The organism is Clostridium sp. Marseille-P299, from assembly GCF_900078195.1.
GTDB lineage: Bacteria > Bacillota > Clostridia > Lachnospirales > Lachnospiraceae > Lachnoclostridium.
The window spans coordinates 290857-752229 of the sequence record NZ_FJVE01000006.1 but is presented as its reverse complement, the minus strand read 5'-3'; the positions used below and the strand labels follow the sequence as shown (position 1 = coordinate 752229).

General features: G+C 32.2%; 405 protein-coding genes, 6 tRNA genes, 2 pseudogenes, 3 riboswitches and 5 other annotated features (2 of these 421 cut by a window edge). Of the genes and pseudogenes, 336 read left to right on the top strand and 77 right to left on the bottom strand.

Translation table 11 applies throughout. From position 1 onward, the window contains the following. Positions 1–682, top strand: partial view of an OmpA family protein gene (locus BN4220_RS07330; protein WP_066715207.1) — the 3' portion only. Its footprint begins 89 nt before the window's first position; only the last 682 of its 771 coding nucleotides appear in the window; the start codon falls outside the window, past its left edge; its stop codon occupies positions 680–682. A gap of 328 nt (positions 683–1010) precedes the next feature. On the opposite strand, the gene BN4220_RS07325 is transcribed toward BN4220_RS07330, so the two are convergent. Continuing rightward, entirely contained in the window at positions 1011–1874 is an 864-nt protein-coding gene (locus BN4220_RS07325; protein WP_066715205.1) for a helix-turn-helix domain-containing protein, read from the bottom strand. Between the two features lie 189 nt (positions 1875–2063). On the opposite strand from BN4220_RS07325, the gene BN4220_RS07320 reads away from it, so the two are divergent. From BN4220_RS07320 to gatB, 16 genes are all read left to right on the top strand, one after another. Further along, positions 2064–3959, top strand: a complete 1896-nt coding sequence (locus BN4220_RS07320) for an alpha/beta hydrolase (RefSeq protein WP_066715203.1) — start codon at positions 2064–2066, stop codon at positions 3957–3959. Positions 3960–4089: 130 nt separating this feature from the next. Further along, positions 4090–4262: riboswitch (M-box (ykoK) riboswitch) on the top strand. A 589-nt stretch (positions 4263–4851) separates the two neighbouring features. Continuing rightward, positions 4852–6183, top strand: a complete 1332-nt coding sequence (mgtE, locus tag BN4220_RS07315; RefSeq protein ID WP_066715201.1) for a magnesium transporter — start codon at positions 4852–4854, stop codon at positions 6181–6183. 459 nt (positions 6184–6642) lie between these two features. Beyond that, positions 6643–8337, top strand: coding sequence for an ABC transporter ATP-binding protein (locus BN4220_RS07310; RefSeq protein WP_066715199.1), 1695 nt, complete (start codon positions 6643–6645; stop codon positions 8335–8337). Positions 8338–8574: 237 nt separating this feature from the next. Then, on the top strand, positions 8575–10863 hold the full coding sequence (locus tag BN4220_RS07305) for a leucine-rich repeat domain-containing protein (RefSeq protein WP_066715196.1): 2289 nt from the start codon (positions 8575–8577) through the stop codon (positions 10861–10863). 234 nt (positions 10864–11097) lie between these two features. Further along, positions 11098–11829: a phosphatase gene (locus tag BN4220_RS07300; protein ID WP_066715194.1), complete on the top strand. Its 732-nt coding sequence runs from the start codon at positions 11098–11100 to the stop codon at positions 11827–11829. 291 nt (positions 11830–12120) lie between these two features. Next, positions 12121–13452, top strand: coding sequence for a type I glutamate--ammonia ligase (glnA, locus tag BN4220_RS07295; RefSeq protein ID WP_066715192.1), 1332 nt, complete (start codon positions 12121–12123; stop codon positions 13450–13452). 63 nt (positions 13453–13515) lie between these two features. After that, complete coding sequence (locus BN4220_RS07290) at positions 13516–14058, top strand: ANTAR domain-containing response regulator (protein ID WP_066715190.1); 543 nt, start codon at positions 13516–13518, stop codon at positions 14056–14058. A 271-nt stretch (positions 14059–14329) separates the two neighbouring features. Then, positions 14330–15166: a diaminopimelate epimerase gene (gene dapF / locus BN4220_RS07285; protein WP_066715188.1), complete on the top strand. Its 837-nt coding sequence runs from the start codon at positions 14330–14332 to the stop codon at positions 15164–15166. 170 nt (positions 15167–15336) lie between these two features. Next, positions 15337–16551: an LL-diaminopimelate aminotransferase gene (locus BN4220_RS07280; RefSeq protein WP_066715187.1), complete on the top strand. Its 1215-nt coding sequence runs from the start codon at positions 15337–15339 to the stop codon at positions 16549–16551. A 161-nt stretch (positions 16552–16712) separates the two neighbouring features. Continuing rightward, positions 16713–17729, top strand: coding sequence for a S66 family peptidase (locus BN4220_RS07275; RefSeq protein ID WP_066715185.1), 1017 nt, complete (start codon positions 16713–16715; stop codon positions 17727–17729). 50 nt (positions 17730–17779) lie between these two features. Continuing rightward, positions 17780–20161: an LTA synthase family protein gene (locus BN4220_RS07270; protein WP_066715183.1), complete on the top strand. Its 2382-nt coding sequence runs from the start codon at positions 17780–17782 to the stop codon at positions 20159–20161. Between the two features lie 736 nt (positions 20162–20897). Next, positions 20898–23372 carry a GGDEF domain-containing protein gene (locus tag BN4220_RS07265; RefSeq protein WP_066715181.1) on the top strand — a complete coding sequence of 825 codons (2475 nt, stop codon included), beginning with the start codon at positions 20898–20900 and terminating at the stop codon, positions 23370–23372. A gap of 609 nt (positions 23373–23981) precedes the next feature. Continuing rightward, positions 23982–25319 carry an aspartate--tRNA(Asn) ligase gene (gene aspS / locus BN4220_RS07260; RefSeq protein WP_066715451.1) on the top strand — a complete coding sequence of 446 codons (1338 nt, stop codon included), beginning with the start codon at positions 23982–23984 and terminating at the stop codon, positions 25317–25319. A gap of 93 nt (positions 25320–25412) precedes the next feature. Next, entirely contained in the window at positions 25413–25700 is a 288-nt protein-coding gene (gene gatC / locus BN4220_RS07255) for an Asp-tRNA(Asn)/Glu-tRNA(Gln) amidotransferase subunit GatC (protein WP_066715177.1), read from the top strand. A 92-nt stretch (positions 25701–25792) separates the two neighbouring features. Next, complete coding sequence (gene gatA, locus BN4220_RS07250; RefSeq protein WP_066715175.1) at positions 25793–27253, top strand: Asp-tRNA(Asn)/Glu-tRNA(Gln) amidotransferase subunit GatA; 1461 nt, start codon at positions 25793–25795, stop codon at positions 27251–27253. 66 nt (positions 27254–27319) lie between these two features. Beyond that, positions 27320–28747, top strand: a complete 1428-nt coding sequence (gene gatB, locus BN4220_RS07245) for an Asp-tRNA(Asn)/Glu-tRNA(Gln) amidotransferase subunit GatB (RefSeq protein ID WP_066715173.1) — start codon at positions 27320–27322, stop codon at positions 28745–28747. A gap of 61 nt (positions 28748–28808) precedes the next feature. On the opposite strand, the gene BN4220_RS07240 is transcribed toward gatB, so the two are convergent. Continuing rightward, entirely contained in the window at positions 28809–29807 is a 999-nt protein-coding gene (locus tag BN4220_RS07240) for a DHH family phosphoesterase (RefSeq protein WP_066715172.1), read from the bottom strand. 4 nt (positions 29808–29811) lie between these two features. Further along, positions 29812–31614, bottom strand: coding sequence for an O-antigen ligase family protein (locus tag BN4220_RS07235; RefSeq protein WP_066715170.1), 1803 nt, complete (start codon positions 31612–31614; stop codon positions 29812–29814). A gap of 447 nt (positions 31615–32061) precedes the next feature. Continuing rightward, a riboswitch (ZMP/ZTP riboswitch) is annotated at positions 32062–32209 on the top strand. Between the two features lie 99 nt (positions 32210–32308). On the opposite strand from BN4220_RS07235, the gene purH reads away from it, so the two are divergent. Next, on the top strand, positions 32309–33874 hold the full coding sequence (purH, locus tag BN4220_RS07230; protein ID WP_148401716.1) for a bifunctional phosphoribosylaminoimidazolecarboxamide formyltransferase/IMP cyclohydrolase: 1566 nt from the start codon (positions 32309–32311) through the stop codon (positions 33872–33874). A 55-nt stretch (positions 33875–33929) separates the two neighbouring features. Here purH and BN4220_RS07225 read toward each other — a convergent pair whose 3' ends face one another. From BN4220_RS07225 to BN4220_RS07210, 4 genes are all read right to left on the bottom strand, one after another. Then, positions 33930–35966 carry a hypothetical protein gene (locus tag BN4220_RS07225; protein WP_066715168.1) on the bottom strand — a complete coding sequence of 679 codons (2037 nt, stop codon included), beginning with the start codon at positions 35964–35966 and terminating at the stop codon, positions 33930–33932. Then, positions 35947–36840 (bottom strand): ATP-binding cassette domain-containing protein, encoded by an 894-nt coding sequence (locus BN4220_RS07220; protein ID WP_066715166.1) that lies wholly within the window; start codon positions 36838–36840, stop codon positions 35947–35949. The genes BN4220_RS07225 and BN4220_RS07220 overlap by 20 nt, the downstream gene beginning before the upstream one ends. Continuing rightward, positions 36833–37189, bottom strand: coding sequence for a GntR family transcriptional regulator (locus BN4220_RS07215; protein WP_066715165.1), 357 nt, complete (start codon positions 37187–37189; stop codon positions 36833–36835). Before BN4220_RS07215 ends, BN4220_RS07220 begins: the two co-directional genes overlap by 8 nt. 560 nt (positions 37190–37749) lie before the next feature. Next, positions 37750–37950 (bottom strand): cold-shock protein, encoded by a 201-nt coding sequence (locus BN4220_RS07210; RefSeq protein ID WP_066715163.1) that lies wholly within the window; start codon positions 37948–37950, stop codon positions 37750–37752. 449 nt (positions 37951–38399) lie between these two features. Between BN4220_RS07210 and BN4220_RS07205 the strand changes: the two genes are divergently transcribed. The 14 genes from BN4220_RS07205 (at position 38400) to BN4220_RS07150 (ending at position 54324) form a co-directional block, all read left to right on the top strand. Continuing rightward, complete coding sequence (locus BN4220_RS07205; RefSeq protein ID WP_082812190.1) at positions 38400–41393, top strand: insulinase family protein; 2994 nt, start codon at positions 38400–38402, stop codon at positions 41391–41393. A gap of 154 nt (positions 41394–41547) precedes the next feature. Further along, entirely contained in the window at positions 41548–42462 is a 915-nt protein-coding gene (era, locus tag BN4220_RS07200) for a GTPase Era (protein WP_066715159.1), read from the top strand. 203 nt (positions 42463–42665) lie between these two features. Continuing rightward, positions 42666–42839, top strand: coding sequence for a hypothetical protein (locus BN4220_RS20025; protein WP_156476406.1), 174 nt, complete (start codon positions 42666–42668; stop codon positions 42837–42839). Next, positions 42823–43563 (top strand): DNA repair protein RecO, encoded by a 741-nt coding sequence (gene recO, locus BN4220_RS07195; protein WP_066715158.1) that lies wholly within the window; start codon positions 42823–42825, stop codon positions 43561–43563. The genes BN4220_RS20025 and recO overlap by 17 nt, the downstream gene beginning before the upstream one ends. Before the next feature lie 282 nt (positions 43564–43845). Beyond that, positions 43846–45234, top strand: a complete 1389-nt coding sequence (locus tag BN4220_RS07190) for a glycine--tRNA ligase (RefSeq protein ID WP_066715157.1) — start codon at positions 43846–43848, stop codon at positions 45232–45234. Between the two features lie 220 nt (positions 45235–45454). Continuing rightward, positions 45455–45640 (top strand): AbrB/MazE/SpoVT family DNA-binding domain-containing protein, encoded by a 186-nt coding sequence (locus BN4220_RS07185; RefSeq protein WP_066715155.1) that lies wholly within the window; start codon positions 45455–45457, stop codon positions 45638–45640. Between the two features lie 429 nt (positions 45641–46069). Further along, positions 46070–48691, top strand: coding sequence for a pyruvate, phosphate dikinase (gene ppdK / locus BN4220_RS07180; RefSeq protein WP_066715154.1), 2622 nt, complete (start codon positions 46070–46072; stop codon positions 48689–48691). A 522-nt stretch (positions 48692–49213) separates the two neighbouring features. Continuing rightward, on the top strand, positions 49214–50500 hold the full coding sequence (locus BN4220_RS07175) for an AAA family ATPase (protein WP_066715153.1): 1287 nt from the start codon (positions 49214–49216) through the stop codon (positions 50498–50500). Further along, positions 50493–51086, top strand: coding sequence for a hypothetical protein (locus BN4220_RS07170; protein WP_066715151.1), 594 nt, complete (start codon positions 50493–50495; stop codon positions 51084–51086). Before BN4220_RS07175 ends, BN4220_RS07170 begins: the two co-directional genes overlap by 8 nt. Positions 51087–51249: 163 nt before the next feature. Continuing rightward, complete coding sequence (locus BN4220_RS20020) at positions 51250–51393, top strand: hypothetical protein (RefSeq protein ID WP_156476404.1); 144 nt, start codon at positions 51250–51252, stop codon at positions 51391–51393. 117 nt (positions 51394–51510) lie between these two features. Continuing rightward, entirely contained in the window at positions 51511–52446 is a 936-nt protein-coding gene (locus BN4220_RS07165) for an MBL fold metallo-hydrolase (RefSeq protein WP_066715150.1), read from the top strand. Continuing rightward, positions 52421–52954 carry a hypothetical protein gene (locus tag BN4220_RS07160; protein WP_066715148.1) on the top strand — a complete coding sequence of 178 codons (534 nt, stop codon included), beginning with the start codon at positions 52421–52423 and terminating at the stop codon, positions 52952–52954. The genes BN4220_RS07165 and BN4220_RS07160 overlap by 26 nt, the downstream gene beginning before the upstream one ends. Positions 52955–52964: 10 nt before the next feature. Beyond that, on the top strand, positions 52965–53480 hold the full coding sequence (locus tag BN4220_RS07155; protein ID WP_066715146.1) for a hypothetical protein: 516 nt from the start codon (positions 52965–52967) through the stop codon (positions 53478–53480). 49 nt (positions 53481–53529) lie between these two features. Next, a complete protein-coding gene (locus BN4220_RS07150; protein WP_066715143.1) occupies positions 53530–54324 on the top strand; it encodes a hypothetical protein in 795 nt (264 codons plus the stop codon). Positions 54325–55105: 781 nt separating this feature from the next. On the opposite strand, the gene BN4220_RS07145 is transcribed toward BN4220_RS07150, so the two are convergent. Further along, positions 55106–55876 carry an IS91 family transposase gene (locus tag BN4220_RS07145; RefSeq protein ID WP_066715142.1) on the bottom strand — a complete coding sequence of 257 codons (771 nt, stop codon included), beginning with the start codon at positions 55874–55876 and terminating at the stop codon, positions 55106–55108. 99 nt (positions 55877–55975) lie between these two features. Here BN4220_RS07145 and BN4220_RS20680 point away from each other — a divergent pair, with 99 nt between their 5' ends. After that, complete coding sequence (locus BN4220_RS20680; RefSeq protein ID WP_347477059.1) at positions 55976–56131, top strand: hypothetical protein; 156 nt, start codon at positions 55976–55978, stop codon at positions 56129–56131. Positions 56132–56515: 384 nt separating this feature from the next. On the opposite strand, the gene BN4220_RS07140 is transcribed toward BN4220_RS20680, so the two are convergent. From BN4220_RS07140 to BN4220_RS07110, 7 genes are all read right to left on the bottom strand, one after another. Next, positions 56516–57640, bottom strand: a complete 1125-nt coding sequence (locus tag BN4220_RS07140; protein ID WP_066715140.1) for an IS91 family transposase — start codon at positions 57638–57640, stop codon at positions 56516–56518. A 206-nt stretch (positions 57641–57846) separates the two neighbouring features. After that, the gene (locus tag BN4220_RS07135; protein ID WP_066715138.1) at positions 57847–58533 is read right to left on the bottom strand and encodes a carboxymuconolactone decarboxylase family protein; all 687 of its coding nucleotides are present in this window, start codon (positions 58531–58533) and stop codon (positions 57847–57849) included. 13 nt (positions 58534–58546) lie between these two features. After that, positions 58547–59584 (bottom strand): aldo/keto reductase, encoded by a 1038-nt coding sequence (locus BN4220_RS07130; protein WP_066715133.1) that lies wholly within the window; start codon positions 59582–59584, stop codon positions 58547–58549. An 83-nt stretch (positions 59585–59667) separates the two neighbouring features. Further along, positions 59668–60252 carry a sugar O-acetyltransferase gene (locus BN4220_RS07125; RefSeq protein ID WP_066715448.1) on the bottom strand — a complete coding sequence of 195 codons (585 nt, stop codon included), beginning with the start codon at positions 60250–60252 and terminating at the stop codon, positions 59668–59670. Between the two features lie 2 nt (positions 60253–60254). Next, complete coding sequence (locus BN4220_RS07120; RefSeq protein ID WP_066715128.1) at positions 60255–60728, bottom strand: flavodoxin; 474 nt, start codon at positions 60726–60728, stop codon at positions 60255–60257. After that, positions 60721–61176: a cupin domain-containing protein gene (locus BN4220_RS07115; protein ID WP_066715126.1), complete on the bottom strand. Its 456-nt coding sequence runs from the start codon at positions 61174–61176 to the stop codon at positions 60721–60723. The genes BN4220_RS07120 and BN4220_RS07115 overlap by 8 nt, the downstream gene beginning before the upstream one ends. Positions 61177–61356: 180 nt before the next feature. Next, positions 61357–62247 carry a LysR family transcriptional regulator gene (locus BN4220_RS07110; RefSeq protein WP_066715125.1) on the bottom strand — a complete coding sequence of 297 codons (891 nt, stop codon included), beginning with the start codon at positions 62245–62247 and terminating at the stop codon, positions 61357–61359. Between the two features lie 311 nt (positions 62248–62558). Here BN4220_RS07110 and BN4220_RS07105 point away from each other — a divergent pair, with 311 nt between their 5' ends. Both BN4220_RS07105 and BN4220_RS07100 read left to right on the top strand, forming a co-directional pair. Then, positions 62559–63032, top strand: coding sequence for a hypothetical protein (locus BN4220_RS07105; protein WP_066715123.1), 474 nt, complete (start codon positions 62559–62561; stop codon positions 63030–63032). A 102-nt stretch (positions 63033–63134) separates the two neighbouring features. Further along, positions 63135–63503 (top strand): zinc ribbon domain-containing protein, encoded by a 369-nt coding sequence (locus tag BN4220_RS07100; RefSeq protein WP_066715121.1) that lies wholly within the window; start codon positions 63135–63137, stop codon positions 63501–63503. A gap of 100 nt (positions 63504–63603) precedes the next feature. Here the strand turns inward: BN4220_RS07100 and BN4220_RS07095 are convergent, their stop codons facing one another. Together BN4220_RS07095 and BN4220_RS07090 are read right to left on the bottom strand one after the other, a co-directional pair. Then, positions 63604–63792 carry a ferredoxin gene (locus tag BN4220_RS07095; protein ID WP_066715119.1) on the bottom strand — a complete coding sequence of 63 codons (189 nt, stop codon included), beginning with the start codon at positions 63790–63792 and terminating at the stop codon, positions 63604–63606. Positions 63793–63953: 161 nt separating this feature from the next. Next, entirely contained in the window at positions 63954–64166 is a 213-nt protein-coding gene (locus BN4220_RS07090) for a DUF1858 domain-containing protein (protein ID WP_066715115.1), read from the bottom strand. 157 nt (positions 64167–64323) lie between these two features. On the opposite strand from BN4220_RS07090, the gene BN4220_RS07085 reads away from it, so the two are divergent. Together BN4220_RS07085 and BN4220_RS19760 are read left to right on the top strand one after the other, a co-directional pair. Further along, on the top strand, positions 64324–64929 hold the full coding sequence (locus BN4220_RS07085; protein WP_066715113.1) for a hypothetical protein: 606 nt from the start codon (positions 64324–64326) through the stop codon (positions 64927–64929). 98 nt (positions 64930–65027) lie between these two features. Next, positions 65028–66451, top strand: a protein-coding gene (locus BN4220_RS19760; RefSeq protein ID WP_242867755.1) for an IS3 family transposase whose coding sequence is annotated in 2 segments (ribosomal slippage) — positions 65028–65553 and positions 65553–66451 — 1425 coding nt in all. Because the reading frame shifts where the segments join, the coding sequence is not laid out codon by codon here. Positions 66452–66837: 386 nt separating this feature from the next. Here the strand turns inward: BN4220_RS19760 and BN4220_RS07070 are convergent. Continuing rightward, positions 66838–67263, bottom strand: a complete 426-nt coding sequence (locus BN4220_RS07070) for a metal-dependent transcriptional regulator (protein ID WP_066715107.1) — start codon at positions 67261–67263, stop codon at positions 66838–66840. 232 nt (positions 67264–67495) lie between these two features. On the opposite strand from BN4220_RS07070, the gene BN4220_RS07065 reads away from it, so the two are divergent. From BN4220_RS07065 to BN4220_RS07040, 6 genes are all read left to right on the top strand, one after another. Continuing rightward, the gene (locus BN4220_RS07065) at positions 67496–67744 is read left to right on the top strand and encodes a FeoA family protein (protein ID WP_066715105.1); all 249 of its coding nucleotides are present in this window, start codon (positions 67496–67498) and stop codon (positions 67742–67744) included. A 63-nt stretch (positions 67745–67807) separates the two neighbouring features. Beyond that, positions 67808–70375, top strand: coding sequence for a ferrous iron transporter B (locus BN4220_RS07060; protein WP_082812188.1), 2568 nt, complete (start codon positions 67808–67810; stop codon positions 70373–70375). 509 nt (positions 70376–70884) lie between these two features. Then, the gene (locus BN4220_RS07055) at positions 70885–72228 is read left to right on the top strand and encodes a TrkH family potassium uptake protein (protein ID WP_066715103.1); all 1344 of its coding nucleotides are present in this window, start codon (positions 70885–70887) and stop codon (positions 72226–72228) included. Positions 72229–72285: 57 nt separating this feature from the next. Then, the gene (locus tag BN4220_RS07050; protein WP_066715102.1) at positions 72286–72936 is read left to right on the top strand and encodes a potassium channel family protein; all 651 of its coding nucleotides are present in this window, start codon (positions 72286–72288) and stop codon (positions 72934–72936) included. 452 nt (positions 72937–73388) lie between these two features. Next, entirely contained in the window at positions 73389–75086 is a 1698-nt protein-coding gene (locus BN4220_RS07045) for an FAD-dependent oxidoreductase (RefSeq protein ID WP_066715100.1), read from the top strand. A 269-nt stretch (positions 75087–75355) separates the two neighbouring features. Further along, the gene (locus tag BN4220_RS07040) at positions 75356–75685 is read left to right on the top strand and encodes a rhodanese-like domain-containing protein (protein WP_242867754.1); all 330 of its coding nucleotides are present in this window, start codon (positions 75356–75358) and stop codon (positions 75683–75685) included. Positions 75686–75820: 135 nt separating this feature from the next. Here BN4220_RS07040 and BN4220_RS07035 read toward each other — a convergent pair whose 3' ends face one another. Beyond that, positions 75821–76705: an AraC family transcriptional regulator gene (locus tag BN4220_RS07035; RefSeq protein WP_066715096.1), complete on the bottom strand. Its 885-nt coding sequence runs from the start codon at positions 76703–76705 to the stop codon at positions 75821–75823. Between the two features lie 488 nt (positions 76706–77193). Between BN4220_RS07035 and BN4220_RS07030 the strand changes: the two genes are divergently transcribed. From BN4220_RS07030 to galE, 21 genes are all read left to right on the top strand, one after another. Further along, positions 77194–79491 carry a glycoside hydrolase family 127 protein gene (locus tag BN4220_RS07030; protein ID WP_066715094.1) on the top strand — a complete coding sequence of 766 codons (2298 nt, stop codon included), beginning with the start codon at positions 77194–77196 and terminating at the stop codon, positions 79489–79491. A 118-nt stretch (positions 79492–79609) separates the two neighbouring features. Beyond that, positions 79610–81031, top strand: coding sequence for an MFS transporter (locus tag BN4220_RS07025; protein ID WP_066715092.1), 1422 nt, complete (start codon positions 79610–79612; stop codon positions 81029–81031). 606 nt (positions 81032–81637) lie between these two features. Continuing rightward, positions 81638–82546: an NAD-dependent epimerase/dehydratase family protein gene (locus BN4220_RS07020; RefSeq protein WP_347477068.1), complete on the top strand. Its 909-nt coding sequence runs from the start codon at positions 81638–81640 to the stop codon at positions 82544–82546. Next, the gene (locus tag BN4220_RS07015) at positions 82515–83630 is read left to right on the top strand and encodes a glycosyltransferase family 4 protein (protein WP_066715088.1); all 1116 of its coding nucleotides are present in this window, start codon (positions 82515–82517) and stop codon (positions 83628–83630) included. Before BN4220_RS07020 ends, BN4220_RS07015 begins: the two co-directional genes overlap by 32 nt. Positions 83631–83663: 33 nt before the next feature. After that, entirely contained in the window at positions 83664–85559 is a 1896-nt protein-coding gene (locus BN4220_RS07010) for a polysaccharide biosynthesis protein (RefSeq protein ID WP_066715086.1), read from the top strand. Between the two features lie 14 nt (positions 85560–85573). Then, positions 85574–86641: a glycosyltransferase gene (locus BN4220_RS07005; protein ID WP_066715085.1), complete on the top strand. Its 1068-nt coding sequence runs from the start codon at positions 85574–85576 to the stop codon at positions 86639–86641. Next, a complete protein-coding gene (locus BN4220_RS07000; RefSeq protein ID WP_066715081.1) occupies positions 86638–87645 on the top strand; it encodes a glycosyltransferase family 8 protein in 1008 nt (335 codons plus the stop codon). The genes BN4220_RS07005 and BN4220_RS07000 overlap by 4 nt, the downstream gene beginning before the upstream one ends. Positions 87646–87672: 27 nt before the next feature. Then, entirely contained in the window at positions 87673–88809 is a 1137-nt protein-coding gene (locus BN4220_RS06995) for a glycosyltransferase family 1 protein (RefSeq protein ID WP_066715079.1), read from the top strand. 103 nt (positions 88810–88912) lie between these two features. Beyond that, complete coding sequence (gene rfbA, locus BN4220_RS06990) at positions 88913–89791, top strand: glucose-1-phosphate thymidylyltransferase RfbA (protein WP_066715077.1); 879 nt, start codon at positions 88913–88915, stop codon at positions 89789–89791. A 39-nt stretch (positions 89792–89830) separates the two neighbouring features. Beyond that, on the top strand, positions 89831–90391 hold the full coding sequence (rfbC, locus tag BN4220_RS06985; RefSeq protein WP_066715076.1) for a dTDP-4-dehydrorhamnose 3,5-epimerase: 561 nt from the start codon (positions 89831–89833) through the stop codon (positions 90389–90391). A 1-nt stretch (position 90392) separates the two neighbouring features. After that, a complete protein-coding gene (gene rfbB, locus BN4220_RS06980; RefSeq protein WP_066715074.1) occupies positions 90393–91412 on the top strand; it encodes a dTDP-glucose 4,6-dehydratase in 1020 nt (339 codons plus the stop codon). Between the two features lie 121 nt (positions 91413–91533). Next, on the top strand, positions 91534–92379 hold the full coding sequence (gene rfbD, locus BN4220_RS06975) for a dTDP-4-dehydrorhamnose reductase (RefSeq protein ID WP_066715072.1): 846 nt from the start codon (positions 91534–91536) through the stop codon (positions 92377–92379). Between the two features lie 39 nt (positions 92380–92418). Beyond that, entirely contained in the window at positions 92419–93801 is a 1383-nt protein-coding gene (locus BN4220_RS20450) for an ABC transporter permease (RefSeq protein ID WP_242867752.1), read from the top strand. A gap of 12 nt (positions 93802–93813) precedes the next feature. Continuing rightward, a complete protein-coding gene (locus tag BN4220_RS06965; RefSeq protein WP_066715070.1) occupies positions 93814–95037 on the top strand; it encodes an ABC transporter ATP-binding protein in 1224 nt (407 codons plus the stop codon). A 30-nt stretch (positions 95038–95067) separates the two neighbouring features. Beyond that, positions 95068–100077 (top strand): glycosyltransferase, encoded by a 5010-nt coding sequence (locus tag BN4220_RS06960; RefSeq protein ID WP_066715068.1) that lies wholly within the window; start codon positions 95068–95070, stop codon positions 100075–100077. Positions 100078–100130: 53 nt separating this feature from the next. After that, on the top strand, positions 100131–101255 hold the full coding sequence (locus tag BN4220_RS06955) for an acyltransferase family protein (protein WP_066715067.1): 1125 nt from the start codon (positions 100131–100133) through the stop codon (positions 101253–101255). A 405-nt stretch (positions 101256–101660) separates the two neighbouring features. Next, positions 101661–103373 carry a DUF2142 domain-containing protein gene (locus tag BN4220_RS06950; protein WP_197467903.1) on the top strand — a complete coding sequence of 571 codons (1713 nt, stop codon included), beginning with the start codon at positions 101661–101663 and terminating at the stop codon, positions 103371–103373. Positions 103374–103403: 30 nt separating this feature from the next. Next, positions 103404–104378, top strand: a complete 975-nt coding sequence (locus tag BN4220_RS06945) for a glycosyltransferase family 2 protein (RefSeq protein WP_066715063.1) — start codon at positions 103404–103406, stop codon at positions 104376–104378. Next, positions 104365–104781, top strand: a complete 417-nt coding sequence (locus tag BN4220_RS06940) for a GtrA family protein (protein WP_066715061.1) — start codon at positions 104365–104367, stop codon at positions 104779–104781. Before BN4220_RS06945 ends, BN4220_RS06940 begins: the two co-directional genes overlap by 14 nt. A 91-nt stretch (positions 104782–104872) precedes the next feature. After that, positions 104873–105469 (top strand): sugar transferase, encoded by a 597-nt coding sequence (locus BN4220_RS06935; RefSeq protein ID WP_066715059.1) that lies wholly within the window; start codon positions 104873–104875, stop codon positions 105467–105469. 183 nt (positions 105470–105652) lie between these two features. Further along, the gene (galE, locus tag BN4220_RS06930; RefSeq protein WP_066715057.1) at positions 105653–106663 is read left to right on the top strand and encodes a UDP-glucose 4-epimerase GalE; all 1011 of its coding nucleotides are present in this window, start codon (positions 105653–105655) and stop codon (positions 106661–106663) included. 30 nt (positions 106664–106693) lie between these two features. On the opposite strand, the gene BN4220_RS06925 is transcribed toward galE, so the two are convergent. The 3 genes from BN4220_RS06925 to BN4220_RS06915 all read right to left on the bottom strand — a co-directional run bounded on the left by BN4220_RS06925 (position 106694) and on the right by BN4220_RS06915 (position 110408). Beyond that, positions 106694–107692 (bottom strand): zinc dependent phospholipase C family protein, encoded by a 999-nt coding sequence (locus BN4220_RS06925; protein ID WP_066715055.1) that lies wholly within the window; start codon positions 107690–107692, stop codon positions 106694–106696. Between the two features lie 387 nt (positions 107693–108079). Next, on the bottom strand, positions 108080–109267 hold the full coding sequence (locus BN4220_RS06920; RefSeq protein ID WP_066715053.1) for a MalY/PatB family protein: 1188 nt from the start codon (positions 109265–109267) through the stop codon (positions 108080–108082). Then, a complete protein-coding gene (locus BN4220_RS06915; protein WP_066715051.1) occupies positions 109254–110408 on the bottom strand; it encodes a trans-sulfuration enzyme family protein in 1155 nt (384 codons plus the stop codon). Before BN4220_RS06915 ends, BN4220_RS06920 begins: the two co-directional genes overlap by 14 nt. A gap of 522 nt (positions 110409–110930) precedes the next feature. On the opposite strand from BN4220_RS06915, the gene BN4220_RS06910 reads away from it, so the two are divergent. The 3 genes from BN4220_RS06910 (at position 110931) to BN4220_RS06900 (ending at position 113658) form a co-directional block, all read left to right on the top strand. Continuing rightward, positions 110931–111689: a tRNA threonylcarbamoyladenosine dehydratase gene (locus tag BN4220_RS06910; protein ID WP_066715050.1), complete on the top strand. Its 759-nt coding sequence runs from the start codon at positions 110931–110933 to the stop codon at positions 111687–111689. Positions 111690–111900: 211 nt separating this feature from the next. Then, positions 111901–113019 (top strand): M20/M25/M40 family metallo-hydrolase, encoded by a 1119-nt coding sequence (locus BN4220_RS06905; protein ID WP_066715048.1) that lies wholly within the window; start codon positions 111901–111903, stop codon positions 113017–113019. Positions 113020–113040: 21 nt separating this feature from the next. After that, complete coding sequence (locus BN4220_RS06900) at positions 113041–113658, top strand: peptidase C39 (protein WP_066715046.1); 618 nt, start codon at positions 113041–113043, stop codon at positions 113656–113658. A 94-nt stretch (positions 113659–113752) separates the two neighbouring features. Here BN4220_RS06900 and BN4220_RS06895 read toward each other — a convergent pair whose 3' ends face one another. Next, the gene (locus BN4220_RS06895) at positions 113753–115564 is read right to left on the bottom strand and encodes a heparinase II/III domain-containing protein (protein ID WP_066715044.1); all 1812 of its coding nucleotides are present in this window, start codon (positions 115562–115564) and stop codon (positions 113753–113755) included. A 390-nt stretch (positions 115565–115954) separates the two neighbouring features. Between BN4220_RS06895 and BN4220_RS06890 the strand changes: the two genes are divergently transcribed. Together BN4220_RS06890 and BN4220_RS06885 are read left to right on the top strand one after the other, a co-directional pair. Further along, positions 115955–117121, top strand: coding sequence for a glycoside hydrolase family 88 protein (locus BN4220_RS06890; protein ID WP_066715042.1), 1167 nt, complete (start codon positions 115955–115957; stop codon positions 117119–117121). A gap of 72 nt (positions 117122–117193) precedes the next feature. Further along, a complete protein-coding gene (locus tag BN4220_RS06885) occupies positions 117194–119209 on the top strand; it encodes an alginate lyase family protein (protein WP_066715040.1) in 2016 nt (671 codons plus the stop codon). A gap of 357 nt (positions 119210–119566) precedes the next feature. Here BN4220_RS06885 and BN4220_RS06880 read toward each other — a convergent pair whose 3' ends face one another. Beyond that, complete coding sequence (locus tag BN4220_RS06880; protein ID WP_066715038.1) at positions 119567–121924, bottom strand: ABC transporter ATP-binding protein/permease; 2358 nt, start codon at positions 121922–121924, stop codon at positions 119567–119569. 328 nt (positions 121925–122252) lie between these two features. Between BN4220_RS06880 and BN4220_RS06875 the strand changes: the two genes are divergently transcribed. The 5 genes from BN4220_RS06875 to BN4220_RS06855 all read left to right on the top strand — a co-directional run bounded on the left by BN4220_RS06875 (position 122253) and on the right by BN4220_RS06855 (position 127513). Then, positions 122253–122867, top strand: a complete 615-nt coding sequence (locus BN4220_RS06875) for an HDIG domain-containing metalloprotein (protein WP_066715036.1) — start codon at positions 122253–122255, stop codon at positions 122865–122867. Positions 122868–122945: 78 nt separating this feature from the next. Next, positions 122946–123545, top strand: a complete 600-nt coding sequence (locus BN4220_RS06870) for an amidase domain-containing protein (RefSeq protein WP_066715034.1) — start codon at positions 122946–122948, stop codon at positions 123543–123545. Positions 123546–123958: 413 nt separating this feature from the next. Then, on the top strand, positions 123959–124753 hold the full coding sequence (locus tag BN4220_RS06865; RefSeq protein ID WP_066715032.1) for an FAD binding domain-containing protein: 795 nt from the start codon (positions 123959–123961) through the stop codon (positions 124751–124753). After that, on the top strand, positions 124747–125208 hold the full coding sequence (locus tag BN4220_RS06860; protein ID WP_066715030.1) for a (2Fe-2S)-binding protein: 462 nt from the start codon (positions 124747–124749) through the stop codon (positions 125206–125208). The genes BN4220_RS06865 and BN4220_RS06860 overlap by 7 nt, the downstream gene beginning before the upstream one ends. A 13-nt stretch (positions 125209–125221) precedes the next feature. Continuing rightward, positions 125222–127513, top strand: a complete 2292-nt coding sequence (locus BN4220_RS06855; RefSeq protein WP_066715445.1) for a xanthine dehydrogenase family protein molybdopterin-binding subunit — start codon at positions 125222–125224, stop codon at positions 127511–127513. 288 nt (positions 127514–127801) lie between these two features. Here BN4220_RS06855 and BN4220_RS06850 read toward each other — a convergent pair whose 3' ends face one another. Further along, positions 127802–129085 carry a histidine-type phosphatase gene (locus BN4220_RS06850; protein WP_197467902.1) on the bottom strand — a complete coding sequence of 428 codons (1284 nt, stop codon included), beginning with the start codon at positions 129083–129085 and terminating at the stop codon, positions 127802–127804. A 173-nt stretch (positions 129086–129258) separates the two neighbouring features. Between BN4220_RS06850 and BN4220_RS06845 the strand changes: the two genes are divergently transcribed. Together BN4220_RS06845 and BN4220_RS06840 are read left to right on the top strand one after the other, a co-directional pair. After that, positions 129259–131115, top strand: coding sequence for an ATP-dependent nuclease (locus tag BN4220_RS06845; RefSeq protein WP_066715025.1), 1857 nt, complete (start codon positions 129259–129261; stop codon positions 131113–131115). Between the two features lie 77 nt (positions 131116–131192). After that, a complete protein-coding gene (locus BN4220_RS06840) occupies positions 131193–132113 on the top strand; it encodes a S66 peptidase family protein (RefSeq protein WP_066715020.1) in 921 nt (306 codons plus the stop codon). 194 nt (positions 132114–132307) lie between these two features. Here BN4220_RS06840 and BN4220_RS06835 read toward each other — a convergent pair whose 3' ends face one another. Further along, the gene (locus BN4220_RS06835) at positions 132308–133183 is read right to left on the bottom strand and encodes a MarR family winged helix-turn-helix transcriptional regulator (RefSeq protein WP_066715018.1); all 876 of its coding nucleotides are present in this window, start codon (positions 133181–133183) and stop codon (positions 132308–132310) included. A gap of 325 nt (positions 133184–133508) precedes the next feature. On the opposite strand from BN4220_RS06835, the gene BN4220_RS06830 reads away from it, so the two are divergent. From BN4220_RS06830 to BN4220_RS06815, 4 genes are all read left to right on the top strand, one after another. Continuing rightward, positions 133509–134036, top strand: coding sequence for a GNAT family N-acetyltransferase (locus tag BN4220_RS06830; protein ID WP_066715013.1), 528 nt, complete (start codon positions 133509–133511; stop codon positions 134034–134036). A gap of 427 nt (positions 134037–134463) precedes the next feature. Next, positions 134464–136425 carry a threonine--tRNA ligase gene (gene thrS, locus BN4220_RS06825; protein ID WP_066715012.1) on the top strand — a complete coding sequence of 654 codons (1962 nt, stop codon included), beginning with the start codon at positions 134464–134466 and terminating at the stop codon, positions 136423–136425. Between the two features lie 371 nt (positions 136426–136796). After that, the gene (gene tig, locus BN4220_RS06820) at positions 136797–137813 is read left to right on the top strand and encodes a trigger factor (protein WP_066715011.1); all 1017 of its coding nucleotides are present in this window, start codon (positions 136797–136799) and stop codon (positions 137811–137813) included. Between the two features lie 102 nt (positions 137814–137915). Next, a complete protein-coding gene (locus BN4220_RS06815; RefSeq protein ID WP_066715009.1) occupies positions 137916–138902 on the top strand; it encodes a DUF4349 domain-containing protein in 987 nt (328 codons plus the stop codon). A 105-nt stretch (positions 138903–139007) separates the two neighbouring features. Here the strand turns inward: BN4220_RS06815 and BN4220_RS06810 are convergent, their stop codons facing one another. Continuing rightward, positions 139008–140441 carry an MATE family efflux transporter gene (locus tag BN4220_RS06810; RefSeq protein WP_197467901.1) on the bottom strand — a complete coding sequence of 478 codons (1434 nt, stop codon included), beginning with the start codon at positions 140439–140441 and terminating at the stop codon, positions 139008–139010. 190 nt (positions 140442–140631) lie between these two features. Between BN4220_RS06810 and deoD the strand changes: the two genes are divergently transcribed. The 17 genes from deoD (at position 140632) to BN4220_RS06725 (ending at position 157538) form a co-directional block, all read left to right on the top strand. Next, a complete protein-coding gene (gene deoD / locus BN4220_RS06805; protein ID WP_066715005.1) occupies positions 140632–141345 on the top strand; it encodes a purine-nucleoside phosphorylase in 714 nt (237 codons plus the stop codon). A 75-nt stretch (positions 141346–141420) separates the two neighbouring features. After that, on the top strand, positions 141421–142086 hold the full coding sequence (gene deoC, locus BN4220_RS06800; protein WP_066715003.1) for a deoxyribose-phosphate aldolase: 666 nt from the start codon (positions 141421–141423) through the stop codon (positions 142084–142086). Positions 142087–142250: 164 nt separating this feature from the next. Continuing rightward, positions 142251–142673: a cytidine deaminase gene (locus BN4220_RS06795; protein WP_066715443.1), complete on the top strand. Its 423-nt coding sequence runs from the start codon at positions 142251–142253 to the stop codon at positions 142671–142673. Positions 142674–143237: 564 nt separating this feature from the next. Next, complete coding sequence (locus BN4220_RS06790) at positions 143238–144341, top strand: BMP family lipoprotein (RefSeq protein WP_066715001.1); 1104 nt, start codon at positions 143238–143240, stop codon at positions 144339–144341. Between the two features lie 102 nt (positions 144342–144443). Further along, positions 144444–145958, top strand: a complete 1515-nt coding sequence (locus BN4220_RS06785; protein WP_066715442.1) for an ABC transporter ATP-binding protein — start codon at positions 144444–144446, stop codon at positions 145956–145958. Beyond that, positions 145955–147364, top strand: coding sequence for an ABC transporter permease (locus BN4220_RS06780; RefSeq protein WP_347477058.1), 1410 nt, complete (start codon positions 145955–145957; stop codon positions 147362–147364). The genes BN4220_RS06785 and BN4220_RS06780 overlap by 4 nt, the downstream gene beginning before the upstream one ends. Then, positions 147364–148317 carry an ABC transporter permease gene (locus BN4220_RS06775; RefSeq protein WP_066714999.1) on the top strand — a complete coding sequence of 318 codons (954 nt, stop codon included), beginning with the start codon at positions 147364–147366 and terminating at the stop codon, positions 148315–148317. Before BN4220_RS06780 ends, BN4220_RS06775 begins: the two co-directional genes overlap by 1 nt. A gap of 176 nt (positions 148318–148493) precedes the next feature. Further along, positions 148494–149897 carry a transglutaminase-like domain-containing protein gene (locus BN4220_RS06770; RefSeq protein ID WP_066714995.1) on the top strand — a complete coding sequence of 468 codons (1404 nt, stop codon included), beginning with the start codon at positions 148494–148496 and terminating at the stop codon, positions 149895–149897. A gap of 107 nt (positions 149898–150004) precedes the next feature. Continuing rightward, positions 150005–150234: a binding site (T-box leader), on the top strand. 138 nt (positions 150235–150372) lie between these two features. Continuing rightward, entirely contained in the window at positions 150373–151401 is a 1029-nt protein-coding gene (locus BN4220_RS06765) for an ABC transporter substrate-binding protein (RefSeq protein WP_066714993.1), read from the top strand. Between the two features lie 23 nt (positions 151402–151424). Continuing rightward, on the top strand, positions 151425–152306 hold the full coding sequence (locus BN4220_RS06760) for an ABC transporter permease (RefSeq protein ID WP_066714987.1): 882 nt from the start codon (positions 151425–151427) through the stop codon (positions 152304–152306). After that, positions 152299–153072, top strand: coding sequence for an ABC transporter ATP-binding protein (locus tag BN4220_RS06755; RefSeq protein ID WP_066714985.1), 774 nt, complete (start codon positions 152299–152301; stop codon positions 153070–153072). The genes BN4220_RS06760 and BN4220_RS06755 overlap by 8 nt, the downstream gene beginning before the upstream one ends. Before the next feature lie 151 nt (positions 153073–153223). Then, positions 153224–153613, top strand: a complete 390-nt coding sequence (locus tag BN4220_RS06750) for a bacteriohemerythrin (RefSeq protein ID WP_066714984.1) — start codon at positions 153224–153226, stop codon at positions 153611–153613. Positions 153614–153749: 136 nt separating this feature from the next. Continuing rightward, positions 153750–154181 (top strand): GNAT family N-acetyltransferase, encoded by a 432-nt coding sequence (locus tag BN4220_RS06745; protein ID WP_082812180.1) that lies wholly within the window; start codon positions 153750–153752, stop codon positions 154179–154181. A 63-nt stretch (positions 154182–154244) separates the two neighbouring features. Continuing rightward, positions 154245–154535: a binding site (T-box leader), on the top strand. 157 nt (positions 154536–154692) lie between these two features. After that, positions 154693–155943: a tyrosine--tRNA ligase gene (tyrS, locus tag BN4220_RS06740; RefSeq protein ID WP_066714983.1), complete on the top strand. Its 1251-nt coding sequence runs from the start codon at positions 154693–154695 to the stop codon at positions 155941–155943. Next, positions 155855–157279: a transporter substrate-binding domain-containing protein gene (locus tag BN4220_RS06735; RefSeq protein ID WP_066714982.1), complete on the top strand. Its 1425-nt coding sequence runs from the start codon at positions 155855–155857 to the stop codon at positions 157277–157279. The genes tyrS and BN4220_RS06735 overlap by 89 nt, the downstream gene beginning before the upstream one ends. A gap of 83 nt (positions 157280–157362) precedes the next feature. Beyond that, a tRNA-Val gene (locus BN4220_RS06730) sits at positions 157363–157435 on the top strand. A 29-nt stretch (positions 157436–157464) separates the two neighbouring features. Continuing rightward, positions 157465–157538 (top strand) — tRNA-Met (locus BN4220_RS06725). A gap of 90 nt (positions 157539–157628) precedes the next feature. Here BN4220_RS06725 and BN4220_RS06720 read toward each other — a convergent pair. Continuing rightward, complete coding sequence (locus BN4220_RS06720; RefSeq protein ID WP_066714980.1) at positions 157629–158633, bottom strand: pectinesterase family protein; 1005 nt, start codon at positions 158631–158633, stop codon at positions 157629–157631. A gap of 303 nt (positions 158634–158936) precedes the next feature. Here BN4220_RS06720 and ispF point away from each other — a divergent pair, with 303 nt between their 5' ends. The 7 genes from ispF to BN4220_RS06685 all read left to right on the top strand — a co-directional run bounded on the left by ispF (position 158937) and on the right by BN4220_RS06685 (position 164550). After that, a complete protein-coding gene (ispF, locus tag BN4220_RS06715) occupies positions 158937–159518 on the top strand; it encodes a 2-C-methyl-D-erythritol 2,4-cyclodiphosphate synthase (RefSeq protein WP_066714978.1) in 582 nt (193 codons plus the stop codon). A gap of 201 nt (positions 159519–159719) precedes the next feature. Beyond that, positions 159720–159937, top strand: a binding site (T-box leader). Positions 159938–160079: 142 nt separating this feature from the next. Continuing rightward, the gene (gene epsC, locus BN4220_RS06710; RefSeq protein WP_347477067.1) at positions 160080–160757 is read left to right on the top strand and encodes a serine O-acetyltransferase EpsC; all 678 of its coding nucleotides are present in this window, start codon (positions 160080–160082) and stop codon (positions 160755–160757) included. A 31-nt stretch (positions 160758–160788) separates the two neighbouring features. Continuing rightward, complete coding sequence (gene cysS / locus BN4220_RS06705; protein WP_066714971.1) at positions 160789–162231, top strand: cysteine--tRNA ligase; 1443 nt, start codon at positions 160789–160791, stop codon at positions 162229–162231. Then, entirely contained in the window at positions 162216–162659 is a 444-nt protein-coding gene (locus tag BN4220_RS06700; protein ID WP_066714969.1) for a Mini-ribonuclease 3, read from the top strand. The genes cysS and BN4220_RS06700 overlap by 16 nt, the downstream gene beginning before the upstream one ends. Positions 162660–162803: 144 nt before the next feature. After that, positions 162804–163547: a 23S rRNA (guanosine(2251)-2'-O)-methyltransferase RlmB gene (rlmB, locus tag BN4220_RS06695; protein ID WP_066714967.1), complete on the top strand. Its 744-nt coding sequence runs from the start codon at positions 162804–162806 to the stop codon at positions 163545–163547. Positions 163548–163742: 195 nt separating this feature from the next. Then, a complete protein-coding gene (gene sigH, locus BN4220_RS06690) occupies positions 163743–164375 on the top strand; it encodes an RNA polymerase sporulation sigma factor SigH (RefSeq protein WP_066714966.1) in 633 nt (210 codons plus the stop codon). A 102-nt stretch (positions 164376–164477) separates the two neighbouring features. Continuing rightward, positions 164478–164550, top strand: a tRNA-Thr gene (locus BN4220_RS06685). 116 nt (positions 164551–164666) lie between these two features. On the opposite strand, the gene BN4220_RS06680 is transcribed toward BN4220_RS06685, so the two are convergent. After that, on the bottom strand, positions 164667–165962 hold the full coding sequence (locus BN4220_RS06680) for a tyrosine-type recombinase/integrase (protein ID WP_066714965.1): 1296 nt from the start codon (positions 165960–165962) through the stop codon (positions 164667–164669). A gap of 808 nt (positions 165963–166770) precedes the next feature. Between BN4220_RS06680 and BN4220_RS06675 the strand changes: the two genes are divergently transcribed. The 8 genes from BN4220_RS06675 to BN4220_RS20015 all read left to right on the top strand — a co-directional run bounded on the left by BN4220_RS06675 (position 166771) and on the right by BN4220_RS20015 (position 171134). Continuing rightward, the gene (locus BN4220_RS06675) at positions 166771–167109 is read left to right on the top strand and encodes a hypothetical protein (protein ID WP_066714963.1); all 339 of its coding nucleotides are present in this window, start codon (positions 166771–166773) and stop codon (positions 167107–167109) included. Positions 167110–167252: 143 nt separating this feature from the next. Further along, positions 167253–167492: a hypothetical protein gene (locus BN4220_RS06670; RefSeq protein WP_066714962.1), complete on the top strand. Its 240-nt coding sequence runs from the start codon at positions 167253–167255 to the stop codon at positions 167490–167492. A gap of 130 nt (positions 167493–167622) precedes the next feature. After that, the gene (locus BN4220_RS06665; RefSeq protein ID WP_066714960.1) at positions 167623–168120 is read left to right on the top strand and encodes a hypothetical protein; all 498 of its coding nucleotides are present in this window, start codon (positions 167623–167625) and stop codon (positions 168118–168120) included. A 171-nt stretch (positions 168121–168291) separates the two neighbouring features. Next, positions 168292–168615 (top strand): hypothetical protein, encoded by a 324-nt coding sequence (locus BN4220_RS06660; protein WP_066714958.1) that lies wholly within the window; start codon positions 168292–168294, stop codon positions 168613–168615. A 59-nt stretch (positions 168616–168674) separates the two neighbouring features. Beyond that, positions 168675–169373, top strand: a complete 699-nt coding sequence (locus tag BN4220_RS06655) for a helix-turn-helix domain-containing protein (protein WP_066712009.1) — start codon at positions 168675–168677, stop codon at positions 169371–169373. Further along, positions 169370–170335, top strand: a complete 966-nt coding sequence (locus BN4220_RS06650; protein ID WP_066712010.1) for an IS3 family transposase — start codon at positions 169370–169372, stop codon at positions 170333–170335. Before BN4220_RS06655 ends, BN4220_RS06650 begins: the two co-directional genes overlap by 4 nt. Positions 170336–170369: 34 nt before the next feature. Then, positions 170370–170936 carry a hypothetical protein gene (locus BN4220_RS06645; RefSeq protein WP_148401700.1) on the top strand — a complete coding sequence of 189 codons (567 nt, stop codon included), beginning with the start codon at positions 170370–170372 and terminating at the stop codon, positions 170934–170936. A gap of 21 nt (positions 170937–170957) precedes the next feature. After that, on the top strand, positions 170958–171134 hold the full coding sequence (locus tag BN4220_RS20015; RefSeq protein WP_156476402.1) for a hypothetical protein: 177 nt from the start codon (positions 170958–170960) through the stop codon (positions 171132–171134). Positions 171135–171910: 776 nt separating this feature from the next. Here the strand turns inward: BN4220_RS20015 and BN4220_RS06640 are convergent. Then, the gene (locus BN4220_RS06640) at positions 171911–172294 is read right to left on the bottom strand and encodes a type II toxin-antitoxin system HicB family antitoxin (protein ID WP_066714955.1); all 384 of its coding nucleotides are present in this window, start codon (positions 172292–172294) and stop codon (positions 171911–171913) included. Positions 172295–172708: 414 nt separating this feature from the next. Between BN4220_RS06640 and BN4220_RS06630 the strand changes: the two genes are divergently transcribed. From BN4220_RS06630 to BN4220_RS06610, 5 genes are all read left to right on the top strand, one after another. Next, a complete protein-coding gene (locus BN4220_RS06630) occupies positions 172709–173581 on the top strand; it encodes a sigma-70 family RNA polymerase sigma factor (protein WP_066714953.1) in 873 nt (290 codons plus the stop codon). A gap of 397 nt (positions 173582–173978) precedes the next feature. Beyond that, positions 173979–174674, top strand: a complete 696-nt coding sequence (locus BN4220_RS06625; protein WP_066714951.1) for a hypothetical protein — start codon at positions 173979–173981, stop codon at positions 174672–174674. A gap of 135 nt (positions 174675–174809) precedes the next feature. After that, positions 174810–176138, top strand: coding sequence for an IS1380 family transposase (locus tag BN4220_RS06620; RefSeq protein ID WP_066712939.1), 1329 nt, complete (start codon positions 174810–174812; stop codon positions 176136–176138). Positions 176139–176506: 368 nt separating this feature from the next. Beyond that, complete coding sequence (locus tag BN4220_RS06615) at positions 176507–176818, top strand: hypothetical protein (protein WP_066714949.1); 312 nt, start codon at positions 176507–176509, stop codon at positions 176816–176818. Positions 176819–176866: 48 nt separating this feature from the next. Beyond that, entirely contained in the window at positions 176867–177877 is a 1011-nt protein-coding gene (locus BN4220_RS06610) for a hypothetical protein (RefSeq protein ID WP_148401699.1), read from the top strand. Between the two features lie 1093 nt (positions 177878–178970). Here the strand turns inward: BN4220_RS06610 and BN4220_RS06605 are convergent. Beyond that, the gene (locus tag BN4220_RS06605) at positions 178971–179408 is read right to left on the bottom strand and encodes a Dps family protein (RefSeq protein ID WP_066714945.1); all 438 of its coding nucleotides are present in this window, start codon (positions 179406–179408) and stop codon (positions 178971–178973) included. A gap of 319 nt (positions 179409–179727) precedes the next feature. Here BN4220_RS06605 and BN4220_RS20445 point away from each other — a divergent pair. From BN4220_RS20445 to BN4220_RS06545, 11 genes and pseudogenes are all read left to right on the top strand, one after another. Beyond that, positions 179728–180594 (top strand): annotated as a pseudogene (locus tag BN4220_RS20445) (polysaccharide deacetylase family protein). A gap of 681 nt (positions 180595–181275) precedes the next feature. After that, positions 181276–181911: a GTP pyrophosphokinase gene (locus BN4220_RS06585; protein ID WP_066714938.1), complete on the top strand. Its 636-nt coding sequence runs from the start codon at positions 181276–181278 to the stop codon at positions 181909–181911. Positions 181912–182167: 256 nt separating this feature from the next. Next, positions 182168–182569: a hypothetical protein gene (locus BN4220_RS06580; RefSeq protein WP_066714937.1), complete on the top strand. Its 402-nt coding sequence runs from the start codon at positions 182168–182170 to the stop codon at positions 182567–182569. Positions 182570–183493: 924 nt separating this feature from the next. Then, complete coding sequence (locus BN4220_RS06575; protein WP_066714936.1) at positions 183494–185509, top strand: endonuclease MutS2; 2016 nt, start codon at positions 183494–183496, stop codon at positions 185507–185509. 126 nt (positions 185510–185635) lie between these two features. Continuing rightward, positions 185636–185782 (top strand): hypothetical protein, encoded by a 147-nt coding sequence (locus tag BN4220_RS20245; protein WP_197467899.1) that lies wholly within the window; start codon positions 185636–185638, stop codon positions 185780–185782. Positions 185783–186033: 251 nt separating this feature from the next. Continuing rightward, a complete protein-coding gene (locus BN4220_RS06570) occupies positions 186034–187800 on the top strand; it encodes a M3 family oligoendopeptidase (RefSeq protein WP_066714934.1) in 1767 nt (588 codons plus the stop codon). Between the two features lie 190 nt (positions 187801–187990). Next, positions 187991–189121, top strand: a complete 1131-nt coding sequence (locus tag BN4220_RS06565) for a DUF3810 domain-containing protein (protein ID WP_082812173.1) — start codon at positions 187991–187993, stop codon at positions 189119–189121. A 329-nt stretch (positions 189122–189450) separates the two neighbouring features. After that, entirely contained in the window at positions 189451–190050 is a 600-nt protein-coding gene (locus BN4220_RS06560) for a cell wall hydrolase (RefSeq protein WP_066714930.1), read from the top strand. 173 nt (positions 190051–190223) lie between these two features. Continuing rightward, complete coding sequence (locus BN4220_RS06555) at positions 190224–191927, top strand: glutamine--tRNA ligase/YqeY domain fusion protein (protein WP_197467898.1); 1704 nt, start codon at positions 190224–190226, stop codon at positions 191925–191927. A 14-nt stretch (positions 191928–191941) separates the two neighbouring features. Then, complete coding sequence (locus BN4220_RS06550) at positions 191942–192790, top strand: DUF2225 domain-containing protein (protein WP_066714928.1); 849 nt, start codon at positions 191942–191944, stop codon at positions 192788–192790. A gap of 243 nt (positions 192791–193033) precedes the next feature. Further along, positions 193034–193756 (top strand): DUF6062 family protein, encoded by a 723-nt coding sequence (locus tag BN4220_RS06545; RefSeq protein ID WP_066714926.1) that lies wholly within the window; start codon positions 193034–193036, stop codon positions 193754–193756. A gap of 54 nt (positions 193757–193810) precedes the next feature. On the opposite strand, the gene BN4220_RS06540 is transcribed toward BN4220_RS06545, so the two are convergent. Further along, positions 193811–194719: an ArsR/SmtB family transcription factor gene (locus BN4220_RS06540; protein ID WP_066714919.1), complete on the bottom strand. Its 909-nt coding sequence runs from the start codon at positions 194717–194719 to the stop codon at positions 193811–193813. A 471-nt stretch (positions 194720–195190) separates the two neighbouring features. On the opposite strand from BN4220_RS06540, the gene BN4220_RS06535 reads away from it, so the two are divergent. From BN4220_RS06535 to BN4220_RS06510, 6 genes are all read left to right on the top strand, one after another. Next, positions 195191–195478, top strand: a complete 288-nt coding sequence (locus tag BN4220_RS06535) for a co-chaperone GroES (RefSeq protein ID WP_066714917.1) — start codon at positions 195191–195193, stop codon at positions 195476–195478. 60 nt (positions 195479–195538) lie between these two features. Continuing rightward, complete coding sequence (gene groL / locus BN4220_RS06530) at positions 195539–197161, top strand: chaperonin GroEL (RefSeq protein WP_066714915.1); 1623 nt, start codon at positions 195539–195541, stop codon at positions 197159–197161. Between the two features lie 356 nt (positions 197162–197517). Then, the gene (locus BN4220_RS06525) at positions 197518–198021 is read left to right on the top strand and encodes a DUF6106 family protein (RefSeq protein WP_066714913.1); all 504 of its coding nucleotides are present in this window, start codon (positions 197518–197520) and stop codon (positions 198019–198021) included. A gap of 329 nt (positions 198022–198350) precedes the next feature. Then, on the top strand, positions 198351–199808 hold the full coding sequence (gene guaB / locus BN4220_RS06520; protein WP_066714911.1) for an IMP dehydrogenase: 1458 nt from the start codon (positions 198351–198353) through the stop codon (positions 199806–199808). A gap of 676 nt (positions 199809–200484) precedes the next feature. Next, entirely contained in the window at positions 200485–201171 is a 687-nt protein-coding gene (locus BN4220_RS06515; protein WP_066714909.1) for a peptidoglycan recognition protein family protein, read from the top strand. Between the two features lie 329 nt (positions 201172–201500). Beyond that, positions 201501–203174: an aryl-sulfate sulfotransferase N-terminal domain-containing protein gene (locus tag BN4220_RS06510; protein WP_066714906.1), complete on the top strand. Its 1674-nt coding sequence runs from the start codon at positions 201501–201503 to the stop codon at positions 203172–203174. Here the strand turns inward: BN4220_RS06510 and BN4220_RS06505 are convergent. Both BN4220_RS06505 and BN4220_RS06500 read right to left on the bottom strand, forming a co-directional pair. Continuing rightward, on the bottom strand, positions 203171–203878 hold the full coding sequence (locus tag BN4220_RS06505; RefSeq protein WP_066714904.1) for a TIGR01906 family membrane protein: 708 nt from the start codon (positions 203876–203878) through the stop codon (positions 203171–203173). The two genes, BN4220_RS06510 and BN4220_RS06505, sit on opposite strands and share 4 nt — an antisense overlap. A gap of 104 nt (positions 203879–203982) precedes the next feature. Next, a complete protein-coding gene (locus BN4220_RS06500; RefSeq protein WP_066714903.1) occupies positions 203983–205890 on the bottom strand; it encodes a flagellar hook-length control protein FliK in 1908 nt (635 codons plus the stop codon). 537 nt (positions 205891–206427) lie between these two features. Here BN4220_RS06500 and gltB point away from each other — a divergent pair. Further along, on the top strand, positions 206428–211032 hold the full coding sequence (gene gltB, locus BN4220_RS06495) for a glutamate synthase large subunit (RefSeq protein ID WP_066714902.1): 4605 nt from the start codon (positions 206428–206430) through the stop codon (positions 211030–211032). 116 nt (positions 211033–211148) lie between these two features. After that, a complete protein-coding gene (locus BN4220_RS06490) occupies positions 211149–212633 on the top strand; it encodes a glutamate synthase subunit beta (protein ID WP_066714900.1) in 1485 nt (494 codons plus the stop codon). Between the two features lie 138 nt (positions 212634–212771). On the opposite strand, the gene BN4220_RS06485 is transcribed toward BN4220_RS06490, so the two are convergent. The 3 genes from BN4220_RS06485 to BN4220_RS06475 are packed head-to-tail and all read right to left on the bottom strand — an operon-like array spanning position 212772 to position 214635. Further along, positions 212772–213548 (bottom strand): hypothetical protein, encoded by a 777-nt coding sequence (locus BN4220_RS06485; protein WP_066714898.1) that lies wholly within the window; start codon positions 213546–213548, stop codon positions 212772–212774. Continuing rightward, complete coding sequence (locus tag BN4220_RS06480; protein WP_066714896.1) at positions 213533–214243, bottom strand: ABC transporter ATP-binding protein; 711 nt, start codon at positions 214241–214243, stop codon at positions 213533–213535. The genes BN4220_RS06485 and BN4220_RS06480 overlap by 16 nt, the downstream gene beginning before the upstream one ends. 29 nt (positions 214244–214272) lie before the next feature. After that, the gene (locus tag BN4220_RS06475) at positions 214273–214635 is read right to left on the bottom strand and encodes a GntR family transcriptional regulator (protein ID WP_066714894.1); all 363 of its coding nucleotides are present in this window, start codon (positions 214633–214635) and stop codon (positions 214273–214275) included. Between the two features lie 331 nt (positions 214636–214966). Here BN4220_RS06475 and BN4220_RS06470 point away from each other — a divergent pair, with 331 nt between their 5' ends. Further along, positions 214967–215845: a DegV family protein gene (locus BN4220_RS06470; RefSeq protein ID WP_066714892.1), complete on the top strand. Its 879-nt coding sequence runs from the start codon at positions 214967–214969 to the stop codon at positions 215843–215845. Between the two features lie 194 nt (positions 215846–216039). Beyond that, complete coding sequence (glyA, locus tag BN4220_RS06465; RefSeq protein WP_066714890.1) at positions 216040–217278, top strand: serine hydroxymethyltransferase; 1239 nt, start codon at positions 216040–216042, stop codon at positions 217276–217278. A 103-nt stretch (positions 217279–217381) separates the two neighbouring features. On the opposite strand, the gene BN4220_RS06460 is transcribed toward glyA, so the two are convergent. Beyond that, positions 217382–218017 (bottom strand): lactate utilization protein, encoded by a 636-nt coding sequence (locus BN4220_RS06460; protein WP_066714885.1) that lies wholly within the window; start codon positions 218015–218017, stop codon positions 217382–217384. A 387-nt stretch (positions 218018–218404) separates the two neighbouring features. On the opposite strand from BN4220_RS06460, the gene BN4220_RS06455 reads away from it, so the two are divergent. The 3 genes from BN4220_RS06455 (at position 218405) to BN4220_RS06445 (ending at position 221742) form a co-directional block, all read left to right on the top strand. Beyond that, on the top strand, positions 218405–220519 hold the full coding sequence (locus BN4220_RS06455) for a DNA topoisomerase (protein ID WP_066714877.1): 2115 nt from the start codon (positions 218405–218407) through the stop codon (positions 220517–220519). Positions 220520–220795: 276 nt separating this feature from the next. Further along, entirely contained in the window at positions 220796–221461 is a 666-nt protein-coding gene (locus BN4220_RS06450; protein WP_066714871.1) for an acyltransferase, read from the top strand. A gap of 20 nt (positions 221462–221481) precedes the next feature. Continuing rightward, positions 221482–221742 (top strand): hypothetical protein, encoded by a 261-nt coding sequence (locus tag BN4220_RS06445; RefSeq protein ID WP_066714869.1) that lies wholly within the window; start codon positions 221482–221484, stop codon positions 221740–221742. 154 nt (positions 221743–221896) lie between these two features. Here BN4220_RS06445 and BN4220_RS06440 read toward each other — a convergent pair whose 3' ends face one another. Further along, positions 221897–222829, bottom strand: coding sequence for a hypothetical protein (locus BN4220_RS06440; protein ID WP_066714868.1), 933 nt, complete (start codon positions 222827–222829; stop codon positions 221897–221899). Positions 222830–223145: 316 nt separating this feature from the next. Here BN4220_RS06440 and BN4220_RS06435 point away from each other — a divergent pair, with 316 nt between their 5' ends. Continuing rightward, the gene (locus BN4220_RS06435) at positions 223146–223619 is read left to right on the top strand and encodes a YbaK/EbsC family protein (RefSeq protein WP_066714865.1); all 474 of its coding nucleotides are present in this window, start codon (positions 223146–223148) and stop codon (positions 223617–223619) included. Next, positions 223619–224086, top strand: coding sequence for a hypothetical protein (locus BN4220_RS06430; protein ID WP_066714863.1), 468 nt, complete (start codon positions 223619–223621; stop codon positions 224084–224086). Before BN4220_RS06435 ends, BN4220_RS06430 begins: the two co-directional genes overlap by 1 nt. A 111-nt stretch (positions 224087–224197) precedes the next feature. Here BN4220_RS06430 and BN4220_RS06425 read toward each other — a convergent pair whose 3' ends face one another. From BN4220_RS06425 to BN4220_RS06415, 3 genes are all read right to left on the bottom strand, one after another. After that, a complete protein-coding gene (locus BN4220_RS06425) occupies positions 224198–224494 on the bottom strand; it encodes a hypothetical protein (protein WP_066714862.1) in 297 nt (98 codons plus the stop codon). A 65-nt stretch (positions 224495–224559) separates the two neighbouring features. After that, entirely contained in the window at positions 224560–225057 is a 498-nt protein-coding gene (locus BN4220_RS06420) for a GNAT family N-acetyltransferase (RefSeq protein WP_066714859.1), read from the bottom strand. 105 nt (positions 225058–225162) lie between these two features. Next, positions 225163–225498: a hypothetical protein gene (locus tag BN4220_RS06415; protein ID WP_066714857.1), complete on the bottom strand. Its 336-nt coding sequence runs from the start codon at positions 225496–225498 to the stop codon at positions 225163–225165. 517 nt (positions 225499–226015) lie between these two features. Here BN4220_RS06415 and BN4220_RS06410 point away from each other — a divergent pair. The 14 genes from BN4220_RS06410 (at position 226016) to BN4220_RS06350 (ending at position 234825) form a co-directional block, all read left to right on the top strand. Further along, on the top strand, positions 226016–226411 hold the full coding sequence (locus BN4220_RS06410; RefSeq protein ID WP_242867751.1) for a pyridoxamine 5'-phosphate oxidase family protein: 396 nt from the start codon (positions 226016–226018) through the stop codon (positions 226409–226411). A 530-nt stretch (positions 226412–226941) separates the two neighbouring features. Then, complete coding sequence (locus tag BN4220_RS06400) at positions 226942–227511, top strand: histidine phosphatase family protein (protein WP_066714853.1); 570 nt, start codon at positions 226942–226944, stop codon at positions 227509–227511. A 73-nt stretch (positions 227512–227584) separates the two neighbouring features. Next, on the top strand, positions 227585–227944 hold the full coding sequence (locus BN4220_RS06395; protein ID WP_066714851.1) for a VOC family protein: 360 nt from the start codon (positions 227585–227587) through the stop codon (positions 227942–227944). A gap of 296 nt (positions 227945–228240) precedes the next feature. Next, positions 228241–228831 carry a GNAT family N-acetyltransferase gene (locus BN4220_RS06390; protein ID WP_066714850.1) on the top strand — a complete coding sequence of 197 codons (591 nt, stop codon included), beginning with the start codon at positions 228241–228243 and terminating at the stop codon, positions 228829–228831. Positions 228832–229246: 415 nt separating this feature from the next. After that, positions 229247–230335, top strand: coding sequence for a hypothetical protein (locus BN4220_RS06385; RefSeq protein WP_066714849.1), 1089 nt, complete (start codon positions 229247–229249; stop codon positions 230333–230335). A gap of 127 nt (positions 230336–230462) precedes the next feature. Beyond that, positions 230463–230729: a hypothetical protein gene (locus tag BN4220_RS20005; protein WP_148401698.1), complete on the top strand. Its 267-nt coding sequence runs from the start codon at positions 230463–230465 to the stop codon at positions 230727–230729. Between the two features lie 138 nt (positions 230730–230867). Next, a complete protein-coding gene (locus tag BN4220_RS06380; RefSeq protein WP_347477056.1) occupies positions 230868–231218 on the top strand; it encodes an inorganic pyrophosphatase in 351 nt (116 codons plus the stop codon). A 7-nt stretch (positions 231219–231225) separates the two neighbouring features. Further along, on the top strand, positions 231226–231423 hold the full coding sequence (locus tag BN4220_RS19750; RefSeq protein ID WP_082812167.1) for a GNAT family N-acetyltransferase: 198 nt from the start codon (positions 231226–231228) through the stop codon (positions 231421–231423). Positions 231424–231571: 148 nt separating this feature from the next. Beyond that, positions 231572–231820, top strand: coding sequence for a hypothetical protein (locus BN4220_RS06375; protein ID WP_066714845.1), 249 nt, complete (start codon positions 231572–231574; stop codon positions 231818–231820). 365 nt (positions 231821–232185) lie between these two features. Further along, positions 232186–232704 (top strand): GNAT family N-acetyltransferase, encoded by a 519-nt coding sequence (locus BN4220_RS06370; RefSeq protein ID WP_066714843.1) that lies wholly within the window; start codon positions 232186–232188, stop codon positions 232702–232704. A 21-nt stretch (positions 232705–232725) separates the two neighbouring features. Further along, positions 232726–233292 carry a GNAT family N-acetyltransferase gene (locus tag BN4220_RS06365; protein WP_066714841.1) on the top strand — a complete coding sequence of 189 codons (567 nt, stop codon included), beginning with the start codon at positions 232726–232728 and terminating at the stop codon, positions 233290–233292. 57 nt (positions 233293–233349) lie between these two features. Continuing rightward, positions 233350–233688: a hypothetical protein gene (locus BN4220_RS06360; protein WP_066714840.1), complete on the top strand. Its 339-nt coding sequence runs from the start codon at positions 233350–233352 to the stop codon at positions 233686–233688. A 149-nt stretch (positions 233689–233837) separates the two neighbouring features. Further along, positions 233838–234515 (top strand): hypothetical protein, encoded by a 678-nt coding sequence (locus tag BN4220_RS06355; RefSeq protein WP_066714839.1) that lies wholly within the window; start codon positions 233838–233840, stop codon positions 234513–234515. Beyond that, positions 234475–234825, top strand: a complete 351-nt coding sequence (locus BN4220_RS06350) for a hypothetical protein (protein ID WP_066714837.1) — start codon at positions 234475–234477, stop codon at positions 234823–234825. Before BN4220_RS06355 ends, BN4220_RS06350 begins: the two co-directional genes overlap by 41 nt. 232 nt (positions 234826–235057) lie before the next feature. On the opposite strand, the gene BN4220_RS06345 is transcribed toward BN4220_RS06350, so the two are convergent. Together BN4220_RS06345 and BN4220_RS06340 are read right to left on the bottom strand one after the other, a co-directional pair. Next, the gene (locus BN4220_RS06345; protein WP_066714834.1) at positions 235058–236068 is read right to left on the bottom strand and encodes a GGGtGRT protein; all 1011 of its coding nucleotides are present in this window, start codon (positions 236066–236068) and stop codon (positions 235058–235060) included. A 19-nt stretch (positions 236069–236087) separates the two neighbouring features. Further along, complete coding sequence (locus BN4220_RS06340; RefSeq protein WP_066715439.1) at positions 236088–236780, bottom strand: iron-sulfur cluster assembly scaffold protein; 693 nt, start codon at positions 236778–236780, stop codon at positions 236088–236090. Between the two features lie 431 nt (positions 236781–237211). Here BN4220_RS06340 and BN4220_RS06335 point away from each other — a divergent pair, with 431 nt between their 5' ends. From BN4220_RS06335 to BN4220_RS06320, 4 genes are all read left to right on the top strand, one after another. Then, positions 237212–239059, top strand: a complete 1848-nt coding sequence (locus tag BN4220_RS06335) for a bifunctional homocysteine S-methyltransferase/methylenetetrahydrofolate reductase (RefSeq protein ID WP_066714827.1) — start codon at positions 237212–237214, stop codon at positions 239057–239059. Positions 239060–239219: 160 nt separating this feature from the next. Beyond that, the gene (locus tag BN4220_RS06330) at positions 239220–240308 is read left to right on the top strand and encodes a metallophosphoesterase (protein ID WP_066714826.1); all 1089 of its coding nucleotides are present in this window, start codon (positions 239220–239222) and stop codon (positions 240306–240308) included. A 47-nt stretch (positions 240309–240355) separates the two neighbouring features. Continuing rightward, entirely contained in the window at positions 240356–242950 is a 2595-nt protein-coding gene (locus BN4220_RS06325) for a homocysteine S-methyltransferase family protein (RefSeq protein ID WP_066715438.1), read from the top strand. A 141-nt stretch (positions 242951–243091) separates the two neighbouring features. Further along, on the top strand, positions 243092–244495 hold the full coding sequence (locus tag BN4220_RS06320) for an AI-2E family transporter (RefSeq protein WP_082812161.1): 1404 nt from the start codon (positions 243092–243094) through the stop codon (positions 244493–244495). Between the two features lie 276 nt (positions 244496–244771). Here the strand turns inward: BN4220_RS06320 and BN4220_RS06315 are convergent, their stop codons facing one another. Next, positions 244772–246568, bottom strand: coding sequence for an ABC transporter ATP-binding protein (locus BN4220_RS06315; RefSeq protein WP_066714825.1), 1797 nt, complete (start codon positions 246566–246568; stop codon positions 244772–244774). A 2-nt stretch (positions 246569–246570) separates the two neighbouring features. Continuing rightward, positions 246571–248328 (bottom strand): ABC transporter ATP-binding protein, encoded by a 1758-nt coding sequence (locus tag BN4220_RS06310; RefSeq protein WP_066714820.1) that lies wholly within the window; start codon positions 248326–248328, stop codon positions 246571–246573. 387 nt (positions 248329–248715) lie between these two features. Between BN4220_RS06310 and BN4220_RS06305 the strand changes: the two genes are divergently transcribed. The 21 genes from BN4220_RS06305 (at position 248716) to BN4220_RS06205 (ending at position 268098) form a co-directional block, all read left to right on the top strand. Then, the gene (locus BN4220_RS06305; RefSeq protein ID WP_242867748.1) at positions 248716–249591 is read left to right on the top strand and encodes an AraC family transcriptional regulator; all 876 of its coding nucleotides are present in this window, start codon (positions 248716–248718) and stop codon (positions 249589–249591) included. A 6-nt stretch (positions 249592–249597) separates the two neighbouring features. After that, the gene (locus tag BN4220_RS06300; protein ID WP_066714816.1) at positions 249598–250377 is read left to right on the top strand and encodes a nitroreductase family protein; all 780 of its coding nucleotides are present in this window, start codon (positions 249598–249600) and stop codon (positions 250375–250377) included. A 459-nt stretch (positions 250378–250836) separates the two neighbouring features. Continuing rightward, entirely contained in the window at positions 250837–251895 is a 1059-nt protein-coding gene (locus BN4220_RS06295; RefSeq protein ID WP_066714814.1) for an NAD(P)H-dependent flavin oxidoreductase, read from the top strand. 212 nt (positions 251896–252107) lie between these two features. Continuing rightward, positions 252108–252179: transfer RNA gene (locus BN4220_RS06290), tRNA-Gly, on the top strand. 237 nt (positions 252180–252416) lie between these two features. Next, on the top strand, positions 252417–252752 hold the full coding sequence (locus BN4220_RS06285) for an MATE family efflux transporter (protein WP_066714813.1): 336 nt from the start codon (positions 252417–252419) through the stop codon (positions 252750–252752). Continuing rightward, positions 252655–253062 carry an MATE family efflux transporter gene (locus BN4220_RS06280; protein WP_082812159.1) on the top strand — a complete coding sequence of 136 codons (408 nt, stop codon included), beginning with the start codon at positions 252655–252657 and terminating at the stop codon, positions 253060–253062. Before BN4220_RS06285 ends, BN4220_RS06280 begins: the two co-directional genes overlap by 98 nt. Before the next feature lie 611 nt (positions 253063–253673). Beyond that, entirely contained in the window at positions 253674–253910 is a 237-nt protein-coding gene (locus BN4220_RS06275; RefSeq protein WP_066714811.1) for a hypothetical protein, read from the top strand. Positions 253911–254230: 320 nt separating this feature from the next. Beyond that, positions 254231–254914 (top strand): class I SAM-dependent methyltransferase, encoded by a 684-nt coding sequence (locus BN4220_RS06270; protein WP_066714809.1) that lies wholly within the window; start codon positions 254231–254233, stop codon positions 254912–254914. 152 nt (positions 254915–255066) lie between these two features. Then, positions 255067–255663, top strand: coding sequence for a GNAT family N-acetyltransferase (locus tag BN4220_RS06265; RefSeq protein ID WP_066714808.1), 597 nt, complete (start codon positions 255067–255069; stop codon positions 255661–255663). A 186-nt stretch (positions 255664–255849) separates the two neighbouring features. Beyond that, positions 255850–256461, top strand: a complete 612-nt coding sequence (locus tag BN4220_RS06260) for a class I SAM-dependent methyltransferase (protein ID WP_066714806.1) — start codon at positions 255850–255852, stop codon at positions 256459–256461. 89 nt (positions 256462–256550) lie between these two features. Continuing rightward, entirely contained in the window at positions 256551–257144 is a 594-nt protein-coding gene (locus BN4220_RS06255; RefSeq protein ID WP_066714804.1) for a histidine phosphatase family protein, read from the top strand. 70 nt (positions 257145–257214) lie between these two features. Beyond that, entirely contained in the window at positions 257215–257673 is a 459-nt protein-coding gene (locus BN4220_RS06250; RefSeq protein WP_066714803.1) for a DMP19 family protein, read from the top strand. 313 nt (positions 257674–257986) lie between these two features. Continuing rightward, complete coding sequence (locus tag BN4220_RS06245) at positions 257987–259351, top strand: methyl-accepting chemotaxis protein (protein WP_066714802.1); 1365 nt, start codon at positions 257987–257989, stop codon at positions 259349–259351. A gap of 346 nt (positions 259352–259697) precedes the next feature. Continuing rightward, positions 259698–261296 (top strand): hypothetical protein, encoded by a 1599-nt coding sequence (locus BN4220_RS06240; protein WP_066714801.1) that lies wholly within the window; start codon positions 259698–259700, stop codon positions 261294–261296. Positions 261297–261546: 250 nt separating this feature from the next. After that, on the top strand, positions 261547–262029 hold the full coding sequence (locus BN4220_RS06235; protein WP_066714796.1) for an RNA polymerase sigma factor: 483 nt from the start codon (positions 261547–261549) through the stop codon (positions 262027–262029). Next, the gene (locus BN4220_RS06230) at positions 262029–263177 is read left to right on the top strand and encodes a zf-HC2 domain-containing protein (RefSeq protein WP_066714795.1); all 1149 of its coding nucleotides are present in this window, start codon (positions 262029–262031) and stop codon (positions 263175–263177) included. The genes BN4220_RS06235 and BN4220_RS06230 overlap by 1 nt, the downstream gene beginning before the upstream one ends. A 190-nt stretch (positions 263178–263367) precedes the next feature. Next, positions 263368–264042: a hypothetical protein gene (locus BN4220_RS06225; protein WP_066714793.1), complete on the top strand. Its 675-nt coding sequence runs from the start codon at positions 263368–263370 to the stop codon at positions 264040–264042. Then, complete coding sequence (locus BN4220_RS06220; RefSeq protein WP_066714791.1) at positions 264026–265366, top strand: glycoside hydrolase family 28 protein; 1341 nt, start codon at positions 264026–264028, stop codon at positions 265364–265366. Before BN4220_RS06225 ends, BN4220_RS06220 begins: the two co-directional genes overlap by 17 nt. A gap of 119 nt (positions 265367–265485) precedes the next feature. Next, positions 265486–265803, top strand: a complete 318-nt coding sequence (locus tag BN4220_RS06215) for a glutaredoxin (protein ID WP_066714789.1) — start codon at positions 265486–265488, stop codon at positions 265801–265803. A 260-nt stretch (positions 265804–266063) separates the two neighbouring features. Then, positions 266064–267020, top strand: coding sequence for an NAD(P)H-dependent glycerol-3-phosphate dehydrogenase (locus BN4220_RS06210; RefSeq protein ID WP_066714787.1), 957 nt, complete (start codon positions 266064–266066; stop codon positions 267018–267020). 610 nt (positions 267021–267630) lie between these two features. Further along, positions 267631–268098 (top strand): GNAT family N-acetyltransferase, encoded by a 468-nt coding sequence (locus tag BN4220_RS06205; RefSeq protein WP_066714785.1) that lies wholly within the window; start codon positions 267631–267633, stop codon positions 268096–268098. A 362-nt stretch (positions 268099–268460) separates the two neighbouring features. Here the strand turns inward: BN4220_RS06205 and BN4220_RS06200 are convergent, their stop codons facing one another. Then, positions 268461–269381, bottom strand: coding sequence for a LacI family DNA-binding transcriptional regulator (locus tag BN4220_RS06200; protein ID WP_066714783.1), 921 nt, complete (start codon positions 269379–269381; stop codon positions 268461–268463). A 99-nt stretch (positions 269382–269480) separates the two neighbouring features. Between BN4220_RS06200 and BN4220_RS06195 the strand changes: the two genes are divergently transcribed. From BN4220_RS06195 to BN4220_RS06130, 14 genes are all read left to right on the top strand, one after another. Next, positions 269481–270818: a carbohydrate ABC transporter permease gene (locus tag BN4220_RS06195; protein WP_066714781.1), complete on the top strand. Its 1338-nt coding sequence runs from the start codon at positions 269481–269483 to the stop codon at positions 270816–270818. 116 nt (positions 270819–270934) lie between these two features. Next, positions 270935–271783, top strand: a complete 849-nt coding sequence (locus BN4220_RS06190; protein WP_242867747.1) for a sugar ABC transporter permease — start codon at positions 270935–270937, stop codon at positions 271781–271783. A 114-nt stretch (positions 271784–271897) separates the two neighbouring features. Beyond that, complete coding sequence (locus BN4220_RS06185; protein WP_066714778.1) at positions 271898–273181, top strand: sugar ABC transporter substrate-binding protein; 1284 nt, start codon at positions 271898–271900, stop codon at positions 273179–273181. Positions 273182–273295: 114 nt separating this feature from the next. Beyond that, positions 273296–275050, top strand: a complete 1755-nt coding sequence (locus BN4220_RS06180; RefSeq protein WP_066714777.1) for a glycoside hydrolase family 13 protein — start codon at positions 273296–273298, stop codon at positions 275048–275050. 246 nt (positions 275051–275296) lie between these two features. Beyond that, complete coding sequence (locus BN4220_RS06175) at positions 275297–276232, top strand: class B sortase (protein WP_066714775.1); 936 nt, start codon at positions 275297–275299, stop codon at positions 276230–276232. Between the two features lie 89 nt (positions 276233–276321). Further along, positions 276322–276981: a starch-binding protein gene (locus BN4220_RS06170; protein ID WP_066714771.1), complete on the top strand. Its 660-nt coding sequence runs from the start codon at positions 276322–276324 to the stop codon at positions 276979–276981. A gap of 189 nt (positions 276982–277170) precedes the next feature. After that, positions 277171–277650 carry a flavodoxin family protein gene (locus tag BN4220_RS06165; RefSeq protein ID WP_066714769.1) on the top strand — a complete coding sequence of 160 codons (480 nt, stop codon included), beginning with the start codon at positions 277171–277173 and terminating at the stop codon, positions 277648–277650. A 103-nt stretch (positions 277651–277753) separates the two neighbouring features. Next, positions 277754–278443: an alpha/beta fold hydrolase gene (locus BN4220_RS06160; protein WP_066714767.1), complete on the top strand. Its 690-nt coding sequence runs from the start codon at positions 277754–277756 to the stop codon at positions 278441–278443. A 246-nt stretch (positions 278444–278689) separates the two neighbouring features. Next, positions 278690–279487: a 7alpha-hydroxysteroid dehydrogenase gene (locus tag BN4220_RS06155; RefSeq protein WP_066714765.1), complete on the top strand. Its 798-nt coding sequence runs from the start codon at positions 278690–278692 to the stop codon at positions 279485–279487. A 321-nt stretch (positions 279488–279808) separates the two neighbouring features. Further along, positions 279809–280957 (top strand): M23 family metallopeptidase, encoded by a 1149-nt coding sequence (locus BN4220_RS06150; protein ID WP_197467896.1) that lies wholly within the window; start codon positions 279809–279811, stop codon positions 280955–280957. 290 nt (positions 280958–281247) lie between these two features. Continuing rightward, the gene (locus BN4220_RS06145; protein WP_066714759.1) at positions 281248–281886 is read left to right on the top strand and encodes a hypothetical protein; all 639 of its coding nucleotides are present in this window, start codon (positions 281248–281250) and stop codon (positions 281884–281886) included. A 99-nt stretch (positions 281887–281985) separates the two neighbouring features. Then, the gene (locus BN4220_RS06140; RefSeq protein ID WP_148401697.1) at positions 281986–282831 is read left to right on the top strand and encodes a hypothetical protein; all 846 of its coding nucleotides are present in this window, start codon (positions 281986–281988) and stop codon (positions 282829–282831) included. A 49-nt stretch (positions 282832–282880) separates the two neighbouring features. Next, complete coding sequence (locus BN4220_RS06135; RefSeq protein WP_066714754.1) at positions 282881–283507, top strand: hypothetical protein; 627 nt, start codon at positions 282881–282883, stop codon at positions 283505–283507. Continuing rightward, complete coding sequence (locus tag BN4220_RS06130) at positions 283504–284031, top strand: hypothetical protein (protein WP_066714752.1); 528 nt, start codon at positions 283504–283506, stop codon at positions 284029–284031. Before BN4220_RS06135 ends, BN4220_RS06130 begins: the two co-directional genes overlap by 4 nt. A 24-nt stretch (positions 284032–284055) precedes the next feature. On the opposite strand, the gene BN4220_RS06125 is transcribed toward BN4220_RS06130, so the two are convergent. Next, the gene (locus BN4220_RS06125; protein WP_066713149.1) at positions 284056–285246 is read right to left on the bottom strand and encodes an IS256 family transposase; all 1191 of its coding nucleotides are present in this window, start codon (positions 285244–285246) and stop codon (positions 284056–284058) included. Between the two features lie 151 nt (positions 285247–285397). Here BN4220_RS06125 and BN4220_RS06120 point away from each other — a divergent pair, with 151 nt between their 5' ends. The 13 genes from BN4220_RS06120 (at position 285398) to BN4220_RS06060 (ending at position 297806) form a co-directional block, all read left to right on the top strand. Continuing rightward, positions 285398–285688 (top strand): hypothetical protein, encoded by a 291-nt coding sequence (locus BN4220_RS06120; RefSeq protein ID WP_066714750.1) that lies wholly within the window; start codon positions 285398–285400, stop codon positions 285686–285688. A 21-nt stretch (positions 285689–285709) separates the two neighbouring features. Next, positions 285710–287731: an ATPase, T2SS/T4P/T4SS family gene (locus BN4220_RS06115; protein WP_066714748.1), complete on the top strand. Its 2022-nt coding sequence runs from the start codon at positions 285710–285712 to the stop codon at positions 287729–287731. Positions 287732–287834: 103 nt separating this feature from the next. Next, on the top strand, positions 287835–289850 hold the full coding sequence (locus tag BN4220_RS06110) for a hypothetical protein (RefSeq protein ID WP_066714746.1): 2016 nt from the start codon (positions 287835–287837) through the stop codon (positions 289848–289850). Between the two features lie 35 nt (positions 289851–289885). Further along, positions 289886–290551, top strand: a complete 666-nt coding sequence (locus BN4220_RS06105) for a hypothetical protein (RefSeq protein ID WP_066714744.1) — start codon at positions 289886–289888, stop codon at positions 290549–290551. Between the two features lie 66 nt (positions 290552–290617). Further along, positions 290618–291130 (top strand): hypothetical protein, encoded by a 513-nt coding sequence (locus BN4220_RS06100; RefSeq protein WP_066714742.1) that lies wholly within the window; start codon positions 290618–290620, stop codon positions 291128–291130. 9 nt (positions 291131–291139) lie between these two features. Continuing rightward, positions 291140–291595, top strand: coding sequence for a hypothetical protein (locus tag BN4220_RS06095; RefSeq protein ID WP_066714741.1), 456 nt, complete (start codon positions 291140–291142; stop codon positions 291593–291595). Positions 291596–291607: 12 nt separating this feature from the next. Next, positions 291608–292012: a hypothetical protein gene (locus BN4220_RS06090; protein ID WP_066714740.1), complete on the top strand. Its 405-nt coding sequence runs from the start codon at positions 291608–291610 to the stop codon at positions 292010–292012. Positions 292013–292084: 72 nt separating this feature from the next. Then, positions 292085–292546, top strand: coding sequence for a hypothetical protein (locus BN4220_RS06085; protein ID WP_066714736.1), 462 nt, complete (start codon positions 292085–292087; stop codon positions 292544–292546). Positions 292547–292556: 10 nt separating this feature from the next. After that, positions 292557–293003, top strand: coding sequence for a hypothetical protein (locus BN4220_RS06080; RefSeq protein ID WP_066714734.1), 447 nt, complete (start codon positions 292557–292559; stop codon positions 293001–293003). A 15-nt stretch (positions 293004–293018) separates the two neighbouring features. Beyond that, positions 293019–294371: a hypothetical protein gene (locus BN4220_RS06075; RefSeq protein ID WP_066714732.1), complete on the top strand. Its 1353-nt coding sequence runs from the start codon at positions 293019–293021 to the stop codon at positions 294369–294371. 18 nt (positions 294372–294389) lie between these two features. Next, positions 294390–295385, top strand: coding sequence for a hypothetical protein (locus BN4220_RS06070; protein WP_066714730.1), 996 nt, complete (start codon positions 294390–294392; stop codon positions 295383–295385). 45 nt (positions 295386–295430) lie between these two features. After that, positions 295431–296267, top strand: coding sequence for a hypothetical protein (locus BN4220_RS06065; protein ID WP_066714728.1), 837 nt, complete (start codon positions 295431–295433; stop codon positions 296265–296267). Between the two features lie 1107 nt (positions 296268–297374). Beyond that, positions 297375–297806: a hypothetical protein gene (locus BN4220_RS06060; RefSeq protein WP_066714726.1), complete on the top strand. Its 432-nt coding sequence runs from the start codon at positions 297375–297377 to the stop codon at positions 297804–297806. 73 nt (positions 297807–297879) lie between these two features. Here the strand turns inward: BN4220_RS06060 and BN4220_RS06055 are convergent, their stop codons facing one another. After that, positions 297880–298779 carry an NAD(P)/FAD-dependent oxidoreductase gene (locus BN4220_RS06055; protein ID WP_066714724.1) on the bottom strand — a complete coding sequence of 300 codons (900 nt, stop codon included), beginning with the start codon at positions 298777–298779 and terminating at the stop codon, positions 297880–297882. A gap of 436 nt (positions 298780–299215) precedes the next feature. On the opposite strand from BN4220_RS06055, the gene BN4220_RS06050 reads away from it, so the two are divergent. Then, positions 299216–299911 (top strand): helix-turn-helix domain-containing protein, encoded by a 696-nt coding sequence (locus tag BN4220_RS06050; RefSeq protein WP_066714722.1) that lies wholly within the window; start codon positions 299216–299218, stop codon positions 299909–299911. Between the two features lie 289 nt (positions 299912–300200). Here BN4220_RS06050 and BN4220_RS06045 read toward each other — a convergent pair whose 3' ends face one another. Beyond that, positions 300201–301181 (bottom strand): DUF6709 family protein, encoded by a 981-nt coding sequence (locus tag BN4220_RS06045; protein WP_066714721.1) that lies wholly within the window; start codon positions 301179–301181, stop codon positions 300201–300203. Between the two features lie 565 nt (positions 301182–301746). On the opposite strand from BN4220_RS06045, the gene BN4220_RS06040 reads away from it, so the two are divergent. The 3 genes from BN4220_RS06040 to BN4220_RS06030 all read left to right on the top strand — a co-directional run bounded on the left by BN4220_RS06040 (position 301747) and on the right by BN4220_RS06030 (position 303779). Beyond that, on the top strand, positions 301747–302358 hold the full coding sequence (locus BN4220_RS06040; RefSeq protein ID WP_066714720.1) for a hypothetical protein: 612 nt from the start codon (positions 301747–301749) through the stop codon (positions 302356–302358). A gap of 231 nt (positions 302359–302589) precedes the next feature. Beyond that, positions 302590–302940, top strand: a complete 351-nt coding sequence (locus BN4220_RS06035; protein ID WP_242867746.1) for a DUF3784 domain-containing protein — start codon at positions 302590–302592, stop codon at positions 302938–302940. Between the two features lie 161 nt (positions 302941–303101). Further along, positions 303102–303779, top strand: a complete 678-nt coding sequence (locus BN4220_RS06030; protein ID WP_066714718.1) for a DUF5680 domain-containing protein — start codon at positions 303102–303104, stop codon at positions 303777–303779. A gap of 134 nt (positions 303780–303913) precedes the next feature. On the opposite strand, the gene BN4220_RS06025 is transcribed toward BN4220_RS06030, so the two are convergent. Continuing rightward, positions 303914–304387 (bottom strand): TspO/MBR family protein, encoded by a 474-nt coding sequence (locus tag BN4220_RS06025; protein WP_066714716.1) that lies wholly within the window; start codon positions 304385–304387, stop codon positions 303914–303916. A gap of 240 nt (positions 304388–304627) precedes the next feature. On the opposite strand from BN4220_RS06025, the gene BN4220_RS06020 reads away from it, so the two are divergent. The 4 genes from BN4220_RS06020 to BN4220_RS06005 all read left to right on the top strand — a co-directional run bounded on the left by BN4220_RS06020 (position 304628) and on the right by BN4220_RS06005 (position 306440). Then, positions 304628–305155, top strand: coding sequence for a GNAT family N-acetyltransferase (locus BN4220_RS06020; protein ID WP_066714714.1), 528 nt, complete (start codon positions 304628–304630; stop codon positions 305153–305155). A 345-nt stretch (positions 305156–305500) separates the two neighbouring features. Beyond that, positions 305501–305710, top strand: coding sequence for a helix-turn-helix transcriptional regulator (locus BN4220_RS06015; RefSeq protein WP_066714712.1), 210 nt, complete (start codon positions 305501–305503; stop codon positions 305708–305710). Continuing rightward, positions 305707–306186 (top strand): hypothetical protein, encoded by a 480-nt coding sequence (locus BN4220_RS06010; protein ID WP_066714711.1) that lies wholly within the window; start codon positions 305707–305709, stop codon positions 306184–306186. The genes BN4220_RS06015 and BN4220_RS06010 overlap by 4 nt, the downstream gene beginning before the upstream one ends. A 47-nt stretch (positions 306187–306233) precedes the next feature. Further along, positions 306234–306440, top strand: a complete 207-nt coding sequence (locus tag BN4220_RS06005; protein WP_066714709.1) for a hypothetical protein — start codon at positions 306234–306236, stop codon at positions 306438–306440. A gap of 166 nt (positions 306441–306606) precedes the next feature. On the opposite strand, the gene BN4220_RS06000 is transcribed toward BN4220_RS06005, so the two are convergent. Continuing rightward, positions 306607–306873, bottom strand: coding sequence for a hypothetical protein (locus BN4220_RS06000; protein ID WP_066714707.1), 267 nt, complete (start codon positions 306871–306873; stop codon positions 306607–306609). A gap of 205 nt (positions 306874–307078) precedes the next feature. On the opposite strand from BN4220_RS06000, the gene BN4220_RS05995 reads away from it, so the two are divergent. From BN4220_RS05995 to BN4220_RS05955, 9 genes and pseudogenes are all read left to right on the top strand, one after another. Beyond that, positions 307079–308623: a hypothetical protein gene (locus tag BN4220_RS05995; RefSeq protein ID WP_066714705.1), complete on the top strand. Its 1545-nt coding sequence runs from the start codon at positions 307079–307081 to the stop codon at positions 308621–308623. Positions 308624–308757: 134 nt separating this feature from the next. Next, complete coding sequence (locus BN4220_RS05990; protein ID WP_066714701.1) at positions 308758–309096, top strand: hypothetical protein; 339 nt, start codon at positions 308758–308760, stop codon at positions 309094–309096. Positions 309097–309558: 462 nt separating this feature from the next. After that, positions 309559–311460 carry a threonine--tRNA ligase gene (thrS, locus tag BN4220_RS05985; protein WP_066714700.1) on the top strand — a complete coding sequence of 634 codons (1902 nt, stop codon included), beginning with the start codon at positions 309559–309561 and terminating at the stop codon, positions 311458–311460. A 254-nt stretch (positions 311461–311714) separates the two neighbouring features. Further along, a pseudogene (locus BN4220_RS20675) lies at positions 311715–312017 on the top strand (DUF6506 family protein). Positions 312018–312117: 100 nt separating this feature from the next. After that, on the top strand, positions 312118–312354 hold the full coding sequence (locus BN4220_RS05975) for a hypothetical protein (RefSeq protein WP_066714699.1): 237 nt from the start codon (positions 312118–312120) through the stop codon (positions 312352–312354). A 113-nt stretch (positions 312355–312467) separates the two neighbouring features. Next, positions 312468–313361, top strand: coding sequence for a DUF2935 domain-containing protein (locus tag BN4220_RS05970; protein WP_066714698.1), 894 nt, complete (start codon positions 312468–312470; stop codon positions 313359–313361). A gap of 202 nt (positions 313362–313563) precedes the next feature. Then, positions 313564–313807 (top strand) — a binding site (T-box leader). Positions 313808–313948: 141 nt separating this feature from the next. Then, positions 313949–315937 carry a 2-isopropylmalate synthase gene (locus BN4220_RS05965; RefSeq protein WP_066714695.1) on the top strand — a complete coding sequence of 663 codons (1989 nt, stop codon included), beginning with the start codon at positions 313949–313951 and terminating at the stop codon, positions 315935–315937. Positions 315938–316405: 468 nt separating this feature from the next. Further along, a complete protein-coding gene (gene ltrA / locus BN4220_RS05960; RefSeq protein WP_066713335.1) occupies positions 316406–317818 on the top strand; it encodes a group II intron reverse transcriptase/maturase in 1413 nt (470 codons plus the stop codon). A gap of 185 nt (positions 317819–318003) precedes the next feature. Continuing rightward, positions 318004–318651 (top strand): DUF3298 and DUF4163 domain-containing protein, encoded by a 648-nt coding sequence (locus BN4220_RS05955; RefSeq protein WP_066714693.1) that lies wholly within the window; start codon positions 318004–318006, stop codon positions 318649–318651. Between the two features lie 272 nt (positions 318652–318923). Here the strand turns inward: BN4220_RS05955 and BN4220_RS05950 are convergent, their stop codons facing one another. Beyond that, positions 318924–319535, bottom strand: coding sequence for a DUF6064 family protein (locus BN4220_RS05950; protein WP_066714691.1), 612 nt, complete (start codon positions 319533–319535; stop codon positions 318924–318926). A 230-nt stretch (positions 319536–319765) separates the two neighbouring features. On the opposite strand from BN4220_RS05950, the gene BN4220_RS05945 reads away from it, so the two are divergent. The 6 genes from BN4220_RS05945 to BN4220_RS05920 all read left to right on the top strand — a co-directional run bounded on the left by BN4220_RS05945 (position 319766) and on the right by BN4220_RS05920 (position 326516). Beyond that, positions 319766–320302, top strand: a complete 537-nt coding sequence (locus BN4220_RS05945) for a signal peptidase II (protein ID WP_066714689.1) — start codon at positions 319766–319768, stop codon at positions 320300–320302. Between the two features lie 110 nt (positions 320303–320412). After that, positions 320413–320874 carry a GNAT family N-acetyltransferase gene (locus tag BN4220_RS05940; RefSeq protein ID WP_066714686.1) on the top strand — a complete coding sequence of 154 codons (462 nt, stop codon included), beginning with the start codon at positions 320413–320415 and terminating at the stop codon, positions 320872–320874. A gap of 180 nt (positions 320875–321054) precedes the next feature. Then, positions 321055–321531 (top strand): GyrI-like domain-containing protein, encoded by a 477-nt coding sequence (locus tag BN4220_RS05935; protein ID WP_066714684.1) that lies wholly within the window; start codon positions 321055–321057, stop codon positions 321529–321531. 228 nt (positions 321532–321759) lie between these two features. Further along, entirely contained in the window at positions 321760–322377 is a 618-nt protein-coding gene (locus BN4220_RS05930; RefSeq protein ID WP_066714682.1) for a lactate utilization protein, read from the top strand. Between the two features lie 490 nt (positions 322378–322867). Then, positions 322868–324973: a HelD family protein gene (locus BN4220_RS05925; protein WP_066714680.1), complete on the top strand. Its 2106-nt coding sequence runs from the start codon at positions 322868–322870 to the stop codon at positions 324971–324973. 424 nt (positions 324974–325397) lie between these two features. Then, positions 325398–326516: a 5-methyltetrahydropteroyltriglutamate--homocysteine S-methyltransferase gene (locus tag BN4220_RS05920; protein ID WP_066714678.1), complete on the top strand. Its 1119-nt coding sequence runs from the start codon at positions 325398–325400 to the stop codon at positions 326514–326516. 115 nt (positions 326517–326631) lie between these two features. Here BN4220_RS05920 and BN4220_RS20000 read toward each other — a convergent pair whose 3' ends face one another. Continuing rightward, entirely contained in the window at positions 326632–326787 is a 156-nt protein-coding gene (locus BN4220_RS20000) for a hypothetical protein (protein ID WP_156476400.1), read from the bottom strand. A gap of 390 nt (positions 326788–327177) precedes the next feature. Here BN4220_RS20000 and BN4220_RS05915 point away from each other — a divergent pair, with 390 nt between their 5' ends. The 9 genes from BN4220_RS05915 to BN4220_RS05875 all read left to right on the top strand — a co-directional run bounded on the left by BN4220_RS05915 (position 327178) and on the right by BN4220_RS05875 (position 336016). Beyond that, the gene (locus BN4220_RS05915) at positions 327178–327753 is read left to right on the top strand and encodes a dihydrofolate reductase family protein (RefSeq protein ID WP_066714675.1); all 576 of its coding nucleotides are present in this window, start codon (positions 327178–327180) and stop codon (positions 327751–327753) included. Positions 327754–327882: 129 nt separating this feature from the next. Next, positions 327883–328407 (top strand): GNAT family N-acetyltransferase, encoded by a 525-nt coding sequence (locus BN4220_RS05910; RefSeq protein WP_066714674.1) that lies wholly within the window; start codon positions 327883–327885, stop codon positions 328405–328407. Positions 328408–328573: 166 nt separating this feature from the next. After that, entirely contained in the window at positions 328574–329074 is a 501-nt protein-coding gene (locus tag BN4220_RS05905) for an RNA polymerase sigma factor (RefSeq protein ID WP_066714673.1), read from the top strand. Continuing rightward, positions 329067–330461: a hypothetical protein gene (locus tag BN4220_RS05900; protein WP_066714670.1), complete on the top strand. Its 1395-nt coding sequence runs from the start codon at positions 329067–329069 to the stop codon at positions 330459–330461. Before BN4220_RS05905 ends, BN4220_RS05900 begins: the two co-directional genes overlap by 8 nt. 980 nt (positions 330462–331441) lie before the next feature. After that, positions 331442–332908, top strand: coding sequence for a ribosomal protection-like ABC-F family protein (gene abc-f, locus BN4220_RS05895; RefSeq protein ID WP_066714668.1), 1467 nt, complete (start codon positions 331442–331444; stop codon positions 332906–332908). Positions 332909–332966: 58 nt separating this feature from the next. After that, positions 332967–333080: riboswitch (guanidine-I (ykkC/yxkD leader) on the top strand. 92 nt (positions 333081–333172) lie between these two features. Continuing rightward, complete coding sequence (locus BN4220_RS05890) at positions 333173–333895, top strand: GAP family protein (protein WP_066714666.1); 723 nt, start codon at positions 333173–333175, stop codon at positions 333893–333895. A 123-nt stretch (positions 333896–334018) separates the two neighbouring features. After that, positions 334019–334387 (top strand): GntR family transcriptional regulator, encoded by a 369-nt coding sequence (locus tag BN4220_RS05885; RefSeq protein WP_066714662.1) that lies wholly within the window; start codon positions 334019–334021, stop codon positions 334385–334387. After that, positions 334384–335232 carry an ATP-binding cassette domain-containing protein gene (locus tag BN4220_RS05880; protein ID WP_066714660.1) on the top strand — a complete coding sequence of 283 codons (849 nt, stop codon included), beginning with the start codon at positions 334384–334386 and terminating at the stop codon, positions 335230–335232. Before BN4220_RS05885 ends, BN4220_RS05880 begins: the two co-directional genes overlap by 4 nt. Before the next feature lie 13 nt (positions 335233–335245). Next, entirely contained in the window at positions 335246–336016 is a 771-nt protein-coding gene (locus BN4220_RS05875) for a hypothetical protein (protein WP_066714658.1), read from the top strand. A 344-nt stretch (positions 336017–336360) separates the two neighbouring features. On the opposite strand, the gene BN4220_RS05870 is transcribed toward BN4220_RS05875, so the two are convergent. Genes BN4220_RS05870 through BN4220_RS05860 form a run of 3 tightly spaced genes read right to left on the bottom strand, consistent with a single transcriptional unit; the run spans position 336361 to position 337077 of the window. Next, positions 336361–336561, bottom strand: a complete 201-nt coding sequence (locus tag BN4220_RS05870; RefSeq protein ID WP_066714656.1) for a cold-shock protein — start codon at positions 336559–336561, stop codon at positions 336361–336363. A gap of 57 nt (positions 336562–336618) precedes the next feature. Further along, positions 336619–336819 carry a cold-shock protein gene (locus BN4220_RS05865; RefSeq protein ID WP_066714656.1) on the bottom strand — a complete coding sequence of 67 codons (201 nt, stop codon included), beginning with the start codon at positions 336817–336819 and terminating at the stop codon, positions 336619–336621. 57 nt (positions 336820–336876) lie between these two features. Continuing rightward, complete coding sequence (locus BN4220_RS05860; RefSeq protein ID WP_066714654.1) at positions 336877–337077, bottom strand: cold-shock protein; 201 nt, start codon at positions 337075–337077, stop codon at positions 336877–336879. Positions 337078–337389: 312 nt separating this feature from the next. On the opposite strand from BN4220_RS05860, the gene BN4220_RS05855 reads away from it, so the two are divergent. The 11 genes from BN4220_RS05855 (at position 337390) to BN4220_RS05805 (ending at position 349422) form a co-directional block, all read left to right on the top strand. Next, positions 337390–339747, top strand: coding sequence for a response regulator (locus BN4220_RS05855; protein ID WP_082812151.1), 2358 nt, complete (start codon positions 337390–337392; stop codon positions 339745–339747). Beyond that, entirely contained in the window at positions 339740–340111 is a 372-nt protein-coding gene (locus BN4220_RS05850; RefSeq protein WP_066714650.1) for a response regulator, read from the top strand. Before BN4220_RS05855 ends, BN4220_RS05850 begins: the two co-directional genes overlap by 8 nt. A 2-nt stretch (positions 340112–340113) precedes the next feature. Then, complete coding sequence (locus tag BN4220_RS05845) at positions 340114–341010, top strand: diguanylate cyclase (protein ID WP_066714647.1); 897 nt, start codon at positions 340114–340116, stop codon at positions 341008–341010. 145 nt (positions 341011–341155) lie between these two features. Further along, positions 341156–341779, top strand: coding sequence for a hypothetical protein (locus BN4220_RS05840; protein WP_066714645.1), 624 nt, complete (start codon positions 341156–341158; stop codon positions 341777–341779). A gap of 319 nt (positions 341780–342098) precedes the next feature. Then, positions 342099–342653 carry an Rrf2 family transcriptional regulator gene (locus tag BN4220_RS05835; RefSeq protein WP_066714643.1) on the top strand — a complete coding sequence of 185 codons (555 nt, stop codon included), beginning with the start codon at positions 342099–342101 and terminating at the stop codon, positions 342651–342653. Then, the gene (locus BN4220_RS05830; protein ID WP_066714642.1) at positions 342610–344979 is read left to right on the top strand and encodes a YhgE/Pip domain-containing protein; all 2370 of its coding nucleotides are present in this window, start codon (positions 342610–342612) and stop codon (positions 344977–344979) included. The genes BN4220_RS05835 and BN4220_RS05830 overlap by 44 nt, the downstream gene beginning before the upstream one ends. A 322-nt stretch (positions 344980–345301) precedes the next feature. Continuing rightward, positions 345302–345556, top strand: a complete 255-nt coding sequence (locus BN4220_RS05825) for a hypothetical protein (protein WP_066714641.1) — start codon at positions 345302–345304, stop codon at positions 345554–345556. 33 nt (positions 345557–345589) lie between these two features. After that, the gene (locus BN4220_RS05820; protein WP_242867745.1) at positions 345590–346378 is read left to right on the top strand and encodes an adenylyltransferase; all 789 of its coding nucleotides are present in this window, start codon (positions 345590–345592) and stop codon (positions 346376–346378) included. Positions 346379–346452: 74 nt separating this feature from the next. After that, entirely contained in the window at positions 346453–347913 is a 1461-nt protein-coding gene (locus BN4220_RS05815) for an amidase family protein (RefSeq protein WP_066714639.1), read from the top strand. Between the two features lie 194 nt (positions 347914–348107). Continuing rightward, the gene (locus tag BN4220_RS05810) at positions 348108–348413 is read left to right on the top strand and encodes a hypothetical protein (RefSeq protein WP_066714638.1); all 306 of its coding nucleotides are present in this window, start codon (positions 348108–348110) and stop codon (positions 348411–348413) included. Positions 348414–348561: 148 nt separating this feature from the next. Then, positions 348562–349422 carry an NAD(P)-dependent oxidoreductase gene (locus BN4220_RS05805; protein WP_066714635.1) on the top strand — a complete coding sequence of 287 codons (861 nt, stop codon included), beginning with the start codon at positions 348562–348564 and terminating at the stop codon, positions 349420–349422. 242 nt (positions 349423–349664) lie between these two features. On the opposite strand, the gene BN4220_RS05800 is transcribed toward BN4220_RS05805, so the two are convergent. Further along, positions 349665–351629, bottom strand: coding sequence for a GGDEF domain-containing protein (locus tag BN4220_RS05800; RefSeq protein ID WP_066714634.1), 1965 nt, complete (start codon positions 351627–351629; stop codon positions 349665–349667). A 558-nt stretch (positions 351630–352187) separates the two neighbouring features. Here BN4220_RS05800 and BN4220_RS05795 point away from each other — a divergent pair. The 12 genes from BN4220_RS05795 to BN4220_RS05735 all read left to right on the top strand — a co-directional run bounded on the left by BN4220_RS05795 (position 352188) and on the right by BN4220_RS05735 (position 364948). Then, entirely contained in the window at positions 352188–353201 is a 1014-nt protein-coding gene (locus BN4220_RS05795) for an ABC transporter ATP-binding protein (RefSeq protein WP_066714632.1), read from the top strand. Between the two features lie 161 nt (positions 353202–353362). Then, complete coding sequence (locus BN4220_RS05790; protein WP_242867744.1) at positions 353363–353989, top strand: ABC transporter permease; 627 nt, start codon at positions 353363–353365, stop codon at positions 353987–353989. Beyond that, positions 353973–354767, top strand: a complete 795-nt coding sequence (locus tag BN4220_RS05785; protein ID WP_066714629.1) for an ABC transporter permease — start codon at positions 353973–353975, stop codon at positions 354765–354767. Before BN4220_RS05790 ends, BN4220_RS05785 begins: the two co-directional genes overlap by 17 nt. Positions 354768–354856: 89 nt before the next feature. Beyond that, on the top strand, positions 354857–355561 hold the full coding sequence (locus tag BN4220_RS05780; protein WP_066714627.1) for a DUF434 domain-containing protein: 705 nt from the start codon (positions 354857–354859) through the stop codon (positions 355559–355561). Between the two features lie 268 nt (positions 355562–355829). After that, a complete protein-coding gene (araA, locus tag BN4220_RS05775) occupies positions 355830–357326 on the top strand; it encodes an L-arabinose isomerase (RefSeq protein WP_066714625.1) in 1497 nt (498 codons plus the stop codon). A 166-nt stretch (positions 357327–357492) separates the two neighbouring features. Next, entirely contained in the window at positions 357493–358371 is an 879-nt protein-coding gene (rfbA, locus tag BN4220_RS05765; protein ID WP_066714621.1) for a glucose-1-phosphate thymidylyltransferase RfbA, read from the top strand. A 17-nt stretch (positions 358372–358388) separates the two neighbouring features. Continuing rightward, on the top strand, positions 358389–358949 hold the full coding sequence (gene rfbC / locus BN4220_RS05760; RefSeq protein ID WP_066714619.1) for a dTDP-4-dehydrorhamnose 3,5-epimerase: 561 nt from the start codon (positions 358389–358391) through the stop codon (positions 358947–358949). Positions 358950–359178: 229 nt separating this feature from the next. Continuing rightward, on the top strand, positions 359179–360021 hold the full coding sequence (gene rfbD / locus BN4220_RS05755) for a dTDP-4-dehydrorhamnose reductase (protein WP_066714617.1): 843 nt from the start codon (positions 359179–359181) through the stop codon (positions 360019–360021). A 25-nt stretch (positions 360022–360046) separates the two neighbouring features. After that, complete coding sequence (locus tag BN4220_RS05750) at positions 360047–360319, top strand: MutS-related protein (RefSeq protein WP_082812147.1); 273 nt, start codon at positions 360047–360049, stop codon at positions 360317–360319. A gap of 709 nt (positions 360320–361028) precedes the next feature. After that, on the top strand, positions 361029–362732 hold the full coding sequence (locus BN4220_RS05745) for an ABC transporter ATP-binding protein (RefSeq protein WP_066714613.1): 1704 nt from the start codon (positions 361029–361031) through the stop codon (positions 362730–362732). A 19-nt stretch (positions 362733–362751) separates the two neighbouring features. After that, on the top strand, positions 362752–364497 hold the full coding sequence (locus BN4220_RS05740; protein ID WP_066714611.1) for an ABC transporter ATP-binding protein: 1746 nt from the start codon (positions 362752–362754) through the stop codon (positions 364495–364497). Between the two features lie 379 nt (positions 364498–364876). Further along, positions 364877–364948, top strand: a tRNA-Gly gene (locus BN4220_RS05735). A gap of 452 nt (positions 364949–365400) precedes the next feature. On the opposite strand, the gene BN4220_RS05730 is transcribed toward BN4220_RS05735, so the two are convergent. Continuing rightward, on the bottom strand, positions 365401–365610 hold the full coding sequence (locus tag BN4220_RS05730; protein WP_066714609.1) for a hypothetical protein: 210 nt from the start codon (positions 365608–365610) through the stop codon (positions 365401–365403). 178 nt (positions 365611–365788) lie between these two features. On the opposite strand from BN4220_RS05730, the gene BN4220_RS05725 reads away from it, so the two are divergent. Further along, a complete protein-coding gene (locus BN4220_RS05725) occupies positions 365789–366634 on the top strand; it encodes an AraC family transcriptional regulator (protein ID WP_066714608.1) in 846 nt (281 codons plus the stop codon). Positions 366635–367122: 488 nt separating this feature from the next. Next, positions 367123–367611: a GNAT family N-acetyltransferase gene (locus BN4220_RS05720; RefSeq protein ID WP_066714606.1), complete on the top strand. Its 489-nt coding sequence runs from the start codon at positions 367123–367125 to the stop codon at positions 367609–367611. A gap of 215 nt (positions 367612–367826) precedes the next feature. Here the strand turns inward: BN4220_RS05720 and BN4220_RS19740 are convergent. After that, positions 367827–369178 (bottom strand): IS3 family transposase gene (locus BN4220_RS19740; protein WP_148401711.1). Its coding sequence is split into 2 segments (ribosomal slippage): positions 367827–368722 and positions 368722–369178, totalling 1353 coding nucleotides; the frame shifts between segments, so codons are not numbered across the junction. 705 nt (positions 369179–369883) lie between these two features. Here BN4220_RS19740 and BN4220_RS05705 point away from each other — a divergent pair. The 6 genes from BN4220_RS05705 to BN4220_RS05680 all read left to right on the top strand — a co-directional run bounded on the left by BN4220_RS05705 (position 369884) and on the right by BN4220_RS05680 (position 374518). Further along, complete coding sequence (locus BN4220_RS05705) at positions 369884–370522, top strand: cysteine peptidase family C39 domain-containing protein (protein WP_066714602.1); 639 nt, start codon at positions 369884–369886, stop codon at positions 370520–370522. Between the two features lie 259 nt (positions 370523–370781). Then, complete coding sequence (locus BN4220_RS05700) at positions 370782–371441, top strand: epoxyqueuosine reductase (RefSeq protein WP_066714600.1); 660 nt, start codon at positions 370782–370784, stop codon at positions 371439–371441. A gap of 115 nt (positions 371442–371556) precedes the next feature. Beyond that, positions 371557–372021 (top strand): DUF1648 domain-containing protein, encoded by a 465-nt coding sequence (locus BN4220_RS05695; RefSeq protein ID WP_066714598.1) that lies wholly within the window; start codon positions 371557–371559, stop codon positions 372019–372021. Positions 372022–372642: 621 nt separating this feature from the next. Continuing rightward, a complete protein-coding gene (locus tag BN4220_RS05690) occupies positions 372643–373248 on the top strand; it encodes a GNAT family N-acetyltransferase (RefSeq protein WP_242867743.1) in 606 nt (201 codons plus the stop codon). Between the two features lie 238 nt (positions 373249–373486). Beyond that, positions 373487–373855, top strand: a complete 369-nt coding sequence (locus tag BN4220_RS05685) for a response regulator transcription factor (RefSeq protein ID WP_347477054.1) — start codon at positions 373487–373489, stop codon at positions 373853–373855. A gap of 69 nt (positions 373856–373924) precedes the next feature. Beyond that, entirely contained in the window at positions 373925–374518 is a 594-nt protein-coding gene (locus BN4220_RS05680; protein WP_066714596.1) for a hypothetical protein, read from the top strand. A 411-nt stretch (positions 374519–374929) separates the two neighbouring features. Here the strand turns inward: BN4220_RS05680 and BN4220_RS05675 are convergent, their stop codons facing one another. Together BN4220_RS05675 and BN4220_RS05670 are read right to left on the bottom strand one after the other, a co-directional pair. Then, positions 374930–375559: a hypothetical protein gene (locus BN4220_RS05675; protein ID WP_066714595.1), complete on the bottom strand. Its 630-nt coding sequence runs from the start codon at positions 375557–375559 to the stop codon at positions 374930–374932. Between the two features lie 88 nt (positions 375560–375647). Then, entirely contained in the window at positions 375648–375857 is a 210-nt protein-coding gene (locus tag BN4220_RS05670; RefSeq protein ID WP_066714594.1) for a hypothetical protein, read from the bottom strand. 386 nt (positions 375858–376243) lie between these two features. Between BN4220_RS05670 and BN4220_RS05665 the strand changes: the two genes are divergently transcribed. After that, positions 376244–376822 (top strand): sensor histidine kinase, encoded by a 579-nt coding sequence (locus tag BN4220_RS05665; RefSeq protein ID WP_066714592.1) that lies wholly within the window; start codon positions 376244–376246, stop codon positions 376820–376822. 71 nt (positions 376823–376893) lie between these two features. Here the strand turns inward: BN4220_RS05665 and BN4220_RS05660 are convergent, their stop codons facing one another. Then, on the bottom strand, positions 376894–377268 hold the full coding sequence (locus BN4220_RS05660; RefSeq protein ID WP_066714591.1) for a PH domain-containing protein: 375 nt from the start codon (positions 377266–377268) through the stop codon (positions 376894–376896). 366 nt (positions 377269–377634) lie between these two features. On the opposite strand from BN4220_RS05660, the gene BN4220_RS05655 reads away from it, so the two are divergent. From BN4220_RS05655 to BN4220_RS05620, 10 genes are all read left to right on the top strand, one after another. Further along, positions 377635–378570, top strand: a complete 936-nt coding sequence (locus BN4220_RS05655) for a hypothetical protein (RefSeq protein WP_066714590.1) — start codon at positions 377635–377637, stop codon at positions 378568–378570. Positions 378571–378898: 328 nt separating this feature from the next. Beyond that, on the top strand, positions 378899–379498 hold the full coding sequence (locus tag BN4220_RS05650; RefSeq protein ID WP_066714586.1) for a hypothetical protein: 600 nt from the start codon (positions 378899–378901) through the stop codon (positions 379496–379498). Positions 379499–379799: 301 nt separating this feature from the next. Next, the gene (locus tag BN4220_RS20235; protein WP_197467894.1) at positions 379800–379991 is read left to right on the top strand and encodes a hypothetical protein; all 192 of its coding nucleotides are present in this window, start codon (positions 379800–379802) and stop codon (positions 379989–379991) included. Beyond that, the gene (locus BN4220_RS05645) at positions 379945–381804 is read left to right on the top strand and encodes a P-loop domain-containing protein (RefSeq protein WP_066714585.1); all 1860 of its coding nucleotides are present in this window, start codon (positions 379945–379947) and stop codon (positions 381802–381804) included. The genes BN4220_RS20235 and BN4220_RS05645 overlap by 47 nt, the downstream gene beginning before the upstream one ends. 132 nt (positions 381805–381936) lie before the next feature. Then, complete coding sequence (locus BN4220_RS05640; protein WP_066714584.1) at positions 381937–382968, top strand: GNAT family N-acetyltransferase; 1032 nt, start codon at positions 381937–381939, stop codon at positions 382966–382968. A 124-nt stretch (positions 382969–383092) separates the two neighbouring features. After that, the gene (locus BN4220_RS05635) at positions 383093–383668 is read left to right on the top strand and encodes a GNAT family N-acetyltransferase (RefSeq protein ID WP_066714582.1); all 576 of its coding nucleotides are present in this window, start codon (positions 383093–383095) and stop codon (positions 383666–383668) included. Positions 383669–383752: 84 nt separating this feature from the next. Then, positions 383753–384658 (top strand): hypothetical protein, encoded by a 906-nt coding sequence (locus BN4220_RS05630; protein WP_066714581.1) that lies wholly within the window; start codon positions 383753–383755, stop codon positions 384656–384658. A 60-nt stretch (positions 384659–384718) separates the two neighbouring features. Continuing rightward, on the top strand, positions 384719–384820 hold the full coding sequence (locus tag BN4220_RS20435) for a PF20097 family protein (RefSeq protein WP_242867742.1): 102 nt from the start codon (positions 384719–384721) through the stop codon (positions 384818–384820). 51 nt (positions 384821–384871) lie between these two features. After that, positions 384872–385432 carry a DUF4275 family protein gene (locus tag BN4220_RS05625; protein ID WP_066714580.1) on the top strand — a complete coding sequence of 187 codons (561 nt, stop codon included), beginning with the start codon at positions 384872–384874 and terminating at the stop codon, positions 385430–385432. 286 nt (positions 385433–385718) lie between these two features. Then, a complete protein-coding gene (locus BN4220_RS05620; protein WP_066714578.1) occupies positions 385719–387512 on the top strand; it encodes a heme NO-binding domain-containing protein in 1794 nt (597 codons plus the stop codon). Positions 387513–387716: 204 nt separating this feature from the next. Here BN4220_RS05620 and BN4220_RS05615 read toward each other — a convergent pair whose 3' ends face one another. Further along, positions 387717–388013: a YciI family protein gene (locus tag BN4220_RS05615; RefSeq protein ID WP_066714576.1), complete on the bottom strand. Its 297-nt coding sequence runs from the start codon at positions 388011–388013 to the stop codon at positions 387717–387719. A 412-nt stretch (positions 388014–388425) separates the two neighbouring features. Here BN4220_RS05615 and BN4220_RS05610 point away from each other — a divergent pair, with 412 nt between their 5' ends. The 9 genes from BN4220_RS05610 to BN4220_RS05570 all read left to right on the top strand — a co-directional run bounded on the left by BN4220_RS05610 (position 388426) and on the right by BN4220_RS05570 (position 397600). Further along, the gene (locus BN4220_RS05610) at positions 388426–388959 is read left to right on the top strand and encodes a class I SAM-dependent methyltransferase (RefSeq protein WP_066714574.1); all 534 of its coding nucleotides are present in this window, start codon (positions 388426–388428) and stop codon (positions 388957–388959) included. A 35-nt stretch (positions 388960–388994) separates the two neighbouring features. Next, positions 388995–389570: a hypothetical protein gene (locus BN4220_RS05605; RefSeq protein ID WP_066714572.1), complete on the top strand. Its 576-nt coding sequence runs from the start codon at positions 388995–388997 to the stop codon at positions 389568–389570. Between the two features lie 349 nt (positions 389571–389919). Next, on the top strand, positions 389920–390468 hold the full coding sequence (locus BN4220_RS05600; protein WP_082812142.1) for an RNA polymerase sigma factor: 549 nt from the start codon (positions 389920–389922) through the stop codon (positions 390466–390468). Further along, positions 390461–391222: a hypothetical protein gene (locus tag BN4220_RS05595; RefSeq protein WP_066714568.1), complete on the top strand. Its 762-nt coding sequence runs from the start codon at positions 390461–390463 to the stop codon at positions 391220–391222. Before BN4220_RS05600 ends, BN4220_RS05595 begins: the two co-directional genes overlap by 8 nt. Continuing rightward, entirely contained in the window at positions 391216–392097 is an 882-nt protein-coding gene (locus BN4220_RS05590; protein WP_066714566.1) for an ABC transporter ATP-binding protein, read from the top strand. Before BN4220_RS05595 ends, BN4220_RS05590 begins: the two co-directional genes overlap by 7 nt. Then, a complete protein-coding gene (locus BN4220_RS05585) occupies positions 392078–393352 on the top strand; it encodes a hypothetical protein (RefSeq protein WP_066714564.1) in 1275 nt (424 codons plus the stop codon). The genes BN4220_RS05590 and BN4220_RS05585 overlap by 20 nt, the downstream gene beginning before the upstream one ends. Before the next feature lie 13 nt (positions 393353–393365). Continuing rightward, positions 393366–394511, top strand: a complete 1146-nt coding sequence (locus tag BN4220_RS05580) for a hypothetical protein (RefSeq protein ID WP_066714562.1) — start codon at positions 393366–393368, stop codon at positions 394509–394511. A gap of 631 nt (positions 394512–395142) precedes the next feature. Continuing rightward, positions 395143–396099, top strand: coding sequence for an alpha/beta hydrolase fold domain-containing protein (locus BN4220_RS05575; RefSeq protein ID WP_066714560.1), 957 nt, complete (start codon positions 395143–395145; stop codon positions 396097–396099). A 4-nt stretch (positions 396100–396103) separates the two neighbouring features. After that, positions 396104–397600, top strand: a complete 1497-nt coding sequence (locus BN4220_RS05570) for a methyl-accepting chemotaxis protein (protein WP_066714558.1) — start codon at positions 396104–396106, stop codon at positions 397598–397600. Positions 397601–397762: 162 nt separating this feature from the next. Here BN4220_RS05570 and argS read toward each other — a convergent pair whose 3' ends face one another. Further along, entirely contained in the window at positions 397763–399436 is a 1674-nt protein-coding gene (argS, locus tag BN4220_RS05565; RefSeq protein ID WP_066714556.1) for an arginine--tRNA ligase, read from the bottom strand. A gap of 62 nt (positions 399437–399498) precedes the next feature. Beyond that, positions 399499–399740 (bottom strand) — a binding site (T-box leader). 290 nt (positions 399741–400030) lie between these two features. Here argS and BN4220_RS05560 point away from each other — a divergent pair. From BN4220_RS05560 to BN4220_RS05540, 5 genes are all read left to right on the top strand, one after another. After that, positions 400031–405010, top strand: a complete 4980-nt coding sequence (locus BN4220_RS05560; protein ID WP_066714554.1) for a hypothetical protein — start codon at positions 400031–400033, stop codon at positions 405008–405010. Between the two features lie 440 nt (positions 405011–405450). Further along, the gene (locus tag BN4220_RS05555; RefSeq protein ID WP_066714552.1) at positions 405451–405870 is read left to right on the top strand and encodes a pyridoxamine 5'-phosphate oxidase family protein; all 420 of its coding nucleotides are present in this window, start codon (positions 405451–405453) and stop codon (positions 405868–405870) included. A 54-nt stretch (positions 405871–405924) separates the two neighbouring features. Then, positions 405925–406269 (top strand): hypothetical protein, encoded by a 345-nt coding sequence (locus BN4220_RS05550; protein ID WP_066714550.1) that lies wholly within the window; start codon positions 405925–405927, stop codon positions 406267–406269. Between the two features lie 567 nt (positions 406270–406836). Continuing rightward, complete coding sequence (locus BN4220_RS05545) at positions 406837–408783, top strand: glycoside hydrolase family 3 protein (RefSeq protein WP_242867760.1); 1947 nt, start codon at positions 406837–406839, stop codon at positions 408781–408783. A 25-nt stretch (positions 408784–408808) separates the two neighbouring features. Next, positions 408809–409282, top strand: coding sequence for a putative ABC transporter permease (locus BN4220_RS05540; protein WP_242867741.1), 474 nt, complete (start codon positions 408809–408811; stop codon positions 409280–409282). A gap of 288 nt (positions 409283–409570) precedes the next feature. On the opposite strand, the gene BN4220_RS05535 is transcribed toward BN4220_RS05540, so the two are convergent. Continuing rightward, positions 409571–410476, bottom strand: a complete 906-nt coding sequence (locus BN4220_RS05535) for an RsiV family protein (protein ID WP_066714546.1) — start codon at positions 410474–410476, stop codon at positions 409571–409573. Further along, the gene (locus tag BN4220_RS05530) at positions 410473–410961 is read right to left on the bottom strand and encodes a sigma-70 family RNA polymerase sigma factor (protein ID WP_066714544.1); all 489 of its coding nucleotides are present in this window, start codon (positions 410959–410961) and stop codon (positions 410473–410475) included. Before BN4220_RS05530 ends, BN4220_RS05535 begins: the two co-directional genes overlap by 4 nt. Positions 410962–411401: 440 nt before the next feature. Between BN4220_RS05530 and BN4220_RS05525 the strand changes: the two genes are divergently transcribed. Both BN4220_RS05525 and BN4220_RS05520 read left to right on the top strand, forming a co-directional pair. After that, positions 411402–412352 carry a magnesium transporter CorA family protein gene (locus BN4220_RS05525; RefSeq protein WP_066714542.1) on the top strand — a complete coding sequence of 317 codons (951 nt, stop codon included), beginning with the start codon at positions 411402–411404 and terminating at the stop codon, positions 412350–412352. Between the two features lie 299 nt (positions 412353–412651). Next, positions 412652–413629 (top strand): DUF6709 family protein, encoded by a 978-nt coding sequence (locus tag BN4220_RS05520; protein ID WP_066714540.1) that lies wholly within the window; start codon positions 412652–412654, stop codon positions 413627–413629. A 108-nt stretch (positions 413630–413737) separates the two neighbouring features. On the opposite strand, the gene BN4220_RS05515 is transcribed toward BN4220_RS05520, so the two are convergent. Next, positions 413738–413947: a hypothetical protein gene (locus BN4220_RS05515; RefSeq protein ID WP_066714538.1), complete on the bottom strand. Its 210-nt coding sequence runs from the start codon at positions 413945–413947 to the stop codon at positions 413738–413740. A 265-nt stretch (positions 413948–414212) separates the two neighbouring features. Here BN4220_RS05515 and BN4220_RS05510 point away from each other — a divergent pair, with 265 nt between their 5' ends. The 3 genes from BN4220_RS05510 (at position 414213) to murI (ending at position 416632) form a co-directional block, all read left to right on the top strand. Beyond that, positions 414213–414458: an RDAC family protein gene (locus BN4220_RS05510; protein ID WP_066714537.1), complete on the top strand. Its 246-nt coding sequence runs from the start codon at positions 414213–414215 to the stop codon at positions 414456–414458. A 26-nt stretch (positions 414459–414484) separates the two neighbouring features. Then, complete coding sequence (locus BN4220_RS05505) at positions 414485–415237, top strand: exodeoxyribonuclease III (RefSeq protein ID WP_066714536.1); 753 nt, start codon at positions 414485–414487, stop codon at positions 415235–415237. Between the two features lie 621 nt (positions 415238–415858). Next, complete coding sequence (murI, locus tag BN4220_RS05500; RefSeq protein ID WP_066715433.1) at positions 415859–416632, top strand: glutamate racemase; 774 nt, start codon at positions 415859–415861, stop codon at positions 416630–416632. A gap of 108 nt (positions 416633–416740) precedes the next feature. Here the strand turns inward: murI and BN4220_RS20230 are convergent, their stop codons facing one another. Next, on the bottom strand, positions 416741–416896 hold the full coding sequence (locus BN4220_RS20230) for a hypothetical protein (protein ID WP_197467914.1): 156 nt from the start codon (positions 416894–416896) through the stop codon (positions 416741–416743). A gap of 261 nt (positions 416897–417157) precedes the next feature. On the opposite strand from BN4220_RS20230, the gene BN4220_RS05490 reads away from it, so the two are divergent. After that, a tRNA-Gly gene (locus tag BN4220_RS05490) sits at positions 417158–417229 on the top strand. 107 nt (positions 417230–417336) lie between these two features. Here BN4220_RS05490 and BN4220_RS05485 read toward each other — a convergent pair. After that, a complete protein-coding gene (locus tag BN4220_RS05485; RefSeq protein WP_066714533.1) occupies positions 417337–418554 on the bottom strand; it encodes a tyrosine-type recombinase/integrase in 1218 nt (405 codons plus the stop codon). Between the two features lie 128 nt (positions 418555–418682). Next, positions 418683–419600, bottom strand: coding sequence for a hypothetical protein (locus BN4220_RS05480; RefSeq protein WP_066714531.1), 918 nt, complete (start codon positions 419598–419600; stop codon positions 418683–418685). A 671-nt stretch (positions 419601–420271) separates the two neighbouring features. On the opposite strand from BN4220_RS05480, the gene BN4220_RS05475 reads away from it, so the two are divergent. From BN4220_RS05475 to BN4220_RS05400, 15 genes are all read left to right on the top strand, one after another. Further along, entirely contained in the window at positions 420272–420805 is a 534-nt protein-coding gene (locus BN4220_RS05475; protein ID WP_242867740.1) for a GNAT family N-acetyltransferase, read from the top strand. 67 nt (positions 420806–420872) lie between these two features. Further along, the gene (locus tag BN4220_RS05470; protein ID WP_066714529.1) at positions 420873–421289 is read left to right on the top strand and encodes a VOC family protein; all 417 of its coding nucleotides are present in this window, start codon (positions 420873–420875) and stop codon (positions 421287–421289) included. Between the two features lie 783 nt (positions 421290–422072). Then, entirely contained in the window at positions 422073–422543 is a 471-nt protein-coding gene (locus BN4220_RS05465) for a hypothetical protein (protein WP_066714527.1), read from the top strand. Positions 422544–422834: 291 nt separating this feature from the next. Then, positions 422835–423203: a GrpB family protein gene (locus tag BN4220_RS20620; protein WP_082812136.1), complete on the top strand. Its 369-nt coding sequence runs from the start codon at positions 422835–422837 to the stop codon at positions 423201–423203. 505 nt (positions 423204–423708) lie between these two features. Next, positions 423709–424446, top strand: coding sequence for a CPBP family intramembrane glutamic endopeptidase (locus BN4220_RS05455; protein ID WP_066714523.1), 738 nt, complete (start codon positions 423709–423711; stop codon positions 424444–424446). Between the two features lie 258 nt (positions 424447–424704). After that, positions 424705–425196 (top strand): GNAT family N-acetyltransferase, encoded by a 492-nt coding sequence (locus BN4220_RS05450; RefSeq protein ID WP_066714521.1) that lies wholly within the window; start codon positions 424705–424707, stop codon positions 425194–425196. A 139-nt stretch (positions 425197–425335) separates the two neighbouring features. Next, complete coding sequence (locus BN4220_RS05445) at positions 425336–425668, top strand: hypothetical protein (protein ID WP_242867739.1); 333 nt, start codon at positions 425336–425338, stop codon at positions 425666–425668. Positions 425669–425973: 305 nt separating this feature from the next. Continuing rightward, on the top strand, positions 425974–426474 hold the full coding sequence (locus tag BN4220_RS05440; protein ID WP_066714517.1) for a cupin domain-containing protein: 501 nt from the start codon (positions 425974–425976) through the stop codon (positions 426472–426474). A 206-nt stretch (positions 426475–426680) separates the two neighbouring features. Next, positions 426681–427166 carry a DUF3201 domain-containing protein gene (locus BN4220_RS05435; RefSeq protein ID WP_066714513.1) on the top strand — a complete coding sequence of 162 codons (486 nt, stop codon included), beginning with the start codon at positions 426681–426683 and terminating at the stop codon, positions 427164–427166. A 250-nt stretch (positions 427167–427416) separates the two neighbouring features. Beyond that, the gene (locus tag BN4220_RS05425) at positions 427417–428241 is read left to right on the top strand and encodes a zf-HC2 domain-containing protein (RefSeq protein WP_066714506.1); all 825 of its coding nucleotides are present in this window, start codon (positions 427417–427419) and stop codon (positions 428239–428241) included. Positions 428242–428331: 90 nt separating this feature from the next. After that, positions 428332–429087, top strand: coding sequence for a hypothetical protein (locus tag BN4220_RS05420; RefSeq protein WP_066714504.1), 756 nt, complete (start codon positions 428332–428334; stop codon positions 429085–429087). Between the two features lie 91 nt (positions 429088–429178). Then, positions 429179–429706 carry a hypothetical protein gene (locus BN4220_RS05415; RefSeq protein WP_066714503.1) on the top strand — a complete coding sequence of 176 codons (528 nt, stop codon included), beginning with the start codon at positions 429179–429181 and terminating at the stop codon, positions 429704–429706. Between the two features lie 300 nt (positions 429707–430006). Then, a complete protein-coding gene (locus BN4220_RS05410) occupies positions 430007–431053 on the top strand; it encodes a guanine permease (protein WP_066714502.1) in 1047 nt (348 codons plus the stop codon). Between the two features lie 61 nt (positions 431054–431114). Beyond that, positions 431115–431684, top strand: coding sequence for a phosphoribosyltransferase family protein (locus BN4220_RS05405; protein ID WP_066715431.1), 570 nt, complete (start codon positions 431115–431117; stop codon positions 431682–431684). Between the two features lie 350 nt (positions 431685–432034). Further along, the gene (locus BN4220_RS05400; protein WP_066714500.1) at positions 432035–432289 is read left to right on the top strand and encodes a hypothetical protein; all 255 of its coding nucleotides are present in this window, start codon (positions 432035–432037) and stop codon (positions 432287–432289) included. A 147-nt stretch (positions 432290–432436) separates the two neighbouring features. On the opposite strand, the gene nrdJ is transcribed toward BN4220_RS05400, so the two are convergent. Next, positions 432437–434833: a ribonucleoside-triphosphate reductase, adenosylcobalamin-dependent gene (nrdJ, locus tag BN4220_RS05395; RefSeq protein WP_066714498.1), complete on the bottom strand. Its 2397-nt coding sequence runs from the start codon at positions 434831–434833 to the stop codon at positions 432437–432439. 811 nt (positions 434834–435644) lie between these two features. On the opposite strand from nrdJ, the gene BN4220_RS05390 reads away from it, so the two are divergent. Beyond that, positions 435645–436730, top strand: coding sequence for a linear amide C-N hydrolase (locus tag BN4220_RS05390; RefSeq protein WP_066714496.1), 1086 nt, complete (start codon positions 435645–435647; stop codon positions 436728–436730). Between the two features lie 278 nt (positions 436731–437008). Here the strand turns inward: BN4220_RS05390 and BN4220_RS05385 are convergent, their stop codons facing one another. After that, positions 437009–437533: a GNAT family N-acetyltransferase gene (locus BN4220_RS05385; RefSeq protein WP_148401693.1), complete on the bottom strand. Its 525-nt coding sequence runs from the start codon at positions 437531–437533 to the stop codon at positions 437009–437011. A gap of 188 nt (positions 437534–437721) precedes the next feature. After that, entirely contained in the window at positions 437722–438162 is a 441-nt protein-coding gene (locus BN4220_RS20225; RefSeq protein WP_066714494.1) for a J domain-containing protein, read from the bottom strand. Between the two features lie 269 nt (positions 438163–438431). Here BN4220_RS20225 and BN4220_RS05375 point away from each other — a divergent pair, with 269 nt between their 5' ends. The 4 genes from BN4220_RS05375 (at position 438432) to BN4220_RS05360 (ending at position 440627) form a co-directional block, all read left to right on the top strand. Further along, positions 438432–438803, top strand: a complete 372-nt coding sequence (locus BN4220_RS05375; protein ID WP_066714492.1) for an MmcQ/YjbR family DNA-binding protein — start codon at positions 438432–438434, stop codon at positions 438801–438803. 76 nt (positions 438804–438879) lie between these two features. After that, positions 438880–439227, top strand: coding sequence for a helix-turn-helix domain-containing protein (locus BN4220_RS05370; protein WP_066714490.1), 348 nt, complete (start codon positions 438880–438882; stop codon positions 439225–439227). Between the two features lie 92 nt (positions 439228–439319). Then, complete coding sequence (locus tag BN4220_RS05365) at positions 439320–440195, top strand: methionyl aminopeptidase (protein WP_066714484.1); 876 nt, start codon at positions 439320–439322, stop codon at positions 440193–440195. Positions 440196–440264: 69 nt separating this feature from the next. Next, positions 440265–440627 carry an SdpI family protein gene (locus BN4220_RS05360; RefSeq protein ID WP_066714483.1) on the top strand — a complete coding sequence of 121 codons (363 nt, stop codon included), beginning with the start codon at positions 440265–440267 and terminating at the stop codon, positions 440625–440627. A 344-nt stretch (positions 440628–440971) separates the two neighbouring features. On the opposite strand, the gene BN4220_RS05355 is transcribed toward BN4220_RS05360, so the two are convergent. The 3 genes from BN4220_RS05355 to BN4220_RS05345 form a co-directional block, all read right to left on the bottom strand. Then, on the bottom strand, positions 440972–441682 hold the full coding sequence (locus tag BN4220_RS05355; RefSeq protein ID WP_066714481.1) for a DUF554 domain-containing protein: 711 nt from the start codon (positions 441680–441682) through the stop codon (positions 440972–440974). A gap of 157 nt (positions 441683–441839) precedes the next feature. Continuing rightward, positions 441840–443714, bottom strand: a complete 1875-nt coding sequence (locus BN4220_RS05350) for a DUF4914 family protein (RefSeq protein ID WP_066714479.1) — start codon at positions 443712–443714, stop codon at positions 441840–441842. 552 nt (positions 443715–444266) lie between these two features. Next, positions 444267–444464 carry a hypothetical protein gene (locus BN4220_RS05345; RefSeq protein ID WP_066714474.1) on the bottom strand — a complete coding sequence of 66 codons (198 nt, stop codon included), beginning with the start codon at positions 444462–444464 and terminating at the stop codon, positions 444267–444269. A gap of 391 nt (positions 444465–444855) precedes the next feature. Between BN4220_RS05345 and BN4220_RS05340 the strand changes: the two genes are divergently transcribed. From BN4220_RS05340 to BN4220_RS05280, 13 genes are all read left to right on the top strand, one after another. Continuing rightward, complete coding sequence (locus tag BN4220_RS05340; RefSeq protein WP_066714473.1) at positions 444856–447459, top strand: LPXTG cell wall anchor domain-containing protein; 2604 nt, start codon at positions 444856–444858, stop codon at positions 447457–447459. A 178-nt stretch (positions 447460–447637) separates the two neighbouring features. Next, positions 447638–449566, top strand: a complete 1929-nt coding sequence (locus BN4220_RS05335; RefSeq protein WP_066714472.1) for a glycoside hydrolase family 25 protein — start codon at positions 447638–447640, stop codon at positions 449564–449566. A gap of 284 nt (positions 449567–449850) precedes the next feature. Next, the gene (locus BN4220_RS05330) at positions 449851–450612 is read left to right on the top strand and encodes a serine hydrolase (RefSeq protein ID WP_066714470.1); all 762 of its coding nucleotides are present in this window, start codon (positions 449851–449853) and stop codon (positions 450610–450612) included. A gap of 198 nt (positions 450613–450810) precedes the next feature. Then, complete coding sequence (locus tag BN4220_RS05325) at positions 450811–451890, top strand: dipeptide epimerase (protein WP_066714468.1); 1080 nt, start codon at positions 450811–450813, stop codon at positions 451888–451890. Between the two features lie 188 nt (positions 451891–452078). Continuing rightward, entirely contained in the window at positions 452079–454001 is a 1923-nt protein-coding gene (locus tag BN4220_RS05320) for a peptide ABC transporter substrate-binding protein (RefSeq protein ID WP_066714464.1), read from the top strand. A 271-nt stretch (positions 454002–454272) separates the two neighbouring features. Continuing rightward, on the top strand, positions 454273–455214 hold the full coding sequence (locus BN4220_RS05315) for an ABC transporter permease (RefSeq protein ID WP_066714462.1): 942 nt from the start codon (positions 454273–454275) through the stop codon (positions 455212–455214). After that, entirely contained in the window at positions 455214–456212 is a 999-nt protein-coding gene (locus BN4220_RS05310; protein ID WP_082812134.1) for an ABC transporter permease, read from the top strand. The genes BN4220_RS05315 and BN4220_RS05310 overlap by 1 nt, the downstream gene beginning before the upstream one ends. Before the next feature lie 12 nt (positions 456213–456224). Continuing rightward, positions 456225–457262 carry an ABC transporter ATP-binding protein gene (locus tag BN4220_RS05305; protein WP_066714460.1) on the top strand — a complete coding sequence of 346 codons (1038 nt, stop codon included), beginning with the start codon at positions 456225–456227 and terminating at the stop codon, positions 457260–457262. Further along, positions 457262–458236 (top strand): ATP-binding cassette domain-containing protein, encoded by a 975-nt coding sequence (locus BN4220_RS05300; RefSeq protein ID WP_066714458.1) that lies wholly within the window; start codon positions 457262–457264, stop codon positions 458234–458236. Before BN4220_RS05305 ends, BN4220_RS05300 begins: the two co-directional genes overlap by 1 nt. A gap of 145 nt (positions 458237–458381) precedes the next feature. Next, positions 458382–459281, top strand: coding sequence for a C40 family peptidase (locus BN4220_RS05295; RefSeq protein ID WP_066714456.1), 900 nt, complete (start codon positions 458382–458384; stop codon positions 459279–459281). A 20-nt stretch (positions 459282–459301) separates the two neighbouring features. Beyond that, positions 459302–459829, top strand: coding sequence for a CDP-alcohol phosphatidyltransferase family protein (locus BN4220_RS05290; RefSeq protein ID WP_242867738.1), 528 nt, complete (start codon positions 459302–459304; stop codon positions 459827–459829). A gap of 170 nt (positions 459830–459999) precedes the next feature. Then, complete coding sequence (locus tag BN4220_RS05285) at positions 460000–461088, top strand: dipeptidase (RefSeq protein ID WP_066714454.1); 1089 nt, start codon at positions 460000–460002, stop codon at positions 461086–461088. Positions 461089–461098: 10 nt separating this feature from the next. Further along, positions 461099–461373: the start of a serine hydrolase gene (locus BN4220_RS05280; RefSeq protein ID WP_066714452.1), read on the top strand. The gene runs 571 nt beyond the window's last position; only the first 275 of its 846 coding nucleotides appear in the window; it begins with the start codon at positions 461099–461101; its stop codon lies beyond the right edge, outside the window.

The window sequence follows — 461373 nt, the reverse complement described above, 5'->3', positions numbered from 1 at the left end:
CGTTGTATTATATGCGATGAGTAATGTGAATGAAACAAAATATGATAATTTATCAGAATCCTTAAATAGCGCTATGGGTAGTGAAGGTTCTGGAGCAAATTCTTTGCTAGACAAAGGTACAGGCATATTAGAGGGAGGCACGAATCCTATTACAGATGGCGAAGGTACTCTAAATACTGAAGATGTGGGACCGTATGAGGAAGTTACACTCAATGAGGACTTGAGTGTTGAGGACTTTGAAAAATTAAAAGATCTTTTGTATGATACCATTGATAGTGGTACTTTTAAGGATAGTTTAAGTGTCACAATTGAAGAAAAAGGTGTTGTTATTACATTAGCCAATGATATCTTATTTGATAGTGGTAAATCGGAAATTAGAGAAGATATGATAAAACACCTGGATAGCATAGTTAGTTTTTTGAAAAAGGTTGATAATAAAATTGAAATTGGTGGTTACACCGATAATGTACCAGTACATAACATATTATACAAATCCAACTGGCAGCTTTCAGCGCAAAGAGCTGCAAATGTTGCTCAATACTTAGCTGAGCAATATGGAATAGCGCCAGAGCGTTTGACTGCAATTGGCTATGGTGAAAATAATCCAGTAGATACAAATGATACAGAAGCTGGACGAGCTAAAAATAGACGGATTAGTATAACAATCTTATTTGAAAATTAAGTTGAAAATGGATGTTACATATAATATGAAATGATTGTAGCATAGATAACAGAAAAAAGGATACGAATTTGTATCTATTTCAATTGATTTATGGGATAATTTCCATATTGTCATTAAGACAAGTAAAAAATGATTTCTTGTACTAAAACCTGTCAGATAGTGTAGAACAATTCTGGCAGGTTTCTTATTATATAGGATTTGATGTTAAAGTCCTTATTTGAAATAATATTAGCGATTTACATAAAACAAAAGAAGATCTTAGGCAATGAAATCTTAGCATACTAAGGATGTGTATGATGTAGTTACTGTAAAGCATCCTATTTTCTCTTTATTTCTGATATTGTATGACTTTCTGCTCACTAGCCTTCTGGGTACTTCGATAAAATTCTCCAGGAGTCATATGAAACTCCTTCTTAAATGCACGGAAAAAATGATTATATCCCCCAAAACCTGCTAGATTATACACTTGCTTCACAGGAATGCCTTGTGCAAGATAATTTTTGCAAAGGGAAAGTTTTGTTTTAACAATGTACTCATGTACTGTCTGCCCAGTGCCTTTTTTGAATTCTCTAAGAATGTGTCGTTTGCTGACATTGAACTCCTGTTCCAGACGTGCCAGAGGAATTTCCTCGGTTATATGCTCCCTGATGTAGGAAAGCAGGGAATCCAGCAGAGCAGGTTTTGTATACCGTTCACATTTTTTACCATCTGCCATATGAAATGCGCGAGCAAACAAAATCACAATCAAGGAGATTAGGCCTCCGCGGTAAATCAAATCTCCAAATTCAGGATTCTCTTCCTGCTTCATCAAGTCCCAAAGCAGGTTCTTAGTTATCATCAAAAGGCTATTTTCTGCAGTGATTATGGGACAATCGTATGGTATTGCAGCAAAATAGTCTAGTAGATTTGTACCTTCACGAGAAATTTCACGTAAAATCTCCGTAGAAAGCTTCATAGAAACCAGTTCCAGAGGCAATGAATTGGAGGTTCGCATGAGTAGAAAAGAAGTATGGGGATGGAGCATGATTAACTCATGGATACCGCATCGCCGATAGGTTCCATCACGAATAAAAAAGCAATTGCCTGACTTAATCAGCAGAAAATGATAATACTCATCGGAACATATGCGGATTTTCATAGAATCTTTATATATTTTATTGGACACAAGATATTTGCGTAGTTCTGTTACCATAGTCTCCTCCTTGAAGTGTTTGTTCAAAAAGTATAGTAATACCATTATTATATATAACATATTTATTCATTTCAACCAAGATTATTGAAAATTATGTCAATTTTTGATAGTGCTATGTCGCTATATGTATATGAAATGGACTTTATTCCCAGTATAATAATCTTATAACCAATGAAAAGGAGGGTTTCTATGGAAAAGAAAAGAAGATTTACCCCACAAAAAGCACTGATATTTTCATTGCTTTTTACCCTGATATTCACAGCGTTATCCAGCGGTATTTTACATGACTGGGGAAATATTAGCATCTCTACTGTGGAACTGGAGACGCAAGGGGGAAACAAAATTGTAGCACGGGTTTACAAGCCGGATTCTGCTACAGCCGAAACGCCTGCTCCTACCGTTATATTCACACACGGGCTTACAGTAAATAAGGAAAGCTACGCCCAATACGGTCTTGAGCTTGCACGCCGTGGTTTTGTAGTTATTACACCAGATATGCTGAATCACGGGGATTCTGAAATTACTGGTGCTGAAGTCTATCTAGCACCTACTGAAGTAAACGATGCATATGGAGCTTATGCAGCTGTACGATATGCAAAAACACTTAATTATGTGGATCAAAGTCAAATTGGTGTGGCCGGTCATTCTGCAGGCGGCCAGGCAGCTAATAACAGTGTGAAGATGGACAATGCGGAGGAAACTCCTGCAATTTCAGCAATATATTTGGTATCTTCCGATCCAGTATATACAGATACTGATGGCAATTGGACCAATATCTATGGTGCGCGAGATTTTGGTATTTATTATACTCTTTATGACCATGTCTACTTTAAGGGTGTGGATTCTAATGGACAAACAATGGGTGTGCAAGAGTGGCTTAGCTCTGACAGTGCAAAATCTTTGTTTGCTTTCGGACAGGATCCTAGCGCTTTTGAAGGCGATCAAGTCATCCCTGGCCACACATACTTTGGGGAGGTGGACGGAGAACAAGTATTTCGTCGCGTAAACGCTGCAGCGGAAATCCATCCTAAGCCTCAGGGCGGTTCAAACGCACTCGCTGCTATATGTGATTTCTTCCAGGATGCTTTTGTAGCGCCAAATTACATAGTAGGTCAATCTCAACATTATGCAGCTTTAACTGTGTGCAATATCCTAGGTCTTCTTGGTGTATTGATGTGCTGTGTTTTCAGTGTAGGATGTTTAACTCGTAGCAAATTCTTTGCTGGATTGAGAGAAGGACAAAATGCTGTACTTCGTCCAGCTCCTGATAAAAAGGGGAAGGTTTGGTTTTGGATACTGACTATCTTAAATTGTGTGTTTGCCTTTTTCAGTATCAGTGCTATCTTTAAGCTAGGCTACGGTTACTGCTGTTCCACCGTGTTTGCACAGCAGACCACTAATATTTATGCACTTTGGGCATTGCTAAATGGTTTATTTATGCTAATTACTTCTTTTGCGTCCTATGCTCTATATGCTCGCAAGAATGGTGCAACCATGAGCAACTGGGGACTAAAGATCTCCTTTGTGAATCTGCTCAAGAGTATTTTACTCGCTGTAATTGCCTGTGCAGTTGTGTTTGTGGTAGTAGCGATTGCCAACAATGTATTTTATGTTGACTATCACTATTATTTGTGGGGACTTAAAAACATTCCTCTTGAAAACCTTGGCGTATTCTTTGTTTACTTGCCAATGTACTTAATATTCGGATTGGCAGTATCCATAGCGCTCAACAGCGCATACCATTGTAAGATTGCTAATGAGCCAGAGTGGGTTAATGATTTATTCTTTGCTGTAATGAATACCATTCCTGCACTAGTGATCACCTTTGTAGGTTACTATCTCTACGCGAAAAGTGGCGTAAAGCCTTTTATTTTCGGTTCGACTTACACCTACACTTATACCATTAATGCAATTCCGGTATTCCCTATTGCGGTGATACTGATTCGAAGGTTGTTCAAGAAGTGTAACAATCCTTATGTTCCTGGTATTATTGCAGGTATCCTTTTATGTTGGTTACAGGTATCCTGTTCCTTCACTTTACACGCGAATATGTTTTATGGTTCTGCAGCCGCTTATTTGCCTTAATGGATTAATAAGAGTTTCAACGAAAGAGGGTGTTCTCAAAGTAATAAAATTACTTGAGGGGGGCCCTCTTCTTTGCTACCAAATATTCAAGGTTGACAAATAGGAGAAATAAGTATACAGTAAAAATAACTTAATATGTCCGGTAGGTAAGGTTACCACAGGGATAAGGATTGCTGCCGCAGAGTAGTGGAGACACTATGAGTTGGTTAGCAGGCTATGTCGACAATAAGGCATAATCTAATGCAATTACAAGATGATTTCATCGTGCCCTGCGAAACTAAAGCTTGAACGGTGATAAAATTATTATATTTATATTATTTATTTAGGTATTATAACCACGTCATCGGTTCGGCTATGACGTGGTTTTTTTTATTTTATAAGAATTTGGACTTTAAAAAATAGAAAACGCAGCCTATGCATGAACGTATGCGAAAGAAAAGAGTATGCTACGATTACATATGGTAAAGGATACCTATAAGGATATAAAATGCAAGGATGATAGTGAGGTGATAGGAATTGGATTCTGACGATAGTTGGCGAAGCATGAATAAAATATGTAGGAATGCATATATCTGCTATATTGTGCAAAAAATGATAATACGAGCAATTATGGGCTGTATTATAGGAAAAGGAAGAAATCCTAGGAGCTGGCGCATTGAATCTAATTTCTATCTTTTTATTTGCATGCAGTAAATCGTTGCTTCCTACAATTTGTAACAATTTTTAGTTAACTATTATTAAGAAAATTATTTCAAATAAAGTTAGATGATTTACATTGTTATAAAATGAAAATAGGAGGTAAGTAAAATAATGAAACATTATTTAAATGTTAAAATCAAGTCTTACCCATTTTTCGTTATGTACAATTAAAATGGAGAGGCAGGAATATTAAATGAATAAAGAAATTATTTTAACTTTACTAATTAATAAAGAATTTACTGCTATAAAAAGCATTTTTGAAATTGCAAATCCTGCGGATTTAGCGCTTCTTTTTGAAGAATTCTCAGAAAAAGAACTTGTTTTATTATTTCGATTATTAACTAAAGATAAGGCAGCAGAGACCTTTGCATATATGGATTCAGAATTACAAAGAATCTTAATTGAGGCATTTACTGAAAAAGAATTACGTGATGTTATGGAAGAGTTATATGTAGATGATACGGTAGATATTATTAAGGAAATGCCTGCAAACGTGGTAACACGAATTCTACAAATTAGTGATCCAAAGACAAGGGAGAGCATTAATACAATTCTTGATTATCCCAACGATAGTGCGGGAAGTTTAATGACAACAGAGTATGTTAACCTTAGAAAAGATTTAACCGTTAAGGAAGCCCTTGATCGTATTCGTAAAGTTGGTGTTGATAAGGAAACTATTTATACTTGTTATGTAACAGAACATCGAAAATTAATTGGAATCGTATCTGTAAAGGATATGCTTCTTAGTGATTTAAATCAGACAATCGATGAAATTATGGAAACCAACGTTATTTTTCTTAATACTCATGAAGATAGAGAAACTGTTGTAAAGATGTTTGATAAGTATGATTTCCTTGCTATTCCAGTGGTCGATCAAGAACAATATTTAGTAGGAATTGTTACAATTGATGATGCCATGGATGTTCTACAAGAAGAAACGACTGAGGATATCACTAAAATGGCAGCGGTAGTACCAAGTGAAGAATCCTACTTTAATACTTCCGTTTTAAAGCATGCTAAAAACCGTATTCTTTGGTTGCTGTTATTAATGTTATCAGCAACTTTAACAGGAGCTATTATAACAGAATATGAGAATGCATTTGCAACCATTCCGTTATTGGTTTCCTTTATCCCTATGTTAATGGATACTGGTGGAAATTGTGGAGCGCAAACTTCAACGATGATCATTCGTGGTCTAGCTTTGGATGAAATTCACTTTTCTGATTTCTTTAAAGCTTTGTTTAAAGAATTTCGAATTGCATTAATTGTAAGTGTAATTTTATCAGCAGTGAATGGCTTACGTATCTTGCTAATGTACCATGATCCCTTACTTGCTTTAACAATTTCTTTATCATTAATTGGTACAGTAATTTTGTCAAAATGTATTGGCTGTATGCTACCTATGATAGCTAAAAAATGTAAAGTGGACCCAGCAATTATGGCAGCTCCATTGATTACTACACTTGTTGATACATGTTCGGTGTTAGTGTATTTTAACATTGCTATGAGAATATTTAAATTATAATAAAGTTTGGAAAGATGCCCTGTGAAGTAAACATATTTTGTGTTTATTTTATAGGGTGTTTTTTTGATGATAGAAAATAAAAGCATAAATGCTTTGTCCTAATATTTTAAAGCCGTTCCACTAAGGAGGTACAGCACTGCCACTTCTGCAATCGCATTTCTAACTGGTTGCATTTAAGTTTGTTTTCAAAAATGGTATTTAAGATTTTCAATTAAGGAGTAGATTGATTTTATAAAAAATGTTATAATTTAACACATCATTGATAAGGATGTGAACTCATTTTGAGAATAAAACGAATTAAATACTCAGTACAGTTTATGTAATCTGTTAGCAGATTGTACTGAGGTTAATAAATAGATTTGCTAACAGTCATGACTGTACTGAACTTTTTATTCTATTAGCACAAGCTATATACTTTGAGTTGCTAAATTTTATTTAAAAAAGATAAGGAGTACAGGAATGATTTATTTGAAGGAAATAGTAAAGAAAAATAGAACGTTAGTTTTTTTATATATAATAAGTGGAATTTCAATCGCATTTTTAACGAATATACAAGCAAAATTTTTTCAGGTAGTAATCGATCGTTTTACCAAAGGTTCATTAAAAATTGGCACCATTATAATCTATGCAGTCATTATACTAACTTTATGCATTATTAATTATCTAGATGAATATCCAAGCCGTAAACTTGAGACTGATATTTATCTCGATTTTAAGTTAAAGGCTCTTTCAAAGATGCAAAGAATTGCATATGAAGCTTATCAATTGCTAGGAACAGGAAAACTTGTGCAAAAGATTGAAAATGGTGCAGAGGCTGGGAAAAGTATATTATTTGATTATGCATTTTGCTTGGTTCGTGAATTAATTCCTTCGATTTTATTTAGTATGTTTTTTATTTATGAAATAGACAAAAGGATTATGTTAGTTATACTTTGCGGCTATGTGTTAGTCTTTTTAATTACTAATATTCTCTTAAGGCTATTGTATCAGATCAAAGAGCATATTCTTTTAAATGAAGAAAAGCTGAATCACTTTTTAGTACGTGGATTTATGGAATTGGTGGTATTTCGTTTAAATAATCGTTTTCAATACGAAATTAAGAAAGCAAACAATGCAAAGAATGAGATAGTGAATTCCAAAGTCAAGATGAAGATGATCCACGAAGCTTTTTTTACAAGCTTCGCATTGTTAATAACTTTTATAAAAATTGCAATCCTTGTGTATGGATGGAAGACAAAATCCATTAGTATTGGAGCAATTGTTGCGTTACTTACCTTAGTAGATAATGCATATACTCCAATCGCAATATTTAACGTGTTATTTGTTCAATATAAACTTGATAAAACAGCGTTTCAACGTTATGCAGACTTTTTAAATGCAGAGGAAGATACCAATTTGTTTTCAGGAAAATTCGTCAGTGAGCTAAATGGAGACATTAAGGTAAATCAAGTAGCATTTTCATATGAAAGTAAAATGATTATGCAAAATATGAACTTAACAATAAAGAGTGGAGAACAGATTGCGATTGTTGGAGAGAGTGGTTCAGGTAAATCCACACTGATTAAACTTTTACTTGGATTGTTAAAACCAAAAGAAGGTCAGATTTTTGTGGATCATCTAAATTTATTGGAAATTAATTTAGAAACCTACTATGATAACATTGCTTATATTTCACAAGAAGCACCTGTTTTTGATGGTACATTACGAGAAAATATTATATTTGATCATAAGATAGAAGATTCCATAATAATAGAAGTATTAGAAAAAGTTCATCTTATGAAATTGTATCACTCTCTGCCTGAGGGTTTAGAAACAAGGATAGGGGAGAGAGGAATTTGCTTGTCTGGCGGTGAGCGACAGCGTTTGGCACTGGCAAGGTTGTGGTTTAAGAACCCTTCTATTGTTATTTTAGATGAGGCAACTTCGGCAATGGATAACATAACAGAAGATATTGTAATGAAAAATGTTATGGAATTTTTAGAGGATAAAACAGTGATTGCTATCGCACATCGTATCCATACAATACAGGATTTTAAACGTATCTTAGTATTTAAACACGGAAAAATCATTGGAGATGGTAGTTTAAGTGAGTTACTATCGGAGAATGATTATTTTCGAGAATTGTATGAAGCAAAAATGAATATGATATCTTAATCTTGTAAAATAAAGACCTTTGATTTTAGGTAAGATTGCATATTTTGGGCACATTCGCTCTAAGCTTTTTAGCTTAGGGCGTTTTTTTATTATGAACTTTTATAGTTCTTAATAATAGTTAATATAATTAACTAAATTTTGACATATTTAATTCATACAGTATAAGTGATTTCCATGAATTTACAGAAGTTAAAAATTTGCGAATAAATAAAATTATTATTAAAAAGGAGGATTACTATGAAAAGTAAAACTATTTTCACAAGAATTATACCTTTGTTATTAGTTCTTATAATGGCTCTTCAACAAATTCCAGCGGTAGGTGTAGCAGCAGCCTCTAAGATCGTTCAGGTTGGGACGATGAAATTAGAATTTCAGGGGAAAGATACAGTTGTTTTAAAGCAGGTAGTAGCTAAGAGTAATAATACAGCTATAACAGTATCTTATGATGCAATAAAAAAAGTAGTAGTGGCGGAAGGGGTAAAAATTTTACCAGGTGACATGTTTCATCGATTTCCCAATGTTGAAACTATCTCACTTCCAGCCAGTTTAACCAGTTTTGAATCGGGATATAGTTACGAGGAATGGAACTTAATGTACTATCAGTCATATAATGATGCACCACTTCAAAAGTTGAAAAGCATTACAGTATCAAGCAAGAATAAGGTTTATAAATCTATTGATGGTGTATTATATTCAAAAGATGGAAAAAACATTGTTAACTATCCAGTGGAGAAGTCAACAAAGACATATAAGGTTCCAGATACCATTGAGGACTTATATATTTCAAATAAATATATCAAGGAACTAACGTTAGGAGCAAACGTAAAATATGTAGGACGGATAACTTTACCATCTCTTACTAAAATATCGGTAAATGCAAAGAATAAATACTACACCTCTGTCAACGGAGTGTTATTTACAAAAGATAAGAAGACACTGTCAAATTATCCAGATCAAAAAGGGAAGAATTATACGGTTCCTAATGGGACAATTAAAATTGAAGGTAATGCCTTTGCATCAAGTAATATAACAAAGCTGATATTACCAACTAGTTTACAAGAAATTGGTGTAAGTGCTTTTAGTAATACCAAATTAAAATCACTTATATTGCCTCTCAAAGTAAAAAAGATAGATTATGCCTTTCGTGATTCTTCGATCACACATGTATATGTTGATAAGAGTAATCCAAATTTCTCATCGGAACAAGGAATTGTATATAATAAAAATAAAACAAAAATGCTTTTTTGGCCAGAAGCTAGAGTAGAAGAAAAATTAACGTTTCCGAATACATTAACTGCCCTTGATTTATCCATGATTTCAAATATTTCACACGCAAAGATATTATATATTCCAAATGCATTAGAAAGTATAACTAGGACAGTGGAAAATCAACTAAGTACAGTGATACTTTCGGAAGAAAATAAGAATTTCTTGATAAATAATGGGATCTTGTACTCTAAAGATTTGACAGAAATTAAGTTATATCCAAATCAAAACGAAATAACGGAAATCGTAATTCCAGATACAGTAAAAGAATTGGATTACAATATGTTTCTTACAGATAACAATACGACTTCTATTACATTGCCAAAAGGTCTTGTAACAATTCGTTCATCGGAAGCTTATAGATATGATCCTCTTGGTTTTAGAGATTTAGCAGAAGTATTAATTTCAGAAGAAAATGAAAATTTTACATCAATTGATGGTATTTTATATACGAAAAACATGGCAACATTACAATGGTATCCTCAGAATCATAAAAATACGGTATATACAATACCAAATACTGTGACCAATGCGGAATATAAGCAGCTAATTAATATGAAGAATTTAATAGAGTTAAATATACCAGCAAGCTTTTCAATGAATCAATTATTGGAAGGAATAGTTGAAGAATTTCATAATGTAGTATACGTGCCGGGTGGATTAAGCCCGATGCTAGAGCGAATTAATGTAGATAAAGAAAATGAATATTTAAAATCAGAAGATGGTGTTTTATATAATAAGGACGGATCTATGTTATTGTTATACCCTTCTGCAAAGAAAGATAAGAAGTTTGAGATACCTGAAGGTGTAAGATCTATGAATAGCTACTCTTACAATCCTTATTTAGAAGAACTAGTTTTTCAACATGGCATTACGCTTTTTCAATATGATCCAAACCTGTTTGCAAATAGCTATGATGCGTTTGTGTATTTTACTGGATTAAAGATGTTTAGTATGAAGGAAGAAGGATCTATAATGAAAATAATCGATGGAGGTCTTTATCACTACAATCGATTAATTGCATATCCGATTGCGAGGGAAGAAGAAACGTTTCATATTGCTTCTGACACCATATCAATGTATGCTTTGCGAAATCTTAAGTATGCTAAAAATTTAAAAACTATAAATGCTAGCGGTTCTCAGTATTATAAGGCCAAAGCTGGAAACCTATACACATATTATGGAGAGCTTATTCTGACGGTTGGCTCTGAAAAAGATCAGTTAAGTAGTGTGATTGCGAAGATGATGAAAATAGATTAATATGAAGATGAATTAAGGCTGTGGCATAGACGTAATTAACGTGCTTGCTATAGCCTTAAAAATTTTCACCCTATCTTAGCATGATGAGATGCAAACCGCAAAATTAAATCAATAATGTTATAAACGCTAAAAAAATCATTACATATATTTTATAAAGCTTTTACTTGCAAATTTCATCAAATACTGATAATGTAGGTACGGAGACTAGTTAACGAAGAAAGAAAGGTAAAAGCCATGAGAGATATATTGGATGTTCATACACATACTATAGCGAGTGGACATGCCTATAATACAATATATGAGATGGCAAGAGCAGCTGCAGATAAAGGGCTAGAATTGCTAGGAATAACAGAACATGCCCCTAATATGCCAGGAACTTGTCAGTTATATTATTTTCAGAATTTACATGTCATTCCAAGAGAAATGTATGGAATAAAATTATTATTTGGCAGTGAGCTAAATATTTTAGATTATGAAGGTAATGTAGATTTAGAAGAGAGTGTTTTAAGAAAATTGGATTTATGTATTGCAAGTATTCATCCACCTTGTTTTAAGTGTGGAACGAAAGATGAGAATACAAGGGCCATAATAAACGCGATGAAGAATCCATATGTTAATATTATAGGACATCCAGACGATGGACGTTTTCCACTGGATTATGAACGCATTGTAAAAGCAGCAAAAGAATTTAATGTATTATTAGAACTGAATAATAGTTCCTTATCACCTGGAAGTTTTCGACCGAATACAAAGGAGAATGATCTTGAAATGTTACTACTTTGTAAGAAGTATGATGTTCCAGTGATTATGGGAAGTGACGCACATATAGCTACTGATATAGGAAATCATAAGCTTGTAAGAGAACTGATTGAACAAACAAACTTTCCAAAGCGATTAGTTGTCAATCAATCCGTTGATACATTGCACTATTATTTAAATAAGAAAAAAGAAGCAAGAAGTGCTTAAAAAGGCAGCAAAATGTATATATTGTATAATGTACACCCATTGCTATCTTTGTAAAGAATTACTGTGCTTTAAATTACTTTAATTCTTTAATAGAAAAAAGTTGACAAATGAAAATTTGGCTGATATGATTTTAAATCATAGGCAAAGGTGTCTTTTTAGGATGCCTTTGTCTTTTTTTATAGTAAAAAACAAAAGCTTCGAGATAATTTATGCTCCGAGGCTTTTATTTTTAAATAAATAAAAGAATGAAACTCATGTAATACCCAGTATAATTTTAAGGAGAGATGAAAGATGAGTCACTACACAAAACAAGATATTCTTCGTATGGTAGAAGAGGAAGATGTAGAGTTTATAAGACTTCAATTCACAGACATTTTTGGCACATTAAAAAATGTTGCTGTAACTACAAGTCAACTTAATAAGGTACTTGATAATAAATGCATGTTTGATGGTTCTTCTGTTGAAGGTTTTGCACGGATTGAAGAATCTGATATGTTTTTATATCCCGATTTAGATACATTTGAAATCTTTCCATGGAGACCTCAACAAGGAAAAGTAGCCCGTTTTATTTGTGATGTATACCGTCCGGATGGAACCCCATTTGAAGGTGATCCAAGGTACATACTAAAGAAGGTGATTAAAGAAGCAAAGGATATGGGATATACATTCCATGTTGGTCCTGAATGTGAATTTTTCTTATTTAATATGACAGAGGATGGTAACGTTAGCACATACACAGAAGAAAAGGGCGGATATTTTGATATCGGTCCTGTAGATAATGGAGAAAATGCAAGACGTGAAATGGTACTTATGCTAGAAGAACTGGGATTTGAAGTAGAAGCATCTCATCATGAAGTCGCTCCAGCACAACATGAGATTGATTTTAAATATGCGGATGGTCTTAAAACGGCCGATAATATTATGACTTTTAAAATGGCAGTCCGCACGATTGCAAGAAGACATGGAATGCATGCAACGTTTATGCCAAAGCCAAAGACAGGAATTAATGGCTCTGGAATGCATATTAATATGTCTCTTGAAAAGGATGGCAAGAATATTTTTAGTAATGAAGAAGATTCTCTTGGTTTAAGCCAAGAAGCATATCACTTCATTGCAGGTTTATTAAAGCATATTGATGGAATGGTGGCAATTACAAATCCCCTTGTAAATTCTTATAAAAGATTAGTGCCAGGCTTTGAGGCTCCAGTATACGTTGCTTGGTCGGCTGGAAATCGTAGCCCACTTATTCGAATTCCTGCAACATCAGGGGAAGGAATTCGAGTTGAACTTCGTTGTCCAGATCCTTCAGCAAATCCTTATTTAGCCCTTGCCGTTTGTTTGGCAGCAGGCTTAGATGGAATCAAAAATAAATTAACACCTCCAGATAGCGTGAATAAAAATATTTTCACCATGACCGAAGATGAAAAAAGAGAATTAGGAATCCGCAGATTACCAAGTTCATTAAGTGATGCACTAGATGCATATGAGCAAGATGAGTATATAAAGGGAGTAGTCGGAGAACATATTTCAAAAGCTTATATATCTGCCAAAAGAGATGAATGGAATCAATACTGTGCGCAGGTAACGGATTGGGAAATTGATCACTACTTGAATCGTATTTAGTTAGTATTTCATGAGAATCTAAGATTAAGATGGGACAGCTAAATGCGACGGAGGTGATTAGATGTGTTGAGTATTATCATTGCCTTTCCAAAGATTGAAGATGCGAATAACATAAAGAATCTGTTGCTACGCAATAGCTATGATGTCAATGCAGTCTGTACCACTGGAGCGCAAGCAATTAGTATTGCAAACGAGCTAGATGAAGGTATTGTAATTTCAGGGTACCGTTTGTCAGATATGTTATATCGGGAGATAAATGGATACCTTCCAAAAGGATTTGAGATGCTGTTGATCGCTTCACCAGCAAAATTATCGGAATGCTCGGAAGGCAATATTGTAAGTTTAAGTATGCCAATTAAGGTGCAGGATTTATTAAACACCTTACAACTTATGACATACAATTATATGCGGAGAAAGAAAAAAGAGAAAAATAAGCCAAGGCAGAGAACAGAACAAGAAAAGGAAGTCATTAAGAAAGCTAAGTTGGTACTGATGGAACGTAATAACATGTCGGAAGAAGAAGCACATCGTTATATACAAAAATCAAGTATGGATAGTGGTACTAATTTAATAGAAATGGCAGAGATGATTATAAGTATGTTATAAATGCCTCATATTACAATAGTTAATATCAAGTACAATAAAATGTAAGCTTTCAAACTCTTGTTGAATAACTTCGGTATATATTTATAAGTAAATTAAATATATGTGGAAGTTATTCACTTTGCATGTTTTGCTTATTACATAGCATTACAGGTTAAGTATTCAGGTTGTAATTGCAATTCGTATATACTATGATTATAATAAATTTATGGAAAAAAAGAGAAATAATTTTCTCTTGATATAAAGAGTTTTTGAAGTGAAAGGAGTACCTTACATGAGATTTTCAAAGATGCAAGGTTGTGGCAATGACTATGTTTATGTTAATTGCTTTACAGAAGATATTAAAGACCCAAATGAATTAGCAAAAAAAGTGAGTGATCGCCATTTTGGTATAGGATCTGATGGATTAGTATTAATAAAGCCTTCTACAGAAGGTGATTTTACAATGCATATGTACAATGCAGATGGTTCACAAAGTGAAATGTGCGGCAATGCAATTCGCTGTGTTGGTAAATATGTCTATGACCATAAGATGACAGATAAAACACATTTAAGTATAGAAACCCTTGCAGGAATGAAATATTTAGATTTATCCGTAGAAGGTGATAAGGTTGTTGAAGTTACAGTGGATATGGGAAGTCCAATTTTAGAACCAGAAAATATACCTGTGAATGTTTCTGGTACAAGAGTGATTCAGTATCCAATTAAAGTTGAAGATAAAGAGTATGAAATAACCTGTGTGTCTATGGGGAATCCTCACGCTGTTGTGTTTGTAGAGGATACAAAGAAAGTTGATATTGAAAACATTGGACCAAAGTTTGAACATCATGAATTATTTCCAAAGCGAATTAATACAGAGTTTGTACAAATTATAGATAGAAAACATATTAATATGAGAGTTTGGGAACGTGGCACAGGAGAAACGTTTGCCTGTGGTACAGGGGCTAATGCAAGTGCTTATGCTTGTATCCTTAACGGATTTACTGAAGATGAAGTTACTGTTCACATGCTTGGCGGTGATTTAAAAATTCGCTATGATAGAGAACTTAACCGATTGTTTATGACAGGACCAGCAGTGACGGTTTTTGAAGGTGAATATTATACGAATTAAGCTAGTATAAAGTGAGCACATGATTAAATGATATTTTGTGTTGATTGAATTCATAGATTTATATTCAAATGGTGATTGAAAGAAAATAAAATATGAAAGGGTGCCAATTACGTGTTCTTTCAATCTTTACTATGGCATTATCGTTTGCTAATTAGCGATATGGAACGTATATGTATAAAATTAATGAGAATTATTTGAAACTTCCTGGTAGCTATTTATTTTCTACGATTAGTAAGAAAGTGAAAGAATTTACTGCGGCAAATCCAGAAAAGAAAATTATTCGTCTTGGTATCGGTGATGTAACATTGCCTTTAGCGCCAGCTGTAATTGATGCACTTCATAAAGCAACAGATGAAATGTCTGCAAAAGAAACATTCAAAGGTTATGCACCTGACTTAGGTTATGAATTTTTACGTTCTGCAATTGCTGAAAATGATTATAAGTCAAGAGGTGTGGAGATTGCAATTGACGAGATTTTCATAAGTGACGGGGCTAAAAGTGACTCTGGAAATATTGGTGATATTTTCGATGTAAACAATAAAATAGCAGTATGTGACCCAGTGTATCCAGTATATGTGGATACCAATGTAATGGCAGGAAGAACTGGTAAATATAATGCTAATACAGGAAAATGGAGTAATGTAATTTATATGCCATGTACGATGGAAAATAACTTTGCTCCAGAATTACCAACAGAAGTACCAGATATTATTTATCTTTGTTTTCCAAATAACCCAACGGGTTCAGCCATTACAAAGGATGAGCTTCAAAAATGGGTGGATTATGCAATTAAGCATCAGGCTGTTATTATATATGATGCAGCCTATGAAGCATATATTTCAGAAGAAGATATACCTCACACGATTTATGAATGTGAAGGGGCTAAAAAATGTGCAATTGAACTGCGAAGCTTTTCAAAGAATGCTGGTTTTACAGGCACAAGACTTGGTTTTACAGTAATACCAAAGGAATTAAAGAGTGGAGAGGTTTCTTTAAATAGCTTATGGGCAAGACGTCACGGAACAAAATTTAATGGTGCTCCTTATATTATTCAAGCTGCTGGTGCAGCAGTCTATACTCCAGAAGGTATGAGACAAACAAGAGAGCAAATTAACTATTATATGAATAATGCGAAAGTAATTCGTGAAGGATTAAAAGATGCTGGGTATTTGGTGTCTGGGGGCGTCAATGCTCCGTATATCTGGCTAAAGACTCCAGATAATATGACTTCCTGGCAATTTTTCGATTATTTATTAGAGAAAGCAAATGTTGTGGGTACTCCAGGTTCAGGTTTTGGACCAAGCGGAGAAGGATATTTTAGATTAACAGCGTTTGGTACGTATGAGAGTACATTAGAAGCGATTGAGAGAATTAAAGCTTTATAAATTACGATGATGTAGTAGACTCCATGGTAAATACATTAAATTTCTACACCTTTTGTTTAAATTTAATGCATTTGCTATGGAGTTTTTTTTATTTTCAGGTAAAATATATTTATAAATTATTTGTTAATGTTTTGAAATTTAACTGGAGTATGGAGGATATTATGATTTACCCACAGTTTTTAAAAAAAGGAGATACCATAGGAGTTACAGCATGTTCAGATGGTTGTACAGATGCAACAGATGCTGTTCGTATGGATAATGCGGCAAAGCAGCTAAAAGAATTAGGATATGAGGTTATAGAAACTAAAAATGCAAGAACCAGCGAAAAAGCTAGAAGTTCAGATGCAAAGACAAGAGTGAATCAATTAAAAGAACTTTTAGAAGATAATAGGGTATCAACGATTATAATGGCAAGTGGTGGTGACTATTTACTAGAGACACTTCCACTTATTGATTATGACTGGTTTTTGAAAAATCCGAAATGGTTACAAGGATACTCAGATCCAACAGGATTACTTTATACGGTAACTGTAAATTGTGATATGGCAACGGTTTATGGTTGTAATTTTGGGGATTTTGGAATGGCAGAGTGGCATCCATCTCTTTATGATAATATAAAATTACTTGAAGGTTATGAAGTAAAACAAAATAGTTTTGATCTTTGTGTAAATGGATTTCATAAAAGGGTTACAGGATTAGAAGGTTATGTATTAGAAAATGAAGTTTTGTGGAAGAATTTACATGAAGAAGAGACGATTACCATGGAAGGAAGAATGCTTGGTGGATGTCTTGATGTTTTATTAAGCCTTGTTGGAACAAAATACGATAAAACGAAAGAATTTATCGATAAGTATAAAGAAGACGGGATTATTTGGTACTTAGAGAGTTTTGCGCTGGGCAGTGAAGCTTTATTTATGGGATTATGGAATCTTAGAGAAGCTGGATGGTTTGAACATGTAAAAGGTTTTATTTTTGGGCGTCCTTGCTTTTTTGAATCACATAATGGAAGTACTTATGAGGAAACAGTTGCAGATGTATTGGATGAATTAAAGGTTCCAATCATCCTTGATGCTGATTTCGGACATAAGCCACCAAGAATGGCAATCATAAATGGTGCGAAAGCTAAAATTGAGAGCACAAATGGAAAAGGTAGCATTACACAGATAGCAAAAGAATAGTATTAGTACTGTGCTTTATAAAAAGTTAGATATAGAAAGAGGAAGCTTGCATGAAGGATAATGGGGTGACAAAGAAGGAGCAAGTACAAGTTGATGAAGGTCAACGAATCAATAAAGTGGAGGAACTCCAAGAGGGGTATGATTCAGATGAAAATCTAGAATCAATGAACGGGGAATATGAAGAAATAAGACTGGAATCAACAAAAGACGAAAATCAAGAGATAAGGGTGAAATTAACGAAAGACGAAAATCATGAGATAAGACTTGAGTCAGTGAATGACAAAAAACAAGAAATGAGACTGGAATCAAATCAGGAGACAAAATTTTCAAATAAAATCAAAGGATTTATTAAGAATGAGATAACGATGAAAGAATTATCAAAGGGATTTTATTTAAAAGTACTGTACAAACATTTATTATTCCCAGTGATTTTTTGTTACTTAGAATTTGTATTTCATCTTTTTGTATTTAAATCTTTAGATAAAACAATTCTATTTCCACTATTGTTTGCAATAGTGGCTGGTTGTTTTGTGAATTTTTGGACATCGTGTTTTAGTGAGAAAATAAATAAAGTGATCGGATGGGTAACTTTAACGCTTGGTTGTTTCGCATTTTGTATACAGTTAGTATATAATCATATTTTTAAAACGTTTCTTTCTATTTACTCCGTTGGAGAAAATGGATCCGATGTTATGGAGTTTTGGAAGGAGGCTGTACTAGGTATTCTAGCCGTATCACCTGGTGTGATTTTATTACTTCTACCACTTTTACTATTTGGTATCGTATTAAAAAAAGGTTTTATATTAAAGCAAGAGCCAATGAAGAAGGCATTTCTACCTCTTGGCCTCGCAGTAGTAATGCATGTTGTAGCGATATTGTTTTTATTTATTTATGGTACAGGAGCACACTCACCATATGACTTATACTTTAATAATGGTTTGATGGATTTAAGTACACGAAAGCTTGGTTTATTAACATCAATACGAGAGGATATTGGGAATGTTTTATTCGAAGATAGTAAACTTGTTTTAGATAACGAAGCATATGTTGAAATACAAAGTGTATCTCCTACATTAATCGTAGAGGATGGAGATTCTAAAGATTCTCAGATATTAGAAGAGATAACTCCAAGTGCTTCGTTAGTAACACAAACACCAACTCCAACACCAATTGATGAGTCACCAAATGTTTTAAACATCGACTTTGAACAATTGGCATCGGAAGAAACAGATGAGACTATCAAAACTTTACATACCTATTTTTCAAAGGTCACAGCAACTAAGAAAAATGAGTTTAGTGGTATGTTTGAGGGATATAATTTTATCTTTTTAACAGCAGAGGGTTTTTCTCCTTGGGCTGTTGATAAAGATATTACTCCAACTTTATATCGATTGACTCACGAGGGTTTTGTTTTTAACAATTTCTACACACCAATTTGGTACACGAGTACAAGTGATGGAGAATATGTTGCGTGTACAGGATTAATCCCTTCTGGTACCAATAGTTTTTCTAAATCTAGTGAAAATGCGTTACCATTTTGTCTTGGATGGCAGTTTCAAAACCTAGGTTATAGTGCGAGAGCTTATCACAATCATAGCTACAAGTACTATAATCGTAATTTAACGCACCCTAATATGGGATATGATTATAAGGGTGCTAATGGTGGAGGCCTTGTAGTAAAAGAGACTTGGCCGGAGTCAGATCTTGAAATGATGGAGGTTACAATTCCAGAGTTCATTCATGATGAAAAGTTTCATGTGTATTATATGACGGTTAGTGGCCATATGTATTATACGTTTGCAGGAAATTACATGTCCGCTAAAAATAAAGCTTATGTAGAAGGCTTACCATACTCAAATAATGTAAAGGCATATATAGCGGCCCAAAAAGAACTTGATCTGGCACTAGAATATTTAATAAATGAGCTTGATAAAAATGGTGTACTTGATAAAACAGTGATCGCGATGAGTGCTGACCATTATCCATATGGATTGACAAATGAAGAAATTAGTGAGGTTGCAGGGCATCCAATCGAAGAAAATTTTGAACTTTATAAAAATAATTTTATTTTGTGGAATTCTAAAATGGAAGAGCCGGTGATTGTTGATAAGTATTGTTCTAGTCTTGATATTATGCCAACACTAAACAATTTATTTGGAATACCGTATGATTCTAGATTATTTATGGGGCAAGATATACTTTCAGATGCAACTCCACTGATTATGTTTGGTAATCAGAGTTTTATTACGGATCAAATTATGTATAATTCAAAAAGTGGAGAAGTAATAAAATTAACCGAAGAAGAGTTATCAGAGGATTATGTGAAAAAATATATATCGGTAGTTAGAAATAAATTTAATGTATCTGCTAGTATATTAAAGAATGACTACTTTTCCTATTTACCAATTAGCATGCTGTCAAATAAAGAGTAAGGTAAGTAAAAAGCTTAGTAATTCAATTGGGTTAATATACTATATCAATTTTGTTTATATTAAAAACAATTGACTTTATTACTAAATTATGATATATAAGTTGAAAAGAGAGACGGTTAGTGTCAAGTATTTTGTGTAAATATATGATGAATATATAATAACTATATAGAAGTAAACATATCAAAAAGGTATTTGAGCTTTTTATATACCCGATAAATTGTAAGAAATCACTTTATAAGAATGAATTTACTACATTTATCTTTTGTAGGTGGTGAATCCTTTGTTATAACAAGACAACGTATTTCCTTTTATGCGCTTAATCTAATTAATCGTTGTTTATAGTGAGTACGTAGATAGGTCTTTGTTATTTAGCAAGGATTCACTACTTGTTTATATATTTTATTCCATGTTAAGTAAATTCATTTATGGTAGCTTTATAATAAAACGTTAACAGGTGAAGATTATTTTCCAAAATGCAATTTGAGTTATACTAATTTAGAAGAATAACACTTCGGGCTTCTTTTTATGTCTAAGCAATATTGTGATATTTCTTATTATTCGTTCTATATGGGAGAACCGTATTATGTATAATTACGGGAGAACTATTTTCTTTTTATTTGTACAATATTCTATACTATCGTATCATATTTCCAATAAATTTTAACTTACAGGACATAAATAATGGGTTACTAAATAAATACATTTAGTTTTACTTCAAAGGAGTTAAGAACAAAAAATGCAAAGGAAAATTTTATCTTTTTTAATTTTTCTTATATTTTTATCGTTAACAAATACTATTACAGCCTATGCCGAAAATAAGACAGTAATAAAAGTAGGTTATCCAATACAAGGAAGGTTAACAGAGAAAGATAGTGAAGGGAATTATTTTGGCTATAGTGTTGATTATCTTAATGAAATAAAAAAGTATACAGGTTGGGATTATGAATTTGTTGAAGTAGAAGGGACATTAAATGAACAGTTAACTACCCTTTTAGAGATGCTTAAAAATGGCGATATCGATTTACTAGGAGCTGTAAAATATTACGACTCTTTGGCTGAAATTTATGATTATCCTAGTTATAACTATGGATTGGCCTATACAACACTTGCGGTGAAACAGGAAGATTCAAGATGGCTATCCAATGATTTTCAAAACTGGAATGGAATAAAGGTTGGAATTTATCCTGGCCAAAAAAAAAGAGCACAAGAATTAGAGAAATTTGCAAATATCAATGGTTTTACATATCAAATAGTAGAAATAGATACCTACGATGAATTATTAGAAGAATTATTTAATGGCAACATAGATGCGATATTACAAGTAGATATATCTATAAATAGGAAATTGAAAAGTATAGCGAAATTTTCACCAGAGCCTTATTATTTGGTTACAACTAAGGGAAATCAAGAAGTGATCAATAAATTAAATAGTGCTTTAGCTAAAATAGATTCATCCAACCCGTATCTACAGTCAGTTTTATATGATAAGTATTTTAACATTAATAATCAATTTGCAATATCAGAGGAAAATAAAGAATATATAAAATCCCTTGGCACAATCAATGTAATGTTAATCGATGGTAATGCGCCAATTCAATATTACGATGAGGAACCTAAGGGCATTGCAATTAGTTATTTAGAGAAGTTAAAGCAAGAAACAGGTCTTTCCTATAAGGTAATTGTTGCGAAAGACTATAACGATTGTATAAAGAAAAAAAGCAAATATGATATTGATTTGTTTGTTGGATTACCAACCAATTCTAATCTAATTAGCGAATTTGATTTAACTTTATCGATTCCATACCTAGAGAGTAGAAGTATCTATGTTTCAAATAAAGAATCTAAAATGAAACGAAGTGATGAAGAACATTTTATTTATAATATATCAGATTGCTTGAATAAGATGAATAAGAATGAATGTGAAGCAGCATATTTAGATTCTTATTGCACGAATTTTTATCTCCAAAAGAAGGCAAAGTATAAAAATATTAAACTTGATTATAGCGATTCTAGTTTGTTGCAGTACTCTATGGGAATCGTTGATAAAGACAACAACAGTTATCTATTATCAATAATCAACAGTTTCATTAATTCTATTAGTGCAGAAGAAAATCAAGAAATTATTTATAATAATACAATTATCCACATCAAGTATCCTTTGATTGATTTCATAAAAACGCATTCGATGCATATTATCGTATTTGCATTATTATTGTTTATCGTTGGTATATTAATCTATGTTAGAAATATAAAAATAAAAAATGCTATGTTGGATAAAATTGCAGTGGAACATAAACGTTACATTGAATTGTCCAAATTAACAAATGAATGTTTGTTTGAATACAATTATGCAAAAGATATGTTTAAAATTTATAATAATAAAATAATATTTGATGGAACGAATCTTATTGAAAATTTTATGTCATATACTAGATATGATTTTCTAAAAGATTTGATTCGAAGTAAAAAAGACGATACCCGAGATTTTCTTTTGGAGGAGCATAATGAAAAAAAATGGTGCCGTGTTATACTAAAAGTAATTAAAAATGATAATGGTATAGTAACTTACGCTTTGGGGAAACTGTATGACATCAATGAAGAAATTATAAAGAATAAGGCATTGTTAGAAAAGGCAAAGCGTGACCCATTAACAAATTTATATAACCGTGTTGCAGCGGAGGAGCAGATTGAGCTCCTATTAAAGAAAGATTGTACGAAGGGAATCCTAATTTTACTTGATATAGATAATTTTAAGTCAGTGAATGACTCTTTGGGGCACCCGGTTGGAGATAGTCTTTTAGTTGAGTTTAGTCAATTATTAAATCGATTCTTTTCAAAAGAGGATGTAACATGCAGACTTGGAGGAGATGAATTTTTGATTTTCTTACATTCATCTATGAATGAAGATAGCTTAAGTGAAAAACTAGATAGTTTTATAAATCAATGCAATCACAGTATTTTTCAAAAATATAGTGAAAATGTTTCCATAAGTATTGGTGTAGCTATTGTTACAGACGACGTGTATATGTATGAAGATTTATATAAAAAAGCGGATTATGCGATGTATGTTGCAAAATTTGGTGGCAAGAATGGATTCTTTATTAGTGATGGCACAGAATGTATGAGACAAGAGTGTATTCAATGTAAAACCTATTGTAAAAGAAGAGAATATCTGAAAAAAAGGCTATCAAATAATGGGACAGATTTTTAATTTGTGGAAAATTTTTAAAAATTTACTTGCCAATGTGAATAAAATATGGTAGGATGAATCAACGGCAAGGGTGTTGATATTACAATACCTTTGTCTTTTTTAAAATATTAGATATCGGCTATGAAAGAGACTTAAATACGTGTATGCATTTATAGACAGGAATGGCGTGTCACCGACTGAGAGCATGCCTTTGATGATAAGCGTATTTCGGAACACTCTGGAGCTCATAAGTTGAAACGAGGAATCGAAAGTAAGCTTATGCGTTGCACGCGTTAAGTGACAGACTAGCTATGTTGGTAGTGATTGTCTATGAGAGGGAAAGCATTGGCTTTCCAACGTGGGTGGTACCGCGGGAAAATTAGAATTTCTCGTCCCGGAATGATTGAATTGTGCGCAAGCACAAAGCAAAAGTTCCGGGACTTTTTTTATTGATAGAATTATAAAAAAGCCTCCGGAACGAAAATTTTAAAATTTTAGTTTGAAAGGAGGCTGTCAAGATAGCGCGGTTTTGTAAATTTAAAATGTAAACTTTGGTTGCATAGTAGAGATGCAAAATAAAGCTGTAAAATAAAGCTAATAAGAAGAATCGGCTATCTTGAACGAATGTTTATGGAATTTGTGACTGGTTTAAAAGAAAAAAAGGCATTAGAAATTAGTGACATTTTAAAAGGTGATTACGCCGGTAAAGAGGTTGTAATACGAGGGGCTGTGCATACCATTCGTGATATGAGTGAGTTCTCATTTATAATTGTGAGAAAGTATGAAGGACTTGTACAGTGTGTGTTTTATGAAGGTATGGAAGGATTTGATATCAAATCCTTAAAAGAAGGAGCAACAATTGAGGCAAAAGGTGTCGTAAGCTTAGAAGAGAGAGCACCAAATGGGTTTGAAATCAGGTTACAGGAAGTCAGTATTTTATCGGAACCAGCTCCTGATACAACGATGCCTATTCCAATTTCAAAGTGGAAGTTAAATACTTCTCTTGAAACAAAGCTTTCCCTACGCCCAATATCTCTACGCAACATTAGGGAACGTGCCATTTTTAAAATTCAAGAAGGCATCATTCGAGGGTTTCGTGACTTTTTATTCTCACAGCATTTTACAGAGATTAGGACTCCTAAAATTGTAGCAGGGAATGCTGAGGGTGGAGCGAATGTATTTAAACTTGAATATTTCGGGAAAAAGGCATTTTTAGCCCAGAGTCCTCAGTTTTACAAACAGATGATGGTTGGGGTTTATGATAGAGTATTTGAAGCAGCGCCAGTTTTTCGTGCAGAAAAACACAATACAACAAGACATTTAAATGAATATACAAGTTTAGATTTTGAGATGGGATACATTGATAGTTTTACAGAGATTATGGATATGGAAGCTGCGATGTTAAACTATGTATTTGAACTTTTAGAAAAAGAATATGCCAAAGAATTATCTATTTTAAACGTTACCTTACCAAATGTATCAAAAATTCCAACGGTCCGTTTTGACAAAGCTAAGGAATTGGTGGCGGAAAAATATGATAGGAAAATTAAAAATCCTTACGATTTAGAGCCGGAAGAAGAAGTTTTGATTGGAAAATATTTTAAAGAAGAGTTTGATAGTGATTTCGTATTTGTAACTCATTATCCATCAAAGAAGAGACCATTTTATGCGATGGATGACAAAGAGGATCCTAAGTTTACTTTAAGTTTTGACTTATTATTTAAAGGAATGGAGATTACGACAGGTGGTCAGCGTATTCATTCTTATGAGGAGCAGGTAGCTAAAATGGAGGCTAGAGGAATGGATATTTCTGATTTTACTAACTACCTAATGATTCATAAGCATGGAATGCCGCCTCATGGTGGACTTGGAATTGGATTAGAACGTTTGACAATGAGATTACTAGATGAGACAAATGTGCGTGAAACAACTATGTTTCCTAGGGATGTTTCTCGATTAGAGCCATAGTTAAGCCAAATATGGATAGCTATGAAAAATAATAGGAAAATTGAAGGTATTTGTTAAAACAAATCAAGCTATTATGGCGAAAGGGAGGTCACTATGAAGATTACGGATGAAATAATTACGTATGTAGCAGCTCTTGCAAAATTAGAGTTATCAGAAAGTGAGAAAGAAAAAGCAAAAGAGGATTTAGGTAAAATTCTTGACTATATCGATATAATGAATGAACTTGATACGAACGATATTGAACCAATGTCACATGCATTTCAGATGAAAAATGTATTCCGTGAAGACGTTGTTACGAATGGTGATGATAGAGAGAATATATTAAGAAATGCGAAAAAGCAAAAGGATGGAAGCTTTATGGTTCCTAAAACCGTTGAGTAATAAATAAGCCAAATGATTTAAATTAATAACTAAGTAAGATTATATTAAGTGGCTTATTTGTTTGCAGTAGTTCAGAAAGAGAGGTTGGTATCGTGGATATTACTAAATTAAGTGCCCTTGAATTGGGTATGAAAATAAAAGCAAAAGAAATATCAGTTATGGATGCAGTGGAAGCTCAACTTTTGGCAATTGGGAAAAGAGAAGGAATGTATCACTGCTATGTAACTGTTTTAAAAGAGCAAGCATTAGAACGTGCAAAAGAGGTGCAAAAAGCGATAGATGCTGGAGAGTATAAAGATTCTCCATTGGCGGGAGTTCCAATTGCCATTAAAGATAACATTTGTACCAAGGGAATTAAGACAACTTGTTCGTCCCATATTTTAGAGGATTTTATACCTCCATATGATGCGACGGTGATTAAAAAATTAGAAGCTGCTGGAGCAATCATAATAGGTAAAGTAAATATGGATGAATTTGCGATGGGAAGTACGACAGAAACCTCATATTTTGGAGTAACTAAGAATCCATTTCATACCGAACATGTACCAGGAGGATCGAGTGGTGGTGCAGCAGCGGCAGTTGCAGCGGAGGAAGCATTTCTAGCACTTGGTTCTGATACTGGAGGATCAATTAGACAACCCAGTGCATTTTGCGGGGTGACTGGAATTAAGCCAACGTATGGAACGGTTTCACGATATGGTTTAATTGCGTATGCTTCATCACTTGATCAAATTGGTCCAATTGCTAGAAATGTTTCTGATTGTGCGGTTGCTTTAGATATTATTTCAGGCAGTGATGCCTTGGATTCCACATGCGTACCAAAAGGTAAGTATGAGTATTCAAGTGCTCTTATTGATGATGTTAAAGGAATGAAAATTGGAATTCCAAAAGGATATTTGGGTGAGGGATTAGAAGATGAAGTAAGAGAAAGCATCCTATTGGCAGCTTCTGTTTTAAGGGAAAAGGGTGCAATAGTAGAGGAATTTGAGTTAGATGCGGTAGATTATGCAATTCCCGCCTATTATGTTATTGCATCTGCAGAGGCGAGTTCTAACTTATCTCGATATGATGGTGTGAAATATGGCTATCGTACTGAGAAGTTTGAAAATCTCCAAGAACTCTATAAACATACAAGAAGCGAAGGTTTTGGAAATGAAGTAAAACGCAGAATGATGATTGGCGCCTTTGTATTGAGTTCTGGTTATTACGATGCATATTACAATAAAGCGTTAAAGGTTAAGGCACTAATCAAACAAGGATTTGATAAAGCCTTTGAAAAATATGATGTAATCCTTGGTCCAACGGCTCCAACAACGGCACCTAAGCTTGGTGAAAGCTTATCAGATCCTTTAAAAATGTATCTTGGTGATATTTATACGGTTTCTGTAAACTTGGCGGGGCTTCCTGCAATTAGTTTACCATGTGGAATGGATAAAAAAGGTCTTCCAATCGGACTACAGATGATAGGAAAACCATTTGGTGAAAAGGATATTATCCGTGCTGCATATAGTTATGAAAAAACTAGAGAATATCAAAGACCAAAGTTAGTTTAAAGGAGGGTTGGTTGAAAAAGGAATTTCAACCAGATTGAGCGGCTTAACGGCAATATGGAGGTTAATATGAAATCATATGAAACAGTAATAGGATTGGAAGTTCACGTAGAACTAGCAACGAAAACAAAGATATTCTGTGGATGTACGACACAGTTTGGAAGCGATCCAAATACGCATTGCTGCCCTGTTTGTACAGGAATGCCAGGTACCTTACCTGTTTTAAATAAAAAAGTTGTTGAATATGCAATTGCAGCTGGGCTTGCAACGAATTGCAAAATCACACAAAAATGTAAATTTGATCGTAAAAATTATTTTTACCCAGACCTTCCAAAGGCATATCAGGTTTCACAACTTTACTTACCAATATGTAAAGATGGACATATTGAAATTGAAGTGGATGGAGTGAAAAAGAAAATTGGAATTCATGAAATTCATATGGAAGAAGATGCAGGTAAATTAATTCATGATCCATGGGAAGATGCTACCTTAGTTGATTATAATCGTTGTGGTGTCCCTCTAATTGAAATTGTTAGTGAACCAGATATGCGGTCTGCAGATGAGGTTATTGCTTATCTTGAAAAACTAAAGCTAATCTTACAGTACCTTGGAGTTTCAGACTGTAAAATGCAAGAAGGTTCATTACGTGCAGATATCAACCTTTCTGTAAGAGAAGTTGGTGCAAAAGAATTTGGAACACGTACAGAAATGAAGAATATGAACTCATTTAAGGCAATTGCAAGAGCGATTGAAGGCGAGAGAAAACGCCAAATTGAAGTATTGGAATATGGCAAGAAAGTAATTCAAGAAACAAGACGATGGGATGATAATAAAGATACTAGCTTTGCAATGCGTAGTAAGGAAGATGCGCAAGATTATCGCTATTTCCCAGAGCCAGACCTAGTGCCAATTGAAATCAGTGATGAGTGGTTAAAAGAAATTAAGGATAAAGAACCAGAGCTTAGAGATGCGAAGATGCTTCGCTATGAAAGGGAGTATGATATTCCTGAATATGATGCTAGTATAATTACTGGATCAAAAAGATTAGCAGATATATTTGAAGCTACGGTTGCCATCTGTAATAAACCAAAAGAGGTATCAAACTGGCTTATGGTAGAGACAATGCGTTTATTAAAAGAAGTGGAAATAGATGCAGAAGACTTATCCCTTAGTCCAGAAAAGTTAGCAGAGTTGATTCAGTTAATTGACGAGGGTAAAATAAACCGTACAGTTGCAAAAGAAGTATTTGAGCAAATATTTAAAAATGATGTTAATCCGAAGCAATACGTTATAGAGCATGGACTTGTAATGGTTAATGATGATGGAGTATTGCGTGAAACAATTCTTAAAGTAATGGAAGCAAATCCGCAATCCATAGCAGATTTTAAGGCTGGAAAAGAAAAAGCGCTTGGATTTATTGTTGGTCAGACGATGAAAGAGATGAAGGGGAAAGCGAACCCTGGCAAGATTAACGAAATTATAAAAGAATTATTATAGTTAAAAAACTCTTGAATGAATTCTATACATTTACGTAAGTATTCGTTCAAGAGTTTTTAATTTAAATTTGCATATTCATTTGTTCTGCTTTTATTTGAGCATTAATTAATTCAACCACACGTTGCTCTATAATTTTTGCAATTTCCATAGCTTCATGCTCGGTCGCTATCTGTGGGATAAAACCAGCTGCCATATCTGAATGGCCACCACCTTCACCGTAGCCTTCTAAAGCATGGTTAATAATTTCGGATACATCAATTGTGTCCCAGGTACAGCGAATTGAAAACTTTAAACCACCTGCACGATAAGAATAAAGCAATGTAAACTCGATTTCTGAGAGTGTTAACAAGAAGTCAGAAATACTTCCAATCATCGCTTCTGAACAATCATTTCCAACATTTGATATACCTACGTAGCCATAGATTCTTAAGTTAGAGATTGCATTTTGATAATTTTCTAAATTGTTAACATTCATAGTGCTTGTATCGAATCTACGGAGTTGACTGTGATTCGCTACTTTATATAAGAAGTAAAACATATCAATGTCAATTTCTGATACATTACGTGTCATGAATGTGGTATCGATACGCTGTCCATATACTAAAGCAGTAGCAATATCCACAGGTATTTCTATATTATTTTCTTTATAGTAGCTTGCAATGATGGAGGAGCAAGCACCTGCATTACTTTGAATATCATGATATAAATAGCAATCTGTATTTTGTTTTTTATGATGGTCAATACAAGCAATTACATTACCTTTTAAACCATGCATATTAATATTTCCCTTTTGTCCATCAACAAGTATAATTTCGTCATTCGTATTAAATTGAATATATTCAATTGGAATGAGCTTTATATTTAATAAATTAATCATCATGATAGTATTCTCTTTATCGATAATGCCGTGATAAACAATTGTTGCAACTTTTCCCTTTGATTCTAAAAGATATTGTAAGCCTCTAGCGCTTGCAATTGCATCTTGGTCTGGGAAGTTGTGCATTTGTATATAGACATGATCATTATGAATACATTTCATAAGCTCATCTAATTTTGTCATTTAGTTATTTCCTCTCATCTAAAATTTTCGACTCTAAGTTATTTTGTTTTACAATTTGATTTACAGCGATTCCGACACCAATGACAGCCCAAAATACTGGAGCTACTGTTATACTTGAGTCATTTGAAATTGCACTTATCATATAACTTATAGTCCCTACAAATATAGCTATGCCAATGTAGGTAAGTTTAGAATTAGACTTATCATTAATGTAAAGTTTTATACAACTAATAAAATACATAATATAAAATACTAAAAATGCAATTAAGGAAATAACACCAGTTTGTACAGCAATTTGAAGATATAAGCTGTGTGGTTTTGTCACTAAGTTCTCCCAATACCCGTAATTATGAAATCCTACATAATCATATTGTGGAAACGCAATTGCAAAAGTGTCAGCACCAGATCCAAGAAAAATATAATCTTTTAATAATGGAATAGTTCTAGACCAAATATAGCCACGGTTTGTAGCTAAATTTTCATAGCCATCAAATACTGCTGTTTCTGGAGTTTGAATTTTGCTTAAGTTTCCATATCGATTAAAGTATTCATATTCGCCAGATTCTGTGAAGTTTGTAAAATACCAAGCCCTATTCTCAATATTTAGACAAAATGCGTAAACGTCGTCATATAACGCTGGAGACATTGTTATACCTGCAAAACGCTCATCTGTAAATTGATATGTATAACCATCGTCTGCAATTGTAAAATCAATTGGATTATCATTGCTATCCACTGCACTATACATAATAGTGTTATCTTCAATGATGATAGTTGCTTTTAATACATTTCCTTTATAGGTAACATAAACACCATCTTCTTTTGTTTCAATACTTGTGAGATTTGGTTCTGGTAATTTAGTAGTATTAAAGACGTATTTAATTGCATTGATAAAAGCATTATTATTTATTTTATTAACAACAAAGAAAGATCCAATAATAATAACTACAATTGGTACAATAATCTTCCATTTTTTTAATAATTGTTTACGAAGGAATATTAAAATAAATAAAGCAGCTACAAGTATACTAGCAAATCCAGCCTTGGATTGAGATCCAAATAAGCTAATAACTGAAGTTATTAATACTAGCCCATATAAAACAAATTGATAAAGTTTTTTTGCATTTATTAATATGACAGAAAACATTGGTATTAAAAAGGAGGTATATACGCCAACATAGTTTGGATTATATAAAGATGCGTAGGTACGTCCTTTTTCCATAGTTATTTCATAACTAGATGCATACATATCAAGTCCAAAAGCCTGGAAGGCACCAATCGTACATAGAATCAATGCACCAACAGCTAGCGCATCTACCATTAAGGTAACTTCGTCTTCTGTACGTATAATTAAAAATGCATAATAAACGACTAATGCATATCCAAGTAAAGCAAATACGTTCTCGAATTGCTCAAACATTCCTGTGTAACCAAACTTTGAGTATTTGGAAACAATTGTTGATAATAATGCTAGGAATGCATATGTACCAAGTGGAATAAAGATAGGTTTAAATTTTAATGTCTTTTTGTCCGTAAATGCTCGAAAGCAAATGATTAACAAGATCACTCCACAAATTGTAACGAAGAACCACTGTTTATAATATAGAAAGAAGTCAGTAAATCCATCGGATTTCGGAAACCAATCAAAGATGGATAAACCAGTATTGTAATCATGTGCTTTTACAATGAGTGGCAGGACAGTAACAATTAATAATAAGGGCAGTAATAGAAAGAAACTTTCTGTTTTTGTCCGTGTTTCGGCAACGGTGTTTTTTTTGCGGCTGCCAGTATTGTACTTATTCGACATATTGTTCTCCTTTATTTTTAGGTATATAAAATTTTCTGCTTAATAATAAGAAGTTTCGTGGGTTTCTTATTTTAGGTAGAACAAAAGTGGGTTCTACTGTAAGCTAGTGATAAGAAGCGAAAGAGTGGGCTTCTTATTGTTAAATGGACTCTAAGAAGCGAAAGACATGCTTCTTATCGTTAAGTAGACTCTAAGAAGCGAAGAACACGCTTCTTATCGTTAAGTAGACTCTAAGAAGCGAAGAACACGCTTCTTATCGTTAAACTGTGTAAAACTTCGTTTTACACAGTTTATATTATACACGAATTTACTACAATGACAATAGTTGATGAAGATGCCTTGTTATATAATATCTACTTATTTTATTGATTAAAATATTGTATAATCTATGGGAGGTTATATTGGAATTTCATCTTGAACTTATATTTGAAATATAGTACACTAAATTTAGATTTGTACGACTGGCGGAAAATGAATATAGTTACATAATGGACTCTAGGGATGTTTATATGTAATTTTTATATTCATGTGGGAGAACACCCACAGGGAGTACATGATTATTTTATACGAATAGCCGACCGCCTGGGCAACCACCTTATACTTATTATAGGAAAGGGGTTTCCCAGGTGGTTTTTTTATGCATTTTATTAACTTTCAAACGAGAAATCTCGAGAAATTTTGTAGTAAGAAAGGAATGGGTGTCAAGATGAGAGCTTTAATTAGTGTTTCTGACAAAACTGGAATCGTTGAATTTGCAAGGGAATTAGTTGATTTAGGGATTGAGATTATTTCAACTGGTGGAACTTATAATAAGTTAAGAGAAGCAGGGGTACCTGCCATGGAAGTTTCTGAATTAACTGGTTTTCCAGAATGCTTGGATGGCCGTGTAAAAACCTTACATCCTATGATTCATGCAGGACTATTAGCAATGAGAAGCAATGAAAATCATATGAGACAGTTGTCCGATTTAAATATTGAAACAATAGATATGGTTGTTGTTAATTTATATCCATTTAAGGCAACTATTTTAAAAGATGGAGTTACAAGAGCAGAAGCAGTTGAAAATATAGATATTGGCGGACCTACAATGCTTCGTTCTGCAGCTAAAAATTATCAAGATGTTGCGGTTGTTGTGGACCCTAGAGATTACGAAACAGTACTTAATGAATTAAAAGAAAACAAAGAAGTTACTCTTGACACCAAATTTTACTTAATGCAAAAGGTTTTTATGCATACATCCAATTACGATACAATGATAGCAGATTATTTAAAGAAGGAAAGAAATGATCACGAATTACCTGAAACCTTAACAATGACATTTGAAAAGGTTCAAGATATGAGATATGGTGAAAATCCACATCAAAGTGCAGCATTTTATCGTGAGATTGGCAAGAAAAAGGGTTCTATTACAGATGCAGTTCAGTTAAATGGTAAGGAACTTTCCTTTAATAACATCAATGATACCAATGGAGCTTTGGAGTTGTTAAAAGAATTTACTGAACCTACTGTGGTTGCTTGTAAGCATGGTAATCCTTGTGGAGTTGGTAGCGATGAAGATATCGTAGTAGCATGGGATAAAGCATTTGAAGCAGATAAGGTTTCAATTTATGGTGGAATTGTTGTCGTAAACCGTGAAGTTACTTTAGCGCTTGCAGAGAAGATGAAACCAGTGTTTTTAGAGGTAGTAGTTGCCCCAAGCTATGAAAAAGAAGCTTTAGAATTATTGCAAACAAAGAAGAATGTTCGTGTACTTGAGCTAAAGGATATTGAAGTTCCACAAGATGAGAATGCTTACGACTTAAAGAAGGTGAATGGTGGATTAATTGTACAAACCATTGATAGTAAGCTTTTAAATAAAGAAGAGTTAAAAGTAGTTACTGACCGTGCACCTTCTGAAAAAGAAATGGAAGATATGTACTTTGCATGGAAAGTTGTTAAATTTGTGAAGTCAAACGGTATTGCACTTGCAAAAGATAAGCAAACAGTAGGAATTGGACCTGGACAGGTGAACCGAGTTTGGTCAACAAGACAAAGTATTGAACATGCAGCAGAACTTATCAATGAAGAGGCAACCAAAGGAGCTGTATTAGCTTCCGATGCATTTTTCCCATTTGATGATTGTGTGGAAGCTGCGCATAAAGCTGGCATCACAGCGATTATTCAACCAGGTGGTTCCATTCGTGATGAGGATTCCATTAAGAAATGTAATGAATATGGAATTGCAATGGTATTTACAGGAATGCGTCATTTTAAACATTAAAAAACAGCCATCCTACTATGTTTATGAAATCATAGTGGGGTGGCTGTTATATTTGTTAGTTCATAAATTCAGAATATACTCTGCTTGCAATTTCACTATAGTTTGCAGGTATTACATAACGATAATTATCTATGAACAGATAATAGCAAGGTTCATCAGTTACATATTGATACATTGCATTGTCAAGGAGTGTAGCTACATCGTCTGTAAGCTCTGTAATCTGGCATTGTTGTGTGATAGATTGATAGTCTACCCTACTGGTATAATAATTTGATTTGTATTCAGATTCACTCTCTGGTGCAACTAAAAACACATTTCGAGTGGATATGAGAGATTTATAATCGCTTTCATTTAATGATATATAAAGGTTATTATCCTTTAAAAATTGTATTGTATTGGTGTAACTTGGATGAACACCAATCTTAGTCCCATTTCCAAAGTATAGCTTCATACCAGTAGAAGTATTTGGTTTTAAATAGTCTTCCAAAGAAATTTCTTTTAAATCTTTACGAAGTGCTTCCCAAAGTCCTTTAATCACTGAACTTCTTGTTTCATTCAAATCAAATGATTTGGTAGAGTAAATATCGCTAATATAAACATAGTTTATTTTATAAACCGTTTCAATCATTTGATCAATATATTCATCACTCAATTCGATTGGTGCAAGCATTAATAAATCTTCCAAGGAGGTGTCATAATATCTGGAATAATCCAAACCAAATTTTAAGTCAAATGCCATTGTAGTAAGACTAGTAGTATCAACAATATAATCTGGTGCCGATACAGAATCTACTTCAGAATCTTTGATACCAAGTTCATACATATTAACTTGTATCGTATCATTCGCGGTTGCTTTTTGTTTTACTTCCTCGAATTTCTTTAATTGAGATTCTTGAAATGTAAGCAAACGTTCGATATTCATTGGATCTTTTAGTTCAATCGTACTGTATTGATATTCACCTTGATTTAAAATACCATCATAATTTAGTGTTATTGATTTTATGTTAGAAGCATTGCTTTTACGATACACTAAGCCAAAACCATCGCTTGTTTTAAAAACAAATAAGAACAATATTACTGAGGATAGAATTACAACGTAACGGACGAAAATACGTAACATCTTTTGAATTCCACGGTTTGTAATTACTTCAAATATAAAGAATACGACGGAAAGAATAACAATTAAATTAATATATCCAACACCTTGTCTGTAGAGGAAGGAACCAATAATAAATACAATGGAAGATAGTATCGTATAATAAAATGCTTTCACAACAAAAGGTTTTGTTACTTCCTCAGCAAGTCGTTTCGTCTGAATCTTTAAAGAAAGTAAAAATAACAGTGCTATGACCAAAAGATATGGAATTATCCATGAAATTCGTATACGATTGGACTCAGCAATCAAGTAAACAAGGCCACCAATTGGACTAGTCCGTTCTAATATTTTATAAATTAACTCGTTTTCTGATATGGAGTAAAGACTTCCGATGATGTTTATATTTAGTGTATAAAAAAACAATGGAATAATAAAATTAAAATACACGGAAGCCGTAATTGCTTCAAACAAATTACCAGTACAGGATATAATAAATACCGTTAGCGTATATAAAAATATCATAAGAAGTAAGGCGATGAACATAAATTTAAAAAGACTTTGGTGCTCATAAAAAGACTTAGTTCTATATAGATTAAACATATATCCTATCTTTATATTACGCAATACGAATAAAATGATTTGTGTAAGTATCATTTGTATCAAATAAGGTATTACATATAAGGTAAGCCCAGCAAAATAGTCGCTTAAAAATTGTTGCTTTCTCGTAAGGGGAAGAGCATATACCATATCTACTTTTGATTTTTGGTTCATATATAGAAATTTTTGTAGTGGAATATAAATACCACAAGCAAAGATTAGTGCATAGGCAATAAAGGAAATAAAGATGGTATTGCGATATCCATTTTGTAACATGCTTATCATTAGATAAGGAAATGCCATAAGATTTAAAATCATTAATACAATAAAAAGTTTGACATCCATTGCTTTTTGTTTGAAATTAACTATGGCGTAATTATTAGATTTGCTTGCTATCATAACCTTGTGCCTCCATTTCATAAACAAATATTTCATCAAGTGTCAAAGGAAGAATGGATTCTAACACAAGATTTTTATGACTTAACAATGTTTCAATCTCGGTTGCCTTGTTACGTACCACCATATGAATGGATGTGCCAGTACGTTTAAAATGCAATATGTTTAATTCTTTAAAATCTGTTTCTGTCATTGTCGTTTGTGTTGTAATTTCTACTTTTGACATACCGTTTCTAAGTTCATCCACTTCACGCATACATAACATGTTACCTTTGTGCATTAACATGATTGTGTCACAAATCTCGTTTAATTCAAACAAGTGATGGGAGGAGATGATTACCGTTAAATTTCGGTCTAACATAGCGTCAATCAAAATTCGCTTTACAGTCAAACGCATCGTCTGGTCAATTCCATCAAATGCTTCATCTAAAAAAAGATACTTTGTCATACAGGATAACCCAATCGCTAGAATTGCCTGTCGTTTCATACCTTTAGAAAAATGACTCATCTTTTGATCCATAGGCAGAGCAGTAATTTCAATTAGGCGCTGAAACAATTCTTCTGAAAAATTACTGTAGTATGGTTTATAAATGTTTTTTAGATCAGGGATTGTATAGTTATTAAATTGTACGGTCTCATCATTAATAAAAAAGATGGTCTCTTTTATTGCTACATTATCATAAACACTTTGTCCATCCACAGTAATTTCACCGGAATCTTGTTTATAAATGCCGGATAAAAGACGCAATAATGTTGATTTACCAGCACCGTTGGAACCCACAAGACCTAAGATATGACCATCCTCTAATGTAAAACTCATATTTTCTATGATATTTTTCTTACCAATTTGTTTATATACTTGTTTTAGTTCAATCATAAGATATCTCCTTTATTCTCACTATGAGATCTTCCTTTGAAAATCCCAACTTTAACGATTCAACAACAGCTTTGTCAAAATTATCAAGAGCTTTTTCAGCAACCATTTTTTTATCGATTGGAGCAATAAAATTGCCACGACCAGTTACAGAAAAAATAATGCCATTACGTTCTAATTCCTGATAAGCTTTTTGTACAGTATTAGGATTTACCCCCAACTCTTTTGCAAGAGATCTAACGGAGGGGATTTGGTCTTCTTCCTTTAGTTGTCCTTTCATAACCAATTCAATGATTTTATTGTAAAGTTGTTCATAGATAGGTATTCTTGAATTTAGATTTATTTGAAACAAGGTGTTCCTCCTTTCATTCATCGTTTTATAAGAATGTATTAAGTGTATTAGTTCAGATAGTACAGTTGAATATTATCATGTATATAAAGGATTTGCAACCATTAAATTGAAAAATTAGAAAAATTTTATATGATGTTAGACGAAAATGGTGCTATAATTGACGTTTTAGTTCGATTTTATTATTAATATGGTTGTTTTATAGTGAAATAGAAAAAGTGCTGTCATACTAACAATTGATAAATCGTAGGTATGGCAGCACTTTTTTGCGTATCTTTATACTATTAATTCTTGCATTTGATTTATGTTATATTCCAGGTAATCTGTTAAAAAATTCGTCTTTATTTTCTTTTATATTTTTTGTATCGCTACAGTATCCCTAAGCAATGGAATTTACTTAAACCTCTATTGCTAAGTATGAGGATGGGAAAAAAACGAGTGGAGAAACATTATATAAATAAATTCACATAATTGTTTCTCCACTCATTTGTTGTTATACCCGCCCAACTGTAAGAAGTTTTATCTATATCTCTATATATAAAATTTCCAATTGTTTTTGTCGATTATAACTTAACTACATTAGCAGCCTGAGGACCTTTTTCGCCTTCAACAACTTCAAATTCAACAGCTTCGCCTTCTTCAAGAACTTTGAAACCGTCCATGTTTAAAGCAGAGAAATGTACGAAAACATCGCTACCCTGTTCATCGGAAATAAATCCAAAACCCTTTTTTGCATTAAACCACTTAACTGTACCCTTTTTCATAAAAAGTGCCTCCTGAAAACTGTTAAAAATATGTACTAGTACGAATTATCATGATGATAATCTACGCCTAATTTACCATATTATTCATATATTGTCAATTTAACTTTGTAAGAATTTGCATAAAATATGTAATTTTGTTACTTTTTTACAAAAATTAGCATGAGATAATTTGATTTGTTTTTTTTTATCTCATTTTATTGTTAAAAACAGAAAAAATAAGGCTTGTCTTTACGATTTATGAAGTAAATACGTATGACAAATGTTTCAATATATGGTATAATATGCTCCATAGGCTAATTTTTACAATGCATCTAAAGAATAAAAATTATTAACATATCAAGCCAATAAAACTGGAAATAACGAATATTTCAGGCATAAATATATCGAGTCAGTGAGATAATGGTTTTAGATTACATGAAATTTAAGAATAAGGAAAGGAAAGATAAATAATGGAAATAGAGAAAAATAATAAGATAAATTTTGAACAGCTTTCCGCTTACCAATTAGAATATCAAGAAGATTTAAAAGATACAAATAGTTTAGGCCTTGTTTTTCGACATAAGAAATCAGGAGCAAGGGTATGTGTAATATCCAATGATGATAATAATAAGGTATTTTCAATTGCATTTCGTACTCCACCAAAAGATAGCACGGGTGTAGCACATATTATTGAGCATACAGTACTTTGCGGTTCTAAAAACTTCCCAGCAAAGGATCCGTTTATTGAACTTGCCAAAGGCTCTTTAAATACATTTTTAAATGCTATGACATATTCCGATAAGACAATGTATCCGATTGCAAGCTGTAACGACAAGGATTTTCAGAATTTAATGCATGTTTATATGGATGCAGTGTTCTATCCTAATATTTATAATAGAAGAGAGATCTTTGAACAAGAAGGTTGGCATTATGAACTGGAAAGCAAGGACGATGAATTGACCTATAATGGTATTGTATATAGCGAAATGAAGGGAGCGTTTTCTTCTCCAGAACAACAATTATATAGAGAAATTCAAAGTAGCTTATATCCAGATACAGCATACGGTGTGGAATCTGGTGGAGATCCTGATTATATTCCTGACTTAAGTTATGAAGAATATTTAGATTTCCATAGAAAATACTATCATCCATCCAATAGTTATATTTATCTATATGGTGACGTTGATGTTGTAGAAAAGTTAACATGGTTAGATGAAGCTTATCTTTGTGAATATGATACCTTAAATGTAGATTCTGTGATTCAGAAGCAAGAAGCATTTGGATGCAAGGAAATAGAAAGCTTTTATTCCTTAAGTGATAGTGATAAGGAAGAAAATAACACATATCTAAGCTTTAATGCTGTAATTGGAAGCTCCTTGGACGTAGAGCAATGCATTGCATTTCAGGTGATTGAGTCTGCAATTCTATCTTCCCCAGGTGCACCGCTAAAGCAAGCATTAATTGAGGCTGGAATCGGTAGTGATATTCTTAGTAGTTTTGATAATGAAATATTACAACCAAACTTTTCGATTATTGCAAAAAATTCAAATAAATCACAGAAAGATGAATTTATAAGAATAATCAAGGATACGTTACAAAAGATCGTAAAAGAGGGTATCAATGAAAATTCATTAAAAGCAGCAATTAACGTATTAGAATTCCGTTACCGTGAAGCGGATTTTGGTCAATTTCCAAAAGGCTTACTTTTAGGCATTCAAATTATGGGAAGCTGGCTTTATGATGATACTAAGGCTTTTGCTTATATGCATGGGAATGAAATATTCGAACAATTAAAAAATAAGATTGGTACAGGATATTATGAAGAGCTAATTGATCGCTTTTTACTTCATTCCGATCATGTAACTCATTTTATGCTTTCTCCAAAGAAAGGATTAAATAGAGAAAAAGAAGAAGCCCTTGCTAAAAAATTAGCTTCTTATAAAGAATCATTAAGTGATGAAGAGATTGAAGCATTGGTAGCTTCTACAAAGCATTTACAAGAATATCAGGAAACACCTTCTACAAAAGAAGAGTTGCTTAAAATACCGATGTTAAAGCGTGAAGATATTGCAAAAGAAGCTCCAGCACTCTATAACGAGGAAAAAGAAATTGGTGGAATTCCAGTACTTCATCATGAAGTATTTACAAATGGAATTGCTTATATTAAGTGTTTATTTGATATTAGTGATATTGAGGAAGAATTGTTACCTTATTTAAATTTATTGTCTGCAGTTCTTGGTTATATTGATACTAAGAATTATAGCTTCTTGGAATTATCCAATGAAGTTAATATGCATACAGGAGATATGAGAACAGACTTTACTGCTTTTAATAAGAAGAATGATCCAGAATATTATCGTCCAGTATTTTATTTTAGTGCAAAATTATTGTATGATGAGATGCCAAAAGCATTTGAACTTATACAAGAAATTATTTTTGAATCAAAACTTTTCGATACAAAGAGACTGCTTGAGATTTTAAAGGAAATCAAATCTAGATTACAAATGAAGATGAATTCCAGCGGACACAATGTTGCAGTTGACCGTGCATTATCCTATATTTCACAAAGTGGATATTATAGCGATTTAACAAAGGGTGTTCGTTTCTATCAGTTTGTTGCGGATTTAGTAGAAAACTTTGAAGATAAGAAAGATCAATTTGCAGCGAATTTAAGTAAACTTTTAAAATTAATTTTTAATGAAATGAAGTTAGTTGTAAGTATTACAGCGGAGCAAAAAGGGTATGAGGTACTTGAAAAGGTTCTTCCTAGCTTTGTAGATACCTTAGTTAAGGAAAATGATGCATCAAATGAACTTGCAAATAGCGGAAAGAGAACCGTAAATGATGTATTAAAGCCAGCAAGTTATAATTTCCCTATAGAAAAATTAAACGAAGGATTCACCTATTCTGGTCAAGTACAATATGTTGCAACCTGTGGTAACTTTATTAAGGCAGGTCTTAAGTCAAATGGTTCATTAAAAGTGTTAAAGACTATTTTAGGATATGATTATCTTTGGAATAAGGTACGTGTAAAAGGCGGCGCATATGGCTGTATGTGTAGTTTTTCTGGTTTGGATGGAAGTTCCTACATTGTTTCCTACCGTGATCCTAACTTAAAAGAAACCGTAGATGTTTATAAAAATACTAAGAATTATGTTGAGAATTTTGAAGTAGATGAAAGAGATATGACAAAATATATCATAGGTACAATGAGTTCAGTAGATACGCCTCTAACACCTATGATGAAAGGAAGTCGCTCATTAAATGCATATTTATGTGGTGTTAGCCATGCAGATATTCAAAAGGACCGCGATGAAATTCTTAATACAACTAAAGAAGATATACGTAAAACAGCTATAATTGTAGATTCCGTCATATCCGAGAACAATTTATGTGTCATCGGAAATGAGAAGAAAGTTGCAGATAATAAAGAGATGTTTTATAATGTAAAACCACTGCTATAATTTATGATAAGCTTATTAGAGAAGTTTAGGTTATGAATATGCGGGAATCATTATAAATTGAGATACAATTTTAATTTAAGAATACGGTACTTACATCAAATTTAAGGTATTTGTGTGTTAGTGCCGTGTAAAGAGGAAAGGTTAAGGTAAAAGAATGAACCAACACAAAGGCTATAAATCGGGTTTTGTTACCCTGATTGGACGACCAAATGTGGGAAAATCTACATTAATGAATCAACTAATTGGGCAAAAGATTGCAATTACTTCGAATAAACCACAAACAACTAGAAATCGTATTCAAACGGTTTATACAGGGGAACCTGGTCAAATCATATTTCTTGATACACCAGGAATTCACAAGGCGAAGAATAAGCTTGGTGAATTTATGGTTAGCGTTGCAGAAAGAACTTTAAATGAAGTTGATGTTATTTTATGGCTCGTAGAACCTTCAACATTTATTGGTGCTGGAGAACAACTTATCATTGAGAAGTTAAACCGAGTTAAAACACCAATTATATTAGTTATAAATAAAATTGATACAGTAAAGAAAGAAGAAATTCTTACTTTTATCGATGCATATAAAGAAAAATGTAATTTTGCAGAAATAGTTCCTGTTTCAGCTTTAAAAGGTGAAAATAAAGAGAATTTATTAGAAGTTATATATAAATACTTACCAGAAGGTCCAATGTATTTTGATGAAGATACAATTACGGATCAGCCGGAGAGACAAATTGTTGCTGAATTAGTAAGAGAGAAAGCACTTCGATTATTAAATGATGAAATCCCTCATGGAATTGCAGTATACATTGATCGAATGAAAGATCGTCCAGATGGCAAAATAGTTGATATTGATGCTACAATTGTTTGTGAACGTGATTCCCATAAGGGTATCATCATTGGTAAACAAGGTGCGATGCTAAAAAACATTGGAATGCAAGCAAGAAAAGAAATTGAAAACCTTCTTGATATGAAAGTTAACTTACAATTATGGGTGAAAGTTAAGAAGGATTGGAGAGATAGTGATTTCCTAATCAAGAATTATGGTTACCGAAACGATACTGACTTTTAATGGTTCTTTTTAGATATAATAATCGAAACGAATCAGGAACATTTGTCAAGGGGATTTAAAATAAATTCTTATAGGATTATATTATCAGTTTAAAAATTTATGCTTCGGGAATGCTATTGGTGTAAGTGATAAAGTTACAAAGGAAAACCGTTAGGTTCACAAACGCTAATTCGAAATTTCATTAAATCATTTAGGGGGCATAGATGATGGAAGCGCTAGAATATTGGAATATTTTTGAACAAACAGGTGATATTAGAGACTATTTAAACTATACCGCATGTACAAGCGAAGGTGAACACATGTTAGAGCAGACGAAGAGTCAATGTGCGATAACATGGGAGTGTGAAAGGGAGTCAGAACATGACAAGTTCTATTAGTGTGACTGGCATTGTACTAGCCACCATACCAGTTGGTGACTATGACAAACGGCTCACAATTTTAACAAAGGAACGTGGAAAAATAACAGCATTTGCTAAAGGCGCTAGGAAACCTAATAGCGCCTTATTAGCGTGTAGTCAACCATTTACCTATGGTGAGTTTTCGTTATATGAAGGTAGAAGTTCTTATAATGTCATATCTGTTAACGTACATAATTATTTTGGTGAGCTACGTGAAGATATTTCATATGTTTATTATGGTTTATATTTTTGTGAATTTGCTGATTATATGACAAGAGAGGGCAATGATGAAACCCAGGTAATGAAATTGCTTTACCAGTCTTTAAGAGCATTGTTAAACAAAAATATTGGTGTAAAGCTAGTTCGTTACGTATTTGAATTAAAAATAATTAGTCTTGGTGGAGAAGCACCGCAAGTTTTTGAATGCGTAAAATGTGGGGAAACAAACGAGATTAGGCGTTTTAGCGTAGAGGCTGGTGGAATGATTTGCGATCATTGCAAATATGGTGCCAATGATGCATTTTATATATCCACCTCAACTTTATATACCTTACAATACATAGTATCTTCGACTGTGGAAAAACTCTACACATTTACCGTTTCAGATGAGGTACTAAAAGAATTAAAAAAAATCATGGATGGATATCGAACTACCTATATCGATCATAAAATGAAGTCCTTGGAGTTGCTAGATATTTTGTAATTTTTACTAGAAGTTGTTAAAGGATTTATGGAATGGATTGATTTTTATTAATCACAATGACTCCTTACGCTAATTACAATCACTTTGATTAAGTTTAGGCTTGAAAATTAAAGCATTTAAGGGTACAATATTAAAATTAAAGGTAGCCTATGAAAATAATGGATTTAAAAGGTGCTATCATCCTTTTTAAGTATAAATATAAAACATAAAAAGTGTAAAATGTATTTTTACATGTTGAATGCCGATAAGGTGCTATTATTATGGAAATCTGGAGGAAATATTATGGAAAAGACAATGGAGAAAATTGTTTCATTGGCGAAAGCAAGAGGTTTTGTATATCCTGGCTCTGAGATTTATGGCGGTCTTGCAAATACTTGGGATTATGGAAATCTTGGTGTAGAACTAAAGAACAATGTGAAAAAAGCTTGGTGGTTAAAATTTATTCAACAAAACCCATATAATGTTGGTGTTGATTGTGCCATCCTTATGAACCCTCAAACATGGGTAGCATCAGGTCACCTTGGCAGCTTTTCTGATCCATTGATGGATTGTAAAGAATGTCATGAGAGATTCCGTGCAGATAAAATCATTGAAGATTATGCACATGATAATAACATTACATTAGAAGGATCTGTAGATGCTTGGTCACATGAAGAAATGGCTAAATACATTGAAGATAATAACATCGCGTGTCCATCTTGTGGAAAGCATAATTTTACAGACATTCGTCAATTTAACTTAATGTTTAAGACATTCCAAGGTGTTACTGAAGATGCAAAGAATACGGTTTATTTAAGACCTGAAACTGCACAAGGTATCTTTGTTAACTTTAAGAATGTACAAAGAACTTCAAGAAAGAAAATTCCATTTGGTATTGGTCAGATTGGTAAGTCTTTCCGTAACGAAATTACACCTGGTAATTTTACATTCCGTACAAGAGAATTTGAACAGATGGAATTAGAATTCTTCTGTGAACCAGATACAGATTTAGAATGGTTTGCTTATTGGAAACAATTCTGTATCGATTGGCTAAAGAGCCTTGGTATGAAAGAAGAAGAAATGCGTGTTAGAGATCATGAAAAAGAAGAGTTATCCTTCTATTCTAAAGCGACTACAGATATCGAATTCTTATTCCCATTTGGATGGGGTGAATTATGGGGTATCGCAGATCGTACCGATTATGATTTAACTCAACATCAAAATGTTTCAAAAGAAGATATGAGCTATTATGATGATGAAAAACAATGGAGATATGTTCCTTATGTTATTGAACCATCCTTAGGTGCGGATCGTGTAACACTTGCATACCTTTGCAGCGCTTACGATGAAGAAGAAATTGGAGAAGGAGATGTACGTACAGTACTTCATTTCCACCCAGCGTTAGCTCCTGTTAAAATTGGTGTTCTTCCATTATCTAAAAAATTATCAGAAGGTGCAGAAAAAATTTATACTGAACTTAGTAAATATTATAACTGCGAATTTGATGATAGAGGTAACATTGGTAAACGTTATCGTCGTCAAGATGAAATCGGTACACCTTTCTGTATCACTTATGATTTCGATTCTGAAGTGGATGGAGCAGTTACAGTTCGTGACCGTGACACTATGGAACAAGAAAGAATCAAGATTGAGGATTTAAAGGCTTATTTTGAAAAGAAATTTGAATTCTAATACTAGAATTTAGATAAACTTCAAAAGTAAAAATTGAATATAGTTTGATAAAACTTGGGGCTGTCGTATTAGTGGTTAAAAAATTACTGATGCGATGGCTCCTTTTTCTAGTAACATATGCCGTGTACATGATAACAAAATATATCAAGACAAGAAAAAGACAGTAATTAAAAAGCTGACATATCGGCTATACGGTGAAATACTTTGTAGGAGTGAAAGAATGGAAAGAGAAAAAGCTGTAAAAGTTCAATTTGTAAAAGCGGGTGGGAACGCATCAAAGAATAGTTATAAAGCTAGGGTATCAATTCCTACAACTTGGTTAGAAACTTTAGGAATTACCAAAGAAGATAATCAAGTTATAAGATACCTTGACGGCGATAAAATAGTTATCGAAAAAGCAAAATAATAAAAAATATTAATATTAAGGATTTAGAATATATCCATCTGTAGTACCGTTCGTTAGTCCATCCACAATAACTATGTATTTGAAATAAGTAAAATTAGTGCAAAAATTGTAGAAATAGAGAGAATAATTGCATGTTCTCAATTATTTTTTCTGTTTTATATGAAAGTACTTTCAAAAATTTTCCAATTATTTGTGCAAGCTGTTGAATGAAAGTATTTACAAAAATGGGATTTTTGATTTTGTGCACAATATACAAAAATTCGACATAAAAAAACACTAAAACTATCATTTTAATCAAAAAACTATTTCCAATATATTGAAACTATGTTATAATTGTTAACGATGACTGTATATTGCGTCTAAAAACAGTGAAGTTACTACATGTAGATGATTTGTACGGTCAAATACATATTAGGAGGATTCGCAGACATGGCAAAATGGGTATATTTATTTAAAGAAGGAAATGCCAACATGAAAAATCTACTTGGCGGTAAGGGTGCTAACTTAGCTGAAATGACTAATTTAGGCTTACCTATCCCTCAAGGATTTACAGTTACGACAGAAGCTTGTACCGATTATTACAAAAATGGCAAGATGATAACTGAAGAAATCACTTCTCAGATTTTCGATGCGTTATCTAAATTGGAAGAGATGCAAGGAAAGAAATTTGGTGATACAGAAGATCCACTTTTGGTATCTGTACGTTCCGGTTCCAGAGCATCTATGCCAGGTATGATGGATACCATTCTTAACTTAGGTCTTAATGATATTGCAGTGGAAGGTTTTGCAAAAAAGACTGGTAATCCTAGATTTGCTTATGATTCCTACCGAAGATTTATTCAAATGTTCTCAGATGTTGTAATGGAAATGAGTAAGACGTTCTTTGAAGGCATTTTAGATGAAATCAAAGAAGAAAAAGGCGCAAAAATTGATACAGATTTAACAGCTGAGGATCTAAAAGAAGTTATAGCTAAGTACAAAGCAATATATAAAGATAAGATGGGTGAAGAATTCCCGCAAGACCCTAAGGTTCAATTAATGGAAGCTGTAAAAGCAGTATTCCGTTCTTGGGATAATCCTCGTGCAATCGTATATCGTAGAATGAATGATATCCCTGGAGATTGGGGTACGGCAGTTAACGTACAAGCAATGGTATTTGGTAACATGGGTGACACATCTGGTACAGGTGTTGCATTTACCCGTAATCCATCCACTGGTGATCATGCAATCTATGGTGAATATTTAATTAATGCACAAGGTGAAGACGTTGTAGCAGGTATTCGTACACCATTGCCAATTACAAGATTAGCAGAAGATTTACCAGAATGCTATCAGCAGTTTATGGAGATCGCAAATAAATTAGAGGATCACTATAAGGACATGCAGGATATGGAGTTTACGATTCAAGAAGGTAAGTTATATTTCCTTCAAACTCGTAATGGTAAGAGAACAGCTCCTGCAGCAATTAAGATTGCATGTGATTTAGTAGATGAAGGTAAAATCACACCAAAAGAAGCAGTTCTTCGTATTGATGCAAAATCATTGGATCAATTGCTTCACCCAACCTTTGATCCAGCAGCGTTAAAGGCTGGGAAAGTATTAGGTGCAGCCCTTCCAGCATCTCCAGGTGCAGCAGCAGGTAAGGTATATTTTACTGCGGATGAAGCGAAGGAAGCTCATGATAAAGGTGAGAGAGTTATTTTAGTACGTTCAGAAACAAGCCCTGAAGATATTGAAGGAATGCATGCAGCAGAAGGTATTTTAACGGTTCGTGGTGGTATGACATCTCATGCAGCTGTTGTTGCTCGTGGTATGGGTACTGCTTGTGTATCTGGTTGTGGTGAAATTAAGATTAATGAAGAAGCTAAGGTGTTTGAACTTGGCGGAGAAAAAATCGTTGAAGGTGATTATATCTCTTTAGATGGATCAACTGGTAAGATTTATCTTGGGGATATTAAGACAGTAGAAGCTAGTGTTAGTGGATATTTTAGTAGAATGATGGAATGGTCCGATGAGTTTAGAACTCTTCAGGTTCGGACCAATGCAGATACACCGGCAGATACAGCAAATGCTGTTAAGTTAGGTGCAGAAGGTATCGGTCTTTGCCGTACAGAGCATATGTTCTTTGAGCCAGAAAGAATTCCAAAGATTCGAAAGATGATTCTTTCTAAGACTGTAGAGGGTAGAGAGGCGGCTCTTAATGAGCTACTTGCATTCCAAAAGGCAGATTTTAAGGCGATGTTTGAAGTACTTGAAGGAAAACCAATGACCGTTCGTTACTTAGATCCACCTTTACATGAATTCGTACCAACAGATCCAGAAGATATTGCTGAATTAGCAGCGGATATGAATCTAACGGTTGAAGAAGTTAAAGCTACTTGTGATGCATTACATGAGTTTAACCCTATGATGGGACATAGAGGTTGCCGTCTTGCAGTAACCTACCCTGAAATTGCTAGAATGCAGACAAGAGCAGTAATGGAAGCAGCAATTGAAGTAAAGAATGAAAAGGGTTATGACATTATACCTGAAATAATGATTCCATTAGTTGGTGAGAAAAAAGAATTAAAATTTGTTAAAGATATCGTTGTTGAAACAGCAGAAGCAGTTAAGGCAGAGAAAGGTTCTGATATTGAATACCATATTGGTACCATGATTGAAATCCCTCGTGCAGCTTTACTTGCTGATGAGATTGCGGAAGAAGCTGAATTCTTCTCCTTTGGTACAAACGATTTAACTCAGATGACATTCGGATTCTCACGTGATGATGCTGGTAAGTTCTTAGATGCTTACTATAAATCAAAGATTTATGAATCTGATCCATTTGCAAGACTTGATCAAGCTGGTGTTGGCCAATTAGTTCAAATGGCTTGTGAAAAGGGTAGACAGGTTCGTCCAAATATTAAACTTGGTATCTGTGGGGAACATGGTGGAGATCCATCTTCCATTGAATTCTGCCATAAGGCTGGTTTAACTTATGTTTCTTGCTCACCATACCGTGTGCCAATTGCTAGATTGGCAGCAGCGCAGGCTGCTATCGCACAAAAGTAGGCGAATGCTATTTATTTAGTGTAAAGCTTGATTTTGAAAAAGCAAAATAATATAGAAAAAGTTATGGTGCATACCTTCGGAAAAATCAATGGAATGACATTGAAGTTGAGGTTTGTATGCTGATATAAGATTTTTGTCCCACTATTTACAGAAATGTAGGTAGTGGGACTTTTTTGTGAGAAAGTTGATGCAAAGAGCATTTGAAGAATTACAAAAATAGGCTGGTGATGTTTCAGAAATATCATTGTATGAGATTAATGAAGAGATAAAGATGGTAAGAAGAGAACGTAAGTAACAGACAGAGTGGAAAAGTGTTAGTAGAGGCATGTTAGTAGAAGAAGGATAAAATACACTTTCTTTTTTTAATGCTTTAAATGAAGTAAAAAGCAAAAATATTTATCGTGAAAGAATATTAAATGAGATAAATGAATATAATATTTATAAAATATGCAAAAAAGTATTGCGTTTTGTGAAAAGGAGTGGTATAGTTTGAGTATGATAAAGAAGAAGGAGTGTGTCACTATGAAGATACAGGCCGTATTGATAGATGGTTTTAAAAATCTATCTGATGTAAAAATAACTTTTGATAATATTACAGCTTTGGTAGCACTTAATAATTTTGGTAAGTCCAACGTACTATCGGGCATTGATTTTGGTTTGGCTTTTATTAAAGCTCCTATCGACGATAAGATGGAGATGATGGCTAATTCTAATCTTATTCCGATTAACCAGAGTACGCAAGGTAAAAATTACAAGTTTGAGGTAGAGGTATTAACAGAGGAAGCTGGACAGGAATACCGTGTACAGTATGGATATGAGTTCGCTTGGCAGTGTGATGAGGACGAAGCTCCTGAGATTGTTCAGGAGTATTTGAAAATCAAGCTGGATGAGAAGGGACAAAAGTATACTCAGTTAATTACCAGAACATCAGAGTCAGCAATGTATAAGAGTTCAGAGACAGGTCGTTGCTCATCTAAGATAAAGGTAGAACCGACGGAACTTGTTGTGAATAAATTGCGTGCTTTTGATGAGCTTTACTATGCTAGCATTATCAGAAAATTGAATAGCATGAAGTTTTATATGGAAAATAACTTAGATGCAAAGAGCTTCTATAGACCAGACCCTATTATTCGTAAAGGGATAGGAGATATGACTATTGATGCTGAGAATTTGCCAAGAGTTATTTATCACCTTAGAGAAAATCATAAGGAAAGATATGTGCTTTTAAAGAATGTTTATACACTGCTATTCCCTGATATAGAAGATATTATTGTAAAGCAGTATTCGATAAAAGGATTGAATAATAAGAAAATGCCTGATGATGCACCATTTGTAGTGGCGAATTCGATACATGTATTATATGTGAAAGACAGGAGTCTGGTTCAGCCTATTGATTTTGCAATGATGTCTGATGGAGCAAAAAGGGTATTTATGATTTTGACTAGAATTATTGTAGCTAGTATCAGCAATATTTCGTTGATTGCGATTGAAGAGCCTGAAAATTCGGTTCATCCAAAATTGTTTCAGGCATATATGCAAATCATAAGTCAATTATTGGATGATTGTAAAGTAATAATTACTAGCCATTCACCGTATATCATTAGCTATTTAAATCCTTCATGGATTCATGTGGGGATGAATAGAAATCCAGGAGTGGCAGAATTCTTTACATTTAAGAAGTCAGGACAGAAGCAGTTACAGCAGGATGCAGAAGAGTTCAATATGAGCATGGGTGATTATCTGTTTTCACTGTTGGCTGATGCAGAGAGCAATATAAGTGATTATTTGGAGTGTGATGCTGATGAGTAAATGCCTTGTACTTTTTGTAGAGGGTGATACAGAGGTTGAATTTTACAAACAAATAGTCGCAAATGCCAGAAAACTACATCCTGCGGGGAGGTTCGATACTAACATTGAATATAGAAATGTTGGGGGTGTAGGTGGATTCAAAAGTATTGCTCTCAGGAAATTTAAAAAAGAAATTAAGCCAAAATATGAAGAAGATTGCGTGTTTACGGTTGTGTTATGCAGTGATACGGATGTATTTGATTTTTCGCCCAAACCACCAATTAAGTGGGATGAAGTAAAGAAAGAACTCATGGATTGTGGAGCTTCAAAAATCATTCATGTGCAAGCAAAAAGGTCAATTGAAGACTGGTTCTTGTATGATGTGGAAGGAATCTTAAGATTTTTGAGATTGGGTAAAAATACAAAAGCATCTGGAAAAAACGGATATGATAAGCTTCAGAGCTTGTACAAGCAAGCACATAAAGTTTATTACAAGGGGATACAAAGTAATGGTATGATAGGACGTTTGGATATCGAAAAGATTGCAAATGCAGTAAAGGACCAGTTAAATCCTTTGTATAAGGCTCTTGGCGTAAATAAAAACTAAATAATGATTGGCATGTAAGAGCGTAGCTCTTTACATAGAAAAAGCCAGAGGTTAACTCTGACTGATTCCCTTGCCAAAGAAGGTCTTTGGACTTATTTTTCTCGCAAACTAATAATACCAAAGAAAACCTTCTTCTGCAAGGAGATTTTGCAAAGGAGGTATTGTGATATGGCAGTACATCATGGCGGTAAAGTCGGTGGTGCAGCTAAGAAATTGGCCAGCAAGTCAACCAGCAAGAGTACAAAGAGTAAAGCTGGAAAGACGATGGCTAATCACAAGGCGAAGTACCATTGATTTGAGTAGCTGAGAATCACAGACCTGAGCATGTCTTAAAAGGGCTCTATTTTTGTACAAAAATATATGTGTTTCTGAAAATTGTAGTATAGATCAGGTACGATATGGTATCTGTAGAAGGGATTAATTAATGAAGTTAAAGGCATTAAGTCATTATGATGGCGACAAAGATACTCGATATGGCGATTGTATATTACTGTATGACAATGTTTCGTTGATTGTTTATGATTGCGGACATACACGTCATGCACAAGAAGTTGAAAAATTCCTTGAGGCTAATTCTCTGATTTCACAGGTGCATATTGTGGTTTCACATAACGATAGCGACCATACCAACGGAGTTATTGAATTATTAGAGTATTTGTACGATGAGCAGTATACAGTTACTGTATATTCATCATTGTATTTGAAAAGTGCAAGAAAAGTGCTGGATGTGCTCGACGATGAGAGAAGAACGTTACCAGCAACTAAGAAGCATATTCTTGAGAAGTTCGATAATATAAAAGAAATCGTAGAAAAGGCTCAGGAGTATGGTTTTACAGTGAAGGATGCAGCTGTAAATACAAAGGTAGCAACAGGTACTATTGCAGGACCAACCGAAGATGAATTTGTAGAGGTTGTGGCACAGGCAATAGAAGATGACAGCGTTACTAAAATCGAAGGTGAAACAGTGATGAATGCCGCTAGTGTCCAATTAAAATGTGAATTGGATGGTACACAGACGATATTGTTGTGTGGAGATGCATCGCCTTCATATTTGCATAATTTGGATAGCTATGAAATTATTCAGTTACCACACCACGGAAAGCTGGATGATGCTCAGAGAATTTTTGAAGAACTCAAAGATTCCTATAGTAAAACTTATCTGGTATCTGATAATACAGGTTCTGGAGCAACGAGCGGTGGTTCTGATAATTTAGTACAATATATGCAGGAAGAATATTATACGCCAGCATTAAATACTAAAAAGGGTGTGGTAGACATTCCTAAAAAAGGATTTTCAAATATATCAGTTAGTAAGCCACAAGGAGTGAAGCTGGGTGAGATGGATTATAAGTACTGGTAAGGATATTTATGTTGATAATAGTCAATTACAAGCACGCCTTAACTATATTCGGCAAGTGACGAGTGCGGAAGTGACAGAATGGAAGATTCTACAGATAAAGGGTATTAGCAAGCAATTTTTATACTGTATTTCTGACGACGGACTGAATGGCACCTTTATTACGGCACATATAGGTGAAGTACGGCTTATATGTTCTTTGTATGAGGTTGCAAGCGGTGATTTTGTTATTGCTAATAGCTGTATATGGGAGAAGTCACTTGATAAACAGATACTGCGAGATATGATGAAGGTAAATAAAAGTGTAGAATTATGGTTTGCCAAGCAAGAAGTGTCAGTAGAAGGTGGGGGTATGCTACGTCAGTGTACAACATTAAATAATCTAGGACAGTTTGGTTTTCATACATCTTTGTCAGAACGACAATTGTTTACAAAAAGACGTAATGGATTTATGGCCGCTGTACGTGAAGGGTATGTGAAGGTGTCACCAGTTAGCTTATTAGGAGATTGAGGAGGCATTTATGAATAATGTTATTGAAAAGTTGGGTTCGTATCAAATAATGACGAATTTGTTGCCAGGAGCATTCTTTGGGATGGCTTTAAGATTTCTCTTTGAATTATCATTGCCAACAGAAAATATCGGCGAGGAGATATTGGTATTTTACTTTATGGGATTTGTTATTAATCGAATAGGTTCCCTGATTATTAACCCGATACTTGAGAAGATGAAATTTATTCAGGAAGCACCGTATCCTGATTATTTAAAAGCGGTAAAGGTAGATGCAAAACTTGATATATTGTCAGAGACGAATAATTATTTTCGCTCAACACTAACGTGTTTCGTGCTTTTGCCGATAGTGGGCTTAATGCATAGTTTGATTACAAATGTGAGCTGGGTAGAGAAATGTTGGAGTGGCTGTGCGATAATGTTTTTTATTGTGCTATTTCTGTTCTCTTATAGAAAGCAAACGGATATCGTGAGAAGACGTACTGAAGCAATAAATAATCAACAGAAAGTAGTGAAAAAAGATAAATAATCTCTAGAATATGGATTATTTGTAACTGACTTAAGATGGGAGGATTTATATGTCTGATAGACCGAAGAGTTTTGAAGAGTTTTATTACTTGCAGGAAGATAAGATATGTGATATTGACGTTGTTGAGGAATATGTAACCAAGAACAATGGAGATATTGGAAAGTATGAAGGAAATATGTATTGTCCAGAGTGCAGAGAAGCAATTCTAGCGTTTTGGAGAAAAACTTCTAAAAAGAGAGCTCATCTTAAAAGAATACCATCATCTAAGCATAGGGAAACATGTTCATATAATTATGAGTATGCTTCGTATAAAAGAGTGAAGGAGTATGTTGATTCTTTGACTTACAATGAAATTCAAGATAAGTTAAATAGTATACTTAATATGCTTTGTAAGCAACATAGGTCTAATATCGAAAAAACTGTGGATGGCAGTGGGGATAATACAAAGAAACAAAGTCCTATGCTGATTGTAGAAAGAAAAGAAAATACGGATGTTTTAAGAGCATTGAGACGTAAGAGGCTTAATGCTTGGATAGACAAATCTGATGGAGAGGACTTTTCAGTGTTTTATGGAAAAGTAAAACTTGGTATTCGTGAGAAGACTAAGGTGAATGAGGCTACAGGTGAGCCGTATACATTTTATTTCTTGGAAATTTTTACGAAAAATAAGCAAGGTGAATGGAAATATAGAACCAATATTTATAGAGGCGGTATAAAAGATGAAATCAAAGAAGACGTCGTCTATAATATAGTAATTATTGGACATTTAGATTTTAAATACAAGCCATTTACTATAGAACTGGCGAATCGTGATGCAATCAAATTTCAGGAAATTGATGAATAATCAGAGAAGAAGGTTGAAATATACCTTTTTTTCGCTAGCATATATGTATGGAAGATGAGTTGGTGTTAGCGAAAAACAAGTCTACGTTGAGTAGAGCAAGAAAATTTAGTTGACAATAAAACCACGGGTGATAGAATATGAATGTAGAATTACTTAGTCAGTAGTGACAGTTTTACAGACGGTATTATCGTGTTTCTCTATTTTATGGGTATCTAATGTAGATGTTTTCAATGGAAAATTTAGATTTACTATTACAGGAGGTATTTTAATTAAATTAGTAGAAATTATAAATGACATTATTATTGGTGCAGGTAGTTATAGGATTAGTCACCTATAGTGGAATAGATAATATTGAAAGTAACTGCATAAAATATACTGGATAACCTGTAGGGGGGAAACTCCTACTAATCCTGCCAAAAGTTACAGCTCAACTTTTTAGTTTTGCTTTTATTTCTTTATAGGAAACTGCTTTGCAGATTCCTATAAAGAAATAAAAGCAAAATAGGATACAACAAAAAGACGAAATGGGTTAGAAGATGTAAAAACCTTCTTCAAAATCGTCTAAATCATCAAAGATATCTTCATTTAAAAAGTAATCCATATCCAAAAGGTCATTATCGCTCATCTGTTGTATTTCCTTAGATGTCATACCTTCAGGAGGTTTTTGGTGTATTTTATTCGTAATTCCGCTAAAAGTTCTTTTTCAGTCATAGTTATTTATGCCTCCGTTTTGTTTTATGCTTTATATTTTATCTCACGGAGAAATATAAGAAAATAGGAACTATGTGTGAAATTTATAATTTTGCATTACCTTTTCATATAGTTCATCTAGCGGTACACGTTTTTTGTTGTGGTAGAGCTCAAGAATAAGCATAGAGCTACTACAATTAGGACAACGAAGTGGATCATAGCCAAAGGAGGCCAAAATGGAATCGCGCCATCGATTAAAGGATAAAAAGATGCGTTGTTTCTCTTTTGAGATTGCGCGTCTAAGTTTAGAATCTTCTTTACGATGCCTAGCATAAATCCCATAGTATCGTATCATTTTAAAATGTTTTTCTGGGATGTGTTGGATTAGTCGAGCAATAAAATCTAGAACAGGTATAGTTTCTACAATTAGTTTTTCATCCTCATGTCGATTGTAATGAAATGTAACATTAGTTCCATCGTAAGAATCAATACGTTTCGTTGCGATTACTGGTCGGCCAAGGTAACGCCCTATGTATTTAATTGCTGTGTTAGGATCACATTTATTCGGTTTTGCACGAACATAGAATCCATTAGGGCAATATTTATAAATATAAGATTTCATCTTCTTAAAAGAAGGCTCAATGACAGTTTCCATTTCATTGAGTAATGCGGTGCGAAAGGCATTACGAAGTTGAAGGTAATTGTAATGTTTAAAAGGGCGCCAAAGAGTGATATTGCCAGTTGCACTTTCGGAGATAAGGCAATGAATATGAGGGTTCCATTGTAGGCTACGTCCAAATGTATGTAGGACACAAATAAAACCAGGGACAAAATGCTCCGTTTTATTTACTTTTGAAAACATGCGGAGGACAACACTGCGAACAGCATGAAAAAGACAGTTGAGTAAGGAACGATCTTTTAGAAAGAAAGATCTAAGTTCCTCCGGGATTGTAAAAACACAGTGGCGATGTTCACAGTGAATAATTTTGAAGGACATAGAAGTAGTGCGATCAATGGAATACATGTTTCCACAGGTAGGGCAAAAGCGGCTCTTGCAACGGAAGGGAAGAAACTTAAGTTCCTCACAGTCGGACAACCATACATGGCACCGCCATAAGATGGATCACCATAGTTTATCATTTTGTCCACGTTTTCGAGAACGGAAGGACGAGGATGTAAAATATATTTCATTTCTTCATAATGGTTTGTAAAAATCTTTTGTAGTATATTCATAGAACTATTATGAAGGAAAATATCACAAAAAGAAACCCCTAAATTCCCTCATGAGTGAGGGGCAGGGGAGTTGAGAGTGTCGTAGACACTTTGTACATTATTAGGAAACTTCTCAAATCTGAAAAATAGTGTATAATAGAGTAGAAATAAAAAATTGCATGACAAAAGAGCGAAGGTGTGACTTCGCGATGACTTTGATCATGATGTTTTTTTGTTTTTGGTTCGAACTGCATTATTTGACGTTTGAGAAAGAAATTAGAGATTGGATTTATCCATATCCCATTGCCTTTCGATATTGTTCAAATAGTGCAGTTTTTTTGTGGTAAACTTCCAGAACCAACATAGAAGAGCTACACTTCGAACATTTTAAAGGATCATATCCGAAGTTTAAAAGAATTGAGTGTCTCCAATCAAGTAGGGATTTTAAAAACTTAAGCTTTTCATGGGATAGATATTTGAAAAGATGTTTTTCCTGCTTGTGGTGCTTGGCATAAATACCGTAGTATCGCACCATTTTAAAATGTTTCTCAGGTATATGTATAATGAGGCGCTTGATGAAATCAAGTGCAGGAATTGTTTTGGTTACAAGAGAATAATCCTCATGTTTTTTATAATGGAAAGTAACTTGTTCACCATCATAGTGATCAGTACGTGAGGCAGCGATTACTGGCCTTCCAAGGTAGCGAGTGATATATTTAACAGTCTGATCAGGAGTACAATCATTCGGCTTTGCACGAACATAAAACCCATCAGAATGTAGCGTATACATTTCATTTTTTATTTTCCGAAAAGAAGGACCGATGCGATTCGTTAAGCGATCCAAAAGAACTTTTCGAAAAGCTTTCCGTAGAAAGTGATAATCAAAGTGTTTAACAATACGCCAAGGAGTATGGTTTTCAGCCCCACCTTCAGAGATAAGAGCGTGGATATGAGGATTCCATTTCAAATCTCGACCAAACGTATGAAGAACACAAACAATACCAGGAGTAAAGTTTTCAGATTTATTCAAATTAGAAAACATACGAAGAATAGCATCACGGACTGAATGAAAAAGTTCAGCAAGAAGAGAGCGGTCGTTTAGAAAAAAGGTACGCAGTTCTTCGGGGATAGTAAAAACGCAATGTCTGTGTACACAAGAAATAAGCTTAGACGATATACGAAAAGATCGTTTTTGATTATACATGTTTCCGCAAGAAGGACAAAAACGGCTTTTGCAGGTATAAGGAACAAATTTAAGCTCACCACAATCAGGGCAGCCCCAAAAGGCACCACCCTTAGATGAATCACCACAGTCTATCATCTTGTTTACATTTTCGATGACAGACTTACGGGGATGTAAGATATATAGTATTTCTTCAAAATGTTCTTTAAAAATATCTTTTAATATACTCATGGTACTATTATGAAGGAAATTGAAGAAAAAAGAAACCCCTTCCCCTCATGATTGAGGGGCCAGGGGAGTTGAGAGTGTCGTAGACACTTTGTTCTTTACTCAAAAAAATATAAATTGAGATTCTAGTCCATAATGTAAGGGCATTTCTATTGATGGAGTCTGCAGTATATTGGAGAATTAAAGAGTCGCTTGTTTAGTTTTTGTTTTCATTCTTCCACTGCCTTATTGATACAGGTAACTGCGTTTAAACTGCGCGGATAGCCGATATAAGGCAGACATTGCGAGACAACCTTAATAAGGAACTCCTTATCATTGCCCATGTTCATATTGCCTTTTGAATGGGCGATAAGCTGGGGTTCGCAGCCGCCCTGCGCCATAAGAAAACAAAAGGTGATAAGTTCACGCTGTGCAAGGGAAAGGCCGTTGCGGGTATAGTAATCGCCAAAGCAATTAGCCGCTAGCCAACGATTAATATGTCCGGCTTTCCAAGCCTCTTTCATTTGTTCTCCAAAAATTTCTGCCTGTACCTCAATGCCTTTTTCAAGTCTATTATCAAGGGTAGTAGTGGATTGTCCCTCAAGGGGGAGTTTGACACCACGCTCTGCAAGAATTTCATTGGTGCTGTTCAAAAAATGAAGCATTCTGCCATATCCCAAATAATCGGTTGCCTGATAAACGATTTCCTTTATCATTACAGGCGTAAGTCCATTATCTAACGCAGACGGTAATATTTCTTTGTATGCGTCTAATCCTTGACAGCCAATCAGCGTTGCCAAAATCACCATATATCGGGTAGGGGCATCTAATTGCTGGTTTTCTTCGTTTACAACCTCATTAAAAGCAAAATGTTCGAAACGTTCCGTAAATTCTGGGTCGGTTATGTGGGTGTTCATTTTTATTCTCCTTTCAGATTTTTTGATTGCCTGTTGACCAGACGTGCTTTTCTTTTGCGGCGACAGGAGTATTCTGTGCCATAACGCCGACTAATTTATGAGGCACATAGGCTTCTTCCAAAAAAGCAAGTTCATCGTCGTTTAAAATAAAATCCACCGCTTTTGCTGCACCTTCAATATGGTGTAGCTTTGTCATGCCGACAACTGGGGCGGTTACTTTATTCAAAAGCCAAGCGAGAGAGATTTCCGTCATAGAAACGCCGTGCTTTTCGGCAAGATCTGCTACACGATGGATAATAACGCTGTCCTGCTTGGCGGTGGCGTCATACTTAAACCGAGCATAGCTATCCTCCTGCAAACGCTTTGAGGTCTCATCAGGCAGCTTTGCAAGGCGGCCACCGGCAAGGGGGCTGTATGGGGTCATTGCGATATTATTCTCAGCACAAAGTTTTGCCATTTCCCGTTCTTCTTCACGGAAAATCAGATTATAATGTCCCTGCACCGATATAAATTTTGCAAAGTTCTCTTTCTCAGCGAGGGCGTTTGCCTGTGCAAGCTGATACGCATAGCAGTTAGAAATACCGATATAACGGATTTTGCCAGCTTTGACCGCATTGTTTAAACCTTCCATAATATCGTAAAGAGGGGTTGCATAATCCCACATATGATAAATGTATAAATCCACATAATCCATACCAAGGTTATGCAGGCTCATATCGAGCAGCTTTTCAATGTGTTGCTGACCTGTGATACCTCGATCAATCTCTTCCGTTGTACGGGGCAGGAATTTTGTTGCGACTATAACCTCGTCACGCTTTGCAAAATCCTGCAGGGCACGGCCAAGATACTGCTCGCTTGTTCCGCTTTGATACCCGATTGCCGTATCAAAAAAATTAACGCCCAGCTCCAAGCCACTTTTGATGATTTCACGAGAAAGTGTTTCGTTAACCGTCCAAGTATGTTGACCGTTCCTAGCGTCCCCGAATCCCATGCAGCCCATACAGATGCGGGACACATTTAAGTCTGAAATTCCTAATTTGGTGTATTGCATAATCGTCTCTCCTTTTTTGAGGTATCGTCTCATCTGGAAATCATTGTGATATAGATATGCGGCATGACGCACTTCCTAGTTTATCAAGATTCATTTAACCTCTTTTTTACCGTACAGGGATTTCCACAGGCTATGGTATTTGCAGGTATAGATTTTGTAACTACACTGCCTGCACCAATTACTACGTTATCTCCAATTGTAACGCCAGGCAGGATAATTGTACCGCCGCCGATCCAAACACCACTGCCAATTGTAACTGCAGCAGTTTTTGTACGGGTTGCCTTTGTTCCGTCTTTATCTATGTAAATGCGCTCAGTTATATTGAGTGGGTGAACAGCCGTATAAATTTTAACATCAGGTCCAATTAAAGTGTCTGAACCGATTATGATTTTACCTGTATCTAACAGTGTACAGTTCATATTAACAAGACTGTTGCTACCGATAGATATATTGCAGCCGTAGTCTACAAAGACAGGTTGATTTACACGGACATTTTCACCGCAGTTTCCGAACAGCATACGGATAATCCGATTTCGTAACTCTATATTTTCCGCCGGCAGATTATTATAAATGCGCATTAAATCTTTGGCATTACTGCTCAATGTACGAAGCTCTGGGTCACGAGTATCGTAAAACTCGCCACGAATCATTTTTTCTTTTTCGGTCATCATTAGAGACTTGCCACCCAATCTTTTAATGATTTTTCAGATACCTGGTTAAGCATTTTCCCATTTAGCCATTTTGTAGTTTGGGAGCAGAGAGGTTTTAATACTTCCACCGTTTTTCCAAGCCCGCTACCACCTGATGTAGCGAATGGAATGATAGTCTTACCAGAAAAATCATAGTTTTCTATAAAGGTATTAATAATGGTAGGTGCTACATACCACCAAATTGGAAAGCCAATAAATACGGTGTCGTATTTATCTATGTTTTCGAGTTTATCCGCAATTTCAGGGCGAGAATCGGGATTGCTCATCTCAACAGAGCTGCGGCTATTTTTATTCGTCCAATCAAGGTCGGCACGGGTATAGGGAACAGCAGGTTTTATTTCAAACAAATCTGCTTCTGCAATCTTTGCAAGCTGTTCGGCTGCGTTTCTAGTAACGCCGCTTGCCGAAAAATAAGCAACCAATTTTTTAGACATTATATATTCCTCCATATAATGCGTTATATTCTTCATCTGTTACAGGTTCAAGCCATTCGTTGGCGGTTTCTTCACCTGGAACCTCAACGGCAATATGGCTGAACCATGAGTTTGCTTTTGCGCCGTGCCAGTGCTTGACATTGGCAGGAATCGTAATAACCATTCCGGCCGTAAGAGAAACAGGGGCTTTGTTTTCTTCTTGATACCAGCCCTCTCCAGCAGTGCAGATAAGAAGCTGACCGCCGCCTTTTTTTGCACGATGAATATGCCAGTTATTGCGGCAACTCGGTTCAAAGGTTACATTTGCCAGGAAAACAGTACACTCATCAGGTGAAGTCAGCGGATTTAAAAATGATCTGCCGGTAAAATATTGGGCAAAGGCATCATTAGGTGCACCTGTTCCAAAAACATTCAGTTCTTCAAATTGCTTCATATCCTCAACTTTCATATTACAATCTCCTTTCGTATAGTTAATTTTTTATAATTCTATTGCTATTCAACCATTCTTACATTAGAAGAAAGTTCCAATCTACACGGAATATCTTCCAATATTTTCAGATAAAAAATAAAGGTATTCCCTTATTGGAACACCTTTATTATAATTCTGTTTATTTGTAATGTATAATACTTATAATTTATCATTCGTTATGCTTTTTAAGTATTGCTTGCAAAAATCTATAAAAGCAGAGGTAGCCGCAGAAAAAATCTGTTCTTTCTTCCATGCCAGAGCTGTCCCGCTGTCAAGAGCTGGCGCTAATGGAATAAAGCGTAATCCCTCATAACAGCAATTCAGTTTGATTCCAATAACTGCGCCTACATTGCTTCCGGCTAACATCGCTTCATTGTAAAGCAAATTCCCTTTGGCGATAATATCAGCCTGCCCGGCATATTCCCCAAACCATTTACCGATATTACTTTCTAAAAATTCACCTAACGTTGAAATAATCGGAATACCGATCAAGTCCTGCGGCTCAATAAATTTTTTCTTCGCCAACGGAGAATCATTTCTCACTAACGCTCCCCATTGTTCTTTAACAGGCATGCTAATAAACTCGTATTTGCGTATGTCAATCGGTTCGGACATAAGCCCAATATCTAAAAGCCCTCTTTCTATATTGTCACGAATATTACCGGCATTTCCACTATAAAGCTCGTAACGCACAAGAGGGTGTTTTTCTCGAAATGCCGCAATGCAGTCGGTTAAATAACGGGTGGATTGAAATTCACCACTTCCGATTGAAATAACTCCTTCCAGATTTCCAGCTTTGTACGAAAAATCTCGCTTTATTTTATCTGCTAAAGAGAGCAGTTCTTGTGCCCGGCGTTTTAACATCATTCCGTCCTCAGTCAAAATGATATTGTGATTGTTTCTGACAAATAATTCTACGCCTAGTTCTTCTTCCAGCTGTGCAATCTGTCGTGATAGAGTGGGTTGTGTCACGTGAAGCTGTTGCGCAGCTCTTGTAAAATTTTCTTCCCGTGCGATAGCCAAAAAATAATTCAATACCCGAAGTTCCATATCCCCATACCTCCAAGAGTAGTATAGTACAAACATAACAAATCATCAATATATCTAAATATCAGGTATGATTTATTGTAATGATTATGCAGTCGCCTGTGGAAGGCTGACTTAAATTCAAATACTGTGTTTAAAAACATTTACTAAATTATGATTGAATAGGGGGAGTTAATATATTATAATTTGAATGTATAAATTTTACAAAATAGAAGTTATCCGTCTCTCATATAGTTGAAATAATAAATAATTATTAATGGAAAATTCGTAAGTATTCTTCTAGTAAAGTAGTATCATATGAATATGGAGGTTTTATGAAAAATAAGAATAAGGCATTGAAATTAATCGGAATAATTGTGATTTTACTTGCTATATTATTTATTCCTTTAAAAAGAGACATCTGGGATAAAAATGCTAACAATTTAAAAAGATCACTTCATAACATGAGTGACAATACTATTATAGAGGACTTCTCAGAATGGACCCCGTTTGAATGGGACACAATCTATAGTTTTGCACCATATACTTCAAAAGATAGGATTTATGAAGTCGTTGGATATAAGTGGGATCGTATAAGCGAAACAGTAAATGAAGGGATGGATCAAATAGTATTTATGAAAGACGGGAAAGTTGTATGCTACTTGTATGGGTATCCAGGAAATACCAAAATAGGATTTGACTTTGGAAATTATAATGGTAATTATATAAAATTAACATCGGATCAGAAACTGTCTTTTAAAACTATATTAGCTGATAAAGGGGTAATGTATTTGGAGTATCTGAAATAAAGTTAATAGGAAGTTTCATTGTAAGATCAATGTTATTTTATAAAGCATTTCTAATAATCAATAGCAAATAGAACACAAAGAATCAAAGGTAAGGTGAAAGTTATGTTTTTTATTATGGGTATTAGTCAGAAAGAGAAAAAGCTGAATTTTGATCAATTGATGATATGTAAATGTTGTGGAAAATATGGGCATATAGAAGTTTTTATGACTTATACCTACTTTATGTTTTTCTTTATACCAATTATAAAATGGAACAAACGTTATTTTATACGTATGAGCTGTTGTAGTTCTACTACAGAATTATCATCAGAGCTTGGTAAAAAGATAGAGCAGGGACAGGCGGTATCATTGGATTCAGAAAACTTAAATTTTGGACATTATGAGACTCGAATGAAATTCTGCTCCAATTGTGGATTTACAACAACAGAGGATTTTCAATTTTGTCCGAAATGTGGGAAAAGCTTTCATTAATCAAACAAAGAAAATAAAAATAGACCACTGGCTAGGAACCAGTGGTCAAAGTTAGGATAAATTCATATAAATTTTAAGTAATAATTAAGTAATAATAGTTTTATTCTACTGTGATTACAGAAACTGGACAATTATCCTGTGCTTCTGTAGCGCTTGCTTCTGCATCTGCTGGTACTGTATCTACATAAACTTCTGCAATACCATCATCCGCCATTCTAAAAACTTCTGGACATGTGCTTGTGCATAATCCACAAGATATGCAATTATCTCTATCAATGCTTGCTTTCATAATAAATCTCCTTTCATATCTACAAATAGTAAGAATCAAAGGTTGGATATTTAATAATATTTCAATATAAATCACTCATCGATTCAAGCTAATGTTTATACTAAAATAATAATCCAATGAATTATTAAAATCGGTAGCGATAGATACAAATGATAAAAATATTATGCAGTTTCTACGCTGCTTAAGTATTCATTTAATTGATCAACTAAAGGATCAACTTCAATGCCATGAACCATACATGCCTCTTCTAATGATTCCATTTGAGAAGATGGACAACCAAGACAATGCATTCCTGAATCTAATAAAATAGGAATAAGTCCATTATTTATTTGTAAAACTTCGCTTATAACCATTTCTTTATTTACTTTTTGCATATATAATCTCCTTTCAATATGAGATGATGATAGTATTTTACTATTTTAATTAAGTATAACGCATTTAAAATAAATATGTTGTATCTGAGGATACACATTATAAATAAATTTGTAGATATAATAAGAAAAAATAGTTTTTAAACTTAAGGAGGATATTATGAGTGCATTTTTAGGACCAATTCATTTATGGTTATATAACAAAATTCAAATACAAAATGGTATGGTTGAGGCTATCGCTAATTTAGGAGAAAAGGTAGTTCCAAACTTAAGAGACGAACTTGTCTCTAAATATGGAGTATCTGAAACTAGACCGTTAGAAGAAGTAATTGATGAAGGTAATATTCATGGTTGGTTACAAGAACGTGTATCCCAAGCAGAATATAAGTTAGCATATAGCATCACAACTTTATTAAAAAATGAACCAAACATAGCTAGTGAAATAGAAAAGGTCTTTTTTGAAAAGGGAAAAGAAAGCTCTACAATGATTGGTCAGGGAAATGCAATTGATGCATATAAAGTAATTGGTGATAGTTTGTTAGATGGAATGCCTTGTGATCATGCAAATTCAGTAATTGAGAATAGTGAAGATAAAGTTATTTGGAGAAGAAATATCTGTGTTCATCAAGATTACTGGGATGAAGTAGGCGGAGATATAAATAATTATTACAAGTTTAGAGAAGCTTTTATTAGAGGCGCTTTACAAGGAACTAATTTAGAGTATGAAAAAGTAGATGAAGTAACGAATGTAATAAAGAACGCTTAAGATGTGTTAAAAAAAAGCATTAATAAAAAAGCAGCTTAAATTGAGCCGACCCCCAAAAGTTAGACCAAAAATCTAACGATTGGGAGGTCGGTTTTTTCATGGCAAAATATAGCTTTGAATTTAAGAAAAAAATAGTTGAAGACTATTTAGGTGGAAAAGGAGGTCGCAATTATTTAGCAACCAAATATAATGTACCAGCAAGTAGCAACATCAAAAAATGGGTTGATCTATATCGAGCTCATGGAGATGAAGGTTTACTTTGTTCAAGACAAAATGAAAAATATACTTTTGAATACAAACTTCATGTGGTAGAGTTATATCTATCGAGTGAGGTTTCATATCAGGAATTAGCAGTTCAAGAAAAAATCAATAATCCTGCTCAAATATGTAAATGGGTAAATGATTTCAGAATCGCTGGACCTGATGCATTGAGACCTAAAAAGAAAGGTCGAAAGAAAACATTGAATTCAAATAATAAGAACACGAACATAAAAGCCATATCAGATGCTACTTCTGTGGATACTAGTATAGATCATGTAAAAGAACTTGAAGATGAATTATTAAAGTTAAGAATAGAGAATGCCTATTTAAAAGAATTGAGGAGGCTGCGATTAGAGGAGGAAGCTCTTCTGAAAAAACAGCGAGAATTATCCACAGCCTCCGAAGAGACTTCAAACTAAAAAATATTCTCGCAATTGTTGGTTTTCCTAAAGCAACCTATATGTACTGGCAAAAACGTTTTGATAGAGTGAATCCAAATCAAGAATTGGAAGAAAAAATCAAGGAAATCCATTCAATTCATAAAGATTTTGGTTATAGACGTATGCTAGGAGAACTTCGTAAACAAGGTCGCGTTATAAACAAAAAACGCGTTCAACGAATCATGCAGAAACTATCTCTACAGGTTACTTCTTTTACAAGAAAAAGCCGAAAATATAGTTCATATAAAGGGAAAATTGGAAAAGTTGCTCCTAATAGATTACGAAGACGTTTTGAAACCAAAATACCACATCAAAAGATTACCACAGATACTACAGAGTTCAAATATTATGATACTGATTCTAAAGGCCGTATGATTATTAAAAAATTATATCTAGATCCGTTTATGGATTTATGTAATAGAGAAATTATTAGCTATGGTGTATCACCTACACCATCAGCTAAAAACATAATGGATGCACTGAACACCGCAATAGAGATTACATCAGATTGCCCATATCGTAGAACTTTTCATTCAGACCAAGGATGGGGGTATCAAATGAAGGCATATGTTCATACTTTACAAGAACATCGAATCTTTCAGAGTATGTCCAGAAAAGGAAATTGCCATGATAATTCAGTTATGGAAAATTTCTTCGGAATAATGAAACAGGAAATGTATTATGGAGAAGTTTATTACAGTTATGACGAACTTAAAGATGCAATAGATCAATATATAGAGTATTATAATAAGCAACGAATAAAAGAGAAACTTGGATGGATGAGCCCTGTTGAATATAGGTTCAAACTCTTAGCCGCATAAATGAAAAATGCGAAGCGGAAAATCCACTTCGCAATAAAGTCTAACTTTTAGGGGTCACATCAAATTATTAGTTTGAGCTGCTTTTTTATTAATAAGAAAATGCGTCCTATCATTTAAAATCGCACAACTAAGGTTTACACTCGCTTAAAATGAATATGTGGTTAAAACCACTGTGCTCGTCAGCCGTACATAACGATGAAGATATGCTTTGCTCATTCTTTGGTTTTTGATAGAAATAAAAGCATAAATACTTTGTCCAATCACATAAAAACGCTACGTTATGATCGCTCATAGCGCATTATTGTAATTAGTCACTTTCGTAATCGTGCGTCAACGGGAGAATGATTTATACACAATCTTTGATGATGATAAAAATGCATTTTTTTTTATAATACAGATATTTTATCTAAAAAATCTTTGAGATTTTGTATCGTTCTAGTATCAATAAAATGCTCAACTTTTTCTACTTGCTCTAATTCATTGGTGGAATTGTTAATTTTGCAAAATAATTTATGTAATAACTCATGCCTATAAAGAAGGTATTCACCAAGTTCCAATCCTTTTTCAGTTATTAAAATGACACCATACTTTTCAAAATTGACCAAATCATATTTTTTTAAATTTGATGCCATTTTAGATGCAGAGGAAGGTTTTACATTTAATTGCTGCGCTAATAGGTTGATACGGATGATTTGATTGTCTTTGTGCAAGCGATATATCATTTCTAAATAATCTTCCATAGATGACGTAACTTCATTACTTTCCAAGAGATTATAGCCTTTTAATGTATAAAAATTTGAGGATTCATTCATTTTAGCACCTATGCCTTTCCGTTTAAACGACTCAATAAATCAAAATTATTAAATTTGAGATCGATAAAAGTTAGTAAGCAAACGTTATTCTTTCAAGTAAAAATTTCTTAGTTTAGAAAAATTACAATTAAATGAGTTAGCTAGCAAGTAACACTATCTAGAGAAAAACATATATTAGGATATGGAAACATTGTTTCTATATCCTAAATTTTATGTATGGAAAGGGAAGCGTATGACAAGAAGTGGAGTTTTAGCAGAATTAAAAACTGGTCAACAGGCAGTAGTTACGGAACTTAATTTATTTGATTCTATGCGTAGAAGATTACAAGATATCGGTTTAATTGAAGGAACTGTCGTAGAGTGTTTAGGGAAAAGTCCATTAGGAGATCCGACAGCATTTTTAATTCGTGGAGCGGTGATTGCGCTACGTAGCGATGAAACGAAAAGGGTGATTGTTAGGGTTAGTGAGAGAGAAGAATAGTGTGAAGAGAGATGATAGAGAAAAAGTTCGGTAGCAGAGAGTAAGTTAGGCAAGGGGGAGAGCATGAAACTTAAAGAAATACTTAAAAAAGTTGGATTTAAAAGTATCAGACAGAATCGGCTTCAAGTAAAAACGAATGAACTTGATCAGAAACTTTGTATCAAAAAGAAATCTGAGACTGACAAGGTAATTGCATTAGCTGGCAACCCAAATGTAGGTAAAAGTACGGTATTTAATCAATTAACGGGATTGAATCAGCATACAGGAAATTGGCCTGGGAAAACTGTGGCGAATGCCCAAGGATATTGCACATATCAGGAGAACGGGTATGTTTTAGTAGATATTCCAGGTTGTTATTCTTTAATGGCACATTCTACAGAAGAGGAGGTGGCCAGAGATTTTATCTGTTTTGAGAATCCAGACGCAGTGATGGTAGTGTGTGATGCAACTTGTTTAGAGCGCAATCTTAATTTAGTGTTGCAGATATTAGAAGTTACAAAAAATGTAGTTGTTTGTGTAAATTTAATGGATGAGGCAAGAAAAAAAGATATTCATATAAATCTTGACAAGATGAAAGAAAGACTGGGGGTACCTGTAATAGGAACCGCTGCTCGTAATAAAGAGGGGTTAGAACAAATCTTTGAAGAACTTAACCACCTGCTAGAGAAGGAAAGCATATTAGATAAAGATAAAATGATGGAAGAAAAATCATATACACAAACACAGAAGATTAAGGATGAGAAAATATCCGAAGAAGCTCAGAAATTAGAAGTAAGAAAAACATACGAAGAAGCTCAGAAATTAGAAGAAGGAAAAACATACGAAGAGGCTCAGAAATTAGAAGAAGGAAAAACATACGAAGAGGCTCAGATATTAGAAGAAGGAAAAACATCCGAAGAAACTCAGTTAGAGAAAGAAGAGTTATCCAAAGAAACTCAGATATTAGAACAAAAATCATCGAAAGAATCCCAGTTTATAAACACACAAAATCCATATCAAGAAGTTCAAATATCAAAAGAAGAAATCATAGACAAAGATTTAATATTATGGCCAGACCCGATAGCGGATGAAGCAGATTTTTATCCAAAATATATCGAAAAGATGATCATTTTGATAGAACCCCTTGTTAGTCGTGCTTTTCCTAAATACTCAAACAAGCGATGGTTAAGTGCAAGATTATTAGATGCTGATGAGAGCCTACTTCAATCCATTGGTAAATACATAGAAGTAGATGAAAAGCAGTATGAGATTTTAAAAGAAAAACTATTAAATATAGAGAAAGAATTAGAAGAATCATTTATATCAAAAAAGCAGGTCAATGATGATATGGCTGCGTGTTTCGTTAGAAAAGCGGAGAAGATTTGTAAAGAATGTATCCGATTTGAGACGAAAGAATATAGCAAAAGAGATCGAACATTGGATCGATTATTTACTAGTAAGCTCACCGGTTTTCCAATTATGTTTCTTGTATTATTAGGTATTTTTTGGTTGACAATCACAGGAGCAAACTATCCTTCCAAGGTATTAAGTGATGGATTGTTTTGGATTCAAGATAGATTGTTAGATTTTTTTATCTGGGTGGGAGCTCCTAAGCTTTTGTATGAAATGTTGGTTTTAGGAGTTTACCGTGTTCTTGCTTGGGTTGTATCTGTGATGCTGCCTCCAATGGCAATATTTTTTCCTTTGTTTACTTTGTTGGAGGATTTTGGATTTCTACCAAGAGTTGCATATAATCTGGATCGTTGTTTTAAACGATGTAGTGCTTGCGGAAAACAATCACTAACCATGATGATGGGATTTGGATGTAATGCAGCGGGCGTTATAGGTTGCCGTATCATTGATTCGCCAAGAGAAAGACTGATTGCGATAATTACGAATAACTTTGTGCCTTGTAATGGGCGATTTCCAACACTAATTGCAATTATAACTATGTTTTTCATTGGAAGTTCCTTTGGTTGGTTTTCGTCAATAATGTCTGCAGCAATACTTTCTTTGATTATTGTTCTTGGCATCCTCATGACACTTTTAGTTTCAAAATTACTATCGGTTACTATATTAAAAGGAATTCCTTCTTCTTTTACATTAGAACTGCCTCCGTATCGAAGACCTCAAATAGGTAAGGTTATCATAAGGTCGATTTGTGATCGAACGTTATTTGTATTAAGTAGAGCTGTTATAATAGCAATGCCAGCAGGATTTCTTATTTGGGTGATGGCAAATGTAACAATTGCAGATGCAACATTGTTATCGCATTGTTCAAACTTTTTAGACCCATTTGGAAGATTTTTAGGTATGGATGGAGTGATATTATTAGCCTTTATCCTAGGATTTCCGGCAAATGAGATTGTTGTACCTATCATTATTATGGCGTATTTAGCACAGGGAAGTCTTTTAGAAATTGATGATTTAAATGTACTTAAAAAATTATTTGTTGATAATGGATGGAATATTATAACTGCGATCAGTACAATGTTATTTTCTTTGATGCATTGGCCATGTTCAACAACTTGTTTAACGATTCGAAAGGAAACGCAAAGTAAAAAATGGATGTTTATATCTTTTATAACACCAACCATAATCGGAATCGTAGTATGTGCTTTATTTTCTAATATTGCGAGATTATTTTTATAATGAACGTTTGGTATATCCTATGTCTAATGTACACTAGCAAAAGTATATCTTAGTTGAGTAGGTTATCTAAGTCTCTTTCAAATGCATTGTCAATAAGGGGTGTTTGATTTAGTTACTGTTGTTGATGGTAATAACTTATTGTTATAATACCACTAAGATATACTAAAATTTCTCAGATATTTCTTGTTTCTAAGATGTATCTCTAATTTTTTGTTATAGCTTTTATCCTTTAAAATAATTTTTTACATAATTTTATTGCGTTCTAACAATCTTGATGTTATCTTAATAAAATAACACTTCTAATCGCTATAACTATGATATAAGGTCATAAGTTCAAAATTGGAGAAAATCGTTTTTATGATAGATGATTATTAAAATAGCATTCATCCGTTTAATACATAAAATGTAGTTTTGACACGAATCATATAATAAAAATATTAAAAAAAGTATAGTAATAAAAGCAAAATTGCAAAAACTAAAAGAAAAAGCTTGAAAGGCACAATTATTCTATGATTTCTATATTTAAAAATAAATTAACACAAACTCAACTAATTGCTCTGGGATTTTTTATATTAATAATGCTTGGAACGCTGCTTTTAATGCTTCCAATATCCTCAAGAGTACCTGGCGATACATCATTTTTGGATGCACTTTTTACAGCAACCAGTGCAACGTGTGTTACTGGATTGGTAGTCCAAGACACATTTCAACATTGGACTATTTTTGGACAGGTAGTTATATTGCTATTAATTCAAATTGGTGGCCTTGGATTTATGACAATTGGGGTTTGTTTTGCACTATTACTGCGTAAGCGAATCGATTTAAAACAAAGAGGATTATTGCAAGAGAGCGTTAATACCTTAGAGATTGGCGGAATCGTTAGACTTACAAGAAAAATTATAAAGGGTACTATTTTAATTGAAGGAATCGGGGCATTTTTATTATTTCTAAGATTTTATCCCGAATTAAAATTTGGCCGAGCCTTATATTATGGTGTATTCCATGCGATATCTGCATTTTGTAATGCGGGATTTGATTTAATGGGACGAGATGAAGCGTATATATCTTTAGTGGGGTATCAAGGAGATATTCTTGTTAATTTAGTAATTATGAGTCTTATTGTAATTGGTGGTATCGGGTTTGTTGTTTGGGATGATATATCGAAAAAGAAGTGGCACTTTAAGAAGTACATGTTACATACAAAAATTGTGCTTACCATGACATTTTTGTTGATATTTGGAGGAGCTATTCTTTTTTATTTATTTGAACGAAATAATATTATGCAGGATATGCCTTTAAAAAATAAGATATTAAGTTCACTCTTTTGTTCCATTACACCAAGAACTGCTGGTTTTAATACTGTGGATATAGCAGCCTTATCAGAGGGCAGTAAGCTTCTTACCCTTATCTTTATGTTTATTGGTGGAAGTCCAGGTTCTACCGCTGGTGGTGTAAAAACAACAAGTGTTGCAGTAATTTTACTATTTTTATATTCAAATATAAAAAATACCAGTGGTTGTAATGTATTTAAACGTAGACTACCAGAGGATTCTGTTAAAAAGGCTACGGCAGTTTGCAGTACTAATCTTATATTGGCGTTAAGTGTGGCATTGCTTATTTGTGGTATTGACGCATTACCATTAACAGATGTATTATTAGAAGTATTTTCTGCAATCGGTACAGTAGGTATGACTACTGGAATTACAAGAGAATTGGGAAGCATAGCTAGAATTTTTATTATACTTTTGATGTATTTTGGTCGCATTGGTAGCTTATCCTTTGCGCTATCCTTTACTTCAAAAAAGGAAAAATCACATTTATTACAACCAACAGAAAAAATAGTAATAGGTTAAAATAAGAGACCGGTATTCTCTTAGATAAAGTACGAATAGGAAAGGCATGGGTGTAGTATGAAATCTATTTTAATTATTGGAATGGGACGTTTCGGAAAACATTTATGTAGGAAATTTACGGACCTTGGTAATCAAGTTATGATAGTTGATGAGAGGGAGGAACGAATTGATGATATGCTCCCTTTTGCCACAAGCGCGAAAATTGGTGATTGTACAAATGAAGAAGTTTTAAGAGCTCTTGGTATTGGCAACTTTGATATGTGTTTTGTTTGTATTGGAAACAACTTTCAAAGTAGTTTGGAAATCACTAGCCTTGTGAAAGAATTAGGAGGAAAGTACGTAGTTAGTAAAGCGAATCGAGACATCCATGCAAAGTTTTTATTACGAAATGGAGCAGATGAGGTAATTTACCCTGAACGACATGCTGCTGAAAAGCTAGCAATAAGATGCAGTGCTAGAAATGTTTTTGACTATATTGAGTTAACGGAAGGGTACTCTATCTATGAAATAGAAGTGTTACCTGAATGGGAGAATCATAGCATTAGCCAATTGAGTATAAGAACAAAATATCAGATCAGTATTTTAGGTGTAAAAAGAGAAGGGAATATGAAGTTAATGCCATCGGCAGATTATGTTTTAAAGCATGGAGAACATCTTTTGGTGATTGGTGAAAAGAAGAATGTTCAGTATTTATTGAAACGAATGTAGGGACCGATGAATAAGATGTTAGCAGCGGAATATTAGCTCTAAGAATAGAATAAACGGAATGTGTAAAAGGATGTTGATAAATGAATCGCACTCGATTTGTTTTTAACATTCCTTTTTTTATGGAATTTAACACTTTTACTTGAGTAAATTATAATTTTTATTTATGAGGAATCCTTGCTTGTAGTAGATATTTTTAAATTAATACAGTTGTAATAACATTCTCAAACTATTTGCAAATAGGCACCACTTGATTTGAAATTTAAAACAGGAGTATAATAGGATATATTACAACTACGAAGTTTGAGTTACATATTTAAAATCATGTGATTAAGTTACAGAACGCAATAGAAAATTAGGCTATAATATAATTAGATGGCAAGTTAAGAGAACTTGTCCCTTAAAATAAGATTAGAGATCAAAAAATATTAGAAATAAAAAGAGGAGGATTTGCAATGAGCAAGATAGTAATTGTTGGCGGTGTTGCAGGAGGAGCTTCTGCAGCAACAAGATTACGCAGATTAAGTGAAGAAGACGAAATTATTATGTTTGAACGTGGACCGAATGTTTCGTTTTCAAATTGTTCTCTTCCATACCATTTGAGTGGTATGATTGAAAATGCGAATTCGTTAGTAATGATGAATCCAGAGGCATTTCAAACGAGATATCACATTGATGCAAGGGTAAATCAAGAAGTAGTAGAAATTAATAGAACGAATAAAATGATTCGTGTACATAATTTGATGACAGAGGAAATCTACGAAGAAACATATGATAAACTCATTTTATCACCAGGTGCTAAGCCAATCAAACCAAAGATTAAAGGAATTGAAAGTGCAAATGTATTTACGATTCGAAATGTTGAAGATATTGTGCATGTAAAGCAAGGAATTATGAATGCAGGTCATAAAAATGTAGCGGTTATCGGTGGTGGTTATATCGGCATTGAAACAGCAGAGAACCTTGTAAATGGTGGCTATCAGGTAACATTGATTGAAGCTCAAAACCAGGTGCTTAAGACATTTGACTATGATATGGTACAGATTTTCCATCGTGAGTTATATATAAAAGGCGTTAAATTAATTTTAGAAGATAAAGTTAGCGAATTTAATAAACAAACAATCATGTTAGCTTCTGGTAGAACGGTTGAAGCAGAAGCAGTTATTATGGCAATTGGCATTGCTCCTGAAACAACATTGGCGAAAGAAGCTGGGTTAGAAATTGGAAGTACAGGAGCAATTAAGGTTAATTCTAATTATCAAACAAATGATGAAAGTATTTATGCAATTGGTGATGCAATTGAACTTACTCATGGTGTAACGCAAAGAGAGGCTAGAATTTCACTTGCTGGACCAGCGTTAAAACAAGCAAGAATTGTAGCAAATCATATTCATGGTAGAAAAACTGAGAATATTAAGTATTTAGGCAGTTCGGCCATAAGAGTTTTTGATTACAATGGAGCTGCAACTGGTTTGAATGAGAATCTTATTAAGGAACTTGGACTTGATGTAAACTATGAAGCAATTCAATTTATTTTAAATGATAAAGTGGGATTGATGCCAGATGCCCATCCTTTGTTTTTTAAACTTCTTTATGAAAAAGAAACAGGGAAGATTTTAGGGGCGCAGGCAATTGGTAAGGGAAATGTAGATAAGCGAATCGATGTAATTGCTACAGCAATGAAATTTGGCGCTACTGTTGATGATCTAAGTGAGTTGGATTTATGCTATGCTCCGCCGTTTGGAACTGCGAAGGATATTATAAATTATGCTGGACATATTGGCCAGAATTTAATGAATGAAGATTTTAGACAGGTATCAGTTGACAAGCTAAGAAGTCTTATTGAAAATAATGCGTATATTCTAGATGTTCGTGAAGTGATGGAGTATAAGAATGGTCATATCATTGGAGCTGTGAATATTCCACTTTCTAGTTTAAGAGATAGAGTGGAAGAGATTCCAAAGGATAAAGATGTGTACATTCATTGTAGAACTGGACAACGAAGTTACAATGCAGTTATGGCGTTACAGCATTTGGGGTATCATAATGTTATTAATGTGACAGGTGGATTTTTAGGGTTTAGCTTTTATGAATTCTTTGATGACATAAGACTGAATAGGGAGAAAGTTGTTACAGATTATAATTTTAGGTAGTATATATTTTAGTAGTAAATGATTAACTAATAATCAATTAGTCTTTATTTGTTTAGGCATAAAGTTTAGGTATAATATGTTTTTGCGGTATTTTTCAGGTAGGTATTGTCATATCGTTAAAATGTATAAATATAGCAAGTAATTAAATAAAGGAAGTAATTGAATAAAGAAAGTAATTAAATAAAGGAAGTAATTGAATAAAGAAAGTAATTAAATATTGTAAGTAATTTAAGATAGTAAGTCATTAAAGATAGGAACGAGTGATAAATTTGAATAATAATAAAATAACATTTAAATCAATTACAGCAGCAGAAGCTAAGAAAATGATGGATTCTGATAAGGAAATAAGAATACTTGACGTAAGAACCAGAGATGAATATTTGGATGGTCATATTGAACATGCAATGTTGCTTCCAGTTGCAGATGTAGAACTGGAAGCAGAAGATGTTTTACCAGATAAAGATCAGACAGTACTTGTATATTGTAGAAGTGGAGTGAAAAGTAGGATTGCAAGTCAACAATTGGCGGAATTAGGATATAGCAATGTGTATGAATTTGGTGGTATTTTAAATTGGCCATATGAGGTTGTTAAAGAGTAGTTTGTAAGTAAACTTTGTGAAAGTTTTGATTGTGGGTTTTGTGAGTAGTATGACTTTAAATCCTTATAGAGCCATGCTATTCACAAAATCCTTTTAAATATAAAGAAGTGTAGTAACGCAAAATTATTTTATGATTTATTTATCAAAAAGTAATCGTTTTGAAAAAGCGTTTCTGTACTCAGAAGGAGTTAATCCAATAATTTTTTTATAAGCTTTCATGAAATTGTGACTATCACTATAACCTAGGGATAGCGCTATTTCATTGATGGACTTATTCGTATCGGTTAAAAGAAAATTGGCATTGTCCATTTTTGTTTTTAATATAAATTGCTTTAATGTCATTCCAGATATGGTAAAAAATAAATGCGATATATACTTTTCGTTATAACCAAATTCAGTGGCTATTTCAGAGACTTTAATATTCTTTGAAATGCGATCTACAACGTAGTCAACGATGTCGTGATACATCTGTGACTGCGTTTTTTTTGTTTGTAAATTCATATTACTTATTGTATGAAACTGATTATGTATTTCACATAAAATCATACTTGTCATGTAATTCCTTGCAATATCATTGTAATTTGAACGAATGCAATCTTGCAGTTGCTTCATAAAGACGATGACTTTGTCGGGAGAGGGGAGTTTCGCCGTTGCAGGTATGGTTATGTACTTAGTGATTGGTGAAACTTTAGTGTCCTCATTCGTGTTCTCTGGCATACTTCGTATTTTAAGATCATGATTGCAAGAAAAATGGAGCCAATAAAAAGAACAACCAGATGGATGAAATCCTTTTCTTCGATTGTTTGGTTCAGGTACTGGGGGAAGTAATAACATTTCACCCTCACTTACGGCATGCTTTTTAAGATTATATGAAATATATAAAGTTCCACTAGTAACTACAAATAATTCGTAATCATTTAGGGGCATATCATCATGCATCCAGTGCTCATATGGTGCTTTAAATTTTCCTGTGAGTGCGTAATTAATTGGATGTTCTAAGTTAAATTCATAAAATATCATAATATACTCTCCTAGGGGGGATTTTATTAGACTATTAATAATGGTTGAAATGACAAAATGACACTGTGATGTTTAATATTCAGTAAAATATATTAGGTTAATTATAGAGCAGTAAAAATGAGATGTAAAGACAATGATGTCTATAAATGATTATATATCTAAATGATTATATATCTAAATGATTATATATCTAAATGATTATAAATCTGAATGATGATATCTCTAAGCGATGATATATCTAAACAATGAAATGGATAGGTTAATGATAACTATGGACGATAATATCTATAAGCAACGGTATTTATAGATTATGACATCTATATGTATATAGTATTATATATGAGTTAAAGATATCAGTTTTAATAGATTTTTCGAATAGTATAAGAAAAAATAATATATGACTTTTTTACACCTTTTTGAACTTTAAACTATTTACCAAGTACTTAAGGATTGTTATAGTGAAATAAAAAAGGAAAGGTAGATCGCTTATGGGAAGTAAAGGGGAATTACACGATGTTTATACTGAATCAATAAATATGGATTCTATGAAATTCAAAGTTTCAGAATCCATATCTTTAAGGAAAATTAAAATTAAAGATTCATTCTGGACAGATAAGATTGATCTTGTACGTAATGTAGTTATTCCTTATCAATGGGAAGTTTTAAATGACCGTGTGAATGATGCTGCACCAAGTCATGCGATTAAAAATTTAAAGATTGCTGCAGGTCTTATCGAGGGAGAGTTTTATGGGTTCTTTTTTCAAGATACGGATTTGGCAAAGTGGCTTGAGGCTGTTGCGTATACTCTTTCTACACACCCAGATGCTCAGTTAGAGAAATTAGCAGATGATGCAATTGAACTGGTAGGTCTAGCACAACAAGAAGATGGATATTTAAATTCGTACTTTACTACGAAAGCTAAGGGAAAACGATGGACGAATTTAGAAGAATGTCATGAACTATATACGGCGGGGCACTTTATTGAAGCAGGGGTTGCATATTATGAAGCTACTGGTAAGAAGCAATTATTGCAAATAGTTTGTAAACTTGCAGATTACATTGATACTGTTTTTGGAGAAGAGCCAGAAAAACTTCATGGGTATGATGGTCATCAAGAAATTGAGTTAGCATTGATACGTTTATATGAGGTTACAAAAAATGAAAAATATGCAAAGTTAGGTAAGTATTTTATTGATGAGCGTGGAAAGGATCCATATTATTTTACAGGGGAGTGGGAAAAAAGAGATTGCATTTCTGCTTGGAGCAATCAAAAGATAGATTCCCCTGAGAATCGTAGGAAATATTTACAAGCACATTTACCAGTTCGGCTACAAAAGGAGGCTACTGGTCATGCAGTTCGTGTTGTTTACATGTTAACAGGAATGGCTGATGTAGCTAGAGTGTATGGTGAGAAAGAGTTATATAAAGCTTGCAAAACTTTATGGGATAATATTGTTTCAAAACAGATGTATATCACGGGTGGAATCGGCTCAACCCATGCAGGGGAGGCATTTACATTTGACTATGATCTTCCAAATGATATGGTGTATGCCGAAACATGCGCCTCCATTGGGTTAATTGTATTTGCCCAGAGAATGCTTCAGATGGAACTAAATAGTTGTTATGCTGATGTTATTGAAAGAGCTTTGTTTAATATTATTATTGGTTCGATGTCAGATGATGGTAAACATTATTTTTATGTAAATCCTCTAGAAGTTTGGCCAGAAGCTTGTGAGAAAAACCCAGATAAGCATCATGTGAAACCAGTTCGGCAAGCATGGTTTGGTTGCGCTTGTTGTCCTCCAAACTTAGCTAGGTTATTGAGTTCTCTTGGCAAGTATATTTATACATATAATGAAGAAACTCTTTTTGTTCATCAATTCATTAGTAGTGAAGTTGAAACTACCTTTGACGATCAGCTTGTACGATTAAAACAAGAATCAAATTATCCTTGGGAAGGGAATATTCATTTTACAGTAGAAATGGAGGAAAAGGTAGCTAAAATGTTTACCATTGCTATTCGTATTCCAAATTGGTGTAGAAAAGCAAGTTTGATGATAGATGGTGAAGAGATTCTTTTAAACGATACAATAAAAAATGGATATGCAAGGATTACTTATGAATGGAAAAATGGGAGTCAAATTTTATTAAATCTTGATATGCCAATTGAGATGATGAAAGCAAATCCCAAAGTACGTGCCAATGCTGGAAAAGTTGCTATTCAACGTGGTCCTGTTGTTTATTGTTTGGAAGAGGTTGATAATGGTGAAAATTTATCAGCTTTAAGGATTTGTGGGGATGGAAAGTTTAAACTTATAGATGATACGGATTTATTTGGTGGTGCAAAGTCTATTCTTATTGAGGGAGAGAGAGAAGTGGATGAGACTTGGGGAGATGCTTTGTATCAGAGTGTAGGGTGTGATAATGTTGTGACAGATGATGTTGTTTTGATGGGTGTTGTTACATGTAAGGGTGCTCCAGGCAATGAGGGTGATGGTGTTGCATGTAATGATGTACCAGGTAATGAGAGCGATAATGTTGCATGCGGTGATGTTGCACATGGTAGTGTTGCATATGATGGCGACGTTTGTGAAGAGGATAGATACGATGGTATTGTAGGTAGTGACATTGCATGGTGTAATAAAGAACCACTACAAAATCTAAATTCATTCGCAGGTGAAAATAAAAATATTAGGGAAAAAGTTCAGATAAAAGCGATACCTTATTTTATGTGGGGAAATAGAACTCCTGGTGAAATGCAAGTTTGGATTAGATACAATGATTAATATGTTGCTTGAGAAAATAGTACATTTCTTGTATGACTTTGAACATTTACGAAATGTTTCAATATGATATGATGCATTTGAAGATAAAGTTTTTACTATACGGAGGAAGGTTAGAAACATGAGTCATATGATGTTCATAACAAGTTACATGATTGGGAAAATGCGACGAATTTACTTTATGGCAATTCCAGAAACGAAACAGGATTTTAAGAAAAGTAGGGTATGTTATACTGTAAGTGACACAGCAGCACAAACAATTGCACAATTGTCAGGGGGAACGTTTTTAGCTACGCTTATGGCGTATATTGGTGTTAGTGATGCGAATATTGGAGTTATTACATCATTAGCAAGTTTGGCAGCGTTATCACAGCTTTTTGCTATGAGTTATATAAGGAGGCTTAAAAAGTGCAAATTATTTGTCTGCTTAACAGCGTTACAAAGAATTTTGCTTTCATTTCTTTATTTTATACCATTTTTACCGATTAACACATCGATGAAAATAGCTTTGCTTGTTGTATGTTATTTTATAGCACAGATATTTGTTCAAATAGGGATACCTGCAACGCAAGATTGGCTTGCTAGCCTTGTACCAAGTAGATTAAGGGGAAGATACTTATCAATCAAAGATTCTGTTGCGGTTTGTGTGGTTGCAAGCACTATGCTTATAGCTGGTGTTGTACTGGATTATTGGAAGAAAAGCAATTTATTGGTTGCATTTTCTATTCTTGGCGCTATTATCTTTATTTTAGTAGTGATTAATGTGGTCGGTTTTTCTCTTATGAAAGAGCCTAAAGTATCCTATCTAAATAAAGATGGGAAGGAAATGCATGGAGCTTTAGCAAAAAGAGCGAAGAAAGAGATTATATATGATAAGCCAGAAAGCTTGGTAAAAGAATTTAAAATTGCTTTTGGGGCCAGAAAATTTCGACTTGTATTTGCTTTGAACTGCTTATATATGACTTCCTTATACATTGCAAATCCTTTTAATGCTAGTTATCAAATTAAGGAATTGAACTTGCCATATACTTATATAATGGTGGTTGGATTTTTAGCAAATATTTTAAGAATTAGTATCACACCTAAAGTAGGGAAGCTTGGAGATAAATATGGCATGGCTAGAGTCTTAAAGTATGCATTGTGTGCTCTTGGAATGTATTATTTGATTATGGCATTTACCGTGCCGGGGAATGCACGTATTATGACGGTTATTGGAACTTTGTTCTCTGCTGTAGGGTGGTCTTTTATTGGCATTGGACTATTTGGTGTGCAACTTGATTTTCTAAGCCGTGAGCATAGAATGTCGCAACTTACGATACTGCTTTCTATTTCCGGGGCGTATGGATTTTTGGTGTCGTGGGTTGGTGGAAGGATTTTGGATGTGATACAGGGGCTAGAGCTTACTATTGGTGGGGTACCAATTTATGCGCAGCAGGTGCTTAATATTTTTGGGGTTTGTATGATTGGTGTTACGGTTTGCTTTATTAAGTTTGTTGTGCAGAAGGAGAAGGTTGAAGTTAATCGGGTAGATGGGAAGGTGTAGGATAAATAAAATATGTCAGTACATAGAAACAGAGCATAGCAAATTTTGCTCTGTTTTTTATTTTTTCGCACATATCAACGTTTTCGTAAACAATAATTGGAGAAAGTTACTTGTTTCGCTTGCAAATAGTTATATTTACTATCCATATACACGACGTAGGTAGGTTACTGTATTATCTGTATGGAAGTATCGATTTGCTATTTTAATTCGTATGAATATATGCCTCTTCTTTTATAATGTTTTACACGCATCTCTATTAACACAAATGGTAAATCATTACACACATGATTATATATTAGCGCTATTTGTAGTTAAGAGAATAGTTTTTATGAAAATGTATGTTTAAACTTTTGGAGAAAGAGGAGATTTATTGACTTTTATAGGGGGAAAGCGTATACTGTGTAAAGTGATATTTTATGGTTTTTAATAGAAATAAGTATGAATAATAAATAGTATTTTAATGTTATACAAAGTAATAATGTAAATTTATAATTACATTATTTTGTATATTTATTAATAGAAGTTGTCAAAGTACCTAACAATAACTTACAATAATTTACAGATGCTATATAAATTTATAACAGAAGTAATAGAGTATAGGAGTGACTGACTATTAAACATATATTAATAACTGGTGAAAATAGTTATATTGGAAATAGCTTTCTTAAATATATGAATAAATATAATGAAGAACATCAAAATCATGAAGTGTGTAATATAGATTTTATATCAGTGCGAGATGATAGATGGAGGAAAAAGGATTTCTCTAAGTATGATGCAATTCTTCATGTTGCTGGGATAGTTCACCAAAGGTCTAAGAATAATATGCTTAATATATATAAAAAAGTCAACATAGATCTTACACTTGAAATTGCAAAAAAGGCAAAAGAAAATGGTACTAAGCAATTTATCTTTCTTAGTTCAATGAGTGTATATGGAATGAAAAATGGTATTATCACTAGGGATACTATTCCTACACCGAATTCATATTATGGTTGGAGTAAATTAGAGGCAGAGATAGGTTTACAGAAAATGGAAGATGAAAATTTCCGTATAGCAATAGTAAGACCACCCATGGTATATGGTAGAGGTTGCAAAGGAAATTATGTAAAGTTATCTAAATTCGCCAAGATACTACCTTTTTTTCCAGAAGTTTCAAATCAAAGAAGTATGATATATATAGACAATTTGTGCGAGTTTATAAGAGTTCTAATTACTAAACAGAAAAATGGTCTTTTTTATCCTCAAAACGAGGAATACGTATGTACAAGTGAAATGTGTTATTTGATTGCAAGAGTAAAGGGAAAAAAGATGCATCAAGTTCGTGGTATTTCAAATATTGTTATTAAGTTTACAGAAAAAAATAGGTTTCTAAATAAGATATTTGGAAATTTAATATATGAACACAGTATGTCTATTTTAGAGAATACACCTTATTGTGTTGAGAATTTTTTAAACTCAATAAGAAAGACGGAGGATATAAATGAAGAAGGCATTACTGATTACAACAGTTAGTGGGTTTATTCCACAATTTGAAATGAATAATGTAAAAATTCTTCAAAACAAAGGTTATGAAGTTCACTATGCAAGTAATTTTAATTATCCTTTTTATGGAAGTAATAATTCGAAATTAGAAGGTACTGGAATTATATGCCATCATATTGACTTTGCACGTTCTCCATTTAATTTAAATAAATTATTAGCTGCATGCAGACAGTTAAAATTGCTAAAAAAAAATATTAACTTTGATTTAGTGCATTGCCATACTCCTTTGGGAGGTGCTATAGGTAGGATTGTTTTCCCGGCAAATAAAAATAGAAAAGTAATCTATACAGCCCATGGTTTTCATTTTTATAAAGGGGCACCAATTCAAAATTGGTTAATATATTATCCTGTGGAAAAAATATTGTCTAAATTCACCGATACAATTATTACAATAAATAAAGAAGATTATCAACGAGCAAAAAAATTTCATTCTAAAGTAGTTAAGTATATACCTGGTGTAGGTATTGATACTTCAAGGTTTGAGCGTGTGAATATCAAACAAGATAAAAAAAGGGATGAATTTGATATCCCTAAAGACGCTAAGGTGATTTTATCTGTGGGTGAAATTAATAAGAATAAAAATCATGAAATAATAATAAAGGCAATTGCAGATATAAAAAAAACTAATATATATTACCTAGTATGTGGGCAAGGTGATTTAGAACCACAATTAAAGAAATTAATTCAAGAATATGGGCTTGAAAAAAGAGTTAAATTATTGGGATATCGTAATGATGTGGATGAAATCTATAAAATTTCTGATATATTTGCATTCCCATCTTATAGAGAAGGGTTATCAGTTGCTTTAATGGAAGCTATGAGTTTTGGATTACCATGTGTTGTTTCTAATATTAGAGGAAATAAAGATTTAATACATCAGGGAAAAGGTGGATATTTGGTTCATCCAGATGATGTAGATGGATTTATAAAAGCTATATTAGAATTAAGTACTAATGAAGAAAAATGTAAAAAAATGAAAAGTGAAAATATTAAGAATGCTAAAAATTATGATTTATCAAAGATAGCTAAGAAAATGGAAAAAATATATTTTTAAATATAATAATCCATATATGTATAAGGGAGCAATATGCAAAAATTAATTTTAGATAAACAATTAATTATTCGAAGAATTTTTCTGATTTCCTTAGATATTTGTTGTATTGTGGCAGCAAGTATTATGGGATTGCTTTTTCGTTTTGACTTTATTTTTTGGAAGGTAGAAACTATATATTTGGATCATTTATGGACTTACTTACCAATTAATGTGATTTGTACGTTGCTTATATTTTACATATTCAGACTTTATCATAGTCTTTGGATCTTTGCTGGTTTAAATGAATTGGAGAATATTATCTCTAGTTGTGTTATTTCATCTATACTTCAAATGGTTGGATTGTTATTTTTTAATCTGCGTATGCCAAGGAGCTACTATATTGCATATGGTATGTTCTTACTTGCGTTTATAACTTTTACAAGATTTGCATATCGTGCTTTGCGCTTATTCTTACGTAAAAGGATTGTAAGCTCGTCGGGAAAAAATGTGATGATAATTGGTGCAGGGCAGGCTGCTAGTGTAATTTTAAAGGAGATTATGGCTAGTGAGCACTTGGATAAAACTGTGAAATGTATAATTGATGATGCACCTGAAAAGCAAGGTATGTTTATACATGGTATAAAGGTAGTTGGTAATCGATATGCAATACCTGAAGCAGCCATAAAATATGGGATATCTGAAATTAATATTGCTATGCCTTCTATTTCAAGTAAAGAAATCAAGGAAATTATAGAGATATGCAGAAAAACAGACTGTGAGTTAAAAATTTTACCAGGAATTTACCAAGTTATGAATGGTGATGTAAGTGTTAGTAAACTTCGTAGCGTTGATGTAGAGGATTTACTAGGTAGAGATCCAATAGAAGTGGATTTAGAATCTATTATGGGATATGTTACTGGTAAAGTAGTTATGGTTACTGGTGGAGGTGGTTCTATTGGTAGTGAGTTGTGTAGGCAATTAGCAAGTTACCAACCCAAACAATTAATTATTCTAGATATTTATGAGAATAATGCATATGATATCCAACAAGAATTACATCAAAAATATCCTAAATTAAATATGATTGTACTTATAGCATCTGTTCGAAATACTAAAAGAGTCGATGAGATTTTTAAAACTTATCACCCTGATATTGTATATCATGCAGCAGCACATAAACATGTGCCACTGATGGAAGACAGTCCAAATGAAGCTGTAAAGAATAATGTTTTTGGAACTTTTAAAGTTGCTTCAGCAGCAGATAAATATGGTGCTTCTAAATTTGTTTTAATATCCACAGATAAAGCTGTTAATCCGACCAATATTATGGGAGCGACGAAACGAATTTGCGAGATGATTATTCAAACATTTAACAATCGTTCAACTACAGAATTTGTTGCCGTTAGATTTGGGAATGTGCTAGGGAGTAATGGGAGTGTAATACCTCTATTTAAGAAACAAATACGTGCTGGGGGTCCTGTTACAGTTACTCATCCTGATATAATCCGATATTTTATGACGATACCAGAGGCTGTATCATTGGTTCTTCAAGCTGGCGCTTATGCAAAAGGAGGAGAAATATTTATTCTTGATATGGGAGAGCCTGTTAAAATACTTGATTTAGCAACGAATTTAATTCGATTATCAGGATATGTACCAGATGAAGATATTATGATTGAATTTACTGGCCTTCGTCCTGGTGAGAAACTTTACGAGGAGCTTTTAATGAAAGAAGAAGGTATGCAAGAGACTGAAAATCGATTAATACATATAGGTAAACCAATTGAAATGGATGAAGAACGATTTTTAGAACAATTAAAAGACCTAAAAGAAGCAAGTAATCTAGAAGCGGAGGATATAAAGCAAAGGGTACAGGAAATTGTAAAAACTTATGCTATTAAAGAGGATGAGGTAGCTTTACAGATAGCTATCACTAAAGAAGAACAATAAAACGAAAGGATTAGATGAAGGGCATGGAGAAAGAAAATAGAAAAAAAAGAATTTTACATGTACTTAGTTCTTCATCTTATTCTGGAGCAGAAAATGTCGCTATCACAATTATTAAAGAGATGAAGGATAAATATAATTTTTGTTATACTTCTAGTGAAGGAAAGATTAGAGAAGTACTAAGCAATCAAGGGATATACTATCTACCTGTAAGTAAGATGTCAATCAGTGAAATTAAACGTGTAGTTAAAAAATATAATCCAGACCTGATTCACGCTCATGATTTTAGAGCTAGTATCATATGCTCTATTTTTGGAAATAAAATTCCTATTATTTCTCACATACATCACTATGGGAATTGGATGAGTAAACATGGATTTTACTCATTAGCTTATCTAATTTCAAGTGCACGTTATTGCAAAATTATTGCTGTTTCAAAAACCATAAAAGATAAGTATATTTATCAAAGGTTGTTAACAGAGAAAATGAAAGTTATATCAAACCCAATTAATATAAGTGAAATACGTGAAAAATCAATTGAATATGATCCAGAAAAAAAATATGATATTATTTATTTAGGTAGATTAGCTAATGAAAAAGATCCTACTCGATTTATTAGTTTAATGGAAAGAGTAGTTCAGATTTATCCTGATATACACATTGCATTAATAGGAGAAGGATATCTATACTATGAATGCTTAAATTTAATACAAAAACTAAATTTGAGTAGTAATATCGAATTACTTGGATTTATTAAGAATCCTTATCCTATATTAAAAAAATCAAAAATTCTTTGCATAACATCAAAAACTGAAGGGTATGGGCTTGTAGCGGTAGAAGCATTAGCACTTGGATTACCTGTTGTTGCATCAAATGTAGGGGGATTAAGGGAAATAATCGATGATATGAGTGGAAAGCTTTGTGAAAGCGATAATGATTTTGTATCAGAAATAGATAAGCTTTTAAAAGACAATTTATATTATCTTAAAAAATCTAAGTTGGCACTAAGAAGAGCAGAAGAATTGCATAATATTGAACATTACATTGAATATTTAGATGAATTGTATCGAGGAAAAGGAAGATGATAAAAGAAGCAAACTTATTGAATATAATGTATTCATGTAATGAAAATTATGCTATGCAAGCTGGAGTTTCTATTATATCTTTACTAGAAAATAATAAAGATTTTCAGCAAATTAATATTTTCTTTATTGAAGACAATTTAAATGCCGAAACTATAAAGATATTGAAAAATATTGTTGATAACTATAATAGGAATATTTACTTTTATAAATTTAATGAGGTTTGTAAAATTGATTTTCCTAATGATAGAATTAGTAGACATCCGTATACAATCTATGCTAAATTATTCTTAAGTTTTTTAACAGAAATTGATAAGATTTTATATTTAGATTGCGACATTATCATAAATTCATCACTAAATGAATTATGGAGTTCAGATTTTAGTAAAGATTTAATAGCGGGAGTTGCAATGCCATATTCGGAAGATATCAAGAATAAAGTTAAAATGGGACAAAATGATCTTTATATTTGTGATGGTATTGTTTTGATTAATCTAGATAACTGGCGGAAATATAATATCGAGGAGAGTTGTATTGAGTTTATAAAAAATAATAAATATAATCCTCCAATGCTAAGTGAAGGTACAATTAATTTTGTATGTCGTGGGAAAATTAAGATTTTACATCCTAGGTATAATCTAATGCCTTTTATGATTTTACTGAATAGCCCCAAAATAAAACAATTATTTTCACTGAGTAATTATTATACAACTTCAGAAATTGATGAAGCTAGAAATTCGCCCGTATTTATACATTATCTTAATGAATTCTATAATCGGCCTTGGAATAAAAAGTCCGATCACCCATATAAAAATAAATTTCTTGAATACTATATGATGTCACCTTGGAGAAGCGATGACCTATATAATTATGATATTTCGTTTAAAACTAAGATAACAAAATTTTGTTTAAAGAGATTACCATTTAGATTTATTTTAATTATCCGAAAAATTGTTTATTTTATATTAAAGATAAAAAAGAATCTTAAGAGTCTTTACAAAGCATAAGCTAAATAATCAGTGCTAGGAGAAATTATGACTAATGTATTATTACTATATGAGATATTAAATCCATCAGTTCGTTTGTGTGCTTATGAACAACTTAACTTTTTATATAAATTAGGGAAAATAGAGTTTAAACATTCAAGTTTTCGAAATGTTACACAAGAAGAATGTGTTGAAAGCGATGTAGTAATACTTGTGCGTAGTGACAGTGATATGGCATTACAGTTGGTAAAAACATTAAAGAAAAGAGATAAATACATTGTATATGTATTGGATGATGACATATTAGACATTGCTGATGGATTAGTGTCATCAAAATATTATAAAAGTGTCTCTGTTCAAAAGCGTATCAAAAAAATTATGACTTATTGTGATATGTTATTATCTCCATCTGAATTATTACTACAAAAATATAAAGGGTATTTTCATACCTCTGCTATTATTGAAGAACCAGCGTTGGGTGAAAAGCGGAAATCAACGCATTCAAAGAATCTAATTAAAATAGGATTCGCTGGTTCTATAGATAGAAAAGCTGATGTAGAGTCAATTCTAACTAATACAATACATGAAATAGTAAATAAGTATAAAGACAAAGTAGAGTTTGAATTCTTTGGAGCTAAGCCAGATATCGTAGATGAATTAAATCTGAAGTATTATCCATATACTGAGAATTATGAACTTTATCAGAAAAAGTTAGGGGAGTTGAATTGGGATATAGGACTTGCCCCTATGCCTAATACTAATTTCCATCAGTGTAAACATTATAATAAATATATTGAATATAGTGCACATGGTATTATAGGCATTTATTCTAATATAATGCCCTATACTAAGATTATTAAGAACGGTGTTAATGGTATTCTATGTAATAATGTGACTCAGGAATGGACAAAAGCAATTAGTTATTTAATTGATAATGAAATTGTTCGAAATGAACTATTAGATAATATAGAAAATATTAAAAAAGAAAAATTTTCATTAGAGATAGTATCTAAGCAATATATGGATGCTGTTCCTGAATTACTAACATATACTAGCCATAATAGAAAAAGACTGCCATTGAATGTAATTAAATTACGTTACGATATAATAAGAATAATCAATTTTATATGTAGAAATAAATTAAAAACACCAGTAAGACTATTTCAGAAGATTACCAATAATTAAAATAGCAATAAAAGTCGAAAATATTGAGTATATGGAAAAAATATGATATAATTTTGCTCTACGGAGCGCAATACTGAGAAATATGAAAGGTACAGGTAGATAAATGAAGGGAATAATTTTAGCAGGCGGATCAGGAACAAGACTTTATCCATTGACAATGGTTACATCAAAACAATTACTACCGGTTTATGACAAACCAATGATATACTATCCTCTATCAACATTGATGCTTGCAGGAATTCAAGATATATTAATAATCTCAACACCACATGATTTACCAAATTTTAAAAAATTATTAGGTGATGGTTCTAGTTTTGGAATTAAACTAAGTTACGCGGAGCAACCATCACCAGATGGACTTGCACAGGCTTTTATTATCGGTGAAGAATTTATAGCAGGTGATTCTTGTGCAATGATACTTGGGGATAATATATTTTATGGAAATGGGCTTACTAAGCATTTAAAAGCTGCAGCATCCAAAGATTGTGGAGCTACTGTGTTTGGTTATTATGTCGATGATCCTGAACGATTTGGAATTGTAGAATTTGATGAGAATGGAAAAGCAATTTCATTAGAAGAGAAACCTAAAAATCCAAAATCAAACTATTGTGTAACGGGTTTGTATTTTTATGATAATAGAGTTTGTGAATTGGCTAAGAGAGTAAAACCTTCACATAGAGGAGAATTGGAGATTACGGATTTAAACAAATTATATTTAGAAGACGGAACACTTGATGTTATAACATTGGGAAGAGGATATGCGTGGTTAGATACGGGAACTATTGATGCATTAGCAGATTCAACTGAATTTGTTAAAGTGCTAGAAAATCGACAAGGTGTTAAGATAGCTGCAGTAGAAGAAATAGCATATAAAAATGGTTGGATAACAAAAGAGAAATTGATGGAATCTGCAAACTTGTATGGAAAATCAGCATATGGTGAGCATCTAAAACAAGTAGCTGAAGGCAAGATTATATACTAGATTTTTTAAATAAGTTTTTTGAAAGGCAAAGGTATTCTAATGAAAGTTATTAAGACAGAAGTACTCGATGTTTACATAATAGAGCCACAAGTATTTGGTGATCACAGAGGTTGGTTTATGGAAAGTTGGTCTCAAGAGAAGATGGAAAAAGAAGGCCTTTTCTATAATTTTGTTCAAGACAATCAGTCTTACTCTGCACATAAAGGAACACTTAGAGGATTACATTTTCAAAAAGGGGAAGATTCACAGGCAAAATTAGTCCGTTGTACAAAAGGAGCAGTTCTTGATGTCGCTGTAGATTTAAGAGAAGGTTCGCCAACATATAAAAAATGGGTTGCAGTAGAATTGTCTGGTGAAAATAAAAGACAATTGCTAATACCTAGAGGATTTGCTCACGGCTTTTTAACCCTTACAGATGACGTTGAATTCCTTTACAAAGCAGATAATTATTATGCTCCTAATTCAGATCGTAATATCAAATGGAATGACCCAGAGATAAACGTAGAATGGGGGATTGAAAACCCGATTATTTCTGATAAAGATTCAAAAGCACCTGAGTTGAAAGATAGTGATGTAGACTTTAAATATAAGGAGAATTAGTATGAAGATTATTGTAACAGGTGGAGCAGGTTTTATAGGTGGAAACTTTATTCATTATATGGTTAACAAATATCCAAGCGATATGATTATTTGTTTAGATGCTTTGACTTATGCTGGTAATATGGAAACTCTTGCTTCTGTAATGGACAAGCCGAATTTTAAATTTGCAAAAGGCAATATTGTAGATCGTGAATTCATCTATCAGCTATTTGAGGATGAGAATCCTGATATTATAGTGAATTTTGCAGCAGAAAGCCATGTGGATCGTTCGATAAGTGATCCTAGTATCTTCTTACAAACAAATATTATTGGTACAGGTGTACTTTTAGATGCGTGTAAAGAATATGGAATAAAGAGATATCATCAAGTATCAACAGATGAAGTTTATGGTGATCTTCCTCTTGACCGTCCAGATCTTTTCTTCACTGAAACAACACCTTTACATACATCAAGTCCGTACTCAGCATCAAAGGCTTCTGCAGATTTGCTAGTTCAAGCCTATAATAGAACTTTTAAAATTCCAACAACAATATCAAGATGTTCAAACAATTATGGACCATATCATTTCCCAGAAAAATTAATTCCGTTAATGATTGCGAATGCGCTAAATGATAAGGAATTACCAGTTTACGGGAAAGGTGATAATGTTAGAGATTGGCTCTATGTAGAAGATCATTGTATCGCTATTGATCTAATCATTCGTAAAGGAACCGTTGGTGAAGTATATAATATAGGTGGCCATAATGAAAGAACAAATCTTGAAGTAGTTAAAACTGTTCTAAAAGAATTAGGAAAAGGGGAAGAATTAATACGCTTTGTGACAGATAGAGCAGGACATGACAGACGTTATGCAATTGATCCTACAAAAATTAAAAATGAATTAGGATGGGAGCCTACAACAACATTTGATGAAGGTATAAAAAAGACAATTCAGTGGTATCTAGATAATAAACCTTGGTGGGAGAATATTATCTCTGGAGAATATCAGAATTATTATGAAAAGATGTATGCAGATAGATAGAATTATATCGCAGAATGCAAAAAACACATTCTGCGATTTGTGATGTAAAAAAGTAAATTCTTGATGTGTGTTAATTTAGTTTTGGTATGCTAAATGTAAGAATGAAAGGTAAGGTCTTAATATGAAAGTTTTAGTGACTGGAGTCAAAGGTCAGTTAGGATTCGATGTAATCAAATGTTTAAATGATAGAAATATAGATAATATTGGTGCTGATATTGAAGAATTTGATATAACAGATAAAGAAGCCACTAGAGAATTTATCATAAAAAGTAAAGCGGATGTTATAATACATTGTTCAGCTTATACGGCAGTTGATCGTGCAGAAGATGAGAAAGAAATATGTAAAAAAGTAAATGTAGATGGGGTTAAAAATATATCAGATGTCTGTAAAGAAATTAACGCAAAGATGGTATATATCAGTACAGATTACGTTTTTCCGGGGGTAGGTGAAGACTTTTATGAAGTTGATGACCAAACTGCTCCATTAAGCCAGTATGGAAAAACAAAGCTTCAAGGAGAAGAAGTGGTAAGATCTCTATTAGATAAATATTTTATTGTACGTATCTCATGGGTGTTTGGCGTTAATGGTAATAATTTTGTGAAAACAATGTTACGTTTAGGAAAAGAAAGAGATGAAATCAATGTAGTAGCAGACCAATTCGGATCTCCTACTTATACAGCAGATTTGGCACCACTTTTATGTGATATGATAATGACTGAAAAATATGGAACGTATCATGCAACTAACGAAGGGGTTTGTTCATGGGCTGATTTTACGGAAGAGATTTTTAAAGTTGCTGGCTATAAAACAAGAGTAAATCATATTACGACGGAAGAATATCCAACTAAGGCGGTGAGACCTAAAAATTCTAGACTTTCAAAAGAAAAACTAGAAGAGAGTGGATTCCGAAAATTACCTAAATGGAAAGATGCAGTGAGAAGATACATGAAAGAGATTAAGTATTAATAATTTATGTTATTATAAATGCAAATGAATGGAGTAAACATGAGAATAAGCGTAAAGAAACTAATATTAACTTTAGCTTGTATTATAGTGTCAAATTTTATTATAGTAAATTATTTTTATATTAATGAAGGTTCTTATTCCTTAGATTTTGCTTTTCAATCGGATAAAGATGAGGAAGTTCAAATCTTTTATAATAAAAAAGAGGATAAAGAAGACTGGAAAGAACAAAATTCTATTAAAGTTAACTACAATCATAATGAAAAATTGAAAAATATAAATATAGAAATACCATTAGATTCATTATATCTTAGATTTGATTTTGGTAATAATGAAGGTATTAAAAATATTAGTGATATTAGGTTAAGCTATAAAACATACAATACAATTTTAGATAAGAATATATTTATTGATAAGAATAATCAACAAAATATCAAAAGTTTAGAATATTTTAATGGGAATTTTCAATTAATAGCAGAGAATAGTGACCCATTTATTGTATTTAAATTAAGTGATACAATATATAGTAGTATTTATAATCAATATAGAATATTAAATTTAACTGTGCAAATTATTTTATGTTGTATTATTGATATCATTATAATGCTTTGTATAAAACACATTTATCCATTATATGAACTATTTCATAATTTATTTAAAGATAAAACTTTAATGTGGAGATTATCAAAAAATGATTTTAAAACAAAATATGCTGGGTCTTATTTGGGAATAATATGGGCATTTATTCAACCGATTGTAACGATATTAGTCTATTGGTTTGTATTTGAATATGGTTTGAAAAACGGATCACCAATTGAAGGTGTGCCATATATTCTATGGTTTATAGCTGGGTTAGTACCTTGGTTTTTTATCCAGGAAGCAATAAATAGTGGAACAAGTAGCTTAGTAGATTATAGCTATTTAGTTAAAAAGATTGTTTTTAATATTGATATATTGCCAATAGTTAAGATTATTTCATCTTTTTATGTTCACTTAGTGTTTATTGGTTTTGCGATTATAATGTTTATATTAAAAGGGAATCTACTAAATGTTTATTCTTTGCAGCTATTTTATTATATCTTTTGCACTATATTTTTATTGATTGGAGTATCTTATATAACTTGTTCAATTTACGCATTTTTTAAAGACTTATCACAAATAATCGGAATAATTTTACAGATACTTATGTGGATGACCCCTATATTATGGAGTAATACCATACTTACTGGTAATTTGAGATTGTTAGCCGTACTTAATCCTATTTTCTACATAACAGAAGGTTATAGAGATTCATTAATAAATAAGGTATGGTTTTGGGATAAGCCAATACAATCATTATACTTTTGGTGTTTCACCATCGTAATGCTAGTTGTAGGTAGCACTGTATACAAAAAGTTAAAACAACATTTCGCTGATGTATTATAGAAAGGATATAACATGGGGAAATTAATGATTGAGATTGAAGAATTATTTAAGGTATATAAGCTATATGATCGACCTTTAGATAGAATGAAGGAATCTCTGAGCTTTAAAAATAAAGAGTATCATAATAAACACTATGCATTAAACAATATATCCTTTAAAGTTGAAAAGGGTGAGAATATTGGTATAGTTGGAACAAATGGTTCTGGAAAATCAACACTTTTAAAGATTATAACAGGAGTTTTGTCCCCTACTTCAGGAAAAGTTGCAGTAAAGGGAAAAATATCAGCATTACTTGAACTTGGTGCTGGGTTTAATAGTGAATATACTGGAATAGAAAATATATATTTAAACGGTACTATTATGGGGTATACAAAAGAGGAGATGGACAAGCGTTTAGATGATATTGTTCAGTTTGCAGATATTGGAGAATTTATTAATCAACCAGTAAAAACATATTCTTCAGGGATGTTCGCCAGGTTAGCTTTTGCAGTAGCTATAAATGTTGAACCTGAAATTTTGATTGTGGATGAAGCACTTTCGGTTGGAGATATGCATTTTCAAATTAAATGTATGAATAAAATGAAAAGTATGATGCAAGGAGGAACTACAGTTTTATTTGTTTCTCATGATACAAATGCTATTAGAAGATTTTGTACAAAAGCTATATGGTTGAATAACGGAGAAATTAAATTAGTGGGTGAAGTAAACGAAGTTATTGATAAATATTTAGATTTTCTTAAATTAGGAGAACTTGAAGATTTAGGAGAAATTAAAAATAGTTCTATCGAAAATACTGAAAAAGAGTTTACGCCTGGTGATAATATAGCAGAGATTATTAACTTCGAAATTTTAAATGAAAACAATCAATCTGTAGAAGAAATAAAATATGATGAGTATATTAAAATAAGGGTAACATACGATGTTTATGATGAAAATTTGAGTGAGCCAGTTATCGGTATAGCGCTATTAGGTATAGATGATGATTATATGTGTGGATTAAATACTTTACTTGATGGTATAGAGATACCATGGAAGTATGGAAGAAATAAAATAACCTTAGAGTATCCTTATGGCCTTCGATCAAATGGGGGGCAATATTATTTTAATGTTGCATTATTTGAAGAAACTGCTACTGTACCGATTCACTATATAGATATGATTAAGAAAATAAATGTAGTTTCAGATTATAGTGGAGAGGGACGATATATTATTCCTCATAAATGGTTTGACAACTGATTATCATTACCTAAAAATAGGAGAGAAAAAATGAATTCCAAATATAATAGTTATTTTTTTAATGAATTTTATGAAAATAATGGTGGTGGAAATTACATGGATAGAGAACAATGGACACCTTTATTTAATAAAATTGCAGATGAAATTATTGAATTATACAATCCTAAGACTGTACTTGATGCTGGATGTGCAATGGGATATTTAGTGGAAGCTTTAAGGGATCGAGGAGTAGAAGCCTATGGTTTTGATATATCTGAGTATACAATTGCAAGGGTTAGAGAAGATATAAAACCATACTGCTTTGTTCATTCAATTGATGAGGCATTACCAGAAAATATACCACAGAAATTTGATTTAATAATTACAATAGAAGTATTAGAACACCTTTATCCAGAAAAAGGAAAAGAGGCTATACAAAATTTATGTAACTATACTAACACAATAATTTTTACTTCTACTCCTGATGATATTGAAGATTGTACACATGTTAATGTACAACTCTTAGAATATTGGGCAAGAATATTTGCGGATAATTCATTTTATAGAAATCTGGTAACTGATGTTAGTTTTATATGTCCTTGGGCAGTGGTTTTTGAAAAAAGACGTGATATTGAAAATATTATTTATGAATATGAAATGAAATTAAGGATAGACATTGACTCATTAAAGCAAAACAAGTTATCTAGTAAAATATATTATGATTTAGGGGATGGATTCAATGAATCACATACTTATAAATATAATGATTGCATCAAAAATAATCATTTGGATTTAAAAGTTGAATCGATTGAAAATTATAAGTCTATTCGTATAGATCCAATTGAAGCGGCAATCTGTATTTTAAAAAACTTAAGAATTATAAATTCAAATGGAAATACTATTCAATATTTAACGAATGGATTTCATATAGGTAATTATTTGCTTTTTAATAATACCGACCCTAATATAACCATACAATTTAATGAAAAAGATAGTGGATATATAAAAGTAACTGCAGATATATTAGTTATAAATGAAATTGAATATATTGATATATTTGATAAGTTATTGGAGTATTCAAAAACTACATTATATATTAACCAGATTGAAGATCATAATAAGAAATTACAAGAAACCAATGATAAACTTATAAATGAAAAGAATGCTTTGGAAAATCGATTCCATGCTTTAATAGAGAGTAATAATTCTATATTAGAACAATCTAGGGTGGATATATGTAAATTTTCAGATAAAGTTTCACAACTAGAAGATAAGATAGATAATACCTTTAATTACAATAATTATCTTAAAGGTATAATTGAAACATTAAAACATGAAAATGAAGAATTAGAAAATAAAAATAGTGAATTAGAAAATAAAAATGGTGAGTTAGAAAATAAAAATAATCAATTAGAAAAAGAGAAGAATTATTTTATTGAGCATCATCACGCTGCATTAGTGGAAAAAGATGCCGTGAGAGAAGAATTGACTTTGGTTTATACTTCAAAAAGTTGGAAAATTTTAAATATATTTAAACAGATAAAAAATAAATTCAAAAAAAAAAATAAAATAGAATTAAGTGATTTTTATTATGGTATTGACTGTTTAGAAATAAACAATGATGTCTTGAATGTTGTTGGGTGGGTATTTAATTCTAATAATTTAATTGAAGACTTAAAAGTAAAGTTAATTAGTAATAGAAATGAATATAGTGTTGATGTAAAAGATCGAATTATAAGGGATGACGTATACAATGTTTATAAAAATGAAAATGCAAAAAATAGTGGATTTTCAATTAAGTGTAGTATATCTAATTATAAAAAATTAAAAATATATATTGAATGTACAGTAAATGGAAAAGTGTCTTTAATACTTCTCAATAAGATAAATAATCCATTGAGAAAAAGGATAAATTTATTTATTAAGAAGATAAATAAAAGGAATATAAAGACTGCGTTAACTTTATTAAAAGATGGAGAAATAAAAGAGATAAGAAATATTTTAGGTTTTAAAATTTCTACTACTAGTGATGTATCTACACCTAGAGAAAATATTATTGAACTTATTGAAAAGAATGTAAATGATCTGTATATCAATAGCGATGAAAATAATGAGAAAATAGATATTATAGTACCTGTTTATAATGGATATGATTATTTCGAGGCGTTGTTTAATTCAGTTAAAAGAACTAAAATGAAATATCGTTTGATAATTATAAATGATAAAAGTACAGATTCTAGAATAGCACCTTTCTTAGATAACTTAAGGAAAAAAGAGAATAATGTAATTGTACTTGAAAATGAAGAAAATTTAGGGTTTGTTAAAACAGTAAATAAAGGACTCAAATTTAGTACAAATCATATTGTTTTATTGAATACAGACGTTGAATTACCTGAATATTGGTTAGAAAGACTTATGGCTCCAATCTTATTAGATAACAGTGTGGCCACTACAACGCCATTTACTACATGTGGTACAATATGTAGTTTTCCTAATTTTTGTGAAGATAATGTTATTTTTGAAAATTTAGATGTAAATTCAATTGATAGTCAGTTTCAAAGAATAAATCCAACTTTTGAAATAATTCCGACGGGAGTTGGTTTTTGTATGGGCATGAGTAGAGATGCAATTAAGAGCGTAGGATTATTAGATGATGATACATTCATTAGAGGGTATGGCGAAGAAAATGATTGGTGTCAAAGAGCTATAAAAGCAGGATTTAAAAATGTACATGTTGAAAATCTATTTGTGTATCATAAACATGGTGGAAGTTTTATGAGTTCTGAGAAGAAAGAACTTCTAGAAAAGAATAAAAAACTTCTTTTAAAAAAGCACCCAAATTATGATATTGATGTAGCTAAATATTGTGAAAAGGATCCCGTTAAAAAAATTAGAGATTTAATGATAATGGCAATAAGCTGTAATATTGTGGAAAATAAAGTAGTGTTTGCCTTTGATCATAATATTGGAGGGGGAGCATCTGCTTATCTTAATAATAAAGTAAAAGCTATTATCAGTGAAGGAAATAGTATTTTTATATGTAAATATGATATTGGTAGAAACAATTATACACTTGATTATTATTTTAAAGATTATAAGTTAGCTTATTACTTTAATAATATCGAAGAAGTTTTACAGATTTTTGATATATTTCATATCAATAAAATATGGATAAATGAGTTAGTTACATATCCGAATTTGTATAATCTTTTTGATATAATATTAAAAATAAAAGAAAGCAAAGATATTAGTTTAACATTTTTATTACATGACTTTTATTCAATTTGTCCTTCTACAAATTTAATAAATTATAAAGGGGAATATTGTGGAATCCCTAATATAAGCGATTGTGAAAAATGTATAGTTAATAATATGAAATTTAATAATTATTTGCAATATGAAAGTATGTCAGTATGGAGGATTAAATGGAAAAAGTTATTAGAAAATTGTGATGAAATTATAGGATTTTCCAATAACTCTATTAGTCTTTTAAAAAAATCTTATGGAGATTTGCCTAATATTAAGCTAATTCCTCATCAGGTAAATTATTTAGTTGATTTGAATCATAAGTATAAAGTAACTAAAACATTAAATATAGGTCTTTTAGGGGTTCTTAGCGAACATAAAGGGGTAAAAATAATTAAAGAATTATTGAATATTATCGAATCAAGAAATCTTAACATTAATATTATTCTTATTGGGGAGTCAATGGAAAAAATGGAAAGTAACCATTTTATTCAAACTGGTAAATATAAGCCCGAAGAAATACCTAAATTAGTTTTAAGTTATGATATAGATATATTTTTCATTACATCGATTTGGCCAGAGACTTTTTCGTATACAACGGAAGAAGCTATGAAAATGGGATATCCAGTGGCTGTTTTTGATATTGGGGCGCCAGCAGAAAGAGTAGGAGAGTATAAAAAAGGTATAATAATTCCTAAAATTGATGCTTCTGTAGCTTTAGATTGTATATTAAATTATTATAAGAATAGCTATAGTGAGCTTATAAGTATGGTGGACAAAAAAGAAGTTCTCTTTATTGCTGAATATATATCATTTTCGTCACGTTATAGGGTAGAACATTTTATCGAACAATTACTGACACTTGGAATTGTGTCAAAGTTTATTGAAACCAAAGATCTGAATAATGTTGATTTAAATATGTATCAATCGGTAGTAATTTATAGGTGTTCAATTACTGATAGTATTAGAGAATTTGTAGAAAAGTGCCATAGATATAATATAAAGGTATTTTATGATATAGATGATTTTATTTTTAATTATGATAAAATAAAATCTCTCGAGTTTTTAAAACATCCTGAATATAAAGATTTTGAGAACTATTCACATAATATTTTTGAATGTATGAAATTATGTGATGGTTTTTTGACTTCTACCAAACATATGAAAGATGCTATAAGTGCTGATTTTCCGAATATACCTGTTTGTGTAAATAGAAATGTTGCAAGTCTTGAAATGTTGACATTATCTCTGAGAGCTATAGAAGATAAAGATAGTAATAAAGAAAGAATTGTATTGGGATATTTTAGTGGATCCAATACGCATAATGCAGATTTTGAGATAATTAGCCAGGCTTTAATAAAAATAATGGAAAAGTATCCAAATGTATACTTAAAAACTGGTGGTTGCTTAGAAATAGATGAGCAATTTAATAAATATAGCAATAGGCTTGAGCATTTTGATTTTATGGACTGGAGAAATTTACCTAAAGAAATTGCTTCGATTGACATTAACTTAATGCCGTTAGAAAATACTTTTTTTCATGCTTGTAAATCTGAAAATAAATGGACAGAGGCGGCATTGGTAAAGGTTCCTACAGTTGCAAGTTATAATGACGAATTGGCATTAGTTATTAACGATGGTGTTGATGGATATTTATGCAAAAATAGAGAGGAATGGTTAAAAGCGTTGGTTATATTAATCGAGAATAAAGAATTAAGGCAAAAAGTTGCTAGCAAAGCACATGAGAGAGTATTAAAAAGTTATATAACTAATAATAGTGGAAGTGAAGCAAAGAATTTTATCTTAAGATCATAATGTAAAATGATAATTAATAAATCTTTTAGATCATTTTGGGAGGAATAAGTTAAATGTTAGCAAAGCATAAAGGGGTTATCTCATTTGAAGATAAATATAATTATAAGAATAATTCAATGGATATAATTAGGCTTATATTAGCAGTAATTGTTTTATATGGACATACGTACCCTGTTTTATATGGTCCAACGTTAAGTAGCCCTACAGGTGCTAAAGATTTTTTAGCCATTTTTTCTAGAGAGCAGATAGGATCTGGTTCTGTTGCTGTATATATGTTTTTTATTATTAGTGGTTTTCTAATCACTCAGAGTATGATGAATTCAAAAAGTAATAAAGATTACATTATAAAGAGGGGCTTAAGAATATTTCCTGCTCTATTCTTTTCTTTAGTATTAAGCGTATTTATTTTAGGACCAATAGTAAGTGAATTAGATTTTATTGAGTATTTAAGAACAGGTGATCCATTCAAATATCTATTTTATAATGTAACTTTTGGTATTTTTGGTTTTCACTATTCATTAGCAGATGTATTTAGTAAAAACCCTTTTCCAAGTAGTATAAATGCATCTATGTGGACCTTGCCCTATGAAGTTGCTTGCTATTTTTTTATCATGTTTATTTCCACGTATAGTGTCTTGAAAAAAAGAGAACGTATGAAACTAATATACATAATCAGCTTATTACTAGTATTTTATAATATACGTTTTGGAAAAGCTCCTATTATAATTGATGATGTATTTTGGTTGTTTGGAACTAGTAGAGTTAATTCCTTAATTGAATTGGGGTATTATTTTATAGCAGGATCAATGATATACTGTTATAAAGATAAAATTAAGTATAATAAAAATATATTTTTACTATTTACTATTTTACTAATTTTATCAGCTCGTTATGGATATGTTAAGTATAGTTTATTATTGTTATTACCTTATGTAACTATGTATATATGTTTACTTAGACCATTTATGAACATAAAAAAGTATGGAGACTGGTCATATGGAATATATATATATGCATTTCCAATTCAACAATTTTTAGCTTTATATTTTAAAGACAAATTAGGTTTTTCTACTTTTTTTGTATTGTCTAGCATAGTTGTTTTATTAGTATCTATCTTATCATGGAATATAATAGAGAAACCTATATTGAACTTAAAGAATAAATTAGTTAAGGTTTAAGCAATTATTAACTATTATTAATTTGAATGAATGTTATTGTACTGTATGGCAATATCAATTCTGACTTAGAGCGTTTTGGTCTGTGCTTTTGACATATACTTAGATGTTTTCTAAATAGTGGTTTATACGTATGTATAAACCACTATTACATATAAATTTACATATAAAACAATTAAATAAGGAGCTATAAATAAAGTGAAAAAAAATATTATAAAGTATAGTGGTATAACTTTATTCATCTATTTCTTAATGATTATATTTATATATAATATTAATAGAAATACAGAAACTACAATTTGGACAAGTAGTGATATCGCTCCATCAAGTTATGTAGGTCCGATATTAAACAATATGTATTTGGAACAAAAGTTTATGTCCGATAAAAATACATTAGAAGGAATATCTTTGTTATTTGGAACCTTTGCGAGGGAAAATACCTCGAATTTGATGATAACTTTACTAGAAGGTAAAAATGAGATTCAAAAATGGGAAATTAATACTAGTAAATTAGGTGATAATGAGTATTATAATTTTGTTCTTGATAAAAAGCTAAAGAATACTAAAAATAATGAATATATTATAAGGATTGAAACTGATGCTGATAGTGATAGTAATGCTATCGCAGCTTATCAAAATACAAATATTCCAAATAGTGATCTTATAGTTTCAGGTGAAGAAAAAGTTGGATCAAGTTTATGCTATAAATTAATTTATAGTTATAATGATAAAAATTTAATTTTATATATATGCATTATAATTACGACTATTCTATTTATAATTATAAGTATTTTATTATACTTAAGAGATATTAAAATTCAAAATATTTATTTGATATTATTTGTTTGTCTAAGCATATTTTATCAATTTGTACTCCCACCGAATCGAATACCTGATGAACCATCTCATTTTTTCAGAGCATATGAAATATCTGAGGGGCATCTCATTTCTGATAAAAATAATGAGGGTGCCGGAGGAAGAGAGTTGCCAATTGGATTGAATACATTTGGAACGCATATGAGGATAAGTGAGGTTAAGGAATTATCAAATGAAAATATTAGTTCGGATAGAACGTTTTTAACATTTTCCAATACCTCTTTATATGCACCTATATCTTATATGCCACAAGCAATAGGTATTTTTATAGGTAGATTAATTACAAATAATGTTCTTGCTCTTGAGTATTTTGGTCGAATTCTCAATATGATTTCGATTATTGTAATAACTTACTTGTCAATAAAATATATTCCATATGGTAAAAAAATTATGTTGTTAATTTCATTATTACCAATGAATATTCATGAATCAATTTCACTAGCACCCGATGGAATGGTTGTAGCACTTTCATTTGCTATGATATCATTTGCATTATATTTAAGATATAATGTCTCAAAGTTACAAAGAAAACATTATGTTTTAATGTATATATTGGCTATTGTTATAAGTCTATATAAAATTGTCTATGTTCCGTTTTGTTTAGTTTTTTTCTTAATACCTAAGGATAAATTTGGTGATAAAAAAAATTATTTTAAACATATTATACAGGTTTTATTAACAGTTATGGTAGTAAGTATTGTTTGGCTTGTGATATCTTCTAATTATTTAATAGAATTTAATCCAGGAGTTGATAGTGCTAGCCAAGTAAAATTGATTCTTACAAGACCTTTATACTATATTGTTGCTTTAGTACGAACATATATTAATAACGGTGAAATGTTTTTATATACAATGTTAGGTACACAAATGGGATGGTTAGATATTCCTATTAATCACATTGTTTTACTTTTATATTTATTAGTATTAATTATTGCAACCTTTATTGATAATAAGTCTTATAGTAGTAATCTAATTAATGAGAAATACATTTATTTTGGTTTAGTATTTTCAATTATAATGTTAATTTCTACAAGCTTATATGTACAATGGACGCCCGTGGGTTCAACATTAATATCAGGAATTCAAGGTAGATATTTTATTCCTATTATATTTCCTATATTGATATTAGTACAATCCCAAAATATAACAGTAAATATAAAAGAGATAACAAATAAATTGATGTATTTAATGGTATTTGGTTTAAATATATGTGTAATAGTTTCAGTTTTACATTATAACATTTAAGTTTCAGTTAAAATAAAGGAGTACAAGACAATGGATAAAATAGCAGTTTTAGTGCCTTGTTACAATGAAGAAAAAACAATTGAGAAAGTTGTTAGAGATTATAAAGAAGCCTTACCAGAAGCGACAATCTATGTTTATGATAATAATTCTAAAGATAAAACAGTAGAAATAGCTAAAAGAGCTGGTGCAGTTGTACGATATGAATATCAGCAGGGAAAAGGGAATGTAATCCGAAGAATGTTCCGTGATATAGACGCAGAATGCTATATAATGGTGGATGGAGATGATACATATCCTGCTGAATTTGCTAGGGAAATGGTACAAAAGGTATTAGAAAGAAACGTAGATATGGTTGTAGGAGATCGTTTATCATCAACATATTTTACAGAGAATAAAAGACCTTTTCATAATTTTGGTAATAGTATTGTACGTAAAAGTATAAATCATTTATTTAAGTGCGATATTAAAGATATTATGACAGGGTATAGAGCGTTTAGTTATCAATTCGTTAAAACATTTCCTGTATTATCAAAGGGATTTGAGATTGAAACAGAGATGAGTATTCATGCTGTAGACAAAAATATGTCGGTTGAAAATGTTATAATTGAATATAGGGATAGACCAGATGGAAGTGAATCAAAACTAAATACATATTCAGACGGTTTTAAAGTCTTAAAAACAATAGGACGCTTGTATAAAAACTATAAACCACTTGGTTTTTTCACATCATTAGCAGCTGTCCTTACAGTAATTGCTTTATTGCTATTTATTCCAATCGTAAGTATTTACTTAAAAACGGGACTAGTACCTAATTTCCCAACTTTAATAGTAACTGGTTTTATTGAATTGGCTGCAATACAAGCATTTTTTGCAGGATTAATCTTATCAACAATTTCAGAAAAGAATCGTCAAGATTTTGAAGGGAGATTGCATGAGATTAATATACAATATAAAAGCTTAATAAATGATATTATGTCTAAGGAAGAAAAGAATGAAGAATATTAAATCCAAAGTTGATATTAATAGAATTACAGAGATTATACGCTTTATAATTAACGGTGGTATCAGCTTTGTTGTTGATTATGGTGTGATGATATTATTAACAGAATTATTTGGCATTCACTATTTAATATCATCTGGTATCAGTTTTACATTATCAGTAATAGTTAATTACGTTATCTGTGTATTGTGGGTATTTGATAAAGTAAAAAAAAGGACATTAAAAGGAATACTTATTTTTGTAGTTTCTAGCATTGTGGGATTAATATTAAATCAAATGTTGATGTGGCTACTTGTAAGTAAGTTAGAAGTATTCTATATGATAGCAAAGATAGTAGCAACTATTTTAGTAATGATATGGAATTATATAATGAAAAGAAAAGCAGTGGTAATGGATAATAATTTATAAATTGGATTATTAGTGAGCTTATTTTTGTAGAATGTACAAGAATATTATTAATAAAAGGACTTAATTTTACAATAGAATTGAAGGGTTTATGATGAATTATCGTATTATAAAGAGAATAATAGACATTATTGCATCTATTGCAGGTTTAATATTAGTTTCTCCTTTATATTTAATTTTAATGATAGCAATAAAGTTAGATTCAAAAGGACCTATACTATTTAAACAAAAGAGGATCGGTATAAATAAAAGCTATTTCTATATATATAAATTCCGTACAATGAGAATTGATACTCCAAAGGATTGTCCTACACATTTGCTAAAGAATCCGGAGAACTATATAACCAGAGTAGGAAAGTTTCTTAGAAAAACAAGTTTAGATGAGTTACCTCAAATTATTAATATTCTAAGAGGTGAAATGAGCTTTATTGGACCAAGACCAGCTTTGTGGAATCAAGAAGATTTAATTAGTGAAAGAGATAAGTATGGTGCAAATGACATCGTTCCTGGTCTTACTGGTTGGGCGCAGATAAATGGTAGAGACGAGCTTGAAATTCCAGTAAAGGCAAAGTTAGATGGGGAGTATGTAGAAAAAATGAGTTTGCTTTTTGATGCAAAATGTTTTTTGGGAACTATAAAAAGTGTATTAAAAAGTGAAGGAGTTCAAGAAGGTGGCCCCAAAGATAGATAATAACAAAATTATATTTTATAAATATATTTTTATAACATCATATAATCTATTTAATTGTTTCACTTTAAAATATAATTTCTTTCAAAGACTAATTCATCATTGTCCGAAAGTTTCAGCAGAATAAAGCAGTGAAACATTTTAAATAAAATTTAATGAAATTATATTGCGCAGCTTGGAGGTCATATGAATATCTTAGTTACTGGTGGTGCTGGATATATTGGTAGCCATACATGTTTAGAATTATTAACACTAGGGCATGAAGTGATCGTTGTTGATAATTTAAGTAATTCAAGTAATGAATCATTACAAAGAGTTGAAAAACTTATGAATAAGTCAATCATATTTTATAACATTGATATGAGAGACTATAATAAGCTCGAAAAAGTTTTTAAGGAACAAGAGTTTGATGCTGTCATCCATTTTGCAGGATTAAAAGCAGTAGGAGAATCTGTTCAATTCCCATTAGAATACTACGAAAATAACATAATCTCTACAATAAACTTACTGAAATTAATGAAAAAGTACAGTGTTTTCAATCTGATTTTTTCATCTTCAGCGACCGTTTATGGAAAACCTAAGAGTGTACCAATAAATGAAGAATTTGCCTTATCTACGACTAACCCATACGGCTCATCAAAACTTTTTATTGAACAAATATTACAAGATACATTTGTTTCAGATAATCGTTTTTCGATAGTTATTTTACGCTACTTTAATCCGATAGGAGCTCATGAAAGTGGTGAGATTGGTGAAAATCCACATGGAATACCAAATAACTTACTACCGTACATTTCCCAGGTGGCTATTGGTAAAACAGATTTTGTTCGTGTATTTGGAAATAACTATCCAACAAAAGATGGAACGGGGGTGCGTGATTATATTCATGTTGTGGATTTGGCAAAAGGCCATATCCGTGCATTAGAAAAGAAAGCAAATACTCATGGAGTTCATATATATAATCTTGGTACTGGAAAAGGATATTCCGTTCTTGATGTTATCAATGCTTTTTCAAAAGCTTGTGGAAAAGAGATTCCATATAAAATTGTAGGACCTCGCGCGGGGGATATCGCAGAATGTTATTCTGACTCTACAAAGGCTTTTAAAGAGCTTGGTTGGCAAGCAACTTATGACTTAGAGCAAATGTGCATCGATGCTTGGAACTGGCAAAGTAAAAATCCAAATGGATATAATTAAAGCAAGCTAAATAAAATTAACCCAAAAACCTCACTCACAAGAAAGTCCGCTATGATAAGAAAGATTACCCAAAGTTTTAAGTAACACTTCTTTCTTTTCTCTGCGGGCTTTTTTATCTTTCGCTAACATCGATCTCGCATAATCATTCAAAACAGCCTCATAGTCAACAAATTTTACCCCTGCCTCCTCCATAAGTTCAGGTACAGACTGGGTTGACGTCTTAGTAGTGTCCCAAGGATTTTTCCACTTAATCTTTAATTGATTGTTCGCATCAATACTATCATCATAATAATCTAGTCCAATCAGATGAGAAACAACTACTTCTTTCATTAAATGCTTTTCAAACAAATGTGTTAATCTTTTCTTCAGTCCTACCTTATCATGTAAAAACCAAGTTCCTATCTTAATTGAGAGAATAGAAAATAGTAAAGAAAATCGATGGGTTTGATAAATATGCTCTTCTTTCTTACCATTAAAATATGTTCTATTCACAGCTTTCACCATAAGAGCAGAAAGTAAGTGGTATTCACGTTTTGACAAAGTAAGAGTTCTTGTTTGGCGGAATTTTGACGGTTTTTTACCTAAATGCTCTTCTAATAATATCGTATCCATTAATCCTTCGATATACGTGTGCATGCTAAAGGACTCCTTCACACGTTTTGGATCATTTGGTACGTAGTGGGAGCGATCATAAACATACGGATGCACGATTGTGTCAAGGGTATAGTGGCAGACAAAACCATAAAAGTAAGAAAGAGCAGTAACTCGATCTGCAGGGTTACGGAGTTTTTCTGCTAAGGTTAAATAATTTCTGAAAAATTGGCTCACTTTTGTTTCGTGCATTAACTTCCCAATGTTTCGGTCTTCAGAAAATAAAATATGAAATGGATTATAGAAAAACAAATCGGGACCTTGCAAACCAAAGCGGTAAGGTCCTAGATTTTGTTTTAACATATGTTTTATGGAAGTGTCCGATAATTGATGAAACATTTGAACACCAAAAATATAATGAGCTGTAAATCCCGGCATAATTATTCTCCTATAAATGATTAAGATTAATATAGGATTTGCAATATTTTAGTATATATACAAAATATTGAAACATAGATAAATTTTATTTTTTAGATGGACATAGAATAATACCTCAAACCATGAATAAGAATGAAAACCACAAACCCAAACCACAAATCAAGATGGCAACCCAAAATTACAAATCAAAACCGCAAGCTCAACCACAAATGAAAATCATAATCCCGAACTAGAAACTCAAACTGCAAATTAAACTACAAACCCAAATTAGAAGCAAATACCAAAAACAAACTAAGAAAAATTTAAAGTGCTCAATAAATAAAAAAATATCACTATAAATACGAATATTTATAGTGATACAAATTTTCATAGTGTTAATAACATATTCTATAAACCCTTAATCGCACCTTCCAATTGTTCCAAAGCTTTCTTTAAAATACTTCTAGGACAAGCAATATTAATGCGCTCATAGCCTTTTCCATCAACGCCAAACATAGAGCCAGTATCCAACCAAAGTTTTGCTTTATTAACAATCAAATCTTCACGTTCTGGTTCCGTTAGACCAAGTCCTCTAAAATCAATCCAGATCAGATAAGTTCCTTGTGGTTCTACTAATTTAAGCATTGGAAGTCTTTCATTTAAAAACTCACGTACATAATCAAGGTTATCCTTTAAATAGCTTCTCATTCCATCTAACCAAGCCTTACCTTCCGAATAAGCAGCTTTTGCAGCGGTTAATCCGATAGTATTGATTTCATCATAACCAGTTTTTGCTTTCTCACGAATAAAGCGTTTTCTTAAATCCTCATTTGCAATAAATACATTTGAAATCTGTAATCCCGCTAAATTAAATGTTTTACTTGGTGCGGTACAAATAATTGAGTTGTTTTTAAACTCTTCACTTAAACTTGAAAAAACGGTATGTTTATATCCTTCATATATAAAATCGGAATGTATTTCATCGGAGATAACAAGTACATTGTGTTTTAAACAAATTTCTCCGATTTTAGTTAACTCCTCCGTAGTCCAAACTCTGCCCACAGGGTTATGCGGACTACATAAAATAAATACTTTCACTTTATTATCAATAATTTTTTGCTCAAACTCTTCGAAATTCATTTCGTAAAAACCATCATGATTTACGAGTGGACTATTCACTACCACGCGGTCATTGAGTTGAATCATTTTAAAGAAAGGATAGTAAACAGGTTGTTGAATTATTATGGCATCGCCTGGATTTGTAAAAGCTCTAATCGCTGTTGCAATTGCATACACAACACCAGGTGTTTTAACGAGCCACTCTTTCTTGATTTCCCAAGAATAATTTGTTAGATACCAATTTTTAAGTGCATCAAAATAATCATCTTTGGAATCAGTGTAACCATAGATTCCATGAGAAACAACTTTTGATATAGCATCTGTGATTTCATCAGCAACTTTAAAATCCATATCCGCTACCCACAATGGGAGAATATCTTCAGGGCGTCCGCGCTCAATTGCGAAATCGTACTTTAAACTGTTCGTATTTTTACGGTCAATGATTTCATCAAAGTGCGTTGAATCATATTTTTTCATAAGTACCTCCGTTTGCTGCTTGATCTAAGTCTTCAATTAAATCTTCTACATTTTCAATGCCAACAGAAATACGAAGGAAGCGGTCAGTAATACCTTTTGCATTGCGTTCTTCTTCCGGTAAGTCGGCATGAGTTTGAAGCATTGGATATGTGATAAGACTCTCTACGCTACCTAAACTTTCTGCATAATAAATAAGATTTACATTAGATAAAATACGAAGAGCAGTCTCTTTGCTATCAGTTTCAATTGAAATCATAGCACCAAATCCTCTTGCTTGCTTTTTAATAATATCATATCCCACATGATCTGGTAAGCCGACATACCAAATTTTTGTTACCCAAGGTTGTTTTTTTAACCAAGCAGCTAATTCTTTTGCATTCTTTTCTTGACGTTCGATACGAATACCTAGAGTCTTGATACTTCTAGTAAGAAGCCAACTATCCATTGCAGAAAGACAAGCCCCTGTTGTTTTATAAATAAAACGTATTTTATCAGATAGTTCATTTGTAGCAACAGCGATAATTCCTGCAACAATATCGTTATGACCACAAAGATATTTAGTACCACTATGTATTACAATGTCTGCTCCAAGGTCAATTGGATTTTGAAAATAAGGGCTTAAAAATGTATTATCTACGATTAATAAGAGATTTTTTTCCTTTGTTAACTTAGAAACTTCAATTAAATCAGTAACTTGCATCATCGGATTAGATACAGTTTCTAAAAATACAGATTTTGTATTTACTTTTATTGCATTTTTGATATCATCTATATTAGAGGTATTAACCGTTGTAAATTCTATACCGTTTTTTTCTGAAATATGTTCAAATAGGCGATAAGAACCACCATATAAATCATTTGATATGATAATATGATCCCCAGGATGAAATAGTTCCATAGTGACAGATATAGCAGCCATACCAGAAGACAAAGCAATTGCATCTACTGCATGCTCTAGATTTGCTAGAATCTTTTCTAAATACTCTCTTGTTGGGTTTTGCAATCTGGAATAGTCATATCCAGTACTCATACCAACGCCAGGGTGTGCAAATGTTGCGGATTGATAAATCGGCATGGTTAGGGAACCTGTGATATCAGTTCTTCTTTCTTTATTATGAATGCATTGTGTCTCAATTTTCATAAGCTATCCCTCCTAATAGGTTTACTTTCAGATAAAAATATCATATAATTCATACAGTTTTAGTATAGTTAATTCATTATAAATAGTTTGGTACTTAATGTCAATGATTCATAATTATAAATATAAAAAGAAATTTTATTAATTTTAATTGTAGAAATGTCGTTGTATAAAAGCCATTCTACGTAAATATATACATATTTTAAAAATGTATAGAAATAAAACTCAAGATAATATGGGTTAAAAAAAGGATCATTTATGCAAATAGAAATCTTAATTAATATGCATTCTTTTGTATCTTCCTTGGAAGAATGATAGAAAAGATAAGTAGGGTAAATAAGTAAAGATAATAGTTGACTTTAGAAAAAAAAATTACTATACTGAAATTCATATTAAATAAGTATGAATTAACTTAAATGAAAACGTAAACAGATTCACGTTAGAATGTAGATAGAATAATATTTTATAGTCAAAAGAATCAGAAAACAAGTAGGAATATATTAGAGAACAAAGGTTAGGTGTAATATGTTAAATCAATTTTCAAGATCTGAATTATTATTAGGCTCCGAAGGAATGCAAGCTTTGGCAAATGCTCGAGTAGCAGTGTTTGGAATCGGAGGTGTTGGCGGCTTTACAGTAGAAGCACTTGCAAGAAGTGGCGTTGGTACTTTTGATATATTTGATGATGATAAAGTTTGCCTTACGAATATCAATCGTCAAATCATTGCTACAAGAAAGACAGTAGGCCAATATAAGGTTGATGTTATGAAAGAAAGAATCTTAGAAATTAATCCAAAGGCAGTAGTAAATACTCATCGATGCTTTTATTTACCTGAAAATGCCCATGAATTTGATTTTACACAATATTCTTATGTAGTGGATGCAGTTGATACAGTTACAGCAAAGATTGAACTAGTGTTAAGAGCTCAGGAGAGTAATACACCAATTATTAGTTGTATGGGGGCTGGTAATAAGCTCGATCCAACGAAATTTGAGGTAGCTGATATTTATAAAACTTCCGTTTGTCCACTTGCAAAAGTTATGCGTAAAGAATTAAAAGCAAGAGGAGTAAAACGTTTAAAAGTTGTATATTCCAAAGAGATAGCAAGACAACCACTTTCAGATATGTCCCTTAGCTGTAAAACTAATTGTATCTGCCCTCCAGGAGCTGAAAGAAAGTGTACACAAAGAAGAGCAATTCCAGGTAGTGTAGCATTTGTACCTTCGGTTGCAGGATTAATTATTGCCGGAGAGGTAGTAAAAGATTTAACTGGAATAAATTAATCGATTAAGTCAATTCTTTTGGGGTGTCAGAAATACTATCATCAGTGGGGCTTAAAGCACCCACTGACATAAGCGCTAAAATGGCATGTAAGCATGTAGTGATATGCGTATATTTTATTAGAGGAAAAACATATATATACTAAGAAGCTAACGTAAGTAGCGTACGACAGGGGGAAGGAGAGGACCATGAAAGGGAATCTCCAATTTTATTATGAATGAAGAACGTTTAGTAAAGGAATTTTGTAAGTTAGTTGAGATTGATTCACCATCTTTTGATGAAAGAAAAATGGCAGATCAATTAAAAGATTATTTAATCGAGCTAGGATTTACAGTTTATGAAGACAACGTGGGATTACATTATAAAGGAAGTTGCGGAAATATATATGGTTTTTTAAAAGGGGATTTAAAAGGGGAACCTTTATTATTTTCTGCGCATATGGATACAGTAGAACCATCAAAAAACAAAAAGGCAATGGTGCATCCAAATGGACGAATCACTAGTGCTGGAAATACAGTATTAGGGGCGGATGATATTTCAGGTATTGTTGCTATTTTAGAAGCGGTTCGTACAATCAAAGAAACAGGACTTCCTCACCGAAGCATAGAAGTTTTATTTACAATTGCTGAAGAAGTATATATTCGAGGTAGCGAGGTATTTGATTACACAATGATACGCTCAAAGAGGGCATATGTATTAGATCTTAGTGGTGCCGTTGGCGAGGCTGCGATTACTGCACCTACATTAATTTCATTTACTGCCGAGGTGCAAGGAAAATCCGCCCATGCAGGATTTGCGCCAGAGAATGGTATCCATGCAATTGCCATTGCAGCGGAGGCTATAGTTAAGGTTCAACAAGGTAAGGTTGATTCAAAAACAACTGTAAACATAGGAAAAATTGAAGGTGGTTTAGCAACCAATATTGTTCCTGAGACTTGCACAATAATAGGTGAAGTAAGGAGCTTTGACCATAACAAAGCATTAAGAGAAGTAGATCGTATTAATGAAATATTTCAAACTGTTACGGGGCAGCATAAAGCTAGCTGCCAATTTACATCTTCGTTTGGTTGTATTGCTTATAACATAGACATGATGCATCCTGTTGTAAAAAATTATGAGGCTGCATGTAATAGACTTGGAATACGTACAAAATATGTGAAGACATTTGGTGGAAGTGATAATAATAATTTCGTAAGGCATGGAATTAACGGTATCGTAATTGCTTGCGGCATGAATAAGGTTCACTCCACGGAAGAATATACATTAGTATCGGAATTGATGAAGTGCAGCAATATCGTATTTGAACTTATGACAAACGAAGATCTAAAATAAACGTGCAGATGGGGGCTTTGTATGAAAAATCCTTTGAGTTATCAGCTAACGGAGTATGATTGTGGGCCGACCACAATGCTAAATGCGATTAATTTTTTATTTGTAAGAGAGGAAATTCCACCAGATGTTATAAAATTTGTTATGCTTTATTGCTTGGATGGGTATAACAGTAAAGGAGAACCAGGCAAAAGCGGCACCACAGGCATGGCTATGAGATTTTTAGCAAACTGGTTAACTCACTATGGTGAAGTGAAAAACTGGCCGATTTCGTGTGAATTTCTAAGTGGAGAAAGCGTACGAATGAGCCAAAACTCTAAATTAGCAGAATGCTTGCAATTAGGTGGAGTTGTGATTGCAAAGGTAATGCTAGGTTGCTGGCATTACGTGTTATTAACAGGAATGGATGATAAATATGTATATTTATTTGATCCATATTATCGAAAAAATCCGTTTGCCACAAAAGATATTAAGATGATTCAAGATGCCCCAAAACGTATGAATCGTAGAATTACCTATGATGTTTTAAATAGTGAAGGAAAAGGGGATTATGCCCTTAGTACTGTTTTAGAGAGAGAATGCGTGCTAATGTATAATGCTGTGAAAAAACAATCTGTAGATAGTATTGAATATATGATTTAATCAATAAAATTAAAAGTCTAAAATGAAATATAAAATAAAAACATAAAATTAATGGTGGAAGCAAAATAGCAACGAATTTTGCTTCCACCACTTTTTATGTATTTGCTTGTAGTTCTAATTTTATTGAAGCAGCTTCTAAATAAACCTTGATACGATAAATATCATGCTCCCAAGCGGTTTTAAGGCGCTGGTCAGTAATCGGAATTCTTTCAATTGTAAAATGTGTACTTCCAGTAACAGCTATGCTACCAAGAGTACCAACGATAATAGTATTTTCACGAATTACAGGTTCCTCGTACGTCATTAGGCTAAGATAGCTACCTTTTGGAATTATACCATAAGTATCTTCAATTGTTATTTTATCCTCTTTTTCTAATATAAAATTACGTCGGTATGTTGAAATATTAGCTTCTTTTGGATAACAGTCTTCAATATTCATGGAAATGTTACATTTTTCTGGACCTAAGAATGTTTCAACATTTGTGGCTTTATAATCTTTACCATCCTTTTGCATCACCTCACCAAAGGTTGGCAGATTATGATAAGCTGATTGCATTGTCCATATTTCATAACGCTTTTGGGAGAAGGTTTTTTTCGTATAACTTTCTACACCTACATCAATAATCATAGGTTTTCCATTTTTATAGACAATAAAACTTCCAGTATCATTATGGTTATGACTATCTGCGTTATGCCCAGCTTTTACCGCAAGAGAGAAAGAGCTATCCCGTGCAATGAAAAGACCGACACTCTTATAATAAACATCTGGATGTTGTAAACTTCTATCACAGTTAAAATTCTCTATCTCTTCTTGGGTAAATGTAGCCTGTAGGCGGTAAAATAAATTTAACTCTTCTTTTAATAAAATATCATTATTTTTACGGTGATCTTCAGCTGCAAATAGCATTAAGTCAGTACTATTAAGTCGCTTTCCAAAGAGAAATTCACGAACCCCTGCCCTTCCTGCAACAGGAGAGCAATCTGCAAAATTAACATAGTACTTATCATAAATATGTACATTTAAAATATAATGAGCGATATTTCGTATTTTTGTATCTTGATAACATTGCTTAAAATGATCTTTCGTTACTTTATTTAAAACTTCTAATGTATTAAATAAACATAATCCAGCATGGCGAAAATATTGTGCTCCTTCATCGCAACAACCATCCATTCCATAATCTTTCAGAAAAAAATCAACACTTTGGGAAGCTTTTATAAATAATTCTCGTAAGCTTTCTTGTGGTAACAACATAGTAGAAAAAGCGGCGATTAGGACATTTTGCGTACACCAAATTGTCCAATTGCACATGATTTCATCTCCTTGACCCATCCACCAAAAATGTTTTGTTAAGTAAGGGGTGAAAATTCTTTTATGTAATTCGGATTCAATGCGATTGCAAATTATAGGGCTAATTTTATCAAGGGAATCCTTTAATAAATAATATACCATTGCAAGTTGCGCACCAGTTTCACATGCAAATAAATCAAGAACAGGATTATCATGATCTGGTAAAGGTAGATTCGGAGTATTTCTTATATAACTATTATGCGCTGGTAGCTGCCATGCGCTTTCTTCGCATATCGTGAAAATTCCATTCATAATATCATCTAAAAATCGTCCTTTATTTTCAACACATTCTGCAAGTACTAAAGCGTTTAAAACACGGCGTTTCTCCATATAGAGTGCTTCATGGTTAACCCGATTGCCAGTTCTACAAAACTCCATAAATGATGTTGCCGTCATACTTGGATATTGATAATGAAGATAACTCTCACCAAGTTGAATCAAATCATCCTTCATATGCGTTGGCAAGGACTCATATTCCTCACGATTCGTTATATTTGGATAAGGGTGAAAAGCACAGAATGACTCTGTATAGTTTTTTGCTAAATCAGTAAACATTGGTACCTCCTTAGTGACATTTGTTGCATGAGAATTTTATGGATAATATATACAATATTTGTTTTATTAAACGTATCGCATATTAAGAATTATGTCAATATAGGTATAATAATGACTATGCATTTGAAAGGATACTACATTTCTTATAAAGATAGCACATGCTAGAATATAATCATTAATTTTATATAGACATTATGTAACGTAAGAGATGATATGAGAAGTAGGAGTAATGGGTAAGTATGATAGGTCAGTAAGAAAAATGTATAAATAAGAAATAATGTTTAAGTAAGAAATGATATGGGAAGTAATGAATGAGATAAGAAGAGAAAAATGAAATGAAAAACAAAAAATGATATGGAAAACGGATTGATTGACAAGTGAGGTACGATTATGAAGGATTTTTGTATAAAAAGTGGTATAACAAGTGAAGAAATTAAAGAAGCACTTTCCTTTTGTTGCAATCAAATATTATCAAATTTACCTGAGTTTACAGAGAAATTTCAGAATAAATACAGTGTAAATGGATTTTATGAGGCGATCCCAAATAATACATGGACAACAGGTTTTTGGACGGGAGAGATATGGCTTGCTTATGAATATTGTCAGAGAGAAGAGTTACTTTACGCAGGGCAAATTCAGATGGAAAGTTTTTTAAAACGAATCAATGAAAAAATTGATGTAGATCATCATGATATGGGATTTTTATATACTCCTTCTTGTGTCGCTGGCTATAAGCTAACTAAAAGTGCAATAGGTAAAGAAGCAGCAATTAAGGCAGCAGACCAACTTTTATCAAGATATCGTGCGGTGGGTGAGTTTATTCAAGCTTGGGGGCCTTTGGATACAGCAGAGAATTATCGACTTATCATAGATTGCTTATTAAATGTTCCACTTCTTTTTTGGGCCTCTGTAGAGACTAAGGATAATAAATATAGCATGGCTGCGAAAAAACATATTCATACAGCGGTATCGAATGTAATACGTGAAGACTTTTCTACCTGGCATACCTTTTTCTTTGATATAAATACTGGGAAGCCAACGCATGGTGCGACCTGTCAAGGATATCGCGATGGATCCGCATGGGCAAGAGGTCAGGCATGGGGAATCTATGGGTTAGCAATTGCATATAAGTATACGAAAAATGAGGATTATATAAAGCTATTTAAAGGTGTTACCAATTACTATTTATCACATTTACCAAAAGATATGGTACCATTTTGGGATTTAGAATTTACGGATGGTTCTAGTGAGCCAAGAGATTCCTCCTCTGCTTCTATTGCAGTTTGTGGACTTTTAGAAATGAGCAAATATTTAGAAGAGGGCGATGCAAAATATTATACGGATCTTGCAAAGAGAATGATGAAATCATTGTATGATAATTATGCTGTTAAGGATGAAAAGACGTCCAATGGCCTAGTATTTCATAGTACATATAGCAAGAAATCGCCATATAATACATGTACTCCTTGTGGTGTAGATGAATGTAATTCTTGGGGGGATTACTTTTACATGGAGGCATTAACTAGACTAAATAAAGACTGGGACATGTATTGGTAAAAAGAAGTATTCTAAAATAATAGATGTTATGAAAAGAACTACTGTATACCGAATACTAGCATGGAGGATACAATGAAGAAGGAAATGTTTTTTACAAAAACAAAAGATCAGCTCTTTTTTGATGATCCAAAAGCAATTGCAAAATACTGTATTTTAAATTGGCCAGAAGATGTTTCACATATATTACGTGTTGCAGATGAAGTCTGTAACCAATACTTTCTGTTTGATTTAAAATGGGACATGGAAAGGACATATGAGCCGGTTATATTTAAGGAGGAAATTATATGGGATTACATGCCGGCGGACGACCCTGAATTTATATGGCAATTTAATCGACATCGATTTTTTATCTGTCTTGGTCAAGCATATCAAATTACGGAAGATGAGAAGTATTCAAAAGCTTTTGTTAAGTTAATTACCTCATGGATTACAAATTGTAAAAGAACACCGGAAACGCAACGTAGCATGTGGAGAATTCTTGAAGTAGGTTTGCGGGGGGAATATTGGAGTAAAGCGCTACAATATTTTAAAGACAGTGAATTTTTAACAGAAGATGTATTAGATTTAATTTATCATTCATTGATTGAACATGCAGAATATATTGTAGAGGTGTATAATCCTTATCGCTATATTAGTAATTGGGGCGTTTTAGAAAATCATGGATTATTTGACATAGCAATGACACTACCCGAAAATGAACAGACTAAGGAATATGCCAAAATTGCATTAAAACGTCTAGAAATACTTGCTAATGTTGGTATTATGAATGATGGGGTGCAATGGGAGCAGTCTCCAATGTATCACAATGAGGTGCTTCATTGTTATCTAGATGTAATGATTTTAGCAAGTAGAAATAATATTAATATTCCTAAGACGATACAAAATAAAGTTTATAAAATGGCAATTGCCAATGTTGCCTGGAAAAAGCCAAATCATCATCAGCTTATGATGGGAGATAGTGACGATACGGATATTCGAGATATAATTAGTAAAGCCGCGTATGTGTTTAAAGATCCGGTACTTAAATATGTTGGTTATGATATCTTAGATTTTGAATCCATTTGGGATATTGGAATGAATGGTCTAAGGGATTATATTAAAATAGAGAAACAAGAGCCACATTTTACGTCCGTAGCATTAGAAGATAGCGGGAATTACTATATGCGTTCAAATTGGGGTGAAGATTCTAATTTATTGCACTTTCATTGTGGTACTTTAGGAGCAGGACACGGACATTCAGATAAGCTTCACATTGATTTAGTCATTGGTGGAGAAGATGTTTTAATGGATGCAGGAAGGTATACTTATGTATCTGGAGAAGAACGATTTGAATTTAAAGATCCAATGGCACATAATACATGCACCGTGGATGAAAAATTATTTACCATATGTAAAGATTCATGGGAGTGCATTAAGTTATCACAACCAGTGAAGCAACGCTTTGAAACAGGTATGCAATACGAATATGTTTCGGGTGGACACCTTGGATATATGGACTTAGATAATGGTGTATTTGTAAATCGTAAAATAGTTCATATTAAACCAGAGATCTATATAATCTTTGATGAATTTTACACAGGGGGAGAACATACCTATCAGCAATATTTTCATTTTAATGAGAATGGAGAAGTCAGCCTACAGGGAAATCATGTAACATATTTAGGAGAAAATATTAGAAGTGATTTATATTTTCTTTCAGATGGCGTAAAATCAGAAAAAAGATTATCAAGAATATCAAGGCACTATAATTTAGCAGAGACAAATACTTGTGTAAAGAATACGATAAAAGGAAAGGGCTTTACTTCTCTTATTACTGTGATTCATGGAGGGGAAAAAGAAGCCTTAGAACCGATTACTATTGAAAAACTACCGGTTCGTTCAGCTCTTAAAAATATAGAATACCCATCATTTATGGCAGAGGCAGTTAAAATAGACATTCGAGATACTACTTATATTATTGTCGTTTGTCACCAAGAAGTTAATTCACCAACGGATTTAGTGCTAGTAGATGACTGTTATGGTTTTGGAAATGTTATTGTGTTTAACAAGAAGGAATCTACCATCGGTGGAACTGTGTTGCAATATTAGGAAAGTAGAAAACTATTTAGATTTACTCTGAATTATTTCGGTGATGGGTTTGGGAAATGTATCGATTGAGCAAGTATTTATATGCAAATACTCATTTTAAAATCTAAATTCTAATGGTGACTTTTAAAAGATTCAAATATAGAATAAATAATAAGCTCCTCTTTATGGATTCAGTTTTATTAAACAGTTCACCATAAAGAGGAGCTTATCATTTGTAAATGTAGTTATTTTAAAGGTACTATAGTTCAATAATAATTACACAGAGCCTAATTGTTTATAAATTATAAATTATTCTAAGCAATTCACGCTAATCAAGCTTTCTAAGCAAAACACTTTAAGCCAGTGGCTCGTTTACAATTACTCTGAACGAAGAGCTTCAACTGCATCCTTCTTAGAAGCAATCTTGGCTGGTATATGTCCACCAAGCACAGTTAATATCGTGCTAATCACAATCAAAATTAATCCGTGTAATGGTTGTAGATTTGATACCCCTTCTAATTCAGTAAGATTGTAAATAACGTTATTAATTGGGAATGTCGCAAGCCATGCAAGTAAAATTCCAAGGAAACCAGAAAAGATACCAAGGATAAAGGTTTCTGCATCAAATACACGGGTAATATCTTTCTTTCTAGCACCAAGTGCTTTTAAAATACCAATTTCTTTTGTACGCTCAAGTACAGAAGTATAAGTTATGATGCAAATCATAATCATACTAACAACTAAGGAAATTGCCGCAAAAGCTATTAATACTATAGTAACACCATCCATAATGCCTTCTGTCATACCAGAAATGGTTCCTGCAAGGTCATTATAAATAATAATATCTTCTTTATTATCCATAGTTGCATTATAAGCTTCAATATAGTCGATAACTTGTTCTTTGCTTTCAAAGCTTTGTGGATAAAGCATAAGCATATATGGAGTGGACTCGCTACCTAGGTATAAAAGAAGATTATTCTTTGTTTCTTCATCCATTTCTTTCATGGTCATTACGTTAACATCTTGTTCTTTTTGAGCTTTTACAATCTCAGAATCCTTTGACATATCAACAACCATTTCAGTTAAAGAATCACTATAAGCGATTCCTGTAGCAAGCATAGACATTGTAGTGCCTTCTTTTACACGAACGATACCAGCGATTTTAACATCAATGCCATCTTTGGATTCATACATAGCTTCATAATCGGAACTTGGTATGAAGTTTCCGTATTCTGTTTGTGTATAATAATCATTGTTGGAAACAATTTTAAATTCGGTGCCAACGATATCGTCAAATTTAATGGATTCTACATCGTCTGTATTAAAACCAAGATTTTTCATAAGGTTTACATCGAGGCGATTTTTTGTATCAATTACTAATACAAGGTCAGTTGGGCTTTTGGGATATTCACCCGCTAATAATTCATAGTTCTTCTCAAGATAAGAAGGTTCGTTTTCATCCAATGATTCTGGATAAGAACTTAAGCCAAGACCGCTAGTACTTGTCATATTACTGCTATTTTGTGAAGTATCCGCCATAGATGGAAGAGTAACTGGTATTACTCCATTTTCAGTATTACGAATTAAGTTCATTGATACAATACGAGTATAACCAATACTAGTACAGATACTTGGGTCAATATTATTTAAGTAATCAATAAACTCATCGGTTAGCTTATTTTGGTGAATCATTGTTGTTTCAGAAGGATCATATAAATAAACTTCATTGGAATCAACATACTCAGAGGTACCCCATAAACGATCTTGCATTTCTGATTGCATACTTGAAATACTTTCAGCATCTACTTCCGAAGCAACCTGTGAAATGAAAATTGGGAATTCTGCCATCGCATCTTCTTGAAATTTATCAATTTGAGATTGGAAACCAGTGGATAAACTTAAGATAACTGCAATACCAATAATACCAATACTCGAAGCAAAAGCCGTTAAAAACGTTCGTCCTTTTTTGGTTCTAATATTGTTAAAAGATAACTTTAACGCAGTTAGAAAGCTCATACTAGTTTTCTTAAGTTCAAAATTATCTTTTTTAGAATCTGCATTGTATGGATTGGTATCGGAGAGAATCACACCATCTTGGAAGCGAATAATACGGTCTGCATATTGTTCCGCAAGCTCTGGATTATGTGTAACCATAATGACAAGACGCTCTTTTGCAAGTTCTTTAATTAAATCCATGATTTGCACGCTAGTAGTAGTATCAAGAGCACCAGTTGGCTCATCACAAAGTAATATTTCAGGATCGTTAGCAAGAGCACGTGCAATTGCAACTCTTTGCATCTGTCCACCAGAAAGTTGATTCGGTTTTTTGTGTAAGTGGTCTTTTAAACCTACCTTTTCAAGTACTTCAATTGCACGTCTATGTTTCTCTTCTCCAGAAACACCACTTAAGGTCATACCAAGTTCAACGTTGGCAACAATACTAAGGTGCATAATCAAGTTATAACTTTGAAAGACAAAACCTACAGAATTATTACGATATGCATCCCAATCCTTATCCTTAAATTCTTTCGTTGATTTCCCCTTAATAATTAAATCACCAGAATCGTATCGATCAAGGCCACCAATGATATTAAGACAAGTTGTTTTACCTGAACCACTGGTACCTAAGATTGCTACAAATTCTTTTTTGCGAAATGATACACTAATATCATTTAAAGCAATCGTATCAATTTCGCCAACATGATACGTTTTTTTTATGTTCTTTAGCTGTAACATAGTTAACTCCTTTTCTAACTAGTCTAAATTAATTGAATCTGAAATTCTACTTATGTAAAATGAGTATGACATTAATACGCTTCAATTAAACATATAACACATATAATATAGGAAGAATTTAGCTTTGTAAATAAAATGGATTTTATTTAACAGTAATTTTAGGGATTGTTAATAAATACTAAAGTATAGGAAAAAATTTAAAATAGAATTGAAACCGGTTACCTATGGTTATAATATAATAATAATTGATGATAAGATTTCCATGATCTCACATTAGAGTTGTTAAGATCAGATTTGCCGAATAAGAATGGAAGGTACGGAAAATTAAATGATTCAAAAAAAAGATTTATTTCAAACAATAGACGATATTTTAATGGGGACAGAAAAACCGTCATTGCTATTAAATAATTTATTAGAAGATGAGATGTTCTATGAATATCCGTTTAAAATGCTAGCTAGCTTAAAAGAAACGGAGCAATCTAAGGTGCATCATCCAGAAGGAGATGCATGGATTCACACCATTATGGTTGTAGATGAAGCAGCCAAATGCAAGGATGAAAGTACAGATCCACATGCATTTATGTGGGCTGCCTTATTACATGACATTGGAAAACCAAAAACCACTAGAAATAGAAAAGGTAAAATAACTTCGTATGAACATGATAAAGTTGGAGCGGAATTAGCAAGAGAATTTTTAGTTGTATTTATTAGTGATCGGCAATTTATTGAGCGAGTTGTGGCTTTGGTTCGTTGGCATATGCAAATATTATTCGTGGTAAATGATTTGCCATTTAAAGAAATACAAAAGATGAAGTCAGAGGTAAATATAAAGGATATCTCTCTTCTTGGCTGGTGTGATCGTATGGGAAGGAAAAATGCGGATGAGGAAAGGGAAAGAGGTATCATTGAGGAATTTTATGAGAAGGTAAATGATGAAACGTGAGACGGAAATAAATCTTTATTTGACACATAAATGCTATTATAGAATAGAATAAAATAAACAAATTATTTGGAGTAGAACATGGTTCATGCGACAATGATAACTCCATATCAACCGAATCTCGGAATTGAATATGCTAAAAAATATTACTTAAATGGTAATCCTAATTTTTATAAAGCCACAGTAGATTGTACCAATTTCGTTTCTCAATGTATATGGGCAGCATATGGAGGTTGGAGTCCGTCTATGTCAGAGGCTGAAGTAAAGAAAAATATAAGAGACGGGTTTCGGATGATAAAGGGTGCTTATACAAGTGCTTGGTATGCGAACCAGGGCGGTGGGAGCAGAGCATGGGAAAATGTAGACTATCTCTGGTCTTTTATGACATACCAAAAAACATACGGACCAAAAGCCACTGGTGTAAACAGTGGGAAATTATACACGAGTATCAATCCAAAAGATATTCAAGTAGGCGATGTAATGCAATTTAGTTTAAATGGTTGGGATTACCATCATACGGTCTATGTCATATCAGTTGATCGAAATGCACCAAGCTTTAGTAATATAATTGTAGCACAACGTACCGCCAATAAGATACGTACACTAGAGGATGCTATTGAAAATAATGGTGGTGATGAGTGCTATATGAGAAAAATGACGTTTCATTCTACAAACTTTTAAATTGAAATTGTTTTAACCCATTTGTTTTTCTAATGGAATCCAATGAAGTAAAATTCATTTAGAAACTAATAGCTTAAAGTTGGTTGTTTATAAAATATAAAGCAAAATCCATTTTCAAATTCTGATGTGCTATCTCTGATATTTTGATACTTAGCATATTAGCGTTTGAGGTGGATTTTTTTTATTTGATTTTCTAATAATTAATTCTATAATCCAATCATTATTATTACTAATGTTACTAATAAGATAAAATAATAAAGAGCTTTTTCTTTAGAATAACAAGGAACTTTTGATACGATAAAATCACAAATAAATTTCTACGGTGTTGAAAAATGTTGGGATTTATGGTATTATGACGGCTGTATTGCTTTTAAGCGAATCATGCTTTAATGAAGAAAGGTACGGATTAATTTATGTTTAAAATAAAAGATTATGTAATGGTAAAAGACCTAGAAGAAGCATATCAACTGAACCAAAAACGGAGCGGTGTTATTCTTGGCGGTACATGTTGGTTGAAAATGGGTAAAAAACAAATCGGCACAGCAATTGATTTATCTGGCTTGGGGCTTAACACAATAGAGGAAAATGAGGAAGAGTTTCAAATTGGATGTATGACAACGTTGCGTGATCTAGAACTACATAGTGGATTAAACGAATATTTTAAAGGCGCAATAAAAGAAAGCGTAAAGCATATTGTTGGAGTACAATTCCGTAATTGTGCAACCATTGGTGGCAGTATTTATGCTAGATTTGGCTTCTCTGATATTTTAACTTGTCTTTTAGCTCTTGATTCCTATGTAGAACTATACAATAAAGGTATTTTACCATTACATGAGTTTGTTACTATGCCTTATGATAATGATGTATTGGTACGGATTATAATTAAAAAAGATGGAAGAGATGTAGTATATCAATCAAAACGTGCGAGTGCAACGGATATTCCAATTCTTGCATGCGCGGTTGCAAAGAAGGATAATACATTTTACGTAAGTGTTGGTGCGAGACCAAAACGTGCATTATTACAAACAGTTGAATGTACGTATACATCATCAGAAGAAGATAAAATCAGTGACCTTGCAAATGAGTTATGTAAGAACTTAGAATTTGATTCAAATATGCGTGGAAGCAAAGAATATCGTAAACATCTTGCCACAGTATTTGTTAAGAGAGGAATTCTAGCACTGTTAGGAGGCAATTATACATGTTAGTGACAATGTGGTTAAATGGAAAATTAGTTAAGGGAGAGGTTTCACCAAGTACACCTCTTTTAGAATTTGTTAGAAGCAAAGGATGCTATAGTGTAAAACGTGGCTGTGAAACATCAAACTGTGGTTTATGTACCGTATTATTAGAGGGCAAGCCAGTACTTTCCTGCTCAACTCTAGCAGTAAGAGCAGAAGGGAAACACGTTGTCACAATTGAAGGTTTAGAAGACGAAGCGAGAGAGTTTGGTGCTTTTATGGCAAACCAAGGGGCAGAACAATGTGGTTTTTGTAGCCCAGGATTTATTATGAATGTTCTTGCAATGAAAAAAGAACTAGTAAATCCAACCGAAGATGAAATAAAAGAATACTTAGCTGGTAATTTATGCAGATGTAGTGGATATATGTCTCAATTACGTGCAGTAAAAGCATACTTAGCGGAGGGAAGCAAGGATGAGTAATCAAAAACCAAATATGAAGTATGTAAATCAATCCGTCATGAAAAAAGATGCAATGGCACTTGTGACAGGAAAACCACTTTATACCGATGATATTGCACCAAGCAATTGTTTAATCGTTAAAGTATTACGAAGCCCTCATGCACATGCATTAATTGAATCCATTCAAACAGAAACTGCTAAGAAGGTTCCAGGAATTGAATGTGTTTTAACATATGAGGACGTACCAAATAAAAGATTTACAATGGCAGGACAAACTTATCCAGAACCAAGTCCATATGACCGTTTAATTCTTGATCAAAGAGTACGTTTCGTAGGTGATGCAGTAGCAATCGTCGCTGGTGAAGACGAAGAGTGCGTTGATAAGGCTTTAAAATTAATCAAAGTAAAATATGAAGTGTTAGAACCACTTCTTGATTTTCGTAAAGCAAAAGATAACAAGATTTTAGTTCATCCAGAAGAAAACTGGAAAGCACTTTGTGAAGTTGGTGCAGATAATAAAAGAAATTTATGTGCACATGATGTAGAATACCATGGGGATATTGATAAAGCATTCGAAGGCTGTGAAGTTGTTGTAGATAAAACATACCATACCCTAGCGAATCAACAAGCGATGATGGAAACATTTCGTGCGTTTACCTACATGGATACTTATGGACGTTTAAATGTTGTTGCATCTACGCAGATTGCATTCCATGTAAGACGTATTTTATCCACTGCACTTGATATAAAAAAATCTCAGATTCGTGTAATTAAGCCACGTATCGGTGGAGGTTTTGGAGCAAAACAAACAGTAGTAGCAGAAGTTTATCCTGCAATTGTTACATGGAAAACAGGGAAACCTGCAAAGATGATTTACACAAGAGAAGAGACATTAATCGCCTCTACTCCAAGACATGAAATGGAAATCCACGTACGTGTTGGCGCTACAAAGGATGGTATTATAAAAGCTATCGATATGTATACACTTTCCAATACTGGTGCATTTGGTGAGCATGGTCCTACAACAGTAGGTTTATCTGGACATAAAACAATCTCTATGTATGGAAAACTTGACGCATTCCGTTTCGCTTATGATGTTGTATATACTAACGTAATGTCTGCGGGTGCATATCGTGGATATGGCGCAACTCAAGGTTTCTTCGCTTTAGAATCTGCGGTAAGCGAACTGGCAGCTAAAATTAATATGGACCCTGTAAAGATTCGTGAAATGAACATGATTAAAGAAGGCGAAGTTATGCACGCTTATTACGGGGAAACTGCAACAAGCTGTAATTTAGATAAATGTTTAAGTAGAGCAAAAGAAATGATTGGATGGGATGAAAAATACCCATACAAAGACCTTGGCAATGGAAAAGTTCGTTCCGTAGGTGTTGCTATGGCGGCACAAGGTTCCGGTATTTCAAGTGTTGACGTAGGCTCTGCGTCCATTCAAGTAAATGATGATGGTTTTTATACCTTAAGCATTGGTGCAGCAGACATGGGAACTGGTTGTGATACTATTCTTGCACAGATGGCAGCAGATTGCTTAGAATGTGATGTAGATAATATCATCGTTCATGGTGTAGATACGGATACTTCACCATACGATTCAGGTTCTTATGCTTCTAGCACGACTTATGTTACTGGTACTGCCGTAATGAAAGCATGTGAAACTTTAAAAAATAAAATGTTACAGGTTGGTGCCGAATATCTTTCTTGTGATGTAGAAGATATGGATTTTGATGGAGAAAAAGTATTCAGTCTAAAGGATAATAAGAGTGTTACGATTAAAGACTTATCTTATCAGGCACAATGTGGAAGTAAGCAAGCACTTTCTGCAACAGAGTCTTATACATCAGAAGTTTCTCCACCACCGTTTATGGTCGGAATGGCAGAAGTTGAAATTGATAAAGAAACTGGTGATATAGAACTTATAGATTATGTTGCGGTAGTTGATTGTGGTACTCCAATCAATCCAAACCTTGCTCGTGTACAAACTGAAGGTGGACTTGCACAAGGTATTGGTATGGCAATGTATGAAAACATTCAATACAATGAAAAAGGTAAGCTATGGAACAACTCCTTCTTACAGTATAAAATTCCAACAAGACTTGATGTAGGTACGATTCGAGTTGAATTTGAAAGTAGCTATGAAAACTCTGGTCCATTTGGTGCAAAATCCATCGGTGAAATCGTAATCAATACGCCACCACCAGCCATTGCAAATGCTGTATATAATGCAACTGGTGTTCGTGTATACGAGTTACCAATCACATCTGAAAAGATTGTTAAAGGTCTGATGGAACAAAAGAATCAAGGAAAATAAAAATTAAAAGAAATTAATATATAAGTAAATAAATGATTAAACAAAGGGCCCCGTACCGTAAATAGTATCTTTAAGAAAACTATTTATGGGGCTTTTTTTAAATTTTGATATTATAAAACAAGGCATACTTTTCTACAAAAGCAAGCCAGTGTATCACCCTATTACGGAATGATACACTGGCTTGTTTTAAATCTTGTTTTGTAACTTAGTTTGTAACTTAGTTTGCATCTTACTGTGCATCTTATTTTGCATCTCATTTTGAATCTTGTTTGGTAGCTAAATTACACATTAGCATCTTTCTTGCTCTTCGTTCACTTGGTAATACGTAACTTGGTCAACGACATTTAAGGAAGTATCAATATTAAGGGAATCTAAAATAGCATAATAGTAGCTTTGTACATCTTCCCAGGTTGCATATGGTGAATGAGCACTTGGAAATGGAAAACAAATTTCCTCTTCATTGTATGTCATTTTAACTAGGATATCATTGCATTCTGGGTTCTTATAAAAGATCCAAGCAAGGTTTGCAGCCATTGGTGCAACTTCAAAGTCTCTCCAAATTTCTGCAACATGGGACAATATATTTGTTTGCTTACTACAGCAAGGAAGGTTTAATAAACTAGCGAATGGAATTATCGTTTCTGCATGTGCAAATCTTAGATTTGCAGATACATTAGCAGATTGTATGGCAGTATTACTTGTTTCAATAAAGTTTCTTAGTAATGCAAAGGATATGTTTGTTGGTAACATGATGCCTTTTCCTGAAGGTCCGGTGGAATAAAAAGTATCTAAATTGTTTACCTCCCAATAGTGACATAGTTCTTGATTGGTATAGTAAGCATGAAGAACATCGATTGGTGACATAGGCGGTGTGGTGATACCATAAGCTTCCGTTAAAACATCAAATAAGCTAGGAGCAAAGTTAGTCATTGTATATTCAGATACTGGAGTGATAAAAAATTGTTGACTAATTTGTTTGGAAGGGTCACTACAACGAAAATGCTCTTTAATAAGGGGAGTCCACCAATTGGAAGCTTTATATGCTTTATATTCTAAATTAAGGTCAAAGAAACGTAAAAGAGGATCGATTTCTCCATTGGAATAAATGATAAAATTTTCGGATGCCGTATAAAGAAATAATTCATTAATAAAAACAAACATAGAGTCAATTGCCCGCTGTACATAAGTAGACTCTGCGTAAACCTTCTTACCAAAAACTTTTGGATATTTTTGATACATTCGTCGTGCTATGGATTTCATTGTTTCGGCACCTGCAGGTGTAAGCCCTCCGTATTTATTCCTCTGTAATATTTCTTGTTGTTGTAAGTAATTTAATAAATAATTACCTGCATCCGTAAGATTTTCAGCTTTTTTATTTTTTTGCAGAACCTCTATAAGATATATGAGCTTGTCTGTACTTTCCAAATATCTAGAGCCATGGCGTCCAAGGTAGTTAATGTAAAAAGGTTCATATCCACATGGTGGAGGAGTTTGTTTTCCTTTTTTATAAAGGTAAGGCGATTTTGTACCTAGGTAATAAGTAGAATTAGAAGTTGTACTTGATTGAGACAATATGTTCACCGTATTCTATCTTTTTACTAGCATATGTTATTTTTACAAAATTGTGAATCTATGATAAAATGGGAAAAATAACTATAATAATTAATATAATGATATAAAAGAACTCGCAAGGTGGATTCATTTATTAAATTTCTTCTGCGACAGACAGTGAAATGAGGTAAAATATGCAAATTAGTTCCATAACAATCGAAAATTTTAAATCAATTCAAAAACTAACAATTCAAGAAGTAGAAAGTGCTATGATAATTGTAGGTAAAAATAGTACGGGTAAAACAGTTATATTAGATGCAATTTTAGCGGTTGCGGGGATATATAAAATAAGCATAAAAGATTTTAATGATATAAATAAGAATATTGAAATCGGAGTGACTTTAACTCTAACCAAGGAAGACTTAATTAATCTTTATGAAAACGGTGCAGTCAGTAAATATAAGCGTTATGAGATATGGGAGAAAGATTTTTTCAAGAAACTTCCATCACTAAAAGATGATAAACTAAGCTTTACTTTTATTGCAAACAGAAACGGAACAATACGCTATACCGATGGAGTTTCAAAAAATAATACATATATTAAGCAGGTACTTCCAAAGATTCATTACATAGATCATGAGAGAAATATACAAGAAATTCAGGATGATATTTTCATGGCACAGGGGCAGTATGCACTGGAACGTATAAGAGAGAATAAATGTATGTTTGATATGAAAAAGTCCTGCAATAATTGTTTTCAGTGCATTGGAGTGATTGAAAAAAAACAAGCAGATCAGCTAAGTATTATAGAAACAACTAAATTACTAGAGTATAAGTTATATCATCTAAATATAGATTCTTTTGTAGATAAATTAAACGATTATTTTCATAAAAACACTGGTCTTTCACATGAAATAGAGTATGTTTCTCATTTTAATATCGATGAAGTGTTTAATATTGATGCTCTAGTATGGGATAAGGAACGTGACACTAGGGGATCTGTTTCCATGATGAGTGCTGGTACCAAAAGTATATATATTTTGTCGTTATTAGAGGCATATATTAATGAAAATAATAATATACCATGTATTATTATGATGGAGGATCCAGAGATATATCTTCATCCCTCCTTACAAAAAGTAATGAGTGAAATATTATATCGATTATCCAAAAAGAATCAGGTAATCTTCTCAACGCATTCACCGAACTTATTATTTAATTTTAATTCAAGGGAAATCAAACAGGTGCTTTTAGATGATGAATATTATACAACGGTAAAAGAAAATGCAGACATTGATGAGGTATTAGATGATCTTGGCTATTCTGCAAATGACTTTATGAACGTAAGCTTCGTATTTATTGTAGAGGGGAAACAAGATAGAAATAGACTACCATTGTTATTAGAAAAATACTATTCAGAAATTTATAATGCACAAGGACAGTTACAGCGGATAGCCATAATTCCAACCAATAGCTGTACCAATATTAAGACTTATGCAAATTTAAAATATATAAATAGGCTGTATCTAAAGGATCAATTCTTAATGATTCGAGATGGGGATGGGAAGGATGCTAATTTTTTAAAGAGGCAATTAACGAATTATTATAAAGCAAGAGAGAGGGAAGACCGAAATAACATTCCAAGAGTAACGGATAAAAACGTCTTGATTTTAAAATATTATTCCTTTGAAAATTATTTTCTAGAACCATCGGTAATGGAAAAAATAGGGGTAATTAAAAGTGAGGAAGAGTTTTTTGATATCCTATTTAAAAAATATAAGGACTATTTGTATCGATTGGTTAGCGTAAAAAAAATGAAGGAACGTACGGGAATCAACATACGAACAAAAGAAGACTTAAAGAAAAACTTCGAAACCATTAAGATATATGTAAGAGGCCATAACTTATTTGATATTTTTTATGGAAGATATAAAGGAGAAAGAGAGCAAGAAATCTTAACTAGATATATTGAAGTAGCACCAAGAGAGACGTTTGCTGATATATTAGAAACAATTGATTCATTTATTTTTTTTGAGAATAGGAAAAAATAAAGATGCGTGGGGAAAGTAATGCTTAGCAGTTTATTGATAAATGAAATCGATATTAGATTCTTAGTAAGGGGGCTTATATGAATTTTCCAAGTAAATTACGATTGGGAGATAGGGTAGGGTTAGTATGTCCTTCTTCACCAACTACACCTGAGAGAGTAGATTTATGTAAGGATTTTATTGAAGCACTAGGATTTCAGACAGTAGTTGGTGATAGTTGCAAAAAACGCTATCATGGGTATTTAGCAGGAACAGATAAAGAAAGAGCAAATGACATCAATAATATGTTCGCTAATCCTTTTGTAAAAGCAATCTTTTGTATACGCGGTGGTTATGGTAGCGCACGTATTATGAAATATCTTGATTATGACTTAATCCGTAGAAATCCAAAAATCTTTGTTGGATATAGTGATGTAACAAATTTAAATTTGGCGTTTTTAAAACTAAGCAATTTAGTAACCTTTCATGGACCAATGGTTTCTTCGAATATGCTGGAGCATTTTGATGAATATACGAAACAAAGTTTTTTTGCTGCTCTTAATATGCATGACAGATTGGAATTTAAAAATCCTATTGGGGAAGAATTTCATGTGATTGCCCAAGGTAGAGCAAGGGGGAGGGTTGTTGGCGGAAACCTTGCATTACTTATTAATATGCTTGGAACATTTTATATGCCTGATTTACAAGGGAAGATTTTATTTATTGAAGATATACATGAATCAGTACCTAGAGTAAATCGAATGTTAGATCAGTTATCCTTGCTTGGAGTATTTAATCAAGTGAGGGGAATTTTAATTGGAGATTTCACAGATTGTGATAATGATGAGGATGAAGGTTTTCAAATTTCTGATTTGTTTGAAGAGTATTTTTCGAATCTTAAAATACCAGTCTTATCAAATATTAAGAGTGGTCATAGTTATCCAATGGGGACGATTCCACTAGGAACAATTTGTGAGATGGATACGGTTCGGAGGCAGGTACATTTTTTTAATACGAATTAAACATTAAATTGGTGTTATGAACTAAAATATAATACGGTTTGGGTAATTAGAATAATGGATAATAAGGCTGTTGACTAACAGCCCTATTATCCATTACTTTGCTCCAATAATTATATTTATGTGTAACGACACATTAAAAAATGCAAATATTTAGTCCATTTTATAATGCATATTGTCACAAGGACCATCATGTTTTAGCCATGATTCATTCCATTGCGAACTTTATTATTATGTCTTCCACCGCGATGTGCGCCGCCACGATGGTTTTCACCACGATGACCTTCACCATGATGTCTTTCACCATGAAGGTCTTCGCCACGAAGGTCTTTGCCACGAAGGTCTTCGCCACGATGACCTTCACCACGATGACCTTCACCACGATGGTCTTCATCATGATGGCCTTCATCAAGATAGTCTTCATCATGATAGTTTCCACCACGATGCCTTCTACCACGATGTGCGCCACCACGATGACCGCCTCTATGAGCGTTGTCTTCGAGCTCGTTCATACTTTCTTTCCAATTATCTAAAAGTTTTTCAAGTAATGTGGACAGTTGCTCTTTTTCATCCTCATTTAAACTCACAAAGAGTAGCTGTCTAAATTCCTCTTCTTCTTTGTTCATTCGTACGGCTGCTTCTCTTCCAGCACTGGTTAATTCTAAATCCATTAATCTTTTATCATGTTCATTTTTACTTCTTTGTATATACCCATGGGATTCTACTTTGTTTAAAATCTCACTTAGGGAACCGGACTTCACATCAATAATATCTTGAAGCTCACGCTGTGTCATTTTGCCATTTTCATAAAGATTTGTTAGAATACGATGTTGACCAGCTTTTCTACCCCCTTGATGATGTAAAAAGCGTCCGCAAGCTCTAATTTGTTTATATAATCTTTGTTCAAAATCTTCATTCGCTATTTCTTGTGAAAGTTCATTTTCACTTTCATCGTTTAAAGATTGCTCATTTAAAATATCCTTATTATTAAAATATTCCATTCCTCTACGACACCTCAATTCCTCTACAGAACAATGTTTATTGCAACATGGACAATTTGTTTCTTTTTCCATATGTATCATTCCTTTCATTAACTCGCTAGGTACCTTATGAAATTAGTATAACACATTAAAAGAAAATGTCAAGGTACCTAATTAATTTTAAATCAATATTTTAAAATTTTATTTAAGACAGAATTTATAAAACTTTAAATTGAAAGTTTAAGCCTTAAATAATCGAGTTATGTCTACATAGGCCTGATTGGAAAAGATAGTAGATTTCAATGGTTAGTTGGGGTATAATAAAGATAATAAAGTTGTTAGGCCGATTTAAAAGGGGACGGTTATAAAAGTAATAAATACTATCTGGGAGAAAAAATTGAAAGGTATGGGTAGATAAATGGAACTAAAATTTTGTAAGGTAATTTCAGAGAAAGATATTAAAGAATTAGCAAGTATCGCAAATGAAGTATGGCATCAACATTTTGCAACTATTTTAACCTTGGACCAGATTGATTATATGGTTGAAAAATTTCAATCAGAACATGCGATGACCAAACAAATCAACTCTGATGGGTATGAATATTATTTTTTACAACTTGACGGTAAGAACATTGGTTATACTGGAATTCGTGAAGATGGAGATAAATTATTTTTAAGTAAGCTCTATATCTTAAAGGAGTATCGTGGCAATGGATATTCAAGTAGAGCTTTTGAGTTTTTACAGTCTATATGTAAAGAGAGAGGGCTTCATGCAATTTGGTTAACTGTGAATCGTTACAATGACCATACAATAGAGGTATATAAGAAAAAGGGATTTAAGATTTTACGAACTCAAGTAGCGGACATTGGAAATGGATATGTCATGGATGATTACATTATGGAAAAAGATCTATCTTTATTATATAAAGGGACTGCTCGAATATAAATGGTCTGATGACTATCAAAATACGATATTATGTTGGACGACAATCCCACTTGACATATGAATCAATCGTGATATAATTCAAATATATCATTGAAAAAAATTAAAAAAGATAGAATATAGTTATAATACGTTGAAGAGATGAGTAAATTGTGGAACATTTCAGAGAGAGATATCATGTACGAATCACTGTACTGGCTGCGAATATCTTATTGGGAAGCAATTGAAGACTACCTCTGAGTGACTCTAATCAAGTCCGGTAATTCCGTTATCATTAAAATAAGCTGGGAATTGTGTTTAAGGAACCGTATCCATTAAAACACAAGACCAATAAGGGTGGAACCGCGAGTATATCTCGTCCCTTTCGACTACCAATGTAGATCGAAAGAGACGAGTTTTTTTATTTCATGGAAAGGTAAAGGTAGATGGTATGAAGATTACATTAAAAGATGGATCTGTAAAAGAATATCCAAGTGCAATGGCAATTATTGATATTGCAAAAGATATTAGTGAAGGTTTAGCTAGAATGGCATGTGCAGCTGAATTAAATGGAGAAGTAGTTGATTTAAGAACAGTTGTAGATAGCGATAGTGAATTAAGTATTTTAACATTTAATGATGAAGCAGGAAAAGCTGCTTATAGACATACAGCTTCTCATGTACTTGCTGAGGCAGTTAAGAGATTATATCCAGAAGCAAAACTTGCGATTGGACCAAGCATTGAAACTGGTTTTTATTATGATTTTGATGTTCCTTCCTTCGATAGAGCAGCACTTGATAATATAGAAAAAGAAATGAAGAAGATTATCAAAGAAGGCGCTGACATTGAAAGATTTGAACTTCCAAGAGAAGAAGCAATCAAGTTTATGGAAGAAAAGGGTGAATCTTATAAGGTAGAATTAATTAATGATTTACCAGAAGGTTCTGTAATTTCTTTCTATCGTCAAGGTGAATTTGTAGATTTATGTGCAGGCCCTCACTTAATGAGTACTAAGGGAATCAAAGCTATTAAATTAATTTCTTCTTCTGGTGCTTACTGGAGAGGTAGCGAAAAGAATAAGATGTTAACTCGTGTTTATGGTACTGCATTTACAAAAAATGCTGAACTTGAAGAATACTTACAGTACTTAGAAGATGTGAAAAAACGCGATCACAATAAATTAGGACGTGAAATGGAGCTTTTTGCAACTGTTGATGTTATCGGACAGGGCTTACCACTTCTTATGCCTAAGGGTGCAAAGATGATTCAAACTCTTCAACGTTGGATTGAAGATGAAGAAGAAAAACGTGGATATATGAGAACAAAGACTCCACTTCTTGCAAAGAAAGACCTTTATGTAATTTCCGATCACTGGAATCACTATAAAGAAGGTATGTTTGTTCTTGGAGATGAAGAAAAAGAAGATTCTGAAGTTTTTGCACTTCGTCCAATGACATGTCCATTCCAATACTATGTATACAAACAAAGTCAAAAGAGTTACCGTGATCTTCCATGCCGTTATGGTGAAACTTCTACATTATTTAGAAATGAAGATTCCGGTGAAATGCATGGTTTAACTCGTGTTCGTCAGTTTACTATTTCTGAAGGTCACTTAATTGTAACTCCAGAACAAGTAGAAGAAGAATTTAAGGGCTGTGTTGACCTTGCAAAATACTGCTTAACTACACTTGGACTTCAAGATGATGTAACTTATCGTTTATCAAAATGGGATCCAAATAACAAAGATAAATATCTTGGAGACGAAGAAACTTGGGATCGTGTTCAAAATAAAATGCGTGAAATTCTTCACCACCTTGATATTGATTTTACTGAAGCAGAAGGCGAAGCTGCTTTCTATGGTCCTAAACTTGATATTCAAGCAAAGAATGTATATGGTAAAGAAGATACTATGATTACAATTCAGCTTGACTTTGTATTATCTGAGCGTTTTGATATGGTTTACATTGATGCAAATGGAGAAAAGAAGAGACCTTACATTATCCATAGAACAAGTATGGGATGTTATGAACGTACACTTGCATGGTTAATTGAAAAATATGCTGGATTATTCCCAACTTGGTTATGCCCAGAACAAGTAAGAGTTCTTCCTATTTCTGAAAAATATAGCGATTATGCAGAAAGCGTAAAAGCTAAGCTACAAGCAAACGGTGTAAATGTAACTGTAGATAATCGTGCAGAAAAAATCGGATATAAGATTCGTGAAACTAGATTAGACCGTGTTCCTTATATGTTAGTAGTAGGACAAAAAGAAGCAGAAGAAGGTTTAGTATCTGTAAGAAGCCGTTATCTTGGTGATGAAGGACAGAAAAACCTTGATGATTTTATAGATGACATTTGTAAGGAAATTAGAACAAAAGAAATCCGTAAAATTGAAGTAAGCGAAGAAAAATAATCGACGATTGATATAGGTGAGTAAAAAAGAACTCTTGTAGTAATAAACGCTTAGAAAAGTTAATGTATTTGTCTTATCAATAAATCATTGAGATTATGCACATGCAATATAAATTGCTAGGGATGTGGATAATGAAAAGATTTATTGATAAGCAAAGTTAGCTTTGTCATTGTTTATTATTTTACAGGAGTTTTTTTAAAAGAAAACTCTCTATATAATATGACCAATAAAATAGGCGAAACGATGTAAATGTTCACAAAAAAATCACAAATGCTTACATGGAGACAGCATTGTATATTATTTAAAATTATGTTATTATAGGTTCATTGCGATTAAATTTTTTACTATTACATGAAGAGGATGGTTTGACAATGAAAAAAAGAGGAGCCCTAACACTGATAGCTTTGACAGCAGTTTTAGCATTTGCAGGATGTAAAAAAGAAGAAAAAATGAATCCATTTGATTATGTTACTCTAGGTCAATACAAAGGCGTTGAAATAACATTAGATAACACGGATGTTACAGACGAGGAAATTGAAACTAGAATTAATAAAATCTTAAATGAAAATTTAGAATATAATGAAGTATCTAGATCTTCACAAGAAGGTGATAAATTAAAGATTAATATCACTGGTGAAGTGGATGGTAAGGTAAACGATGGATTTACATCAAATGATTATGAACTTGTATTAAACAATCAAATTCATATCATGGATGGATTTGTAGAGAATTTATATGATGTAGAACCAGGAAAAGAAGTTGAATTTACAGTAACTGTTCCAGAGACGTTCTTAACACAAGATTTAATTGGTAAAGACGTTGATTTTAAAGTAAAAGTAAGTTCTGTAAGTGAACCAAAGACACCTGAATTAACTGATGAATTTGTAGCTAAAGTATCTGAAAAAACAACAGTAGATGAGTTTAGAGACTATGTAAAAGAAACTTTAGAAAGTGAAAAAGAAGCGGCATTAGAAAATTCTAAAAAAATCGCAGCTTTAGATACAGCAATTAGTAATGCTACCATCATAAGCTATCCAGAAGGTGCTGTTGATGATCAGATTGCTGAAATTCAAGAGAAATACCAAGTATATGCATCTATGCAAAATATCACAGTAGATGAATATATCGAGAACAATTATGGAGATACCGTACAAGCTTATGCGGAAGAATTGGTAAAACAAGAATTAGTATTAGCGGCGATTCAAAAGCAAGAAAAGATTTCAATTTCAAATTCGGAATATAAAGAAAAGTTACCAGAATTTGCTGAAAAGTATTCTCTTATGAGTGCTGAAACTTTCGAAGAAAACTATGGAAAAGAAACAATTAAGCAAGCGATGCTCTGGGATAAAACAATGGATTTCCTTGTTGACAATGCTATAGTAAAATAGATCTGTAGTAAAACAATCCTATAATAAAAAAAATTCTAAATATTGGAACTTATTATAATTAACCTCGTCTAATGTATAGTAAACATTGGAGGAGGTTTTTTTATGAAAAGAAAAATATTAGCAATTATAATGTGCGTACTAATTGTTATAGTAAGTGGTTGTGGGGCATCGAAAAAGAATGATAGTTCCCTTGAATTTACAACTGATAGTAAAAACAATATGGATAATAGCAGTAGCGAGTCTGGCAGTAGCGGAACGGTAGGATATGAAAACTACAAAGATACAGAGCAAAGCGTTCATGAAGTAGGTTCAAATAGTACAGTTAGTCAAACTACTGCTGAAAACAGTAGTAGAAAATTGATTAAGACTGTGGACCTTACTATTGAAACCTTAGAATTTGATGAATTTATTAAACTTTTAGAGAATAAAACATCAGAAAGTGGAGGGTATATTGAGTCTTCCAGTTCAGAAAATAGTTCTTATCGTTATGATCGTTTAAAAAATGCAACGTATACCATTCGTGTACCATATGAAAAGTTAGATCAATTTGTAACAATGATTGGGGAAAATGCAAATGTAATTGGTAAAACATCAAAAACCGAAGATGCAACTTTATCCTATTATGATACGGAAAGTCGTAAGAAAGCTCTTGAAATTCAACAAGAAAGATTACTTGAATTACTTAAAAAAGCAGAGAAGATTGAGGATATTATAGAATTAGAAGCTAGATTAAGTGATGTAACATATGAACTAGAATCCCAAAGCTCTATTTTAAGAAATTATGATAACCTGGTAAGATATAGTACAATTCGTGTTTCTGTTTATGAAGTGGAGCGAGAGACAAAGGTGGAAAAAGAAAGCACTTGGCAGAAAATGAAACATGGTTTATCCGATACGATGTATGAAATTAAAGAAGGAATAGAAGCATTTGCAATATTTGTTGTTTCTAATTTACCTTATATTATTTTCTGGGGAATCATTCTTGTTATTGCAGTACTCGTTATTAAAAGAAGATTGAGAATTAAAAACGGGATAGCTAATACAAGAAAGGAACCTATTCCTCCGACTGAAGATAAAGATAATCCATAATGTGAATATGTAGATATTCATTATGTAATATAAATTGATTCAATTACAAATAAAAAGGAAAATCAATGTTAATGAAACAGAGATTTTCCTTTTTTGCGTTTTAATTTACAAAACAATTTTTGCCCATTTACCACTATGAAAACGATAATAACTTGTGATAAAACGAAATACTTGGTCAATTAATAATGAGATCCAAGCTCCTGCAAGTCCTAGACCAAGAGGAAAGCAAAGAAGATAGGTTAAAATTGGACGAATGATTGCAATACTAATTAAAGAGGTAACAGCAACAAAAACAGAGTCACCCGCACCACGTAAACAACCGCTTATCACAACTTGTGATGTTTGTGCATGTGTACTTAAGGCCATAATTATCATAATACTTGCGCCAAGTGTGATAACTGCCGGTATATCACTAAATAACGAAACAAAAAAGTATCTTCCTAATATAAAAACAAATACTAATACAGTGGATACAATAAAAGCTAACCTTTGTCCAATCTTTCCATAAAGTGTAGAGATATCAGGACGTCTTGCACCAAGGTTTTGTCCGACTAAAGAGGAGGCAGCAATACCAAAACCATCACCAAAACAAAATGAAATATTAAGGATATTCATACAGATTAAATGAGTCGCATATGCAGTAGTTCCTAATTTAGCAACGATAATGGCATAGGCTAAAAAACCAATACGCATAAATACTTGTTCGATAAATGCACTTCCACTCACTTTAAAAATTGGCTCAATGATAGTTTTATTTATTTTCCAAGAAGTCTTAAAACGTAAATTTAAGTACGCATTTTTTCTAGATAAGGAGATTAGGGATACAATACAAGCTGCAAAAGCACCGATGGCCGTTGCAATCGCCGCACCTTTTACCTCTAATCGAGGGAAAATTCCAATTCCATTAATTAAGAAAAAGTTAAATATAAGATTTATAACATTGGCTACTACATTGGTCACCATAGAAATTTTAGTTTTCCCACAGCCTCGTTGCGCGGCATTAATGGTTAAATTAAGCGCTGTAAATACAAGGCTTATCGTAAGAATGCGAAAGTAATTAATTGCATCATGGAGATAAACATCTTCCGCACCTGCAAAAATAAGAATTTCTTCTGCAAAAATATAACCAATGCTACAAGTGATCAATGACATCATGAAACTTAACAAAATCGCAACACGAAGTGTATGATTCGCCAAATCTCTGTTACCAGCACCTTTTCTTCTTGCGACAACTGCAGTAACACCAACATTTAATGAAAAAATTACTGCAAGGATAATATACTTCGGTTGATTTGTAATCCCAACGGCAGCGATTGCCCCTTCTCCAAGAGAACCAACCATCATTGTGTCAACTGAACCAACCAAACCAACAAGTAAGGCTTCAATAGCGGATGGCCAAGCTACTTTAAAAAAGTTTTCATAGGCCTTTTTCGTACTTGGTACATCACCAAGACGTTTTTCAGGTTTTAGCATTTTGTTGACTGTGAAAAATGAAAGCAATCGAGTCAACAAGGAAGGCATGTTTTGTTCGTAGGTCATTTTCTTAAGTACCTTTCTGGTTTAAAATTATTGTGGAAACTAAAATAAAAAAAAGACATATATTTGGAAATTATAGCATAGAAACATAGTATTGTAAAATATGGGTAGACTATTTTCAGCACGTTTGAGTTTATTGATTTTTAACAGGATTCATGCTAAAATAAGATATAATATTATAGGAGGTCTAGTTATGTCAAATGTACCAACACCACATAATGGTGCAAAGCTAGGAGATATTGCAAAAACAGTTTTGATGCCAGGTGACCCACTAAGAGCAAAATTTATCGCTGACACATATCTTGAAGATGTCGTGTGCTTTAATACAGTACGTAATATGCTTGGATTTACTGGAACGTATAAAGGAAAGAGAATTTCTGTTATGGGCGGTGGCATGGGAATGCCATCCATGGGAATATATAGCTATGAATTGTTTAATTTTTATGATGTAGACAATATTATTCGAATTGGTTCTGCCGGAGGTATCTCTGACGATATTCACGTAAGAGATATCGTTATTGGTATGGCAGCATCCACAAATTCAAACTATGCATCTCAATACCAATTACCAGGAACCATTGCTCCAACAGCAAGCTATCCATTACTACGTAAAGCAGTAGATGTAGCAGATTCTTTAAAGATTAAATCTGTTGTTGGTAATATTTTATCATCCGATACATTTTATGATGATAATAAAAATGCAAATGACGCATGGAAGAAGATGGGCGTACTCTGTGTTGAAATGGAAGCAGCAGCTCTTTACTTAAATGCAGCTAGAGCAGGCAAGAACGCACTTTGCATTTTAACAATTTCTGATCATATATATACAGGGGAATCCTTATCTGCAGAAGATAGACAGATAAGTTTCCGTGAAATGATGGAAATCGCATTAGAAACAGCTGAATAATAGGACATGATGTCGATCTAACTATGAAGATAGTAAGGTCGGCATCTTTCGCTTAAAATGTAGAAAGAGGTTCTTATGGAGAATAAAGATATATTTCAAACCGTTGATCATACATTATTAACACAGACAGCTACGTGGAATGATATTAAACAGATATGTGATGATGCAATCCAGTATCAAACAGCGTCTGTTTGTATACCACCTTCCTTTGTAAAACAAGCAAAAGAGTATGTAAAGGATCGCATGCCAATTTGTACCGTAATCGGATTTCCAAATGGTTATAATACAACAAGCGTAAAAGTGTTTGAAACTAAAGATGCTATTTTAAATGGCGCAGACGAGATTGACATGGTAATCAACCTTGGTTGGGTAAAGGAAAAAGAGTACGGAAAAATACAAGAGGAAATAACTAAGATAAAAGAAGAATGTGGAGATAAGATATTAAAAGTAATTATTGAAACTTGCCTTTTAACTGAAGCTGAGAAAATAAAAATGTGTGAAATTGTATCAAAATCAGGAGCAGATTATATTAAAACCTCTACAGGCTTTTCTACTGCGGGAGCTACCGTTGATGATATAAAACTTTTTAAGGAACATGTTGAAAAACAGGTTAAGATTAAGGCGGCCGGTGGCATTGCTAGTTTAGAAGATGCGAAAGAATTTGTATCTTTAGGAGCAAGTCGCCTAGGAACTAGCCGTATTATTAAGTTAGCAAAAAATGAAAACGCAAGTGGTTATTAGAACCTGCAATGTGGCTTTATTATCAAAATTTATACTGCCATAGGCGGTGGAATGGGAGGAAAAATATGAGCGAAGATAAGAAACAGAATAAAGATTTACCTGTATGCCAAGGAAAAAGCGAAGTTGTGCCAGTGAATAAGAAGCAATTACCAGATGATGCTTTGATTAATGATACAATATGTCATAACCTTATACAATCTGCAATTGATTCCTTAAATTATTCATATGCTCCATACTCAAAGTTTAAAGTTGGAGCTGCATTATTAAGCAAAAGTAATAAGATTTATTCTGGCTGTAATATTGAAAATGCAACCTATACACCATCAAATTGTGCAGAACGAACCGCGTTTTTTAAAGCAGTAAGCGAAGGAGAAAAAGAATTTGTTGCCATAGCAATTGTTGGGGGTAAGGACGGAAGATTAAAAGATTATTGTCCTCCTTGTGGTGTATGTAGACAGGTAATGATGGAATTTTGCAATCCAGAGCAATTTATTGTTATACTTGCAAAATCCGTTGAGGATTATTGGGTTTATACATTAAAAGACTTAATGCCTTTGGGATTTTCACCAAAGAATCTTGAAGATTAAAAAAATAGAGTTTGTTAAAAAATAAGATTATTTATGAGCAAATCAATGGTTTATTCCTTGAGAGAAAGCCTATAAAATCAATTTTTTAACAGGCTCTTTTTTGTGCTCATTCATCGTGTTTTTAACGAAAACTAACGTTGCATATCTTTGATTCTGGGTTATTTTTCAGTCGTATTACATGTATTTTACACAAGAAAAAGTAGTATTATATCGTATTTTGACTTTAAAAGTAATATAAAGTAGAAATATGGCAGTTAGAAATAGTTTAACTTACTTGTGGTATCTTTACGGGCTATTTTAAGTATGATATAGTTTTCCTAAGGATGTTAAAATATGTAAATAGAAACTTTAGGATAAAAAATTAATAAATTGAGATACTTTCTGCATAAAGAATATAGAACTAACAAATTATAAGGTAAATGTTTCATTTCTATGATAGATACTTAAGCAATTTATTGGCTATACTATTCGTATAGATGAATAAATGGTTTTAAGATCTATATATATCATATGGACAAGTTCTATATGAAATAAAAGCAAGTCTTAGATGATGGAGGGATTTTTATGAAGAAAGTGTTATCACTTGTAATGCTAGTTGTACTAACGACAACCCTATTAATCGGATGTGGCCAAAAAGGAACAACTACACCAGGGGAAGAGGGAAAAAAGAGCGGGTATGAGTTAGCATTGGTCACAGATGTTGGTACTATTAATGACAAATCTTTTAATCAAGGTTCATGGGAAGGGCTTGAGCGTTATGCAAAAGAGAATAATAAAACCCATAAGTATTATCAACCAGCAGAAGCAACAACTGCTTCCTACATTGAGACCATAGGTCTTGCAGTTCGTGGTGGAGCAAAATTAATAGTTTGTCCAGGATATAAGTTTACAGAGGCAGTCTTTGAAGCTCAGACTACATATCCAGATGTAAAGTTTATCATCTTGGATAGTCAACCATCAAAAGGCACTGATTCGAATACTGATTATACAATAAAAGATAATGTATATGCAATTTACTATGCAGAAGAACAAGCAGGATTTTTAGCTGGATATGCAGCTGTTATGGACGGTTATAGAAAGTTAGGCTTTATGGGAGGTATGGCATTACCACCAGTTGTTCGATTTGGTTATGGTTTTGTACAAGGTGCAAATCAAGCAGCATCTGAATTAGGAGTTGATAATATCAGTATGATGTATCATTATACTGGTGGATTTGATGCAACACCTGAAGCACAAACAACAGCAGCTTCTTGGTACCAGAATGGAACCGAAGTTATATTTGGTTGTGGTGGTGCGGTTGGTAACTCAGTTATGGCTGCAGCACAAGATAACAATGGTAAAGTAATTGGTGTTGACGTAGATCAGTCACCAGAATCAGATACAGTAATAACATCAGCTATGAAATTACTGGATAATTCCGTATACGATGGTATTAAAATGTTTTATGATGGTAATTTCCCTGGTGGAAAAGTTGTAACACTTGATGTAACAGGAAAAGGTGTAGGTCTACCAATGGAAACTTCTAAATTTAAAACATTTAGTAAAGAACAGTACGAAACCCTTTATTCAAAATTAGTATCTGGTGAATATAAACCAGAAAGAGATAAAGATATAGCTAGTGTAAAAGATCTATCAGTACCTCATGTATCCATTACCGTAGTTGAATAATAAGACAAAAAAGGGGTGTCGCAAAATAGCATTTATTTAAATTTTGCAGCACCCTTCTTTATCCGATAGGAGGGAGTTTCATCTGTGGAATACATTATTGAAATGCAAGGGATTACCAAAAAGTTTCCTGGTATTATAGCAAATGACAATATTTATTTACAGCTTAAAAAAGGTGAAATCCATGCACTTCTTGGAGAAAATGGTGCTGGTAAATCAACTTTAATGAGTGTATTGTTTGGGCTATATCAACCAGAGAGTGGAATTATTAAAGTGCGTGGTGAAGAAGTTAAAATAACAGGTCCAATGGACGCGAATGCTCTTGGAATTGGTATGGTTCATCAGCATTTTAAATTAGTGCATAACTTTACGGTATTACAAAATATTATTTTAGGTGTGGAATCTGTTCAAGGTGGCTTATTAAAGATGGAGGATGCTAGAAAAAAGGTTCTGGAATTAAGTGAACAATATAATTTAGCAATCGATCCAGATGCCTATATATCTGATATTAGCGTTGGTATGCAACAGCGTACTGAAATCTTAAAAATGCTATATCGAAACAATGAAATATTAATTTTTGATGAACCAACGGCTGTTTTAACACCGCAAGAGATTGATGAACTTATGAAGATTATGAAAAGTCTTGAAAAAGAAGGAAAATCAATTCTTTTTATAACACATAAACTTAATGAAATTAAAGCAGTAGCCAATCGATGTTCTGTGTTACGTAGAGGCAAATACATCGGAACCGTTGAAGTATCAAAAACAGACAAGGAAACAATGTCTGAAATGATGGTTGGTAGAAAAGTTAATTTCAAAGTGAATAAAAAAGTTGCAAACCCTACAGCTATTGCTTTAGAACTGCAGGGAGTAACTGTTAATACAAAACAAAAGGGTGCGAAAAAAAGCATCGTAAATGATGTTAGTTTTGTAGTCCGAAAAGGCGAAATTGTTAGTATTGCTGGTATTGATGGTAACGGGCAGTCAGAACTTATACAAGCAATTACAGGATTGATGCCAATGGATTCTGGTAAAGTATTTTTAAATAATGAAGAAGTTAGTGGAAAAACCGTTCGGTATAAAAATACACATGGTTTATCTCACATCCCAGAGGATAGACATAAACACGGCCTGGTACTTGACTATTCCCTCCAAGATAATTTGATTTTGCAAGAATATTTTAAAGAAGAATTTCAAAGTGGCGGGTTTTTAAAGCGTGGAGCAATTTTAAAAAGAGCGGAAGATATGATTGAAAAATATGACATACGAAGTGGACAAGGACCTGTGACTATTGTACGAAGTATGTCTGGAGGTAATCAGCAAAAAGCAATCATTGCTCGTGAAATTAATCGAAATCCAGATGTTTTAATCGCGGTGCAACCTACCAGAGGCCTGGATGTAGGTGCAATTGAATATATTCACAGCCAGCTGATTAACGAACGTGATAATGGAACGGCAGTTTTACTCATATCCTTTGAGCTAGATGAGGTAATGAATTTAAGTGATCGTATATTGGTAATGTATGAGGGTGAGATTGTTGCAGATTTAGATCCTTTAAAGGTAACAACGAAAGAATTAGGGTTATACATGGCTGGTTCAAAAAGGGGGGAAGCAGGTTGAAAAATGAAAGGAATAAGATTAACGTGAGTCCTAATATTAGCACATCATCTCGTAAAAAAAATTTTAATTTTGGTATTACTTCTTCTGTATTTGCTATAGCCTTAGGATTATTAATTGGATTTCTAATTCTTTTGATTTGTAACCCATCACAAGCAGCAGAAGGATTTTTAACAATAATTACAGGAGCATTATCAGAAGGTACCTATGGAATTGGCATGGTGTTTTATTATGCAACTCCAATTATTTGTACTGGTTTGTCGGTTGGGTTTGCATTTAAGACAGGATTGTTTAATATTGGTGCGTCAGGGCAGTTTACTATGGGAGGATTTGCAGCTGTTTTTGTAGGATTAACATTTGTCTCACTTGGTAAAGTTCACTGGATAGTTGCCTTATTAGCAGCGGTTTTTGCAGGAGCGTTATGGGCTCTTTTGGTCGGAGTTTTAAAAGCTTATATGAATATCAATGAGGTAATCTCCTCGATTATGCTAAATTATATTGGCATGTATATTGTGAATTGGGCAGTTTTAAAGAACCCAACCTTATACGATTCATATAACAATCGTTCAAAGCCTGTGGCTACCAGTGCGATTATACCTAGATGGGGATTAAACACAATATTTACAGGTTCATATGTAAACGCTGGCTTTATTATTGCAATTGTAGTGGCTATTGTTATTTATATTATCCTTAATAAAACAACCTTTGGATATGAGCTACGCGCAGTAGGGCTTAACCGAAATGCAAGTAAATATGCAGGTATTAACGAAAAAAAGAGTATTATTTTATCTATGACAATTGCCGGTGGATTATCTGGATTAGGTGGTGGTTTATTATATCTGGCAGGTTCGGGAAAACATATTGAGGTAATTGATGAACTTGCATCCGCTGGATTTGATGGTATTTCAGTTGCCTTATTAGGTTTGTCAAATCCAATTGGCATATTATTTGCTGGCTTATTTATTGCGTATATTAAGCAAGGTGGATTTTATCTACAATTATATGAATTCTCACAAGAAATCATTGATATTATTATAGCGGTAATTATCTATTTTAGTGCATTTGCATTGTTTGTAAGAGCTGTAATGACTAAGTTTTCTAATCGATTTGCTAGCAAAAAACTTGCAACAGTTCCAGATACCGCGAGTATGCAAATACCAGCGCCTCTAGATCCTAATATATATGGGGATGAGGAGGAACTTGAGGAAGTTCAAGAGGAAGAAGAGTTTATCGAACAAGATTATGAAGAAGCGAGCAAGGAAATTTTGCATCCAGAAGTGGTGCAAGAGGAGGATACGGTACAAGAGGATGATACAGTGCAAGAGGAATTAAAGCAAGAAGAATCAAAGCAAGATGGTACCAAGCAGAATGATTCCATTGAAAGAGTAAATCGGGGAGGGAAAGAATAATGGATACTTTGTTTTTTATTTTTCGTCAAATGATGTTTTTCTCAATTCCTCTACTGATCGTTGCATTAGGAGGGATGTTCTCAGAACGGAGTGGTGTTGTAAATATCGCTTTGGAAGGTATTATGATTATGGGAGCATTTACAAGTATCTTAAGTATTAATTTACTTCAAGACCGTATGAGTGGACAGCCACTACTAATACTAGCCATTTTTATTGCTGCAATAACAGGTATGTTGTTTTCATTTTTTCACGCCTATGCATCAATTCATATGAAAGCGGATCAAACCATAAGTGCTACTGCACTAAATATGTTTGCGCCTGCTTTTGCGATATTTACTGCGAGACAGATTCAAAATATTCAACAGATTAATTTTAATAATACGTTTCGAATCAATGAAGTTCCTATCCTAGGGAAAATACCAATTTTGGGAGACATGTTTTTTAAACGTGCATACATTACAACATATTTAGGCTTTATAATTTTAATAGTCTCTGTAATTGTACTGTATAAAACGAGATTTGGTCTTCGTTTAAGAGCCTGTGGAGAACATCCTCATGCGGCAGAATCCGTTGGTATTAGTGTTATTAAAATAAGATATACAGGAGTATTAATTTCAGGAGCACTTGGTGGAATTGGTGGATTAGTATTTGTAATACCGAATTCTACGAACTTTAATGCAACAGTAGCAGGTTATGGATTTTTAGCTTTAGCTGTATTAATTTTTGGACAGTGGAAACCGATACGAATTCTTTTAGCAGCTCTGTTTTTTGGACTGATGAAGACAATTGCATCCTCATATTCAGGAATCCCGTCGTTAGCAGGTTTAGGTATATCAAGTTATGTATATAAAATGATACCTTATATTGCTACATTGGTAGTATTGGCATTTACATCGAAGAAGTCTCAAGCACCAAGGGCAGCGGGAATACCGTATGATAAGGGGCAGAGATAGTATGTTATAAATGAAATGTATTTTAGTAATTACAAATTGCTTGGCTGATTCATTGAGGGTGTCAATATGACACCCTCATTAATTTATGTTTCAAAAAATCTTTTATAGGTGTATAATGGAAAAAATCGGCGAAATGTGTTATTTACAAAGAATGTGTGTAAGAATGGGGAAATAATATGTATGAATTTCATTATAAAGACATTGAGTGTTTAAATATTGAACTGCCTGAAGATATATTAAAAAAGAAATGGTTTGGAGATTTTAAAGGAGCTAAAAATTTAATTGATATTCGATTAAAGTCAGAAATACCTACTGCATTACGTAAGAAATTAGAACTTGAAAAGATGATTCTAAGCACATTAGAAAAAGAATATACCATATCTTTTGAAGATGCATTTGAGATGGTTAAGGAAGTTATTCACGACTTTACGAAGGAAGAATTTTTAAAATATCAAGAAGAGAGTAAAATCGATTGGATCTATGTGAATGGTGAAGTCCGTTATTTTCGAAGATTCTTAAGTACGCTTTTAAAAGTTAATAAGGAATTAGAAGAACGTGCAGAAAAATTCCAATTAAAACAAGGGAAAGGAGAGTTCAAAAAAGAAAGCATAGAGCATTTAGAAAAACAAGCTTTAAGAGAGGTTATTCGATCCTTAAAAGAAAAAAAGGAACTTACATATCATTTTAAACTTAGAGCGAGCGTTAAGATAAAAGAAGAAGCATTTAAGCAAGGAATTGTACACGTACATATTCCAATTCCTACGAAATGCCAGCAGGTTTCTGAGGTTAAGATACTTAAAGTAGAGCCGAAAGAAACAGCGATAGCAGATGAAGAGCAGTCACAAAGGACAATATACTTTGAAACAAATCTATTAGAGAATGAAGCATTTACCATAGAATATGAATATAATAATAAAGTTAGTTATGTAAATTCAAATGAGTTGATTGTTGATGTTACCAAACAACATAGCGAAGCTCTACAAGAACAAGCACCTCATATTATGTTTACTCCATATCTAAAATCCTTAACAGCTGAGATTATTGGTGAAGAAACCAATGCATTAAAAAAGGCTCGAAAAATATATGATTACGTAACAACAAAGATTCACTATTCTTTCATGCGTGAATATTTTACGATTGAAAATATTCCTGAATATGCAGCTCTTAGTGGAAAAGGAGATTGCGGAGTACAATCTTTATTATTTATTACTCTTTGTCGTATTGCGGGAATACCTGCAAGATGGCAATCCGGTCTTTATACAACGCCTTACACAGCAAGTAGTCATGATTGGGCACAGTTTTATATTGCACCCTATGGATGGTTATTTGCGGATTGTTCCTATGGTGGGGATGCCTATCGATTAGGAGAGTATGAGATTTGGGATTTTTATTTTGGTAATATTGATCCATTTCGTATGCCAGCAAATATAGGATTTCAAGAAGAGTTTTATCCAGCAAAAAAATTCATGCGTGCAGATCCTTATGATAACCAACGTGGAGAAATCGAATATAATGATAGAGGGCTTGCATATAATGAATTTGATGCAATTAGAGAAGTTCTTGAGTGTTATGAAATCTAATGGATGAAACTGTGTAAAAGAAAAATGAAGATGAATCCTTTGGAAAAAATTAAAAATTAGGATTGACTTTTTCAAATTAAAGTATTATCATAACAGCATATTCATAATTGAAACCGTTGAGAAAGAAGAGTAAGCTTAAGTATGAATTTACAGAGAGTCGCAGGTGGTGTGATTGCGATAAGGAGTCTTTTGCTGAATGGGCTTTTGAGGGCAACCTTGAAGAAGAGTAGAGGTTGACGGAATCCATAACCGTTATTTGTATGGCATATATGATGGTATATGTAAAGAGGACTTTATGTCAAATTGAGTGGTACCGCGGATTTTATTCGTCTCAAGCAAAGTAATTTGCTTGGGACTTTTTTTATTGTAAAGGTAAAATTAAATGAAATTGCGATTCCTATCTTCAATTTGATAACGCCCCTTTCTAATTACCAAATTTACAACAATTTAAAATATCATTTTAGGAGGAGTCGTTATGAAAAATTTAAGAAAGAGAATTGCATTATTATTTACCACATTATTTATTATTGGAACATTTGCAGCTTGTGGAACAAAGGACCAAGACACAGTAGGAAGCAATGTAGGTGACGTTGTAACAATCGGCATTGGACAGTTTGCAGAACATGGATCACTAGATAACTGTCGTGAAGGATTTTTGGAAGGCTTAAAGCAAGAAGGTTATGTTGAAAATGAAAATTTAAAAGTTTTATATGATAATGCACAAGCAGATGTTACTACAGGAAATCAAATCATTGATAACTTTTTATCCAAAAAAGTTGATTTAATCTGTGGAATTGCTACACCAATGGCACAAAGTGCTTATAGTGGTACGAAAAAATCAGATGTTCCAGTTATTTTCACAGCTGTAACAGATCCAATTCTTGCAGAACTTGCGAAGGAAGATGGAACACCGGTAGGTGAAGTTACTGGTACTTCTGATAAACTTCCAGTAGAAAAACAATTAGAAATGATTCGTAAGGTGTTACCAGATGCAAAAAATATAGGTATTATTTATTCAACAAGTGAAGTAAACTCCATTGCAGCCATTGAAGAATATAAAGAGGCAGCCCCAAAGTATGGTTTTGAAATTGTAGAAAGTGGTATTTCTACTTCAGCAGATATTTCTCTTGCAACTGACAATATCCTTGGAAAAGTAGATTGTATTAATAACTTAACAGACAATACGGTAGTAAGTTCCCTACCATTAATCATTGATAAGGCAAATAAAAAGAATATACCAGTGTTTGGTAGTGAAATAGAGCAAGTTAAAATAGGCTGTCTTGCCTCGGTTGGCCTTGATTATTATGATCTTGGAATTCAAACTGGTAAAATGGCTGCCAAAGTTTTAAAGGGTGAGAAAAAGGCAAGTGAGATTAACTTTGAAATCATTGAAGAGGCTTCATTTTATGCCAATAGTGCAGTTGCAGAAAAATTAGGAATTGAATTGCCTGAAGACTTAGTGAAAAGTGCAGCAGAAGTATTTGATACGATATCAGAAGAATAGGTAATTTATGTGGAGGTAATGCTATGGTAATACTAGGTATTTTACAAGAAGGACTTGTGTACGCGATTATGGCGCTTGGCGTTTATATTACGTATCGAATATTGGATTTTCCGGACCTATCGGTGGACGGAACATTTCCCCTTGGAGCTGCAGTAACAGCTACATTAATTATTGCAGGAGTAAATCCTGTGTTAACATTAATTATCTCCTTTTTTGTAGGAGCACTTGCTGGAATGATAACTGGTATCATACATGTAAAACTAAAAGTTAGAGACTTGTTATCAGGAATTATTGTTATGACTGCGTTATATTCAATTAATTTGAGAATAGCAGGGAAGGCGAATCTCCCGATATTTAGTAAAGAATCCATATTTGAAAATTCATGGTTAGATAAAATAGTGAGTGATAAATTTAGTGATTATATTACGATTAGTATTTTATTAATTATCGTAATTATTGTTAAAATATTATTGGATTTATACTTAAAAACAAAATCAGGATATCTATTAAAGGCGGTTGGTGATAATGAAACATTGGTAACCTCCTTAGCCATAAATAAAGGTAGTATCAAAATATTAGGACTTGCGATTGCGAATGCTTTAGCTGCACTTGCAGGTAGTGTATATTGCCAAATGAATGGCTATTTTGAAATATCCATAGGTACTGGAACAATCGTTATTGGATTGGCAAATGTTATTATTGGTATGAATTTGTTTCGTAACAATAGATTTATAAAACCAACAACAGCAGTTATTATTGGTGCAATTTTGTATAAAGCATGTGTAGCACTAGCTATTAAGATTGGATTAACTGCCTCTGATTTAAAATTAGTAACATCTGTATTATTCCTTATCATTTTAGTAATAAGCGGGAAAAAAAGTAGGAAGGTGAAGATCAATGCTTGAATTAAAAAATATTAATAAGTACTATAATCCTGGTACGATTAATGAAATGTGCCTATTCGACTTTTTTAATTTAAAAATTTTGGATCAAGAATTTGTTTCAGTGGTAGGAAGTAATGGATCAGGTAAAACATCTATGCTTAATTTGATTTGTGGAAGTATTCCACTGGATTCTGGTCAAATACTAATGAATGGAAAAGACATTTCAGGATTAGCAGAACATAAAAGAAACCGAAATATTGGTAGAGTTTATCAAAATCCAGCGATGGGTACTTGCCCAAGCATGACGATTCTTGAAAATATGTCAATTGCGGATAACAAAGGAAAATCATTTAACTTAAAGCCAGGAACAAACCGCCAAAGAATTGATTATTACCGTGAAAGTCTTAGTATTTTGAATCTTGGATTAGAGGATAAGCTAAATGTAAAAGTTGGTTCCTTATCTGGAGGACAACGTCAAGCAATTGCGCTAATTATGGCTACCATGACTCCAATCGAATTCTTAATCCTTGATGAACATACCGCAGCTCTAGATCCTAAAACCGCAGATATTATCATGGAATTAACGGATAAAGTAGTAAAAGAAAAGAAGCTTACTACAATTATGGTAACACATAATTTAAGATACGCTATTGAATATGGTAATCGAATTATTATGATGCATCAAGGAAATGTTGTCCTTGATAAAGCAAATAGCGAAAAAGATGAAATGAACATTGATGACATTCTTCGTAAATTTAATGATATTAGTATTGAATGTGGAAATTAGTAAATATTAGTTAAAACTACTTACCTCTCCACGAGGAAATAAGTAAAAATTAATTATTTCTATTGGATAAATATGAATAATATGTTGAAAAATAACATTGTTTATGTTAACGTAAAGCTATTGTTCTTAAAACTAGGAGGTATAGGTAAGTATGTTTGAAATGAAGGACGAGTATTATATTGGTATTGACAGTATTGATGAGCAACATAAGAAGCTTTTTCAAATTGCAGAGGATACATATAATTTATTAAGCAATGCATATATAGTAGATAAGTATGATCATATCGTTGCATTAATAAATGAATTAAGAGAGTATACAGCAACACATTTTACAGAAGAAGAAGCTTATATGGAAAGCATCAAATACAAGAGATTTTTATCTCATAAAGTACAACATCAAGAGTTTTTAGACAAAATTAATGAGATAGAGATTAATGATTTAGAGGAAAACCAAGACAGTATTATCATGGACATACTAAACTTTATCTATGACTGGTTAGTAAATCATATCCTTGAAACGGATAAATTAATTGTCGAATAATATATAGTATTTGCTCGCTGGAGTGTGTGAAGCACACTTTTGTTCTTATTGTCCTATCATTAAAAATTAAAAAAATTTCCTAGAGTTGCATACTTAGTAATACACTATAGTAGAGATAGGTGTTAAGGAGTATTATATGAAGCCAGCAATAGGAAAGCGATATGTTTATTATCAGAATTATTGTATTTATGTTGGTCGAGGATATATCAAATTGGATGAAGTCATGGAATTATTAAGGCAGACTTACTGGGCTGATAAACGTTCCGAAGAATTAACATTAAGAAGTATCAATCATTCTCGTTGCTATGGAGTTCGTGACAAGGACCTAAAATTAGTAGGGTTTGCAAGAGTTATTACCGATTATGCAACTACTTATTATTTGTGTGATGTTATAATAGAAAAGAATCATCAGCATTTAGGCTTGGGAAAAGAGCTGATGAGATTTATCATAGAAGATCAGGACTTAAGTGGTTTAAGCGGAATGTTAGTAACTGAGAATGCACACCATTTTTATGAAAAGTTTGGATTTGTTAGAGCTGGTGCTAGGTTTATGCAAAGAGTAGTATAGAATTTTGTGGTTGACATGAGTAGAAATATTTGCTATAGTGAACATTAATATAAACTTCATAACATTAAAGCTGTGAAAAGAAAGAGTAGAAATTAATGAATCAAACAGAAAGTTGCCGGTGGATGAGAGGCGCATGAGGACTAATTTTGAATACATCTTAGAGCATCACACCGAACGAAGGAAACTTTTAGTAGGCTGTTGACGGATTCCTGCACCCGTTATCGTGCTAGAGTATAACCATATTATATTAAATTGACCGGTAAGTTTAATATCTTTATGAGTACTTGAAGAGGTTAGCTGCGTGAGCAGTTAATAAATTGAGGTGGTAACGCGTGATAATATCCCGCCCTCTTGTATAAGAGGGACGGGATTTTTTTATTTTATAAGAAATAAATGCGATAAAGCGTTGTCCTTATATTTAGCGTTATTAAAATTGATGTATGCTTTATAAATTCTGGGTTTGACTATGGGGTTTATGTTATAGATTATAAGAGGAAAAGGAAAGAATAAAATGAAAAGTGTAGAAGAACAATTAAAAATTATGAAAAAAGGTGCTTTTGATATTATAAGTGAGGATGAATTACGTAATAAGATAGAAACGTCCATTCGTGAAGAACGCCCTTTAATTATTAAATTAGGACTGGATCCATCCGCACCGGATATTCATCTTGGTCATACGGTAGTATTACGTAAAATTAGACAAATGCAAGATTTAGGACATGAAGCTGTTATTATTATTGGTGATTTTACAGGAAAAATTGGTGATCCAACAGGAAAATCTAAGACTAGAAAACCACTATCTGATGAGCAAGTAAAAGAAAATGCTGCTACTTACTTAGAACAGATTTTTAAAGTGTTAGATAAAGATAAAACAAAGGTTCATTTTAATAGTGAATGGCTAAGTAAATTAAATTTCGAAGATGTTATTAAATTGGCGGCAACTACTACCGTTGCAAGATTATTAGAGCGAGATGATTTTACTAGCCGTTACAAAAGAAATGAAGCAATTGGTTTACATGAGTTCTTCTACCCATTAATGCAAGGATATGATTCTGTTAAAATTCATGCTGATATTGAACTTGGTGGAACGGACCAAACCTTTAATGTCTTATTTGGGCGTGTACTTCAAAAGGATGCTGGGCAAGAGCCACAGGTTGCAATGTTTATGCCTATACTAGAGGGGCTAGATGGTAAAGAAAAGATGAGTAAAAGTCTTGGTAACTATGTAGGGGTAAGTGAATCACCTGAAGTTATGTTTAAAAAAGTTATGGAAGTACCAGATGAGTTAATTATCCGTTATTTTGAATTAGTTACGGACGAGCATCCAGATGATATCGAAGTAATGAAGCAAGAAATGGAAGATGGAAGAAATCCGAGGGATATAAAAATTAAGCTTGCACGTATTATTACTGAACTTTACCATGGAGAAGAAGGAAGTAAGGCAGGGGAAGAATATTTTAAAACAGTGTTTAGAGATGGTCAAATTCCTGATGTAATGCCTGAACTAGATCTGCCAAAAGAAATGGAAACTTTACTTGACATTGTGCCGTTGTTATTAGAAAATAAACTTGTGGCATCAGGAAGTGAATTTCGTCGATTAATAAAACAAGGAGGCGTCTCATTGAATGGAGAGAAAATCCTAGATATTGATTGCGTCCTAGTTGAGGATGAAAATGTGCTACGAATCGGTAAGAAAAAATTTATTCGATTACGAAAAGCAGGAGGGATTCAAGACGTTAAAGCAAAGGAGCAAGAAAAATAGAAAGAGCTATAAGCATTATCTTCTGAATTTAACTTTTTTGTACATCTGTTTGATTATACCTTTTACGAAGTATACCGTACAGGCGAATTCACAATTAAGTCAAAAACAATTAGAGGAGAAAGAAAGTCTAGACCTATTTTACAAGTCACAAATTGATAAGATACAATTATTACAAGAAACTTATGGTTGTATTTATTATGCAATTGGTGATACCAACGATTATCCTTTTTCCTATACAGACGAATCGGGAGTGGATTTAGGATTATATTATGATATCATCGCTTATTTTAAAGAAGCATTAAACATTGATTTTAAAATGGTTCAGTTTGAGGATTATCAAGTAGCATTGGAGAAATTAGAAGAGAATGAGATTCAGATTTTAACAGGTATGCTGATAACTTCCGAGGAAGAACCAAGTTTTTATGAGAAAAACTTGTTATCCAACTCTAAAAATATTACATTCTCAGATCGCATTACTAAGAATAATCTAATCTTGGTTGGAAGAAACGATAAGACATTTTCCATGGAAGCAGTTTCGAATTATTATTGGGGAATTGAAGAAAGATTTTCACCTTTGGTAAAGGATACTGTTTTTGAAGGCCACACCATTGAATATAATTCATACAATGACTTGGTTCAGGCAGTAAATGGGGATGAATTACAAGGAATGTTAATAAAGGAGAGTAATTTTAACCATAATGTGGATAAGTTATTAGAAAAATCTGCAAATACTATATTAGATTACTCAATACCTTTCACCGAGCGTTTTGCCTATAACGCAGAGAATGTAACATTAAATGAACTATTAAATGATTTATTAAACATATATCTAGAGTATCACAACGTGAATGATAACGTATCCGTTGTCAATGAGATTGATTCAGAAGATGAAACGAGTAAGAGACACGTAATAGGTATTACAACTTATGTTTTTGGTTTAGCAGCAACGGTATTAATTATTTTTTATGCATCGAAACACATAACGAAGTATGTAAACAGAAGAAAGAGAATTCGTGATTTAGAAAATCGACTCATGATAAAACTAGACGCTGATTCTGAGAAGTTTTATATTGACCTAAAACAAGGTAAAATTACTTCAAGTAGACATTTTAAATCTATGCTTAAAAAACGAAAAAGAAAGACGTTACGTTTAAAAGAATTATCGGTATTGACAGGTTATGATTATGAATTACATTATAAAAATATCGTGTTCTTAGGTGAAGAATTGTTTACAGAAGAATATGCTTTGTATGTGGATGGTGAGAAAAGACATTTTGTAGAGAATGGTGTCTATAGCAATGGATTTTTGGTTACAGTGCTAACGAAAACAAATTAAAAAAAATTTAAATTTATGCTTGACAAAATGGCTTGTCCTAAATATAATATATCTTGTACTCGCGGCAAGTGAGTACGAGATATGGGATCTTAGCTCAGCTGGGAGAGCATCTGCCTTACAAGCAGAGGGTCATAGGTTCGAGTCCTATAGGTCCCATTTTTACGGTCAGTCAAATGACGTAATATGGCGAAATAGCTCAGTTGGCTAGAGCACACGGTTCATACCCGTGGTGTCGTGGGTTCAAATCCCTCTTTCGCTACTATGAATGAAAACCTATCAAACGGCGTTAGCCGATTGATAGGTTTTTTGTTGTATTGATTGAAATTAGATAATCGACTAAAGTACATTTCTAAAAATTATTTTCAATGGTTCTAACTGGGTTCCAGAGATCCTCCCCACGTAAAACATTGAGTGGATGATAATATTCTTCTAATCCTGGATTTGTTAGTTGTTTTGAAAAGTTTGCACGTTTATTAGTTTTACTACCAACTCCTGTATTTGCATATTCAACATAGGAGCAAGTAACCTCTGCATTAGGTTTATCCCAATTGTGCCAGCCTTCCTCTTTAATATGACCTTCCATATTACAATGAAGAAATGCAGTTTTTGCATAGCTTCTCCATGGCCTTCCAAGATAAACACTATTTTCTTTTGCATCACCGATTAAATTACAATCATAAAAAACAAGGCCGAATTCTTGTGAAATTGGAGTATTTGCAGCAGTGATATAAGCGGTTTCTTCACTTCGTAATTCACAAGAATCAATGGTACATCGATTAAAATAACAAGTATTAGAACCAAAGATAAAATCAACGTCACCACGGATATAACAATCTTCAAAATAATTTCTTACAAGTGGAAACATGATTGGAGTATTGGAATTTTTAAAATAATCAGGTAGCATTAATTTTTCTAGTTGAGCCTCATTGATTTCACCAACAAAGATAGTATCTTGAAATGCAATAAACCTGCAATTATAAAAAGCGGTACAATCAGAGGCAATATAGGCTGCTACGGCCTGGCCCACTTTTTCTCCATATCCAGCATAGTTTTCAATGGTTATATTTTCAACTGTGATATCTCTACCGGCAAATAAAACTGTGAAGGTATTTGAAGTGCGATATTCACTACCATCCTCCCGCAATTTTTTTGCACCATCATTATATCGAATCACTGTAGTCAAAGGATCTTGTCCGATGATTTTTAAATTCGACTTCCTTATAAATAATTTTTCATTATAAATACCTGGTTTTACGAAAATGGTGATTGTTTCTTCATGAACATCAGGAATTGATAAAATAGCATCACCAATGGTTTTAAAATCACCATCCCCAAGCATTGAAACGGTTATCATAATTTTCTGGCCTCCTATGTGTAAGTTTCTTTTGTATTTCAAGCATCTGCCTAAGGCTTATTATACTAAAACCTTGGTGGATGACAAGCAAAAACTATGTTAAAATATTATTGATAAATATTTTGATTGTAATTCGTTGAATATAATAATAAAATGAAGGAAGAACATTTAAGGAAAAAGTTGTTCTATTTAAATAAATTATAAATACAGTATTACGAAAAATATATAATTTCATATAGTATAGCTTATCAGAAGTTGCCTTTTACTTCTTAGAATATAGCTTAAGTAAGAACGGAGGTTAAGATGAGAGTAGGGTTAGGTTATGATGTTCATAAATTAGTGGAAGATAGAGAACTTATTTTAGGTGGTATTACAATTCCTTATGAGAAAGGATTACTAGGTCATTCGGATGCAGATGTATTAGTCCACGCGATTATGGATGCGTTACTTGGAGCAGCTGCACTTGGTGATATCGGAAAACATTTTCCAGATACGAAAGAGGAATATCGTGGAGTATCCAGTATAGAATTGTTAAAGCATGTGAAAAAACTCTTAGATGAAAAGTGTTTTATCATAGGAAACATTGATGCAACAATTGTTGCACAAAGACCTAAATTAGCAAGTTACATTCCTAAAATGGTTGAAAATATCGCAAAAACATTGGAGATTGACGTAAACAATGTTAATATAAAGGCTACAACGGAGGAAGGATTAGGTTTTACCGGTAGCGGAGAGGGAATTTCTTCTCAAGCAATTTGCTTATTAAATACCGTAGAGAATTTTTCTTATAACGGAAAAGATGGAGTAGCATATGTTTATGATCCAGATGCCACTGATCGTTGTTCCGGTTGTACTGGATGTTGCAAGTCTAACGGTAATGAGTAATTAATTTATGAATCGGAGGCTGCAAGACTAGCGGCAGTGAGTGATAAAATTTATGAATCGGGTGTCGTAAGGCATACACCAATGAGTAATTGATTTATGAATTGGAAGCTGCAAGGTTAATGGCAATGATAATCAATTCGTGAGTGTGTGAAAGGGTTGACAAAAATATAAAATTTGCATAGAATAAATACAAATTAATATTAAAAAGCGAAGAACAGAAAGAGTACCTATACTAACGGTAACAGAGAGAGGATGTCATTGGCTGAAAGCATCCTTTATTTTAGGTAAAGGGAAGTGCATCTGGGAGCTTGTTTAGTGAAAATAGTACCTAAACACGGGAAACTGCCGTTATCAGTAGAAAGATGTAACTTATGATGAGTTACAAATGAGAGTGGAACCGCGATAACTTCGCCTCTTAATGATTAAGAGGTGGAGTTTTTTTAATTTATGGAATATAAAAGTGTACAATGCTTTGTCCTATAGATTAGAAAACGCAACGCCCAAAATCTATTCATAGTTAAAATTATGTTTATCTATAGGAAGGATGGTAATGATATGGGTATAATTCGTTTCATAAAAGAAGAAATGCAAGTTATAAAAGAACGTGATGCGGCGATTAAGACCCCATGGGAGGTTTTTTTATACCCAAGTTTTAAAGCAATTATAAGGCACCGAATTGCACATTGGTTATTTTTAAGAAAACATTATTTTCTTGCACGTTGGTTTTCACAGCGTACGGTCAGAAAAACAGGAATTGAAATACATCCAGGAGCGACCATAGGTAAAGGACTATTTATTGACCATGGGCATGGTGTGGTTATAGGTGAAACTGCTATCATTGGAGATAATGTTACCTTATATCAAGGAGTAACCTTAGGTGGTACAGGAAAAGAAAAAGGCAAACGCCATCCAACCATCGGCGATAATGTTATGATTAGCGCAGGAGCAAAAGTATTAGGATCCTTTACAGTGGGAGAGAATTCTAAAATAGGAGCTGGATCTGTTGTTTTATCAGAAGTCCCTCCGAATTCCACAGTGGTTGGTGTGCCAGGTAAGGTTGTAAAGAGAGATAATATTAAAGTTCCAAGTGAAGATTTGGATCAACGTTTACCAGATCCAGTTCAAAATCAGATTGATCATTTAGATAAAACGATACATTCACTTAGCTTACGTTACAATGAATTGCATGAGCAAATCAATGATAAAAAAATAGAAAATGAAGATGATATCAATAAATAATAGAAATAGTATTTAAAGAAGGAGAACTCAAATGAAAATCTATAATACCTTAAGTAAGCAAAAAGAAACATTTGTGCCATTACAAGAGGGAAAAGTAAGTATGTATGTATGTGGCCCTACCGTTTATAATTATATTCATATAGGAAATGCAAGACCTGTTGTTGTATTTGATACGGTAAGACGTTATTTAGAATACAAAGGTTACGAAGTTAATTTTGTATCTAATTTTACAGACGTAGATGATAAAATTATTAAAAAAGCCAATGAAGAGGGTGTTTCCTCATCTGAAATATCAGAACGTTATATCAATGAATTTAAGAAGGATACAAAAGCTCTTAACGTAAAACCTGCAACTAAGAATCCTAAAGCAACTGAAGAAATTGATGAAATGATCGAGATGATTGAGGATTTGATTGAAAAGGACCATGCTTATGCAAAAAATGGTACTGTGTATTTTAAAACGAGAAGTTTCCCTGAGTATGGAAAATTATCAAAGAAGAACATTGATGACTTAGAAGCTGGTGCAAGAATTGCTGTAAGTGATGAAAAAGAAGATCCTATGGATTTTGTTCTTTGGAAACCGAAAAAGGCTGGAGAGCCAGCATGGCATTCACCATGGTGTGATGGAAGACCAGGTTGGCATATTGAATGTTCCGTTATGAGTAAAAAGTATTTGGGAGAACAAATTGATATTCACGCAGGCGGCGAAGATTTAATTTTCCCTCACCATGAAAATGAAATTGCACAAACAGAAGCATGCAGTGGTAAACAATTTGCGAAATATTGGATGCACAATGCCTTTGTAAATATTGATAATAAGAAGATGTCTAAATCTGAAGGCAATTTCTTTACAGTAAGAGATATTGAAAAAGAATTCCCATTATCAATTCTTCGATTCTTTTTACTAAGTGTACACTATAGAAGCCCAATTAACTTTAGTCGTGAGATTATGGAAGCATCTAAGAATGGATTAGAAAGAATCCAAAATGCAATTGCGCAATTAAAATATTTACAAAGTGTAAAAAAAGATAAAATGTCTGAGAAAGAATTAATTGCTTGCGAAGCAGATGCAACAATTGGATTAACAGAGGAAGAGCAAGGTTTATGGAAGGAATTTGAGGCATTACATGAAAAATTTGATACCGTAATGGATGATGATTTTAACACTGCTGATGCTATTACTGCAATTTTTGAAATGGTGAAATTATCAAATTCAAATCTTTCTGTTGATTCCAGTGAAGAAATGATTGAAAAAGTTCTTACCAAAATTACTACACTCTGTGATATACTTGGAATTGAAACTGAAAAAAAGACAGAGATGTTAGATGAAGAAGTAGAACAACTTATTGCAGCTCGTCAAGCTGCTAGAAAAAACAAGGATTTTGCAAAAGCAGATGAAATACGTAATCAATTGCTTGATATGGGCATTATTCTTGAAGATACTAGAGAAGGTGTGAAATGGAAGAGAGCTTAGTTTCAAAAGTGCAAAGTACTTTTGAACTTTCAAAAAAAGATATACGTACCTATTCTCCACTAACATTGGCGTATATAGGAGATAGTATTTACGATCTTATTATACGTACAATGCTAGTGGAGCGTGGAAACGCCCAAGTGAATCGCTTACATCAAAATGCGAGTAAGATGGTGAAGGCATCCGCACAAAAAGATATTTTACATGCAATTATGGATGAGTTGACGGAAGAAGAACTTGGATATTATAAGCGTGGAAGAAATGCGAAGTCTGTTACTGTTGCGAAGAATGCATCCATGAGTGATTACCGAATTGCTACGGGGTTTGAAGCATTGATGGGATATCTTTATATGACTGAACAGATGGACCGAATTTTTGAACTGTTGCATTCTGGGTTGCATAAAGCTGGTTTTATTGAGAGTGAAGATTAGAATAGAACGTGGGTAATACAGTTTTGTTACAAGAAGGACATATAAAAAAGAATATCACTATAAAAATTTAATTTTAAGTGGTTATATTTAAAATGATTTAGTACAAGCTGAAAGAAGCTGCTTGTAGACAGTATGGAGGTTAATTTGAGATACGAAGAACTAACTATAGAAGGTAGAAATGCAGTATTAGAAGCATTTCGAGCAGGAAAACCAATCGATCGTCTTTTTATATTAGATGGTTGTCAAGATGGACCAATTAAATCTATTTTACGTGAAGCTAAAAAAGGCGACACAATTATTAATTTTGTTAAAAAAGAGCGTTTGGATCAGATTTCAGATTCAGGGAAACATCAAGGTGTTATTGCATATGCTGCAGCGTATGAATACGCAGAAGTTGAAGATATTTTAAAGGCAGCAGAAGAAAAAGGAGAAGATCCATTTATTATTTTATTAGATGGTATTGAAGATCCTCATAATCTTGGTGCTATGATTCGAACTGCAAATCAAGCAGGTGCTCATGGTATCATTATACCAAAACGTAGAGCAGTTGGACTTACTGCTACAGTGGCAAAAACATCTGCTGGTGCCATTAACTATACTCCAGTAGCGAAGGTAACAAATTTAGTTGCGACTATGGAAGAGTTAAAAGAAAAAGGCTTATGGTTTGTTTGTGCAGACCTACAGGGTGAAGTAATGTATCGCCAGAACTTGACTGGACCAATTGGATTGGTAATCGGTTCTGAAGGTGACGGAGTTTCAAGACTTGTAAGAGAAAAGTGTGATTTCACAGCTAAGATACCTATGGTTGGTGACATTGATTCCCTCAATGCTTCTGTGGCTATGGGAATTTTAAGCTATGAGATTGTTAGACAGAGAAATTTTAAGTAAGGAATACACTTTACAAAGAATTGAAAAGTAAAATATAATGTTATATAAAACGGTGTAAAAACTATGATAGAAAGAATTCTAAAATTTTATATCTTTTTGTAGTTATTTCTACAATAGTTTTTACACCAATAAAACATTGTCTATAAAATTAAAAATGTAGTCATTTAATAAGACTTTTGAGTTAGGAGGATGAGTATGATTTATCAGCAATATGAGAATATTTCGGATGAAGACATTGTTATGCTCATTCGAGAAGGTGACACATTAGCGATGGATTATCTAATAGGTAAGTATAAAAATTTAGTGAGAAAAAAGGCAAAGGCGCTTTACTTGATCGGTGGTGACCACGAGGACTTGATTCAGGAAGGTATGATTGGACTGTACAAAGCCATACGCGATTATCAAAGAGAGAAGGAAGCGTCCTTTTTAACTTTTGCTGATTTATGTATTTCAAGACAAATATATACGGCTATAAAATCTTCAAATACGAAAAAGAATCAGCCACTTAATAATTACATATCCATTGATAGTTCAAATTATTCCGATGATGTAGAATCAACGGATTCTGCAGTTTCTTTTATTGAAACCCTAGCACATGCTAGAATCATGAATCCAGAAGAAATGTTTATTGATAAGGAAAATACATCTCTTTTAGAAAAAGAACTTTATGAAAGATTAAGCAATTTTGAAAGGCAGATTTTAAATCTTTACATGCAAGATTATAATTACAGTAAGATTGCCGAAATACTTAATAAAGAGCCCAAATCGGTAGATAATGCGTTGCAACGAATCCGAAAAAAGTTGAATCAGATCCTGAAAGAAATTTAATATTGAAAATGGGTTTATAAAATAAATTTCTTCATTTTGGACTTGCAATATATTTCATTCTATGGTAATATATCTTTCGGACGCATTCCCATGCGAACAGTTGCTGCCATGGCTCAGTCGGTAGAGCGTCACCTTGGTAAGGTGGAGGTCACGGGTTCGATTCCCGTTGGCAGCTTATAATGAAACCCTAGTGTTTACTAGGGTTTTTCTATTTTATGGGGAAAGAAAAGCACTCCCCAAAGGGGTGCTTTTTATGATTTGACTAACATTTGACTAACATTTATTTTAAAACTAAGCTTTTTTCTTAAAGGCATCTTCTAATGCACTAGCAGCTTTTTCATCCAATTGTTTTAGAGCATGAGCATAAATATCCATTGTGGTGCTTGTCTGAGCATGGCCAAGCCTTGTTGAGACAGTTTTAACGTCTACGTTTTCGGCTATTAAAAGAGTTGCGGAAGTATGTCTTAATCCGTGTAAAGGAATTAAGGGAAGCTTATCTTTCTCATCAGTAACAGTTTTATTGTACTTGTTGATAATTTTCTTAAATGTCTGCGTCGGTGTGGAGGGATACATTTGTTTACCATTCCATTGAGTAAAGATGTGGTTACTTCCAACCCATTGATCTCCTAAAGAAAGGCGATATTTATTCTGTTCTAACTTCCATTCTTTAAGTAATTGTATAACAAAGCCAGGAAGCTTAATTGTGCGGATAGAAGTTAAAGTTTTTGGTTCTTTAGTAATAATCTGCTTATTAACATAAGAACTAGATTTGCTAATATTCACAGAACATTCATCAAAGTTGATATCTTCCCAGGTCAATGCAACTATCTCACCCCTGCGTAACCCTCCAAAGATAGCTATGTAAAAAAACACTTTAAATTGTTTTGGTATTCGTTTTGTTTCTTCATATGAGCTAACATGATATTTTTTACCTGTGTCATCAATGCGATCATGTTCCTGATATGTAAATGAATAATTCATGTCTAGAGCATTAAGAAAAAGTTGTGTTTGTTCTAGTGTAAAAAATTTTATGTTTTCAGCAGTACGAGTTACTTTGGGTGGAGACACTCGATCGCAAGGATTATTTTCAATTAACTGCCATTGAACTGCTGTGTGTAATATACTGCTTAATATAACATGGTCCTTCTTAATGGTAGCAGCACTATAACCGCCAGGCTTACCATCTAAACGTATACCGTCTTCTAATAGATTATTATAATAACTTTGTAAATGCATAGGGTTAAGATTAGATAGTTTGATATGTCCAAGAGCTGGTATGATACGTAGTTTTAAATTATCGCTATAGCTTTTAAAAGAGTTTTGAGTAAGATTTATTTTAGCGTATTCTTTGAGCCACTGATCAGTAAATTCCGATAAGGTAAGTTTCTCACCCTTTAATAGCTTGCCAGATTTTACTTTTTGTTCGAATTCAAACACAAAGGTATCAAGAGCTTTTTTCTGCTGCCGTTCTGTCAAGTTATGATCAGGTGTAAAGGTCGTCGTTTCTAGTATCTGCCTGCCTGAGCTGTCACGTCCGTTAGACACTGTTATTTGATAAGAGTTTCCTCTTTTACGAATAGATGCCATTGTATCATTCCTTTCTTTATAGAACACCTGTTTTCAGGTGCAATTTAATAAAGGTCGTGGTATAATACACTTGTTTGAAGGGTGTACTATTTGACCTTTTGGTTAGTAGTAACATTTATTTGCAGCTCTAGTGTTGGTAGCACTGGGGCTGTTTTTATATTCATACAAAAATGATCCTTATAACACAATTAAAATTTTAATAAAAAGGAAGTTCTTCTTTGATATTATCCCATCCTTTTCCTTCGGCTTTTTTATCTTTATATTTAAGTAGTGTCTTTTCAATCCATAATGAATAGACTTCATCATCAATAACTGGGGTTAATATATATTTATATTAGTATGTAACACATTAACACCTAAATTTTATTAGAGAGTACATAATACATTATAAATCAAAATATTAATCATAAAATATATAGCTCTCTAAAACAAAAAAAAGGTGTTACGGTGTTACGGCCCGTAAAAGCCTTTTAAATTAAGGTTTTTTATGAAACACCATAATTAAATTGTGTGTTGCGAAATTATTAAAATGGGTTACGGAATTAGAAAAATGAAAAGGAGTAAGTTTCATAGAAACTCAACAAGTAAAACAAATGAGTATGAATTTATTTATAACAATCCACTGATTCAACCGATTCCATTGATTAATAATTGAAACAAAGTGGAAACAAATTATAGTTTCGTTTCCACTATTCAACTCTTGATTTTATGCGGGTTTAAAGAATACTGTGGAAACGTGGAAACGATGGAAACGAAATATCTAAATAAGGAGTTTGAATTATGATTATTAGAAAAAGGAGTAAATTACATGAACAGATTTATTAAAACAAATGAAGGATATATTAATACTGATCAGATAGCAAGTTTCAGAACAGATGATAATGACAATACGGTTATTACATTAAAGAATGGAAAAACTATGAGGCTGTCGGGAAATAAGACAGGAGATATATTAAGAGTAAATATGATAAGTGATTCTATCGTAGTTGCCCTTGATAAAATTGGAACCCAATTGACTTTGATAAATGGAAATTTGAACTTAATAGAAAGTAATATCAGTCAAATTTCTTCGTCTATAGATAGTGTAGTAGCAGGTGGAAAGTATGGCGATTTTGTAAGAATAGGCGGTACAGTACACTGTGAATAGTAAAAAGGCTCTTGTCGCTGCTACCAACATTGACAAGAGCACGTAACTAGACAGATTAATGCCAGGTACTATTTTGATTATACTTCTTCTTTTGGTATCTGGCAAGGGATTTTTACCCTTACATAAGTGAGAAAGGATTCAATATGGACCATGCGATTGATTATTTAAGGGAATGTATGATAATGGATGAAGTTGTCTTTCTGGAAGAATGGCATCCAGGGCAGTATTCATCAATAAAGTATTGTCCATCCTATGAAACTGTGAAAGCCTACTGTGATGCCATTAATGTGCTTATTAAGGCATATTACAGTCAAGAGTACATAAAAAAGTACAGTTTAACACCGATTAAGATTATTCGATTATATGAGGAATTGAGGAGATGATTGGAACGCTTCATTGGAGCGTTTCCAAAACAAACACGAATAATCTAAAAATATGCCCTTACTGATTGTAAGGACACAGCGAAAATATTGGATCTACTCATACCAAGATACGAAAAGGAGAAAGATTATTATGTATAAGATGATTAATGAAGAATTAAGAATAGCAGCTTGCCGTATAAGTGAGATACCAGAGGAGTACGCAGAAAAAATGAAACCACTTGAAACGCTTGCAATATTTTATGATCCAAGGTTTGATATCGTAGTGGTAAATCTAGATAACGAATATTATGACTCGTACGAGAAGTTATGTATTGCCTATTTGGATTCAGACTATAGTATCAGAAGTGATTTAAAGAATAGGTTAAAAAGCATTAGTGCATTAACGTGTGTAAAGTTATTAGATGATATAATCGCCTTGCGTGAAAGAAAGAGAGAAGAGAAAGAATACAGTCAAATAAGAAAGATATTAGGAAATACAGGAATAGGCATTGTAATGGACAATGCACCTATGATTGATGCTATTGTTAGAAATGAAACAGATTTTTGGAGTAAAAAATTTCTTTTTATGTATGGCTACATAATGGGAAAACGTGCCGAGCGTGCCAGAAGAAAGAAGGCAACGGTATGAGTATAGTCAAGTTTATTATGAACCTAAATTGAAATTACGTAGCCAAGTTAATTCAAGGTTAGCAATAAAATAATTTATTACTTCAATTAAATTAAAGCAAAAGTATTGATAACAAGTGAAAGTGAGGAAAGTAGCTACTGGTTAACGCATTGCAGTAACTACAAGGCGATAATGTATTGTGTTATTCAAACAATAGAACGAAAGAAACCACCAGGAAAGGGATATTCGAAAGAATTAATAGCAAAGTATTATGAGATGTCTCTTAATGGACAAGATATGAGCCATTGGAGCTACCATTATAGTTATAACAATTACTTTGAACGGAATATTAAAACAGCTTATAAAATTTCAATTCATCATAGTTATAGGGAAAATGGAAAAGTTAAGAAGAAACAATTTATATTAATTACTGTAGGTTATTATGATATTGCGGACAGGTATTTTTGCTTATATGAAGATTGTGATAGAAAAATAAAAGCAGTAGCAGAGGAATGATATGATCCTCCTTAAGTAGACAAGGTAAATAACCAAAATCTACTTAAGGAGGATTTTTCATGTCCAGAAAAGCTAAATACTCCCCTGAAACTAAAGCGAGTGCTTGTGAAGATTATTTATCTGGAAATTTATCAATGCGAGAAATTTGTGCAAAATATGATATTCCTTTTAACGAAAAGAAAAGGAATTGTTCTGTTCATAAATGGTTACATTTTTATAACTATTCAGGTATTGAGGTGTTTCAAAATCCAATAGGGAATAAAGCTTATACAAAAGAGTTTAAAACTGAAATGGTCGAACGATATCTGCGTGGAGAAGGATCTTTAGAAGAACTTGCAGCTAAATATAATATTTTGTCTGATTCGACACTAAAACAGTGGATTATGAAGTATAATGCCAATAGAGAACTTAAGGATTACGATCCGAAACGGGAGGTCTATATGGCAGAGGCAAGGCGAAAAACAACTATTCAGGAACGCAAAGAAATCGTTACATACTGCATTGAACACAATCGTGATTATAAGGACACAGCAGCACTTTACGATGTTTCTTACAGTCAGGTGTATTCCTGGGTGAAAAAATATGATGCCACAGGTGAAGAAGGTCTTACTGACAAACGTGGTCGACATAAGACAGATGATGAAGTTGATGAATTAGAACGATTACGAAGAGAGAATCTTCGGCTAAAGCGTCAGCTTGAAGAAAAAGATATGGTGGTAGAACTGTTAAAAAAAGTGAAAGAATTCGAAGGGATGTGAGACTCGGAAAGCAACGCCATGAATCAAAGTATCTTGTTATTGAATACTTCCATACGAACAAGGGTTGGAGTGTCAACTGGATGTGTGCACAGCTTGGAATCGCCAGAGCTGCGTTCTACAAATGGAAACATAGAATTGTACCAGAACAAGAAAAAACTAATATCGAAATCGCAGAATTAATCAAAGAGTATGATGAAAGATTTTCTCATATCTTAGGGTACCGAAGAATGACGGATTGGATCAATCATTTCAATCATACTCATTATTCAAGGAAACAAATTCATCGTATTATGAAAAAACTTGGAATCCATTCTGTTATTCGTAAAAAGAAGAAAAAATACAATTCTTCCAAGCCAGAAGAAACAGCAGAAAATAAGTTAGCAAGAGACTTTTATGCAACAGAGCCTAATCAAAAGTGGGCTACTGATGTAACGGAGTTTAAGATTCCTGAAACCAATAAGAAACTATATCTTAGTGCGATCATAGATCTCTATGATCGTTATCCTGTTGCATTTGTTATAAGCGGCAGAAACAACAATCAACTGGTATTCAAAACCTTTGATAAAGCAATTGATGCTAATTCAACTGCAAAGCCTATTTTTCATAGCGACCGAGGCTTTCAGTATACAAATAAGGTGTTCCAGAGAAAACTTCAAGATAGCGAAATGATTCAATCAATGTCCAGAGTTGGCCATTGTATTGATAATGGACCAACGGAAGGTTTTTGGGGAATCATTAAATCAGAAATGTATCAAATGTACGAGATAACAGATGAGTTATCATTACGTCATGCAATCAAAGATTATATCCGATTCTATCGAGATGAGCGACCTCAAAGCAGATATGATTGTAAAACACCTGCTGAGGTAAGGGCTGAAGCGTTAGCTTCCGCAACTCCAACAACATATCCGATTGCAAAGAATAAAAGAATTGAGAAATATAAATCAAAGTGGTGCGCATAAAAAATCAGCCATACGAAAATCGTATGACTGATTTATGAGCATTACTTTAGATATTTGGCCTGTCTACTTGACAGGGAGCATATCAGAATTAAATGTGTCTACGGAATACATATATGAGCTAGTTGAACAGAAGATTGGGCCATTGGTAAGTCAGATTGAAGAAGAGTTCAAACAGACGGAAGAATATAAGACACATGAAGAACATGAGAGAATTCTTAAGTTGTACAGAGAGGAAAAGAGTAAATTTAATTGTAAGTATGATTTAAGTAGTGATAGTAACGAATATGATAGATGTTATGATGTATTTGGGACATTGCGTAATTCAGAAGCGTTAGAACAAATTAAGAGAGAATACAAATTCAGAAAAGAGTATGAAGAAAGAAATCGTAGTTATCAGCAAGGGTATTACAGTAACTACAACAATAATTCAAGTAGTTACTGTAGTTCAAGTCAAGGTAACTACAATGAAGTAGATAAAACGTATCTGAAGGAGTTCTATAAGATTTTATCAAGAAAGTTTCATCCAGATAGTAATCCTGATAAAGATACATCGGAACAAATGAAACTAGTCAACCGTTTAAAAGATCAGTGGAATATATAGATTGCAGAAAGCAGGTAATTTATGAGTGTAAAAATTAAAGTCTCTTATGAGACAGAACAGGAACTAAAGACGATTCTTTCGCTCCTGGACCCAGTGGTTAAAAAGTGGAGTAAGCAGCAGAAGCAGGGGCGATACAATAGAGTATATATTAAAGCAACAATTAAGAAGGAGCAAAATAATGACGAAAGAAGCATATAAGAAGTACATAATAGAACTTATAGAACGAATTGAAGATAATAGAATATTGAAAAGAATATATGTATTTATTCGTGTATTGATATAGTAGTTATAATACATTTATAAGTGAATAAAAAAGAGTACCCCAATGATTAGACACATTGGAAGTTTTATTGTAAGACGCGGGAATAACGATTCATAGATTTTATGATTCGATGTTGCTGCGTCTTTTTTTGTGTAGAGAAGATGTTTAAGGATTTATAGATATATTGGCTACATAAGATAAGTTAATATATTTTAAAGGAAGTCCTAACTTGGAACAGCCTTGCTGTATAGTTAAAGAATAGACAGAAATAGGCTAGGATTGAAAAGACTGCTAGGTATTTGTTTAATAACTGCTGCCACTTCTGTGAAAATAGAAAAGAGCATAAATACAGAATGTAGAGTAAAGAATTTATATTAGATATAAGCAGGTTTAGAAATGACAGAGTATATTTTTAGATACAGGATTGACTGAAAAAAAGGTGTGATTTAATTGTGAGAATCAAAACAAACGAATTCAAACACGAACTCGTAAAATAAAGGAGAAAAGCTATAAAATATTGGGATTATCGTTCGGTACGTTCCGAACGTTTTATGGAACGCTCCAAGCGCTTTATAGAAAATCTTTAAGGTATGTAATTAAGAAACTTACAAAACTTTACCTAAGGTTATATCTAAATAATCCCTTATTGCCATTAAAAACAGAAGCTGTCACTTTGTTATAATTTAATCGTTAAAGTAACAGCTCCCTGGTATTATGATTGTATTTTTGTAAGCAATGCATCTTGTAATACTTTTGAAAAGTTTATACCTTGTGCAAGTGCTTTGTCGTTAAGCCAAGATGGAATAGTCAAAGTTTTTTTGATTGCCTTCATGCCTTTGTATTGATCAATGTTACATGATACAAGGCTAGTAAATGAATTAGAATCTTCAAGCATAATAGTTTTAATCTTTGATGGTGTAGGTATATCCTGGTTTGATTCTAATAAAGTTAGTACGTAAGCGGATAAGGCTTCTTGTGCATTTTCAATCGTTTCATTTAAAGTATCGCCGAAGGATTGGCAACCTATTAAATCGGGAAACTCAACCCAAAAGGCAGAATCCTCTTCATGAAAGATGGCAGGGTACGCAAATAACATAATATCACTCCTTTATTTATATAGGCGAAGAAGAGGGCTATTTTAGCCCTGTCCTCTTCAATATTTTGTTTAGTAGACCAGTCGGTACATCTTTGTTGTGGATAGGAACAACTTCTATTTCGTCGCCTTTTTATAGTACGTGGTGACTACCAGTGATTCGAATTACTTCCCATCCGTTTTGTTTTAGTAGTTTAAGTAAATCTTTATCTTTCATTGTATGTACTGACCTCCTTACATCAATATTATAACACGTGTAGCACGTGTTGTCAATGAGTTCTTCATAAATTAATGAAAAAGAAGATTTAAAAAAGGAGGTAGAAAATAAATATTCTTTAAAGGAACATTCCATTCGATTAGAGGAACATTTCATTCGACCAATAGTTACATTAATTTTATAAAGGGAGTTGAACGCAAATGACAAATGAAGAGTTAGTACAGCAGATACAACAGGGGATAAATACAGTTGATAATTTGACCCTACTATACAAGCAAAATGAATATTATATCTATAAGATTGCTCGTAAGTATTCTGGATATATTGAGCTAGACGATCTAATGCAGGAAGGATACATAGGGATGTATGAAGCTGTCAAACGATATGAAGGTGATCAGGAAGTTAAGTTTATTACTTATGCAGCGTATTGGATTCGAAATGCTATGGAGTGCTGTATAGAACGACAAGGCTATACAGTAAGACATTCTAGGGATATGAAACAGAAGATAAACCGTTATAATAAGCTAGTAAATGTTTTTGAGTTACAGTATGGGCGGAAACCAACAGATGAAGAGCTGTGTAAGGGCCTTGGAATTGGACTAGAAAGCCTTGATAATTTGAAGGAGTACATTTATTCCTTTTATAATCTTTCAAGCCTTGATATAGCTGTCCAAGACGAGGATAATGACACTACGATTGGTGAGACGGTAGCAGATAATCAAGATATAGAAAAAGAAGTACTAGATAGAATAATGGACCAGGAGCGTAAAAGTATATGGGGGATTGTAGAGAAACATACTTCAGAATATGAGAATAAGGTTATTAAATTGCGTTACCTTAATAACATGACTATGAGGGCCGTAGGGGAGTTATTAGGAGTATCTGGCCAAGCAATTAGGCAAGTGGAAGTAAGTGGATTACGCAAATTGAGACGTCCAAGCTTAAGAAAAATGTTACAGAATAAATATGATATTGTTGAAAGTATGGCTTATCGGGGTAGTGTCAGTAGTTTTAATTATACATGGACCAGTTCGACCGAAAGAGCTGCTTTGAAATTAATAGAGAAGAGCTGATCAATGGCTCATAAATCAATATAACATTAACGAACTGCTGCTATTATGATTAATAAGGCTTGTCATAAAGACGGACGTGAGGTTTTCAGCTCTAAAGAAGAAAACTGATGATTCTCCTGGTGATATAGAATTTATATTTAGTATCGGACGATAAAACCTGGTTATTTTATATAGGCATTGTTAGAACTATATGGCAGCAGTTTGATACCAAAATAAAAAGTTAAAATTTGTGTAAATATTACAAAAAAGATATAGATTTTACAAATATATTTAAATTTAGAAAATAATGTGTTAAAATGTAAAAGATAAATATATTTATTAATAATTTGTAAAGGGGGACGAAATAGAAATTTATGTAACCAAGTAAATTGTACGATTAAGAATAAGGAGGAATTGAATGAACAAGAAATTAGGTAAAAAAATTATTACTTCATTAATGGCAGTTACTGTATTATTTTCTAGCAGTAAAATTATTTTTGCTCAAGACACTAAAAACTATGATGAATTAGAATATTCACAAGATGCTGCTCTTGAGGCATATAATCGTATTTGTGAAGGGTTATCTATTGATTTTTCATATGAAAATAACGATTTACCAGAAGAATTAGGCGGTTTCTATTTAGATAAAGATGTTTTGGTAATTCAATTAACAGATACAAGTAATGAGATAAAGAATAAGTATTTAAATTACTGTAATGGTTTCGAAGACGTTACTTTTGAAGAGGTTGATTATTCATATAAATATCTTAATAGTTTAAAGAGTGAAATTTCAACTATTTCTCGGAGTTTCGATGTAAATGAATATTATATTGACGTTTATACTAATAATTTAGTAATAGGAGTAGATAGTTCAGATTTAGAATCGATAGAAAATATAAGCACTTATTCTTCATTACCAATTACATTCGTGAAATCTCAACCAGCTACTCCGACAGCAATGCAAGGTGGCGAGGGAATAGTCGGGAAAAGTCAATGTTCAATTGGATATTTTGGCACTTATAATGGAAAAAAAACATTACTAACATGTGGACATACTAACACTAAAAATACAATAATTAAACCTGAATTATTCATGCTGACCTTGTTAGCATGATACAATACCTTTTTAATACTGAGTTTCATACATTTATTACTTTCACCTAAAAAGTGAAATCTAGATATAGAAAAAAGGCCTCTTCTTTGTTAAAATTTAAGTGCGACCCAAAATCAAACAAAGGAGAAACCTTATATGTCTAGTTTACAGGATTTACACTTAGAATGCAATAACCGTATTAAAATAAATTTTAATGGAGGAGAACTTTCCTCCGATTCTGGATTACTTTTACTCTATGAATATATAAATAAACTAAAGATCCCCTCTATCATTGCTGAGAATTTTAGTACTGATACAAAACAGCGTATTCATTCTGATTCATCCATACTCATGCAACGTATCTTTCAAAACATCGCTGGGTACTTTCAAGATGATGATGCGGATGAATTGGCTTTTGATCCTATATTTACTCAAATTCTTTCGAAAGAAAGATTGGCATCTCAACCTACAATAAGCCGTTTTATGAATCGTCTTGATGACATCTGTATTGTGCAGATGGATGTTCTTCATCAACTATTACGTGAGAAGATTTATTCTTATGAACAACCACAACAGATCATTCTTGATGTCGACTCTACTTCATTTACTACGTATGGTTCGCAAGAAGGTAGTAGCTATAATACTCATTATCAAAACGTTGGATATCATCCATTATTAGTATTTGATGGGTTAACTAAGGATTTATTAAAGGCTGAGTTAAGACCAGGAAATACTTACACTTCAAAGGACGCACATAATTTTTTGTATCCTCTCCTATTGGAATATATGGATAATTATCCAGATACTCAACTATTCTTAAGAGGTGATAGTGGTTTCGCAGACGTTATGCTTTATGAAAAGTTAGAGACCAATGGTGTGAGTTTTGCTATTCGTATGAAGGAATCAGCACGCTTACGTAAGATGGTTGAAGGTGATGTTTATGATTTTATGGAATCATTAAACAATAATCTTGTTGATTACGCTTGCACTTATACTGAATTCATGTATGCTGCTGATAGCTGGGCATATCCTCGTAGAATTGTTTGCAAGATTGAAAAACCATATGGAGTAATGGTAGCTAATTATACATTCATCGTTACAAATATGGAGATTCCTGCCCAGGATATTTTACGTTTTTATTGTAATCGAGGGACTATGGAAAACATGATTAAAGAAGCAAAACTAGGCTTTCATATGAATGCTATGCCAAATCATGATTTCATAACTAATCAAAATCGACTCCAAATCAATATGTTAACATATAACATATTCAATTGGTTTCGTCGAATGGTTTTACCAAAGAAGATGAGACATCTTCAAGTTGATACAATTCGTTTAAAACTTATAAAAATAGCAGCAAGGCTAACGAAGAAATCACGCTATCTAATCTTTAAGTTATGCAGTAGTTGCCCTTATAAAAATGAATTTAATGAGGTTTTATCAAAAATACATTCACTAAGACCACTACAAAGGTTATTAGAGTAGATAGTGAGTTGCACATTGGCAGTTAAAAAAAGAGAGTAATAATACCTTAGTTAAATTCCTTTCTTTTTGACTGTTAAAAAAAGTAAAATCATAAAATCAAAGTAAAAAACAACGGGCTGATATAAAGATCAGTAAATTAACTTTGTTATTTACTTACATGAATAATTCAGGTTAAATATAATGGTACAAATATTGGAAGTGTTCTTTATCAAAATCTAAATTTATATGAGACTTCATTAGGTAGTAATTTATATTATTCATATGGTGATTTTTCTCTTGTTGATATTTCAAATACTACTGTAAGTACTTCAAATCGAGTTGTTGGCTATGGTGGATTTACTGCAACAATTGCTGGAACGGCAAATATTGTGGCAGGTTTAGAAATAAAATATGCTGGTGTTACAACTACATATGGCACTGGTACTATAACTAGCACCGAGGTTACAAGAAAATTTACAGACAAACTTGATTTTAGTGAATTTGTTGTAAAAGGTCTATGTATAGTAACGCCAAAAACAAATTTTGTAGATGGTGGAGATAGTGGTGGTACAGTATATACAACAACGGCAGCAAATAGGAATTGTGTTGTAGGGATTGTAACAGGGAATAATGAAACTGACAATATATGGTATTTTACTCCTAATAAATACATCGAGAATGTAGGCTTTACATTTAATTAACATATGTAAAAATAAATCCAGTTATATATATATGTAACTGGATTTCTTATGATTTCGAAGGGAGTGGGGAAAATTAAAAAAATAACAAAAATGATTATTATAATGGCGGTACTAGTATTAAGTTTTATAATTTATTATAAAAAAAATAAAGACTTTTCTGAAGATGATAAGTTTAAGACATGGATAGATATTAATAAGACAGAATTTTATGACAATGAAGATATAAACATACAACTAAGTATGCATTATATTGGAGATAGTGAAGAAATTGATGTTTATATTCCTAAATATCCGTTTTCTTTATTAATTACTGGATCTAATGGCTTTCGGTCAGTACTAGAACCACCGAATACTTTTGGCGCTCAAATACATACTTTTAAAAGAGATGAAATTATCACAATGGATTGTTCGAGTTATGGATACTATAATTACTTTCAAGCTATGAAAATATTTAAGGACTATGATCAGCGTGAATCAAGCATTGGAATGTCAGATGTGCTCAGATCTCATCCAGCAGAATTAAGATTGCCACCAGGATATTATACATTAACGCTAACAACTTGGTATGAAGACGATCTATCAGGGGAATCGAAACATGAGTTATATGCAACTAAAAAAATTAAGGTAAAAGCTAAAAATAATAGAAAAAGTATACATGAAACAAGGTCTACAAAAAATTTTAAATTAGAGGCGAACTTGGATAAAAATATATACGAGGTTGATGAATACGTTAATATTTGGTCAAGTATGACGTATTGTGGTAAAGAGGATAGTATTTTTTATCCAGATATAGATGGCTATCCAATGTATATTAATATTTATGATGAAAATCATGATAAGTTACAGTTAGAGCGTGTTATATATGATTTGGCGTTTGACTATTGGTTTTATGAGCAGGGACTAAAAAAAGATAAAGCTTTTTATTATAAACCGTTTGATACATTTAATTTACCAGCTGGAAAATATCTTGCAGAGTTTATATATCGTTATCCGAACGATGATGGTAATATTGTTAGTGATACAATTGAAATAAATTTTGAAGTTGTGCCTAGTTTATAGATTTTGCATTCTGGCATTGCAACGATCGTAAAGTCTCACTGGTAAAAAATATATAATGTCTAATTACTAATTTATATTAGTTAATAGTTTTTTAGTAAGTTAAATTTTTAATTTAATCTGTTTCTATGATAAAAGTTAGTCCGATGAATAAAAATTGAAATATGGGCGAAATAGAGTGATAGAATGTAACAAGGTAAGGCGAACGCTCGGATAAGAAAAGCGAACGCTCGGCTAAACAGATTAGTGCGAAGAAAGAACCGTTATTGATGAAGTAAAGCAGGTATTGGAGAATACTGCACTGACTGATAAACAACGACTTTATTACTAGTATTATATTAAAAGTTTAATGCAACAAAAGCATATCAAAAAGCTTACGAGGTAGACTATAAAACAGCTGCATCGATTGGATATAGATTGTTGGAGAATGATGGAGTAAAGAAAGAAACTACTGACTCAAGCTCAACGCTACCAAAAGCTATCAGAAAGCGTATGTATAAAAACACCTATTTTCTGTAAGTGGCTGTTGTGATGTTGTTGTGATATTGTTGTGAAAAATTATTGAATTTAATAATATGTTTTGACTAACACTTGACTAACAAACATACGAAATATTCACTAAAGCAATTATAAGTAAAAAGATTATAACTAGGAAAAAACACAGTGAAATCAATGGTTTCAGCAAATGACGAAATATTATAAAATTTAAATATTCCAATTGGTAAGGTGGAGGTCACGGGTTCGATTCCCGTTGGCAGCTTTATTAGTAAATGTAAGGCTTTCAGAGGTTTCTGAAGGTCTTATTTTTTTATGTTTTTCTATGACTTTTTCTATGAGTTGATTAAATGACACTATTAGCATACTCCTCAGATGTATAATTTTCATTTTATAAAACACCGACATATTGATCATCAAACCAATCACACAATCGCAAACCAACTTTCTTGTATTACAAAAATAAAAAAAGACTGTCCTTAATAAGACAGCCTTTCTAATAAAAATAGACGGGATCTCGTAAAAATGAGTCAGCTTATTGTTGTTGTATGGAGAGATTATTCTACAACATCCTCGTCTACGTTCTTAAAAAAGAAATTCATTATTCCATTGATTGTTTTAGCATCCAGCATGCTTTGCTATATTCATCAATAACTTCATCCATATAAGCAGATATGATGTAAGCATTTGATTCATCTGCCTTAACTTTGATAGCTTCAGCCTTTTGTTTGCAATATGAAAAATCTTCTAGAAGATTCTTAAGAACTACATCTCCTGCAACTTTAGCATTTTCAGCTTCTTTTATACTACTAATATTAAGATAGTCTTTCATAGTTCCAAGAGGTTGTCCACCTAACATTAAGATTTTTTCTGCAACTTTATCAATCTCAGAATTAACGCCATTGTAGTATTCTTCTAATTTAGAATGAAGTACAAAGAAGCTTTTTCCTTTCACATTCCAGTGATAGTTTTGAAGCTTTCGATATAAGACATTTAAATCTGATAAAAATTCATTTAATTCTTTTATTAATGCATCCATGTTGTTACCTCCTTGATTTATATAAATTTTAAACTATAGTGTCTAAGTAAGTTAGCAATTACTAACTGTGTATATATACTAACACACGAAAAGGGAAAAAGCAATATTAAAAATGAGAATCATTATCATTTTGTTAGTTTTTACAAAATGAATTACGAGTTTATAGCAAAATTAATGAAAAATTACTTTAATTTTCCTATATAATTCCTTAGGAATACATGTTGTGTATTTTTTTATTTTAACGTTAACATATGAATAATGCATATGATTAAGCCTTATTACATAGCATTTACTATATAGAAAAGGAGAATCATAAAGCATGAAGAACTTAAAATTAAAAAATCTTTTTGTTTTAATTTTTTCTTTGATGTTATTCGTATATGATGCTTATGGAATTATAGAAATACTGCAAGTATCTAATGCTACTAGCACCCAAATATATGTACCAATAATAATGTATCATAATGTGAAGAGTACACAACTTGGAAAAGACACAATTACTCAAAGCGAATTTGAAAGTGACTTAAAGTATTTATCAGAAAATAACTATAATACAATAACAATGACACAGCTGATTAATTATGTATATTCTGATGAAGAATTACCACCAAATCCAATAATACTAACGTTTGACGATGGACTTTTGAATACATATCTTAATGTATTTCCTTTATTAAAAAAATACAATATGAAAATTGTACTTTCTATCATTGGTCTAAGCTCTGAAAAATTTTCGAATACCGTTGATATTAATATAAACTATTCTCATGTTACATGGGACCAAATAAAAGAAATGGATGAATCAGGTCTAGTAGAAATACAAAATCATTCCTATGATATGCATAATATTAAAGGGTGAAGATATGGATGTAGTCAACGTAATGATGAAAAACTAGATGATTATGAAAAATATATTACCAATGACGTCGCGATGTTTAATGAAAAGATAAAATTAGCCATCGATACGATTCCAAATGCGTTTACATATCCTTATGGTAAATATAATGAAAACACAGAATCTATCATAAAAAAATTAGGTTTTAAAGCTACGATATCCTGTAATTTTGGCGTGAATGTGATAAGTAAAGATAAAGAGTGTTTGTATGAATTAAAAAGAATTAATAGATCACATAATCAAGGAATTGAAAAAATGATCAAACAAGGAATGAAGACAATAAATAATTGAATTTACAAAATCCCAGGAATGTTGCAAAAGGTGGAGAGTTCGCATGTCATCATTTCTGGGATTAATTTAAGTATTACTAATTCAATACAACGACATGAAACCTCAGTTTGTTTATCTATAAGACAGAGTTTATTAATTTGAATTTGTTCTATTCTATGTGTTTTCTGTTTTTCTATATTATTTATGACTAAAATTTTCGTCGTATTTTTATCCATACTATTAGAACAACCCATCAGTGACATAGCGAATATTATTATTAAGAATAATCGTTTTACATACATTATGTGTTACCTCCAATATATAAGTCTTACATAGAATTGTCCCACTTAATTGTATGATTCAATCACGAAGCATAAAACTTCCAATAAAATACAATTATTAATACAATGATTGAAAAATGGTTAAAAATGTAATATAATATTTCTAGGTTTTTACATTTTGTATATTGGAAACAAAAAAGACAAATGATATGCAACTGTTATGTTTAATCAGCACATCATCAAAGAAAGCTATTATATTAAAAATTTAAATATTAAGAAAAATTAATGCACAAAAAATGTTTTACAAACATATAATTTACATGTATGCGTTTTTAGAATTTACTTAAGAGAAGTATAATACAACTAAATTTAAAGGTAGCTAGTTGATTATAAAATGTTTAAAGAGAGAGGTAGATAAATTATGGTAAGTAATATATATGATGTTAAGAAGGGAGAACCACTTATTAAAATGCTGGATAATAATTTCAAAGTAAAAAGCGATTGTGTTATTCGTATATTGCAATCGAGGCTTAAGAGAATTAATGAACAACTATCAAAGCAACATAAACGAAATATAATTAAGAATTATTCAGCAAGAATTAAGAGTGTTGAAAGTACAAAGCAAAAACTTAATAAAAAAGGTTATGATGAAACCTATGAAATGGCGTTAGAAAAAATAAACGATCTGGTTGGTGTAAGGGCAGTCTGCTTTTATCTTGATGATCTATACGAAGTTGCTAACTGTCTAAATGAATTCCATGAAATTAAGGTGATTGAGATAAAGGATTACATAAAAAGGCCAAAAAGCTCTGGTTACCGAAGTTTACATCTTATTGTGCAAGTGCTCATTTATTTTCAAAATAGTTTACAGTGGGTAAAAGCAGAAGTTCAATTAAGAACAATTACCATGGACCATTGGGCAAAATTAGATCATCGACTTAGATATAAATGTGGTAACATACAAGAAGAGCAGATAGATGAGCATTTTAAAAAGTATTCGCGTTTATTACAAGATATTGATAAACGGTTGATAAAATTTAGAGATAAAAGATGCTAGCAATGTGAAACCGATCGCCAACTTTTTTTAAGTTGGTTATTTTTTTGCTCAAAATAAACAGGCCATAAAAATTTTATAGTTTATTTTAATACTTTTTCTATTGTGAGTTACTATTTTTGATAAAGTTTAATAACGTAGGGAGTTTATGCTAATGGTCACATGGTTAAAGAATTAAATAAATAAAATTAAAATATTTTGGAACTTTTTCACACTTAAGTTCGTCTAATAATAAAGTCATCAGAAGGGTGGAGAAAAATTGAACTCCAAAAAGATAAAATTATTGTTATCAATGGTGCTAATTATACCAATTTTAATTATAATATATTTAATATTTTTTGCTAGGAATACGAATGTTACTTGGAACGACTTTATACGGTTTGGTGATACAAATTATGAAAATACAAATATTAAAATAGATAATAATGTAATAGGAAAAGAACTAGGGGAGATATGTGAGAAGGCTCCAACTAAAATCAATTGGGTTAGATATCAGATGAAAAATGGTTTGGCAGGATGTCTTTCAAAGGGAACTAAAATTTTTGAAATTAATGGCTTTGATAAAAAAGGATATTTAGGTGTGTATATTGATGAAGTTTTTTATCTATATAAGGCTAGTAGCTATGAAGTTCCGTTAAAGTTCTATGAAAAACCATTGTAAATATGGTAGTGATTTATTAGTTAAATTTTCTATTTGACAATAATAAACAAGCTGAAATATAATGTGTATGTAATAAAATTAATTATAAACAAAATGTTTGAAAGGCGGAATTTATGTTAAGTGCGATTGTAGAGGAAACAAGAGCATAATTTCATAAAGATAAGGGTATCAATTTTAGAAGTATCAATTTTAGAATAAGTTATAATAGAAACTTGTTCTTAATAACCTTAAAAAAGACAGCATCTTGTATGCTGCATTTTGTGTACCCTTTATACCGTCAACTGCTTTTCAAACTTATATGAATAAATGACCTATCATATAAAATCTTTGAACATTTTTATATTTACGAGTAAGAAATATAAGACGATAAGAAAAGATATGCTTATAACAAATGAGATTATAAGAGCATATAAGCTTATAATAAAAATTATGATTATTATAATTGTGATTATTATAAAAAATATGCTTAAATAAATATAATCTCAAAGCAGAAAATGATTATATTAAAAATATACGTATATAACGAAATACAAGCGTACAAGATAATATAATCTTAACTCTTAGTCGATACTTATTTGTATTTTATAATTATGTTTCATACTTAGTATGGGTTTAATTTCACGTGATATAACGCTTTTAAAGGCATGTTAGATGGTGTCTTTATGAGCGTTTTTTTGTTTTCTCTTATAAATTTGGATTTATGAATTATGATGCCATAGAGGTATCATTAAGTTAGCAACTTAAATGAGTAAAATTAAAAGGACTGCCAAATCAGTAATTAGAAAACTAGCTGAATTCAGATTTTTTATGGCAGTTAATATGGTGATAGTGCGAAGAATAAATATTAATTCTCACATGCAAGTTTATGCTTGCTCACCATAAATTTGTTATGCGTCAAGAACGTGCGCAAGAATGGGGATTAAAATGAAACAAACAATGATGAAAATTGAATTTAATCAGATAAAAGAAATGCTAAGTGAGTTTGCAAGCTCAGAAAAAGTGAAACAAAAATGTATGGAGTTAACCATAGAGTTAAATGAAGTAAGATGTAAAAGCGCAATGCTAGAAACAACAGAGGCAAGAAAATTGTTAGATAGCTTAGGGCTCCCTCCCATTAGTAACATGCAAGGATTACAAGGAATTTTAGATCATATGATTGAGGGATACTGCCTCTCAGAAGAACAGTTATCAATCATTGCAACTTTTTTAGCCTCATCATCAAGGATGAAACAGTATCTTAAACGTGCAGAGTATTTGTCCTTATCATTATCTGGATATGGTTATAGTATTAAGACATGTACTGAGGTAAGGGATGAAATTGAGGCATGTATTAGAAATCACCGGGTGGAGGACAATGCTTCCCCTGAATTAAAAAAGATTCGAAATAATATCGAGGATTTAAAGGATAAAGTAAAATCAAAACTAGAGCAATTGCTACGTACAAAGTCACAATGTTTTGCAGATTCTTATGTATCACAGCGAAATGGACATAATGTACTTCCAGTGAAAAAAGAATATCGAAGTCAGATTGATGGTATTGTATATGATAAATCAAGTACTGGTAATACCATTTATATAGAACCTGCGATTGTTGGAGCATTACAAAAAGAAATCCTAGAGCTTGAAATTGCAGAGGAGAATGAAGTAAAGAGAATATTATATACCTTAACTGCAATGGTTTATGATCACCTGGATGAAATAAAAGGAAACATGTCTGTGATGTTTGATTTAGACTTTGCATTTGCAAAGGGGAAATTGTCACAAGCAATGAAGGCAAGAGAAGTTCCGATCACTACAGATCGCTTTATTAAAATTGTTAATGGAAGACATCCATTAATACCAGAGGATATTTGCGTGCCACTTAATTTTAGTATTGGTGAAGGTGTAACGGGAATTGTTATTACTGGTCCTAATACAGGAGGAAAAACGGTAGCTTTAAAAACGGTAGGGCTTTTATCTATGATGGTACAAAGTGGATTACATGTTCCTGTGATGGAGGAAAGCAGTTTTTGCATGAATAACTGCATTCTTTGCGATATGGGGGATGGCCAGAGTATTGAGCAAAATTTATCTACGTTTTCATCTCATATTATTCGTATTATTGATATTCTAAAAAATATAAGTGAAGATAGCTTGGTGCTACTTGATGAACTTGGGTCTGGAACTGATCCTGCAGAGGGCATGGGAATAGCGATTTCTATTTTAGAGGAATTAAAGAGGATTGGTTGCTTATTTGTAGCCACAACCCATTATCCAGAAGTAAAAGATTATGCCATGAATACAAAAGGACTTATGAATGCTAGAATGGCGTTTGATAAAGAAAGCTTACAACCTTTATATCAACTTGAAATAGGTGAAGCAGGAGAAAGTTGTGCGTTATATATAGCTAAACGTTTGGGATTTCCTGCACATATGCTTGAGACTGCTTTTATGGCGACTTATGGCAATAAAGTTGAAAAAACCAATGGAATTAAACACGCGAACGGAAAGAGTAAATCGGTTGAAATGAGTGAAGAAAACTTAAAGTTTTTAGAGGACTTATCAAAAGAAAATGAAAATGATTTGCATGGTAAGACCAAAGGAACAAAACGCTATCCACAGAATAATGTTTCTAGAATTACGAAGGAACGTGTAAATAAACAAGTAAATAATCATGCACTTAGCTTTGACATTGGAGATAGCGTAGTAGTTTATCCGGAAAAGAAGATTGGAATCGTATGTGAAACAACCAATGAGCAAGGGGAAATCTTAGTTCAAATACAAAAGCGAAAAAGATTAATTAATCATAAGCGGTTAAAGATTAAGGCAAAAGCGGCTGATATGTATCCAGAAAATTATGATTTTTCAATTATTTTTGATACGGTTGAGAATCGTAAAGCACGACATAAAATGACGAAACGCCACGATCCTAATGTAATAATTAGATATACAGATAATTAATCTTAGAAAAAACGAAGTAATAATTGCTAAGGTATTTAAAATTAAGATTATCAAGTATAAAGAATGAAAAATTAAGAGTAAGGGATACTATACTTTGATAGAAAACTTGAAAGGTATGGTAAGATCATGAATAAGAAGGAAATCGAGAAAAACACACAAAAAAAGGAAAATGAGAAATTTAATAGTATCACTCAAAAAAATAAAGTGGAAAATCAAAATCAAAGGCACAATGTTAGAGAAGAAGGAATTGCAAAACAGAATAACTTGAAGTAATTACTTTTTATATTGATTTATCAAGTAATGAGAAGGGCTATTGTAAAATAGAGTTTTATATGGGAGATACATATGAAACAAATCTATTTTATGATAGTCCCTTCTCTTTACATATTAATAGAAGCTTAAATTCTAAAGTTACCAACAATTTCATATCTATGGGTTCTTAAATTGAGAAAAATTTAAGTACATGGTAATTAATTTTATGTTATACTAGTGATATTAATAAAGTTGAAATTGGAGGTAATATTATGAATAATGAATGGTCATTAGATGTACTATATCAGGGATATCAAGATAAAAAATTCCTAGATGATTTATCTAGAATTGATGAATTGGTAAATAAAATGAATTCCGTTGCATCGGAATTATCTAAATATGAAACAAAGGAAGCGCTACATACAATAATTAGCACACTTGAGGAAGTGTACGCATTACAAGAGCGTTTAGGAGGATATTGTTCCTTAAGACAAGCGACTAATACAACAGATAGTGAGAGTGCATCCTATCTAGGAACTATTTCACAAAAATTTAGTAACATTGCAAAAGCAGAAGCGATTTTTAAGTCATATATTGCAAGTGTTGATAATTTAGAAACTATCCTTGAAGGTGATGAATTACTAAGTGAATATCGTTTCATGCTTCTAGAAATCAAAAAGAATGCAAAGCATTTACTGAATGATCAAGTAGAAGAAGTGATATCAAAATTTGATATCTCTGGCGGAAGTGCTTGGGAAGAACTTCAAAGCTACTTAACTTCTACTGTAAAAGTTGATTACAAAGGAGAAGAAATTACACTTTCTTCCGTAAGAAATTTAGCGTATTCTAAGGATGCGAAGGAAAGAAAAGAAGCATATGAAGCTGAAATTGCAGCGTATGATAAAATAAAGGATGCAGTAGCATATTCTTTAAATAGTATTAAGCTTCAAGTATTAACAGAATCTGAGTTAAGAGGTTATGAATCTCCTCTTATGATGGCTTTAAATCAATCCAATATGCAAAAATCAACATTAGATGCTATGCTTACTGCAATTAAAGAGTATTTACCAAAATTCCAAGCTTATCTTAGAAGAAAAGGTGAAATTTTAGGCTCAAATCAAGGACTTGCTTGGTATGATATGTTTGCTCCATTAGGAACAAGTGAACAAAGCTTTTCCGTAGAAGAAGCAAAAGATTATCTTTTAAAACATTTTAGAGGATTTGCGCCTGATTTGGCTGAAATGGTTGAAAAAGCCTTCGCTGAAGAATGGATTGACTTCTTCCCTAGAGCTGGTAAAGTAGGCGGCGCTTTTTGTAGTAACTTACAGAGTGTAAAACAAAGCCGTGTATTAACTAATTTTGACGGTACATTAAGTGATGTAGTAACTCTTGCTCATGAACTTGGTCATGCATATCACAATCAACAAGTACATGATCATAGAATTTTAAATACTGATTATTCCATGCCAGTTGCAGAAACAGCTTCAACATTCAATGAAAATATTATTATGAATGCTGCAATTGATGAGGCAGAAGGGGTAGAAAAACTAGTTTTAATCGAAAGCCAGCTTCAAGATGCAGCTCAGATTATTTGTGATATTTATTCTAGATATTTATTTGAAACAGCAGTTTTTGAAAATCGTAAAAGCTCTTTTATGTTTGCAGATGATTTAAAAGAATTAATGTTAAATGCACAAAAAGAAGCTTATGGTGATGGTTTAGATTCTAAAACATTACATCCATATATGTGGGTATGTAAAGGCCATTATTATTCCAGTCATTTAAGCTTTTACAACTTCCCTTATGCATTTGGTGGATTATTTGCAAGAGGTCTTTATGCAAAATACAAAGCAGAAGGAAGCGAATTCGTTCCAAAGTATCGTAAACTATTAAATGCAACTCCAGTTAGTACAGTTGAAGAAGTTGCTAAATATGCAGATATTGATTTAACAAATCCAGAATTCTGGAGAGCAGGTCTTAAATCCTTTGCAGATCAAATTGACGAATTTATTAAATTAAGTAAGGAATATAGTTTATAAAAATTGAGTGGCGAATATAGTTTATAAATTAAGTACTGAGCATAGTTTATAAAATTGAGTAGCGAATATAGTTTATAAAATTAAGTGTTGAATTCTAGTTGAAATGAAACATTTCAAAGCTTTTTTACAAGCTTGATCTTAAAGTGTTACTAGTAGTGATTGTAAAAAGACATATAAGGATAAGTGCATAATGAAAGATAATGTATGGAAAAGAATAATAAGGCTAAAGAGGTTATGTTTTTTATTACTCATACCTGTTTCAATGTTAATTTTACTAATAGTAAAAAAGAGTACTTGGGTTGCAGAAGTTATATTTGCAAAAGGAGTTTATAAAGTAGTTTCACATTTCATTGCAGTGGTGACTGGACTCCTTCCCTTTTCCTTAGCTGAATGGATTTTAGTTTTAGGACCAATTGCTCTAGCAGCACTTATGATAATATTCATCATTCGTCTGATTCGTACAAAACAAGATGTAAAGTTTCGAATCATAAAGGCGCTGATCAATGTAAGTTGTGTTTTAAGTATAGGCTTTTTTGTTTATACCATTGGTTGTGGTACAAATTATCACAGAGCTTCGATCGGGGTATATCTGGGGCTTACAATAGAACCCTCTTCAGAGCAAGAGCTTTATGGGCTATGCTTAGATTTAGCAGATAGAGCGAATGAATTGCGTGAGCAGATTACCTCAGTGGATGAAGACTGGGTATACAAATTATCAATGAATGTGAGTGAGCTTGCAAAAGAAGCACAAAACGCATATAAGAAAATTGCAAAAAAAATGGATGTTTTTTCAGGCTTATATCCGAAATCAAAACCAGTTTTTTTTTCAAGATTCATGTCTAAAATGGAGATCACCGGAATTTTCATTCCTTTTACGATGGAAGCCAATGTAAATGTAGACATTCCGGACTATTCCATAGCCTCAACCATGTGCCATGAACTTGCGCATTTACAAGGGTTTATGAGAGAGGATGAGGCAAATTATATTTCATACCTTGTTACAACGACTTCTGGTAATGTAGAACTTGCATACAGTGGTGTTATGGAAGCGCTTATTTTATCCGGTAACGCATTGTATGATAAAAATAAAGAACTGTATGCTCAGTTACGTGAGACATATAGTGAAGGTGTTGTAGCAGATTTAAGAGCAAATAGTATGTACTGGAAGCAATTTGAAAATACTACAGTTAGTACTATGGCGAACAAAGTAAATGATACGTATTTAAAAGTTAATAATCAAGACGATGGCGTTCAAAGTTATGGACGTATGGTTGATTTATTATTAGCAGAATATCGTAGTAAAAACGAAACAAACAAATAAGTGAATCTTAACAAAGAGGTCCATACCTGGCTTTTTAGCAGAAGGTATGGACTTCTTTATTTTATGGTTTTATTCATTTCCAATCTGAGCTTTTTGTATTTTAAATCCTCATAATTTATGGTAAAAAGTTAAGTACTCAAGGGGGTAGTACATAGTCGTAAACCATCCATGGTAAATTTAAACATGCCAAATTACTTGACATATTTCGAATATATGTTACAATTATTACGAAATTGTTAATTGTTTATTACAAACAGTAATAATAACGTAATTTTTAGCCATATGCAATTGAAATGATTTTTAATTGAAAGGGCACATGGAGGATTAAAATGAAATCGAAAAAGTTACTAATGTTACTACTAATGATAACAACTTTGCTTGGAACAAGCAGTATTAATGTATTCGCAAGTAGCAAAGTACAAAGTTCAAATGTTAAGACAACAAGCACTACTTCAAAACGTGTTTTATCAAAATATACAGAAGCAGATGTAAGACTTTTAACTGCAATCACATATTGTGAAGCTGGTTATGAAGAATATAAAGGGAAAATAGCAGTTGCAAACGTTATATTAAATCGTATCGAAAGTAATGTCTTTGATCATGTTACTTCAATTAAAACAGCCGTATATGATTTAAAACGTTGGGGGAGACAGTTTAGCCCAGCCTATGTAAAAACATCTTCCGGTAAATATACAACAAAGGGAAGTTTATTAGAAAAAGCATTAAAGCTTTATACAGAAGGAAATTATACATCTTCTTATCAAAAAGCTATGATGGAAGAATCCAAAAGAGCTGCAATTGCGGCATTAGAAGGCCAAAATGTAATTGGCGATTACTTATACTTTAATGCTTATATAGATTCAACAAGACAAACTTGTAAGAAAAATAATAAGCCTTATAAAATAATTGGTGGACATATCTTTTATTAAGATTCATATATAGTCACAAAGCATTTTAATGGAATGTTTTGTGACTTTTTATTTTTTCTTTGATATTTTGTTAAGTTGTGGTATTATATAGCTATGTTTTCTTTTACAGGATATTATATATTTATGATATTTTAGGAAGAATAAGTTGTATTATGAGTATTAGGAGGAACATCATGGAAAACGATGTTAACGCTATGAACGAAATAAAGGAAACTTCTGAAAAAGAAGTTGTATCAAAAAACTTTATAGAACAAATTATTGATAAAGATATCGAAGAGGGACGTTGTACTACAGTTATCACTAGATTCCCTCCAGAACCAAATGGATATCTTCATATTGGACATGCTAAATCTATTTTATTAAATAATGGACTTGCTAAAAAGTACGGTGGCCGTTTTAATTTACGTTTTGATGATACGAATCCTACCAAGGAAAAGACAGAATTTGTGCAGTCAATTATTGAAGATGTAAAATGGATTGGCGGCGAATTTGAAGACCGTTTATTTTTTGCATCCGATTATTTTGATCAAATGTATGAAGCAGCAGTTAAGCTTATTAAAAAAGGCAAAGCATTTGTATGCGATTTATCCGCAGAAGAAATTCGTGAATATCGTGGTACATTAACTGAGCCAGGAAAGAATAGCCCATATCGTGATCGTAGTGTTGAGGAAAATTTAGATCTTTTTGAACGTATGAAGAACGGAGAATTCCCAGATGGATCTAAAGTTTTACGTGCTAAGATTGATATGTCTTCACCAAATATTAATATGAGAGATCCAGTTATTTACCGTGTTGCAAGAATGACTCATCACAACACAGGTGATAAATGGTGCATTTATCCAATGTATGATTTTGCACATCCAATTGAAGATGCGATAGAGGGAATTACACATTCTATTTGTACATTGGAGTTTGAAGATCATAGACCATTATATGATTGGGTTGTTCGTGAACTTGAATATGTGAATCCTCCAAAACAGATTGAGTTTGCTAAATTATATTTAACAAACGTAATCACAGGAAAACGATATATTAAGAAATTAGTAGAAGACGGAATTGTAGATGGTTGGGATGATCCACGTCTTGTATCCATTAGTGCATTAAGAAGAAGAGGATTTACACCAGAATCCATCAAGATGTTTATGGAACTTTGCGGTGTATCTAAGAGTAACAGTTCTGTTGACTATGCAATGCTTGAATATTGTATTCGTGAGGATTTAAAATTAAAATGCCCAAGAATTATGGCAGTTGTAGATCCAATTAAATTAGTAATTACGAATTATCCAGAAGGACAAGTAGAATATTTAGAGGCACCAAACAATCAGGAGAATGAAGAAATGGGTACACGTATGATCCCATTTGGTCGTGAATTATATATTGAACGCGATGATTTCATGATTGAGCCACCAAAGAAATATTTCCGTTTGTTCCCTGGTAATGAAGTGCGTTTAATGAATGCATATTTTGTTACTTGCCAAGAGTATTTTACAGATGAAACAGGTAAGGTAACTGAAATTCATTGTACTTATGATGAAGCAACAAAGAGCGGTTCTGGATTTAACGCTCGTAAAGTAAAAGGTACAATTCATTGGGTATACGCACCTACCGCAATTAAAGCAGAGGCAAGGTTATATGAGAACTTAGTGGATGAAGAAAAAGGCGTTTATAATGAAGATGGAAGTGTTAATTTAAATCCAAACTCTGTTACAATTATGAAAGATTGTTATGTAGAACCTAGCTTAAAGGATGCGAAAGCACTTGATCGTTTCCAATTTTTAAGAAATGGATTCTTCTGTGTGGATTCTAAAGATTCTAATTCAGAGCATTTGGTATTTAATCGAATTGCTTCACTTAAGAGTAGTTATAAGCCTGTATAGGGGAGGAATTAATAATGGCTAATCTATTTTCTGGGTTAGAGTCCCTTGGATTAGGGAAATTATCAAAACTAAACGTGTATGATGAAGAGCAATCTTCAAAGAAGAATGATAATACGCAACACGTGCAACAACTTAGTGAAGCAGATTTCTTGTTTGACAAAACTTTTAAATGTCCAGTTTGTGATCAGGAATTTAAATCTAAGACAGTAAAGGCTGGTAAGGTAAAATTAGTTTCAGCAGATACAGACCTTAGACCAAAATACCAATTGGTTGATTCATTAAAATATGATGTTGTTGCTTGTCCACATTGTGGATATGCCGCATTAAATCGCTTTTTTAATTACATGACTTCAATGCAATCAAGATTAATTAAAGAAAGTATTTCAGCATCATTTAAAGGCTTAGCACCGGAGGGAGATGTGTTAAGTTATGATGAGTCTATCACAAGACATAAACTAGCGTTAGTGAATGCAATCGTTAAAAAGGCAAAGTTAAGTGAGCGTGCTTACACTTGCTTAAAAACTGCATGGTTGATTCGAGGAAAAGCAGAATCTTTACCTGCGGATACAAAGGATTTGCCAAAAGTAGTGGAAGAACTTCATAAAGAAGAACTGGAATTTTTAACGAAAGCTTATGAAGGTTTTGTAGAAGCGTTTAGTAAAGAGCTATTTCCAATGTGTGGTATGGATGAAAATACTACTACTTATTTAGTTGCTGATTTAGCAAGAAGAATTGGTAGATATGAGGAAGCAACTAGATTAATTTCTAAAGTTTTAACTTCAAGAGATGCAAACGAACGAATAAAGGTAAAGGCTAGAGAAATAAAAGACTTGATATCAGATGATAAACAAACTACAAAATAGTACGTTTATGAAATCTGAGCAAGAGCGTGGCAATAAGGCTATAAAAAAGTAGCCCAAGTGAGCTTAAATATCTGCTTTGACCATAACTTATGGCTGTTTCAGAAGGAAATGTTGGATGTTTATCCACACCATGATGAAACAGCCTTTTTCGCATGATAGAGAATTGGAAATCGACTTGTAAAATGGTGTAGAAAGTACTTTTTGATTACGAATAAGCTGCTATCAGGCAGTATGGAGGATATGATGAAAGAACAATTATATACAATTCCCGTAAATGATGCCTTTAATAAAGATTGTGAATGCCCAATCTGTGAAATGTATCGTTCCTTAGAAGAAGGAGCGATTGAATTCGTAATGGGCCCTAGCTATATGGAAGATGATATCCGTATGGAGACCAATAAGATTGGATTTTGTACGAATCATCTAAAACTTATGTACAAAAATCAAAATCGTTTGGGATTATCACTTATGTTATTAACTCATATGGAAAAGACGATTAAAGATATTGAAAAATTAGCTGCTAGTGGAAGAGGCCCTTCCGGTGGTTTCTTTAAGAAAAAAGAAGGAAGCTCAGCGATATCAGAATATGTAGAAAATCTGAACCACTCTTGTTATGTATGCAATCGCATCAAGGGAATGTATGAACGATACATTGTAACGGTATTTTACTTATATAAAAATGACCAAGAGTTTAAAAAGAAGTTTCAATCCTCTAAGGGTTTTTGTATGAATCATTATGCTTTGTTGTATGAGAAGGCAGCTGATAATCTAAAAGGGAATGAGTTAGAAGAGTTTACTAAGAATTTGAACTTAATATACCTAGAGAATATGAAACGAGTTCGTGATGATTTGGAATGGTTTACAGATAAATTTGATTATCGTTATATAAATGAACCTTGGAAAAATTCGAAGGATGCATTACCAAGATCCATGCAAAAAATCAATAGTATTATTAACATAGAATAGAAAATAAGGGCTTTTACAATAGGTTAATTCCTCCTGTAAAAGCCTATTTTTGCTTTAACTATGTTTTATTTGTATACGAATATCCTGATTATAATTTCCGAAGCCTTTTCCGAACAAACTTATACCACCAAAGTATTTAGGATTGTCAGTAACTGCAATTTTAAATTTTAATATACTTGAATAGTCAAGTTGGAAAGAATCGATAGTGACATCTGAGAGCTTCATTCCATCTATAAAAGTACCTTCTTTTTTTATAGAGATCTGTTTTAACACACCGTGTTGTTTCCAAGAAGTATCAAACCAGTTAGGGGTATAAACACCGGATTCACTTCCAGTATCACCAGCAATCATAAATTTACCGATTGAAACTTGATTTAGATAAAATTCTAATTCACTTGCAAAGGCGGAATCACAGTTAGTTACAATAGAAGCTAATTCCATTTGAATGGTAATTTCATCGATTACGTGAGCAGTAGGTATAAAATTAGGAAGTAAATATTCAACAAATCCTTTTTGAAACCAAAGCATATTAGTAAGCATACGATCTGGGTGAGAGAAATATCTTATATTATCGAGCTCTCCAAGTAACCCCTCCTGTGTCGCTAGTCCGCAGCATGGTTCTATTTGATAATCACTATACTGTCCAATTAAGACATTAGCTTCATAGATATCGGACGGTACTTCCGCTGAAGCGATGTCTACTAAAATCTTATCTAGGCATACACGGCAGTGTTTTTCATTTCCATGGCCAGTTGCCTCATTCGTAATCTTTATAAGACCACAATCCTCAAGTTTTTTAATGTGGCTTGTTAGAGCACCGTTTGTAATATTTAGGTTAGTAGCTAGTTCATTTAAATTCATATCCTTATTATTAAGGAGTAATTTAATAATATCAATTCTTACATCGGAACCGAGTGTTTTAAATAACTCTAATCCAGTATCTAAAGAAGTAATGTGAAGCATTTTTATATCCTTTCAATGCAGCAAATCAATAGATTCTTGCTTTGTAATATATTTCAAGTAATGTATAGTAATGACTAGAGAGTTAATCTACGTAGATGACTAAGCTATGAATAATAAGCAAGGATTGCAAATTACAATCTAATATTTAGCCCTCATTATTCAATTATAACCTAGAATGTAGAGGTAATCTCTATTTATGGGAATAATTATAACAATAAAATGGTAGAATAGATAGAGGGAAAATTTTTAGGTTAAAATGAAAACTAATGAAAAAGTGAGAATAAACGAGGATACAAGAGTATATAATTGAAAAGAGCTTGTATTATAATGATAACTACTGACCAGTGATTTGCATTTAAATGCGAAATTCACTAATATATACCTAGAATTTAGCACTCGTTCAAAGTGAGTGCTAATAATAAAGAAAGTAGTAGATTTACTTAGTCGAACAGTGAATAAGGAGGAAACATTATGAAATTAGTACCTTTAGGAGACAAAGTAGTTTTAAAACAATTAGTAGCAGAAGAAACAACAAAATCAGGTATCGTATTACCTGGACAGGCAAAAGAAAAACCACAACAGGCAGAAGTAGTTGCTGTTGGACCAGGTGGAGTTGTAGATGGTAAAGAAGTTACTATGCAAGTTAAAGTTGGAGATAAGGTAATTTACTCTAAATATGCTGGCACTGAAGTAAAATTAGAAGAAGACGAATATATCGTAGTAAAACAGAACGATATCGTAGCAATTGTAGAAGATTAATTGATTCGAATGAAAGAACTGATTCATACACAATAAATTAAATTATGGAGGATGTTAATTATGGCAAAAGATATTAAATATGCTGCAGAAGCAAGATCAGCCCTTGAAGCTGGCGTTAATAAATTAGCAGACACAGTAAAGGTAACTCTTGGACCTAAAGGAAGAAACGTTGTACTTGATAAATCTTTTGGTGCTCCACTTATCACAAACGATGGTGTTACCATTGCAAAAGAAATTGAATTAGAAGACGCATTTGAAAATATGGGTGCACAAATCGTTAAAGAAGTTGCTACAAAGACAAATGATGTAGCTGGTGATGGTACAACAACTGCAACTGTATTAGCTCAGGCAATGATCAATGAAGGTATGAAGAACCTTGCAGCAGGTGCTAACCCTATTATCTTAAGAAAAGGTATGAGAAAAGCAACTGATTGTGCTGTAGAAGCAATCTCTAAAATGAGTTCTAAAGTTACTGGTAAAGAGCAAATTGCAAAAGTAGCTGCAATTTCTGCTGGTGATGAAACCGTTGGTGAATTAGTAGCAGACGCTATGGAAAAGGTTTCTAACGATGGTGTTATTACAATCGAAGAATCAAAAACAATGAAAACTGAACTTGATTTAGTAGAAGGTATGCAATTTGATAGAGGATATGTTTCCGCATATATGGCAACAGATATGGATAAAATGGAAGCTAACCTTGAAAACCCATACATCTTAATTACTGATAAGAAGATTTCTAATATCCAAGAAATTTTACCTATCTTAGAGCAAATCGTTCAAAGTGGTTCAAGATTATTAATTATTGCTGAAGATATCGAAGGTGAAGCATTAACTACTTTAGTTCTTAACAAATTAAGAGGAACATTCGTAGTTGTTGGTGTTAAGGCACCTGGATATGGTGATAGAAGAAAAGCTATGCTTCAAGATATCGCTATCTTAACTGGTGGTACAGTAATTACTGAAGAACTTGGACTTGAATTAAAAGATGCTACAATGGATCAACTTGGTCGTGCAAAATCCGTTAAAGTTCAAAAAGAAAACACTATCATCGTTGATGGTGAAGGAAATAGAGCAGAAATCGATTCAAGAATTGCTCAAATTAAAGCTCAGATTGAAGAAACTACATCTGAATTTGATAAAGAAAAACTTCAAGAAAGACTTGCAAAACTTGCAGGTGGCGTAGCTGTTATCCGTGTTGGTGCAGCAACTGAAACTGAAATGAAAGAAAACAAACTTCGTATGGAAGATGCCTTAGCTGCTACAAGAGCTGCAGTTGAAGAAGGTATCATCGCAGGTGGCGGTTCCGCTTACATTCATGCTTCCAAAGAAGTTGCTAAATTAGCAAATACTTTAGAAGGAGATGAAAAGACAGGTGCTAACATTATCTTAAAAGCACTTGAAGCTCCATTAAATTGTATCGCACGTAATGCAGGTCTTGAAGGCTCTGTTATTGTAAATAAGGTAAAAGAATCTGTTCCTGGTGTTGGTTTCAATGCATTAACAGAACAGTATGTAGATATGGTAGCTGATGGTATCCTTGATCCAGCAAAAGTTACAAGAAGTGCATTACAGAATGCAACAAGCGTTGCTTCTACATTCTTAACAACTGAATCAGCAGTTGCAAATATTAAAGAAGAAACTCCAGCAATGCCAGCAGCTCCTGGCGGAATGGGTATGATGTAATCTAATATAATCTGTTATAAATGTATATTAGATAAAATCGGATTATTGCTAAGATTACGAAATAGATTATAAATAATATAGGACATTATAAATTCATGGAAACATGGATTTATAATGTCCTTTTACTTTTTGAGAAAATACTTTACTTTCTGAGAAAATACGTAGTACCGCACCAAAGTTGTAATAATCTATTGGAATGCAGCTTGTGTTTTATAAAGATTTAAGAAATTAAGTTTCTTTTTTCATGGAAAAGCCTTTCAATTTCTGCATGTATTTAGTATAATGAATTTTAGGAAGTTATATTGTTACAGGGACTTTCGTACATGTAATAAGCAAAACTAGGAGGGAATAGGTCCATGAATGAGTCATACGCTGAGGCTAGTGTGCGTAGAAGAACTACGATGTCCGATCGTTTGATTAAGGCCGCTATTATTGCATTAATCGTATTTTTTGTTATATTTGGTGTATTATTAATTGGCCAATTTGCGATTTTAGTAGCAACTGTTTTAATAGTTGTAGCAGTCTTTTTATTTCCAAGATTTAATGTAGAATATGAATATGTATTCTGCGATGGACAACTTGATTTTGATAAGATTATGGGGAATGCAAAAAGAAAGAATGCGTTACGTATTGATTTCGAAAAAGTTGAAATGATGGCACCAGTAAACTCACATGCACTTGATGCATATACCCATCAACAACTTAAAGTAAAAGATTTTACATCATTAAATCCAGAAGCTAATGTATATGCAATTATCGCAAGAAGCGAGAATGAAGTATTAAAAATCTTATTTGAGCCAAGCGAAAAGATGCTTGCATGCATTAAGCAAAAAGCACCAAGAAAATTATCTGAGTATTAAAATATTTTTTTAGGGAATGTTGTTAATATTATGCTATATGGGGCAAAACTTCACATAGCGTGAGTTATATTAATAATATTCCCATAATTTATAATTATTTTTAATAAGTAGAGTAGCGTTTCTTGCCCTATAGGGCTTGACATTATATAAGAAAAAAAGTATACTTGTGAAAATTATCGTTTTAAACAGGCAGCGGTCTATAGAAATTATAGACAATTGGCTGATTTTTTATAACAAAAATTAGCGGTGAATTTATTTAAAATTCGTTTCATATACGTTAATTTTTATTTCACTTTATTATATAGTTTTTAGAAAGAGAGGATCTTACAATGGGAACAATTATAGGTGAAGGGATAACCTTTGATGACGTATTACTAGTACCTTCATATTCTGAAGTGATTCCTAATCAAGTAGAATTATCTACTTACTTAACTAAAAAAATTAAATTAAATATACCACTTATGAGTGCTGGTATGGACACAGTAACTGAACATAGAATGGCAATTGCTATGGCCAGACAAGGTGGCATCGGTGTTATCCATAAAAATATGTCAATTGAACAGCAGGCAGAAGAGGTTGATAAAGTAAAACGTTCTGAAAATGGTGTTATTTCTGATCCATTTTCATTATCTCCAGAACATACACTTCATGATGCTGATGAATTAATGGCGAAATATCGTATTTCAGGTGTGCCAGTTACAGAAGGTAAGAAGTTAGTTGGTATTATAACAAATCGTGATTTAAAATTCGAAACTGACTTCACAAAAAAAATTAAAGATTCTATGACTTCTGAAGGTCTAATTACAGCAAAAGAAGGCGTGACTTTAGAAGAAGCAAAGAAAATTTTAGGTCAAGCTAGAAAAGAAAAACTTCCAATCGTAGATGATGAAGGAAACTTAAAAGGCTTAATTACTATAAAAGATATTGAAAAAACTATCAAATATCCGTTAGCTGCAAAGGACTCTATGGGTAGATTACTTTGTGCTGCAGGTGTTGGTGTTACAGCAAATATTTTAGAGCGTGTAGATGCTTTAGTAAAAGCTAAAGTAGATGCCATTGTTATCGATACTGCACATGGTCATTCTCAAAATGTTATTAAGTGTGTAAAAATGGTACGTGAAGCATATCCAGAACTTCAGATTATTGCTGGTAACGTAGCAACAGGGGAAGCAACTCGTGCATTAATTGAAGCAGGTGTTGACTGTGTTAAAGTTGGTATCGGACCAGGTTCTATTTGTACTACTCGTGTTGTTGCTGGTATTGGTGTACCTCAAATTACAGCGATTATGGATGCTTACAATGTTGCGAAAGAATATGGTATTCCTATTATTGCAGATGGTGGAATTAAGTATTCTGGTGATATAACAAAAGCAATTGCTGCTGGTGCAAATGTATGTATGATGGGTAGCATATTTGCTGGATGTGATGAATCTCCAGGAACATTTGAATTATTCCAAGGTAGAAAATATAAAGTATACCGTGGTATGGGTTCAATTGCTGCTATGGAAAATGGAAGTAAAGATCGTTATTTCCAAGCGGATGCTAAGAAATTAGTTCCAGAAGGCGTGGAAGGTCGTGTAGCATATAAAGGTACTGTAGAAGATACTGTATTCCAGCTTATGGGAGGTCTTCGTTCTGGTATGGGTTACTGTGGAGCAAAGGATGTTGAAACATTAAAGACAACTGGTAAGTTTGTAAAAATTTCAGCTGCATCTTTAAAAGAAAGCCACCCACACGACATTCATATCACCAAAGAAGCACCGAACTACAGTGTAGATGATAAGTAAAAGTAAATATAGGTGCTTCTTTTGAAGCAACCGAACTATAGTGTAGATGATAAGTAAAAGTAAATATAGGTGCTTCTTTTGAAGCAACCGAATTATAGTGTAGATGATAAGTAAAAGTAAATATAGGTGCTTCTTTTGGAAGCGTAGAGTTGCATTTAAAGGCAAAATGCAGCTCTTGAACTACAGTGTAGATGATAAGTAAGAGTAAAAAAGGTGCTTCTTTTAGAAGCATAGAGTTGTATTATAAAGCATAATACAACTCTTGAATTACAGAAAAATAGTTGCATATAAGGTAACAAAGACCTTACATGTAACTATTTTTTTGTTTTATAAGGAATTTTAAATCCATTATCAATGGGTAAATAGATAAAAATACTAGATAATTGCATATAATTTTTAAATATATCGAAAAATTAATATAAATTTAATTCTTTAAACTTGAAATAGTACTGATTTTATGAAATAATTTAATCTATGAAGTTAGTCTGACGTTGTTTCGACGAGAGTCAGAAAATCCTTATATCAATGGGAGAAAAAGTACCCTTTGATATGCAGATCGGCTACGTAATTGGCATTAAGTTGTAGCAAAGCGGAATGCGTATGTTCGCTGAATAAAAGATTACAACAACAGACGATATCGTTTGATTGTTTTATAAAAGGAAAGGTGCTGGGAAGTATGAAAAAGTTAACGAAAGAAGAATGGCTTAGAAGAAAAAAGCAAAAAATGTACATTAGGCGTTTTACTGCTGTTATGATTTTGATTTTATTTGTACTAATTCTGTTTTTTTCAGTAAAAGGTATCATAACGTTGATTAGTTCTTCTAAAAAAGGTGATGAGGCATTAACATTAGAGAATGGAACAAAAATAGTACAAGACTTTTTAACTCCAAATCCGTACTCTCGTCCTCAGGATGCGTTAGAAAAGGTGAATGGTATTGTAATTCATTATGTTGGTAATTCAGGAACCAGTGCACAGTCAAATAAAAACTACTTTGAAAGCTTAAAAGATACAAAAAGCACATATGCTAGTAGTCATTTCCTTATAGGGCTTGAGGGAGAAATTATTCAATGTTTACCACTTAACGAAATTGCATTTGCATCAAAAGAAAGAAATCTAGATACAATTTCCATTGAATTTAGCCATAAAACCATTGAAGGAGAGCCATCAGAAAGCACATATGAGTCTTTGGTAGAATTAAGCGTTGCATTATGTAAGAAATATAATCTTACAAGTGATGATATTTTAAGACATTATGATGTAACAGGAAAGAATTGTCCAAGATATTATGTAGAGAATGAAGATGCTTGGAAGGCATTTTTAGAAGAAGTTGATAATCGATTAAACAACAATAATCAAGCATAAATCCATAAACATATGAATATAAGAATGAAGTAAGTACAGAAAGCTTATAATAATCAATTTTATAAATGAAGTAAGTACAAAAAGCTTATAATAATCAATTTTTAAATGATTGTTATAAGCTTTTTTAAATTTAATTATACAATTACAATATATTTAAATTCAAAATAAAATTTAAAATTCAAAACAACTAATGGATTATAATATCTGCATTATTTGTTGTTTACTTTGGCATTGAAATCCACGGTTGATATTACATGAATCGGTAATACTGATAACAAAGTTACCAGTGTAAATTCTGATTTCATATAATAAAGATTGGGGGCATTTCATTGAAGAAAAATGTAACAAATCAAAAAATTATAAGAAAATATATGCAAATTATAGTGATATGTCTTATTGCCCTAGTCTTCGTTTCTTGTAATAAAAGTAACAATAGCTCCTCACAAGGTTCAGATAATTTTTGGGGCTTAGGAAATTCAGACAAGAATAGCGTGAATAATAGCTATAAAGATAAAGTTTCTGAAGCTACTAAGGATTCCTATACGTATTATACCTCAGAAGAGTTTCAGTCATTCATTCTAGAAAAACTCAATGGAAAGTTAACCAGTATTTATGATAATAACTATCAGCAACTGGCATACGAACAGGTACAGTTACTCAAAGAACAAAATTCCTATTCACTTGAAAATCCTTTGTTTATTATGAATCCATTTGGGACAAATACCAGTGGTATGTATGTTTATTTTGGTAATTCAGATAAGAAAGTTAATGTCAATTATACAATTTCTATCGATGATAAAACAATCGCAGATTTTACAGAAAGCATGTATTTTAATTATGAGAATAAAATTGTAGAAGGGCAATTAATCGGGTTATTACAAGGACATAAAAATAAAGTGGTTCTAGAATTGGAAGATAATTCAGGTAACTTAATTAGTAAAAAGGCTTATTATTTTGATATCGCCGATTTAGATTCAATAAAAGAGCCATCTCTAAAAGTTGAATTTGGAAATGATGTGGCGCTGACAAGAGGATTATATACATTTCATGCGAAGGATAGTACTGCATCACATTTTTTATTTTACGATAATTTTGGAACGATTCGTGCGGAAATTCCAACAGAATTATTAAATGTAAATTCTAAAGTGTTACAGTTAGGTCATAAAGTTTTCTACCCAGTTAGAAATGATTTGTTTGTTTTAGCAAATAACCTAGGTTATATAGAAAAATATTATTCGTGGGAAAATCAATCTCCTTTTATTGACTATGATTGCGATAAAGAGAAAAATAAAATATTATTTATTGTAGATTCACAAATTAATGACGGAAATGCAATTCTTGGATTAGATTTAGGCTCAGGAGAATATAAAGAATATATTGATGTTGAAAAACTTCTTAATATGTCAATGAGAATTGATGGTATTCAAGTGGTGGATGGTAAGGATATTATAGTAAATAGTAAAGAAAATTCTTCGATTATTAGAATTAATAATATTTATACCTCTCCTGTCATTCGTTGGATTATAGCAGATGAATCTTTTTGGAACGGCTCCAATTATGAGGCTATGTTATTATATAAGAAAGGTAATTTTGAAACGCAAGCGGAGCAGCAATCAATTATTTACAGCAATAGCAGACGATTAAGTTCAGGACAATTTTATCTCTCTATACTTCATACAGGAAAAGGTATAAGTAGCTTAGAAGGAATCTTAGATGTAAATGAAGGTGAGGTAAATAATATAGAAGAAAGCTCTTATTATTATCAGTATTTAGTGGATGAAACTCAAAATCGATATGAATTATTAAAAAAAATTGAATTACCATATATTTTAGATTCATGCACGGCTATGCCATATGGCAATAATGTAGTGATAAGCATTGGTGCCAATAAAGAATTTAGAGAATATAATGCAAAAGGAGAAATTATGTCAAAGTATTTTATCAATGACACGAATTCCTCCTATCAAATATTCAAATATACGATGGACCGTTATTGGTTTTAATAATAATAATTAAATTTTGGATGTAATAATTGAGTGGTTCTATGACTTTTCTTTTTGTGTAGATAGAACATAAATTGAATGACACTTCCAATTAATACAAAGCCAATAATTATAAAAGCACATTGCATAAAGTATGATTCTGGTAACAAATTAATAATTGGGTCCGTAACCGGATCAAATAGCCAATCATCATTACGAAACACAATTTTATGAAATAAAAGAAATACAGTATTAAAATTAAAAATGCAAAATATTAAGAGAATAAGTGGAATTACCACAGTTGTTATGGATGATGTCAGTAAATATTGATAGTCATCCTTTCTCTTTTTATAGATAATCAATATGGCTAAGAGTGCCATTGAGATAAGCCCTGCAATGTAAAAGAACATAAAAATCTGTTTTACTTCTACAAAATGAGAAAGGCCAGAAGCTGAAGCAGGTAATGTTGGGAAAGATAGTTCTCCAAAAAAGAAAGGAGAATTGTAATCAATTAATGCATCATAATTCAAACGAATTATATTAGAGCTTAAACCTGTGCTTGCCTCTAAATTAAGCCATTTAATATTTGCATAATACAGTGGTCTAAAATTGATCGCCACAATGAGTCCAAGAGATATTAAAAAAATTAAAAATAAAATACCAATTATAATATTTAAAAATGTTACGGGATGTGCCTTCTTTTTTATTCTACTATGTACTCTCATAATTTACTTATACTCCTTTTCTATTATCTTACGCTTATTATAAAATATTTGGCAAATGATATCAATAAATTACATCTTTCATGATTCGCTTATTTTTGCATTTACTAAGCGCGGATATCAAAAGAATAACGTTTCATGCCAATAATAGGATCCGAGTTTTTCTTTATTTCTTGCACAAGATCAGTATCTTTAACACGTTTTATTATTTCATAGGTAAAAGAATAACCTTTCTTTTCAAGAGCACTTTTTAACAAACCTATGTTTGCATCAAATAAAAACTTAGAATCCTTACTTTCTGTATAAATTTTAGTATTAATTTTTGTCTTTAATAAGTCAAGATGAATATCTAGTGGACCTAATTGTTCCATATCTAAATGCAAGAGTACAGAAACATTATTTGATTCTTGATTCGCTTCCTTTTTTCTTTTGTATACATAAAGCTCACTATGAACATTTTGATTGGATAGTTTCATTGGTAATTGAACATAAGGAAATAATTGATTTAGAGTTTTCATAAAATCAATATTTTCTTGTAGATTTTTTGCTTGCTTACTTGCATTCTCAAAAGAATGTTCGAAAGACTCCTTAGTTGTAGTATTAAAAAAATCAGCGAGTTCCTTAAAATCAGCTTCCAGTTGCTCATAGAATTTATCAATGCTAGTTAAGTTTTTTAAAGTCTTTGGTGTTAATGTCCATTGACTCATAATGGCTTCTTTTAAAATGGAATGATATACAGGTGTTTTTAACAAAGCTTGTAATTGGACCGAATTAAAAGAGTCTATGTGATCATTTATTATAGAGGCTACATCTAAGGTAGTGTATGAGCTGTCTTTAAATTTTTCTGCTAGCACATTTTGTATTTCTGATGGTAACACATGTATAAGTGCATTTTTTTCTGCATCATTTAGTAAATTACTAATTGACATAGAAGAGGAATCTACGGTTAGTGTTGAATATAAATTTGAATCCATACCTAAGTTTATAGCATGTTCTACATTTGATTGTAGTGACGCCCTAGATGAGAGGAAAAGTCCTATATTTGGTTGTAGTGACTCCCTAGATGAGAGGGAACGTTCTTCATTTGGTTGTAGTGACTCCCTGTATAAAAGGGAATCTTTTATATTTGATTGGTTTAATTCCTCATATGCAAAGTGACTGTCTAATATTTCTTGGTTTATGAAAGGAGTAGACATTTCATTAGTGTTTCCTTGATTCATTGGATTATGTATAAAAGTAGCAGTCTCATCCCTTGCCATAGAAGCGGAACGTTGGCTATATTCATTCATTACCATACCAAAGGGTGAACTAAACGGCCGTGTGGAAATCCCAAGGAGTAATTGATTTAGTTTCGTAGCTACTTCATTTGATGTTTGCGATAATACGTCTAAAATAGTATTTAACAAGGCATCAGAGCCATAGATTAAACGATGCTCAAAGTTTTGATATGCTTCAAACTGAGTAGTATTTATATCATTTAATTCTATACCATATTTATTCATAAAAACTAAGGTTTGAATGGAAGCATTTTTAAACGTAATGGATTGTTGGTATAACTTTTGCAAACTTTCTTTATCAATGGACATTTGATTATTAAGAAGCTCTTGAACTAGTTGTATGCTTTTCTCTGTCTTTGGAAGATTAGCATCTTCCAGTGCCTTATCAACGATTATGGATTGGGACGATAGCCGATTGTCAGCCATTACTTTTAATGAGATGGAAGTAAGGCTAGCATCTTCTACCTGAAATGTCACTTGTTCACCGATTGATAAGGGAACATCTGAATTTATTTTACCTGAAATGATATCTGAATTATTTAATTGTATTTTGATATCTTTTCCGCGTAAATCAATAACTTCAGCTTTAATAATTTGACCTTTTATTAAGGTCTGTGTATTAGAAAGTTGCGTATTATTACTTGCTGTTGAACTACTTTTAGATAGTGCTGAAGCGTTCGTAAAGTTGTTTTTATTAGAAGAACTCGTCTTTAATGATTTAAAATCAAAGGAATTCATTGATATACCTATACCTTTCATATGAAACTGTACATTAAATAGTTATTTTACAGCACATAATTATAAATTACTCGACAAACTGTAGGAGCCGATCAATCTTTACATTTTGAACTCTATACTATATATAAAGAATGTTTACTAATTTATATATCGGTTGTATCAAAGATAAATTTACATCTGTATTTGTTTTAACTGCGGCAGTAATCATGCTACAAGGATATATTTAATCTATCAGGAAAGAGCATTGCGCCTTAGGGTTAGGTATAAGGCAATGCAAAAGAAAACTTATAAAAGTAGAAGAAAATTTTTGAGAGTAAAAGAATAATTTGGTAAAAAAGTTATTGCATTATCATATGCAGTATGCTATTATCTCCTTACGAACAAAGGTGTTCTTGAATATTGTTAAATATTCAAGAGCGCCTTTTTTGTTTTATCAAACAAAGAATGAATGCTTTTTATTATAAGAGGCGAATGAATGAGCTTGGTTTTTCTTCTCTACTTTAACACTATAAATCAATAAAGAAAGAGGTTGGATGGATGAGAATTAAATTAGAAGAAAGCAAACGTAAAGCAAAAGGTTTATATGATCCAAGGTTTGAACATGATAATTGCGGGATTGGTGCGATTGTTAACATAAAGGGAAAGAAAAGCCATGAGACAGTTGCAGGAGCATTAAAGATAGTAGAAAACTTAGAACATCGCGCTGGTAAGGATGCTGAAGGTAAAACAGGCGACGGTGTAGGTATCTTACTTCAGATTTCTCATAAGTTTTTTTCAAAAGCAACTAGGCTGCTTAACTTTGAAATCGGGGAAGAAAGAGAATATGGTATCGGTATGTTCTTCTTTCCACAGGATGAATTCCAAAGAAACCAAGCAAAAAAGATGTTTGAGATTATTGTAAAAAAGGAAGGCTTAGAATTTTTAGGCTGGAGAGAAGTACCAATCCATGCAGAAACGCTTGGACATAAAGCTTTTGAGTGTATGCCTTGTATTATGCAAGGGTTTGTAAAAAAGCCTAAGAACGTAAAGAAGGGAATCGACTTTGATCGAAAACTTTATATAACAAGAAGAATCTTTGAACAAAGTAATGACAATACCTATGTCGTTTCACTTAGCAGTAGAACGATTGTATATAAAGGAATGTTTCTTGTAAATCAACTTCGCTCTTTCTTTGGTGATTTACAACAAGAAGACTATGATTCAGCAATAGCTATCGTGCATTCTAGATTTAGTACGAATACAAATCCAAGTTGGCAAAGAGCGCACCCGAATCGTTTTATCGTTCATAATGGTGAAATCAATACGATTCGTGGGAATGCAGATAAAATGTTAGCACGGGAAGAAACGATGGAATCAAAATATTTGTCCAGTGAATTTCATAAAATTCTACCAGTTGTTAATACGGAAGGTTCGGATTCTGCAATGCTTGATAACACCTTAGAATTCTTAGTTATGAGTGGTATGGATTTACCACTTGCTGTTATGATAACAATCCCAGAACCATGGGTAAATGATGCAAGTATTAGCGAAGCAAAGCGTGATTTTTATCAATACTATGCCACAATGATGGAACCATGGGATGGTCCAGCATCTATTTTATTTAGTGACGGAGATATGATGGGAGCAGTGCTAGACCGTAATGGGTTACGTCCTTCTCGTTATTATATCACGAGTGATGATCAGCTTATCCTCTCCTCTGAGGTTGGTGTCTTAGACATTCCAGCGGAGAAGATTATAAAGAAGGAAAGACTTCGTCCAGGTAAAATGTTGTTAGTTGACACCGTGAAAGGTTGTCTCATCGATGATGACAAGTTAAAAGACTATTATGCAACCCTTAGGCCATATGGGGAATGGTTAGATAATAATCTAGTAAAATTAAAAGAACTTCCGATTCCAAATCAGAGAATCATTGAATATAGCAAAGAAGAAAGAGCAAGATTACAAAAAGCATTTGGTTATACCTATGAAGATTTTAAAACATCGATTCTTCCTATGGCAATGACAGGTGCTGAGCAAGTAAGTGCAATGGGAGCAGATAATTCTTTACCAGTTCTTTCAAAAAGTAAACCAGCATTATTTAATTATTTTCGTCAATTGTTTGCGCAGGTTACAAATCCACCAATTGATGCAATTCGTGAGGAAATAGTCACAAGCACAAGTGTTTATATTGGAGAAGATGGAAACTTATTGGAAGAAAAAGCGGACAATTGTAAAGTATTAAAAATAAATAATCCTATTTTAACAAATACCGATTTACTAAAAATAAGAAATATGAAGGTGTCTGGCTTTACAGTTTCGGTAATACCCATCACCTATTATAAAAATACATCACTAGAAAAGGCCATTGATCATTTATTTATTGACGCAGATCGTGCGTATAAAGAAGGTGCTAATGTTTTAATTCTCTCTGATCGTGGTGTGGATGAAAATCACGTTGCAATTCCTTCCCTATTAGCAGTTTCAGCGATGCAGCAACATCTAGTTAGGACGAAGAAGAGAACTAGAGTTGCAATGATTTTAGAGAGCGCTGAACCAAGAGAAGTACATCATTTCGCGACCCTTTTAGGATACGGTGCTTGTGCAGTGAATCCTTATTTAGCTCAGGATTGCATCAAACAACTCATTGAAGAACATATGCTAGACAAAGATTATTATGCAGCCGTTAATGATTATAACAACGCAGTTTTGCATGGTATTGTTAAAATTGCCTCTAAAATGGGAATTTCCACAATACAATCCTATCAAGGCTCGAAAATATTTGAAGCAATTGGTATTAGTAAAGAGGTGATTAATAAATACTTCCCTGACACCGTTAGTAGAATCGAAGGTATTACCTTAAAGGATATCGAAGAGCAGGTAGATGCACTTCATACAAAAGCCTTTGATCCCCTTGGTTTAAATGTTGATTTAACACTGGATAGTTCCGGTAGCCATAAGTTTCGCAGTGGGGAAGAGGAACATTTATATAATCCAGAAACCATACATTTATTACAGATGGCAACAAGAACTGGAGATTATGAAATATTTAAACAGTATACAAAGGCTATTACAAGAGAAGAGGAAGGAATAAATCTAAGAGGATTACTGGATTTTAAATTTCCGGAGATAGGGATTTCCATTGATGAAGTAGAAAGTGTTGACTCGATTGTGAAGCGTTTTAAGACGGGTGCAATGTCCTATGGTTCTATTTCACAGGAGGCACATGAAACGCTAGCAATTGCAATGAATAACTTAGGTGGAAAATCAAATTCTGGGGAAGGCGGAGAAAGTCTTGAGAGACTAACACTTGGAAAAGATGGCTTAAATCGGTGTTCAGCAATTAAGCAAGTGGCCTCTGGTAGATTTGGCGTAACTAGTAAATACCTTGTTAGTGCAAAAGAGATTCAAATAAAGATGGCACAAGGTGCAAAACCAGGAGAAGGGGGACAATTACCGGCTGGAAAGGTATATCCTTGGATTGCAAAGACGAGACATTCAACCCCTGGGGTAGGTTTAATTTCTCCACCACCACATCATGATATCTATTCCATTGAGGATTTGGCGCAATTAATTTATGATTTAAAGAATGCGAATAAGGATGCGAGGATTTCTGTAAAATTGGTTTCAGAAGCGGGTGTAGGTACTGTCGCAGCAGGTGTTGCAAAGGCAGGAGCAGGAGTTATTTTAATTTCTGGTTATGACGGTGGAACAGGTGCAGCTCCAAGAAATTCAATCTACAATGCAGGACTTCCATGGGAGCTTGGATTAGCAGAAACTCATCAGAATTTAATTGCTAATGACTTACGCTCTAAGGTTGTGATTGAAACGGATGGGAAGCTAATGACTGGACGTGATGTGTTAGTAGCAGCGTTACTTGGAGCAGAAGAATTTGGTTTTGCAACAGCGCCGTTAGTAAGCATGGGCTGTGTTATGATGAGAGTTTGTCATTTAGATACTTGCCCAGTTGGTATAGCAACACAGAACCCAGAGTTACGTAAGAATTTTAAAGGAAAGCCTGAGTATGTTGAGAATTTTATGCGCTTTATCGCAAGTGAACTTCGTGAATATATGGCAAAGTTGGGGATTAGAACAGTGAATGAATTGGTTGGTCGTTCTGATTTATTAATGGCTAAGGCGAAGTTTAGTAAGAATGAAAGGAAAAATACAAATCAAGACGTAAATAATATTGTTGGAAGAATAGATTTATCTAATATCATTAATAATCCTTACGCGCAAAAAGGTAAAGATTCAGCCAAGAAAAACTATTGTTTTGATCCAAAGCAAGCATATGATTTTGAACTATATAATACAGTGGATGAGAAAGTATTACTTAAAAAGTTAAAGGGTGCAATGGAGAAGGGACAGCCAAAGACCATAGAGGTGAATGTAAGTAATGTTGATCGTACCTTTGGAACGATTTTAGGTTCTGAAATTACTAAATTATTTGATGATTCCTTAGAGGAGGATACCTATAGGGTAAAATGTAAAGGCAGTGGTGGACAGAGTTTTGGTGCATTTATTCCAAAAGGGTTAACCCTTGAATTATGTGGTGATAGCAATGATTATTTTGGGAAAGGTTTGTCTGGCGGTAAGTTGGTTATTTACCCACCAGAAGGTTCTAAATTCAAAGCGGAAGAAAATATCATTATCGGTAATGTAGCGCTTTATGGTGCAACTAGTGGTAAGGCATTTATTCGTGGCGTGGCTGGGGAACGTTTTTGTGTCAGAAATTCAGGTGCAATGGCAGTGGTAGAAGGTGTTGGTGACCATGGCTGCGAGTACATGACCGGAGGAAGGGTTGTAATTCTTGGCCCTACAGGAAAGAACTTTGCTGCTGGAATGAGCGGTGGCATCGCTTATGTGCTTGATGAAAACAGTGATCTATATAAGAAGTTAAATAAGTCTTTGGTTTCCACGGAAGCAGTGACAGAAAAATATGATGTCATGGAATTAAAAGCAATGATAATGGAACATGTTGCCTGTACGAATTCTGAAAAAGGAAACGAAATACTTGATAACTTTATGAATTATCTACCGAAGTTTAAAAAGATTATCCCTCATGATTATCGAACCATGCTTCAAACCATTGTTCAAATGGAAGAAAAGGGACTAAGTAGTGAGCAGGCACAAATTGAGGCATTCTTTGCAAATAGAGGGAAGTAAATAAGTTGGTAAGTGAAAAATTCATTGGAAGAAATGAAATATAAGATAAATTATGAGATGCAATTCGAAATGAATTTTGCATTTACCTTTCATAGTTCATGGAAAGGAGATAAAGCGTGGGAAAGCCGACAGGATTTATGGAACATGATAGAAAAGAAAGTCTTGCAGTGAAGCCAAAGGATCGTATTAAAAACTTTAATGAGTTTCATGTGCAATTATCATTAGAAGAAAGAAAGTGTCAAGGTGCTAGATGCATGGAGTGTGGAGTTCCATTCTGCCAATCAGGAATGATGATAGGTGGAATGACCTCAGGTTGTCCACTTCATAATTTAATACCTGAATGGAATGATTTAATTTATACTGAAAATATGAATGAGGCATTAAGTCGTTTGCTTAAAACCAACAATTTTCCTGAATTTACAGGTAGAGTATGTCCTGCCCCCTGCGAAGCTGCGTGTACCTGCAATATTAATGGAGATCCAGTTACTATTAAAGAAAATGAATTAGGAATTATAGAGAATGCTTATGAGCAAGGCTTTATAAAAGTAAATCCACCAAAAGTTCGTACTGGAAAACACGTAGCAGTGATTGGTTCAGGGCCTTCTGGACTTGCAGCAGCAGATCAGTTAAATAAAAGAGGGCATACAGTAACCGTGTATGAGAGAAGTGATCGTATCGGTGGATTATTAATGTATGGTATTCCTAATATGAAGCTTGAAAAGCATATCATTGATCGCAAGGTTGCTATTATGGAACAAGAAGGAGTTCGGTTTGTTACCAGTACTAACATTGGTAAGAATGTGAAAGCAGATCGTATTATGAAGGAGTGTGACGCAGTGATATTAGCTTGTGGAGCTTCAAATCCAAGAGATATTAATGCGCCAGGCAGGGATGCAAAAGGAATTTATTTTGCAGTGGATTTTCTATCAAACGTAACGAAAAGTTTGTTGGATTCTAATTTTATGGATAATGCTTGTGTATCTACAAAGGGTAAGAATGTAATCGTGATTGGTGGCGGCGATACTGGAAATGACTGCGTTGGAACATCTATAAGACAGGGGGCAAAATCGGTGGTTCAATTAGAGATGATGCCCAAATCACCACTTGTGCGAGCCGAGAATAATCCATGGCCAGAGTGGCCCAGAGTACTTAAAACCGACTATGGTCAAGAAGAAGCAATTGCTGTATTTGGAAATGATCCTAGATTATATCAAACAACAGTGAAAGAATTTATAAAAGATAAAGATGGAAACTTGGCGAAGGTTAAAACTGTTAAGTTAGAAAGTAAGAAGGAGGAAAAGACAGGTAGATTCTTAATGGTTGAGGTACCCGGTAGTGAAGTCATACTTGATGCAGATATCGTACTAATTGCAGCTGGTTTTTTAGGAAGTGAGAAGTATATCACAGATGCATTTGGTGTAGAATTAAATGAAAGAACGAATGTAAAGACGGTAAATGAAGGCTATTCTACAAATCAAAAGAATATATTTGTAACTGGTGATATGAGAAGAGGCCAGTCGCTTGTTGTGTGGGCGATTAATGAAGGTAGAGAAGCTGCGAGAGCGGTTGATGAATATCTTATGGGGTATTCGAACTTGTAAAGTGTAATAGAATCATTATAAAAGAGCAAGCCACTCTGAACTGGCCTCCTATAAGTTAGATTTTCTAAATCTAACTTATGGGGGGACCTCACTCTAGGTGGTTGCTCTTTTATAATTAGATAACTATTTTGGTCGTAATTATTCTAAATTCAAATGTTTTTTTAAAGTATTATTTATAATAGTATAAAATACAATGCTTCCTATTGTTGATATAATTAATCCTAAGTATGTGGCGACAGTTATCATTAATTTTTCATCATTCAAATCAATTTTAAAGAGCATAGCAGCAAGTAAAAGAAGGCCAGCAAACATTTGGCAGATTGTATATATGCAAATATAAGCTATGAGCGAACCAAACACCTTGTTTGATGATATATTTTGGCCAATTGCAATAGAGGCATAAAAAGTCAATATATTATAAACAAGTATCATTAAGAAGAGTAAAAGTAATAAAACTGTTTTACCAATTCCATAGTCTGTAAACATATTGAAAAATGTAGAAAGTGTAAAGGAAGAAGCATTTGGAATTATTGCACTGCAACTAGGGATTACAAGCAATAACGAAAAGAAGCAGATTAGAATGCTTAATACTCCCCACAGTATGGAAATGATCAGTTTCGCGTTGATTAAATCATGTACTTTTACTGGTAGAGTAAACATTAGGTAACCCTCTCCAGTTAATAAGTTTTTATAGAATCTCATAATAATTAGTAAGAAAGTTGTAACGGCTATAACTATAATGCTAATGATATAAAGAACAAATAGTATATTTGATAGAGCGAAAACTATTCGATTACCAGTAGATAAAGTTAAAGCAATTTTCGTAAAAATAGTTATAAAAGCTAATACAATATATAATGGTATCATATATCTGGCAGTTGCCATCCACTCGTATTTTGTTAATTTGGTAAGCATCGAAACACCTCCCTAAAATATGCGTCAATTGACATGTTTTGTTTGCTACGGATTTCATCCACGCTGGAATGAAGAAGAACCTTCCCTTGGTTTAAGAAAATAGCATCATCTAAAACCATTTCAACATCCGCAATTAAGTGTGTAGAGATTATCACACTTGCATCTTCATTATAATTTGTAATAATGGTATTCAAAATGTATTCTCTTGAGGCAGGATCAACACCACCAATTGGTTCATCTAAGCAATAAAGATCAGCTTTTCTGCTCATTACTAATATCAATTGCAACTTTTCTTTCATACCTTTTGACATCGTTTTTAATTTCATTTTACGATTTAACTTTAATTGGTCTAACATCGTAAATGCTTTTTTTTCATCAAAATCAGAATAAAATTCAGAGAAAAAGTGAATTAATTGTTCTGATGTCATCCAATCGTTTAAATACGATGCATCTGGTAAATAGGAGATGCGTTTTTTGGTTTCAACAGAAGGTGCTAAACCATTGATTAAAACCTCTCCTTCATCTGGAACAAGAAGTCCATTGATAATTTTTAGTAGTGTAGTTTTTCCACTACCATTCGCACCAAGGAGTCCAACTATTCTTCCCTTAGGAATACTTAGATTTACATGATCTAATGCTGTGACCCCTTTATAGGATTTGGTTAAAGATTTACATTCTAAAACAGTCCTATCCATAATAACCTCCATTCTGAAGCTCATATTTATTAATTTTGTTTTTGTGATTCAATAATTCGGATGATGTCTTCATATTCAAAGCCTAAGGTTTTCATACGTTCCATAAATTGCTTTACTTCTTCAATGACCATTTCTTTTTTCATCGCTTTAATTAACTCCTTATTGTCCGTAATAAAACGTCCGCTGGTACGTTCTGCATATAATAATCCTTCGCGTTCAAGCTCTACTAAGGCTCTTTGCATTGTGTTTGGATTAACAGCAGCTTCAGCAGCTAAATCACGAACCGAAGGAAGTTTTTCCCCAGCAACATATTTACCAGATAAAATATTTCTCTTTACTTGTTCAATTAGCTGAAGATAAACGGGTTTATCCGAATTTAGTTCCCATGGCATTTGCTCACCACCTTTTGTATTATTGTACTAAGTGCTTAATACAATAATACATTTTTTAAAATTAAATGTCAATATAAATTTTTGTGATAAATATTTTTCAATTCCGTGCTAAAACTACATATATGAATTAAAATAATTACATTTGCATGTCTATATAAAATAGTTGTAAGAATAGTTAAATTGTGGTTTCTTCTATTTATTTTATGGATTAGATATGCTATACTGATTAGGTGAAATTTAAATATTCCTCGTTTTATTAGGATTTTTGCTAGTGTAACGATCAATAACGTAGGAATTCTAAAATTTTATGCTTGTTATAAAGGAGAAAATTATGAGTGATTACTATATAGTTAGTGATGTTACGTTAGATTTGCCACAGGAAGTAATAGATGATTTAGAACTTAAAATCATTCCTATGGACTTTCACTTAGGAGATACGACATATACACATTATCCAGATGAACGAGAATTAAGCTGTGAAAAGTTTTATGAACAATTAAAAGCTGGGGCTACTTCGGTTACAAGTCAGATTAATCCTGTTGCTTATGAAAACTTTTTAGAGCCTTTATTAAAAGAAGGAAAAGATATTCTTTATATCGCATTTTCTTCTGGGCTTAGTGGAACCTATAATACAGGAAGAATGATGACAGAAGAATTAAAAGAAAAGTATCCAGAGCGTACAATCTATTGTATCGATTCCCTATGTGCTTCCATTGGTGAAGGGCTTTTAGTATATTTAGCTGGAATGGAAAAAAGAAAAGGAAAGTCCATAGAAGAAGTAAAGGACTTTGTTCTTGAACACAAAACAAAATGTTGTCACTGGTTTACAGTAGAAGATTTGCATCATTTAAAACGTGGTGGTAGACTTACTTCCTTAGAAGCAATGGTTGGAACTGCTCTTAAGATTTGTCCTGTACTTAGTGTAGACAGAGAAGGAAAACTAGTTGTTGTGTCCAAGGTAAGAGGGAATAAAAAAGCCCTTGATTACTTAGTGAAGAGACTAGAAGAAGATGGAATTGATACGAAAGATCAAACAGTTATTGTTGGTCACTCCGCATGTAGATCTTACGCAGAGACTGTAGCAAATACATTGTTAGAGCGTGGGCTTGTAAAGGATGTAATTATAACTAATATTGGACCTGTGATTGGAACTCATGTAGGTTCTGGTATGTGTGCGCTTACTTTTGTGGGTGAGAATTTTAAATTTTAATATTGTGAATAAAAAATTTTAAATGCCTTATGAACTTATTCGCAGTTTATTACTGTTTGCAATAAGTTTCATAAGGTTTTTTAATTAGTTTCTTTTTATGGAAGTCTTTTCATAATTGTTTTGGTATGCTATAATCAATGAAACGTTGTGTGAAAGGCTTCGCTTTATAATACAAAGAGAAAGGATATGTGATTATGTATTCATTTGAAGATATTAAGGCATTTGATCCTGAGTTAGCGGATAGTATAACAAAGGAGATTGGAAGACAGAACGATCATATTGAATTGATTGCATCAGAAAACTTCGTAAGTAAAGCTGTTATGGCAGCTATGGGAAGCCCACTGACTAACAAATATGCAGAAGGCTATCCAGGAAAAAGATATTATGGTGGCTGCGAATTTGTAGATATCGCTGAGAATTTAGCGATTGATAGAGCAAAGAAATTATTTGGATGTACCTATGCGAATGTTCAACCACATTCTGGTGCACAGGCAAATATGGCAGTATTTTTTGCTTTATTACAGCCAGGGGACACGGTTATGGGTATGAATCTTGCTCATGGTGGTCACTTAACACATGGTAGCCCTGTAAATTTCTCAGGAAATTATTTTAACATCGTACCTTATGGTGTAAACGATGAAGGTTTCATCGACTATGATGAAGTTGAGAGAATTGCAAAAGAATGCAAACCAAAATTAATTGTTGCAGGTGCATCTGCTTATGCTAGAAAAATAGATTTTAAGAGATTTCGTGAAATCGCAGATGAAGTTTCTGCTTATCTTATGGTAGATATGGCACATATCGCTGGTTTAGTAGCTGCTGGATATCATGAATCACCAATTCCTTATGCACATGTAACTACTACAACAACTCATAAGACGTTAAGAGGACCAAGAGGTGGTATGATTCTTTCAAGTGAAGAATTTGCTACAGAACATAAATTAAATAAATCCGTATTCCCAGGAATTCAAGGTGGCCCATTAATGCATGTAATAGCGGCGAAGGCCGTTTGCTTTAAGGAAGCCTTAGATCCAAGCTTTAAAGAATATGCAGGTAGAGTAGTAGAGAATGCTCAGGCACTTGCAAAAGGTTTAATGAATCGTGGATTTAACATTGTTTCTGGCGGAACAGATAATCACTTACTATTAGTTGATTTACAGAACATGAATATTACAGGTAAAGATGCAGAACACCTCTTAGATTCTGCTAATATTACATGTAATAAAAACACAGTACCAAATGATCCAGCATCACCATTTGTTACAAGTGGTATTCGTTTAGGAACTCCAGCAGTTACAACAAGAGGAATGGTTGCGAAGGATATGGATATCATTGCAGAGGCAATTTCTTTAGTTGTAAAGGATGCAGAGAAAAATAAAGAACAAGCAATTTCATTAGTGAAGATGTTAACGGATGCTTATCCATTATATTAATAATAAGAATGCGAATTACGTATTCCCACATATATAATAAAAAAAGATGTTGCAGTTAGAAATTCTAGATGCAACATCTTTTTTAGGCTTAATAAAGTATGAATTAGTACCCTAGTTCTTCTCCAACTAAAATTACTTTTATTCTTCCAGGAATTAATGATTTTCTTGTGACAACGATTTGGCAGCAGATGCAGTCATCGCTTAAACAATTTGCACATCGTCCAATCTCAGAGCAAGGAGTTTTTTTATGTAAACGAACAGCATTTGGAGGAGCTGCCATATTACGAACTCTTTCAATACCGCTTTCAACGTCTGTTACAATTTTATTCATTCCTGCAACGATAATTACGTTTTTTGGACCTGCAATAAGACAGGCAACACGATTGCCTCTTCCATCAATATTAATTAATTGGCCATCTAAAGTAATTGCATTGGAACTCATAAAGAAATAATCAGAGGTTACAATTTTACTGTACATTTCTGAATATTCCTCTGGTGTAGTAGCGGTATTACGATCATAGATTACATAGTCTGAGTCATTTATCTCATCAAAGAATCCGATTTCTTCTAAAGTCATAGAACCACCCCAAGAAATAGAGCAATCTGGAGTTAGAAAACGTTTTGCCATTGCAAGTGCTTCTTCTTTGCTATCACAATAATATCCCTCAATTCCGCGAAGATTGAATTTTTCGATTAGACTATCTGCTAGATTTTCATAATTTTGCTTTTTGGGTGTCATAATTAATATTCCTTTCAATCATAATTAAAAAATATATAAATTTCAGCTTTTAACAACCAATTCTTACCATATATTTTATACAAGATTTGTATAATGTGCAATTGTTTTTAGTGAATAATATACTTGTTCTTTTGGTAACAATTGAAGTAGAATATTTAAAAGGGACCACTGGATTATGAGCAGAGGAGAGATTCCGTAATTATGTATTGATAATGGGAATGTAGGATAAGAAAGCGCCTTGATTATTATATGAGAAGGGTTTTTAAAGCTAGAATAACTTCACAAAAACATTATCGTATGTTAAAATAGTAATAATAGAGTTGACAAGAAGAGCTATTTCAATTCTTCGAATACGTTTTTGTAACAAAAAGAAAGTTGGATGAATACATGTCAAAAAGCTTATATATATCAGAAAAGCCTTCCGTTGCGCAAGAATTTGCAAAGGCACTTAAGGTAAATTTTAAAAAACACGATGGCTATATGGAGGCAGAGGATAGTATAGTGACCTGGTGTGTTGGTCATTTAGTAACCATGGCATACCCAGAAAGCTATGATCCGGCATTAAAACGATGGTCACTTGAAACGATTCCATTTTTGCCAAAGGATTATTTATATGAAGTAATTCCGAATGTAAGCAAACAATTTAAGACGGTATCCGCCCTATTAAATCGTAAAGATGTTGATAAAATTTATGTTTGCACTGACTCTGGACGAGAAGGAGAATACATATATCGATTGGTAGATCAGATGGCAAAAGTTCCAAATACGAAGGAAAAACGCAGAGTTTGGATCGATTCTCAAACCGAGGAAGAGATTCTTCGAGGAATTAAAGAAGCAAAGCCATTGTCAGCATATGATAATTTATCGGATGCCGCATATTTACGTGCTCAAGAAGATTATTTAATGGGTATTAATTTTTCACGTGTTCTTACTTTAAAATATGGAAATGCAGTAAATAATTTTTTAAAAAGTGAAAAAAGACAAGCAATTTCAGTTGGGCGTGTAATGACTTGTGTACTTGGGATGGTGGTTCGTAGAGAGCGAGAGATTCGTGCCTTTGTAAAGACACCATTTTACCGTGTGACGATATCCTTAGATACATCTATGAAGCCATTTGATGGAGAGTTTAAAGCAGTGGAAGGGTCAAAGTTTTATTTGTCACCAAAGCTTTATAAAGAAAATGGATTTCGTGAAAAAATAGATGCAGAAAAATTAATTGAGATGCTTACTGGATATGAACCTGAGTATGAGGCAAAGCAAGAGAATAATAAGAATAGCTATTTGGCCTTATTAAAGAAGGATACCGAAGAAGCATTACAAGCGGAAATTATTCAGATTGAGAAAAAGAAAGAGAATAAGAATCCGCCACTGTTATTTAACTTAGCAGAGCTTCAAAATGAATGTTCAAAATTATATAAGATTAGTCCAGATGAAACCTTAAAATTTACACAAGAGTTATATGAAAAGAAATTAGTAACCTATCCAAGAACGGATGCCAGAGTTCTTTCAACCGCTGTTGCAAAAGAAATCCATAAAAATATTGGTGGTTTAAAAAATCTAGGACAATTTAGGCCATTTGCTGAAGAGATATTAGAGGTAGGTTCTTATAAGAACATAGCAAAAACTCGTTATGTAAACGATAAACAGATTACAGACCATTATGCAATAATTCCAACAGGACAAGGTTTTTCTGCATTAGGATCACTGTCCCTTACAGCAAAGAAAATTTATGTTACGATTGTGAAACGTTTCCTAAGTATTTTCTATCCACCAGCCGTATATCAAAAGATTTCCTTAACAACAAAGATTGATACGGAATGCTTTTTCTCTAATTTTAAAGTAATGGTGGATGAAGGTTATTTAAAAGTAGCTGGATATCAAGGAAATGCTACAGATAAGAATAAAGAAAAAGATGGGAATGCACAGTCAGAGGAAAACTCAACTGATGAAGATGCTGAAAATGATAGTTTTGGTCTTGATTTCTTTGAAGTAATTAAAGGATTAAAAAAGGGAATGAAACTGAATGTGAATTCCTTCTGCATAAAAGAAGGAGAAACAGCACCTCCAAAACGCTATAATTCTGGTTCTTTAATTCTTGCAATGGAAAATGCCGGTCAGTTAATAGAAGATGAAGAATTACGTGCTCAAATTAAGGGGAGTGGTATTGGTACCAGTGCTACCAGAGCCGAAATTTTAAACAAACTGGTTAAAATTAACTATCTTTCTTTGAATAAAAAGACACAGATTATGACCCCTTCTTTGTTAGGAGAAATGATTTATGATGTTGTAAATGCGTCGATTAAATCGTTGCTCAATGCAGAATTGACTGCAAGTTGGGAAAAAGGATTGACCTATGTATCCGAAGGTTCCATTACAAAGGATGAATATACACAAAAGCTGAATGGATTTGTACAGCGAATGACAGAAGGTGTGAAGTCTCTTAATAATGAAAACCAATTGTTCTACTTTTTTAATGAAGCTGCATCGAATTATAAACGATAAGGTGAAAATTAGCTTTAGGCAGAGTATTAGAAAAGTATTAGAAAAAGTATTAGAAAAACATTGGTAAATGTTAAATAAATTATTATATTGAGTTTATATTAGATTTCAAGAATATTTTTATTGAAACTTCGTATTATTGTATAAAATAATCTTATATAATAAAGGATATCTTTTCATGAAGTTATCTTTATCATATAAGAGTTTATTAATCTTGATAAAGATATTCGAATCAATAAAAGGGAGGTATCAGCGAACGGGAAATTCGCTGTGAGATATATGAATCAATTACAGATAAATGAATTATTAGATTTAAATCAAACAATTGCTTCTGATATTTTTAATGGGATTACATATCCATGGGAAGCACTATCAAAAATCAGTGCATTTATATTAGAATTAGGAGCAACTTTATCATTAGAAGAATACGATAAAATTGGAGAAGATGTATGGATTGCAAAGTCTGCTGTAGTAGCACCAAGTGCATACATTCATGGGCCAGCGATTATTGGTAAAGATGCAGAGATTCGACACTGTGCTTTTATCAGAGGAAATGCGATTGTTGGTGAAGGAGCTGTAGTAGGAAACTCCACGGAATTAAAAAACGTTATTTTATTTAATAAAGTTCAGGTTCCACATTATAATTATGTCGGAGACTCAATTCTTGGATATAAAGCTCATATGGGGGCAGGTTCCATTACTTCAAATGTAAAATCAGATAAGACATTAGTAACCATACGTCAATGGGATGAAAAAATAGAGACAAATCTTAAAAAGATGGGTGCTATTCTTGGTGACCGCGTAGAAGTTGGTTGTAATTCTGTACTAAACCCAGGAACAGTAATTGGACGTGATAGCAATATCTATCCATTATCCAGTGTTAGAGGGTTTGTACCAGCAAATAGTATTTACAAGAAACCAAGTGAAATAGCAGAAAAACGATAGAAAGGCGGAAATTAAAATAAATGGATGAATTATATCAAATGATTGAGGACAAAATCCGTAAAGCTGGCTATCTTGGTGAAGTCGATGGTTTTGATATATATGATGAAATATGTGATGAAATCGAAGACAAAGAAGCAGGCAGCTATATCTTTATGTCAAAGAAAACGGACGATATCTTTTTTGAATATAAGGTAGAGGTAATGGAAGAAGAGTTTAATCTATCTTATATTGATATTCATGTGAAAGATAAGGTATTCCATGTGGATTTTGATGAGGAATAAAAATTATTAAAAGTAAAAATTATTAAAAGTAAAAATTATTAAAAGTGAAAATTATTAAAAGTAAGAATAATTTAAAACTAAAAAGCTCTGTTGAGAAGAAATAAAATCTCAAGAGAGCTTTTTTACATTAAAAAAATAAAAACATTAGTATAGTCTATAACACTTGCAACAATTTTCCGAAGCCTTGTAAATATAGTAAATTCAATATAATTCCATTTGATTTCCACCAATTTTTACTGATCGCCCATTCCTTAGGATAATCACTCCAATCCCAAGTAATATTCCATGAACCGTCATCAAGCTGTGAATTGATAATATAATCGCACTCATATTCGGAAATATCTTTATTTTCAGCATAGAAAATACTATCCTTGGTCTTGAAAAACTGTGACGGCTTGCATATATATGATGTTTCCCATGCTGTAGTATTTTGGGTTATACTACTTTTCACATATTCAAGCAATTTAGTTTTTAAAGTAGGTAAATCGATAATCTCTTCTTCCCTCGCTTCTTCTATGTACTGCATAAGCCCGATATAGCAGGCTGTTGTGTGCATATCATTTTGTCTTTTAGCGGAGTTTAATTGATCAAAGGCTTCCTTAGCAATACGACAGCCAAGTTTATAAAGGTTACTGTCTCGTTCAGCAAAACGGATGATAAATCCAGCAAGGCAAGCGGTGGGATTATAGTTATTATGGCAGGTACTGTCACTTTTTGTATGCCACCATGGAGCGTGAGGATAATCATTGTTACTATTTATGGAATTGTGCCAGAACGTACCATTAAAATCTTTGCCACTTTCAAGGTATTGTAGAATCCCTTTGATGATTGGATGCGTGCTGTCGGTAAAGTCAATTTCACGTAGTATCTCAGTTGCAGCCCAAGTTTGAATCGGAGCAGAGTTTGGATTCCAAGCATCAGGCTCAAGTGCATGACCAAATCCACCATCTGTATTTTGATAATATGCCAAAGTATTTAATACAGCATTTTTGCTGCCATTTTCGAAATGATACTGCCACCGTGCTAAGTCCAGTGGTCTGGCATTTCGGTAGATAAATTCTCTTGCTTTTTGATATAACATATTCATATCTGGCACCTCGTAAGATATAATACTTTATTATATAAAGTCCTGTTTATAAGTTCTAATATTATAATATCATGTCTATGATTATAAATAAACTAAAAATTCCCAATTATTTAAAAACTCAATAGACGCTTATGTTGACATATTAACAACTCGTATTTCCTAAATATGTACTAAACTTGAATGTAATTAAAATTGATCCTAATAAATAATGTTAAATAGTGGTATAATTTAGATGTTTATTTATCAATATATTTCAAATATAGTAAAGAAAAATAGATAGGAATAAACCAAAGAATAAAGATAACTGGAGGTAATTATGGCAATAGAAAGAGTAAGAAAATACTTAAAGCAATGGGATATGGACAGTAAGATTAAAGAATTTGAGGTATCAAGTGCAACGGTTGATTTGGCAGCAGAGGCTTTGGGATGTGAGCCGAAGCGTATTGCTAAGACCTTATCTTTTAAGTTCGATGATAGTTGTATATTAGTTGTAGCTGCAGGAGATGCAAAAGTTGATAACGCAAAATATAAAGCTAAATTCTCTAAAAAAGCAACAATGTTAGCAGCAGATGATGTAGAAACAATGGTTGGACATGGGATTGGTGGAGTTTGTCCATTTGGAATAAATGATGGTGTAACTGTTTATTTGGATGAGTCGTTGAAACGATTTGATACCGTATTTCCAGCCTGCGGAAGTAGTAATAGCGCAATTGAACTAACAATCCCAGAACTTGAAAAATTATCTGGGTATGTGGAGTGGGTTGATGTATGTAAGGGATGGGAGGATTAATGAATAACAAAAGAATTAATAGAATAATTCTTTCAATATTAGTATTGATTATTATACTTCTTGGAGTAATTTTGGGAAAAATGAAACATGAAAAACAAGGCATCTTAAATAACATAAATAAGAAGTATGTAGAATCTCTTTCAGAAGTTTTAAGTGGTTTGTCCATTGATTACTCGACGATATCTGAAGAAGAGAAGATTTATTTTTATACAAATACAATAGGAAGTATTGCGTCTGCAAATCAGATGTATCGTTCAACCCAATATAGTTATAAAGCATCGGAAATGAACATGATACTAGATATGTTGCAACAATATATGAGTGAAGAGTTTTTAGTTAATTTCGATAATTTTAAAGTGAATCAATTAGATTTATATAATGGACTAAATCTAATCTATATGAATCCACGTGATAAAGAAGCAATCAAAAGTTTTTTTGACTATTTATCCGTAATTGTTAAAGAATAAGATTCATTGGTCGTTTTCATTTTATAATCGTATTAGTTTATGTAGAACTTAAAAATAAGGACTATGATTAAAGTCCTTATTTTTAAGCTAAAATACTGATATATGGAACTATTATCTGTTATGAATAAGATAGTTAATTCCATAAGCCATCCATGCTAACAAAACACCTATAAACGCTGCACCAACAAAAAAGTCGTAAATAATTGCGACAATTTCATTTCCTGAAATTGCACCAGCAGAATAAGAGCCAAAAAAGCCTAAATAATTAGCGGTACAGATAAGTGCTCCTAATATAATCAGATATAAAGGAATGCACTTGATTAACGTTTTCTTTCCTTTGTTACACAACATAAATTGAATCGCAAAGAAAATAACTGCACAAATAATGCCTGTAACTATAAAAAACATGTTTAGGTGTCCCCCTTTATACATATTGCGCATAGCATAAGACCGTTTCGGTCAACCTCCACATTTTATTCCAATAACTTTGCCATATAATACTCATCAACATATGTACCATCAACAATCATTGAATTTTTTTTGGTACCTTCTATTGTAAATCCACATTTCTGATACAAGTGTAGCGCAGGCTGATTGGAGGTTACCACTGTTAATTCTAAGCGTGTTATGCTGTTTTTAAGAGCCCATTTATTCAGTTCTTCAAAGAATTTTGTACCAATTCCTAGTCCACGATATTTTTCTCTAATTCCTATTACAATATATGCAGTATGCTTGATACGATTGTATTGACCACGGTCAGCTGTCATAAAACCAATAAGTTCATTTTTATGTTCAGCAATCATAAAAAAGTTCGAATGATCCAATCTATTTTTAATCATTGACTCAATCGATTTTAAATCGGATATTCGTTCTCCAGGTTCAAGCATCATCATTTTTGTTTCATTATCAAGTGCAAGCATCATACTTAAGAACTGCTCTGCATCTTCTATTTTGATGTCACGTATTATCATTTGGTATCTCCATTTTAATCTTTATTTTTATGGCTGTTAGACCTAATTATTGATATAGTACACAACTTTCAGGTATTTAACAACCATAACTAGTAATATCATAATTTAAATAGGTTTTTTAACATTATTAAATCCATAGCCCATAAATGCTGTGATAAGGCAACCTATACCAACTATGAAAAGAATCCACCACGCCCATTTCGGAGTAGTGTTGTTCTTCTGAAATCTATTATTCTTTAAAATAGAGTAATAGTCAGTACACGAATTCCATATCCCATTAAATATACACCATAATCCCATAATCACCCTACAGATTATTCCAAGGTAATATATTACTGTGCCATTAGTTATTACAAATGACGTAAACAATAATAGAAATATTACCGTAATAGTGGATATGTTAATTAAAAGATTTAATTTTTTAACCTTTACAATTTCCAATTATACACCCCCTTAATAATTAAAATATTCATTTTAATATATAAGTAGCTTTAAGTGTATATGTTATTATATTCATTTAATATATTATCTTTACTATCTATGAGTGTGGCCACACAGATTTTCATATTGTTAAAGCCTCTCTTTTTTACTTGTTTACCTCTTTTACTTATTAAATTATCTATAAAGTGTAGCTAACAATATGATATTACTTTTTATTCCAAATTGCAATCTATATTAAGAGCAAAGAAATAAACTAAAGTATTATCTGAAAAGAGTAAATTATTGTAAAATGTATGAAAATGCTGTATTATAAAAATGGATATAATATGAAAGTAAGTTTGGAAGGGGAATATGATATAAAGAAATTTTTTTTAAAGAACAAATAATGAGGCAATTATGATGATATTTAATAAGATCATAAGGTGTTAAGAGGAGGTTTATTAATGGATGTATTTGAAAAAAGTATGGAAGTAATGAATAGTCTTTTTTCTAAAGACTATCAATTTGCATTAGCACTGTGAAGGAAAATGTACCATCCGTAAGATTTGTTGATACATATTATGAGGATTCTAATTTTTACATTGTTACGTATGCAAAATCACAGAAAGTGAAAGAAATTGAACAAAATCCTAACGTTTCGCTTTGTAATAAGCAGTATAGATTTAGCGGTCTAGCTCACAATATTGGACATCCATTGGAGCCACAAAATACACAAATCAGAGAAAAATTAATAAAAGTATTTGAACCATGGTACTTTGCACATAACAATGAAAAAGATGTGAATATGTGTTATTTAAGAATTGAAATAACGAATGGTTTTTTCTATCAAAATGGTGTCGGTTATAGAGTTGATTTTATCAAAGAAGAAGCCATTGAGTTTCCATTTGAATTTGATATATTTTCGATAGAATAATTAACCCATTTAAATAAAAACATAATAAAGAAATGGGGGGTTTTGATAATTATAAAGTCAATAATTGAGGTAATTATATCTATATTGAAATCATCTATGCTTTTGATCTTAATAGCTATGATATTAATATTTACTCGAGATTATATTACGGACGATGATTTAAAGCGTCTAATCGAGGGGATAAGTCTCGCATTATTCGAAGTATTCTATCTTTATCAAGCATATAAAGATTTGAAAGATAATCAATATATAACTTATAAATATATAGTTCTTTCAGATATCGTAGTTATATTAATTTTTACTTTTATGTGTTATCTAGTTTTTAAGCATTATGAAAACACGGATGCTATAATCACAGGACATAGTTATTTACGATGGAGTTTAGTTTGGATAGGAATAGTAGATTTGATAAAGAATTATTTAAGAAATGAAAAATTTATAAAAAATAAGTTATAGCACATCAAGGATTACGTCAAAGTGATAAAATGATAGAAAGACAAACTAAGAAAATTTCTAGAATGGAGACTTAAATGAAGCTATTTTTTACAAGACATGGAGAAACGGACTGGAATAGGTTAAAGAAAATTCAAGGAAAACAAGACACTGAATTAAATGCAAATGGAATTATGCAAGCAGAACAATTAGGTGACAACTTATTATTAGAAGAATATAATTTTACAGAAATTTATTCAAGTACGCAAAAGAGAGCAAAACGAACTGCAGAAATTGTAGCTGAAAAATTGAACATGGATTCTGAAACATTAGAAGGTCTAGAAGAGATGAACTTAGGTTTATGGGAAGGACTTTCATGGAATGAAGTTGAAGAAAGGTTTCCGAAAGAATTTGAGAACTGGTTTATAAATAGAAGGTATATGAAAACACCGGAAGGTGAATCTTATCAGGATTTATTAGATCGAGTTCTTTTTGCTATAAAAACCATTATAGAAAAGCAGGAAGGCAATGTATTGGTGGTAACTCATAGTGCTGTAATCATGGCACTACTATGCTACTTACATAACACTCCATTTGAAGAAATGGTGGGAAAATATGATATAAAAAATGCAGAACTAGTGGAAATTGATAGCAAGGACTTATTCTAAAAATTATATTGAAGTATATTTGGAAAAGAATGCGTTCTTATTTCTACGGATATCTTGGTAAGGGAGAAAATATATGTTATTTTCAGAAGTATGCTTATTTACAAAAGATGTTGTAACACTTGCTGATTTTTATAAATGTATATTAAAAACAACTTCGGATTGTGAAGATGAAGTACATCAACAAATAAAGACCCAAGGAGCAACATTATCTATTTACAATAATGGAGATGTGAAAGATTCAAAGAATGAAAACATATCAATTGCGTTTACGGTAGATGATGTAGATGAAGAATTTGAACGATTAAAACAGCTTGGGGTGCAAATAAAAGAACCACCAACCACAAGGCCATGGGGAGCTAGGAATATGCTTTTCTATGATCCGGACGGTAATCTTGTTGTATTTCGAAGTTTTGCAAGTGAAAAGAATATGTAAGATGACGCATATAAATTTTTTTTAATAGAGATTATCGGTGTATTGATATGTTTAGTTGATAATGAATATTTACCTTATGTTTTTGTGTAGTTGCTTTGAAAATAAGAAATAAAATGAGTTATTTTATACAAATGTAATAAAAAAAGTTAATTTATTTCTTAAAAAGAGTTGGTTCTGATTCAAGATTATGTTATTATTAATTATGTTAATTAACTTGTTAATTTAAAATATACCTGCAATACGGACAATAGGGACATGAATTGATAGGAAAGAAACAAATTTTAAGGGGTAATTACATGAGATACATATTTCTAGATGAAAAACTTGGCATTCGTAAGATGGAAGATAATATTATGGATTATAGTCATATGGTAAAATGGCTTTCAACTCCGGAGGTACTTGAATATTATGAAGGCCGTAATAATGCATTTGACTTAGACAAGGTAATGAAGAAATTTGCACCTCGGGCAAAAGGACAAGAAGCTTTTAAAGCATGTATCATCGAATATGATCAAAAGGCAATTGGTTACTTGCAATATTATCCTCTAGATGATGAATATGGTTTAAATGGCACTATAGACTTAAAGGATTACAAACTACCATATGGCATTGATTTATTTATTGGTGAATTAGATATGTGGAATCAAGGCATAGGGACTACGGTAGTAAGAGCCTTAGTAAAATATCTATTTCATACAATTAGAGCAGACATTGTTTTTATAGATCCTCAAACTTGGAATAAAAGAGCAATTCGATGCTATGAGAAAAGCGGATTTACAAGAAGAATTGTAATTGAAGGTAGAGAAATGCATGAAGGTGGATTTAAGGATTCTTTAATCATGTCTGTCTCCATAGATGAATGGGAATCTGAATGTGATCAGTTATAGACTTTAGCAATAATAAATGAATAATTTAGAGAATAAAGACTTCACAGTTGTATTTTGATAAGTAATGAATCAAATATAAATTGTGGAGTCTTTTTCTTTATGTGTCAGGTATATATAGCGATTGAAAAATGTTTTACATTAATTTGTTATTTGTTATTAGATAGTAAATAAAGTTAGTTATTTATTGATATATGGTTACACATATATTAATATAGTTTTATGTAATATTTATCCAAACATCACAAGATAAACTCTCTTTATTTAATAAATACAGTATGAAGGATTGTAATGGTACCTTAGGAATATTGTGCTGATAAAGAAAAGGTTTTAGAGGAAGAGATGAAGTGGAATAAAGATGATGCTTATAAGAGCAATAGCAGATCGAAAAATTCTTCATATTTAGAGGAGGGTTCCTATGCTGTTTCACCAACAATCATTTGAAGAAAGACTGAAGTTTTTTGAGCGAAATATCTGTGAATATCCGTTTGAATTAACATGTGATCGTATAAAGAATGAGAATTCAGATCAGATTATACAAGGATTAAAGGAATTACGGAAATTGTTCTTAACTATCTACCAATCCTCAGAATTATTTAAAGAAGAAGATCCTCTTGAAAGTTTACATAATGTAAGCAATACAATGCTTTTTTTATATTCAGTAGGCGTAATTGGAAATCTAGCAGAACAGGGAGAATTATACCTTAGCGTTGAGAAAAAACAATTGAAAGCTCATTATAAAACAACTCCCAATTATCCAATGGAACAATTAAAGCAGTTTGGTTTTTATTATGAGTATTTTAAAAAGGATAAAATAGTAGATTCAGTTAATAAATGTACACAGTTTACTATTATGTGCAAGAATCTAGATCATGTCCTTGTGGCACTTAATTATTTACTAAAAAATGTACAATTTGAAGCTTCAGCACAGGATTATGCTAGAATACAGGGATTATTTTATAAGCTCGATTATAAAAGCTTGATTTTAAATGAAACAATGGATAGAGAAAAAATAGATCCGTTAAGAGAGGATATTTTAAGCACAGCTGGTTTATATCAGGATTACTACACATTAGTAATAAAGCATCTTTTAGAGGAATATCCTCTTTATACGAAGATTAAAATTCATGAATATTTCACTCCACATTGGGTGTTACAGTTTTATCATTCAAAAACAAATAAATATATATTTAACATAAATGTCGCTGCTGATTATGTATGCTTAGAAATACGCTTATCAGTAGCAACTGTAGAGGCTTTGGCAAATTGTAAAGAGGAACTAAAGGGACAATTAAGAGATGAAATTGAACGGTTTGGTTGTATTAATTGTAAGAATAAATGTCTGGAGGCAAATATACTAGGATTAAATGGTGTTCGATATTGTACTTCATATTCAGAAGCAAGATTATTAATGTTTTATGTTACGAATGAAGAGGATGTTGAGGCTATATTGAAAATTATGGATTTAGAGATCGGTAGAATCAAAGCATTATGTATGAGAGATTAGTTCATTAATAGTATTCGTGGGGTGCCTAAAGATTCTCTATCATATGAAAATGGAAGAAGGGTATAATGCTTGATATTAAGACAATTTCACGTTCCTACTGGAGAAAAGTTACTGAAATTATTTTGATATAACAGATGAAAATGTTATCTTAGAAGATGGAGATTCCTACTTTTATGATTTATTCCTAGACGTTGTTTTATTACCAGATGGTAAGTTGTATTTGATGGATGAAGATGAACTTGAAGAAGCATATAACAATAAGTCGATTACTTATGAGCAATACATAAAAGCTATTGAGACTGCAAATAAAATAATGAATGAAATTAGAGGGAATGAAACAAAATTAAGAACTTTTTGTTCTAAATACTTTCAAATATTAAAAGAGAAATTATAAATTGCAGTTATTTTTTGTTTAAGTCATTAGAAGCATTGGAAAACCTATGGAGTTAGAAATCGATAGACATAAATCACATATGTAAGTAATTTATTATATAGAAGTTGAAATTTTCAACTTGTACAAAAGGGAGGAACAATGATGGAAACAAATAATGAATTTTGGTTGATGTTGGATAAACTGGTGCAGCAGTCTGAAATCGTAATTGATAGACCTAAGGGAACCGCACATCCGAAATATCCAGACTTGATCTATAAAGTAGACTATGGTTATTTAAAAAATACAACATCAATGGATGGTGCTGGAATCGATGTATGGTTAGGAAAAAATAAAGACCAAAAAGTAGATGCTATCATATGTACGGTAGATTTATTGAAAAAAGATTCTGAGATAAAAATATTAATTGGGTGCTCAGAAGAAGAAAAAGAACTAGTATATAAAACGCATAATGAATCAGAGTTTATGAAGGGAATCTTAATTCGAAGGTAATCGAGAGATAGCTGTTAAACCAGAGTATCAAGGAAAAGGAATTGCTAGAAAATTAATGGGACAGGCTTTTGCATATGGGATAAAGCATGGTGCGAAGAAATCCTTTTTAATGGCAGATGAATGTAATGAAAATGCATTACATTTATATAAAAATATGGGATTTGTGGAAAGTCCTGATGAAGGTCAGATTGATATGGTGAGGTAAATAAAAAATCGTCTCATTAAGTTATGTAAATAAATTGGAATGCATCCTACCCTTTCCTTTGTTTAAAAGGATATTTTATTTTATTGTTGCCATACTAGATAATAAATATGAATTATTAAAAGAAATGCAATAGGAAAGGGGTATTAAGATGGATGAAAAATCAACAATTAAAATTCATAAGTATAACCAAGTAAATACTGCAAATACCATTAATGAGAAAGAAACGGATAAATATAACGTTGGTGATATTGATATCTGCAATAGTAGTTCCACAATGGATTGTACAGGATTGATGTTTCGTCCTCCATTAAATGAAGATGAAACAGATTCCTATCATCAAATTTATTCTTTTGGACCACCTGAAATCCAACTAAATGAAAAGAAAAAAGAAGATTAAGATATTCCAATATAGTATTTTGAGCAAGAAAAAGAGTTGTTAAAGAAATTATAACTCTTTTTCTTGTTTATTATTCTGAGTGATAGTATAATACATAGAAAAAACAGAGGCAAAAAATGGTGGTAGCTATTGATAAGTATTCTATTTAGCATGTGTAAAGTGATATTTTAATACTAGGAATACTTTGTTTCATTAAATACTTAAAAGACAGATTAGAGAACAGATTAGTAGGAAGTAAGAATTGTTTATAAATAATAAGGTTTATAAATTAGTACATAGATTGTATATGTTCTTAGTTAGATTTTTATTAGGAAAGGAAAGTATAGATTATATCTAGAACTAGATGTAATAACTTGGGGTATAAAATGAGTTTTGATATTAAATTTAGCCAAGCAGACTATAACGATGTTATTGAAATAAGTGAAATTATAAAGGAAGCTATAAAGTTAATGCCAAATGCTAGTTGGTTTTGTGCGGATGATGCGGAGTTTATAAAAAGACATATTTCAAAGGAAGGAATTGTAGTTAAGGCTGTTCAAGGAGAAAAAATAGCAGGTTATTTGATGGTGCGTTTTCCTAAAGAAGCAAAAGATAATCTAGGTAATTACCTTGATTTAAATCAGATGCAACTTATGAAAGTTGCGCATATGGAATCAACCGCCGTATTGCCAGAATTTCAAGGTATGCATATCCAAAGATCTTTAATTGAATGGGCTGAGTCATATCTACAAAATAATTATAATTATTTTATGGCTACCGTACATCCAGATAATATTTATAGCTTAAATAATTTTCTTTCTCTTGGATATGAGATAGTTGTAACAACTAAGAAATATGGAGGATTGCCACGTCATGTACTCTGTAAAAAACAGCAGCAGAAATAATACATTTTAGGAGGTTAGGTTATGCAACATTTAGGAACATTATTAATAGAAACAGAGCGTCTTATTTTAAGAAGATTTGAAGTATCAGATGCAGAAGCAGTATATCATAATTGGACCAAGGATTATGAGGTAACAAAGTATTTAACATGGCCTACTCATAATTCTTTAGAAATAACAAAAAGAGTATTAGAGGATTGGATTAATAACTATTCAGATTCTAGATTTTATCAATGGGCGATTGTTCTAAAGGGCCATAGTGATAAGCCAATCGGTTCCATTAGTGTAGTACATATAAAGGAAGACTTAGATATAATGGAGATTGGTTATTGTATTGGACGAGAGTATTGGAATCAAGGAATTACTTCTGAAGCTTTTCAGGGAGTAATTAAATTCTTATTTGAACAGGTTGAAGTAAAACGCATTGAAGCACGTCATGATCCTAGAAATCCGAATTCGGGAAAAGTTATGCTTAAATGTGGATTACAATACGAAGGAACTTTAAGAAATGCAGATCGAAACAATCAGGGAATTTGTGATACAGCTATGTATGGGATATTATCAGAAGATTATTTTTCTAAGAGAAAATAAATTGGAGGGATAACTTTATTTCCTATAAAGAGGAAATTAGATAACGAGGTGTCTAGTATGGCGATTATGTTAATATGCTTTGGTATATTTTTATTTTTTCTCTTGATCGGAATCATTGCAATTAAGAGCAAAAAGCCAATTGGAATCTATAGTAATATTAAGGCACCACAAGCGGATAGCATAACGGATGTAAAAGCTTATAATCATGCATGTGGAATGCTATTTGTTGGTTATGGTGCTATGATTGGTATTACTGGGGTGAGTAGTATCTTTTTATCAGAAAAGACATTAGGTATCTTACTTGCCTTTATTGCTTTTTTTGGAGCCATTGGCATGATGATAATATATGAATGCGCGATTGTAGAAAAATATGTTAGCAAAAATAATAAGGATTAAAGAAAATCAAGCCAGAATGCTATATAAAGTTGAATTTACTAGTGTGAATTTTGAATGGAGAATGCAAGTTCATATAATGAAATATTCAGAGAGAAAGAGTATTTACATGATTGGTATTCAATAAACCTAGCAGAATAAGGAGTACTTATATGATTATTGAAATAGGTTATGAGAGATTAAACGAAATTTTAGATTTTTCATGGGAAACATATTGTCAAAAAGAAAATTCAAGTTACCACAGATATGAAAGTAAAGAAAAATTAAAAGAGGCGTTTGAAAGAACAATAGAGCACCTAGAAGATAAACTATTGGCATGCTTTGAGAACCAGAAATTAGTGGGGGTTCTTAAACTGATGGTGGAGAGGAATAATAAATACCTTCAGTCATCTGGTATTTATGTGCAAGATAATCATAAAATGATATATTCCTTATTTATAAATTATTTGACCGAACATTATAGTGGATATGAGATTTACTTTGGTTATCCAAATGAGAACAAAATGGCTATACATATTATGGAGGAATTAAAAGCAGACTGTGTGGATTCTTGTATGAATATGCAAGTTACAAAAAGAGAGTTTGTTTTTTATCCAACAACCTATAACATCAATGAAATAACAATTGATAGTTTTGAGCAATATGCATCATTTCATGATAAATTTAACTCAGACATTTATTGGAATAGTAGTAGAATGAAAGAGAATTTTAAGGATTGGAAGATATATGTTATTAAGCAAGCAGATAAAATTATTGCTGGAATATTTATAGGCATGTGGAATAAGTTTGATGCTGAAATTTATACACTGTTGTCACTTAGATGGGTATAAAGATAATAAGGATGCATTACTCAATCGTTTAACAGAGATTGAGGATACTTTCTTATCGAAGCAGAATAATGTAAAGTATAAGTTGTGGTTTAATATGGATGGTAATGTTCTAGATGTAGATATTATGGAGGAAGTTTGTTCTAGCTTATTTCGGATAAGCAATCATATTAATAAAATTGGATTTATAGGGCTGAGAATATTACAAAGAAGAAAATTTGAGAAGTTGTTGAAGAAAAAATTTAAACATTATGAAGTCTTATATCATGCTTATTTTTCAGATGCGGAAGAAGCAAAAGAGTGGCTTGTGTAGATGCTCCTCGGGATTATTTTTCTTTAAGATATTTTATAAAACATAGTATTCCTAATACTAAGAACAAAAATCGTAAATCATAAATAAATTAAATTAACGAAGCTTAAAGGAGAGCATAAAAATTCCCTAGCATTACACTAGGGAATTTTCTATATTGACCACATTATGAATTTTTAGTGTACAAAATGGGGTCAAATTCTTAATTTTATAATTTTTATGATATATAAAAATCTTAGAACTTACCTTCTTCAGCAGCCATCTGAATTGCAACAGCAACAGCAACAGTAGCACCTACCATTGGGTTGTTACCCATTCCGATAAGACCCATCATTTCAACGTGAGCAGGAACGGAAGAAGAACCAGCGAACTGAGCATCGCTGTGCATTCTACCCATAGTATCAGTCATACCATAAGAAGCAGGACCAGCAGCCATGTTATCTGGGTGAAGAGTTCTACCAGTACCACCACCAGAAGCTACGGAGAAGTATTTCTTACCTTGTTCCATACATTCTTTCTTGTAAGTACCAGCAACTGGATGTTGGAATCTAGTTGGGTTAGTGGAGTTACCAGTGATGGAAACGTCAACACCTTCTTTATGCATGATTGCAACACCTTCAGTAACATCGTTAGCACCATAGCAGTTAACTTCTGCACGAGGTCCCTTAGAATAGGATTTTCTGAAAAGTTCTTTTACTTCACCAGTATAGTAATCCATCTGAGTTTCTACGAATGTAAAACCGTTGATACGGGAGATAATCTGAGCAGCATCTTTTCCAAGACCGTTTAAGATTACACGTAATGGTTTTTTTCTAACTTTGTTTGCAGATAACGCAATACCGATTGCACCTTCTGCAGCAGCAAAGGACTCATGTCCTGCTAAGAATGCGAAACATTCAGTAGTTTCTTCTAATAACATTTTACCAAGGTTACCATGTCCGATACCAACTTTTCTTTGGTCTGCAACAGAACCTGGGATACAGAAAGCTTGAAGACCTTCGCCAATAGCAGCAGCAGCGTCAGCAGCTTTTTTACAATCTTTCTTTATAGCAATTGCAGCACCTACAATGTAAGCCCAACAAGCATTTTCAAAACAGATTGGTTGGATACCTTTTACCTGATTGTAAACATCAAGACCGGCATCTTTTGTAATCTTTTCAGCTTCTTCAATTGAAGCAATACCATAGCTGTTTAATACAGCATTAATCTTATCAATTCTTCTTTCATATGATTCAAATAAAGCCATGTTTATGTATCCTCCTTTTTTATTGTTCTCTTGGGTCGATAATCTTCACAGCATCAGCAACACGGCCGTATTGACCTTTTGCTTTTTCATATGCAGTGTTTGGATCATCACCTTTTTTGATGAAGTCAGTCATTTTTCCAAGACTTACGAATTGGTAACCAATGATTTGATCTTCTTCATCAAGAGCGATACCAGTTACATAGCCTTCAGCCATTTCAAGGTAACGAGGACCTTTCTTTAAAGTACCGTACATAGTACCAACCTGGCTTCTTAAACCTTTTCCTAAGTCTTCAAGACCTGCACCAATTGGAAGACCATCTTCAGAGAAAGCACTCTGAGTTCTACCATAAGCGATCTGTAAGAATAATTCTCTCATTGCTGTGTTGATGGCATCACAAACTAAGTCTGTATTTAAAGCTTCAAGAACAGTAAGTCCTGGAAGGATTTCTGCTGCCATAGCTGCAGAGTGAGTCATACCTGAACATCCAATGGTTTCAACTAAAGCTTCTTGAATAATACCTTCTTTTACGTTAAGAGTTAACTTACAGGCACCCTGTTGTGGAGCACACCAGCCTACACCGTGTGTTAAACCGGAAATATCGGAAACTTGTTTACTTTGAACCCATTTTGCTTCTTCTGGGATTGGCGCAGCACCATGGTGAACACCCTGTGCTACAGGACACATTTTTTCTACTTCATGTGAATAAATCATGTTGAGACTCCTTTCAATCTTTTGATAAGATACATATGCATACTCTGCATTTGCTTTCCCCATATTCTCTCATAAAAACTGAAAATAGTCTATACTTTTTTGGCGAAAATTTCAGTTTTACAAGGAAGCATATACACGCATAGCTTGTATTTATACGGAACTATAATATCATCAAAAGCATAGTTTGTCAAAAAGTTAACTATTGGAACTTTTCTTAAAAAATTATGAAATAATGAAAAGTTTTAAAAATTATGAAAAACATGTATAAAATAAGAAATTATACTTTTCAATCGGTTTGAATATTGCTATAGTAATATATAATATTTAAAGTTTTGTATGGAGTTTTATTTTAATATTTATTCAATTTTTAAAAGAAAGTTTATGGCAAAGTTATTAGACTTTATAAAATAATTAAAGAAGAAGAGGATGCTATGACAATATTTGATTACTTGAAAACTTCTCGGTTAATTACAGACGGAGCAATGGGGACATATTATGCAGCTCGCGAACTTAGTGAGCCAGCAATTGCTGAATATGCAAACATTAACTCAAGAGACAAAATTAAAACAATACATAAAGAATACATAAATGCAGGAGCAAGACTTTTACGAACCAATACGTTTGCTGCAAATAGAACTATATTAAACATTTCTAAAGAAGAGCAAAAGGATATGATATCTGCAGCCTGTGATATTGCAAAAGAGGCGGTAAAAGAAAGTAATCAGACGGTTTTTATTGCGGGTGATATCGGTCCGATTCCTGAATTTGCAACTACTGAGGAAGAGGATATCGTAATTGAATATAAGGAAATGATTGATATTTTTATTAAGGAAGGGGTAGATGCTATTTTATTTGAAACCTTTCCTGATTTAAGATATATTAAGCAATTAGCAGGATATATTAAAGAGAAAAGCAATAACGTATTTTTGATGGTAGAATTCTGTTTAAATAAAAATGGATATACAAGGACTGGATTCTCTGCTGCAAAACTTTTAGAACAGGTATCTGAGATAAATCAAATCGATGCCGTTGGATTTAATTGTGGTATTGGATCTGGACATATGTTGCAGGTTTTGAAAAACTTAAAGCTACCAAAGACTCAGTATTTTATGGTTTCTCCAAATGCAGGTTATCCAGAGCAATACCAAAATCGTATGGTGTTTATGGACAATGCAAATTATTTTGCTGATAATTGTAAGAAAATTGGCGAGTTTGGAGCGGCTATTATTGGAGCTTGCTGTGGATCAACACCAAAATACATTGAAGAGACAAGTAAAAGAATTGTTGATTTAGAGCCAGTAAGCATAGATGTTAATAGTAAAAGAGAAAAAGAAAGTTTTAATACATATAATAAAGTATATAATAACACGGAAACTTCCGACTTAATAAATATAAATAAAAACAAAAATAAGTTCCTAGAACTCTTAAATTCTGGAAAAAAAGTTGTGGCTGTTGAATTGGATCCTCCATTTGATGCGAATGATAAGAAAGTCATTGCAAGTGCGGAGTATTTAAAGAATCATAATGTGGATATGATAACGATGGCAGATTCACCAATGGGTAGAAGCCGTATTGATTCTATTCTTATGAGTATTAAAATCATGAATGTAACTGGCATGCCAGTAATGCCTCATGTTTGTTGTCGAGATAAGAATATGATATCCATGCGTTCCTCTATCCTTGGAGCTTATGCAAATGACATACGAAATCTTTTAATTGTTACTGGTGATCCAGTACCAGATGGCAGTCGTTTAAAGACCACTGGTGTATTTGATTACAATTCAATAAGACTTATGGAATATGTAAACGAAATGAATAAGGAGCATTTTGTTGAGGAGCCAATCATTTATGGTGGAGCATTTGACCCGGGAGTTCGTAATATTGATAAAGCAATTGAACGTATGCAAAAAAAGATTGATGCAGGCGCTTCCTATTTTTTAACTCAACCAATTTATAGTGATGAAACCATCGATAAAATTCGCTACATCAAATCAAAAGTAAATACTAAAATATTGTGTGGAATTATGCCTTTTGTAAGTTATACCAATGCTAATTTTATTAAAAATGAATTTGCGGGAATTCAAGTACCTGATGAAATAGTGGCTCGATATCATAAGGATATGACAAAAGAAGAAGCAGAAGTTGTCGGGGCAGAAATTGCAAACGAGATTATAGAAAAATTAGAACCTTATGCAGATGGATATTATTTTATGTTACCATTTAACCGAGTAAGTTTAATGGATAAGATTAGAATACCATCTTCAAATACTATATTTTAGGTGCTTGTTTCTTAGGAGTTCTACTGCCTTAGGAGTTCTAGTACCTAATGAAATACGTCGCATTTAAATATAGGATATGAGTAAGTAACGTAAGCGGATTTATAATATCCGCTTTGACCAAAATTCAGACCTTGATATGGTCATAAGGAAGGGTGTGGATATGGGGATTAAAATTATAAAACCAGAAATTCGAAATAATCAAAGAATCATTGCAGTCAGTGATATACATGGAAATTTAGTAGCACTAAAGGCTTTGCTTAAAAAAGTGAATTATACAACGAAAGATGTCTTAGTATTATTAGGTGATATCGTTGAAAAAGGAGACGAAAGTCTAGCAACACTTCGATTTGTAATGGAATTAGCAATGTCACATACCGTTTATACCATCTGTGGTAATTGTGATATGATATGCCTTGAAATATTAAAAGATAATCGCAATGATGAATTATTAAAATATATTGTTTCTAGAAGAAATACTCTAGTTGGAGAGATGTGCAGAGAGCTTGGTATTCAAATTACAGCTAATTTAGATATGCTTGCAGTGAAGAAAATTTTAAGAGAAGCTTATGCAAAAGAGATTGATTTTATATACAATTTACCTCATGTATTAGAATTAGGAGATTATGTTTTTGCGCATGCAGCAGTATATCCAAATCGTTTGGAAGAAATGAAACCTAGTCAGGTCATGAAGGCAGATGCTTTTATGGAGCAAGGTTTTCATTTTGATAAGTATCATGTTGTGGGACATTGGCCAGCTGTTTTATACTGTAAAAACATCGCAGATTGTAATCCAAGAATTGATAAGGAAAATAAGATTATCAGTATTGATGGTGGAAATGTTCTAAAAAGAGATGGACAATTAAATGCGCTTTTGATTGAAGATGCATATAAAGAAGAGTTTACTTACGAATATGTAGATTTACTTCGCAAGGCGAAAGTTTTAAATACGCAAGAAGTTGGTGGTACTTCGTGTAATATACCATGGATCGATAGTAGCGTTCAAGTCCTTAGAAAAGAGCGTGATTTCACTTATTGTGAACATAAGTCTACAGGATATAAAATGTGGATACCAAATGATTATCTTTATATGAAAAAAGGTGAATGGCATACGGAAGATATTACAGATTATCAAATTCCAGTTACCTTTGGAGATATTGTTTCAGTGACGGAAGAAACAAGTAGAGGATACTTAATTAAAAAGAATGGTATCTGTGGATGGTATTATGGACTATTAGAATTTTTACCATAATTAAATACGATGATATAGAATTTCTAAAAGAAAGCACGGTGAAATCCATGAATAAACAAGAGTTTAAGAAGTTTGTTGACAGCAAGATTGTTATATTAGATGGAGCAACAGGAAGTAACCTTCAAAATAAGGGGATGACTTCTGGTGTCTGTCCTGAAAAGTGGATCTTGGACAATAAAGAAGCACTGATTGAGTTACAATTTGAATATTTAAAAGCAGGAACAGATATTTTATATGCTCCTACATTTACAGCGAATCGAATTAAGCTAAAAGAATATGGCTTAGAAGATAAGATCAAAGAATACAATCATGAATTGGTAAAACTATCCAAAGAAGCGATTAGTCGCTATGAAATGTGGAATACTAATAATAGTAAACGTAAGGTATTGATCGCTGGTGATTTAACAATGACTGGAGAACAATTGTATCCATTTGGTAAGCTTAGATTTGAAGAACTTATTGATGTTTATAAGGAGCAAATTAGTTACTTAGTAGAGGCTGGTGTTGATTTACTTATTCTTGAAACAATGATGAGTTTACAAGAATGTAGAGCAGCAGTTCTTGCAGCAAAGGAAACCTGTGATTTACCAATCATGGTTACCTTAACTTTTGGAGATGATAACCGTACCTTATATGGAACGGATCCGGAGACAGCTGTTATTGTACTTCAAAGTCTTGGCGTTGATGCAATTGGTGTGAATTGCTCCACAGGCCCTGAAAAGATGTGTGACATTTTAAAATTAATGAAGGAATATGCAAAGGTACCTTTAATAGCGAAACCCAATGCTGGATTACCAAAGCTTGTAGGAGGAAACACTGTATTTGATATGGAGGCAGAAGAATTTGCCGAAAAATCAAAGGACTTAATTAATGCGGGAGCTAACATGGTTGGTGGATGTTGTGGAACGACACCAGAGCATATCAAGCTCCTTGCAGAAGCTGCAAAGAATTTCACCCCAATTAAAATAGAAGATAAGATAGTTCGAGCATTAACGACTGAGAGAAAAACATTACATCTTGACTTAGATGGACGTTTTATGGTAATCGGTGAACGTATCAATCCAACAGGGAAAAAGGCATTACAGGCAGAGCTTAAGGAGGGCGTTTTAGATATTGTTTCTACCATGGCTACAGAGCAGGTTGAACTTGGGGCTGATATTCTTGATATTAATATGGGGATGAATGGTATTAATGAAAAGGAAATGATGTTACAAGTAATTGACGAGGTATTAGGCCTTGTAGATGTACCTCTTAGTATAGACTCAAGCCATGTAGACGTAATTGAGGCAGCGCTTCGTATTTATCCTGGTAGAGCGTTGATTAATTCTATTTCATTGGAAAAGCATAAATTTGAACAATTGATTCCGATTGCTAAAAAATACGGTGCTATGTTTATTCTTTTACCATTATCGGATGCAGGGTTACCTAAGGATATTAATGAGAAAAAGCAGATTATATTGACCATTTTAGAGGAAGCTAAGAGACATGGATTAAGCAAGGAAGATATTATTGTTGATGGACTTGTTAACACTGTTGGTGCCAATAAGAGAGCAGCAATTGATACCTTTGAAACGATTCGTTTTTGTAAGAATGAATTAGGGTTAGGTACGGTTGTTGGTTTATCAAATATCTCATTTGGTTTGCCAGAAAGACAGTTTGTGAATTCTACGTTCCTAGCGATGGCAATTCAAGCAGGACTTACTATGGCAATTGCAAACCCATCACAAGATCTTTTAATGAATACAGCGTTTGCTTCGGATTTATTAATGTATAAAGAAGAGGCGGATATTAGATATATTGATCGTGTTACGAATCGTCCTGTGGAATTCGTTTCTGCTAATAAATTAAGTGAAAATAAAAATGCATCGGAAAAGAATTTAACAGATAGAAACACTTCCCTAGATGGAAATGCATCCATGAATAAAAGTACAACAAACTCTGATAATTCATCTATGGGTAATTCTATGGATAGATTATCATCCGATTCAACTTCACAAAATGCTACTACGAAGTTAGAAGAAAACGATATTTACATTGCAGTACTAAAAGGCAATCGAAGAAAAATTCTCGATCTTGTAAAGGCTAGCCTTGAGAAAGGGTTTTCTGCATCAGAAATATTAGATGATATGCTAATCCCAGCAATTAATGAAGTGGGAAGACTTTTTGATATTCAATCCTACTATTTGCCACAGTTGATTTCTTCCGCAGAAACAATGAAAATAGCAATTGATCATCTTGAGCCTATGTTAAAAACAGGAACAGATGGACAAAAGCGAGGAGTTATTGTAATAGCAACTGTTGCAGGGGATATTCATGACATAGGTAAAAATCTAGTTGCCTTGATGCTTAAAAATTATGGATTTGAAGTGATTGACTTAGGTAAGGATGTTAATTCAGAAATTATAATCCAAACAGCAAAGGAAAAAGATGCTGACATCATTGCATTATCTGCTCTTATGACTACTACAATGCAAAATATGAAAGAAGTTGTAAAACTTAGAGATGCGGAAGGACTTCGTGCGAAAGTAATTATCGGTGGAGCGGTAATCACTCAAAGTTATTGTGATGAAATACATGCTGATGGGTATTCCAAAGATGCCGGTGAGGCAGTAGTGCTGGTAAAGCAATTATTAAATTTGTAGAAATTTGCAATAAAGTATATACTTAATGAGGATATATTCTCATTTGGGAAAAATTATATTTTTATTTGAGAATGCAATTATGTATAATTGATACATGTCATATTTATGATGAAAGCAGAAGTTTGATGGAAGGATGGACGTATGGAATTAAGCAAGAATAATATGAAAAAATTAATGGGATTAATCCTGTTTACCGTTGCTGTTTACGTGTGCTTTGACAATGTCGATGTTGTTTTACATACGCTAAGGACGATTATAGGGTTGATATCCCCATTTATTCTAGGTGGATGTATTGCATTTATAATGAATGTTCCAATGAGGGTAATTGAAAGAAATTTATTTCGAAATGAAAAACTAAAGAAAATTAAACGCCCAGTTAGTATATTACTAACCTTAATATTTATAATTGGAATAATCTTTATCGTAACTTTTGTTATCTTTCCAGAGTTACTTAGAACGATAGGAGTTTTAGTTAATAGTATCCCTGAATTTGGTCAAAGAGTTCAAACGCAGTTGACGGAGCTTGTAAAGAAATATCCTGAACTTCAAAAATATGTAACAGAATTTCAGATTGACTGGAACAGAATTGATTGGGAGATGCTTGCAAAAAATATACTTGGATTTGCGCAAAGTTTTACTTCTAATATGCTTAGCTCAACCATTGGAATCGTAGGCTCAATCGTAAGCGGAGTAGCTAATTTCATAATTGGATTTGTATTTGCAATTTATATTCTTACACAGAAAGAAAATTTATCAAGACAAGCAAAGAAAATCTTGTATGCATATCTACCAGAAAAAAGAGCAGAAAGAACGATTTATATTTTTTCATTGGCGGAAAATACATTTTCAAACTTTTTATCTGGTCAGTGTACAGAGGCAATTATATTGGGGTGTATGTTCTTTGTAGCGATGACAATATTTAAGTTCCCTTATGCGTTACTAGTGGGGGTATTAATTGCATTTACAGCATTAATCCCTATCTTTGGAGCTTTTATTGGATGTTTTATTGGTGCCTTTTTGATTTTAATGATTAGTCCAATTCAAGCACTATGGTTTATTGTTTTATTTAATGTATTACAACAAATAGAAGGAAACTTAATTTACCCACATGTTGTAGGAGGTTCCGTTGGATTACCTTCAATTTGGGTGCTTTTTGCAGTTACCGTTGGTGGTAACCTTATGGGTATCTTCGGTATGCTTATCTTTATTCCGATTTGTTCTGTAATATATGCGCTTCTTCGTACAGCGGTTAATAAAAGACTTAATAAGCGTGAAATACCAAAAGATAAATTTGACCCGAAACCATTTTTGGGACCTAAAGAAGAGGATAAAAAAGATTCTAAAAGGTTAGAAAACTTAGGTAAAACGGAAGAGACTAAAAAAAACAATAAGAATCAAAAAAACAATATGTTAAAAGATATGAAACAGACATTAGGTGAAACTATTAATAAAGTGAATCCTACAAACACAAAAAAGAATAATATAAAAAATGCTAAGGACCAATCAAAGTCAAACAACAGCAGTTTCACTAAGATAGATCGTTAGTATGTTGATTTTATGAAACAGTAACATTCTTGTATTAATTTTATTTAAAAACCCTGAGAGTCCTTTTGGTTCCATAATGTTGGGGAGTAATCTTTAACATTATGGAATCTAAAAAAGAATTCTCAGGGTTTTTAGGTTCTTTGTCTATATTAATATCGAAACTTATCTTACTTTATTAGTACGTTCAATTGCTTATTTTATTGTGGGATTAAAAAGTCTCATTCTCTAAAAAGTCTTATCCTCTAAAAAGTCTTATACTCTAAACAGCCTCATTCTCTAAATAGCCTCATCTTCTAAAAAATTATACTGAGACATATAAAGCTCGTAATATTGACCTTTTTTTTCCATTAAGGTTTCATGGTTACCCATTTCAGATATATTACCACCATCAATGTACAAAATACAGTTTGAGTTTTTAATTGTAGATAAGCGATGGGCGATAATAAAAGAAGTACGATTCTTTAACAGCTTTGCAAGTCCCTCTTGTAAAAGAATTTCAGTTTCCGTATCAATACTTGAAGTAGCCTCATCAAGGATCAATATTTTAGGATCTGCTAGTAGTGCTCTTGCAAAGGATATCAATTGTCGCTGTCCAGCAGAAAGTCTTGAACCACGTTCGTTTACTTCTGTATGGTAGCCATTCTCTAAATTCATAATAAAATCATGGGCACAAACTGTTTTTGCAGCAAGGATAACTTCTTCGTCCGTTGCATCTAATTTACCATAACGGATATTATCCATAATAGTTCCAGAGAAGATGAAACTATCTTGAAGCATTACACCCATTTGCTTACGTAAGGAACGAATTGTGACGCTATTAATATCAATACCATCAATTAATAGTTCACCAGAATCGATATTATAAAAACGGCTTATTAAATTAATGATTGTGGACTTACCTGCACCGGTTGGACCAACGAGTGCAAAGGTTTCCCCAGGATTTACATGAAAGCTTACATCATTTAAGATTTTAATTCCATCTTCATAGCTAAAGAAGACATGTTTAAATTCTACTTCTCCAACAATTGGAGGCATAATAGTAGCATCTTCTCTATCCTTAACTAATACTGGCTCATCAATTGTTTCAAATATTCTTTCAAGATACGACATTGCAGTTAATAAGGAATTATAAAAGCTAGCCAGGGTATTAATCGGTGCCCAAAACCTTCCGATATAGCCTGTAAAAGCTACCAACGCACCTGTTGTAATTCCTGCTATTCCATTACTAATCCAAGAAACACCAAGAACATAGATTGCAGATGTCGTCCAAGTTGAAATATTATCAATGGCAGGCCAAAGTAGAAAGTTTAACTTTACAGCATTCATCCAAGCAACACTATAATTGCTACTTAAATTATTAAATATCTTTATATTTTCTTGTTCTCTAACAAAACTCTGAGTCACGCGAATTCCGTTAATACTTTCAGCGATGTAGGCATTTAAGTTTGATGACTTATTACTAGATATTTGCCAGGCAACACGCTGTTTTTTCTTTATAATAAATATTAGAATCATGAGTAATGGCAAACCAACCATACAAATAAGCGTTAAACGAACGCTGATGGAAAGCATAAATCCAACAATGAAGAACAAGCTAAATAACTCAGTGATTGTATTTACGATACCATTACTTAAAAGGTCACTTAAACTGTTTACATAATTAACTACACGTACTTGTATTTTACCATGTGGTCGGTCATCGTAATAGGAGAAGGGAAGCTCCTGTAGATGATTAAAGATATCGCTTCTAATTTGATGAATGATATTTTGACCAAGCCTTGCAGTAATTGTTATTTTCATACGGAGTATTATAACAATAACGAGGTATATTGCCAGTAGTAAAAAGCTGATTGCGACAATGCCACGTGTGTTTTTATTTGGTATGTAATCATCAACAATTGTCATTAGAATTTTAGGTGTAAGCATTCCAAGGGCACTAGAAATGAGCATCATGACAATTGTAATCACCATATCTTTACGATATGGTCTAATATAAGAACCAAGCCGTTTTAAATGAGCAACACTAAATTCGGATTGTAGTGTTTCATCAATATCATATTTATTTCTAGCCATGATTAGCGGACTCCTTTCTTACGTGCTTCTTTGATTTGATTAAATTCTCCATATTGGTGATGGAACACAGTTGCATAGTAACCGTTCATCTCTAATAATTCGTTATGCGTTCCTGACTCTAAAATTCTTCCATTATCAAGGACTAATATAAGGTCGGCATCTTTGATCGATGAAATTCTATGGGCAATTAAAAACACAGTACGACTTCCAGAAAGATTTTTTAAAGCACCTTGGATATGGGATTCTGTCTCCATATCAACTGCTGAGGTAGTATCATCTAAAATAACAATGGATGGATCTTTTAATAAAGCTCTAGCTAGAGAAATTCGTTGCTTTTGACCGCCAGAAAGTCCCATACCACGTTCGCCAACAATGGTGTCATAGCCATCTGGTGTTTCTTTGATAAAATCATCGGCATTTGCAATGAGTGCTGCTTGCTTTACCTCTTCAAAACTTGCGTGAGGGTTACCATAAGCAATATTACCTTCAATGGTATCGGAGAATAAAAATACATCTTGCATTGCCATACCGATATTGTTACGCAAGCAGTATAAGTCATAGTTTTTAACATCAACATTATCAATTAAGATTTCACCGCCAGTTACATCATAGAAACGACATAGTAAATTCATCAATGTAGACTTACCAGAACCAGTTGCACCTATAATACCAACGGTTTGACCAGCTTTTACTTTAAAATTAATGTCCTTTAAAATAATGTCATCATCGGCGTGATAAGAAACATGTTTAAATTCAATATCACCAGCTAATTTCTTAACCTCATAAGGGGAAGGAGGCTCTTTTATACTTGGCTCTACACTAATTGTGGAATAAATTTTTTCTACACTTGTTACAAATCTTTGATAATCATTGGCTAGCCAGCCAGCCATACGAAGTGGATTATTAAGCATCCACAAATACCCGCTTACAGTAACTAATTTTCCTAGAGTAATTGAACCATTCACTACCATAAGTCCACCAACTAAGTATAGAATAAAAGTGGAAAAACTTGCTAAGAATTCAAATACAGGTACGTATTTTCTCCACATACTAGTTGCAGTTAATTCTGCATTGCGATATCCATCATTTTCTTTTTTAAACTTTTCTATTTCATAATCTTCTTTTGCAAATGCCTTTACCACACGATTTCCACTTACATTTTCTTGAACAAAAGTATTTAGGCTAGAAAATTGTTTTCTAATATTATGGAATGCAGGCTTAATTGCAGTTAATTGTTTTTTTGTTGTAAATATGGTAAGTGGGACAACAGCAATCATGCACAAAGCCAATCGATAATCAACGGTAAATATCATGATAACAGCGAATATAAAAAGTAAAATATTTTCATATATATTATAGATTACAAATGCAACAAAATGCCTAATTGCATCCATATCGCCAGTTTGTCTTGACATCAAATCGCCCGTACGGTTTTTGTTGTAAAATGTGAAGTCTTGTTGTAACAAACGACGATACACATGGTCCCTTAATGTATATAGCATTCGCTGTGAAGAAATCTCGAAAATATAGAGATATGTATATTTTAAAACAGAGCGAAGTAGGGTTGTTGTAATTAAAATCATTACTAATTTTAGTAGTAGGTCATATTTACCACCCTCAATAACGTCATCTACGATGATTCCTGAAATATAAGGGTTAACAATCGCAAGTAATGAGACGATAGTTACTAAGAATAGAGCAAAAATTATGTTTCGTTTGTATTTTTTCAAAAATGAAAAAAACCACTGCATGGCAGTCATGATAGATCCTCCTCGTAATCAGTCTTAACTCTGGATTTCAGGGGTGGTTCTTGTAACAAAGCTTTATTTGATACACATACCAGAATTTATATTGCATGATAATTATATAGGCCTTATTTTAAAATAAAATGTATATTGTTATTCATGTGATGTCATATCCTATAATCGAATATTTGTTCGAAAATAAGTAAAAAAATAGAAAATATAGCAAAATACGATATAATTCGATTTCTTTAAAATTTTTAATTATTATGTGATGAATGTAAATATTTATGGTATAATATAGTAAGTTCGTAAAGTACATCGATTTATTTGCTTGATCAATTGAACTTTATAATTAACGATATTAGTACCAAAATATAGAACTTCAAAGATAGGAAGTATGAGGTGTTAAAATTGTGTGACTGTCAATTTGATTTAACTTATAATGATTTTAATCCAACAGTATTATTTGCTAGTAAATTGCGCATGATAAAAGAATCTGCATATCATGCACATACAGATTTTACAGAACTTACTTATATTTTATCAGGAAAAGGAAGATACTTAGTAGAGGGTAAGATATATGATGTAGAAGCTGGAGATATGATTATATGTAACGCAGGTGTACATCATCAAAATCTAATGATAGAAGGCCAAGAGCCGACTGTAGAATTTTTTACTGGATTTACGGATGTACATTTTAAAAATATGGCACCAAATTCAATTGATTTACCAAATGGAGAACATGTAGTCCATTTGAACACAGAAGCAAAGCAAGAAGTGAATAAAAAGTGCTATGATATGTTAGCAGAAAATGAGTCCGGTCAAATCGGAAAATATTTTATGTTAAAGGCACATTTGATGCAGATACTGCTTATAATTGTAAGGGAGATAGTTGAAGCTCCAAAAATAAAGCAGTTAGGATGCAACTTTGAAACTTATAATAAAAGCTATGCTGTAAAACGAATTATCAATTATTTATCAGAAAATTATGAACAAAAAATATCACTGGACCAAATAGCTCATAATATGTATCTAAGCCCAGTATACATATCAAAGATTTTTAAAGAGGAAACAGGCGAATCACCAATTAACTACCTAATTAAAATTCGCTTAGAAAAAGCAAAAGAGATATTGAAAAATGATAGGAATGGTAGTATAAAGAATATTGCAAACGAAGTGGGATATGAGGATGTTTATCATTTTAGTAAATTGTTTAAAAAATATTATGGTATTTCCCCATTACACTATAGAAGGAAGCTATTGGAGCAGGAGGCATAATTTTATATGAACCTATATGAAGCAATCTATCAGAGAAGATCGGTCAGAAGCTATAATATGGAACCTTTGGAGGAAAAAACTCTAGCGCATATTGAGAATTTCATGAAATCTTTAAGGGCCTATCGAGACAACATTGAATATGAACTTAAGATTGTGGACAATTTAAAAGAAGATGGTGGGCTAGGTGGAGCTTTTCAAGTAAAGGCACCGTATTATCTAATTTTAACCTCAGAATTTAAACAAGATTATTTAATCAATGCTGGATTTATTATGCAGCAAATGGTTTTGTACCTTACTGCTATGAACATTGGCACTTGTTATCAAGGGGCGATAAAGCCGAAGTCAAAATTAAAATCAAAGTTGAAATATGATTTTGTAATTGCGATTGCTTTTGGAAAATCTCCAAAAGATATTTATCGTGTACCAGAAAAGGCAAGTCGACTTAGTGAAGAACGCCTTACGGTTTATAAAGAAGAAGTAGATGATCTTATGAAGACATTAATAAGTGCCGGAATATATTCACCTTCTGCTTTTAATAGTCAACCATGGAGATTTGTAGTTTACAAAAATCGTATTCACGTATTTTGTAAAAAAGCTCGAATTTTTAGTGCTGTGCTAAATGATATAAAGCTTCTGGATATTGGTGTAATGTTAGCCAATGTATCACAAGCAGCAGAAGAACTTTGGTTGAGTGACAGTTTTATATTGGTAGATAGTTTTAAAGAGAAAAACTTCCGTAATAATGAGTATATTACTACAGTTGTTTTAAAGGAAAAGATATTTTAAGTAAAATTAATACGATAGATTAGAAAAGGCTGATTTAAAATGCTTATTTAAGTATTTTAAATCAGTCTTTTTTTGTATTGCAATGAAAATAAACCACCAGCTAAGCCGGTGGTCCTGATTATTTGCTACTAAGGTACAAGGGAGGTTTTAGTACATTAAGCCAAAGTGTGTTAATTAAAAACTTAGTAATTAAAAACTTAGTAATTATAAACGTAGTAATAAACATAGTAATAATAAATCATTTACATAGTAACAATAACTATATTATAATGATATACAAACCAATAAATGAAGATATCAACACTAAAAGATATTGACATAACAACCTTGTTGGTGTAATATGGTAGAAAAGCTTTTCGGATTATTGGATTGCGTCCATTACAGTTTAAAACAAATAGTTTAAGATGCATCGTAAAACTTTTATATATTTAATACGTAATTGTGAAAAGGAGAGTTATCATGGAATTAAAACCACTAGTTATTGGTAATTTAAAAGCTAAATTTCCTATTATTCAAGGAGGTATGGGTGTCGGTGTTAGTCTAAGTCGACTTGCAGGTAATGTAGCAAAAGAAGGCGGTATTGGCATAATATCAACGGCTCAGATTGGTTTTGATGAAGAAGACTTTTATACGGATCCAGTGAATGCGAATCTTCGAGCAATCGATAAGCATATAAAGAAAGCAAAAGAAATCTCTGGGAATGGGATTATTGGTGTTAATATCATGGTTGCTTGTCAAAATTATAAAGAGTATGTTATTGGATCAGCTAAAAGTGGTGCAGACGTTATTATTTCAGGCGCAGGACTCCCTATTTCTTTGCCAGAGTATGTAAAAGGTTATGAGACAAAGATAGCACCAATCGTTTCTAGCGAAAAAGCTGCCAATGTTATTTTAAAAATGTGGGATAGAAAATATCATAGAACCGCTGATTTCTTGGTAATTGAAGGACCAAAAGCTGGTGGACATTTAGGATTTTCTTTGGATGAGCTGAATGGAATCGATACACTTAATTATGATGAAGAGATTAAGAAGATTATCGAATGTAAAAAGACATATGAAGAAAAATATCAAGTAGATATACCAGTGATTGTTGCCGGTGGCGTTTTTGATCATAATGATATCGTTCATTGTCTATCTCTTGGTGCGGATGGCGTTCAAGTTGCTTCTCGTTTTGTTGTAACAGAAGAATGTGATGCAGCACAAGCTTATAAAGATGAATATTTGAAAGCAAATAAAGAAGATATTGAGATTGTTGTTAGCCCAGTAGGAATGCCTGGAAGAGCGATACACAATCAATTTTTAGAAAAATTGAAAAATGAGCGTGAAAAGATTGATCGATGCTTACGTTGTATTATTAGCTGTAATCCATCCAATACACCATACTGTATTACGAAAGCGTTAATTAATGCAGTGAAAGGAAATGTTGATAATGCCTTATTATTCTGTGGAGCAGAGGTATATCGATTAAAAGAGATGACTACTGTTAAGAAGTTGATGCAAGAATTGGTTATGGGATAAGAAGTATATTGTTTTTTAGGTAAACTGCCAAGTGAAAATCGTTGAGATAGTCTTGGCAGTTTATTTTATTGTTTGGTAATTTACTAAGTTTGGAATTTTAAATATTTTTTTGTATTAAATTAAAATTTTTTTATATTTTGTGTTGACAAAACGTTTTTTATAATATATAATCTATCTTGCGTTTGAGAGAACGAAAGAAAATAAAAAAACATGCACGAGTGGCTCAGTGGTGGAGTATCGCCTTGCCAAGGCGAGGGTCGCGGGTTCGAATCCCGTCTCGTGCTTCTTACATACCTCAAAAACATCAGTAAATATGATGTTTTTGAGGTTTTTTCGTTTCGTTTGATGAGTATCCTTGAGTACGTGCTGGTATCCATAAGGATTATTAATATTTTACAAGTAAAGGAGGTATCAAAGTAAAATGATTGATGCGTATGTATTAAGCCTATTGAGAGAATAGGCTTAATAAAAATCTGTTCTCTCTTTCAATTAGAAATGTAAAATGAAAGTGAGAATTAATAATGAAAATAAAAAATGAATATATTAAAATAATAAATTCATTATCCTTACCAATACTAATGAATTACCTGGTTACAAGTATATTTGAGATTCTTGACAAAGCAATTATCGGCCATTATTCAACGAACGGTTTTGCAGTAATTGGAATAGCTTCATCGGTTATTTTTGCAATAACAGGTTCGTTAGGAATATTTTCAGTTGCTTATAATATTGTGGCAGCAGATATGGCAGGAAGACAAGATGAAGAAATGTTTGAAAAAACCTATAATAAAAGCGGCTATACAGTTGTCATTAATTGTAGTTTCATTTATCAGTATTATTTGTATTATGTTCCCTGAAAGAATAATGGGATTCATAGTTTCTGATTACCGAACAATAGATATATCAAAAGGGTTTATTATTTATTTAGTAATTGCGCAAATAATGAATATATTTTATCAGATTTATAAGAGTTATTTACAAGGTACTGATAATGAAAGGTTTGTTTTTAAAACTTCAATTGTAGTTTCCCTGCTATCTCTGATTTGGATTTATTTATTTTTAGTAATTGCAGGAATTGGTGGAATGTACATTGGGCTAGCATTAAAGTATATCACTTTATGGCTAATATATTTTGTAAAAACAAGAAAGTATATGCTAGAGGGTTAAAAAATCAATTTCAGTAGCCAGTATGCTAGTATGTGCAGATAAATAACAGAAGTCGCAAAGCCACTGTTTATCAGTGGTTATGAGTACGGGGACTTGTTCGAATCTCGTCTCGTGCTTAATGAAAGAAATCGCTAATCCTTATAAATTGAGGGTTAGCGATTTTTTTGTTACTTGAAAATCATGTTTGCATATGTGCAACATCCTTTTTAGTACGGAGATTAGCCTTGTTCATATTGGCATATTTGAAAAAAACAGATATGATAACCGTTAACTTGAAGAAATTAACGAGTAACCGTTAACATGTCTGTAAGCCAAGATGCACATCTACTTTGAGTATTAACTCACTTTCGCAAAGTTGACTTCCTTTATTAGGAAATGTATAATTAGATAAATTATCATCTACTATAATATAATGTAAAGCAACTCACCAAAGAAACAATATGCTTAGTATTTATATTTCACTTAATTTTACATAAATTTTGTTATGATATTATGGTTTAAGAAATCTACTATTTGAATTTGCCGGGCAGTTTTAAAATGTGGATTATTAATACTTTATTATATGACATACTGTGGTCAAGTTATATATGTTATGATGAAAGCAATTATTTATGAAAGAAAAAGGTGCATACATAATGAGTGAAAAAAACGAGTTGCAAAAAGTCAGCGAAGAGACCATGCGCTTCATGCGTGGTAAGTATGTTCTCGATGAGGTGCCGGGCAAGTATTATGACATTGATTGCTTGAAGTTTCGTCAGGGAAAGAAAACTATTCTTACACGTAAAATTACCGCCGACGAAGTTACGTGGGCGATATTGCCTTATGTGAAAGGGCAATACGGGAATTAAACGGAATTTGCAAACCTTCAATTTATAAGTATTTTCTTATGGGAGGATTTGTTCGTTTCACATCCCATGCTTACGGAATCCCTTGAACTTCAAGGGATTTTTTCATGCGCTTATGTGTGAATAACTTCTTCTTGAGCTGTTATGTATACATTTTTTACTTATTTAAAATATTAAAAGGAAACAAACTATTTAAAGAAGAGTGGGGGATATTATGTAGCTGTTAAGATAAGCAAAATGAGCATAATATGGAATCTACAACATCCAAGTTTGATGCAAAAATTATAATACTCAAATAAAGTGGGGGAGGCTTGCCAAACATAATGGAAAATCAATTAGAATTAATTGCAAAATCTTATGACAAAGGAATTGAATGCGGTAAGAAAGGAATTAATTTATACAATGATCTACCCGAATATATTACAAATAATCCAAACTTTCAAAAATGGAAACAGGAATGTACGAATGGGGATAGTGGTAGTACAGAAATTATAGAATATTTATTGCCCGACACGAATATGAGATTTATTGATCTTGGTTGTTGTCTAAACCTGATGTTTCGTGGATATGATAAATGGCCTTCAATATATCATGGGGTTGATATTAGCAACAAAACAATTCAGTTACTGAATAAGTTTGCTACAGAAAAGAAATTATCGATTGGATCTTTATTTTGTGGGAGCATACATGAAACACCTTTTGAAGATAACTATTTTGATATCGGAGCGTGTATTGGAGTATTGGAGTATTTTGAACAGGATTTTGTTGAACAATCAATTATTGAAATGCAACGAATTTTAAAACCCAAAGGAAAAATTGTTCTTGATATACCTAACATTAGTGATGAAACATGCCAACTTATGATGTTAATTGAGGAGCATTTAGGAAGACCTGATAGATTTAATATGCAGCCTCCAGAATTTGAAGATATGCTAAAAAAATATTTTGTTATAGAAAAAGCGGATACTGGCCCTATGATTCAATATTTCTTGAAATGTAAAAAATAATGGAATAAATAGATAATGAATCTTATAAAGATGATGCGAATGGTGAGTCGATTTTAATTAGTATTTATCTATGTTTAAAAAAGAATGAGTTATATTACAAATAGTCATGGGAAGGCATATGAGTCAATGGTGGTCCCTAAATTGGAGGTTAAATGTTAGATATACAAATTAGATTAGAAGAAGTAAAGGATTATCAAGAAGTTGAGTTAGTTGCGCGTGCAGCCTTTTATCGTGATGAGAGAATTGAAGATATTGGAGTTGGATGTACAGAGCATTTCATGATACATAAATTAAGAGAAAAAGATGGTATTCGTGAACTTAACTTTGTAGCGACTTTAAATGAAAAAATTGTCGGTCATGTTATTTATAGTAACTCATATATTATGAGCGATAATGGGAAGCGGATTGAGACATTGAATGTAGGTCCGTTAAGTGTTTTACCTGATTTTCAAAATCAAGGTGTTGGAAGTAAATTAATGCAATTTTCCATTGAAAGAGCAACAGAATTGGGATATGGCGCTATTGTGTTTTTTGGACATCCTACTTATTATCCACGCTTTGGATTTGTTGAAGCGAAAGAGTTTGAAATTACAACTGCTTGGGGTGCAAATTATCCAGCTTTTATGGCAATGGAGTTGAAGGAAGGATATCTCAAGAATAGTCACGGTAAATATTTTGAAGCTGAAATCTATGATGAAGGTATTACAAAGTTACCTGCAAAAGAATATGATAAACGATTTAACATTTAAAAAAGGGGCAAGGAAGCTGTGATTATCTACACGAAAAAAGACTGTGGTGGTGACGGTGATTATGGTTATTGTTATACTAAATGTGAAAGCATGAGATATAGCCATCCTTATGGACATAATTCATAGTGAGGATTATTATAAGAAAATTCACCGATAATAAAGTGGAGATTGACTGGAGAAAATGAAATGGATGAAACATTAAGTTGGAATACATATTTTGAATCTACAAAGACAAACCCACCAAGTGACACTGCAATAAATGCTTTAAAACAATTTGGAACTAATAAAAGTAAAGTAATTGATTTAGGATGTGGTGCAGGAACGGATTCATTATACTTTCTTGAGCAGGGTTGGCATGTATTAGCGATAGATTCACAACCAGATTTTATTATCAGAGTTAGAGAAACAATGCCTAATGAACTGCGAGATATATTTGAGATAAAAGAAATGTCGTTTGAAGAGTTGCAATTGCCGTATTTAGTTGATTGCATTATTGCAAATTATAGTTTACCATTTTGTAATCCGAAGAATTTTAATAAAATGTGGGAAGAGATTGTTGGTAATATTAATAAAGAAGGCATTTTTTCGGGAGTATTTTTTGGAGATAAGGATGAATGGGCAAATAATTTCAGCAAAGAAAGAACATTTCATTCAAGAGAGCAAGTAATGAACTTGTTTGAAGATTTTTATATAATCGACTTTTGGGAAGAGGATTATGATGGTAGATGTTGTGGTAGGGATGGAGAAGCAGTGCCAAAGCATTGGCACATTTTTAAAGTAGTTGCAAGAAAAAAGTAATATTTATTTAGATGGAGGTAGGAGTTATAATTATTATTACCGGTGTGTGATTTGAAAATATTGGATAAATTAGTACAGGAGAAATAAATATGACAACGATATATTTTATTAGGCATGCTGAGCCTGATTATACAAACCATAATGACAGAGAGCGACCTTTAACACAAAAGGGAAAAGAAGATAGTAAATTAGTGACACAGTATTTATGTGATAAAAATATAGATATTGTTCTATCAAGTCCATATGTGAGAGCTGTAGATACAGTAAAAGATTTCGCAGAATCATTTGGGTATCCAATTCTTACAGTGGAAGACTTTCGAGAAAGGAAAGTAGATAGCATTTGGATCGAAGATTTTTATAAATTCAGCAAGATGCAATGGGATGATTTTGAATATAAACTTTCAGATGGTGAGAGTTTACGGGAGGTCCAAGATCGTAATATTAATGCGTTAATGGAGGTCTTGAAAGAATATACCGGTAAAAATATTGTTATCGGCAGTCATGGTACGGCACTAAGTACAATTATTAACTATTTTGAACCAACGTACAGCTTTGATGATTTTCAAAGAATACGGAATATAATGCCGTGGATTGTGAAGATGTCTTTTCAAGGAGATACATTAATACATATAGAGAAAATTGATGTGTTTAATTTAAAGAATAACGAAAATAGTGAGAGCTAGATTTGTTTATGAAAAGCTTTATAAAGATATAGTTAAAATACGTATGATATAAGAATAAGGTGTAAATACAATGGAATCAATTTTTGAAACGAAAGATAAAAACGACTTAGTCACAGCAATATCTGGGCATATTGCGAAAAAGAGTGCATATGGTGATAAAATTGACATTTTAAATGAAGTTGAAAAAGTCTTTTATTTTGTTAGTACATTCGAAGAGGAAGTTAATAGTGGAGGCTTTGGTTCATTTTTTGGAAATTCTTATGGAGATTTTACAAAAGAAACATTAGAAGCCTTAATTACAATAGATGCTAAAAAGACGGCAAAGCTATTTCATAAAGCAATTGGAAAATTTAAACATGGGATTGTACCATTAGACTATGAAGAACGACAAGAGATAGTGTATAAGTTAGAAGATAAAGAGGCGTGGGAAAAATTAGATGATAAATTTTATAGTATAAAATATGCGGAAGAACTTTTGGATACACAATATAAATTTTTAATGGAACATAAAGAGAAGTTTTCGGTGTAATTCGCTGATGAAATCTGGAATTAGAATAGAAAGTTATTTGAGGATTATTAAATACTGTGTATGACTTTATAGAATTAATAAAGATAATCTAATGTAAAAAGTTGATAAGGGATTATAACACTTATCCCTTTTTAAATATGTGCAAAATGACGAATTTTATCGAAAATTGTTTATATACTTGTTAAAATTGCTATATATTTATATAATGAAAATATTAGTTAAATTAGTGTCGATTTGTAAGGCAACCATAGTTTTAAGAAAATCACATTATGATAACAAGTTATTTTAACCATTGGTTAATGGAGGATTGTATATGGCAATTAAAATTTTTTCTGATAATAAGCAGAGTAAAACGAAAAAAATAGCTGAGGAATTATTACAAAAGAACATAAGAAAGGTAACTATGGGTGAAGCTGATTTTATTTCTTATGAAGAAGGGATGGATGAAGAGACTGTTCAATTATTAAACGAGATGATTTTGTCAATAAAAGCAAAGACATCTCCAATGATAGCAGCTTTAAATAATTCCTTAGAAATGTCAACGAGCAATTCTATCGTAAGTGATATGCTTAAAACAGTGGAAAATCAAGTGTTTTCAATACATGAGATGGAGCGTTCATCAACGGAGCTTGAGAATTCAATATCAAATATTGCTGATATTGTAAATACACTAACAGAACATGTAAATCAAGTGACCATTACTACATCAAATAGTATTTCAACGATGCTTGATAGTATTAAGGATGTGCAACACTCTACTGAGGAAGTAAAAAACTTTAATGAAATGATACAAAGCTTTAAAGGAAAGACAAGCAAGATTAATGAAATTATAGATTTAGTAATGAAGGTAGCGAATCAAAGTAGCTTACTTGCTTTAAATGCATCCATTGAAGCAGCTCGAGCTGGTACGGCTGGTCGTGGGTTTGCTATCGTTGCAGATCAAGTAAAGGAACTTGCAGGAAGTACAAAAGTTTCTGCGGAGGATATCTCAAGATATGTAAAGGAATTGCAACAAGATATTGATGGATTAGTACATACGGTTGAAGAAACAACCACAAATCTAGAGACTAGTAATAAAGCAATCAATCATGTGGCTACAGATATCAAAGCAATCAATGAAAATACAGAGACAATTAATCTTCAGATTAAAGATATTTATGCTTACGTTCAAGAGCAAACAGCAACGCTTAATTTCTTTATGGAATCCATTCATACATTAACGGATTCCTGTAATCAGACACAGGAGAATTGTAATAACACAGGAACCTTTATATATAACGTCTTACGTGAATGTGATTTGGTTCGTGGAAAGCTCTTTAAGAATATTAGCAATTTGACCATGAAGGAAAAGTTACGCGTATTTGCAGTGGACCATATGATTTTTTCGTGGGGGATAGTAAATTATATTGATGGCTATCAGAATGTGGATCTCAACAAAATTTCACAATTTGATAAATGTCGATTTGGACTCTTTGCTTATTCAGAGGGGAATGAAGAGATAAGGAAACAGGAAGTATTTAAACAAGCAGTGGAATATCATAAAAAGCTTCATGATTATGCAATTGATGCGGCTAAGGCAGCTCATAATAATAAAAAAGCAGAAGCAGAACAGTTATTTGCAGAACATAAAGTGTATTTATCAAAGTTTATTGATGCATTGGGGCGTGTAGACGCGTAAGAAGTTAGTTAATAAAAGGATTATATTTAGCATTTTATAGAGTGGATACCTTGAATACGACAGGGTGTCCGCTTTTTTTTGCTAGTTATGCTATGTAAATTAAAAGGCATAGAAAGTAGACTTTGCTGGCATAATTTGACATTGGAAAATTAAAGCAGTATAATTGATGAAATCTTAATTTAAATAAGAAAATCTAGAGAGGATAATATAGATGAAAGATAAAAAAGATAAAAATCATAGCAGAACAACAGAAAAGATATAAATGCGATTGGAATAGTTGCAGATATAACAACAACATCAAAGGTACATAAAGTATTTATTTAGTATCTTTATACAAGGAGGAAAAATGAAAAAAAATACTTTACGAAATAAAAAAAGATTAACAAGGTATATATTATGTTTTAGTATTCTAATTACGGCCTGTTCAAAATCAAATATTCTTGATATAAGACTTAGTGAAGAGAAGCAAATGCGAACGGATTATTGTTCAAGAAGTTTTAGTAGCTACACAAAAGAAACCAAGAATGGATCTTATGTAGTAGAATCAAGTATTGCTAGTAAAGAAGAGGCAATGTCATTAATAGAAACGATTGAAAGCGATCTAAATAAAATACAAACAGCTTTACCATCACTTAATACACAGAATACTAAATTTTTCATTGTTGATGCGGATATTAGTGACGGCGAACTCCTTAAAAACGCATATTGTAAAGATGATGTAATCGTGTCAAATATTAGTTGCATAAAAGACGGTTCTTATTTGAAATCACTTATTCAAGGTGTTTTAGGCTGTAAAGAAGAATGGATAGCATATGGCATTAAAAGTTTAGTGTATGAAGATGAAATAGATAATACTGCATTAAAGCAATACTATTCAATTGAAGAAAATTTAGAAACATTGCACTTAAGTGATATACGATTCATAGCAGCTTTATGTTCAGAAGAAGATATTGCAATAGCGAAAGATACTTCTGCTTCCATTATAAAATATATAAATGAAATTGAGCCTTTAGAATTAACACTGAAAAAAATGATTTCTGGAGAAGTGGATACTGAAATATATAAAAACAAGTGGCTTTCCTATTTAGAGGTCCCTCATGAATATTCATGGAAGTACGAGGGATTACTGAACTCATATCAAATTACCCCATCTAGTAAATCCCTTATAATAGCGGAAAATGATTATCTAAATTTTCAAATAACATACTCCACAGATCGTGAATATTTATTAAGAAATGCTGGAAATGTAGAAATGTTTCTAATAAGAGCAAATGAACAGTTAGCAAATATTCGAACTCAAATAAAATTAAATACCAATAATAGTAGTAATAATTTTGAGGAACAAAAATTAATAGTATATGTAAATGAAATGATGGATGCTGCATCACACGCAAGTATTGATGGAAGTGAGTTATATTTATCTAATACGGAAGATGCATACGGTTCGAAGCTATTAGAACATGCAGTTTTATATTATCTTAATGCAACATTAACGGAGGAGAATACCTGGTATCTGAGCGGCATTAGTAATTATATTGAGAGTTTAGTTACTCAAGAAGATGATTATAATCTTGGTACTAAGAAACAATATTATTACAATGCATTTACTTATATATTAAAACAGATAAAGGAAAATACATTTGTTGAGGAGTTTGATGGTCAAGAAGAATATTACCAGGAGGTATATAGAATATATACTGAAAATGGAGGATCCTTGGTTAGCTTGGAAGAGTTTAGCTATGAGAAGTTTGATGATGCAATGGGAAAGGCGGATCAGTTAAACGACATGACATCAGTAAATGGAGCAACATCTCTAGTAAGGTACATAGTTTCAAAATATACCCTTGCGAACGCTTTCGTTGTAGCATCGGATTATTCTCAATTTGATAACGTATTTAAAGCTAATTTAGAAACAGTAAAAAAAGAATGGGTCTCATTCCATTAAGGTTTTAGGTGTAGATAGATTTAAGCTTAAATTTATCATCAAATTAATACTACTAAAATAACTGCTAAATATATGTACATCCACAAAATAATTGACAGGTATTGATAGAAAATATTATATTTAAAAGGCGCTTCCTTAGAGAAGCGCTTATTTTTTATAATTGGTGAGTACTTTATAAAAAAATAAAATTATTTGTAACCATTTCAAGATTCACTTGTCTAATAGATGAAAGGGGAAAGGAGGGTAGAAGGTGAAGGAGTTTAAGGAAGTCTATGACTTACATGAATATCAGGTATACCGCTATCTTTTAAAATTATGTCGCAACGAGCATCTAGCAGAGGAATTGACACAGGAGACATTTTATCGGGCTTATTTGAATATTAAGAACTTTCAGGGAAAATGCAGTTTATATACTTGGCTTTGTCAGATTGCACGAAATATACTGATTAATTATCAGTCCAATAAAAGTAATCAATCACAGGAATTATATCTTGATGACTATATTAGTGTTGAGAGTATTGAGGAATCCTTGATAGAAAAAGATCAGGCATTACAAGTACATAAAGCATTACATCAACTTAAGGAACCGTATAAGGAAGTGTTTACACTTAAAGTTTTTGGAGAACTTAGGTATCGGGAAATTGCTGAAATCTTTGGGAAAACAGAAAGTTGGGCAAAACTCACCTACTACCGAGCCAAGGAACAAATCCTAAAGGAAATGGAGGAAAAATAGTGAAGATATCGTGTAAAGTAATGGAGGATATATTACCTCTATATGTTGAAGATTGCTGTAGTGAGGATACAAAAAAACTGATTGAAGAACATCTTTTGGAGTGTGAAGACTGCAAGGAGGGATTAAAAAAATTAAGTAAACCTCTATTTTTATCACAAGAATCTAGCATGAATGAAAAGACTTATACAAAACATGCAAAAAAAGCATTTGGAAAAATTCGAAGAAGATTGGTTCGTTTAATTCTTATTATACTAATAATTTTGATTCCGATTTCTTGGCTAGGAATTAATGAAATAAAGGGTGAAGGGGTTAGTTATTCTAGTTTAATACCTGTACTAAGAGGTAATGCACTACTTCGAGCACTTAAGAATGGTAACTATGAGAAAGCATTTTCTTATCTTAATCTTGAGGCTTGGTATGGTTTTGAAATAGAGGTCTCGGAGAGTGAAGAGGATTCACGTTATACACAGATAAAGATAGGAGATGATATTTATTATATTAATGATGAAGTGTATAACAATGCGTATCGATCTTATCTAGCGGATGAAGATGAAGCTGCATTTTGGAAATTAATATATCAAACATCAAATTATATGATTCCTGCTTCTAAGGTGGACTTATATCTAAATGGAAATAAAGACTTTGATCGGAATGATTTAATGGAATTTAATATAGATGATAAGATATATTATATTGATGGAAAAACTTATAATTATGATACTAAAAATGCGGAATATGCTTGGTTTTCGATCATGACAGAGGAACAGTATAATCAGTTAATTGAGTTAAGAAAAGAAGCTGAAAAGGAAAGTAAAAGAATTATAAATCATTTGATTGATATGGGATATGATGGATATGTTGCTGAGTATAAACAACAATGGATTGAAAACTTTGAACAATTGAAAGAAGAAGGGATTACTATTGTGGGGTATCAAATCAAAGGAGTTTATCACATGGAAAATAGATATCAATTGGATTTCCAGCTAAAATTGAATGTGGATGGGGAGATAAACTATGATTATGGAGTTACATTTATGGCTCAAAACAATGGATTTTATCCAAGTGGGGGAAGTGTTTCAGGTAAATCTATGGAAAATGATAGAATACCAATTATAAGTGCATTTGGACATTCAATCAATATGGATTAAAATAACTTGGAATTAATCTTAGACATATATTAAGATATTTATTTTAATAGAATACAGGAAAAATTATAAAGGGTGAAAGGAAGATTCTGATAATTATTCATTTCTAAAATATGTAATACTACATTGAAGTACAAGAAAATCTAGCTTATAATGGATATTGATATAAAAGTACACACCGGAGGAATTCAATATGATTATCAGAAGACATTACCGCGGTTGCCTAAAAGAAAGCTTTGTTAAAAAGGCAGAAACCGAGTTACTGCTAAATGCAGACCGAGAAGTTGTTAAAAATGCGATTGAATCAAATCGTTGTTTAACCGTTGCGCTTTATAGGTATAAAGATATGTTGTTTTTATACTATGAGGCACTCGATAATGAACTTACACCTTCTGAATTATTTCCGTCATTGTCAAAGGCGCTTGAACTATGGCCGACAAAGGATGGAAAAGCAGAGTGGGCTTACATGTACCATATTTATTATCATTCGATTCCAGAAAGTATAGAGGAATGGGAGCGTACTAAGAAAAAGGTAAGAAGAGGTAGAATTGCTTATCTACTTCCAGAAAAGTTGTTTTCATATACATATTATCATAAGGCCATTGTGGATGAGGGGCTTTTGGACGGTGATCAGTATCAATCCATAGCACTTCATGAAAATATTCTCTTTTCTTATTTTGAAGAGCCTAAAATAATAACTCATATCAAAAAAGATAGGCAGGAAGAGTCTAAAGTTATAGATGAATGGCTAGCTGTAGATCCTGAAAGTCATTTTGATCATACGCTTTCAGGAGAGAACAACTTTTTATTTATTGATGAAATATTTTCAATGGGAAGAGAGGATTTAATAGATGGGACAAGTTTATAATATATTGGATTTCGGTGCAATTGCAGATGGTGTTACAAATAATGCGAAATCGATACAAAAAGCGATTGATGAAGCTACGGTAAATGGAGGGCAAGTTGTAGTTCCAGCAGGCCATTTTCTTAGTGGAACTTTAATTTTAAAAAGCAATGTAGACCTCCACTTAATGCCAGGTGCAGTTTTAATTAGTAGTTTAAAAAAAGAAGATATTTTGGATTTTGCGAAACTCTTTGAAGATGACAATCGTACAACAGGATGGGATGGAGGATGTTTTATCTTTGCGTGCCATGAAGAGAATGTTACCATTTCAGGAGAAGGAACGATTTATGGTCAGGGGGATAAGGTGTTCTTTGATGACAATGCGGATCATGGGGCCCATGAATGCCCTTTAAATGTAACGGCATTTCGACCTAGAACAACATTTTTAGAAGATATCACGAATCTTACAGTAAAAGATATAACAATCAAGGATGCAGCCTTTTGGACCTTACATATGGCAGGTTGCCGTCATGTTTTAGTAAAGGATATTAAAATATTAAATGATATCCGTGGGGCAAACAACGACGGAATTGATCCGGATTGCTGCCAAGATGTTATCATAACTGGATGTCTAGTTAAAACCGGAGATGATGCAATTGTTGTAAAAGCGACCAAACCAATGGCAAAGAAGTACGGTGCATGTGAAAATGTAGTAATCAACAATTGTATTCTTTATTCAAGAGATTCCGGTTTAAAAATTGGTACGGAAACTCATGGAGATATAAGAAATATTATGCTGAGTGATTGTGTAATTAAGGATTGCTCTAGAGGTGTTGGTATTTGGGTAAGAGATGGAGCTACGATTGAAGACATCCATATTCATCATGTTACAGGAAGCGTTCTAAAATATGCAGATGGTGTACGTAAAGAAGGCCCAACCATGTGGTGGGGTAATGGAGAACCGATTTTCATAAATGCAACTTACCGAAATGAAGCAAAAAACTATCCTGGTAAAATAAGAAATATTACCTTTGACCATATTTATATGAAGGCAGAATCGAGTGTGTTTATAGCAGGTGAGGCAGATGCTAGAATTGAAAATATCACGATTTCTGACCTAGAGGTTACAATGTGTAGTCAAGGCACCCAAGAATCTGGATATTTTGATGAACAACCTTCCATAAGGCATGTATATCCTCATAGCATACCAGCTGTTTATGCTAGATGTGTAGATGGAGTTCGCGTAAGTGGAAGAGTTCGTTATGAAGATCCATATCATATCTCTAAAAATAAATTGTATGAATCAGAGGATTGCAAAGGAGAAGAGATTAATCTTATTGAAAGATAATAAGATGGCCAAAGATTTTTGTATTTAGATACGGAGTCAAATCTTTCTATTTTTTCATTTTTTCTTGTATTCAATCATAGGTTGTGATATGTTCATAGTAAAGGAAAAGGAGTGATCATATGAAAATAACAATGTATGGTGCACCAATCTGCGGTGATTGCGTTGCAGCAAAAGAACAGCTAATGAAATGTGAAGGTATAGAGCTTAACTATCGTAATATTACGGAATCAACTACAATTTTAAAGGAATTTTTAGCTTATCGTGATCATGAAAGTATGTTTAAGCCTGTTATTCAAGATGGTAAGATAGGTATTCCATTTTTTATTTTAGAAGATGGTACGAAAACATTTGATTATTCTAAGTTTGTTGATGTAAATCAAGTGCAAGAAAAGAAACCTGCGAATGCTTGTTCTATCGATGGAAAAGGTGTTTGCTAAGGATAATTGAATAAAAATGAAGTAAGCAGCCCTACAATTAAAATACAATTTAGTGTTTTAGTTGTAGGGTATTTATATAATATATATAAGAAGGTTCTTAAATGATTATAAGCGTTTTTAAGTATATCTAAGCAAATTTTTGACACCCTAGTCATCAATATAGTAAATTTAATATAATTTCGTTTGGAAATATAAAAAATGTATTGTATAATAATTTGATGAATATCTATGGTTAAATTTGTTAGTAAAGAGGAGATACAATGAATATAGCAGTAATTGGATGCGGACGCTGGGGATCTTTAATCGCCTGGTATTTAGATAAAGCAAATCACAACGTTTCTTTATATGGTAGAGAAAATTCAAAGCATATGCAACGTTTTTTATCAGAACGTAAAAATGATTTATTAGAATTACCAGAATCAATACGACTTACGACAGAGCTTACTTGTGTTAATGATGCAGAGGCAATTATTATTTCAATCAATGCTCAAGGTTTACAAGCTTTAATGGATGAATTAAAGTCATTCGAGCTTAAAAATAAAATAGTCGTTTTGTGTATGAAAGGTATTGAAATAGCAACAGGTAGAAGATTATCTCAGATTGCAAAAGAAAATATGGATGAATCAAATTCCGTTGCTGTTTGGTTAGGACCTGGACATGTTCAGGAATTTTATCAAGGAATTCCAAACTGTATGGTAATCGATAGTGAAAATGAAGATGTGAAAGAATTATTAGTAAATGAATTTTCCAGTGAATTGATTCGTTTTTACTATGGTCAAGATTTAATTGGGAATGAAATCGGTGCAGCAGCTAAGAATGTTATTGGTATTGCGGCTGGTATGTTAGACGGCTTGAATCTTACAACCCTAAAAGGCGCGCTTATGTCAAGAGGGACAAGAGAAGTTGCAAGGCTGATTAAAGCAATGGGAGGAAATGAACTCTCTGCATATGGACTTTGTCATCTTGGTGATTATGAAGCTACTGTATTTTCAGCATTTAGCCATAATAGAAAATTTGGTGAGATGTATGTAAAAGGTGAAACCTATAAGGATTTAGCAGAAGGATATTATACTGTAAAAGCCCTTATGAATTTAAGTGAAAAATATAAAGTGGAATTACCAATCTCTGCAGCAGTGTATGATGTACTTTATCATAATAAGGATGCAAAGACAGTTTTAAGCACTTTATTTAGCCGTAGCTTAAAGAATGAATTTTAACAATTAGGTAGTTTTAGTTCAATAATTTTGTAAGGGTTTATTTAATAGTAACAGTACTAGTACTAGTAATAAGTAATAGTGATTTAAAATAATCTCAATTCAAATTTCTAATTGACAAATGTTTGAAAGTTGATACAATTAATTTAGTAAGACAATGGATAATAAAATAATAAAAAAGGATGTGTTTTGCTCGTTTTCATCTTACAGTTATTGAAGTTGTAAGATGATTTACGGAAAGAGGGATAAATCATAATTTAATAGTATAAAATGGACTGTTTATAACAGTTTTGTTTTTTGTACTTAAAATTAGATTTATTACTCTGCAAGATAGATATGAATGTAGCCGCAGAGAAATCTGTGGCTTTTTTTGTATCTTCGAGCATCAAAATTTATTATTATCTATTGTCTTATATTTTTTGAGTTGAAAATTTTTATCTATTTAAAACTTTGAAGATTTTGATTTGTTTCTAACTTTGAAGAAAGTAAAAAAATTTTTGATTTATTTAAAACTTTGAAGAAAGTAAAAAAGTTTTTGATTTATTTATTACTGTGAAGAAAGAGAAAAAGTTGTAATTAGTTTGTAACCTTGATGAAAGAGAAAGGAATTAAAATGATGGTATATAAAGAAGTGAAAGAAAAAAGTGTAAAAAGAGAAATCGTAAGTAGTATATTAGATCATTTACCAGATTGGTTTGGTATTGAGGAATCAAAAAGAGAATATGTTGAGGAAAGCATGGAGATGCTATTGTGGGCTGCATATGAAAATGAAATAGCAGTAGGATTTATTGTTTTAAAACAGCACAATCAGTATTCTGCTGAGATTTATGTTATGGGAGTAGAAGTAGAGTATCATAGAAAAGGCATCGGAAAATTATTATTCAAGCAATGTTGTGAGTGGTGTAAAAATAATTCAATTGAATATTTACAAGTAAAAACCCTGGATGAATCTAGACCTGACATTAATTATGCAAAGACTAGGAATTTTTATAAGGCATTAGGTTTTCGACCAGTGGAGTGTTTTAAGACTTTATGGGACGAATATAATCCATGCTTGCAAATGATTATGAAAATTTCATAATATAGTGTTTGAAAAGTTTAAGTAATTAACAGTTAACTTATATGGATAGAAAATGGCTTATTTAAGCCATTTTTTATTACTTAAAAAACTTAACATGAGTTTTGTTAAGTGAAAACTTTGTATAAAGTGCACAAAAATAAATATATTAATGAGAATAAATTTGATAAATATGTTGACAATATACAATGCCAGTGATATATTGGAAATATAATACAGGAAAAAAAGAAATAAAATGATTTGATCCGAGTGTCAAAACCGCAATTACATTCTAACACCCGAATCAATAGAGCTTATTAGTAAAGAAGCGCAAATAATATAAATTAATATCACATGCAATCGTATTTACATAAATCTTTTAAAGACTAAAATCTTTCACTTTTTAATAGGATTCGATTATCATCTTCTGCTTCGTAATCTAGCAGAAGCATATTTTGGAGAACTTCAGCAGCAATTGCAGCTTTTGTTTTATTTCGAACATAAAGAGTTTTAATATCTTGTGGTAACAACCCGGTATTACCAAGACTAGAGATGATTACTAAATCATCCTTAGGAAAACGACGTTCTATCTGCATCCCAAGTATATCCCCAATGACAATACCCTTACCATTTTGATGTTCTGCTAAAAATTGATCTAAATTAGAATTCGGAGTATTTATAAAGACATCTGGTGGGCGGAACCATTCTAATACCTGACGCCTTAGTGGTTGGTTATAAACATCTTCCATAACAAGAAAAGGAAATTCAGTATCAAGCATTAATTTCGAAGATTCTATGATTTCGGAATAATCAGGATAGATTTTACAAAACAAAGGATTGTTGATTTCACTATCTAGAAATAATATTGGAACATAGTAATCCTTCGTAAATTGTTCAATAGCTCGAACGTCGGCATCAATGATAAACAGTGCATCTGGTCGATGCTTCGTAATTACATTAACATCCTTTGTAAGTTCTTTAGTGGCCATAAGAATAGATTCAAAACCGATAAGATGCATTTGGTCACTGAGTTCGGCTGCTAAATCATAAAATAACATTTTTTTACCGGCTGTATTAGAATCTTTTAAATTAATAATGATACCAATTAGATTACTCTGTCGCTTCATGCAAGAATTACAACTTTTGCTTGGGGTATAATGCAACTTCGTTGCAGCCTCCATAACTTTTAAACGGGTATCATGGCTTATTTTTTCTTTTTGGGAATGGTTTAAAACGTAAGATACCGTAGCAACAGAGACTCCACATTCTTTCGCTATATCACGCATTGTGGTTTTATGTTTTGCCATCTTATCACTTCCTTTATTTGTTAGAATATAACAATTTTAGCATAGCAAAGAGTACATAGCAAACGAAATTAACCTGTAGAGCAGGGAGGCTTAAGGAGTATGAGAAAAAAATACGAAGCTGTTTTTCTTTCCATCTTAATTTGGGGCAGTGGTCAATTTTTAATTGGAAAGCAGAGAGTGAAAGGCTTTTTGCTTTTCATGACACAAGTTTTAATGTTAGGTATCGAATTGGGAACGGGATATTGGTTCAACTATTTTGCAGGGCAGATTAAAAATTTTGAATTACGTCTTTATGGTGGTTTCTTTACAAAAGGGATTTGGGGTTTGCTAACAATGGGAACGGTTGAGGGGGTACGAGGGGATCATTCTACCATTTTATTAATCAATGGAATTATTGCACTTATGGCTTTATTGGTATTTGTAGCAGTTTATTTTTTTAATATTTATGATGCCATAAATCTTGTAAAGTCAGAAAAACTTTTACGCGAGGGAAGGATTTTAAAAAGCTTAAAAAGTGCTAGTAAGCGGAAAGCATTTCCTTATATCGTATTGACTCCTTCAGCGATCATCATTGCTTTGATTGTATTAATGCCTATAATTTTTTCGGTTTTAACATCCTTTACGAATTATGATACAAATCATCTACCACCGGCACATTTGGTTGACTGGGTTGGTTTGACTAATTTTATTAAATTAATTAGTGTACCGATTTGGACCAAAACATTTCTAAGAGTTTTAATTTGGACGATACTTTGGGCTTTATTGGCAACGTTTTCAACATATTTTATGGGCTTATTTCAAGCGCTTATTTTAAATAGTAACTATGTAAAATATAAGGCTTTCTTTCGAACCATATACATATTACCATGGGCAATTCCAGGTATGATATCATTACTTGTTTTTAAGAATTTATTAAATGGACAATTTGGGCCCATTAATCAACTTTTAATGGATTTCGGGATAATTAAAGAACGTATTCCTTTTTTGACAGATCCTATTATAGCGAAGATTACGGTTATATGCGTTAATCTTTGGTTAGGGTTCCCGACGTTTATGGTAATGTTACTTGGCGTACTTTCAAATCAGGATGAAAGTTTATATGAAGCAGCTTCCATTGATGGTGCTAGCAAATATCAAGTGTTTGCGCATGTAAAACTTCCATTATTGATGCGTGCAACTGCTCCTTTAATCGTTATGAATCTAGCAGGTAATTTTAATAATTTTGGTGCTATTTACTTCCTTACTAGTGGTGGACCAACCAATCCAAAGTTACAGTTTGCAGGTGATACAGATATCTTAATTTCATGGATTTACAAACTGACATTGGATCAAAGATTGTACAGTATGGCAGCAGTAATGAATATTTTAATTTTTATATTTATTGCAGCCGTTTCTATATGGAATTTTAGAAGAACCAATGCTTTTAAGGAGATGTAGGAAGCAAAAAAATGTTTTAAGTAAAAAACGTTTTTCAAGTAATCTTTTATGCTGTTACATAAGGTTAGCGACGTTAATAGAGGGGCATAGCTGCCAGAATAGAGGAGGTTGATGTTATGAAAAGAGAAAGTGGGATAGGTATAAAAAAGAAGATTGTATGGTTGTTGATACATCTAGAATTAATCGTTGTTGCTTTATTCGTTATTATTCCAATATTTTGGATTATTATATCTTCTTTTAATAAGGGGAATGGATTGGCCTCGGCAACTTTGATTCCGAAAGAATTAACCATAGATAACTATCGTCGCTTATTTGCCGAGACAAATTACGTAAAATGGTTTATGAATTCATTTGTAATAGCAAGCTTAAATGCCATAGTTAGTGTAATGCTTATCATGATCACCGCGTGGACAATGTCAAGATTTCGATTTAAAGGTAGAAAAACTGGGTTAATGTCTATATTGTTATTGTCGATGTTTCCAACTTTTTTATCTATGACTGCAATTTATACATTGTTCTGGAATTTTGGATTACTTGATAAACCATATGCGCTTGTTATTATCTATGCAGCAGGAGCAATTCCATACAATGTGTGGCTTGTGAAAGGATATCTCGATGGTATTCCACAGGACATTGATGAGGCGGCTTATATTGATGGTAGTACCTATTTTAAAACATTTACAAAAATCGTACTTCCACTTTCAAAACCAATTATCACGTATTGTGCGGTATCACAGTTTATGATGCCATGGATGGATTATATTTTACCGAATATGCTTTTATCCAGTGACGAGAATCGTACGCTTGCAGTTGGGCTTTTTAGTATGATTTCTGGTAAGGAAAACTCAAATTTTACAATGTTTGCAGGTGGTGCAGTATTAATAGCAGTTCCAATCACTATTTTATTTATGTTTTTTCAAAAATACTTAGTCCAAGGTATAGCGGCGGGGGCGAACAAAGGATAAAGGGAAAAGTAAGATTGATAGCTTAAAAGTACAAATTTAATATTTAATTTTGAAAAAAGGTTAGCACGTATATTTAGTAGATTGATTTGCAATGGCGGCGGAATGGGAGGAACAATGAGAAAGAAAATTGCATTGGGAATTAGTATAGTTTTAACAGTTTTGACTTTTACAGGTTGTAAAGAGCTACCAGTTAATGAAAATTTAGAAATTACACCAACTACAGTAAGTGAAGTTTTAAGTAATGAAGAAGAACAGTGGACACCTGAAGAAGGTGCTGTACTTAGATTTCGAACGAGTGATAAAGAATTTGGGGAGGCAGTGGCGGGACTATTTAAAGAAAAGTATGGAGTCACCGTAAAAGTTGAACAGGGTGGTGCTTATGATTTTACTAAAGGTGTTTTAGAAGGGGTAGCAGGGGAAGGACCAGACGTATTTATGAGTCCACATGATAAGACTTTAGAAGGAATTCAAGCTGGAATTTTCTTAGAACTTGACTCTAAAATTGTAAAGAATTTAAATACCGTAGTTAGCGATGTTGCAATGAAAACAGTAACTGTTGATAGTAAAGTGTACGGAGTTCCCGTTTCCATTGAAACTAATGTTATGTTTTATAACAAAGCGTTAGTTATTGGAGAACCTGCATCAACATTTGAACAATTAAAGGAAGAGGCACTTACGTTTAATGATCTGAAAGAAAATAAGTTCATATATCTTTCAGATGTTACTACAGGCTCACCAATATTTCCTATGCTTAGTACTTATGGATTCCGCTTATTTGGAGAAGACGGAACGGATGATAATAATCCAGGATTTGATACTCCTGAATTTGAAAAGGGTTTGGAAGTTTTAGCAGATTATTATAATCTCATGCCGATTTCTTCCGGTGATTTGGCGAACCCTGATTTCTTAGTAACACAATTTATTGATGGTAAGACTGCTTATATGCTAGGAGGTCCATGGAATGTTAAGTCCTTTCGTGAGGCAGGAGTTAATTTTGGTGTTACGAAACTTGTAACTTATGATGGAAAACAGCAAAAACCATTTGCATTTGTTCAGAATGCTCATGTTTCAGCTTATACAAAATATCCAAAGGCTGCTCAATTATTTGCTGAATTTTTAGTTTCCAAGGAGTGTGCAGAACTACTTTATACCAAAGCTTTTAAAATTACATCCCGTGGGGATTCAGAAAATATTGAAGGTCTAAAAGATGATGCTGATTTAGTAGCGATAACGAAGGCATTTAATGAAAGTATTCCAATGCCAAGTGCAAAAAGAATATCTTACTACTGGACTATTTCAGGGAACATAGGCCCAGCAGTTTTTGATCAAAAATTGACACCAGCAGAAGCTGCAAAGAAAGCGCAAGATGATTGGAATGCATTTTTACAGACGGAGTAAAGAAACTAGGTGGATTAAGAAAACTATGTAAGTTAAAAAAGCTGAATAGATTAAGAAACTAGATAGGCTAAGAAAGCTACGGTTTTAAAAGGTATGCAGTTTAAGGAGGCTAATTTGAATCTACAAGCAATTTGTCATATACAAAAAAGTAATTATGCATATGCATATAAGAAGGATGAACTTCACATTCGCTTACGGACTGCCAAAGATGACTGTACACAAGTGAAACTTGTAATTTCTGAGAAGCACCGTTGGTCTGAAAAAACATCGTATGAAATGAAGAAAGTAGCCAGTGACCATTTATTTGATTACTATCAATATTGTTATGATGCTACCAATTCAAGACTAGGGTATTATTTTGAAATTTCATATGGGCAGGATACATTGATATATTCAGAATCTGGATTTTCTAAAACATATGATGATGTGAATGCGTATTTTCACTATTTTCAATTTCCTTATATTAATGAGGTGGACGTTCATCAGGTACCCGCTTGGGTGAATGAAACTGTTTTCTATGAAATTTTTGTAGAAAGGTTTTGTAATGGTGATAGTGAAAATGATAAAAAAGAATTATGCACCTGGGGTGAAAAGCCTGGTCCTCATAGCTTTTATGGAGGGGATTTGCAAGGTATATTAGATCGCTTAGATTATTTAGAAGAGCTTGGAGTAAATGGATTATACTTAACGCCAATTTTTAGTTCCCCTAGCAATCATAAGTATGATATTTATGATTATGAAAAAATTGACCCAATGTTTGGTAATAAAGAGCTTTTGTGTAAATTAGTAGAAGAGGCTCATAAAAAGGGAATACGAATTATTTTAGACGGTGTGTTTAACCATTGTAGTTGGTACTTTACTCCATTTCAAGATGTTATTTTACATGGAGAAAAGTCAAAATATAAAGATTGGTTTTATATAAGAAGTTTTCCAATAACAAGATATACGAGCGAGGAGGTGAGTGATTATAGTCAGCCGCTTGATTTGTCTCAGCTAAATTATAGCATTTTTGGTACCAGCCCGAATATGCCAAAATTGAATACGGAAAATAAAGAATTACGTAAGTATCTATTTGATACTGTTGCATATTGGACAAAAGAAGCGAAAATCGATGGTTGGAGGCTAGATGTATCGGATGAAGTTAGTCATGATTTTTGGCGGGAGTTTCGTAAGGTGGTTAAGGATATTAACCCAGAAGCCTTAATTTTAGGTGAAAATTGGCACAACGCCTATCCTTGGTTACAAGGAGATCAATTTGACGGTGTTATGAATTACCCTTTTACCAAGTCAGCAATTCAGTACTTTGCAATGGGTGAAAAAGATGCTAAGGATTTGGCAGCAGATTTATCAGAATACCTAATGTGGAATTCTAAGCAAGTATTAGTATCAATGCTTAACCTATTAGATAGCCATGATACTGTTCGTTTTCTAACCTGGTGTAATGGCGATGAACGCAAGCTTAAAATGGCTCTTATGCTGTTGTTTACTTATATTGGTATGCCGGGTATCTACTATGGAACTGAAATAGGCATGACTGGAAATGGGGACCCAGACTGTCGAAAAACGTTTGATTGGGAGCGTAGTAGTTGGAATGTGGAATTATTTGAGTTTACAAAACAATTAATAAAGTTACGTAAGACAAAGAAGTCGCTAAAATATGGAGATATTCAAATTTATGCAAAGGATGAGGTGTTTTATTTAAAAAGGCAATATGAGGAAGAAACTTTAGTTACCATTCTCAATATAACACGATCTGAAAAAGAAATTGAGCTACAAGATAATAAAACTTATTTATTATCAACTGGGGATATGAAAAATAATATTATACTGCCACTAACAGGTGTAATTGTTGAGATTAGCAGTAAGTAGGTAATGACAGGCACTAATTAGGAGGTAAATGGAAGTCGATAACAAGTAGGTAATGACAGTTAATTAGTAGGTAATAATGGGTAGTTAATAACAAGTAGGTAATGATAGGCAGTTAATTAGAAGGCAATAACTGCAATTAATAACAAGCAGATAATAACGAGTAATTAATTATTAGTTATAATGAGTAAGTTTTGCTGAAAGTAAAAATTTTAATTTATTTAGTACTTATAGGAGTGTGTAAATATCATGAAAAGGGGAAAAAATTTCAAATGTTGTGAATTGTTCTTGTTAGGTATATGCAGTATTACCCTTCTTATGACTTGCACTTGGTTGTTTAAATTTCATATAGAAGCTAGAAATAACCAACATTTAATGGAACAATTAGCTTCTACAATGAGTGATAAAAAACAATTTTTAGTTGCACCCTTTTTATTTACAGTATCTCCTACGCCAATTACAGTAGCGCCAATTTCTTCGATAAGAATATCCTCTTCAATAGGAACATTTTCTTCGATAAGAACATCTTCTTCAATAGGAACATCTTCTGCGAAAGAAGAGAATATAACTGTTTTAGATAACGACACAAGAGAAGCAAATGAGAACCCCAAAATGTTACAACAATTCACAGAATTATATCATCAAAATCCAGATATCTTAGGTTGGGTTTTAATTGATGGGACGAATATAAATTATCCTATTATGTACACACCGGATGATGGAGAGTATTACTTGCATCGAAATTATAATAAGGAGGAAGAGAAACGGGGATTACCTTTTTTAGATGCAGGGACGAATTTTTTACTTAGCCAGAATTATCTGGTTTACGGACACAATATGAAAGATGGTACAGGGTTTCATGATTTATTAAAATATACTGAGGAAAGTTATTATAAGGAACATTCCATCATTCATTTTAACACACTGTATGAGGAAGCTGATTATGAAATTATAGCAGTTTTCAAATCACAGATATTTTATGAAAATCAAGATGTATTTAAGTACTATAAGTTTACTAACATAGAAGAGGAAAGGGATTATAGAGAATACATAGACAATATTAAAGAAAAATCAATATATGATACAGGTGTTACCGCTTCTTTTGGAGAGAAACTATTGACATTATCTACTTGCAGTTATCATATAACAGACGGTCGTTTTATTATTGTAGCAAAAAAGAAGTAACCTAGATGGTGGTGAGAAGCTTTTATTAACGTACGAAGCATACAGTTAAAGTCTAAAAAAATTTTATTTAAATCATGAAAAGGGGAATAATGATGAAAACATTAAAAAAATTCTTTGTTAGTTTTATGACGTTAGCACTTCTTGTATTATCTTTTGCAGCAATGCCATTAAAAGCAAAAGCGGAATCTTCTGTGATGATTTATTTTCAAAATTCAGAAGGATGGAGTGATGTGTATTGCTATATCTGGCAGGGATTAGGACCTGTTCAAGGTACTGCAACATGGCCTGGAGCTCAGATGACTAAGGTGGAGGAAACAGAAGATTGGTATCAATTTGAATACACAAAAGGCAGTGCCTTTCAAGTAATATTCAATGACAATGGTACACCAAAGATTAATCAAACTGGAAACTTGCCTGCTGATTTAGAAGCAGACAAAGCAGCTTATTGGTTTGTTACAGGCACTTCAATCACGGATCAAGGCACTTCAGATGGCTATACTGCACAAGGATTGGCAGTTCAAGTACTTACAGAAGCTCCAGAAGGTTTTCCAACTTCAACAACGACTGAAACTGCAACTGAATCAAAGGATGCGGGACAAAGTGATACTACAACTGTTACTCCAGCCAAAGATGAGTCTCCTAAAACAGGCGACACAGCTCAGCCAATGTTACTTATGGGAGTAGGCATTGTAGCGGCACTTGGAATCGTTATTATTATTTCTAAAAAGAAATTACTTCCTAATAAATAAAATGGTAGCGTTAACGTTAAGCAGCATAGTCAATTGGCTATGCTGCTTAATGTTTATGGAAAATTATGGCCCAAACAGTTGTCAAGGTTATATGATACTGTTATTATAGTTTATAGATAGAAATTCTAATAGACGTTTAATAATAAATGTAGGGGCATTATGTAGTGTTATCCCAGAGGGGAGCTAAGTATGAGAGCAGCGGTTATTTATTATTCACTGGAAGGAAATACAGAATTTATAGCAAGAATGATTGCGGAAGAAGCAAAAGCAAAGATGTTTAAATTAGAAACAAGAAAGGAGTTTCCTACCAAGGGTTTTAAGAAATTTTTCGTTAGCGGAGGAAGTGTTTTATTTCATCGCAAACCAGAATTAAAAGAAGAGTCTTTTAATTTAGAAGCATACGATACTTTGATTATTGGAAGTCCTATTTGGGCGGGAACTTATGCGTCGCCACTGAATACTTTTTTATCATCAAATGAAATTAAAAATAAAACAATATACCTATTCGCTTGCCATGGTAGCGGAGATGCTGATAAATATTATTCAAAAATGAAAGAACGTTTGCATGGAAATATTATAGCGGATACTATTGATTTTCTGGAACCGATTAAAAAAGATAAATGTGAAATTGCAAAAAAAGTTAGTCAATTTTGCAAAGCCAATTTTTAAATATTTGTTAATTTAGTAGGCGTATAAGGTCATACATTCAATCATTAATATTGATAATAGAATTATAGAATAATAGAATTCCTAGAATATATGAGGTTTTATAATGGATATAACGTTGAGTTACATTGAAAAGGGAGAAGGTTATCCTTTTATTTTGCTACATGGAAATGGAGAAAGTAAAGAATATTTTAAACATCAAATAGATTATTTTTCAAAACAATATCGAGTGATAGTCATAGATACAAGGGGTCATGGGGAATCTAAACGTGGATCAAAGCCATTTACTTTAGAGCAGTTTGCAGAGGATTTGAAGGATTTTCTTGATGGATTTAAGATCACAAAAGCAATTATATTAGGGTTTAGCGATGGAGGTAATATTGCTTTATTATTTACTTTAAAGTATCCGAAGTATGTGGAAAAGTTGATTTTAAACGGAGCAAATTTACATCCATCTGGGGTTAAGAATCGTGTTCAACTTCCTATCTACATTGGATATGGAATGGTTTCGCTTATCTCTAAAGTTAATAAAAAGGTAGTAGTAAAAAAAGAAATATTAGCATTAATGGTGCATCAGCCAAACATTCAAAAGGAAGAACTTTTAGAGATAACGGTTCCTACTTTAGTAATTGCAGGAAAAAATGATATGATAAAGCAAGGACATACTGAAATGATAGCAAAATACATAAAGAATAGTCGCTTGTGTATCATTAAGGGCGATCATTTTATTGCAAATAAAAATAGTCAGTTATTTAATGAGAAAGTGAGTCAGTTCTTATTAAATGAGAAGGATTAAAAGAATAAGAAAGTAAATTTGCAAATCATCTCAGCTCTCAACTTCCTGTTGACAGCTGAGATTTTTTGTCCACCTTTTTGTTCTTAAAGAAAGAATTAACGTTTATTTATTAGCGTAGCCTTAGTTAAAGGTAATTGGAGTAAAGAAAATGTTTAGAAAATTTATAAATATTTTATAAACATATATTCTAGAATTATGTAAAATAATAAGTGTATACAAATATAAGTTAGATAGGAGTGACATAAAATGAGATTACAAGATAAAGTAGTATTAGTGACAGCATCAACGAGAGGAATCGGACTAGCTTGTGTTCAGCGTTTTGCAAAAGAAGGCGCTATTGTGTATATGGGAGCAAGAAATCTAGAACGTGCGAATGAAATAGCGAATGAACTAAATAAGGAAGGATATCGTGTAAAGGCAGTTTATAATGATGCAACGGTAAAAGAAAGCTATCAATCAATGGTAGAGGAAGTTATTCGCCAAGAAGGAAAGATAGACGTTTTAGTTAATAACTTTGGAACTTCTAATCCAAGAGCAGATTTAGATATCAAGACAACAAAATATGAAGAGTTCATTGGAACTATAGATACTAATTTAGCTAGTGTATTTTTAACTTCACAGGCAGTTATTCCACATATGGCAGCAAATGGGGGAGGAAGCATTATCAATATTTCCTCTATCGGTGGAATTATCCCAGATATTTCTCAAATTGCATATGGAACAAGTAAGGCAGCAATCAATTATTTAACTAAGCTTATTGCAACTCAATGTGCTAGAGATAACATTCGTTGTAATGCAGTACTTCCAGGTATGACTGCAACAGATGCTGTAAATAATAATTTATCCGAGGAATTTAAAGAGTTCTTCTTACGTCATACACCAATTAAGCGTATGGGATTACCAGAAGAGATTGCTGGAACTGTATTATATTTTGCAAGTGACGATTCAGCATTTACAACTGGTCAGATTGTTGATGTTTCAGGTGGATTTGGTATGCCAACACCTGTGTATGGTGACATGATTGAACTTAAAAATAAGAGATAGAAAGTCGTTTAAAGTTCTAATAAAAGAAAAAAAGTATTAAAGTTAAAATAAGTAATAAGGATATCAATAAGAGCCTTTGCTGCTGTATAAGTGGCAAGGGCTTTTATATTTTATGAAATATATACATAGAATATATAATTTTATCATGTTGTGAACAAATCAAAAAATACTTTTTAAGTTTTACTTGACAAAAGTAATTGAATTAAGTTTTTAATAGTGTTAGAGAATAAACGCTAGCTAGGGGAGAAAATGTTATGAAGGATAATCATCAAAATCATGAATGCCGATTTTATTAAACTCAATGAAAGAAAAGAGAGGAATATGAATAGATTTCATAAGACAAAAAGGAAGATTTTTAAGGGGGTTTTATTCATTACGTTCCTACTAGGTTATGTTAGTATAGTATCTGTACCAGTTTTTGCAGCAACAGTTGATGATTTAAGGGAATTAGTAGGTGATAGAAGGATTTCAGATGAAACACTTCTGGAAGACATGAGAGCTATTATTTATAAATATAAGAAATCACAATATAAAAATGAGCTAATTACATTTTTAGAGCAGATGGGGGATTTCGGTTATAGTAATAACTTAGATTTACTTTTAGCTGAAAAAGAAGATTCATTACTGGCATTAGAACAAAGTTTTAAAAAAAATGAGGACGTAACTACGATTATTCGCAATATGAACGATGCAATTGATGTGTTGAATCAGTTGGGAGCACTAAAAAAGCCGGATACGTATGTACTTGATTTGTTAACAGAAGATCAGGAGGAAGAGGCTTTTGCATATGCGAATTCTATATTAAATGCGAATAGTGATTCCTATGACATCGGAGTGATTGGTGAAGGGTTATTACCACCAACGGAATATTATCTTATTGTACAAAAAGCTTTTGGGAACATTTTGAAGGCAGGAAAAGAAGCTAAGGTAGAAAAAAATACAGGGATTGACCTGTTAATTAAGCCAAATGTTGAAGATGAGTTACCCTCTAAGGTTATTAGTCAGTTTCATGGAATAGTAGAAAAAATAGATAAAGTAAATGAAAATAACTATAAGGTAACGATAAAACATGGGGATTCATTAATTACTACCTACGAAAATTTATGTGATTTAAAAGTAAAAGTTGGGCAGAAGGTAAAGCAATATGACACTCTAGGGTATTCAAAAAGTGAAACCATGCATTTTGAAGTTTTATTAAATACAGTACCAATTAATCCATTATTTTTATATGGAACGGCTGGCAAAGATGCGTATGATACTTGGTACGCCACACATCCTGGCATGGCTTCGGAAAAAATAGATTTTTCAAATGTGAGGAAAACGATTATACCAAAATCAAAAGAAGATCATGTACTGGTGCAATCGACTGTTTGGGAGGAAGGGGCAAGTGAATCTCAAACGATTCAAATGGAAGAGGACTATGTGAAACCCAAAACACCAAGTATTCATGGCATAGAGAATGAGAATTGATTTTTTATCTATATTATAACGTTTCTAAAGTTTATTATAGTATTTTTTATAATCTAATACGCATTTCTTATAATCTAATACGGTATTGTTATAATCTAATACGCCAGTCCTTATATTCATATACTACGCTTATATAGTCTAATACTACATTTCTTATAATCAATTACAGCATTGCTTAAAACAATCAAGTATTATTTCCATGATAGATTCTATAAAAACAACTTGACATAATTTTCTAATTAAGTGCTTACTGTTATTAGAGATTCACAGTCCATGTTAAGGAGGTTATGTTGAATATTTTTTTAAAAAAGAAGCATGTAAAAGTTACAACGATATGTGTTATTTTTCTTGCTATAGTATTGGCATTTGGAATTAACACTTTTGTTAGAAAGGATGCTGGTGTGATATCAAAAACAGAAGAAATCATAAAAACAGAGGAAATATCTGATTTAATAGAGGGAAACAAGGATTTTTCTTATCCAACAATGCAAATTACGGATTATGAAGATAAAGATCAATCCGGGAATCATATTGTGTGGGAATGTCGTTACAGCATAGTAACCTCATCCTCTACTTTGTACGTAGGGGGAAAGGTATATAAGGAGGATGTTGATTGTTCTAATCTGAGTGAAATTATTTCGTTTCATCCAGAGAATATCAAGCAGGAATTCGATTTTACGAATAGGATGAGGGAGCAGGATACTGGAATTTTATATGAATTTCTAATAAAAGAAGCTGAAGAATATGTAGCTTCATTGTTAGAAAAAGGTCTTACTTTAAGACGAAAGATATTAACTCCAACGTATGCCGAAGTATATTTACTAAATGATAAAAGTAAAACGGTACGCATTATCGCTTTTAAAGATAAGATGCTTATGGCAGAAATTGATAAGAATGAATTACCGGAGATATCAAGCTATTTTAAATAAAATTAAAATGCTGGAAATATCGGCAGAATGAGAGGGGATATGTATTCTAAGCGAAAGATATTCATAAAAGCGTTTTTGGCTCTTTTTATTGGAGGGGGTATGTTGGCTTTAATATACTATTATCATACCACATTGGAAGAAAAGAATTTAGAAATAACATCACTAAAAGAACAATTGAATACTGTGGAGGAGACAAGTATTGTTTATCGTCTATCAAGTGATGTAAAAGCTGGAAATGCATGCAATGATTATGAATTAGAAGCAGTGGAAGTGCTCACTGAAGTATGTGCAAAAACAAATATTTATGATCTAGAAGATATTATTGGACGATATTATTTACTTGATTTAAAAGTAGGAACTATGCTTACTAGCGATATGTTTGTAGACTATGAGTTAACAAATGATATGAGATATATGGATGTTGTTTTTGATGAGATTCCAATTGGTTTAGAAGTTGGGGATTATATTGACGTTCGTATTTCCTTTCCTCTTGGGCAAGATTACATCTCTTTATCACATAAGCAAGTAGCAGAAATTAATGATTCAGTAGTAAAGCTTATTGTAAATCAGGAGGATTTTTATCGATATGAATCAATGAAAACAGATTTAGCTACATATAAATCCACGAAGATTTATGGGGCACAATATATTGCTGCGGGAGTTCAGGATGCAGCAAGGATCTATTATCCAGTGAATTTAGAGGTTTTACTAACAATGATAAAAGACCCCAATATTGATACGGAAGACTATAGTAATATTTTAGTGGTAAGGGAACAGCTAGAAGAGCAGCTTATGAGCTCTGATAAAGTTGATATTGCAAAGACTGTTACTTCTGGAAAACAAACAATTAGCCAAAAGTTCTCTAAAGCTTCTGAATCATATGAAAAATTACAAAAGGAAAAAGAAAAGGAAGCTGCCAGAGAGAAAAACAACAAAAGTAGTTAATGTAATTCATACTAATATTAATTTCTAAACAACAGAAGGAGGAAGGAAAATGGCGGTGGTTTCTATGGTAGGAAGAGTTGATAAGAGAATCCTGGCTCTTCCTTTGATCAGGGCTTGTTCCATTGATGGGAAAACGTTAGTCTATACAGATGATAGTAATTTGAAAAATTTATATCAGGGGAGGATTGATTTTGGGGGCATTGAAAATGTTGATATTAAATTTGATTTAAATCCAGAAGAATTACAAGAAGAAAACTTTAGTAATGATTATGTAAAACATGTTTTTTATGTTTATTCGGACTATAGATTTCCAGAATCCGATATCGTGATTCACTGTAATAATTATAATCGTAAGACGCTTTATGACGCAGAACAGGTTTTAGAGTCAGAGCATTATGAGGTAGAGAAACCAAAAAACCAACATGAGATATTTTTTAGCTCTATTCCAATGAAAAAAAACTCAAATGTAATTGTTTTAAAGCCAGAATACTATAACTATTTAGTTGAAACAGAAGAAAAAAAGGAATTACAAATATTAAAGGATAAGACAATAAATCAGTTATTAGCCAATATAATGAATGGAAAAATAGATATGAGCAAAGAACAATTTTTTAGATTATTAACAAGAAAAAGAATTCAGTTATCCTTGCGGGAAGGGGGGAAGGCAAAAAAATGAATATAGCTGTGATGTCACCACATACATCAAAGAATGGTACGACAACCATAGCAGCGTTATTATCCTATGAATTATCAGCTCGTAATAAAAAGGTATGTCTTACCCATACAAAGCCAAAATCCAACGCTCTTGTTTCATTTTTTCATATCGATGAGGCAGAAGATAAGACTGCCAATCCCATTGAGATAACGAATCTAATAAGGGAAGGTGGAATTCGTAAAAATGACATCAGTGATTATTGTAAAAGTATAAAAGAAAACTTTGAACTATTTACATTTAATAGTGATGATATTGAATTTGAAAGTTTCTGTGATGTTCTTGAATTTATATGTACTAGCTTTCCACATGATTATACGGTTTTTGATATCGATGCAGAAGAATTAGATTCAAAGGAATGTCGTACAGTTTTAAAATATTGTGACTGTATCATATATGTTTTTTCTCAAAATAGTACGGAATATAAATCTTTTAAGGAAAATAAAAAAAGATATTTTCATTATATAAAAAAAATACCAAACAGGTAGTGTCAATAATTTTGTGTAAATAGTTTATGCGTACCTTTCGGTAAACATATCCTGAAGTTTATCTGATGAACAAGCAAAGCCTCTAAGCTTTCTTGTAGACCATGATTCATTATAAGAAATCACTTTATAATAAACGAGTTTACTACATGCGTCTTCTGTGGGTAGTGCATCCTTAGTTTTTACAAGACGACGTACTTCTTTATTAAAGCGCTCGATCCAATTCGTTGTATAGATGGATTTTCGCATAGAAACAGGGTATTTATAGTATGTGAATAAGTCCTCGTCATTTAACCAGGATTCCACTACACGTTTATAAGATTTACTCCATTTAACAGCAAATTCGTCTAAAGCTGCTCTACACTGCTCTAGGTTTGGAGATTCGTATACAACTTTTAAATCAGCTGTAAAATCGTTGATATCTTTCTTACGAACACTACGAATTGCATTACGAACTTTATGGACAATACATCGTTGAATATCCGCTTTTGGATATACTCTATGAACAGCATCGTCAAGTCCAGAGAGACCGTCCATGACGAAGAGGAGAACTTCATCTACGCCTCGTTCTTTTATCTGGCGAAGATTATCCTCCCAAACATAAGCGCTTTCATTTACACCGATAAAGAAGTCTAATACTTCACGGTATCCATCTTCATCGACACCTAAAATGAAGTAAACGGCGTCACTTGATACTGTATCTCTTCTTAATTTAAGATGTAAAGCATCAATATAAATGACACTGTACCTCTTCTTTAGAGGACGCTTATGCCACTGTTCAATTTCTTCAAGAGCAACATCAGTGATATTACTTACTGTAGCCGCACTATAAGAATTTCCATAAAGTTTTTCAATGATGTTAGCAATTTCACGTGTAGATACTCCACTTGCATACATGCGGATGATCATGGTTTCTAGCCAATCATCTCTTCTTGCATATGGTGGAATGAGTTGTTGTTCAAACTCATTATTACGGTCACGAGGAATTTTAAGATTCTCAATCAGACCGTATTTGGTTTCATAATTACGGGTATAGTATCCGTTGCGTGAATTGCCAGTACCATGTCCTTCGTAGCTATATTTACTGTACTGGAGAATGTTAGTGAGTTCTTCCTTCATCAAGGTTTCCATGGTTTGTTTTAATAGACCAAGAATATACTCTTCAAAAAAAGAGTTTAAGTCTAGATTTTCTTTTTGATTTTTGTTATTATTAGTCATAGGGAAGTCCTTCTTTCTTGGTTATGTTTTTCTTCGTCGTTAAACATTTTACCATGTCAGATGGAACTTCTCTATTTTTATTTACACAAAATATTTTACACTATCACCAAACATAGTCGTTGTCAATAAATATAACGGTATTATTGGAAATATGGATGATGTAGCTCATGGAATTGGAATGAAAAAAGCAAACAAGTGGATAAAAGTGTCCTATAATCCTTATGTAGCTTGGGGAACAAACCAAGGCCAATTAGTGACTGTGTATGAGTTTATGAAAAAAAGGGATTATCGTTTAGTGGACGTTGATAGTGATATTAAAAATATTGTTAACAGTATTATGAGTATTAAGCAAGTAAGAAGAGATAAAAAGTTTGGTAAAGAGTTTGGTAAAGAGTTTGAGAGGAGTGTGGATGGTGTGCCAGCGAAAAAGCAAATATCGTAATGGAAAGGCAAGGGGGTTAGAATGTCAAACACAAACCTGATTATTGCTTGTGCAATGATACTATTCTTTTTATGTTCTTGTTTATATTTCTTTGCAAAAGGGAAGAAACAAGCGATTTTAGAAGAAGAATTATCGACATTTGATGAAATTTTAGATGCTATAAAAGCACATATGGTTGATTTAATTCGAGATGATGGAGATGATTCAAGCACTGATGAAGAGTTTATTAAAACAAAAAAGAGAAAAGCACAAATCGATTTAGCTTGCAAAAATGCTAGTTATGGCATTGAGAGTGCTAAACTAATGTTAAAGGGAATTATAAGAACCTTTCTTAAAGAAAATGTTAGCATTGAAAAAGTGGAACAAATTCTTGGTCTTGATAATGAAAGCGAGCCTTCCACAAGAGTAATGTTTGAAATACTTATGTATCGTTATAAGAAAGCTTTTGGTAAAAATGCACTTAGTATGTGGATGAAAAGATACAAATTTGATGAGCCAAGAACTGCAGTGGGGATTGGGAAAAAAGGAGATATTAGTTTTTATATTACAAAGTCTAATCTAGAAGAAAGTTATCATTCTGAATATATCGTACTGGAAAAAGAAGAAAAATACGATATTCTTGCACTTCTATTATTTCAAGACTATAAGGGGTTTGGAATGCTTGATACAATTTCCGAGATGAATATTAATGGTTTTAATTTAGGTGTCAGCGGATCCGTCATGGATTCAATGCAAGTCATTAGAACGCATGGTAATAAGGAAGTAGTGAGTGAAGCGACGAACTCCTTATGGCTATATTATGGAGGGCAGTACATACACTTGCAGTTTTTAGATTTTGGAACTGAGGATGAAATAAAACGAATCATACAATTATTGATCCGTTATAACTCTCCTGGACCATTAACAGCGAAACGCGGATTCCTTGTCAATACAATGGCTGATAAATCACGTATATTAGCAATTCGGCCACCAGTAGGTGAATACTGGGCTGTATTTGTAAGAAAGTTTACCTTAGATAATGTAACCCCAGAAGCATTAATTATTAAAAAAGGAGTTACTGGTGGAGAGATATGCATTAAACTAATAGAATTTTTAATGAGAGGTTTAATTACAATCGCAGTAACGGGGCGCCAAGGTAGTGGTAAGACTACTTTAATGAAGAGTATTATTGCATTTTATGATAGACGGTATAATCTAGGGGTGTTAGAAATGGCACCTGAGATGTATTTAAGAGAATTATATACGGATAGAAATATAATCTCAGTTCAGGAGACTGATTATGTATCTGCAGAACATATACAAGATGCTTTGAAAAAGGCGGATCGTGGTATTACGATTATTGGAGAAGTAGCCACTGACCCAGTTGCTGCGCGCATGATACAGCTAGGAATGACAGGTTCTTTAGCAACATTATTTAGTCATCATGCAAATGAGGCCAAAGATTTAGTTTTAACTTTGCGTAATTCTCTTGTAAATGCAGGTGGTTTTTCTAATATGACAACAGCCGAGCGTCAAGTGACATCAGTTGTTAAAATGAATATTCATTTAGATCTAACAGCAGATGGCAAACGCTACATTAAACGAATTACTGAAATCATTCAATTGGACGAAGGTATTCCTTATCCAGACTATGATTCTACTGATCCACAAGCTTCCATGGCTGAAATTTCAAAAGAATATTATATTCGGCAAACCGATCGTATATCATTTGAGACAAGAGACATATTGGTTTATGATGAGCAGACGGATACCTATTTAGTGAACGAATGTATGAGTGATGTATTATATCAAAAAATATTAAGTACCTTACCGTATAATGAAAGCAAAGAATTTACTAATTTCATTGATTACTATTGGAAAAAGAAAGAAGTAAACGATTATTATGGTGTAGAAAAATATACAGGATCAAAAAGTGAAGAGGAACTCAATGAATTATTAAATGAAGACGGTTTAGATGATATGAATGAAGCGATTTATTATCTAAAAAAGGCAAATGATTTAGCAGAATTTCAATATGGATTTCATGATATGGACATGGAATAAATAAGTTGAGGTAGTAGTAAATAAGATATTTCTATCTGAAAAAATCCAGATGGTGCTTATACTTATGATTTGAGCTGCCTGTAGGCAGTATGGGAGTATAAAGATGGGAAAATTAGAGATGTATGGGTTTACGAAAGGAACTATAGTAGCCTTAATTGGTGCTATCCTTGTTATGATATTTGGCCTCATCGCTATGATTTATGGGAATAAAATAAAAAAAAGAAACACAGATTCTAAGCATGATTTATTCTTTTATAAGCTATATTTTGAATATAAAAAGATTCCAATTGCAAAATCCTATATAAGACAAATAACAAGGCAGCTTCAAAAAATGTCTGTTTATACAAAAAAAGAAGTATTTACAATGGTTTCAAAGTATTTTACTTTAACAGCTACCATAGTGATTGGTACGATTGTTATTGCACTATTACTGTTCAATGACTTTGTAAGTGTCGGGTTGTGTTCGGTATTAGCATATTTATTACCTACGGTAATCATTGAACATAAAATTTCAAAAACCAATCATATTGTGTATACGCAAATGAAATATGCAGTTGAATCTTTAAGACTGGAATATCTAAGATGTAATAATGTAGTGGAAGCATTCATAAATGTTGAAGTTGGAAAAAGATTAACGAGAATATTTGATGAACTATATGGAGTGTTAATAGCGTCAGATGGTCCACTCCGATTAAAGGAATTTTATGAACTAACACCTTTTAAACCGATACAAACCTTAGCCCAAATTTGCTACCATATAAACAATACTGGAGATCAGGTGGACGAGAATGGAAATAGTGCTTTTGTAGATGCATTGCTTGTTATGACTTCAGATATCAATCAGGAATTAGAACGACTGGATTATCAAAGAATGAAATTCGGTAAAGTTGAATATCTTTGTTTACTTCCTATTCCATGTATAAAGATTATTGAAAGTTTTCTAAGTGCAAACATGCCAGGGACCGTAGTTATTTATCGAGGTCCAATTGGATATATTCTTCATGTAGTAATTATCTTAACGAGTATTGTAACATTTTCAATTACAGCTCGTATCAATAATGTTTCTTCGCTAAAAGAAGATGATAGAATACCTTTTTTTAAGCGTCTTTTAACTTATCCTTTTCTATATCGTTTTTTAAAAAATCTGTGTCCTAAAAATGTAAAACGGCGGAAAATAACACGACGGCTATTCCATGCATTTTCAAAGAAAACGGTAGAAGAATTTTATATAGAAAAATTATCTTATGCAATAGCTGCATTCATAATATTTATTTCAACAATGATTAGCGGAGTAAAATTAGGATATGATTTTATGATTCATAATACGCAGTCACTGGATTTACTTGCAACGGAAATGGACACTAGATATTCAGAAGAAGATATACTTAGCATGGATTATGAATATATAAAACAACGCGATATAGGTGTGGTGTTTAGTGAAGATGACATTACCATGTTTATTAAAAGTTATATGCCAACCTTATCTGATATTAAGATACAAGATCAAAAAAGTCGCCTTGAAAAAAAGTATGCCTTTTTAAAGCAGATGTTTTTTCGATGGTACTTCATCCCAATCGCATTTTTAGTTGCAATCGCAGCATGGAACATACCAAATAAAGCACTAAAAAGTAGAGAAAAAACTTTAAAAGGAGAGGAGGAGGAAGAATTTTTACAAATCCAAACACTAATGATTATTCTTATGTCGATGAACTGCGATACGATGGAGGCAATCGAGTATCTAAGTCAATTAACCAGAGTACATAAAGAAATGTTTTTGTGTGGTTATCATTCTTATGCGGCAAATCCAGTGGATGCTCTATTAAAAATGGAGATAAAAACTCCAATACCGGATTTTAAACGCTTTATTAATAAATTAATATTAACCGTGGATGAGTTATCACTTATGGATGCATTTAGTGATTTGAAGATGAATCGTGAGCATATTGCTCGAAGTAGAGATGTAATATTACGAGAATCAATAGATAGTAAGAGAAGATACGTAGGAGGACTTGTAAAAATAGGATTTACAATGACGGTTATTTTATTATTTATGTTCCCATTACTATATCTTGGTATGAGAGATTTGATGGGTGGATTAAATACACTACAAGGGTTATAACAAAATTTAAAAAAAGAAAAAGGAGAGTAAAAAACATGGCAGGACTTAATGATGAGAGTATTGAGATAAGTAAATTTGGGACAGGTTTATTTGCATTTGCCTTTGTTTTAGTTGTAGGGCTTACAGTATTTACTGTAGGAAAAGCAATTACGAATAATGGGAGCGAAAAAGTACAAAAACAGCTAATGGTAGTAGAACAATCAGAATACACAGACTATGATCAGGTAACTGTATTGGGCACAGCGGTAAGGGCTGCTTATCAGAATTTTGAAGGAAAAGAATTTGCAATATTAGTGTGTACTAGATCGATGTTAGATAAAGGAGACTCAGCAAATGGGTTACCTACCTCAGATGATTTGTGGGGAAAGATAAAAAAAGATTTAACAGTTACTGATGGTGGGACTAATGTAGAAATGGAGGGTAGTGATGGAAACCTAAAGGATCTATGGTGTATTAACTATAATGCAGTATTAGAATCTGATTCTATATATACAGACAATGGTTATTATGTAAGTTCCGATACATTTGCTTTGGATACAAGTGGTGCAAACGTACAATATTACAGTAAAGTAGGGAATATGAAAAAGAATGGTATGGGGGAATATATCCCATCGGGTGCACGTTATCAATCCAATCTTATTAAAGATGCTACAGGACAAGTAATAGGTGTTGTATTTGTACAAGTTTCTACTGGTAACTAATCTTTTCGCAAGTAACAAGTAGGAGAACTTGTACTCTTACTTGTTATTTTAATAATGGAGGTTGGTATGGAACAAACAAGTCCATTTGAAATGATATCCTTAGCATTAGAGTATATTTTATTTGCAGCTTTTCTCGTTGTTTTAGTGCAAACACTTCATATTCGTGATCAATTTGCAGAGACAAGAACAGAGCAAGTAAGTAAGATTCGGGAGATTAGACAATATAGGGAGTTTAACCATTATGATAAGGGGGATTGTATTGGTGATGCTTGTGTAAATCATTTGTATGGTGATGAAGTTATTGAATTAATAAGGAAGTATTACGATAACACTGACTTTGAGATTTACATCGATAAAACTAGTAATGCTGGAGAAGAGTTCATTGTAAATGCAACGATTGCTTCTATTAATCAGGAAATTTATTCCCTAGAATCTTTGCAAAAATTATTATCTTCAAGAAGCGAATTTCATCCTTATTTAGTCTATGATGGAGTTACTCCATCAATTTATACTACATATCAAAATAGTAGCTTGGGAACAGTGACTGGTATTGCATTGTTCCTAAAAAAGGAGCATTAGGAGAAATCATTGAGGAATAAAGAAGCAGCAGAATCATTGAATTTGGCCATACAAATAACGATGTTTTCAATTGTATGTATATTTTTTTTCTATCTAACAAATACAACGAAAAATATGTACCAAACAAAGAGTGATCAAGACGCATTAAAAGAATATATAGAAACTGAAAGCGATAAATATTTTTTTCAATATTCAGAACACATTTTTGGAACGGATTTGATTGCATATATCATTCAATATGATGCAACCCATGACTATTATATTACTCTTAATGATGGTAGAAGTTATTTGATTACGAAAGAACATGCAAAGGAACTTCGGGAGGAAGGAAAAGACGGTAATATCATTTGGTCTCAAGATTATTTAACGAATATAGTTTTTATTGATAAAGTGTTCAGTGAATTTCTTGTTACTACTTCAGAAAATTGGGATGGAAGTATCAATTATTACATAGATGAAAAATAGGGAGAACATTGCATGAAAGAGGAAACTATAGATATTTTAAAATTTGGTGCCTTTATGGCTGTGTTATCCGTACTCATTGTTTATGTTGTTCAGTCGGTTTTGCTAGGAAAACAAATTCAAAGTAAGGCAATCGATAATCTAAATGAAATTCAAATTAATACAGAACGTGGAAGTCTAAAAGAATTAAATGATCAGGAAATTATCGTACCTGCAGCCACTGTTTTAGCATTATTAGAATATAACTATAAATCGATTGGTAGTGTTCTTTGTTTTATATGTGATTCTGATGGTGAAATTAAAACGGTCAATGAATCGTTTTGTATCACTAGGCATCTAAAAGGTAATGTTCGAATCTATGTAAAATACGATACCAGTAATAGTTTGTATGATCTAACAATTCGTTCTGTATCTTATTAAAAATAGTAATTCTAATTTATTTTAAAGAAATGAAATAGAACTATATAAAGTGAATATATTTTGGAGGTTGTTATGACGAAACAATCAATGGATTATCTAGATTTAGGGCTACTTATTTTAGTGTTAGGGTTTGTGATAACACTTGGGGTCAACACATTATATAAAACAAATCGGGTAGTTCATACAAATAATCAGAATTATATGGAAGATAAAAATACGGGGAAATCAAAGGGATATTTAATCAGTAAATATGGCGATTATGATGGAACTTTATCACAAATGCAAGTGGTATTACTTTCACAAATTCAAGATGCAAATATGCCATCCCCTAGAAAAGTGTTCATTCAAGGAAATCAAATAGAAATGCCGATATGGTATAAGGAATATCGCTTTGATAGTGGTCAAAAGATATGGAATCTTATAAAAGATGATGGAAGTTCTATCAAATATACAATGGATTATCAATACGTATTAAATGATAGTGGTAGTATTTTAGATGAATTTTATGCAGTAAATCAGGTGAAAAGGGAATAGGAGGTTTTCGGTGGCAGGTCATCTATCACGAATTGTAAGCTTAATTTTAGTATTTTTTATGTTAATTATAGCACCATTGATCTATAGCTATTCTATTTCAGAAATGGAAAATCGAAGATTATTATTAAATGATGTAACCCAATTTTTAGATAAGGTAACAGATAAGGGAAGCATTACAGAGGATGATTTAACAGAATTTTCTCTACAAGTAAATGCACATGGGATGGTGATAAAACCAGTTGTTAAGAGATTAGTTCGAACATCCATAGTTACTACAGATGGCGAGATTCGAACAATTAATGTATCTGTGGATGATTTGTATTCATTAAACCAAAGGGATACCGTGCAAGTGAAATTAGTAGAGGTCTCAATGTCTGTCTATAGAAGGCTAATAAAATCAATATTACGAGTAGATGAAGGGCTTTATACACTTGAAATGGCAGCAGTCGTTCGATAGAGAAGGGAGGTTAGAATGAATCAAAATAAATTATTTAAGTATCTAGTATCGATACTTTCGATACTTTTTATATTTTGCAATTTATTATTACAAGCAGAGCCCATCGTATTCGCTAATGATTCAGAAGCAAAAGTAAAGGTTTCTTTAACAAAACATTATGTACCCGATATTGATAACGTTTTGTATCCAGCGACATCACAATTTTATACATATAATAGCACGCAAGGTGTTGGAGAATTTAAGATAACAGCTCCTACTATAATTAAGGCGTATTTTAATTGGGATACCATAGCGAATGTTAAATTGTCTGGAACTGCTTGGTTGTCAAAGGATATTGCTGGCTTAGATGTTATAGGAAACTCTATAAAACTTACAAAGCAAGGAGATAGTATTTTAGTTTTCTTAGATCCAGGAACTTACTATCTACATCATTTTGTTGCCTTAAAGAGTTCTTCAAATAATCAATCAAGCATTGATAAAATAAAATTTGGTGTGGCTTTACTTGCAGAGGATGTTAATAGTGATGAGAGTATTTACGAATCATCATATGCAATGTCTAATTCATTAAAGTTAGGTAACTCTAAAAGAGGATTATTAAGTACAACCTCACCCATTGACTATTATAAAATAAGTATTAAAGAGTATTCGGAAGTTAAAATATCATACAATTTTGAAAAAACAGATGATACGGATTTAAGTAAGGCTTTATGCACCTTATATGATAGTGACAATCAAAAGATTACATCTTTAAAGTTTAATCCCATTGGCGAAGGTAAAAATGTATTAACGCAAATGTTAGAACCGGGTGTGTATTACATAACATTATCTGGTGCAACTGGTGCAACGAATATTAAAGTTGACGCTATTTCATATGAAGTAAGAACAGAAATAAGCACTCTAAAATGGACAAATAAAAATGTAGTTGTATCCGTACTGGCGGATTTTTATAAGACTGAGGAATTACTTGTAGATGGTAAGGTACAAGATAACAAAGTGAATGACTCAAAGATTTGGAAAATAAATAAAGATACCTGCTCGGAAATTAAAAACAGCCAATTTTTCGTAACGAAAAATGGAATCTACTCAATTCGAGTGAAGGATAATAATAAAAAGTATATTTTAAAAAGAATTAAGATCAGTAACATTGATAAAATAAGTCCAAGCATATCTGGTGTTAAGGACGGAAATACATATAAAGATAATGTAATCATCAAGTTTTGGGATAAAGGTGGAAGTGGTGTAAAAGTTGCAACACTAGATGGAAATAAAATAAGAAATGGAGCAAGTATAAGTGAAAAGGGAACACATACTCTAAAGGTGTTTGACAATGCGGGTAATATAAAAACAGTTACCTTTAAAATAAAGTAAGAAAAAGAGGACGTTTGTTTGAAAACTTGGTATGGCATATTTAATATAGTAGCCTTGGGGTTAATTATGATTATGATGTCTATTTTTTATACACAAACAGATACTATGAAAAAAGAATATGATACTCATCGCTTAAACATTGCAATAACGTATTCTGCAGAGGCAGCATTTATGGAAACATTAAATGTTGGAGATGTTAATCTTTCTTATACGAATATGTCGGATGTTATTTTAAATCCTACCTATTGCCTTGAAATCTTTGAATCTATGATGTGTTTAAATTATGGAATGAGTGACAATGAAGAAAATCGTCTTTATATTGAAAGCTGCATTCCAACCGCATTGCTAGCATGCAATGATGGATATTATATAACACTTTTATCAGATGCAAGTACATACGATGAAAGTACTCAAAAAGAAATCGGATTTAAATGGAGTATGAAGTTACCTTATACAGTAGAATGTCCAAATGGAGAGATAGCAGTTAGTTTGAATTCTCAAAAGTGGATAAAAGCTACAAAGAATAACGATGGAACATTATCATTATTATATGGAAATAATTATGCAGATTCCGCAGTCAGTGGTTTACTGACAAGAGATTTGGTAAAACGAAGCATTAATACAACGTTGACAAATGCAATTGCTCGTAATATTGATTTAGTAAGTACTTTACGTGGGGATAGTAACTACAATATTTATTTACCAGCAAAACAAACATCTAGTGGAATTAATGGAATCATTAGCCCAAGTTTACTTATCTTAGTCCAAGGAGCTGATTTTTCAGGAGAAGCAAAGGTTGAAGAAGCAGTAATTGCAGGATTAAAAACCATTAAAAAAGTTCGTATCATAGGTTTTATTGATTATGATGGGAATCAACGATATTGCTATGAAGGTCAGTTACCGAAGAATTTGCAAGATAATGTTGAGAATTTTTATAATTCAACAGAAGAAGCTGCATTGGCTGGTTATGTGCCATCCTATAAATATCTTCAAACTAAGATAGAATTGGATTAACTTTATATTTTGGTAGTATGAAAATAAGGTAAATAGGAGGAATCGTTGAATAGCAATTCTAATAATTTGAAAAGAAAAAGTTTTTATAAGAACATATGTGGAATTGGAATTATTCTATTAGGCATTATATTTATTAGCATTTTTAAATATAAGAGTAAAGAAGAAGTAATGCTTTCTTTTAATAGTGATCTTGCTATGTATATAGCTGAAAATGAAACGGTATCCATAAGCGAGTATTTGATATATGCAGCATCGGTTACTAGGGAGGCTACGGAAACTTATGGTGAAGATGTTTGGAAAGAAAGTGTCTCAATTGGAGATGATAAGTATCTAACATTTGAAGAATATACAAGAAGACAAATTTGTGAACAAATTAAAATGACTCATATGCTAAATTCGGTAGCAGATAAATATGGTGTTTTTCTATCTGAGGAAGAATTGATAGCAATTTCATCGGATGCCGAAAAATATAGTAATTTGTTAAAAGACATTGATACAGCAGAAATAGGAATTGATTTGGCACTTATTTTAAAGGTTTATAAGGAGAATGCAGTTGCAGAGAAAGTCTATCATTCAATTTTAGACCAGGTTGAAAAAGCAGACGGAATGTCAGATGATGAATATGAGGAAGCTTGTTATACTTATTTTGATAAAGAATACGATAAAATAAGTAAGAGCGTTTCACCAAAATGGTCATATGAGAGTTTTGTTAATATTGAAGGAATAGGAGCAATTACTTTTGCTAAACTTACTTCAAAAGAGATAGAAAATGATGATGGAGCAGATGAGAATGAAGCAAATGAGAATGAGGGGTTGACATATGATGATATTAAAGATTTCGAACTCGTTGGTAAAGAATTAGAGGAGAATAAAAATAATTAAAGTTTGTATTAATAAATATATAAGGCTAATATAAGTATAAAAGAATATAAGAATAATATAAATAAAAGGGGTTAGTATGGTAGGAATGTTACCTTGGAAGGTAATGTTACATTATGCTAGCCACTTGTATTATAGAAAAGAATCTATGAATATGAATCTATAAAAAAGGAAAAAGAATCTATAAAAGAATCTATGATAAATCTACAAAAAAATCTATAAAATAAAATATATAAAAAAGATCTATAAAAAGAATTTAAAAAAGATCTATAAAAAGAATTTAAAAAAGATCTATAAAAAGAATTTAAAAAAGAGTCTATGAAAAACAATCTACAAAAAGAATTAGTGAAAACATATATTAGAAAAATATATTATATAATGTAATTAAAAAGTAATAATCAAATTTTGATGGAATTTATACTAAGTGAACATGTAAAAGAATTTAAAACTTTAATTATAATAAAATGATGATAATTAACCTAGGTGCTGAAATTTAACCGTAATATTGCTTTAATTGATAAAACAATTAGAGTATATTAAAATTTTATATACATATCGCATATAAATAACGAATAATAATATTGAAAAATATACAACATAACTAAAAACATTGTTAAATAATTAATAGTATAGGGATGAAGTCCTAGAATCTAGTAATTTTGTACTTGTATTATATGTAAATAAATGGTATATTCATAGTAACAAAACTCTAAATAATCTTTCAAAAATCCAAGATATTCAAAAATCTTATTTTAATTTCAAATAAAAATCAAGTTTACCTTAATAAGCATTATCTTTAAATTCATTAATTTATTATTTCAAAATCTATTATTTCAAAATCTATTATTTCAAAATCTATTTTTGTGTTCATTTCTTAGTTCAAAAAAAATCCTATGAAATTATTATTTTTTGGCTAATTAAATCCAGATTGGATGATATATGCATAAAAGAAACTAAGGTCTATAAAAAGTTACATTTTATCTTAATGTGTTAGGAGGCGCATAAAAACTATTTTAATTCTTTAATGATTCGATAATAAATCAAAATTAAATTTATTGTAGCAATTACTATATTAAAAAACACTGAATTGTCGTTGATAGGAGGAGTAAAATGATAGCTAGAGATGTAGCAAAGAAAAGTAGCATAAGGGAAAAGGATGCGGAACCTATTAAAAGATTATATGAATTACCGAAAGAGGGAAGTGCTATAATCTTTAATGAAAGGTGTAAATATCATACACGGAGTGGTCGTGATTATTGGCCAATGAGAGGACTTTGTGAGGTAATAGAGATTAATGGACGACATGTGGTTGTCAAGGTTTTTAAAAACAACAGATTTCAATATATCACTAGTCTTAACGTGATTGATTTCAGAATAGGAATAATGCGATTTATCGAATTAGATAAATCAGCATTAGAAAATGTAGAAAAATATACATACAAAGATTATGATATTGAAAATTTACATGAGGAGTTAGCAGATAAAACAGTAGTAAAAGACAAAGAAAAACGGAAAGGTTTTTTGTTTGGAAAATGTATGTAATAAAAAGCAATATCTCAAGTACTGAAATTTGAGATATTGCTTTTTAAAATTAAAGTGAAATTAAAGGAAAAATTTATGCCATAGCAGCATTGATTCCTGCAATTGCTCCATCAGCAACTGCGGTAGCAGCTTGACGAATCTGTTTTACACGAATATCGCCTGCAGCGTAAACGCAAGGAATTGCAGTTTCCATTTTATCATTCACTGGAATATAACCGTTTTCTAAAGTAAGTTCGGTGTAAAGCTCGGTGTTTGGTGTAGATCCTGCATAGATAAAGATTCCACAGCCTTTATCTTCGATAGTTTCTGTATGTCCGTCTTTTTCAGAGATGATATCAAGTTTTTCTACCTGATCCGTTCCATATATGGCACCAAGTCTAGAAGCTGTACGTACTTCAATATTAGGCGTTTGTTCAACTTTTTCGCGGAATTCTGTAATACAACCTAAGGTGTCTTCAAAGTGGATGAGTGTTAATTTTGAAGCAAACTGGGATAGATAGAGAGCTTCCTTAACGGCTCCGTCTGCTCCGCCGACAACGTAAATATTTTTTCCACGGTAGGAAGGACCATCTTTTGCTGCGTTAAGTCCAGTACCTTTACCAGCGAGTTCGACTTCTCCAGGGATTCCTAACTTACGAGGTGTACTTCCGTTTGCAAGAATAATCTTAGGAGCCTGATAGATTGTTTGATTTGTGGTAACAGTCTTTATGTCTCCTCTTAGGGAGATGCCTATCATTTTTTCATATATGATGTCTACACCTGCGTTAAGAGCTTGCTCCTTGAGACGCTTAGCAAAGGTGGCACCTGTTTCTTGTTCCACAATGCCAGAATAATGTGTTACAGTGGATACCTTTCCGATGATTCCACCAACTTCATTTTGTTCAAGAATTAAAGTTTTGCATCCTCTGCTTGCAGCATAAATACCTGCACTGATTCCAGCGGGTCCAGCCCCTATAATGATAATATCATACATATATGATTTCCTCCTAAAGCTAAATTAAACATTTTCATGGACTAGATTATAACTTAAAACATCAATAAAGAAAAATTATAAATTTTTATTAAATGATAAAATTAAATTATATATGCTGTGTTAACTTTCCTTGAAATAATCTGTGAAATAATCCGTGAAAAATATTGTTTCATATTAATAAGGATGTATCAAAGTATACTAAGTTAATAATCTGATATTAATTTACAATAATTTCAAACTATACTATAATACAAAACAAATAATGTTATATTTTCATCTTGTAATTAAAAGGGATATTTCAATTAATTAGAAACAAACCATTGGTTTTAACAAGATTCTACGATTCGTAGAATAACTCCTACAGGCAGTGAGTTCCTTTATCTTTAAGTTTTCAGCATAATAGAAATGAAATATACTTGAATAAGGAGATGACAAAATGAATACAGAGAAAATTGGTGCATTTATAGCACAATGTAGAAAATTAAAAAATATGACACAGCAACAACTTGCAGATGAACTAGGCATTACAAACAAAGCTGTATCAAAATGGGAAACTGGTCAAGGAATGCCTGATGTTAGTATGTTACCGGCAATTGCAGAACTACTAGATATTACAGTTGATGAATTACTAAAAGGTGAGAAAATAATAAAAACAGAAGTATACGGCAATATAGCTAGTGAAAAAAGTGGATCATTTGAAATAGCTCAATATCTTGTAAACAAAAGTATAATAAAATTTAAAATTTTTTCTACATGGTCCATTATATTTGCAATAGTAGGCGTTATTATTCCTTATTTTATATGGAATGAAACTAAAGATTATACAGGATTACTATTTGGGTTATGGTTAGAGGTTTGTAGTATGGGTGCATTTTATGTGGGATATATAATTACAGGGAATGAGATTAATAGTTATAACAAAATGGCAAAAGAAAAAATTAATAGAATGTCAATATGTAATAATCACCTGAAAATTTGTGCAATGTTATGGAGTATTATTCCAATTATTTTATTTGTTTCTATTATCTGTAATATATTATCGTTGAGCTTTATGTTTAAGGCTATTCTAATAATTTTAGCATATGCTTTTGTGAATATTATAATTTTTAAATATCTTTTTAAAAGTAAATAGTTGTGCCTAAAGTAACTTAAGATTAAATAAATTTTATCTAAATCGAATAGAGGATGTTTAAATTATAAATTATCATAAACCTAAGTTGTAAAGAGGCTTTAGGGTATGACTACCGCAGATTAATCGCTTATGATTATGAGATATATGGTGTAGAAAATTATTTAAATGATTACAATAATAGATATATTGAAAATGAAAGGTTATTAGATAGATTAAATAATAGTAATGAAAAAGAGTTTTAGGGAGTAAAAGGCTAAAGATCATATCTTTAGCCTTTTAACTTAATGAGTTATATATTACTTTTTTCAGTTTCTTCTTCAAATAGAGAAGGTAAACGTTTTTGATACACTTCCAATGCTAGCTTTGCATTTGCTTGTATTATGTTAATCTTAATTTCGTCTCCGGATTTTGTTGTATAAATAAAATAGTTATCAGTATGTCTTTTGGAGACTCTCTTAGATTTAAATTCAACATGTTTTAGGTCATCGTGTATAAGTACAGGGTGTTCCTTATTTAGGGTAAATGTAAAGCTTTTTCCAATCCAGAGATCATTCTTAATGTTTTCAGCTGCATCAAAATCACTTTCAAGCATTGAAAAAGTAAACTCAGGATGTTCACCTATAAACTTATCAAATAGTGCCTCCTCATTTGTTTTAAAATCAGAAACAAACATAAGTATACCAACAAGAGCAAAGACAGCACCTAGTATGGAGATAATAATTGAAGTTGAAAAACTGTCTCCGTTAATGTAGCCAACTTCTAGCACATAAAATTCTTCTGGATAATCTAGATCGTAATAATCTAGTGCTTCTTTAAAATAATCCAATTCTTCTCCTTTTATTTTTTGAAAGCTTCCTTTCAAAACGAGTCCATCAGGTAGGCTATCAGTATCTCCGTTAAAATAATCCCAAGATGCATCGAGAATTTCTTCCATTTCTGATTCCTTAGAAGCTTTAACTTCAATACCAAATACAGCTCCCGTATTTGGGTCTAGTGCTACATATGATATTTTATCTTTAGAGCTTTTTAGCTCATATTTTCCTTTTGAATAAGTTTCAACATAGCCATCTACAAGGCAGGTTACTGGATAACTAACATATTCTTTTTCAAGTTCACTAGAAATAGTTATTTCTTGCATTTCAGTTGGCCCTTTTATATATGTGAATACACTAAAAACTGTAAAATATAAAAGAGCACCACCAATTAAAAGACATATTAATGATACTAGAATTGTAGATTTTATTCGAGCTTTGTGAATGGTTTTAAGCATATCTTAACTTGTATGAAGTATTTAATTTAAAATACCTTCATACTCTCCTTTCGTTATAATTTACTACAATATTCAATTTTGAAAGTATTAAAAAAGAAGTTCTATAATACACTTTTTTATCAAGAACTATAGTATTAAATTAAATCGTTAGAGACTTAATATTGTTACCTCCTTTCAAGGTGTGCGAACATATATCTAAGATTCAGCACATGGTAAATTATAGCATTTAAATATTTTTTGATAATATTATACTTAAAATTTTGTTATTTTCAAGAAAAAAATAAAAAAAAGTGTATCTTTTATTAACTTAGCATTAAAAAAATATATAAAGTATTAAAAAATAAAGCATAAAAAATAAAGTAAAAAATAGTAAAAGTAGAAAAAATAAAAAAGTTAATGTATAGAATATAGTAAGAAATTGAAAAAAATTGAAAAAGGAACTTGAATAAATTGGTTTAATATGGTATTTTAATCGAGAAATTAGTCGTTACGAAAGTAACAGGAGATTAATTGATCAGAAAAGTTACTTTCCCTCGACAAAGATTACTTAGGAGGAACTACATATATGAAGAGAATTCTAACTTTAGGTGCTGCATTTATGATGGCAGCCGCACTTATGGTGGGATGTTCATCAAGCAACAAAGGAACTGAGGAGACAAACAAAGTAGCTGACCAGACTTACCCACTTACAATCAATGATAAGGAAATCATTGTCGGTGAAACAACAATCGGTACATTGATTGAGGATGGTTTTAAAATCACTGTTACAGAGAAGACAGAGGATGGCCAATATGAAACGATTGAAATTTCCCCAGAGATGGAGATGGAGGCAAATTCATATTATAGTGGAGGAAATCTTCGTTTAGGTGATGTAATTTATGCAAATATATCTTTGGTAACGGATGAAGAATCTGTTCAGATGAAAGATGCTGTAATTGGAAGACTTGAACTTTCTCTTACTGGAGCAAATATTGATACTTCTTCTATATCACTTGCTGGTGTACCTGTAGCGGAATTGACAAGAGAGAAGGCAGATGAGGTATTTCAAGGATTTACTGGCGATGATTACGTAAAGATACAATATGGAGATGAATATAAAACACTTCTTGATTTTGATCAGGAGAGTGGGCTTATAGAGGGTATTAATCTTGAGAAGATTTACGATGTAGACTGGTAAAAGTAAAACTAATTATAAAATAATAATAAAAAAGAGGGTATTGTAAAATAATAATCCATTGAACGATTTCATGAACTTCGTATTATCTATAGAAAGTTGAAATCGATATAGTTTATTATGGTACAATACCCTCATTTATTCTTGAAAATTTTAGCATTGAGACTTATGATAAATATAACCATTCGTGGCTTATTAGAGAGTGAAATAAAAAATTAACAAGGAGTACTATCTATGACAACTGAAATTGCAATTATAATAGATATTGTAATGATGGGTATATTTTTAATTATCGGATTATTGTTTGCAGTATTAAAAGAAAAAGCCTGTGTTCTTATCTCAGGGTATAATTTTAAATCAAAGGCGGAACGTAAAAATTATGATGAACTTCTCATGAGTAAAGATATGAGAAATTTTTGGTTAATTTGTAGTGGAATATTTTTTGTTGGAGCTATCACAACATTATTGTTGGGGATGTCTTTTTTCTGGATTTCTATCTTCGTATGGCTTATTTATTTTTTAAAAAATGTACATTTAGATGAAGAAAAAGCTTTCTCAAAATATAAAAAGCATATGAATGAATGATAAATGGTAGCTTTTTAAAAGATGGGTTTGCATTATTTTAATGAGAGTGCAACCTAGAGTTGTCAAAATCGTAACTGCAGTTATATGGTAATTTATCCGAATTTACATTACAATAATCTTATATTAAAGAATATGTTACGTAAAAGTAGAAAGAGGTTGAAATGGAATTTAAGGATAAGTTACAAAAAATAAGAAAAGATTTGAAATTATCACAAGAAGACCTTGCTGAAAAATTAAACATCTCTAGGCAGGCGATTGCTAAGTGGGAAACAGGACAAGTATATCCTGAAATTGATAATTTAATTAAATTAAGTAATTTATTTCAGATAACAATTGATAACCTCATTAAAGATAATGGTGATTGTGTTTACCAAGGGCTACAAAATCAAAACAAACATCATGATGATTTTATTAAATTTTTATGCGAAGCTAAAAGAGCAACCTATGCAGGAAAAGGAAAAGAAGAGGGAATATCATCAAGAGTAAAAGCACATGACTTAAGATACGTAAGTGGAAAATATACATATCTTGATAGTTATTTTGGGGGTGAAAAATTTACAGGAGAAGAAACAGTTTGGGAGAATGATAATCCTATATGGACAATGAATTATTCAGGAAGGGTATTAGATGAACATTTCTCAGGAGATTTTTTAAAAGAATCTTTATTACTCGTCTCATATGAAAAACCTTTCCGTGGACCAGATTTATACCATAAGGGAGATTTTACATATCATTGTTCGGTTGTTGGTGGATTTGAGTGGTTTCAAGGAAACGAGGAAATCTATTATACTGATTGTAAAGTATATGAATGCTATTTTCATGGAGGCATGATTAAATAAAAATATTCAAACCTTGTATAACTTAGTTCTATTAGTGGTTATACAAGGTTTTTTTCATTAATTCATATGACGTTACAAATACAATAGAGGTATAATGGCACGCTTTTAGTATCGAAAAAGAAAAATAGTTTACCTCACTTATTTAACATAAAAATAGAAAAGTTTAAATATGCAGCAAAAAGGGCCCAAATTAAGTATGGTATTTGTAGATATGCAGCTATAGGATTTACTTGATAAAATATTAATATCATTAAAATAATTATCATAATAAGACACCAAAGCCACACAAATGCAAAGAGATACATATTTAGCCCAAAAAAAATGATACTCCAAAAGAAGTTAAAAATTAATTGAAGTACGTAAATTCTTAGTGCCACCATGCGGTATTGATTAGCAGTGATATATATTAAATAAGATGATATGCCCATTAAAATATAAAGAATAAGCCAAACAATAGGAAAAACATAACTTGGTGGACTAAAAGTAGGTAAGTTAAGTTGATTATATGTTGTAGGAACATTATTAGTAAATAATGCCGAAATACTACCAACTGCAATTGGTATCAAAATGGCAATAATCAAGGTTTCAATATTTTTACGTGATTTCATTAAGAAACTCCAATTACTTGTTTATTTACTATATGATATGAGATTATTTTAAATGCATCATGGTAGGAAGGACCTTGAAATAATTTTTATGTTTTGGACAGAATATGTAATAATCTCTACTAAGTACGCATAGAATTTCAGATATAATAAAATATGAGAAAGGGATTATGTGTTAGACTAGCAATAATCATCTGAAACAAAAAGGTTTTTCTAGTAAGGACGTCTGACATTAAGTTAAAAATGGACAAATTAATATTAAGACGACCATCCAAACTGTTTGAATATGATGTAATGGATTATCGACAAGAGCATTTAGATTATGGTGAATCAAGCATCTTTGGATGCGCTGGATTAATTTATTATAATAGTTTTGATGAATGGCTTCGTTTTACAAACTCTATAGTAAGTGAAAAATTAACACGAGAGGGCGTACATGCCTCAACATTTTTAACGGTTCGAGAATTTGATCATAAAATAGTTGGTTCAATACAATTGCGTCATTCGCTTACAAAAGAATTAGAACAATACGGAGGACAAATCGGTTACGGCATTCGACCATCTGAAAGAAGAAAAGGATATGCAACGAAGCAATTAACTATGTTACTTGAGGTTGCAAGAAGAATGAGTTTAGATAAGGTTTTGATAACGTGTGAAAAAAATAATGTAGGATCAGCAAAAACAATTATAAATAATGGTGGATGTATGGAACGAGAGAGTTTCTATCCACTTACTAGTCAGACCATTCAAAAATATTGGATTATGTTATGATAGCACATTTTATATTGAAGAAGAAATTAAGCTCTCATAGATGAACTATCTATTAAATTGAAGAAGAAATTATTCTCTCCTAGAAAGAAATATATTTTAATTAAAAAGAAAATATGCTTTTGTAATAGAGAAATACATCACTCTATTATAGAAGCATATTTTTTTGACAAAATGAGTGGAATTTAAATTTTCACTTTACGTTTACTTTACAACTTTCACTTTATTTTTATTATTTATCTTGACTTTAAATGTAAAGTAAACTATACTTTAAATGTAAAGCAAACTATACTTTGGATGTATAGCAAATTATACTTTTTAAATAGTAAAAGACGGAGGGAGTACTAGTTGCAAAATCGAATACAAGAATTTCGAAAGCAAAGAAAAATAACACAAAGTGAGTTAGCGGATGCAGTGGATGTTACTAGACAAACGATAATTTCTTTAGAGAATGGTAGATACAATGCTTCGTTAGTCCTTGCACATAAGATCTCACAATTTTTTAAAGTTTCAATTGAAGATATTTTTATTTTTGATTTGGAGGAAGAGAATATATGATATGTTTATCGAATGGTAATGTAAAAGCAAATCAAGACTATAAGGATGTTATAAAAAGAAAAAGGAAAGTATTTCTGGTTCTTATGATATTTGGTGTGCTAACAACTTTAGTAGCAGTAGGCAATGAAATCTTAAATATTGTACCTGTTGTTGAGCATATTAGTGATTTATATGCGGGGATAGGCGTTGGACTGATCTCAGTTAGTATTGTTTTTATTGTGAAATATAATAAACTACTTAAAAATGAGATTGCCTTAAAAGAAGAAAGACTTAAAAATTTAGATGAAAGAAATATTTTGATTTCTAGAATGGCAGCAAAAAGCGCTGCAATGGTTTTAGTTTTTTGTTCTTATATTGCTATGTTAATAGGAGGCCTATTTAGTAGGATTGTCTTTTACTGCTTTTGGTGGGTAGTAATGGTATTTCTATTAGCTTATGTTTTCTTTAGCCTATATTATAGAAATAAAAAGCTTTAATAGTTCTTAGAAAGTGCGTAATAAATCATATAATAGGAGATTCCGCTATGAAAAAGAGAAATAAGTATTTGAATTTTGGTATTTGCTTTTATGTAATTTTCTTATTAACAAATTGTTTTAATTTGGCTCCAGAATTCATAAAAGTATTATGTGTTGGATTGGGATTGGTACTAATTTTTATAGGGATTTATTCAGAGAACCATGATATTTCTAAGATAAAAAGTTTTAAGAAAAGATTTAAAAAAGGAATTTAAAAGACTAGTTAAATCGAAAAAACTATATAATCGAAAAACTAAAAACCAATATAAATGGATAAAGCTAAAAACCAATTAGAATAAAAGAAAGAGTAAAACGATTTTTGTATTTTAAATTATAAATAAAGGAACAGATAGTGTGAGTATACACTATCTGTTTTTTTATTTACGTAATTGACTTCGCTTTTGAGAAATCTTTTCTATTAACATAGATTCGATAGACGAATTTTAGATGTGGTCCCTCTTCTTTATTGTAAACTTGATTAAACTGCATTTGTTTTTGGACATATCTTGTTTGCATAAACGTGTTTGTATTTCTTATTGTTTTAAGAAAATATTTAATATTATTTTCCTTTAAGATATTTGTAACTCTAGTAATTTCTTCGGAAGAAACATCTGTTACAAGAACTTTACGATTAAAAATATTTACCATAAAAATTCCCCCTTTTTCGCATTAGTATTATTTTTAATTTGCAAAATTTTAAGGAATATTATAACATTAAAGAATAATATTGTAAATAATTATTTAATTTTTACAGAAAAAAGACAAAAAGCTATTTAAATGATGTACAAATACGAAAAAATCTCTGTACTCCATAAGGATTTTACTATGAGATGAATTGAAAGGGTGGAATTTTATGAAAAAGATATTATTAATTGTTTTATTTGCATTATGTTTGAGTGGATGCAGTAAATCGGAGAATAATATAATCTTTTCTAAACAAACATTTACTAGAAATAGTAACTATGAAAGAACTTTTCATATGTTATATGGCGAGACGAAAGATGTCTCAATTGGATTTTTAGAAAATTTATTTAATGAAGAGGAGATAGGGTTAAAAGCTAAAATAGTTATAGAAGATGTTAAAAAACTAGAACAGGTTTATAGTAATGATCATTACAGTGATAAACTTTCAATATATATATTAGATTCGACAATTTATGATGAACCTTATGTAGTAGGAAGAAATGTTTTTTGTTCTAAAGATGATTTTGAAAGTGGAGTCTATAAAGAAGCCTTAACGCAAGGATATTTTAATTTGGAAGATAAATCGTTAAGTATTGGTTTAGCAGGATATTACTTTGATGAAAAATTTGATAATGAAGTTTTAATTGATTACTATTCTAATGAGGACGATATAAGTGTATTGGGCTTATTTGGTGGTAGATTTTATGTTGGGTTCAACACAAATGTTGAAATAGAAATTGCAAGAAAAACGACATTATCTTTGACTGATTATATTATTATGAAGTATGGATTCGATACCTTGCTTAATGGGTTTGATGCACAGCTAAAGCAGGAATGGCTTGATTCACTTGGAATTAAAAGAGAGTATGATTACCCATATGAAGGTGAATTTACAAATTTTCATTTTTCAAAATCATCAGAGTATCCGTTAATCGTAAAAACAGATGAAGTAACTTATTATTTTCAACCAATTGAACCTGTATTAAATGAATCGCAAGAAATCGAATATTTTATACATAAGGATATAGATGGTCGTAAGTATATATTAAACTTTTTAAAAGAACATATGGAAGATTATAGACTAATCAATAATAGTCAAATTGATTGTTATGTATTAAGTGGAACGAATGAAAAGAACGGTGGAGATACGCTGGGAAATAAAATCACCCTGTATGGTAGAATAAGTCCTCACCTTCATGAAGCAACTCATGTATTTGTGAGAGAATCTCTAAATGCTAGCTGGAAATATGAAGGCATGGCGGAATACTTAAATTTAATAGTTTATCCTTATAGTTATTATAAAGAAAGTTTAACTAAGGAATATTTAGAAAATGGAACAAAGAATCAAAGTCAAGTTGTAAAAGAAGCCTTCGAATATTATTTTAATCAAGGGGGGAAGGTTACTAGTGTTGATGGAATTGACATGAGGCTATATGTAGATTCAATAGCGTACGCTTCCTTACATACAAATTCAAAAATTGATCAATTTAATACTCTTACAACACCAATTAATGAAGTATATGGTTTAAAAACTAATATGGAAGGAAATGAACTAACTTACTTTCAAGCTAACTCATTTTTAGCTTATTTAGCTGATTTTTATTCGATTGAAGATGTAATTAAATTTTATACCACTGATTTAAATATAGAGGATGTTTTTCAAAAAACATATGCTGAGTTAAAAGCAGAATGGATTGCATACTTAGAAAGATAAAGCTAAAGATAAATTATTGTTGCAAAATTCTTATAAACAAGATAAATTAGAAATATATGTAAGAGTTTGGTGCAGAAAACACCTGATACTAAAACTTAATAAATAAGAGAATTAGAAGGTGAGAGGAGCTATCTATGAATTCATTCTCAGAGGTAAAATTATTTCAAGTGAAACCGGATAAAATTGATGAATTTCAGAATTTAATTATAAGTATGGCATCAGAGCAAAAGAATCGGGAAGGTTGTATCAGCATAAAGTACATGAAACGTTTTTTTATGATACAAGAAGATGGACAACCGCCTAGAGAATTAACCAAGATTGTAAAATGTGTGAAATATTTTTCGTATTGGGAATTTGATTCAAAAGAAAGCTATGGAAAGGCTAATGGTTGGTTCTTTGACAATTATTTTAAAGTTGTGATGAAATGCTTAATTGCTCCATTTGATATAAACTGTGGACATACTATTGTTTAGTGTGAAGGCTATTTTAAACATCGACTTAAAGTAGAAATCTACAAATCCAAGTGGAGAATAATCTTGACAGAATGAAAAATTGTGCTATAATCCATTACAATATAAGAAAAGCTATGAAGGAAAGAGTAACTAGAAAATAGCAACCAGAGAGAAGAACAATTTGGTGAGAGTTCTTTATGTGAAATGCTAGTGAAAACCACTCCTGAGCTGTAATATGAATATGAAGTATCATTAAATATTACCGTATGTCTGCGTTAAAGAATAGGATTTGTTAGAATCTGAAGTGAAAAGTTAAGGTGGAACCGTGCATTTCATGAATAGTATGCACCCTTAAACAATGTGATAGTTTGGCTATCATTTTGTCTAAGGGTGCTTTTCTTATATTTCAACTACTTTATAAAATTAAAGTAGCTCTAAGTACAAATATATTTCAAGTAATTAAGAGTAAAGGAGAATGAATGTATGAAAATTCAAATGAAAGATGGTTCGGTAAGAGAGTATGAAAATCAAATATCCGTAATTGAAGTAGCAAAAGACTTAAGTGAAGGTTTAGCAAGAAACGCCTGTGCAGGAGAGGTAGATGGAGAAGTTGTTGATCTAAGTTATGTGATTACAAAGGACTGTAAGCTTGCAATCCTTACATTCCAAGATGTAAAAGGAAGAGAAGCATTCAGACATACAAGCTCGCATATTTTAGCACAAGCTGTAAAGCGATTGTATCCCGACACAAAACTAGCAATTGGTCCAGCAACTCAAGAAGGTTTTTATTATGATTTTGAATTTAAGCAAGCATTTAACTACGAGGATTTGGCAGCAGTAGAAGCCGAAATGAAGAAAATTGTCAAAGAAAATTACGAAATAAAACGTTTCACACTAAGTAGAGAAAAAGCAATAGAATTAATGGAACAAAAAGGTGAGGATTACAAAGTTGAGTTGATAAAGGAATTGCCAGAAGATAAAGAAATTAGTTTTTATGAACAAGGTGAATTCCTAGATTTATGTGCTGGTCCTCATCTGATGAGTACAAAGGAGATAAAAGCATTTCGTTTAACATCCATCGCGGGAGCGTATTGGAGAGGTAACGAAAAAAATAAGATGCTTACAAGAATTTATGGAGTTTCTTTTCCAAAGAGTTCAGAATTAGAGGAATATCTAAATTTTGTTGAGGAAGCCAAGAGACGAGATCATAGGAAACTAGGAAAAGATTTGGGACTATTTACTATGTTAGAGGAAGGACCTGGATTTCCATTCTTCTTGCCAAAGGGTATGGTGCTTAAGAATCTTTTAATTGATTATTGGAGAAAAATTCATAACAGAGAAGGATATGTAGAAATCTCTACACCGATGATGTTAAATCAAAAATTATGGGAGACTTCTGGACATTGGGAGCATTATAGAGAAAATATGTATGTTACAAAAATTGATGATGAAGACTTCGCTATAAAACCAATGAATTGCCCAGGAGGAATGTTAGTTTATAAATCCTCTCCTCATTCCTATCGTGAATTACCGCTTCGTATAGGAGAATTAGGATTAGTTCATCGCCATGAAAAATCCGGAGTGTTACATGGGTTAATGAGAGTTCGTTGTTTTACACAGGATGATGCCCATATTTTTATGATGGAAAATCAGATATCCGATGAAATAAAACGTGTAGTAAAATTAATTGATGAAGTATATAAAATGTTTGGATTTAACTATCATGTAGAATTGTCTACAAGACCAGAGAACAGCATTGGAAGTGAAGAAGAGTGGGAAGTAGCTACCAATGGTTTAGAGAATGCTCTTAAGGAACTTAACATGGAGTATGTAATTAATGAAGGAGATGGTGCATTTTATGGACCAAAGATTGATTTTCATTTAGAAGATTCCATAGGTAGAACATGGCAATGTGGAACAATTCAGCTAGATTTTCAATTACCAAGAAGATTTGAGGCTGAATATGTTGGCGCGGATGGGCAAAAGCATAGACCGATTATGATCCACCGTGTAGTATTTGGGTCAATTGAACGTTTTATTGGTATATTAATTGAACATTATGCAGGAAAATTCCCTGTTTGGTTATCACCAGTCCAAGTAAAATTGTTACCAATATCCGATCGTTTTAGCTCATATGCGAACTCGGTTATGGAGAAGTTAAGAGCGAATGGAATTCGATGTGAAATTGATGAGCGAGATGAAAAGATAGGATACAAAATAAGAGAGGCACAGCTTGATAAAGTTCCATATATGTTGATTCTGGGACAAAAAGAGGAGGAAGGAACTTATTTATCTGTTAGATCAAGAGATGCTGCTGATACAATTCAAATTAGTATTGATGATTTTATTCAGACAGTGAGGGAGCAGGTATTAGCAAATAAATAAAATTCTTTAATGTATTGTATTAGCAAATACGTAAAATTCTTTAATGTATTGTATTAGCAAACAAGTAAAATTCTTTATGAATTATCAATGAAGTAAAATCCTTTTATGTATTTGGAAGCTTGAGGTGATGTATACGGTGCTAAGTATTCAGGTCTATTATTTTTTTGAGTAGATCTGAATACTTAGAAATAGTGTTATAATAATAGATATAAAACTATTGTTATGGAAATAGCTATTATAAATGGAGGTTAATCATGAAAAAGAAATTTGCTTTTATTTTAATGGGCGGACACTATACACCTGAGGTTCATCATTCTGAATTTGAAACTGAAAACCAAATAACATATATCTGTACCGTAAGAAACTAAGAAGAAGCCTTAGAAAAAGTGGATATGCTAGTTTCAGATGGGGTTGGAGCAATTGAGCTATGTGGTGCTTTTGGTGAAGAAAAAGCGAAAGAAATTATCAAACGTACAAACAATAAAGTAGTAGTAGGGCATGTTGTGAATGATCCAACTCAAGAAAAACTAGTTCAGGAGTTTTTTTCGAAATTCTGAGTTTCTCTTTATTAATATTATTTAAGTTGGTTATTTTTATATTAGTACTAAATACTGTTTAAAGTAACGATGATTTTTAAGATTTTAGAGGAGTAATCTTATGTTAGAGGGTGGATTAGAAGAATGTCCTTGTAAAAGAAAGAAATGCGAAAGGCATTCAAAATGTGATGAATGTCTAGAACATCATAAAGAAAATGTGCATAAAGGATTGCCATATTGCAAACGTAAGAAAACAAAAAAGTTAGATACTGAAAAAGTAAATACACAAAAGCTAAATACAGAAAAACTAAATACAGAAAAACTAAATGCACAAAAACTAAATACTCAAAAGCATTAGATAAAGCATAGAAACGTTCCATTAGCAAAAGGGTCCGTATTATTTAAATTCTCAAAGTTGCAATAATGTGAACTTTGCATATATTAGTAGGGAATATATAATTGGAGAAGGATATGCATAAGTTTGTAACCTTATCTCTTGAATTACATTTGTTTTTCGCAAGAATTATGAAAGAGCACGCTTTCTTTTTGGAAATCGGATTTATGCCAAAGGATACGCATTTTAAGAAACAAGCAGACTGGTATAAAACCCAATTTGAACGGTTGTTAGAAGACGTTGTCTGTATGAGTAATGGATTAATCCGTGAAAATGTATTAGAATCTGGTGAAATCGTAACTCAATATACTCACGATGTAGAAGTAAAGACGCAATGCTTAACTGGGGTTAAATTAAATACTAACATAACTCTAATGGAGGAAGGTCTTTTTAGTAAAAAAAATATTTTTATACCTCATGGAATGGATGAAAAAGTTGATTGTATCAATCAAAGAGCAATAAAACTATTAGATGGACTCATTCGATTTAAAGAAAAGTTATTACATGAAGTACGCAACTGTTGTGTATTTACAGCAAATTATCCTCTTTTAATTGATCATATCTTAAGAGAAGCAAAGCTTTATCGCACTTATGTTATGGCATTACAAAATGGTGAAGATACTGATTGTGCAAGTATCAAAAATATTGAATTATTCTGGAATCAAATTATGATGGAACATGCAATGTTTATTAGAGGATTACTTGATCCAACGGAGAAAGAATTAATTGACACTGCGGATAACTTTGCAAAAGAATATGAAGTATTACTAGAAGAAGCTAGAACTATGACTTCTGCTACTATGGATACTATCACTTGTAAGACGATTAAAGAGACAATGAAATATAGAGATTTTAAAGAAGCAGGAACGAAAGGGATTGAAGGATGTGAAATTCAATCGATTATCATACCACTTCTTGCAGACCACGTACTAAGAGAAGCTAATCATTATCTACGATTATTGAATAGTTAATAATATTTAAAATTTAATATTTAAAATAATATATTTTATTTAAAATAAAATGATAGCCCTATTTTATAGTTTAGGTGCAAGTTATAAGTGCATCTCTACATAGAATAGGGTTTTAGTATATTAAATTAGATTAAAATAAATCAAGAAAAGTGATTAAATTTGTCACTGTTCTTTTGGAAAAATCTATGATATGATGATGGAAACAAATGCATGGAAGAGGAATAGTAATCATACTCTGGATTTCAGAAAGCTGTTGGTGGATGTGAAACAGTAGAAGGAATATGGTGAACTCGCCTTGGAGCAGCTCGTTGAACCGTTTAGTAGACGTAGTCGGATAGCCACCGTTATATGGCAAGAGCATAAAGAGTTAGCTTTGTGCTTGTAAGGGCATGATTTTATCATGAAATAGAGTGGTACCGCGTAAGATTTTATCTTTCGTCTCTATAATGAATGTTCACATTTATTAGGAGATGGAAGATTTTTTTATATCCTATTCTGTGAACAGGAGCTCGCATACTGTAACCAATGACATACGTGCGAATCTAAAAATCATTTAGCGTCTTATAGGTAGACAGAAAGGAATCATTATGAAAAATTATCAAAAGTATGAAAAGTCTTATTTTATGCCTCCGAAAGTAACTTATGATTGGGTGAAAAAGGATCACATTGAAAAAGCACCACGTTGGTGCAGTGTAGATTTACGTGATGGAAATCAAGCACTCGTTGAACCAATGAGTTTAGATGAAAAAATAGAGTTTTTCCAGATGCTTGTTAAAATAGGTTTTAAAGAAATTGAAGTTGGATTTCCTGCGGCTTCTGAAACAGAATATAATTTTATTCGTACAATTATTGAAGAAAATATGATACCTAGTGATGTAACAATTCAAGTGTTAACACAGGCTAGAGAACATATCATTAAGAGAACCTTTGAAGCAGTAAAAGGTGCACCACATGCGGTGATTCATTTATATAACTCTACATCAGTAGCACAAAGAGAACAAGTTTTTGCTAAGAGCAAAGAAGAAATCAAACAACTTGCAATTGATGGAGCAAAATTATTAAAGGAATTAGCAGATAATACCGATGGAAAATTCTCTTTTGAATATAGTCCAGAGAGTTTTCCAGGAACTGAAGTTGATTATGCAGTTGAAATCTGCAATGAAGTGCTTGATATATGGAAACCAGCAAAAGAAAATAAAGCCATAATTAATATACCAACGACTGTTGAAAATGCGATGCCACATGTATTCGCAAGCCAGGTCGAATACATAAGTAAAAACCTTAAATTTAGAGAAAATGTCATTTTATCAGTTCACCCACATAATGATCGTGGCTGTGGTGTCTGTGATGCGGAACTTGCAATATTAGCAGGTGCAGACCGAATTGAGGGAACTTTATTTGGAAATGGTGAACGTACTGGTAACGTTGATATCATTACTGTTGCTATGAATATGTATTCCCATGGAGTAGACCCTAATCTTGATTTTAGCAATATGCCTGCTATCTGTGAAAAATATGAACGTCTTACAAGAATGAGAGTGTTTGAACGCTCCCCATATGCTGGTGAATTAGTATTTACTGCATTCTCAGGTTCCCATCAAGATGCAATTGCTAAAGGTATGAAATGGAGAGCAGAGAAAGAGTGTGAAACTTGGAGTGTACCTTATTTACCAGTGGATCCAACTGATATTGGTAGAGAATATGAATCAGATGTAATCCGTATTAATAGTCAATCTGGAAAAGGTGGCGTAAGCTATATATTAAAACAAAACTTTGGCTTATCTATTCCAGAAAAGATGAAGGAAGAAGTGGGATACTTTATAAAGGATGTATCGGATCGGGAACATAAAGAGTTATCTCCAGCGATGATCTTCCAGATTTTCAAAGATAAGTATGTGAATAACTATTCCGTATTCCAAATACCAGAATTTCATTTTAAACAAAGTGATGGTATTATGGCAGAAGTAACAATTTCACGTAACGGTGAGAATAAAATAGTTTCTGCAAATGGAAACGGTAGATTAGATGCGGCGAGCAACGCAATTAAGCAATATTTTGGCGTAAATTATGAATTAATGATATACGAAGAGCATGCTTTAACAAAAGGATCTACGTCAAAAGCGGTATCTTATATCGGAATTAGTTATCAAAATAAAATGTATTGGGGCGTCGGCTATGATGAGGATATTATAAAATCATCCATTATGGCATTAACCGTAGCTGCCAATCAATTGATTCAGTTAATTGGTACAGATAAAAAAGATGAGCGAATCGTAACAATCGTGAATTACATTCAAGCACATTATAAAAGTGTAACCTTAGATGACCTTTCTGAGGAATTTTATTTATCAAAACCATATTTATCAAAATATATCAAAGAGCATACTGGAACAACATTTGGAGAAATCGTAAAAGAAATTAGAATTAATAAGGCAAAAACTCTTCTAAAAAATAATGGAATGACTGTAGAAGCGATTGCAGAAAATGTAGGATATCAGAATGTAGAACATTTCAATCGTTTATTTAAAAGAGCATTTGGTATTACACCAGTACAATATAGAAATCAAAGAGGTTGATAAATATGAAAAAGTGGGATGTTAATAGCCCACTTTTTCTTGTTTATAGTGTGCCCAGCATGGGCGCAATCTAATGGGTTAAAGTCCCTAACACAGCCTAGTAGTGGCAAGTGTATAGCCTAAGACAAGGGTGTCGTTCGTGAGGGCGAATCTGAAGGAAGTCCGTGGGCAAATCTCTGGTCTGACGAACAGAAATCACATACAAGGCATTAATTAAGGATAAGATTGCTATACAAATCGAAGTCCAATAACTACTCGAAATTAATTAATGTAAATGTGGCAGATAGATGGAGAGGAAGATTGCGTTCTTACCTGGGGAGGTCTTAGTGATACGTCATGGAAGTGAACTCTGAAATGACAACCCATGCAGTGATGTATGGCTGAACACTAAGAAGTCAGCAGAGGTCATAGTACCGGAGGTAGTCGACGACCTATGGGAAGGACTGAACAATAGGAGGTTTTGAAAGTTTGAAAGAAACAAAGAAATGTGATGACAGCAGACAACTGAATACAGAATCAGGTCATTTGCAAAAGGATAGAGTGGAACTCGAAAGCTATGCAAAGGCGCCGAGCATTTCTATGACGTCGGATAACAGACAGAACGCCCGAAGAGAATATCACTATGGATTGCTAGAGAAAATCATTAGTAATGAAAATCTAAATGAAGCCTTTAAACGTGTAAAGAAGAATAAAGGAAGTCATGGAATCGACAAGATGGGAGTAGATGAACTTCTACCATATCTAAGAAGTCATGGCGAAGAGCTTAAGCAATCCATAGCAGATGGAAGTTATAAACCGAATCCCGTAAGAAGGGTAGAGATACCAAAGGATAACGGGAAAACAAGACCATTAGGGATACCAACTGTAGTAGACCGAGTGATACAACAGGCAGTATCACAAGTACTAACGCCAATCTTTGAGAAGAAATTTTCAGAGAATAGTTATGGATTTAGACCAAATCGAAACGCGCATCAAGCAATTCTAAAATGTAAAGAATACATGGATGAAGGCTATAAATGGGCGGTAGATATAGATTTAGAAAAGTACTTTGATACTGTCAACCACGATAGGTTAATTGGGCTGATTTATAAAGAAGTCAAGGATATACGAGTAATCGGACTGATAAGGAAGTATCTAAATGCAGGAGTGATGGAAAAGGGATTAGTAAGTGCTACTGTAGAAGGAGTGCCTCAAGGTGGGAACTTATCTCCACTATTAAGTAATATCATGTTGCATGAACTAGATATGGAATTAGAACGAAGAGGACTTAAGTTCTGCCGTTATGCAGATGATTGCAATGTATACGTGAAATCAAAGAAATCAGCAGAGCGAGTTATGAAAAGTATCACGGAGTTTATAGAAAAGGACTTGAAGCTTAAAGTTAACAAAGAGAAAAGTAAGGTAGACCGACCATGGAAACTAAAATATTTAGGATATACCTTTTACAATAAGAAAGGTGAAATGGGAATAAGAGTACATCAAGTTTCTGTTAAGAAGTTAAAAGGAAAACTTAAGAGTATCACTGGAAGAAGTAATGCAATGAGTATGGAACTCAGAGCTATTAAACTAAAACAATTAATTGTTGGCTGGATAAGTTACTTCAAACTAGCAGATATGAAAGGTACCTTACGAGAACTTGATGAGTGGCTAAGAAGACGTTTACGTCTTTGTTACTGGAAACAGTGGAAAAAGATTAAAACGAAACATGATAACTTAGTTAAACTAGGGGTAGAGAATTGGAAAGCATGGGAACATGCGAATACAAGGAAAGGCTACTGGAGAATCTCCAATAGCCCAATCTTAAATTCAACTCTTACCAATAAATATCTTAGAGAACAAGGTTTTATAACACTTAGTGAAAGATATTCGCAAATAAGGTAATCTTATTGAACCGCCGTATACCGAACGGTACGTACGGTGGTGTGAGAGGACGGAAATTCAATTAATGAATTTCCTCCTACTCGATTATTTTTTGTAATGTCTTTTCATCTTTCGCATATCTTAGTAATAAGAGTATTTTTTTATTTTTCTTTAAGAGAATTTAAAGAAGAAATGGAGGATGAATAATGCAAGTAGTAAATGCAGTACTTTCTGATAAAATCTATTATGATGATGAAATCGTATTGACTTATAAAATTAATTATCCACAGTTTTTCTCTAATAAATGTCAAAGAAATTTAAGTACGCTAAATGCTTTTTATAAAGAAAATGCTGAAATTTTTGAACAATATTGTAGAGATACTTTATTTACAGAAGCAGTTGATCAATATCATGAGTTGAAAAAAAATGATTATCCATTTCACCCATATGAGGCAATAGTCGATTACAAAACAACTTACCTATCCTGCCAATTCATAAGTTTATATTTTGATAAATACATATATACTGGTGGGGCTCATGGAAATACGATTCGTCATTCGGATACTTGGAATTTAAGTACGGGAAAAACAATGCATATAAGCGAGTATTTCCCTATGAATGAAAATTATAAAAATGATATTCTTACCTTTATTATTGATGAGATTACCAATCAATTAAAAAATCCAGAATCCAAGGGAAAATATTTTGATACTTATCAACAAGATGTACATAACACTTGGAATGAAGATAATTTTTATCTTACTCCAGCTGGAATTGTAGTTTACTTTCAACAATATGATATTGCGCCTTATTCCAGTGGAATTATTGAATTTTTAATACCATTTAAGAGTTAATGGCAGTGGCAATTTATAATTAAATATTAAGAGGGCACGGCGTTTGCCGTGCCAGATAAGGAAGTTTTTTATGTAGGAGACGGTGTAACCCCGTAAAAGGGATTACACCGTTTTCCTTTTACTATCTGTTGTAATATATATTTTTTGCAATAACTATCCGTTTACGGTGAACTGGTATCCCGATATGATTTTATTAACCCTTGGCATTTTCAACAAAATGGATGAAAAGCGGAGAAATGATACCCTGTGCCTTGACACTCTTCACAAGGCTCTCAACGTGCATTATTATATTTGCACTTCTTCCTTGTGTTCACCAATAATATGACGCCATATAAACCGCAGATTAAAAGAATAATATCCTCATAGGCACTAAATATTACGGATTTTATCCCGGTTAGCCCCCAAAGAGTTAATATGGTAAGGAGCAATTTGTTTTTTCTCCTGTATCCCGAATATACAGCTATACTCAAACTAACTACGGGGCATGGCATGATATGTGTTACCATTTGCGGAAAACTGTGCCCCAACATGACGGAAAACAAAGGATAAAAAATGTAAAGAAACAGCAATATGAGTTGCCAAAGGTCTGGCTTTTCAAGTACATCATCTTTATTGTGATAACATTCATATAAAAACAAAACACCACAAAACAGATATTGCGGTAGTGCAAAAAATCTTTGGATGGGCTCCGTCCCATAATTCCCAAAAAATACTATGCCTAGAAATAGATTTGAGATCCCCAATGCGAACTTAGCAGACCATTTCACCTTTTGCGCATAAGATAGCACTATTGCTAGAATTACAAATACAAACAAGATGATTTGAGCTATCTTTGTCTGCTGGTTATAATTACTAATAACATCCCAAAATACCTGTGCATTCACTTACTACCTCCAAAATATGAAAGTTTGTTTTATAGATAAATATATCATTTATCTATTGTTTTTAGTCATTAGAAAGGTTAGAATATAAAAAAATTAACAATTATTTACTTCAAAAGTAGCAAAATATTTAATGAACAAAATAAATTTATGAATAAGCGATAGAACAACACTTTCATGTAAAGACAAAACATGCTCACTTACGTACTTTGGTATTTGAAAGGATTTGGACTATGAAGAATTATAAAAAATTTATATTTCCCATAAGTATTTTAATAATGATAGATCAAGTGGTAAAAATCTTTATAAAGAAATATTTATTCGATATTCAAGTAGTTTTTATTGAGGGGATAATAGGTTTTTATCCAAAGATTAATAGAAAACAATCTTGGGCTGGTAATTATATATCTATTTTTGAAAATCCAATTGTAGTGAATATTTTAATAATCTTTTGTATTTTTATTATAATGACAGGTTATCAATTTTATCGAAGTAAATGTAAAAAAGAGAGTTTACCTGCTAGGTTAATTTTTATTTTCGCTATGGCAGGTTGTCTTTGTAGTATCATTGATAAAATATTCTGGGGTGGAAGCTTAGATTTTCTAGTAATTCCAGGATTATTTATCTTTGATTTAAAAGATTGCTATCTGACTGTTGCTGAAATCTTATTTGTATATATGGGGATAAAATACAATAAACAAATTAATGTAAAAGAGTATGTGAAATTTATTTACTCATCTATTAGAAAACAGCAAAAGGATGCAATTTAATTTGTTGAAAACCAATAAAAATCAAATACATCGTATGGAACAGCAAGAAAAAAATGGGGTAAGAGATCTTAGAGCATCAATATAATGATAAGTTATACTTTGGAGGTAGCATGCAGATATCATATGTAAATAGTGCGAATGATGATTTTGTAAAACTATGTACTCTTTTAGATGATTCTTTGAATGAAACTTCAGGTGGGATAAATAGAGAATATTATAAGCAATTTAATTCTGTTATGCAGATACATGATATATTCTTAGCATATGATGATGAGGTACCAATCGGGTGTGCTAGCTTTAAATATTTTGAAGATGGTATTGCAGAAGTGAAACGAGTTTATGTTAAGCCAGAGTATCGTGGTCAGGGAATATCAAAGCTCCTAATGAAGCAACTCGAGGAAAAGGCCAAGGAGTTGGGGTATTTAAAGCTAATATTAGAGACAGGTGCTAAGTTTCAAGCTGCAATCGGGCTATATAAAAGTATAGGTTTTCAAGTGATAGATAATTATGGACAATATAAGGATATCAAAGAATCTATCTGTATGGAAAAGTATATAGTTAATAACTATTAGTTAACAACTATTAGTTAATAACTAAAAAAGAAAAAAATATTTATACCTACAATTTTTTAATAAAAGTTAATAACAATATATGACATACTATGTCATAGTTAATAGCATATAATAAAACTATTATAAAATCACTTTAAACGATGAATAAATTATGTTCTATATGGGGAAGGAAGTGCTTAAATGACGACTGACATAGTATGTAAAGAAAAGTTCTCAGTAATTGGTAAGCTAGGTGAAGGAGATGCTACAAAAGGAAGCGACTGGATCCCTTATTTATGGGAACAAGCAAATGGGAATTTCCATGAAATTAGTTTATTAGCAAAAAAAGATGAAAACGGAATACCGACTGGTATTTGGGGAGCTATGAGTGATGCGAAGGAATGGCTTCTTCCTTGGAAAGAACGTGGGAAATATCTAGCGGGATGTGAAGTATATGATGATTCAGTTGCACCTATAGGCTGGGTGAAATGGACGATTCCAAGTTATAAATATATTGTTACTAAATGTTCGGAAGAGATCTATGGAGAAATATTTGGAGAAATGATACATAGTTATTTACCATCTAATAATTATCAACTTGTTGGCGCTGTGCATGAATTTTATTCACCTTTAATAAAGGATGGTTTTTATTTATATTTTCCTATCGAAAAATTATAGAGGTATAGAAAGAATAAAATTGCATCTCAAAAAAAATAAACATGAAAATATAAACAAATCAAATTAAAAAGCAATATAAAAAGTAATACGTAAAATAAAAGAAATATACAAAACAAAAGCAATATACAAAACAAAAGCATTTGCAAAATAAAAGCATATGCATTATAAAAGAATTATGAAATAACAAAAAGAAAAAATGATGAGGTTTATAAGAAAGTTAAGGAAATTATGACAGAGAAAATCGAAAGAACATTACGCAATTTACAGCAAAATAATATGAATGGATATTATGTAAAAGATAAAGAAGAGCTTATAAAGCAGCTTGAAGAGTTGATACTAGATAATAATACAGTAGGGTGTGGAGATTCGGTTACTTTAGAACAACTGGAAGTTTTTAATTACCTACGTAATAGAGATATTGAATTTTATGATAAACATAAAAGTGGATTATCCAGTGATGAAAAGAGAGAAATCTATATTAAAAATTTTTCAGCTGATGTTTTTATAACTGGAACCAATGCAATCACGGAAAATGGTGAAATTATAAATATTGATGGGAATGGAAGTCGTGTAGCACCAATGATTTATGGTCCAAAAAAAGTTGTGATTGTTGTAGGTAGTAATAAAATTACTCCGAATTCTACAGAAGGAATGCTTAGGGTGAGGCAGGTTGCAGCACCAATGGATGCAAAGAGACTAGGAAAAGTTACTCCTTGTGTGAAGACTGGAAAGTGCTATGATTGTAAGAGTAAGGATAGAATCTGTAATGATTTTGTAGTCATAGCAAGGCAATTTGATTCAAAACGAATTCATGTAATTATAGTAGAAGGTGAATACGGATATTAATAAGATGATGTTATTACTGGAACATGGTGCTATTACTGGTAGCACCGTAATCAAACAGTTCATTTTTTTTATGAAAAAATAGTTATTCCAAAGCTTTACAAATCAACTATATTAATGGGGACTAGAAAGAGCGGATCGGATTATAGAAATTACATAAAGAAAATTTTTATTATTAGTAATATGTTCATAGGGTGATATAGGAATAAAAAAATATAATTTGTTTAAAAGAGTATTTATATAATCATAATTAAGATAAGTACACATTTAATAAATCTCAGATTTTATGATATGAAAAAAAGCAAAAAAAATAGTGTTACCAACGGTAACACTATTTTTGTGCATACTTCATTATAAAGTGTAACATATTTAGAATTAAAAGTCTAGTATTAATTTTATTTTTTGCTAAAATCATTCTTATGAAAGGAAAGCGATAAAGCGGTGTCGTAAAAAGCGTTAGGAACTTTTTGATAAGAGTAAAAAGGAGAATGTAATGAGCAGAGAAAAAGAAGAGCAGCATTTAGAGGAATGTATTAAAGTAATAAAAAATAACATTAATAAATACGCTGAGCAAGATGCTATCATGGCAGCAGATATTAAAGAGATGTACGATCATTATCACGATGGTGATACCGAGATTTATACAGCACTTTCGAATACGACTACGATGCATGAGAGTGTAAAGATTGCACTACACAAAAATCGAAAGGCTTTAATGAAACCCTACTTTGGTCGCATTGATTATTTGGATCATGAAGATGGTAAAGATAATTCAATCTATATTGGGAAGCATGGAGTAATGCGAACGAACACTGAAATTGAAGTCGTTGATTGGAGAGCACCAATTTCAACAATATATTATGAAAGTCAGGTTGGAGAATGTTCTTATCAAGTACCAGAAAGGGAGGTACAGGACGTTACCCTTGATTTAAAACGTACTTACGTTATTGAGCAAAGTAAATTGATTGATTATTATGATTCCGAAGTTGTAGCAAATGATGAGCTTTTAACAAAATATTTAGCAAAGAATAAAGAGGCTGTGCTTGGCGAAATTATAGCAACAATTCAAAAGGAACAAAATGATATAATAAGACAGACCCCATACCATAGTGTTATTGTTCAAGGGGTTGCGGGCAGTGGTAAGACCACAGTGGCGATGCACAGAATTTCTTATATCTTATACAATTATGAAGAGAAATTTAAGCCTACGGAATTTTATATCATTGGTAGCAACCGAATTTTACTTGACTATATTACAAGTGTACTTCCTGATTTGGATGTATACCATGTAAATCAGACGACTTTAGAAATGTTTTATTTACAATTACTAGATGAGGCCACGATAGAAAAGAAATATAAAGTAATTACAAATGGCACTCATATAGAAAATCGAAATATAGCATTAGCTGAGTTAAAAGGTTCTCTTACATGGACAAATACCTTGGATGAGTTTTTAAATGAATTTGAGAAAAATACCATTCCAGTAAAGCCAGTTACGTTTGAAGATTTAATACTTTTCTCTGAGGAAGCATTTCATGAATTTATGAAAAACAATGCAATCTTCTCAACACAAGCTAAAATTAGTATGTTAAATGAACGTGCTTTAATTAAAATAAAAAATTATTTTATAGGGAAAGAATATGAATATGATACGGATGAGAAGAGAGAAATTATAAAAAGATATAACAATTTCTATGGTCCTAAGAAGTGGAAAAAACCGATCATTGATATCTATGTAGAATTTATAGAATGGATGAAATGTAGATATCATGAAAATATGGATTTCATCAACGGATTTGATGAATTATTATCTAGTTTAGGAAATAAACAACTGGATGTGTATGATTTGGCTACGCTTATGTATATTAAAAAGAGAGTTGTTCTTACCGAGGAAATAGAGGATGCCAAGCACATCGTAGTGGATGAGGCTCAGGATTATGGAGTTATGGTATTCTGGGTATTAAAGAAAATTATGCCTCGATGCACATTTACAATTATGGGTGACGTATCACAAAATATCAATTACGATTCTGGTATGAATGATTGGGAAGCGATGAAAAAGTATGTTTTTTCCGCGGAGAAAGATTATTTTGGAGTACTTGCAAAAAGTTATCGTAATACCATTGAAATATCGAACTTTGCAAGCACAATATTAAAACACTGTACCTTTGAAACATATCGAGTGGAACCAATTATTCGCCATGGGAAAGATGTTGCTAAAATCAAAGTTGCAGATGAAAAAGAGCAAGTGTTAAGTACAGTTAACATCATAAACGACTGGTTAAAAGAAGGTTATGATACGATTGCTGTTATCACAAAGGATGAAAAAGAAGCAGAAGAAGTGCAAAGAAAGTTAAGTGAACATTTGGATGTGAAAGAGAGTAGTTTGGAAACAGCAGTATTTCAAAATGGTATTATGGTACTTCCTATTAAACTTACAAAAGGTCTCGAGTTTGATACAGTCTTACTTTGGAATCCGGATGAAAAAAGTTATCCATTATGCGATGCGAATGCAAAATTATTGTATGTAGGTGCTACAAGAGCACTTCATGAATTAAGTATTCTTTATCAAGGAAACTTATCTCCACTATTATTGTAATGTTAGCCATAATATAAAGTTAAAATTAAGAGTCTGTGAGTGATTTTTGTAAATATAGCTTGTTATAGTATGAAACTATAACAAGCTATATTTTTTATGTATTATACTATATCAAAGCAGTATATTATAATAAACTTACAAAAATAAAACAAAGCAAATATAAAACAAAAACAAATAAAGCAAAAACAAAGCGAAAAGAAAATATAAAGAGATTAAATACATAAAATTAAGTATAGAAAAATTAAGTACAGAAAGAAAAAATCAAAACATAAAGAAACCATACACAAAGAGATTAAAAACAAAGAAACAAATACAAAAATAAAACAAAACAGGGCTTAAATATTAAGCTACTAACAACCAGTATTATGGGTTTAATTAAACAGTAATTATCAAGAAGACAACATTATAATAGGAGGATCAATAAATGAGTAGAGCAAATATAAACGCACCATTTCGATTTGATATAGTAGGAAGTTTTTTAAGACCAAAAGACTTAAAAGAAGCAAGAGTAAGATTTGAAAAACACGAAATTACGAGAGAAGAATTAACAAAAGTAGAAGATAAATACATAAAAGAATTGATTGAAAAGCAAAAAGAATCAGGCCTTCAGGTGATTACTGATGGTGAATTTCGAAGAAGCTGGTGGCATTTAGATTTTATGTGGGGACTTAATGGAGTTAAAAAGGTTCAAGCGGAAAGAGGATATCAATTTAAAACTGAAGAAACAAGAGCAGAATCAGCAGCTCTTACAGGAAAAATTTCTGGTGAGAATCATCCATTTGTAGAGCATTTTAAATTTGTAAAATTATTTGAAGAAGATGGGATTGTCGCTAGACAAACAATTCCTGCACCAGCACAGTTTTTAGCTGAACTTCAAAGGAACACAGGAGATGTTCCTACCAATTCCATTTATCCAAATGAAGATGAATTAGTAGAGGATATTGCTAAAGCATATCAAACAGTCATTCTAGATTTATATGCAGCTGGATGTAGAAATGTTCAATTAGATGATTGTACTTGGGGAATGTTCTGTGATACGAGTTTTTGGGCGAACGTACCAAACGCAGAGGAAGCAAGAAAGAATCAAAGCAAGCTATTTATAAGAGTAAATAATCTTGCCATTGCGAATTTACCAGAAGATTTAGTGATAACAACACATGTTTGCCGTGGAAATTATCATTCCACTTGGGCTTCTTCTGGGGGATATGCTCCAGTTGCTGAAGAACTTTTTGGAAATGAAAATGTTAGTGCATATTACTTGGAATTTGATGATGAACGCTCCGGAGATTTCGAGCCTCTTAAATATGTGAGTGGTGATAAGAAAGTTGTACTTGGCTTAGTAACTTCAAAAACCCCGGAATTAGAAGATAAAGAAGGAATCAAAAATCGTATCAAAGAAGCTTCTCAATATGTACCATTAGATAGAATTTATCTAAGCCCACAATGTGGTTTTGCATCTACAGAGGAAGGAAATATTTTAACGGAAGAAGAGCAGTGGAATAAGATTAAATTAATTAAAGAGATTGCTAATGAGGTTTGGTAATATTTATATTAGAAAATGAAAAAAGGGTGTCGCAGATTAGATTAAAAAATCTATTTTGCAACACCCTTTTTTAGTAGAGAATGATTGATGCATTGATTAATTAAATTACGAACAACTAAATCATTGCTTTGTTATCTTTTTGTTGAAATGCTATTAGTACAAGATCTTTATTTTGCTCTGATTTTAATCTTTGTTCTAAATCTTTTATTTTGGATTCTTCGTCTTCTGAGATGTTAGCAATCTCATAGTCATTAAAGGTTTTCATATCCATAGTTTATTACCTCCTTTTTCTTAAGTATGTACAATAAATGGAAGAACAAACAAGTATTTTTAAGGGATGGTAAAAAACAGTATGAACTTTTTAATTAAAATTGATGTGGGGGAAGGGATACTAAGCTTAATTTTGTTTCATAATAAATTATTAGCTTGGATAAAGATAATCTAGGTGGTATATTTGAACTATAGAAATAAAGGAATCAACAACGAAATAAGCAACAAGATGAACAAAAGATACGTAAAAAGATAAACAAGACAAAAAGATAAAGAAAAAGGTAACTATAAGATAAATGTAAGAGAAACAAAAAGAAAAATGGCAAGATAAACAAGAATATAAATACAAACATAAATAAAATAAATTAAGTAATTTAATAGGAGATCAATAATGGATAGAAAGGTTATTTTATATATTGCAGTAAGCCTTGATGGTTTTATAGCAGATAAGGATGGAAGTGTAGATTGGCTTTCAGGGGAAGAAAATGATACTCCAAGCGATAGTAGTAGCGTGTCACAAGAGAATAATAGTTATGAGGAACTTTTAAAGGATATTGATACAATAATTATGGGAATGACAACCTATAAGCAAGTCGTAACCGAATTGTCACCAGATATTTGGCCATATCAAGGGATGAAAAGTTATATTCTTACTTCTAAACCAGAGCAAGATAAAGAGGATATTATTTTTGTAAACACGAATGTAACAGATTTGATTAAGCAATTAAAAGAACAAGAGGGAAAGGATATTTGGATTGTTGGAGGTGCTAATGTAGCAAATCAACTAATTAAAGATAATATGATAGACGAATATCAAATTACTACAATTCCTATTATTTTAGGGCAGGGAATCCGATTATTTGAGCAAGATAATAAAACCATATTTCTTCAATTAGATAGCGTAAAACAATATGATGATATGGTATTGTCGATATATTCTAGAAAAATAAATAGAAAAAATGAATAGAAAACAAATAGAAAAAATAAATAAAAAAATAATAAGTATAAAATTAAGTGATAGTCACTAATAGATAAAGAAATTTTCTTATGATGAAATTAGTTGCTATCACTTTTTTTATTAAGAAAAGGTGAGCATATGAAATTTAAAGAAATGAAAGTTACAGACAGCTATAAAATTAACGAAATAAATGGTGAACAATATATAAATAGAGCTTGGAGAGAAATTGAAGGGAAAAGACAGTTAGTTGAAATTAATTACTTAGATTCAGGTTTACCAAATGGTGCAAATTGGCATATCAATCAATTTGAAGCATCGTTAAAAAGAGGAGGTAAAGCGTTTGGGTGCTATAATAATGAGGATATATTAATAGGATATGCTGTCTTAAATGCTGAAAAATTTGGTGAGACTGCAAAATACATACTACTGGATCAACTTTTTATTTCGAAAGAAGAACGGAATAAGGGAATAGGAAAAGAATTATTTAAGCATTGTTGCATAGAAGCAAGAAATCTTGGTGCAGATAAAATTTATATCTGTGCAGGGTCTGCAGAAGAAACGGTTGCATTTTATTATGCAATCGGATGTGTGGAGGCAGTAGAAATTAATCAGGAATTATATCAATTAGATACTAGAGATTTTCAAATGGAATATGCATTGTAAATTGTAGGGCTGTTACAAGATAGTTATTTTGGATTTAATGACTATTTTGTGGCAGCCCGTTGAAAGATTGACTCTTTAAATGTTTTTTCAATTAAATCAAAAAAATGCAACCAATTTAATATTAGATTCGTATTACTAGTGAATGGATATGAAAGGAGAGTACATAATGGAGTTGATAACAGGGTTTACATACGAAGATGCTGTCGATACCTATGCGGACATGATAACACGACTATGCCTACTTCGGTGTTCCTGTACAGAAGATGCGAAAGATTGTTTTCAAAACACATTTCTTAAATTGTACCAAAAACCACCAGAGTTTAGATCGAAGGAACATATAAAAGCATGGTTGATTCAGGTTACTATACATGAATGCGTTGATTACAATCGTCAGTTTTGGAAACGAAGGGTAGTCTGTACAGATGTAATTGAAGAGTTTATTAATAAGAATTCTGCAATAACTGTTGATAGTGACAGTTTCTCTATGACGAAAGCGGTTATGAAGCTTCCAGTCAAGTATCGCCAAGTAATCTATCTGTATTATTTTGAAGAATATGAGGTGAATGAGATAGCAACCCTACTACATAAGAGTTCAAATACAATAAAATCGCAACTTAGCAGGGGGAGAGAACGATTAAAAAAACTGATGGGAGGTAGCTATGAGTGATATTAAAGATTTTGTTCATGAATTCGAAGAAATAAAAGCACCTGAACAGTGGAAGAACGATGTCAAAAATATATCTGTTGATTATAAAATAATGAATAATAATATGAAAATTCATTATCGAAAGTTAGTATTAAAAATTAGTATTATTCTAACCCTGATTATTATAGTATCCATCGGTGGAATCCGTGTTGCTGCTGCCAATATACCAAGTTTTCGGGCCTTTATTGAAGATATCTTTGGAAGCAATGAAGATTCTATAAAAGTGACATTGCAAGAACAGATTCCTAAGGTTGGGGCATATGACGTGGATAGTTCCTTTTTAATAATCAATAAAGATTCTTCCAACCAAATTATATACGCTTTACAAAATGGTTCTTTAAAAGAAGTAACACCAAAAAGATGCGAAGGATATGTGTATTATGATAACAAAAAATATATCTTTGCATTTCAATATGCAATCAATGGAGATGAGGTGTACGGTTTTTCTTATGAAGGTGTAGCAGTTGGTTTAGTTTCACATCCTGGTGCAATTAATTCGGCTATTGTAATGTTTAGCATAGATGATAAATTTGAGGATGCTTGGTATATTGATTTATTAACAGGTGAGTTAAGTCCTCTTGTCAATAGAGAAGATGCAGAAGAATTATTTCATAGAAAGGCAATACATTCAATAGTTGCAGTGGACGGTGTTGAATCGTGGGATGCAAGGAAAACATATGCGACTGAAATTAAACCCTCTCCAAATGGAGATTATATTTTATTTCAATCGAACCGAGATGATTTGGTTTCCGAGCCTTTGACGAAAGATTCTGAATTAAAGCAAAATTCAAAATTACGACATTGGTTTTTACATGACAACAATACAAATGAAGAAATTAGGCTTGATTTTATTGACTGGTCCTTATCTGTCGGTTATATCTTTTGGATCGATGACGAAACAATTGCAGTGCTAAATTATGACGATGAAAAAGAAGAGTGGTGGCCTATTCTATATAATGCTAAAGCGAAAGAACAGCAGATACTTGGACCTGTAAAAGGTGGTGATCATAAGTATACATTGATTTTTGATGAACGAACAGATACACAGCTTATTATACATGATTTGCTCCATGATAAAACAATTCCATTTAGTTTAGAAGAGACGGATTCCAATGTTACGTATTTTTCGAATTCAAATTTACAGTTTTTTAGAAAGGATGGAAGTATCTTATTTTATGATTTAGTGGAAGGTAAGAAACGGATAATTAATCAGAGTAAAAATTTTGATATTGGGCAGAAATCAGGAGAGTACGTTGATTTTATACATGAGCTAGATACGGATACCTTATTATTAATTTCTGTGCTTAATGTAGATCAGCACCAATATTATTTGATATCTTACGAATAGCAAAAGGTTAAAGAAAGAGCTTAAAATTAGCATAAGGCTCTTTCTTTTTGTATTCTAAAAGGAAATACAGAGATTAATTACTTATATTAGCAACAAATACTTAAAAATAAAATATATAAATAAAACTTTTAACATGCCGGATAATGTAATTGAAATCTTAAACGTTGGTAATTTTCGTAACCATAAATATTTAAAAAATATCTCTTCGAATTCATATATAGAAAATGTAATTTTCGGTAAATTTGTTGGTGATGATAAATTTATAATGTCTTTCTCGGAATATACGCTACAGTATGGGGGACTTTTGGGAACAGATGTACCTTGACAGTTTTCTACATTGTTGTTAAAATGACAATAATTGATTAAGATTGGAGTTGGGAAGATGAGTATATATTCTTGCAAATAATAATTCAATAAGAATTACGTGTAGGTTTTTAAACAGTGTAGAAACACTGTTATTTGGTGTACATTTTTATGAAACTTGGTGTGCAAATTACGAAACCAGAGAGCTACACGTTGCAAGAATATTTTCTTACCCAATGTTTTATAAATTAGACAAATCACATGATCAAAATTTATTTATTACTTTATCGTATATGTAGAAAATATTATTTTAGAAAAATATTATTACAATAAATCTAGCAGTGAGTGTGAGTTACTTATTTCTAATTGTATTATTTAATCTATATATATTTTTATGAACAGTAAAGAAACAAATAATTCATTGTGTGATACCTCTTTATAACGCTAAGACGCAGAAAGAAATATTCTTGCGTCTTATTTTATTGTTTAAAAATTAGGTTAAGCAATACAGTTGCTGAAAATTAAATATGTTTTATTCTTCTACAGGTGGACTCATAGCCGAATAAATAGCACTGTTGTTGAAACCTTAGAAAGGAAGAATAAATTTTCTAAAAGTGTATTTATAAGCAAATAAGGCGTCATTTGCTAGAGGTACTTAATATATAGGAGGTATTACTATGGCATTAATAAACGTATCTGATTTAACTTTTTACTATGATGGTAGTTATGATACAATTTTTGATCATGTTTCATTTCAAATCGATACCGATTGGAAATTAGGATTTATCGGTCGAAATGGGAGAGGAAAAACTACGTTTTTAAATTTACTAATGGGAAAATATGAGTATAAGGGAACGATATCATCACCAGTTGGTTTTGATTATTTTCCATTCCCTGTTACAGATAAATCACAAAATACGATAGATATCATTGAGCTCATCCATCCTGAGTATGAACTTTGGAAGGTTTGTAAAGAGTTAACTTTGCTAGATGTGGATTGTGAGGTTTTATATCGGCCATTTGAAACACTCAGCAATGGAGAGCAAACCAAAGTATTATTGGCTGTATTATTTTCAAAGGAAAATAATTTTTTATTAATTGATGAACCAACCAATCATTTGGATATGGAAACACGTATTGTTGTTATGAATTATTTGAACGGGAAAAAAGGATTTATATTAGTATCCCATGATCGTTCTTTTTTAGATGGTTGTATCGATCATGTGTTGGCTATAAATAAAGCAAATATTGAAGTAAGACAAGGAAATTTTTCTACTTGGTGGGAAAATAAGAAGAATCAGGATGAGTATGAACTTGCTGAGAACGAAAAGCTAAAAAAGGATATCAAACGTCTAACAGAGGCAGCAAAACGAACAGAAAATTGGTCGGATCAAATTGAAAAAAGCAAGATTGGAACCCATGTAGGGGACCGAGGTTTCATTGGCCATAAATCAGCGAAAATGATGAAACGAGCAAAATCAATTGAAAGCCGATCACAAAATGCACTAGAAGAAAAATCAAAATTATTAAAAAACATTGAAGAAGTGGATGACTTAAAAATAATTCCTTTAAAACATCATAAGGATACCTTAATAAATATTGAAGACTTATCAATTTCATATGGGGATAGAAGATTGTTTGAATATTTCAATTTGAGTGTTAAGACAGGTGATCGAATTGTTCTTAAAGGAAAGAATGGATGTGGAAAGTCCAGTATTCTTAAATTGATTTTAGGTGAAGATATCACATATACAGGGAAAGTAGAATTGGCAAGTGGCTTAGTTATTTCTTATGTATCACAGGATACTTCAAAACTTTCGGGAAGTTTATCTGATTTTATTTATGAGCATAAACTGGAGGAAAGTTTGTTTAAAGCGATCCTTCGAAAACTTGATTTTTCAAGAGTACAGTTTGAAAAAAGGATAGAAGAATATAGTGGTGGGCAAAAGAAGAAAGTATTAATCGCCAAAAGCTTATGTGAGCAGGCACATTTATATCTGTGGGATGAGCCACTTAACTTTATCGATATATTTTCTAGAATGCAAATTGAGCAATTGATTAAACAATATGCACCAACGATGTTAATGGTGGAACATGATAGTATGTTTGTAAATGAGATTGCAACTAAGATTATTCATATATAATGGAAAAGTACTGCTTGACTTAAGCTTCACTATTTGCTATTATGATGAAAATTAATAATTTATTGTTTTCTAGGGTTCCGTAATAAAATACTATTTTTATTAGTCTGGTCCAAGGGAGAACACACAATTCTAATGCGGATTGTGCACACGGTAGGACAAAAGCCTAGGAGTTATATTTAATAACTCCTGGGCTTTTTTTATTTTGACTTTTTAAAGTGAAAAGTGCATCCGTATTACTTAATTATTCAAAAGGAGGAAGATTTTATGTTAGGTTTATTCGTTTCAACAATTCTAACAAGTGCAGCAGATAGTCTTAATCCTGTTGCAATCACACAACAATTTGTTTTGCAAGGGATGGTAAAGAAGGCAAAACATATTTGGTATTATATTAATGCCATTGCATTAACGAATCTTGCAGGAGGTTTTCTTGCATACTTTGGTCTCATATCAATTATAGGAGATCTTGTGGCTAAAGTTATAAATAAGTATGGGAGAGTTTTATTTACTGCAGAATTTATTGCGGGAATTTGTTTTTTAATTGTAGTTTTTTATTTGATTCAAAATACGAAAATAGATTCTTTAAAACGTCAAATAAAACTGTTAAGTTCTGAGGGTGATTGTAATGATGAGGAAGAAACTACGAAAAAAATCAAATCTGTATCACCACTATCATTGACAGCATTAGGTGTTGTAGCAACCATTTCAGAATTAACAACTGCGTTACCGTATTTTGCTTTCTTAGCAATCCTTTTTAATTATAAGTTATCCATATTACCAGTAACACTAATACTTATTGTTTATAATTTTATTTATTCGCTACCATTAATAATAATGTATCTCGTTTACATTAAGGCTCAGGATAAGTTTGATCAATTTTATGTGTTTATTAAAAATAAAATTACGAAATGGGCAGCATTCCTTGCCCCAGTTGTGGTAGGCATTATCGGTATCTTATTAATTGTACATTCAATGACATTTTTATTTTAGTATGATGAAAATAAAAAATTAGAAAAAAATAGAATCCACATATTGACAAATAAATGAAAGCTTATTATAATGATAATCAGTTAGTTAGTTGAGTAACTAAGTAAACAACAAAGGAGGTTAAACGTGGAAATAAATGTTGATTCAGACAAACCGATTTTTTTACAAATTGCAGAAGTAATAGAAGATGCTATTCTGTCGGGGGCGTTTGTTGAAGAAAGCCAAATTCCATCCATTACTGAGCTCTCGGTAAGTTATAAGATTAATCCAGCAACCGCACTAAAAGGAATTAACATTTTAGTTGATGCAGGAATTGTTTATAAAAAGAGAGGTGTAGGTATGTTTGTTGCCACTGGTGCAGTAGAGATTTTACGTCAACAAAGAAAAGAGCAATTTTACGATAAGTTCATTGCAAATTTAATTGCAGAAGCGAAAAGACTTCATTTATCAGAAGCAGATATTAAATCAATGATAGAAAGAGGGTTCAAACAATGAGTGGGATTGAAGTGAAAAATTTGACCAAACGTTTTGGTGATGTTCTTGCACTTGATAATGTTAGCATTTGTTTTGAAGAAAATAAAATTTATGGTTTACTTGGAAGAAATGGAGCCGGAAAATCCACTTTACTTAACCTTATCACGAACCGTATATTTTCTGACAGTGGTTCCGTGCTCATTGATGGGGTATCTGTAAAAGAAGATGATAGTGTACTTGGTAAGATATATTTAATGAGTGAAAAAACCTACTATCCAGAAAAAATGAAAGTGAAAGAAGCTTTTAAGTGGAGTAAAGTATTTTATCCAAACTTTGATGAAGAATATGCAATCAATCTAGCAAAACGTTTTGAATTAAATATTAATAAACCAGTAAAATCACTATCTACAGGATATACTTCTATTTTTAAAATAGTAATCGCATTATCGGTGAATGCACCATATATTTTACTTGATGAGCCTGTACTTGGTTTGGATGCAAATCATAGAGATTTATTTTATCGGATATTAATTGAGAAATATAGTGAGAGCCCTTGTACAATAGTTATATCAACGCATTTGATCGAAGAGGTTTCGAATGTTATTGAAGATATTATTATTATCAAGCAAGGTAAAATCATCAAAAATGAATCAAGAGAAGCTCTTTTATCACAAGGATATACGGTATCTGGTGTTGCATCTATTGTTGATGCTTATGTTGCTGGCAAAGATGTGATAGGAACGGATCAACTTGGTGGGCTTAAAACTGTTTATGTCCTTGGAAAAATAGATCAAAAAGTTCCAGAAGGCATTGAGATATCAAAACTTGATTTGCAAAAGCTGTTTATTCAGCTTACAAACGTATAAGGGGGCTTAGAATATGAATATAAAGGCATCTTATAAATATCAGTTAGCGGATCATAAGAAATCCGTAATAATTTATTATTTTGTTTTAATAAGCTTAATTATCTTTTTGTTTGGGTCTTTGGCGGTTGCAGTTGTCTATGAAGACGGTACAATTTCAGGATCTGCTGTGAATGGATTGGATATGGCTACGGCAATTTTTCTATTTGTAACCGGGCTTTGCAGTTTCAAAGAATCTTTTGGGATGTTAATTCAAAACGGAGTTTCCAGAAAAAATATATATCTTGGCAGATTATTCGCAACAATAACATTAGCATTTGGGATGGCAATAATTGATACAGTTATAGTAATTATATTTAAATTTATTGGAACCTTATCCAAGGATAATTTTTATTGTTCCACTTTGTATGAACAATTTTATAGACTCCATGCAAATCAATTAAGTAGTTTTCAGATACATGTTGTAGGTTTTATCTTTGATTTTTTATTATACCTTACTTGCATTGCACTAGGATATCTTATTACAAATATATTTTATCGTGTGAATGCCACAGGTAAAGTTTTATTAGGTGCAGGCGTTCCAGTTGTTTTGTTTGTTATATATCCTATATTTGATGCTACCGTTATGAATGGTAAAATATCGATGGCTATGGTAAAAGGATTGGATTTTGCGTTTGGTTTGTCAAAACAGCAACCTAGTCATATGTTTATAACTAGCATTATAGCATTTATAGCATTTAGCGTGTTGAGTTACTTATTCGTTAGAAAGGCAAATATAAAAGAATAAGCGAAAATAGAAAGAATAAGCGAAAATAGAAAGAATAATTGGAAATAAAAAAATATGGGAAATAAAAAATTGCAGATAATAAAAAGAAAATAAATAAGAAAATAAACAAGAAATAAATAAGAAAATAAACAAGAAAATAAGAAATAATGTTAAAGTTTATAAAAATAAAAAGAAGCTTTGGATCTCTAGCCAGTGCTTCTTTTTATTAATTATTAAGAGAATATTTTAAAAATTGTGAATGTATTGGTGAGTACAAATGCTTACTATTGATAAAGGACATAAAAAACCCCCAAGAGAAATTCTCCGGGGGTTCATATTCACTACCTATATTTAAAAATAAGTAATTATAATCTTACTACGTTAGTAGCTTGATCGCCTCTGTTACCTTTTTCAATATCAAAGCTTACGGATTGACCTTCTTCTAAAGACTTGAAACCATCGCCTTGGATAGCTGAAAAATGAACGAATACGTCATTTCCGTTATCTGTTGTAATAAAACCAAAACCTTTTTCTGCATTAAACCATTTTACTGTACCTTTATTCATGGGGTACCTCCTATTTTTTATGTTATTATTTTTTATATATTCGTATTTAGTTATTGATTATAATCTTACTACGTTAGTAGCTTGATCGCCTCTGTTACCTTTTTCAATGTCAAAGCTTACGGATTGACCTTCTTCTAGAGACTTGAAACCATCGCCTTGGATAGCTGAAAAATGAACGAATACGTCATTTCCGTTATCTGTTGTAATAAAACCAAAACCTTTTTCTGCATTAAACCACTTTACTGTACCTTTATTCATGGGGTACCTCCTATTTATTATATTATTATTTTTTAGATATCTGATTTAAATAATCGATTATAGTCTTACTACGTTAGTAGCTTGATCGCCTCTGTTACCTTTTTCAATATCAAAGCTTACAGGTTGACCTTCTTCTAATGTTTTAAAACCGTCTCCTTGGATAGCAGAGAAGTGAACAAATACATCATTTCCGTTATCTGTAGTAATAAAACCAAATCCTTTTTCTGAGTTAAACCATTTTACTGTACCTTTATTCATGTGGTACCTCCTAATTTTTACTTTTACTTTAAAGTATAAAAAAAATCACATATTTTTACAAATTATATATAGTGACGCATACATATAATCTCTAAAAATATGTGAATCCATTAATACATCAGTAATACAATTGCTATTGTACTACAGTTTTTTTAGCTTGTCAACATGTTTTTGAAAGAATTAATATTTTATAAAAAAAAGGGACTAATTACCTACTTTATTTTTAATAAGTATAGCATTTATTCTGAAAGTATATTAATATATGATTGTTTCACACATTGAATATGAAGGAGTGCATGGTCTAAATATATCATGCTAATAAACAAAATGAAAATTGTAAATAAACTTAAGCTTAGTCATAAGTTATATTTGGGATTTGGTATCGTCATATCTTTAATGATATGTATTTTAGGCTATACATATATTAATTATGAGAATCAAACGGAAACTGTGGAATTAAATTTAAAGTCATATGTAATAATTGATGAGGCTACTTCCATTTTAAATAGTATGCTTAATATGGAAACGGGAGCAAGAGGTTATGCAATCACAGGGAAAGAAGAGTTTCTAGAGCCATTTAATCAAGGAAAAGAAGAGTTTTTGGAACATTTTAATGAGGTAAAAGAATTAACAGCGGACAATTCCTTACAGCAAGTGCGTTTGAATAATTTGCAAAAACAATACGAAAGCTGGTTTGAATGGGAGACTACAAAAATCATTGAAGGACGTAGAGCAGTTTTAGATGGAACTCTAGAAATGGATGATGTAATCAAGCTTGTGCAAACTGATCGTGGCAAAGATGAGATGGACATGGCGCGCGAGATGATTGCAGAAATCATTGGAGAAGAAGAACAAATCTTAGATCTGCGTTATAATGAACTGAAAACAGCAGAGTTAAGAACAGAGTTTGTTATAATCGTTGGAGGATTTCTAACGGTAATTACTTCTACAATAATCGCTTTATTTACCTCCTTATCGGTATCAAAACCTGTTAAAATGCTTATAAAAGCGTCAGAAAATATTGAAGAACAAAACTATAAAGAGTTAATTAATTTAAAAGCTGATAAAGAGCTTAATGTATTAATCAAACATTTCAATCGTATGCAAGCTGCGATTCAAATAAGAGAATATGAGTTATATAATAAAAATCAAGAACTAAAAATTCAAATGGCAAATGTAAATGAAGCGAATAAATTAAAAAGCCAATTTTTAGCCAACATGTCTCATGAACTTCGAACACCTCTAAACTCAATTATTGGATTTACAAATCGGGTTATAAAAAAGAGTGGTGATAGTCTACCACAAATACAACAAGAAAATTTAAAGATTGTATTAAGTGAAGCCTATCATTTATTAGAATTAATTAATAGTTTACTTGACTACTCAAAAATAGAAGCAGGTAAAATGGAGCTTCACGTGGAAAAGTTCGACCTCTTATCGGTATTGGATGAGGTCTATACTATGACAAGGACTTTGTCAGAGGGAAAGAATATTACATATAGGCAGGATTTTCAAGAGTTAGAAACGATTCCAATTGTAAGTGATAGAATAAAGGTAAAACAAATACTTATTAATATTGTAAGTAATGCATTTAAGTATTCAGAAAAAGGAACAATTACTGTTTCAGTAGATATCAGCGATGACTTTTATTGCTTAAAAGTAAAAGACGAGGGACTTGGTATATCAAAAGAGAATATTAATAACATATTTGATGAATTCCGCCAGGTGGATGGGACCTATACAAGAAAGGTTGGAGGTACAGGCCTTGGTCTTTCTATTACTAAGAAATTCGTTGAAATGCTTGGCGGTAAAATATTTGTAGAAAGTGAACTAGGCGTTGGAAGTTGCTTTACGGTATACCTTCCTATGGATTTAGAAATAAACCAAGAAGTTAAATTATTAGAAAATGAGCCAGCATCACATTATAAGAAGAAAGTAGTTTGTATTGATGATGATTCTAATGTTCAGAAGTTATATAAGCAATATTTAAATGAATATGAGTTTGAAGCAGTTGCTTTAAATGGTAGTGAAGATATAGTAAAAGAAATTATAAATATAGATCCAGATGTTATTTTATTAGATATAATGTTACCGGATAAAGATGGCTGGGAGATATTATCTGAACTTAAAAACACGAAGGAAACAAGGAAAATCCCAGTTATTATGGCATCGGTATTAAGTGAAAAGAAACTTGCGTATCGTATGAAAGCAGATGAATATCTAATAAAGCCAGTGACTCAAGAAGAACTTTTTGATACTATAGTTAGGACGATTACAAAAAAAAGTGGATTAGATATTCTTGTTGCAGATGATGATGAGAATTTTTTGAATTTGATAGGACAGTTTTTAAGAGAAGAAGGACTTCCTTATCGATGTGCTAGAAATGGACAGGATGTTTTAAATCAAATGATGGATAAAAAACCAGACTTATTAATTTTGGATATCATGATGCCAAAAAAAGATGGTTTTACTGTATTAGAAGAAATAAGAAAGAAAGAGAAAATAAAGGATACACCTGTTATTGTAGTAACGTCAAAGGAATTAACCAATAAAGAGAAAGACGAATTGCATAAAAGGACTAGCGCAGTAATTCAGAAGTCTTCCGTAATGATGGATGTGGTTATGGATAAATTAATGAAGAGAATTAAGGAGCATCTTGCAAATGAATAGAGTTCTACTAGTAGAAGACAATGGTCACAATTCCAGATTAATAGATCAATTACTAATGGACATGGACATTGGAATTGAGTTAAGTATATCAGCAACTGGAAAAGGAGCAATACAATTAGCCAATGATAATGATTTTGACTTGGTTATTATGGATGTATCCTTGCCAGATATGAATGGTATTGATGTAACAAAAGAAATAAAACGAAATATGAAATATAATGAGGTTCCATTTATAGTTGCTACTGCACATGCTATGTCAAATGAGGAAGCACTATTTAAAGAAACCTTTGATGATTATATTTCAAAACCAATCGATGACGATGTATTTACAGAAAAAATAAATAAATGGTTAGGTGTTAAATAAATATGGATATAAAGATACTGGTTGTAGATGATAATAAGTTAAATATAAGATTGCTGCAAGATATTTTAGAGGATGAACAATACACAGTATACACAGCGGATAGTGGATTTCCGGTACTAGAGATGGCTAAAAACTTAAAACCTGATGTAATTTTACTTGACATTATGATGCCAGGAATGGATGGATTTGAAGTTTGCCAGTTATTAAAAAGTGATGAAGAAGTTATGGATATTCCAGTAATCATGGTTACTGCTAAAACAGATGGAAATGATTTAAAAGTTGCATTTGAAATGGGCGCAGCTGATTATATTAAAAAACCATTTGATGATGTTGAGGTAATCGCTCGAATTCATTCTGTATTACGTACGAAACAAAGTCAGGATAAATTAAAAGATGAGGCGAGTAGAGATGGTTTAACAGGAATTTATAATCATGCACTTTTAATTCAGTTATTTGAGAAAGAAATTAAAAAGCAAGAAATCAGTGGGGAAAACTTATCATTTGTTATGCTGGATATTGATCATTTTAAAAAAATAAATGATAGCTATGGGCATACCATTGGAGATCTCGTGTTAAAGGAATTAGCCATGATTCTAAGTACTTCTATTGGAGGTAGTGATTATGTTGGTAGATATGGCGGCGAAGAATTTAGTATCGTGATAACAAAACTAAACGAAGACGAAACTTATAAATGGTGTGAGTTGGTTCGAAATAAAATACAAAATCATAAATTTTATGTAGGTGATGCGTTGATTCAAGTAACAGTTAGTATGGGATTTTACTGTAAATCAGCAAAGGATACCATTAGTGGTTATGATATGATTAAGAAATCCGATGAAGCACTTTATAAAGCGAAGCAAAACGGAAGAAATAGAGTTGAAAAAGGTATTATTGGATAGGTCTTTCTTTGGTTAATTAAAGCTTAAGTTTATATTAAGATTCTCTTTTTATCACACAAATATTTCCATTCGTGATAGAATGTTATTATATTAATTCTTTAAGTAATGGTGAAATTTTGAAGATAAAGGAGAGGTGGCGGTATTCATGTTAAAATCATTTAGTAAAAAACAAATGAGATTTTTTATTCTATTTGCGATATTGATTTGTGTTTTAGTAGCTGCTGGATATTTAATTATTGGAAGAAAAAATTCGAAATATAAACACATTGATAAAAATTATTTTACAATGACTACAAAAGTTGAGCTACGAGATCTTCCTTGGACGATCAATCCTGAAGAGGCAAAAAAGGTAATAGGAGAGTTGGATACAACTTATGATGTTGAACCTGGTGAGGGGATTAAAGTAATCGAAAGATTAATGCCGAAGAAGCAAATTTACATTGACGAATTGGATATTTCAACAGAGGTGATACGTTTATTGTTTAACATAAAAGATGAGTTAATGAGCTTCGATTATTATTTTAAATGTGATTCCTATGATGAAGCTTTAACGATATATAATGAGTTGGAAAAGTATCTTTCAGAATGTATATCATCTGATATTACAAAGAATGTAAATGATACTGGCAATAGAATTAGATGGATTGATGATGAGGGTAATTATCTTATTTTAGAAGGAGTTTCTCAAAATAATCTATCGAATGGTGAGGCTTATGTTACAATGAACTTTCAATCTTTTGAACATAAAGTTATATATCCAGATGAATAGTTTAAAAAAGAGGGCAGTTACAATACGATAATGTATGTGTGGCTGTCCTTTTTTAGTTATAGCGGAGATGATTACTCCAAGTATAAAACTTTATGTTTGGTGAAAACTTTGTATTGTCATTACAATTTTATTAATAATAGAGCCTATTTTAATAAAATTAGTTTGGAAATGCACAACAATTTTTAAAAACACGCATATACTATGATGGTCAAAAAAATATATTTTCGTACTTGACAAGAAAAAAAGAAAGGAGTATTATCTCAACGTGGATACGAAATGTCCATAATGGATAAAAGATATCGTCAAAGGAGATGAGAAGATGAAATTAACCAGAGGTATCGAGCAAGCTATTTGCATTATTGCTTTATTAGCAACACAGGATCCGAGTATTCCAGTGGCTTCCTTCGAGATTCATAAGAGGCTGAAAGGTTCTTTAACTTATACAAAGAAAATTATCAGAAAACTTGTGGTTGCTAATTTAGTACAATCGGTTTCTGGTAACAACGGAGGTTTTTCTTTAGCACGTGATTCTTCAGAAATTAATCTACTTCAAATTGTCGAAGCGTTGGAAGGACCAATTGAGACCTATCCAGATACAGGATTAATTGATGAAGTATTTGCGGATAATCAGGCAATAGCAAATCAAGGAACAGTTGTGTTAAGAAATGCTTTTGCCCAAGCAGATGTATTGTGGAGAGAAGCTTTACGTAGCAAAACAGTACATCAACTCCTTCAGGAAGCACTGGGTAATAAAAAAATCCTGCCTATCAATTGGAATCATTCTGAGGAACGACGGGAGTTATTGATTAGAAAGGTGATGAAAAATATTTATGGAAATGATCAAGACAGAATGGAAGAAGATAAGGAAAAATAAAATATTATTACTTTCCTTTGTGGTCATTTGTTTTATTCCAATGTTGTACGCTTCCTTTTTTCTAAAATCCATGTGGGATCCATATGGAATGACACAGCATTTACCAATTGCTGTAGTAAACGAAGATAAGTCAGTGGATTTTGAAGGCCAGACATTATCGGTTGGAGCGCAGGTCATTGATCAATTAAAAGAAAATGATTTACTAGAATGGCATTTTGTAAGTGCAGAAGATGCAAAAAAGGGATTAGAGAACAAGGAATACTACATGGTAATAACATTACCTGAAAATTTCTCTGCGAATGCAGCAACTGTGTTGTCTGATAATCCAGAAAAAATGAACATAGAATATGAAACCAATGGTTCTTTGAACTACTTAGGTGAAGTAATTGGCGAGCAGGCCGTTAAAGAGTTAAAAAGTGAAGTATCTGAACAAGTAACAAAGGCATATGCTAGCGCAATTTTTGATCAGTTAACCAATGTTAGTGGTGGATTTACTGCGGCAGCAGATGGTTCCGCTCAATTAAAAGATGGTATTGATAAAGTAAAAGACGGAAACAAGGAAATTTCAACCAACCTAGCAAAACTTGCGGATGCAAGCCTTACTTTTAGTGATGGAACGAATACTTTAAGTCTTGGACTTAGCCAATATATTGATGGTGTTGATGCAGTAAAAGCTGGGGCATCTGAGTTAAATTCTGGTTTAAACCAATTTGAGAGCGGAATGAATGAATATACATCAGGTGTAAAAACAGCTGCTACTGGAGCAAATCAATTAAATAAGAACTCTGCTGCAATTAATGAGGGTCTCAATCAGGTGGTAGAAGGAGTTCAAATGATTCCAGAACAACTTGGTAGTACATTAGAGAGTCTTAGTAAAAATAGTGGCAGTGTAAAAAAACTTGCAGAAGGTATGTCTGCTGCGGATAATGCAATCAATCAGCTAAAAGGGGCAACCTCTCAATTAGCGGCTGGTATTCCTGATTCAGATAGTATTAGCGCATTAAAGCAAATGTTAAATAAAGATGTATTTAATGCAATGTCAAAAGAACAACAGGCAGCTGTTCTTGAAAAAGCATCTCAATTAATTGATGGATATACAACGGTTGGAAACGCTGTGAATCAAATTGACGGTGGATTAAACTCACTAGCAAAGCAAACCCCAGCTTTAGTGAATGGAACACAAGCGATTTCAGATCAATTAAGTGGTATATCAACTACAGCACCTCAATTAATGAGCAAATTACAAGAATTAAGCGATGGTGCAAAAACATTGCAAACGGGAGTTAAAACATATACGAGTGGAGTTGCACAGTTAACAATTGGTTTAAATAAGTTAAATGCAAATTCACCAAAACTTACACAAGCAGTGACTTCTTTAGCAGGTGGTACGAACTCTTTAATGAGTGGATTAGATAAACTTACTGCCAATAATGCTACATTAAAAGCAGGTGTTACACAGTTAGCAGATGGAGCAACTCAAATTCATGATGGTGCTACAAAGTTAGCGGATGGTTCCAATCAATTAGATCAGGGATTAACAGATTTAGCTGCTGGTGCTAGTGAATTAAATACTGGTTTAACAGAGGGAAGCTCTAAAGTAGGTTCAATAGAAATCTCTGACGCTTCTATTGATATGATTGCTGCCCCTGATACCATAACTCAGATAAAATATAGTGATGTGCCTAATTATGGTCATGCACTTGCACCATATGTATTATCCTTATCACTTTATGTTGGATGTATGATCTTTAATTTCATCTATCCAATTAGAAAAGTTGCTATGGAAGGTAAATCAAGTGTACAATGGTGGTTAAGTAAGTTATCAGTAGGGTTTGTTGCTGCGACAGCAATGGCACTCCTTGAAACAGGAATCATGTTATTGCTTGGAATAACAACGAATAACCTTTTACAATACTTTGTTATGGCACTTGTAACTGCATATGCATTTATGTTCTTAATCATGGTATTAGCAATGGCATTTGATAACCCAGGACGTTTTGTTGCGATGATATTACTTGTATTACAATTAGCAGGTTCAGGCGGAACATTCCCAATGCAGTTAACAGCTAAGTTCTTCAATGTGATTCATCCATTTTTACCAATGAGCTATGCTATTAATGGTTTCAGACAGGCAATTAGTGGTGGACTTGGAACAAGTACATTTATTAATAATATGGGTGTCTTAATTGGAATCGCTGTTGTATCAATTGCCTTACTATTACTTGCAATGGATATTATTGTGAAACATCACAAAGCTGGAATCTCTCAGTTAGATGACAATCAAAAGTTATTTGATACAAATTATGATTATGCAGAAACAAACTAAAACATATCATAGTATGTAGTAATAAACGAAGATGAAATATGGATACACAGAAATTGTGTAACCAAATATGTTTATGAACAATCTATATTAAATGAATTCTAAAATACTTAGGTAAGCAAATAAGACGTGTACTATTCGGGGATTTCCCTGTGGTACACGTCTTTTTTTAATAATAGGAAATAAAGGTATATATAGCAAATAGCCAGTTATAAAACTAAATAATATATATTGACATAACATGGATAAAGGTGGAAAATTAATACAACAATAAACTTCTGAAACTAAGCAATTATTCTCATAGAGATAAAATAGGAGGACAATAATGATTACAATATTTAATCGTAAAGAATTATGTATTACATTTTCAATGAAGGAACAAGCAGAAATAAGAAATGCCTTAAAAGCTGAGAACATTAAATATATAACGAAAGTTATAAATAGAAATAGTTCATCCCCATTTATGAGTGAAAGAGCAAGAACTGGGACGTTAGGACAGAATATGGAAAAAGCATATGAATATATAATTTATGTACATAAGAAAGATTATGAGAGAGCGAAATATGTAATCAATAAATAGTTTTTATAGTTTGTCCATATGAGAGGAGATTCTATGCATCAAGACTTGGTCCAGGCATTCGAAATTGTAGTAAATCAGTTAAAAGAAGATGCTAGATGCAAAGGTGGATGGCACTACGGTTCAATTAGTAGAAATATGCAAGATAGCTACTCAGACTATGATCCAGTATTTTTAGTTGAAGATAAGTATTTTGAAGAGTTTTCTGCCGATGTTCCAAATATACTTAGAAACGCTTGTGACGATTTATTAATATTTTGGGCGGAAAGTTTTAATGATAAGTATTTTAAGAATTACTGTAGTGTAATGAAGCTTGGTGAAAATCTACATCAGTTCGATTTCTTTGTTTTAAATCAGAATTATCCTTTGGAATGGATGTGCAGACAACATTTAAAAGGGTGTACAAGGGAACATATTATATTTGATCGTACTGGAGAAGTAGGGGCTTTACTAGACCAAGGATTACGGACCGATAACCAGTTACCAGACTTGGTAAGAGCAATGGATACTTATTGGTTTCATGCGGAGATGTTAATAAAGTATTTTAAACGAAAAGACATGTTTAAATTGCTTAAAAATATGGATGTAATATTTCATGCTCATGTGGATTTACTCCTTTCTCAATACGATACTCTTGATTATGGTGCATGGGAGACAAAAGTAAAGTATTGTGTACCAAAAGAAAAGCAACAGCATTTACTTTCATATTTTACAACAGCAGATTTTAATAATATTGAACTTACGATGAAACGATGCATGCCTTTATTTTGCAAGATGCGAAAGAGGCATGTTTCACTAAAAATGTTATTTATCCAGAGCGAATAGCAGAACTTACGATGGAATATTTTTTGCGACAATTGGCAGACTAAATTTAAATGTCAGTGCTGGAGGAAGATTACATGAATTATGGTTCCAATAGAACCTCATCGGATGAATTAATTAATAAAAATAAACTAACGAATCGAAAAGAACAAGGAATCGCAGGTTTCTCTGTTCTTACTTTACGGGAGATGTTAATAAATAAAAAAATTTCTATACCTGAATTAGTGGAAGCCTATCTTTTTAGGATTCAGAAATATGATACCGGAAAAGATGGACTAAATAGTGTTGCGCAGATTAATGAAGATGCACGAAGGATTGCAGTGCAAATGCAAGAGGATTTAAAATATGATAGAGATAAGCCCCTTTATGGTATTCCTATTTTACTAAAAGATAACATAGAGACAGATGGAAATTTGCATACAACTGCAGGGGCATTATCTTTGGCAGAGCTAAAAACGAAGCGAGATGCTAAAATTGTAAAATATTTAAAAGAGAATGGCGCAATTATACTTGGAAAAACAAATTTAACAGAACTAGCAAATTATACAACAAAAAATATGCCAGGAGGCTATAGCGCTAGAGGTGGACAAGTAAAATCAGCATTTGGCAAAGAAGTAGACCCTTATGGTTCAAGTACTGGTTCAGCCGTGGCTGTGTCTGCAGGATTTTGTGCGGCCTCCATTGGAACGGATACAAGCAATTCTATCATTGCACCGTCGTTACAGGCAGACATTGTTGGCTTTCGACCACCTTTTGGGAAAGTTTCGCTAGAAGGGATTATACCAATTAGTTTCACGTTAGATACTGTAGGACCAATGGTAAGGACAATAGAGGATGCAGCGTTAATATATGATTGCCTTCGCAGTGGATATGATAGTGATAGTAAGAATCCAGGCATTTTTCAGCGAGTTATGAAAGAGCCCATTAACGATTCTTTAAAAGACATGCATTTTGCTGTTAACATGCTGGGAAATGAAAAATTATCGGAAAATGATAAAAGGCAAAGTGATGCACTTATTGGTGCTTTAAGGGAGGCTGGAGCAACTATAACAGAAATTACAATTCCAATCACAGAATCTAATAGAACGATTATGAGATATGAATTTAAGTATGCAATGAATCGTTATTTAGCATCATTACCAAGCTCTTTTCCAATTAAATGTTTGAAGGATATTATAGAATTTAATCATGTACATGCAAAGCAAGCATTAAAGTATGGACAAATTTATTTAGAAGACGCTGAAATGAATACAAGTGGATGCCTAGATGAGGAAAAATATAGACAAGCACTAAAAGAGCGTGAGGATTTAAGAAAACGCTTAAATATAGAATGGAAACAATACAATGCAATACTATTTCGTTCAAATACGACGCCACATTATGTGGGATATCCAGTCGTTGCGCTGCCTTTTACAAAAGAGCATTATAAAGCGCCTGAAATTCCAATCAATAAGCCATATGGTTTATGTCTTACAGCTTTTGATGATTTTACAGCGCTTTATATTGGGAGAAGGATTGCAAGAGTATTGAAATATTAATACAGTCTATTCTTTAATATAATGAAAGACAGGAAGTTTGAGATGAATTACTCTTAACTTCCTTTTTTGATATTTTTAGTTATAATTTATAAATTTGTAAAAAAGTTTATTATATTTACAATAAATACAAAAATAGGTATAATAAGGTAGGATTAACGAATAAATAGGGGATAGGTTAGGGGAGGACGCTTAAGATGAATAATGAACAAAAGAATGAATTACATTCAGTGCCAAAAATAATAATTTGTATGTTGTTTTTGCCACCACTTGGGCTTTATTATCTGCATAAAAGATTGGTGGGTAATGAATATGATTTATTAAATGAAGGCAAGGGATTAAGAAATACGGGAATCATATATATATTTATAGCCATAGTTTATGCTATAATATTTTCAACGGATTCTACAAATACATCAAATGAAAATGGGTATATGTTAATAATGAAAGATGTGTTGCATTTCCAAAAGCTCGCTCTAATGTATTTATACAATACAATATGAGTAACGAATCAAAGCCAGAAGAAATCGTTGTTGCATGCACTAGCTGTGGCGGAAAAAATAAGGTTATCAAAGGGAAGGTTACGGAGTGCGAATACTGTAGAAATTTTCTGGATAGCAATGCCCTTATTTGAAATCTTAGGAGGTAAATATGAAAAAGTTAGGTTTTATTGGCGTAGGTGTTATGGGAAAGTCTATGGTTTATAATTTAATGAAACATGGATTTGAAGTAAGTATCTATGCTAGAAATAAAGAAAAAGTTGAAGATGTAATTAATAAAGGTGCTATTTGGTGTGAGAGTATCGCAGAATGTGCACGTGATAAAGATGCAATTATAACCATTGTAGGTTATCCAAAGGATGTGGAGGAAGTATATTTCGGTGAAGCAGGTATTTTAAATAATGCAAAAGCTGGAGCATACTTAATTGATATGACTACGACAAGTCCCAAATTATCGGTTAGAATATATGAAGAAGCCAAAGAAAAAGGGCTAAGAGCTTTGGATGCGCCAGTTTCTGGTGGTGATGTTGGAGCTATGAATGGCACCTTATCAATCATGGTAGGTGGAGAGGAAGAGGACTTTATCGCATGCCAGGAGATTTTTTCAGCCATGGGAACTACAATTGTTTATGAAGGTAAGCCAGGGAATGGACAACATACTAAAATGGCCAATCAGATAGCAATTGCCGGAACAATCGCGGGCGTATGCGAAGCGATGGCTTATGCAAAAAGAACTGGTCTTGATATTCAAACAATGCTAGATAGTATTAGCAAGGGAGCAGCAGGTAGCTGGCAAATGACAAATAACGCACCTAGAATGTTAAAAGAAGATTTTGATCCTGGATTTTATATAAAACATATGATAAAGGATTTAAAAATTGCGAAAGAAGAAGCTGAGACAACTTCTCTTGACCTTGGAGTATTAAAGCAGGTGCTTGATATGTATTGTACCTTAGAAGAAGCGGGATTAGGAGATTTAGGTACGCAGGCACTTTGTAAATTTTACGAATAAGGTAAGATGAAAGGTGCAATAAAAAAGACAGAATACTAAAAATAACAGTGCAATAAAAAGAAGAGTGTCATGAAAAGAACAGTGCACCACTACAGCTAAAAAATCCTATGAAATAAGAGAAAATTCTCTTTCTTCATAGGATTTTAGCTTATTATTGATATTTATAGTGTTTCAAGTTTTAATAATGAATAAATTTTATGAATCTAGAAATCTTCTTTTATCACAATGTTGCTACAGCCAGGTTAATTAGTTTTCATGTTACGTAAGTGTTGCTCATTTATGTAGTATTGGTCTTTTCCTGATTGTTTTGCAATATATAATCCAACATCTGCACATTTATAAAGGTCTTCATATCCATCTACATGTTCGTCCATATAGGCAACACCAATACTTGTTGAAAGTTCATAGAGCTTGTAATACTTACTTAATTCGAGACGAACTACTTTTAATAAATCTTCCAATTTTGTAATTAGAGTATTAGCAGGAATATTAGTCTTTAAGAAAACTACAAATTCATCGCCGCCAATTCTCGCAATAATATCATCATTTCTAAAAGAATGTTTAAGGCATTTCGCAAAATTTTGAAGAACAAGATCTCCGATTGGATGACCTTCTGAATCATTTACTCGTTTAAAATTATCTAAGTCAAATATGATCAGCACACCATCCTTTGGATTTTGCTCAAAGGATTCTTTAACACACTTTTCCAATCCATTTCTGTTTAGTAATTTTGTTAAACTATCTGTTTCGGATTTTTCTTGTATTCCTAAAAGTTCTTCTTGCATTTTAAGTTTGCTTGTTACTTCTGAGGTTATATCAGTTATTCTTCCATAAAAAGCTTCACTTTGCTCAAAGGATATAATATTGATATATTTATTATCATTTATTTTTATAACATTATTGTTATTACTATCCGCAAGAAGGCTTAAACTTTTGATGTAGCTCTTAAAGGTACTAGGAGTTCTTTTAACCTTATCCCATAACTCATCATTAATTCCTAAAATAACTTGTATGTTATTTGAAAAGAAGTTTTGCTTAATCGGAGAAATACATTCAAAAACAGCAATTTGATTGTCAATGGATGATATGATTCTACTCATTCTCATGGATTTATTCTTATAACTATCTCTCCAATCATTTAGCATTTGGGCAAGTTTTCTAAACTCTGTATTATGCACCACATTAAAATCAACGTTATAGTTTCCAATCATAAGCTTTTGAATATCGGATTCTATAGTAACTAAGTCGCCTATAACATACTTCTTAAGGCAATATTGTATAATTGCCATCATGGAGAATAATACGATGCAAATACCAACAAATGCAAATATGATGGATTTTAATATCGCAAGGTAAACAACACTAGCCTCTGTGTAAGCACCTAATATTTTACCATTTATCACTTTTGTTACTAGATATTTTGTTGTACCATTAATTTGTGCATGTGATATTTTTGAATATTTTTTTAATTCATTAACAAACTCTTTCTGATCAGAAACATCCTCAAACTCAATTGTCTGCTCATTGTTTTTCGTGATTGCTTCTAACTCTCCGCTGCTTTCATCAACAATAAAAATTGCGTTAGTTTTTAAGGTGACGGTTTTTTCTACCGCGGAATGTATCGAAGTATCTTTTAAGAAATTGTTTAACTTATTAGCGTTTATACCGATTTGAATTACGGAGTAATTATCAGAATTTGATCTTATACCTATATAAGATTTAGTTTGTTGATCTTTTATACTTAGACCATTCCATTCGATTACATACTCCCATATATTATCATTTTTAAATAGTCTCCAGAATCTACGTGTAGTCTCATAATTTATAAAATTTAATCCTACATACTCATCATCACTACTTAAAGTGATTGTCCCAGTGCCATCAATGATATGAATTTCATCTACTTCCATTATTCGCTTAATTTCGTTCAAAGTAGATTGTGTACAGTTTTCAATTGGATAATCCTCTAGCATAAAATCTATCGCATAAGCTCTATTTAGAAAGTCACTTTTTAATAGCTCTTTTGTTTTTTGAGCATCAGTTAAACTCTTATAATATAGCTGTTCTACTTGCTCCATCATGCTGTTGAGGTCATTATGCATTTTATTATTTTCAATAAAGTATATTATTCCTGTAAAAATAACAAATAAAATTAGTGATAAAATCGCAAATATATTGCGAATTTTTTTAAATATTATTTTTTTCATAAGAACTCCTTTTGAAACACAATAAACTTATCTAAACAATTTTAAGGAGAGGATTATACATTTAATTTCATTAAAAATTATATATATTTCAACTTTAACTCGCTAAACTTGTTCAGTATGAAAATTATACCACAATGTATAAAAAATGCTACAATTTGAATTTAAATCCTATATTTCGCATAAAATTTAGATTAGAAATTGGTAATTTCATGTTAAATTTATACATTTCACTTGACATCCAAATAATGTAATGATATCCCTGTTAGAAATATTCAGAATTAAAAAAGATGAAATTATCTGAAAGGTATGAAAAAAATGATTCTAACTGTATTCGTCCAAAACCTATATCTACTAATTATAAGACATTGACGTAGCTATGAAACGCATAGTTACAAAGGGTGTCTTTTGTAGTTATGCGGTTTTGATGAAACAATATGATTTGATTCTTAATTCGCCGCATTCAATCCTGTAACTTTATTACAAACAGAATGCGGCATTTTTTTATCTTTTTTTAAGAATCATGCAACTGGTTACAAATTAAAGAAGGAGGAGAACGAAATGGAAACAGCATCGATTATTAAAGTAAGTAATTTAAGAAAATCATTTCTCGTTAAAGAAAAAGAGAAAGGATTGCGAGGTAGTCTAAGTAATATTTTTCAACCGAAATACAAACGTATTTCTGCAGTAGATGATATAAGCTTTGATGTTTTAGAAGGTGAAATCCTTGCTTTTATTGGACCAAATGGTGCGGGGAAGAGCACAACGATTAAAATGTTAACTGGGATTTTATATCCGGATCAAGGGGAGGCGCTAGTTTCAAATATGAATCCTAGCAAAAAAAGAAAAAAGTTAGCATATCATATTGGAACTGTATTTGGCCAGAAAGAGCAGCTTTGGACACATTTAACGCCTTACGATAATTTTAAATTTTTCGGTGCGGTTTATGATTTGAAAAACGAAGAAATTGAAGAGAGAATTGCAGAATTAAAAGAAGTATTTGAACTTCATGAATTTATAAATACACCAGTTCGTAACCTATCTTTAGGCCAAAGAATACGTTGTGAAATCGTAGCGGCTTTAATACATAAACCTAAGATTTTGTTTCTTGATGAACCTACCATAGGGCTTGATCCAGTGGTGAAAGAAAATATTCGTTCCTTAATTAAAAAAATGAATAAAGAGCTAAAAACTACAATATTTTTAACAAGTCATGATATAGGGGATATTGAAAAATTGTGTAAGAGAATCATCATAATAAACCATGGCAAGATCGTTCTTGATGATTCGATGGAAAATTTAAAATATCACTATCTTAATAAAAAAATTGTTGAAATTAAAACAAAAGAAGAAGTGAATTTTTCTAATACGAAAGGCATAACTGTTTTAAAAAGTAAGAATGGAAGTAGTAAACTTGAAATAGATACAGAACTTACAAGTATTAGTGAGGTCATAAAGCACTTAGATACTGATAATCTATTGGATATTAATATCTCGAATATTCCATTAGAAAATATCATTACTGAAATTTATAAAGAAAAGTCTAATTGTATTGGAAGAAAGGAGTCCACTTGAGAAAATACCTTTATATTTATAAGACTACTGTAATAGAGAGTGTTCAATATTTGATGAATCTTTTGATGGGAGTATTAACTTATTTACTTATTATTTTCGTTTTTTTATACCTATGGAGATATATGTATTCTGATTCAAGTGAAGTAATTGAAGGATACACCATGGTCCAAATGGTATGGTATATCATTTTAACTGAGATTATGTGGTTTGGTAATAATAATCGAACCTTAAAGTGGCAAATAAGTGAGGATATTAAAAGTGGTGGAATTGCCTACGGATTGAATAAACCGTATAATTACCTCTATTTTATGATTGCGAAGCACTTTGGTGAAGTAACCATACGATTAGGCATTTATCTTGGTGTGGGAATCTTATTAGGAATATCAATTGTTGGAAAACTACCTAATTTTCAATTGATTCATTTGCCATACATAGTAATTGTATTTTTTCTTGGAATGGTGATTAATTCTATCATACGTATGCTGATAAGCAATTTTTCCTTTTGGATTGAAGATGCCGCTCCATTTCATTGGATTTACGATAAGTTGATTTTGGTGGTTGGAACAATATTTCCAGTTGAAATGTTTCCTACATTTTTACAGCCACTTATAAAATGTTCGCCGATCTATGTAATAAATTATGGGCCAGCTAAATTAATTATAGATTTTAGTATGGATAAGTTTGTTAATGTCTTATTTGCACAAGGGATTTATATAGGCTGCACAGTTTTACTGTTATCTGTATTTTTTCAGAAGGGAGTGAAAAAGCTCAATGTTAATGGAGGCTAGAAATCAAATTAAAATAATATTTTTATCCGTTAAATATAATGTAATGCGGGAGATGACAAACCGTGTCACCTTCCTTACAAATATTACTTTTATGATCTTAAATAATGCAAGTTTTATTATACTTTGGTTGGTACTATTTAGTCTTAAGAGTAATATTGGAGGTTACCAGATAAATGATGTGCTAGCAATGTGGGCCTTGGCAGCAAGTACTTATGGGTTATCTCATATCTTTTTTCTAAGAGCATATCAGCTTTCCGATTTAATTATTCATGGTAAGTTAGATGCTTTTTTAGTCCAACCCAAAAGTGTTATTCTAAGTGTAATCACATCCGCAACAAGTGCACCAGCAATCGGGGATTTATTGTATGGGTATATTATTATTTTATTGTTTCACCGTAGTCCTGGCAAAATTTTATTGTTTACGTATTTTACAATAACGGGTGCAATTATTCTTACGGCGTTTGCTGTTATTGTAGGAAGCTTATCTTTTTGGATTGTTAAAGGTGATATTCTTGCAAATAATTTAAATGAAGCAATGATTAATTTTTCAACCTATCCAGAGGGTATTTTTAGAGGAGTAGTAAAGATTATTTTGTATACCCTAATACCAGTAGGATTAACTGTTTATATGCCATTACAAGTAATTTTAAAATTTCAATTTAAGTATTTATTTATTATAACGTTGTTTGCTTTTGGGATATCATTATTTGCATGGATTATTTTTTATCGTGGATTGAAAAGATATTCATCCAGTAATTTAATGAGTGCTAGGGTATAAAATAAGTTACTTAAACTTCGCAGTATAAAAATGATATGAATTAACTGCGAAAATAAGTGATAGAAAAGAAAACATATAGGAGAATGGGTATGAAAGATGTAAGAAGAGGCTTCGTTTTAGAGGATGAAAAAGAATTTTTTGCTCAAGGTAGTTATATGAAATTAAAACAGGCGCAATATGATTTACTGTTTTTAATGGAACGAAATTATCCAATTAAAAGTGCCTCCACTTTCGTCGGTAATCATTATATGTTATCAGAACGGCAGCGACTAGCACTCGTGCGTGCAACAGCTACGAAGGAGATGTTAGATTCTAGAAAAGAAAAAGAGATAACAAATTTACAAGGTGAAACGGTATTGATTGACGGTTTTAATCTCATAATTACCCTAGAAGTTGCGTTGTCAGCATCAACTCTTATTTTATGTATGGATGGAACATTTAGAGATTTAGCAGGTCTTCGAGGGACTTATCGAATGATTGAAAAAACAGACTTAGCAATCAAATTAATTGGTGATCAACTAAAAGAGCAAGGAGTAAAAAAAGTAGTTTTTTATTTAGATTCACCAGTTTCTAATTCTGGAAGGTTAAAATCTAGAATATTAGAAGTACTTTCAAGTTATCCATATAAAGTGGAAGTAAATCTTGTTGCGAATGCAGATGTGATCCTTGAAAAAGAAGCAAAGGTGATAACAAGTGATGCTATTATTTTAAATAAGTGCATCAGTTGGTTTAATATTCTTCCTATTATTATAGAACAAAATATAAAAGAAGCCCGTTTTGTTAATTTAAAATAAAAGGTATTCGTTCAGATATTTATTACTATATATTAAAAAGATGCAAAAGTTTAGTGTAAAATGAAAAAGTTAATTATTAAGTGAAAAGTTTCAATTACTTCACTATATAATTGGATTGAACTTACCTAAAAAATGGATTATAACTATAGTATAGGAACATAATTCACTGTGATTGAAAGAGAAATAACAGTAATTTAATTATTTCAGTAAATACTGATATAATTTTTTATTTATCTTTCATCACTTTTAAATGAATAGGAGGAATATAATGAAGACGGGTAAAAATTATAAGTTTTGGTTTGCTACGGGTTCTCAAGATCTTTACGGTGCAGATTGCCTAGAAGTTGTTGCTGACCATTCAAGAATTATTGTGGAAGGTTTAAATAAATCAGGAAATTTACCATATGAAGTAGTTTTAAAACCAACACTAATTGATAACGTAAGTATACGTAAAACCTTTAATGATGCAAATGCGGATGAAGAATGTGCAGGTGTAATCACTTGGATGCATACATTTTCACCAGCGAAATCCTGGATTTTAGGTTTAAAAGAATTTAGAAAACCTTTATTACATTTACATACACAATTTAATCAAGAAATCCCATATGACAGTATTGATATGGATTTTATGAATTTAAATCAATCTGCCCATGGAGATAGAGAATACGGACATATTTTTTCAAGAATGGATATTGAACGTAAAGTTATTGCAGGTTATTGGGATGATAAAAACGTTCAAGAAAGAATTGCTAGCTGGATGACAACGGCGATTGGTATTATGGAAAGCAGCCATATCAGAGTTCTTCGAATCGGAGATAACATGAGAAATGTTGCAGTTACCGAAGGTGATAAGGTAGAGGCTCACATTAAGTTTGGTTGGGAAATTGATGCGTATAATGTAACCGATATCGCAGAATATGTGCAGGCGGTTTCCAAAGGTGATATTGATGCTTTAGTAGATGAATATTACAGCAAATACGATATTTTATTAGAAGGCAGAGATGCCAATGAGTTTAAAAAGCATGTAGCTGTGCAAGCTGGAATTGAAATCGGTTTTGAAAAGTTTTTAGTAGAACATGATTATCATGCAATCGTTACGAACTTCCAGATGTTATCTGGTTTACAGCAACTACCTGGCCTTGCAATTCAAAGATTAATGGAAAAAGGCTATGGCTTTGGTGGCGAAGGAGATTGGAAGACCGCTGCTATGGTTCGCTTAATGAAATTAATGACTGCGAATAAAAAGGATGCAAAAGGTACTTCATTTATGGAAGATTATACTTACAATTTAGTACCTGGCAAAGAAGGCATTTTACAGGCACATATGCTTGAAGTTTGCCCATCCATTGCAGATCAAAAACCTTCAATTAAGGTTTGCCCATTGTCCATGGGAGATAGAGAAGATCCTGCAAGATTGGTATTTACTTCTAAGACAGGTAGAGGTATCGCAACATCACTTATTGACCTTGGAACACGTTTCCGCTTGATCATTAATGAAGTTGAGTGCTTACCTCAAGATATTCCAATGCCAAAACTTCCAGTAGCGACTGCATTTTGGAGACCTGAGCCAAATCTTTCAACGGGTGCTGAAGCTTGGATTTATGCTGGTGGCGCACATCATACAGCGTTTTCCTATGATATTACAGCTGAGCAGATGAGCGATTGGGCAGCAGCGATGGGAATCGAATCCGTTATTATTGATAAGGATACTACAATTCGCAACTTTAGAAATGAATTGCGTTGGAATTCAGTTTTCTATAAATAATAGAGATAAAAATAGATACCTCATAGACAGAGAAGTAATAATTTCTGTTTATGAGGTATTTTTAAGACCAGTATTTGGGAAAAATAAATATGTAATCTTGTTAAAATGGGCAATTTATAATATAATTGGTTTTAATGAAGAATATTGGAAAGGTACAGGTAGCTAAATGAAGGGAATAATTTTAGCAGGTGGTTCTGGAACTAGACTGTATCCACTTACTATGGTTACATCAAAGCAGTTATTACCAGTTTACGATAAACCTATGATATACTATCCGCTGTCAACGCTGATGCTTGCGGGGATTCAAGATATTTTAATTATATCTACGCCTCATGATTTGCCAAACTTCAAAAAGTTATTAGGAGATGGTTCAAATTATGGAATTAAGCTAAGTTATGCAGAGCAACCTTCTCCGGATGGACTAGCCCAAGCTTTTATTATTGGGGAAGAGTTCATTGCAGGAGACTCCTGTGCAATGGTTCTTGGGGATAATATATTTTATGGAAATGGACTTACGAATCATCTTAAAAAAGCAGCAGCAAAAGAGCATGGCGCTACTGTGTTTGGATATTATGTAGATGATCCAGAGCGTTTTGGAATCGTTGAATTTGATGACAATGGTAAAGTTATTTCTCTTGAAGAGAAGCCAAAGAATCCAAAATCCAATTACTGTGTCACTGGATTGTATTTCTATGACAATCGTGTGTGTGATTTTGCAAAGAAGGTAAAACCTTCCCACCGCGGAGAACTTGAGATTACAGATTTAAATAAAATGTATCTGGAAGATGGTTCTCTTGATGTTATTACACTTGGTAGGGGATATGCTTGGCTTGATACTGGAACAATTGACGCATTAGCGGAGTCCACCGAATTTGTAAAAGTTCTTGAAAATCGTCAAGGAATTAAAATAGCAGCAATTGAAGAAATTGCATTTAAAAATGGGTGGATAACAAAAGAAAAACTAATGGAGTCTGCAACTTTGTATGGAAAGTCCGCGTATGGAGCACACTTAAAACAAGTAGCAGATGGCAAAATAATATACTGAAAGGAAATGGTGGTAAAATGAACGTAATTAAAACAGATGTAGAAGATGTCTACATAATAGAGCCTCAAGTTTTCGGAGATCACAGAGGTTGGTTTTTTGAATCTTGGTCACAAGCAAAAATGGAAGAAGCAGGACTTTTTTATAATTTTGTACAAGATAATCACTCCTTTTCTGCACAAAAAGGAACGCTTCGTGGATTGCATTTTCAAAAGGGAAATGATTCTCAAGCGAAACTCGTTCGTTGTGCAAGAGGAGCAGTGCTTGATGTTGCAGTTGATTTAAGAGTTGGTTCTCCAACTTATAAAAAGTGGGTGGCAGTTGAGTTATCTGCAGAAAATAAAAGACAATTATTAATACCTAGAGGATTTGCCCATGGTTTCTTAACCTTAACGGATGATGTTGAGTTTATGTATAAGACAGATAATTATTATGCTCCTCAATCCGATCGATCCATTGCTTGGAATGATAAAGATATTTCAGTAATGTGGGGAATTGAAAATCCAATTCTTTCTGAAAAAGATGCGAAAGCGCCTACATTAGCTGAAAGTGATGTAGACTTCAAATATAAGGAGATATAATCGTAAAGATTATTGCAAATAGATAAAATATTAATGGAACTGTCGTTAAAAACATATGGATACATATGAATAAAACTTTACGACAGTTCTTTTCTTATGGAGATGCATTTTAATACTAGAAAAATAAAAGTAAGATAGAAATAAAGATAGAAATAAAGATAAAAATAAAGATAAAAATAAAGATAAAGATATAAAAGAGAGTTATGATGGAAAGAAAGGCAAGAAATCTATGAAGGTTTTAGTAACAGGAGTAAAGGGTCAATTAGGTTATGATGTAATCAAGTCATTAAATAGTAGAAATATTGAAAATATAGGTGCTGGTAGAGAAGAGTTTGATATTACAGATCTTGAAAAAACAAGAGAGTTTATTGTGAATAGTAAGGCAGATGTAGTGATTCATTGTGCAGCATATACAGCAGTTGATCGTGCAGAGGATGAACAAGAACTTTGCGAAAAGGTAAATGTAATTGGAACAAAAAATATAGCAACTGTTTGTAAAGAAATAGATGCAAAAATGGTGTATATTAGCACAGATTATGTATTTCCAGGTACAGGAGAAGCATTTTATGAAGTGGATGACGCAACCGGACCATTAAGTGTGTATGGCAAAACAAAACTACAAGGGGAAGAGCTTGTAAAATCAATCCTTGATAAATATTTTATTGCACGCGTTACATGGATATTTGGTGTGAATGGAAGTAACTTTGTGAAAACGATGCTTCGCTTAGGCAAGGAGCGAGATGTAATAAATGTTGTTGCAGATCAATATGGATCTCCATCTTATACTGCGGATATCGCACCACTTCTTTGTGATATGATTATGACTGAAAAATATGGTACTTACCATGTAACAAATGAAGGAATTTGCTCTTGGGCAGAGTTTACAGAAGAAATATTTCGACTTGCTGGATATGATACGAAGGTAAATCATATAACAACAGAGGAATATCCAACAAAAGCAGCAAGACCTAAGAATTCTAGACTATCGAAAGAAAAGTTGGTTGAGAATGGATTCTATAAACTACCAGATTGGAAAGATGCACTTGCACGATATTTAGAGGAGTTAAAATAATTGATAGGTACATTCTTTAAGTCCTATTGCTGCATCTGCTGCGATATTAAGGTACTTACTTCAAAAGAACTGTATTGCAATTGTGGCCTCTCATGATATTCAATTATTACAAATGTTAAATGAAACATACGATACGTTTCATTTTAGAGAGCAAATAGATGAAAAAGATATTAGTTTTGACTATAAAATACATGAGGGTGTTAGTTACACAAAGAATGCGATTCGACTCTTGCAATATGTTGATTTTCCGCAAGAAATCATTGAGGATGCGAAAAAGAGTTTTGTGGCTGCAGTTTAAAATAAGTTAAAAGAACGATAAATAATTATTCGGTTATAAAATATATTACGATTTAAAAAATATTTTATAATATTATTTTTAGTTAAAAAACAACATTTTGTTTATAAGATAATATTTATCTTTTAGAATAGCATTTTGTTTATAAGATAATGTTTATCTTATAGAATAGTATTTTGTTATAAAATTATATTTATCTTATAGAAGAACATTTTTTTATAAGATATATTTCGATTATAAAAAAGGCACTGTGAAATTTTTTACAGAGCTTTTTTTAGTTACATAAATTAATAAAAACATATATTTTTTGTTTGGCTATTAATGTAATGCAGTTAAGACAATCTATTTCAATTTATTGAAAATTATTAATTAGTATTGTTAATAAACAATTATAAAGAAAAAATAAAACATGTAAAAATAATATAAAAATATATAAAAAATGTCGATTTTTATAAATTGAAAGAGTATAATAAATTTATATGCAATTGTCTGGAAAATTATTAATTATTAGATAACGTAAATATCAAGATAATTATAAATTGTTAAGCAATCCTCAATTGCAAAGAGTATTGTTCTTGTTTTTTATAAAATATCATAAGTATTCTTAGAGGCTAAGTTGAAAAACATGTTTTTTCAACTTTTATACATGACAATAGAAAGTTCAAGAAATGTACTTACTAATGTTTCAGCCTAGAAGAGCATGGGAGTTATTATGAACCAGATAATGTCTTACTTAAAACCTTATTATTTCAAAATGTTAATCGGTCTTATCATCAAAACAACTGGTACCATAGTTGAACTTGCATTACCATGGATTTTATCGTATATGATTGATGATATAATCCCACTGAAGAATGTTAATTATATCCTCATCTGGGGTGGCATTATGTTATGTTGCGCTATTGCAGCACTTATATGCAATACAGTGGCGAATCGAATGGCGTCCAGTGTTGCAAGAGATACCACCGAACATATTAGAAATGATCTATTCTCTAAAATTATTAATCTATCGAATCATCAAGTGGATAATTTCACATTACCATCCTTAGTTTCAAGAGTAACCACAGATACATACAACATTCATCAGATTGTTGGTATGATGCAGCGACTTGGTGTTAGAGCACCGATATTTTTAGTTGGTGGTACAATTATTACATTGACGCTTGATCCTGTACTTACTTTAGTAATGATAGCTGTTATGCCAATAATTTTTGTAACCATTTACATTGTATCAAAATACGGGATACCGATGTATACATTGGTTCAAAAGCGAATTGATGATTACGTTCGAGTTGTACGCGAAAATATTACTGGTATTCGTGTTATTAAAGCACTTTCAAAAGAAGAGTATGAGAAGAAAAAGTTTGATGCATGTAATAGTGCAACTGCCACTCAGGAAAAGAAAACAGGGATGGTTATGTCCAGCGTTAACCCAATGATGCAAGTATGTTTAAATGTTGGGACGGTACTTGTTATTTTAGCTGGAGCTTACCGTGTAAATAGTGGAGCGATTAAACCAGGTATCATTATTGCTTTTTTAACATATGTTACTTTAATCTTAAATGCGTTATTATTTATTTCTAGAATTTTTACGAACTATTCTAAGGCAAGTGCATCTGCAAAACGTATTGTAGAAGTATTAAATGCACCAGATGAGATGGGCGTTATTGATTTACCAAAAGTGAGGAATGATTATTGTGTAGAATTTGATCATGTTTCTTTTTCTTACGATGGTAAAGAAGATAATTTAACTGATATCAGTTTTGGCATTAAAAAAGGTCAAACATTAGGTATCATTGGTGCAACTGGCTCTGGTAAGTCAACTATAGTCAAGCTACTTATGCGATTTTATGATGTTAATGAGGGGGCGATACGTATCAATGGGGAAGATATCCGCTCCATGGATATAAAGAAGCTTCGAGAAAAGTTTGGCGTTGTTTTTCAAAATGATTTTATTAGTAATGATACAATCTTTGAAAATATACGTTTTGGAAGGGACCTTAAGGAAGAAGACGTAAAAGTAGCTGCTGACTATGCAAATGCGTCGGAATATATTTCAGAAAAACCAAAGGGTTTTGATACTGTAGTTGCGATTCGTGGTGCAGATTTAAGTGGTGGGCAGAAGCAGCGTTTATTGATTGCTAGAGCAATGGCAGCTCATCCAGAGATTTTAATATTGGATGATTCGTCAAGTGCCCTTGATTACAAAACGGATGCTGCGGTACGAAAGGAATTAAGAGAACATTTTAAAGAAACGACTACGATTATGATTGCTCAGCGTATTAGTTCAATTATGTCTGCGGATGCAATATGTGTAATGGAAGATGGAAATATCGTAGGTTATGGAACACACGAGGAACTCATAAATAGCTGTGATATTTATAAAGAAATTGCAGAATCTCAAATGAGTGAATAAAAAGGAAGGTTTGCTAACAATGACGAAACGTAAAAAAATGCATACATTTAAGAGGATTTTATCTTATCTTTTTCAATATAAAGCATTAATGGCGATTGCAATCATTCTTTCTATTGCAAGTAACAGTTTTGCACTGATTGGACCAAGCTTATCAGGTTCTGCGATTGATAACATTGGCATTGGACAGGGAGATGTTAATTTTCAAAAAGTATTTTACTATTGTAAATTAATGATTCTATTTTATATTGTATCTGCTGTATTTACTTATATTTTATCGTTAATAATGTTAGAGATTAGTAAAAGAATATCTTATCGTTTGCGTAAGGATTTATTTGAACATATATTAACGCTTCCAGTTGGATATTTTGATACACATCAAACAGGAGATATTATAAGTAAAATTTCGTATGATATTGATACATTAAATTCGACACTTACTTCAGACCTAGTAACCATTTGTTCAAGTGTGATTACGGTTATAGTATCCTTTGTTTCTATGTTAATGATCTCAACCAAGTTAGTACTTGTTTTTGTCGTTACAATTCCAATAACGATAGTTTTAACAAGGAAGATAACAAGTTTAACAAGACCAATGTTTCGTAAAAGATCCAAAGCGCTAGGTGAGTTAAATGGTATGGTTGAAGAGTTAATTTCAGGTCAAAAAACTTTAAAGGCATATCATCAAGAAGAAAATACGATTCAGAAGTTTAAGGAAAAGAACAAAGAAGCTGTTAATGCATATTACCGCGCGGATTATTATGGAGCAATGGTGGGGCCTTCTGTAAACTTTATGAATAATTTATCATTAACATTAATCAGTGTATTTGGTGCGATTAATTATTTGTTTGGAAATATGACACTTGGTAGTATATCTTCATTTGTGTTATATTCAAGAAAGTTTTCTGGACCAATTAATGAATCTGCAAATATTATGGGTGAATTTCAGGCGTCTTTATCGGCAGCAGAGAGAATATTTCAGTTAATGGATGAATTAGCGGAAGTATCAGATAAGGCAGATGCTAAGGAACTTACTGATGTAAATGGAACGGTAGATGTAAAAAATGTATCCTTTGGTTATACTGCTGATAAAATAATATTAAAAGACTTAACATTACATGCACCTGCTGGAAGTATGATTGCTATTGTTGGGCCTACGGGAGCTGGAAAAACGACAATTATTAATTTATTGATGCGATTTTATGATGTAAATGGTGGTAGTATTGAGGTAGACAACCAAGAAATCAGTAGCACGACTAGAAAGAGTTTACGAAAAGCTTACGCAATGGTTCTTCAAGATACTTGGTTATTTCAAGGTACTATTTTTGAAAATATTGCATATGGAAATGACAATGCTACGATGGAGGATGTAATAGAAGCAGCGAAAGCAGCGAAAATACACTCTTATATTAAGCGTTTGCCAAAGGGCTATGATACAATATTGACCGATGATGGTACGAATTTATCGAAAGGCCAAAAACAGTTATTGACGATTGCAAGAGCTATGCTACTTGATGCTAAGATGTTAATTCTTGATGAAGCTACTTCAAATGTAGATACTCGGACAGAAATTCAGATTCAGCAAGCGATGAGAAATCTGATGAAGAATAAAACTTGTTTTGTTATTGCTCATAGACTTTCAACGATTAAGAGTGCGGATCATATCTTAGTTGTTAAGGATGGTAATATTGTTGAGCAAGGAAATCATAAAGAGTTAATGAAGCAAAAAGGCCTTTATAGCCAGTTATATTACTCGCAGTTTGAGTAGTGAAATGGTGATATTGTGATATTGTTAAGAAAGGGAATCTCTTTTTTGTACAATTTTTTGTACTTAACTGGAGAACATTCTTTTGTATTTAGAGAATATTCTTTATAGCTATAGAGCAATTTTTTGTATCTAGTGAATATTCGTAAGCATATAGATAAGTTCTTACAAAAAGAGATTCTACTTTCTTTATATTAGTTCATGTTGTTTCTAAATAATTACAGAGAGTATCTTATTTTGTAGATAATAGGATAAATTATACTTAAAAACTAAAAAAACATGAATTTCGTGAAAAAATATAAAGAAAATAAAGAATAAGTGTTGACATAAGAAATGTTCTATGGTATATTAATACCTGTGAGATGCAACAACAACTAAATACGCACGAGTGGCTCAGTGGTGGAGTATCGCCTTGCCAAGGCGAGGGTCGCGGGTTCGAATCCCGTCTCGTGCTTAATTGAAAAAAATCGCTAATCCTTATAAATCAAGGGTTAGCGATTTTTTGTTGCTTGAAAAACATGTGTGCAGGATGTGTGCAACATCCTTTTACGTACGGGAACTGCTATAATGCCTTGTCCATATAGGCACGATTCTTTTTGATTTCATTGTAATTGTAGATATAGCCTTTCGTTGTATCAGTATCTTCATGACCCACATACACACTGATTTCCTCTAAAGGCATGCCCTCTGCATACAACCTGCTGGCAAAGGTTCTTCGGATGCAATGACTACTCTTAAACGGTACTCCTGCTTCTCTGCAATACTTACGCCAATGTTGCTCATCCCTTTTAACAGTCTTTCTTTCGTAATCCGGTTGCCTTGCAGAATTCTATGAGTGCAGCCGTAGCGTTCCTTACACCATTTGACAAAGTAACAAGCATGCTTCTGAAAATCCTGAAAGGTACTTCAAGTATAAATCTTATGGATGGTAATACGTTCCTGATAACTTAGCATTGCTTTTGCATCCTTTTTCCGCTTTTCTTTTAATAGTGCACGTTCTGCCCTCTGGTTATCATATTTCGAATGAACGATTGCCATTTTTGACTTTAATTTCATTTCCACCTGATGAACCAATGATTGATGTTTCTTTTCTCTGTTACGAGCAATTTTTACCATTTATTGATTTGCTATTTCGGCAAAAGTATAATAAGATAAATTTACAACGCTGAATATTTAGTCAAACAAAAGTTGTTGTCATAAAGAATTTAAGATAAAAATACGATAAATGATTATTTGAAAAGTCGGATAATTGCATTTCATTTCTGATATCATTGGATCAAAGGGGGAGCATAAGATGAATCTCATTGAACAACTTAACCGTGCAATTGGGTATATTGAGTTGAACCTGACTGATGCAGAAGCATTGTCATCTGTAGCAAATGTAACATCATATTCGTCATATCATTTTCAACGTATATTCAATTACCTTACAGATATGCCACTTTCAGAGTATATAAGGAAACGCAAAATGTCAGTTGCGGTAGTGGACCTGCAAAGAGGAGATAAGGTAATTGATGTTGCTGTAAAATACGGATATAACAGCGCAGATAGCTTCACAAGAGCATTTGAAAGGCAACATGGTTTCACACCAACAATTGTTCGGAAGGACGGCGTGAAGTTTCAGATATATCCTCCTTTGACTTTTCAAATTCAGATTAAAGGAGTGCAAAAAATGACATGTAAGATTGAAACAAAAAGTGCATTTGAAATGTTCGGTGTTTATGGCGAAATAAGTTCCGATATGGAGAAAGCATTTGAGGAAGTACCAATGTTCTGTAAGCAGTGTGACGATGATGGTTCGGTTGACGAAATGAATAACTTATTGGGAGAAGAACCTGATACTATGCTCCATGCAGCACTGTATGACCACACGAAGACCACCTTTAAGTATATGATATGTCAGCATGTACCAGAAGCTATGGATATTCCGGAACGATTTACCATACTACATGTTCCGGCTATGACATGGGCTATATTTTCAGTGGATGACTGTGAGATGCAAAATATGTGGCGACGAATCTATGCAGAATGGCTTCCAACATCAGGTTATAATCTGGTGGGAGATATCAATTTCGAAATGTATTACGGCAAAGCAGATAATACGAGAGGTGAAATCTGGATTCCTGTTGAGCCTCAATAAGGTTATTCAGGGGCAGGAGCTATAAATTTATATGGCTCCTGTCTTTTATTGTGGCATTGAGGTTGGAATGAGTATTGGTTAAGAATTAATTCATCCTTTTCTTTTATTGTTTGATTTAGGCTTTCTTTTTCTTTATACTATATGGATATTTCTTTACGTATTATTTGAGTGTCATTTACATGTAGGAGTGAGCAGTTGAATTTCATGGATTTTTATTTAAAGAAATGTATACACAATCTTAGACAGTATAGTAAATACACTTTTATGAAAGGTGTACACAATATTTGGTAATTTTTTTTGTCTTGTTTTGGTCAATATGATATTATAATTAAAGTATATAATAAATTAGAAAATGGTGTCTACCGCATTTACGTAGACATATATGATTAACTAGAAAGGAGAATGATATCATGAGAAAGATAATTATTTGTGGTGGGAGGTTCCACAATAAATAACCTCTAAATAATTGAGAGGAATATTTATATTTTATGATTACTATTAAAGAGACAAGCAGAAGTGAGATATCTAATGTAAAAAAATTATGGGCAGATGGAGATGTTATGAGATTTGTAGGATTTCCAGATGGACTACACGAAACAGAAGAAAGAATGAACGATTGGTACGATTGGATTTTATCTACCAGACCAATGGTAAACCATTATTCCATCTTCGAAGATGCTGTGTATTGTGGAGAGACTTTTTTTAAGATTGATAATGAGCATAGTAATAGTGCTGCGTTGGATATCAAATTATTTAAGTTTGCGAGAGGTAAAGGAATAGCGACTAAAGCGCTTTCTTTTGCAATCGAGGAGGCATTTAAAAATGGCGCAGAAAAGGTTTGGGTAGACCCTAATTCGATTAACAGTAGAGCTATTGCTTTGTATGAGAGATTAGGATTTGAGCGTAAACCAATGCCTGAATATTTGCTTGACGAAGATGAAACCACATCAATTTACATGGAACTTAAAGAAAAATGATTTATTGTGTAATTTTCATTTGGTATTCAAATTTAGAAATATTAAATGGAAATTGTACATAAAAATATGTGCACTATTAAGTGCACATAAATCAGAAGTGGGTGAACCCCCTTTCTTTTCAGTATTTGTAGGATAGGATTATGGTTTGAATCCCGTCTCGTGCTAACGAAATCCCTTGATTTTGATCTGACCCCAAAAAGTTAGACAAATATTTATTACGCTACTTTCATGGAATGAGTTCTGTACTCTACAGGGCTCATTCCTTTTAGTTTACTCTTAATTCGTTTGTTATTATAATAATCTATGTAATTTCTAAGTTCTTTTTTAAACTCTTCTATAGATTCAAATGTTCTTAAATACATTAATTCTGATTTCAAGAGCCCAAAGAAGTTTTCCATGAGAGAGTTATCTAGGCAATTTCCTTTTCTGGACATACTTTGCTGAATACCTTTTTCTTTCAAGCGCATCTGGTATGATCTATGTTGGTACTGCCAGCCTTGATCACTATGAAATACCAAATTTGTGCTATCAGATAACTTTTTAAAAGCTTTGTCCAACATATCCATTACCTGACTAAGAACAGGTCGTTCGCTTATACTGTAGCTAATTATCTCGCTATTATACATATCTAAAATTGGAGAAAGATAAAGTTTTGTTCCAAACAAAGAAAATTCAGTGATATCAGTTGTCCATTTTTGATTCGGCTTTGTTGCTGTGAAATCTCGTTGAATAAGATTCGGAGCAATATTTCCTATTTCACCCCTGTAAGAGCGATATTTCTTAATCCTAACCATGCATTTTAATTGTAAAGTTTTCATCAGCCTTTGAACAGTTTTATGATTGATTTTATATCCACGATTATGGAGTTCCATAGTAATTCTGCGGTATCCATATCTTCCCTGGTTCTCATGATAAATGGCGGTGATCTCTTCTTTTATACGCTCATATTTATCGGGCTTGTTTAATTTTTTTACATAATAGTAGTAAGTACTTCTTGACATACCAACATATTTAAGTAATGCTGTCATTTTAAATTCTTGCCTTAATTCGGTAATGACAGCTACTTTGTCTTCTTCCCGGATTTTTCCCGTGCGTGAATTAAGGCATTCAATTTTTTTAAGTAAGCATTCTCCATACGCAGTCTTTGCACTTCAGTTAATAAGTCTTCGTTTTCTTGTACATTTTTCTTTTGCGATTCTTTCTTCATGGTATTCTTCATTTTATTAGCCCTTCCTCGATTATCGATATACAGAGCTTCTTTGCCTTGTTCAAAATAAATATGTTCCCATTTTGATATCGTTGGTGGCGAAGGGATGTTAAAATAGGCTGCAGCTTGACGTATAGATGCTCCTGTATTATGAATATATTCTACGACAGATATTTTAAAATCTCCAGTATAACTTCCATGAGTTGTGTACAAACCTTCAATATCATTTTGTATGTATGCATCTCTCCATTTTCTAACATCACTTTTATCAACATTGAATTCTTTGGCAACATCTTTTATAGAAACATCGCCTTTTAAATATCTTTGTACCACTTTAAGTTTTAATTCTGTGGAATACATCTTTTTTCCTGATGGCATAAAAATATCCCCTTTCATTAGACCGTTGTTTTTGTCTAACAAAAGGGGTTCACTTCATTTTTCAAGGGATTTTTTGTTGTGCGGATATGTACATCATATGCGTACTACTATTTTGTGTTCTTTCTAACAGCTTCATTTATAAGGTTAAGATTTTCTTGTTCCGTATTGGATTGTCAATACTTACTAAGCCAATAGGTTACTGTTCTGGCAATATTTTACTATAAGGACTCCCATACTCTTAAAATTTTCTCCACTAAATATATCTACCTTTTCTTTCATCCTTTGAATGGCTGTCTATGCTTCTTCATCCCAGTGTGTGCATCAATGATTTTCTTTCAATTATAATATTAATTAATATTATAGAAATTGGCGTACACATAATTAAAGAAGTGCAGGAAGAGCACATTTAAGAACGGGTATACAATAAATGAAATAAATTTCACTTTATGGCACAATATGGTAAAATATAGTGTAAAGAGAAATTATTATATTCAATAGAATTACTTTGTCATAAAGCATGAAACATCAAGTTAGAAAAAAGACAAACAAAGGGGATGAAAATTGTGTATGGACAATGTAAATAAGATATACGAAGCAGTATACCTTTATTAGATACAACCAGTATCAGATAGCTTTCTAGATAAGGAAATATATAAATGGATTAATTTATTTTGTAGGGAGGTAAGAATGTACATACTTATATTAAATATTCTAAATAAGGTAATATGCGTAGCCTTATGGATTTTTTTCATAGATGCTATATTAATGTCAGTACCAATATATCACTTTAAAAAAAATAATAGTTATTCAGATAGATATATATTAGATTTTGAAAACCATATTGATTTTCAAAGTGGTAATTCGTGTGCTGCCTTTGCAACAGCATACATTTTAAGATATTTTAATATAAATGCAGATGGTAATACTTTATACAAAGATTTTCCATGTAAATTACATGATGGAAGCATTACTCCTTTAGGTATAAGAAAAGTGTTTAAAAGATATGGATTCAAAACGAAATATTATAAAGGAAATATGAATAGCTTAAAGGCGGAATTAGAAAAGGGGATCCCTGTTATAGTATTTATACATTCAACTCCAACAGCAAAGGCAAGGCATTTTGTCCCAGTGACAGGATTTGACAAAGAAGGATTTTATCTTGCTGAATCGATAGAAAAATTAAGCAATATTGCTAATGATAATGGTGTTTATAACCGAAAAGTTCTTTTTAGTGAATTCAGAAAAATGTGGAACATAAAAACAATTTATATGCCTTTTTATAGTTTTACATATATCTCAATTATCCCAAAAGAGAATTTTAAATAGAACCATGTATATCTATCAAGCTTTTCTGTTTTTTATTTCTAAAAATCATGTTTGCGTAGAGCAATTTACACTTTATAAAGGTGTAGATTATACACTTTTTTCCATCGTAAATTGATTTGCTATAATAAAAAAAGTATAATTGGATGGAGCAGCTTCCGTTATGAAAAGTGTTTGAGGTTGATAAATATATAAATTGGATTATATCATTTAAATGTAGTTATAAAATAAATAATGGCTAATTCGGTCTGGGGGACTACATATGATTAGCGAAATAATTTCAGAGTTAAAAACTCGCGGCATTAATTTTATGAAAGTAATTGATATATCGAAGCTTCCTGTAAAAGAAAATAGTGGTTACAACGTTGCAATTTTGATAGGAATAGTACTAAGCCCTTATTACATCCTACAACAATCTAAAGAAAATATTATTGATCATTCCGAGTTTAGGGAAAAGGAGTACCTTGCTGGTGAAATTGCAGAATGGTTGGCTAATTTTATCATAGCAAAAGGATACAGAGCCAGAGCGCAATCGGATCGAAATCTAATAAATGGATTTTATGATGGAACAACAAAAACTACTACTCTTCCGCATAAAAAAATTGCTATATTGGCTGGACTAGGTTGGATTGGGAAAAGTAATTTGTTAGTTACACCGGAATATGGAAGTGCGTTTTGTATGTGTACTGTTTTAACAAACGCACCGCTTCCAATTGAAGACAAACCAATGATAATGCCTAAATGTGGGGATTGCACTGTTTGCAAGGATATATGTCCCACCAGTGCTATCCATGGAACTACATGGGAACAAGGTATGAATAGAGATCTTCTAGTTGATGTATACCACTGCGTTGGCTGTTTAAAATGTTTAGTCAACTGTCCATGGACTCAAAAGTATATGTATAATAATATAACTAAATAAAAAGAACGCTATAAGACATGTCCTACATGTGCCAGTTTATTGGCTACGGGTTATAGTATAATAATGTAGATTGCACAGACATTAAAATAGGAATTGAATGTGAGGGATATCTAAATTGAAATTAAAAAAGAATAAGTATGAAATTTTAGTAGAAATTATATGTTTAATTTTACTGATCGGAGTTTTGATTTACCTATTTTTAAATTGGAATAGTATACCAGATAAAATTCCAGGTCATTATAATGCTACGGGCGAAATTGATAGGATTGGAAGCAAAAAAGAATTACTAGTGCTTCCTATCGTTAGCTGGCTGATGTACTTAGGAATGACCGTATTAGAAAAATTTCCTCAGGTTTGGAATACAGGTGTTACAGTGACAGAAGAAAATAAGGAACGAGTTTATCGAGTATTAAAAAATATGTTAAGTACAATGAAATTAATAATGGTAGCCGTTTTTGTGTACTTAACAATAAATTCTTCACAGGCAAAATCATTACCAGTTTTATTTCTTCCTGTATTTTTGACATTGATGTTTGGATCAATCATATTTTTTATTATAAAGTTAGTTAGAATTAGATAAATATATTTTAATTATTTGTAACTTAACATGTTCAATTAATGCTTGTTTGTGTAGTTCCACATTGTGGTTTTATATACTATAGTATAGATGATAGGTAACCTTGACTAAACTCATTCTTTATCTATTTTACTAATTTTTCCTATTTTATAGTTAGTTTATCAGAAGCGCAGCTGATTTAAAAACGATAATTTAGAAAAGGGGAATGAGTATGAAGCCAAATGAAAAAGTTATATAAAGATATGATAAAAGCTACCGTTTATTGCGGTAGCTTTTATTAGACAAATTAGATTTTCTTAATGGATAAATACAGGAAATCAGAAATTAGAATAAGTACATATTTATCACTCTTATATAATTAAGTATCTTACTGATTAGAGTTACAAGTATGAGTTATTTACATTAAAAGGATAGAGCATGTTGAAATGATTATCTATATTTAGTATAATCAAATGGTAATATTTAGAATGAAATTATTACACAATATAGCAACTGCTTTATACGTGTTAATAAATATAATAGAAAGGATGGGATATAAATTATGAACAATATGTCTAATACAACCAAACCTGTAAGGAGGGTTCAGGGAAAATAATCCTCCAATAATTTTATGGAGGTCACTAAGTGAGTGAGCAAAGAGTTAGAATTGAAAATATAAAAGATAGTTTGTTAATACGTAGCGCAACGTTAGAAGATGCTAGCATTCTTACGAAATGGTGGAATGATGGAACAGTAATGGCCCATGCAGGATTTCCAAATGGATTAAATCAATCCATTGAGCAAACGAAAGAACAAATCAGAAATAATGATTTAAGACTATCACAACAATGCATTATCGAAATGGAAGATAAAAGAATAGGTGAAATATTCTTTGGGATTGGTCAAGAGTTTGCGGAAATCGGTATTAAGATATGTGAAATAGAATATCAAAACAAAGGATTGGGAACAAAATTAATACATATGCTAATAGATTTTCTTTTTGAGGATACGAATATTAATAATAAGGTACGTATTAAAAAGATTATTCTTGATACGAATTTAAAGAATATTAGAGCACAGCATGTATACGAAAAAATAGGATTTACTAAAGTATCTGTGAATTATAATTCGTGGAAAGATCAATTAGGGATTTTACAATCCAGCGTATATTATGAACTAACTAGAGAGCAATATGAAGAAGGAGCTCGAAGGGGTTCTGATAATGAAGTTAATCGTGAAAAATGTTATTAGAAAAAGTTAGCGCAGTCAAACTTTAGAGTTATATTATTAAAATGGCCTTAGAAATATTGATTATATCGGTATTTCTAAGGCTTTTATATTATATAGATCTAATCTGGTCCAACTATCAACAATGGAAAAGGTATTTGATAAGATTTAAGAAATTTGTAAGACTTATATCCAAAGAATTTTATAGAGTAACCTATATAATTGGTTTATGACCTATATAAAAGCGAGGGGAGGGTAGACGGTGATTAGTAGTGAAGCAAAACAAAAAATTTTGGAGGTAGATGATAACAAAGAAATTGTGTTCTCCATTACGAAGCTTTTGGAATATGAGGGGTATGAAATATACCAAGCTTTTGACGGTATAGAGGCATTAGAATTATTAAATAATCAGCCAGTGGATCTTATTCTTTTAGATATTATGATTCCAAAAATGAATGGAATCTCTGCATTGATGAAAATTAGGCATAGTTTGAAAATTCCAGTCATCATTTTATCAGCAAAATCAGAAGAGAGTGATAAAGTTTCAGGACTTTCCATAGGCGCAGATGATTATGTAACAAAACCATATAATACTTCTGAACTTGTGGCTAGAGTAAAAGCTCAACTTTGAAAAATTCACAACTTAATATATAAAATTTTTGACGAATTGGTAAAATATGTTATAATCAAAATGGAGGGAGTGGTAGATATAAAAAAAAATATAAATAAAATTATTATAGTTGTTTCATTACTTATTAACTTGATTCTAATATTTTATATTTTAAAAGACAAGTTTCTAAATTCTAATAATATTAAAACTAATTTAGAAAAAGTAGAGATCAATAAAGATTACTCTCATTATTATTTTATGACTAATCCTGTTGATGAATATTTCTCAATGAAAATTATAAATGCAAATTTATCTGAAATTGAGATAAGAACTTATCAAGAAGAATATTTAAAAATTTGGAAGAATATATACGACAATATTATTTCTATAATACGAAAGAAATGTGTATATGAAGAAGATATTGCTAGATATAATAAATTCACAAATGAAATAAATATTAGTTTTGAAAATATAAAACCATTATTACTAGCTGAAATGTTAGATAATTATTTATTACAAGAGAGTCCAGAAAAACATAGTTATGGAATTGGAACAGCAGATAAGTTAAAAATGTATGAAGGCATGATTTATAGAAATGCATGCATGTTATTCATACCATATTTAGTAGATGAATATAAATTTCCAGATAGCAACCAAATTAAGTCAATATTAGAAAAAAAATAAAAGTAAAATACTACTGAATATTATCAGTAGTATTTACTTTTATTTTTTTGTTAAATTTTATACACCAAAAAAATTAGTTGGATTATTTAAACAAGAAGTAATTTTATCCCAGTATGCTTATATTTTCAAACTGCTGATCAAATAAAGGATAATCTCAATTGGGGTCAAAGATATTGGGTTTTCAAAACAACTTATAGTAGTAACCCAATTGATGGGGCAGCTCCAAATCCTTCTCAAAGTGATGTATCTTATGCTACTGCTTGGCAATTAGCATTAGACATTCCTGCAACTATTGCAGGACATTATTTCAGCAAGATAGATATAAGTTCTACAACAACTTCTGATCCCGCAAATTAACAATATATAAGCATGAAGATGTCTATATAAGACACTTCATGCTTATTTTAATTACTATTCAATATCGTTATAATTTTTATATGTGAAATAACTTGGATCTAAAGAAGACAAATTATTTGGCTTCTTAACTTTAATAACATATAAACCAATATTTCTAAGTTCTTGTGTATTAAAGATATACACATCTGGTTGAGTTTCATCATATTCTACGTTAACTGTATTATTTTCAAACGAAATGCTTTTAATTCTACCCATTGTATTTCTAAAAGGTTTTGCTCCAGAATAAGCATTTACTACTAAACAATCATTATCCCAGTTAAAATCTTCTAAATAATATGGATATTTAGATAAATTATATTTCTCACTCCAAGCAGTCCAATCTTTTTCATTAGTGATTATATAATCATTAATCATCATGTAATCACTTTCTTTATCTTGCTCAACTGGTAAAAATCCTTGAAAAAATATTTCGAAATCATTATTAGCTATTGATGTTGCTTCTGCTGTTGGAATTACGGTTACCGCCAATGTTGGCTCTTGCGCCTCTGTTATGATAATACTTGGTGTAATCTCATTTGTAGTGCTTTGTGTTGGTGTAACTTCATTTGTTTTCTGTTTTGAACAACTAATTACACCGAACCCACAGCAAATTATAATTATGCCTATTAAATATTTTTTACTCATTAAAAACTCCTCTCTTTAACAATTTAATTTGCCTACATTATCTATTTTAATTTTTTACCGTTTGATTGTAAAATTTATACACATATAATCATTTATCCTTTCCCATATATTCGATTGTCTTTGCTATTTCTTGTGCTACTTCCTCATTTGCCCCACAATCAATTAATTTATCTCTGTTATATGCGACTTCATAAGGTTCGGCCATTTGAGCTTCATTCGCATATCCTTGATAAATCATATCTACATCATAACAATATTCTTCAGGTCCGATATTATAAGTTCTATTTTTTAGTTCCATAAGAAGTATGAATATAGTAGTATTAAAACAACATTGCTTATGTTAGTAGTTAAACTGATGTTGGTATTTATTATTAATTATCGGTATTTATTATTTGACAAACAATTTAGAGAAAAAGATTATAAGGATTATTGCTTGCGATTAAACAAGTATGTAAAAACGCAACAAATAGTTATTATAATTTATTATGTAATGGTTTTGGCTATTTTAAATGTCAGTTTCGATGGAAGATATAGAACATTCTATGCGGATTTAAGAAGCTATAGGATGACCCATATTCTAATGGTACTATTAATAATAATACCTTTCGTTTATGAACTTACAACATTATTCAATTATTATATGAGGGTCAATGTATCAAAAAAAATCTCGTTAAGTTAAGTAAGATGATAGAACAAATAGACAAGGGAAATGAAAAGGTAGAAAATCTATTTACGAATGAGGAAGAATTCTATCGTTATGAAGATGTATTAGTAAATATGACTTCTGTTATGCAAAATGCAGCTGAGGAGAGGGTAAAAAGTGAAAAGATGAAGGTTGATCTTATTACCAATGTCTCTCCTCCTGTATTAACTGATTATGTAGATGTGTTATCGCGTAAGGCTGACAAGTTAAAGGAAATGATCCTTAGTTTGTTTGAACAAGCTAAGACATCTAGTGGAAATGTTGATTTAAACATAGAAACTATCGTTGGAAATCGCTTAATAGAACAAATCGTTGCGGATGTAGAGAATCTTATTCGTGAGAAAAATAAAGATATCCGACTGATTTTATCAACGGAAGAAACTAAATTCCTGGCAGATAGTGCATTTATGTATCGAGTGATACAAAATCTATTAATAAATGCAATCAGTTACTCCCTAGATCATACGAGGATCTTTTGCATTAATAATGAGATTCTTAGGTGGATTTTTGAAATAACGAATGGATTTTACATTAATATATTTAATATGTCTTTAACGTAAAAACCTTCCTTGTACTTTGACCGGTACAGGAAGGTTTTTAAATTCTATACTGGTCAACCATTAATTAATCCCTATAATACATAACTTCCAATGGTCTGCCCTATTTTTTCAATATCACAATTTCCTGTAAATTCAAATTTCACTTTACCAAGTCCACTAAAATAAATTTCAAGTTCTGCGTCTAAGTCGAATACACCTGCTGTTTCAATAGAAAATGCTTGAATTTTAGAATAAGGAAGAGAAGTAAAGTCTTTCTTCTTTCCTGTAAATCCTTGAACATTTACTGCGATCACTCGCTTTGTGGTAAAAGTAACGGAATCTCGAATGCCTTTATAAGCTCCAATTATTTGCTCACCTGGAATTAGTAAATTGCTTAAAGTGCCACTGACATCATTCTCAGCTACTTGCTTTAGTTTAAAAAATGACGCGTTTTGAAAATCAATCATAAAATTTCTCCTTTTTTCCATGAGTTTATAAACAGATGTATGCTTTATTAATTCAAGTTCAAATAAATATTTACTATATCTTAGATCACTGACCTATTGTATAGTCTTGTCTCAAATCAATTAACTATATTTAAATTATAATAACATAGATCATATGATATTTACAAATAATGATTGTAAATAATAAACACTTAAAATATCAGCGATTTTATTACTCTGCCAAATTAAAAAAAACTTAATAATATGATTCTGGAATTGGAATATATTGTTAATATGAATTATAACTGATATAATAAGGAAAGTGATTAAAAATTATGCAAGAAGTTCTAATTAAAAACATTGAATTGAGGAGGGTATTAATTTCGAATGAAAATTAAAATGTTGTTTATAACACTTCTATTACTTATAAGCTTAATCGGATGTAGCAAAAATGAGGAAGCTTTAGAAAGTAACATTACCATAAAGGATAAGTCGGTAAAAATAGATAACAAACTTGCTAATAAAATTTCATCAGAAATACAAAAAATAATAACAGAATCTCAGGAAGGTATAAATACAATTGATAATTTTTCCGTAGCATTTACGAAAAGAACAACGGATGATAATGCAGTATTAGTAGATGTTGAGGTAAGTTCCGATTACACTTATATTCGTAAAGCCATAGATAGCCCTGATATAAAAGGTATGTATAAAGCAAAGGAAAAGCTAAGATCTGAGGAAGATAAAGCTCTTGTTGAAGAATATATTCAAGGTTTCATAACGGAAAAAGATTCTTTATTAAATAAAAAAGAAACAGTGGTAGATTATAATATTGTAGTCAGACTTAAAGATAAAAGTAATGAGTCATATGAATTATTATATAAGTTTAAATCGGATGATGGAAAAGAACAGTATATCCCACTAACCGAATATTTTGCCAAGGAAGATGAAGCAGCAAAAGAGCAACTGGGGATGGAAACGATAGATAATTTTCTATTTAATGAAGAAGAAACGAAAGTAAAAATAGTTTTGGAAGGCTTTTCAGAGGCATATTTTAGAGGGGACAAAGAGAGTATGGGCTCCTATTTAAGTGATGGAGTCGATTTAAATGATTATAATTATATGATGAATAAAACAGACATCTATGATACTACGGAAATCAAGAAATTCACAGGAGATTTAAACAATATAAGAGAAGTTAATGAAATCGAAGTGCAATATCCTTTTATACGTGCAGGAGAAGATAGTATCACATACTTAGGAATTGAATTAGTGAAAAAATCTGGAGAATGGAAAGTATTAAACTTTTATTTGGAAAAATAAACTAGTTTTCTATTTTAATAATTGAATAAACGAAAAAACGTCCTAGAAGAGAATCCCCTTTTGTTTGATAATAAAGTATGATAAAAGGGGATAATACATGAATTAAAATTTGCAGTATATGAGATAAGTTTCTTTAGAGAAAACCGAGATAATATCAAGGTTTTTTCTTTTTTAAAATAGAAACGACTGTTCTTATAGAGAAAAGCACAATGGAATAAAGAACTGATTTTTTATAAAAACTGAATAAAATTTTTAAATTATGTAAAAAGTATCTTTGATTATCTTACTGCCTAGATATTCTGTTAATAGAAAAGGATAAAGGAGTCATATGAAAAGAAAGCAATTAAGGCGTAAAATGGTAGGAAGAATACGAAGGTACGAAAATGATATGCCGTCAATGGAAACATATTTAGAAAAGGAATATTTAGATAAAGACAATAATGCAATCATTCGAATTTATGCCTACGAAGGTATGGAATGGTTTGATAAGTTATCCACTGGAAATCAAGCTACATTAAATCAAGACATTTACGACTTTATCGATAGAAAGGCATATTACATTCCAATCCGTTATCCGATTATAATTCAGTTTGAAAATGTAGAATTAAATGAGGAAGAGCAGCATCAAATTATTCGATTAATTAAAGAATATTATGCTTTAAATGATAAGCGTATTGATTTACATTTTAATTTTATTACAATTCTCTCCTTGTTTACTTTAGGAATTATCTTGCTTATTATATATTTTACTATGAATACAGCTGAAGTTGGAGCTATATTTTCAGAAGTATTGTCCATAGCAGCATCTTTTGCTTTGTGGGAAGCGGTGGACTTTTTTTTGCTGGAACGAAAAAGTATATCGAAAGAAAGGTGGAATGCGGGGCAGTTGACGATTAGTGAGATACGTTTTATTGCCAAAGAGAAATAAAAAGATTGAAATAATTGGAATATGGTGTTATGATATGGAAGTAAGTCTACTTAAAAATTTCAGTTAAGGAGGAATTAGAATATGAAAAAGAATTTATGGATGGTGAACAATCATTAACTGAATAAGGCATTTTTTTAGCTTTAGCGCTAAAATTATGCGATTTTTAAGTACCTTTATGAATACTGTTGACTACAGGACGCATGTATGGTGTGTCTTTTTTTGTACGCAAAAATAGCCATGGTGAGTAGAATAAAGCTGCTTATTATGGCTATTTTTCTGCCCTAAAATAGGGTGAAGATTCGTGCAAAAGCATTTAAGAAAGGAAAAGGTGATTTATATGATGAAAGATAAAATGTTAGTAATAGAGGAATTTAATAATAAGAAAAATGAAATATTTTTTAGAACCGATGAGATTAAAAAAGCAGAAATAAAAAGGAGAAATCAGATTGAACCGATTAAAATATTATATTTTAAACATGAGACCAAACAGTGATACGTATGAAGAAATGTATGAAGGAAAAATGATAGAAACCTTTATAGATAAAGATCCCATTGAGCACAATCATGCGGTTTACTGGGATGATGAAATTGGATATGAAATTACAAAAAGCAATCGACTTGAGTTATCAAAGCCAACGATTACAATTCATATTCCGATGAAGAATCTAAAGGTGGAGGATACGAGTACTGCAGCACTTGATTATATCTTCCGCTCTTTTATTCCTTATATTAGAACATTAAATGAATTAAACGATAATCGGAAACGAACGGCAAAGGAAAATGGTCATTACTATATTTATGAACCAAACAATAAGGTTTTACAAAGAAATGTGATAACAGCAAAAAAGGTTTCCCAAAAGTATTATACCAATCCAACCAAGAATACGATAACTCCAATTGATGGTGGGAAGGATGTTCCAGCTTACCTTTGTGCAAACATTATGATTCAAGTACAATTACCACTTGGAAAGCATAAAAAAGCGGTGCAGATGCTATCCAAAGATTTACCAGATGCGGTGAATCGATTTATAGATGAGTTTTCTCAGGAAGGATTAAAACGTGCCTTAGAACTTGAGCAAAAACAAAATGAAATTAGAGCATGGTTAAAGGAAAGTGAGTATTGTGCTTTTGTGGCAAATGGAAGTATTCTGCCAAGGGAAAAAGGAAGTGATTTGCCTATGATAAATGCAATTCCATTTCAGTCAACAAAGGAGGATGAAGTGGAAGTGGCAGGCATCAAAGGGATGGCATTTAAAAAGGGCGTTACAGTGATTACCGGCGGTGGTTATTCCGGAAAAAGTACATTGCTAGATGCCTTAAGTGCAGGAATTTATAATCATATAGAAGGGGATGGTAGAGAATTTGTGATTACAGATGATTCTGCTATGAAGATTTCAGCAGAAGACGGACGGAGCGTACGTCACGCAAATTTATCACCATTTATTAAGTGGATTCCTGGCGGAAATCCAGCAGATTTTTCAACTGAGCATGCATCGGGATCCACCTCACAGGCTGCAAATATTATAGAAGCGATCAATTGGGGCGTCACACTTTTGATGATCGATGAGGATAAGTCTGCTACGAACTTCATGATTCAAGATCCTATTATGAAGGCATTAATTGAAAAAGAGCCTATTACCCCATTTGTGGAACGGGTTCAGGAACTATCAAAGGAAGTAGGCGTATCAACGATTCTTGTTATTGGGGGAAGCAGTGAGTATTTGCAGGTTAGTGATCGAATCTATATGATGAAGGATTATCAGATTCATCAAGTGACGGAGGAAGCAAAACAGTTACAGGCTAGTTGTGCATATCAGTTACAAAGTAAGCATGAAACGATAATAGATAAGGCGAACTTTATGAATTCTGATGAAATTGATGCAAACTATTTGACGACGTATCCAAATGAATCTTCTACGGAGGTATTAAAAGTATCAGACTTAGGATTTCTAATTTTAGGTGAGGAACAAGTAGATATTCGTATGATTCATGATATCGCGTCCATTCCTCAGCTAAATGCAATCGCGTTTTTATTACGAAAGTTAATTAACCGTGTAAATCCAATGGAACGTTTTCAAAAATTCTCATTTGAAAAATTAGAGGACAGCCAAATAGAGCCGAAATGGATTCATGCACGTGGGGAAGTAGAGCAATTGCTTTATGATATTAATGAAGAAGGTTTAGAGTCTGCATATTCTACGTTCTTTACAGAATGTAATCGCTTTATGGATCTTCCGAGAAAATATGAAGTGTTAGCTGTGCTTAGTCGTATGAGAATCAAAATGATTAGAAGCTTTGATGAATAGAATAGCTTCTTTTCTTCATAAGCCAGCGCTTGTAAATTAAGTTTATTCTTAATATAAAAATGAGTTTATTCTTAATATAAAAATAAAGTTTATTCTTAATGTGAAATTAAAGGGTGGAAGGAAGGGAGTAATATGGAGATTAGAAAGGCAATTACCAAGGATTGTGATGATGCGGTAATATTGGCCGTAAAGGAGTATTATGCAGAATCTTTAAGATGTCCAGCTCTATTAGGAGTTATAAATGATGAATCACTAAAAAGTGTTTTATCAGAATTAATATACACTTTATTTCAAAAGGAATATGCGTATGTTTCTTATGAAGATGATAAATTGGTTGGTTATCTTTGTTTTTTAGGTCCGATCTCTGGATTTTTTGGAAATGTAGTAGGTGCATTCTCGCCATTAGGCGGGAGTGCATTTGCAGGTGGTGATCGTGCAAAGGTAAGCTCTATGTTACTAGCCTATGCTATGGAGCAAATGGCAAAAAAAGAAATTTTAAGTATTGCACTATCGCGATATGCAAATGATAATGAAGTAGGTAAGTCCCTAATATTTAACGGATTTGGTATCCGTTGTTCAGATTCTATTAAAGAAATAGTCGATGTTCGGGAGAAGAAGGAAGTACTAGAAGGTATTATATTTTGTGAGCTACAAAAAGAAGAATTTCAACAAGTTTTGGATTTAGAAAAGGGACTAACCAATCATATGAGAAATGCACCAATCCTTATGCCATTAAACTTAAGCAAGGAATTTCCTGATAAAATGGTAAGAGTCGATAGCAGAATGTTTGTAGCAAAAGAAAATATGGGTGGTAAAGATAAAATTATTGGTTATATGAGAGTTGGAGGCGATGGGGAAACTTTTGTTTCGGACCTTCCTTTGATAAAGAACATTTGTGGCGCTTATGTGGATGTGAATTATCGTAACCATAAGATAGCTGAAGGTTTGTTAAATTATATTATAGGAGTATTAAAAGGCGAAGGAGTTACTTATTTAGGGGTTGATTGTGAAACACTAAATCCTACGGCATTACGATTTTGGGGAAAATATTTTAAGAATTACACCTATAGTTATGCAAGGCGAATCGATGAGAGAGTGGTTGGTTACGAGGAATATGAAAGGATGTTTTGGGAGGAAAAGCGTGAAATGAACATGCAAAATTAGAGCATACAATTTTATTTATTTCATTTTACGTATATTTAGCGATATGTTATTATAATATTGGAAAATATAAACAATCAAATGCGTAACTATTATCTGTTATCGTAATAATTTTTGGGAGGTTGTTATGGAAACAATTTTACTGTCTAAAGAAACCATTGAATACAATAAACAAGCCGCAGATTTATTAAAACAGGCGTTTCCACATTCCTATTCTGATTGCTCAGAAGAGGAAATAAGTAAATGTATAGAAGAAGATAGGGTAGCTGTTGCTGCAATTGATGGAGAGAAACTATTAGGCTTTGTTGGTGCTATTCCACAATATGGAGTAACCGCGTGGGAGTTACATCCTTTGGTCGTTGACGAACATTATCGTTCACAAGGAATAGGAACAAAACTTTGCTATGCCCTTGAAGAGATATTAAAGGAGAAGGGGTGCTTAACAATTTACCTTGGAAGTGATGATGAAAATGAAAGTACAACTCTTTCAAATACAAATCTCTTTCAAGATACATTTGAGAAAATAAATAATATCAAAAATATAAAGAATCATCCCCATGAATTTTATGAAAAGGTTGGTTATCAAATTGTAGGTGTAATACCAGATGCTAATGGGATAGGAAAACCAGATATATGGTTGGCAAAAAGTCTTGTTCATTTTACCAAAAAAGAGAATGACATAGAACAGTCAAAGTCAAAGTAAAAGTCAATATAAAAGTCAAAGTCAAAGTAAAAGTAGAAGTGAAAGTGTAAGTGGAAGTGGAAGTACCATGGAGGTTTAATAATAATGCGCGATAAACATAGGATAAGAAAGATTTCAAAAGGAAATCTAATTGCGGTATTACTATCATCCGTTGTAGTAGCTTCGATCATTGGTAGGATTGGGTGGAATAAATTAAAGATAGATGAACCAATTTATTTTCGATATTTGGTAGAACATTATTTACCAACGATTCCAGATTCAGTTGTAGAAACTTCTACCTTGCAGCTAATTTATGTGCAAAACATTACGGATGAAAGAGAAGTTACGGAAGTGTCGTTTATAAATCATCCAGAGTTAATAGTTTCAGTATTAAATAAAGATATCACAAATCATGGGATTTATAAAATATCCAACGCAACGTTATTTTTAGAATGGGATCAAAATGCTATTAATGAACTTCCTGAATCTATAGAAACGAATAATATTCAGGTGAAATATTCCGATGATAGTAGCCAGATAATCGATATCGGGAAAATATGTATCTACAGTGGTATGTCGGAACAAGAATTATTAGAAGCGGTAAATAGTGTTCCATTATGGGAATTAGAGAGGGTTCAGACGTATAAAGCAAATGATACCTTAATGATTGATGGACTATCAGAAATATCGAAAGAATTTTTAAGCAAGGCCGATATCATTAAATCTTATTCATTAATAGGGGATAATAACGATATGACGGATGTTTCAGGAGCAGTTAAACTAGAAAAATATGAAGAGCTTGAATTTAATATGCAGCTTAAAGATTTTGATAGAACGAGGTTAATTGATTTAAATAGCAATTATGATTATTATCAGTTAAGACCTAAGTTGGTTTTTCATAAGGAGTCAGGAGAAAGTTATTTTACAGAAATACATAATCCTCCGATAAGTATTAAATTTAAAAATTATGGTGATGTTCGAAATTATGTAAAGAGGCGTATATCTAATTAATAAGAGAGTAATCTTTATGTAGTAAATATTCAAGTGAAAGTGCATAGAGGAGGACATAAAATGGAGTGCCCGTATTGTAATACAGAAATGAAGTTAGGAGCCATTAAAGCAAATAATTTACTTTCTTGGACACCTGATGATGAACATCAAGAAGGGGCATAGATTTTATTTTAATGTATAGAAAAGATAAGTTATACATTTTAAGGAGCTCATATGTTAGAGTATAATTGGATTAATTTACATAGCGAAAAGGAAAAAATTGAATTATTGACTGACGAAGAGGAAAAAGCGATTCGGAACGATCTTTTAGATACTATAATGGAAAAAGTAGAGGAATATAATCAGCATATTACTGAATATGAATATGCTCAGAAAAGGCTAGAACTTGTTAATAGAGGAGTGGTTTTTTTACATTTAGATAATTCAAGTACTATCAAGAAAAATTGGAGTCGTTTGTTTGCCTCGTCGGTAGGTAAGGATGAAAAGAGAAAAATTGCATATGAAAAATATAAGTGGCATATCTTCAGTTTTGAAAAAGTAAATGCGCTTACTAAGTCAAAAGCAAGGCAGGCTTTTAATAAATGTAAGAAGGAAAAGGTATATATGTTTTATCAGCATAGTGATCAGGCCTTATTGATTGAAAATGCGAATTTATTAAAAGCTGAGGATTTTGATTTAGATTATGATATTTATATTTATGATCCAATGCATAAGTGGACGTATATTCACACCCACGAATCAGAATGTGGACCTTATTTTTATCAAATAAAATAAGTCTATAAAAATGATAGAAACGAACTTGAAAATACTTAACATTATATAATTGTATATAGAAAAAGTCAGGAAATTTAAATATAGATTGAGAGAATTCAAAATATGTATTATACTATAAATGCGTTATGATAAATATTTTATGATTTAAAATTTGTATATTATAGTAATTTAATTATTTTATCTTAGCGTAACCTTTAGCTATATTTAAATTATATGTTTGTAACAAAAAACGCAATATGATAAAATAACTTAAGGTAATACATAATATTACAAAGGAGATATAAATATGAAGGGTACTGTAGTTTCATCGTGGGTAGAATCTAGTCGTATTCTATTCGGAAACAACGTCGTGAATGATGCCCTAAAGGCATTTGGATTATCTAGTACCTATATCTTTTCACCACTAGAAGATGTAGAAGATAAAAAAGCAGTAGGAATTGTAGAGCACATTGGTAATTCTGTTGGAAAGAATAAGGATGAAATATGGTTCATCATGGGAGAAGAGAATGTGAAAACATTTAGCAAGCTTTATCCAGGATTTTTCCGTCATGAATCCGCTTATCAGTTCTTAAAATCAATGAACGATGTACATGTTATTGTAATGAAGCGTTTTAGAGGTGCGAAGCCACCGATTTTAGATGTAACGCCAATATCATCACATGAGATATATTTTACTTACCGATCCAAACGAGGGATGGGAAATTATTTAAAAGGTTTAATTAGTGGTGTATCAAAATACTTTAATGAAAAGATTGAAGTTGATGAAGTATCGAAATCCGAAGGTGAGTTAATTCTGAAACTCAAATTTGAGTCAGAAATCCAAAATGTAAAGAAATACTTTTTAAATAATATTTTTTCTTTTGGAATCATTAAGTCAGTTTCGATAAAAGCAGCAATTTTGAATTTAATTTTAGTGGCACTTGCAGGATTTATATTATTTGATAGTCCACTCAAAGCATTATTAACTGGTGTTGTAGCTTTCGCTTCATCTTTAATTACAGCATTTATTTTTAATAGACCTAAAAAATTAATTTTCAAAGAGCTTGAAAAATTAAGCGAAAGAAATTTCATAGAGTCTACCATAGTTAAATCGAATGATGAATATGAGTCTTATATGTTAGAAATTAATAAGATAAAGCAAAATATTCAAAAGGATTTCATAGGATTTCATTCTATTGTAGATGAAATGTATACATTTAATCACTCTGTTTCAAACATATCTAAGACGATGCAAAATACATCCAATGATATTACAGAAGTTCTTGACCAGGTTGCAACAGCAGCGATAAATCAGGCAAGTGATACAGAGAATGCTGTTACTATTTTAAATGATAGTATTTCAAGTATTAATCATATATCAGATAAGAGTGATGAGAATAAAGAGGACATTGAGAGTGCAGTTTCAGATATTGAAACAAGCTTCAAGAAAGTAGAAAGTACTGCAACTGAAATCAATCATGTTCTTGATAAATTTAATGGTATCAAAAATAGCGGCTTTACTTTACAGGGAAATGCAAAAGATATTACCAATATTGTTACCATTGTATCAAGTATAGCAAATCAAACGAATTTATTAGCACTTAATGCTTCTATTGAAGCTGCAAGAGCAGGAGATGCAGGTAAGGGTTTTGCGGTAGTTGCAGAAGAAGTTAGAAAACTTTCAGAAGAGACAAATACAGCAGTACGTCAAATCAATGAGAGTTTAACTGGTTTATTAGGCAGCATTGATGAGATTGTTACCAATATTGATACTCAATATGGAGTGCTTGAAGGAGAAAATACAAAACTTTCCGAAGCTGTTGTTACAACAAATGAATCCAATAAACATCTTAAGGATGTATCTGAAGAGATGGTACAAACAACAATTCGTTTAAAGAATGAAGCTCAAAACATTTCTTCTTTATTTGAGAATATTGAAAATTTAGCAGCGATTGCAGAAGAAAATTCAGCCTCCACACAGGAAGCAAATAGCAATGTATCTATTTATGTAGACCAAATTACAGATCTAACAAACCTTATTGAGGTATTTGAAAATATGATCGTTAATTTCAAAGAAGATTTGGCTAAATATCAATTATAAAATTAATAATATCCATAGGATAGGAGAAATTCTTCTTATCTTATGGATATTTTTTTCATAATATATTCTAAATATATTTCGAAAAAACGGGTAATAAGAATATCTGTTCTATTATTCGTGATACTTTATTATATCTTTCTAGGAGTTAGAAAAATCAGTCATTTTTTGAAATGACTGCTTAGTAAAATTTAATTCAAAACTGTATTAGTTGCTAAACCACTCATCTGCTGATGGATTAAAATAATGAGAATTAAACTCTAATATTCTATAATCTTGTATCCCATTCATTTTAAAAGGTTCTTTCGATAAGTAATTTTCTAAACTTTCTAGAGATTCGGATTTAATAATAAATATACCACCGCTCATATCTGCTTTCAAACCAGACATTAAGTACATTCCTTCCTCCATAGCCTTCCCCGTATATGCCATATGTTCTTTCATAATTCCATCTGTCATTTTTTCAGCGTCTATTATATTTCCTTCAACAATAAAATATTTCATTTTTTATCCTCCTACTTAAACAATTTAAATATTATTTAAAATAACCAACAGATTTGGTATTTAATTATATAATTTAATCTAGAATCTTGATTCAATTATATTTTACCACAAATTAAAATATAAATATCATTCTTTTTAATGTTACATACAAATAGTGAATGGCTTATAGTGATTTAATTGTAAATTAAATAAGTTATTGCTCAAATATGGGATTTTGGAATTTTGATGTTATACTATAAAAATTTATTAATTAGCTTGAAATGATTATAAAATTGGAAAAATATAGAAATGCAATGTAAAGTATGATAAAATAATATAAGATCTAATTATGATGAATTTCACTACTTTTTTAAATTGATAAGCTAGCAGTAATGCTTTTTATTCAGGAGAGAACATAATTTTGGAGGAGATTATGATAAAAATAGAAAAAAATATACAAGATAAAATACTTGATATTGGAGGTGGTGGAGAAGGCGTTATAAGCAGTATTTATGGTGAAAATGTAATCGCAATTGATTATAGAAAAGACGAATTAGATGAGCTACCTTATGCATGTGAGAAAATGGTAATGGATGCAAGTGAGATGTCATTTGAAGAAGAATACTTTCAGAATGTAACAGCTTTTTACTCATTTATGTATATAGAAAAAAATAAACATAGAAAAGTGATACGTGAGATTTATAGAGTTTTAAAAAACGGTGGTAATCTTTATATTTGGGATACTGATATTTTACAAGAAACTGAAGGAAATAGTCCGTACATCGTTGATTTAAATATTGATGCAAATGGTAGAATGATTCAAACGACTTTTGGAATTATAAAACCTGATGCAATGCAAAGTTGTGATTATTTTAAGGAGCTATGTGCAGAAAATGGTTTTGAATTAGCCGATATTGTAAGAGTAGAAAATCATTTCTTTCAACATTGGGTAAAAATCAATAGTTAATATTCATATCTATAGCAATAGTGAGGTGTTATGAAATGAGAAAATTATTAGTTATGTTTTTCGCTTTTATCTTAATTTTAACCGCTTGTTCAAAAAATACTGAAAGAGTTTCTTTGGATGCTATTCCCGATGATTATAGCCTAGAGGATGCAAAGTCCGATGGTTGCGTTGTGTACGAAGATGGTGACATAACGTATGGCCAGTCATTTTGGGATGATTTTATTAGGGCGACAGAAAAGGGAAAATCAGCAACAATTAGATTAGCATTCTATTATACACTCGGTAATCCTTCAACCTACTCTAAGGAGTATTATGAGCAAATAAAAGATGACTATCCTATGCTTTATATCAAAGATTTGAGCTATGATGGAGAAAAATATAAGATTGAGGGCTTTGAAGATGGTCAGATGATTACGAATGAATATAAATATATGATGAAGTATGAGGGTCAACCAAACAATGCAAGTGCATTATTTTCTGATTACACTTATTATGTTCTAGTTAATGATAATTCAGTTACTTGGGATGATATTGAACATGGAATGTTTAGTTCTCAATTTGGAGATGCGATAGATCATTATGTAGTATACAAAGATTTGATTTTAAAATGATATTATGATTGATGAAAGATATAGATGCATTGGTATGGCGACTAGATTAAAAATAATAATGAAATATGCAGTAGATAAAATAGAACCCATATATTTGGCAAATAGAGATGTATGGGGATAAAGCAATCGTATAACAGTAAAAAATTAATTATAACAAGAAGGAGAATACAACTGACTTTGGAAACGAAGGCACTTGTATATTCTCCTTTTTTGGTCTTAACTTGTAAGGTTCTATCCTATCCCAAGGGAACATGATAAAATAATTATAATTTTTTCAAACTATTTAAAAATAACTTCGTATATATAGATAGAACGTTCTTAAATGAAAACTTCTGATCAGGAGGAGAGCATGTCAAATGATAAAAAACTAGTTAAGAGAATTAAGAAAAAAAGCGATCGGGAAGCCGCTAATCTATTAGTAGAACGTTACTACCGAGAAATATTTGCTTATGTCTATAGGCAAACTGTAGAAGAAGAGCTAACCAAAGATTTGACGCAAGATATTTTTTATAATATGTTGCGAGGAATCCATAGCTACGATTATAAAAAGGCAGAATTTCGAACATGGTTGTATCATATTGCTAGTAATCGAATTACAGATTATTATCGTAGTCGCACCTATAAAAATGCAATTCTTACAATAGAGCTAGACGAAACGACCAAGGCCATATCGGATGATTTTGTTCCTAGCCTTTTAAAGAAAGAAACAGTCAGAGAGGTTATGGATACTTTAGCGAAGCTAGATTCTACATTAATTCAGATATTTCAGATGAAATGGTTTGAAAATCGGACATTTGCAGAGATTTCTGAAATATTACAAATCCACGAATCGACGGTAAAAACCAGATATTATCAGACGATTCGTACTCTTAGAAAGGAGATAAAACTCGATGAATAAAGAGCAGAAGTATACTATTTCAGAAGATGATATTCCTTATCCAAGTGAGTGGGAAAAACAGCAAAGGATTCATATGATCGTAGAGCAATCATTACCAAGGGATAAGGATTCAGTGTTTAGTGTCTTTCATCTTTTAAAACAAATCGGCATTAAAAATATTTTTTATCAATCAGGAGTGGTGTTTTTACTAACAGGATTATTATTTTTCCTAACTAGTATTGCAATTATAACTATGCTTAGTAAACGAGAGGGAGCAGTAGAATATCTCGTAATTGCAATGTTCCCTTTTTTTCATTTACTTATTAGTATAATGACGATTTGGTTAGAAGAGCAGCAAGGAATGGTTTCCCTTAAAATGAGTTGTAAGTATTCACTTTCAATGATTCTTAGCTTTCGAATGTTAGTATTTAGTTTCGTTGCCCTTGGAATGGATATCATAATATTTTTATATGCTAGATCGGTGGTAGAACTTAGTATTTCAACGGCAGGAGTTGGCTTTTCATTTTTATTTTTATTTGCTTATTTATCATTATTAATTACAAAAAGAAGTCAAGGTGTACGAGGTTTGATTGTATTGTTAGTAATTTGGATTACTACTTGTATTGGCCTTTATAACTTTGGAAATAGAATTACAGAACTATTGTTGATTACTGTTCCAACAATTGTTCATTTTATAGCAGGAGTGATTTGGATGTGCTTATTTGTGAAAGCAGTAAATCAAGTTATGAAGGAGGAAGTAAGAGTGTTATGTTAACGTTAAATAATGTTACAAAGAAATATAAGGACTTTACGGCGGTAAAAGATATTAATTTAGAGTTAAAACAAGGTTTGTATGGGTTGCTAGCTCCCAATGGGGCAGGGAAAACAACACTAATTAAGATGATAACGACCCTATTGTTTCCAACCAAAGGAGAAATTTTATATAACGGACGAGAAATAAGGCAAATGGGAGCTGAATATAGAGATCTTATTGGATATCTACCCCAGCAGTTTGGATATTATAAAAATAATACCCCAGAGCAGTATCTTTGGTATTTATCTGCACTAAAAGGGTTATCAGAAAAAGAAGCGAAGGAGAGAACAGATCATCTGTTACATATGGTGGGACTTTCTGAGGTAAAGAAAAAGAAAATGAAAAAGTTTTCAGGAGGGATGTTACAAAGAGTTGGCATCGCGCAAGCCATGTTAAATGATCCGGCTATTTTGGTACTGGATGAACCAACTGCAGGTTTAGACCCAAAGGAGCGAGTAAGATTTCGTAATATTATTTCAAGTTTGTCAAAAGACCGAATTGTTATTTTATCTACGCATATTGTATCAGACATTGAATCCATTGCAAATGAAGTGATTCTCATTAAGGATAAACGATTATATTGCAAAGACACGGTACAAAATATTTGTGAACGTTTTGAAGGAAAAATATATGAAACAGTTGTGGCGAATGAAGAATTTGAACAGTTTGAAGAAGAATATCAAGTTCTATCAACTAGGCAAGAGTATGGACATACTGTAGTAAGGTTCTTTAGTAGGGAAAAAATAAAAAACTGTGAAACTAAAATGCCCAACCTAGAGGATGTTTTTTTATGCGTATATCAAGAGGATGAGAAAAATGAAGTTAATATGGAATGAAATAAAAAAGATAATCAATATTAAGGTGTTGCTTCTACTTGGAATTATAACGGTGATGTACTATCTATTGTTTCTAAATATTGATTTATATCCCAATGGATATCCAGCAACTACAAATTGTGAATTATCAAAAGATTTAATTCAGCGTGTTGGTGTTAGTATAGAGCCAGAGGAACGAGTTGTTTTAGATGAAGTCTATGATGAGTGGGTTCCTATTTGGAATCAAATGATATTAGAAGACAAAGAGTTTTGTGAGACATATGGTATTGATTCCTGGGAAACGTTTATTGAGCGTTGGATCGAATTAAGTAATGTAGTGTCTGAATATAATCGACAGGTGCAAAGCGGAGTTTTAACGAATGATGAATTGGAACAGAAAGTGGAATATCAGACTTACGTAGCGCTTGAGAATCGTCGTAATGAGCTCTTTTTTAATAGTCATAAAGACGAAGCGTTTATGTATCAGTCCATTGAATACATAAAAGATATTTATGATAATTTCGGAGATTTTAACTTATCAGAAGAGGACTGGAAGGAGTATTGGACAAAGGAGCAAGAATATTATTTAGAAGCAGGGATTACACCGACGAAGCAATATGAAGGGCGTTTAAAGGAAATTTATACAAGGGATGGTTTGTCATTATTACCGGAAGAAACCGTGCAGTATTTTACTGAGAAACTTCCATACTTTGCAATATTATTAGCGATAAGCTGCTTGGTAGTGATTGTTCCATTTTTAGTGAAAGACCGATTATCACATATGGAAAGCTTATTGCTAACAACGAAAGTAGGCAGAACATTAATAAAAAAACAGGGAATAGCAGTTTTCTTAAGTAGTACTTTTCTATGTCTACTCCAAGCAATCGTTTTTTATACCGTACTGCATATACATGAGATTGCACCTTTTCATAACTGCTTGATGACCTCTATCATTACAATTACATGGTGGTTTGACCTGACATTCTTACAATATATGTTGGTTACTATTGCAATGGCAATCTGTTTTGGAGTAGCTACAGGGATGATCGCTTTTGTAGTTTCTAAGCTATCTTCAAATTATGTTACTGCTATCGCTTACAGTATTCCTATTGGTATTTTGTTTGTCTTATTTTGCAGGAAGGTATTTGACATGCCATTTTATATGCTGGAAGAGGGAAGTAAATATCGGGAGTTTTATTGGCTCATTGGTTTTATTGTGATTACGGTAGGAGTAGTATTAGCAATGATTAGACATGAAAAACGTAGAGAGTTGTAGGAGATTGAAGCGTATGGTATTTCGATTTGAGTTTAAGAAAATTCTTCGGGTTCCTATTCTATGGTTCTTAGCGGTCGTATTTATTGGTTTTGATTTGTTATTCATAGGAACGAATCTGTATTATAGAGATGATATCGTAGCAATAAACGAGGCTATCAAAGAAACTGGTACGTACATAACTGAAACATCATTGAAAACCTTAAATGAAACAACGAATCCGGTGGTACAAGATTTTTCACTAAGGGCAGCGTATCGAAAATCGGTTTATGATGGATTTGATATGATTTCATTAAAAGAGAGAAAAGAAGAGTTACAAGGGCTTACGTTAAAAGGAAATCTAAAGGAGTTTGTAGATAATTGCTATGAAAAGTTACAAACTAGGGTAGAGCAGATTACATCTACGAACGAAGCAGATGGAGGATTTTTTCCTGGCGACTGGTATCGCATGCATTCATTTTTATTTGGTACGATGTTTAAGATTGTGTTACTACAAATGAGTGTATTGATTGTTCTTAGTGTTATTATAGCAATGGATTATGATCGTATTCACCATACATTAGACATTGTTTACAGTAGTAAAATCGGTAGGAAAAGGTTGATGAAAGAAGTTGTAGCAGGACTTTTGGTAGGAATACTCATTAGTGTATTTTTATTTTTAATCGTATTTGCAATTTACTTTTTAGTATTTCCTTATGATGGAGTGTTAAAAACCCCTATTAGTAGTGGTTTAATGGCTGAGGTAAGGGGAATGTTATATTATCCGTACGTCACTTATGTTACATTAACAGTTGGAGAATATTTTTTATGTTGTACAGCCTTTGCTTTTTGTTTTATTACTTTAATGGGACTTCTTGCAGCAGTTATGATGCTGATTTGGAAAAATAGCTACTTATCCTTCCTTGGGTTAGTGACACTTTGTTTGTTACTGTTGATTACCGCGATGGATGTGAAAACGGGGACATTATTTGATGTTTTAATATTATTTAATCCTTCAATTTTATGGATTCAATGTGGAGAGTGGTTTATGGAGGGGAATCTATATACTTCGTTTCATGGGTATGAATGGATTGCTTGGTTTTGTAATTTATTTATTGTATTGATATTGTTGTATGGATTGAAGCTTAAATATGAACGTGAGGATCTTTTAGACAAAGGATAGGTTATTATTTGTTGTGTTAGGTTAAATCTTGAATAAAAGATCTAAAATGAAATGGAAAGAAGATTATAAATAGTACGTAATGAGGAATTTGCGGGGAACGGAAGAAGAAGATTTTTTAGAAAAGCATATCGGAATCTAGTTTTTAGGTTTAATAATTGTTAGTTTGGAAGTGTATATTTATACTTAAATCTAATAAACAATCGAAGTCAACTTATGAATATTCGATTTCTAATGTTAAAAAATAGTAATTTAATAATACCTAATTAACAAATAATAAGATAATACTAAATTTGAATCATTTAAAAAGGAGTTTTTGTGCAGTTTGATTTGTAAATTGTGCAAAACTCTTTTTATTTTATTGCAAATTGTGAGAGCTAATAGGTAAAACTCTTTGTTTTGAGAAGAAAAATTATTTAAAATGTAAATTATTTAAAAATAATGTCGAAATATATTGTAAATTCATTGATTTTTTCCAAAAGTAGTATTATTATACAAATATATTAAAAATTCTGTAAATTTATTAAAAACAATAAAGTAGTATTGAAAGATAACAAGTATGTTTTTAGAAAACAGCAATTTTTGATATACATTATCAATTTCAGGGGAAATAATTAATAAGGAGGAAAAATGTTTGATAATCAGTGACAACATTGATGTTTTTGAGGTGAAATCAAGTATTAATGTGGAGGAATTTAAAAAAGCAGTAAGGGAAGAACATGCACAGGATTTAGAGAGAATCAAACAATACAAAGAGTACTATAAAATGATAAAGCAGGAAACAGGAATGCGACCATCTAAATTTGAACCTGAGCCTGGTTACTGTTATGAAAAATATAAATACAAAGATGCAGATATTGAGGTTATAAAAAACACTCAAAAGGCTAATAAAGCAGTATATTTCTTTAAGGGATGTGCTTATATTAATCATATGACAGATGAAGCATTAAGAGAAATGCAAAAAATCTCCATTAAGCTTGGTGATACGTGTGCAATTAGTGTTAACCATAGGATAGCACCAGAAAATGATTATAAGGATTTATTAACCGATACGGTGAACGGGTATCTATGGCTTTTAGATCAAGGATATAGTCCAGAAAATATAATTTTTATAGGTGATTCTTCTGGCGGTGGAACGGCGTTAGCAACAGCGATGATGTTACGTGATTTAAATATTGAGGTACCGGAATTAATGGTATTATTCTCTCCTTGGGCTAATGTTGCAATGGATACTTCTTCTTATGATATTTATCAGGAGGCAGATTGCATGCTTGGTGATAATGGATTATTAGAATATGCAAAAGAAGTCTATTTGGATAGAAATGATATACATAATCCCTATGTTTCACCATGCTATGGAAATTTTGAAAATTTACCTAAAATACTTATTCAGGTTGGTACAGAAGAACGAGTATACGATGATTCAATCTGTATAGCAGAAAAAGTTATGCAAAGTGGAGGAGATGCAAGATTAGAAGTTTATAAAGATATGTTTCATGAATTTCAAAGCTATTACGAGCTTGATGCAGCTAAATTTGCATGGGAACGTGTCATAGATTTTATAAATGTACATTATGAGAAGGGAGTATAAGCACGTGGAGATAAATAGTAATCAGAATGCAGAATTGCAAGCAAGCTTAGTGATAGACAAACTAGTGATTAAATTGTGGATGATGTTTGTTATCGTTTTTGGTGCAGCTATGATTCCAGAAGATTTAAATATGATAAGAGATGGAATAGGTGGAAACTTAAGAATGGTGCATTTAGGTATTAGTGCTATCTGTGTTATCATTCCATTTATGTATAGTGCGTATTTTAAACGTAAATGCAATGCAGGATTAGAAATAAATCATAGGTTGAAAAAAATACTGATTGTTATTAATTTCATGGTAATGTTTACGGTCAGCTTTTTTGGATCTTACGAGCATAAGGTGTATGCATATGCCATCATACTGTTAATGATTTTAGCATTGTTTCAGGATATGAAATTGGTATTAGTTACTGGTATTCTACAGTTTATTATTACATTTATTGATTGCATCGTTAGAGACGGACTTAACTTTAGCAGCGAATATATGTTTTCTTTAATCTTACTTATTATGTGTATTATTATAGCAGTAATGACAACACAAGGGATAAAGGCATCCAATGGGGTGAGACTTGCCAGTATAAATAATGCGTACTTAGAATCTACGAAAGCAAATGAAGAACTAAGTAGTACGAAAGAAAAGGTTATAGATAGCGTTGTAATTGTGGCTGATAAAATAAGCAACAACAATGTTCGTATTGAAAATATGAACAAGTCACTTCAGGAGGTGGCCACCGCTACAGAATCTTTGGCGGGCTCTTTACAAAATATTAATCAAAATTGTATTGATATACAAAATGATCTAGAGGAATTAGTACATATCGATAATTCAATGCAAACCTTATCTGAAGAATCAACCGATGCCATTCATGTTGGGATTGAGATGATGAAAAAGGCGAAGGATATTTCAGATAATGTAAGTAACATTTCCATCAGCGTTGGTAATGATATGAAATCTTTGGTGGATAGTATTAAAGGTGTTGAAGTAATGATTGATGCCATAAAAGGGATTGCAAATCAAACGAATCTTTTAGCATTAAATGCCTCTATTGAGGCTGCCAGAGCAGGCGAGGCTGGGAAAGGATTTTCTGTTGTTGCAGAAGAAATACGAAAATTATCCTTAGGAACGAATAGCTCAGTAGAAAATATTGAAGATATAGTAAATAAGATCAATATAAGCACAGATAAAACTTATCAAAGTATCGAGACAATGCAGTCAGAAATCAATGAACAACATGAGAGTATTGTTGATGCTCAAGGCAAGTTATTAAATGTGACTAAAAATGTAGATAAGTTAATTGTTAGTATCAATGATTCCATTACGAGGGTGAAGAATATAGCAATTACTAACGAAAGCATGGTGGATGACACTACAAATATTTCAGCTGTGTCCGAGGAAATCAATGCAAATACAGAAGATATTTCGCAGTTAAGCCAAGAAGTTGCAGCAGAATCCGGTAATATTAATAATATGAATAATGAATTAATCAATTGGGTTAGATAATAACATAATTGGTGGCTAAAAAATTACACCCCCTGAAATTTCTTAGTAATGGTATGATATTCTAATCTTGAAATATTTATTGACGGGAATAATATTTCATATTGCAAACACGCAATTCCTAATAAATAAGGAGTTGCGTGTTTTATTAATTTGACTTAATATCTACATGGTTTCCACAGAATCGATACCAAGGATGGATAAACAATTTAAAATTACTTGTTTCACAGCTAGGATTAAATGCAATCGTGCGATTTTAAGCTCTTCACTAGAAGCATTAATTATAGAATGTTGATGATAAAATCGTGAAAATTTTTGTGTTAATCCGTATAAATAATTTGCTATGATATGAGGGCTCAAGTTTTTAGAAGCCAGCTCAATGACTTCATTCATTCTAGCAATCTCTAATATTAATTCTAGTTCTTCCTTTTGATCTAATAAAGAATAGTCCGGATTTTTTATTTCTGTATCTGTAAAGTTTCTAAGAATTGAAAAAATACGTGCAAGACTATATTGTAAATAAGGACCGGAATCTCCCTCAAAACTTAAAGCACTATCCCAATCAAAAGTAACATTTTTATCATTGGATGTTTTTATAATAGAATACTTCACAGCACCATAAGCGATTGCTTTTGCTGAGGTTTCATCCACAGAGTCTCTCCTTTTTTGAATTTCTGTTTTCGCCTTTTCATAAGCTTCTTTCATGAAATCTTCCAAAAGGATAACGGTGCCATTTCTCGTTGCCATTTTACCTTCTGCTAATAAAACAATGGAATAATGTATAACTTCAGGAGGAGTTAGACCTAATAGGTCTAATACAGCAGCTATTTGCTTAAAATAAAGCTTTTGGTCTTCACCTAAGACGATGATATTTCTATCATGATTTTTCTTTACTTTATCAATGGTATACGCGATATCTCTTAGTGGGTAAAGGGATGTTTTATCTTTCCTAGTTAGTACTAAATAAGGTGCTTTCATAGGTAAATTGTATTTCGATTGATTTAATACATAACGACCTTCTGAATCCTCTTCTAAATCACCTGTATTTTTTAGCTCTTCTAAAATATCATTTAATCGTTCGTTGAATAAATAATCAGATTCATAATCAAAGGCATCATATTCGATTCCTAACTCCTTTAGAATACTTGTTTGTCCATTGATGCATATATTTACAAGATTTCTGAATTGAGTTCGAACTTCTTCATCACCATTTTCTAATTTATATAAAAGGGAAAATATTTCATTTTCTAGTTCTGGATTCTCTTTTAGTTCATTGTTAATATCGATATATAAATCTAGTAAATCTTTAAATGATACACTTTCTTTTTTCATTGCACCAAGTAAAAGCATTGCTATTTGTTTTCCAATATCATTCACAAAGTAGTGAACTTCCACCTTGTATCCTTCAAATTTTAGTAACCGAACAATAGAATCGCCAATCATCGCATTACGTGCTCTACCAACATGAGGAGAGGCATTTGGATTAATGCTAGTATGTTCAATCAACGCTGTTTTGTTATGACCACTTTGATTTGAACCATAGGATTCTTTTAACTTAAGTACTTCTGTAATAATTGTTCTAAAAAGGATTTCTTTTTTTATAAAACAATTTATATAACCGCCGGTTGATTCTACTTTGTCTATAAAATCAAGAGATTGTATTAATTCTGATAAATCGTCTGCAATATCTTTTGGGGAACGTCTTAATATTTTTGAAAAACTAAAGCAAGGAATCGATAGGTGACCAGTTTCTACATTAGGTGAAGCCGAAAAAATTACTTCTAAATCGGTATACTGTTGCTGTATTACTTTTTTAATTTCTTCTTGAAAATAAAGCATAATATTCTCCTTTCGATGAACCTAAAATATAATGAATGAAACAAAAAAAGCTCCATCTCTAAAAAAGAGACGAAGCATCGTGGTACCACTCTAATTGGGGATTATTATTTCAAAAAAATTTATATGAAATCCCCCACTCAATTGTCTTTATCGCAGACATACGACCTCAATGTTTGCAAGTAGCAATTTTTATGAGGTTACTCCTCAGCTCTTTTCCAAATAAATATTAGTATCAAGCTCGCACCATCTCTTGATTCGCTGTTCTAAGGAATTTATTTGTACTTCTCTGATTCAACGTATTTACAATATTTGTTTTATCATTTATATCATAGTCCACAATTTATGTCAATCATTAATATAAGGGATAAAAAGGAAATTCTATAAGCGATAAAAACTTCAATTTACCTTTTGTCATTGCCTAAAATATGTAATTGCTATATATTACTGGAAATGAAAGAAATCTCAATAAGATTATGGATTTTGATGCATAAAACAAGTATAATATAATACCAGTAGAAGTAATAACTTCTAAATCAATATTGAATTACGATGAAGTTTATACAACAGAAAAAACAGAAGGGTTTTGGTGAATAAATGATAGTTTCAAAGCAAGAAATGCAGCGCTTATTAGATATTGAGCAAGAGTACAATGACTCACTAGTTAAAATAGAAGAAATGACAAAAAGTAATGAGGAAGGTAAGAATCTACTTGAAAAGAAACAGCAAGAAATTACCGCACTATCTCAACAAGTTACCTTCTTTAAAACTGAAATAGAAAAATACAATGAAATTACAGAAGAAGTGGAAGAATACGTTCGCGAAAGAGAAGATGAAATCACGAATCTTAAGAACGAAGTAAAAGAGTTTGAATCTAAGTTAGAAAACACCATTTCAGAAAAAGAGAAACTTACAGATTCTATTAATAAGAATAAGCAAGTTGTTAAGGATTTAGAGAAAAAAGTTAAAGATAATGAGAATGAAATTGCTTCTTATAAATTAACTTTAGAAGAAAAAGAACAAAATATTAAGCATATCACAGAACTTCTTGAAGAAACTGAAGTTATATTTTCAAATAAAGAGGAAGAAATCAATTTACTAAAAGAACAAATAGATACGTTAGAGAAAGATAATCAAGATAAGTTAACGGAATTACATAATAAAATCGATTCCATCGAATTATTAGAAGACGAGCTTAAAAAATTGAAGGAATCCTTAAACGAAAAGCAGAATGAACTTGATCAAGCCGTTTCTAATTTAGAAAATGTAAACGGTGAATTAAATAACAGCAAAAATGAATTTAAGAAATTACAAGAACTTCTTAAAGATAAAGAGCAGCAGATCAATCAAGTGAATAAAAAAATATCGGAAAGAGATAATTCTCTTGCCAATTTAAAGGAAGAACTTAAGAAAAAAGAAGAAAGTTATAATAAATTAGCTTCTGATTTTAGTCAAAAAGAAGTGGAAATCGAAACTCTTCAATTAAGCATAAAAGACAATGAAGAAGTCGTTGGAAATCTTCAAAAAGAATTGAAGGATAAAGAGGATTCATTGGAAATTCTTCAGTTGGAAGTGAAAGAGAAAGAAGATTCACTGGAAGCTCTTCAATTGGAAGTGAAAGAGAAAGAAGACTCATTGGAAATTCTTCAATTGGAAGTAAAAGAAAAAGAACATAATATTGAGAGTCTAAGCAAGAAAGTAGATGAAAAAGAGGCTACAATCGAAACTCTTCAAACAGAGAAGCAAGAAAATGATGAGTTTATTGAAAATCTTCAGACTGAGTTGAATGAAAAAGATAAATCAATTGGAGCACTTCAGTCAGAAGCGAAGGAAAAAGAAGAAACCAATGAAATTTTACAACAATATCTTGATGAAAAAGAAGAGAGTATTAAAGAGCTTGAAAACAAAATGGGAGCTCTTCAAAACTCCGTTGAAGAAAAAGAACATAGTATTGAGAGTTTAAGCAAGAAAGTAGATGAAAAAGAGGCTACAATAGAAACTCTTCAAACAGAGATGCAAGAAAATGAAGAAGTTATTGAAAATCTTCAGACTGAGTTGAATGAAAAAGATAAATCAATTGCGACTCTTCATTCGGAAGTTAAAGAAAAAGAAGAAACCAATGAAATCTTGCAGCAATATCTGGATGAAAAAGAAGAGAGTATTAAAGAACTAGAAAATAAGATGGAAACTCTTCAAAATACTATTGAAGAAAAAGAACATAATATTGAGAGTTTAAGCAAGAAAGTAGATGAAAAAGAGGCTACAATAGAAACTCTTCAAACAGAGAAGCAAGAAAATGAAGAAATTATAGAAACTCTTCAAACGGAATTGAATGAAAAAGATAAATCAATTGAAACACTTCATTCAGAGATGAGCGAAAAAGATAAATCAATTGAAACACTTCATTCAGAAGTAAAGGAAAAAGAAGAAACTAATGAAATCTTGCAACAATATCTTGATGAAAAAGAAGAGAATCTTGAGAGATTAACTAGCGACTTGCAAGAAAAAGAAAGCGTTGTTAAGAACCTTGAAAGCAGTGTTGAAGAAAAAGAGCAAGCAATAGAAGAGCTTAACAATAAGTTGAATGAAAAAGATAGTTTAATAGATACTCTTCAATCAGACGTAAAAGAAAAAGAAGAAACCAATGAAATTTTACAACAGTATCTTGATGAAAAAGAAGAGAGTATCGAGAAATTAACAAACGACTTGCAAGACAAGGAACGAGCAATAAAAGATCTTGAAAGTAGCGTAAACGAACAGGGCAATGAAATTTTAGATCTATACAAGGAAATAGAAGAAAAAGATAGTAAAATAACAGAGCTTACTAATAGTATTGAAGAAAAAGACAATAGCCTAGATGATTTTCAAAAGAAGGTAGAAGAGAATGAACAAATGATTGAAACTCTTCAATCGGATATCAAAGAAAAAGAAGAGGTAATCGAAAATCTTCAAGTAGAGTTAAACGATAAAGATGAGGTAATTGAAAATCTTCAAGTAGAGTCAAATGAAAAAGAAGAGGTAATCGAAAATCTTCAAGTAGAGTTAAACGATAAAGATGACAGAATTAAAAATCTTCATAACGAACTAAATGAAAAAGATAACTTAATTGAAACATTAGATTTTAAAATAAAAGAAAAAGAAAGTTTAATCGAAACACTTGATACTGAAATTAAAGAAAAAGAAGAAACCAATGAAATTTTACAACAGTATCTCGATGAGAAAGAAGAGAACCTTCAGAAATTAACAAGTAACTTACAAGAGAAGGAAAGTCTTGTTAAAAACCTTGAAAATAGTATTGAGGAAAAAGATCAAACAATAGAAGGCCTTAATAATGAGTTAAATGAAAAAGATAGCTTAATAGAAACTCTTCATTCTGAAGTAAAAGAAAAAGAAGAAACCAATGAGATTTTACAACAGTATCTCGATGAAAAAGAAGAAGATATTAATAAATTAACAATCAACTTGCAAGAAAAGGATAATGTAATTCAGGAACTTGAAGTTAAAGGTAATAAACAAGAAAATGAGATTATAGATCTTCAAAATGTAATCGAGGAAAAAGACAATAACTTTAAAGAACTTCGCAAAAAATTAGAAGAGAATGAAGAAATAATTGAAGTCCTTCAATCGGATATCAAAGAAAATGAAGAAGTAATTGAGAATATTCAAATTGAGTTAAATGAAAAAGATGGCATAATAAATAATCTTCATAATGAGCTAAATAAAAAAGATGACGTAATAAATAATCTTCATAATGAGCTAAATGAAAAAGATGACGTAATAAATAATCTTCATAATGAGCTAAATGAAAAAGATGATATAATTAATAATCTTAATGATAAGCTGAATGAAAAGGATAACTTAATTGGAAGTCTTGATTTGAAGGTAAAAGAGAACGAAGAAACTAATGAAATCTTGCAGCAGTATCTTGATGAAAAAGAAGAGAGTATTAAGGAATTAACCAATAGCTTACAAGAGAAGGAAAAAGCTATTAAAGACCTTGAAGTTAATGTAAATGAAAAAGAAAATAAAATATCAACACTTCACAATGAATTAGAAGAAAAAGAAGATGAAGTCGTAAATCTTCAATACAGTATCGAAGAGAGAGATAGTAAAATTGAAGAATATCATAAACAAGTGGATGACAAAGATAATTGTATAGAAAAGCTTCAATCAGAAATAAAGGAAAATGAAGAAGTTATTGAAAATCTTGAAACTGAGTTAAATGAGAAGGATAGCACAATAGAATCACTTCATTCAAACATCAGAGAGAAAGAAGAATTAAATGAAAACTTACAACAATATTTAGATGAGAAAGAAGAGGGGATAGATGACCTTACTAATCGTTTAAGAGATAAGGAAAGTATAATCGAAACCCTTCAAAGTAACGTAAATGAACGTGAGCATAAACTTGTGAATCTTCAAACTGCGATAAAAGAAAAAGAAAATGCGATTATAGATTTAAACAATGCTTTAGATGAGAAAGAAAGTGCCATTTTCAATCTTCAAAAAGCAATCGATGAGAAGACAGATGAAAATGAAGAGCTTCAAAAAGAAGTTGAAGAGAAGTCAGGTGCTAATCAAGAACTTCAAAAAGCAATCGAAGAGAAGTCAGAAGAAAATCAAGAACTTCAAAAAGAAATTGAAGAAAAGGCAGCTTCAATTATAAGACTTCAAAATGAAAATGAAGAAAAAGAAGATATTTTAGAGAGATTAAAAGAAGATTTCCATATGAAATCAAGTTCTTTAGAAAATGTAACTTTAAGTTTAGCAAAATCTGAAGAAACAATTAAAAATCTTGAACAGCTTGTTAATGAAGAGAGAATTAAGAAGGCTGAGGTTGATCAAAAGCTAGAAGATATGAATACCTTACTAGAGAGTCAAAAAGAAGAAAATGACGAGAAAGATAATCTATTAGCTAGCAGAAAATCACAAATCCATCATTTAGAACAAAAATTAAGTAAGTTGAATAAAGAACAAGCTAGTTACAGTAGTGAATTAAAAGAACAAGAACTTAGACTAGAAGAACTTACAAATAATAAAGATGAGCTTTTACAACAACTCGATTCATTAAATCAGCAGTTATTAAAGGTGGAAGAGGATAAACAAAACACAGAAACAAAATATTCTCAAATAGAAGCTGAAATGAGTGAAAAAATTGAACTGATTGGATCCTTACAAAACACAATTGCAAAACAGTTTCAAAAGGTTGACGAACAGGGAAAAACAATTGCACAATTACAAGATAAGCTTGTTGCGCTTTCATTCCAAACAAAAGATTCAATACAAAAGTATGATGAATTAGAAACAAATTATAATCGTTTGAATAAAACGTTAAAAGAGAAAGAAGAAAGAATAAAGTCAACACAAGACTCACTTAACATTAAAATGGATGAGATAAACCATTTAGAAAAAAGAATTGAAGAGTTAGAAAATCAATCGAAAAAACCAGCGAATGATCAAGCAAATGAAAAGAGTCATTTAGAGGCAGAATTAGAGAAAAAGAATAAGATGTTAGATGAATACGAAACTAGAATTCTGGAATTAATGATTGAAGTGGAACAATTAAAAAATAAGTAGACAATAGTATGATCTTTTATTTATAAGGGATTATAAAGGATTAGTTTATTATTGGTACAAATAATTAGTAATATATAGATAGGGCTGCCGTAAAATAGCGGTTTATATGTGAATAATCACAGGATGAACCAAATTTATTTTACGACAGCCATTTTTCTAGTTATTTATTTGATTTATGTTATAATTTGGATAAAGTAATATTTTTACATAAGAAACAAGACATACTGTTGTCGTATTTGAAATGATAATATATGGGTGTATTGTTAAGATTTTAGGGGATAGAGTAACTTTTCCTTTATAATACCTTGTTAAGAAGGAAGGCATTTTAAAAAGTAATTATAAGAAAGGAAGTATAGGAAAAGAAGGTACAGGAAAGCAATAAAAATATGAAAGGGTTTATGTCAAGTCAATAAAACTACATGACATGAGGTGATAGTTAAATGAATCAAGAAGTAATAACAAGAGCTGTTGAAATTATTCAAAAAAATACTGGAGAGGATTCATACTGTGTATTAGCCTTGCATGATTTGGATGGTTATCCAACTGCTTCCACAATAACTGCATCAAAGGCGGAGGGGCTTGATTGGATTACCTTTTGTACAGGCTTAGGGGGAACAAAAAGTAATCGGATTAACAGATGTAATCAGGCAAGTGTTTGCTTTAATTCTGATGACTACAACATTACATTAGTTGGAACCATAGAAATAGAAACTGACTTAGATGTGAAAAAGGAAATGTGGTACGAAGGTTTGAAAAACCATTTTAATGGACCGGAAGATCCAAACTATTGCGTATTACGCTTTAGAACAAAACGCTATAATTTATTTGTGGATTGGAAAACAGCACAAGGTTCGCTTTAAATAAAATATATACATATAGGTACCACTATTAAATAGTTCAAAGGAGGAACAATAATGAAAAATAATCGATTTGGATTAATATGCAGACTGGTGTTGGGGGTATCTGTATTAATGGCTATATGTTTTTTAATTATCCACATCACTAGACAAACAGAGAATACTAACGATAAAATTCAACCTTTTGATATATCTGTTGCTGAGGTGAAGGTAATTAGCAACCAACAAGAGGTATCTCTAGAGAACAATCTAAAGCAGATGAATCAACATGAAAAAAGGTTGTCTGAAAAACTCTTAGAAGAGCAAAAGAGTATTACTGTGAAGGTGTATTGGCGTGGTGGGAGGCAAGAAACTACAATTCCTTTGGTAATTGATGAAAATGATGCTAAGTTGTTGAAGTAATGCTATGTAAAGAACGTATAATTTTTAATAGTAGGCTGTGTTAATAAATGGGTATTCATCTATTAATACTGCCTACTATTTATGTATTCACTATTCATTTACGATATAACTTATTTTTAATATACAACAGCTTAGTAGTTGCTTGGTGATTCTACTTTTGTTTTTTATAGATGCTAGCTTTTTATAAGAAACGAATTCGTTTGCTGTAATAGAAACTTGTTCATATAAGTAAATAGCTATAATAAGCAATAGACCAGAAAGTAAAAATATGTTAATATAAATCATTAATATAAAGTAATAATTTGATATGCCAAATGAAAGCTATATAAAGGGGATGATAACATCTTTACAAATGATATTAAAATTCTAAACTCAGGAATCAGGTGCTAGGAATCAAATGCTAGAGATCAGGTAATAGAAATCGTGTAGTTAAAATAAGCACTAGAAATCATGCACTTGAAATAAGCACTTAAAATATATACTAGAATTCAAATATTTGATCATGTACAAGGAATAGTTGGTTAAGACAATTAATATCAGAGTAGGGGTGTTTTAGCAGTGAAACAAATGTATATAAATCCTAAAAAGATTCTAATCGTAGTAATGATAGCCTGTTTTATGATGGCTATATTCATAGGATGTAAAAAGCAAACTAATCCTCCAAAAAGTGTAGGCAATGAAAATAAACAAGAAAATGCACAAGCAAATATAGAAAAAAACACACAAGATAATGAGCAAGATAATACACAAGAAATAACACAACAAAATACACAACAAAGTACGAAGGAGAGTAAAAAATACAACGTTGATGATATTTTAGCTAATATGACGTTAGAGCAAAAAGTAGCTCAGATGCTGCAAGGAGCAATGTACCATGTAACAGAGAGTGAAATGAAAGCGTATGACTTTGGATCTATTTTAAGTAACTATGAAGGAATGGATAACTCCGTAAATGGATGGAAAAACATTGTGTTAGGTTTTCAAAAAGCGGCTTTGGGAGGAATTCATGAGATTCCATATCTATATGGAACGGATGCTGTTCATGGAAATCAAGCGGCAGCAGGGGCAGTTATATTTCCACATAATATTGGAATAGGTGCAGCAAACGATGAAGAATTAACCTATCAAATGGGTAAAATCGTAGCAGAAGAAATGAAATTAACAGGTATGTTATGGAATTTTGCTCCTTGCCTTGCAGCAGCGAAGGATCCGCGTTGGGGAAGAACCTATGAAAGCTATTCCTCAGATTATGAACTGGTTGCCAAATTAGGTTCCGCTTTTGTAAAAGGACAATTAGAAAATGGTGTCATACCATGTGCAAAGCATTTTATAGCCGATGGAAATGCAGAATATAATACTGGTGAAGGTAATTATCTAATTGATAGAGGAGATGCTACATTATCCGATGATGAAATAAAAGAGTTATTAAACGTGTATCAAAAAGTGATTGATGCTGGAGTACCAACCGTCATGGTAAACCACGGAAGTATTAATGGCGTGAAATTACATCAACATAAACAGTTAATTACGGACGAACTAAAGGGTAGAATGGGATTCGAAGGATTTGTAGTCAGTGACTGGGAATCCATACATAATATCGAAGGGAATTCTTTAAAAGAAAAAGTAATCACTGCAGTAAATGCAGGAATTGATATGTTAATGGAACCGCAATATTACTTAGACTGTTATCATTATATCATTGGAGCAGTAAACGAGGGGAGCATCACCACGGAGAGAATTGATGATGCAGTGAAAAGAATTCTTACAGTAAAACTTAATCTTGGAATTTTTGAGGACCCAATGCAAGAGAAGCTAACGATGAACATTAAAGAACTTGGTGAGGATAAAAGCCGTGATATTGCAAGACAGTTAGTGGAGAAGAGCCTTGTACTATTAAAAAATGATAATAATCTACTTCCTTTAAAGCAGGGACAAAAAATATTTGTTACCGGACCTGCAGCAAATGATAGTGGCGTTTTAAGCGGAGGTTGGACAGTTACTTGGCAAGGAAAACAAGATTCTAATAATAAACGATATGTAAAAGGAAGTACGACTATTTTAGACGGATTACAAGATATTGCAAAAGAGTATAATTTAGAAATCATTACGGATGCAACAAAAGCGGCAGATGCAGATGTTACTATACTTTGTGTTGGTGAGATACCATATGCAGAATGGGAAGGCGATACCAGTGATCTTAGTATCACTGGTTCTTGTGGGCTAGTTAGAAATGAGAAAGCAATAGAGCTAGCAAAGTCATTAAAAAAACCAACAATAACACTAATTGTAGCAGGAAGAAATGTTATTATTAGTGAATACCTAGAGCATTGGGACGCTGTGGTAATGTGTTATCTTCCTGGCACTGAGGGAGATGGAGTTACCAATGTTTTAGTGGGGAAAGTTCCGTTTGTTGGAAAGCTTCCCATGCCTTGGTACCAATCAATTAATGATATAGGAACAGATCAATATTTATACCCGATAGGCTATGGCATGGAAGCACTTACTTCAAAATAAAATGATTAGTGAGGATACAATATCAATGAAATTTTATTTAAAGATGTTAAAGTACATACGAACTTTTTTAGGGGAGAATTCAAATAAGATAGTGCTTAAATATTTTATATTATTTGCCATAGGTGGCATAACTTATTTTCTAATGGAAGTAATCTCCCGGGGATTTAGTCATTGGAGCATGGCTTTTGTAGGGGGAATTGCTTTTATTGCATGTGGCTTAATTAATGAAATATTAAAGTGGGAAACACCGTTATGGAAACAATCAATCATTGGTGGGTTGCTTATTACATTGATGGAACTTATTTCAGGAATTATAATAAACATCATTTTTAAGTGGGATATATGGGATTATTCAGATTTTAAATTTAATTTTCTTGGTCAGATAAGTTTAAGATATTCGCTAATATGGTGCTTATTAGCAGTAATCGCCATTGTTGTGGATGATTATTTACGTTATTGGTTGTTCGGAGAAGAAAAACCTCGATATAAATTTTTATAAAATTTTCACATAGGGCTTTTATCTTTTCTTATTACTATCCGGCAGGACAGATAGGAAGGAAGATATAAAAAGAATGAAAGTTTTAAAGAGAAAGGAAGTTAAGAGAGAAATGTAGATAACTTAAAAATACTGGTAAGCAAATGATGGGATAGTTCATTTGCTTACCAGTATTTCATTCTTCGCAAACATAGATAGTAGGTTTTATTTGGTATACTATAAATTAATTTATTTTGTTCTTCTTATTTTTCTTCTTCTATTTTCATTTTTTATTATATTGCCTTGATCGAATTATTTTACAAATCCGTCGTTAACAATATTCTCAATTACATCTGTAGGTACAACCATCTCGATCTTGCCCATATAACCAGGTGCAACTTCGTATTTATCAAATACGATAACAAGTTTTCCATCTTCATTGATATAGAAATTTTGATCCTCTTTGATTGATTTAAAATTATCAGCTTCAATATCAGTATCAACAAAGTAAGACACATTTTCATCGGTTTTCATTTGTTCACGCATCTGTGCTTTTAAATTTTCGCTGATTGCTGTTACATAATCCGAATTTTCTTGGAATAAATCCTTTAATTCAATTTCTTTTCCAGTGGATTTATCAATGTGATAAATTTTAGAAAATGAATCGGAACTGCCAACCGCAATGTCTGTATCAATTCTTAGTGAAAATAACTTGTCGTTATCAGTTATCACTTTATAGCTAGTATTAAGATCTTCTTTGCCATATTCTCCATATGTAGCAACATCTTTCTCAAACATAGCTATGATTTCATTTGTATATTCTTCAACACTTTTGTTTAAATTGTTGGTTGCTTCATTTAGGTTAGTATCTCCATCGATTGTAACTTTTGGAACATCAACTTTTGCTTCCATGTCACCTTCATTTTTCTCATAAGTTCTAAATGTAACTACTTTGGCAATATTACCGATTACTGGTATTTGATTCATCGCATTAGCAATCGTATAATCTGCATTTGCTAATACCGTAATGGCTAGCATTGCAGCTACTGCAGTTCCAGCCGTTCCTTTCATAATTTTAAACACTTTGTTTTTTGACTTATTCATGGCTGTTTCCTCCTTTGCTTGTTTAATTGTTTCTTCAACTCTTCGTCTTAGGTCCTCAGGGATCGCAATATTTTTGTAATCTGTATGAATATCATCTAGTTTATTATTTTTCATGAAAATCCTTCTCCTTCCATTAATTCAACTTTTAATTTTCGTAGACTGCGATACAACATTGACTTGATTGTGTTTAAATTCACATCTAAAATATCTGCGATTTCGTTTAATTTTTTATCTTCAAAAAAACGAAGTATAATAACAGATTTTTCTTTTGGATCAAGTACATTTAAAGCATCAATGGTATCGAAATCCTTATGATAATCCTCGGTTATCGCGTCATAGCATTCTTCAAAAGGAACTACCTTTTTTTGCTTCCGTATATAATCCAAGGAAGAATTAATGACAATTCGCCAAATCCAAGTTTTTATATAGGCTTCATTCTTTACTTTGCTCGCATTTTTAATCGCCTTATAAACACTGTCTTGTACGATATCCATAGCATCATTTTCGTTATGAACATAAGTAAATGCTAAATGATATAATGATTCGTAAGAATTTAATATTTCTTCTTCTACCAGATCACTTATGTTTCCCCTATTCATTAAATGCTCTTCCTCCTTTCCTGTTCTAATAATTAGACGTGTATGATATTAAAAAAGTTGCTTAAAATAAAAAAAAATTAAAAAATTTATAAGTTTTATTTAATTAGTAAAATACCTGTTTTTAAATGAAATATAAAAAGGTTGTCAAAATTAGAGAATAAGATATAATTTATGTTAACATACAGTTCGTTCCGTTAAAAAAGTAACTGAAAGAGCCTAAGATTAAATTATTAAAAAGCAGTGATAAACTATAATATAACATGCTTATCTTAGGTAACTAAATAAAAAATATACATAATCGCGCTGTATTTAGAAATTTCATTTTATTTAAGTAGGTAACGGGATAATAGAAAGTGGGGGAATTTGATGAGAAGAAAAGATAGGGAATGGATCGTAGCTGGTGTTTCAAAAGAAGAATAAATTAAATATTGGAGGGTGTTATGTTTTATTCCATTCGTGATTCAAAATTAGTAGAAGTATCACTAGATAACATTCAACTAAATGACATACAATCAGACAACATAAACATTGGATATCTAACAATGGATGAATTAAAAAAATGCTATAAACAACTTGGCATTTCCGAATATTTAATTACGGAGGGCTTTGCAGATCAGACACATTTCCGTAATAGTATTGATGTATATGATGATTTTACTTTTGGTTATATTAATATTGTAAACATTTTAGATTTGCGTGAAGAAAGTGACCGTATTGCATTTTATATTACGAAGAATTTATTTGTTTTAATTGAAATCGTTGATCGAGATGGAAGTACAAAAGAGATGTTTGAAAAGGCAATCCGTCGATTCACTCAGAAATTAACAATTGAAAAAATTATTTATGGCATCCTAGAAGGCTTGGTGGGAGGCGGTAGTAAAGCATTAGAGCAAACAGAAGCGAATATTTTAAAAATGGAGCATGATTTAGTCGAGGGAAATGTTGATGAAGATTTAAATAAAAGCATTTTCTATCTTAAGAACCGATTATTGATTCAAAAAAATTACTATGAGCAATTAATTGATATTGGAGAAGAATTGCAAGAGAATGAAAATGATATTTTCCAAGAAGAGAATCTTAGATTCTTTAAAATATTTACAGATAAAGTAACACGTTTAAGTAGTAATACCCAGGCTTTATGTGATGGTTTAATTCATCTAAGAGAAGCTTACGATGCTACATTAGAATATAACTTGAATCGTATAATGAAAGTATTTACTGTAGTTACAACGATCTTTTTACCATTGACTCTTATAGTAGGATGGTATGGAATGAATTTTACAACAATGCCCGAGCTAACTTGGAAATATGGGTACATATCAGTAATTTTGTTAAGTATTTTTGTTGTAGTAGCTTGTATTATATTTTTTAAAAAGAAAAAACTATTTTAAAATTGGAGTACACCTTCTAAACCTGGACTGAATCTAGGTATGAAGGTGTTTTTTAATGGTAGGAAATAAAAGCAAGAAAAACATATTCCTGGTGCTGGAAATTGAGACAGGATTTTGCATCATTGACGCAATAAATCTTGTAGAAAATGTAATATATTGTATAATTGGATAAATAGAAAATATTTCAATTACTAAATTCAGGGTTCCAAGGAATTGGGGCAAAAGAGGTGATTGCTTTCTCGTAGTTAATATAAATCGTCTTAGTCAAATTTAAAAAACTATAATTGGGGGATAAAAATATGTTTAAAAAAATGAGACTTATATCTGCAAAACGAGTATTAAAATCCATGAAGGCTGTAATTATTATTGCAATTATACTTTGCTTTGTATTTGCTAAAGAGACAATATCATTATTCCAAAGACCTAAGGATATACTTACAATATCAGAAAATAATATGGATAATAAGTTGGTTAGTGTTGAGATAGATGCTATTTATACATCGTTTATGAGTGATAAATCAGCTGGTATACCTGCAAATGATTTTTTAGCATCGTATAATGGACATAAAACCTATTTTGCTGTACAGGCGGACTATAGATTACATAATTTCATGTCTTCATTACAGCAACAAACATTGGAAATGTTAAAAGGAAATGAGACTAAGGGAACGTCAACACTTAAATTTTCAGGTATTCTTAGAAAAATGAATACTCAAGAAAAAGAAGCGTTTGATAAATATTTAGTAGAACAAGGGATAGAATTAGATGCTTCTACCGAAATATTACCTTATATCTTGCAAACAACATATAAAGCATATAACGATCCATTCATTTTATTACTCTGGGGTGGAAGCGGCATTGTTTTATTCCTGATAATTATAATACGTGTTATTAAAGCATTAACAGGCGGCTATCAAAGGAACTTCAAAAGACAATTAGCGAATTTAAATAAAGAGCAGGTATCTTACATAAAAAAAGAATATGAAGAAGGTAAAGCGTTTCAAGGTGACATTAGAATAGGGAATACCTATACATTTTGTCATAAAGGTGCGAAAACCGTTGTGTTTCCGGTAGAGGATATTCAAGGGATTTATGCACAAAAGGCGAAGATTCAAAGGAAAAAGGATGAATTTAAGAACGATCTTTTTATTCAGGTTAAAAATGGACAAAAATATAAGATTACAGGTATGGATACAGGGAACATTATAAATTATTATAAAGAGAAGCATCCTGAAATGATATCACGTATTGCTTATGTATTGGATTATGAAAGCTAAAAACTTCTTTCATTAAAGATAAAAGAGCCATAACAAGCTGAGCTCCCATAAATTAAATTTCTAGGTTTAACTTATGTGGAAAATCATTTTGGATGGCCCTTTTATCATTTATTCATTCTTATTGGTTATTTTATCGTAATCACAATCTTCATAGGTATACTTCGTTGTTGCATTGGTCATTTGCTTAATCATACCGATTGGTTTTGCAGCATTTTCTTCTGGGGGTGTATCTGGAGCACTATTTAAATTAGGATGATTTTTAGCTAAAATATCGGTTAATGGTTTTATATTTGAAATATCAAATTCATTATCTTTCATTTTATATATCCTTTCATAGTTAGTTTAATAGTAGTATTTCTCAGATTCAATATAATATGAACTTTATTTTCAAAATATTGCTTCCAAGCTTTCCATTGCGTAGCGACAAGTCTAATGTTATAGTAAAGATAGAATAATAAACAACATCAAATGAATGATCTGAAAGAAAAATAATACGTGATATAAATTTTAATGAGGATATTACATGAAAATTAATTAAAAAGTAGGTTTGATTTTTTAGAAATATCCTAGAAAAGAGGTAACTATGAAGATTATAGCATTTCAAGAAATCATAGAATTAAATCATATATTAGAAGAAAAAGGATTATCTTTTCGAATACATTTAAGAGATAGCTGTGGAGGACAATCCATAAATATAGAACCATTAAGTAATTGTGGTACCGAAGGTAAATACGATGAAATGCACGAGGTTATAAAAGAATATTTTTCGAAAAAAAGGATAAATGTTCAATTTGATGAGAGTGGATTATTTTTGAAACTAAACGATTAATTTGAATAAAAGGAGAGTGAGGAAACATGAAGTTAATTTCATGGAATGTGAATGGATTAAGAGCCTGCATGACAAAAGGCTTTATGGACTTTTTTAATGAAATGGATGCAGATATTTTTTGTGTTCAGGAAAGTAAAATGCAAGAGGGACAAGCTGAAGTTTTAACTCCAAACTATCATCAGTATTGGAACTCAGCAGATAAGAAAGGATATTCTGGAACTATTATATTTTCAAAGAAGGAACCAATTGCAGTAATTAACGGAATTGATGGAAAATATAACGATGAAGGTAGAGTCATTACTTTAGAGTTTGAAAATTGCTATGTTGTAACAAGCTATTCTCCAAACTCACAGCATGAACTAGCAAGACTTCCTTATCGTATGGAATTTGAAGATTGTTTTAGAGAATATTTAGTGGAATTGTCAAAGAAGAAACCTGTAATTATGTGTGGAGACTTAAATGTAGCCCACGAAGAAATTGATCTTAAAAATCCAAAACAAAACATTGGAAATGCAGGTTTTTCCTATGAAGAACGTGATAAGTTCACAAACCTTTTAGAAGCTGGTTTCACAGACAGTTTTCGTTACTTATATCCAGATAAGGAAGAACAATATACTTGGTGGTCTTACCGTGCAGCAGCTCGACCAAGGAATATTGGGTGGCGTATTGACTATTTTGTAGTATCCAATGATATACGTGAAAAGATTAAAGATAGTATTATTTATCCAGAAGTTTTAGGAAGTGATCATTGTCCGATCGCTCTAGAAATTGATTTATAAAAAATAGAGGCAGTCGCAATATAGATTTTTCTATGAGTGTTTTATGTTTTTGATGATGGAAAACATAGAGTGCTCATAGAAAATTATTAATTGCGTCTGCCTTTTTCATTATTTGTATGTACCACAATCTTTACAACTTAATGAAGAATTGGAATTATGTGTACCGCATTTTTTGCAGGCCCAATAATTATTACTATCAACATTTTGACGATTATTATTGGTGCTCTGTACGGTAACTTGTTTTGGTTTTAAAAATAGTTTTGATAAAATGCCCATGGTAACCTCCATATGTTTTTATATATTTATTGTTTAATATTGTATTGATGAAAAAATTTAGATTAAACTTATGAAATAAACTCGAATATATTAATACATGTGATTTCATTACTTCATTATATTATTACGAACGAATAATCATGCAAGTTAGATTAAAAATTACGTATTAGGAATGGGTTGTATTTTTTTATTAAATTGTGTATTCTAGAAGTAATGAGTTAAAAATTGATTGAGAAGATTGAAAGAAAATATAAATTTAGAAAGGGCTGCCATAAATAATTCTTTCAACCTTTTATTTATGGCAGAATTACATCGAAATCGAGGTAATATGCAATGGGTAAAAAGATGGATCACAGTGAAAAGTCAATAGGATTTATAGATTCAGGCTTGGGAGGAATAAGCATTTTAAAAGAAACTATCAAGCTTTTACCAAATGAAAATTATGAATATTATGGAGATTCTAAGAATGCTCCTTATGGAATGAAGACAGTAGAAGAAGTGAAAGCTTTGACGATGCATAATGTAGAATTTTTATTAAATCAAGGTGTAAAGGCAATTGTAGTAGCTTGCAATACTGCAACAAGTGCAGCAATCACTGCCGTGCGGGAAAAATACAGTGACATACCAATCATAGGAGTGGAGCCAGCATTAAAACCAGCAGTTACATCCTATCCAGGCGGAAAAATTATTATTATGGCAACGACTATGACCTTACAAGAAGAAAAATTTCATAATTTAATGATGTCACATAAAGATGAAGCAGAAATCATCCCTCTTCCTTGTCCTGGATTAATGGAATTTGTGGAAAGAGGAGAGTTAGATAGTGAAGAGTTGCATCAATATTTAAATGAAAAATTAGGACCATATAAAGATATGGGAATTGATGCGATTGTACTTGGTTGTACACATTATCCATTTGTAAAAGAGGCTATTACTAAAGTAATAGGTCCTAAAACAGAGATTATAGATGGAAGCCTAGGAACTGCAAAAGAGTTACAAAGAAGATTACAAGAAAAAGATTTATTGAATAAACAAGAAGATATCGGAGATGTAACTATTCATAATTCAAGCGGTAATATTGAACTTGTGGAGCGTTCCTTTATGTTATTAGATAACTAATTTTAAGAAGAAAGTCTATAAGATTAAATCATATATATAAAATTTAAAATGCTTTGCTCTTTTAATCCAATGCTCCTAAAAAGGATTTGGATTAAAAGAGCAAAGCGATTAATTTTCATTTTCTGCTTCAGAGACAATTTCTTCAAGAACTCGAATTAGATCATGAATTGTATTTAGCTGTACATTCTTTTCTAAGATAATATTTTTCAAGGCTGGTGATAGAGATTCAAAACGATCTCTAATTTCAGGAGCAACATAAGACATAATAATACCTCCATGATATGTTTTGTTTTGATATAAAGAGTAGAAATGCTTACGGGGGTTATTATTTGTAATAATTAGAATAGTATGTATGTTTTGAGAAAGAAATATAGTATGCATATATTGATTCCAGTCATAGGTTTTTCAAAGTTAGAAGATGAAATAAAAAAATGAAAAATAAATTTAAAAAAGTATTGACAAAACAAGTTTCATAATGTATATTATATCTTGCGTTAAGCGAAACGAATTGAAACAACTTAATATGCACGAGTGGCTCAGTGGTGGAGTATCGCCTTGCCAAGGCGAGGGTCGCGGGTTCGAATCCCGTCTCGTGCTTAATGAAAAATGGCAGGAAAGCTAGTAAATTCAGGCTTTCCTGTTTTTTTGTGTCTAGAAATCATGTGTGCAGGATGTGTGCAACATCCTTTTACGTACTCGAATCGCTATAATGCTTTGTCCATATAGGCACGATTCTTTTCGATTTCGTTGTAATTGTAGATATAACCTTTCGTTGTATCAGTATCTTCATGACCCATATACACACTGATTTCCTCTAAAGGCATGCCCTCTGCATACAACCTGCTAGCAAAGGTTCTTCGGATACAATGACTGCTCTTAAACGTTATTCCAGCATCTCTACAATACTTCTCCAACCAATAGTTAAAGCTTCTGCTCGTCATTCTTTCACCATTTGACTGCGTGAAAAGATATTCACTGTCAGGTGAGAGCTTTTTTACTTCTTCCAGAATCTTTTTTGCCTTTTTTGTTAAAGGAACAGTCCGATAGCCAGAGGAAATATCATGTTTCACATATTCCACAACTTTATAGCCTTTGCGGATATATACTCCGTCTACTCTTTCCTCATCGACAATTTCCATCTTGTGAATATAGACTTCACCATCAAGCATATCTTCCTTTTGCAGAACAACCAGTTCACCTATCCTTGTTCCGATTTGGAAATCCATTAAAATCGTATAGGCTTCAATGGTTCCTTGCTGATAGAGAAAGTCTTCAAGGATTTCCATTTCTTTTTCCAGATAGAGCCTAGAACCATCCTTTTTCTTTTGAATGGAGCGGAACTTTACGTCCGTATGCGAATTGAGAAGTGGATTTACCGATAGAATCTCCTTATCCATTGCTATCTGAAAGACTGCATTTAAGATAGTTTTCATGTTGTTGAATTCCTTACGGGAAAACTTAAATGTGGTAATGGAATCATTCAGAAAATCATTCAGCATTCTGGTGGTTATTTTCCTTAAGGGAATTGTGACAAGCTTGCTTCCGGCGTAATACTTACGCCAGTGCTGTTCATCCCGTTTGACAGTCTTAATATCGATAGTACCTTCTACAGACTGCTTTCCTCGCTTTTCTATCCACATCTCATATAAATCGCTGATAGTATAATCACTTTTGCGGTCATTGTAATAATCGTAAAGCTTACTAATCAGTTCTACATATGATGGTGCGGCTATCTGCTGTCTTTCTTCGTCTTCTTTCCTTACGGTGGTTATGAAGCGTCCATCCTTTCTGGAGCTTATGGAATATGGATGACGCTTTTTTACAAAGTTTTCTTTGGTCATATTTATTTTTATTGCGACTTCTGTTGCATCCAAGATACCACATTCATAAGCTTCCTGCAAGATAGATAATGCATCAAGCATAATCATGTGACCTCCTGTTAATTGTTTTTTAACACTTTGTTTCGTGTTTCATAGAACAATATGATAGGAGAGTTTAAAAACGAAGCTTTTTTACAACAATATGCCCGCAGATCCTGCGGGCATAAGAGTTAGCGGATGTAATGTTCTGCAATGATATTAATTCGGTTATGGCCAAGGCACCTGCTAGCGATTAGCATAGCACGCTTATCATAGCAAATGCCTTTTAGGTCACTTCTGCAATGATAGCGTTCGTTCCGCGGTATCTTTTCTAGCGGTCTTGCTAATGTAGTATAGATTTCGGTACAATAATCGCTACGATAAGAATGAACATCCATATCAGGAACATATGTCCATACTTTACCGTTTCCGGCTTCCTTCATTCGATTTACAATTGCATCAACATTTGAAATGATAGGGGATTCACGGTATCTGCCACCTTTTGCTCCACTGGTAACAGCTATGTAATAAATTCCGTTCTTAAAGACTAATTGTGTTCCCCTTAAACATTTCAATTCTTTTTTACGTAATCCGGTGGCTTTACAGAATTCTATGAATTCCCTGTTCTTAGTTTCAGAGAAATTCTTATCACGTTTTGCAGCTTTCCGACTTCTTGTAATACCAGACCTATGTCGTACTGCTGTTTTAATAAAATCCTCTGTCGTACAGTCAAAAACCTTCGCTAGTGCACATGCTTCCAGCTTCTGAGAATGAGGAGCCAGCACAGCCCTTTCCTTAAGCCATTCATCTACATACTGCCTGCACTCGGAAAGCATCCTGCATCCATAACGTTCCTTGCACCATTTAACAAAGTAACAGGCATGTTTCTGATAATCCTGAAAGGTACTCCAAGTATAAATCTTATGTATGGTAATACGTTCTTGATAACTTAACATTGCCTTAGAATCCTTTTTCCGCTTTTCTTTCAATAGTGTACGTTCTGCCCTCTGGTCATCATATTTCGAATGACCAATTGCCATTTTTGATTTTAATTTCATCTCCACCTGATGAACCAATGATTGGTGTTTCTTTTCTCTGTTACGAGCCATTTTTACCACGTCCTTTGATTGTATTTATAAGTTAAAGCTGAGCACGCCCAATTTATTTAAATCACAGGGCATAGTGATTATTACTCCTAAGGATACAGTCGAAGGGTATCCAGCCTGACCATTATTAACGGAGTGATTTTTAATGGTCTACAATCTCAAAAACAGTGGTTTGTTCAATAAAATTCAACTACAGATACGTCTTGAGTCAAGAGAACTTCGTTCTCTCTTCTTTTTTTTCTTACAGGCAGCTGACTTACCAGCTATAAGGTTTTACCAGTAAACTGATAGCACCTTACGAAAACAAAAATAAAATTTGTTTTCAGTCTGTTGTTTCATTTGTTTGTTAATTTTTAAATTTTAGTTTGTTTTGTTTACTCCTTTCATGATAAATACAAACCTAATATGCCATTATCTGAATAGCGATATCTGAAAAAACAAAAAAGATAACCGTTTACTCGAAGATATAACGAGTAACCGTTATCATGTCATGTGAAGAAGTGTACACTTCGGGAAAGTGTAGTATTACACTTTCAGAGTGTGATTGACTTCCTTTATTTTGAAATGTATAATATTGGTAAGTTGCATATTGATTTAATTCTCTGTATCTTCCAATTTTAAATTAAAGATTTTGCAATACTGCAGTAATAAATTTGAATTTGTGGAGGTGATTGATGTTGAGAACACCAAGGATAGAAACAGAGAGACTCCTTTTAAGGGAGGTTCTAATTGATGATGTAAAATTGATTTTTGATTGTTGGATGCAAGATGAAGATGTTTCAAGATATATGTGCTGGAAAGCAAGTTCGGATATTGAGAAAGCAAAGAAATTTGTAAATTATGAACTTAATCAAATTGACAACAATCAATGGAAACGCTGGATTATTGTATTAAAAGAAACGCTGGAGATTATCGGAACATGTCTTGTCTTTTTTAATGATGATGAAAACAATTGGGACATTTCATATAATCTTGGGAAGAAATATTGGGGGAAAGGTTATATTTCAGAAGCAATGAAAAAAGTTATGAATTATGCGATAAATGAATTGGGGATGACGGAATGTATTGCAGTACATGCCAAAGAAAATCCTGCCTCTGGAAAGGTTATTACAATGTTAGGATTTTCATTTGAAAAGGAAGTACCTTATGAATGTAATGGTGGAGAAATTCATACCGTTGGAAAGTTCTATCGATTTAAGGTAAAGTAGACAAATTCCAATTTACAGAGATGCAGACAAATTAGAAGTTGTGTTTTAAGTTAGGAGAAGATGAATTATGAGTCTTGGAATAGGTATTTACGCAAAAAATAGTAAAGAAGCTGTTGATTTATATTGTAATACATTTGGACTTGAACTAGGGTATCATGTGCTAAATGAAGATGGAAATTACTTTCATTCGGAATTGCTGAAGGATGGTGCCCCTTTTCTCGCTGTTGCGGAAGCAAATGATACTAATCTCCCCAATGGGATGAGCTTGTCGTACGATAATCCTGTTGAGATGGGTTATACCGTTATGTCAGAAGATGAGTTTTATCGCATTTATTCAATTTTGAAAGAGGAAGGTAAAATGATAACAAATATTTGTTCATTTCCTTGGAGTCCATTAGCAACTGTTGTAATGGATAAATTTGGGGTGCGATGGTATATTACGTTGCCACAGCATCGTCCAGCGGATGAAGAGAGTTTGGTATAAGAATTGATGGCGGCAAATTCCAATTTGTAGTGGTGAGTTGCCTTGTATTAGTTTACAATTGCGAATAGGATTATGGGTTGAACAAAATAAATTATTTAATCAACTCTATGTAGAACTACATGATTTGATTTATTAGCTTGGATAATATGGGGAGTATTATTTCTTTTACCAATATTCCTTATAATATCTGAATTAAGAAAAAGTACTTAATTTACAATCTTACACTAATGCGAATTAAGCTAAATAAAACTCAAGAAAAAAGCACACATCTGATGTGTGCAAGTATGTGTGCAGATAAATAACAGAAGCCGCAAACCTCCTATTTATCAGTATTTGTGTGTGCGGGGATTTGTTCGAATCCCGTCTCGTGCTTCATTGAGAAGGTAGGAAAGCTAGTAAAATCAAGCTTTCCTTTTTTTTTATTTCTAAAAATAATCTGTGCAGCACTGTCTGACGCCAAAAAGGTTATCCTCATGACCAAGATATTCACTAATTTCCGTCAAAGACATTTCTTTTGGGAATAACCGATTGGCAAAGTTTCTTCAGATGCAATGGCTGCTCTTGTAGGTGATTCTGATATCTCTAAAATGCTTCGATAGCCAGTAATTAAAGCTTCTGTTCATCATTCTTTCACCGTTCACCTGCATAAACAGTAATTTGGTGTCTACTTTAGATATGTCGATTGACTTCTTATATTTGAAAATGTATAATTATGTAAATATGCTTTGGCTAAATTTAAATTAGTTTGCAACAGAGAATTAGTCATAAGGAGAAATGAGAACTATGTTTAAAAATGGATTTATAGCTCTGCTTATACATGGTATTATTAGTTTTATTTCATTTTTTATATTTACTTTTATTATTAATAATATGAGCGCACTTGATGATAGTCAATTGGCTTACGGCATAGCAAGTAAAATAACAGCAGTTATTATTTTGCTAGGAGCTGCGTTTGCATATTTCATGTCAGGGAAAATATGTTTAAAATGGGATTTGACGCGAAAGAGACTTAGCGTTTGTATAGTCTCTATTATTGGAATTTTTCTATGGATACTTACTTATTTTTTATCTAATGGTACTCTAGACGTCAGTCAAAATGTAAATTGGGCACCTTATTGTCTTTATAATGCATATTCATTTCCTTTTATGGCTGTTTTTAACATAGATAGTTCATATTATTTATTGCTTTTTACTATAGTTCCAAGTGTACTAATTTGGTTAGGGATGAAACTAAATAACAATCTAAGTGAATAATGATAATTAAAAGGTATAAAAAATGCACGCATCCCATGTGTGCAAGAATGTGTGCAGATAAATAACAGAAGCTGCAAACCTCCTATTTATCAATATTTGTGTTCGGGGAGCTGTTCGAATCCCGTCTCGTGCTTACTAAATTACCTCAAAAACATCAGTAAATATGGTGCTTTTGAGTTTTTTTGTTTTGTTACTGGTGAGTACCCATGAATACGCGCATGCCATTGAGATTATTTAGTGCCTTTCTAAAGTGAATAAATGATTTTAATAAATTTTAATTAAAAAGAAAGTATACACTTTAAGATAGGGGTCCCCAAATATAAAGTTCTTTTAGTAGAACATGACGAACAATGGGCGGAGGGGTTTGAGAAAACAAAACTGACTCTTGCAAATATTCACGGTGAAAATGTTGTCGATATTCAACATGTAGGCAGTACTGCGATAAAAGGTATAATGGCTAAACCTATGTTAGACATCGCAATAGTTTTTAAAGCTCTATCAGACTCTGTTTTCATAATAATGAAGGATAACGGATATGAGTATTTTGGAGAAGTAGTGACTGGAAAGCATCTTTTTATTTTAAGAGGTGAGGGAGAAGTTTCTTTACAACATATACATTGTTATGAAGAAAAAAAACTGGAGCATTTTTTGACCAAATAAAGTTTAGAGATTTTATAAGTTCGTATCCGGAATATGCAAAAGAATATGAATTATTAAAACAAGAGCTTTTCAAGATATATTTCAACGACAGAAAAAAATATACAGAAGGTAAGCAGGCTTTTTTTTATAAAATAAAACAGCGTGCAGATGAAAACGCCGATAAATAGTAGAGCATAAATATGACACTATGCTATATTTATTTATACAAGATTTAATACTGGCAAAAACAATACAATTATTCATGGAGACTTTCACCCCGAAACTACACTTCTTTCATAAGAGAAAAATGTTTATTTTATTTATTTCACAGACGAATGCAGAATTTCAATTATCTCTGAATGGACGGAAGTATACACCATTTGATGAAGTGTAAGAGATACATGCCAAAACTATATGTACACTAATTGACTGGAAATTATTTGTTTATATAGATAAATATGGTGCTATTATTTTAGAAACAATAAAAATAATTTGACATTCGGATTATATATATCAGGAGATTAATATGACAGGTGATAAAATGAAAAATACTAAATTAATGGCGGTATTCAGTGCCTTTATATTTTCAATTGTTCTGATGATTTTTCCGGTTGTATCTGGTGTGATTGTAACCATAAATGATATGGACACCTTAAATAGTTATTGGGTACAAGGTATTTTTATGATGATGTCACTTACAGTACCTGCACTCTTTATGTTGATTACAAAAATGAGATTAGGTCAAATCGGTTTTAATGGAATAGAAAAAGGTAGTATAAAAACTGTGTTATATTTTGTACCATTAATTGTATCGAAAGTAGGGTTCCTTTTTTTAGGTGTAAATAAAGATGTTCATGTTATTTTTGCTTTAATCTTTTTTACAATCGCAATTGGATTGTCAGAAGAGATGTATTTCAGGGGAATTATCCTGCAAAAACTGATTACTTGTTTTTCGATAAAACAAACCGTAATTTTATCTGCCGTATTCTTTGCGGTTGTACATGCTTCTCAGGCATTTTCAGGCGTAGGAATTGTCATGACTGCGCTTACCATAGTAAATGCTCTAATATTTGGTATTATTGCATCCGAAATAGTTTTATTAACGAAAAGTATTGTATTTGTGATAATTTGGCATGCTATGTATGACTTTGTGAATTGGATTTCATTGGTTAAAGGAACAACAGAGGTAATTGTAATTCTAATACAATCTGTCATAATGGTTATATATGCCATTTATCTATGGAGTAAATTGTCTGATAAGTAAAAAAGCACATTATCATCAAGACACTAATCTGATGAGTTGCAATTATCCGATGAGATTGAGTTCCAGTTAAATACAGTTACATAAAAACGTTTGCACTATTATTGAATATAAATTGGAAGTGGATAACCTCTTTCTTTTTTCATTGCATCTATTTTGATAAGAGAAGATAGGTATATCATATAGAGACAAATTTCGGGCTTGTGATGAGCTGAAAACATGTGGAAATTTGAATTTGTATAAAATTTTAGGAGGTAAAAAATGCCAATATTAGGAGTGAAACAGCCAGAATACATTTTGGTAGATGATGAAATTAGATTAATAAAATACAATGGCAAATGTGAGTTTGCGCTTAAATGGTATCAGGATAGTGAGACGTTACTATTAGTAGATGGAAAAGATATGCCATATACAATTGAACGATTAAAAAGAATGTATGAATATTTAAATAATAATGGTGAGTTATATTTTATTGAGTATATGGACGATGGTCAATTCGAGCCTATTGGAGATGTAACATTTTGCAAGGATGATATGCCTATTGTTATTGGTGAGAGATTATGTCGTGGGAAAAAAATAGGATTAAGAGTTATTAATAAACTCGTTGAAAGAGCAAAAAGTTTAGGTTATAAACGCATTTATGTAGACGAGATATATGATTACAATATTGGCTCAAGAAAATGCTTTGAGAAGGTAGGTTTTTTACCTTATGAAAAAACAGAAAAAGGAAGTAGGTATTATTGTGATTTATAGTACTAATTTTAGAATGGTATAGCAGGACTGTAGAATATGAATAGACAGGGGTAAATTTAAATTGTTCAAATATATTTTGCTGTTTGGATTATGGATATGGTTTTTTGGCTGCATTTCTACGTATAAGTTTGGAAAGTGGATGTTAGTTGAAGGAATGGGAATAAAAAGTGCAGAGTTTTTTATGCTATGTTTATATAGCCTGGGCATTGCTATGTACTTGACGAATCCTTTAGTGGGAAAATGGACATTGTTAGTTATTCTAATGTTTTGGATAGTTGTACAATTTTTTTGTCATTGGTTTTATACTATTTTTGGGGTGACTGAGAAAAAATTAAAAGGTTACAATAAGTGTTTTAAAAATACAGTTAGAATTATTCCAATGAGTAATAAACGACTAATCCCAGATTTTTATCATATGGTACTGCATTTGTTGATTGTTTTAAACATTATATTTATGGTAGTATCAGGATGATTTAGATGATGGTATAAATCAGATACTAGACAAATTCCAATTTTTCGGTCTGATTTTAAATAGGTAAATAGAAATACAATACATATGAAAATGGTCGCTAATCTTTATTAATCAAAGGTTAGCGAATTTTTTTCTAGTAAAACATGTGTACAAGATAAGAAATAGAAACGCTGTTCTAGCATAAACATTATTTGACTTCCTATTTCAGGAAATGTATAATTAAGTAAATTCTAAACCGATGTGAAATTAATTATTATTTTAGATAGTAAACTGAACATTATTAGTATTTTGAGAGGTATGTTATCATGCAAGAGCTAGAAATAAAAAATGTAAAGACAGCACAATACAGGGATGTCAATTTGAATCAAATTTATGATCAAAATGGTAAGCATAATCAATCTTTTGAATTTCAAAGAAGTGAAGTGACTTCCCCATCCAGAAGCGGAGATGGAAAACTAAGTGTCAATTTCTATACGTTACAGCCGGGAAAAAGTAATTATCCATATCATCAGCATACTGGTAATGAAGAAGTATTTTATATAATTGCTGGGACTGCTACGTTAAAAACACCAAAAGGTGATATTGAAGTTTCTGAAGGAGATGTAATTGTAATGCCGCCAAATGAACACGGCGCCCATATGTTGACCAATAATTCAAATGAGCCGCTTCTTTACCTTGATGTCCATACAGTAGGCTCGTCGGAAGTGGTTATCTATCCAAGCACAGGGAAAGTGCGTATTTTGGCTGGTGATATGCAAAAATCTTTCAAAATAGATTCGGAAGTAAACTATCTTGAAGGAGAATAAGTATATCTTTGGTGTATTAGCATAATGTGAAGGTAAATTGTATGAAGGAGTTAGAATTCTATCTTGTGTTTCTCAATTAGAAGAGAAAACCTAGAAAATATCTAGTTTTTCTCTTTTTGCTTTAAAAAAGATAGTTGTAAATGTGTATTAAAGATTGGATTTATTATTATGTACGATTAAGAATTGCTAGAAAGAGGATTTTCTGTATGGATACAATTGAAATACTAAACGCTGTATATAAACCAATATGTATAATTGAAAATATGCTTCGAAAAAGGTTAAAACTTGAAAACTTGGAATTTGTTAAGGGCTATTATAATAATCACTGGGTTAAAGACATAAAAGGTGATTGGGTTAAGGAATACTTTCCAATCCCAGTAATAACGATACCTAGAGTGTGTGATATTGGAATTGATATAAATTATATTTTTGTTGAAACCAAGATGAAAAGGGAAGATGCGATACAATTTGATTTTGCAACATTATTACCATTTAAATTTGAAGTTTATGGTGTAAATGAATTTTTAAGTGACTTTTATAATAGTTTTATGCTAATCAATGATATTTGTAGTAAAATCGAACAAAGCAATGAGGAAGAAATAGGAATTAATTTCGAATTCGCCAAAGAAGGTTCAATTGACGAAATCATATCGTTAGTGCATAGGTTAATTCATATTCAAACGTTTATATAGGGGTTAATTTGGACAAGGTTCTCAATACTCAAACAGTAGACCCTTTTAGTATAGTGGGTAATGTTTCTTATTTTCTTAAACCTGACGGAATAGTACTGAGTATGCCAGCTGTTCACGCAACCGGATCTGATCATTTTGAAGCTCAGCTAAAATATAATGATATCCAGCAGTTTTATCTTCTCGAACAAAACTATTGGGAGAACTAGTGAACATTTATACAGGGAGAGAATTTAAAAGGGGAGGATGAAAAATGGGGAAATTAAGTTGTGAAATAATAAAAGATCTAATACCATCTTATGTTAATAACAATTGCTCAAAAGAATCAGAAAAACTTATTAAGGAGCATATTATAGAATGCGGTGCTTGTACTATGCGTATCTATCGAATGGAAGCGGAGAAGATGGTATCTGTTGAGGAGAAAAAAGAGAATCATTTTTTGATAAATGTTAAAAACCTTGTTATAGACAAGAATCTTCTTATATTGGGATTAATGATTGCTTTTATTGCTATTGGAATGGTATTTAGTATAAGTAATAATAAAGGCGTCTCTTTGAGCACTTATTATGTGGTATCACCATTTTTGACGTTGGGTACTTATTTTATATTATCGAAATTTACTTTAAAAAGAGTGAAAACTAGATGGGATTTTGCAATGACCGGTCTAGGGATGTTTTTAACCTTTTATATTATAATTATCGAATATTTAATCGTACAGTGGTTAGAAAATGCTACAATCCCATTTGGAATGCTGGCAGCTAGGCTAGGGGCATTTTACCCTCGTCAGCTTTTGATAGTTGCATTCATTCATATGATAATATTTGTAGTTACGATATTGCTTAGTGTTAAGCATAGAAATTCCCATAGTACATTGTTGACTATTAATGTTACAGGAGGATGTTTGGCCTTTGCATATTTATCTATGGCAAGGAAGCTATATACAATTGAAGTCTATGCCACAGCACGAAATAATATTATTTTAATACTTGTTATAGAAGGTGTGCTGATGGCACTTATAGCATGTTTCTTAGACCGAAGGAAAATACAGCGGAATAATGCTATTATCTTGAAGCCTTAGGAGTTAAGAAAGTGTTTCATTTCTAGTAATAATTGACAGTATATTTGTAAAAAAGTAAAATAGGATAAATGAATTTTAAGGAGTGATAATATGAGATTAAAGTTTATAAATCCTGAGTTAGAATATAGTATCGATAGTATCCTGCCGTTTCATGATGGTACTCATAGTGAGTTTTGGACGGATTCTCTATTTTATTTTTATCCTAAAATAGATAAAAATAAGTTTAATACATTATCAGAGGCAAAACGTAGAGAATATTTGAGAGAGAATCTTAGTGAAGCCATTAATTTTAAGGAGCTTGATAAAAAGGTAATTGATTATCAAAATTATTGGGATGCCAATGCAGTTGACATTCAAAAAGCTTTAGAAGATGCCTTTGAGATTCCGTTGTCAGATAAGCTTAACGATATGGTAGCAAATATTACATTGAATCCAATATGCCCTCGATTTTTAGAGGATACTAGTTTTGATATTTTTCATCTAAATAGTGAAAAAGGAGCATTGGGAACAGCTCTTCATGAGATCATTCACTTTATCTGGTTCTTTGTATGGAATACACATTTTCATGATGATAAAAATGAATACGAGTCACCACATTTAAAATGGATTTTTAGTGAAATGGTAGTCGACCCAATTATGAGACATGATAAAAGATTATATTCCATAAATCCATACTTTGAAAACGGATGTGTTTATGATTATTTTTATTCAATGAAAATAGGTGGTAATCCTATACTTGAAACATTGCTCAGTTTATATGAGAACAATTCTATTATTGCTTTTATGGAAAAGGGGTATAAATATTGTTTAGAACATGAAGAAGAGATAAGAAATCAAATGAAGTGATATTTAAGTTTTTTACATATAAAATGTATAAGTAAATACCATAGGTGAGATTACAAGGGGAGCAGCAGATGGTTACAGGAGGAGGGGTGCAGTGAAAAACAAAAAATCATATATAGTTCTATTGATAATCATAATTCTATTAATTCTAGTAACTATTTTTGTAAGTGAGAGGTGCGGTGTTTCAACGAGTAAGCTAGAGCAAGATGCCCGTAAAAGTCAAAGAATTAGTGCAGATTGGCTCGTTGCAAAAGATACAACAAATGAAATCGGTGCGTTATTGTTTTATGACAAGGATTTAAATAGCCATACATTCTCAATTTATCTAAAAAGAGATGGATTTTATTATGGTTATTTCTTCTATTCAGGAGGCTCATTAGGTGCGATTGAGTCAGGAATACAAGGCTTTTCATATGAAGGCAAGGGTATGGCACTATTTTCCATGAATGAAAAGAAGGTAGCAAAAATTGAAGTAGATAGTGGAGAAATGGTAGAAACAATTACAGTAAATCCATTTGAGCCATTCTCAATAATAATACCATCATATAACAATGACAATAGTATTTCATTATATACATCTGATGGAGAAGAGGTCGCAATAGATAATATAATGGGGTATTAAGTTAAATTTATTAAAAAGATCGTTTTCGAACGGTCTTTTTTTATGATAAAAATTACCTCATATTATTTAAAGATCACTCGTTAAGAATGTGCACTCACTTAACATGAAATATGTCCCTAAAGCGACTGCGCTCGGCATGAGAATCTTCATTATACATTTATTACTCCATTTATTTCTCCATTTATTTCCTATAAGGACACCTTCTTAAACACGCAAGAATTCGTTATTTGTCAATTGTACTCTAATAAAGTACATTAGTAGTGTAGTACAAAAGACAATTCGAGAACGGAGTGATTATATATGAATGAAATTTTACAAGACATATTAGCTATCATTAGTGTAGTCTTAAATGGTTTACCACAGGGGTTGTTAGCGCTTAGTTTCGGGTTCGCCTCCATTCCAACTGCATTTGCTTTTTTCACAGGAGCGATTGGTAATGCAGTGACTGGTTGTGTGGCACCTATTTCCTACCAAGCAGAGACCATTACATATGCAGGTACGGCTGGAAAGAATAAAGAAGAGCGTATTTCTATGATTTTCTATGGTGCTGTGATTATGGCACTTATTGGGTTGTTTGGATTATTAACAAAAGTTGTAGATTTCATTGGACCAAACATCGCGGCGGGAATGATGGCAGGCGTTGGTTTGATTCTTGCTAAAGCAGCAGTAGATATGTTTAAGAAAGATAAAATAATTGGTGCGATTTCCGGAATTAGCGCAGTTATCGTATATAGTTTTACTCAGAATTTAGTATACACAATTACAGTATCCGTAATTTTATCTTGTATCGTTGGTAGATACATGAAAGGTGAAAATAATTTTATAGTTGTAGAGAAAGAAAAAATTGAGCGTCAGAAATTAACAATGAATGCTCGTGTACTTCGTGGTGCACTTGGTATGGTATGTTTAAATATCGGTTCAAATATTTCATTTGGCGCCATTACAGGTAGCATGGCAAACACGGAAGTGAATATTGATCATCTATCTGTTATAAGTTCTGTTGCAGATATGGTGTCTTCTTTCTTTGGTGGTTCTCCAATTGAATCCATTATATCAGCAACAGGAAGTGCACCACATGCTTTATGGTCTGGTATTATTATGATGGTTATCATGGGATTAATTTTAATCTTTGGACTACTTCCTAAGATAGGAAAATACGTACCAACAGCATCTATTTCAGGTTTCTTATTAGTGCTTGGTCTTATGGTAACAGTTCCTTCAAATGCTGCATCGGCTGTGGCTGGAAATCCAATGGTTGGTGGTATTACTATGGGTGTAACTGCAATTTCAGATCCATTCCTTGGAATGCTTGCTGGTATTGTAGCACGATTTATCTTTGGGGCATAAAGAGAGAAAAGTGCAGGAGTTAAAACGTTTGAAATTTACAAACACAGAAGGAGAGGTAAATATGAAAACATTTAAATATGAAGTATGTGGATTAACAAGAGAGTTACCTTATGTAGCGATAAAGGAAGATTTGGCTTACGCAAGCTTTGTTGTTATCGGTGATACGGAATTAATTCAGGCAGCAGCAAAAGAATTGGCAAAGCAATTAGCAGATATTGATTATATCATGACTGCGGAGGCAAAAGGGATTGCGTTAGCATATGAAATTAGCCGTTTATTAAATCATAAATCATTTATCGTTGCCAGAAAATCGGTAAAATCTTATATGAAAAATGTTGTTTCTGAAAAGGTAAATTCCATAACAACAACCTCGGAACAGACACTATATTTGGATGAAGCAGAGGTAGCTAAGATTGCTGGTAAAAAAGTTTGCTTAATTGATGATGTTATTTCTACAGGAGAATCCTTAGCAGCATTAGAACGTTTGGCAGAAAAGGCAAATGCGAATGTAGTTAAAAAAGCGGCTATTTTAGCAGAAGGAGATGCAGCTAATCGTGAGGATATTTTATTCTTAAAGAAACTTCCTTTGTTTGAAGTTACGAAGGATGGAAATTATATAGAACTAGCATAAAATAGAGAATTAATAAAGAAGGGATTGCCATTTATGGCAGTCTCTTTTTTTGATTGTAGGAGATATCGTTTTAACATAATAGGAGATTTCATCCTATAACATAGGAACCATCACTAAGTATGCGCAGTACTCGTAAGACATAAAGTAATAATTGTCAGGGGAAATAATAGAATATGAAAGAGTAATACATTGTTTTGATGATATTTATGGACATAGGACAGTGATATACAATATAATACAAAAAGAAGATTTTCCTAATACTGGATGTATTACTTGTATAGTAAAATTAGATACATAATGGAACGACATAAAGAATTTATTTATAAAAATAATTATCATGGAGGGATAATATGTTTGAGATGGGAAAGACAAAAAAGTTGCAGATGGTATTCAATATAATAGCAATAATCTCAATTGTTTTAGCTTATACAAATAAGAGAAGCTATGATTATCTTGGATTATTCCTATTTGGAGTGCTTGCTTTGATTTTAATCGTATTAAGTATATTGATTCATTGCATACAAAAGGACATCGAAGAGAATATGAAAGCGCTTCAAAATAGATTTATGGATGAAATCAAGAATCAAGAAGCTAAATCAAAATAATTAAGAAACAAAATCAAAATAATTAAGAAGCAAAATCAAAATAATTAAATAAGCTAAATTAAATAATTAAAAAGCTTCCTAATATGTAGGAAGCTTTTTAAAGGTACAGAGGTTTCGCAATGAATGATAAATCTCTTACAGAAAGACTTATCGAATTGGACAAAATCCTGAATCACAGTCTTTATCTAATATTTCGAATTCCTCTTCAAAGGTTTCAAATTGTCTTAAGATAGATGGATTAAACTTTGGTTGTTTCGCTATTAATTCATCATATTTCTCTTTTGTGATAGCTTCATAAGGTAGAAGCTGATAAAAGCTATCATCAAGAGATAAGAAGGTAACACCAACAATATCGTCCCAATTGTCATAAACCCATTGTTCTACTTCGTCCCATTCGTTTGGTCTTACATGGATCGTATTAGAAGCATTATGATCTACATAATTTTTCATTATCAATTTGTACAATTCAAGCTGCTCAATTGCAGAAACGTCGTATTTTGTTCTTCCTTCTGGAGCTTTTACTGGAAACTCAAATACTCTTGTTTTATGATTTTCTACTGTCTGTCCTACTTCTGGATGCCAAGGGAAATGAGCAGCATCCATTGCTTTTGCTAGTGGATCTTGTGCGTTAACACGAACTCTTCTGATGTAGTATGGTGAATGTGAAAAATGAACTCCACTGGATACTGTAGGTAACTGACTTATAGTACCAGATGGTTTAACAGTCGTTACTAACTTAGGGCGATTCATTTTTAACATATCTGCTAATTCGAAAGCTGAATTTCTAGCAACACTTCGTAACTCATTTAATAATTGTTTAAACTCATCGTCGGAAATATTTGTTGCATTTTTAAAATCCATTACTCCTGTTAAGGAACATCCAGTTAATCTGTCTTCTTTATTCACCAAATCCCATTCATGTAATTCTAATTCGATACTAGCCATTCGATATCCAATATGGGCGGAATATTTTTGAGCTTTTAATAGTTCTTCTTTATTATAAGTACCATCTTCGTTAACAAAGCCCATCATATTAACTTCGGTAAGATTACATACCCCTCTGTCTCTTAGCATGATTTCAAAACATGGGTTTCCACCTTGAACGTCGTCTCTTCTTCGTTTCATTTCTTCGAAATTAGCGAAGGCTGGTTCTCCAGATACTTTTAATTTTTCAAAATGATTATGAAGTTCTGCTCTTGTTGGCTTATGTTCATAGATAACGGTATTATTTGATAGGGAACGATTTAATATATTTGTGTTGCTTATCCAATTGCCTTGATCATCTTGATAGTATAAATTAGCTTTTGCATTTAATACATCTTGCTCATCACTATCACAAAATACGATTTCAGCAGAACGTCTAACCCCTCCAGATACTACATTTTCAGCAATAATGGTAGCAATATCTAAGCAATCAATTGGCTTAATCACTTGCCATTGTCCTTCATTGGTGCGTCTCTTTTCTTTGAAAATACGATCAATCTTAGTAAACATCTGCTTTATATTATTATGACCAGAAGCATATCCTCCGAAAGTTTTTAATCTTTCACCTTCTGGACGAACATTATTATAATTGATAAAAATAAATTCAACGTCTGAGTATTGTTTTGACGAAATTATTTCAAAATACATATCGATGGCTTTGCTCCATCCAAACTTACTATCACCAATTTCTAACTCAATTGCATTCTTATTAATGACTTTAAGTTCTGTATATTCTTTTCTTAAATTCTTTGGAACTGCTTCATATGCCTTGTGAATAACTTCAATTTTACTATTTACTTTTGGTAACTTTGAAACATATTGTCTTTGAACTGATAAGCCAACACCAGTACCTAACATTAACACAAAGAATATCTCTGAAAACTTTTGTAAACTATCAATTGCTAAGAAACTACAGTTAAAATTACTTAGTGGAAATAGGTAAGAGGATTTACTTCCTGCTACCCACAGGGATCTACCAGATGGGAATAATTTTAGATTATAAATTAAATCATAAATCTCCTCAGCTTCTTTTTTTAAAGCAGTAAGTATATTATCTGTAACTATAATACCTTGTCGTTTCATGGCATCTACTTGTAAGCTAGTGTTAAATTCAACAACACGGTATACAGTTTCCCACCAATCTTCTCGTCGGTTTTCTTCAGGAATTGGTCTACTATATGTGCGATAATAAACAAACTTTCCGAGTTCAGTAGAAAATGGATTCGGTCTATGTTTATACTTACTGATAAAATCGTTGGATAAGAATTTACCATCGGTTTTACTAGCAGTGGTTTTCCTTAGTAATTTACGTTGAGATTTATATTCAGAATATGAGTCAGCAACAATATCTAAATTTGCTAGGTACAATTCTTTTATAACTTTTCTCTCAATTTCTTCTACGGATAGTTGATTAGAATTTAGGTTTTCAATTTTATTAGCAATATCTTCAGCTATCATAGTATTAATTTCATTTACATCATTCATAGCCTTATTAATTGCATTGATGATTCTAAATCTATCAAATTCAACAACAGTTTGATTTCTTTTTACAACTTTCATTTCAGTTCTCCTTTGGTTAATATCGTAGTCCCTTGAAAGCTATGGACTCTAAAATATATCCTTAATGGGGGATAAGGAAGTAGGCTTATTTCATTCCTTTTCCTTTTTTTATGTTATTATTTATAGTCATAATTTATTAGTTTAGTATAGGACATAAAAAATATAAAGTCAAGAGAAATAACTATATATAGTTTGGAATAAATATAAATATCAATATATAGTGGTATTTTAAAGGGCTTAGGGATGTTGGATAATTAAATTCTAGCTATGACACGTTATTACAATCGATGATTTTACGCACGCAAGTTGGTTCTGCAGTCAGTAGTTTTAAGCACGCAAGATGGTGATTGTAGTTTATGATCTCACTCACGTAAGATGGTTTATCACGGCAATCATCTCACCAGTGTATAACGTGTAACAGCAGTGAAATGTCTTACCACCGTAAGATAAGGAACCACAAAAATATTTTATCAACGATATCAATGATATCAATGATATCAATGATAGCTATGTTAGAGCTTTAATATCTTGTTTTTTTATAAAAACAATAATATTAGTTTTTAGAAATCTTCAGTTATGTATTCATAGAATAAGAGTATAGTTGTGGTTAACTAAAATACCGATGTTTTTGTTTATAGAATTAGAAAAGCAGGAATATCGATAGGAGAGGAAGAGTTTTGAGAAAACTGAAAAAAGCTCTGTATAGGAACAAGCTTCAAACAATTATGCTATTTGTGAAGTAGTATATGAAATTTCGTGGTATACTATATTGGAAACTTTTTATTTACTTTAGAAGGAAGGGTAAGTTAATATGATTGGGACAAAGATAAAATTAAATGAATTGTATGGTGGTTGCAGTTCTTTTTCATGGGAAACAGAAGATAATAATCATTTATGGGGAAGAAATTTTGATTTTAATCGTATTGCTGCAGATAGTAAAATTACGTATCTTCCACGTAATACAGAGTATTATACAATGGGGAATATATTTGAAAACAATTTAAGAGAGACTGACAAAGTTACATCAAAATATGCAGCCATTGGAACTGGGTCTATTGTTTTAAAATCGACACCAACGTTATTTGAAGGAATTAATGAAAAGGGGCTTATGGGCGGACAATTATACTTTAGAAAGTTTGCCAAATATCCAGAAGTAGAAAAAGCAAATACAATTCCACTGCAACCAGCATTTGTTGTGACATATTTATTAACACAATGCCAGTCAGTTGAAGAGATTATTGATACATTGAATCATAAAGTAAGCATAGTAGCACAAGCAATGATGGGAGCAATTCCAACGGTTCATTGGATTTTTTCGGATTCTAGTGGTGAAACGATTATTATTGAACCAGAAGAGGAAACGATACGTATTTATAGAAACAGTATGGGGGTTCTGACCAATAGCCCAAGTTATTCATGGCATTGTGAGAATTTATTAAACTATCCTCATATAAGGAAAAAGGATTATGATAATATTAAAATCAACGGAGTAGAATTAGAGCAATGTTTTTCAGGTACAGGAGCTCTAGGTTTGCCTGGAGACAGTTCTTCTACATCTCGTTTTGTACGTCTTAGTTATTTAAAAGAATATGGGAAAAAAGGTAAAAATGAAGAAGAAGGGGTAACGTATATGTTTCGATTATTTCAAAACATAGCATTTCCCTTAGGTATGGTTGAGGTTGCAGATGTAGATAATATTACTGAACATGATGTAAATGTCTCAGCATACGATTATACTCTGTACACATCCATTATGTGTGCGGAATCTTTGAAGTTTTACTGGACAGTTTATGAGAATTCTCAAATTCAATGTATCGATTTATCGAAGTTAATGAATGAAAATAAGATATTACAATATGACATGTATTCTGGAAAGAACATTCAGTATTTGAATTAGTTAAGAATAGGAAAATAGCCTAGGATGAAATTATAGAAAGCAATTGATACAAAAAAGGAACCTAAACTTATACCAGAACTTTATAATTTAAGTGCTGATACAGTCTTTATATTTATTAAATCTGTTAGATAATAATATAAGTATATAGATATAATTGAAGGAGGGATGTAATTTTCCCTCCTTTTAAGTTCACTATTGTGAAAGATAACGAATCAGTCAAATCTTCGACAACTTGAAATTTAACATTTCATCTAACCATTAAGTCACTTGAAATCATTTCAATTATTATCGCTATTCGGTAAAATAAAATAAGTATCAAGTGTCAATTTTTTACCAGATTCTGTTATAACTTCATTATAATTACCTTTATTATATAAAAATTTATTTACCAAATGAAGACTTTGCGTATTTTTTATATCAACTTCATATACATAATACTTGTACTTCTGTTTAGAATCTAAATACTCAATCAATGCCTTCAACGCCTCATAGCCATACCCTTTTCCATGGGCAGACTTCTTTATCCATAATCCAACCTCTGGAGTTTTTTCCTTAATATTAAACGCTTCCATACTTCCGAGAAACTCACCTTGTTGAGATAGAATCACCAACTCAAGCATGTTTCCTTTTTCCATTTCCATTAAAAACTCTGATACTAATTTTCTTGCTGATTCTATGTTTGAAAAGCTATCTGGATATTGAAATTTTGTAATTTCGTCTGTAAACTCTTTGAAATAATCTTCTAAATAATCATGGCTATATGGTTGTATCACCAATCGTTCTGTTTTTAGCATAAATTGCATAAGCTAACACCTCCACATATTCATAGTTCGCAGTTATTAACTATTACAAACCATCATCATGGTATTATTATACATTACATATTTGCCATTCATATACTTCATTCTTTCGCAAAATGGCTCAAGCTCTTTAATAATTGTACGATAACATAGTCAATAGGAAAAATACTTCCCTGTTTGCTATTTTTTAATTAAATTTCATCCATTAATTTTTTATAAACATTCACAAGTTCAATAAACTTATCATTGTCTCCGCCAGTATCAGGATGATATTTTTTTGCTAATTCTCGAAACTTAACTTTAATATCATCAGTAGAAGCATATGGAGGAAGTTCTAAGGTTTTAAGGAGCGTAGTATCATGCATACTAACAGAGTTAATTCCATTTTCTTTATTGAATTGATAGTAAACATGAAAAGAATATTCAGTAAAGACTTCTTTTAATTGATCATGATCCATTTCTAATAAGAGATTCATATTATATTTCACAAAACGATTATCTTCGTCTTTGGTCGAAAAATATTCATCCCATATATATTTGTTACATGGATTCGATGGTATATTTTTAAATCGAATACGAGATTCAAGTTTTCTTAATTCTCTTAATTTTCGTTTCAAATCATCTAACATCATAATGGCTTCACCTTTATATTTTGATAATCATCTTTATGCTATGCTTCTGTTTGTTTATTACTATTAATATAACGTTTTGTAATTATTTATGGAAGATTATTACTACGTGGTAGTACAAATTGAGCAAGGTTTTGAACCTTGCTCAATTTGTGTTATGATTATAAATATAGTATAATTAAATCAATCAGATGATATAGATATTTTACAGGTATTATCTTCAAATTAACATTAAATTAGAAGAATGAATTAAGAGTAATCAGGAGCAGAATATGAATGTAGATCAAATTATGCAATACTGTTTAAGCAAGCCAAAAGCATATATAGATTATCCTTTTGGTGAAATACCAATATGTTTTAAATTAAATAAGAAGATCTTTGCACAAATATATCCGTATCCAGAAGATTATAAAATCACCTTAAAATGTGATATGGCGACTGGTGATTTTTACAGGAGTGTATATCCTGGTATTGTTATAAGAGGATATCATTGTCCACCTGTACAACAACCATATTGGAATACGATTTACATTGATAAAATATCTGACGATGAGTTACTTAATATGATAGACCATGCTTATGAACAAGTGTTTAAAAGTTTTTCAAAAAAGATTCAAAAAGAACTATTAATTATAAATGATTAATACGAAAAAAATTTGCAAGTTATATCAAGTTTTTAAAATAAAATAATGGTATGATAAAAGTAGGGAGTGATTTAATTTGTCAGTAACAACAATAGAAACTATGGTCGAATGGGTAGAGGAAAATATAAAAGATAATCCTACTCTAGAGCAGATGTCTGAATTTGTAGGGTATTCCTCTTATTATTGTTCCTCAAAATTCCATGAGTATGTTGGTTCTACTTTTAAAGAATACATCGTAAAACGTAAATTGTGTTTGGCTGCACATGAAATCAAACAAACAAAACGAAGAATCTTAGATGTTGCAATGGATTATGGCTTTTCATCACAAGAAGCATTTACAAGAGCGTTTGTTAAGACAATAGGATGCACACCAAGTCAGTATCGAAAGCAATCAAATACTTATGAAAAGAAAACTCATAATTAAGAGAAATCACTCAAATTATAACAATAGAATTAAAGTACAAAGGGCATTTTTGCTTATGAATTGAGCAGCCTATAGAAAGCACGGAGGTAAATATGCAAGTGAAATTAGGTAGAAATGATTTGTGTTGGTGTGGTAGTGGTAAGAAGTATAAAGTTTGCCATGCTGCATTTGATGATAAAATCGCGGATTATAGAAGACAAGGTTACATGGTGCCAACTCACGATATCATCAAAACGAAAGAACAAATTGATGGAATAAGAAAAAGTGGTAAGGTAAATATTGCTGTACTTGATTATGTGGCTGAACATATAAAAGCTGGTATGTCAACAGAAGAAATAGATCAATTGGTTTATAATAAGACAAAAGAACTCGGAGGAATTCCGGCACCGCTTGGATTTGAGGGATTTCCAAAGAGCGTTTGTACATCAATTAATAGTCAAGTATGCCATGGAATACCATCGGAAGATGATATTTTAAAGGATGGAGACATCGTAAATATTGATGTTTCTACGATAGTGGATGGCTATTATTCAGATTCTTCAAGAATGTTTTGCATTGGAAATGTAAGCGAAGAAAAACGTAAGCTTGTTGAAGTAACTAAAGAGTGTATTGCTCTTGGCCTTGAACAGGTAAAACCTTGGAATTTCCTTGGTGATATGGGGCAAGCAATTCACGATCATGCGAAGAAAAATGGCTATACCATTGTAAAAGAAATTGGTGGTCATGGTGTTGGCCTTGAATTCCATGAGGAACCATTTGTAAGTTACATTACGAAAAAAGGTACTGAAATGTTAATGGTGCCAGGTATGGTATTTACCATAGAGCCTATGGTAAATATGGGAACTGATCAAATTTACGTAGATGATGCCAATGACTGGACAGTATATACCGATGATGGAATGCCATCTGCACAATGGGAAGTAACCGTTGCAGTTACTGAAGATGGATATGAGATTTTAGCTTATTAATGAAGCGTTGCTGGTACAAAAGAGTCCGTAGAATTAAGGATTTACTGCTTATATGGAAGGAAACTTACAATGGGAATAGTAAATTTGTTTATAAACATCATTATCTTTATTGGATGTAGCCTATTGATGGGGGTTATTTGTATCAATATGGCAAACTCCAAAAGAGATAATCGAAATACAGGCGCTGGATACCGAACGAAACGCTCTATGAAATCAATTGAATGTTGGAATGTAGGAAATAAAACATTTGGATATTGCGTATTACCGCTTGCTATCGTAGAGGGTATAGCAATCTATGTGGAAGATAAAATATTAATTCCGGGTAAGATTATATTAAGTGAAAATACAATTGTTCTTAATCTGTTTATTTTTATTATCTGGATTATTGCCTGCTATATCATTACAGAAAATAAGCTTAAACATCTAATTTAATAGAGTAGTAAATCGTAATATTTTTAAATGATTATAAAATTATAAAACTGACATAAAAGGACTTTATTTGCTACAAGTGCCGCATGTCAGTTTTTTTATTCTGAAAGAGAATGTTAATTTTCACCAGTATTATATTTGATTATGGATATTACTATTTATCAATAACTATAACAAAGGCCCTAAAGTCATTGTTAATGCGGGTGTAGCACACCCCACACCCTAACAGTTAATAGAGTCAAAAAAAGAGACAGGTCACAACCCCTTTCGCCTGATGTTTGCAGAGAAGTAGTTGTAACGGTCTCTTTTTTAGACAACAAAAATATTTGTAGTTTATTTCCAAAATATCATTTGAACAGTAAGTGATAAAAGACTGGAACCAATATAGCAGGAAGCATATTTCCTACTTTAAATTTTTTCCCGAACGCTAAATTAATTCCTACACCAAATATTAAGATAGAACCGATAAAAGATAAATCAGATATCAAAGCATCATTTAGATAAGGCGCTATAAAGCGAGATAAAACAGTAATTGCACCTTGATAAATACCCAATGGTAGAGCAGCAAATAATGTACCAATACCTAACGTTGCCGCAAAAACCATAGTAATTATTGCATCTAGTACAGCTTTGGCATAAAGCATAGAATGATCACCAAGTAAACCATCATTTAAAGAGCCAACTACAGCCATTGCTCCGACACAGATAACTAAGGTATTAGAAAGAAATCCTTCCACAAACTGATTATTACTGTTTGCTTTCACAAGTTTTTTTAAACGTTCACCAAGTCCTTCTAAGCGGTCTTCAATGCGTACAATCTCGCCAATAAGAGTACCAAGTAATAATGAGATGATCATAAGCATAGTTCCAGTAGTAGATAACTTGGAGTTAATAATCTTAACCATCCCTGTAAATGCACCGCCAGCTCCAATGAATATAACACATAGACCAAGTGCTTGCATCAACGAATCTTCAAATCTTTTTTCTAGTTTATCATTTAATAATAAACCAATGATACCTCCAATAATAACAGCAAACACATTTGCAATGGTCCCCATGTTTTTCCTCCAAGTAATGTAGTTTATTGTATTTTATACGAAAAAGCCATGATGAAACGAAATAGGCTTTTTAGAGTTTAGATTGCAAGAAGCTCCCCAAAGCATAATGCCTTGGAGAGCTGTATTTTAGAAATAAACATCAATATCAAATGTTTGATTAGTATTTCATTGGAATAACCTTAGTATATTCTTCAACAGAAGCATCATTTAAGAATAATTCAATAATTTGCTTACCAATTGGATGTAATTCTGGCGTATTGAATTTCACAAGTTCTTCTTTAAAGAAATCTACTAACATCTTAGCACCTACATCATAGCCTTCAGTACCAAGTTCTTTTTGAAGTTCTGGCTGTAAGAAAGATTTTCTAATGTAATGACCATCAATCTTAACAGATTCAAGGCTATAACCTAATAAGGAGCAACGAGATTCAATAAAATGCTCAGGTTTGAATTTTGCACTACCTCTTCTTGAGATATATTCACGTGCAATCCATTGTGGCATAAAACCAACTTCATATGCACCAATATGTTGATTTGGTATTAATAAGTATCTAGTGTTTGTAGATTTAAGTACTTGATCTAATAATAAATTCGCTTGATCTACCATCTTACCAGTTGCAAATGGCCAGTATGAACCAACACCTTCACTTGTTAATCCCTTAGAAGAAATAATACTTGGGTTATTATATCCTCTTGGAGCAACTAATCTCCAAATCCAAGCAAGAGCTGGAGGAAGTACGTGGAATAAACCTAAAATACCATAGTTAGGGCTTTCCTTTGTTGTAGGAGGTGTTCTAACTCCAAAACTTCTTACATCGATCTCCGCTGGTGTATCAATAGAGTTAGGAACCATATCCCTTGGGAGAATAACTCTTGGGTTTGGACAAGGTTTTCCATTCGAATCTAGAGTGTGATCCCAAGGAAGACAAGTAGATTCTGGACAAGCCTGTAAGTTAAAGAACACTAATGGTTTTTCAGGTTGTAAGAAAATCTTCTCATATTGTGGTACACTACCGTAACTTGTAATGTTATCAAGACGGATGAACCAACCATTTTCTGCATCCTGTACAACTAATTTATGACTGTCATTTTGTATATCTGGATGGCAAAGAGCCATATCGTCTGTAATTGGTAATAAATCGCTACTTTCCATTAGGTCAATATAAGTTTTTTCACCAGAAACAGTATTTCTACCTAATACAATTTTACCATCCATTCCTTTATGAACAGCTTCAAGCATTTCACTCTTACCGCCACCAGAAGCACCTTCATGCATAATAACAATTTCATTATCATATGGAGTAATTACTTTTACTGTGGAAGCATGAACTGTAGTCCATTTTTCTCTTTCACCGATGTTAAGTAAAACACCATAAACACCTTTTTTCGCACTTGGGCCTGGATATAAGTTATAAGAATATAACTCATGTACATTTTCAAGGCGATTATGAACAACGATTTGTTTTCCGTTGAAACGAGTGTGTCTAAAAGGAGGAGCTAAGAAAATAATAGCTTTTGGACAAAATCCGTTAGGTAAATCTTTAAAACTTACAAAGTATTGTAAGTCAGCGATTCCTAAAGCAAAGAAAGCAGCATTTGCAGGAGCGATTAAAAGGGCATCATAGCCATGTTCTTTTCCACCTGCTTTGAAAGCTGTAAGAATTAAATCTTGCTTCTTTAACCATTCAAATGTTTCATTTCTTAAAGTATCGAACTCTTCGTTATATCTTTCTTTAAATGTTGGCTTATCTGTTGGATTATGATCTGCAACGACTGTACAATCAGGATCACGTCTTCTCATATAATCTTCTGGATAATTTACCACAACACCATTTTTACAACGAGTTACAGTAGCTTCAAGGACGCTACCCTTGCCCTCAACATCATATCTAACTTCAAGATAATTTTTTGAATCTGCAAAAGAAAGCTCAACAAGCTCTTCTCTAGATTCTGGGAAAATTACACGGTTACTATTTTTGAGTATATCAAGAACATACTCAGGTAATATCATTTTGCTTAAGTTATCTTCCATATAAAACCATATTCCTTTCTCTTTGCTTTGGCAAAAATTATATAAATGTTTCTCTTAATAAAGATAGAAAACATCGCCATCTTATTATGTTTCTTCATAATTTTATCATCGTATCTGTTATTATGTAACGAATGACTATTAATGCACTAAAACATACCATATAAAATGAACTTCATAAATAAGAATTATAATTATAACAATAATATTACTATGAGAATAGTCTTAATCTACTTATAAAACTAACTTTGTAGTATTGTATACAATTATACATTTTGCACTTAGAAGTATGTTAACATGTTATGACGATTTGTCAAGAGTTAATTGCATTTGATGCTTATAAATGATACTTTGAACAATGAAAAACATGATATAGACAGTCTAGGGGACTAGTTGCTAATTACTTCTATTATAAGTAAAAGCGACGAATAATACAATAAAAAAATCATTAGAATATAGCATTTTACACATGTTTTATAAAATCAATATACTAATTTTATTTTAAAAGGAGGTATAAAATAAAAATTTTATTTCCTCCTTATATTTACTATGAAATTAAAACGTTTTATTTGAACTTGCTAAACTTGAAACATATTGTTGCATTTCATCCTTAGATTCAATCTCTCTTGAGTGATTTATAACTTCCTCTTTTTGTTCATGGCTCAAGGAAGAAAAGGCAGTTAATGCATCCATATCTTTTGCTAAAGCCATACTAAAACCAATTGGGACTTTATCGTTGTTTATTAAATTCATAATGACACCATCCTTTCATAATTTAGTATGTACATATGGGATGCTTTTACACTAAAAAAAATAACAAAGATAAAATATACTAGGTTATTAATGAAAGAGTTATGAATATGAAAATATTAAAAATACACTATAAAATTAGATAAAAACACCTATTAATGAAAAAAATTAACAAATCGTAAAAAAGTACTTGAAATTCATAAAAAATTATAGTATTTTACTTATATACAACAAATCGATAATGATTACTATTTTGAAGTTTAACCACGTTTTCTCTCTAAAAACGAGGCGCTAAGTGGAGACTAATCTCTGAATATTGACTGAAATATTCTTTAACTGATACGAAAGATAAGTATCTAAATTGGAATAAGTTAAAAAAGAGAGGAGTGGTGGCATGAAACACATGAAGCGTCTGTTCGCTAGGATATTGGTATTATTAATTATTTTCTCGTCTATCTCAACTGCTATTCAAACGAAAGCCATGGAACTGAATCAAGATGGATTATATATCAAAGATCTTGATGAAGTTATGATTAAAATTGATGCAAGCCAGATGTTACAGAACACATTCTATAATATTTATGTAAGTTTTGATGGTAATATGTCTGGTGAAGCTCCAAGGGGTGATAATGGTTTTAATTTTAACCCTGTAGATTCGGATAAAAATGGTAAGAACGATTCTTATGGTGACGTTAATAAGCATGTGTCCACAGATTTAAAAATATCCAACTTAAAAAACAGAACATGCCGTATTTGGGTTACATCAAGTAATGATAAAAAGATTGATGTAAGTTATGATCAGGAAAAAAATAAAATTACCATTTCTAAATACTATGAAACAGAATTATATACCGATAGTCAGTTTGTATATAGTGATGGGAAAACTACTTTGGGAAGTGCTGGTAATTTTGCAGTATTTTCTTATGAATATAAACCTACCGTTGACATGGAAGGTAATGTTGGAACGAAAGTACTGTATTCGAGAGCAAATGTTGGAAATTCACATAATGCTCATGGAAGTAATCTAAGTTATGTTGAAGAAATTAGGGATTATGGTGGTTTTACAGAGAGATTTCGTTCAGCAGATCCATTAATACTTGGAAATCAATATAAAATACTCAAGGATGACCAATGGTATAGTGTGGATACGGATGAAACGAGTCAAACTTATAATCAAATGATTAAAGTTGGTACGAAAGAGAATATAACAGGAATTTATAATATAGAACGTTCTTCTTATACGATTAATTTTGATGAAGCGTTCTCACAGTTACAAAATTTAGCAACACATCTTTCTAATTTACCAGATACAGAAGGAACTACATATGACAATGGAAATATTATATGTGTTCCAGGTGCAAATATCATTTCGATTCCTGCATCGGAACTAAAAAACAAAGCAATAAATATTTCATGTGTATCGGGTTCCGCAATTAATTATTCATTAATTATTAATGTTACAGATTATGATGGTAGCAATCTTAATCAAGATATTACAATAGATGGTATAAGGAAGGATCAATGGAATCCAGTTGCTGGAAAATTATTATGGAACTTTGGTTCATATGATGGAACAGTTTTATTTGGAGAAACAAATATGGGCGTTATTTTTGCTCCATATGCGTTTGTAGATATTAAAACTACACATAATGGTTCAGTTATAGGATACAAAGTAGAAAATAGCTCAGGTGAAATTCATAAGAATGATTATACTGGTGACATACCATCCATAGAGGTAACGCCAACACCAACACCAGAGCCAAGTGTAACACCAGCGCCAGAGCCAAGTGTGACACCGACGCCTAGCCCAAGTGTGACACCAACACCGGAACCAAGTGTAACACCAACACCAGAGCCAAGTGTAACACCGACACCGGAACCAAGTGTGACACCAACGCCAGAGCCAAGTGTAACACCAACGCCAGAGCCAAGTGCAACACCAACACCGGAACCAAGTGTAACACCAACGCCTAGCCCAAGTGTAACACCGACACCGGAACCAAGTGTAACACCAACGCCTAGCCCAAGTGTGACACCAACACCAGAGCCAAGTGTGACACCGACGCCAGAGCCAAGTGTAACACCAACACCGGAACCAAGTGTAACACCAACACCGGAACCAAGTGTGACACCAACGCCAGAGCCAAGTGTAACACCAACACCAGAGCCAAGTGTAACACCGACACCGGAACCAAGTGTGACACCAACGCCAGAGCCAAGTGTAACACCAATACCGGAACCAAGTGTAACACCAACACCGGAACCAAGTGTAACACCAACACCGGAACCAAGTGTAACACCGACACCGGAACCAAGTGTGACACCAACGCCAGAGCCAAGTGTAACACCAACACCAGAGCCAAGTGTAACACCAACGCCAGAGCCAAGTGTAACACCGACACCAGAACCAAGTGTAACACCAACACCAGAGCCAAGTGTAACACCAACGCCAGATCCAAGTGTAACACCAACACCGGAACCAAGTGTAACACCGACACCGGAACCAAGTGTAACACCGACGCCAGAACCAAGTGTAACACCAACACCGGAACCAAGTGTAACACCAACACCGGAACCAAGTGTAACACCAACGCCAGATCCAGGTGTAACACCAACGCCAGATCCAGGTGTAACACCAACACCGGAACCAAGTGTAACACCAACACCGGAACCAAGTGTAACACCAACGCCAGATCCAGGTGTAACACCAACACCACCTACAGATATAGATGATTCATCAGATAACGAGGATGAATTTATGGATATCGAAGAAGATACAATGGTGCCAGAAGGAACTCCTGATATAGGTGATGGAAGTTCGACAGATGACGAAGCTCCTTCAGATGATAATGATTCGTCAGATGAAGTAATTAATATAGAAGATGATGATATTCCGGAAGGATTACCACAGACAGGATTAAGTAATGGTACTGGTTTATATATTAGTGGAATACTTCTAATGTCAGCAGGTTATGTTTTAATTAAAAAGCGTAAATAAAAATAAGAAATAAAGCAGGTTTGATAAAGCGATCATTTGTTTTACAAACCTGCTTTTTTATTAGTTACATGAAAGTTTATATAGAAGAATAAAATTGAAGATTTTAGTAAATAATGGGTTGATTATGAAGTCGAATATTGTTATATTTAAACTACTAAGGAAGTAAAGGAGGAGTACGATGGAAGAGTATAAGAACAATGCTTTAGAACCAAACCAGGATAATCAATCTTTTGAGAGTGATGATATAGAGAGTATGGCTAGTATGCATGAAGATAATACGATATTGAATAATAGAAAAAAAGCGGAATATGAAGAAGCAAAAGAATATATTGGTATCATCATGCGCGAGTTAGAAGAAACAAAAGGGAAACTAGCTTCTTTAACCGTTGATTCTAAAAGGAAAAAGTTTAATGCGTGGAAAGGTATTGCTATATTTGAATTAATATGCTTATTAAGTGCAGGAACTGTGCTAAGTGTTCGTTACATACAAGAAAATCATAAGAGTAAACAAGCGATCAACCAAGGTGATATCATAACTACAAATGCAGAGATATCAAGCAAGGAAACTACATATCGATACATAGAAGACTTAGATAGTAAGATAAAAGGTACTCATTTAAATTATGTAAATCCATTTGAAATTACTGTAGAAACTCTATTCGGATATGAATATTTATGTTTAACCAATGGAAATGTTAAAGTCTATTATAGAAACGAGTTTACGAATGATAGTTATGACGATCGATTCCGCGTACTTCTTGATAATGGTACAAAATTAGCTGAATTCGATTGGGATTATGATTTGAATGGAGATATAAAAAATCTTTATCCTGTGATGGGGAATTTTTCAGGGGATGAATCGAAGCAATTGGCGTTTTTAACTTATGAATCTGCCGAAGCACAGATGCCTTCTAAGATTTCAATGGTGGATGTCGAAAGCTTGATGGAATATAACCCATTGGATATTGAGGAGGCTTTAGCTTCATTATTTCAACTATCGTATACCGAGGAAGCTTCTAATAATACGAGAATTGCTAGAATGGATATGAATATAAATTCAGCTTCTTATTCTTATGAAATAAAGAATGAGCATTATGTCGATGCTGTTTATAGTGAGCAAAATATTGTACATTTTAATGATTATTTTACATTAGATATCTTAGAGAATAAAATATCTTTCAAAGCTCCAGTCTACATATCAAATCAAGATTTTTTGGGTGAGTTAGCGGGTAATGTAGCATTGAAGGATAATATGGTTACGATAGATGGATTAACCTATGGTGCATATGTAGAGGCGGATCAAGAGGACCCAGGTAAAAGTGGAATAATTACACCAAGAGATTCTATTTTAGATGATCGTCTAGTTATTCTAGGTAAAGATAATAAGCGCTATATCATTCCAAAATTCGAAGGTGTAGCGTTAAATACAACGGATTGGGATAATCTCATTGAAGAAAATGGGTATAAAGTTTATTATGAGAACGGTGTAAAAGAGTCCATAATGGGAATTGACGTTTCTAAGTATCAAGGTAAAATTGACTGGAATCAAGTAAAGGAAGCTGGGGTTGAATATGTTATTATAAGACTTGGTTTTCGAGGTATGAATGAGGGAACATTAGAACTTGATCCAATGTATTTAGAATACATAGAAGGAGCAACAAAAGCTTCAATTCCGGTTGGTATTTATTTCTTTTCACAGGCAATTACTGTTGAAGAAGCAAAAGAAGAAGCAAAGATGGTATTAGACAATATTAAAGATTATGAAATTACCTATCCTATTGTATTTGATACAGAATATGTCAACTTCTATAATGCAAGAGCGAATAATATAACAAGACAAGAACGAACTGACATAAGTATAGCATTTTGTGAGGAAATCAAGGCAGCTGGTTATAAGCCAATGATCTATTCCAATACAAAAGGAATGATAATGCACATAGATCTAACAAGATTAGAAGCATATGATAAATGGTTTGCCTACTATGGAAACAAGATTGCATTCCCATATAATTTTCAAATGTTACAATATTCAGATACGGGAAAAGTTCCAGGAATCGAAGGTAATGTTGATTTAAACATAAGTTTTATTGATTATACGGTAGAATAGATAAGGTGATAAATGGAAAATAAACAATATAAATATTTACATTTTGGAATTAATTATATTAAACTACTTGATAATGTAAAAAAATATAAAAAATTAGCACATAGAACTTGAATTTACAATCATTTCTATTTATAATTTGTGTATTGACAATTAACTAATGTGCTATTAATTTTTTTTAACACAAAGGCGTGGTCAATTGACCGCGCCTTTTTTTAAAATTATAGGAAATATGTGCAAGGCACATTCATTGTTCCTAAGATTTATTGCTAACAGGAAGGAGGATTATGAAAGATATTATTTTAGATAAATTAAAATTGGTAGAAGGCAAGGTGGGTTTTTATTATAAAAATCTTATTACAGGAGAAATTATTACGTATCAACACGAGGAAGCCTTTGAAGCAGCTAGTGTAATTAAAATTCCCATTTTAATCGAGGTTTATCGAAAAATTATGGATGGTAGTCTCCATGAAAATCAAATATTTCAGGTGAAGGAGGATGACAAACTTCCATCCTGTGGTGCGCTTACTTATATGCATACGGGGCTAGAAGTTACATTAAAAGATTTATGTACTTTAATGATTATTTTAAGTGATAATACTGCAACTAATATGTTGATAAAACTTGTAGGTATGGATCAGATCAATGAGACCATGCGTGGGCTTGGATTGAAAAAAACAAAAGTAAATCGTTTATTATTTGATTCAAAACAATCAGCACTTGGCATTCAAAACTATATAACATCTGGTGAGATTGGAATACTTCTTGAAAAAATGTATGATGGAAGTTTAATTTCTAAGGAAGCATCAAAAGAGATGATTTCAATATTAATGAATCAAAGACTGAATGGGAAGATACCTTTTTACATAACAGACGGAACGAAGGTTGCGCATAAAACAGGTGAAGATAGCGGAATTACTCATGATGTTGGGATTGTATTTACAAAAGAACCATTTATTGTTTGCTTTTGTTCCAACAACGTTGAAGTACCATACTTTGAACGAGTAATCCAAGAAATCTCAAGGGACTTAATTTATAGAACAATTTGATTTTTATTATATTTTAATTTGTTATTCAATCAAATTAGCAATCAAATAAAATTGAAAGTAAATACAACCATTAGAGCTATTACAATTCTTTACGTTAATGAAATTATTTAGCTAATACAATAACTAAAACTAGTACTATCACTAAAGCAAACATAATTATAATAAAGAAAGCTCATAGTTAGAAATTCGGGGTGACATATGATAATAAAAGATATAGAAATAGGTGAGGTATCCATTCCTCTTGTAAGACCGTTTAAGACTGCACTGCGCCACGTTAATAATGTAGAGGACATCATTATGAAGATAACAACAGAAGATGGTAGTGTTGGGTATGGCGAAGCACCACCTACAGCGGTTATAACTGGTGATACAAAAGGTTCGATTATTACCGCAATTCGTGATTTTATAAAACCTTCTCTTGTTGGAATGAATCTATGCGGTTTGGATGAAATTTTCCATAAGTTAGACACCTGTATTTTAAAGAATACATCAGCAAAAGCAGCAGTAGATATGGCATTGTATGATTTATACGCAAAAAGTTTGAATCGTCCCCTATATCAGATTCTAGGTGGAAATAAAAACACCATAGAGACAGATATTACAATTAGTGTGAATGAAATACCGGAAATGGTATCTGACAGTCTAGAAGCAGTGGGGCAAGGTTTTAAAATATTAAAAGTAAAGGTCGGTAAGGAAGGATTTAAGGACGTAGAACGTATTAAAGAGATAAGAAATGCAGTTGGAAAAGACATAGTAATTAGAGTAGATGCAAATCAAGGATGGGATGCAAAACAATCAGTTCGAATTATTCGTGCCATGGAGGATTTAAATCTTAATATTGAATTGGTAGAGCAACCCGTACCAGCTCATGACTTTGCTGGCATGCAATATGTAACGAGTAATGTATATACACCTATTCTTGCGGACGAAAGTGTTTTTTCTGCAGAAGATGCAATACATATTATACAAGGTAGGGCAGCAGATTTCATCAATATAAAATTGATGAAAACAGGTGGTATTCATAATGCTCTTAAAATATGCGATATAGCGGAAATATACGGTGTTAAATGTATGATTGGCTGTATGTTAGAAAGTAAAGTCTCTGTCAGTGCAGCAGCGCATTTAGCAGCTGCAAAAGGCATAATTACTATGGCAGATTTAGATGGACCATCCCTTTGTAAGGTGGATCCATATGAGGGGGGACCAAGATTTCATAAGAATTTGATAACAATGAATGAAACAGCAGGAGTTGGAATCTTAAATGTACCTTGCTTTTAACAAAGTGGTTACAAGGTTCTGCTTATTGTTTTTTAGTTAAATTCAAAGTTCTATATCAAAAAAGTATTACGATATAAAATAAAAGTATAAAGCATAGGACGAATGTATATTATTTTGATAATAGAGTTATGAATAAATGTAGTTGTAGGAATTAAGTTTATTAGAGTGAAATGTAGAGGAGAAAATCTATGAGGAAAAAGTTAATTACGTTAATGCTATGTCTTACTATGGTAGTATCATTGTTAAGTGCGTGCGGGAAGAAAGATAAGGGAACAAACGGTGGCGGGAATGCTGCAGGAAGTGGAGAAGACGTTGTATATTCAGTACTATATGCGTCTGAAGTTACTACTTTAAATTATTTAGTATCGGGTAATCAGCATGATCAGAGTATTGCAGCGAATGTCATTGATACTCTAGTTGAGTATGACAAATATGGTAATCTTCAACCATCCCTAGCAGAAAGTTGGGAGGCATCAGAGGATGGACTTACATACACATTTAAACTTCGCCAAGGCCAAAAATGGTACGATAACACTGGTGCAGAGATTGCAGATGTTACAGCACAGGATTTTGTAGATGCAATGAAATATATTTTAACTTCTGAATATGAAAGTAGCACGGTTCAACAATTATTTGGGGTAGTTAAAAATGCTGAAGAATATTATAACGGAACAATGTCAGCAGATAATCCTGAAACAGAGGCAGTAGAAGGTGTTCCGATTGATTTTTCAGAAGTTGGTATAAAGGCAATTGATGCAAATACTCTTGAATATACTTTAGTTCAACCAACTCCATACTTTTTATCATCATTATCCTATGTATGCTATATGCCAGCATATGGACCAAAATTAGAGGAACTTGGAGCAAGTTTTGGCGCTGCAACCGATGCATCCACAATACTTTATAATGGTTCATTTATTTTAAGTGAATTCTGGCCACAAGAAAAGAGAGTATTAAAAAAGAATTCAAATAACTGGGATGCCAATAATATTTATATCGATATGATAGAGCAGACTTATAATTCTGAAGCTGGTACATTATCACCTACGATGGTACTACGTGATGAAGTTGATTATGCAGATATTACATCAGATATTATAGATGAATGGTTAAATGATCCTGAAAAATCAAAACTTGTAAGTAAAGGACGTATGGATGTAGATTACTCCTATTTTTATAGCTTTAATTTTGATCCACAATTTGATGCGATTTATGAACCAGAAAATTGGAAATTAGCAGTAAATAATGAGAATTTCCGTCAAGCAATTATGGCAGCCCTTGACCGTAAAAAGCTTGTTAGCATTACGGAACCAAATTCGCCGGAATCCTTACTAATTAATACAATTACTCCAAAAACATTTGTTAATTTGAATGGGAAAGATTACACAGAATTCGGAAATCTTTCTAATTTGTGGGGAAGAGACAGTTATAATGAAACGGCTGCTTTAGAATATAAAACAAAAGCAATGGAAGAACTTAAGGCGGCAGGTGCAACTTTCCCAATTAAAATATTAGTAAGTTACAATCCAAGCACTGGTGATTGGGATAATGAATGTGTCGTGTTAGAGCAACAGATGGAAGGAATTCTTGGAACTGATTTTATTGACATTATTGTTGAAGCTGGACCTTCCCAAAGCTTCTTATCAGAAGTACGTCGTTCTGGAAAATATGCTCTAATGAAATGTAACTGGGGTGCAGATTTTGCGGATCCGGTTACTTGGGCAGAGCCATTTTCCGAAGGTAATAACTATAACTTTATGGATAAAGCAATCAAGGATAAGACAGCATCTGCAGATGTAATTACTGAATACTATAAATTAGTAGAGGATGCTAGATCTTATACAGTAGATTTAGAGGCAAGATATGAGGCGTTTGCAAAAGCAGAGGAATTTTTAATTAATCATGCTTTAGTAATACCTTATAGTGTTGGTTCCCTTGAATACCGAGTAACAAAATTAAATGTATTTGAAGCACCATTTGCATCCTTTGGCGTTTCAATTCTAAGATACAAAGGACAAAAGCTTTATGATAAAGCAATTAGTATGGAAGAATTTGAAGCCAATTACGTAGCATGGGAGAATGAAAGTAAGGCATCATTAAATGGAAAATAAAACTTGCTTTCATTTTTCATAAAATAGAGTTTCATATGTGTGGTTTCAGTGGTTTTTGGGGATTGTAAAAAATCGTATGAATACACATATGAAACTAACTATTTCTATTTGTTTCATGGTTTGGTTATTGAATAGTTTACTTGTTTATAACTATAGTTAAGAGAAAAATCATTGTGTTTTCAAGGGATTAAATAATACTAATGATTAAGTAGCGTTGTTTATGAATAAAAGTTGATAAATTGAAAATGCAATGAAGAAAAGGAGAAGGTGCATGATAAAATACCTTGGAAAACGTTTTGCAAGATCCATCGTCACATTGTTTATTATAATAATTATCGTATTTTCTTTATTGCGGTTAATGCCAATTGAGGGATATTTTCAAAATTTTGATAAATTAACAGAGGCACAAATCCAAGCAGGGCTTGACAATATGGGGTTAAATAAGCCATTGATTGTACAGTTATTTGATTTTTTTAAGAATCTATTAAAAGGAGACTTAGGGATTTCGAGAACATATCGTGCCAATGTTCCTATTGTAGATATTATTTCAGATAAAGTTCCTATTTCTATGAAATTTGGTATAGCATCCATTGGTATTTCGATGTTAGTTGGTATTCCAATGGGATTATTCATGGCAAAATCAAAAGGAAAATTTTTTGATAAGCTAGGAACAGGATTTATTGTATTTATTCAAGCCGTACCAGCTGCTGTTTATTTTTTATTTATTCAAGTATATGGAACAGAATGGCTTAATTTAAAGTTGCTTTTTAAAGCAAATGATCCGTCGACTTGGATTTTACCACTTTTTTCATTAGCAATTGGAAATATTGCTTATTATGCAATGTGGTTACGAAGATATATGGTGGATGAAAGCAATAAAGATTATGTAAAGCTTGCGAAGGCAAAAGGGCTTTCAAGTAGTCGTATAATGTCAAGCCATGTTTTTCGTAATGCCTTTGTCCCAATGGTACAATACATACCAACCTCGATTTTAAATACTATGATTGGATCTATTTACGTGGAGTCTTTATATAGTATACCAGGAATGGGTGGCCTACTAGTTAATGTTGTTCAAAAACAAGATAATATGATGGTTCAGGCACTTGTTATATTGTTTGCCTCTGTAGGAATTCTTGGACTAATGTTAGGAGATGTGCTTATGTGCATTATTGATCCTAGAATTAGTCTAACGAAAAAAGGAGGTGCACGTTAATGACTCTAAGAGATAAGAAGACAAAGATGATGACTGAAAGTTTTGAGCAAAAGAAAAAAGGTACCTTGTCTGAAAGTGAATTATTCTCATTTGCAGAATATGATAGTAGTGCTGCAGAGCGTGGGGGATATTCGAATTATTCCTATTGGAGGAGTACACTTCAAGCTTTTTTGAAGAACCATATGGCAGTCGCATTATTAATTGTTATTATAGGTATTTTATTGTTTACATTTATTCAACCATTTCTACCAGGCCAAATACCACCGAATTTAGTAAACAACGATGAAACAGGAAAAATAATAAGTAATCAAAAGCCAAATTCACAGTTTTGGTTTGGAACGAATTCAATTGGCCAGGATTTATGGAGCCGTATATGGTCAGGAACCAGGACATCTTTATTGATCGGATTTTTAGTGGCTAGCATTGAAGCCGTGATTGGTATAACCATTGGTGTACTGTGGGGCTATGTTAGAAAGTTAGATTTTATTTTAACGGAAATTTATAATGTACTTGATAACATACCAAATACAATTGTATTAATTTTATTTTCATACATAATGAGACCAAGCATACATTCTTTAGTTATTGCTATGTCAATTACAGGATGGATTGCAATGGCGAGATTTATTAGAAATCAAATCTTAATCATTAGAGATAGAGACTATAATTTAGCATCAAGATGTCTTGGTACGCCAACGAGAAGGATTATAATTAAAAATTTACTACCTTATCTTGTTTCTGTTATTATGCTAAGAATGGCTTTAGCGATTCCAGCAGCAATTGGAAGTGAAGTATTTATATCCTATATCGGTCTTGGTTTACCTATTAATATTCCGAGTCTTGGAAATCTAATCAGTGGAAGTCGTAAGATACTAATGGAAGCAGGATTGCGTTATCAATTGGTATTTCCAACAATCGTTATGTCAATTGTAACAATATCATTTTATATAATTGGAAATGCATTTGCAGATGCAGCAGATCCAAAGAACCATGTGTAAGGAGGAGAACAGATGAATCAAGCACCTATTTTATCGGTTAGAGATTTAAATGTGAAGTTCAACCTCCGAGGTAGAGTACTTCATGCAATTCGTGATATTTCATTAGATATATATGAGGGAGAGAGTTTAGCAATCGTAGGAGAATCTGGTTCTGGTAAATCAGTATTCACGAAAACATTTATGGGCCTATTAGATGCGAATGGATTTATTGATACTGGTGAGATTGTTTATAAGGGGACTAATTTAACAAATTTGAGAAAAGAAAAAGATTGGATTAAGATTCGCGGAAAAGAAATTGCGATGGTATTACAAGATCCAATGACTAGTTTAAATCCACTGAAAACTATTGGTAATCAGATTGCAGAAGCTGTAAAAATGCATCAGGGATTAAAAGGGGGAGCAGCGAAAGCTGCTACACTTGAGATTCTTAAAGATGTAGGAATCTCAGAACCAGAACGTCGTTATAAACAATACCCACATGAATTTTCAGGTGGTATGAGACAGCGTGTTGTTATAGCAATTGCTGTTGCTTGTAGACCTAAAATCCTTATTTGTGATGAACCAACAACAGCACTGGATGTAACAATACAGGCACAAATTCTTGATTTGTTAAAGAATCTGAAAAAGAAATTTGATTTAACAACCATTTATATAACACATGATCTGGGTGTTGTTGCTAATGTTGCAGATCGCATTGCTGTTATGTATGCCGGTGATATTGTTGAGCTTGGAACAAGTGAAGAAATATTTTATGATCCAAGGCATCCATATACTTGGGCGTTATTATCCTCCTTACCGCAACTAGGGGTGAAAGGGGAGGATTTATATACGATACAGGGAACGCCTCCAAATCTATTTTTACCAGTAAAAGGTGATGCATTTGCACCGAGAAATCCTAGGGCTTTAAAGATAGATTTTGAAAAACGCCCACCATATTTTGATGTGACAGAAACGCATAAGGTACGTTCTTGGTTGCTGGATGAGAGAGCACCAAAAGTAGAACCACCGGAGCATATTAAGATATTACGTATGCAAGGGGGGAGAGCATAATGAATGATGAAAATAAAAAAGTTATAGGAGATAAGTTACTAGAAGTAAAGAATGTTACGGTAACGTTTGGTGAGAGAAAGAATAAATTCGTTGCAGTCGACAATGTAAGTTTTGATATATATAAAGGTGAAACCTTTGGTTTAGTTGGAGAATCTGGAAGTGGTAAAACTACGATAGGACGCGCGATTATTCGAATTCATCCAACTGCCTCTGGTGAAATATTGTTTGATGGGGAAAAAATTAACGGGAATATCACAAAAGAAAAGGATTTAGAGTTAACAAACAAGATTCAAATGATTTTCCAAGACCCAATGGCTTCTTTAAATGAAAGAGCAAAAGTTGATTATATCGTATCGGAAGGGCTATATAACAGAAAGATTAAATTATCTGAAAGTGAACGAAAAGAAAGAGTAGAAAAGGCTTTATTAGATGTTGGTTTATTACCGGAATTTGCAAGCCGTTTTCCCCACGAGTTTTCTGGAGGACAAAGACAGCGAATAGGAATTGCAAGAGCTTTAATTATGGAACCTGAATTTATTATCGCGGATGAACCAATTTCAGCCCTTGATGTTTCCATCCGTGCTCAAGTCTTGAATTTACTATCGAGCCTTCAAAAGGAGAGAGGGTTAACTTACCTTTTTGTTGCTCATGATTTATCAGTGATGCGATTTATTGCTGATAGAATTGCAGTTATTCATAAGGGGAAGATTGTAGAATTAGCAAAGACAGAGAAACTGTTTGAAAATCCGTTGCATCCTTATACAAGAGCATTGTTATCAGCGATTCCTTTGCCAGATCCCATTGCAGAAAAGAAAAAGAAACTTATTGTATACGATAAATCTATGCATGATTATTCGAAAGATCGACCAAAGTGGGTGGAAATAGAACCAGAACATTTTATATATGGAAATGAAAAGGAGTTAGTGGAGTATAAAAAAAGACTGGATCATAAGCTAGTTAAGATAAATAGATAAAGTTAGTATAGTAGTAATTATACACAGGGTGTCTTCTAACTTGTTAGACACCCTGATTTCTCATATCAAAGCTTAGGCAATCACGTGTTTTTTATATCTTCAATATAACTTAATGCGCAAAGTCGCGCAGAAATGGAGGTTAAATATGTCATATGCATTAATACGAATAGCCATTGCACCCATTATGAAAGAAACAAATTATAATAGCTCGTTAGAAGATGAAGTATTATATGGAATGAAGATAGAATTGCTAGAAAAGGTGAATGAGGATTGGTACCGAATTCGTACTCATTATCGATATGAAGGGTTCATGAATAAGTATCATTTTCTTAAAAATAATGAGGCAGTTCTTACTTGGAATAAAGCATATCGAATGGTAGTTGTTCAGTCCTATGCGGATGTTCTTTCTATGCCTAAAGTTCAAGGTGCTATTATTACTAGTTTAACTAGAGGCGCGCAAGTTGCAGTATTAGAGCCTGAAGATACAAATGGTTGGGTGAAAGTAGGTTTAGTTGATGGTATCACCGGTTATATGAAGCAAAATTTCCTCGCTAGATTAGAACCATCCATGTATGAAGATGGGTTCCTTCGTTACAAGATGGAAGTGGATGTGTTTGCAACTCCATATGATTATATAAGAAATTCTTTACATAAGAGCGAAGAAGAATTTAGAAAAGAACTTGTTAGAAATGCATTTTCTTATTTAGGAACACAATATCGTTGGGGAGGAAAGACTAGTTTAGGAATTGATTGTTCCGGACTAACTTCTATTAGCTATATGCTCGCCGGATTAGTCATATATCGTGATGCAAGTATAAAAGAAGGTTTTCCAGTAAAAGAAATTCCCTTTGAACTGAAAAAGCCTGGAGATCTGTTATATTTTCCAGGGCATATTGCCATGTACATCGGAGATGATAAGTACATTCATTCCACCGCTAGAAATGGAAGTGACGGTGTTGTTATAAATAGTTTAAATCCAGTAGATAAAGAGTATAGAGAGGATCTTCTAAGAATATTAACTGCGACAGGTTCTGTATTTTATTAATTATGAAGGAGCGGTATTTGATGTCAATACCTAACTATATAACGATATCTAGGATTGCACTTTCTTTGGTGTTACTTTTGGTAAGACCTTTAGGTTTTATATACTATGTAATTTATTTCCTATGTGGATGTAGTGATGTACTGGACGGATTTATTGCAAGAAAAACCAATACAACAAGTAAACTTGGTGAAAAACTAGATTCTATTGCTGATGCAATTTTATTATTTATTTTAATTTATACAATTTATCCTTTTTTGCAGATAAATGTGACTCTACTTGTTTGGATTATAGCAATCTTTGTTCTTCGCATGATATCTCTTTTGGTAGTTTTTATAAGATATAAAACCTTTGCAATGTTACATTCTGTTTTGAATAAGGTAACAGGGTTTTTGATATTTTTATATCCGTTTTCTTTGTTATTTACAAAGGTTAATACTGGTCTTTATTTTATATGTATGACGGCATGTATATCAGCAATAGAAGAGTTATTAATACATTTGACATCAAAGGAACTTATCGTGAATCGAAAGAGTCTATTTAAAATATGAGATTTAAAAATATAAGATTCGAAAACAAATGATTTGAAAACAAAAGATTTGAAACAAAAGATTCGAAAGCAAATGATTTCTAAACAAAAGATTGGATGAAGGATATTCCAATGGGATGCAAAGTTTTAACTATTCGAGGCGGGAGTTTTAGATTTAAATGGAGGATTAAGATGAAAGTAGCAGATATGCATTGTGATACAATTTCTATTATTTTAAAAAGTAAACAAATACTAGAAAAAATGGAGAGTAATAAAGAAACAAAGAATAAAGAAGCGAAGAATAATATAGAAACAGAAATGATTTGTAATCAAGACACTATGTTACAAACTCCGATTAGTTTAAAGAGGAACAAACTCCATTTAGATATTGAAAAGATGAAAGCTGGAGATTATTTAGTTCAAAACTTTGCCATGTACACGAATTTGATGAATAGAGATAAACCACTGGAATGGTGCTTGAAATTGATTGATACTTTCTATGAAGAAATAGAACAAAATAAGGATAGTATTAGAGTAGCAAAAACATATGAAGATATCCTAAAAAATAAAGAAGAAGGAAAAATGTCGGCATTATTAACCATTGAAGAAGGTGGAGTTACAAAAGGAGAGTTAGCGCATCTTCGTAATTTCTATCGATTAGGTGTCCGCATGATGACCTTGACATGGAATTATATCAATGAACTTGGATATCCTAATGCAATTACTCCAAATGGCGTAGAGGCATATCGCACCTGTCCTAATACGGTTAATGGGTTAACGAAAAAGGGAATAGAATTTCTTTATGAAATGGAACGATTAGGCATGATTATTGATGTATCCCACTTATCCGATGCTGGTTTTTATGATGTTATTAAACATACAAGTAATCCCTTTGTGGCAAGTCACTCCAATGCAAGAAGTGTCTGTAACCATTATCGCAACATGACAGATGATATGATACGAGCACTAGCAAACCGAGGGGGAGTCATGGGTATTAATTTTGAACCAGAGTTTTTACAAGAAGTGAAAGACGGGGAAGTTGCACATGGTAGCCTTTCATTAATTGTTAAACAAATCAAACATATCATCCATATTGGTGGGTATGAATGTGTTGGACTCGGTTCTGATTTTGATGGTATTAATACCAATGAAGAACTAAAGGATGGAGCTGATATGCCACTTTTAGAACAAGCATTAAGAGATGAAGGGTTTTCAAATGAAGTAATTGAAGCTATTTTTTATAAAAATGTGATGCGAGTTTATAAAGAAATACTAAAATAAGGAGAAGTAAATGAGAGAAATTACGTTATTAGATAGAATTAAGGCAGAGATTTTAAGCTATGATGGTTTAATGGGAATTTATATTAATGATTTTAAAGGTACTAAAATTGAGATAAATGTTGATGAGGAATTTGAAACAGCTAGTACAGTAAAATCCTATATTTTAGCTTGTCTTTATGATGAGGTCCAAAAGGGAAATAAAAGTCTAGATGATATGCTAACATATACAAGTGATAACTTCATTGATGGTAGCGGAATCTTAAGAAGCTTAGACCTAGGTGTGAC

Coding starts and splice junctions, on each gene's coding strand:
- BN4220_RS05435 (WP_066714513.1), top strand. CDS start 426,681: ATGGATACAATTGAAATACTAAACGCTGTATATAAACCAATATGTATA.
- BN4220_RS06765 (WP_066714993.1), top strand. CDS start 150,373: ATGAAAAATTTAAGAAAGAGAATTGCATTATTATTTACCACATTATTT.
- BN4220_RS07320 (WP_066715203.1), top strand. CDS start 2,064: ATGGAAAAGAAAAGAAGATTTACCCCACAAAAAGCACTGATATTTTCA.
- BN4220_RS05290 (WP_242867738.1), top strand. CDS start 459,302: ATGTCAATACCTAACTATATAACGATATCTAGGATTGCACTTTCTTTG.
- BN4220_RS06885 (WP_066715040.1), top strand. CDS start 117,194: ATGAAGAAGGAAATGTTTTTTACAAAAACAAAAGATCAGCTCTTTTTT.
- BN4220_RS07115 (WP_066715126.1), bottom strand. CDS start 61,176: ATGAAAGTTGAGGATATGAAGCAATTTGAAGAACTGAATGTTTTTGGA.
- BN4220_RS06110 (WP_066714746.1), top strand. CDS start 287,835: ATGGGAAAATTAGAGATGTATGGGTTTACGAAAGGAACTATAGTAGCC.
- BN4220_RS06315 (WP_066714825.1), bottom strand. CDS start 246,568: ATGGCTAGAAATAAATATGATATTGATGAAACACTACAATCCGAATTT.
- BN4220_RS20015 (WP_156476402.1), top strand. CDS start 170,958: ATGAGTGTAAAAATTAAAGTCTCTTATGAGACAGAACAGGAACTAAAG.
- BN4220_RS07090 (WP_066715115.1), bottom strand. CDS start 64,166: ATGCAAAAAGTAAATAAAGAAATGGTTATAAGCGAAGTTTTACAAATA.
- BN4220_RS06625 (WP_066714951.1), top strand. CDS start 173,979: ATGAACAAGAAATTAGGTAAAAAAATTATTACTTCATTAATGGCAGTT.
- BN4220_RS06430 (WP_066714863.1), top strand. CDS start 223,619: ATGAATAACAAAAGAATTAATAGAATAATTCTTTCAATATTAGTATTG.
- BN4220_RS06620 (WP_066712939.1), top strand. CDS start 174,810: ATGTCTAGTTTACAGGATTTACACTTAGAATGCAATAACCGTATTAAA.
- BN4220_RS06680 (WP_066714965.1), bottom strand. CDS start 165,962: ATGGCATCTATTCGTAAAAGAGGAAACTCTTATCAAATAACAGTGTCT.
- BN4220_RS06295 (WP_066714814.1), top strand. CDS start 250,837: ATGGAATTAAAACCACTAGTTATTGGTAATTTAAAAGCTAAATTTCCT.
- BN4220_RS06445 (WP_066714869.1), top strand. CDS start 221,482: ATGGATGAATTATATCAAATGATTGAGGACAAAATCCGTAAAGCTGGC.
- BN4220_RS06365 (WP_066714841.1), top strand. CDS start 232,726: ATGCAACATTTAGGAACATTATTAATAGAAACAGAGCGTCTTATTTTA.
- BN4220_RS05975 (WP_066714699.1), top strand. CDS start 312,118: ATGTTAGAGGGTGGATTAGAAGAATGTCCTTGTAAAAGAAAGAAATGC.
- BN4220_RS05360 (WP_066714483.1), top strand. CDS start 440,265: ATGGGAATAGTAAATTTGTTTATAAACATCATTATCTTTATTGGATGT.
- BN4220_RS06815 (WP_066715009.1), top strand. CDS start 137,916: ATGAAAAGAAAAATATTAGCAATTATAATGTGCGTACTAATTGTTATA.
- BN4220_RS07050 (WP_066715102.1), top strand. CDS start 72,286: ATGAAATCTATTTTAATTATTGGAATGGGACGTTTCGGAAAACATTTA.
- BN4220_RS07170 (WP_066715151.1), top strand. CDS start 50,493: ATGAGTAAATGCCTTGTACTTTTTGTAGAGGGTGATACAGAGGTTGAA.
- BN4220_RS07175 (WP_066715153.1), top strand. CDS start 49,214: ATGAAGATACAGGCCGTATTGATAGATGGTTTTAAAAATCTATCTGAT.
- BN4220_RS06925 (WP_066715055.1), bottom strand. CDS start 107,692: ATGCCGGGATTTACAGCTCATTATATTTTTGGTGTTCAAATGTTTCAT.
- BN4220_RS06575 (WP_066714936.1), top strand. CDS start 183,494: ATGAAACAAACAATGATGAAAATTGAATTTAATCAGATAAAAGAAATG.
- BN4220_RS05650 (WP_066714586.1), top strand. CDS start 378,899: ATGAAAAGAAAGCAATTAAGGCGTAAAATGGTAGGAAGAATACGAAGG.
- BN4220_RS06205 (WP_066714785.1), top strand. CDS start 267,631: ATGATGGTATATAAAGAAGTGAAAGAAAAAAGTGTAAAAAGAGAAATC.
- BN4220_RS06810 (WP_197467901.1), bottom strand. CDS start 140,441: ATGACCTACGAACAAAACATGCCTTCCTTGTTGACTCGATTGCTTTCA.
- BN4220_RS05550 (WP_066714550.1), top strand. CDS start 405,925: ATGAAAAATAATCGATTTGGATTAATATGCAGACTGGTGTTGGGGGTA.
- BN4220_RS06355 (WP_066714839.1), top strand. CDS start 233,838: ATGATTATTGAAATAGGTTATGAGAGATTAAACGAAATTTTAGATTTT.
- BN4220_RS05610 (WP_066714574.1), top strand. CDS start 388,426: ATGATAAAAATAGAAAAAAATATACAAGATAAAATACTTGATATTGGA.
- BN4220_RS05635 (WP_066714582.1), top strand. CDS start 383,093: ATGGAAACAATTTTACTGTCTAAAGAAACCATTGAATACAATAAACAA.
- BN4220_RS06535 (WP_066714917.1), top strand. CDS start 195,191: ATGAAATTAGTACCTTTAGGAGACAAAGTAGTTTTAAAACAATTAGTA.
- BN4220_RS07000 (WP_066715081.1), top strand. CDS start 86,638: ATGATAAAAGAAGCAAACTTATTGAATATAATGTATTCATGTAATGAA.
- BN4220_RS06860 (WP_066715030.1), top strand. CDS start 124,747: ATGTTAGTGACAATGTGGTTAAATGGAAAATTAGTTAAGGGAGAGGTT.
- BN4220_RS05560 (WP_066714554.1), top strand. CDS start 400,031: ATGATAGTTTCAAAGCAAGAAATGCAGCGCTTATTAGATATTGAGCAA.
- BN4220_RS07125 (WP_066715448.1), bottom strand. CDS start 60,252: ATGACCGAAAAAGAAAAAATGATTCGTGGCGAGTTTTACGATACTCGT.
- BN4220_RS07130 (WP_066715133.1), bottom strand. CDS start 59,584: ATGCAATACACCAAATTAGGAATTTCAGACTTAAATGTGTCCCGCATC.
- BN4220_RS06370 (WP_066714843.1), top strand. CDS start 232,186: ATGAGTTTTGATATTAAATTTAGCCAAGCAGACTATAACGATGTTATT.
- BN4220_RS05440 (WP_066714517.1), top strand. CDS start 425,974: ATGCAAGAGCTAGAAATAAAAAATGTAAAGACAGCACAATACAGGGAT.
- sigH (WP_066714966.1), top strand. CDS start 163,743: ATGATTTATCAGCAATATGAGAATATTTCGGATGAAGACATTGTTATG.
- tig (WP_066715011.1), top strand. CDS start 136,797: ATGAAAAAAAGAGGAGCCCTAACACTGATAGCTTTGACAGCAGTTTTA.
- BN4220_RS05860 (WP_066714654.1), bottom strand. CDS start 337,077: ATGAATAAAGGTACAGTAAAATGGTTTAACTCAGAAAAAGGATTTGGT.
- BN4220_RS06225 (WP_066714793.1), top strand. CDS start 263,368: ATGATTATCAGAAGACATTACCGCGGTTGCCTAAAAGAAAGCTTTGTT.
- BN4220_RS05830 (WP_066714642.1), top strand. CDS start 342,610: ATGGAAATGATCAAGACAGAATGGAAGAAGATAAGGAAAAATAAAATA.
- BN4220_RS06605 (WP_066714945.1), bottom strand. CDS start 179,408: ATGGATGCATTAATAAAAGAATTAAATGAATTTTTATCAGATTTAAAT.
- BN4220_RS07210 (WP_066715163.1), bottom strand. CDS start 37,950: ATGAAAAAGGGTACAGTTAAGTGGTTTAATGCAAAAAAGGGTTTTGGA.
- BN4220_RS06265 (WP_066714808.1), top strand. CDS start 255,067: ATGTTAGATATACAAATTAGATTAGAAGAAGTAAAGGATTATCAAGAA.
- BN4220_RS06660 (WP_066714958.1), top strand. CDS start 168,292: ATGTATTGTGTTATTCAAACAATAGAACGAAAGAAACCACCAGGAAAG.
- BN4220_RS06105 (WP_066714744.1), top strand. CDS start 289,886: ATGGCAGGACTTAATGATGAGAGTATTGAGATAAGTAAATTTGGGACA.
- BN4220_RS05630 (WP_066714581.1), top strand. CDS start 383,753: ATGCGCGATAAACATAGGATAAGAAAGATTTCAAAAGGAAATCTAATT.
- BN4220_RS05790 (WP_242867744.1), top strand. CDS start 353,363: ATGGTCCAAATGGTATGGTATATCATTTTAACTGAGATTATGTGGTTT.
- BN4220_RS07300 (WP_066715194.1), top strand. CDS start 11,098: ATGAGAGATATATTGGATGTTCATACACATACTATAGCGAGTGGACAT.
- BN4220_RS06945 (WP_066715063.1), top strand. CDS start 103,404: ATGGATAAAATAGCAGTTTTAGTGCCTTGTTACAATGAAGAAAAAACA.
- BN4220_RS05590 (WP_066714566.1), top strand. CDS start 391,216: ATGTTAACGTTAAATAATGTTACAAAGAAATATAAGGACTTTACGGCG.
- BN4220_RS05505 (WP_066714536.1), top strand. CDS start 414,485: ATGAAGTTAATTTCATGGAATGTGAATGGATTAAGAGCCTGCATGACA.
- BN4220_RS06350 (WP_066714837.1), top strand. CDS start 234,475: ATGCTGAAATTTATACACTGTTGTCACTTAGATGGGTATAAAGATAAT.
- BN4220_RS07045 (WP_066715100.1), top strand. CDS start 73,389: ATGAGCAAGATAGTAATTGTTGGCGGTGTTGCAGGAGGAGCTTCTGCA.
- BN4220_RS06485 (WP_066714898.1), bottom strand. CDS start 213,548: ATGCTTACCAAATTAACAAAATACGAGTGGATGGCAACTGCCAGATAT.
- BN4220_RS07325 (WP_066715205.1), bottom strand. CDS start 1,874: ATGGTAACAGAACTACGCAAATATCTTGTGTCCAATAAAATATATAAA.
- BN4220_RS06500 (WP_066714903.1), bottom strand. CDS start 205,890: ATGAATTCCTTTGATTTTAAATCATTAAAGACGAGTTCTTCTAATAAA.
- BN4220_RS05595 (WP_066714568.1), top strand. CDS start 390,461: ATGAATAAAGAGCAGAAGTATACTATTTCAGAAGATGATATTCCTTAT.
- BN4220_RS07150 (WP_066715143.1), top strand. CDS start 53,530: ATGTCTGATAGACCGAAGAGTTTTGAAGAGTTTTATTACTTGCAGGAA.
- BN4220_RS05310 (WP_082812134.1), top strand. CDS start 455,214: ATGACTCTAAGAGATAAGAAGACAAAGATGATGACTGAAAGTTTTGAG.
- BN4220_RS06675 (WP_066714963.1), top strand. CDS start 166,771: ATGAACAGATTTATTAAAACAAATGAAGGATATATTAATACTGATCAG.
- thrS (WP_066715012.1), top strand. CDS start 134,464: ATGAAGATTACATTAAAAGATGGATCTGTAAAAGAATATCCAAGTGCA.
- BN4220_RS06340 (WP_066715439.1), bottom strand. CDS start 236,780: ATGATTTATTCACATGAAGTAGAAAAAATGTGTCCTGTAGCACAGGGT.
- BN4220_RS07070 (WP_066715107.1), bottom strand. CDS start 67,263: ATGAATGAATCCTCAAATTTTTATACATTAAAAGGCTATAATCTCTTG.
- rfbC (WP_066714619.1), top strand. CDS start 358,389: ATGAACGTAATTAAAACAGATGTAGAAGATGTCTACATAATAGAGCCT.
- BN4220_RS06245 (WP_066714802.1), top strand. CDS start 257,987: ATGGCAATTAAAATTTTTTCTGATAATAAGCAGAGTAAAACGAAAAAA.
- BN4220_RS06040 (WP_066714720.1), top strand. CDS start 301,747: ATGAAGAGAATTCTAACTTTAGGTGCTGCATTTATGATGGCAGCCGCA.
- BN4220_RS06050 (WP_066714722.1), top strand. CDS start 299,216: ATGAATACAGAGAAAATTGGTGCATTTATAGCACAATGTAGAAAATTA.
- BN4220_RS05305 (WP_066714460.1), top strand. CDS start 456,225: ATGAATCAAGCACCTATTTTATCGGTTAGAGATTTAAATGTGAAGTTC.
- BN4220_RS06210 (WP_066714787.1), top strand. CDS start 266,064: ATGAATATAGCAGTAATTGGATGCGGACGCTGGGGATCTTTAATCGCC.
- BN4220_RS06545 (WP_066714926.1), top strand. CDS start 193,034: ATGAAAGAACAATTATATACAATTCCCGTAAATGATGCCTTTAATAAA.
- BN4220_RS05850 (WP_066714650.1), top strand. CDS start 339,740: ATGAATAGAGTTCTACTAGTAGAAGACAATGGTCACAATTCCAGATTA.
- BN4220_RS06325 (WP_066715438.1), top strand. CDS start 240,356: ATGAATAAACAAGAGTTTAAGAAGTTTGTTGACAGCAAGATTGTTATA.
- thrS (WP_066714700.1), top strand. CDS start 309,559: ATGAAAATTCAAATGAAAGATGGTTCGGTAAGAGAGTATGAAAATCAA.
- BN4220_RS06375 (WP_066714845.1), top strand. CDS start 231,572: ATGGATGAAAAATCAACAATTAAAATTCATAAGTATAACCAAGTAAAT.
- BN4220_RS06870 (WP_066715034.1), top strand. CDS start 122,946: ATGGTTCATGCGACAATGATAACTCCATATCAACCGAATCTCGGAATT.
- BN4220_RS05700 (WP_066714600.1), top strand. CDS start 370,782: ATGATTAGCGAAATAATTTCAGAGTTAAAAACTCGCGGCATTAATTTT.
- rfbC (WP_066715076.1), top strand. CDS start 89,831: ATGAAAGTTATTAAGACAGAAGTACTCGATGTTTACATAATAGAGCCA.
- BN4220_RS07165 (WP_066715150.1), top strand. CDS start 51,511: ATGAAGTTAAAGGCATTAAGTCATTATGATGGCGACAAAGATACTCGA.
- BN4220_RS05840 (WP_066714645.1), top strand. CDS start 341,156: ATGTTAAAATCATTTAGTAAAAAACAAATGAGATTTTTTATTCTATTT.
- BN4220_RS06940 (WP_066715061.1), top strand. CDS start 104,365: ATGAAGAATATTAAATCCAAAGTTGATATTAATAGAATTACAGAGATT.
- BN4220_RS05890 (WP_066714666.1), top strand. CDS start 333,173: ATGTTAGGTTTATTCGTTTCAACAATTCTAACAAGTGCAGCAGATAGT.
- rfbA (WP_066714621.1), top strand. CDS start 357,493: ATGAAGGGAATAATTTTAGCAGGTGGTTCTGGAACTAGACTGTATCCA.
- BN4220_RS06845 (WP_066715025.1), top strand. CDS start 129,259: ATGCAAATTAGTTCCATAACAATCGAAAATTTTAAATCAATTCAAAAA.
- BN4220_RS05450 (WP_066714521.1), top strand. CDS start 424,705: ATGCCAATATTAGGAGTGAAACAGCCAGAATACATTTTGGTAGATGAT.
- BN4220_RS20225 (WP_066714494.1), bottom strand. CDS start 438,162: ATGATGTTAGATGATTTGAAACGAAAATTAAGAGAATTAAGAAAACTT.
- BN4220_RS06170 (WP_066714771.1), top strand. CDS start 276,322: ATGATGAAAACATTAAAAAAATTCTTTGTTAGTTTTATGACGTTAGCA.
- cysS (WP_066714971.1), top strand. CDS start 160,789: ATGAAAATCTATAATACCTTAAGTAAGCAAAAAGAAACATTTGTGCCA.
- BN4220_RS05905 (WP_066714673.1), top strand. CDS start 328,574: ATGGAGTTGATAACAGGGTTTACATACGAAGATGCTGTCGATACCTAT.
- deoD (WP_066715005.1), top strand. CDS start 140,632: ATGTCAAATGTACCAACACCACATAATGGTGCAAAGCTAGGAGATATT.
- BN4220_RS05320 (WP_066714464.1), top strand. CDS start 452,079: ATGAGGAAAAAGTTAATTACGTTAATGCTATGTCTTACTATGGTAGTA.
- BN4220_RS05835 (WP_066714643.1), top strand. CDS start 342,099: ATGAAATTAACCAGAGGTATCGAGCAAGCTATTTGCATTATTGCTTTA.
- BN4220_RS07225 (WP_066715168.1), bottom strand. CDS start 35,966: ATGATAGCAAGCAAATCTAATAATTACGCCATAGTTAATTTCAAACAA.
- BN4220_RS05315 (WP_066714462.1), top strand. CDS start 454,273: ATGATAAAATACCTTGGAAAACGTTTTGCAAGATCCATCGTCACATTG.
- BN4220_RS05810 (WP_066714638.1), top strand. CDS start 348,108: ATGAATAATGAACAAAAGAATGAATTACATTCAGTGCCAAAAATAATA.
- BN4220_RS06785 (WP_066715442.1), top strand. CDS start 144,444: ATGCAAGGGATTACCAAAAAGTTTCCTGGTATTATAGCAAATGACAAT.
- BN4220_RS06920 (WP_066715053.1), bottom strand. CDS start 109,267: ATGAAAAAATATGATTCAACGCACTTTGATGAAATCATTGACCGTAAA.
- BN4220_RS06540 (WP_066714919.1), bottom strand. CDS start 194,719: ATGCTTCACATTACTTCTTTAGATACTGGATTAGAGTTATTTAAAACA.
- BN4220_RS07100 (WP_066715121.1), top strand. CDS start 63,135: ATGTTTTTTATTATGGGTATTAGTCAGAAAGAGAAAAAGCTGAATTTT.
- BN4220_RS06750 (WP_066714984.1), top strand. CDS start 153,224: ATGTTTGAAATGAAGGACGAGTATTATATTGGTATTGACAGTATTGAT.
- BN4220_RS05825 (WP_066714641.1), top strand. CDS start 345,302: ATGATTACAATATTTAATCGTAAAGAATTATGTATTACATTTTCAATG.
- BN4220_RS06700 (WP_066714969.1), top strand. CDS start 162,216: ATGGAAGAGAGCTTAGTTTCAAAAGTGCAAAGTACTTTTGAACTTTCA.
- BN4220_RS06960 (WP_066715068.1), top strand. CDS start 95,068: ATGAATTCCAAATATAATAGTTATTTTTTTAATGAATTTTATGAAAAT.
- BN4220_RS05875 (WP_066714658.1), top strand. CDS start 335,246: ATGAATATAAAGGCATCTTATAAATATCAGTTAGCGGATCATAAGAAA.
- BN4220_RS06505 (WP_066714904.1), bottom strand. CDS start 203,878: ATGAGAGTACATAGTAGAATAAAAAAGAAGGCACATCCCGTAACATTT.
- abc-f (WP_066714668.1), top strand. CDS start 331,442: ATGGCATTAATAAACGTATCTGATTTAACTTTTTACTATGATGGTAGT.
- BN4220_RS07010 (WP_066715086.1), top strand. CDS start 83,664: ATGCAAAAATTAATTTTAGATAAACAATTAATTATTCGAAGAATTTTT.
- BN4220_RS06255 (WP_066714804.1), top strand. CDS start 256,551: ATGACAACGATATATTTTATTAGGCATGCTGAGCCTGATTATACAAAC.
- BN4220_RS05880 (WP_066714660.1), top strand. CDS start 334,384: ATGAGTGGGATTGAAGTGAAAAATTTGACCAAACGTTTTGGTGATGTT.
- BN4220_RS05785 (WP_066714629.1), top strand. CDS start 353,973: ATGTTAATGGAGGCTAGAAATCAAATTAAAATAATATTTTTATCCGTT.
- groL (WP_066714915.1), top strand. CDS start 195,539: ATGGCAAAAGATATTAAATATGCTGCAGAAGCAAGATCAGCCCTTGAA.
- BN4220_RS06440 (WP_066714868.1), bottom strand. CDS start 222,829: ATGAATATGTTATATCAAAAAGCAAGAGAATTTATCTACCGAAATGCC.
- BN4220_RS06995 (WP_066715079.1), top strand. CDS start 87,673: ATGACTAATGTATTATTACTATATGAGATATTAAATCCATCAGTTCGT.
- BN4220_RS06855 (WP_066715445.1), top strand. CDS start 125,222: ATGAAGTATGTAAATCAATCCGTCATGAAAAAAGATGCAATGGCACTT.
- BN4220_RS06585 (WP_066714938.1), top strand. CDS start 181,276: ATGGTAAGTAATATATATGATGTTAAGAAGGGAGAACCACTTATTAAA.
- BN4220_RS05910 (WP_066714674.1), top strand. CDS start 327,883: ATGAAATTTAAAGAAATGAAAGTTACAGACAGCTATAAAATTAACGAA.
- BN4220_RS06125 (WP_066713149.1), bottom strand. CDS start 285,246: ATGACTAATAATAACAAAAATCAAAAAGAAAATCTAGACTTAAACTCT.
- deoC (WP_066715003.1), top strand. CDS start 141,421: ATGGAGAATAAAGATATATTTCAAACCGTTGATCATACATTATTAACA.
- BN4220_RS05445 (WP_242867739.1), top strand. CDS start 425,336: ATGTTAGTTGAAGGAATGGGAATAAAAAGTGCAGAGTTTTTTATGCTA.
- BN4220_RS07205 (WP_082812190.1), top strand. CDS start 38,400: ATGGAAATAGAGAAAAATAATAAGATAAATTTTGAACAGCTTTCCGCT.
- BN4220_RS05915 (WP_066714675.1), top strand. CDS start 327,178: ATGGATAGAAAGGTTATTTTATATATTGCAGTAAGCCTTGATGGTTTT.
- BN4220_RS05520 (WP_066714540.1), top strand. CDS start 412,652: ATGTTTAAAAAAATGAGACTTATATCTGCAAAACGAGTATTAAAATCC.
- BN4220_RS05340 (WP_066714473.1), top strand. CDS start 444,856: ATGAAACACATGAAGCGTCTGTTCGCTAGGATATTGGTATTATTAATT.
- BN4220_RS06910 (WP_066715050.1), top strand. CDS start 110,931: ATGTTAAATCAATTTTCAAGATCTGAATTATTATTAGGCTCCGAAGGA.
- BN4220_RS05335 (WP_066714472.1), top strand. CDS start 447,638: ATGGAAGAGTATAAGAACAATGCTTTAGAACCAAACCAGGATAATCAA.
- BN4220_RS05515 (WP_066714538.1), bottom strand. CDS start 413,947: ATGAAAGATAATGAATTTGATATTTCAAATATAAAACCATTAACCGAT.
- BN4220_RS06200 (WP_066714783.1), bottom strand. CDS start 269,381: ATGGCAAAACATAAAACCACAATGCGTGATATAGCGAAAGAATGTGGA.
- BN4220_RS06555 (WP_197467898.1), top strand. CDS start 190,224: ATGGAAAACGATGTTAACGCTATGAACGAAATAAAGGAAACTTCTGAA.
- BN4220_RS05930 (WP_066714682.1), top strand. CDS start 321,760: ATGACAGAGAAAATCGAAAGAACATTACGCAATTTACAGCAAAATAAT.
- BN4220_RS05845 (WP_066714647.1), top strand. CDS start 340,114: ATGGATATAAAGATACTGGTTGTAGATGATAATAAGTTAAATATAAGA.
- BN4220_RS05730 (WP_066714609.1), bottom strand. CDS start 365,610: ATGGTAAAAATTGCTCGTAACAGAGAAAAGAAACATCAATCATTGGTT.
- BN4220_RS05820 (WP_242867745.1), top strand. CDS start 345,590: ATGCATCAAGACTTGGTCCAGGCATTCGAAATTGTAGTAAATCAGTTA.
- BN4220_RS05465 (WP_066714527.1), top strand. CDS start 422,073: ATGTTTAAAAATGGATTTATAGCTCTGCTTATACATGGTATTATTAGT.
- BN4220_RS06390 (WP_066714850.1), top strand. CDS start 228,241: ATGAGATACATATTTCTAGATGAAAAACTTGGCATTCGTAAGATGGAA.
- BN4220_RS05705 (WP_066714602.1), top strand. CDS start 369,884: ATGTACATACTTATATTAAATATTCTAAATAAGGTAATATGCGTAGCC.
- BN4220_RS07005 (WP_066715085.1), top strand. CDS start 85,574: ATGAAGGGCATGGAGAAAGAAAATAGAAAAAAAAGAATTTTACATGTA.
- BN4220_RS06345 (WP_066714834.1), bottom strand. CDS start 236,068: ATGGCTTTATTTGAATCATATGAAAGAAGAATTGATAAGATTAATGCT.
- BN4220_RS05455 (WP_066714523.1), top strand. CDS start 423,709: ATGACAGGTGATAAAATGAAAAATACTAAATTAATGGCGGTATTCAGT.
- BN4220_RS07185 (WP_066715155.1), top strand. CDS start 45,455: ATGGAAAGAGAAAAAGCTGTAAAAGTTCAATTTGTAAAAGCGGGTGGG.
- BN4220_RS05525 (WP_066714542.1), top strand. CDS start 411,402: ATGTTTTATTCCATTCGTGATTCAAAATTAGTAGAAGTATCACTAGAT.
- tyrS (WP_066714983.1), top strand. CDS start 154,693: ATGAAAAGTGTAGAAGAACAATTAAAAATTATGAAAAAAGGTGCTTTT.
- BN4220_RS05385 (WP_148401693.1), bottom strand. CDS start 437,533: ATGCAATTTATGCTAAAAACAGAACGATTGGTGATACAACCATATAGC.
- nrdJ (WP_066714498.1), bottom strand. CDS start 434,833: ATGAAAGTTGTAAAAAGAAATCAAACTGTTGTTGAATTTGATAGATTT.
- mgtE (WP_066715201.1), top strand. CDS start 4,852: ATGAATAAAGAAATTATTTTAACTTTACTAATTAATAAAGAATTTACT.
- BN4220_RS07265 (WP_066715181.1), top strand. CDS start 20,898: ATGCAAAGGAAAATTTTATCTTTTTTAATTTTTCTTATATTTTTATCG.
- BN4220_RS05655 (WP_066714590.1), top strand. CDS start 377,635: ATGAAAATTAAAATGTTGTTTATAACACTTCTATTACTTATAAGCTTA.
- BN4220_RS07190 (WP_066715157.1), top strand. CDS start 43,846: ATGGAAAAGACAATGGAGAAAATTGTTTCATTGGCGAAAGCAAGAGGT.
- BN4220_RS06005 (WP_066714709.1), top strand. CDS start 306,234: ATGAAAAAGAGAAATAAGTATTTGAATTTTGGTATTTGCTTTTATGTA.
- rfbB (WP_066715074.1), top strand. CDS start 90,393: ATGAAGATTATTGTAACAGGTGGAGCAGGTTTTATAGGTGGAAACTTT.
- BN4220_RS07305 (WP_066715196.1), top strand. CDS start 8,575: ATGAAAAGTAAAACTATTTTCACAAGAATTATACCTTTGTTATTAGTT.
- BN4220_RS06035 (WP_242867746.1), top strand. CDS start 302,590: ATGACAACTGAAATTGCAATTATAATAGATATTGTAATGATGGGTATA.
- BN4220_RS05900 (WP_066714670.1), top strand. CDS start 329,067: ATGAGTGATATTAAAGATTTTGTTCATGAATTCGAAGAAATAAAAGCA.
- BN4220_RS07270 (WP_066715183.1), top strand. CDS start 17,780: ATGAAGGATAATGGGGTGACAAAGAAGGAGCAAGTACAAGTTGATGAA.
- BN4220_RS06300 (WP_066714816.1), top strand. CDS start 249,598: ATGAACCTATATGAAGCAATCTATCAGAGAAGATCGGTCAGAAGCTAT.
- BN4220_RS06905 (WP_066715048.1), top strand. CDS start 111,901: ATGAATGAAGAACGTTTAGTAAAGGAATTTTGTAAGTTAGTTGAGATT.
- BN4220_RS05640 (WP_066714584.1), top strand. CDS start 381,937: ATGGAGATTAGAAAGGCAATTACCAAGGATTGTGATGATGCGGTAATA.
- BN4220_RS06475 (WP_066714894.1), bottom strand. CDS start 214,635: ATGCCATGGGAACTAAATTCGGATAAACCCGTTTATCTTCAGCTAATT.
- BN4220_RS06075 (WP_066714732.1), top strand. CDS start 293,019: ATGAATCAAAATAAATTATTTAAGTATCTAGTATCGATACTTTCGATA.
- BN4220_RS06420 (WP_066714859.1), bottom strand. CDS start 225,057: ATGATAATACGTGACATCAAAATAGAAGATGCAGAGCAGTTCTTAAGT.
- BN4220_RS06665 (WP_066714960.1), top strand. CDS start 167,623: ATGTATAAGATGATTAATGAAGAATTAAGAATAGCAGCTTGCCGTATA.
- BN4220_RS06900 (WP_066715046.1), top strand. CDS start 113,041: ATGAAAAATCCTTTGAGTTATCAGCTAACGGAGTATGATTGTGGGCCG.
- BN4220_RS06570 (WP_066714934.1), top strand. CDS start 186,034: ATGAATAATGAATGGTCATTAGATGTACTATATCAGGGATATCAAGAT.
- BN4220_RS05800 (WP_066714634.1), bottom strand. CDS start 351,629: ATGAAAAAAATAATATTTAAAAAAATTCGCAATATATTTGCGATTTTA.
- BN4220_RS06190 (WP_242867747.1), top strand. CDS start 270,935: ATGAAAAGAGAAAGTGGGATAGGTATAAAAAAGAAGATTGTATGGTTG.
- BN4220_RS05345 (WP_066714474.1), bottom strand. CDS start 444,464: ATGAATTTAATAAACAACGATAAAGTCCCAATTGGTTTTAGTATGGCT.
- BN4220_RS07145 (WP_066715142.1), bottom strand. CDS start 55,876: ATGTTTTCAAAAGTAAATAAAACGGAGCATTTTGTCCCTGGTTTTATT.
- BN4220_RS05780 (WP_066714627.1), top strand. CDS start 354,857: ATGAAAGATGTAAGAAGAGGCTTCGTTTTAGAGGATGAAAAAGAATTT.
- BN4220_RS05815 (WP_066714639.1), top strand. CDS start 346,453: ATGAATTATGGTTCCAATAGAACCTCATCGGATGAATTAATTAATAAA.
- BN4220_RS06470 (WP_066714892.1), top strand. CDS start 214,967: ATGAGTGATTACTATATAGTTAGTGATGTTACGTTAGATTTGCCACAG.
- BN4220_RS05870 (WP_066714656.1), bottom strand. CDS start 336,561: ATGAATAAAGGTACAGTAAAATGGTTTAATGCAGAAAAAGGTTTTGGT.
- BN4220_RS06460 (WP_066714885.1), bottom strand. CDS start 218,017: ATGACACCCAAAAAGCAAAATTATGAAAATCTAGCAGATAGTCTAATC.
- BN4220_RS20245 (WP_197467899.1), top strand. CDS start 185,636: ATGAATAAGAAGGAAATCGAGAAAAACACACAAAAAAAGGAAAATGAG.
- BN4220_RS06030 (WP_066714718.1), top strand. CDS start 303,102: ATGGAATTTAAGGATAAGTTACAAAAAATAAGAAAAGATTTGAAATTA.
- BN4220_RS06890 (WP_066715042.1), top strand. CDS start 115,955: ATGAAGGATTTTTGTATAAAAAGTGGTATAACAAGTGAAGAAATTAAA.
- BN4220_RS05540 (WP_242867741.1), top strand. CDS start 408,809: ATGAAATTTTATTTAAAGATGTTAAAGTACATACGAACTTTTTTAGGG.
- BN4220_RS06150 (WP_197467896.1), top strand. CDS start 279,809: ATGAATAGATTTCATAAGACAAAAAGGAAGATTTTTAAGGGGGTTTTA.
- BN4220_RS06895 (WP_066715044.1), bottom strand. CDS start 115,564: ATGTTTACTGATTTAGCAAAAAACTATACAGAGTCATTCTGTGCTTTT.
- BN4220_RS06115 (WP_066714748.1), top strand. CDS start 285,710: ATGTCAAACACAAACCTGATTATTGCTTGTGCAATGATACTATTCTTT.
- BN4220_RS07275 (WP_066715185.1), top strand. CDS start 16,713: ATGATTTACCCACAGTTTTTAAAAAAAGGAGATACCATAGGAGTTACA.
- BN4220_RS05405 (WP_066715431.1), top strand. CDS start 431,115: ATGAAAACATTTAAATATGAAGTATGTGGATTAACAAGAGAGTTACCT.
- BN4220_RS05355 (WP_066714481.1), bottom strand. CDS start 441,682: ATGGGGACCATTGCAAATGTGTTTGCTGTTATTATTGGAGGTATCATT.
- rfbA (WP_066715077.1), top strand. CDS start 88,913: ATGAAGGGAATAATTTTAGCAGGCGGATCAGGAACAAGACTTTATCCA.
- BN4220_RS05285 (WP_066714454.1), top strand. CDS start 460,000: ATGAAAGTAGCAGATATGCATTGTGATACAATTTCTATTATTTTAAAA.
- BN4220_RS06790 (WP_066715001.1), top strand. CDS start 143,238: ATGAAGAAAGTGTTATCACTTGTAATGCTAGTTGTACTAACGACAACC.
- BN4220_RS07085 (WP_066715113.1), top strand. CDS start 64,324: ATGAGTGCATTTTTAGGACCAATTCATTTATGGTTATATAACAAAATT.
- BN4220_RS07030 (WP_066715094.1), top strand. CDS start 77,194: ATGGGAAGTAAAGGGGAATTACACGATGTTTATACTGAATCAATAAAT.
- BN4220_RS07120 (WP_066715128.1), bottom strand. CDS start 60,728: ATGTCTAAAAAATTGGTTGCTTATTTTTCGGCAAGCGGCGTTACTAGA.
- BN4220_RS05740 (WP_066714611.1), top strand. CDS start 362,752: ATGACGAAACGTAAAAAAATGCATACATTTAAGAGGATTTTATCTTAT.
- BN4220_RS05410 (WP_066714502.1), top strand. CDS start 430,007: ATGAATGAAATTTTACAAGACATATTAGCTATCATTAGTGTAGTCTTA.
- aspS (WP_066715451.1), top strand. CDS start 23,982: ATGGAATTTGTGACTGGTTTAAAAGAAAAAAAGGCATTAGAAATTAGT.
- BN4220_RS05330 (WP_066714470.1), top strand. CDS start 449,851: ATGAAAGATATTATTTTAGATAAATTAAAATTGGTAGAAGGCAAGGTG.
- BN4220_RS05400 (WP_066714500.1), top strand. CDS start 432,035: ATGTTTGAGATGGGAAAGACAAAAAAGTTGCAGATGGTATTCAATATA.
- BN4220_RS06120 (WP_066714750.1), top strand. CDS start 285,398: ATGGATGATGTAGCTCATGGAATTGGAATGAAAAAAGCAAACAAGTGG.
- BN4220_RS05470 (WP_066714529.1), top strand. CDS start 420,873: ATGAGTCTTGGAATAGGTATTTACGCAAAAAATAGTAAAGAAGCTGTT.
- BN4220_RS06010 (WP_066714711.1), top strand. CDS start 305,707: ATGATATGTTTATCGAATGGTAATGTAAAAGCAAATCAAGACTATAAG.
- BN4220_RS05620 (WP_066714578.1), top strand. CDS start 385,719: ATGAAGGGTACTGTAGTTTCATCGTGGGTAGAATCTAGTCGTATTCTA.
- BN4220_RS05955 (WP_066714693.1), top strand. CDS start 318,004: ATGCAAGTAGTAAATGCAGTACTTTCTGATAAAATCTATTATGATGAT.
- ppdK (WP_066715154.1), top strand. CDS start 46,070: ATGGCAAAATGGGTATATTTATTTAAAGAAGGAAATGCCAACATGAAA.
- BN4220_RS06260 (WP_066714806.1), top strand. CDS start 255,850: ATGGATGAAACATTAAGTTGGAATACATATTTTGAATCTACAAAGACA.
- BN4220_RS06330 (WP_066714826.1), top strand. CDS start 239,220: ATGGGGATTAAAATTATAAAACCAGAAATTCGAAATAATCAAAGAATC.
- BN4220_RS05940 (WP_066714686.1), top strand. CDS start 320,413: ATGCAGATATCATATGTAAATAGTGCGAATGATGATTTTGTAAAACTA.
- BN4220_RS05970 (WP_066714698.1), top strand. CDS start 312,468: ATGCATAAGTTTGTAACCTTATCTCTTGAATTACATTTGTTTTTCGCA.
- BN4220_RS05805 (WP_066714635.1), top strand. CDS start 348,562: ATGAAAAAGTTAGGTTTTATTGGCGTAGGTGTTATGGGAAAGTCTATG.
- BN4220_RS06175 (WP_066714775.1), top strand. CDS start 275,297: ATGAAAAGGGGAAAAAATTTCAAATGTTGTGAATTGTTCTTGTTAGGT.
- BN4220_RS07155 (WP_066715146.1), top strand. CDS start 52,965: ATGAATAATGTTATTGAAAAGTTGGGTTCGTATCAAATAATGACGAAT.
- BN4220_RS05920 (WP_066714678.1), top strand. CDS start 325,398: ATGAGTAGAGCAAATATAAACGCACCATTTCGATTTGATATAGTAGGA.
- BN4220_RS07135 (WP_066715138.1), bottom strand. CDS start 58,533: ATGAACACCCACATAACCGACCCAGAATTTACGGAACGTTTCGAACAT.
- BN4220_RS05530 (WP_066714544.1), bottom strand. CDS start 410,961: ATGAATAGGGGAAACATAAGTGATCTGGTAGAAGAAGAAATATTAAAT.
- BN4220_RS06020 (WP_066714714.1), top strand. CDS start 304,628: ATGGACAAATTAATATTAAGACGACCATCCAAACTGTTTGAATATGAT.
- BN4220_RS05390 (WP_066714496.1), top strand. CDS start 435,645: ATGATTGGGACAAAGATAAAATTAAATGAATTGTATGGTGGTTGCAGT.
- BN4220_RS06875 (WP_066715036.1), top strand. CDS start 122,253: ATGATTCAAAAAAAAGATTTATTTCAAACAATAGACGATATTTTAATG.
- BN4220_RS05295 (WP_066714456.1), top strand. CDS start 458,382: ATGTCATATGCATTAATACGAATAGCCATTGCACCCATTATGAAAGAA.
- BN4220_RS05300 (WP_066714458.1), top strand. CDS start 457,262: ATGAATGATGAAAATAAAAAAGTTATAGGAGATAAGTTACTAGAAGTA.
- BN4220_RS20435 (WP_242867742.1), top strand. CDS start 384,719: ATGGAGTGCCCGTATTGTAATACAGAAATGAAGTTAGGAGCCATTAAA.
- BN4220_RS07110 (WP_066715125.1), bottom strand. CDS start 62,247: ATGGAACTTCGGGTATTGAATTATTTTTTGGCTATCGCACGGGAAGAA.
- BN4220_RS20230 (WP_197467914.1), bottom strand. CDS start 416,896: ATGTCTTATGTTGCTCCTGAAATTAGAGATCGTTTTGAATCTCTATCA.
- BN4220_RS06915 (WP_066715051.1), bottom strand. CDS start 110,408: ATGAAAATTGAGACACAATGCATTCATAATAAAGAAAGAAGAACTGAT.
- BN4220_RS07095 (WP_066715119.1), bottom strand. CDS start 63,792: ATGAAAGCAAGCATTGATAGAGATAATTGCATATCTTGTGGATTATGC.
- BN4220_RS06360 (WP_066714840.1), top strand. CDS start 233,350: ATGGCGATTATGTTAATATGCTTTGGTATATTTTTATTTTTTCTCTTG.
- BN4220_RS20000 (WP_156476400.1), bottom strand. CDS start 326,787: ATGGATATGAAAACCTTTAATGACTATGAGATTGCTAACATCTCAGAA.
- BN4220_RS06135 (WP_066714754.1), top strand. CDS start 282,881: ATGGCGGTGGTTTCTATGGTAGGAAGAGTTGATAAGAGAATCCTGGCT.
- BN4220_RS06320 (WP_082812161.1), top strand. CDS start 243,092: ATGGAATTAAGCAAGAATAATATGAAAAAATTAATGGGATTAATCCTG.
- rfbD (WP_066715072.1), top strand. CDS start 91,534: ATGAAAGTTTTAGTGACTGGAGTCAAAGGTCAGTTAGGATTCGATGTA.
- BN4220_RS06760 (WP_066714987.1), top strand. CDS start 151,425: ATGGTAATACTAGGTATTTTACAAGAAGGACTTGTGTACGCGATTATG.
- BN4220_RS06435 (WP_066714865.1), top strand. CDS start 223,146: ATGGCAATAGAAAGAGTAAGAAAATACTTAAAGCAATGGGATATGGAC.
- BN4220_RS06770 (WP_066714995.1), top strand. CDS start 148,494: ATGTATGAATTTCATTATAAAGACATTGAGTGTTTAAATATTGAACTG.
- BN4220_RS06840 (WP_066715020.1), top strand. CDS start 131,193: ATGAATTTTCCAAGTAAATTACGATTGGGAGATAGGGTAGGGTTAGTA.
- BN4220_RS06425 (WP_066714862.1), bottom strand. CDS start 224,494: ATGTTTTTTATAGTTACAGGCATTATTTGTGCAGTTATTTTCTTTGCG.
- BN4220_RS06965 (WP_066715070.1), top strand. CDS start 93,814: ATGGGGAAATTAATGATTGAGATTGAAGAATTATTTAAGGTATATAAG.
- BN4220_RS06935 (WP_066715059.1), top strand. CDS start 104,873: ATGAATTATCGTATTATAAAGAGAATAATAGACATTATTGCATCTATT.
- BN4220_RS20025 (WP_156476406.1), top strand. CDS start 42,666: ATGATGGAAGCGCTAGAATATTGGAATATTTTTGAACAAACAGGTGAT.
- BN4220_RS05325 (WP_066714468.1), top strand. CDS start 450,811: ATGATAATAAAAGATATAGAAATAGGTGAGGTATCCATTCCTCTTGTA.
- BN4220_RS05925 (WP_066714680.1), top strand. CDS start 322,868: ATGAGCAGAGAAAAAGAAGAGCAGCATTTAGAGGAATGTATTAAAGTA.
- BN4220_RS06090 (WP_066714740.1), top strand. CDS start 291,608: ATGAAAGAGGAAACTATAGATATTTTAAAATTTGGTGCCTTTATGGCT.
- BN4220_RS05795 (WP_066714632.1), top strand. CDS start 352,188: ATGGAAACAGCATCGATTATTAAAGTAAGTAATTTAAGAAAATCATTT.
- BN4220_RS06385 (WP_066714849.1), top strand. CDS start 229,247: ATGCTGTTTCACCAACAATCATTTGAAGAAAGACTGAAGTTTTTTGAG.
- BN4220_RS07235 (WP_066715170.1), bottom strand. CDS start 31,614: ATGTCGAATAAGTACAATACTGGCAGCCGCAAAAAAAACACCGTTGCC.
- BN4220_RS05965 (WP_066714695.1), top strand. CDS start 313,949: ATGAAAAATTATCAAAAGTATGAAAAGTCTTATTTTATGCCTCCGAAA.
- BN4220_RS06130 (WP_066714752.1), top strand. CDS start 283,504: ATGAATATAGCTGTGATGTCACCACATACATCAAAGAATGGTACGACA.
- BN4220_RS07025 (WP_066715092.1), top strand. CDS start 79,610: ATGAGTCATATGATGTTCATAACAAGTTACATGATTGGGAAAATGCGA.
- BN4220_RS06395 (WP_066714851.1), top strand. CDS start 227,585: ATGTTATTTTCAGAAGTATGCTTATTTACAAAAGATGTTGTAACACTT.
- BN4220_RS05725 (WP_066714608.1), top strand. CDS start 365,789: ATGAATCTCATTGAACAACTTAACCGTGCAATTGGGTATATTGAGTTG.
- BN4220_RS06160 (WP_066714767.1), top strand. CDS start 277,754: ATGGATATAACGTTGAGTTACATTGAAAAGGGAGAAGGTTATCCTTTT.
- BN4220_RS05665 (WP_066714592.1), top strand. CDS start 376,244: ATGATAGAACAAATAGACAAGGGAAATGAAAAGGTAGAAAATCTATTT.
- BN4220_RS06215 (WP_066714789.1), top strand. CDS start 265,486: ATGAAAATAACAATGTATGGTGCACCAATCTGCGGTGATTGCGTTGCA.
- BN4220_RS07105 (WP_066715123.1), top strand. CDS start 62,559: ATGAAAAATAAGAATAAGGCATTGAAATTAATCGGAATAATTGTGATT.
- BN4220_RS05945 (WP_066714689.1), top strand. CDS start 319,766: ATGAAGAATTATAAAAAATTTATATTTCCCATAAGTATTTTAATAATG.
- BN4220_RS06640 (WP_066714955.1), bottom strand. CDS start 172,294: ATGTTATTTGCGTACCCTGCCATCTTTCATGAAGAGGATTCTGCCTTT.
- BN4220_RS06645 (WP_148401700.1), top strand. CDS start 170,370: ATGAGCATTACTTTAGATATTTGGCCTGTCTACTTGACAGGGAGCATA.
- BN4220_RS06250 (WP_066714803.1), top strand. CDS start 257,215: ATGGAATCAATTTTTGAAACGAAAGATAAAAACGACTTAGTCACAGCA.
- BN4220_RS06745 (WP_082812180.1), top strand. CDS start 153,750: ATGAAGCCAGCAATAGGAAAGCGATATGTTTATTATCAGAATTATTGT.
- BN4220_RS06455 (WP_066714877.1), top strand. CDS start 218,405: ATGTCAAAAAGCTTATATATATCAGAAAAGCCTTCCGTTGCGCAAGAA.
- dapF (WP_066715188.1), top strand. CDS start 14,330: ATGAGATTTTCAAAGATGCAAGGTTGTGGCAATGACTATGTTTATGTT.
- BN4220_RS05615 (WP_066714576.1), bottom strand. CDS start 388,013: ATGAAATATTTTATTGTTGAAGGAAATATAATAGACGCTGAAAAAATG.
- BN4220_RS06720 (WP_066714980.1), bottom strand. CDS start 158,633: ATGATAACCGTTTCAATGCTTGGGGATGGTGATTTTAAAACCATTGGT.
- BN4220_RS05365 (WP_066714484.1), top strand. CDS start 439,320: ATGCAAGTGAAATTAGGTAGAAATGATTTGTGTTGGTGTGGTAGTGGT.
- BN4220_RS20450 (WP_242867752.1), top strand. CDS start 92,419: ATGAGAATAAGCGTAAAGAAACTAATATTAACTTTAGCTTGTATTATA.
- BN4220_RS06155 (WP_066714765.1), top strand. CDS start 278,690: ATGAGATTACAAGATAAAGTAGTATTAGTGACAGCATCAACGAGAGGA.
- BN4220_RS07140 (WP_066715140.1), bottom strand. CDS start 57,640: ATGAGTATATTAAAAGATATTTTTAAAGAACATTTTGAAGAAATACTA.
- BN4220_RS07060 (WP_082812188.1), top strand. CDS start 67,808: ATGAAACTTAAAGAAATACTTAAAAAAGTTGGATTTAAAAGTATCAGA.
- BN4220_RS06755 (WP_066714985.1), top strand. CDS start 152,299: ATGCTTGAATTAAAAAATATTAATAAGTACTATAATCCTGGTACGATT.
- BN4220_RS06055 (WP_066714724.1), bottom strand. CDS start 298,779: ATGTATGATATTATCATTATAGGGGCTGGACCCGCTGGAATCAGTGCA.
- BN4220_RS06565 (WP_082812173.1), top strand. CDS start 187,991: ATGAAAGATAATGTATGGAAAAGAATAATAAGGCTAAAGAGGTTATGT.
- BN4220_RS05580 (WP_066714562.1), top strand. CDS start 393,366: ATGGTATTTCGATTTGAGTTTAAGAAAATTCTTCGGGTTCCTATTCTA.
- BN4220_RS06185 (WP_066714778.1), top strand. CDS start 271,898: ATGAGAAAGAAAATTGCATTGGGAATTAGTATAGTTTTAACAGTTTTG.
- BN4220_RS06670 (WP_066714962.1), top strand. CDS start 167,253: ATGGACCATGCGATTGATTATTTAAGGGAATGTATGATAATGGATGAA.
- BN4220_RS05605 (WP_066714572.1), top strand. CDS start 388,995: ATGAGAAAATTATTAGTTATGTTTTTCGCTTTTATCTTAATTTTAACC.
- BN4220_RS05485 (WP_066714533.1), bottom strand. CDS start 418,554: ATGCTTGATGCATTATCTATCTTGCAGGAAGCTTATGAATGTGGTATC.
- BN4220_RS06655 (WP_066712009.1), top strand. CDS start 168,675: ATGTCCAGAAAAGCTAAATACTCCCCTGAAACTAAAGCGAGTGCTTGT.
- BN4220_RS07310 (WP_066715199.1), top strand. CDS start 6,643: ATGATTTATTTGAAGGAAATAGTAAAGAAAAATAGAACGTTAGTTTTT.
- BN4220_RS06310 (WP_066714820.1), bottom strand. CDS start 248,328: ATGACTGCCATGCAGTGGTTTTTTTCATTTTTGAAAAAATACAAACGA.
- BN4220_RS07035 (WP_066715096.1), bottom strand. CDS start 76,705: ATGATATTTTATGAATTTAACTTAGAACATCCAATTAATTACGCACTC.
- BN4220_RS06195 (WP_066714781.1), top strand. CDS start 269,481: ATGAGAAAAAAATACGAAGCTGTTTTTCTTTCCATCTTAATTTGGGGC.
- BN4220_RS06285 (WP_066714813.1), top strand. CDS start 252,417: ATGAAAATAAAAAATGAATATATTAAAATAATAAATTCATTATCCTTA.
- BN4220_RS06220 (WP_066714791.1), top strand. CDS start 264,026: ATGGGACAAGTTTATAATATATTGGATTTCGGTGCAATTGCAGATGGT.
- murI (WP_066715433.1), top strand. CDS start 415,859: ATGGATCACAGTGAAAAGTCAATAGGATTTATAGATTCAGGCTTGGGA.
- BN4220_RS06380 (WP_347477056.1), top strand. CDS start 230,868: ATGATGGAAACAAATAATGAATTTTGGTTGATGTTGGATAAACTGGTG.
- BN4220_RS07220 (WP_066715166.1), bottom strand. CDS start 36,840: ATGATTGAACTAAAACAAGTATATAAACAAATTGGTAAGAAAAATATC.
- BN4220_RS05420 (WP_066714504.1), top strand. CDS start 428,332: ATGAGATTAAAGTTTATAAATCCTGAGTTAGAATATAGTATCGATAGT.
- BN4220_RS06240 (WP_066714801.1), top strand. CDS start 259,698: ATGAAAAAAAATACTTTACGAAATAAAAAAAGATTAACAAGGTATATA.
- BN4220_RS05995 (WP_066714705.1), top strand. CDS start 307,079: ATGAAAAAGATATTATTAATTGTTTTATTTGCATTATGTTTGAGTGGA.
- BN4220_RS05510 (WP_066714537.1), top strand. CDS start 414,213: ATGAAGATTATAGCATTTCAAGAAATCATAGAATTAAATCATATATTA.
- BN4220_RS05935 (WP_066714684.1), top strand. CDS start 321,055: ATGACGACTGACATAGTATGTAAAGAAAAGTTCTCAGTAATTGGTAAG.
- ispF (WP_066714978.1), top strand. CDS start 158,937: ATGAGAGTAGGGTTAGGTTATGATGTTCATAAATTAGTGGAAGATAGA.
- BN4220_RS05425 (WP_066714506.1), top strand. CDS start 427,417: ATGGGGAAATTAAGTTGTGAAATAATAAAAGATCTAATACCATCTTAT.
- BN4220_RS06835 (WP_066715018.1), bottom strand. CDS start 133,183: ATGGAAAAAGAAACAAATTGTCCATGTTGCAATAAACATTGTTCTGTA.
- BN4220_RS05585 (WP_066714564.1), top strand. CDS start 392,078: ATGAAGTTAATATGGAATGAAATAAAAAAGATAATCAATATTAAGGTG.
- BN4220_RS07240 (WP_066715172.1), bottom strand. CDS start 29,807: ATGACAAAATTAGATGAGCTTATGAAATGTATTCATAATGATCATGTC.
- BN4220_RS05670 (WP_066714594.1), bottom strand. CDS start 375,857: ATGGAACTAAAAAATAGAACTTATAATATCGGACCTGAAGAATATTGT.
- BN4220_RS05855 (WP_082812151.1), top strand. CDS start 337,390: ATGCTAATAAACAAAATGAAAATTGTAAATAAACTTAAGCTTAGTCAT.
- BN4220_RS06955 (WP_066715067.1), top strand. CDS start 100,131: ATGTTAGCAAAGCATAAAGGGGTTATCTCATTTGAAGATAAATATAAT.
- BN4220_RS06515 (WP_066714909.1), top strand. CDS start 200,485: ATGAAAAAGTTAACGAAAGAAGAATGGCTTAGAAGAAAAAAGCAAAAA.
- BN4220_RS05625 (WP_066714580.1), top strand. CDS start 384,872: ATGTTAGAGTATAATTGGATTAATTTACATAGCGAAAAGGAAAAAATT.
- BN4220_RS06865 (WP_066715032.1), top strand. CDS start 123,959: ATGTTTAAAATAAAAGATTATGTAATGGTAAAAGACCTAGAAGAAGCA.
- BN4220_RS05660 (WP_066714591.1), bottom strand. CDS start 377,268: ATGATTGATTTTCAAAACGCGTCATTTTTTAAACTAAAGCAAGTAGCT.
- BN4220_RS05720 (WP_066714606.1), top strand. CDS start 367,123: ATGATTACTATTAAAGAGACAAGCAGAAGTGAGATATCTAATGTAAAA.
- recO (WP_066715158.1), top strand. CDS start 42,823: ATGACAAGTTCTATTAGTGTGACTGGCATTGTACTAGCCACCATACCA.
- BN4220_RS07055 (WP_066715103.1), top strand. CDS start 70,885: ATGATTTCTATATTTAAAAATAAATTAACACAAACTCAACTAATTGCT.
- BN4220_RS06060 (WP_066714726.1), top strand. CDS start 297,375: ATGATAGCTAGAGATGTAGCAAAGAAAAGTAGCATAAGGGAAAAGGAT.
- BN4220_RS06480 (WP_066714896.1), bottom strand. CDS start 214,243: ATGGATAGGACTGTTTTAGAATGTAAATCTTTAACCAAATCCTATAAA.
- BN4220_RS06335 (WP_066714827.1), top strand. CDS start 237,212: ATGACAATATTTGATTACTTGAAAACTTCTCGGTTAATTACAGACGGA.
- BN4220_RS07015 (WP_066715088.1), top strand. CDS start 82,515: ATGAAGAAGGCATTACTGATTACAACAGTTAGTGGGTTTATTCCACAA.
- BN4220_RS05675 (WP_066714595.1), bottom strand. CDS start 375,559: ATGAGTAAAAAATATTTAATAGGCATAATTATAATTTGCTGTGGGTTC.
- BN4220_RS06775 (WP_066714999.1), top strand. CDS start 147,364: ATGGATACTTTGTTTTTTATTTTTCGTCAAATGATGTTTTTCTCAATT.
- BN4220_RS05480 (WP_066714531.1), bottom strand. CDS start 419,600: ATGGCTCGTAACAGAGAAAAGAAACACCAATCATTGGTTCATCAGGTG.
- BN4220_RS05555 (WP_066714552.1), top strand. CDS start 405,451: ATGAATCAAGAAGTAATAACAAGAGCTGTTGAAATTATTCAAAAAAAT.
- galE (WP_066715057.1), top strand. CDS start 105,653: ATGAATATCTTAGTTACTGGTGGTGCTGGATATATTGGTAGCCATACA.
- BN4220_RS06830 (WP_066715013.1), top strand. CDS start 133,509: ATGGAACTAAAATTTTGTAAGGTAATTTCAGAGAAAGATATTAAAGAA.
- BN4220_RS05745 (WP_066714613.1), top strand. CDS start 361,029: ATGAACCAGATAATGTCTTACTTAAAACCTTATTATTTCAAAATGTTA.
- rfbD (WP_066714617.1), top strand. CDS start 359,179: ATGAAGGTTTTAGTAACAGGAGTAAAGGGTCAATTAGGTTATGATGTA.
- guaB (WP_066714911.1), top strand. CDS start 198,351: ATGGGAACAATTATAGGTGAAGGGATAACCTTTGATGACGTATTACTA.
- BN4220_RS06610 (WP_148401699.1), top strand. CDS start 176,867: ATGATTTCGAAGGGAGTGGGGAAAATTAAAAAAATAACAAAAATGATT.
- gltB (WP_066714902.1), top strand. CDS start 206,428: ATGAGAATTAAATTAGAAGAAAGCAAACGTAAAGCAAAAGGTTTATAT.
- gatC (WP_066715177.1), top strand. CDS start 25,413: ATGAAGATTACGGATGAAATAATTACGTATGTAGCAGCTCTTGCAAAA.
- BN4220_RS06525 (WP_066714913.1), top strand. CDS start 197,518: ATGAATGAGTCATACGCTGAGGCTAGTGTGCGTAGAAGAACTACGATG.
- BN4220_RS05600 (WP_082812142.1), top strand. CDS start 389,920: ATGTCAAATGATAAAAAACTAGTTAAGAGAATTAAGAAAAAAAGCGAT.
- BN4220_RS05350 (WP_066714479.1), bottom strand. CDS start 443,714: ATGGAAGATAACTTAAGCAAAATGATATTACCTGAGTATGTTCTTGAT.
- BN4220_RS05545 (WP_242867760.1), top strand. CDS start 406,837: ATGTATATAAATCCTAAAAAGATTCTAATCGTAGTAATGATAGCCTGT.
- gatB (WP_066715173.1), top strand. CDS start 27,320: ATGAAATCATATGAAACAGTAATAGGATTGGAAGTTCACGTAGAACTA.
- BN4220_RS06630 (WP_066714953.1), top strand. CDS start 172,709: ATGACAAATGAAGAGTTAGTACAGCAGATACAACAGGGGATAAATACA.
- BN4220_RS06400 (WP_066714853.1), top strand. CDS start 226,942: ATGAAGCTATTTTTTACAAGACATGGAGAAACGGACTGGAATAGGTTA.
- BN4220_RS05535 (WP_066714546.1), bottom strand. CDS start 410,476: ATGAAAAATAATAAACTAGATGATATTCATACAGATTACAAAAATATT.
- BN4220_RS06165 (WP_066714769.1), top strand. CDS start 277,171: ATGAGAGCAGCGGTTATTTATTATTCACTGGAAGGAAATACAGAATTT.
- araA (WP_066714625.1), top strand. CDS start 355,830: ATGAAGACGGGTAAAAATTATAAGTTTTGGTTTGCTACGGGTTCTCAA.
- BN4220_RS06045 (WP_066714721.1), bottom strand. CDS start 301,181: ATGCTTAAAACCATTCACAAAGCTCGAATAAAATCTACAATTCTAGTA.
- BN4220_RS05475 (WP_242867740.1), top strand. CDS start 420,272: ATGTTGAGAACACCAAGGATAGAAACAGAGAGACTCCTTTTAAGGGAG.
- argS (WP_066714556.1), bottom strand. CDS start 399,436: ATGCTTTATTTTCAAGAAGAAATTAAAAAAGTAATACAGCAACAGTAT.
- BN4220_RS06450 (WP_066714871.1), top strand. CDS start 220,796: ATGAATCAATTACAGATAAATGAATTATTAGATTTAAATCAAACAATT.
- BN4220_RS06550 (WP_066714928.1), top strand. CDS start 191,942: ATGGCTAATCTATTTTCTGGGTTAGAGTCCCTTGGATTAGGGAAATTA.
- purH (WP_148401716.1), top strand. CDS start 32,309: ATGGGTGTCAAGATGAGAGCTTTAATTAGTGTTTCTGACAAAACTGGA.
- BN4220_RS06025 (WP_066714716.1), bottom strand. CDS start 304,387: ATGAAATCACGTAAAAATATTGAAACCTTGATTATTGCCATTTTGATA.
- BN4220_RS07065 (WP_066715105.1), top strand. CDS start 67,496: ATGACAAGAAGTGGAGTTTTAGCAGAATTAAAAACTGGTCAACAGGCA.
- BN4220_RS06085 (WP_066714736.1), top strand. CDS start 292,085: ATGACGAAACAATCAATGGATTATCTAGATTTAGGGCTACTTATTTTA.
- era (WP_066715159.1), top strand. CDS start 41,548: ATGAACCAACACAAAGGCTATAAATCGGGTTTTGTTACCCTGATTGGA.
- BN4220_RS06100 (WP_066714742.1), top strand. CDS start 290,618: ATGGAACAAACAAGTCCATTTGAAATGATATCCTTAGCATTAGAGTAT.
- BN4220_RS07280 (WP_066715187.1), top strand. CDS start 15,337: ATGTATAAAATTAATGAGAATTATTTGAAACTTCCTGGTAGCTATTTA.
- BN4220_RS05865 (WP_066714656.1), bottom strand. CDS start 336,819: ATGAATAAAGGTACAGTAAAGTGGTTTAATGCAGAAAAAGGTTTTGGT.
- BN4220_RS05375 (WP_066714492.1), top strand. CDS start 438,432: ATGAATGTAGATCAAATTATGCAATACTGTTTAAGCAAGCCAAAAGCA.
- BN4220_RS06880 (WP_066715038.1), bottom strand. CDS start 121,924: ATGTTACAGCTAAAGAACATAAAAAAAACGTATCATGTTGGCGAAATT.
- BN4220_RS06270 (WP_066714809.1), top strand. CDS start 254,231: ATGGAAAATCAATTAGAATTAATTGCAAAATCTTATGACAAAGGAATT.
- BN4220_RS06735 (WP_066714982.1), top strand. CDS start 155,855: ATGTGCTACGAATCGGTAAGAAAAAATTTATTCGATTACGAAAAGCAG.
- BN4220_RS06280 (WP_082812159.1), top strand. CDS start 252,655: ATGAAGAAATGTTTGAAAAAACCTATAATAAAAGCGGCTATACAGTTG.
- BN4220_RS06140 (WP_148401697.1), top strand. CDS start 281,986: ATGTTGGCTTTAATATACTATTATCATACCACATTGGAAGAAAAGAAT.
- BN4220_RS05990 (WP_066714701.1), top strand. CDS start 308,758: ATGAATTCATTCTCAGAGGTAAAATTATTTCAAGTGAAACCGGATAAA.
- BN4220_RS06275 (WP_066714811.1), top strand. CDS start 253,674: ATGAAAGAAAAAGGTGCATACATAATGAGTGAAAAAAACGAGTTGCAA.
- glnA (WP_066715192.1), top strand. CDS start 12,121: ATGAGTCACTACACAAAACAAGATATTCTTCGTATGGTAGAAGAGGAA.
- glyA (WP_066714890.1), top strand. CDS start 216,040: ATGTATTCATTTGAAGATATTAAGGCATTTGATCCTGAGTTAGCGGAT.
- BN4220_RS06560 (WP_066714930.1), top strand. CDS start 189,451: ATGAAATCGAAAAAGTTACTAATGTTACTACTAATGATAACAACTTTG.
- BN4220_RS06000 (WP_066714707.1), bottom strand. CDS start 306,873: ATGGTAAATATTTTTAATCGTAAAGTTCTTGTAACAGATGTTTCTTCC.